The organism is Streptomyces sp. NBC_01622 (genome assembly GCF_045209635.1).
In the GTDB taxonomy this organism is placed as follows: domain Bacteria; phylum Actinomycetota; class Actinomycetes; order Streptomycetales; family Streptomycetaceae; genus Streptomyces.
The window spans coordinates 855,536-1,308,629 of sequence record NZ_CP109293.1; the positions used below are offsets into that span (position 1 = coordinate 855,536).

Here is a 453,094-nt window from a genome sequence, read left to right on the forward strand (position 1 = left end):
TGAAGCCGTCGAGGTCGTCGGAGTGGAACTCGCCGTCGGCGACGCCCCGTTGGGCCAGGGCGCGGATCTGCTGGTGCCAGCTCTCGTACCGCCGGGCCTGACCACTGCTGAAGGCCTCGTCCGTGCCCTGCTCGCCGGCGTTCCAGTAGTCGAACCACATCCGCCAGTGCCGGTCGGTGTCCTCGGTGAACAGCGCGTCGACCAGCAGCCGCAGCGCCTCCGCCCCGCTGGTCGCCTGCTCGGCGGCCTCGTGCAACTCGGCGTAGTAGCGCTCGATGTGGAGGACCATCGCCTCGGAGAGGATCTCCTGCACACTGCCGAAGTGGTAGGTGACGGTACCGACGGAGACTCCGGCGGCAGCCGCCACGTCCCGCACGCCGACCGAGGCGTAGCCGCGTTCCGCTATCAGCGGGACGGCCGCCTCGACGATGAGCCGCCGGCGCACCTCGGTGGGCTGCCGGGTGCGGTCGGCGGCGGCGACGGCACGACGCGGTGCCTTGGCGGCCTGCGAGGGCTTGGCGCCCGTCATCCCGACGTCCTCGGGGTGGTGCGGTGCCATGCTCGCTTGGCCACTGTCTCTCCGTTCGCCCGTGCTTCGACGCGACTGTCCATGACGAAGTCCGCGGCCGTGGCGCGCAGCTCCGTCCGCGCCATGATCTCAGCGTCGTAGCCGTCCCCGCGCCGCAACCGGATCCGCCACTCCGACACTGCGTGCGCGGACAGCGGGTCGTGACTCCGGATGCGGTACGTCTCCTGCGCGTTCTCCTCGTAGCGCAGCCCGTCCGGATACGTCCGTGAGCCCCCGTAGTTGGGGTCGACCTCCAGCGTCCACTCCCCCTTGGCGACATCGTGCGTGACCAGCCGTTCGGGGGTCGGCTCGGCGGGCCGGTCGTAGGTCACGTCGAGCGGGACCGCCTGCTCGGGCTCCTCGAAGCGGATCGCCGGCTCCGATCCCCTTTCGCGCACGGGCAGTTGTACGACGCTCTCGGCCGGCACGACCCGCAGCTCGCCGCGCTCGCCGTGCGGCCACACCCACGGCCAGTAGGTGTCGGAGACGGCGAGCCGGATCCGGTGGCCGGCCGGAATCGCGTAGCCGACGCCGGTCAGCTCGAACTCGACGTCCTCGTACGTCCCCGGTGTCCACTCGACGGCCCGGTCCCGGCCCTGCCTGCTCAGCAGATTGAGCACGCCACGGGTGACGAGCGTGGACGAGCCGTCCGGGGCGACATCGCAAACGCGGGCGATGACATGGGCGCGCGGGGTGGCACTGTCGAGGCGGAGCCGGACGCGCGGTCGGCCGAGGATCTCGACACGTTCGGCGAGCGGCGCGGAGTCGAAGCAGACCGAACGGCCGTCCTCCTCACGCTGGTCCGGCGGCAGGTCGCTCGCGTTCCCGAAGGGGAAGAAGCGCCCGGCGTCGAGGCCGGTGTGCTGCGGGGACCGCACGAGGACGGGCTCAGCGCCTGCACCGAGCGGCCTTGAGTCCCAACTGACCTTCGGGCTCGGCCACTTGGCGTCACCCACCCAACGGCCGGACAGTACGTCGTACGACGTCGCCGACGGGACCGGGTCGGTGATCCACGCCCGGAGCAGGGGCTCCCCCATCACTCCCGTGTCGATGCCTTTGAGGTGCTGGTCCCACCAGCGCAGGGTCTCCTGGAGGAAGCCGATTGCCGGGCCGGGCGGCAGACCTCGGTCGGGGTACTGGTGCGACCAGGGGCCGACGATCCCCCGGACGCGGTCGCCGGGCAGGTGTTCGACGAGCCGCAGCACGGTGTCCCGGTACGGGTCGTTCCAGCCGCCGACCGCGAGGACGGCCGCGTCGATCGCGGTGTAGTCCTCGCAGACACTGCCGTGCTTCCAGTAGTCGTCGCGCTGTTGGTGGTCGAGCCAGGTGTGCAGGAAGGGTTCGAGGGCGTCGAGGCGCTCGCGCCACATCGGCAGCCAGCGGTCCGCGCCGACGCTCGCCGGGTCCGGCGGCCGGGCGGCGAAGGCGAGCATCGTGCCGGCCCAGGCGAGCATGTCGATCCCGAGGACCGCGCCGCCCGTGTAGTGGACGTCGTTGTCGTAGCGGTCGTCGGTCGAGCAGACCGTGACGATCGCCTTGAGGGGTTCGGGCGCGAGCGCGGCGATCTGGAGCGAGTTGAAGCCGCCCCAGGAGATGCCGAACATGCCGACCTTGCCGGTGCACCAGGCCTGCGCGGCAAGCCAGTTGACGACGTCGACGCCGTCGGCGAGTTCCTGCGCGTCGTACTCGTCGCCGGGCAGACCCTCGCTGTCGCCGTGGCCGCGGACGTCGACGCGGACGGAGGCGTAGCCGTGTCCGGCGTACCAGGGGTGGCGCTGGGCGTCGCGGGGTGCCGTCCAGTCGCTCTTGCGGTACGGGAGGTATTCGAGCAGTGCGGGTACGGGGTCCGACTCGGCGTCGACCGGCCGCCAGATACGGGCGTGCAACCGGGTCCTTCCGTCCCGGGTGGGGATCCAGACGTCCTCACGGACGACCTGGCGGTCGAACTGTTCGCGGTACTTCACAGAATTCCTTCCGCCACGGGGGCGTTGAGGGGGCGCCAACGTCGGACACGGTGGCCGTCGTCGCCGTTGTCGGTCCAGATGTCGTCCCCGTCCGCCGCGTCGGCCCAGTCAGCCGTGTCGTCGACATAGGGCAGCGCGTCGGGGTCGGGTTCGAGGGCGGCGGCCATGAGCTGGCGCGTGTAGGGGTGTCTGGGGTCGGCGAAGACGGCCTCCGTCGGACCCTCCTCCACGACGACTCCGTGACGCAGTACGACGACCCGGTCCGCGATGCCTCGTACGACGGCCAGGTCATGGCTGATGAACAGGCACGCCAGATCGCGTTCGCGCCGGAGGTCGTCGAGGAGGCGGAGCACGTCGGCCTGGACGGAGACGTCCAGGGCGGTGGTGATCTCGTCGGCGATGAGGACGTCGGGCTCGCCCGCCAACGCCCTTGCGATACCGATGCGTTGACGCTGACCGCCGGAGAGCTGTGCGGGGAGGCGGTCGGCGAGGGCCGGATCGAGGCGTACGTCGGCGATGAGTCGGCGGGCGCGCTCGGCCACCTCCGAGCGGTCGGTCGCCGTGCCGAAGAAGCGCAGCGGATGGCGGACCGCGTCGCCGACGGAGCGGCGGGGGTTGAGCGAGGTGTCCGCGTTCTGGAAGACGAGTTGCACGCGCCGCCGCAGGGACAGGGGTCGCTGCTGAGCGGGGCGGGCGAGGTCGCCGTCCGCGTGGCGCATCGTGCCGCCGGACGGGGTGCGCAGTCCGGCCAGGGTCCACGCGAGGGTGGACTTGCCGCTGCCCGACTCGCCGACGAGGGCGAGGACTTCGCCGCGCCGGACGTCGAAGGAGACGCCGTGCACGGCACGCGTGCTGCCGTAGTCGATGGTGATGTCCTGCGCGGAGACGGCCACGGGAGCGTCGGCGGGCACCTCGGCCTTCGGCCTGACCTCCCGCTCCCCCGTCTCGCCGACGACGGCGAGCCCTGCGTCGTCGAGACGCGGCACGCTCGCCAACAGACGGCGGGTGTACGGGTCTTGGGGCTGGGCGAAGAGCTGTCGCGTGGGTGCCGATTCGACCACCCGGCCCGACCGCAGGACGGTCACCTCGTCGGCCATGTGGGCGACGACTCCGAGGTCGTGGCTCACCAGCACGGCGGCCAGGCCGAGTTCGTCGCTCAGGGCGGCGATCAGGTCGAGGACGCTGCGCTGGGTGACGACGTCCAGGCCGGTCGTCGGTTCGTCGAGGACCAGGACCTTGGGGCGGGCCGCGATGGCCATGGCGATGGCGACGCGCTGCTGCTGGCCGCCGGAGAGTTCGTGCGGATAGCGCCGGGCCAGGTCGGCGGGGTGCGGCAGCCGGACCTGTTCGAGGAGTTCCACGACGGGGACCTCGCCGCCGGCCTCCGCGATCTGGCGTCCGATGCGCATGGAGGGGGTGAGGGCGTGGCCGGCGTTCTGGCCGACCATCGCGACCGTGCCGCCGCGCAGCCGCCGCAACTCCCTTGCGGGCAGGGCGAAGACGTCGGCTCCGGCTACCTGGACCGAGCCTCCGGTGATCCGGGAACCGTGGCGCAGATGCCCGAGCAGGGTCGCGGCGACGGTCGACTTGCCGCTGCCGGATTCCCCGACGAGCGCGTGCGTCTGGCCCTCGGCGACGTCCAGGGACACCTCGTGCACGACGGGCACGTCCCGGCCGCCCGAACGGTAGGCCACGGACAGGGAGTTGACGGAAATGATCGGGGCCATCAGGAGCCCTCCCTGATCCGGTCGACGCCCCACGCCTTGGACAGGCCGTCGGCCGCGAGGTTGAGCCCGACCACGAGCGTGGCCAGGGCGATGATGGGCGCGATGCTCGCCATCGGGACGACGGTGATGGCGGTGCGGTTCTCGGCGACCATGAGTCCCCAGTCGGGAGTGGGCGGGTCGGCGCCGAAGCCGAGGAAGGACAGCGAGGAGATCAGCAGGACGACCCAGGAGGCCCGCATCGCGAACTCCACGCACACCACGTCGGTGATGTTCGGCAGGATCTCCCGGCGCAGGATCGACCAGGTGCTCTCGCCGCGGGCGCGGGCCGCGGTCACGTAGTCGGTGGGGACGATCGCGAGGGCGGCGCCGCGGACGACGCGGACGACCTGCGGGACGTAGACGATCGCGACGGCGAGGACGATGACCGCCGGGCCGGTGCCGAGGGCGGTCACGACGACGAGCAGGGCCAGGACCGCGGGGATGGACAGGATCGCGTCCAGGACCCGGCCCAGTACGTCATCGAACCAGCCGCCGCGCAGGGCCGCCGCGCATCCGATGACCGTGCCGAGGGCGACGGTGATCAGGGTCGCGGTGACGGAGATGCCGAGCGCGTACCGGCCGCCGTAGAGGACGCGGGTGAGGACGTCCCGGCCGTACTGGTCGGTGCCGGCCCAGTGGCTCCAACTCGACCCGAGGAGGGCGTGGTTGGCGTCGTTGGCGATGGGGTCGTAGGAGGTGAGGAGGGGTGCCAGCAGGGCGATCACGACGTGTACGGCGACGATCGCGAGGCCGATGAGCGCCGTGCGGGAGCTGGTCAGGGTGCGCCAGGCGCGGGCGGTGCGGGCGCCTCGTACGGTCGTCGGCGGGACGGTGTCGAGCGTGGTCATCGGGTCCTCCCTCGGGTGCGGAGCCTGGGGTTGAGGGCCATGGTGGCCAGGTCTGCGGCGAGGTTGCAGACGACGTAGACGACCGCGCTGATGAGGGCGATGGCCTGGATGGTGGGCAGGTCGCGGTTCTGCACCGAGGAGAGCATCAGCTTGCCGATGCCCGGGTAGTTGAAGACGTTCTCGACCACCGCGACCCCGCCGACCAGCCAGGCCACGTTGAGCGCAATGACGTGCAGGGTGGGCAGCAGGGCGCTCGGCAGGGCGTGCCGGGTGACGACCCGCCAGGTGGAGAGGCCCTTGAGGCGGGCGGTGGTGACGTACTCGGTCGCCATCACGTCGATGACCGAGGTGCGGGTCATGCGGACGATGTAGGCGGCCATCACCACCGCAAGGGCGAGGGCGGGAAGCCATACGGCGGGCAGGAGTTGGCCGATGGTGGCGTCGGGGCCGTAGAGGACGACCGCCGGGAACCACGGGAGTGCGACCGAGAAGCACAGGACGAGGACGGTCGCGACGACGAACTCGGGGACGCTCATGCCGACGAGGCTGACGGTGGAGATGAGGTGGTCGGGCCAGCGGTCGCGGTAGAGGCCCGCGAGGATGCCGAGGACGATCGAGCCGGTGACCGCGAAGAGGACCGTGACGAGGGCGATCAGGGCGGAGTTGGCGAGGTATGTGCTCACCTCGCTGCCTACGGCCTTGCCGGAGACGAGGGAGGTGCCGAAGTCGCCGTGCAGGGCGCCGCGCACCCAGTCGAAGTACCGCTCCCAGGCGGGCTGGTCGAGCTTGAGCTTGGTGCGCAGGGCGGCCACCGCGTCCGGGGTCGCGTCCTTGCCGAGGATCTGCGTCGCGACGTCGCCGGGCAGTGCCTGGACGGCGAGGAAGACGAGGACGGAGGAGAGGAAGAGAGTGCCAACTGCCGCCGCGATACGGCGGGTTATGAAGGAGAGCATGGTCAGGCTCCCTTCAGGCCGATGCCCAGGTAGTCGAACTCGAAGCCGTGCTCGGCGTATCCGCGTACCTTGCGGGAGATGCCGACGAGCCGGTCGGCGAACATCGGGGTCATCGCCCCGCCCTTCTCGATCACCAACGTCTGTGCCTCGCCGTACAGTTCGCGCCGTTTGGTGTCGTCGAGCTCGGCGCGGGCCCGGTCGAGGACCGCGTCGAAGCCCTTGTCGGACCAGGCGGTCTCGTTGTATGAGGAGCCGCTGCGGAAGATCTGGGTGAAGAGCTGGTCGACGGGCCGGCCCGTGAACCAGTAGGTGGCCATCAGCGGCTTCTTCATCCAGATCTGCGTGTAGTAGGAGTCCGCCGAGGCCGTCTTGACGTTGATCCGGATGCCGGCCCGCTTCGCGGAGTCCTGGTAGGCGAGCGCCATCGGCGTGAACAGCGGGTCGTAGGAGGAGGTGTAGAGGTCCATCGCCAGGCCTTCGTGGCCCGCCTGCTTGAGCAGGTACTTCGCCTGCTCCGGGTCGTGCTTGGGGTGCGCGGAGATGTAGGCCGGGTCGCTGGGCGGCACCGGGTTGTCCCAGCCCGCCGTGCCCGCGCCCTGGAGGGCGACCTGCACGACGTGCTCGGGGTCGTAGGCCAGCTTCATCGCCTGGCGGACGCGGACGTCGGTGAAGGGCTTCTCGGTGGTGAGCATCGGGAGGACGTACCACTGGGCGTTCTTCACGCGGGCGATGGTGGCGCGGTCGGAGGCGGCGACCACGCGGGCGGTCGGGAAGTCGAGGTTGGTCTGGGAGAGCAGGTCGACCTGCCCTGCCAGCAAGGCGTTCGAGCGGGCCGACATGTCGGCGACCGAGTAGAAGGCGATCGCGTCGAGGACGGGGCGGCCCGCCCAGTGGTCCGCGTACGCGGTGACGCGGCCGGGGCCCGCCGGGGCGAACGACTCCAGCTTGAAGGGGCCGGTGCCGATGCCGGTGCGGCCGACGGACTTCGCGCTGCCGTCCGGGATGACGTAGCAGTTGTAGTGCGTCAGCAGGCTCGGGAACTCGGCGTTCGGGGACTTGAGAGGGACGACGAGAGTGTGGGCGTCGGGTGTGCCCAGCTTCGCCGGGTCGATGAGCGGGGCGAGGACCGCGGCCTGCGGGGACGCCGTCGCCTTGTCGAGGATGTGGCGGAGCGTGTAGGCGGCGTCGGCGGAGGTGAAGGCGCGGCCGTTGTGGAAGGCGACGCCCTTGCGCAGGCGGAAGGTCCAGGTGCGGGCCTTGGCGTCGGGCTCCCAGGACTCGGCGAGGTCGGGGGCCAGCTCGCCGTTCGTGCCGATGCGGACGAGCCGGTTGTAGAGGGCGCCCAGGTACTCGTACGCGGACAGTGAGCTGGCCGGGTCGAGGGTCTCGGCGTCGGAGGCGGGCGGCCGGGCGATGCGCAGGGTGCCGCCGCGGTCGGGGGCGCCCTTCGCGGCTGCGGCCGGCAGGACGGGGGCGGCCTCCGCCCCGGCACAGCCGGTCAGCAGCCAGGACCCGCCGAGTGCCGCCGCCGAGGCGAGGCCCGCGGTGAGCACCGACCGGCGGCCCGGGTGGTGGATGTCGGACATGTACCGACCGTCCTTGTCGCTATTCGTTCAGCTATTCGTTCCGCTGAACGATTGAGTAAAGTGCGTGAACGATAACGAGGGGATGGTTTCCCGCCAACCCTTTGGGCCCGGAAATTAACGTCCGAAACGCACTGGTTACCGGGAGGCGCCGCGCAGGGGCCGCCGGAACGGCCCGGTGGTCGCTCAGCCGGTGATCTCGCGGGCCCAGGGCAGAAGTGCCCGCTCCGCGAGGACGACGGCGTAGAAGAGCAGCACACTCATGGCGCTGAGCAGGGCCATCGCGGCGAACGCGAGAGGTGTGTCGGCGTTGCCGCCGGAGGCCACGATGACGTAGCCGAGGCCTTGGTCACCGCCCGCGAACTCGCCGACGACCGCGCCGACGACGGCGAGGGTGACGCCGAGGCGCAGGCCGATGAAGACCTGGGGCAGGGCCCAGGGGATGCGGAGCTTGCGGTAGGTCTGCCAGCGGGACGCGGTGAGCGAGTGGGCCAGCTCGGTCAGTTCCAGGGGGACGGAAGTCAGTCCTGCCATCGTCGACACGACCACGGGGAACCAGGCGAGCAGGGCCACCATGAACACCTTCGGGGCCGTGCCGAAGCCGAGCCAGACCACGAGGAGCGGCGCCACCGCGATCTTGGGTACGGCGTTGACGGCGACCAGCAGTGGCATGACCGCGCGTTCCACGCCCCGGGACGCGGTGAGCAGCACGGCGGTCGCGAGTCCCGCGCCGACGGCCAGGCCGAAGCCGACGGCCGTCTCGGTGAACGTCTGCCAGGTCTGGCGGAGCAGATAGCCGGGCAGCCGGCCGAAGGCGTCGACGACGTCGGGCGGCGCGGGCAGCAGGAACGGCCGGATGTCGAAGACGACGGTCACCAGCCACCACCCGGCGAGCGCGCACGCGGCCGCGAGGACCGGCGGTCCCGCCGACAGGACGCGTCTCACGCCGAGGGCCTGCGGCCGATGGTCGAGTAGGTGAAGTGGCCGCGCACCAGCAGCCGGGGGTCGGCGACCAGCCGGTCCAGTTCGTCGAGTTGGGCCTCCGTCATGCCGGCCGCGAGGAAGTCCTCGCGTGCCTGCGCGATGTTCGCGGCGATCAGCAGCGCGCCCGCGGTGCCGCCCGGCCAGGAGCGGGAGTGGATCACGGTGTCCACATCGGTCAGGCCCGCCTCCAGCATGGCGGCGGGCACCCGTCCGGCCCAGGTGGGGTCGTTGCCGTGGGCGGGCAGGACGCGTTCGACCAGCAACTCGTGGTAGAGGTCGACCAGTTGGGCGGCCTGCGCGGTGGGGGCCGCGAGGACCAGCTTGCGGAAGGTCGTCTCGAAGTCCTCCAGCACCAGCGCGCCGCCGGGAGCGAGGGCTGCCGCGAGCCTGCGGAGCACGGCTTCCCGTCCCGGCAGATGCAGCAGCACCAGCCGGGCGTGGATCACGTCCCAGGGGCCGTCCGGCACCGGATCCTTCTCCAGGTCGTGCACCAGCACGTCGTACCGCGGACTCGCGGGCAGATGGCGGATGTTGACGTCGGTGGCCAGCACCCGGCCGGAGGGTCCGGTCGCGCGGGCGAGCCAGTCGGCGATGCTGCCGCCCCCGGCGCCGGTCTCCAGACAGCGCAGGCCGGTCAGGTCGCCGAGGGACGCCAGCCGCGCGATCGTGAACTCATCCAGGATCGTGGGGAGTTGGCCGTGCCGGTCGGCGGCTTCGGGATGGTCGTTGTCGAAGACGTACGAGAGCGGCGTCTCCATGGCCGTCAACTCGACTTCATGGCGGCGAAGTCGACGACGTCCTGCGGTGTCATCCCCGGCTGGATGACACCGGCCCTCTCCAGGCTCGTGAGGGCGCCCTGCATCCGCGCCACGGTGATCACACCGATGTTCGCGGTGCCCTCGGCCGTCACGGCCGGTGTCATCAGCTTGATCTCCTGGGTCGCCGCCGTCGCGTCCGTCTCCGGGTGCTTGGCGTGCAGCAACTTCCCTGCCTCGTCGGGGTGTTGGATCGTGTATTTCAGTCCCTTGAGCAGCGCGGCGCGGAAGCGCTTGACCAGGTCGGGCTGCTTGGCGGCGAGGGAGGCCGTGGTGACCGTCGCGTTGCCGAACAGGTCGGGCAGATAGGTGCTGTAGGGAAACACGACGACATGCTTCGACCTGGCCTGCACGGTGGCCTTCTCGATGGTGGGGCGGCCGATCAGGAACGTGCTGAGCGCGTCGGCCTTTCCGCTCGCGAGGGCCGGGCCCAACTGGACGGGCTGGACGGCGATCCAGTGGATTCCGGCCGTGTCGATGCCGGCCAGCTTGGCGTAGCCGGGGAACAGCAGCTGGTTCACGGAGTTGGCGGCGGCGGCGATCTTTTTGCCCGTGAGGTCCTTCGGGGTGCTGATGCCCGAGCCCTGCATCGCCATGATGGAGACGAGGGTGCGCTGGTGGATGGCGAGCACGGCGCGGAAGTCTCGATAGGCCGTGGAGTTCTTGGCCCCGGCGGAAATCATCGCGCCCGTCAGATCGAGGCTGGTGAACTGGGCTTTCCCTGAGGCGAGGGCCTTGAGGTTCTCTCCGGCGGCCTTTCCGAGTTCGATCTTTACGTCGATTCCGGCCTGCCGGAAATAGCCCTTCTGCTCGGCGACCCAGGCGAAGGCATCCCGTCCCGCAGCACCGAAGGCGGTGACATAGGTGAGCTGGTCCTTGGCCGAACTCGTGCTCTTGGAAGGTGAGTTGGAGCCACAGGCAGCGGCGGCCAGCAGTGTGGCCGCCGCGCAGAAAACCGTCGCCGTACGGTGTGAGCGGATCATGCGACCTCCCCTGAGCGGGAATGGGTGGGGGGACGGCGGAAGTCGGTGGGGGTTTATCGCCGGGGTCGCGATCCGGCAAATCGTACGCGTGCATGTCACAATCCAGCAGAGCGATTTTCGGTATTCCGCGCACGGCGGCCGACGGGAGTCGACGCGTGATCGAACTACGGGGTGTGTCCAAGGAGTTCACGCATCGGCGCGGCCGTGTCGAAGCGCTTCAGGGCATCGATCTGGAGGCCGGTGACGGCGAGTTCGTGGCGGTCGTCGGGCGTTCCGGCTGCGGGAAGTCGACGCTGCTGCGGCTGATCGCCGGGCTGGCGCCGCCGACCCGGGGCGAGATCCTCATGGACGGCCGTGCCGTCACCGGGCCGCGCGGCGACTGCGCCGTCCTCTTCCAGCGGCCGGCGCTGCTGCCGTGGCGGTCGGTGCTGGACAATGTGCTGCTGCCTGCGGAGATCTCGGGCGACCGGCGCGACGGCTCCCGGAAACGGGCGCTGGGACTGATCGAGGCGATGGGCCTCGACGGCTTCCAGCGGCGCCTGCCGCACGAGCTGTCCGGCGGGATGCAGCAGCGGGTGGCGCTGTGCCGGTCGCTGATGCAGCGCCCTCGGGTGCTGCTGATGGACGAGCCGTTCTCCGCGCTCGACGCGCTCACCCGGGACGAGTTGTGCGCCGAGTTGCAGCGCACGCACCGCGAGCATCCGTCCACCGTCGTCCTCGTCACCCACTCCGTCGACGAGGCGGTCATGCTGGCCGATCGGGTGGTGGTGCTGACGCCCCGCCCCGGCCGGATCCGTACGGTCCTCGACATCACGCTCCCCCGGCCGCGCACCCGCGCCAGGGCCGATCAGGCGGAGCAACTGGCCCGGCGGGCCGCCGAGTTGCACGCGCTGCTGCTGGACAGCGACACCTGACCCCATCTCCATTCCCGCCCCCACCGTCAACTGCCGTCCCTCCACGCCCTGTTGACATCACACAGCGGGCGCCTAGCGTGTCCAGCGCACAGCATGTCGCACGACATCCGGGATTTCGAACAGGAGTGGAGCGGTGGAGGGACACCGCCGCCCCGACTCCCAACTCCTCGACATGCGAAGGACATTGGTGATGACCCCACCCCTGGGCAGACGTCAGTTGCTCGCGGCCGCAGGTGCCACCTCGGCCGCCTTCACCCTCACCGGGTCGCCGTCCTGTACGTGGACGGCGCGGAAGCCGGCCGGAACACCGCCGTCACCGTGGAGCCGCGCCGCTTCGGCAACCACGTCCGGGCCGGATACGTAGGCCGGTCGCAGTACGCCGACCCGTACCTGAAGGGCGCGGTCGACGACTTCCGGGTCCACGGCAGGACGCTGAGCGCCGCCGAGGTGGCGACGCTGGCGCGACCGGCATAGCGGTGTCACTCCCCCGCGAAGGCCTTCTCCAGCGCGGCGAGGTCGAACTTGCTCATCGCCATGAAGGACTCCGTCGCACGGGCGACCTTCGAGGGGTCCGGGTCGGTGATCATGTCGATCAGCCGGGTGGGGACGACCTGCCAGGACAGGCCGTACTTGTCCTTGAGCCAGCCGCAGGGGCCGGGCTCGCCGCCGCCCTCGATGAGCTTGGCCCAGTAGTAGTCGATGTCCTCCTGGTTCTCGCACGGGATCTGGAAGGAGACCGCCTCGGTGAACTTGAACTCGGGGCCGCCGTTCAGCGCGACGAACTTCTGCCCGAAGGCCGTGAACTCGACGGTGAGCACCGAGCCCGCCGGCTGCGGGGCGCCCTCGCCGTAGTGGCTGACGCGGCCGATGCTGGAGTTCTTGAAGATCGACACGTAGAGGTGGGCGGCTTCCTCGGCCTGGCCGTCGAACCAGAGACACGTGGTGAATCCGTCGGTGGTCATGAGCTCCTCCATGGGCTCCGGGGGCGTCGAACACGGTCATCTGTATCGACTGGCGCCCTCCGCGAAACTCATCGGTCGGGGCGCCGGACAATTCAGGTGGCCGATCCGCCGCCCGGAACTAGTCTCGGACTCCATGACGTCCTCGCAGACTGACAGCGTCCACCCGTTCCGCATCGACATCCCGCAGGCCGACCTCGACGATCTGCACGCCCGCCTCGACCGCACCCGCTGGCCCGACGAGCTGCCCGACACGGGCTGGGCGTACGGCGTGCCGGCGGACTATCTGCGGGAGCTGGTGCGGTACTGGCGGCACGAGTACGACTGGCGGGCGGCCGAGGCCGAGCTCAACGCGTGGCCGCAGTTCACGACCACCATCGACGGGTCGAACGTCCACTTCGCGCACATCCGCTCCCCGGAACCGGACGCCACCCCGCTGATCATCACGCACGGCTGGCCGGGCTCGATCGTCGAATTCGTCGACATCGTGGGCCTGTTGACCGATCCGGCGGCCCACGGCGGCGACCCGGCCGACGCCTTCCACGTGGTCGTGCCCAGCATTCCGGGCTTCGGGCTGTCCGGGCCGCCCGCCGACACCGGCTGGGAGACGGGCCGGATCGCCGACGCCTGGGCCGAGTTGATGCACCGCCTCGGCTACGAGCGGTTCGGCGCGCAGGGCGGCGACTGGGGCGCGGCGATCTCCCGCGGGCTGGGCCGCGCCCACCCCGACCGGGTCATCGGCGTCCACCTCAACCTGTTGCCGGGCGCGCAGGCACACACCGAGCCCACCGCCGAGGAGCTGGCCGCGCTCGGCCCCGAGGAGCGGGCGGACGCCCTGGAGTCCTGGCGCCGCTGGACCGCCTGGCAGGCCGAGGGCACCGGATACGCCGTCCTCCACGCCACCCGCCCACAGACCCTGGCGTACGCCCTCACGGACTCGCCGGTCGGCCAACTCGCCTGGATCGTCGAGAAGTTCAGGGAGTGGACCGACTCGGAGGAGCTGCCCGAGGAGGCCGTGGACCGGGACCGGCTGCTCACCGACGTGATGCTGTACTGGCTGACGGGGACCGCAGGTTCGGCCGCCCGGATCTACTACGAGCGGGCCCACGCCACCGGTGCCCGGGCCACCGCGCCCACCCTCCCGTCCACCGCCCCCACCGCGCTCGCCCTCTTCCCAGCCGAAATCCAGCTCCCGCTCCGCCACAAGGCGGAGCGAACCGAGAACATCGTCCGCTGGACCAAGCTCGACCGAGGCGGCCACTTCGCCGCCATGGAGGAGCCGGACCTGCTGGCGAAGGACGTACGGGCCTTCTTCCGGCAGCTGCGCGAGAAGGGCTCGGAGTGACCGCTCTGCCCACGGCGAATCTGCTACGAGCCTAGAAACCCGCAGTTCGGGCGCCTACCGGCCGACAGTGGAGACACCACAGAGCCTCGACAAGGAGTGCCGATGTCTTCACTCACGGCCGGCTTCGCGCCGGCCCTCATGCCGCGCGCCGAGGAGGGCGACACCCCGCCCTCCCGCTTCGACGACCACCTGGCCGCGCAGCTCCTGGCCCAGCGGATCGTCCTCCTCGGCACCCAGGTCGACGAGGTCTCCGCGAACCGGGTCTGCGCCCAGCTCCTGATCCTCTCCGCGGAGGACCCGCGCACGGACATCAGCCTGTACGTCAACAGCCCCGGCGGCTCGGTGACGGCGGGCCTCGCGATCTACGACACCATGCAGCTGATCCCGAACGACGTCTCGACGCTGGCCATGGGATTCGCGGCGAGCATGGGCCAGTTCCTGCTGACCGTCGGCGCACCCGGCAAGCGCTACGCCCTCCCTCACGCGCGGGTCATGATGCACCAGCCGTCGGCGGGCATCGGCGGCACCACCGCCGACATCGAGATCCAGGCGGAGAACCTGGAGCACACGAAGCGGACCATCGAACGCCTCACCGCCCAGCACACCGGCCAGAGCGAGGAGACCGTCTCCCGCGACGGCGACCGCGACCGCTGGTTCACGGCCGAACAGGCCAAGGAGTACGGCATGGTGGACCGGGTCGTCGCCTCCCTGGCCGACGTCCGCCCGGCCGCCTCCAAGCGACGGATGGGGCTCTGACATGGGTACGTACACGATTCCGAACGTCGTCGAGCGAACCCCGCAGGGCGAGCGGTCCTACGACGTGTTCAGCCGGCTGCTGTCCGAGCGGATCATCTTCCTCGGCACCGAGATCGACGACGGGGTGGCCAATGTCGTCATCGCGCAACTCCTCCATCTGGAGTCGGCGTCCCCGGAGAGTGAGATCGCGATCTACATCAACTCCCCCGGCGGCTCGTTCACTTCGCTCATGGCGATCTACGACACGATGACGTACGTGCAGGCCCCGATCTCGACGTTCTGCGTCGGCCAGGCCGCGTCCACGGCGGCCGTACTGCTCGCGGGCGGCGACCCCGGACGCCGGTTCGTGCTGGAACACGCGCGCGTACTGCTCGGCCAGCCGGCGAGCGGCGGGCAGCGCGGCATGGTCTCCGATCTCGCGCTCCAGGCCAAGGAGATGGTCCGGATCCGCTCCCAGGTGGAGGAGGTGCTGTCGCGGCACACGCACCACGACATCGCGACGCTGCGCGCCGACATGGACCGCGACAAGGTGTTCACCGCGCCGGAGGCCGTGGCGTACGGCCTCGCCGACGAGGTGGTCAGCCGACGCCTCGTCGCGGTCTGACCGACACCGTCAGGCGGCGACCAGGCACAGCTGCCCGTTGTACGGCGAACTCACCCTGCCCTGGCGCCTGTTGCGGTACTGGGTGAACTCGTTCCGGGTCAGCGACAGCAGGTCGCCGAGGTCGAGACCGAGCGCGTGGGCGGCGGCCGCGAGGACCTCCGAGGAGGCCTCCTTGCGGCCCCGCTCCACCTCCGAGAGATACGGCATGGAGATCCGGGCGGCGTCGGCCACGTCCTTCAACGTGCGTTCCTGGGCGAGGCGTTCACGTCGCAGGACGTCACCGACCAGGTCCCGCCACAGGGGTTCCTTGGGAGCGGGAACCGCGGGCTCCGGCAGATGGGGGGCCGGCTCGTGCGGGCGCAGGGGGATCACGCGGGCTTGGTTCGGCGCTTGGTTGCTCACCCCCTCAGACTAAAAGCGCTGGACGCCAGGGCAAGGGATCAGCATTCTGCCCTGGGTGGAATCGCCGATCCGAAGGGTGCGGGAAAAGTGCTGCGCGACACGTTCGACAGTGCGGCCGAACGGTACGACCGGGCCCGCCCCCGGTATCCGCGCCCTCTCATGGCGGAACTGGCCCACGTGGCGGACCTCGGCCCGGACAGCCGGGTGCTGGAGATCGCCCCCGGGACCGGCCAACTCACCGTCCCACTGGCAGAGTTCGGCTGCCGGCTGACCGCCGTGGAGCTGGGGCCGTCCCTGGCCGCGGTGGCCCGGCGCAACCTGAGCGCGTTCCCCCGGGTGGACGTGCAGGTGGCGGACTTCGAGCGGTGGGAACTGCCGGACGAGCCCTTCGACCTGGTGGCGATCGCGACGGCGTTCCACTGGTTCGATGCCCGGGACTTCGTGGCGAAGGCGGCGTCCGCCCTGCGCCCCGGCGGGCAGCTCGCGGTCGTCACCACCCACCATGTGGCGGGCGGCACCCAGGAGTTCTTCGACCGGATGCAGCGCTGCTACGAACGCTGGGACCCGACCACCCCGCCCGGCCTGCGGAGTCCCACCGAGGACGAATCGGCCACGGACACCGGGGAGTTCGAGCGCTCCGAGCACTTCGAGGACGTCACGGTGTGGCGCGGTGCGCAGGAGATCACGTACACGACCGACGAGTACCTCGACGTCGTACTCACGTACTCGGGCCATCTCGCCATGGACGAGCCCTCACGCCAGGGCCTCCTCGCCTGCCTCCGGAACCTGCTGGAGACACGGCACGGCGGCCGGGTCACCAAGCGGTACTTCCACGAACTGATCACGGCCACCCGGACCGGGGCCTAGCAGTCCTCGCCGTTCAGGCGCACCACCGCACGCACCTGCTTGCCGACCGGTACCCGTTCGACGGTCACACGGGCGGCCAGGGCGTGCACGATCTCCAGGCCGTGCCGGCCGATCCGCTCGGGGTCGCGGGCGAAGAGCCGGGGCAGGGCGACACTGCTGTCGCAGACGGACACCGTCACCGCCGCGTCCGTACCCTCCAGCTCCAGGATGTACGGGCCGTTGCTGTGCCGGTCCGCGTTGGTGACCAACTCGCTCACCACCAGCAGCAGTCCGCCCTCGGACCGGTCGTCGATCGTGGCGCACCACTCGGTTCTGAGCTGCTCCAGGAACTGGTGGGTGAAGTGCCGGGCATCGGAGATGCAGCCCGGTTCCCCGGTGTAGTGCGCCGCCCGCCTCAGCGGTTCCACGGGCACGTCGAAACGAGTCGGTATCACTACCCCGTCCCGGTGGTCGATCATGCGTGTCTCTCTCGAAGGCGGGCGCCGGCCTGTTGCTGTCGCACCAGTGCTCGTACCCAGCCCCACGCCGGGCAGTCCCCCTATGACAGTGACGGTGAACTCGTCCCCGGGGAAACCGGCGCGCTGAAGCTCGACATCGAAACCGACGCGGAGGTCGTCGTCGCACTGGAGGCGACCGATTCGGGCGCGGAGGACGAGGCCGACGAAGACGACGAGGCTGCCGACGACTCGGTCGACGGCGGCTCGGAGGACGGCGATTCCGAACTCGGGGACGATGAGGACGGAGTGGACGGCGACGACGGGGAACTCGACGACGGCGACTTGGAGGACGGCGAGGTCGGCGGGGACACGGTCACCGAGGGGCTGGCCGGGTTCAGTGGCCGCGGGGTCCGGTGGTCGTGCCGGCCCGTGTCGCCGTGGTGGCGGCCGAACCAGTGCCCGTTGTGCGGGTCGTAGATCACGAAGATGTTGATGACCTGCGGTGCGGGCGTGACCACGACGACGTTCTGCGGCCGGTACGAGGACCAGGTGTCGCCGGTCGGCTTCGGAGTGGTCTGCTGGGCGACGGGCGGGGAGAGCGGGTTGCCGCAGGCGCAGCGGACGCGGGGCACGCCGTGGCTGTCGACGAGGACGGCGGTGCCGGCCTGGAGGACGGCCTGGTAGCTGGTGGCGACGCCGGCGCGGTAGCCGTGGTTGGTGACGCGGGTGTCCATGCGCAGCTGTACGGAGGTGAGGGAGCGCAGATAGGCGGGGACTCCGGCGGGTTGGACGCCGACGACGGACGCGAACGCCTTGTTCTTCGCCGGGTTCGCCTGGAGGGCCTTGATCTGCTTCTCCACATCGCAGCTGGCGACGTTCTGGGTGCCGCCGTAGAGACCGGGGGCGCCGCCGTCGACACCGCGCACGGCGTTCGCCGGTTCCGAGGCGGTGGGCGAGGCGGAGACCGGAGGGGCGGAGCTCTCGCTCGCCGTGGACTCCGTGAACGGGTCCGGACCGGTCTTGGCCGCGGCCTGAAGAAAGACCTCGCCCTTGCCCGCCTTAGTGGTCGAGCCGCCGTCGGAGCGGGTGAAGACGAGGCCCAGCACCACGGCGGCCACCACGACCGCGGTGAGGATCGCGACGCGTGGCGCCGACTTCCACCAGGGGCGGTGCGGCTCCGGCGCCCCGGTGCCGCCGCCCGAGGGCTGCGAGGGCGGGCCCGAAGGCGGCTGGGGTGGTCCCGAAGGCGGCTGGGGTGGTCCCGACAGCGGGCCGGAGGGCGGTCCGGTGGGGCGGCCTGAAGACGGAGGTTCGACGCTCACGAGTTCTTCTTCCCGACGCGGTTTTCAGCGGCATTCATCACGATTGATGCCGCTTTATCCACAACGAACCCATTGTGTGCTCCGGTCCCCGTCCGCCCGCAAGCCGACGCGGACGGCCCTCCCGGCGGGCGCGCTCCCCCGGCGCTGCTTAGCGTGGCAGACGTGACCCCCCGAACCCCCTCCGACCAGGCAGTCACCCGCCATGGCTGGGTCCAGGCCCTGAGCACCGTACTGGCCGGACTACTCACCATGGGCGTGGTCGCCGCGCTGGGCCTGTGGGCGGCGGGCGCGACGGACCTCCCGGACGGCGCGTTCCCCCGGGTCGTCACGGCGACCGTGGTGACGGCCGTCGGCGGCACCGTGAAGCTCTCCGGAAACGCGGGCGCCCTGGCCGACACGAAGGCGGGCCTGACGGTCATCCCCCTCTCGGTGGCCCTGGCCGGCGCCCTGGCAACCGCCACGGCGTTCCTACGGCCCCTGCGGCACCGCGCGGTCGCCTCGGCCGCGGAGCTGGCCGGCTGGGCCGCCCGTATCGCCCTACTGTGGCTGCTCGGCCTGATCGGACTGGCTCTCGGCGCACGCCAGAAGTTCTCGATCTCCCTGGGGAGCGGAACTCTCGGTGACATCGGCGACCTGATCGGCGCCTCACCCGAGGTCGGCTTCGAGGCGGACGTACCGCAGACGGTGCTGTTCGGTCTGCTGTGGCTGGCCGGGGTACTGGTGCTGGCCCTCCTTGTGTCGCCGGGCGCACCGCTCCCCGCCGCGTTGCTGCGCTTCCACGCATCGGTACGCCCGGCGGCGTACGCCGTGGTGGCCCTGCTGCTGGCCTACGTCGCGCTCGGCGTCGTCGTCGCCCTGCTCACGGCGGTGACACGCGGGAACGTCACCCAGACCTTCGCCCTGATCCTGCTCGGCATGCCGAACCTCGTGTGGCTCACCCTCACGATCGGCCTGGGCGCCACCTGGAACGGCCGGGTCGACGGCCCCTTCGGCCTGCCCATGCCCCACCTGCTGGACAAGGTCCTGCGCACCCCGGACATCTCCACCCTCAACCTGAACTCCATCGCCGCCTTCGACGGCAGGGTGTGGTGGCTCCTGGTGGTGAACGCGGTCCTGCTCCTGTCCGCCGCGTTGCTGATGGCCGCCCGCTCACCGGCCCACACCCGCGCCTGGCAGCACGCCGTCCACCTGGCGGTCGCCTTCGCCCTCGCGGTCCTGATGATCTGCCTCGTCGGCCGGATCTCGGCCCACTACGGCCTCTCCCTCCTCGGCATCGGCGACGTGGGCGGCGGACTCTCCGGAGACCTCTTCCTGAAGCCCGAGTTGTGGTCGGCGGTGGGGCTGGCGGCGCTCTGGGGGCTGATCGCGGGCTTCCTGGGCGCACTGATGGCGAAGCCGGTACGCCGCCACGGCGAGATCGAAATCCCCGAGCAGTCGCAACGCCCGGCATGAGAGTGTGCGCCCAGCCGAGGAAAGGGCAGACATGGCACTGACTCTCGAAGACCGCCTGGCCATAACGGAGTTGATCGCGCTGCACGGCCACTTGGTCGACGAGGGCGAACTGGACCGTCTGACCGAGGTGTTCACCCCGGACGTCGAGTACGACGTCACGGACTTCGCCCAGGGCACGCTCATCGGTCTTCCCGAACTCGTGGGCGCGTCCTTGGCGTTGGGAGCCGGGAACCCCGTCGCACATCACGTCACGAACGTGGTGATCGAGGACTCGACGGAGGAACGGGTCCGGGCCCGCTCAAAGGGACTGGGCGTCCGGACGGACGGCTCCTGCGGTTCGGTGACGTACGAGGACACGGTGGTGCGCACGGGGGCCGGCTGGCGGATAGCGCGTCGCAGGGTGTCAGCACGGCGAGTGCCACTGAATGGGACGCGCAGCGTCCCTCCAGGGGCGCGGGGCTATATCTAGATGCGGCTCCGCCGGGTGGGCGCGACCAGCCACAACGAACCCGCAGACGACATAAGTCAGTCACGCCCCCTGAACACCGGCGCAGCCCACGCAGGCGGCGCGGCCACCCCCACATCCACCTCGGTCGCCGCATGCCCGGACACCCCGCCCCGCAACTCCGTCACGAACGCCAGACACGACTCGTACCGATCGTCCGGACTCTTGGCCAACGCCTTCACGAAGACGGCGTCGACGTGGCCCGGCAGATCGGGCCTGGCCTCGGTCAGCGGGGGCGGCATGTCGTACTGATGAGCCCACAGCAGCGCCATGTCGTCGTCCCGCCGGAACGGCGGACGTCCCGCGAGGGTCTCGTAGGCGACGCAGGCAAGCCCGTACACGTCACAGCGCCCGTCGACAGGTCGACCGGAGATCTGCTCCGGAGCCACGTAGTCGAGCGTGCCGACGAACTGCCCGACCGTCGTGAACCCGGTCAGCGACAACGACTTCTTCGTCAGGCCGAAGTCGGTCAGGTACACGTGCTCGGGATGGTCGTCGTCGGTGCCGCGCGCCACAAGGATGTTGCCGGGCTTCACATCCCGGTGGACCAGTCCGTGTTCGTGGGCGGCGTCCAGTGCGGACGCCACCTGACCGACGATGCGGGTGGCCGCCGAAAGCCCCAACGGGCCTGCCCGGTCCAGGAGATGGCGCAGATCGCTGCCGGAGACGTAGCGCATGGCGATGTAGAGGACGCCGTCCGTCTCGCCCGCCTCGAAGACCGGCACGATGTGCGGGTGGTCGATCGCGGCGGCGACCCGGGACTCGTGGGTGAAGCGTTTGCGGAAGGTGTCGTTGCGGGCGAGTTCCGGGGCGAGCAGTTTGAGGGCGACCGTGCGGTCCAGGCGGAGGTCGTGGGCGCGGTAGACGACCGCCATGCCACCGCGGCCGATCTCGTCCTCGATGCGGTAACCGGCGATCTGCCGGCCGATCAGCTCGGAGGGTCGCCCGGAGAAGAGGCTCGCGTCACGGGCCATCGGGGCTCACGACCTGTGTCGGGGCGTGGCCGGGGTCGGCCGGTTCGGCGCGGGGTCCGTCGTCGGTGGCGTAGGTGCTGAGCCGGGTGCCGTCGCCGTAGACCCAGCGCTCGTGGTCGGCGTCGTAGAGCCAGACGGAGGCGCCGTCGACGACCACCCCGATCCGCAGGCCCTTGGTGCGGGCCTCGAAGGACGCGCCGTCGAGGCCGCCGCCCGCGAGCTCCTCCACGGCGCTGCGGTACCGGGCGAGGGTCTGTTCGGCGCGGGCCAGCAGCGGGCGTGGGTCGGCGGTACGTGCCTGGGGGGCGCCGGCGGCGGGCGGGTCCTGGGAGACGGAGATGAGGTGACGGCCGTCGACCCAGGCGGACCAGCCGTTGGAGCACAGGGTGTGGGCCCAGTCGCCGCGCCGTTCGAGGAGCTGCACGGGGAGCAGCGCGTCGAGCGGCACGGTGGGGCGGGCAGGGTCCGGGGCCTCCCAGGCCGGCATCCCGTGTTCGGGGACGACATGCGTGGGCCGGAAGCCGGGGGTGGTCGTGGTGGTCGTCATGGGGGCGCCCTATTTCCGCATCACGGCGGGTTCGTGCCGGCGCAGCAGCCGGGACACCAGGAAGCCGAAGAGCAGCGACAGCACGAGCAGCATGCCCATGTTGACCAGCCACACCCCGGCCGAGTGCCGGAACATCGGATCGCCGGTCAGCTCACCCGGCACGATCCGGGCCAGCCCGATGGTGCCGGCCATGCCGCCGAGCGCCCACCGCGAGGGCACGAGCCAGGAGAGCTGTTCCAGGCCGGGTACGCCGTTCAGTTTCAACAGGGCACCGCAGAACACGACTTGGACGATGGCGAGCAGCACGAGCAGCGGCATCGTCACCTCCTCCTTGCGCACCATTGCGGAGACCAGCAGGCCGAGCATCATCGCCGTGAACGCCAACAGGGCCACGGCAACGGTGATTTCGATCAGGGGTGGCATCAACACCCCTTTTCCACGGGGCGCGTTGAGGTCGACGCCGAACAGGCCGACGAGGGTGAGCACCACGGCCTGTGCCACGGTGATCGCGCCCAGCACGACGACCTTGGAGAGCAGGTACGCCGATCTGGACAGGCCGACGGCTCTCTCGCGCCGGTAGATCGCGCGTTCCTTGACGAGTTCGCGCACGGCGTTGGCCGCGCCGGTCAGCACACCGCCGACGCAGAGGATGAGCAGCGCGTTCATCGCCGTCTCGCGCGTCAGTGTGCTCCCGGCGAGCGCGCGGGCCATCGCGCCCATCACGAACGGCAGCGCGATCATGATGACGAGGAAGGTCCGGTCGGCGGCGAGGGCGGCGGCGTAACGCCGTACCAGCGTGCCGAGTTGCGCGCTACGGCTGCGGGGCCTGGGCGGCGGCGCCACGGCGAGCGGACCGGAGCCGAGCAGATGGGGCTGCGCGGTGGAGTTGCGGATGTACTGGCGTTGGAAGGGGGATTCCCTGAACTCCCCTGCCCAGTCCCGGTCCTGGTCGCGCTCGAAGGACTCGAAGGCCTCCGGCCAGTGCTCGAAGCCGAAGAACGCGAGGGCGTCGTCGGGTGGCCCGTAGTAGGCGACCTTTCCGCCGGGAGCGAGCACCAGGAGCCGGTCGCACACGTCGAGGCTGAGGACGCTGTGGGTGACGACGATGACGGTGCGGCCGTCGTCGGCGAGGCCGCGCAGCATGTGCATCACCGAGCGGTCCATGCCGGGGTCGAGGCCGGAGGTCGGTTCGTCGAGGAAGAGCAGCGACGGCTTGGTCAGCAGTTCCAGTGCCACGCTGACCCGCTTGCGCTGGCCGCCGGAGAGGCTGTGCACGGGCTGCTCGGCCCGCTGCTGGAGGCCCAGTTCGCGTACGACCTCCTCGACCCGGGCCTGTCGCTCGGCCTTCGCCGTGTCCTGGGGGAAGCGCAGTTCGGCCGCGTAGGACAGGGCGCTGTGCACGGTCAGCTGGGCGTGCAGGATGTCGTCCTGCGGGACCAGACCGATGCGCTGGCGCAGTTCGGCGTAGTCGCGGTAGAGGTCGCGGCCGTCGTACAGGACGGTCCCGCGGTCTGCGGGGCGCTGGCCGGTGAGTGCGTTCAGGAGGGTGGACTTGCCGGCGCCGCTGGGGCCGACGACGGCGAGCAGGCATTTCTCGCCGACCGGGAACGACACCTGGTCGAGCAGGACCTTGCGGCCGTGGTCGACGGCGACCGTGAGGTCCTGGACGTCGAGGGAGACCTCGCCGGTGTCGACGTACTCCTGCAGCTGGTCGCCTACGAGACAGAACGCGGAGTGCCCGATGCCGACGATGTCGCCCGGGCCGATGGGGGCGAGGGTGACGGGCTGGCCGTTGAGGTAGGTGCCGTTGTGGCTGCCGAGGTCGACGATCTCGTACGTCCCGTCCGGCATGGCCCGGAGTTCGGCGTGGCGGCGGGAGACGATCAGGTCGTCGACGACGAGGTCGTTGTCGGCGGCCCGGCCGATGCGGACCGTGCGGGCCGGCAGCGGCCGTACGGTGGTCGGCTGCCGGAAGGTGCCGGTGAAAGCGGGCATGGACACGGCCGAGGGGCGTTCCGGGGCCGGGGCCGGGCGGTCGGCCAGGGTGACGCACGGGCCGTCGGCCGCGCTGCCGAAGCGGATCACGCTGCCGGGGCCGACGCCCCACTGGTGGACGCGGCGGCCGTCGGCGTAGGTGCCGTTCGTGCTCTGTTCGTCCTCCAGCGTCCAGTGGTCGGCGTCGGGCCGCAGTACCGCGTGGTGCCAGGAGACCCGGGCGTCGTCGATGACGATGTCGCTCAGCGGGTCGCGGCCCACGTGGTAGTCGCGGCTGGGGGTCATGACCGTGAAGCCCGACTCCGTCTCCAGGAGGAGTTCGGGCGCGGTCGGCGCCATCGGCCGCTCTGACATGACCTGAATTCTACCGATTCGTCCACCTGTGCGCCCGGCCAGCGGTCAGGGGTGGGCGACGGGCGACACGTGTCAGGCGACCGGGACGACGAGCGCGGGGACGGTCCGCTGCATACGGAGGGCGTCCACCGATTCGGCGAGCAGCTCGTACTCGGTGGTCTCGTCGCTGATGGCGATCTGCACCAGTCGGCCGGCCGCCAACTCGTAGGCGACCTGCTCCTGTTGGCCCACATCACGGGACCATGTGCGTAACGCCTTGGGCACGTCGGGCGCCGTGTCGGCGACCGGTACCAACGCACCCCGGGGGAAGCGCGGGTTGTCCGGCTGCGGGTCGAGCCGGTCGGCCATCCACACCGCGCGGTCCCGTAACCACCACAGGGCCAGTGCCAATGTGGGAGCGCGGTAGGTGCCCAGGGGCACACCGACGCGCTGTCCGCCGCAGGTACCGTACGCGGTGACATGGCACAGGAATTCGTCGTGCACGATCACTCCCCCGTCGCGTGTCTCGAATGCCGGTCGGGCCTCGCTTTCCATGCGGCTCTGGCTGGCGGCTCGGGTGGCTCAGGTGGTGCGCACGATGGCGGATTCGCATCGTGAAGTGGTGCCCTAGCAGACGAGTATGTTCACTCCTGAAACACTGTCACCACGACTTTTTAGCCAGTCTCTTGGCATATTCACAGCCTCTTCTGGCCGAAAAGCTTCGGGGCCCCTTTTGTGCTGATCTCCGGCCGTCATTACCCGCGGGGTAATCGACGCTCCGCGCGGGCCCCGGCATGGTGGAGCCACCGGGTCGCCACGCATCGAGATCCGGGCCCTGACCAGTACGAACGACCTCGACGGAGGCTGATTCACCATGTCCGAGAACACCGACCGATACGAGAATGCCGTCGCCCGCTACTTCGAGGCCTGGAACGCGGGCGAGCCGGAGACACTGGCGAAGGCGGTGGCCGCCGCCTGGTCCGTCGAGGGTACCTATACCGACCCATTGGCGGCAGTCACCGGCCACACGGAGATCGCCGGACTGATCGCCGGGGCGCACGCACAGTTCCCGGGATCTGTCTTCCGCCCGCTCGGGACCGTCGACGGGCACCACGACACCGCCCGGTTCTCCTGGGAGTTGGTGAACGGGGCCGACGGCTCGGCCCCCGTCGCCGGTTTCGACGTGATCACGCTGGACACGGACGGCCGTATCCGCTCCGTGCTCGGTTTCCTCGACCGGGTGCCCACCGGGGCGACCGGGTGACCGTACGGCCCGAAGAGCGGCTAGCTCCTGGCGAGGGCCTCCTCGCGGTACCGCCTCGGTGCCACCCCGACCGCGCGTTTGAAGGCGTTGCTGAAGGCGCTCTCGGAGGTGTAGCCGACGGACCGGGCGAGCGCGCCGACCGGAGCGGCGTCCTGGCGGAGGGCCTGGGCGGCCAGGTTCATGCGCCAGTTCAGCAGATACGTCAGGGGCGGCACTCCGGCCGCCTCCTTGAACCGTACGGCGAACGTGGTGCGGGACATCGCCGCCGCCCGGGCCAGCTCCTCCAACTGCCAGGGGTGGGCCGGGTCGCCGTGCATCAGGCGCAGGGCGGGGGCGAGCCGTTCGTCGGCGAGGGCGCGCAGCCAGCCGGGCGGCAGCCCGTCCGACTCGGCCAGACAGACCCGCAGCACCTGCACGAACATCAGCTGGGCGAGCTGCGCCGAGACGAACTCGACGCCGGCCCTGCGGGTCCGCATCTCGGCCGCCAACTGCCCGATGAGCCACCGCAGCACACCGGCCTCGGGCGAGTCGGCCCGGACGTGGACCAGCTCCGGCAGCGCCCGGCGCAGCAGGTCGCCACGGTCGCGGCTGAGGTCGATGTGCCCGGACACGCAGGCGACATCCACCGCCTCACCCTGCCCGAGGCGGCCCATCCGCGTCTCCGGGTCCATGACCACGTCGTCGGAGTCGGTCGGCTCGACACCGGGCCGGCTGCACAGCGTGTACGGCTGTCCGCCGTCGGAGATCACGACGTCCCCCTCGGCGAGCCGCAGGGGTTCGCCGCCGTCGTCCCGGACCAGCAGGCAGCCGCCCTGAAGCACGGCGTTCACCTTCAGCCGGTCGCGTCCGCGCAGCTGGATGGCCCAGTCGCCGCCGGCCGTGAACCCGCCGGAGAACACACTGCGGGCATCGGCGACGGCGAGGGCGTCGGACAGCGGATCCACGGTCATGCTCGAACTATCACGCAAGTAATGCGGATTCTCAAGTATTCATCGTACGGATCGGTCGCCCTACGGTGGTCTCACCAGCTCAAGCTGACGAGGAGAGAGCAGAGATGACCACCACCGCACAGCAGCCCCTGAACTCCGGCTTCGGCGCCGCGTCCACCGCCGAGGAGGTGATCAAGGGCATCGACCTCACCGGCAAGGTCGCGATCGTCACGGGCGGCTACTCCGGGATCGGCCTGGAGACGGCCCGGGTGCTGCGCGCCGCGGGCGCCGAGATCGTCGTACCGGCGAGGGACGTGGAGCGGGCCCGGACGGCGCTGAAGGCTGTGCCCGGAGCCGAGGTCGAGTACCTGGACCTGCTGGACCCGGCGTCCATCGACACCTTCGCGGAGAAGTTCCTCGCCTCCGGGCGCCCGCTGCACCTCCTGGTCAACAACGCCGGGATCATGGCGACCCCGCCGGCGCGGGACGCGCGCGGCTACGAGGCCCAGTTCGCCATCAACCACCTGGGGCACTTCCAGCTCACCACCGGGCTGTGGCCGGCGCTGGTCGCGGCGAAGGGCGCGCGGGTCGTCGTCCTCTCCTCGCGGGGCATCCGCTTCGCGGGCGTCGACTTCGACGACCTGAACTTCGAGTACCGGACCTACGAGCCGTTCCTCGCCTACGGCCAGTCGAAGACGGCCAACGCCCTCTTCGCCGTCGAGGTGGACCGGCGCGGCAAGGAGCACGGCATCCGCGCCTTCGCCGTGCACCCGGGCCTGATCATCGACACCGGGCTGGTCAAGCACATCGACCCGGCGATGCTCCAGGCCGCGGGCGCGCTCGACAGCGCGGGCGAGCCGATCCGCGACCCGGAGCGCCAGATGAAGACGGTGCAGCAGGGCGCGGCCACCACGGTGTGGTGCGCGACCAGCCCGCGGCTCGACGGTCTCGGCGGGGTCTACTGCGAGAACGCCGACATCACCCCGTTGGTGGCCCCCGAGAACGAGGCCGCCTGGGCCACCGGGGACACGATCCCGGGGGTGCTCCCCCGCGCCGTGGACCCGGAGGCGGCGGCCCGTCTCTGGGAGGTCAGCGAGCGGCTTACGGCCTAGCCGTTACGGCCTGACGATCGCGTCGATGCGGGCCAGCTCCTCGGCGTCGAAGTCCAGGTTGCGGGTGGCCGCGACGCTGTCCTCGATCTGCTGCGGGCTGCTCGCACCGACCAGCGCGGAGGTCACCCGGCCGCCGCGCAGCACCCAGGCCAGGGCGAGCTGCGCGAGGGTCTGACCGCGCCCCTTGGCGATGTCGTCGAGGGCGCGGAGCTGTCCCACCAGGTCCTCGGTGACGGCGTCCGAGTTCAGGAACGGGCTGTCGCTCGCCGCCCGGGAACCCTCCGGGATGCCGTCCAGGTAACGGGAGCTGAGGAGGCCCTGCTCCAGCGGGGAGAAGACGATGGAGCCGACCTGGAGCTCGTCGAGGGCGTCGAGCAGGCCCTCGTCCTCGGGGCGCCGGTCGAGCATCGAGTAGCGCGGCTGGTGGATGAGGAGCGGGGTGCCCAGCTCGCCCAGGATGCGGGCGGCCTCCCGGGTCTGCTCCGCCGAGTAGTTGGAGATGCCGACGTAGAGCGCCTTGCCCTGCTGGACCGCCGAGTGCAGGGCGCCCATCGTCTCCTCCAGGGGAGTCTCCGGGTCGGGGCGGTGCGAGTAGAAGATGTCGACGTAGTCCAGGCCCATGCGCGTCAGGCTCTGGTCCAGCGAGGACAGCAGGTACTTGCGCGAACCCCACTCGCCGTAGGGGCCGGGCCACATCAGATAGCCGGCCTTGGTGGAGATCACCAGCTCGTCGCGGTACGGCCCGAAGTCCGCCTTCAGCGCCTCGCCGAGGGCGGACTCGGCGGCGCCGGGCGGCGGGCCGTAGTTGTTCGCCAGGTCGAAGTGGGTGACCCCGAGGTCGAAGGCGCGGCGCAGGATGGCGCGCTGGGTGTCGACCGGGCGGTCGGGCCCGAAGTTGTGCCACAGGCCGAGCGAGATCGCGGGGAGTTTCAGACCGCTGCGTCCGGTGCGCCGGTAGGGCAGGTCCGCGTAACGGTCGGGGTGTGCGGTGTACAACGCGACTCCAGAGGGGTTGGCACACGGGATACCGGTTCCAGGGAACCGTCGCCCACTCTGTCCGACCTGCGGGCAGTGGTCCAACAGAAGAATCCGATGGAATTCAGCGGTTACGCTTCTCAATCATGGAGCTGCGTCATCTTCAGCATTTCATCGCCGTCGCCGAGGACCACCACTTCACCCGGGCGGCGGAGCGGCTGATGGTGTCCCAGTCCGGTCTGTCGGCGTCGATCCGCGCCCTGGAACGGGAGTTGCAGACCCCGCTGTTCGTGCGCACCACCCGCCGGGTCACGCTCACGGAGGCCGGCCGGGCCCTGCTCGGCGAGGCGGAGCGCATTCTGGCGCAGGTGCGGTCGGCGCACGAGGCGGTGGCCGCGGTGCAGGGCGTGCTGCGCGGCACCCTCTCCCTGGGCACCGAGCAGTGCATCGCCGGGGTGCATGTGGCGGGGCTGCTCGCCGCGTTCCGGCGCCGGCATCCCGATGTGGAGATCCGGCTGCGCCAGGCGGGCTCCGGGGCGCTCGCGGAGGAGGTCGCGGCCGGGCGCCTCGACCTGGCCTTCGCCTACCGGACCCAGGCGGACACCGACCAGCTGCGCTCGGTGTCGCTGACCAGTGAGCCGATGACCGTGCTGTGCCATCCCAGCCACCGGCTCGCCCGGATCGGCGCGGCGGTGACTCCGGACGACCTCGGTGGCGAGGTGTTCGTCGACTTCCACCCCGACTGGGCCTCGCGCCGCACCACCGACGCCGTCTTCGCCGCGGCGGGCGTACGGCGGACCGTCGCACTGGAGGTCAACGACGTGCACAGCCTCCTCGATCTGATCGACGAGAACCTCGGGATCGCGGTGGTCCCCCAGCACTTCCGTCACAAGCGCGAGCCCCTCACCGCCCTCCCCCTCAAGGGAACGGGCGAGGAGGTGTACGAGACGGTGGCCCTGCTGCCGCCTCCCCAGGCCACCAGTCCGGCGGCAAGGGCGCTCATGACTCTCCTCGAAACCGGGACTCCGGCCGCGTGAAGGACGGCGATGCGCGAAGGTGGTCGTATGCATGCCAACGACATCCTCATTGACGCGTACGGCCGTATCCAGGAAGAAGTCCACGCCGCCGTCGACGGCCTGACACCGGACCAACTGCACGCGCGCGTGGCCCCCGACGCCAACTCCATCGCCTGGCTGGTCTGGCATCTCACCCGCGTGCAGGACGACCATGTCGCCGACGCCTCGGGCCTCGACCAGGTGTGGCTCACCCAGGGCTGGGAGAAGCGCTTCGGACTCGATCTGCCGGCCCGGGACACCGGATACGGCCACACCTCCAGTCAGGTCGGCAAGGTGCGCGTCGAGTCGGCCGGGCAGCTGACCGGGTACTACGACGCCGTGCACGAGCAGACTCTGGAGTATCTGCGCGGGCTGGCCCCGGAGGACTACGAGCGGATCGTGGACGAGCGCTGGGACCCGCCGGTCAGTCTGGGCGTACGGCTGGTCAGCGTCCTGTCCGACGATCTGGAGCACGTCGGACAGGCCCAGTACGTGCGGGGGCTGCTTCAGAGCGCGGAGGCGTAACCCGGCAGGACGACGTCCTCGATGAGGGCCTTGCGCTCGTCGTACGGGATGAACGCGCTCTTGAGGGCGTTCACCGTGACGGTGCGCAGGTCCTCGACCGTCCAGCCCGCCTCCTCCACCAGGAGGGACATCTCGCGCGTCATCGTCGTACCGGACACCAGCCGGTTGTCGGTGTTGAGGGTGACGCGGAAGCCCAGGTCCTTCAGGGCGGTGATGGGGTGCTCGGCGATCGAAGTGGCCGCGCCCGTCTGGAGGTTGGAGGTCGGGCACATCTCCAGGGCGATCCGGCGGTCGCGGACCCAGCCCGCGAGTCGGCCGAGCTTGCCGTCGACGATGTCCTCGGTGATGCGGACGCCGTGGCCGATGCGCTGGGCGCCGCAGACCTGGAGGGCCTGGTGGATGCTGGGCAGGCCGTGCGCCTCACCGGCGTGGATGGTGAACGGGACGCTCTCGCGGCGCAGGTGCTCGAACGCGGCGAGGTGGTCGGCGGGCGGGAAGCCGTCCTCGGCACCGGCGATGTCGAAGCCGACGACACCGGCGTCCCGGAAGGCCACCGCGAGGTCGGCCGCCTCGGCGACCCGGTCGAACATCCGCATCCCGCACAGCAGCGTCCGCACCTGGACCGGCGTCCCCCCTGCCGCGGCCTTGGCCATACCGGCCGCGAGCCCCTCCTGCACGGTCTCGACGACCTCGCCGAGCGTGAGCCCGCCGTTGGTGTTCAACTCCGGGGCGTAGCGCACCTCGCCGTAGACCACACCGTCGGCGGCGAGGTCGAGGACGTACTCCTCGGCGACGCGCAGCAGACCTTCGCGGTTCTGCAGCACGGCGAGGGTGTGCTCGAAAGTGGCGATGTAGCGCACCAGGTCACCGGAGTTGGCGGCGTCGAAGTACCAGGCGGCGAGCTCGTCCGGGTCCGTGGTGGGCAGGGTGTGCCCGGCCGTCTCGGCGAGCTCCACCACGGTGGCGGGGCGCAGGCCGCCGTCGAGGTGGTCGTGCAGCACGGCCTTGGGGAGCCGGTAGAGGGCGTCGGCGTCTATGCGCGTAGATGACATGTGCGGTCGTTCCTCGGTCGATCGGTGAGCGGGGTCGGGCGGTACGGGGTTCAGGCGGCGGGCTGGAGGAGGTCCCAGCGGTTGCCGTACAGGTCCTGGAAGACGGCGACCGAACCGTACGGCTCGTGGCGCGGCTCCTCCAGGAAGGTCACGCCCGCGGCGAGCATCCGGGCGTGGTCGCGGGCGAAGTCGTCGGTGTGCAGGAAGAAGCCGACGCGCCCGCCGGTCTGGTCGCCGATCCGGCCGCGCTGGTCCTCACCCTTGGCACGGGCGAGCAGCAGACCGGTACCGGGTCCGTCCGCGCCGGGCGGCGCCACGACGACCCAGCGGGAGCCGTCGGGGCGGGGCGCGTCCTCGACGAGGCGGAAGCCCAGGGCTTCGGTGTAGAAGCGGATCGCCTCGTCGTAGTCGTCGACGACGAGGGTGACCAGAGCTATACGGCTCATCGGGGGGCTCTCCGTGCGGTTCCGTTCGGTGGGATATTGACGCGTGAGGTTATACGTAAAACGTCGCTGGCGCCAGTCGCCCGCCGGACCCGCCCCTCAGCCGGCCTCCTCGCCCTGGGCCACCTCCACCCGATGGTGGACGTCGATCATCTCGGTGGCCGAGGCGGCGAAGGAGAGCGCCGCGCAGGCGATCAGCAGGGCGGCGAGTCCGCAGGCGGCTGTGCGGCGCGTGCCGCGCGGGGCCGCGAGGAGGGCCTTGACACGCTGTGGGACCGGGCCGGTCGTGGCGCCGGGGACGAAGTCCGGGCGGCGGGAGCGGGCCGACTGTCCGGCGAGGGCCGCGCGGGCGATGGCACGGGCGATCAGGCGCCGGTCACCCACGGCGGTGGCGGCGGCCTCGTCGGCCGCGCGTTCGGCCGCGAGCCGGATCGCGTCGCGGACCGGTCCGAGCGCGGGGTGGCAGCGGGCGGCGAGTTCGGCGGCGACGAGGAAGTAGTGGTGGCCGCCCGCGTTGTGGGCCCGCTCGTGCGCGAACAGCGCCTCGCGCTCGGCGGCGTCGAGGCTGCGCAGCATCCCGGTGGTGACGACGATGCGGTGCGGTCGCCCGGGCAGGGCGTAGGCGTCCGGGTGCGGGGAGTCGAGCACGCAGAGGTCACCGGCGGCAGGCCCGCGCCCGGCCTGCGTACGGGCGGCACGGAAGGCACGGGACTGGTGCAGCGCCCACCGGGTCAGCATCCAGGCGCACACGGCCAGGGCACCGGCGGACAGCACGGCCATCGGCGGGACGAGACCGCCGTAGGAGGTGCGCAGTGGGTGGATCAGTTCACCGAGCGACGCGAACAGCGGGAGCCGGAGCAGACCGGTCAGGACGAACGCGCCGAGTGCGGCGAGGGTGCAGCCGGCCGCGGTCACCGCGGAGCCGGTGAGGAGCCACAGGGCGGTGACCGGCGTGAGCCGCTCCAGGGCGCGCCGGGCCGGTGGCCGCAGCGCGAACGGCAGCACGAGCGGGAGGAGCAGGAGGGCGATCATCGGTCACCGGATTTCATCGCACCCAGCATTCCACGCCTCACGGCGCCCCACTACTGCTCACCGGACTCGAGGAGGTCGCGCAGGACGCGTTCGTCGTCGGGGCTGAGCTGGGCGACGAAGCGGGCGAGGACGGTCTCCCGGTCGCCGTCCCGGTCGAGTTCGGTGTGCATCCGGCGGGCGGTGAGGCCCTGCGCGTCCTGGACCGGGAAGTAGGCGTAGCCGCGGCCCTGGCGCCTGCGGTCGACGACGCCCTTGTCGTGCAGCCGGGTCAGGATCGTCGTCACCGTGGTGCGGGCCAGGCCCGTGCCGAGGCTCAGCTGCACCTCTCCGGGGGTCTGCGGGTCGCCGGCGGCCCAGAGGGCGGCCATGACGGTGGCCTCCAGCTCACCCGCCGGTCGGCGTTCGTCCTTCGCGTCGGCCATGGGAACGATCCTCACCCCGTCCTCGTCTGCGGTCCAGCAGACCGTCTACAGAATTGTAGTCATCGAGGTGCCGGATCGTCACTGCACCCGTGTGCCCGTTCCCGCGTGCCCCTTGCGGAAGGGGTCCGAGCGAGCTCCGGGTCCGGGCGTGACAGGCTGGTGATCGTGTCGAGGCCGCCCCGGCACTCCCCCATCGAGCACCGCCGTACAGGAGTTGAGCGCCATGTCCTCCGAGCTGCCGAAGTCGACCGGAGCCCCGGCCCGCCAGAACGTCACCTTTCCCAGCGCCGGGGGCACCGCCCACGGATATCTCGCGCTGCCGCCGTCCGGGAGCGGGCCGGGTGTGATCGTCATCCAGGAGTGGTGGGGCCTGACCGACCACATCGCCAATGTGGCCGACCGGCTCGCGCAGGAGGGCTTCGTCGCGTTCGCGCCCGACCTGTACGGCGGGAACGTGGCGCACGAGAGCGACGAGGCCCTGCGGATGATGCGGGCGCTCCCGGTCGCCCGCGGTGTCGAACTGCTCTCCGGCGCGGTCGGCCACCTGCTGTCGCTCCCCGAGGTCACCTCGGACACGGTCGGCGCGGTCGGCTTCTGCATGGGCGGCGGCTTCGTCCTGTACCTGGCCGCGGCCGACCCGCGGGTCAGCGCGGCGGTGCCGTTCTACGGCGTGATCCAGGGCGAGTTCCCCGACTTCTCCGGGCTGAAGGCTCAAATCCTCGGCCACTACGGCGAGTTGGACGAGAGCATCCCCACGAAGAGCCTCGACGCCCTGCGCGAGACCATCGAGCGGCAGTCCGGCATCACCGCGGACCTGCGCCTCTACCCGGCGAACCACGCCTTCTTCAACGACGGCCGCCCGGTCTACGACGCCGACTCCGCGGCCCGCGCCTGGGCGAGCACGGTGCCCTTCCTGCACACTCAACTGGGCTGACGCCAGGGCGCCTTTCCCGCACGCCTCGCCGGGCCGACGCCACGGCGCCTCGGTCCGAGGTCCTACGCCCCCGGCCCGAGGCGCCGCGCGGGCGCCGCCGGTAGCGTCCCGGGCATGAAGATCACCGTGCCGCCCCGCGGCCCCGAGGAACGCAGGCGTGACGTACTGGCGCGGCTGGAGCGGGAGTTGGACATCTGGGTGGCCTCGGCTGACGCCGACGGGCTGCCCTGTCTGGTGCCGCTGTGGTTCGTCTGGGACGGGGAGGCCGTCTGGCTGTGCACCCGGCCCACGAATCCCACGGGCCGCAATCTGAGCGACGGGCGGCGGACCCGGCTGGCCTTCCCGGACACCCGGGACGTCGTGCTCGTCGACGGCGAGACCACGGCCTTCACCGCCGAGGACGTCCCGGCCGCCGCTGCCGACGCCTTCCCCGCGAAGTACGGCTGGGATCCCCGTCAGGACCGTGCGCCCTACTCCTTCTTCCGGGTGAGGCCGCTGGCCGTCCAGGCGTGGCACGAGGTGCGGGAGCTGCCCGAGCGCCATCTGATGCGGGACGGCGTCTGGCTGGCCTGAGCAGCCCCGCTCCGGCTCAACCGGCCTTCCTGTGCAGGCCGTTGAGCCCGGCCAGTTCGTCGTCGGTCAGGCGGATCGCGCCTACCGCCACGTTCTCGGCGAGGTGGTCGGGGTTGCCCGTGCCGGGGATGGCGAGGACGTGCGGGCCCTGGGCCAGGGTCCAGGCCAGGCGGATCTGGGCGGGGCCGGCATCGTGGGCCTCCGCGACGGCCAGGACCTCGTCGTCGTGGGCGGTGGTCGCGCTCCTGGCCCCGCCGGCGCCCGCGATGGCGAAGAACGGCACGAACGCGATGCCCTGTTCGCCGCAGATCCGCAGCATGTCGTCGGTCTCGGATTTGTACGAGTCGAGCGCGAACCGGTTCTGCACGCTCACCACCGGGGCGATCTCCTGCGCCTCGGCGAGGTGCCGGGGCTCGACGTCGGAGAGCGCGAGGTGCCGGACCAGGCCCTCCTCCTGGAGCTCGGCGAGCGCGCCGAAGTGCTCGGCGATCGAGTCCTGCCCCATCCGGCGCAGATAGACCACGTCGAGCTGGTCGCGCCCGAGCTGGCGCAGGTTCTCCTCGACATGACCGCGCAGGTCGTCGGGGCGTGCGGCACTGCCCCACTCCCCCGAGTAGGTGCGGAAGGGCCCGACCTTCGTGGCGATCACGAGGTCGTCGGGGTAGGGGGCGAGCGCGGTGTTGATGAGTTCGTTGGCCGACCGCAGCGTCGAGAAGTAGAAGGCGGCCGTGTCGATGTGGTTCACACCGAGCTCAACTGCCTTGCGCAGCACGGCGATCGACTGGTCGCGGTCGCTCGGCGTGCCGAGGTTGAAGGCGGCGCTGCCCGTCAGCCGCATCGCGCCGAAGCCGATGCGGTTGACGGTCAGGTCGCCGAGTTTCCAGGTGCCCGCGGCTGCGGCGGTGATCTTCGCGGAGGTCATCAGCGGAGTTTCGCACATACGCACGGCGCGGCCACCCGCACTTTACGGATATGTGTAGGTGTTCAGGGTGTCGACGGCCGCTGCGGGGTTACCGAGGTCGTAGCGGTCCACGGCAAGGAAGTTGGGCTTCTTGCGGGCGGCCGGCTGGCAGAACCGCTGGGCCCGGTCGAGGACCTTGGTGTTGTCGGTCTGCGCCGTCCCCGCGATGGTGGCGTCACGGAAGTGGTTCATGACGAACAGCGGACGGAACCCCGAATAGGTCTGGGTGAGCGGGACGTTGAGGTCGCTGCCGTACCAGCGGCTGTAGCAGGACCAGTCGGAGGAGCTCGCGCCGGAGCCCATGGACCAGTAGTTCTCGACGGTCCACTCGCGCTGGTACATCACGCCGAAGCTGTCCCGGGTCAGCCCGGCGGACTCGTCGGAGGCGCGGCTGTGGTCGGTGAAGATCAGCAGTCGGTGGTTGGCGGCGATCAGGTCGGCCAGCTTCGGCCAGCCGTTCTGCTTCACACCGGTCTGGTCGGGGCGGTACAGCACGTCGTACAGGCCGTTGACGCGGGCGAGTTCACTGCGCAGGACGGTCGGGTCGACGTAGTCCTCCAGGAAGACGGTGACGAACTGGTCGGTGTGCGTCTTGAGGAAGTCCACCGTGCGCTGGAGGTCGACGTTCAGGGCGACCGGGCTGCTGACCAGGGTGCAGCTGTCGTGGCACAGGATCGCGCCGTCGGAGGTCTGGTGGATGTCCAGCATGAACCCCCGTACGCCGTCGGAGAGTTGCTGGTTGATGCCCCGTGACTGGTTGGGGAAGAAGTTCACGAAGGGCGGGGCGAAGCCGCCGTCGACTCCGTTGGCGTAGGCGTTGTGCGCGGTGAGGAACGTGACCTGGTCCAGGGTGCGTTGGTCCTGGGCGGGGATCGGACTGGTGGGTGAGGTGATCGGGGTCAGGTACCAGGAGGCGAGGCCGCCGGAGGAGCCGATGGCGAGCTGGGCCGGATAGTTGGCGCCGGAGGGCTTGGCGGCCACGGTCAAGTAGCTTGCCGTGCCCGGCACTTGGAGCGAGTACTGGTCGCCGCCGGTCGCGGTGATCTGCCAGGCCGCGTCGGCGCTCGTGCAGGCGACGGTCTTCGCCTGGGCGCCCGAGCGGCCCAGGCAACTGCCGGCCGTGTCGGTGCTCTCCAGGACGTACGAGGATCCGCTCGTCCGGAGGTTCCACTGCTGGTGGTCCTCGTTGCCCTTGGGGTTGTGCTGCTCCACCGCTCCCCCCTTGTCGGCCGCGTTGAGCCCGGTGGTGGCGCTCTGGACGTAGTAGGTGCCGGGTGCCGGGACCGCGTCGGCGGCGCCGGCCGGTGGAGAGACGAGCGTCGCGGCCAGCGCTGCGGTGATGGCCAGCAGGGCGTGGGGGGTTCGCATGGGTGCCCTTCGGTTGAGTGTGGTCAGGCTCATGACACCGGAAAGGTGATCGGGCCACACCCAAGCGCCTCTGGTCTGAACCAGTCAAGAGGGGTGAACGGTCCGCGGAATGAACGGCGAAGGACCGGGAACGGTCAGCGCGCTTTCCTCAACTCCCGCCACGCCAGGTAGTGATCGACCAGAGTCTCCTCCAACGGCCGGTACTGGATGCCCAGTTCCTCCACTCCGCGCCGGTTGTCGACCGTGAACCTGATCCCGAGGTGCTTGCGGATGTAGTCCTGGGTGAGCCCGAACGCGGGGCCCAGGATGCGCACCGGCCAGTGCGGGAGGGCGTGCCGGGGCAGTCGGTAGTTGCGCGGGAAGTGCTGCCGCAGGGCGCGTGACATGTCGAGGAAGGACGCCATCCGGGTCGCGGCGACGATGTAGCGGCCGTGCGCGTCGGGACGTTCGGCCGCCGCGATGTGCGCGCTCGCGACGTCCCGCACGTCGGCGACGGTGAAGCTGAAGTCGGGTGCCCCGTAGAAGAAGTAGCCCTTGAACAGCTCGTCGAGGAGGAACAGGCTGCCGGAGTCCGAGGCCGGGGTGAGTGAAGGCCCCAGGATCAGGCCGGGGTTGACGGAGACCATGCGCCAGCGGTCCTGTGCGTGTGCCGCGTCCCAGGCGGCGCGTTCGGCGACGGTCTTGGCGTAGTGGTACGGGTTGTTCTCGACCGTGCTGGTGGTGTTGACGTAGTCCTCGGAGAGGATCTCGTCCTTCATCTCCCGTACGTCGGCGTAGTCCCCGAAGATCGCGCCGACCGTCGAGGTGAACACCAACTTCTCGACGGCGGAGGTCCGTTCGACGCCGACGAGGACGTTCCGGGTGCCGGTGAGCGCCGGCTCGACGACGTCCTTCCGACCGTCCTTGATCTTCTCCGGCATCAGGAACGGCGAGGCCACGTGGAACACGACGCGGCAGCCGTCCATCGCCGCGTCGAAGGAGCCCTCCGCCAGCAGATCGGCCTCGAACAGCTCCAGGGCGCCCGGGAATTGGGTCTGCATCGCCCGCAGCGGCGCGACCTTCGCCTCGTTGCCGAGGGACCGCACGGTGGTGTGCACCCGATAGCCGCGCTCCAGCAGTTGCCGGACCAGATGGCTGCCGACGAATCCGCTGCCGCCGGTCACCAACACCGTCCCGCCGCCGACACTCATCCCTGGCTCCGATCACCCGTGGCATCCAGCGCGCACGCTACAACGGTGATCGGTCCCGGGTCAGCGGTTCGGCCGCTACGACTCTCAACTCCCGGTCCCCGTATAGGCGGCCGTGGTCCGGTCGGCGGACGCGCGGGCCACCGACTCGTCCTCACCACTCGCGACGTCGGCCGCGTACCACGCCTCGCTGCTCAACGTGACGAAGCGGCGGCCCTCCTCGGACGCCAGCCAGGCCATGGCGTCCTCGGGCTTAACGGAACCGGCGCCCGACAGATTGCCGTCGAGCCCCAGGAGGATCGAGTCCCAGCCGACGCCCACCGCGCCGGGCCCGAACTCGGCCCACTTCGTGTCGTCGACATGGGCGATGTGCTCCAACTCGAAGCGTGTCCCGTCGCCCTCGGGTGTCAACCGCAGCTCGATCCAGCTGACTTCGCCGCCGAACTCCCAGGTCGCGAAGAAGCTGTTGGGCGGGTCGCAGCGCTCGATCGTGCCGCCCGCGTTGCCCTGCAACTGGTACTTGCCGCCCGGCCGCAGTTCGCCGGTCACCGGCAGGAACCAGCGCGGGATGCGCTCGGGGTTGGTGCAGGCGTCCCAGACGTCCTCGGGCGGTGAGTCGTACGACTGGCTGATCGTGATCACACGGGCCTCGCCGGCCCGGAAGTCGCGGCGGCCGACGCGGCGGCTCACGGAGTTGATCTGGTGGGTCACGTCAATCATGGGGTGCTCCTCGACTCGTCGGGGCTGTCGTCGGCGGCGCCGCGGAGCCGGCGCTCACGCCTGCCCCGGGCCAACTCGGTTGCCAGGGCGTCCAGATGCGGGGTCCAGTAGCGGCGGAACCGGTCGAGCCAGGCGTCGATGTCCCGCAGCGGCTCGGAGTTCACCGCGTACAGACGGCGGGTGCCGTCCGGCCGTACCGTCGCGAAGCCGTTCTCCCGCAGCACCTTCAGATGCTGCGAGACCGCGGGCTGCGATATCCCGAACTCCCGCCGCACGACATCACCGACCGTGCCGGCGGGCTGCTCGCCCTCGGCGAGCAGCTCCAGGATGCGGCGGCGCACGGGGTCTCCGAGCACATCGAAAGCGTGCATGAGCACCAAAATATCACCGGTCGCTTATATAAGCGACCGGTGATACATGGAGGGGGGTGGCGGGTCAGGCCAGCGGCTTCTCCAGCAGCGCCTTGCGGTGGCTGAACGTCTCGATCGAGTAGCGGCCGTGGTAGTTGCCCATGCCGCTCTCGCCGACGCCACCGAAGGGCAGGTCGGAGACGGTGAGGTGGGCGAGCGGGAGGCCGTAGCCGACGGCGCCGGAGGAGGTCTCGGCGGCGATCCGGGCGCGGGTGTCGTCGGAGCCGGTGAACACGTACAGGGCGAGCGGCTTGTCCCTGTCGTTGATGAAGTCCATCGCCGCGTCGAGGCCGGGGACGGTGACGATCGGCAGGATCGGGCCGAAGATCTCCTCCGCCATGACCGGGGCCTTCGGGTCCACGTCGGCGAGCACGGTCGGCGCAATGTACTTGTCCGTCCGGTCACTGCGTCCGCCGACGACGACCCGGCCGGAGTCGAGCAGTCCGGAGAGCCGGTCGAAGTGGCGTTCGTTGACGATACGGCCGTACTCCCCGGAGGTCTGCGGGTCGGCGCCGTAGACCTTCTCGACGGCGGTCACCAGCAGGGGTTCGAGCGCGGCGGCGGTGTCCGGGTCGGTGAGGACGTAGTCGGGGGCGACGCAGGTCTGGCCGGCGTTGAGGAACTTTCCGCGCGCCAACCGGTCGGCCACGACGGCGAGATCGGCGTCGCGGTCGACGAACGCCGGTGATTTGCCGCCGAGTTCGAGGGCGACCGGGGTCAGGTGCTCGGCGGCGGCGCGCAGGACGATGCGGCCGACGGCGCCGTTGCCGGTATAGAAGATGTGGTCGAAGTGCTCGGCGAGCAGGGCCGTGGTCTCGGGGATCGCGCCTTCGACGACGGCGACCGCGTCGGTGTCGAGGTAGGCGGGCAGCAGCCGGGCGATGGCGGCGGAGGTGGCCGGGGCCAGCTCGCTGGGCTTGAGGACCACCGCGTTGCCCGAGGCCAGCGCGCCGACGACCGGGGTCAGCAGCAGCTGCACCGGGTAGTTCCAGGGGGCGATCACCAGGACGACGCCGAGCGGGTCGTACTGCGTCCAGGCGGTCGCGTCCGTGCCGAGGTGGGCCGGTACGGGGGCCGACTCGGGGCGCAGCCACTCTTCGAGGTGGTCGAGGGTGTGGTCGATCTCGCGGATCGTGAAGCCGATCTCGGTGCGCTGGGACTCGGCGGCGCTCTTGCCGAGGTCGGCGTGGAGAGCGGCGGCAAGGTCGTCGCCGTGCTCCGTGAGCAGGTCGCGGAGGCGGCGCAGCTGGGCGGTGCGCCACTCGACGGGCTTGGTGCGGCCGGTGCGGAAGGTGGCGCGCAGCCGGGCCACGACGTCGGCGGGCTGCTCGGGGCTGGACTGGTTCACGGTGCCTCGCTGGTGGTGCGTGGGTGGGTGGTCTCGACAGTCAGGTGTATATAGCAACCTTTCATGCCCCACCATTAATCCCGGTGTGGAGAAGGTCACTCTCCGCAGCGAGACTTCCACATCCCGGCGAGTTCCTCGCGTCGGCGTTCCAGGTAACCGCGCTCCGCCGCGCTCTCCGTGCGGGCGAGGGCCGCCTCGTACGCCGCCACCGCCTCCGTGCGGCGGCCCAGGCGGCGCAGCAGATCGGCGCGCACCGCGTGGAGGACGTGGTAGTCGTCGAGGTCCAGCGCGTCCACGAGGTCGAGGGCCTTGCGCGGGCCGTCGACCTCGGCGACGGCGACGGCCCGGTTGAGGGCGACGACCGGGCTCGGCGCGACGGCCATGAGCTGGTCGTAGAGCTGGAGGATCTGTCCCCAGTCCGTCGCGTCCGCGGTTGACGCGTCGCTGTGCACAGCGTTGATCGCGGCCTGGATCTGGTAGGGCCCGGGGTTGTTCAGCCGCAGGCACCGCCGGACGAGTGACTGGCCGTCTGCGATCAGCTCGCGGTCCCACCGGTCGCGGTCCTGCTCGGGAAGCGGCACCAGCTCGCCGTTCGCGCCCTCCCGGGCGGTCCGGCGCGACTCGACGAGCAGCATCAGCGCGAGCAGGCCGGTGGCCTCGGGCTCGTCCGGCATCAGCTCGGACAGGAGGCAGCCGAGGCGCAGGGCTTCGGCGCACAGTTCGGGCGAGTCGGTGTAGCCCTCGTTGAAGATCAGGTAGACGACGGCCAGGACGCCCTTGAGACGGTCGGGGAGGTCCGCGTCGCGGGGCACCCGGTACGGGATCTTCGCGTCGCGAATCTTGGCCTTGGCGCGGACCAGGCGCTGGGCCATCGTCGGTTCCGGCACCAGGAAGGCGCGGGCGATCCGGGCGGTGGTGAGCCCGCCGAGCAGCCGCAGGGTGAGCGCGACCTGCGCCTGGGTGGCGAGCGCGGGGTGGCAGCAGGTGAAGATCAGACGGAGCCGGTCGTCGCGCACGGGTCCCTCCTCGGCGGGCGCGTCGGACGCGTACAGCAGGGCGGCCTCGCTGTGCCGGGCCTCCCGGGAGGACTCCCGGCGCAGCCGGTCGATCGCGCGGTTGCGGGCGGTCGTGATGATCCACCCGGCCGGACTCGGCGGCACACCGGTCTCCGGCCATTTCTGTACGGCCGTGGTGAAGGCGTCCTGAACCGCTTCCTCGGCGAGGTCGATGTCGCCGAGGAAGCGGACCAGGACGGAGACCGCGCGCCCGTACTCGGTACGGAAGACGGCCTCGATGTCGGTGGCGAACGCCATCAGTCCTCGGACGTGTTCATGAAGGGGCGCACCTCGACGGGCAGGGTCGTGGCCCAGGTCGCCCGCCTGCCCCACTCCAGGGCCGCGTCCAGGTCGGCCGCCTTGATCAGGCAGAGCCCGCCCAGATACTCCTTTCCCTCGGCGTACGGGCCGTCGGTGATCAGCACGTCCCCGTCCTTGGGACGCAGCACGGTGGCCGTCTCGGGCCCGTGCAGTCCGCCGGCGAAGACCCAGGCACCGGCGGCCTGGAGTTCGTCGTGGAAAACATCCAGCTTGCGGCGGATCTCCGCCATCTCCTCGGGCGAGGGCATCTGTCCGTCGGTCGGCGTGATCACACTGAGCAGGTAGTGCTGCATGGCGTCCTCCATGGCGCAGGGGGTTCTCGAAGTCCCTGGGGGGGATCTCTCACCTCCTACACGAACGCCGTGTTCCCGGATCGACACCGCACCTCAGGAAACCGGCAGGATTTTCTCGGGGGATGCCTCGGTGGGCGCTTCCGCGGGCTCCTGGTCCAGCGCCGCGGTGAGCCGCGCGAGCAGTCGTACGAGGTCGCCGTGGTCGTCGATCGCGTCGAGCAGCCGGGTCTGGTCGGTGAGGAGGCGGTGCGCGGCACGCTGGTGGAGGGTGCGGCCCCGGGCGGTCAGGTGGAGCAGGACGCGGCGGCGGTCGGCCCGGTCGGGGCGGCGGTGGACGAGGTTGTCGGCGACCATCCGGTCCACCAGCTTGGTCAGGCTCGGCGCGGGCATCAGGGCCTGGTCGGCGATCTCGGTCATCGGATGGCCCTTGCCGTCGGCGATGATCGACAGGACGCGCCACTGCTCGACCGAGCAGTCCTCCTCGGCCAGTACGACGGCCATGCGCAGGCCCAGTCGCCGCTCGGCGTGACTCAGCAGGTGGGCGAGGCCCGGCGACGGTACGGACGACATTGCCGCTGTCCTTCCGGTAGGTCTACTGTGCGGTTCAGATTACGAGCCTCTGCGAGGGCGCCGGGGCCGGGCCCGGTTTCCGTGCCCTCATGCCCTCACGGAGGTGGTCTGGTGCGTTCCCTGCCGCCCGGGCGGATCAGCGGCCCGGTCAGGACCCTGGTCGTGGCGCTGGTCGTGCCCCTGCAAGGTCCGGCGGGCGTCTTCGGTCCGTCCTGCGAACTTGCCGCGCAGCTCGCCGTGGAGGAACTCAACTCCGCCGGCGGGGTGTTGGGCCGCGAGGTCCGGCTGATCGTGGTGGACGGCGGCGGCCCGGCGGAGCAAGTGGCCGCCGAGGTCGAGGTGTTGGTGTCCATGCGCGCCGTCGACGCGGTGGTCGGCTGGCACACCTCGGCGGTCCGCAAGGCGCTGGTGCCGCGCATCGCGGGCCGGGTGCCGTACGTCTACACCGCGCAGTACGAGGGCGGCGAGCGCACCCCCGGCGTGTTCCTGACCGGCGAGACCGACGCGGCCCAACTCCTGCCCGCGATGCGACTGTTGGCGGAGGAGACGGGTGCGCGGCGCTGGTGCACGGTGGGCAACGACTACGTGTGGCCGCGGGTCACCGCACAGGCCGCGCGCCGCTACGCCCGGGAGTGCGGCGGCCGGGTGCGCGACGAGGTCTTCGTCCCGCTGGGCACGTACGAGTTCGGTCCGGTCCTGCGCCGGGTCGAGCGGTGCGAGGCGGACGCCGTCCTGATGCTGCTGGTCGGGGACGACGCGGCGCGCTTCAACAGGGCGTTCGCCGCCCACGGGTTGCACCAGCGGTGTCTGCGGCTGAGCACGCACATGGACGAGAACATCCTGCTGGCCACCGGCGCGGAGGCCACCGAAGGGCTGTGGGCGGCGGCCGGCTACTTCGAGACCCTCGCCACCGCCGAAAGCCTTGATTTCAGCGGGCGTTACGCGGCCCGGTTCGGCGTGGAGGCACCCGTCGTGGGCAGTCTCGGCGAGTCCTGCTTCGAAGGCGTACGACTGCTGGCGGCACTGGCCGAGCGGGCGCGGTCGCTCAATGTGGGCGACATGTGCGCGGTGGGCGGAACGGTTTCGTACGAGGGCCCGAGAGGTGTACTGCGCCTGCACGGCAATCACCTCCGCCAACGGCTGTATCTGGCGCGGGCGGACGCCTTCGACTTCGACATCGTCGCCCAACTCTGACCTCCCCCACCTGCCAGGACCAAGGCTACCTTCCCGCAGGAATAGTTTCCACAGGAAGTATCAATTAAATCTACGCGCGTCACCGGAAGAATTTTGAAAGGTCTCTCATTTAAAGGGCCCGAAACGGCCGCGAAACAATTCGGCGTGACTCTTCCGTCCAACTCCCCCGGGCCGTCCGGGAGGTGACCCACACCCGTGGAAGAGGGAAGTGTCGTGACGGAGATCGTCGACAAAGAGGCGCCGGCAACGGCTGCCGGACGGACCTACAACGACTGGGCGCAGAACGACACGCTGGAGGACTACTCGCTGCGCTACGCGCCGAAGTCCTTCCGGCGCTGGACGCCGTACGTGGTGGCCACCACCGCTCTCGGCGGCATCGCGTACCTCGCCGACTTCGCCATCGGCGGCTCGATCGCGATCTCGAACGGCTTCTCCAGCGCCATGGTGGCGATCCTGGCGGCGGCGGTGACGATCTTCCTCACCGGCATCCCGATCTCGTACTACTCGGCCAAGTACTCCATCGACATGGACCTGTTGACCCGTGGCGCCGGCTTCGGCTACCTGGGCTCGACCCTCACGTCGGTGATCTACGCCAGCTTCACCTTCATCTTCTTCGCCCTAGAGGGCTCGATCATGGCGCAGGCACTCGACCTGGGCCTCCACATCCCGCTCGCCGTCGGCTACTTGATCTGCTCGCTGATCATCCTGCCGCTGGTGATCTACGGCATGACCGCGCTCTCCAAGATGCAGGTGTGGACGCAGCCGGTGTGGCTGGTGCTGATGGTCGCGCCGTTCGTGTCCATCGCCATTCAGGAGCCGGGCAAGTTCTCGCAGTTCACGCACTTCGCGGGCAACTCCCCCACCGGTTCCGGCATCAGCATGCTCGGCGTCGGCGCGGGCGCCGGTGTGGCGCTGTCGCTGATCGCGCAGATCGGTGAGCAGGTCGACTATCTGCGGTTCATGCCCGACAAGACCCCGCAGAACGCCAAGAAGTGGTGGGGCGCGGTGCTCTCCGCCGGCCCCGGCTGGGTGATCCTCGGTGCGGCCAAGCAGATGGGCGGCGCCTTCCTCGCCTTCTACATCGCCGGCAGCGTGGGTCTGGCCAAGGCCAACGAGCCCATTCAGCAGTACGTGTCCGGCTTCAAGACCTTCGCCGCTCCGGTCGCCCTGGGTCTGGCCACGTTCTTCGTGATCCTCTCCCAGATAAAGATCAACTCGACGAACGCGTACTCCGGTTCGCTGTCCTGGTCGAACTTCTTCTCCCGCCTGACACACCGTCACCCGGGCCGCGTGGTCTACATCTTCCTCAACGTCGGCATCGCGCTGGCCCTGATGGAGGGCGGCGTCTTCGGCTTCCTCAACACCGTCCTCGGCTTCTACTCCAACGTGGCGATCGCCTGGATCGGCGCGGTCGTCGCCGACCTCGTCATCAACAAGCCGCTCAAACTCAGCCCGTCCTACATCGAGTTCAAGCGCGCCCACCTGTACAACTTCAACCCGGTCGGCTTCGGCTCGATGCTCATCGCCTCCGCCGTCTCCATCGCCGCGTACTTCGAGGCGTTCGGCGACTACGGCAAGGCGTACTCCCCCTTCATCGCCCTGTTCCTGGCGATGGTGCTCTCGCCCCTGTTCGCGGTCCTCACCAAGGGCAAGTACTACATCGCCCGCCTCGACGACCTGGAAGAGCCGCTGCTCGGCCCCGACGGGCTGCCCTCGGCCGTGGAGCTGACCTGCGCGGTCTGCGCGACGGCCTTCGAGCGCCCCGACGTGGCGAACTGCCCCTTCCACTCCGGCCCGATCTGCTCCCTCTGCTGCAGCCTGGACAAGGACTGCCACGACTCCTGCAAGACCGGCCCCGGCGCCACCGGCCCGGTCGACCTCGCGATGCCCGCCGTACGCTCGGACGACTGACCACCGCGTCGTCGCCACCGCTCCGGCCCGCGTCCCGCGACACGGGCCGGAGCGTCGCGCGTGGCCGACCCGGCCGATCGGGAGAATCACCCGCATGACCTCCCACGTTCTCGTCGCACGCGCCCGACGGCTGGCGGACGACCTCCTCACCCCGCACGCCGAACAAGTCGACCAGGAGGGCGTCCCGGCGACCCACATCGAGGCGATCAAACAGTCCGGCCTGCTGGGCGTGAACGCCCCCGTGGCCTACGGCGGCTCGGCGGCCCCCGGCGCCGTGGCGAGGGAGACGGCGGAGATCCTGGCCGGGGCGTGCTGCTCCACATGGTTCGTCCAGACGCAGCACCACACGCCCGTCATGACGCTGGCGAAGAGCGAACTGCCGGTGCGGGAAAGGCTGTTGGGCCCGCTCTCGCGAGGCGAGCTGATGTCCGGGGTGGCCTACGCACATCTGCGGGCGTATCCCCGGATCCCGGTACGGGTGTCGCGGGAGCGGAACGGCTGGCGGTTCGACGGGACGGTGCCCTGGTACACGGGCTGGGGCCTGAACGACGTGATGCTGCTCGCGGGGGTGACGGACGCGGACGAGGCGTTGTTCGCGTTCACCGAGGCGCGGGAACAGCCCGGACTGCACCCCTCAACTCCCATGCGGCTGGCGGCACTTACCGCCTCCCGGACCGTGTCGCTGGAGCTGGACGGCCTGTGGCTCCCCGAGGAGGCGGTAGCCCTGCGCGCACCGTACGCGGAGTGGGCGAAGGCGGACCGCCCGAAGCCGACGAACGCGTCACCGGCGGTGTTCGGAGTCGCGGAGGCAGCACTCGCCCTGCTCGACGACGACACCGCCGACCCGCTCCGCACCCGCCTCGACGAGGTACGCGAACAGGCCTACTCCCTGGCCGAACACCCGGTACCGCACGAGCACTTGGCCGAGCGGCTGGCCCTCAGGACACAGGCGTACGACGTGCTGATGACGGCCACGACGTCGGCCGTGGTGGCCGGGGGCGGCCGATCCCTGTCCTTGACGAGCAGGGCCCAACGCCTCGCGCGCGAAGCCCTGTTCCTGCTGGTCCAGGGCCAGACGGCGGAGTCGAGAGCGGCCCACTTGAAAGCGCTGGCCGACTCGTAATTCGCTTGACCCGGTCACGGAGCGCCGCTGCACTGTGGCGGGGCATCACGGGACGTGGTGCCGGTACCCCTGGGAGGCAGCGACAGTGGTGGAGATCCGTCCCACGACCGACGAGGACCTCGACGTTTTCGTCGACACGCTCCATGCCGCGTTCGGGCACTTCCCGGAAACCCCGACCGAAGGCGGCGGTCTCTGGTGGTCGGCGCTCGAAATGGACCGCTGTCTGCTCGCCACGACGGCGGACGGACGGCCCGTCGGCACCGCCGGCGCATACTCCTTCGAGCTCACGCTGCCCGGCGAGAACGCCGTCCCGGTCAGCGGGGTGACCGCCGTCGGCGTCCTGCCCTCGCACCGACGCCAGGGTGTACTCACCGCGATGATGCGCCACCAGCTCACCGAGCTGCGCACCCGAGGCGAGTCCCTCTCCGTGCTGCTGGCCTCCGAGGCGCTGATCTACCGCAGGTTCGGCTACGGACCGGCGACCTACACCCAGCGCCTGACGGTGCCGCGCCACCGGGCCGCCCTCACCCTTCCCCGGGCGCAGGGCACTGCCGGTGCCTCGGCGTCCGGCTCGGTCGAGTTGCTGCGTCGTGCCGAGTGCGGCGAGATCCTGGAGGAGGTCTACGACCGCTACCGCCGCGCACAGCCCGGCGCGCTGTCCCGGCCGCACCGCTGGTGGGCCCTGCGCGCGGGGCAGCCCCCGATCTCGCCGACGCCCCGCTATGTCGCCGTCCACCGGGACGCCGACGGGGTCCCGGACGGCTACGCCAGCTATGCGCTCGGCGATTCCCGAACCCTGACCGTGGACGAGACCATCACCGCCGATGACGCCGTCTTCACGGCTCTGGCCCGGTTCGTGCTCGGCCACGACCTGGTCGGTCAGGTCGTGTTCAAGCAGTTCCCGCCCGGCCACCCGCTGCGCTGGCAGCTCGCGGACTTCCGCGCCGGAGAGGTGAGCGGCGACACCGACTGGCTCTGGGTGCGGCTGCTGGACGTCCCGCGTGCGCTGACCGAGCGCGGCTGGTCGATGGACGGGGAGCTCGTCCTCGACGTCGACGACCCGTTCCTCGACGAGCACGGCCGCTATCTGCTGACCGTCCGGGACGGCAAGGCCGACTGCGTCCTCACGGGCCGGGAGCCCGACCTGTCCATGGACATCACAGATCTGGGCTCGGTCTACCTCGGCGGCACCGCCCCGAGCACTCTCGTGCGGGCCGGACACATCCGGGCCCACCGCCCGGACGCGCCCGCCCGCGCCGACGCTCTCTTCCGGGCCGATCGCTCCCCGCACTGCCTGCACTGGTTCTGACCGCGGCTCAGCCTGCGAACGGCACCTGTGCCTCAGCGGGCTGCTGCCCGCCGGCCGGGTGCCGCCAGATTCCCTCCGCGGCCAGCCTCGGCAGCACCCCTTCCCCGAACCAGTACGCCTCCTCCAGATGCGGATACCCGGACAGCACGAACTCCTCGATCCCCAGCGCCGCGTACTCCTTGATCCGCTCGGCGACCTCCTCGTGGCTGCCGACCAACGCCGTCCCGGCCCCACCCCGGACCAGTCCGATCCCGGCCCACAGGTTGGGGTGGATCTCCAGCCCGTCCCGGCTGCCCCCGTGCAGGGCCAGCATCCGCTGCTGTCCCTCGGACTCGCTCCGGGCAAGCCCGGCCTGTACGGACTTCACGGTCTCGGAGTCGAACCCTTCGAGCAGCCGGTTCGCCTCGGCCCAGGCCTCGGCGGACGTGTCACGTGTAATGACGTGCAGCCGGATGCCGAACCGCAGCGTCCGCCCCTCCTTCGCCGCCAGCCCTCTGATCCACGCGATCTTCTCGGCGACCTGGGCGGGCGGCTCGCCCCAAGTGAGGTACACGTCCACATACTTGGCCGCGATATCGCCCGCGACCGGCGACGATCCACCGAAGTACACCTCGGGCACCGGCTCCGGCAGCCGCGCCAGCTTCGCGTCCTCGACCCGCAGGTGCTCACCGGCCAGATCGACGGTCTTGCCGTCCCACAACTGCCGGACGATTTCCAGGAATTCGCCGGTACGGCGATAACGGTCGTCCTTGTCGAGGAAGTCCCCGTAGGCCCGCTGCTCGTGGCTCTCGCCGCCGGTGACGACGTTGAGCAACAGCCGTCCGCCGGTCTGCCGTTGGAACGTGGACGCCATCTGTGCGGCGAGCGTCGGGGAGACGAAGCCGGGCCGGAAGGCGACCAGGAACTTCAGGCGTTCGGTGTGCTGGCTGACCATCGCGGTGGTCAGCCACGCGTCCTCGCACCAGGCGCCGGTGGGCGTGAGGGCGCCCACGAATCCCAGGTCCTCCGCCGCGCGGGCGATCTGGCTCAAGTAGGCCACGGTCGGCGGCCTGTCCCGTCCGGAGGCGGTGGCGGGGGTGCCGTGACCGCCGCCGACGACATGGCGGCTGTCCCCGTTGGTGGGGAGGAACCAGTGGAAGGTGAGGGACACGTGGGGTCTCCGATCCGGACTGTCCTGAAGGTGGGTTAGAGGAGGCCGTGGCGGGGCGGCCTGGTGCCGTTGAGCACGTATCTGCCGATGTGCTGGATCTTCCAGCGCGCCGGGTCGTGCAGCGTGTGGGTGCGGGCGTCCCGCCAATGCCGGTGCAGGTTCAGCGAGTTGAGGGCCGACCGGGTTCCGGAGACCTCGAACAGGGCGCCCGCCACCTCCACGGCCGTCTGCGCCGCGTGCACCTTGGCCGCCGCCACCGCGATGGAGGCCTCCGCCGCCGAGTCGTCGGTCAGGTTGGCGCTCGCCTCGTCCACGGCCCGGGCCGCCTGGATCAGCAGAGCCTCGGACGCCCTTGTCTGGATGGCGAGTTCACCGAACCGCTGGATCAGCAACGGGTCCTCGGCGGCGGTCTCCAGCCCGCTCTCGAACCACGGGCGGCTCTTCGTCCGTACGAACTCGGCCGCTTCCGCCAGCGCTCCGCCGGCGATTCCGGCGTCGATGGCCGCGTGCAGCAACTGGGCGACGGCGCCGTGGAGTTGGGGGCCGTCGAAGGTGAGGTGGTGGGGCAGGACCCGGTCCGCCGGGACCGAGACCGCCTCAAGCCGGACCGTGCCGCTGGCCGTCGTGCGCTGTCCCATCCCGTCCCAGTCGTCGACGACTGTGACGCCCTCGGCGTCGCTCGGGACGTAGGCGACATGCAGGTTGTCGTCCTCGGTACGGGCGAGGACGGGGATCCAGTCGGCGAAGAGGGCGCCGGTGGAGTAGTGCTTGACGCCGGTCAGCTCGTACGAGCCGTCGGGCCGAAGTGTCAGCCGGGTGCGGATGTCCTGGACGTGTTTGGTACCGGCCTCCGACTGGGCGTTGCCGAAGCGGCGGCCGGCGAGTAGTTCGGTGTAGAAGAACTTCCGCTGGTCCGGGGTGCCCTGACGGCGGATCACATTGACGTAGGCGAAGTGGCTCTGCGGGATCTGGGCGAGGCTGCCGTCGGCGGAGCCGAGCAGCCGGAAGATCTCGGCGAGGGTCTGAGAGCTCACGTCCGCGCCGCCGTACTCCGCGGGCACGGTGACGGCGAGGAGCCCGGAGTCGGAGAGCCGGTCCAACTCGGCGCGCGGAAGCCTGCGTTCGCTGTCGCGGGCGGAGGCCCCGGCGCGGAACTCGTCGGCGAGCGCGGCGGCGAGGACGAGGGCCTCGGCGTCGTCGGCGATCACGTGAGCGGTCGCGCGGGCGGGCTCTTGGGCGGTCATGGTGGTCAGCTCGCCGCCGCCAGGAGCGGGGTGCGGCCGAGGGCCGCCGAGAACTGGTCCACCACCTGGGTGAGGGCCTCGGTGGTCGCCGGAGCGATGGTGAGGGAGCCGTCCTCGTGGGCGGTGATGTCCTTGTCGAGGGTGAACCAGCCCTGGACTATGTGCGCGGCCCCCATGGAGTTCAGCACCGGACGGAGCGCGTAGTCGATGGCCAGCACATGTGCGGTGGACCCACCGGTGGCGAGCGGCAGCACGGTCTTGCCGGTGAGGGCGTACTGCGGAAGCAGGTCGAGCAGCGCCTTGAGGACTCCGGAGTAGGAGGCCTTGTAGACGGGGGTGCCGACGACCACTCCGTCGGCGAGGGCGAACAGTTCGGTCGCCTCGACGATCGCCGGGTGGCGGAAGTCCGCGCCGAGCAGGGCCTCGGCGGGGATGGTGCGCACGTCGAGAGGGATCACCTCGTGCCCCTGGGCGATCAGCCGCTTGTCCAGGTGGCGCAGGAGCCGGTTGGTGCGGGAGGAGGCGGAGGGGCTGCCGGAGACGGACAGGACGGTGGCCATGGGTCCTCTTTCTGGTCTGGTGCGGGGCGATCAGGCGTGCACGGAGACGGACTCGGCCTCGGTGTCGGGGAGTTGCGCCTCCAGTTCGCGCACGAGGGGCAGTACCCGCTTGCCGAAGTACTCGACCTCCTCGTGGTAGTGCAGGAAGCCCAGCAGGAGAAGGTCGACGCCCAGCTTCCGGTAGGCGACGATCCGTTCGGCGATCTGCTCCGGCGTGCCGATGAGCCCCGTACGGAAGCCGTCGTTGTACTGCACCAGGTCCTCGAACGTGGAGTCCTGCCACATGCCCTGGCCGTCGGCGGAGGACTGCCCGGCCTGCTTCACCGCGGCCCCGAAGCCCTCGACGGCCTCGCGGTCGGCCTTGGCGACGATCTCGCGGAGCGTGTCGCGGGCCTCGGCCTCGGTGTCGCGGGCGATGAGGAAGCCGTTGAGGCCGAACTTCGGTGCGGTGCGGCCGACTTGGGCCGCCGAATGGCGTACGTCGGCGATCTGCTCGGAGACGCCGTCGAAGTCCTTGCCGTTGGAGAAGTACCAGTCGGAGACCCGGCCTGCCATCGCGCGGGCGGCGGTGGAGTTGCCGCCCTGGAAGATCTCGGGGTGCGGTCGCTCAAGGGTGTTGAGAGGCTTGGGCTTGAGGGAGAAGTCGCGCAACCGGTAGAAGTCCCCGGCGAGTTCGGTGTGGTCCTCGGTCCAGATCTGGCGCAGGGCCTGGATGAATTCCTCGGAGCGGCGGTAGCGTTCGTCGTGCTCCAGCCAGGGTTCGCCGAGGGCGGTGAACTCGCCCTTGAACCAGCCGGAGACGACGTTGACCGCGAAGCGGCCGTTGGACAGGTGGTCGGCGGTGGCGCCGAGTTTGGCGAGGACGCCCGGGTGCCACAGGCCGGGGTGGACGGCGGCGATGACCTTCAGGCGCTGGGTGGCGAGGAGGAGGGCGAGGCTGAAACTGGTCGACTCGTGCTGGAACTCGGCGCCGTAGCTGGCCATGTAGCGAACCTGGCTGAGCGCGTACTCGAAGCCGTTGTTCTCGGCGAGGACGGCGAGTTCGCGGTTGTACTCGTAGCCCCAGTCGGTGCGTTGCTCGATCTTGCTGGTGACGAGTCCCCCGCTGACATTGGGGACCCAGTAGGCGAATTTCACGGGCTCTGCGGGCATGGCGAACTCCTGTTGCGGAATTTGTTTCCGGGCACACCGAATCCGGCCGGAACGATATCCGGCGAATGTCGGGCGGAGGCGGAAAGAGGGCGGCGGATCGGGAGGGAGAAGAGGGGGATCAGGCCGCGGTGCAACAGGAGGCACTGGAGACGCGCGCGAGGTCGACGTGGCGTCGCCGCGTGAGGTCCAGTCGCATCTTCATGCCGTCGATCGTGGCAGCCGTCCGCGAGGACCGTCAAGGAAAACCCGACCGGTCTCGTATCGCGGACCATTGAATTTCACGAAGGTGTGACAGGGAAACCCTTGAACGGCCCGCCGAATCGGCCGCATTCTGCGGGCATGCGGACCGAACAGCTGGAATACATCGCGGCCGTGACGCGGCTCGGCTCGCTGCGCCGGGCCGCCGAGGAACTGCGCCTGTCGCAGCCCGCGTTGAGCGAGACAGTGCGGAATCTCGAACGCGAACTCGGGGTCGACCTCCTGGAGCGCAAAAGGACCGGTGCCACGATGAGCGCGGCGGGCCGGGAGCTGCTGCCGAAGATCGTCGACGTGCTGGACGCGGTGGACCGGCTGCGGGCGGCGGCGGGCGAGCGGCACCGGATCAGTCGCATGGTGCGGGTGGGCACGGTGAACGCGGCGACCGTGCCGCTGCTGCTGCCCGTCGTCCGGGAGTTCCGCGCCTCGCATCCGCTCACCCAGGTCGAGGTGGTCGGCGCGCAGCAGACGGACATCCATCGGGCGCTGGCGGAGGGCGGTTTCGATCTCGGGCTGGTCAACCATCTCGACGGTGACGACATGCCGGCCGACTTCGAGTCCACCGAGCTGTTGTCCGGGCTGCCGGTGGTGTGTGTACGTCCCGACAGCCCGCTGGCGGCCCGGCCGACCGTCACTGTGGACGACCTACTCACCGAACCGCTGATCGGTATGCGCTCCGGCTATGTGATGCACCGCTATGTCCACCGGCTGCTCCATGGGCGGGGGCCGGCTTTCGCCTACTCGACCGATGGCGCCGAGATGGGCAAGCTCATGGTCGCGGAGGGGCTGGGGGCGACGGTCCTGCCCGACTTCAGCGTGATCGGGGACCCGCTGGAGCGGCTCGGTGCGATCACCTACCGGCCGATCGCCGGCGACACCGCCCGGGTGCTGCTGGTGCTGCGCCGCCGACGCGCGGAGTCCGTGCCGCAGGCGGCCGGGGATCTGTACGAGGCGTTCGTGCGCCGGGCACGCGAGCTGGGCGGAACACGGCCCTGACGCTGGTGCGCCTTATGGTCATGGTCAGTCGTCGTCGCCCACCGGGACCACCACGAGGAACGCGTCGGACTTCAGGTCCATGACGACTCTGGCGGGCTGACCCTCGGCGCGGCGCCGGGCCGCGAACTCCTCGGCGGGCCATGATCCGCGCGGGGCTCCCGCCGGAAACCGTTCCAACACCTTCGCGCCCATGTCCGCAGACACCTCCAGCATCCGACTTCGGCTCCCCACGGGGACCGTCATAACCATGCGCCTGCCCCCGATCGGCGTGGACATGCACGTCAGCGCGGCACGGACGGGTCGGGTGACAGCCGCATCCGTCGGGTCGGTCCGGCCGGAAGCACCTCACGGCAGCCTTTTCCCGTCTCCCGGAGTGCGCACCATGAACGTCTCGGTCGTCCTGTTCACCTCGGACCTGCGTCTGCACGACCACCCCGCGCTGCGGGCCGCCGACGAGGCCCGCCAGGTAGTGCCCCTGTTCGTGCGCGACCGGGGTGTGGCGGACGCCGGGTTCGCCGCGCCCAACCGGCTCGCGTTCCTCGCCGACTGTCTGCGCGATCTCGACTCGGGACTGCGCGAGCGGGGCGGCCGGCTGGTGGTCCGCTCCGGGGACGTCGTCGGCGAGGTGTGCAAGGTGGCCGCCGAGACCGACGCGGACGAGGTGCACATGGCGGCCGACGTAAGCGGCTACGCGCAGCGGCGCGAGCAGCGGCTGCGGCGGGCGCTGGAGGCGGAGGGGCGGCGGCTGCACGTCCACGACACCGTGACCGCGGCCGTCGCCCCCGGCGCGGTGACCCCCGCCTCCTCGGACCACTTCGCGGTCTTCACGCCGTACTTCCGCCGGTGGCCCGGGGTCCCACTGCGCGCCCCGCTCGCCGCGCCGCACGCCGTGCGGGTCCCGGAGGGTGTCGGTTCCGAGGAACTTCCGTCCCGTGCCGGTGTCGCGGGCCTTTCGCCGGGTCTGGCGACCGGCGGGGAGTCGGAAGGCCGCAGGGAGTTGAGCCGATGGCTGCGCAGCGGAATCTCCGCGTACGAGGACATCCACGACGACCTGGCCGCGGACGCCACCTCCCGCCTCTCCCCGCATCTGCACTTCGGCACCCTCTCCCCCTGGAACTCGTCCACCGGGCACGGCGGTTGGACGGACCGGGCACCGAGGCGTTCGTACGGCAGCTCGCCCGGCGGGACTTCCACCGCCAGGTCCTGGCGGCCGGGACGGCGGCCGCGAGCGCCGACTACCGTACGAAACACGGCCGTTGGCGGTCCGAGACCACGGCCCGTGCGGACATCGCGGCCTGGAAGGACGGCCGTACCGGCTGTCCGCTGATCGACGCGGCGATGCGCCAACTGCGCCACGAGGGCTGGATGCACAACCGGGGACGGCTGCTGACGGCGAGCTTCCTCGCCAAGACGCTCTACGTCGACTGGCGGACCGGCGCCCGGCACTTCCTCGATCTGCTGGTCGACGGCGATGTGGCGAACAACCACCTCAACTGGCAGTGGGTGGCGGGCACCGGCACCGACTCGCGCCCCAACCGCGTGCTCAATCCGGTCGCCCAGGCCAAGCGGCACGACCCGGACGGCGTGTATGTCCGCCGCTGGGTGCCCGAACTCGCCGAGCTGGACGGGCCGTTGGTGCACGAGCCGTGGAAACTCAACGGACTTGAGCGGGTCGCGCTCGGCGACTGTCCGGATCCGATCGTCGAACAAGGCGCAGGGTCGCCGACGCGCTGTCCGCCAGGACCCGCCGCCTGTACCTCGTGGCCGCCGCCGGGGCCGGTCTACCCCTCGCCGATCCCGCCGCCGACCGGCCCGACGCCGTTCTCGACCGCGTCCTCGTCCTGCGTGAACTGGCCCGGCTGGCCGCGTCTCAGCAGCGGGTGCTGCGGCTGTCGTACTACGAGGACCTCGCCCAGACCCAGATCGCGCGGCGCAGGCTGACCACTACACATAAAGGATGAATAAGAGCAGAATGGAGTGAAGCGGCTCTTACCGCACACCGCACCAGACGCGGTCAGGCCAGCCAAGTCAAAGGAGACGAGTCATGGCCAACGTCTCGCACACCAGAGGTGACATAGCGAGCCACCCTGATGTCTCCGAAATGCAGGCGCGTTACGCCCGCATGCTCGGTGGACGCGATGTGGCGCTCGTGGACGGACCGGTGTTCCTGCTCGGTCTGTACTGCGCCGTATCCCCGTGGATACTCCACTACACGACGAGCCAGCCGGCGCTCGTGCCGCACAACCTGATCATCGGCATCGCGATCGGCCTGCTGGCCCTCGGGTTCACCAGGGCACCGGAGCGCATGTACGGCCTCAGCTGGGCGATGAGCGCCCTGGGTGTCTGGATGATCGTCTCGCCGTGGATCGTCGGCAGCAGCCCCGACAAGGGCGTCATCCTGAACAACGTCATCATCGGCGGGCTGGCCGTACTCCTGGGCATCGTATGTGCCGCTACAGCGGCGAGGAGCACACCCAAGCCGTAGCGAGCCCGGAAGACCTTGGAGCCCCGAAAGGAAGCCACGCCCCCTTCAGTGGTCGCCCGGCACCAGCCACGGCGACTGCGGGAGGGGGCTGCCGGTTTCGAGGACCGACTTCAGGTTGGACAGCACCGCCGGCCAGCCGCCGGACACGTCGGACAGCTCGCCCTCGTCGGCGAGGTCCTCGTGGGTGACGGTGAGCCGCACGATGTCCTCGTGCCGCCGGATGTCGTAGGTGACGCGGGAGTACGTGTCCTCCTCGCCCTCGTTCTCCGGTGAGGTCCACGTGGTGACCAGGCGGTTCGGGCGGTCGCTCTCGACCACGGTCCCGACGACGTCGGCGATGCCGGAACCGTCGATGCGCACGTGCTCCCAACGGGAACCCTGCCGCCAGTCGGACACATTGCTGTGGCCCCAGTACGCGGCCGTCAGATCGGCGTCGGTGAGCGCGTCCCAGACCTTCTCGGGAGTGCTCGCGATGTAGGTGACGTAGACGAATGTCGGTTTGTCGGTCATGGCTTCCTCGGCTCGTCGCTTCAGGTCTCCGAGTGCGCGCAGGCGCGGGCGCTCGAACTTGTCGATCCAGCGCTGCTGTATCTCGTGCAGCGGGACCGGATTGAGGTAGTGCAGCTTCTCCCGCCCGCGCCGCACCGTGCTGACCAGGTTGGCGGCCTCCAGGACGGCCAGATGCTGGGTCACCGACTGGCGGGTCATGTCGATACGCCCGCACAGCTCGCCGAGCGTCTGCCCGTTGTGCTCGTGCAGCCGGTCCAGCAGCCGCCTGCGGGTCTCGTCGGCCAGTGCCTTGAAGACCGCGTCCATCCCTGGGTTATGTTCGGATCGCACACTCAACGTTATGCAGGCAATTACCTGCATGTCAAGGTGGGCGTTTCGACGGCCCGGGACGGGTTCGTCTCAGGCCAGGAAAGCGCCCAGCTGACGGCGGTGCGCGGCCACCCAGTCGTGCGCGGCCCGGATCTCGTCCACGACACCGTTCGCCAGCAGCCCGGCCATACCGCGTTCGCCGCGCTCGGCACCGGCTTCGATGCCCCGCCGGCAGCGGTCCTGCCACCACAGGACGGTGTCGATGAGCCGACCTGGGTCGTCGAGGCCATAGGTCTCGCAGATCAGCGCGATCCGACGGGCGATCTCGCGCACGTCGGTGACGGCCGGGCCGAGGTCCAGGTACTGCCAGCAGACGTGGGCGACATCGTGGACGCGCTCGCCGGGGGCGGCGAGATCCCAGTCGACGAAGGCCACCGGGCGCCACGCGGTGTCGTAGACGGTGTTCTTGGGGGCCAGGTCGTTGTGGCACACGACGTCGTGGTCACCCGCCGCCGGTGTGCCGTGCGTCAGGTCGTGGAAGGCGCGGACGAGGCGTGCGACGCGTACCAGGCTGTCGTCGCTGCGGGCGGCGGAGCATTCCTCGGGGGCGACGGCCGCCCGGCCCTCGATGTACTGGAACACCTCCCGTCCGCGCTCGTCCGTACCGAGGAAGCGCGGCGCCCCTGCCCACCCCCGCCGCTCGAACAGCGCGAGCAACTCGGTGACGTACCGCGACCGTTGGGAGGGAGTACGGCGTACGGTCGCCTCGACCCGTACGACCTCGTTGACCGCGCCTCCACCGAGCACCGACTCCTCCACGTGGCCCGCCTCCCCGAATGCGTTCGACCGCACGAGTATCCATGGATCACGCGGAAGCGCTGCTCATCGAGAGACGCGCCGGCGCCGGACGGCGATCCGCACCGGGTGGCGATCGGCGAGGCCAACTCGACTGCCGTGTGGGGGAATTACGCTGCGCCGGGATATAGCGGGCTCGGGCCGACAGCACTGGCAGGGAGCGGCTGTTGGACGAGCGGGCGCCCGTGGACACCGTGTGGGTGGTGACCGACGGGCGCTCCCTCGTGGACATCGCGGGTGAGGTGCCGGCCGCGACAGGATGGGTCAACAGCCGTTAGGTACGGGCGGGTTCCGGCACCGTCTCCGTGAGGTACTCCTCCGTGATCTCCTTCGGGCCGAACGGCCACACCTTCTCGAAGCGGGCCCACACGACGAACGCGACGCAGCCGAGAGCGAGCCAGGCGAGGGACCACTCGATGGGGTGGCGGCCCGGGGAGTTCTTGTCGGCGTAGCCGTAGATCACGCACCAGCCGACGAAGGCGACGATGCTGGGCACCGGGTAGAGCCACATGCGGTAGGGGCGGCGGAGGGTCGGCTGCCGTTTGCGCAGAACCGTCAGGGCGATGATCTGGGCCAGCGCCTGGACGATGACCATGACCGTGGTGAGGAGCTGGATCAGGGTCGCGAGGTCGGTGTGGCGGCCGATGAGGAAGCCGATCGCCGTGATCACGCCCATGGTGGCCAGGCCGAGCATCGGGAAGCGGTGCTTGGGGTGGAGCTTGGCGTAGGGGCGGAAGAAGACGCGTTCGCGGGCCGCGTCGTAGGGCACCCGGGAGCCGCCGAGGAGGCCGGTGAAGACCGAGGCGAAGGCCGTGATCACGATCAGGACGGTGACCGTGTCGGCGGCGCCCTTGCCCCACGTCTTCTCCATGACCGCCGAGGCCACCGACGTGGAGGCGATGTCGTTCACGTTCGTCATCCGGTGCCAGTCGATGACGCCCAGCGTGCCGATCTGGAGCAGCAGGTAGATCACCATGATACCGACGATGGAGAACAGGATGGAGCGCGGCAGGGTGCGGCCGGGGTCCTTGATCTCGGCGCCCATGTAGGCGGTGGTGTTGTAGCCGAGGTAGTCGTAGATGCCGATGGTGAGGCCGCCGGCGAAGCCGAGCCAGAAGTGGTCGCTGCCCAGGTCGAAGGCGTGCGCGGGGTAGGTGAAGGCGAGGTGGCCGCTGAAGTGGGTTGCCGCGGCCAGGATCACCAGGAACACCGAGGCGATCATCACCGTCCACATCACGGCGGTGATGCGGGCGATGTTCTCGATGCCGCGCCAGAGGAGGAGAACCACTAGGGCGACCACGCCGAGACCGATGAGGTCGCCCGAGGTCTTGCCCAAGTCCGGTGCCAGATAGCCGAGATACTGCACCAAGCCGACCACGCCGGTCGACATGATCAGCGGGATGAAGAGCATCGCCGTCCATACGAACAGGAACGGCATCAGCCGGCCCGTGCGGTACTGGAAGGCCTGGCGCAGATAGACGTAGCTGCCGCCGGAGCCGGGCATCGCGGCGCCCATCTCGGCCCACACGAGCCCGTCGGCGAGCGCGAGGATCGCGCCCGCGACGAAGCCGATGACCGCCTGCGGGCCGCCGAACGCGGCGACCATGAGCGGGATGGTCACGAACGGCCCGATGCCGCACATCTGGCTCATGTTGATGGCGGTGGCCTGGAAGAGGCCGACGCGACGGACGAAGCCGCCTTCTGGGGGCGGACTACCGGACATGGGGGCTCCTGAGGGGGTGCGTGACTCGGGGGAGGCGGGGTGCGGCGTGCGGGCCGGTATCCGGTGGCTGACTGGGCGATAAAGTTAAGGAGCCTTACTAGACTCGTCAAGAGGGTGTCCCCGATGAGTGAGAATGGTGCGATGCCCGCCAGCGACGTCATAGAGCAGCAGGAACAGCCCTGGAGCCGGCAGCGGCTGCGGAGCGCCAACGAGCGGCTGCTGCTCGACCGGCTGCGCACCTCCGGTGCCGCCTCGCGCGCCCAACTCGCCCGCGAGACAGGCCTGTCGAAGCCGACGGTCTCCAGCGCGCTGGCGGCCCTGGCGGAGGCGGGACTGGTCCACGAGGTCGGCACCCGGACACCCGAGCGCGGCCGGACCGCCGTGCTCTACGCCCCCGATCCGGCCGCCGGCTACGCGCTCGGGATCGACGTCGGGCGCAGCTGGCTGCGGGTCGCGGTGGCCAATCTGGACGGCGAGGTGGTGGCCCGGGCGGACGTCCGCAACCGGGCCCGCAGCTCGGGCGCCATGGCCGAGCTGGTGGTCGCCACCGCACACCAGGTCGTCGCGAACTCCGAGGTCGCACCGGCCGCGGTGGTGCACGCCGTGGTCGGCACGCCGGGTGTGTACGACGAGCAGCGGCGGCGGGTCCGGTATGCGATGCATCTGCCGGGGTGGGGACGGGCCGGGCTGTTCGACCGGATGCGGGAGGACCTGGGCGTCCCGCTGGAGGTGCACAACGACGCCAATCTCGCGGCGCTGGGCGAGTACACCTACGGCGTCGGCGCGGGCAGCCGGCTGTTCGCCTACATCATGATCGGCACCGGTCTCGGCATGGGCGTGGTCAGCGAGGGGCGGCTGTTCACCGGGGCGCACGGCGGGGCCGGGGAGATCGGGTTCCTGCCCTGGCCCGGGCGGCAGAAGCCGGAGACGCTGGAGGACGCCGTGTCCGGGGTGGCCGTCGTCCAGGCCGCCCGCATGTTCGGCATGAGCGGGCAGCAGCTCACCGCGAAGGCCGTGTTCGACGCGGCCCGGCAGGGAAATCCCGCCGCGGTGAAGGCGGTTGAGCTGGAGGGCGAGCGGATCGCGCACACGGTGGCCGCCGCCGCGGCCGTGCTCGATCCGGACCTGGTCGTCCTGGGCGGCGGCGTCGGGCACAGTGTGGACCTGCTGCTCCGTCCGGTGCGGGAGAACCTGCGCGCGCTCACCCCGCTGCGGCCGAAGATCGTGCCCAGCGCGCTGGGCGAGGACGCGGTGCTGCTGGGCGCGGTGGCCACCGCGCTGGGCACGGCCCGGGACCTCGTCTTCGAGCGCCACTCGGCGTCCTGAACAACTCACCCACGGGCAACAGTGATTGACACGCCCCATCGTCCGGCCTACCTTCTGTCGCAGTTAGTAAAGTTTCCTAACTTGACGAGGCTGGAGTCCCCGTGTTCCACCGCCCCGCCGTCCACCCCCTCCTCAGGAGCCGTCTCGCCACGGCCGCGATCGCCCTCGGCCTGCTGGGCACCCTCACCACCAGCGCCTGGGCGGGAGCCCGGGAGCCGTCCCCGCGGCAGCGCGCGCAGGCCCCGGTGACCGCCGTACGCCCGACGGCCGGGACCGCCACCCCGCTGTCCGGCTACGCGATCCAGTCGTCCGCCAAGGTCACCGACTCCCCGGCGACCGTCTCGTCCCCCGGCTATCGGGCGACCGGCTGGTACCCGGCCGGCGCGCGCTCGACGGTCCTCGCGGCCCTGATCGCCGACGGCGTGTACGCCGACCCCTTCTACTCGACCAACCAGCAGAAGATCCCGAAGGCCGACTTCCAGGTGCCGTGGTGGTACCGCAGCGATTTCACGGTCACGGACCGCACCAGGCGCACCTACCTCGACTTCAGCGGGGTGATCTCGGCGGCCGACGTCTACGTCAACGGCAAGCAGATCGCCAAGGCCGCCGACGTCACCGGCGCCTATACACAACACGAGCTGGACGTCACCTCGCTCGTCCGCTCCGGCACGAACACGGTCGCCTTCCGCATCCGGCCGAACGACCCGGACAAGAACCTCACCATGGGCTGGATCGACTGGCTCCAGCCGCCGCCCGACCAGAACATGGGCATCGTCCGTGACGTCCTCGTCCGCCGCGGCGGCCCGGTCGCCCTGCGCGACGCACACGTGGTGACCAAACTGGCCCTCCCGTCGCTCGCCACCGCCGACCTGACGGTCAAGGCGCAGGCGCGAAACGACTCGAACACACCCGTCACCACGCAGGTCAGCGGCAGCATCGGCAGCCGGACCTTCGCCACGACCGTCTCCCTCGCCGCACACCAGACGAAGACCGTCACCTTCGCCGTCCACCTGAACTCCCCGAAGGTGTGGTGGCCGGCCGGCATGGGCGACCGGCCGCTCTACGGCCTCGACCTCACCGTCTCCGTGAACGGCACCCCCTCCGACACCGCGCACCAGACCTTCGGCATCCGCGACGTCGAGGCCCCGCTGAACTCGGACGGCGACCGCCAGTACCGGATCAACGGCCGCAAGCTGCTGATCAAGGGCGGCGGTTGGTCACCCGACGAATTCCTGCGCTGGGACCGGACCTATGTCGAGGACCGCCTGAAGTACGCCCTCGACCTGGGCCTGAACACCATTCGCCTGGAAGGGCACATCGAGCCGGACGAGTTCTTCGACCTGGCCGACCGCTACGGCATCCTGACCCTCCCCGGCTGGGAGTGCTGCGACAAGTGGGAAGGCCAGGTCAACGGCGACGAGACCGGCGTCAAGTGGACCGCCGCCGACTATCCGGTCGCCAAGGCGTCGATGGCCGCCGAGGCCGCCCGGCTGCGCGACCACCCCAGCGTGATCTCCTTCCTCATCGGCAGTGACTTCGCCCCCGACGCGAGGATCGAGAAGACCTACCTCGACGCGCTGAAGGCGGCCGACTGGAAGACCCCGGTGGTCGCCGCCGCCTCCGACAACTCCTCGCCGATCAGCGGCAGTTCGGGCATGAAGATGACCGGCCCGTACGACTGGATCCCGCCCAACTACTGGTACGCCAAACGCGAGGGCGGCGCCACCGGCTTCAACTCCGAGACCAGCGCGGGCCCCGACATCCCCACCCTCGACACCCTGCGCCGCATGATGACCCCGGCCGAACTGGCCACTCTCTGGAAGGACCCGGGCGCCAAGCAGTACCACCGCTCCCCCTCCCCGGTCTTCAACACCCTCAAGCTCTACGACAACGCCCTCACCGGCCGCTACGGACCGCCGACGAGCCTCACCGACTACGTGCGCAAGGCCCAGCTCGCCCAGTACGAGAACGTGCGTGCCCAGTTCGAGGCGTACGAGCGCAACGCCACCGACGCCTCGAAGCCGGCGACCGGAGTCGTCTACTGGATGTTCAACAGCGGATGGACGTCCCTGCACTGGCAGTTGATGGACCGTTACCTCGACCAGGGCGGCGCCTACTTCGGCGCGAAGAAGGCGAACGAACCGCTGCACATCCAGTACTCCTACGACGACCGCTCGGTCGTCGTGGTGAACAACCGGAACGCGTCCGCCTCGCAACTCACGGCGCGGGCAACGCTGTTCAACACCGACGGCACGCAGAGTTACGACAAACAGGTGGCCGGGGTGACGGTCTCCGGCGGCGGTGCGCACGGCACCGCGCTGACCCTGCCTTCGTCGCCGGCCGGGCTGTCGACGACGTACCTGGTGCGGCTGACGCTCACCGACGCGTCGGGCAAGGAGGTGAGCCGGAACGTGTACTGGCTCTCCGGCAAGCCCGACACGCTCGACTGGGCGCACACCGACTGGTACTACACGCCGACGACGAGCTACGCAGATCTCAAGGGGCTCAACTCGATGGCACAGGTGCCGGTTTCGGCGACCGCGTCGACCTCGGCGGGCACGGACGGCACCTCGACCACGACGGTCACGGTGCGCAACTCCGGGAAGGGGAAGACTCCTTCACTCCTCACCGATGTCCATCTCGTGGACTCGGCGGGCAGGCCGGTCCTGCCGGTGACGTGGTCCGACAACGAAGTGAGCCTGTGGCCCGGGGAGTCGAAGACGCTGACGGTGACCTACCGGACGTCCGAACTGCACGGGTCGGCGCCCCGGGTACGGGTCTCCGGCTGGAACACACCGGAGCGGACGGTCCCGGCGGCGTGAACACCTGAGAACCCGTGGGGCCCGGCCGCCGCCGGGCCCCACCGGTCGTCGTCAGCTCACATTGAGCGCGGTGTCGTCGATGACGAAGGACGTCTGGAGGGTGGACCCTTCGACGCCGCTGAATTTGATCGTGGCGGTGGTGCCGGCCAGGGAGGAGACGTCGAAGGACTTCAGGACGTATCCGGAGGCCGCGTTCAGGTTCGAGTACGTGGCCAGGGTGGTGGATCCGGCGGTGACCGTCAGCTTGTCGTAGGCGGTGCTGGTGGTGGTCTCCGCCGTGTCGATGTGCAGATAGAAGCTGAGGGTGGCGGAGCAGCCGGACGGGATGGTCACCGACTGGGACAGCGTGTCGGTGTGGGCCGATCCGTAGCCGTCGAGCCAGGCCTTGTAGGAGCCGGTGCGGGCGGCCTCGCTGCTGGAGTTGGTGATGACGCCACTGCTGGCCGTCCAGGTGGTGTTGCCGGACTCGAAGCCCGGGTTGCCGAGCAGCTGGGCGGCGGTGCAGGTGCCACCGCCCCCTCCGCCACCGCCGCCGGTGCTGCCGTCGCCGGCCAGCCACGCGGTGGCGTTGAGGGCGAGGGCGGCGTTGGTGGCGCCGGTGTCGTTCCAGCCGTCGTAGAGCGTGTTTCCGGACTGGCCGGTGCCGTCGTCGATCGGTGAGCTGTCGCCCCAGAAGGCGACGCGACCGCTGCCGAAGGTGCTGGTCGCGAAGAACGCGCCGGTGTTGCCGGAGTAACCGCTGCGGTACACAAGGCCCTTGACGTTCGCGTTGTCGGCGGGCTTGAGAGTGGCCGTGGTGCCGTCGGCGATCAGGCTCTTGGTGACCGTGCCGAAGGCGCCGTTCAGGACCGCGTTGCTGCTGTCGCTGATCGCGGCCGGGTAGCCGGAGCTGATGTCGAGGGTGTCGATGGAGAAGCCGAACGGGTCGGTCGAGTCGACGCTGTTGTTCGTCATCAGGTCGTTGAGGATCTCGACCGCGTCCTCGCCGTCGCTGTTGCGGTCGGCGCCGGTGTGGTCGGAGATCATGAAGAGGCCGCCGCCGTTCTGGACGAACGTCATGATCGCGGTCTTCTCGGCCGTCGTGAACAGCGTGTTGGGCTCGGGCAGGACCAGCGTGTCGAAGTTCGACAGGTCGGTCGTCGAGGAACCGCCGTAGGTGAGCGCGCTCGTGGCGGTCTTCAGGCTGTAACTGCCGGTCTTCTGCAGGGCGACACCCCACGAGGAGAGCGCCCCGGTCCAGTCGGTCTCGGCGGACGGGGAGGAGTCCTGGGCCAGCGGGTCGGGCTTGCTGGTGGAGATGATCCAGTCCGCGTTGCCCGCCTCCTCGGCGTGGCCGTCGTCGAACAGGACGCGGTGTGTGGTGGCCGCGTGCGCGGGCGTGGCCGTGGTGGTGACCTGGAGGGCCGCCCCCGTGACGAAAAGTCCCAGGCCGGCGAGGGCGGTGGTGAGTCTGCGGCGGGATCTTCTGGATCCAAGCATCCGGCGAACCTCCGTGAGGGGATGGGAAAGGTGCGGTGCGGGCGCCTGATCTGCGCGCGTAGAACGGTAGTTGGGGAGTTCTACACGCGTTGAACGATTGAAAGGTACATGGCATGAAGGGGTGGTGAACAGAAAGTCGCGGCAATAACAGTGGGCAGAACTCGGCGGAGTGGCTCAGCCCGCAGCGGGCACAAGGTGAGAGCGAGGACATCGACAAAGAGGGGCGGAGATGGAGATCTCGGGCATCATCAGTGCCATCATCATCGGCATCATCATTGGCGTGCTGGGGCGGCTCGTCGTTCCGGGGCGTCAGCACATCGGCGTCGTGCTGACGATCGTGGTCGGCATCGTGGCCGCGCTGCTCGGCGCGGCGATCGCCTCGGGCCTGGGGGTCGCCGACACGAAGGGCATCGACTGGATCGAGTGGCTCATCCAGATCGGCCTGGCGGCCGTCGGCATCGCCGCGCTGGACCGGACGAGGGTGCGCCGCTGAGCGGGCGACGGGAATTGCGTTGCGGGTGAGACCCGGCGGCGGCAAGCTACTGCGAGCCCGCCGCCCGGTCCCGCGTTTCGCGTATCCCTCCCGGAGAACCCTTGTCACCACGCGTCATCCCGCTCGTCGATCCGGAGTCCGGCCCGTCGAGCCGTCGTCTCGTCTGGCTCGCCCAGGACGGCGACGGCGTACCCGTCGGGTCGGCTTCGCTGCGCCTGTTCCTCAAGAAGGGGCAGGCGCATCTCGGTGAACTGGAGATCTCGGTCCACGCCGGCGAACGCCGACAGGGCGTCGGCACCCGGCTGTTGGAGGCCGCGACGGCCGCCGCCCGCGCGGAGGGCCGACGCTCGATCGTCACCCAGGCCCAACAGGGTTCACCCGCCGACGAGTTCCTGCCGGCCCGTGGCTTCCGTCCGGTACTGACCCTGACGTACGCCCGCCTGTCGCTGGCCGACGCGGATCTCACGGTGATCGGCGAACATGCCCAACGCCCGCGCCCCGGCTATGAGTTGACGGAATGGAACGGCACGGTTCCGACCGGACTCGCCCGCTCGTACGCCGAGTCGCGCAGTGCGATGGACGACATGCCGATGCAGGACACCGACTACGGCACCGTCACATGGGATGTGGAACGACTGGTCGCGGCAGCCGAGACGGTCGCGCGACGCGGGGAGCTACTGCACACCGTCGCCGCATTGGACACGGCCGACGGACGCGTCGTCGGTTTCTCCGAACTGGTCGTGCCGGGCGACGGGCGCGGCGACGCGCAGCACTACGGTACGGCCGTACTGCCCGCCCATCGTGGCCGCGGTCTCGCCCGCTGGATGAAGGCCGCCTCGATCCAGCGGGCGCGCCAACTCCACCCGCTGCTGGCCGGGTTGCTCACGGACACGGCGGACGGCAACGCGCCCATGCGGGCGGTGAACGACGCGCTCGGCTATGTGCCGACACATCGGGCGGTGGAGTACCAGCTCGACCTGTAGGCGTTTCCGTAGTGCTCTGGACGCCCTCCGTGCCGCTCAACGCGCGGCGCGCAGCGCGGCGAGGCCGTCGGGGCTGGACGGGTACGCGGGCGTCCAGCCCAGTTCACGTTCGGCCTTCGCGCTGGACACGCGCTGGCTGCTCGTCATCATCGTGTGCGCGTAACCCATCGGACGGACCGTCCACAGCGGCAGCGCGATCGGCTTCGGTAGCCCGAACTCCCGGGCCACGCACAGCACATGGGCACGGAAGCCCAGGGGTGTGCGGTCGGTGATGTTGTACGCCTGCCCTGCGCGCCCGCGTTCGACGGCGGCGGCCACCGCGCGGGCCGCGTCGGTGAGCTCGACCCAGGGCAGGACCCGGCCGTGGTCGTCGGGGGCGGGCAGTTGCCGCTTGCGCAGCATGGGGAGGATGGCGTCGGTGCCGCCGGGGCCGTAGAAGAGGCCGAAGCGCAGGGCGATGCCCTCCAAGCCCGGTGCTGTGAAGGTGAGTTCTTCCTTGGTACGCATAGCCTTGATGTGCTTCTCCAGCTCCGTCGTGGTGCCGCGCGGGCCGAAGGGGTCGTCCTCCGTGAGCGGGCGGGGGCCGAAGTCCCCGTAGCCGTAGCCGAAGACCATCGATTCGGCGATGAACCGGCAGGCCCCGGTGGCCCGGGCGGCCTCGATGAGGTGGGCCGTGCCTTCGATGCGGAGGGCGTTGGTGGCGTGCATGTCGCGGTGGCGCAGGGGTGCCTTGCGCAGGGCGGTCACGGCGTGGACGACCGTGTCGAAGTGGTGGCCGTCGACGGCGCGCAGCAGTCCGTCACGGTCGATGAGGTCGGCGCGGATGCCGTTGCCGGGTCCCCGCCCGAGGCCGGTGACCTTGTGGCCGGCGTCGGTGAGGACCTTGGTGATGTGGCCGCCGAGCACGCCGCTCGCACCGGCGAGGAGGATGCTCTGATTGCTCGGGTTCGTCGTCATACCGGTGCGACGGACCGGGTCGGCGCGTTTGTGACATCACGCCGCTGAGCTGCGGTTCTACGGCTCGTACAGGTACGGCGTGGTGGTCGTGAGCGGGGCGAGGCCGAGGCGTTCGAGGATGGGGCGGCTCTGGTCGGAGGCGTCGACCTGGATGTAGTGGTAGCCGCAGTCGGCCGCGATGCGGGTGCGGTGGGCGACCAGGGCTCGGTAGATGCCGCGGCCCCGCCAGCTCTCCACCGTGCCGCCGCCCCACAGGCCGGCGAACTGGGTGCCGGGCACGAGCTCCATCCGTGCCGCGCTCACCGGTTCGTCCCCGGCGAGGGCGACGACAGCGACGACCGTGTCCGGGTCTGCGGTGAGCTGGGCGAGCAGGCCGGCCCGCAGCCGGGAGCTGTCCGAGCCGAAGGCCTTCTCGTGGACGTCCGCCACGAGGTCGACGCCCGCGCGGTCGGTGGCGGGCAACAGGCGGATGCCGTCCGGCAGTTCGGCGTCGAGGGCGAGTGCGGCGATCTCGCCGATCATCAGGGTCTCCTGCGGTTCGGGGGTGAACCCGGCCGCCGTCAGCCGCTGTCCGAGATCCGTCGGCAGATCGTGGCCGTAGAGCTTCCACTCGAAGTCGCGGCCGAGTCCGGTGAAGTACGCGATCTGTTCGGCGATCGCCGCGTCGGCGTCGGTCTCGTCCAGGTCCGCCCACAGGATGCCGTTCCAGCCGTCCGCGTCGGCGACCTGCCGCACCACTCCCCCGGTCCGCTCCACACGGGCACCAGGCCCGTTGGGTCGGGCGCGTTCGCGCAGGTCGCGGTCGTGGAGGGCGAGCACCTTGGCATGATCCATGCCCCCACTCCAGCAGCCGAGGGCGGAACCGGCAACGGGATTATGTGCCCGGGGCGTGGCGCCGCTGCCGGGAGCCCTTCTCCTAGTCCACGTCGAAGTAGTGGCCCGCTTCGAGGTCGGCCGGCAAGCCCACTTCCACCGGCTGCCACCCCGTCTGCTTCTGCGTCAGGGTGCTCGACGCAGGGCAGTCCAGCGAGGCGACGAGGCCCAGGAATCCGAAGTGCCCGACGGCTTCCTCGGGCGTCACGCTGCCCGTCGGTACGTCGAGACGGGCGGCGATGACCTCCGCGATCTCCCGGAGCGGCAGCCCCTCGTCGCCGACCGCGTGGTACTGCGCGCCCGCGGGGGCCGACTCCAGGGCCCATCGGTACAGCCGGGCCGCGTCGAGGCGATGCACGGCGGGCCACCGGTTGGTGCCGTCGCCGACGTACGCCGACAGGCCCTTCTGGCGGGCGACGGCGATCAGCCCCGCGACGAATCCCTTGTCGCCCGTGCCGTGCACGGACCGGGGCAGCCGGACGACCGAGGACCGTACCCCGTTCTCCGCGAGCGCGACCGCCGCGATCTCGGACGGCTGCCGTATCGCCGAGAAGGACTCCGGGTCGACCCGGTCCTCCTCCGTCGCCACCCGCCCCCGGTCGAGCCCGGGGGTGCCCGAGGTCACCACGAAGGGCTTGTCGGTGCCCGCGAGCGCCTCGCCGATCGCCTCGATCGCGCGCAGGTCTGTGGCGCAGTTGGCGGCGAAGTCGGTGAAGTCGTGGATGAACGCCAGATGGCAGACCCCGTCCGCCGCCTCGGCGCCGCGGCGCAGGCTGTCGAGGTCGTCGAGCGATCCCCGGTGCACGGCGACGCCCGCGGCCGTCAGCGCCTCGGCGGACGCGTCGGAGCGGGCCAGACCGGTGACCGTGTGCCCTGCGTCGAGCAGTTCACGGACCACGGCGGAGCCGATGAATCCGGTCGCGCCGGTGACGAATACACGCATGCTGCGTTCCTTCGGTGGGTGGGTGTCGAACTGGGTTGTGCTGTGCTTCCATCGTGGTCAGGGCATCGGTTCTGGGTCCAAAGCCTGTTTCGCATGAGGCAATGCGGATCAGGCATCACTGCTGATCAGTGACCCTTTCGGCGAGATGTTCAGTGTGCCGCGCAGTACGCTTGGTGCATGACGGACCTGCCTCCCGCGCCCGATCTCGAACTGCGTCTCGTGCGGTACTTCATCGCCGTCGCCGAGCAGCGTCACTTCGGTCGCGCCGCCGAGGCCCTGCACATCACCCAGCCGTCCCTGAGCCGTCAAGTCCGGCGGCTGGAGGAGCAGTTGGGCGCCCGGCTGCTGGACCGCACCCCGCAGGGCACTCGGCTGACGGAGGCCGGGGAGGTCTTTCTGCCGCGCGCCAAGGGGCTGTTGCGTGCCACCGCCCAGGCCGCCGCCGAGACCCGCGCCGCCGCGGAACCCAGCCGACTCACCGTCGGGTACATGGCCAACCTGTTCGTGACCCCGGCGGTGCGCGAGGTACGGCGCAGGCATCCGGACGCCGATGTGCACGTCGTACATCTGGCCTACGACGATGTACGCGTGGCGCTGTTCGAGCGGCGGGTGGACGCGGTGGTGGCCCGACTGCCGTTCTCCACCGACGAGTTGGAGGTCACGGTCCTCTACGACGAGCCACGCGTCCTGCTCGTCCCGCTCGACCACCGGCTGGCCGGCAAGGAGTCCGTGACCGTGGACGACATCGCCGACGAGCCCGTTCCGCAGCTCCCCGGCGCGGACCCGGCGTGGGCCGCCTTCTGGCGTATCGATCCCCGGCCCGACGGCCGGCCGGCGCCCGGTGGTCCGGTGATCCGGGCCCTGGAGGACAAGTTCGAGTTCGTCGCCGACGGACGGGCCGTGGCCATCGCGGCCGGCATCCGCCCCGGGCAGACGATCCGCCCCGACATCACCGCGATCCCCCTGCACGGCGTCGAGCCGAGCCATGTCGCCCTCGCGACCCGGGCCGGCGAGCACAACCGACTGCTCTCCGCGTTCCGGAAGGCGGCCCACGCACTCCTCAGGGCTCCGGCCGGTTCCGGGGAACACCCCGACGACGCCCACTAGTTGAGACCCTCTACGCTTGCCCCGCATGACCTCGGACAACATCGCACTCCGACCGGTGGACGAAGCCGGCCTGGCCGTCATGGAGCGCTTCCTCAGCGACCCGGAGGCCGCGTCCGAGTTCCAGTGGTACGGCTGGAGCGACGTCCGGCGCTGGCGGCGGCAGTGGTCGGAGGACCGTCTGCTCGGCGGTGACCGGTCGTATCTGATGGTGGTCCGGGCTGAGGAGCCTGTGGGGTTCGTCGCCTGGCGGAAGGTCACCACGACGCCGACCTGCCACTACTGGAACATGGGCATCACCCTGCTGCCCGAGGCGCGCGGACAGGGCGTCGGGACCGAGGCGCAACGGCAGTTGGTGCGCTATCTGTTCGCGCACACCCTGGTGATGCGGGTCGAGGCCGACACGGAGTCGGAGAACATCGCCGAACAACGCGCCCTGGAGAAGGCCGGGTTCACCCGGGAGGGCGTCCTGCGCAGCGTCGCGTACCGGGACGGGCAGTGGCGGGACGGGGTGCGGTACAGCATCCTGCGCGGCGAACGCCCCTGACGCATCAGGGCGGTTCGAACGGCGGAGGCCCCACCGGTCGCCTGCCCGGTGGGGCCTTCCGTCCCGCGCGGTGCTCGGGTCAGCGGCCGGCCCTGGGGCGGAAGCGCCGGTACAGGGCGGCGCCGCCCAGGATGAGGGCCGCGCCCGCGGCGGCGGCCGGGATCGTGTCGTCCGTGCCCGTGTGGGCGAGTGAGGCCGCGGCGGCCGGCGGGGCGAGCTGCCCCCGCACATCCGAAGCGGGTGCCGGGTGCGGCTTCGGTGGCGCCGGAGTCGGCGCCGGCGGCTCGGGCGTCGGCCACGCCGGGTGGTGGGGGTGGTCACCGGAGGCGTTCACGGACTGGTTGCCCACGACGGGATTGGCGACGCCCACGACATTCACGGAATTGCCGGTGACATTCACCGGGAGATGAACCGGGAGCTGTACTCCGTTTCCGGTCAGCACACCGGGTGCATCCTCTCCGCCGCCGTGTGCCGAGGCTCCTCCGCGTGGTCCGGCGGGGCTCTTCGCTCCGCCGCCTTCATTGGCGCAACTGTTGCCCGCGGCGGGATTGAGCAGCCCCACCACGTTCACGGTGTTCCCGCACACGTTCACCGGTACATGCACCGGGAGCTGGATCGTGTTGCCGGAGACCACCCCCGGCGAACCGGCCGCCGAGCCGTCCGCGGCGGAGTCGGCGAACGCCGGCAGCGCGGCGGCCATCGCACCGGACGCGGCGGCGACGGCGATCATCCCGTTTCGGGTAACCCGTTTCATAGGTTCCCTGCCTTCCAGACTTGGTCGCGGGCAGTCGCCCGCACCGAATAAAACGTGGGCGCACCATCCGAGTTATGGCTTATCGGCCTTTCACTCCATCGAGCGTCACGGTTATCGAACTACTCGTAACAACACCCCTCCAACACCCCGGGTCAATCGGAAAACCATTAGTCGGAAAACCTCTTATACCTATTGAAGGGGCGCAGAATACGGCACCGAGCACCCTTTCGCCCGCCGGGAGGCGAGCCCCGTGAGGCCCGCTTATCGTGATCGAGGGCGCTGGTCACAGCGCGTCCTTGGAGGCATTGATGCTGGCCAAGCTGTCATCGCGGCCCGCGTTCCGGCGCTGCGCGTTCACCGGGGTCCTCACGCTGGCACTGCTCGGCGCGGGGCTGCCCACGCTCACCGCCGCCGACGACGGGCCGCGTCCCGACCTGTCCCGGTTCTACCGGCAGAAGGTCAAGTGGGCCGCGTGCAAGGACCCGGACGCGCCCAAGGATCTGCAGTGCGGGAAGGTCACCGTTCCGCTCGACTACGCGAAGCCCGGCGCGGCGACGCTCGATCTCGCGCTGGCCCGTTACCGGGCGACCGGGAAGTCCAGGGGTTCGGTGCTGCTGAACTTCGGTGGGCCAGGCGGTGCGGGCGTCAGTGAACTCGCCTCGGACGGCAAGGAGTTCATGGATCTGACGAACGGCTACGACGTCGTCACCTTCGATCCGCGCGGTGTCGGCCAGTCCTCGCCCGTGAGTTGTGGCGCGGGCGTCGACCAGGGCTCGGCCGCGACGGACGAGGAACCGGCCGACATCGACAGCAGCGATCCGAAGGTCGTCCTCAAGCAACTGCGGAAGGCGGCGGCCGTCTGTGCCAAGTACTCCGGCCCCGTCCTGCCCCACATAGGCACGGTCAACGCCTCCCGGGACCTGGACGTGATGCGCCAGGCCCTCGGCGACAAGAAGCTCAACTACCTGGGCTTCTCCTACGGAACGCGGCTCGGCGCGGTGTACGCGGACCAATTCCCCAAGAAGGTGGGCCGGTTGGTGCTCGACGGCGTCGACACACTCACCGAGCCGCTGTCCGAGCAGGGCATGGCGGGCGCCGAGGGGCAGCAGACCGCGCTGGAGGACTTCCTCAACTGGTGTGTGCAGGACATCGCCTGTCCGTTCGGCACGGACGCGCGGTCGGCGCCGGACCGGGTCGTAGGACTCGTCGACTCGCTCGACCGGGATCCGGTGCAGACGGACTTCGGCGACACTTTCTCCGGCCAGGATCTGGTGGGCGCCATCGGTCAGGCTCTGTACAGCAAGCAGTTGTGGCCGACGCTGGAGCGCGCCATCGCCTCACTGGTGGAGGACGGTGACACGCGCGCCGTCATGGCGTTCTCGTCCGGCGGGTCCGGGCTGCCCGGCCTGCGGAGCGGCGGCGAGGAGGCGGGCGGCGGACTCGTCGACGCGCAGGACGTCCCGCTCGACAACCTTCCGGCCGCGCTGATGGCCATCAACTGCGCCGACGACCCCGACCGCCCCACCGCCGAGCGGATCACCAAGGACCTGGCCGGACTGCGCGCCGAGTACCGGGCCGCGTCACCGGTCTTCGGCCGCTACCGGCTCAACGAGGTGCTGATGTGCTACGGCCGCCCCAAGGGCACCGACTACATCCGCGACGACGTCAAGGACGTGGACACGTCGAAGATGCTGCTCGTCGGCACCCGGGGCGACCCGGCGACGCCGTACCGCTGGACCGTGGAGACGGCACACAGGCTCGGCTCTTCGGCTGTGGTGCTCGACAACAAGGGTGAGGGCCACACCGGTTACGCGTCTTCCAAGTGTGTGCACACCAAGGTCAACGACTTCCTGCTGTACGGCTCGCTGCCGCCCAGCGGGAGCTCCTGCCCGCCGGACACCTCAGGCGAGTGAGATCTCGGGCGTGTAGAGGTCCAGCCAGAGCGCCAGGTCGAGGGCGCGTTCCAGTCCACGCCGGCCCGCCTGGGTGCTGATGGGCGCGTCTCGGTGGGCGACCTGGCGGAGCCTGTCGCGGTCCACGAGGTCGAAGACCGGGTGGGAGGGGCGGGCGAGCAGGTCCTTGGCGTGGTCCTGGAGGGCGACCGCGTACTTGGGGTCCTGCGTGGACGGGTACGGGCTCTTGACCCGGTCGTACACGGACTTCGGGAGGACGTCCGCGGTGGCCTCCCTGAGCAGGGTCTTCTCCCGGCCGTCGTAGGACTTGAGGGACCAGGGCGTGTTGTATACGTACTCGACGAGCCGGTGGTCGCAGAACGGCACACGGACCTCCAGGCCGACGGCCATGCTCGCGCGGTCCTTGCGGTCGAGCAGGATACGGACGAAGCGGGTGAGGTGGAGGTGGCAGATGCGTCGCATGCCGTACTCGAAGTCGCTTTCGCCGTCGAGGCGTTGGATGCCGGAGACAGCGGTGCGGTAGCCGTCGGCGATGTACGACTCCGTGTCGAGTGCCTCGGCCAGGTCGGTGCGCAGGACGTCGGAGTCGTCCCCGAAGTCCCGGCCGAAGCGCACCAGCCAGGGGAAGGTGGCTGCGCGCCGGGCCTCCTCGTCGAAGAACTGCTGGTAGCCGCCGAAGACCTCGTCGGCGGACTCGCCGGACAGGGCGACGGTGGACTGGTCGCGGATGGCGCGGAACAACAGGTACAGCGAGGAGTCCATGTCGCCGAAGCCCATGGGGAGATCGCGGGCCCGGATCATCTTCGCCCGGACGTCGAGATCGGCGAGGGCCTGTGCGTCGAGCACGATGTCCTGGTGGTCGGTGCCCGAGGCGCGGGCCACGTCGTGGACGTACGGCGTGTCGGGGGTGCCGCGGAGCTGGTCGGCGACGAAGTTCTCGCTCTGGCCGACGAAGTCGACGGCGAAACTGCGCACCTTCTCGCCGTGCTCGCCGAGTTGGCGGGCGGCGATGGCGGTCATGGCGGAGGAGTCGAGGCCGCCGGAGAGCAGGGTGCAGCGGGGCACGTCGGCGACGAGCTGGCGGCGCACGATGTCGTCGAGGAGCGTGCGGACGGTGGCGACGGTGGTGTCGCGGTCGTCGGTGTGCGGGCGGGTCTCCAACTGCCAGTAGGCGCGGCGGCGCAGGCCCGCGCGGTCGACGGTGACGACGGTGCCGGGCTCGACCTCGAACATGCCGTCCCAGATGGCGTGTCGGGGTGTCTTGATCATGGTGAAGAGTTCCCGCAGGCCGTCCAGTGTGACCCTGGCACGGGCGAGCGGGTTGGTGAGGATCGCCTTGGGTTCGGAGCCGAAGAGGACGCCGTCGGGGGTCGGGTGGTAGTAGAAGGGCTTGATGCCCATGCGGTCCCGGATCATGACGAGCCGGTCGCGGCGGCCGTCCCAGATCGCGAAGGCGTACATGCCGTTGAGGCGTTCTGCGACGGCGTCGCCCCATTCGAGATAGCCGTGCAGGACGACCTCGGTGTCGGAGTCGGTGGTGAACCGGTGGCCCCGGTCGGCGAGTTGACGGCGCAGTTCGGTGAAGTTGTAGGTCTCCCCCGAGTAGACGAGGGCGACCGTGCCGTCCGCCGTGTCGGCGGTCATCGGCTGGCGCCCGCCGGGCAGGTCGATGATCGCGAGCCGGCGGTGTCCGAGGGCGGCGGGACCCTGCGCCCAGACGCCGCGGTCGTCCGGGCCGCGGCAGGCCATCGTCTCGGTCATTGCATCCAATGTCGCGGCCTCGGTGCGCAGTTCACGGTCGAAGGAGACCCAGCCGGTGATGCCGCACATGCGTTACCTCCTGCGTCCGGCCGACCGGAGAAGTCCGTATCACCTGGGCTTTTCCAGGTACTGAGCTCCGCCGGCCGAACCAGTTGTATCTAGCATCTACATGTAGAGCGTGGGCCACGCCCATGAGGCCGGTCAACATGTCCGTAACCTGAACGGCCGTGCCACCCACCGCTTTCGGCCGTGCTTTGCGTCCGCGAGATCCGCCGACCGCGGTCCCACCGGGCGGATCTCGTCAGGAACCGGCCAACGGCAAAGAGTTCACCAACATCCCTGCCGCACCGGGTACTTCAGAACTCCACCGGGTCCCGCACGATCGGGCAGGTCATGCAGTGGCCGCCGCCCCGGCCGCGCCCCAGCTCGGCGCCGACGATCGTGATGACCTCGACGCCCGCCTTGCGCAGCAGGGTGTTGGTCTGGGTGTTGCGGTCGTAGGTGAAGACCACGCCCGGTTCCAGCGCGACCGCGTTGTTGCCGCTGTCCCACTGCTGGCGTTCGGAGGCGTAGACGTCACCGCCCGTCTCGACGACCCGCAGTTCGGGCAGGCCGAGCGCCTTGGCGACGACGTCGGTGAACGGTGTCGAGCCCTCGTCGACGATGTCGATGCCGGGCCCCTTGTCGCCGGGGCGCAGGGAGAAGGTGTGGACGGCGTCCATGATGGCCGGGTACAGGGTCACGAGGTCGCGGTCGGCGAAGGTGAAGACGGTGTCGAGGTGCATCGCGGAACGCAGCTTCGGCATGCCGGCGACGACGACGTGCTCGGCGGCGCCCAGGTCGAAGAGGGCCTTGGCGACCTGGGTGATGGCCTGGCGCGAGGTGCGCTCGCTCATGCCCATGAGGACCACGCCGTTGCCGACGGGCATGATGTCGCCGCCCTCGAACGTGGCCTGCCCCCAGTCGAGTTCGGGATCGCCCCACCAGACGAGGGAGCCCGCGAAGTCCGGGTGGAAGGTGTAGATCGCCTTCATCAGCAGGGTCTCGTCGTGCCGGGCGGGCCAGTAGAGCGGGTTGAGGGTGAGGCCGCCGTAGAGCCAGCAGGTCGTGTCGCGGGTGTAGAGGGTGTTGGGCAGCGGTGGCATCAGGTATTCGCGGACGCCGGAGGACTCGCGGGCGAGGGCTACGTAGTCGGTGCGATAGTCGTCCGGGAGGTCGGTGGTGGCGAGGCCGCCGATCAAGTACTTGGCGAGTTCCGCAGGTTCGAGGCTCTCCAGGTAGGCGCGGGTCGTGTCGATGAGGCCGAGACCGACCTCGTTGGCGACGATCTTCCGGTCCAGGAGCCAGTCCTTGGCGGCGGGGATCGTCATGGTCTGGGCGAGCAGTTCGTGCAACTCGACTACGTCGACGCCGCGTTCGCGGAGCTTGTTGACGAAGTCGGCGTGGTCGCGCTGGGCGTTCTCGACCCACATCACATCGTCGAAGAGCAGGTCGTCGGAGTTGGTCGGGGTGAGCCTGCGATGGGCCAGACCCGGTGCGCAGACCAGCACCTTGCGCAGTCGGCCGACCTCGGAGTGGGCGCCGTACTCATGTCGGTCCACGGTGTCTGGGTTGGTCACGGTGCACACACCTTTCCGGAGGTCACAGGCGGGTCAGAGGCCGATCCAGCCCGCTGCCAGGGCGACGATCCCGACGACGGCACCCGCGACCGAGACGGCGAGGATCACCAGTTCGCGGGCCGAGAAGGGCGAACGCCCCTGTTCCCTACGGGCCTTGACGAACAGGAAGGTGGCGGGCGCGTAGATGATGAACGAGACGAGGAGGTACTTGAAGCCGGCCGCGTAGATGAGGAACGCGGTGTAGACGGTGGCGAGCACCCCGACCACCAACTCGCCTCGCCCTGAGGAAGTTCGCGTGAGGGCGATCCGTACGGCGAAGCCGGCCGCGAGCAGGAACGGGATCAGCGTGAGTGAACTGGTCAGGTCCAGCGCGAAGTTGAAGGCGTCGTCGGAGAAGTAGGTGACGACCAGGACGACTTGGCTCAGCAGCGTGGTCATCACCAGGGCGGGCACGGGCACGTCGGCCGCCGTGGACTTCTTCAGGAAGCGGGGCATGTCGTCGTCCTTGGCGGCGACGAACAGCACCTCGGCGGCCATCAACGTCCAGGCCAGATAGGCGCCCAGCACGGAGACGATCAGTCCGACGCTGACGAAGACCTTCCCCCAGGTGCCCACCGCGTGTTCCAGCACGCCCGCCATGGAGGGCTGCCGCAGTTCGGCGATCTCGCCCATCGGCATCAGGCCGTACGACACGATCGTGACCGACGCGAAGACGGCGAAGACGCTGAGGAAGCCGAGGACGGTGGCGCGGCCGACGTCCTCGCGGCGCCTGGCGTGCCGGGAGTAGACGCTCGCGCCCTCGACGCCCAGGAACACGAAGACGGTGGCCAGCATGGTGCCCTTGACCTGCTGGAACAGGGAGCCCGCGTAGTCGGCGCCGCCGAAGTTCTCGGCGAAGACATGGGGCTTGAGGTAGAAGAGCGCGAGGACGACGAAGACGAGGATCGGCACGACCTTGGCGACGGTGACGATCCGGTTGATCGCCGCCGCCTCCTTCACCCCGCGGCTGATCAGCAGGAAGAAGAGCCACAGTCCGGCCGAGGAGAGGACCACCGCGAGGACGGTGTCGCCCTCGCCGAGTAAGGGCGCGATCGCGCCGATCGTCGACATGATCAGCACCCAGTACGTCACGTTGCCGACACAGGCGCTGGCCCAGTAGCCGAACGCGGCGAAGAAGCCGAGGTATTCGCCGAACCCTGCCTTGGCGTAGGCGTAGACACCGGCGTCGAGGCCGGGTCTGCGGACGGCGAGGGTCTGGAAGACGAAGGCCAGCATCAGCATCCCGGTACCGGCGACGGCCCAGGCGATCAGGGCGCCGGCCACGCCTGTCTCCTGCGCGAATCTGCTCGGGAGGGAGAACACCCCGGCCCCGACCATGGAGCCGACCACCATGGTGGTCAGCGTCGGCAGGCTCAGCTTGGCGGCCGTGGTCCGGGTGTCGGCAGTGGCGGCTTGCGTCACCCGAGGGACGTTAGCAACCAATTGCCCCAATTGCCTGGCGGGCTTCCCCCATATGCCCCGTCCGCCAATCGGCCCTATCGTGCTGTTATGGAGTACGCACTGAGTCCCGCCACTCTCACCGAACTGCGGCGCCCGCGCCCCTACCCCGCGGTCTCCGTGCTCACGCCGACACATCGTCGCGAGCCCGACAACGCCCAGGATCCGGTCCGGCTGCGCAATGTGCTGGCCGAGGCCAAGAAGCAGCTGGAGGCCGATCCCGCGGTCCCCCGGGACCGGCGCATCGACGTCGTCCGGCAGCTCGACCAGGCCCTCGCCGAGATCGATCTCGCGCACGCCGAGGACGGTCTGGTGATCTTCGCCGCGCCGGGCGAGCACCAGGTGTGGTCCCTCGCCAGGTCCGTGCCCGAACGTGTGGTGCTCTCCGACACGTTCCTCACCCGCAATCTGGTCTCCGCGCAGGCCTCCGAGCGACCGTTCTGGGTGCTGTCCCTCGCCGCGGACCGCGTCACGCTGTGGAACGGCGGTGACGACCGGGTCGCCGAGGACCACACCGACAGCTTCCCCCTGACCCGCGACCACCGGGACAACTTCGACGCCGAGCGCCAGGAGCGCATCGGCGACATCCCGAGCACCTTCCGCGACGAGGACACCCGGCACTTCCTGCGCGAGGCCGACACCGCGATGGGCCGCATCCTGCGCGAGCACCGGCGCCCGCTCTACATCACCGGAGAGCAGGCGGCCCTGTCCGCATTCGACGAGGTCGGCAGCGCCACCAACGGGGCGGTCCACATCCCACATGGCGGTCTCGCACATGGCACACCCGACGCGGTGTGGCAGGCCGTACGGCCACTGGTCGACGCGGAGGCGCGCAAGAACACCGTCACCGTGAACCGGGAGCTCGAATCGGCGCGCGGGCGCAAGGAGTTCGCGGCCGGCGTGGACGAGGTCTGGCAGAACGCCCGCGAGGGCCGGGTCCGGCTGCTGGCCGTCGAGGAGAACTACCGCGTCACGGTCCGCGACGACCACGGCGACCACCTGGTCCCGGCCGACAGCGGCGACCTCGACGCCCGCGAGGACATCGTGGACGAGATCGTCGAGCAGTGCCTGGAGACCGGCGCCGACGTCCGCTTCGTCCCCGACGGCGCCCTCACCGACGCGGACGGCATCGCGGGTGTGCTGCGCTACTGAGGCCGCCCCTTTGTCCCTGAGGCTGCCTCTCCCCTGCGGCGTACGCTACGGCGTGATCGTCGACGTAGAGGGAGAGTACACGTGGGTGACCTGCTGGGCGTGGCCGTGCTGGGTGCGGGACACATGGGAGCCGACCACATACGACGCCTCGACCAGGTGGTGAGCGGCGCCAGGGTGGCCGCGGTGGCCGACCCGGACACCGAGCGCGCCAAGGAGGCGGCGGCCGGTCTGGACGCGGTCGCGGTGCACGAGGACGCCGTGGCCGCGCTGGATGCCTCCGGGGTCGAGGCGGTGCTCATCGCCTCGCCGGGTCCCGCGCACGAGGAGGCGCTGCTCGCGGCTTTCGCACGCGGGCTGCCGGTGCTGTGCGAGAAGCCCATGGTGCCCGACTCCACAGGGGCACTCCGGGTGGTGGAGGCGGAGGCACGACTCGGGCGGCGACTGGCGCAGATCGGGTTCATGCGGCGCTACGACGCCGAGTACCAGGGTCTCAAGTCCCTGCTGGACAGCGGCCGGTTGGGGCGCCCGCTGATGCTGCACTGCACGCACCGCAATGTGTCTTCGCCGCCCTGCTTCACCTCGGCGATGCTCATCGACAGCTCGGTCTCGCACGAGATCGACGCGGCCCGCTGGCTGCTGGGCCAGGAACTGACCGCGGTGACCGTGCTCAGCCCGCGCTCGTCGGCGAACGCCCCGGAGGGGCTGGTCGACCCGCAGCTCGTGCTCTTCGAGACCGATGGCGGCGCCCTGATCGACGTCGAGGTCTTCGTCAACTCCGGCTTCGGCTACCAGGTGCGCTGCGAGGCCGTGTGCGAGGCGGGCAGTGCCCGGATCGGCGAGGACCACACGATGGTCGTCACCACGCACGGCAGCGCGCACGAGGACGTGCCGCTGGACTATCTCGTGCGGTTCGCGGACGCCTACGACCGCGAGGTGCAGTCCTGGGTGGACGCCACCCGGCAGGGCCGGGTCACCGGCCCGAGCGTCTGGGACGGCTACGCGTCCTCCGTGGTCGCCGAGGCCGGGGTCCGGGCGCTGGAGAGCGGCGGCCGGGTGACCGTCGAACTCGCCCCGCGCCCGGACCTGTACGCCGACGTCAGCCGCTGACGCTCGCCGCGCCCGACTCCAGGTGACCGGTGAACCGGCGCGACCAGGTCGCGTCGGAGTCGACGGTGACCGTGAAGTCGTACCAACCGCCTTGGTACGCCACGGCGTTGAAGAAGTCCTCCGTCGACGCGCCCGCGGCGACCGTGTACGTCCACGGTCCGTCGCCGCGGTAGTGGTTGGAGGTGATGGTGAACTTCACCGATGCGGAGCCCGAGTTGGCCATCTTGAAGTAGATCGCGAGCTTGCCGGTGCCCGACTCGACGGCGTAACGGGTGCTCACCTCGACGGACTTGCCCGCCTTCGTGGCGTCGCCCTGGAAGCGGCGCAGGAAGCGGTTGGGGCCGACCATGGACAGGTCGTACTTGCCGCTGCCGTAGCCCGTACCGATGTTGAAGAAGTCGGAGGCGGTGCCACCCGGGTCGATCGTGTACTGCCAGGGCGTGGTGTCGCGGTAGGCGTTGGGGTGGATGGAGAGATGGGCGGCGCTCTTGGCAACGCCGCCCTGGTTGGCCATGGCGAACCAGGCCAGGATCTTGCCGCTCGACCCGAACTCCAGATGATCCAGGTACCCGTTGGGCTGGTACGGCAGCGCGCGGGCGGGCCGGGTGCCGGTCTCCTGCGTCGGGAGGGCGTTGTCCGTCGGCACCGGGTTGGGCAGCGGGCCGCAGGTGGAGAGGCCGATGACGCTGGTCGCGGGGAGCGCGACGGAGCCGTAGACCGGGTTGGTGAAGTCGAAGACGCCGGTCAGGTCGCCGCTCACCCTGCGGCGCCAGGTGCTGATGTTGGGGCAGGCGGCCGGCTTGCCGAGGGACGTGGTCCAGGTCTCCAGGAAGCGCAGGACCGAGGTGTGCTCGAAGACCTCGGAGGAGACCCAACCGCCGCGTGTCCAGGGCGAGATGACGATCATCGGGACGCGGAAGCCGAAGCCGTAGGGGACGCCGTTGAGGAACTCGCCGTCGGTGCCGGCGGGCGGGGCGGGTGGCGGGACGTGGTCGAAGTAGCCGTCGTTCTCGTCGTAGTTGAGGAACAGGACGGTCGAGTCGAAGACGTCCGGGTGGGCGGCGAGGGCCTGGTAGACGAGGCCGATGAAGTGGGCGCCGTCGCCGGGCGGGGCGTAGGGGTGCTCGGAGAAGGCCTGGTTGGGGACGACCCAGGAGACCTGCGGGAGGGTGCCCGCGAGGACGTCGGCCTTGATGGCGGCGGCGATGTCGTCGGGGGTCGAGCCGGTGGTGGCCGGGACGGAGGACATGCCGCGGTCGTAAAGGGCGCTGCCCGCCTTGGAGTTGGTGAAGTTCTTGAAGTAGGCGCAGGCGTTGTCGCCGTAGTTGTCCGCCGCGTTCTGGTAGACCTTCCAGGTCACTCCGGCGTTCTGCAGCGCCTCGGCGTAGGTCTGCCAGGTCAGGCCGGACTCGTCACCGCCGTCGTAGCTGGAGGAGTCGACCTTGCCGCTCCACAGGTAGGTGCGGTTGGGGCCGGTCGCGCTGAGGGTGGAGCAGAAGTAGGCGTCGCAGACGGTGTAGTTGTCGGCGAGCGCGTAGTGGAAGGGGATGTCGGCGCGGTCGAGGTAGCCGAGCGAGCGGACGTTGCCCACGCCCGAGACCCAGTTGTCGAGGCGGCCCTTGTTCCACGCGGAGTGCTGCGAGGACCAGGAGTGCGGCAGGTCTCCGTTGCACTGGGCGAGGGTCTCGCCGTCCTGGCCGCCCGCGGCCGGAGTGGCGCTCAGTTTCCACGGGTACTGACGGCCGCCGCCGCTCGGCTGGTTGAAGACCGGGGAGCCGCCGCTCAGGGTGATGCCGCTGCGGTCGTCGAAGCCGCGGACGCCCTTGAGGCGCCCGAAGTAGTGGTCGAAGCTGCGGTTCTCCTGCATGAGGATCACCACGTGCTTCACGTCCGAGATCGTGCCGGTCGCCGCCTGCTGGGCGGCGATCGCGGGCCGTGCGCCTGCGCCCGTCGCCATGCCCGCCGCAACGGTCGCACCGAGCCCCACGAAACTTCTTCGGCTGATCGGTGTCATTAGCCCCGTCCTCGTCCCAGGGGTGCCCGAGCGGCACACCGCGCGCAAGGGTGCACGGGGTGATCGCCAAGGTCCATACCCGGGTGGTTAGGCGGAGGTGAACAAAAGTCAAAGCCGCTGTCCTGACGCCGAATTCCCTCAGACGCTCCCGAACAGGGCGCTCAACCCCCGGTCGACGACCGCGTCCATGTCCTCCTGTCCGGTGGCCACCACGTCGTACGTCCGCAGCAGGAAGCGGCGCAGCGCCGGGGTGTGGAAGTGGAGCAGGGCGAGCCCGAACGGCGAGTGGAACTCCAGCACCGTACGGGCCAGACCGCACGGCCACAGATGCACGTCCCCGCTCCCGGCCGGCCGCCGCAGCCCCTCCTCCAGCAGCGCCCGAGCGAAGGTCCACGTGACCCCGCCACCGTCGAGGGACACCTCGGGCGGGAAGTCGAGGTGCACGGCCAGCGGGTCCGAGGCGAGGTAGCGAAGCGTGGCCGACACGGGAATCTCGGTGTCGTCCGCCGTGATCAGCCGGGCTCGGGTGGGCTGTTCGAGGGTGATGTCCATGGTCGGTCTCCGCTACGGGTGAGAGGTCGGCCGGATTGCCGTGTGCCTGTACGACCTCGTAGGTGCCGTTTGCATTACGCGGAACCTCGAATGAATTAGTGTGATGTGCATCACATCACCGGAATGCCAACCCCTCCGGCGCTCATGTCCCCGCCGTCGAGTGCGGCGGCACGCAGGGCAGCCGCCACCCGAGTGACCGCCTCGCCGGGCGCCCCCGGAAGCCGCGCCAGCAGTAGCCGCCGCTGCTCCTGGGGTCCGCCGCGCACCGGCAGGACCCGCACCCCCGCCGGGACGGCCGGAGCGAGGGAGGCGGATACGGTGGTCAAGCCGCAGCCCGCTGCGACGAGTTGGAGTTTGGCCAGCCAGTCTCGGGCGGTGTGGGCGATCTCGGGGCGTTCGTCGAGGCCGGGCCATACGCCCATGAGGCGGTCCTCGCCGGAGGAGGAACCGGCGATCCAGCGCTGGCCGCGCAGGTCGGCCACGTCGACGAACTCGGCGCGGGCCAGCGGATGGGTGGCGGGCACCGCGAGGTAGAGCGGGCGCTCGGCGAGGGTGCGCAGCACCAGCGGGGGCGATTCGGTGTCCGGCGGCCGGAAGGGGGGCGCGGACGCCAGCAGGGCCAGGTCGAGGCTGCCGGCCCGCAGGGCGCGTACCAGCGCCGGTGTGCCGCCCTCCCGGCTGACGACATTCAGGTCCGGGTCGCTGCGGCGCAGGGCGAGCAGGACCCGCGGCAGCAGGGCCGCTCCGGCGCTTGGCAGCCAGCCCAGGCGGACGGTCGCGGCCTCGGTGGGCAGCCCGGAGAGTTCGCGGGCGGTGGTGTCGATCTCGTCGAGTACGACCGTCGCCCTGCGCATGACGATGCGGCCGGCCGGGGTCAGCCGTACGCCGTCGCGGCGCCGTTCCAGCAGTTCCGCGCCGGCGGCCCGTTCGATCGCGGCGATCTGCCGGGACACCGCCGACTGGGTGTAGCCCAGCGACGCGGCGGCGGCCGTGAAGGTCCCCTGTTCGGCGACCGCGCGGAAGACGCGCAGGGCGGTGAGTGACACATCCGTGAAGTCCATGATGATTACGCATATTAGCGGTGCGTAACTTTCGTTGGACGCATGGATGTGATCGTTCCTACTGTGGCAGACATGAACGCTCCACGCATCGCCCTCGTCACGGGCGCCAATCAGGGACTCGGCCGTGCCCTCGTCGAGGGACTGGCGGCACGTATGGGTCCCGACGACACGGTTCTGCTCACCGGCCGCGACGGGCGGCGGGTCACCGACGCGGCCCGCGAGGTGGCCGGCCTGCCCGGCACCCGCAGCCGGGTGGAGGGCCGGGTCCTCGACGTCACCGACACCGACGCCATCGCCCACCTCGCCGACGAGCTCCGGCAGCGCCACGGCGGGGTCGACATCGTGATCTCCAACGCCGTGACCCGCATGCTCCCCGGGGAGTCGCAGGCCGAGCGCGCCGACGAGTTCATCGACGTCTCCAACACCGCCACCCACGCGATGCTGCGCTCCTTCGGCCCGGTGCTGCGCCCGGGCGGCCGGTTCCTCGTCGTGGCCAGCAGCCTCGGCACCCTCGGCCATCTCGACCCCGCGCTGCACGACCTGTTCGACGGCGCGAGCCTGGACCAGGTCGAGTACGCAGTCGAGTCCTGGCGCAGCGCCGTCCACCACCGGACCACGGCCGAGGCGGGCTGGCCGCTCTGGCTGAACGTGCCCTCGAAGGTGGCCCAGGTCGCCGCCGTCCGCGCGGTCGCCGCGGAACGCCGTCAGGACGATCTGGCGAGCGACACCCTGATCGCGTCCGTGTGCCCCGGCATGGTCGACACAGCCACCTCCCGCCCCTGGTTCGACGACTACAGCCAGGCCAAGTCCCCGGCCGAGGCCGCCGCGGCCGTGCTCGACCTCGTCTTCGCCGAGCGGGTCGACCCCGCGCTCTACGGCGAGCTGGTGCGCTTCGGCGCGGCCCTGGACTGGCACTCCGGCAAACCGCTGGTCGAGCAGGACCTGAAGCTCACCCCCTGACCGCGGCGCGGCACAGCACCACGGCACAACCAGCTCCGCACGGCAACGCCGTCCTGGACGCGTTGGAGATCGAGTCCGGCCTGGGCCAACTGCCGCCCCCGGGAGCGGGAGGTGCTGATCCTGTTCCACCTGGAGGACCTGCCGCTCGACGCCTGCGCGGACGTACCCGACGTACCGGTCTGCACGGTCAAGAGCAGGCTGCACCGGGCCTGCCGTATGTTGCGGGCCGTCCTTGTGGAGAGGGGATACGAGGCATGAGCGGGCCACACCAGGAAGCGGGCGGGGACGTGCCCGAGGAACCGCGGCGGGCGTTGGCGGCGGAGGTCTCCCTCGGATCCCCCATGCGGTAGGTGGCCGTGGGCCTCGCGGGAGGCTGTGCGGCGGCACTGCTCGCGGTGCTGTGCGCGACCGAGCCGGCCCCGCTTCCGGCACGTACCGAGATCGCCTTCGCCAGGGCTGATCGCGGTCGGGCCGGCCTGGACCGGCTTCGCCGGACGGACCCTGAGCAGGCGCTGGCTCCTGTACGCCCAGGACCGGATGGTGGGCGCCCGGCTCGCGCTGGGCGTGACCTGCGTGACGGCCGGGGCACGGCAACCGGGGCACTGACTACGGCCACGACCGGCGCCGCCCTCGTGGCCGTAGCCGTACTCCTCCTGGCCGGGCCCGGACCCGCCGCTCACCCCAGCCCGGGCAGGCTCCGCAGCTCCCCTATCCGCAGCAGCCGCGCCAGAAGCAGGAACAGCACGGCCATTGCCGTACCGCCCGCCGCCAACGAGAGCGCCGGTGCCCAACTGCCTACCGCCAGGCCTTGGTTGCAGACACGGGCGAGGAGCCACCCGGCACCTCCGGCGGCGGTCGCGGCCACGGTCAGCTTCGCGTAGGTGCGGCAGATCCGCCGTCCGTCGAGCAGTTCCCCGGTACGGCGTCGCAGGCGCAGCGCGGTCCCCAGCAGACCGATCCCGTACGACAGGGCGTAGGCGCCGGCCATCCCGGTGACCGCCCAGCGCGCGGGCAGCAGGAGGTGACAGGCCACGGCCAGCGCGATGTTGACGCCCGAGATCAACACTGCCATCCGGAAGGGCGTGCGGGTGTCCTCGAAGGCGTAGAAGCCGCGCAGCAGGAGGTACTGGGCGGAGAAGGGGATCAGGCCGAGGCCGAAGGCCTGCAGCATGTGGCCCAGAGGGGCGGTGGTCGCGGCGTCGGCGGAGCCGTGGGCGAACAGGAGTTGAGCCGTCTGCGGGCCGAAGGCGAGGAAGAAGAAGGCGGCCGGAACGATGACGACACCGCTGACCCGCAGCGCGCGGGACAGATCGGCGCGCAGGTCGTCGAGGCGGTGCTCGGTCGCCGCCCGGCTCATGCGCGGGAGCAGCGCTGTCACCAGGGACACGGTGACGATCGACTGGGGCAGCATCCAGATCTGCTGGGCGTAGCTGTAGGCGGTGTAGCCGACGCCGTCGCGGGGCCGGGCCGCGTCGGCGGCGGAGGCCAGACGGGTCACCACCGTGCTCGCCGCCAGGTTGGTCAGCACGAACAGCAGTGTCCAGCGGGCCGCGTTGACGCTCTTACGAAGCCCGGTGCCGCGCCAGTCGAAGCGCGGCCGGAACCGGAATCCGGCCGCCAGCGCGTAGGGAATCAGGGCGAGTGCCTGGACGGAGAGGGCGAGCGTGGTCCCGATGCCGAGCAGCCGGACCTGGGTGCCCGTGATGTCCGACACCTGTTCCGGCGCGGTCAGCAGGCCGAGGTAGAGGCCGAACATGGCGATCAGGACGAGGTTGTTGAGGACCGGGGTCCACATCATCGCGCCGAACCGGTCCCGGGCGTTGAGGACTTGGCCGAAGATGCTGAAGACGCCGTAGAGGAAGATCTGCGGCAGCAGGAACCGGGCGAAGACGACGGTCAGTCGGAACGCGTCGTGGGTGGCGGGTGTGTCGTGCTGGTAGACGCTGATGATCTCGGGGGCGGCCCAGGTGGCCAGTGCGGTGCCCGCGCCGACGACGCACAGGACGAGCGTGACCAGTCGCTGCTCGAACGCCGTGCCGCCGTCGGGGTGTTCGGTCCTGGCCCGGACCAACTGCGGTACCAGGACGGAGTTCAGGGCGCCGCCGATCAACAGGAAGTACAGGCTCGTCGGCACGGTGTTGGCCTGGTTGTACGTGGTGGCCAGCAGTCCGGTGCCCAACGCGGCGGCCTGCAACACCTGGCGTATCAGGCCGGTGGCGCGCGAGACCAGGGTGCCTGCCGCCATCAGCGCGGACGAACGCAGCAGTCCGCCCCCGCCTTCGGTCTTCTTCGGCGCGGCATGCCTGCGTCGGATGCTCGACCGCTGTAACCGCTCGGGCGACGTCTCCTCGATCATGGTCACAATCTACGGTCCGCGGGTCATGGCTCCGGCCGCGCCCCACTGGTGCGGGCGCGGCCGGGACCGTCATCGACGCTCAGTCACGCGGACTGCGTGTCAGGGGGTCAGCTGCCACTGCTCGATGTAGCCGACGTCGATCGCCGCGTGGTCCTGCACCCGCAACTTCCAGGTGCCGTTGACCGGTTGGGCGGAGGCGTCGACGGTGAAGGTCTGGTCGACGTTGTCGGCGGAGCCGCCGGAGCGGTTCAGCAGGGAGTAGACGGTGCCGTTCGGGCCCACGAGGTCGACGGTCAGGTCGCCGCGGTAGGTGTGGACGATCTTGACGTAGACCTGGGTGGTGGCCGAGGCGTTGCCGTCGCGGCCGGTGACCGTGATCGGGGACTCCACGGCGGCGGCGTTGTCGGGGATGTCCACCCGGGTGCTGCTGGCGTAGATGTTCGCCACCCGCCAGGTGAAGGAGGTGGTGGCGGTCGCGCCCGTGTCGTCGGTGACGGTCACCGTGACGTCACTGCTCCCGAGGGTGGTCGGGACGCCGGAGATGAGGCCGGTGCTGCTGATGGAGAGCCCGTCGGGCAGTCCGGTGGCCGAATAGGTGAGGCCCGCACCGGAGTTGGTGGTGTACGCGTCCGTCTGCAGGGACACGGACTGTCCGACTCCGCTGATCTGGCCGGAGATCGGGGCCACGTTGACGCCGAGCGCGATGCGGCTGCCGACGTTGATCGCCGCCCACGCGTCGGCCACGGCGAGGTACGTCGGGCTGTACGCGCCGAAAAGGTCCGCCGCCGCCTGGAGCGTCGCGGTGCGCGCACCGGCGTAGTTGGTGGACGAGGTCATGTACGTGGTGAGCGCCCGATACCAGACCTTCTGGGCGTTGTCGATGCCGATGCCGGCGACGGGCACGCCGTCGTAGGTGGGGCTGTCGTAGGAGACGCCGTTGACGGTCTTCGCGCCGCTGCCCTCCGACAGGAGGTAGAAGAGGTGGTTCGCCGGGCCGGAGGAGTAGTGGACGTCGACGCTGCCGAGCGTGGAACTCCAGTAGTCGCGGGACGCGCCGTCCTTGGAGGGCTTGTCCATGTAACGCAGCGGTGTGCCGTTGCCGTTGATGTCGATCTTCTCGCCGACCAGGTAGTCGGGGACGTCGGCGGGCAGGTTCTCGTGGAACTCCACCGCGGCGGCGAAGATGTCGGAGGTGGCCTCGTTGAGGCCGCCCGACTCACCGGAGTAGGTGAGGCCGGCGGTCGCGGCGGTCACGCCGTGGCTCATCTCGTGCGCGGCCACGTCCAGCGCCGTCAGCGGGTGGGTGTTGCCCGAGCCGTCCCCGTAGGTCATGCAGAAGCAGGTGTCGGACCAGAAGGCGTTGACGTAGTTGTTGCCGTAGTGGGCCCGGCTGTAGGCGGCCACACCGTCGTTGCGTATGCCGCTGCGGCCGAAAACGTCCTTGTAGTAGTCCCAGGTGGCCGCGGCACCGAACGCGACGTCCACGCCGGCGGTCTGCCGGTTGCTCGCGGTGCCGTCACCCCAGACATCGTTGTCATCTGTAAACAAGGTGCCCGTGCCCGAGGTGCCCTGGTTCAGGTCGTAGGTCTTGTGTCCGGCGCGGTCGCCGTCGACGAGTTGGTACGTCGAGGTCGCCGCGTCGAGCGTGGTGCTGAGCGGGACCGTTCCGTTGAACTGGCCGGTGCCGGTGCCGGTTTCGATGCCCTGGTACCGGAAGACGGGCTTGCCCGAGTCGGCGTCGGTGATCACGTGGAGTTCGCTGGGGGTGCCGTCGTCCTGGAAGCCGCCGACCACCGCCTCCCAGGCGAGGACGGGCTTGGCCCCGGCGGCCCAGACGACGAGGCGCGGGGCGCCGTCGAGCTTGGCCTGTTCGCCGCCCGCCTTGGCCGCGGTCGCGAGCGCCTTGGTCTTCACCGTCGCCGACGACACGTTCGGGGTGATGTCCCCCAGGGTCAGGGCGGCCTTCGCGGCCTTCGTCACCGTGAGGCGGCCGCTCTTGGCGTGGACGACCAGGTCGCCGCCGAGGACGGGCAGTCCGGCGTACGTCCGCTCGTAGCGGGTGTGAGTGGTGCCGTCGGCGTCCTGCGTGACGTCCTTGACGACGAGCTTCTCCTTGGCCCCGAGGCCTAGGTTCTTCGCCGTGCTCCTGACGGCCGCGCCCGCGCTCTTGAGGAGGGCGGCGTGCTTCGCCGGCGTCAGCGTGGCCGGGGCGGCTCCGGCCCGGGGGGTGGCCAGGATCTTCGCCGGGGCGTGGCCGCCGCCGGGAACGGCGGAGGCGGCGCCGGTCTGCATACCGGCGGCCAGCAGGGTGCCGACTGCGGTGAGCACCAGAGCGGCGGTGTATCTGGGGTGGTGCGGATAACGGTCATGCCGGGTCAAGGCGTTCTCCTTATGTGGGGTGGTCGGACTCGGTGGAGTCCTGGAGAGCGGGTCGGGCCGGGGTACGGCCGTCCGGCGGCGCGCGGGTGCGAGGAGGAAGAGTGAGGAAGAAGTGAACGCTCGGTGAGCGTGGTGCACAGCAGCGTGGCATCACGCCCACAGAATTGTCATGGCTATAACAAAGCAACGGCTCAAAATGACTGTTGCGTACTGCGGATCACTCGCTTGAGCAACACTTTTCGGCCTCCCGCCGGACGACTGCGCCATGCGGGAACACAAGGACGTCGAACAGGTGGTTGAATGTCGACTCCAGCGGGTGACCCATCCCCCAACTCGCGTACGGCGTATACGACTTGCCCCACCGAGGCAGCTACGCCACCAACACGGCATCATCCGTCCGTGAAGACGCTGACATATGCCAGAAGCACCACCGGATCGGGTGTTGCCAAATCCCTTACAGGGCGTCGCGGGCTGTGCGACAGTCGTAACCGGTCCCTCCATCCGCCTTGGTCGAACCGTCCCCGCATCGGAGTGCGTCATGCCGTCCCATCTCTCTGCGGACCGCCCAGCCGCCCAGCCGCCCGCGCGCGGCTCGGTCGACGCGCTGATATCGCAGGCGCGGCGGCTCATGGGCGACGTGGACGCCGTACGGCGGGACGCGCAGCGGGACGGTTCGGATCCCCGGGAGCGGTGGCAGCGGGCGCTGTGCGATCTGGCGCTGCATCAACTCAACGACGTCGACGAGCACTTGTCCCAGCTGCGGGACGGCCCGCCGCCCGTGCCGACGGCCGCCGAGGCGCCACTCGCCCCAACTGCCGTACCGGAAGCGCCCCGAGACGACTCGCTGCTCAGCCGGGTCGGCAGTGCGGAGTGGAATCTGCTGACGGACGCGGTGAGTTGGTCCGGGGAGCTGTACCAGATCCTCGGCCGTGATCCGGCCGCTCCCCCGCTCACCCTGGACGAACTGCCGTCCCTGGTTCTCGACGAGGACCGGCCGGGTCTGACGGCGATGGTCACGGACTGCCTGGTCGACGCCAAGCCCATCGACGGCGAGTTCCGCGTCGTACGGCCCGACGGGGCCGTACGGACCGTGCACATGATGGGCGAGCCCGTGCTCGACGCCGACGGTGGCACCGCCTCGATGTGGGCCGTGCTGCGGGACGTCAGCGAACTGCGCCGCAGCCAGCGGACGGTGAGCGAGACCCGTGACTCGCTGCAGCGCCACCGGCACCACGCGCAGACCGAGCGCCGGCTCGCGGTCGAGCTGCAGGAGGCCGTGCTGCCGCCGTGGCGCGGCTCCCTGCGGCTCCCGCACCAGGGGCCGGAGACACTGGACCTGGCTGCCCGCTATCTGCCCTCCTCGACGAACGCGCTGATCGGCGGCGACTGGTACGACGCGCTCCAACTCTCCGACGGCGCCACCCTGTTGAGCGTCGGCGACCTCACCGGACACGGTGTCGCCGTCACCTCGGGCATGGCGATGCTGCTCGGCGCCCTGCGCGGCATGGCGATGGCGGGCACCGATCCCGGCCAACTGATGTCCTGGCTCAACCAGTTACTGGACGCCACCGTGCAACCGGCCCTGGGCAGCGCGGTGTGCTGCCGCTACCGGCCCGAGACCCGCACCCTGACCTGGGCGCAGGCAGGACACCCCGCCCCGCTGCTGTTCCGTGACGGGACGGGGCGCATGCTGAGCGCACCGGACGGCGTCCTGCTCGGCGCCACCTCGGGAGCTTCCTACGGACAGGCCGAGGAGACCCTCGAAGCGGGCGACGTACTCCTGCTGCACACGGACGGACTGGTGACCGGGCACGACAGGCCGGAAGCCGTGGAACGACTCCTCGACCTGGCCCCGCGGTTCGGCGAGGCGCGCACCGCACAGGACTGCGTACGCATGGTCGTCGAGGAGTTCGGCGACTCCGCGCGCGAGGACGACGCCTGCGTGCTGGTCGCCAGGACGACTTAGTCCACGTGGCCCACTCGGACCACGCAGGAAAGAAACGGCGGCACAACCTCCCTATGCCTGGGCGCTGTTGGCGTTCCTGGTCCGCGCGCTCCTGGACTGTGGCCTGGGCAGGGCGAGTTTGATCTCCTCCCGCAGCTCGTGGATCCTCGGGTAGTTGGAGTACTGGGCGGTGAGCCGGTACATCTCGCGCAGCCGGTCCCAGGTGCGGTGGGAGGAGTTCGATCCCATCGACGCCAGGGCCAACCGCGCGTACCTGTCGGCCTGTTCGGGATCGTCCGCGATGAAGCAGGCGGAGGCCATCGACAGGAAGTCGAAGATCTTCGACCGCTGCCGTCCGTCGACCCGCAGCGCCAGGGCCTTCTCCGCGAAGTACTGGGCGTGCACGGCCGCTCCCGGCTCGTGCTCGGCCAGGGTGCGGTAGGCCAGGGCCTGCATGCCGTAGAGGTCCTCCTCCTTGAACGTCTGCATCCAGCTCGGGGACGGTACGTCGCCGCGGTCGGAGACGAAGAGGTCCTCCGCCTGGCCGAGGGTGCGGCGCATGGCCTGGCCCTTGCCCATCGACGCCTGCGCCCAGGCCTCGACGGTGTAGAGCATCGCCCGGGTCCGCGGCAGCACCTCGTCGCCGGAACCGGTCTTGGCGAGTTTCATGAGATCGAGCGCGTCGTCGGGCCGGCCCAGGTGCACCATCTGGCGGGCCGCCCGGGAGAGCGCCTCCCCGGCGCGGGGCCGGTCGCCGCCCTCACGGGCCGCGTGGGCGGCGATGACGAAGTACTTCTGGGCCGTGGGCTCCAGGCCGACGTCGTGCGACATCCAGCCCGCGAGTACGGCGAGATTGGCGGCGACGCCCCACAGGCGCCGCTGCAGATCGGCGGGGTGCCGGTAGGCCAGCATGCCGCCCACCTCGTTGAGCTGTCCCACCACAGCCTTGCGCTGAAGCCCGCCGCCGCGGGCCGCGTCCCAGGCTCGGAACACCTGGACGGACTCCTCCAGTTCCTCGATCTCCTGCGACCCGATGGGGGCGGCCTCATAGCGGTCGAACCCAGCGGGGTCGGCGTGCAGGGGATCGTCGAACCGGGGAGCGTCGGCGGAGAGAGTCGGATCGGAGTGCAGCCATGCGTACATGGCGCTGCTGAGTGCGGAGCCTGCGGCGAGCGCGGCGCCCGCGCCCACCAAGCCGCGTCGGTTGAGCATGAGGTCCATTCCCGTGAATTCGGTGAGGACCGCAGCAGTCCGTTCGGGCGCCCACGGCACACCGTCGGGATGTTCCACACTCCCGTCGTCGGGCCGTTTCCCCGTACGCCCGTGCCGGACCAGACCGAGGTCCTCGATGGTCACGACACGGCCGAGACGCTCGGTGAACAGGGCCGCCAGCACCCGCGGCACCGGATCGCGCGGGATCTCTCCCGTGTCGATCCAACGCCGTACCCGCGAGGTGTCGGTCGAGAGCTGGGGGTGGCCCATGGCCGCCGCCTGCCGGTTGACCAGCCGCGCGAGTTCGCCCTTGGACCAGCCGGCCAGGCCGAACAGGTCCGAGAGACGGGAGTTGGGTTGTCCGTTCACGTCAAGCCCCCAGGTTCTCGGCTGACTTGAACATAGCCCGGTGCGCCTTGCCGGGCGACTATTCGCCATGGTTCGCCAGGGTGCGCCAGATGGTGTGCCACTGCGCATCTGGTGTCAGGTAGGAACGCGCCACCCCGACCCGGTCACCGAGGGGACACTCCCCAGGGTGCACCCGTGGGACCGGGCCGGGTAGCGCGCTTGTTTGGACAGGCACTGCAGGCACACGAAGGGATCTGTCTCTCCCATGTACACAGCATCGTCCTCCGTGTCCGCCCCGCCCCGGTCGCTGCACCCCCGCCCGGGCGCAGGCGGCCCCTACCTCGACCCGGCACGCCCGGCGGCCGGCCCCGTGCTCGGTGCGGGCAGGCCACGGCGCGTTCCGGGGCTCGGCACCCAACCGCTCAGCGGGAGACTCGACTTGTCCGGCCCTCAGGGCGCCCAGCTGCGTACGGCGATCACGTCGGTGCACCGGATCTGTCCGGAGTTCGCTCCGGTGCAGGTGCTACGCCGCAACGGGCGCTCCGTGCTCCTGGTCGGAACGACCGGACGCAGCACGGCCGTAGCGAAGTGTTTACTGGATCACTCCCCCGCGTGGGCCGAGCGGATCCGGCACGAGATAGCGGCATACCGCTCGTTCGTCCGGCACCGCCCGCCGGTGCGGGTGCCGCGGCTGATCGCGGCGGACCCGGACAACTGCACGCTCGTCATCGAGCGGATGCCGGGCCGGGTGGCGGCGCTGCACCGGCACCCGGCGGAGGCCCCGCCGCGGGCGGACATCAGGGCGGCGCTCGGCGCGATCTGCAGGCTCAACGCCTGGCGGCCGCCGGCGGGCACGTTCGACGCTCCGCTGGACTACGCGGCCCGGATCTCGCGGTATCACGAGCTGGGGCTGCTCACCGACCGGGACATGGGAGACCTGCAGAAGCTGCTGCACGGCATCGCGCACTCGGCGGGCCGTCAGGGCATGGGCCAGTTCTGTCACGGCGACGCCCTGCTGTCCAACATCCTCCTCTCACCGGCCGGTCCAGTGCTGGTGGACTGGGAGCACGCGGGCTGGTACCTCCCGGGGTACGACCTGGCCACGCTGTGGGCGGTCCTCGGGGACGCGCCCGTGGCCCGGCGGCAGATCAGCCAGATCGCGCAGTCGGCGGGACCGGCGTCGCGTGACGCCTTCCTGGTGAACCTGATGCTGGTGCTGACCCGGGAGATCCGCACCTACGAGATGGCCGTGCAGCGTTCGATGCACGACACGACCCCGGCGGCACCGGGAGCTGCCCACCCGGGTGCTGCGCCGTCCGGCGAGGAACAACGGCTGCTGCTGAGGCGGCTCCACGACGACTGCCAGTTGGCCCGACGGGCCGTGCGTGCGGCGGTCGGCACTCGCTGACGGGGATGACGGTCCGCGGTGCGCCCTGCAGCGGCGCACCGCGGACCTTCGTGTGTCTCAGCCACATGTGCGTCCCCCATATATGACTCGCCCATTGGTGTAGTCCACTGACGCCCCGCAGGCCCGAAAGCCGCCGCCACGAAACTCCTCGTATCCCCTGTTGACAAGGGAAATCACCTCCCTCTGGGCATGATTGACGGATCGTCGGCCAGCCGGTACCACTGACGCACGCCCGGCCCCGAACGGATCGTCAAACCCCACCGTCCCAGGAGGCTGCATTGCGAGGATCCTCGACCGACCCCACCCGCGCTTCCGGGCACAGACGCGCGCGCGGAACCGCGGGCGCGCTCGCCACCGCCGCCCTGCTGCTGCCCCTGCTGGGCGCGGCCCCCGCCCAGAACGCCACCGACTCCGCCGCCTCCACCCTCCAGCAGGCGTTCGCCTCGGCGTCCGCCGAGTACCACGTGCCGCAGACCGTGCTGCTGGCCGTCTCCTACCTCCAGTCCCGCTGGGACACGCACGGCGGAGCACCGAGCGTGACCGGCGGCTACGGCCCGATGCACCTCACGGACGCGCGCACCGCGCTCGCCACGACGGAGCATCTGAGCGAAGGCACCGAGGACCCCCGCGGCGACAGCGCCCGCCTGTCCCTGCACCCCACCGCGCAGATCCCGGCGGACTCCCAACTCCCGGCCCGGCTGCGGACGTTGACGAAGGCGGCCGAGCTGACCGGACTTCCGGCCGCCGACCTCCGCAGTGACGAGACCGCGAATGTCGAGGGCGGCGCCGCGCTGCTGGCCGACGCGCAGCAGGGCCTGGGCGAGCCGCTGAGCGCGAACCCCGCCGAGTGGTACGGCGCGGTCGCGCGCTTCTCCGGCGCGGACGACTCCGCGACCGCCGCCGCCTATGCCAACGATGTCTACGACGTCATCCACACCGGCGAGCAGCGCACCACGGACGCCGGGCAGCAGGTCGCCCTGACCGCACAGCCCGAACTCGCCCCCGACACCGCTCAGTTGGCGGAAACCGGACTGCGCACCGTCTCCGCCGACGGCGCGGAGTGCCCGAAGAAGGTGTCCTGCGAGTGGATCCCGGCGCCGTACGCCCAGTTCGGGGACAACGACTACGGCAACCACGACCTGGGCGACCGGCCCGCGTCGCAGAGCATCAAGTACATCGTCATCCATGACACGGAAGGCCAGTGGGACAGTGTCCTGAACCTGGTCCAGGACCCCACCTATGTGTCGTGGAACTACACGATCCGCTCCAGTGACGGTCTGATCGCCCAGCATGTGAAGGCCAAGGACGTGGCCTGGCACGCGGGCAACTGGTACATCAACGCCAAGTCGATCGGCATCGAGCACGAGGGCTTCCTCGCCGCGCCGGACGCCTGGTACACGGAGGCGATGTACCGCTCGTCGGCTCGCCTGGTGAAGTACCTGACAAAGGAGTACGGCATCCCGCTGGACCGGCAGCACATCCTCGGCCACGACAACGTGCCCGGACCGACCACCTCCACCATCCCCGGGATGCACACGGACCCGGGCCCGTACTGGGACTGGGCGCACTACTTCGCTCTGCTGGGCCACCCCTTCGAGCAGACCGTGAAGAAGAGCGGCGGCCTGGTGACGATCCGCCCCGACTACGCCACCAATCAGCCGGTGTACACGGGCTGCGTCACCGCAGGCCAGCCGTGCGCGGTGCACGGGTCGAGCGAGGTCCGGCTGTACTCCGGGCCCGGCGAGACCTACCCGCTGATCAAGGACATCGGCCTCGGGACGACCCCGACGACCGGCGTCAACGATCTCTCCTCGCGGGTGTCCACCGGACAGCAGTACGCGGTGGCGGACCGTTCCGGTGACTGGACCGCGATCTGGTACCTGGGCCAGGAGGCCTGGTTCAAGAACCCGAAGAAGCACCCGACGGCGGTCGGGGCGGCCGGATGGGTGATCACGCCGAAGGACGGTCTGGACAGCGTCCCCGTGTACGGCCGCGCCTACCCGGAAGCCTCGGCCTATCCGGCGGGAGTGCCCGTCCAGGCGGTGTCCCCGCTGCCGTACACCCTGCTCAAGGGCCAGAAGTACGTGGTCGGCGACAAGGTGCCCGGCGAGTACTACTACGCGGTCACCTTCACCACCGACTCGCACAAGGTCGTCGTAGGAAAGGATCTCTACTACGAGATCCAGTACGGCCACCGGGTGGAGTTCGTGCGGGCCGCCGATGTGACACTGGAGCGGTCGGGCCGGTAGCCGGGCCTCAGCCCTGCTGGAACAGTTCCGCCGGGAGCGGTTTCAGCAGGGCGTAGAGGTCGTCCGTGATGGGGCGGTCCCAGGCGGCGATGGTGACCAGGACGTTGTCGCTGCGGTCGAACTGGACGCAGGAGATCCGGCTCTCGGAGAGCTTGAGGCGGCGCACGATCAGCAGGTTGTCGCCCTGCATCACCGGCATGTCCTCGGTGCCTACGACGGTCACCTCCTCGTCGTTCTCCAGCGCGAGGAGCAGTTGGGCGACCTCGAAGGGAACCTCGTCCTCGGCGACGTCACGGGCCGGGGAGCCCTCGGGGAGGTTGCCGATGACCATCGCGGGGCCTCGGCCGCCGAACAGGTCGTACCGCAGGAACACGCCCTGGCAGGTGCCGTCGGGGGCGGGCAGCAGACCGGCGCCGAGGTTGCCGGGCCAGTCGCCCGGGTCCATGGCCAGCACATCGAATTCGGGGCCGGCGGGGGTGGCGCTGCGGCGGCGGAGGAACGACATGGGGCCATGGTACGGGTTGCCGTTCGGCGATGGGCACGTGGTTTGGTGGGCGTTCGTTGTCGGGCGCGGGTGCGTGCGGGTTGAGCGCGCCCACGCGGCGGAGCCGCATATCGATACAGCCCCGCGCCCCTAGGGGGTTCGGCCTTCCGTCGGTTTGATCAGTGCCGTTTCTAGACCTGTCCTGTCTGTGCCCAGTTTTTGGTAGGCCGCTGAGAGCAGGCCTACTGCCGACTGTTCGTCCGTGTCTAGTTCTACGGCGATCTCGTGATCGGTGCTGCCGTGCGCGGCCAGGGTTGCCGCTGCGCGTTCGTCGGTCGTGAGGGTGTCTGTCTCGGTGCTGTGGAGGCGGCGGGGGCGCAGGCCGGCGGCGGCGAGTTCGGCTCGGGTGGTGTCGGCGAGGCCGTCGGCGCCGCACTGGACGGCCGTGTCGAGGCCTCGGTAGAGGTAGTCGGCGGCTTCCCTGGAGCGGCCGGTGCGGCGGAGTTCGGTGCCGAGGGCTACCAGCGCGCACGCCAACTCGTAGGCGGCCGGGGAGCGTTCGAGGTGGGCGACGGACTCCTCCAGGAGTTTGGCGCGGACGGAGCCGGAGGAGACCTCGGCGGCGACGCGCAGGGCCTGGCCGATGGCGGACGGGGTGCCGAACTGGCGGGCGCGGGCGACCGCTTCGTGGGCGGTGACGACGGCGCGCTCGGGGGTCTCGTGGCGCTCGGCGCGGGCCAGGTGGAGCTGCCAGGGGCACCAGGCGGGGTTGCGGATGCCGCGCGGGTCGAGGCGGCGGCCGGCGGCTGCCAGTTCCTCGGCCGCTTCCTTGACGAGGCCGCGGGCCAGCAGCAGTTCGCCGTACACGGTCTGGGCGTCCGGGAAGACGACGGCTGCCGGGAAGGGTTCCGCGAAGGCGTGGTCCTCGGCGAGCTGGGCGGCCTCCGCGACCCGGCCGCGGGCGAGCAGGACCTCGATGAGGATGCCGGTGCCGTACCAGTAGACGGGGGTGCCGGGGCCGACCCGCTCGGCGAGGCGCAGTCCCGCGCGGGCGAAGTCCTCGGCCTCGGCGAGCCGGCCGCGCCGGTAGCGGAGGTAGCCGAGGAGGGTGTAGCCGAAGGCCAGGTGTGCGCCGCGCCAGCCCTGTTGCTCGAAGTCGGCGATGCCGGTGGCGAACAGTTCCTCCGCGCGGCCCGGCCGGTCGCAGTACATGTGGGCGAGGGCGACCAGCACCGGTACTTCGAAGCCGCGGTCGGCCTCCGCCCAGCCGAGGCCACCATTGAGTGCGCGCTCGGCATGGTGGAGGGCCACATGTGCCGGTTCACCACGGAGTACGGCGTCCCAGGTGCGCAGGCCGATGATGTACCGCTCGGTGAGGTCGCGGCCCTTGAGGCGGTCGGCGAGTTTGGTGAGGCGGCGGGAGCGCGAGGGGTGGTCGGGTTCGTCGGCGCGGAAGGCGTCCCACATGAACTGCTCGGAGAGCATGCGGAGTTTGACCCGGGCGTCGTCGGTGACGCGGATCTCGCGGGCGAGGGTGTCGGAGGCCTCGGCGAGGCGGTCGCTGTGGGCGAGGACCTGGGAGAGGCGGTAGACGATGTTCTGCCGCAGGCCCGCGTCGCTGATCGGTTCTTCGAGGGCGGCCCGCAGATGGTTGACGGTGGTCGCCGGTTCGGTGAGCAGCGAGGCGCTGCCCAGTTCGTAGAGGACGGCGGCCCGGTCGTCGAAGGGCGGGGGTTCGCGCAGGGCGCGGGCGAGGTAGCTGCGGGCGGTGTCGGGGGCGCCCGCGCGCAGGGTTTCGCCCGCTGCCGCACGGAGTTGCTGCACGACCCAGTTGTCGCCGTCGGGGTGGGTCTCCATGAGGTGGCGGGCGGCGGCGGAGGGGCCCTGGCCGTCGTTGATGACGCACCAGGCGGCCTGTCCGTGCAGGGCCACGCGGACGCCGGAGGGGATGGCCCGGTAGACGGCGGTGGCGATGAGCGGGTGGACGAATTCGAGGGTGCCCGCGGCGGTCGGCGTACTGGTGAGGATGCGGGCCCCGCGCAGCGCCTCGGCGGCGTCGGCGGCTTCCTCGTGGCCGAGTCCGGCGACGGCGGCGGCGAGCGCCGGACGGGTCTCGGTGCCGAGCACCGCGCAGGCCCAGGCGAAGCGGACGGTCGAGGTGCCGAGGCGTTCGAGGCGGGTGAGGAGGCCGCTGCCCTTGATGGCGGCGGCGAGATCGCGCAGCAGGTAGGCCCCTGACTCGGTGGGGGTCAGGCCCCGGTCGTGGATCTTGGCGGTGAGTTCCACGGTCTCGAACGGGTTCCCGGCGGTGACCGCCCAGCACTCGCGGCAGAACGCGTCGTCGGCGTGCTCGCCGATCGTCTCGCGCACCAGGCCGGCGACGGCGTCGGCGCTGAGCGGTTCCAGATCGAGGGGACGACCGCCTGCCCGGCCGGGCAGTCCCCTGAACGACTCGGCGTGGTCGGGGAGTTCGTCGGGGCGGTAGGCCACGACGACCAGGAGCGGGAGTTGTTCGGCGCGGGGCGCGAACGCGGCCAGCCAGCCCAGGGATTCGGGGTCGGCCCAGTGCGCGTCGTCGAGGACGAGGACCATCGGGGCACGCTTCACCGCGAGGTGGGTGAGCACCCAGTCGAGGCCGTCGCGCAGGCCCTGCTGGTCGGGCGGGGAGCCTTCGGTGGGCGCGCGCAGACCGAGGGCCGGGCCGACGATGTCGTACCAACTCCCCAGCGCGGCGCGGAGATCGGCGTCGGCTGAGCCGGCGAACTGCGGTTGCAGCAGCTGGCGGGCGACATGGAAGGCGACGCGCTGTTCCTGGTCGCCGCCTCGCGCGGACAGCACGGTGCAGCCCTGTGCGGCGGCGCGGCGGCGCACCTCGGTGAGGAGGGTGGTCTTGCCGATGCCGGCCCGTCCCGCGAAGGCGAGCAGGGCGCCACGGGGCCGGTGTCCCGGCTCGGCACCGTCCGTGCGCAGGCCGGTGAGCTCGCCCAACGCGTCGTCCACGGCGGAGAGTTCACCCTCCCGTTCGAAGAGCGTCCTGCTGCCGCGCGCGCTCCGCTGTCCCATCCCCATACCCCCTGCCACGGTGGTACGTCCGCGCGGGGAGCGAACGCGTACCGTGAGCTACAGGGACCTCAGCGTACGCTTTCCGAGGGTGCGGCGGCCCGTTACTTGACAAAGGCGTACTGGCCAGTTTTCTCCGCACCACCGTCCAACGCCGGACGCCGAGCGGGACGCGGCCGTCAGGGAGTCGCTGGCCCAGCTCGACGAGGAGCCGGACCTCGTGACACCGGGCGGGCGAGGGCGGCGCAAGCAGTTGCTGTGGCCGTGAGCGGCAACTCGCCTACGGCGTAGACGGCTTCGCTTTGAGGCCGGCCGCAACTCCCCATGGTGCGACCTCACTCCTCCAGCGCCTGTGGCGGCACCACCGCGACCGGGCTCGCCGCGTGCAGCAGGACCGCCTGGGTGACCGAGCCGATCAGCCGGGCCGGGGCCAGCAGGCGTCGGCGGTGGCGGCCCACGACGACGAGATCCGCGTCCTTGGAGGCGGCGACGAGGTGACCGGCCGCGTCGCCCGGTGCGACGTACGGCTCGACGCGGACGTCGGGGTGGTCCTTGCGGTGCGGGGCGAGGAGGGACTCGGTGAGGATGCGGGTCTCGTTCTCGATGGCGTCCTGGTCGATGACCGGCGGGACGAGTTCACCGGCGGACGCCCAGTTCTGCGGCGGCCACGGGTAGGCGGCGACGACCTGGAGGCGGGCTCCGCGCAGGGCCGCCTCGGCGAAGGCGAAGGCGAGGGTGGTGTCGTCGGGGCTGTCCACGTGCAGGCCGACGACCACCCGGGGTCCGGGTTCGACCGGTGGCGCGTCGTGCTCCCCCACTGCCCGAAAGGCGTGGGAGGTGCCCCCATCGCGTCCGGGCCTGGGCACTACGACGACGGGGCAGCCGGCGTCGCGGGCGGCGGCCATGCCGTTGGAGCCGAGCAGGAGGCTGGCGAAGCCGCCGCGGCCCCGGGAGCCGAGCACCAACAGCTGTGCGGTGGCGCCCAGTTCGGGCAGTACGGCACCCGGTGCGCCCTGCAGCCCGAGGTACTCCATGACCGGCCGGTCGGGGCGCCCGTCGAGGTAAGTACGGACCTGGCCGAGCACTTCGTCCTCGTCCGGGCCGGGCGGTCCGGCGACCAGGACGCCGGGCGGTGTCCACGCGGCGGCGTACTGCCACACATGGACGACCCGCAGCGGCGCCCCCCGTCCGCGCGCGGCGTCGAGGGCCCAGTCCAGGGCGCGCAGGCTGTCGTCCGAACCGTCGACCGCCGCGATGACAGGCAGGGTGCTCTTGGGGGTGCTCATGGGGTTCCTCACCTCTGGAGTAACGGGACCTTCCCCTCCGGGGCCAGCCTGGCTCAGCCGCCGGCTCCGGAAGGGCGCTCAAGGTCGCGTGTCCGGAAAAACTGGTGATACGCCCTTCAGGTCAGGTCGAACTCCCCTTCCCGCGCCCCCGACACGAACGCGCCCCATTCCGCGGGCGTGAAGATCAAGGAAGGGCTTTCCGGGCGGCCGCTGTTGCGCATCGCGATGAATCCCTCGACAAAGGCGATCTGGACATCCCCCAGTCCACGGCTGCCTGAATGCCACTCGGCGTCACTGAGGTCCAGCTCCGGCTTGTCCCAGCCCGCAAGCGGGTGCTGCTGGATGGTGCTCTCGGCCACGTCCGTGCTCCTCCCGGTTCGTCGTCCGCGGCCAGCCTAGCGATCGGTTTCTGATGCCAACAGGCCACGTGAGGGGGACCTTTCAGGAGGCGGGAGGTTCGCTGCCCACGAGCCACATCGAGAAGAACTGGGATCCGCCGCCGTAGGCGTGTCCGAGAACCCGTCGGACCCCTTCCACCTGGTGTTCTCCGGCCTGGCCGCGCACCTGAAGGGCGGCCTCCGCGAAGCGGATCATGCCGGAGGCGCCGATCGGATTGGTCGAGAGCACCCCGCCTGACATGTTCACGGGAAGGTCGCCGTCCAGCTCGGTCACCCCCGACTCGGTGAGTTTCCAGCCCTCGCCCTCGTCGGCGAATCCGAGGTTCTCCAGCCACATGGGCTCGTACCACGAGAACGGCACGTACATCTCGACGGCGTCGATGTCCCGGCGCGGATCGGCGATGCCCGCCTGCCGGTACACATCGGCCGCGCAGTCCTTGCCGGCCTGCGGCGACACACAGTCCTTTCCGGCGAACAGTGTGGGCTCGCTCCGCATGGCGCCACCATGCATCCAGGCCGCCGGGCGTGGTGCACGGGCCGCACCCGCCCGGTCGGTGAGGACCATCGCGCAGGCGCCGTCCGAGGAGGGGCAGGTCTCCGAGTAGCGGATCGGGTCCCACAGCATCGGCGAGGCCTGGACCTTCTCCAGGGTGATGTCGTGCTCGTGGAGATGGGCGTACGGGTTCTTCAGCGCGTTGCGCCGGTCCTTGTACGCCACCAGGGAGCCGACCGTGTCGGGCGCTCCGGTGCGCCGCATATAGGCGCGCACATGGGGGGCGAAGAATCCGCCGGCACCCGCCAGCAGGGGCTGCTGGAAGGGGATCGGCAGGGACAGTCCCCACATGGCGTTCGACTCGGACTGCTTCTCGAAGGCGAGGGTGAGGACCGTGCCGTGCACACGGGCCGCGACGAGGTTGGCGGCGACCAGGGCTGTCGACCCGCCCACCGAACCGGCGGTGTGCACCCGCAGCATGGGCTTCCCTACGGCGCCGAGCGCGTCGGCGAGATACAGCTCGGGCATCATGACGCCCTCGAAGAAGTCCGGCGCCTTCCCGATGACGACGGCGTCGATGTCGGCCCACGTCAACTCGGCGTCGTCCAGGGCCCGTTGGGCCGCCTCCCGCACGAGCCCGGCGATGGACACGTCCCGGCGCGCGGCGACATGCTTGGTCTGGCCGATCCCTACGACGGCCACGGGCTCCTTGCTCATCGCGGATCCCCTTCGAGTACGGCGACCAGGTTCTGTTGCAGACAGGGGCCGGAGGTGGCGTGGGCGAGGGCCCGGTCGGACTCGCCCCGGTGGATGCGGGCGGCGGCCTCGCCGATGCGGATGAGCCCGGCGGCCATGACGGGGTTCGCGGCGAGGGCTCCCCCGGACGGGTTGACGCGCACGTCGTCGCCGAGGCGCAGCGCCTTGCGCAGGACGACTTCCTGCGCGGTGAACGGCGCGTGCAACTCGGCGGTGTCGACGGGCCGTTCGAAGGCGCCAGCCTTCTCGGCGGCCAACCGCGTGGACGGCGAGTCGGTCAACTCCCGTACGCCGAGACCGTGTGCCTCGATGCGGTGGTCGATACCCCTGATCCAGGCGGGCCGTTCGCACAGTTCGCGGGCCCGGTCCCCGGCCGCGAGGATCACGGCGGCGGCTCCGTCGCCGATGGGCGGGCAGTCGCCGGTACGCAGCGGCCGTACGACGTAGTCTCCCTGCGGTACCGAACCGCGCGCCTGGGCATGGGAGTTGGCGCTCGCGTCGGTCCGGCTGCGGGCGGCCACGGCGGCGAGCGCCGGTTCGTCGGTGTCGCCGGCGTCGATGAGGGCCTGCGCCTGGAGGGCGGCGAGGGCGACGGAGTCCGGCCACAGGGGCGCGACGTAGTACGGGTCGAGCTGCCGGGTCAGGACATCGCGTACGGAGCCGGGGGACGACTTGCCGTACGAGTAGACGAGCGCGGTGTCGGCGTCACCGGTGAGGAGTTTGGTCCAGGCCTCGTAGAGCGCCCAGGCGCCGTCCATCTCGACGTGCGACTCGGAGATCGGCGGCCAGGCGCCGACGCCGTCGAGGGCGAGGGTGAAGGAGAAGGCGCGGCCGGCGAGGTAGTCGCTGGAGCCGGAGCAGGTGAAGTCGATGTCGGCGGTCTTGAGGCCGGTCTGTTCGAGTACGCCGTGCAAAACCGGCATCAGCATCTCCACCTCGGAGAGCTCGTCGGTGGTGCGCCGGTGGTCGGTCTGCGCGAAGGCGACGACGGCGATCTCACGCATCGCGGCAGCTCCATGCATCACAGCAGCTCCTTGTAGGCGTCGTAGTCCGCGTCGGGCTCGCCGGTCGGCCGGTAGTGGTCCGGATGGCGACCGCCCTCGCTCCACACCGCCTCGACACGCAGCCCCATGCGCACCTGGTCGTAGGGGATGCCGCCGATCCGTCCGTGCAGCGCGAGGTCGGCTCCGTCGAGGGCGATGTGCGCGTAGACGTACGGCACCTCGATGTCGAGGTTCTTCGCCTTGATGTTGACGATGCAGAACGTGGTGACTGTGCCGCGCGGACCCACTTCCACATGTTCCGCTGTGGCGACACCACATGTGGGACACGCACCCCTCGGCGGGACGTACACCTTGCGGCAGGAGGGGCAGCGTTCGCCGACGGTGCGCTGTTCGGAGAGCGCGTGGATGTAGTCGGTCTGGGCACGGCCGGGCGAGTAGACGTAGTCGAGGCGGGCGGGAGCCACGATGCCGGTGACCATGTTCTCGAACTCGCCGGTGTGGTCGGTGGGTTGACGCGTCTCGTCGCCGTCGTACGGCTCGAAGCAGGCGATGTCCGTGATGGCGCCGGTACGTTCTTCGGCCCAGCGGACCCGAACGCGCATGCCGGTGCGGACGGCGTCGGGGCCCGAGGCGTCGAGGGCGTGCAGGAGGGCGGTGTCGGCGCCGTCGAGACGGACGAGGACCCAGGCGAAGGCCGCGTCGAGGGGCTGACCACGGCGGGGTTCGTGGTTCCAGGCCCAGGTGGTGACCGTTCCGGTGGGGGCGACCTCGACAAGGTCGCGGATCTCCTCCGCGGTGACGGGGTCGTACTCGACGGGCGGTACGAGGGTGCGTCCATCGCCGGTCTTCACACCGAGCACGACACGCTCCCGCAGCCCGGTGAGGAAGGCGCTCTGCACGGGACCGAGGGAACGGGTGAAGGGGAATTCAAGGACCAGGGGAGCTTTGAGCACTTCAGGCACGACATCTCCTCACTAGACAGATGCGGGCCGACTGTCCCCACCCAGGGGCGCGGGGAACTGGGCGACCAACCACAACGAACCCGCAGACGAAAACCGGCCGACCAGCGGAACGCCTAGCCCCGCCGGTAAACAGGCGGCCGTTTCTCCGCGAAGGCACGCGCCCCCTCCTTCGCGTCGGCGGTGTCGAAGATCGGCCACCCGCGCTTGAGTTCGGCCGCGAGCCCGTCCGTCTCGGTCAGCTCCGCGGTCTCGTACACCGACGCCTTGACCGCCTCGACCGCCAACGGCCCGCACGCGTTGACGAGTTCGGCGATCTCCAAGGCCTTGGCGAGAGCCGTACCGTCGGGGACCACATGCCCGACCAGACCGATGTCCGCCGCCTCCCGCGCGCTGTACGGCCGGCCGGTGAGCAGCATCTCCAGCGCGTGGGTGCGCGGAATCTGCCGCTGGAGACGGACAGTTGAGCCACCGATCGGGAAGAGACCGCGCTTGACCTCGAACAGGCCGAAGGTCGCGGACTCCCCGGCGACCCTGATGTCCGTCCCCTGGAGAATCTCCGTGCCGCCGGCCACACAGTGGCCCTCAACCGCGGCGATCACCGGCTTGCGCGGGCGGTGATGGCGCAGCATCGCCTTCCAGTGCAGGTCCGGGTCGGCCTTGAGCCGGTCGCGGTACTGCTGACCCTCCATGCCTTTTCCGGCCAGGGCCTTGAGGTCCATGCCCGCGCAGAACGCGCCGCCCGCGCCGGTCAGCACGATCGAGCGGATCCCGTCGTCCGCGTCGGCCTCGATCCAGCCGTCGTACAGGCCGACCAGCATCGGCAGCGAGAGCGCGTTCTTGGCCTCGGGCCTGTTGAGCGTGAGCACCAGTGTGGCGCCCTCGCGCCGCACGGTCAGGTGTTCCGTACCGCCCATTGCCGTCCTCCCGTCGCCGTACCGCCTCCGGAACGAGAACAGGTTGCAGGAGGTGCCCTGCCAGTACAAGGGGTTTCTGACACTCAGTCAGATTTCTTCTGCGCGGACCCTTCACAGTTGCCGCGCCCTTTGCTCTGATGACCGGCGAACCGACGTCAGGAGGAGTGGTGGAGTACAACATTGCCGACCTGTTCGAGTCGGTCGTCGACGTGGTCCCGGACCGCGAGGCGCTCGTGTACATCGACCACCCGGGCACAGGCGCGGAACGCCGCCTGACCTACGCGGAGTTGGACGCGGCGGCGAACCGCATCGCGCATCATCTGATCGACACCGGGATACGCCCGGGTGAGCACCTGGGGCTCCATCTCTACAACGGCATCGAGTACTTGCAGACGGTGCTGGGCTGCCTGAAGGCGCGTGTCGTGCCGGTCAACGTCAACTACCGTTACGTCGAAGAGGAGTTGGTGTACCTCTACCGGGACGCCGATCTCGTGGCGCTGGTCTTCGACACGGAGTTCACCGAGCGGGTGGCCGCCGCTCTGCCGCGCGCGGAGAAGCTTCGGCACCTGGTGCGGGTGGGGGCACCGGCCCAAGATGCCCCGGAAGTACCGGCCGTGGAATTCACGGACGCGGTGGCCACCGGGTCTGCAGAGCGGGGATTCCCGGCCCGTTCGGGCGACGACCAGTTCATCATCTACACCGGCGGCACGACCGGGATGCCCAAGGGTGTGATGTGGCGCCAGGAGGACCTGTTCTTCTCGGGGCTCGGCGGTGGCGCGCCGACCGGTGAACCCGTCAAGACACCCGAGGAGCTGGCCGAGCGGGTCGCGGCCGGCGGGGCGGGGATCACGTTCTTCCCGGCTCCCCCGCTGATGCACGGAACCTCCACGCTCACCGCGTTCATCGGCTTCAACTTCGGCCAACGCATCGTGATCCACCGCAAGTTCGTGCCGGAGGAGGTGCTGCGGACCATCGAGAAGGAGAAGGTCACCAGCATCTCCCTGGTAGGCGACGCGATGCTGCGACCGCTGATCGACGCTCTCAACGGGCCGATGAAGGGCACGGACTGCTCTTCGGTGTTCAGCGTCTCGTCGTCGGGCGCGATCATGTCGGAGACGGTGCGCCGGCAGTTCCAGGAGCTGCTCCCGAACACGATGCTGCTGAACAACTACGGCTCGTCCGAGTCCGGCTTCAACGGTACGGCGACGGCCGACTCCGGGGCCGGGCAGTCCTTCCGCATCCGGGTCAACTCCCGTACCCAGGTGGTCGATCCGGCCACGCACGAGCCGGTCGCCGGCGGCGAGATCGGCCGGGTCGCCCAGTGCGGCCATGTACCGCTCGGCTACTACAACGACGAGCGGAAGACCGCCGAGACCTTCTTCGAGAAGGACGGCCGGCGATGGGTCCTGCTCGGCGACATGGCGACCGTGGACGAGGAGGGCGTCGTCACGGTGCTCGGCCGTGGCTCGCAGTGCATCAACACCGGTGGGGAGAAGGTGTATCCGGAGGAGGTCGAGCAGGCGCTCAAATCGCATCCGGATGTCTACGACGCACTCGTGGCCGGGGTGCCGGACCCGAAGTGGGGCAACCATGTGGCCGCCGTCGTGGAGTTGCGCGCGGGTGCGGTACGGCCGTCGCTGGACGACATCCAGACGCACTGCCGTTCCCAGCTCGCCGGGTACAAGATCCCCCGGCAGTTGGTGATCGCGGAGACGATCCAGCGGTCACCGAGTGGCAAGGCGGACTACCGGTGGGCGCGGGAGGTGGCGGTCGCCGCAGCTCAGTGAGTCAACAGTGGGTCAACACGCAGGCCCGATTGAACTGACGGTAGCGTGCGACCGTACTGATGGTGACGGATCTGGTGGCCCGGGCCAGGTCCGCCATGCCATCACCGGGCTCAGCACGGAAGGACGTTCGGGTGCCGCTCTTCACTCGCTCTCACCCATCGGCGCAGCGGAAAGCCACCGGGGAGACCGACTCGACAGCGGCGACGGAGGCCGCCGCACCGCCCGAAACACAGGGCCCACCCGAGCCACGCGACTCGGCGGACACGGCCGAGCAACTCGAACCGGTCGACGCGCCCGAGGCGGCCGAGTCCGCAGGCCCGGCGGAATCCGCCGCGCCCGACGAGACCGCTGAGCCCGCGGAGTCCACGGGCTCGGAGGCGGAATCCGCCGCCGACCCAGCCGAGCGGTCGTCCCAACTGCCGCCCCGCGGCGGTTGGTTCGGCTGGCGGACTCGTTTCCCCCGTACCGCACGTGCCGTAGGGGTGGGCACGACCGTGCTCGCCGGTGTGCTGCTGATTGTCGCGCTGCTCGTACCCGACCGCCTCGACCGGATCACCCTCCAGTCGTTCTTCCGCTTCCCGGTCGAGGCGATCGTCCTCGCGATCGTCCTGCTCGTACTGCCCGCGAAGGCACGGCGGATCGTGGCCGTCGTGCTGGGGGCGTTCGTCGGGCTGTCCGCCGTCCTGAAGTGCCTCGACATGGGCTTCTACCAGACCCTGGCCCGGCCGTTCGACCTGGTCTTCGACTGGGTCCTGCTGAGCGACGCGGCGGACTTCCTCAAGGACTCGGTCGGCCGCTCGGGCGAGGTGCTCGCGATCGTCGGGGTGATCCTGGCGCTGATCGCCGTGCTGGCGGGGAGCGCGCTCGCGATGGTGCGGCTGTCGAACGTGATGGCCAGGCACCGCCCCATGGCGGTACGCACCACACTCGTCCTCGGTGTTGTGTGGATCATGTGCTTCACCCTGAGCTTCCAGGTGGGCGGCGTCACGCTCGCCACGAAGGGCTACAGCACGTTCCTCGCCAACCGGGTGCAGTACGTCCGCGAGGGTCTGGGGGACGCCGACGTCTTCAAGAAGCAGCTCAATGTCGACGCCTTCGCCAAGACCCCGCCGAACCAGCTGCTGACCGGGCTCCGCGGCAAGGATGTCCTGTTCACCTTCATCGAGAGCTATGGCCGGGTCGCGATCGACGATCCGACGATGGCACCGGAGATGGACGCGACGCTGAAGGCGGGCGACGCCCGGCTCAAGGCGGCCGGTTTCGCCTCGCAAAGCGGCTGGCTCAGGTCGCCAGTGACGGGCGCCGGCAGCTGGCTCGCCCACTCGACGTTCCTGTCCGGCCTGTGGGTCAAGAACCAGCAGCGGTACCGGACCGTGACCACCAGCACCCGCGCGACCCTGACCAGCTACTTCCAGAAGACCGGTGCCTGGCGCACGGTCGGCATCGTCCCCGGTGTTCGCAAGGCCTGGCCCGAGGGCAAGTACTTCGGCCTCGACAACATCTACGACTCCACGCACCTCGGCTACAACGGTCCGTACTTCAGCTGGACGCCGGTACCGGACCAGTTCAGCCTGCAGTCCTTCGAGGATCTCGAGTACGGCAAGAAGAACCGCGACCCGATCATGGCGGAGATCATCCTCGCCTCCAGCCACAACCCCTGGTCCCCCATCGCCCACACCATCCCCTGGAACCAGCTCGGGGACGGCACGATCTTCAACCAGATCAAGAAGGAGGGCACCAACCCGACGGAGGTCTGGAAGAGCGCCAAGCGCGTGCGCACCGAGTACCGCAAGGCCATCCAGTACTCCGTGGACAGCCTGACCCAGTGGATGCAGCGCTACGGCAACAAGAACACCGTCCTCGTCTTCCTCGGCGACCACCAGCCGGTCCCGACGGTCACCGGAGGCACCGCCGACCGGGATGTGCCGATCACGATCGTCGCGCACGACCCCAAGGTGCTGGACAAGATCTCCAGCTGGGGCTGGACGGACGGGCTCAAGCCGGCGGACAACGCACCGGTGCTGAGCATGGACAAGTTCCGGGACCGCTTCATGACGACGTTCGCGAAGTGACGGTCGCCGTCCGGACGTCGCTCCGCTCCGCGAGGAACGGCTCCACCGCCGCCAGGAACTCCTCCGGCCGGTTCTCGTGCACGAGATGTCCGGCGTCCACGGTCACCAGGCGGGCGCCGGGGATCCGTTCGGCGACCGCGACGACCCGGTCCTGAGGAATCCCGCTGGTGGGACCACCCGCGATCACCAGCGTGGGCATGGTGATCCGCCCCATGTGGTCCCACCACATGGGGTCGGGGAGGTTCGCCCGGACGTCGGTGGCCTCGGTCATCGCCCAGTCGAACGGCAGCTGCCCCGCGGGGCGTTCGGTGGGCGGCCTCGGCGGATCGAAGGGAAGCGGCGCCGGCACATCCTCCAGGACCAGTCGCCGTACGACGTCGGGCGCCTCCTGCGCGAGCAGGTACGCGACGATGCCGCCCAGCGAATGGCCGATGACGTCGGCGCGTTCGATGCCCAGGTCGGTGATGAGGGCGCGTGTGTCGTCCCGCATCGCCTCGTACGCGTACACCTCGGCCGTGGCTCCCGGCTCGGTGCCGGGCCAGTCGCTGCTTCCGTGGCCGCGCAGGTCGGGGGCGTACACGCGGCGCGGTTCGGGTCCGGCGGCGAGCCGTTCGGCGATCTGCGTCCAGTCGGTGCCGTCGGCGCCCCGGGAGTGGAGCAGGAGGACGGGCGGCCCCTCCTCGGGGCCCCAGGTGTGCAGAGCGAGGGTGATGCCGTTGGCCTCGACTGCGCGGGTCTCGGTGTGCATGGCGGGAACGTAGCCGCTGGGACGGCGGGCAATGCGCCTACTCTGCCGAGGGCAGAACCGCACCGCCAGCGTCGAGAAACGCGACGACATGGCGCACGAACCACTCCGGATCGTCCAGCCACGGGTAATGACCGGCACCCGGCTGCACCACCGACTCGGCGTTCCGGAACACCTCGGCGCTGCGACGGGCGAGCTCGGGCCGGGGACCGCCGTCGAGTTCACCCGCGAGAACCAGCACGGGTGCGGACAGCCGGCCGAGGGCGGCCCGGAGGGCCGGTGGGTCGAAGGCGCCCTCCGAGAAGTACAGGTCGGCGGCCTCGTCGTTGCTCTGTTCGTCTGCGAGCGCGGAGTTCTGTTCGGCGACGGCATCCCAACGGCCGTAGAAGAAGGGCTCGAAGACCGGGTCGAAGTCGGCGGTGCCCGCGAGCCACGCCTCGAATGCCGGGAACGCGTCCTCGAACCACGGTTCGCCCTTCCGCAGCCGGGCGGCGGCGAGCCGTCCCTCGGGCGTGGCCGGCATGCCCAGCGCCCATGGGGTGGCGGTGATCAGTGCCAGACGTGTCACCCGCTCGGGACAGCGGGCCGCGTACAGCATCGCGAGACTGCCGCCCGCCGAGTGCGCGAGCAGATCCATGTGGTCCAGGCCCAAGTGGGCGCGCAACACCTCGACGTCGTCGACCAGTCGGTCGCAACGGTACGTCTCCTCGTCGGCCGGCACCGCGGAGTCACCGGTGCCCCGCAGATCCAGCAGGATCAGCCGTCGATGCGCGGTGAGTCCGCCCAGGTCCCCGAGGTAGGCGGAGGCCCGCATGGGCCCTCCGGGCAGGACGACCAGCGGCTTGCCCTCACCCCGTACGTGGTAGGCGAGTTCGGTGCCGTCGGTTGCGGTGAAGGTCGGCATGCCCCGATCCTCGCCGCCCACTGCGCTCGGCCGCAAAACAATTCCCGGTCACACCAGGCCCAACAGCTCCGCCAGATTTCCGCCGAGCACCCGGTCGCGGATCTCGCCGGCCGGGGTCACCCTTTCCACCGTCGTGCGGGCTACGACCGGGTCGCCGTAGGGAGCGTCCGAGCCGAAGAAGGTGCGGGTGGGGAGTTCGTGGATCGCGAGGCGGACGGCGAAGACGATGCCAGCGGTGGACAGTTCGAGGTGGAGGCTGGGAGTCGTCCGGGCCAGCTCGATCGCCTCCATCCAGTGGGCTCCGCCCAGTTGGCTGATCACCAGCGGCACCTTCGGGTAGCGGGTCGCCAGGTCGGCGAGTGCGCGCAGGTCCATGGCGGTGGTGGGCGCGGAGCCGTGGACGACCACCGGAAGTCCGGCGTGGTCGCGGGCCGCCCGTACCACCGGCTCGACCAGGGCCAACTGGCCGGGTGGCGGGGTGAGTTCACCGATGCCGTACAAACCGGGGCCGGTCACCTCGCGCTCCACCCGGGCCGCGGTCTCGGCGTCGGGGCGGCCGAGCGGGACGGAGCCGAAACCGAGGAAGCGGTCGGGGTGTGCCGTGAGCGCCTGGCCCAGCTCCCGCATGGCCAGGGCGAATCCCTCGTCGCCGGAACCGCCGGCCAACGCCCGTTCCAGTACGCCCATTTCGTGGTGGAGGGAGTCCAGGTCGGTCGCCCGTTCCGGGTGTGCGCGGGTGGGGAACAGCACCGTGCGGTCGACACCTGCGGCGTCGAGCGCCAACAGATGGGCGCCCAGCGGGTCGTGGACATGGCTGTGGGCGTCGAGAATCACGAGTGTCTCCCTGAGTGTGCCTGCCGCCCGGTGGAATGCGGGTGGCGGGAGCCAGTGTTGAGCCCTGACACCGTGGGAAGGTCAAGTCGGAGAAGGGTGCGTGTCCTTGCTGATCGGAGAGCTGGCCGAGCGGACCGGAACCAGCGAGCGGCTGCTGCGCCACTACGAGCGGGCGGGACTGCTCCGTCCCGGCCGGTTGCCCAACGGCTACAGGGAATACGCCGATTCGGACCTCGCGGCCGTCCTGCGCATCCGCGCGCTCCTCGCGGCCGGGCTGCCCACCCGGATCATCCGCCGAGTACTTCCCTGCACCACTGACGAGGTCGCCGTACAGCCGTGTCCGGGTGTACTCGACGCGCTGCGGGACCAGTTGAGCGCCCTGGACCGGCGGGCCGCCCAACTCGACGCGGCCCGCGCGGTGTTGCGCGACACCATCGCCGGGGCCGAGGCCCGCACCGATACCGCTCCGGCCTCCCGGTGAGAGCGCTCAGCCGCCGAACCGCTCCCGCAGCTCCCGCTTCAGGATCTTCCCGCTGGCATTCCGTGGCAGTTTCTCCACGAACACGACCCGCTTCGGTGCCTTGAAGTGGGGGAGCTTCTCGCGGGCGTGGTCGATGAGTCGGGCCTCGGTGACCTCGCCGCGCGGGACGACGACCGCGGTGACCGCCTCGATCCAGCGGTCGTCGGGGAGGCCGATCACGGCGACCTCGGCGACGCCCTCGTGCGTGTAGAGGGCGTCCTCGACCTGGCGTGAAGCGACCAGTACGCCACCGGAGTTGATGACGTCCTTCACTCGGTCGACGACGGTGAAGAAGCCGTGCGCGTCCCGTACGGCGAGGTCGCCGGAGTGGAACCAGCCGTCGCGGAAGGCGGCGGCCGTCTCCTCGGGCTTGTCCCAGTAGCCCTCGCACAACTGCGGTGAGCGGTAGACGATTTCGCCCTGTGTGCCGTCGGGTACGTCCTTGCCGTCCTCGTCGACCACACGCGCGTCCACGAAGAGGACCGGACGTCCGCAGGAGTCCAGCCGGCCCTTGTGCTCGTCGGGGCCCAGGACGGTGGCCAGGGGGCCGATCTCGCTCTGGCCGAAGCAGTTGTAGAAGGCCAGCTTGGGGAGCCGTTCGCGCAGCCGCTCCAGGACGGGCACCGGCATGATCGACGCCCCGTAGTACGCCTTGCGCAGCCCGCTCAGGTCGCGGGTCGCGAAGTCCGGCCGGTTCGCGAGGCCGATCCACACCGTGGGCGGCGCGAACAGGCTGTCCACCCGCCCGGCCTCGACCAGGTCCAAGAGCCGGTCACCGTCTGGCGCGTCGAGGATGAGGTTGGTGGCGCCGACCGCCAGGTACGGCAGCAGGAACACGTGCATCTGCGCCGAGTGGTACAGCGGCAGCGCGTGCACGGGCCGGTCCCCGGCGCTCAGGTCCAGGGCGGTGATCGCGCTCAAGTACTCGTGCACCAGGGCCCGGTGGGTCATCATCGCGCCCTTGGGCAGCGCGGTCGTGCCCGAGGTGTAGAGCAACTGCACCAGGTCCTCGGTGCGCGGCTCGGGACCGTCGTACGGCGGCGCGGACGCCAGCCGCTCCAGCAGCGAACCGTCCGCGTCCCGCAGCGGCAACGTCCTTACGCCGTCCGGCAGTTGACCGGCGAGATCGGGGTCGGTGAGCACCAGCGCGCTGCCGGACTGGCCGACGACGTACGCGAGGTCGTCGCCGGTGAGGTTCTGGTTGACCGGCACGTGCACGAGGCCCGCGCGGGCACAGGCGAGGAAGCCGATCAGGTAGGCGTCCGAGTTGTGGCCGTAGGAGCCGACCCGGTCGCCCGGTGCGAGGCCCTGGCCGAGGAGCACGCTTGCCGCGCCGGAGACGGCGTCGTCGAGTTCCTGGTACGTCCAGGAGCGCTCGCCGTAGTCCACCGCCACGCGGGCGGGAGTGCGGCGGGCACTGCGTCGCAGTACCCCGTCAACCGTGCTGCCGTGTCCGGGCGTCATGACACATGATCCTCGGGCCGGCGCCCGGGCGGGTCAAGCCGGGTGGTCGAGGTGGGCCCGGCCCACATGTGCCGGGCCCACACAGGCCGTCCTCACACAGGCCGTCCTCACATCGGCCGGACGTGCCCCTCCCAGTACGGATCCCGCAGCCGCCGCTTGTACAGCTTGCCGTTGGGGTCGCGGGGCATCTCGGTGATGAAGTCGATGCTCTTGGGCCGCTTGTAGCCGGCGAGTTGCTCGGCGCAGTGGTCGAGGAGGGCGGTGGCGAGGGCGGGTCCTGGCTCGTGGCCGGGGGCCGGTTCCACGACGGCCTTGACCTCCTCGCCCCAGTCGTCGTGCGGGATGCCGAAGGCGGCGGCGTCGGCGACGGCGGGGTGGGCGAGGAGTGCGGACTCGATTTCGGCCGGGTAGATGTTGACGCCGCCCGAGATGATCATGTCGATCTTGCGGTCGCGGAGGAAGAGGTAGCCGTCCTCGTCGAGGTAGCCGAGGTCGCCGACGGTGAAGAAGTCGCCGATGCGGTTCTTCTTCGTCTTGGCCTCGTCCTTGTGGTAGGCGAAGCCGCCGGTGCTCATCTTCATGTAGACGGTGCCGAGTTCACCGGGCGGGAGCCGGTTGCCGTCGTCGTCGAAGACCGCGAGTTCGCTGATGGGCCAGGCCTTGCCGACGGTTCCGGGCTTCTTCAGCCAGTCCTCGGCGGTCGCGAAGGCACCACCGCCCTCGCTGGCCGCGTAGTACTCCTCCACACAGTCGCCCCACCACTCGATCATGGCCCGCTTCACATGGTCGGGGCACGGGGCGGCGCCGTGGATGGCGTGCCGCATGGACGAGACGTCGTAGCGCGCCCGTATGTCCTCGGGGAGGGCGAGGAGCCGATGGAACTGGGTCGGGACCATATGGGTGTGGGTGCACTTCTCGCGGTCGATGAGGCGGAGCATCTCCTCCGGGCTCCACTTGTCCATCAGGACCAGGCGATGGCCTATGTGGAGGCTCGCGCCCGCGAACTGGAGGACGGCCGTGTGATAGAGCGGAGAGCAGACCAGGTGCACGTTGTCGGCGAAGGGTTTGATGCCGAAGATGCCGAGGAAACCGCCGAGGTACGCCGACTCGGGCGGCTTGCCCGGCAGGGGGCGGCGGATGCCACGGGGGCGGCCGGTGGTGCCCGAGGTGTAGTTCATGACCCAGCCGAGGGTCCGGTCCGCGGGCGCCGACTCCGGTTGTCCGTCGAGGAGTTCGGGGTACGGCCGGAAGCCCTCGACCGTGCCGACCGCGTACCGGTGGGTGGCGGGGAGGCCGGCCTCGTCGGCGGCCTGGCGGACGGGCTCGGCGAACCGCTCGTGCGCGATGAGCACCTTGGCGCCGGAGTCGGCGACGATCCAGGCGATCTCGGGGGCGACGAAGTGGTGGTTGACGGGGACGAGGTAGAATCCGGCCTGGGTGGCGGCCAGATGGGCCGTGAAGAACTCGACGCCGTTGGGCAGGACGACGGCGAAGGCGTCGCCGCGTTCGAGTCCGGCGGCGCGCAGACCGTGGACGAGTTGGTTGGCGGCGGCGTGCAGGCGGCCGGCCGTCCACTCCTCGCCGTCGGGGGCGATGAGGACAACGCGGTCGGGGTTCTGGGTCGCCTGGGCCCAGAAACCGGCGGGAGGTGTGCTCACTGGCCGCTCCTTCCGGCGATGAGGTTGATGCGGTCGACGGCGTGCTCGAAGCCGCGGGTGAGGTCGTCGAAGACGGCCTGGACACTGCGTTCGCTGTTCATGCGGCCGACGATCTGGCCGACGGGGGTGCCGAGCAGCGGCTCGACCTCGTACTTCTGGATGCGCGAGACGGCCTCGGCGACGAGCAGGCCCTGGAGTGGCATGGGGAGGGTGCCGGGGCCGTCGGTGTCGTCCCAGGCGTCGGTCCACTCGGTGCGCAGTTGGCGGGCGGGTTTCCCGGTCAGGGCGCGGGAGCGGACGGTGTCGCCGGACCCGGCGGCGAGCAGCTTGCGGGTCAGGGCCGCCGAGTGCATATCGGCTTCTGTGGTGGTCAGCCATATGGAGCCCAGCCACACTCCTTGGGCGCCGAGGCTCAGCGCGGCGGCCACCTGCGGTCCGCTGCCGATGCCGCCGGCGGCCAGCACGGGCAGTGGATCGACGGCCTCGACGACTTCGGGGGTGAGCACCATGGAGGCGATCTCGCCGGTGTGTCCGCCCGCCTCGTAGCCCTGGGCCACGACGATGTCGATGCCGCCCTCGGCGTGTTTGCGGGCGTGCCGGGCGCTGCCCGCGAGCGCGGCGACCAGGACGTCCTGGTCGTGGGCGCGGGCGACGACGTCGGCCGGTGGGGAGCCCAGCGCGTTGGCGAGCAGCTTGATCGGGTAGTCGAAGGCGACGTCGAGCTGGTTGCGGGCGACCTGTTCCATCCACCCGGTGATGCGCCAGCCGGACGCCTCGCCCTCGGCGAGTTCGGGCACGCCGTACTTGGCCAGGGTCTCGGTGACGAACTGCCGGTGCCCTTCCGGGATCATCGCCTCGACCTCGGCCTCGGTGACGCCCTCGACCTTCTTGGCCGGCATGACGACGTCCAGGCCGTACGGCATCCCCTCGACGTGCGCCTCCAGCCAGTCGAGGTCGCGCTTGAGGTCGTCGGGGGCGGTGTAGCGGACCGCGCCGAGCACTCCGAGACCGCCGGCCCGGCTGATGGCCGCGGCGACGGCGGGGAACGGCGTGAAGCCGAAGATGGCGTGCTCGATTCCCAGTTTCTTGCTCAACTCCGTCTGCATGGGCGCAGAATGCCGCAGTCCTCCGGACGACGGAAGGCCTTTTCTGATGCTCCGTCAGATTTTCCTCGGAGCGGGGTCCCGCCGGGCGGTGAGCACGGGCTGGCAGAAGCCGCTGCGCTCCGGTGGATGCCAACTGACCTCCGTAAAGCCCGCGTCGGCCACCGCGTCGCTCAACCGACCGCGGGTCAGGGCCCAGGAGGTGACTCGGCGTACTCGCACCTCCCAGCCGTCGCCCACGGGCAGGAGCTGGAAGTACTCCTGGTCACAGCGCTCGCCGTCCTCGTGTAGTCCCGGATGCCGATCATCAGGAGTCCGTCGTCGCGCAGGACCCGCCGCATGCCGGCCAGCGCCTCACCTACGTCGTCGGCGGTGAGCAGGTGCGCGAGCGAGTTGTCGGCGCAGACCACGACGTCGAAGGCCGATGCTCTGAAGGGCAGGGCGCGCATGTCCGCCGCAGCGGTCGTGAGCCGTAAGCCGCGGGCTCCGGCCTCGGCGGCGGCCCGGGCTGCGGCGACCGGGCTCAGGTCGCTGCCGATCACTCCGTGTCCGACCGCGGCGAGCCCGATCGCCTGGGTGCCGTTCCAGTCCGGGAAGATCAGGTGGTATCCGGCGGCGAGGCCGTCGTAGAAGTCCCGGACCGAGGGCACGATCACCTTCTCGTCAGCGGTTTTCCAGCCGGACGTGCAGTTCCCGCTCCTGGTCGCCCGAGGTCACCGCGAGGTCGTGCACGATGAACAGGGAGTCCAGGGTCGTACGGAACTGCTCGATGGCCCAGTACCCGCCCTGCGCATCCGCCTCGACGGACGCTCCGAGCCGGGCCGGACCGCCGGATGCACCTTCGTGGGCGTCGGCGACGTCGAAGGTGCCGAGCCAGACCGTGGGGCGGGTGTCGTGTTGGTCCTGGGGTACGTCGTCCGCGTGCCGGTCGGATCCGTAGCACGCGCACAGCGTGTCGAACACGATCCGGGCATCCTCCTTGCTGCACCCGCTGATCTCCACCGAGACCGATTCCGGGTGCCCTGGCACTGTGTGCACGCTGTCCATGGCGGTCGCTCCTCTTCCTCTCGTCCACTCCCAGAAAAGCACCACTTTCCCGGCAGGGCACCAGGGCGGTCAGCCGTCCCCGGCCTCCAGCACAGCCATCGCCGCGTTGTGCCCCGGTACCCCGCTCACTCCCCCGCCGCGCACGGCGCCCGCCCCGCACAGCAACACGTTGGCGTGCCGGGTCTCGACGCCCCAGCGGCCGGTGTCGTCCTGGGCGTAGGGCCAGGTCAGTGCGCGGTGGAAGATGTTGCCGCCGGGGAGCCGGAGGTCGCGTTCCAGGTCGAGCGGGGTCTTCGCCTCGATGCAGGGGCGGCCGTCGGCGTCGGTGGCGAGGCAGTCCGCGAGGGGTTCGGCGAGGTGGGCGTCCAGCTGGGCGAGGGTGGACTTCAGGAGCTCCTCGCGTACGGCGTCGTTGTCCCGTTCGAAGAGACGGGCCGGGGTGTGCAGGCCGAAGAGGGTGAGGGTCTGGTAGCCGTCCTCGACGAGGTCCCGGCCGAGGATGCTCGGGTCGGTGAGGGAGTGGCAGTAGATCTCGGAGGGCGGTGCGGCGGGCAGTGAACCGGCCGCGGCCTGGGCGTGGGCGGCGGCCAGTTGGTCGTAGCCCTCGGCGATGTGGAAGGTGCCGGCGAAGGCCTCGCGCGGGTCGACCGAGGTGTCGCGGAGTCTGGGCAGCCGCTTGAGCAGCATGTTCACCTTGAGCTGGGCGCCCTCGGAGGGGGCGGGCGGTTCGTCGCCGGTGATCGCGGCCAGTTGCTGGGGCGAGGCGCCGACGAGGACGTGCCGGGCGGCCACGACGCCTTCGCCGTCGGCGGCGCGGTAGGTGATCTCGGCGGCGCGTCCGTCCGTGTCGATGCGGACGGCCTCGTGGCCGGTGGCGAGTACGGCGCCGGCCGCGCGCGCGGTGGTGGCCAGGGCGTCGGTGAGGGCGCCCATGCCGCCGACCGGGACGTCCCAGGCGCCGGTGCCGCCGCCGATGACGTGGTAGAGGAAGCAGCGGTTCTGCGCGAGGGAGGGGTCGTGGGCGTCGGCGAAGGTGCCGATGAGGGCGTCGGTGAGGACGACTCCCCGGACCAGGTCGTCGGTGAAGTTCTCCTCGATCGCGACGCCGATCGGCTCCTCGAAGAGCATCCGCCAGGCGTCCTCGTCGTCCACGCGGCGGCGCAGTTCGTCGCGGGTGGGCAGCGGTTCGGTGAGCGTGGGGAAGACGCGTTGCGCGAGGCGGCCGGTCATGGCGTAGAGCCGCTGCCAGGCCGCGTACTCGCTCTCGCCGCCGGTCAGCCGGGCGAAGGCGTCGCGGGTGCGGCGCTCGCCGCCGCCGACGAGGAGGCCGGTGGGGCGGCCGTCGCGTTCGACGGGGGTGTACGACGAGATGGTGCGCCCGCGGATGCGGAAGTCGAGGCCGAGGTCCCGCACGATCTTCTTGGGCAGCAGGCTGACCAGGTACGAGTACCGGGAAAGGCGTGCGTCGACCCCGGCGAACGGGCGGGTCGACACGGCGGCGCCGCCGGTGGTGTCGAGGCGCTCCAGGACGAGCACGGAGCGCCCGGCCCGGGCCAGGTAGGCGGCGGCGACCAGGCCGTTGTGGCCGCCGCCCACGATGACGGCGTCGTACGTCCGATGTCCGGGTCCCTCGTGTACAGGCATGGTTCTTCGTAACACGAGGTGATCTAGGTCGGCCAGAGGTGGGCGCGGTCCTCCGGGGCTGTGGGGGGCGGATGCGGATGGCCGACGGCAGGCGCGGCCGGCCGCGGACAGGCACGGGCGCGCTGTCGTCGGCGCCCGCGGTCCCACGGGCGGCGCGAGGGCGGCCCCGGCCGTCAGTGACTCCCGGACGCCCGCCCCTGTCGTAGCACCGCCACCCGGCGGTACAGCTCGACCGCTTCCGCGTTGCGGCCGAGCTGTTCCAGGCAGTGGGCCTCGTCGTTGCGGCTGGCGAGGGTGTCGGGGTGGTCGGGGCCGAGGACGCGCTCGCGGGCGGCGGCGACGCGGCGGTATTCGGTGAGGGCGTCGGCCCAGCGGCCGAGCCAGCCGAGGCCGACGGCGACCTCGCGGCGGCTGACCAGGGTGTCGGTGTGGTCGGGCCCGAGGACGCGCTCGCGGATGGCACACACGTCGCGGGACTCGGCGAGGGCCTCCTCCCAGCGGCCGAGCCGGCCGAGGTTGACGCCGAGGCCGTGGCGGGCGCGGAGGGTCTCGGGGTGGGCGGGGCCGTGGACGCGGGTGCGGTCGTCGATCAGATCGCGGTAGAGCTTGAGGGCGTCGGCGCTGCGGCCCAGGCGGCCGAGGCTGATGCCGATCTCGTAGCGGGCGGCGAGGGTGTCGGCGTGGTCCGGGCCGAGGGCTTGCGCACGGGCCTCGGCGACCTCGCCATAGGTCTGCAGGGCCTCCTGCCAGCGGCCCAACTGGCCGAGTGCGTAGGCGACTTCGTAGCGGGTGACCAGGGTGTCGGGATGGCCGGGGCCGAGCACCCGGGCGCGGGCGGCGGCGACCTCGCAGGCCATGCGGTACGAGTCCTCCAGGCGGCCGAGGCGGCTGAGGTTGAAGGCGAGGTTGTGGCGGCAGCGCAGGGTGTCGGGGTGGTCGGGGCCCATGGTGCGTTCGCGGGCGGCGAGTACGGACGTGTACACCTGGTGTGCGTCGAAGTGGCGGCCCAACTGGCCCAGCACGTACGCCATTTCCTGCCGGGCGGCGAGTGTGTCGGCGTGGTCGGCGCCCGACGCCCGTTCTCTGGCGCGGGCGACGTGGGTGTACTCGCGCAGGGCGTCGGCGGCATGGCCGGTGCGGCTCAGGGTGAAGCCGAGTTCGTAGCGGCTGGCGAGCGTGTCGGGGTGGTCCGGGCCGAGGAGGTGGGTGCGTTCGGCGGCGACCGCGCGGTGCACCTCGCCGGCCTCCGCCCAGCGGCCGAGGCGGCCCAGGCTCAGGCCCGCGTTGTGGCGTCCGGCCAGGGCCTTGAGGGCCTCCGGAGGCGGCGCGGACGGTGACTCCGGTACGGGTTCCTCGGCGTGGCCGGTGGCCGGGCGCGCGATCCACTCGCCGGTGAGGCCGGCCCCGGCGTCCGGCGGGGTGGTGCGCAGTCCGGCGCCGGTCGCCTTGTGCCCGGTCGTCATCCCGCGCGTCCAGGACGGCAGGCGCGCCTCGCGGGACACCGGTTCGGGCGAGGGCAGTTCGGGTCGCGGGGTCACAACTGTCGGCACGTACAGGGGTGTCGTACGACCCATGGTGATGCGGCGGCCCAACTCGCGGGCGTCGTCCGGGCGTTGTTCGGGGAGCTTGGCCAGCAGGTCGAGGATGACCTTCTCCAGGTACTCGGGCAGTTCGGCACGCTGGGTGCGGGGTGGCCGGGGCGGGGTGTCGCGGTGGCCGATGAGGATGGCCCAGGCGTCGCCGAGGTCGAACGGCGGTGCGCCGGTGGAGAGTTCGTACAGGACGCAGCCGAAGGAGTAGAGGTCGCTGCGCTGGTCGACCTCGGTGCCGCTGATCTGTTCCGGCGACATGTAGTGCGGAGTGCCCATCGCGATGCCGGTGCCGGTCAGCCGGGAGGTGAACCCGATGTCGGCGCCGAGGCGGGCGATGCCGAAGTCGCAGATCTTCACCGTGCCGTCGGTCAGCCGCATGATGTTCGCGGGCTTCAGGTCCCGGTGCACGATGCCCTGTTGGTGGCAGTAGGCGAGGGCGGAGGCGACCTGCTCGGCGATGTCGACGACGTCACCGACGGGCAGCGGCCGCTGCTCGTTGTCCTCCAGGAGCTGGCAGAGGTTGCGGCCGTCGAGGAGCTCCATCACCAGGAAGAGGATGCCGTCGGACTCGCCGAAGTCGTGGACGACGGTCACCCCGCGGTGCTGGAGCGCGGCGGCCACCCGGGCCTCGCGCCGGAACCGCTCGCGCAGGACGCGGGTGAACGACTGGTCGTGGTGCGGGTTCAGCGGTTTGAGGCACTTCACGGCGACATGGCGCCCCAGCGACTCGTCCCGTGCCCGCCACACCTCGCCCATGCCGCCGCGCCCGATCAGATCGAGCAGCCGGTAGCGGCCCTGGATCAGCCTGCTGTCCCCCATCTCCCGCGATCGCCCCCGTAGGTGTTCGTCCCGCCCTCCCCTGGCTCGTCCAGTATGGCGAGCGATCGTCCGACTTTGTACGGGGCGGGCCGGGAGCCGGGGCCGAGCCGTGACATGGCGCGGATGATGTGCTTGGGCGGCAGTTGCCAGCGCACATGTGCGGGAACGCAGCGCAACAGGGTGCCTGTGACGCGCAGTTGTCGGGTGACGGTGGCGGGTGCGGGGGCGGGTCTGCCGTACAGCCGGTGGGCGTACGGCGGCAGGGAGGCGTACGCCAGGTGTGCCACGCGCCGCCAGAGCACCTCGCGCGCCGGGACGAGAAGCGGGTGCGTCGGGGGACGGATCAGGAAGTCGTCCACTTCGCGTGCCTCGGGTCCGGCGGCGAGCGCTGGCCTGACCTGCTCGAAGTAGGCGGCCAGTTCGGCCCGGTCGCCCGGTACGGCGGCGGGGTCGAGGCCCACCAGGCGGGCGCTCTCCCGGTGTTCGGCGAGGTAGCGGTCGGCCTGGGCGTCGGTGAGGCGGAAGCCGGAGCGGCGCAGCACGTGCAGATACGAGTCGATCTCGGAGCAGTGCACCCACAGCAGCAGCTCGGGTTCGTCGATTCCGTACCGCTCCCCCGTGTCCGGGTCGGTCGCCCCGAGCATGCTGTGGATCTTCCGCACCCGGGCGCCGGCCTTCTCGGCGGCCTCGGTGCTGCCGTAGGTGAGGGTGCCGACGAAGTTCGCGGTGCGCATCAGCCGCCCCCAGGCATCGCGCCGGAAGTCCGAGTTCTGCATGACCCCGCGGACGGCTCGCGGGTGCAGGGCCTGGAGGTAGAGCGCGCGGACGCCGGCGACCCACATCATGGGATCGCCGTGCATCTGCCAGGTCACGGAGTCCGGCCCGAACAGTCCCGGGTCGCCCGTCCCAGGGGCGTCCATGCCCGCAGGCTATCGCCGTACCCTCGGCATTCCCAGACCGATCCACGAGATGATCTCGCGCTGGATCTCGTTGTTGCCGCCGCCGAAGGTGAAGATCACGGCGGAGCGGTAGCCGCGTTCCAGTTCGCCGTGCAGGACGGCGCCCGCAGAGCCCTCCTGCAGGGCGCCGGCGGCGGCGACGATCTCCATGAGCCAGGCGTAGGCGTCACGGCGGGCCTCGGAGCCGTAGACCTTGACGGCGGAGGCGTCCTGCGGGGTGAGGGTGTCTTCCTGGACGGCGTTCACCATCTGCCAGTTGAGGAGTTTCATCGCGTCGAGCCTGGCGTGGGTGCGGGCGAGGAGGCGGCGGACCCAGGGGAGGTCGACGACGCGGCGGCCGTCGGCGAGTTTGGTCTCCATGGCCCAGTGCTGGGCGTCGTGCAGGGCGCGGATCGCCATGGTGCCGTGGGCGGCGAGGGTGACGCGTTCGTGGTTGAGCTGGTTGGTGATCAGCCGCCAGCCCTGGTTCTCCTCGCCGACACGGCGGGAGACGGGGACGCGGATGTTCTCGTAGTAGCTGGCGGTGGTGTCGTGCGAGGCGAGGGTGTTGATCACCGTGCAGGTGTAGCCGGGGTCGGCGGTCGGCACCAGGAGCATGGTGATGCCCTTGTGCGGCGGGGCCTCGGGGTCGGTGCGGACGGCGAGCCAGACCCAGTCGGCGGTGTCGCCGTTGGTGGTCCAGATCTTCTGCCCGTCGACGACGTACTCGTCACCGTCCCGCACGGCCCGCGTCTTCAGAGCGGCCAGATCCGTGCCGGCCTCGGGCTCGCTGTAGCCGATCGCGAAGTCGATCTCGCCGGAGAGGATCTTCGGGAGGAAGTACGCCTTCTGTTCGTCGGTGCCGAACCGCATGATCGTCGGGCCTACGGTGTTGAGCGCCATCAGCGGCAGCGGTACGCCGGCCTGCGCGGCCTCGTCGAAGAAGATGAACTGCTCCATCGGCGTCAGCCCGCGCCCGCCGTACTCCTCCGGCCAGCCGACGCCGAGCCAGCCGTCCGTGCCGAGCCGGCGGATCGTCTCACGATAGAAGCGTTTCCGGGCTACCGGGTCGGCGATGGGGGCACCTCCCATGCCGTTAGGGCCATGGGGGAGGGAGTAGGCGTGGTCGGGCACCAACTCGGCGAAGTAGGAGCGCAGTTCGGTGCGCAGCCGCTGCTGCTCGGGCGTGTATTCGAGATGCACGGCGCCTCCAGGCTCCCAAGGCCGGTCCTGACGGCGCACACCGTAGAACGTGTTCCAGAAATTGGGAATGGCGAGGCGGCGATGCCCGGTAATGCGTGTGACGTCGACCGGAAGTCGGCCCTTCCCGTTCCGAGTCGGCCCACATGGTCGGTGTCGGCGAGGACGACCGGCCCTCACCCCTGGGCGGGTTCTGGCCCCGGTAGCGAGGCCGGCGCCGATCCGCGTGGCCACCTGTCCATCGGGAGCGGTCCCAAAAGGGCCCGGCCGCCCGTCAGTTCAGCGTCGCCAGGAACTCCCTGCACGCCCGCGCGCAGTCCCGGCAGGCCCGGGCGTCCCCCTCCGCGCCCGGCCGCTCGTCGAAGACCTGTGCGCACTCCAGGCAGACGAGCAGGCACCACTTGGTCTGGAGGCGGAGGGCGGACTCGTCCTGGAGGTTCTGCTCGGCCAGCATCCGGCAGGTCGCGTCGCACGCCTCCGCGCACCACAGCGCCTTCTGCCGTACGAGCGCCTCGTGGTCGGTGGCGTCCGGATCCGTGCGGCTGACGCGCAGCACACAGGCCCGCGCACACGCGGTGCAGGCCTGTGCGCAGGCGAAGCGGTCCTCCAGAAACCGGACGAGCTCCTGTTGGGTCGTCATCGCTGTCACGGAGTCCGGGTTGCCAGCTGCCGGCCGCCGCAAACCCGGCGGGCGGGCGTCCGGGGGTGCGCGGGCGCCCGGCGATCAGTACGGTGCTGTCCAGGTGTTCGACCTTGGACACAGGAGACTGCGCACGTCATCGAAGGGTTGGGGCGGCATGGCCGGCAAGAAGGCGGCAAAGCTGCCGCGCGCGACGTACGAGACCGAACTGCTGCGTCTGCAGACGGAGTTGGTGAAGCTCCAGGAGTGGGTGCGGGCCGAGGGCACCCGGCTGGTGATCGTCTTCGAGGGCCGGGACGCGGCGGGCAAGGGCGGCACCATCAAGCGGGTCGCGGAGCACCTCAACCCGCGCGTCGCCCGGATCGCCGCGCTGCCGAAGCCGACCGACCGGCAGCGCACCCAGTGGTACTTCCAGCGGTACGTCGAGCATCTGCCGGCCGCCGGGGAGATCGTGCTGTTCGACCGGTCCTGGTACAACCGGGCCGGCGTCGAGCGGGTGATGGGCTTCTGCTCCAAGGAGGAGTACCAGTTGTTCCTGCGCCAGTGCCCCATCTTCGAGCGGATGCTCGTGGAGGACGGGATCGTGCTGCGCAAGTACTGGTTCTCGGTGAGCGACGCGGTGCAGCAGGACCGGTTCCGGCGCCGGCTGGAGGATCCGCTGCGGCGCTGGAAGCTGTCGCCGATGGACCTGGAGTCGATCACCCACTGGGAGGACTACTCGCGGGCCAAGGACGAGATGCTGGTGCACACCGATGTCTCGGAGGCCCCCTGGTACGTCGTCGAGAGCGACGACAAGCGCCGGGCCCGGCTGAACATGATCGCCCACCTGCTCGGCTCGCTGCCGTACCACGAGGTGGCGCCGCCGGTCCTCGAACTCCCGCCCCGCCCGCCGTCCACCGGCTACGAGCGCCCGCCGCGCGACCTGCAGGTCTACGTCCCGGACCACGCGGCGAGCCTCTGAACCGGGCGGGCCGAGGAACACCGTGTCCCACAGCCCGGGCGGGCGCCGCGTGGAGTGGCGGCGTCTGACGCCCGGAATCGCCGCGCTGGCCGGATACCGGCGTGCCTGGCTGCGCGGCGACCTGCTGGCCGGTGTCACGGTCGCCGCGTATCTCGTCCCACAGGTGATGGCGTACGCCGGGGTGGCCGGGCTGCCCCCGGTGGCCGGCCTGTGGGCGATCCTCCCCGCGCTCGCCCTGTACGCGGTGCTGGGCTCGTCCCGGCTGCTGTCCGTGGGGCCCGAGTCGACGACGGCGCTCATGACGGCGACAGTGGTGGGCCCCCTCGCGGGCGGCGCCCCGGCCCGGTACGCCACACTCGCCGCCGCCCTCGCGGCCACGGTCGGCCTGCTCTGCCTGGCCGCGTGGGCGGTACGTCTCGGCTTCGTCGCCGATCTCCTCTCCCGCCCGGTCCTGATCGGCTATCTGGCGGGCGTCGCCCTGATCATGATCGTGGACCAGTTGCCCAAGCTCACCGGGGTGCCGACGACCGGCTCGGCCTTCTTCCCCCAACTCTGGTCCTTCGTACGGCACTTGGACCGCCTCCACGCGCCCACGCTGCTGTTCGCCGCCGTCCTGTTGGCGTTCCTGTTCACTGTGGCGCGCCTGTCCAGGGCGGTGCCAGGCCCCCTGCTGGCGGTGGTGCTGGGCACGACGGCCGTAGCGGCCCTCGACCTCGACGACCGGTACGGCATCAAGGTGATCGGCCACGTCCCGGCGGGACTTCCCACGGTCGGCCTGCCCGACCTCACCGAACTCCCCCACCTGGTACTGCCCGCACTCGGTGTCCTGCTCGTCGCCTACACCGACTTCATGCTCACCGCCCGCGCCTTCACCGGCGGCGACAAGGACGAGGGCCCCGGTCTCGACGCCGACCAGGAGTTCCTGGCCCTGGGCGCGGCCAACATCGGCGCCGGTGTCCTCCACGGCTTCCCGGTGAGCAGCAGCGCCAGCCGCACCGCGCTGGCCTCCTCCACGGGCGCCCGCAGCCAGGCGTACTCACTGGTCGCCGGAGCGGTGGTTCTTGCGGTCCTCCTCTTCCTGAGCCCGCTGCTGTCCCGCACCCCCTCGGCGGTGCTCGGCGCCCTCGTCGTCTACGCGGCCGTCCGCATGATCGACCTCACCGGCTTCCACCGCCTCGCCACATTCCGCCGCCGCGAACTCCTCCTGGCCCTCGGCTGCCTGACCGGAGTCCTCGCCCTGGACATCCTCTACGGCGTGATCGTCGCCGTGGGCCTGTCGGTGGCCGAACTCCTCACCCGGGTGGCCCGCCCGCACGACGCCGTCGAGGGCCTGGTCCCCGGTGTGGCCGGCATGCACGACGTGGACGACTACCCGCAGGCCCGCACCGTCCCCGGTCTGCTGGTCTACCGCTACGACTCACCGCTCTTCTTCGCCAACGCGGAGAACTTCCGCCGCCGCGCACTGGCCGCGGTCGACCAACAGGCGGTCCCCGTGCGGTGGTTCGTCCTCAACACCGAGGCCAATGTGGAGGTGGACATCACCGCCCTGGACGCGGTCGACGAACTCCGCCGCGAACTCGCCCACCGCGGCGTGGTGTTCGCCCTGGCCCGGGTGAAGCAGGACCTCCGCGACGACCTGGAGGCGTACGGGCTGGTGGACTCGGTCGGCGAGGACCACATCTTCCCCACCCTGCCGACGGCGGTGGCCGCGTACCGGGAGTGGAGCGGCGGGGCCGGCCGGGGAACGGCGGATTCGGCGACGTAGCAGGCGAGTTGGCCTGATGAGTACTGCCCGGATCACCGGTACGTACCTGAACAGGTATAGACCCTTGACTCCAATTCAACACGTCCCCACACTGTCGCACAAACCTCCACGGACAGCTCCGTCGGATCGCGCTGAGAGCGCTCTCCGACGCTGTCCTCACCCCCGCTGGAGAAGGACGACACCGTGCGAAGAACCTTGAGGCACCTCCTGCCCTTGTGCGTCATGGCGCTTGTCGCCGCCCTCTGTTCGGTCGGCGCGCAGCCGGCCCGGGCCGCCGCGGCGGCCACCACGATCACCGTGGACGGCGGTCAGAGCGGCCGGACGTTCGACGGGATCGGCGCGATCAGCGGCGGCGGGGGCAACTCCCGGCTGCTGCGCGACTATCCGGCCGCCCAGCGGTCGCAGATCCTGGACTACCTGTTCAAGCCGGGTTACGGCGCGAATCTGCAGCTGCTGAAGCTGGAGATCGGCGGTGACGCAAACTCCACCGACGGCTCCGAGCCGTCCATCGAGCACACCAGGGGACAGATCAACTGCGACGCGGGCTACGAATTCTGGCTCGCCGAGCAGGCCAAGGCCCGTAATCCGGACATCAAGCTGTACGGTCTGGCCTGGGCCGCCCCGGGCTGGATCAGCGGCGGGTTCTGGTCCACCGACACCATCAACTACCTGATCTCCTGGCTGGGTTGTGCCAAGCAGCACGGTCTGACGATCAGCTACCTCGGCGGCTGGAACGAGCGGGGACACGACGTCAACTGGTACATCCAGCTGCGGTCCGCGCTCGACAGCGCCGGATACGGCTCCCTGCAGATCGTCGGCGACGACTCGGGCTGGAGCGTCGCGGACGACATGGCGAGCAACTCCGCGTTCAACAACGCCGTTTCGGTCATCGGCGCCCACTATCCCTGCGCGGGCGGTGACGGCGGCAGCGCCGACACCTGCTCCAGCACCACCACGGCGAAGAACAACGGCAAACCGCTGTGGGCGTCGGAGAACGGCTCGCTCGACATGGACTCCGGCGCCCCGGCGCTGATCCGTTCGATCGTGCGCGGTTATGTGGACGCGAGGATGACCGCGTATCTCAACTGGCCGCTGGTCGCCGCGATTTACCCCAACCTGCCGTTCAGCACGGTCGGCCTGGCCACCGCGAACTCGCCCTGGTCCGGCAACTACGCGATCGGCGAGGACACCTGGGCGACCGCTCAGGTCACCCAATTCGCCCAGCCCGGCTGGAAGTTCGTCGACTCCGCGTCGGGCTATCTCGGCGGCACCGAGTCCAACGGCACCTACGCGACGCTGAAGTCACCGAACGGCTCCGACTACTCCACGGTCCTGGAGACCACCACCGCCGGCGCGGCGCAGACGGTCGACGTGCAGGTGCGCGGCGGTCTGTCCACCGGCGCGGTGCACGTCTGGGCGACCCGGGTGAACAGCCCCAGCCAGGCGACCGACTTCGTGCACACGCAGGACATCACCCCGACCGGCGGCGCGTACTCGCTGACGCTCCAGCCGGGCTGGATCTACACGGTCACCACGACCACCGGCCAGGGCAAGGGCACCGCCACCGCGCCCGCGGCCCACGCCCTCGCGCTGCCCTACGGCGACACCTTCGACAGCTACGCCACCGGCGCCGAGGCCACGTATCTCTCCGACATGCAGGGCGCGTTCGAGGCACGCCCGTGCGCCGACGGCCGGTCGGGGCAGTGCGTGCAGCAGGTGACCCCGGTCAAACCGATCGAGTGGCAGGACGACTCCGACGCCTTCTCGCTGCTCGGCGACCCGACCTGGACCGACTACACCGTCAAGGTCGACGTGAACCTCCAACAGGCCGGTACGGTCGAGCTGTTGGGCCGGGCCAACACCCAGAACCGGCCGCAGAGCCATCAGGCCGCTTATCTGCTCCGGGTGAGCGACACCGGCACCTGGTCCATCGTCAGGAGCTCGGCGGCCGGCACCCTGACCACCCTGCTCTCCGGAACCCGGGCCGCGCTCGGCACCCACGCCTGGCACACACTCTCCCTCGGTTTCTCCGGCGACCGGATCACCGCCACCGCCGACGGCGCCAACCTCGGTGCCACGGACGACAGTTCGTTCTCGGCGGGACAGATCGGCCTTGGTGTGGTGGGCTACCAGACCGACCAGTTCGACAACCTCTCCGTCACCGCGAACCCGCCGGGCAACCACGCCGGCATCCTCAAGGGCCGCCAGTCCGGCCTGTGCGCGGACGTCCCCGGGGCGAGCCGGACCAACGGCACCCAACTCGCGCTCTGGGACTGCAACGGCGCCACGAACCAGGCCTGGACGCTTACACCGGCAGGCCGGCTCACCGTCTACGACGGCACGAAGTGCCTGGACACCAAGAGCGGCGCCACCACCGACGGCACCCCGGTGCAGATCTACGACTGCGACGGCACCGCCGCCGAGAAGTGGACCGTGAACAGCGACGGCTCGGTGGTCAACCCCGCCTCGGGCAAGTGCCTGGACGCCACGGCCGGAGGCACCTCGCCGGCCACCCTGCTGGAGCTGTGGACCTGCACCGGCGGCACCAACCAGAGCTGGCTGCGCGGCGCGGTCTCGGCACCCCTCAAGGGCCAGGAGTCCGGCCGCTGTGTGGACGTCCCCGGCGCCAACCAGGCCAACGGCACCGAGCCCGCCCTCTGGGACTGCAACGGCGGCACCCACCAGACCTGGACCTCCACGGCCACCAACCAGCTGACCGTCTACGACTCCAAGTGCCTTGAGGTCACCGGCGGTGCCACCGCCGACGGCAGCCCGGTGGAGATCTGGGACTGCAACGGCGGCGCCCACCAGCAGTGGCGGGTGCGTTCCGACGGCAGCGTCGTCAACGTCGGCTCCGGCAAGTGTCTGGACGCGGTCGGCCACGGCACGGCCAACAGCACGGCGCTGGAGATCTGGACCTGCACCGGCGGCGCCAACCAGAACTGGCGCCGGTCGTAGCCGTCGTCGGCCCCTGCTTGGTCGTAGGCCATGGGTCTGTTCCTGGTCTCGACCCGGCGGGGGCCGCTCCCGCGTGTGCGCGGATGGCACGGAACCCGTCCGCTGAGTAGCCTCCGGGACATGCGGATCTCTGTTTCCTCGGACATGGACGAACCTGTGGCGCGCGCCCTCGTCGCGGAGTTGCGCGAGCGTGGTCACGAGGTGCTGGCGCACGGGGCGCTGCGGCCCGGCGACGACCCGCAGTGGGCGGTCTGCTCGGAGGCGGCGGCCCGCGAGGTCGCCGCCGGGACCGCCGACCAGGCGGTCGTGTGCTGCTGGACCGGCACGGGCGCGTCGATCGCCGCGAACAAGGTGGCGGGCGTACGGGCAGCACTGTGCACGGACGCCTACACGGCGGACGGCGCGCGCCGCTGGAACGACGCCAACGTGCTGGCCCTCGGTCTGCGCCTGACGTCGGAGCCGCTGCTCAGGGAGATCCTCGACGCCTGGTTCGCGGCGGAGCCGAGCGGGGACGCCGACGACCGGGAGAACGTGGCCCGCGTCGGCCGGCTCGACCTGAACAGGACCGTTCCGTAAGAGAGTTCGCGTACTAGGGCGCGATCGCCCGCCGAAGTGCCCGGCGGCAGGCGCGGATGGCGGGGTGGGGGCCGCGTCCGCTGCGTACGGCGGTGAACAGGGAGCGGGTGCGATGGCCCTCGGGGAGCTGTCGCAGCTCGACCGTGGGCGGGCGGCCGTTCCACGCGAGGTCCGGCAACAGGGCGGCGGCATGGCCCAGTTCGGCCAGCCTCAGGTGCAGCACCAGGTCGGCGGACTCGAAGCGCACATCGGGTTCGAAGCCCGCGGTGCGGCACAGTGCGGTGGCCCAGTGCCGGGCGGGTGAGCCCACGTGTTCCATCACCCAGGGGTGGCCGGCCAGCGCCCGGAGCGCGTCCACCGGTCCGGTGTCCTGGTCGACGGGTCTCGGGGTGGCCAGCCGCAGCGGGTCCTCACAGAGGGGTTCGTGTTCGAGTTCGGCGGGCCTGGGGTGCGGGTTGCCCGGGTACTCCTCGGTGATGACGAGGTCGAAGTCGCGGGCGAGGAGCGCGGGCAGCGCCTCGCTCGGCTCGGCCTGGGTGACCTCGACCCGCAGGCGGGGGTGGGCGTCGCGCAGCAGCGTCAGCGCGGTCGGCACCAGGGCGAGCGCCGCGGTCTGGAAGGAGGCGATGCGGAGCGTGCCGGTGAGGTCGGTGAGGGAGGTGGCGATGTCCGCCTCGGCCTCCTCCAGCCGCTTGAGCACGGCCTCGGTGTGCGCGACGAGGATCTCCGCCTGCGGGGTGAGCCGCACCCGGCGCCCCACGGGCACCAGCAGCGGGACGCCGACCTCGGATTCGAGCTGCGAGAGCTGCTGGGAGACGGCGGAGGGGCTGTACGACAGCGCGGCGGCGACGGCGGCCAGCGTGCCGCGGTGCTTCAGCTCGCGCAGGAGGCGCAGTCGGTGCAGGTCGAACATCACCGGGCTCCATCAGTCAGTTTTTCTGACGAATACTGTTCGAAAACATGCGCTGGACTAATCATACAATTGGTCACACGCTGATCAGGTGTCCAAGACTTCTCTCCTCTCCGGCAGCTCCGCCCCGCGCCGTCTGCCCTGGTACGTCAGGTCCGGCGCCCGAACCTGGACCTGCGCGCCGCCTCCGGCCGAGGTGCGGGACTTCCACGCCGGGCTGCCCGGCTACGCGCCCACCCCTCTGACCGAACTCCCCGCCCTGGCAGCCGAGTTGGGAGTGGGGCGAGTGTTCGTCAAGGACGAGTCCGCGCGCCTGGGGCTGCCCGCGTTCAAAGCGCTGGGCGCATCCTGGGCGATCCACCAGGTGCTGGCCCGGCGGACGGGCAGCGGCCTGGTACGCCTGGTCACCGCCACCGACGGCAACCACGGCCGGGCCGTGGCCCGGATGGCGCGGCTGTTCGGGCACCCCGCCCAGGTCTTCGTGCCACGAGGCGTCCACCCGGCGGCCGTGACCGCCATCGAGGACGAGGGCGCGGACGTGGTCCTGGTGCCCGGCTCCTACGACGAAGCCGTGCGCCGGGCGGCCGGGGCGGCGGGCGGGCCGGACTCCGTGCTCGTGCAGGACACCGGCCGGCCCGGCTACGAGCGGATCCCCGGCTGGATCGTGCAGGGCTACGCCACCCTGTTCGCCGAGATCGACGAGCAGCTGGGCGCCGGAGCACCGGGCCTGGTGGTCGTCCCGGCGGGCGTGGGCTCGCTCGCGCAGGCCGCCGTCACGCACTACCGCAGTCGGCGGGACGGGGCCGTCGCGACCGCGCTGTTGTCGGTGGAGCCCGTCACCGCGGCCTGTGTACTGGCCAGTCTCGGCCGCGGGGAGCCGGTCAGCGTGCCGACCGGTACCACCACCATGGCCGGACTGAACTGCGGCACCGTCTCCAGCCTGGCGTGGCCCCTGCTGCGCGACGGTCTGGACGCAGCCGTCGCGGTCACCGACGCCGACAGCGCGGGCGCCGCCCGAGATCTCGCCGCCGCCGGTGTCTCCGCGGGCCCCTGCGGCGCGGCCTCGCTCGCGGGCGCCCGCGCCGCGCTGACCGGGGCGGGCGCCGCCGGGCGCCGTAGAGCCCTGGCCGTCGGTTCCGACTCGACCGTGGTCCTGCTGAGCACCGAGGGCACGGCCGCCAACCCGTACGCCCAGGAGCAGCGATGACGCAGGAGTCCGAAGAACTCGACCCCGTACGGCTGTTGGAGCGGCTGGTCGCGGTCGACTCCGTCAACCCGGGTCTCGCGGCCTCGGGTGCGGGGGAAGGGGCGATCGCCGATCTGTGCGCGGACTGGCTCGGCGCGCGCGGGTTCGAGGTGCACCGGCTGGAGCGGAACCCGGGGCGCCCGTCCCTCGTCGCGATCGCCCGCGGTACGGGTGGCGGCCGTTCGCTGATGCTCAACGGGCATCTCGACACCGTGGGCCTGGGCGGCTACGAGGGCGAGCCGCTCAGCCCTCGAATCGAGGACGGGAGGCTCTACGGGCGCGGGGCCTGCGACATGAAGGGTGGTGTCGCGGCCATGATGATCGCCGCCGCCCGGGCCACCGCGCGGGGGCCGTTGCGCGGTGATGTGCTGCTCGCCCTTGTCGCCGACGAGGAGAACGCAAGTGCCGGTACCGAGGAGGTACTTGAGTCGTTCACCGCCGACGCGGCGATCGTCACCGAGCCGAGCCGGCTCCAAGTGATCCTCGCCCACAAGGGGTTCGTCTGGTTCGACGTGATCGTGCACGGGCGGGCCGCCCACGGGTCGCAGCCGGACCTGGGCATCGACGCCATCGCCAAGGCCGGTCATTTCCTTGTGGCCGTCGAGGAGTTGGGCCGACGCCTCGCCGCCGCCGAAGGGCACCCGCGGCTCGGCTCCGGCACCGTGCACGCCTCCGTCATCCACGGTGGCGAAGAGCCCTCGACCTACCCCGCGCAGTGCCGGATCACCCTGGAACGGCGCACGGTGCCGGGCGAGGACGCCGACACCGTCCAGGCGGAGTTGACCGCGATCCTGGACCAACTCGCCGCCACCGTCCCGGACTTCAGCTACGAGCTGCGCCGGGGCCTGCACCGCGAGCCGTTCGAGGGGGACCCGGACCAGCCCGTCGTCCGCACGCTGCTCCACCACGCCCGGTCCGTCCTCGGGCACACGCCCGCCGTCCTCGCCGAGCCGTACTGGACCGACTGCGCCCTGCTGGACCGGGCCGGGATCCCCTGTCTGCTCTTCGGGGCCGACGGCGCGGGAGCCCACGAGGCCGTCGAATGGGCCGACACCGCCTCCCTGCACCGGCTGACGGACATCCTCACCGACACCGTCGCGGACTTCTGTTCCTGACGGCCTCGAAGCCGCCGCCGTAGACTGCCGCGCGTCGTGGACATGTTCCGGCCGGACCGACGAGGATCGAGGTGGCGGTGCGATGAGTACGGCCACCGACGGTCGACCATTCGTACATCCCGCGCTGTTCTACCGGGGCGAGGAGCAGTACGCGGCGGGCACGGTGCCGTTCGTCCGGGACGGTCTGGCGGCCGGGGAGGCCGTCGCGGTCGCCGTGCCGGGCCCCCACCTCGACCTGATCAGAACCGGACTCGGGCCGGGCGCCGCCGGGGTGCGGTTCCTCGACATGACCGAGGTCGGCCGCAATCCGGGGCGGATCATCCCGGGCGTGCTGCGGGCCTTCGCCGACGCGCACTCCGGCGGCCGGGTGCGGATCATAGGGGAACCGATCTGGCCCGGCCGCACCGCCGCGGAGTACCCGGCCTGCGTCCAGCACGAGGCGCTGATCAACTCCGCTTTCGTAGGCCGCGAGTTGACGATCCTGTGCCCCTACGACGCGGACCGTCTGGCACCGCAGGTGCTCGCCGACGCCCGCGCCACCCACCCGCTCGTCATCGACGGACAGGGCCGACTCCCCGCCGGCACCTACGATCCCGAGCGGATGATCGCCCGCTACAACGAGCTGCTCGTCCACCCGCCGGGTGCGGCCTCCCTCGCGTTCGACACGGGCGAGCTCCCCAAGTGCCGCTGTTTCGCGGTCCAGGAGGCCGAGCGGCTGGGCCTGGCGGGCACGCGGTTGCAGGATCTGGCGCTGGCCGTCGCGGAGTTGACCACCAACAGCGTGCTGCACGGAGGCGGTTCGGGGACGCTGCGGATCTGGGCCGAGGGCGAGCGGATCGTCTGCGAGGTCGAGGACCGCGGCCGGCTGACCGACCCACTGGCCGGCCGCCGCCCGCCGTCACGCGACCTGCCCGGCGGGCGCGGACTCCTCCTGGTCCACTCCGTCGCCGACCTCGTCCGCGTGCACACGGCTCCGGACGGCACGACGATCCGGTTCTATCTCGCCCGTTGACGGTTCAGGGGCGGGCCGCCGGAGGGGTCCAGGCCGCTTCGGCCGCCTGTGCGGTGGGGTGGGTGGAGAAGACCTGGTCCAGGCCGACCATGTGGAAGATCCGGCCGAGGTGCGCGGGGACCGCGGCCAGCGCGATGTCCGCCCGGGCGGCGAGGGCGTGGTTGCGGGCCGCGAGCAGCGCGGTGATGCCGCTGGAGTCGCAGAAGGTGACACCGGTCAGGTCGACGACGAGCTGCTGGCCGTCCTGGAGCGCGAGCGCGGGCAGGAGATCGCGCACCTGGGCGCAGCTGTCGTAGTCGAGCTCGCCGGTCAGTTCGACGACGGGGCCCGCGGGGGTGGTCCGGGTCTGTACGGCGAGTCGGTTCACTGCTGCTCTTCGCTGGGCGGTCGGGGCACGTTGATGGCGAGGACGGCGGTGTCGTCGTCGATGCCGGTGCCGAAGGTGTCGAGCAGGTCGCGGATCGCCGCTACGGCGTCGGAGGCGGTGGTGGGTGCCAGCGCCCGGGCGAAGTCGAGGAGGGCCTCGTCCCCGTAGCGGTCGCCGTCGGCGGTGCGGGCCTGGCGGGCCTCGGTGAGACCGTCCGTGTGCAGCAGCAGGGTGTCGCCCGCCGCGAGATGGACGGTGGCGGTGGCGATGTGGGCGTCGGGCAGCACGCCGATGAGCTGTCCGCCCGGCGTGTCCACCTGGTCGGCGCTGCCGTCGGCGCGCAGCAGCAGGGCCGGAGGGTGGCCCCCGCTGGCCAGGGTGATGCGGAAGCCGCCGTACTCGCCCTCGGGCGTGAGCAGTCCGAAGACGACGGTGCAGAACCTCGGGTCGTGGCCGTTGTACTCGTGGTTGAGGACGGTGTTGAGATTGCTCAGGACGGCGGCCGGGTCGGGGTCGTAGACGGCGGCGGCGCGCAGCGTGTAGCGGGCCAGTGAGGTGACGGCCGCCGCTGCGGCACCCTTGCCGCACACGTCCCCCAGGAACAGCCCCCAGGTCCCGGCGGAGAGCGGGAAGAGGTCGTAGAAGTCGCCGCCGACCATGTCGGTGGAGGCGACGTGGTAGTACGCGGCGACGTCGAGTCCCGGCACGTTCACCAGAGTTGGGGGCAGCAGGGTCTGCTGCAGGGTGGCGTTGAGGCGCATGAGTTCTTCGCGTTCGCGCTCAGCCTGGCGGCGGGCGCGCAGCAGTTCCGTCTCGTAGGCGCGGCGGTCGCGGGCGTCGAAGACGGTGGTGCGGATCAGCAGCGGCAGCCCGTCGTCGCCGGTCTTGACCGTGGACGTGACCAGCACGGGCAGTCGGCCGCCGTCGGTGGTCCTCAGTTCCAGGGCGATGCCGCTGACCTCGCCCTGGATGCGCAGCAGCGGGGCGAAGTGGGTCTCGTGGTAGAGCCGGCCGCCCACGGTCAGCAGGTCGGAGAAGGTCCTGCGGCCCACCAGGTCGCCGCGTTCGTGGCCGAGCCAGTAGAGCAGTGTCGTGTTGATCTTCGCGATGGTGCCGTCCATGAGGGTGGACAGGTAGCCGCAGGGCGCGTGTTCGTAGAGGTCCTCGGCGCTGTCCTCCAGGAGTGCGGAGAACGCCGCGTGCTCGGTACCGGGCTGTTTCCCGGGTTGTCTGTGATCGCCGCTCCCGGTCTCGCCGCTGATGTTCATCGGCGGGTGGCCCCGACGAATTCGGTGATCGCGGTGGCCGTCTCCTCCGGCGCGGCGAGCTGGGGGCAGTGGCCGGTCGCGTTCAGGGTGACCAGGCTGCTGTCCCGGATCCGGGACCGTACGGACTGGCCGACCTCCGGGGGCGCGATCGCGTCCCGGGAGCACTGGGCGACCGGCGTGGGCACGGTGACGCCGACGAGGTCCTCCCGGTTGTCCGACAGGAACGTGACGCGGGCGAAGGAGCGGGCGATGTCCGGATCGGTGCGGCAGAAGCTGTTGGTCAGCTCCTCCCCCAGTTCCGGGCGCTCCGGATTGCCCATGATCACCGGTGCCATGGCGCCCGACCAGCCCAGGTAGTTGGCGTCCAGGGAGCCCAGGAGTTCGTCGATGTCCTCGGCGCTGAACCCGCCGCGGTAGCCGTTGGCCGGATCGTCGACGAAGCGGGGTGAGGGCGCGAGCAGCACGAGGCCGGTGAACGCCTTGGGATCGCGCGCGGCGGCCACGACGCCCATCATCGCGCTCACCGAGTGCCCGACGAAGGTCACCGGGCCGAGGCCCAGTTCACGGCAGATCTCCAGCACGTCCTCGGTGTAGCCGTCCAGCGTCGAGTAGCGCTCCGGGCTCCATGCCGACAGGTCGGAACGTCCGGCTCCCACATGGTCGAAGAGCACCACGGTGAAGTCGCGTTCCAGGAGCGGTACCACCAGCCGCCACATGTGCTGGTCGCACCCGAACCCGTGCGCCGGCACCACCACCGGCCCGCCGGCCCGGCCGGTCACGGTCACCCGGTTTCTGCTCCGCACATCCATGGGGCCCATCCTCACAGACCGCTCGGTGATGTGCGGGCCCGGATCACATGGACAGCAGGCCGGTGCGCAGCTTCTTCAGGGTGCGGTTCAGCAGGCGGGAGATGTGCATCTGCGAGAGGTTCAGTGCGCGGCCGATCTCGGCCTGGGTCAGCTCCTGGCCGAAGCGCATCTCGATGATGGTCCGCTCCCGCTCGTCGAGCCCTTGCAGCAGCGGGGCGAGCGTGTGGAGGTCCTCGAACAGCTCCAGGGCCGGGTCGGCGTCGCCCAGGGTGTCGGCGTACTTCGGCGCGCCGTCGGTGTCGTCGTCGCCGCCCGGGGTGTCGATGGATCCGGCGACATAGCCGTTGGCGGCGATGAGTCCCTCGACGACCTCGTCCTCGGTCAGCTCCAGATGGGCGGCGAGTTCCTTGACCGTGGGGGTGCGGCCCAGTGCGGTGGCGAGGGCCTCCTTGCTCTTGGCGAGATCGACACGGAGTTCCTGGAGGCGGCGCGGGACGTGCACGGCCCAGGTGGTGTCGCGGAAGAAGCGCTTGATCTCGCCGACGATGTAGGGGATCGCGAAGGAGGTGAACTCGACCTCGCGGGTCAGGTCGAAGCGGTCGATGGCCTTGATGAGGCCGATCGTGCCGACCTGGATGACGTCCTCCATGTCGCCGCTGCCCCGGTCGCGGAAGCGGCGGGCGGCGAAGGCCACCAGGGACAGGTTCATCTCGATCAGCGTGTTCCGCGCGTACTGGTACTCCTGGGTGCCCTCCTCCAACTCCCGCAGCCGGTCCAGGAAGAGCCGCGACATCACGCGTGCGTCCTTGGGAGCGACCTTGGACCCGTCCTCGATCCACGGCAGTTCGTCCGCGGTCTGCCGTGTTCCCACGCGGGCAGGGGCAGTTGCGCCGAGGGTGTTCACGGAGGAAACCACGATGCCGCCTTGAGTGGGAGGACAGGACGAACCCCACGTGCCCGCTCCGGGCGACTTCATGTCTACCCGGACGGATGTTTGTTCCCCGGCCCCTCCCGCCGGAGTCGCCCGGACACCGGTCACAGACGGCGCCAGCGGGCCGACGCGAAGGAGAAACCGCCGAAGAGAACGAGCCCGACGGCCACGGCGACCAACAGCCACGGGCCCGCCGGAGTGTGCGCGAAGGTGCGGAGGGTGGCGTCCATGCCCTTGGCCTGGTGCGGGTCGAAGCGGACGGCAGCGACGAGTACGAAGACGCCCACGCCGGCGAATACGGCACCGCGCGCCACACCGCCGGCCACACCGAGGCCGGTGACGACCTGCCGTACCCGGCGGCTCATCCTGCCGGTCTCCAGCCTCCGCAGGAAGCGCCGCATCACCGCACGCACCGCGAGGGTCGCGCCGACTCCGATCAGGACGCAGCCGACGAGACCCACCAGCACCTGGCCGCCAGGAAGTTTCAGCGCCGAGGCGGTCCAGTCCTGGGACTTCGCGTCACTGCCGGACGATCCACCGGTCCCGGCCGCGAAGGACGCCGTACCCCAGCAGACGAAGCCGTAGAACACGGCCCGGCCGCCGTCCAGCAACCGCGAACCGACCTTGTTCTTCGGCCCCTTGGCCAACAGCGCCCGGGAGCCCCGCCAGATCGCCATGCAGCCGAAGCCGACGACCAGCATCCACAGCATCGCCTTTCCGAAGGGCTGCGCCGCGACCTGCTGCAACGCGCCCTGCCGGTCCGCCTCCCGGCCACCGTCGCCGAACGCGATCCGCAGGGCGAGGGCGCCGACGAGCACGTAGACGACGCCCCGTGCGACGAATCCGGCACGCCCGGTGACGTCCAGCGCCCGCTTCCCCTCGGCCTCGCCCGGCGCGCGGCTCCGGCGGCCGGTGGAACTGCCGTTCCGTAGGCCCCACTTGTGCGTATGAGACGACGTCATGATGCCTTCCTGGAAACACTGGACGGGCCGATGTGCGGACGCACGTCATGTGGCCCGCACTCCCGCGTGCCCCGGTCTGGCGCTTCGATGTCCGTCGGGGGGGGTGCGCGGATGAGGCTCCGGCGTTCTTGGTGGAGGGCGTGGCGCGTCGGGGCGATCAGGATCGCGAGCAGTACGGCCGACGAGCCCGCCGCACCGAGGCCCAGGCCCGCCTTCTCGTTCAGCAGGTCGGCTGAACGCATCCCGACTGCCGTGCGGCGTGCTCCCGCCCCTCGATCGTCTACAGTGCCGTAGACGGTCTACAGAATTGTAGTCACCCACGGGAGCATCATGCGCCGGACCATCCTGGTCGTCGAGGACGATCACGCCCTGCGGGACGTGCTGATGCGCGGGCTGCGGGACGAGGACTTCGACACCGTCCCCGCGTCGGACGGCGCGACCGCCCTGCGGCTGGCCACCGACGACATCTGTGCCGCCGTACTCGACATCGGGCTGCCCGACGCCGACGGGCGGGACGTGTGCCAGGCGATGCGCGCGAACGGGTTCCGCTCCCCCGTCGTCTTCCTCAGCGCGCACCACCGGCTGCCCGACCGGCTGGCGGGGTTCTCGGCCGGGGGCGACGACTATCTGTCCAAGCCCTTCCATCTCGCCGAGCTCGCCGCCCGGCTGCGGGCGGCCCTCAAACGGGCCGCGCCACCGCCCGCCGCCACGGCGGGAGACCTGGTGCTGGACGCCGTCCGGCACACGGTCGACGTCCGGGGCGCGCGGGTCGATCTGACGCCGACCGAGTTCCGGCTGCTGGCCGCGCTCATGGCGGCCCACGGCGGGATCGTCAGCCGCCGCGAACTGGTCCGGGCGGGCTGGCCCGAAGGGGCCCGGGTCCACGACAACACCCTCGACCAGTACCTGACCCGACTGCGCCGCAAGCTGCGCGAGGCGGGCAGCGAGCGGACGATCGGCACGGCTCGCGGAATCGGGCATCACCTGGCATGAGCGGTGTCCTTCGCCGGTGGCACGCGAGCGCCCTCCTGCGCCGTGCGGCACCCCGCACGCTGCGCGGCCGGCTCTCGCTCGTGGCCCTCGTCACGGCCACGCTGCTGATGCTGGTCCTGACCGTCGCCTTCAACTCCGTGGCCGGACACCGCCTCCAGCACCAGGCCGACGACGAGCTGCGCACCCGCGCCGCCGCCGTGGCCACGACGATCGACACCAGCGGCCCGACGGTGCGGGTCCTGGAGACCTCCCACGACGACCTCCTCGACGCCGACGTGTGGATCTACTCCGGCCGGCAACTGCTGGAGGCACCGCCGGCCTCGGGCTCCCTGACCCGGATCGCCGACGCGCTCGCCTCCCGAGGCGGACAGCGGTGCGTCACCGCAGACGTGCGGGGCCCACTGCGCCTGTGCTCCTACCCGATCTCCGGCGGCGCCACCGTCGTCACCGCGCTGGACCTCTCCCCGTACCGGAGTTCGGCCGACACCCTGCTCCTGGGATCGCTCGCCCTGGACGCCGTCATGCTCGCCTGCACCTACGTCCTGACCCGGCTGGCGGTCGGCCGCGCCCTGCGCCCGGTCCGCACGATGACCGACCAGGCCGGCCAGTGGAGCGCCGTGGCCTCCGGGGAGCGCTTCGGCAGCATGCGGCATCCGGCCGAACTCGCCCGTCTCGGCGCGTCGTTGGACGCCATCCTCGACCGCATCCGCACCTTGCTGCGCCACGAGCGGCAGCTCACCGGGGAACTCTCGCACGAGCTGCGCACACCCCTGAGCCGGATCATCGCCGAGCTCGACTGGTGGCGGGCCCGCCCCCGCACGGCCGACCAGACCGACGCCAGTCACCAGGTCATCGCGGAGGCCGCCGAGTCCATGCGCACGATCTGCGACACCCTGCTGGCCGACGCCTGCGACGGCACGCTCACCGCTCCGGGCACCGCGCAGATGCTGTCCACGCTCCGGCGCCCGGCCGAAGTCCTGTGCGTGCCGGGCGAGTTGACGGTCACCGTCGACGGCCCGTCCCTGGTGGCAGGGGTGCCGCCCTCCCTCCTCGAACGCATCGTCAGCCCGCTCCTCGCCAACGCGTGCCGCTACGCCCGCTCCACCGTAGCCGTCCGCGTGCACCGCACACCCGACGGTGTGGGCGTCGACGTCGTCGACGACGGCCCCGGCGTACCGCCCGCGTTCGCCGGGCTGCTCTTCGAGCCCGGCCGGCGGGCGGATCCGGCCGACGGCCACGGCGGGGCGGGCCTCGGCCTGCCCCTGGCCCGACGCCTCGCCCGCTCCGCCGGCGGCGAAGTGACGCACGACGCCGGGCACACACCCGGAGCACGGTTCGTGGTCACACTGCCCGCAGGCTGACCACGAACCTGTCCCTCACCTCATGCCGACGCCCTGCCCTGCCCGACATCCTTGCGGGAGAACGCCAGGTACCCCACGAAGCCGAGGATGGCCACCGTCCAGGACAGCGTGACCGGGCCGAGCCCCATGGCGAGGCCGCCCCGGCCATGACTGAGGGCCATCCAGTCGGCGACGGACGCGCCGAGCGGGCGGGTGATGACGTACGCCGTCCAGAACGCGGCCACCGCGTTCAGGCCGCCCCACCGGTGGGCGACGGCCGGAACGGCGATGGCGACGGCGTAGAGGACGGCGGAGCCCAGGTAGCCGAGGCCGATCGTGGCGGTGAGATCCCCGGCGGCGGTGCCCAGGGCGAAGGTGGCCAGCACCGTGGCCCAGTAGAAGAGTTCGCGGCGCCGGGTGTGGATGCTGTGGATGGACAGGGTGCCTTCGGAGCGGTACCAGAGGGCGAAGACCGCGGCCAGCGCGGCCATGAAGAACGGCGTCGAGACCGCGTACGGCACACCGAGGCCGACGTGCAGGACGTCGGCGGCCATCGTGCCGAAGACGCTGACCATGACGACCGCGGTCCAGTAGATCCAGGCCACGTACCGCCGGACGGCGAACTGCACCGCGAGGGCGGCCACCAGGGCGAGGCCGCCGAGGCCGACGGCGGGGATCGGGCCGAACGCGTGGGCCAGGAAGTCGGAGGCCGTCTCGCCCATGCCGGTCGTCAGCACCTTGATGATCCAGAAGTAGACGGTCACCTCCGGCACCTTGCTCGCCGTGTGTCGTGCGTGGCCCGGGGGCCGGTGGTGCGTGAGGTGATCTGTCGTCATGGCAGGCACGATGACACGGTGTCCGGCGGTTGCCCCAGCCCCCTTTGCCAGAGCTTTGGTGCTTCTGGTGCGTGAGTTGGCCGACGCCCGCCCGAGCCTGAACACAACCTGAACGCGGCGGCCGAAGACCTGGTCAGCGGCGTGCGGCCGGTGGTAGAAGCACCGCTCCCGCGCCTCAACTGAGGCCACGCACAGGTCAGTTCGCGGGCGCCGGCGATCGGCGTTTCTTGCGTCGCCCGAAGCGTGCCTGGTAGGACTGTGGCGCGCCGTACGTCACATGTTCGATTCTGCGGGGGTTCATGTGGTCGCCACGGCCGTCAGGTCTTCGCCGCGGCGAGGCCCGGGTGCTCCGCGTCCGGCCCGGCGCCGGCTCCCCGTGGTCGCCAGGCGGGCCGCGCAGCACGGGCTGGTGCTGGCCGCCGTCGCGGTGACCGTGCTGCTGTGCGCGACGGCACTGGCCGCCCTCGCGGCGCTCGCGGGCAGTTCGGTGCAGGCCGGTGCCGTACGGCGGCTGGCCGCCGACCTCGACGCGCAGGTGAACGTCAACGCGTCCTTCCGGGCCGGAGGCATGGCCGCCGCCGACCGCGATGTGCGGGCCGCCGCCGACCGGGTGTTCGCCGGGGTGCCGCAGCGGACCTATGTGGGGCTGCTGGGCACCTCGCCGGTCTCGGTGACGGGGATCGACGGGGTCGCGGGCCCACCGCGCACGCCCGGAGGCGCCGGGCTGCATCCGGTCGCGGTGCAGGACGGGGGCGGGTTCGGACGGTTGGTCTCCGGGCGGTGGCCCGCCGGTACCGCGGACGCCCCGGCCGGCGCGTTCACCTCGCTGCCCGAGGTCAGGGTCTCCACCGGGTCCACCGCCCCGGTCGACACGGCGGTGCCGGACGCGCTGGCGAAACGCCTGGGCATCGGCCCCGGCTCCAGTCTCCGCGTGCAGGACGCCTTCAACCGCGCCATGACCCTGCGGATCACCGGTGTCTTCCGGGCGATCGGTGCCGTCGGGTTCTGGCCCGCGATGGCCGGCGACCTCGCCCAGGGAGAGACGGCCGACCAGGACCTGCTGGTGGTCTCGCCGTCGGCTCTCAACGGCAGCGCCGTCCTGAACGGGCATCTGACGGCCCACTGGAGTGTGCAGCCCGACCTCTCCCGGCTCGACGCGGACTGCCTCACGGCTCTGCGCGACCGGCTGCGCGCCTTCTCCGGGAGCCAGAGCCGCGTGTCGGTGTTCGGCGGGCACCAGCCGTCGCTGGCCGATGTGACGGTGGCCTCCGGACTGCCGGGCGCGATCGACGACTTGACGGTGCCGACGGTGGCGGCCCGGTCCTCGCTGTACCTGCCGAGCGTGCTGCTGGCGGTCCTCGCCCTGGCCACCCTGGTGCTGGCCGCCCGCGAGCTGACCGTGCGCCGGCGCGAGGAACTGGCGCTGCAGCAGGCCAGAGGCGCCGGAACCCCACGGCTGCTGCGCGGCGCGGCGGCCGAGTGGGCGCTCACCGGTGTCCCGGCCGCTGTCGCCGCCCCCTTCCTGGCCGGGTTGCTGCACCCCGGCAGGCGGGGCACCGACGCGTGGGCGGCCGTGGGTCTGACCCTGCTGGTGCACGCGGCGGCGGTCCTGCTGCCCGTACTCCCGTCGGCACGGTCGCGGCCGACCCGAGGCGCACGGGCCGCCGCCGCACAGCGGCTGGGCGCCGACCTGGCCCTGCCGGCCGTCGCGGCCCTGGGCTATCTGGAGTTACGGCGGCACCATTCGCTGATCGCCGACGTGGGCACCGGCAGCGCCTCCGCGGACCCGGTGCTGGTCCTGGTGCCGACCCTGGTGGCCGGTGCCGCCGCGCTCCTGCTGCTGCGGCTGCTGCCGCTGACCTCGCTGCTGCTGGACGCGTTCGGCAGGCGCGGCCGGGGTCTCGTACTCCCGCTGGCGGGCTGGCAGTTGGGCCGGCGGGCCGCGCGCAACGCGGGACCGGTGGTGCTGATGTGCCTGGCCATGTCGGTGAGCGCCTTCGCCACGACCGCACTGGCATGCCTTGGCGGTCTGGCGTCGGAGCAGGCCGCGTTCGCCGTCGGCGCGGACGTGCGGATCACCCCGTCGGCGGACGACGGCTATCCCTCCTCCGTCCTGGGCGCCGCCTATCGCGCGCTGCCGGCGGTGACCGACGTGGCCCCGGTGACGCGGTCGACGGTGAACCTGCCCGGCGGCGCCACCGAGGACCTGGTCGGCACGGTCGGCGGGCCCGCTCCCCACACCCCCACACCGGTCGTGTTCGGGATACCGCTCCCCGGGCGTCCGACCGCGCTGCTGCTGGACGAGCGGCTGCGCAGCGACGGCAGCCGCGTCGCACCGAGCCTGGAGGTGACCGTGCAGGACGCGTCCGGCCTGGTCAGCGTCGTGACCACCCGGCTGCCCACCGCCGACGGAGCCAGACACACCGTCGCGATCCCCCTCGGCGTGGCGCTGAGCGGCGGCCACCCACGGGCGTATCCGCTGACGGTGACCGCCATGAACGTCCTGCCACAGCCGAACACGCCTCCCGCGCGGCTGGACCTGGAACTGATCCGGGTCGGCGCGCGCGACACCACGGACAGCTGGGTCACCCGGCTCCCCGGCGGGCAGGTCTGGGCCGACGGCACGGACCACGCCGCCGACTCCACCGAGGGCGCCTGCAAAGGGCAGTTGGCCGACAGCTACGAACCAGGCACCTCCGGGGTGTGCTCGATCGCTCCCGGCGGCACCAACGTGCTCCGGACCGTCATCAGCACCGGCATCCGGCCCTCCCGGGCGACCTCGGACGCCTTCGGCGGTCTGTCCGACAGCGATTACGACACCCAGGCCGGCAGCCAGGTGCGGCTGGTGGCGGGTCCGGCGGGCGGTCCGGCGCCGCTTCCGTTACGCGCCGACGCCACGACGCTGCGCGAGGCACGGCTCAGCGTGGGCGGCACCACCACCCTGGACCTGGGCGACGGCCGGGTCACCGCCCGGATCGTGGGCGAGGTCGACTCGCTGCCCGGACTGGGCCGTGGTCAGGGGCATCTGATCGCCGATCAGCGGCAACTCGCCACCGCGCTGACACGGGCCGGCGTGGACCAGGAGGATCCCGCGTTCTGGTGGCTCGGCAGCACCGACAGCGTGCGTACGGCCGCCGCCGTGGCGGCGCAGCCCGCGCTGGGCCGGGTCACGACCACGGCGCGCACCGCCGCGTCCCTCCAGGCCGACCCGTTCCGCGAGGGGCTGCGCCGGACGCTGGAACTGGTCCGCTATCTGGCCCCCGGTTTCGCGGTCATCGCCTTCACCGCGCACGCGGTGGTCTCCACCCGGCAGCGGCGCAAGGAGTTCGCCCTGCTGCGGGCGATCGGCGTCCGCGCCAAGAGCCTGTCCGCGCTGCTGGGCGCCGAGCAGCTGAGTCTGGCGCTGTTCGCGGTGGTCCCGGGGGCGTTGATGGGCATGGCCCTGGCAGCGACGGTGCTGCCGCTGGTCACCGTGGACGACAGCGGACAGACCCCCTATCCGCCGCTCCCGCAGATCATCCCCTGGGGCACCGTGGCACTGACCGCGCTGGCGACCGCGCTCGCCATCAGCGCGGTCGTCCTGGCACTGGCCCGACTGCTGTCCCGGGTGGACCTGGTGCGAGTGCTGCGAGCGGGGGAGGACCGTTGAGCCGTACGGCCGGAAACGAGACGGTGACGCGACCCGTGGGCTCGGCGGTGACGCGCCGCCTGATCCGCAAGGAGACCCGAGGCGACCTGCCCCTGCTGGCCTGCCTCGCGGCGCTGGTCCTGGCACTGACGGCACTGTGCGCCTGGGCCCCCGCCTTCGCGGGCGGCCAGGAGGACCGGGCGCTACGGCAGCGGGTCGACGCGGCGCAGTCCGAGGCGCCCCTGATCAGCCTGAGCACCACTCCGGAGGTCTTCAACACCCAGCCGCCCGCCGTGGACATGGCCACCCTGCTCGGCGCCGGCCCCACCCTCACCCAGCAGCTCGGCGGCGGAGCCGCCCGGCACCTGGCCTTCACCGGCGGCGGCAGCTACGACTACGACCAGGCGTCCCTGCTCTCACCGCGACCGCCCGGACCGGCGAACACCAGCACCCAGTTGACGGTCAGCCATCTGCCGTCCGCGCGGGCCCATCTGCGCTACGTCAGCGGCCACGCCCCCGCCGACCGCACACCGCTCGCCACCGCGCCCCAGATCGGGTTGTCGCAGACCACCGCGCGGGCGCTGGGTGTCCGGGTCGGCAGTCGGCTGACGCTTGAGTTCGCCAAGACGCCCGGGGTGCAGAACGCCCCGCCCCAGGCGCAGTTGCTGGTGAGCGGGGTCTACCGCACCACGGCCGCGACCGACGGCTTCTGGACCGGCCGGGAGAGCCTGGACCAGCCGTCGCGCCACCCCGAGGAGCGTTCCGCGGGCACCGTGCTCGCCGTCCGCGGTCTCGTCGGCCTCGACGCCGCCGACCTGCTGGCCGGCGCCGGAGTGGGCGGCCCGCGCGTGACCTGGCAGTTGCGCGCCGACCTGTCCGGGGCGGCGCTCGGCCGGGCCCGCGCCCTGACCGGACCGCTGTCCCACTACAGCGCGGACCTCAGCGCCGCCCTGTGCCAGGGGGTGGACCCGATCACCGGCGACACCGGCTGCCAGGTCGGCGGGCAGACCACCGGACCGCTGCTGCTGACCGACTTCCTGACACCGATGCTCGCCGCGTTCACCGAGCAGGACCGACAGGCCAGATCGCTCGCGACGTTCGCCGTCGACGCACTGGCCGCGGTCGCGCTGGCCACCGCGGCCGTAGCGGTACGACTGCTGCTGCGCCGAAGGCAGGCGCACCTGCGGTTGCAGCGCGCGCGGGGCGCGTCCACCGCGCGGTTGGTGCTGCTGCGCTGCGCCGTGGCCTGGCCCGTGGTGCTGACCGCCGCGCTTCTCGGCTGGGCGGCGGGACGGGCCCTCGCACCCGCCGGCACCTCCGGATCGCCGCAACCGGTGCCCGCCGCCCTCGCCACCGCCGTGGTGGCGCTGACGGTGCCGCTGATGACCTGGCTCGCGGTCCGCGAGCCGCGCAGGCCCGGCCGGCTGCGGCGCTCGCGCCGGAAGACGGTCGTCGGCCGACGCCTCGTCCTGGAACTGACGGTGCTGCTCACGGCGGCGGCCGGGGTGGTCGCGCTGCGCTCGCAGGGCCCGGACGGGATTCTGGGCACGGTACCGGTGCTGGTGGCGCTGGCCGTCGTACTGCTCCTGCTGCGGATCTGTCCGCTCGTCCTGCGTCTGGTGCTACGACAGGCCCGGCGCGGCCGGGGAACGGTGGGCTTCGTCGGCGCGGCCCGGGCCGCCCATGACGCCCCGGCGACCGGGCTGGCCCTGTTCGTCCTGGTGCTGACCCTGGGGACGGCCGTGTTCGGCGGCCTGGTGCACCGTACGATCGACGAGGGTCTGACCACGGGGGCCGCCTGGACCACGGGCGCCGACGCGAGCGCGACCGTGTCCGGGACCGCGGCCTCCGCCGGCACCACGGCGCCCGGGGCCGCCACCACCGGGATACGGACCGCCGTCCAGCGGCTGCGCATCCTCGACCTGGCGGGACAGGCCGACGGCGCGGCGATCCCGCAGGTCGCCGTGATCACCGTGGATCCCCGCCGACTGGCCGCCGTCGCCCCGAAGTCGCCACTGGCCGAAGCCCTCCTGTCAGGGCTGGCAGGGACCGGCGCCGACGCGAGCACCCCGCTGCCGTCCCTCCTCTCCCCCGGTCTCCGGGCGAGGGAGCGCACTGGCGGGTTCACCACGACGGTCGTGACCCCAGGACAGCCTCCGGTGGACCTGGCCCTCAAGCCGGTCGGCACCCTCACCGCCGCGCAACTCGACGACCCGCTCCTCGGGCCGGTCACGGCGCAGCTCCCCGCCGGGACGCCCCTGCTGATCACCACCGCCGACGCCGACCGTCTGCTGCCCCAACAACCGTCGGGAAGCACCGTGTTGCTCCTCAAGGGCGACACTCCCGCCGGCACCGAGCCCGCCGCACTGCGGTCGGCGGCGGCCAGGGCGCTCGGGCCGCCGGCCCGGATCCGCGTCCGCTCCGAGACGCTGAACACCCTGCGCGCGGACGGCCTGACGCGCGGGCTCGGCACGATCTACACCGTCACCTCGATCCTCGCCGCGCTGACGGGCCTGCTCGCGCTCGCCCTGGAGCTCACCCTCACCTCCGACGAGCGCAGCCGCACCACCTCGTTCCTGCGCACGCTCGGACTCGGCGGCAGGGAAGCCGGGGCACTGCACTTCCTGCAACTGCTGCCGCTGGCGGTGGCCTCGGCGGCGGGCGGCACACTGCTCGGACTGCTCGAACCACGGCTCATGGCGGGGACGTTGGACCTACGGCAGTTCACCGGCGGCCCCGCCCAGCCGGCGCTGCGGACCGACTACTCACTGACCCTGGCCCTCGTCGCCGGCGTGAGCGCGCTGATCGTGACGGCGGCGGCCACCGAGACGGTCCTCGCCCGCCGACGCCGGTTGGGGGCCGTACTTCGCCTGACGTGAACGGCTGCGCCCGCTAAATCGCGTCCTCGGCCTCGGACTTCGCCCGGCGGGCGGCCTCGTCCGGCCATACGCCGATGTGGTCGCTCTCCAGGGCCAGCCGCACCCGCTTGCGCATGTGCAGACGTTCGGTGAACTCGCCCGGCAACTGCAGCCGGCCGCTGGCGTCGAGGACCGCGTATTCCTCGGCGGTGAGCACATCGACGCCGTCCTCGCCGGTGGCGACCCGGCGCAGTACCTCGGTCGAGGTGCGGCCGTTGCGGATCAGCACGGTGCGCTGGACCTGCTCGGACACCAGCGCGTCGTGGGTGACCACGATCACGGTGACGCCCAGGTCCTCGTTGGCCCGGCGCAGTGCGGCGAAGACCTCGTCGCTGGTGGCGGTGTCGAGTTCGCCGGTGGGTTCGTCGGCGAACAGCACCCGGGGCTGGTTGGCGTTGGCGACGGCCACGGCGACCCGCTGCTGCTCGCCGCCGGAGAGGGTGTCGGGGTTGCGGTCCCGGCAGTGGCCGACGGACAGCAGGTCGAGCAACTCCTCGGCACGGGCCCGCCGTTGGGAACGCTTGACCCCGGTGTACGTCATCGGAAGCATCACGTTCTCGGCCGCCGAGAGGTAGGGCAGCAGATTGCGGGAGGTCTGCTGCCAGACGAAACCCACAGTCGTACGGCGGTAGTTGAGCCGGTCTCGGCGCTTCATGGCCAGCAGGTCGTGTCCGGCGACCTCGGCGGCACCCGCGGTCGGCACGTCCTGGCCGGAGAGTATGCCCAGCAGGGTGGACTTGCCGGAGCCGGAGGCACCGATCACCGCGATCATCTCGCCGTCGGCCACGGCCAGGTCGAGCCCCTGGAGGGCCTGCACTTCGACGCCCTCGGTCTGGTAGATCCGCACCAGGTTCTCGCAGACGACCAGGCCCTCTTCGCGGCGCGGGGCGGCAGCCGCGGTGGCCCGCCGCCGCAGCTCGTCCAAGTCCGGTGCCCCGGTGGGCCGTTGATGAACTGCCACGCGGTCTCCCGGGAGGTGAAGTCTGGCGCTGACGCGGTGGGACAGCGGCCAGGCTAATGCGGAATTCCAGGCGAGGGGCGGTATCCGCCGGGCCGAGGGCGGGTGCTGTCAGCTGTCCTCGACGATGCGGCCGTCGCGGAGTTCGAGTACGCGGTCGGCCAGCGCGAGGAGTTGGGTGTCGTGGGTGGCGACGAGGGCGGTGACGGACTCGCTGCGGACGACGGCACGCAGCAGGTCCATCACGGTGAGACCGGTGTCCGCGTCGAGTTGGCCGGTGGGTTCGTCGGCGATGATCAGGGCCGGGTTGTTGGCGAGCGCGCGGGCGATGGCGACGCGCTGCTGCTGGCCGCCGGACAGTTCGCCGGGACGCTGGTCGGCATGGTCGGAGAGTCCGACGAGGGAGAGCAGAAGGCCGACGCGGGCCTCGCGCTCGCGGGCCGGGACCTTCCGCAGCCGCAACGGGACCCCGACGTTCTCGGCCGCGGTGAGAATCGGGATGAGCCCGAAGGACTGGAAGACGAAGCCGATACGGTCCCGGCGCAGCGCCAGCAGGCCGTCCTCGCCGAGGCCGGCCAGGTCGGTGCCGTCCAGGGTGATCCGCCCGCCGTCGGGAGTGTCGAGCCCGCCGACCAGGTTGAGCACGGTGGTCTTGCCGGAGCCGGACCGGCCTCTGAGGGCGACGAGTTCACCGCGCGGCACGCTGAAGGAGACACCGCGCAGGGCGTGCACGGCGGTGTCACCGCTGCCGTAGGTGCGACGCAGGTCCTCGACCACCACCATGTCGCCGGTTGCCGCCCCGACATCCACAACTGCACCACGGCCACCGGCCAGTTCGCCCATGCACCGTAGGGTACGCCGGACCCGACAGTGGATGCCGCGTCACTCGACAACAACTCCCCCGGGAGAAAAGGGGGACCGGCGGACAATCCCGCCGGTCCCCCTTTCCGTTTCGTTTGCACGGGAATTATTTCCGCGCGCCGAAAAGCAGCGCTACCACCGATACCAGCGGCCGCTCCCGCCCCTCGGACGGGCCACGAAACCGACGAGCCACAGCACCAGCACCACGATCGCGACCCACCAGAGAATCTTCAGCGCGAAACCCGCACCGAAGAGAATCAGGGCCAGCAGAAGAACAAGAAGCAGGGGAATCATGGTTTTCGACCTCCGATCCTCCGTGTGCCCGCCCATTCCTCGTTCACGCCCACGGATTCCCCGCACGGTGCCCGTGACCGCCTCGCATGTCACATCTGGGGTGCCCGCACGGTCTATGTAGTGACGGACAACGAAGCAGAGGGAATCATGCGAGAGATTCTGATCGTCGGCGGCGGCTACGCGGGCTTCTACACCGCATGGGGCCTGGAGAAGAAGCTGCGTCCGGGCGAGGCTCGGGTCACGGTCGTCGACCCGCGCCCGTACATGACCTATCAGCCCTTCCTGCCGGAGGTGGCGGCCGGCTCGGTGGAGGCGCGGCACGCCGTCGTCTCACTGCGGCGGCATCTGAGCGGTACCCGGCTGATCGCGGGGACCGTGAACGAGATACGGGCGGCGGACCGTACGGTGACCGTCCGCCCGGTGCGCGGGGACGCCTACGAGCTGCGCTACGACATCCTCGTGGTCACCGCCGGAGCCGTGACCCGTACCTTCCCCATCCCAGGACTCGCGCAGCAGGCCATCGGTCTCAAGCACGTCGAGGAGGCCGTGGCGGTCCGTGACCGGCTGATGACGGCGTTCGACCAGGCCGCGTCGCTGCCGCCCGGCCCCGAGCGGCAAAAGCTGCTCACCGTCACGTTCGTGGGCGGCGGGTTCTCCGGCGTCGAGGGCTTCGGTGAACTGCTCTCGCTGGCGACCGCGATGCTCATGTCCTATCCGGAGCTGACCGCCGACGACCTGTTCTTCCACCTGGTCGAGGCCCGGGACCGCATCCTGCCCGAGGTGAGCGACAAACCCGGTGCCTGGGTGGTGCGCGATCTAGAGCGCCGGGGCGCACATGTCCACCTCAACACACAGCTGCTGTCCGCCGAGGGTGGCCATGTCGTCCTCTCCGACGGGGAGGAGTACGACTCCACGCTGATCGTCTGGACCGCGGGCAACGCCTCGAACCCGGTCGTGCACAACCACACGGACCTGCCGGTCGACGAGCGGGGCCTGCTGCTGGTCCGCGCCGATCTGCGCGTGGGCACGGACGGCGAACCGGTGCCCGACGTGTGGGCGGCCGGCGACGACGCGTCCGTTCCCGACCTGGCCTCGCCGGTGCCGGGCGCGCGCACGGTGCCGAACGCCCAGCACGCCGTACGGCAGGGCAGGCTCCTCGCCCGGAACCTCGTGGCCGGCCTGCGCGGGAAGCGCGTCCGGAACTACCGCCACAGCAGCCTCGGCGTGGTGGCGTCACTGGGGCTGGGGCGGGGAATCTTCCAGTACAAGGGCATCGTCATCAAGGGATTCCCGGCATGGTTGATGCACCGGGGCTATCACGTGCTGGCGGTGCCCAGTTGGGAGCGGAAGATCCGCGTCCTGGCGGTCTGGCTCACCGCGGCGCTGACGGGCCGGGACCTTGTGTCCCTCGCCTCCGTGCAGCATCCCCGGGACGCCTTCGTCACGAGCGGGCGCACGCAGGGCCAGGATGTCGGCCGTACGAAGGAAGGGAGCACGGCATGACCGCGCGGGGTTCTCGTTTCCACCGGGGGTACGCCATGACCGCACGTGAGGAGGCCGCTCGCGGCCTGAGCGACATCGAGGGCTTTCTGTACCGGGAGGCTCATATGGGAGCGGTGTACCGCCGCGTGGCGGACCTCACCGCGCGGGTGGAGGGGCTCTCTCCCGAGCAGCAGCGGGACATCGGGAAGTGGTACGTCGACGAGCAGAGGCATGTCGCCCGCATGGTGACCGACCACATCGCCGAACGCGTCGACGCGTTGGAAGCGCGGCACCAGGCACGGATCCGGCAGTGGCTGCGGGGCACGCTCGTCGCCATGGTCCTGGTCACCCTGGCGATGAGCGCCTGCGTCGTGGTGATCCTCGGCTCGTCGCACTGACCGCCGCGCGCCGCGCGAACCGTCTCCCACCCCGACCGACGACCTCGACGAGGCAATCGCCCTCTTCGTACGCCACCGCAGGCGGCTCTTCGGGATCGCCTACCGGATGCTCGGCGGCGCGGTCGAGGCCGAGGACGTACCCGTCCGGGCATCAACGACCTTCTGCCAGCGCGGCCAGCCGGAACCCGTCGACACGAGCGTGGACGCGGCCGAGCACCGGCGCCTGTTGAGCGCCTTCGTCGCGGCGGCCAGGACGGGAGACGTGGCGTCACTGGAGGCCCTGCTCACGCCCGATGTCGTCAGCCTCTCGGACGGCGACGGCATACGGGGCCGTGCCCGGGTGGCCGGGCTCTCGGCCTATCGGCAGTTCTGGCGGGAGGCGGAGCCCGACACCGTGCCGGACGGTGTGTGACGGCGGCGGCGCGACGTCCTCCCCGCTGTCACGGGCGCGCGTCCGTGCCGGTGCCGCGGTCGGTGTGGGGCTGGTTCCAGGGCCGCAGTGTGTCGGGGTCGATCACGACCCAGAACTGGGCGACCCGATTGTTCGCGACGTCGAGGCTGATGACGGCGGTGACCTGGCGGCCGTATCGGGCTACGAGGCCGGTCCGGCCGTTGACGGAATGGGTGCTCAGGGTGGTGTGCGGGCGGCGGGCCAGGAGTGTCAGCAGGTTGTCGGCGACCGGCCGGCTGCCGTGGAGCGGTCCGGTCAGCGCCCGTATCTTGCCGCCGCCGTCGAAGAACGCCGTGACGTCCGGGCACAGCAAGGATGTGAGCAGTTCGCCGTCTTCCGTGAGGCACGCCCGGTGCACTGCGCGGACGACGGTGTCGTGCTGCTGCGGTGTCGTGGAGCCGGTGCGCCGCGACTGCAGCGACTGCCTGGCCCGTGCGGCGAGTTCGGCGACTTCCGGCTCCGTGCGGCCCACGATGTCGGCGGCCGTACCGGGGGCCATCCCGAAGGCGCGGAACACGAACGCCGCGCGCTCGGCCGTCGGCAGCGACTCCAGCGCGGTCAGGACGACCCGGCCCGCTTCCTCCTCCGCCTCCGACGGCCGTCCGTGCCCCGTCTCGTGGCCGGCCGCACCCCGGCCGGGCAGTGCGAGCCGGCCCAGGCAGATTCCGCCGACGGTCTTCGCCAGCCAGGACCGGGGAACGGCGACCTGCCTGCGTGCGGCGCCGGACAGCCCGTACCACCGCTGATAGGCCTCGTCGACGACGACTTCGGCCGCGCCCTGGTCGCCCAGCATCCAGTGGGCGACGTCGAGCAGGTACCGGCGCTCCTCCCACAGCTCGGCGATCGGCACCGCATCACCCTGGTCCACGTCGCACCCGCCCTCTCGCTCACACGGCCCCGCACACGGCAGGGGTATGGGCTCACCCCTTAAGACCGGGAACTCCCGGTTCTTGTGACACGGGCCCGCCGTGATCGCATGTCACACATTCGGCGGCTGCCCGGTCTTACAGGGCAGCACCGCATTTTTTCCTTGACTGCCGAACGAGGTGACCATGCCATGCACTGGCGTGAACGGGCAGCGTGCCTGCACGTGGATCCGGAGCTCTTCTTCCCCATATCCAACAGTGGTCCCCCACTTCGGCAGATCGACGAGGCGAAGGCCGTGTGCGGCCGGTGTCCGGTCGCGGAGCAGTGTCTCGAATGGGCGATGCGAGTGGGGCAGGCGGATGGCATCTGGGGCGGAACAACGGAAAGGGAACGCCGTGCGATGCGCGGACTCGACATCTCGCGCGCACAACGCTGCCCGAGCGATCTATGAGGGGCGGCAGCGACATGGGCAAAGGTGAAAGGCTCGCCGACTGGGCCGACGGGCGTCTGGGCGTCCACCGCCTGGTCAGAGAGAAAGCGCGACGGGCTTTTCCGGACCACTGGTCCTTCCTGCTGGGAGAGATCTGTCTCTACAGCTTCGTCATTCTCGTCGTCACGGGCGTGTATCTGACCTTCTACTTCCATCCGTCGATGAAGGAGGTGCAGTACAACGGCAGTTACGCACCGCTGCGCGGCCAGCTGATGTCGGAGGCGTTCGCCTCGACCCTGCACATCTCCTTCGACGTCCGCGGCGGTCTGCTGATCCGGCAGGCCCACCACTGGGCGGCGCTGATCTTCGTCGCCTCCCTGCTCGCCCACATGATGCGGGTGTTCTTCACGGGCGCCTTCCGCAAGCCGCGCGAAGTCAACTGGGTGTTCGGATTCCTGCTGTTGGTCCTGGCCATGTTCGCGGGACTGACGGGATACGACCTCCCGGACGACCTGCTGTCCGGGACCGGTCTCGCCGTAGTGAACGGAACGATCCTTTCCATTCCGGTCGTGGGAACGTATCTGTCGATGTTCCTCTTCGGAGGCGAGTTCCCGGGCCATGAACTCGTGGCCCGTTTCAACACCATCCACGTACTGGTCATCCCCGCCCTCATGCTGGGCCTCCTGACCGCCCATCTGGCCCTGGTGCTCTACCACGGACACACCCAGTACCCGGGCCGCGGACGCACCAACAGCAATGTCGTGGGCGTGCCGGCCAAGGCCCGCGCCGTCAAGTCGGCCGGGTATTTCCTGCTGGTGACCGGCGCTGTCTTCGTCATCGCCGCGGTCGCGCAGATCAACCCCGTCTGGCAGTACGGCCCATACCGCGCCGACCAGGTTTCGGCCGGGTCGCAGCCCGACTGGTACATGGGGGTGGCGGACGGACTGCTGCGGGTGATGCCGGGCTGGGAGATCAATTTCTGGGGTCACACCCTGGCGCTCGACAACCTGATTCCGCTGACCGCGGGTGTCGGTTTCTTCCTCGCCCTGGGCGTGTACCCGTTCATCGAGTCCTGGGTGACCCGTGACAGGCGCGCCCAGAATCTGCTGGACCGACCGCGTAACCAGCCTGTACGAACGGCACTTGGCGTCGCCTGGCTCAGCTTCTATGCGGTGGCCCTGATCGGCGCGGGGAACGACATCATCGCCGTTCGTCTGCATGTCGCGGTCGAGTCGGTGACCTGGGCTGTCCGCATCGGTCTCTTCCTCGTGCCTGTCGCGGCCTATTCCGTAACGAAGCGATGGACGCTCGGACTTCAGCGCGGCGACCGCGACAAAGTACTGCACGGCCGCGAGACCGGCATCGTCAAACGCCTGCCCGACGGCGAGTTCGTCGAGGTGCACGATTCGCTCAGCCAGGAACAACTCCACCTGCTCACCCAGCACGACCAGTACCGTCCGCTCGATCCCGGCACCGCGAACGCGGCGGCGAACCCGAACACCGTGTTCCGCCTCGCCCGGATCCTGCGCGCCCGGCTCAGCCGGAGTCTCTACGGCGAGGGCGCGCAGATCACCAAACCGACGGCACAGGAATACAAGGACCAGAACGCGCCGGCCAAAGAAGTCCGCCTTCGGTGAGCAGCGCCACGGCGCATGCTGCAAAAAAATCGGGTGGCCCTTTCGGAGGAAAGGGCCACCCGGAACGACGAACTCTACTTCTGCCGCGTCAGCCAGTCGGCGAACCGCGTACCGGCGATGTGTGCGTCAGGTCCCGGCAGGAGCGTGTTCTCCTCCAACTCGGCGCCCCAGTACGTCGCCTGCGGGTCTGTGACGATCTTGCGCGGGTCGTCCTGGGCCGTGAGCCCCATGCGGATGAACTCCTCCAGCTGGAACGCCTCGGGACCGGCGACCTCCACCACGCCGCCCACCGGGTCCCCGACCGCGGTGCGGACGACGGCCTCGGCGACGTCGTCGGAGACGATGGGCTGGATCTTCGCGTCGGGCAGGTGCACGGTGTCGCCCTCGGTGACCCCGTCGGCGAGTCCCTTCGCGAACTCGAAGAACTGGGTGGCGTGGACGATGGAGTAGGGGTTGCCCGACGCCTTGATCAGGTCTTCCTGGACCTGCTTGGCGCGGAAGTACCCACTCCCCTGGAGGCGTTCGGTGCCGACCACGGACAGCGCCACGTGATGCGCGACGCCCGCCTCGGTCTCCGCCTTCAGCAGATTCGTCGTCGAGGCGCTGAAGAAGTCCATGACCGCCTGGTCCTCGAACGACGGCGAGTTCGACACGTCGACCACCACCGACGCGCCCTTCAGGACCTCGGCCAGTCCCTCGCCCGTCAGCGTGTTGACGCCGGTGCTCGGCGCCCCCGCGACCACCTCGTGTCCGTGCTCGCCGAGCCCGGCGACCACCTTCGAGCCGATGAGCCCGGTTCCACCGATCACTACGACCTTCATGACGGAATTCCTTTCGGGTCTGTCTGATACCTGCATCAATAGAGACCAGGCACGGGATCTGTCTGTGACACGACCTATTCCACGAGTTTTCCCGTGGTCGAGACTTCCTCCATCAGGGCGGAAATCTCGTCGGGGACGGCCGGAACGGCTTCGCGCGTGACGCCCGCCGTCGGGGACCACACGAGATTCACCCGCAGCGCGGAATCCGGTTCGGGATAATCGCTGCGGTTGTGGCAGCCACGCGTCTCGCGGCGCTCCAGCGCCGATTCGAGGGTGGCCCGGGCCGCGAGGGCGGCCGACTTGAGATCGAAGGCGTGCGCCAGATCCTGATAACCCGCGATGTCCGGGTGGATGCCGACGGCCTCCATGCGCTTCTCGATCACCGCGAGTTCCGCCAGTCCGGCACGCAGGCCGTCCTCGTCGCGTACGACACCGGCGTGCTCGGTCATGGTGTCGCGGATGGCACGTTGCAGGGCCCGCACGTTCTCGGGCCCGTCGGCGGCGAGGAGTCCGTCGATCTCGGCACGGGCCTCGGCGACGGCCGACGCCGACCGCGGCTGCGCGGTCAGGGACTGCGCGTACGCCGCGGCGGCCCGGCCGGTGAGGCGGCCGAACACCAGCAGTTCGATGAGGCTGTTGCCGCCGAGGCGGTTGGCGCCGTGCAGCCCGCTCGACGCCTCACCGATGGCGTACAGGCCGCGTACATCGGTGCTGTGGTCCTCGGGGCGCACCCACACCCCGCCCATCGAGTAGTGCGCGGTGGGCGCGATCTCGATCGGATCGCGGGTGATGTCCAGCATCTGCAGGTCGAGCAGGGTCTGGTAGACGCGGGGCAGCCGCGTCATGATCGTCTGCCGGGGCAGGTGCGAGACGTCGAGCCAGACACCGCCGTTGGGCGTGCCGCGCCCTTCCTTGATCTCGGTGTAGGCGGCCAGGGCCACGCGGTCGCGGGTGGAGAGTTCCATGCGCTCGGGGTCGTAGCGGGCCATGAAGCGTTCCCCGAGCGCGTTGCGCAGGATGCCGCCTTCGCCGCGGGCGGCCTCGCTGACCAGAGTGCCGGCGGCGTTCTCCGGTTCGATGATGCCGGACGGGTGGAACTGCACCAGTTCGGCGTCGCGCAGCCTGGCCCCGGCCTCAACGGCCAGGCGGAAGGAGTCCCCGGTGTTCTCGTCGCGCCGCGAGGAGGTGCGCCGCCAGATGCGGGTGTGGCCGCCGGCCGCCAGGACGACCGCGTCGGCGTGGATCACATAGCGCCGTCCGCTCGTGAGGTCGAAGCCGTACGCGCCGAACACGGCGCCTTCGTGAACCAGCAGCCGGGTGATGTACACCCCTTCCAGCACCGGGATGTGCAGTTGCTCCGCGCGCCGGATGAGGGTGCGCTGGATCTCCAGGCCGGTGTAGTCGCCGGCGAAGGCGGTCCTGCGGAACTTGTGCGCGCCGAAGAAGCGCTGCGAGATCCGGCCGTCCTCCTCCCGGGCGAAGGCCATGCCGTAGCGCTCCAGGTCCTCGATGCCCCGGGCGGCGCCCCGGGTGACGATCTCCACGGTGCGGGGATCGGCGAGGAGGTAGCTCTCCTTGAGGGTGTCGGCGGCGTGCTGCTGCCAGCTGTCCTCGGGGTCCATGGTGGCCAGCGCCGCGTTGATGCCGCCGGCCGCGAGTGCCGTATGGGCGTCGTCCTTGGGGCGCTTGCCGACGGCGAGGACGTCGATGCCGGCCTCGGCCAGTTCGATCGCCGCCCGCAGACCGGCCCCTCCGGTGCCGATCACCAGCACCATGGTGGCGAGACGTTGTTCGGTGACAGCCACGGTCCACTCCGATCACTGGGGCCTTCATCCAGTACGACCGGGTAGCCCCGCGATCTGTGACGGCTGACGGGAGTGTTCAGGAAGAGGAGGTGCTGCCGCTCTCCAGCGAGGCCACGTAAGGTGCCAGTTTCTCCGGATTCATGACCCACATGGCACGCTCGATGCCACGTTCCGAGATGTCGAGGGTCAGCAGCACCACCGCCGTTCCCCCGGCCGAGACGAGGGCGGCCGGCCCGCCGTTGGCCTCGACCCAGTGGATCTCCTTCTCCGGCCAGAAGCGCGGCGCGAACGCGGCGAGGTACCTGGAGACGTGCGCCAGGCCGACGACCGGGAACTTGGACGCCCCGCGCAGCCCGTTCCCGTCGGTGTAACTGACCACGTCCTCGGCGAGGATGTTTTCCAGCACGGCCAGATCGCCGGTCTGTGCCGCGGCGAGGAAGACCTCCATCAGCCGCCGGTGCTCGGTGGCGTCGACAGGCTTGCGGCGCTCCGACGCGACGTGTTTGCGCGCGCGGCTCACCAGTTGACGCGTATTCGTCTCGCTGGTCTCCAGCATGTCCGCGATCTGCTGGTAGGGGTAGTCGAAGGCTTCGCGCAGCACATAGGCGGCCCGTTCCACGGGGTTGAGCCGCTCCAGCAGGAAGAGCACCGCCGTGTCGAGCGCCTCGGCCCGCTCGGCGCCCAACTGCGGATCGGCGCGCGTGTCGACCGGCTCCGGCAGCCAGGGGCCGACGTACGACTCGCGGCGCACCCGGGCGGACTGGGCGACGTTGAGCGCCAGCCGGGCGGTGACCGTGGCGAGGAACGCCTTCGGCTCACGGACGACGTCACGGTCGGTGTGCTGCCACCGCAGCCACGCCTCCTGGAGTACGTCCTCCGCCTCCGTGGCGCTGCCGAGCACGCGGTAGGCGATCCCGAAGAGCTGGGGACGCGCCGCCATGAAGACGTCCGCCGCCTCGTCGAGGGATTCCGTGTCGTCCCCGATACCCATGCGTGCCGCCTTCAGTTCCGACCCGGTTCGCGCAAACGCCTGCTCATGCTACGGCGGCCCTCTCACGCTGCTCGCGCTCGGCGGGTTCCGCGACAGGCGCGATCGTCACGCCGGTCAGGTGCTCGTCTTCGCCTGGGCAGCGGCAGCGCGGTCGATGTCGAGTTCGGCGACCAGGCCGCGCAGGACGGGTCCGTACTCGGGGTGGGCGAGCGCGAACGCCATCTGGGCGACCATGTAGTCGGCCGGATTTCCGGTGTCGTACCAGCGGCCCTGGATGACCTGTCCGTACACCGCGCGGGTGGCGGCGTAGGCGTTGATGGCGTCGGTCAGGTAGACCTCGCCGGTCCTCGTCTCGTACCAGCGGCGGGTCTGCTCACGCAGTTCGTCGATGATTCCGGGGGTGACAACGTAGCCGCCGATGGCCGCGTACGACGACGGCGCGGCGGCGGGCTCGGGCTTCTCGACCAGGCCGGTGATGCGCAGTTGTCCGTCCCCGAGGTCCTCCTTGACGATGGGCACCCCGTAGCGCTGGGAGTCGACGGGGTCCATCGGCATGAGGGCCAGCACCGGGCAGCCGGTCTGCTCATAGGCGCGGACCAGTTGCTGGGCACGGGGGACCTCGGCCACGAAGACGTCGTCGGGCCACAGCACGAGCACCGGTTCGTCGCCGAAGGCACGGGCCGCGTTCAGCACGGGGGTGCCGTTGCCGTAGGGACCGTACTGGTCGAGGTAGGTGATGTGGCCCCGCCGGGCCAGCTCCGCGACCTCCTCCACCGCGTCCGCGTAGGCCGTCTTGCCGTCTTCGCGGAGTTGGTCGACGAGGGCGGGGTTGGGGCGGAAGTGCTCCTGGATCAAGGACTTGCCGCCCGAGACGACGATGGTGATGTCGGTGATGCCGGAGTCCACCAGCTCGCGGACGGTGTGCTCGATGACCGGCTTGTCGCCGACCGGCAGCATCTCCTTCGGTGTCGCCTTCGTCAGCGGCAACAGCCGGGAGCCGAGCCCGGCGGCGGGAATCACGGCCCTGCGAATCGTCGGGGACATCACGTCTCTCTCCGGTCGAGCGTCATGTGCCCTCGGCAGGCACACCCCGCCGACGCTACCAACGGCCTGCGCCGAACCCCGCGCGGCGCTCGAGATGAAGATCGAGTACAAGCCACGCACCCTGGCGCGGCCGTTCCGTCGGGACAGCGCAGAGCGAGCAGTCACCGCAACGGCGGCGAGCAAGGAAACCGCGGCGCTCGTCCCGCCGTCACGGCGCACCATGCCGGGCAGTCTCCCGGGAGTGCGGCAGCGGGACGGGCCGTCGCGGTCTGACCACTTGTCACGCGTCCGGCGCGGTCCCGCTCGCCGGGCCGCCGGCCAGTCGAGTCAAGGCCCGCTGCGCGGGCGGCACGCCTGCTCTTGCGCGGGCCGAGGCCCATCGAGTGGCGTTTCCACATCTCGCACCTGCGCGCCGTCATCCCGTACGCGCTGCAGACCACAGCGATCGAACTCCCCGTCATCGGCACGCTCCCGGACAAGAGGGACACACGAGCGACGGACCGGAAGCCTGACCCGCGACGGCGAGTGACGACACGCAGAACCGATAGAGATCCGGGCGGGGAAGTGTCGGCCCGCGCGCGGGCCGACCGGCCTTGTCGAGGTCGCGCCACCCTGCGAACATCTGTTCAGCGCACGCTTGTTGCATCGTGAGGGATCACGAAGGGGGAACAGGGCATGGCGTTCTGGCGGCGGGGAGACCGGCACGACCGAAGAGACGGCTCGGAACCGCCACGCTCACCGGGGACGCCGTCGCCCGGGTCCTCTTCCGCCCGGTCCGTCTTCACCTACGACCCGCTCGACGGGCAGCCCGGCACCGAACCGCTCGCCACGCTGCGGAGGGGCGCCCTGCTCAGCGCCGTGGACCAGGCCAACGACGCGGTGGACGCCGCGCACGGCGACTGGTACGCCCTCGCCAGGAGCGCCGCCGTCCTCGGCCGGACGCAGTACGGCAGCGGCGACGCCGAACTCGCCGTCGCCGCCTACGACCAGGCGGTCCGTCTCTACAACGACAACTCCCGCGCCATGGGCCGCGGCGACGATGCCGTCACCGGGCTCGCCACCCTCGTGGACTGCGCGGGCCGGGCCATGCTCCTCCACCACAGCCAGGGCCGCCGCAAGCTGGCGGACTCCGCCTTCGACGTGGGACGCCTCTTCGCCGAGTTCCTCGCCGGCAACGGAGTGACCGCCTCCGCCTCCCAGCTCCTCGGCCGCCGCGCCGCAGTCGTGCAGCGCACCGGGCAGCCCCGCAGCGGCCTGCTGGACCCCGGAATCCTCTCCCAACTGGACCCGCAGGACACCCTGCGCGAAGCCACCTGGGCCGTGACGGAGTACCTGGATGCCCCGGGCCCGCACACCCTGGCCGAGGCCCTGCACGCCACCGGCGCGGAGCAGCAGCTCTGGGCCACCAATCTCGCCGAGGCGCTGACCGTGAACGGGGGCCGCAAGACGGACTGCTGGTCGCCCACCCTGCGCGGCAGCCACCTCGGCTTCCTGCCCGCCGCCGCCCAGGCCGTGTCCCGCGCCCTCGGCGATACGACGGGCACGGCCGGGGACGGCTGGCGCCTGACCGGCCGCGAGATCCACATGTGCTACTCGGTGGCCTCCGGCCACGGCGAGCTGCGCTTCACGCTCAAGGACCACGCCGAATACTGGGGCGGCCTCCTGCTCGCCCTGGGCAAAGACGCCCTCCGCACCGGCCACACCGCGCTCGCCTCCGACTGCGGCGACTGGCTCCGCGGAGTACTCACCCAGGCCGCCCCACACACCCTGATCGCCCCCTGGGGGCAGGAACTGCACGCCGGCTCCCAGCAACTGCCGAGCTGAGACCGCCTCCCCGTGGAGCGCGGCGGCTTCCCTACGGCGGTCAGCCGAGTCGCTACGCGTTCTTCGCGGCGGCGATCTCGGCAAGCTGAGCGCGTGCGGCCGACACCAGGTCCGCGTTCGTGTGAGCGCGTCCGGCCAGGCCCCAGCCTCCCTCGGGTGCCTCGGTGAGAAGGACCCAGGTGCGCTCCGCCAGGGAGTCGTCCCCTGACGCGGCGGCGACGAGATCGGTCAGTCGGCGCACCACCGCGAGCTGCTTGTCGCGGTCCAACGCGCCCGCGGTGGTGAGCACTTGGACACGCACATATGTACCGTCGCCGTCGACGTTCGAAAAAACCTCCCCGGAAATCTCGTGCACGAAGGCGGCGGTGTTCTTGCGGAACATCGGAATGTCGGGGACGTGCTCGATCTCCATCAAGGCTGCCGCCAGGTCACGGGCGCGGCGCCCCAAAATTCCTTCACCGGCGCCCCCGTCGCTTCTCCACGCACGATCATCACGTCGTCCGAGATCCTGCGCGCCTCTTCGACAGTCATGAAGGACTCGTCACTCTTTGTCATCCGACCTTGCCTCTCAATAGGTGAGGGATAAACCGGGTGGAGGCTGGAGCCAGCCGCCGGCGATGAACTGGACCGGGTCCTCTCCAGGGTTCTCACGGATGCCGTAGACGGCCCGGGCCGTCGCATGCCGTCGGCGTCGGTCGTCGCTTCCCCGATCGCGCCGATGATGTCCGGCGCCCGGCCGTGCATGCCCGGGGCGCCCTGGGGTGCGGTCGAGGCCAGGACCAGCTTTCCCGCCAGCGACGGCCTTGTGAGTGCGAGCTCCTGGGCGACGAAACTGCCGATGGAGAAGCCGAGCACATCGACGTCGTCGAGCCCGAGTGTCTCGACGAAGACGCTCGCGTCGTCGGCCATCTGCGCGACGGTGTGGGGGGGTGGTCCCGGTGGTTGCGCCCACACCCGCGTTGTCGAAGACGACGACGTCGCGTGCAGCGGCCAGCGCGTCGATCAGATCGGGATCCCAGTTCTCCAGGTTCCCCCGGAAGTGCTGCAGCAGAACCAGCGGGCGCCGGCCCCTCGGCTCCAGTACGCGTAGCTGATTCCGTTCGTTCCTTCGACCGTCGAGGTCTGGACCTCCAGCTACTTCACACCGGCCTCCAATGTCCGTCCGAGCGGCGCGCCGAGCGGCAGGGCAGGAGGCTGCGACGGAGTCCTTCGGGCTGCATACGCTGCCCGGCGCCCGGGGCACGCCTCGTTCGGTCCGGAAGCAGGATGGATCAGCGGTGGGATGCTCGGCCCTCACCCATATAGGTGAGGGCGTTAGATCCGGCGGACGGATCCCGAGTACGGAGCCACGATCATGCGGTTCGCCGGCTTCAGAGTTCGTCCACGTAGGCGTTCGTGTCGATCTCGGACAGGGTCCAGGGCAGGAAGATCACGCGGTAGATGATCGGGGCCACCACCCGGTCGATGACATCGTCACCGCTGAAAGCGCCGCCGGACCGCGCGGCGAAGGCCGCCGCCTCCGCCCGCCTGTCGTGCAGACAGTCCGACTCGCTCTCACCGGCCGCGGCGGCCCCGCCCCGGAGGATGGCGGCGTTCACCGGAACGCTGTAGTGGCTGACCAACTCCCTTGCCCACGCGGCCAGATCGGCCCGCACGTCACCGGTGTCGGGGAGGTCGCGGTCGGGGTCCAGCCGATAGGTCGCCAGGTCGTTGATCATGGTCCGGGCGTCGCCCCACCGCCGGTAGACGCTGGAGTGATTCACTCCGGCACGCTCCGCGACCATCGGGATGGTGATCGCGCCACTGCCCCGTTCGGCGATCAGCTCCTCGACGGCCTTCCGGATGGACGCGAGAACGGCGGCGCTACGGCCGCCGGTGCGGCGGAACAGATCACCGACCTCATGGCCGGCGGCGAGGCCATGGCCCATCTCGAAGCCGAACTGGCCGCAATGGAGCTGCAGGCCCAGACCGATTCCTGACGGGCACTCACAAACGTCGGTCGAAAGACATGCGGTACGTGGCCGGCAGGCCCCGCCCGGCGTCCGGACTCCGCACCACCGTCCGGGTCGGTCATGCGGTTCCCGCCGGGTAGGACCATCCCGGCGGGAACCGTATGTCCTTCTTCCTGAGCGGCGCGGCGCGGGAGAAACGCACAGGCGATACGAACCCGGCCGAAGCACCGGGCAGTCACGCTGCCACGGCCTGCGGCCCCCTTCCCCTTCTCCTTCCCCGCCCGACCGGCAAGAGGGCGATCCGACCCGGATGCCCGCGCCGCGCCTCGGAGATCACCAGCCCTCGCGCCACCCCCTCCCCAGCACGGAGGAAGGGGCCGACCGGCTCGTCGCCCGCGAACGACCGGCCGACCATGCCACCGCCCGTCCGGGGCCACCACCACGGTTCCGCCTGCCGACAGCGGGCCCCACGCTTCGCGGACCGAGACGCCGAACGCGTGCGGCGCGTGGCACAGGACTCGCGCGTCCGTGAACAGATCCCGGCAGATGTCCGTCACCGGTCCCACGACACCCGTGCGGGTCACGGCCACGCCCTTCGGTCTCCCCGTCGCACCTGCCGCTCGTCAGCTCAGCCGTCTTGCGGCCCGTTGCAGCAGTGTCCGCAGCAGAGCCGACTCCTCGGTGCCGAGGGTGGTCACGATGCGCTCCTGCTCGCGTTCGACGGCGGCGGTCCAGCGGGGCAGCGCCTCGCTTCCCCGCTCGGATGCGAAGACCAGGACACGCCGCCGGTCCTCGTCGTCCACCCGCCGCAGGACGAGACCGAGGGACACCATGCGGTCGACGACCTTGGTCAGGGTCGGCGCCGTCAGCAGAGCGAACTCGGCGACTTCGGCCATGGCGTGGCCGGCACCGTCACCGAGGATCGACAGCACGCGCCACTCCTCCAGCGTCGTGCCCTCCGCCTTCAGCGCCTCACCGAGCCGTTGGACGACGCCACGCTCCACGAGCGTGAGCGCTCGCGCCAGGTCGCGTTCGGATACGGCCGCCGGGGTCGTGGTCATTGCCCTGCCCAGTGTCGTCATGGTGTGGGGTGGTCTGCGGCAGTAGCGGTCGTGCGCGCTCGCTGCTGCCACAGCGAAGGTTCACGTGGAGTGGGTCCACGATACAGTCATTTCCTTATCGCCGTGAAATATTCTCGTAGCAACCAATCGCTAGTGTGAGCCCTATGATCGAGAAGGCGTCTGTCCGGCTCGGCTCTCCGGCAGGCCGGACCCGGGACGCGCTGGACGTCGCCCTGGTGATACCCCTCCAGGGACCCGCCGGGATCTTCGGACCGTCCTGCGAGAGCTGCGCCCAGCTCGCGGCCGAGGAGGTCAACGCCGGCTCGGGCGTGCTGGGCAGGGAACTGCGGCTGGCACTCGTCGACGGCGGAGCACCGCCCGAGCAGGTGGCGACGGAGATCGACGCACTGATCACCGGCGGGGTCGTGGACGCGGTGGCGGGCTGGCACATCTCCGCCGTCCGCGAGGTCGTCGCCCCGCGCATCGACGGCCGCGTACCCTACGTCTACACCGCGCTCTACGAGGGCGGAGAACGCTCGCCCGGCGTGTTCCTCACCGGTGAGACCCCGGGCCGCCAACTGCGGCCCTCGCTGCGGTGGTTCGCCGACGAGCTCGGCATCCGGCGCTGGACGATCGTCGGCGACGACTACGTCTGGCCCCGCTCCTCGGCCCGCGCGGCCCACCGTTACCTGCGGGAACTGGGCGGCGAGGTCTGTGACGAGATGTACGTGCCGCTCGGCACCAGGGACTTCGGCCCGGTCCTGGCCAGAGTGGCGGCCAGCGGCTGCGACGCCGTGCTCATGCTGCTGATCGGCGACGACGCCGTGCTGTTCAACCGCGCGTTCACCGCCGCCGGGCTCGACCGCGACCACATCCGGTTCAGCTCGCTGATCGAGGAGAACGTCCTGCTGGCCACCGGGCCGGACAACACCCGGGGCCTGATGACCTCGGCCGGCTACTTCGAGGACCTGCCCACCGCGTCCGGCCTGGAGTTCGCCGCCGCGTACGGACGCCGGTTCGGCCCCAACGCGCCGGTGCTCAACAGCCTCGGCGAGTCCTGCTACGAGGGCGTGCGCATGCTCACCGAACTACTGCGCCGGGCGGGCGGCGCGGACATGGAAACGATTCTGGCACGCGCCGAGGGCCTGGAGTACGAGACTCCGCGCGGCACCGTCCAGATACGCGACCGCCACCTGCGCCAGCGGGTCTTCCTCGCCGCGGCCGACGGCCTGCAGTGGGACGTACTCCAGCAACTGCCCTAGACGACAGCGGCGCCCCCCCATCCTTTTACACGCACGTAACACGGTGAACTCTTGCCCAATTACTTCGGGAAGAAATATTTTCTTCCCGAAGCTTTTGGAAGTGAGTTGTCCATGGCGACATACCAGTACCGCTGCCCGGGCTGCGGAACCTTCGACGTGACCCGTCCGATGGGCCGCGCTCTCCCCGACGAACCCTGCGAGACCTGCGGTGAGCTCTCCCACCGCGTCTTCACTGCCCCCCTCCTCCCCCGCGTCCCCGCCCCCCTGGCCCGTGCCCTGCGGGCCCAGGAGGCCAGCGCCCACGAACCCCGCGTCGTGACCGGAGTACCGCCGGCCCACCGCCGGGCTACCCCGGCCGCCGACCCCCGACAAGCCCACCTGCCCAAGCCCTGAAGTCCTGAAGTCCTGAGTCCGTCCCCGGCACGACAGCACGAAAGGCCGTCCCATGCCCGAAGTCGTCTTCAGCGTCGACCAGTCCATGTCCATGCGCGACCAGAAGGTCCCCGGCCACAACCGCTGGCACCCCGACATCCCGCCCGCCGTCACCGTGAAGCCGGGCTCGGACTTCCGCATCGAGTGCCGGGACTGGACCGACAACCAGATCGGCAACAACGACTCGGCCAACGACGTCCGCGACGTCGACCTCTCCCACGCCCACATGCTCAGCGGGCCGATCGCGGTGGAGGGCGCCGAGCCCGGTGACCTGCTCGTCGTCGACATCCTCGACCTCGGCCCCGTACCGCAGTCCAGCGGCGAGGGCTCGGGGCAGGGCTGGGGCTACACCGGCGTCTTCGCCAAGGACAACGGCGGCGGCTTCCTCACCGACCGCTTCCCCGACTCCTACAAGGCGGTCTGGGACTTCCACGGCCAGCAGGCCACCTCACGCCACATCCCCGGCGTCCGCTATACGGGAATCACCCACCCCGGGCTCTTCGGCACCGCACCCTCCGCCGAGCTGCTGGCCCGCTGGAACGCCCGCGAGCAGGCCCTCATCGACACCGACCCGCACCGGGTGCCGGCCCTCGCCCTGCCCCCGCTGGCCGAGAACGCGCTGGCCGGCACGGCGACCGGCGAGGCCGCCTCCCGTGTCGCAGCCGAGGGCGCCCGCACGGTCCCGGCCCGCGAGAACGGCGGCAACCACGACATCAAGAACTTCACCCGCGGCTCCCGGGTGTTCTACCCCGTCCTCGTCCCCGGCGCCCTCCTCTCCGGCGGCGACCTGCACTTCAGCCAGGGCGACGGCGAGATCACCTTCTGCGGCGCCATCGAGATGGGCGGCTACATCGACCTGCACGTCGACCTGATCAAGGGCGGCATGGAGAAGTACGGGGTCACGACCAACCCGATCTTCATGCCGGGCAACGTCGCACCGCAGTACACCGAGTTCATCTCGTTCGTCGGCATCTCCGTCGACCACGAGACGGACACCAACCACTACCTCGACGCGACGATGGCCTACCGCAACGCCTGCCTCAACGCCGTCGACTACCTCACCACCTTCGGCTACAGCGGCGAGCAGGCCTACCTCCTGCTCGGCTCGGCCCCCATCGAGGGCCGGATCAGCGGGGTCGTGGACATCCCGAACGCGTGCAGCACCCTCTACCTCCCCACCGCGATCTTCGACTTCGACATCCGGCCGACGGCCGAGGGACCGAGGAAGGCCGACCGCGGCCAGTGCGCCGTCACCTCGTAACTCCCCTTCAAAGAAAGAGAGTTCCACTCATGCGCGACCATCTCACCTTCCAGTTGGGCGACTTCACCACCCAGGGCGGCGCCACCCTGCGCGGCGCCCACCTCGCCTACACCACCTACGGCGAACTCAACGCCGACAAGTCCAACGTGATCGTCTACCCCACCTGGTACTCCGGCCGGCACTGGGACAACGAGTGGCTCATCGGCCCCGGCCTGGCCCTGGACCCGGAGCAGTACTTCATCATCGTCCCGAACATGCTCGGCAACGGCCTGTCCACCTCACCGAGCAACACGCCGCCACCGTACGACCGCGCCCGCTTCCCGCACATCACGGTGTACGACCAGATCGAGGCCCAGTACAAGCTGGTGACCGAGGAGTTCGGCATCGAGCGGATCGCGCTCGTGACCGGCTGGTCGATGGGCGCCGGGCAGACCTACCAGTGGGCCGTCAGCCACCCGGAGATGGTCGAGCGGATCGCCCCCTTCTGCGGCTCCCCGCGCACCAGCCTCCACAACAAGGTCTTCCTGGAGGGCGTCAAGGCCGCACTGACCGCCGACGCGGTCTACGACGGCGGCTGGTACGACGAGAAGTGGCCGACCACCGGACTGCGGGCGCTGGCCCGGGTGTACGCGGGATGGGGCTTCTCCCAGGCGTTCTACTGGGAGAAGGAGTACGAGAAGCTCGGCCACACCTCCCTTGAGGACTTCCTCGTCGGCTTCTGGGAGGGCTTCTTCCTCGACGGCCGCGACCCGAACAACCTGCTCACCATGCTCTGGACCTGGCAGAACGGCGACGTCGGGCTCACCCCGGGCTTCGACGGCGACACCGAGGCGGCGCTCGGCTCGATCCGCGCCACCACGCTCGACATGCCCGCCGAGAAGGACCTGTACTTCCCGCCCGAGGACGAGGCGTGGGCCGTCAGCCACATACCGGGCGCCGAACTCCGCGTGATCCCCGGCATCTGGGGCCACTTCGCCGGCCACGGCAGCAACCCGACGGACACCGCGTTCATCGACACGGGTCTCAGGGAACTGCTGTCCAAGCCGGGCGGATTGGCATAGCCATGCACATCGGACGAATCAAGCTCCCGCACGAGGTCAGTGCCTCGATCGTCGCCTTCGCCACCGTCTTCCTGCTGATGAGCCCGCTCAAGATGCCGACCTGGGCGATCTTCATCACCTGGGCGGGAACCTTCCTCCAGGGCGGTCCGAGCCGCTCCAACGCGATCGCCATGGTCACCGCCACCACCACGGGGGCGGGCTTCGGTGTGGTGGCCGTACTGCTCAACCGGGAGACGGACACCATGTTCGGCACCGGCGCCTTCGCCCGGACCCTCGCCCTGGCCGTGGTGATCTTCGTCGTCAACGGCACCCTGCTGGCGACCGGCCGACTCAAGCCGTTCGCCCTCATCCCGGGCATGTTCTTCGGCTTCGCGTCCCTCTTCGCCACGTACTTCGGCGGCTTCGGCTACGACGTCGGCCACCTCGACGCCGCCTTCGTCAGCGCCGCCGCGATGTGCGCCCTGGGCCCGCTCTGCGCCACCCTCGGGCTGCGCCTGATGCTCGTACCCTCGCCCGAGCCCGCGGAGCGGTACGAGACCGAGGAGGTGACACCTTCGGCCGGCCGGGCCCCAGCCTGACCCGGCGACGCGCGAGATCGTCAGGCCCTACCGTCCTGGTCACGCGCCCTGAGGCTCGGGCAGGCGCGCGGCGGGCCGGCCGGCCAGGCGGTGGGCCTGGGCCAGCAGGGTGCCGTAGATGGCGAACTCGCCGATGCTGTCCGGCCCCACCTGGGTCACGCGGTGGCGCAGGACGTCGAGCGTGCGGTGCACTTCCCGTACGGCCTGACGCAGTTCGCGGTCGCCCTGGTGACCGAAACGACTCGGGGCGTAGAGGCGGAGAGTGCCGGCGGTGTGGCGCAGGAACGCGGCGTAGCGGCGGGCGTGGACGGGGCGGGGCCGTGCGGCCGGGCGGCACTCGGCGGCGGCCTCGACGACGGTGCGGGTCACATCGGCGGTGTGGAGCGCGGCGTTGTCGAGGACCGCGCTCGTGGCAGGTGCCGGCCTCCTCGGCGTCCCACCGCCCCCGATCGAGCCCGTCGGCCACCGCGTGAAGGATCTCGTGCATCTCGCGGAGGGCGTCCCGCAGGGCGGTGCGGGTGTCGCGTCAGTAGAGCCAGGGGGGCGGATCAGCGCGTTGACGGCGATAACGTGGAAGGGCCTGATGATCTACGCCGGCGTCGTTGCGGTGCAATCCCGCAGTCGTCAGCTGATCGACGTGGAGCTGGTCATTCCGGGTCAAGGCCCACGTCTGGGTGATCTTTCCTGCTGGTCACCTGGAACGGTTGGACGGCGTCGATGTTTCCGACGAATTCGAGAATGACCTTCGCCAACTCGTCGGGGGCCTCCATCGCGGCATAGTGACCTACGCCGTCGAGTGATACCGAGCTCACTTCGGTTGCCGTGGCCTGGGACATGGTGCCCGCCGTGAAGGGGCCGCCTCCCGCGCCGACCGCGAGTACGGGCACGGTCAGGCCGTGCGTGTCGGCGAGAGCCTTGATTTCGGGGCCCTCCCGCAGCATCGACCGGTAGAGGCCGATCGCTCCGCGCCAGCCGTCGGGGCGCGCGTAAGTGCGGGCGAACTCCTCGATGTCGGCGTCGGTGATCGCTTCGGGGGTCGCGCTCAAGGCGGGGAATGCGAACTGTCCCAGGAACTCGCGCTCGCGGCCGGCCAGGAGCATCTCGGGGATGCCGGGGGCGGCGAGAACGCCGATGTGCCAGGCGCCGCCGTGGGTGATGTCGGCCCGCGTTTCGAGGCCGAACCCCGGCAGGCCCATTTCGATCGCGGTGAGACTGAGGACGTTCTGCGGGTGCGTGCTCGCCAGGCGGAAGACGGTCGCCCCGCTGATGTCCTGCCCGGTGAGGTGGACCGGGCCGACATCGAGATGTTCGACGAGGAGATGCAGGTCCTCGGCCGAGGACGTGCTGTCGTACTCGCCAGGCCCGTTGTCGGAGTCGCCGAAGCCGCGCAGGTCGACGGCGAAGACTCGGTGGGTCTGCGCAAGGAGCGGGATGAGCTTGTGAAAAGTCCACCAGGTCTCGGGAAACCCGTGGACCAGGAGGACCGGGGATCCGCTGGTTCCCGCCGCTACGTAGTGCAGCTGGGTTCCGTTGACCTCTGCGCGGTGGTGCGTGATCCCCGGAAGTGTGCGGCCTGCAGGCGTGGCGCCCATTGCTCCTCCTCATTTCGACAACCTTGTTGTCGATGACATTAGACAACAAGGTTGTCGTTGTCCAGGTGCGTGGCCGTAGTCTTCTTCCATGTCACGATCCGGCGCTGATCTCGCACTGCTCCTGCTCGGAGGCTTCCGCTCGCTGGTGGACGCCGCGACCGCCGAACTGGCCCGCCGCGGCTACGAGGACGTGCGTCCCGTCCACGACTTCGCCATGCGGTCCATCACCGCCGGTGCGGACAACGCTTCAGAACTGGGCCGGCGCCTGTCGGTCTCCAAGCAGGCAGCGGCGAAAACCATCGCGGTGCTGCAGGAACGCGGATACGTGGCACGCGATACGGACCCCTTGGACGCCCGCCGCAAACGCCTTCACGTCACCGCACTCGGCTTCGAGGTGTTGCGACAAGGTGAAGTGATCTTCGACGAGTTGCGCGAACAGTGGGAGCGGCAGATCGGCTCCGCCGAACTCGCGAGTCTTGAGACGCACTTGGCGGCGCTGGTCGGCGCTCAGCCCGTGCGCCTGGATGCACCGGGCTGGATCGCGCAAGACCTCGGCGAGTCGGTGTAGCACTCGTCCTGCCCAGGGTCACGCGTGCCCTGGAGGTGTCAGTGTCGTCGAGGGCGCGGCCCGTGACGCGGTGTCTTTCGCTCTCTACGTGGATAGCTACAGCCCGGGACCGCGTGCGCCATGTCAGCGATATCAAGCGGGCCGGGAAGGGTCTGGGCCTGGCCATGGGGGGAGTGATCGCCCCGATGCCGCTGATCGTCCGCGAACTCGAGGCACCCCGGCGTCAAGCAGCGATTCGATCTGGTTGATCCCGCCAAGGAACCGCCCCGCTACTGGCCGCGGTAGTCCTGCCTGGCGGCGCTGTTCCACGCGCCTGGGTGTCGGCGGCGACCGAGGCGTCGCCCGGCGTGCCAGGTGGTGCAGCGTGTCCGTGGCCAGCCGCCGATTCCGGTCGCGCGTCACCCGCCGGAGGGCTCGCTTCGGCATCCCGGGTCAAAACCGGGCATGGAATCCGTAAGTAACAAACATGGAATGACTGGGCAATCTCCGTGGGTCACTCTCGGCTTGGTCGTCCGGCGACAGACAGTCGGCACTGAGCACGGAGGGAAGCGCGATGAGCCTTGTCAGCGAGTGCGGCACGGACCTCCGGTGCCGTGTCCACCAGTCGGCCTGGACCCGCGGACGCGTGGCGCACGGTTCACATCCGGCGTCCGAGGGCTCTCACGTCTGACCTCGCAGCGATGATCGCGGCCGGTGCCCTGCCCGGTCCGCGGTTCCACGGTGTCGCTCGCCCGAGATCGGCTTGTCGCCGCACGCTTTTGCCACTGCCACGCACTTCTCCTACGCCGTAGTCCTGGCGCGTGCGCCTTACAGGTGCCTGCCGGGCCGTATCGGCCGCGCCACGTAGAAGGACCTTCGCATGACCACTGCTCCGCCCCGTCCTGCCCTGCCCCGGGACTGCACGTTCGACGCCGACGACTGGGCGATCCTCGCCCGGCACTGGTACCCGGTCGCCCGATCGAGCGAGATCGGCGACGCCCCCACCGCCGTACGCCTGCTCGACGAGACCCTGGTCGCCTACCGGGCGGGTGCCGACGTGGTCGTGGCCCACGACATCTGCCCGCACCGGGGCGTCCCGCTCAGCCTCGGCGCGGGCGACGGCACCGGCATCACCTGCGCGTATCACGGGCTGCGCTTCGGTGACGGCGGGCGGTGCGTGCAGGTGCCGGCGCATCCCGAGTCGAAGATCCCGTCCCGGCTGAACCTGCGGACCTACCCCGTCGTCGAGCGGTACGGGCTGGTGTGGACCTGCCTGCGACCGGCGGACGCCGACCCGGTGATCCCGGCCATGGCCCACTGGGACGACGAGGGCTTCCAGCGGATCAACTGCCCCAGCATCGACATCGCCGCGTTCGCAGGCCGCCAGCTCGAAGGCTTCCTGGACGTCGCCCACTTCGGCTTCGTCCATCTGAACTCCTTCGGAGACCCGGACGACACCGTCGTGCCCGACTACGCCCCGGTCCGCCACGAGCACGGGTTCTCCGTCGACTACTGGAGCACCGCCTCCAACTACCCGCACGGCAGCGACAAGCAGGCCCCGCCCGGCTTCCGGTGGCTACGCCACTTCGACGTCCACCTGCCGTTCACCGCGACGCTGGTGGTGCACTTCCCCGGAGGCGGGCTGCTGAACATCATGAACGCCGCCTCACCGGTGTCGGCCCGCCAGACCCGTATGTTCGCCCCGATCGCCCGCAACTTCGACACCGACCAACCCGTCCAGGCGGTATACGACTTCAACCGCACGGTCTTCGAGGAGGACCGGGCCATCGTCGAGGTCCAGAAACCCGAGAACCTCCCCCTGGACCCCCGGCTCGAAGTGCACATCCCGGCCGACCGGAGCTCCATCGCCTACCGCCGCGGACTGCGCGACCTGGGCCTGAGCCACTTCTTCACCGCGTAGGGGGGCGGCTGTGGAAACCCTCGACGTCATCGTCCATGCGATCTCCCTCGCCTCCGCCACCAGCCACACCTACGAACTCCGGGCAGCGACCGGAGGAGCCCTGCCGTCCTTCGAGGCGGGCGCTCACATCGACATCCATCTCGGGCCCTCCCTCATCCGTCCGTACTCCCTGTGCAACTCCCCCCAGGAAACCGGCCGTTACCTGATCTGCGTACGGCGCGACGAGGCCGGCCGGGGCGGCTCACGCGCCCTGCACCGCGACCTCGCTGTCGGCCGGCGGCTACGGATCTCACCCCCGCGCAATCACTTCCCGCTCGTGGCGGCCCGGCGCCATGTGCTCGTCGCGGGCGGCATCGGCATCACGCCCCTGCTGTCGATGGCCGAGGCCCTGACCGCGCGGGGAGCAGCGTTCGTCCTGCACCACTACACCTCAAGCGCGGCAGACGCCCCGCTGCTGGAACGCCTCGGGACCTCCGCCTTCGCAGAGCGGGCAGTGGTCCACCACAGCGACCGGGGGGACAACATCCGCGCGGGGCTGCCCGCCGAACTGCTGGCCCCGGACCCGGACACGGCCGTCTATGTCTGCGGGCCCGACGGCTTCATGACCCACGTCATGGCCGAGACGGCCGCCGCCGGCTGGCAGCCCGGCCAGATCCACACCGAACGCTTCGCCCCGGCAGCCCCCGCGCCCGCCGGAGACGAAGTCGCTGCCGAATTCACCGTACGGATCGCCAGCACCGGCATCGGCTACCCCGTCCCTGCCGACCGCACCATCGCCGATGTCCTCACCGCCCATGGCGTCGAGGTCGAGCTGTCCTGCGAGCAGGGCATCTGCGGCGCCTGCCTCACCCCCGTCCTGGCCGGCGAACCCGACCACCGCGACGAGGCCCAGACCCCGGACGAGCGCGCGGCGGGCGACCGGATCACCATCTGCTGTTCCCGCGCCCGCACCCCCGAACTCCTCCTCGACCTCTGATCCGACCGAGCCCGCTCGGCACCACGCGAAAAGGAACCATCCCCATGACCAACAGCATGAGCAGCGACGACAGAGCATTCGCCGCCACCGACCGTCGTCTCTTCCTCAAGCGGGGACTGCAGCTGGGCGGTGCCGTGCTGCTCGGCGGCCCGCTGCTCGCCGCCTGCGGCGACTCCGACTCATCCTCGTCCGCGTCCTCCTCGTCCTCCGGTGCCAAGAGCTTCGGTGAGCTGACGCTGCGGCTGTCCTGGATCAAGAACGTCGAGTTCGCGGGCAGCTACATCGCGGACAGCAAGGGCTACTACACGGACGAGGGCTTCTCGAAGGTCACACTGATCGGCGGCGGCCCGTCCGCGACGCCGATGGAGACGGACGTCGTCACCAAGAAGGCGCTCGTCGCGATCAGCGCCCCGGACATCACCGGCGCCGCCGTCGCCAAGGGCGCACCACTGAAGATCATCGGCGCGCAGTACCAGAAGAACCCGTTCTGCATCATGTCGATGGCCAAGGACCCGATCGCCAAGCCGGAGGACATGTACGGCAAGAAGATCGGCGTCCAGGCAGGCAACGAGTCCGTGTGGGCGGCATACATCAAGGCCACCGGGCTGGACGAGTCGAAGATCACGAAGGTGCCGGTGCAGTTCGACCCGCTGCCCCTGACCCAGGGCACCGTGGACGGCTGGTTCTCCTTCGTGACCAACGAGCCGAACACGCTGCGCCTGAAGGGCTTCAAGGTCGCGACGATGCTGCTCGCCGACACCGGCTACCCGCTGGTCTCGGAGACGTACATCGTCCGCCAGGACACCATCGACAACAAGCGCGACCTGCTCAAGGCGTTCCTGCGCGCGGAGATCAAGGGATGGAAGGCGAGCATCGCCGACCCGGCGCTCGGTGCGAAGCTCGCGGCCGAGACGTACGGCAAGGGGCTCGGGCTGACGACCAAGGAGCAGACCCTTGAGTCCGCGGACGAGAACAAGCTGCTCGTGACCGCCGACACCAAGAAGAACGGGCTGTTCACGATCACGCCGGAGCTGATCGCGGAGAACATCAAGACGCTGAAGTACGGCGGCCTCGACATCACCGCCGCCAAGCTCTTCGACCTCTCGATCATCGAAGAGATCTACAAGGAGAACCCCAGCCTCATCTGAAGCTCCGCGGTACCGGTGCGGTCCGTCGGCCCACCGGTACCGGCTTCCCATACCCGCACTACACACCGCACACCGAGGTCGCCAACTGATGAGTTCCGCAGCCGCTGTTCCCACGTCATCCGACGACTCCGCACCACCCGGCACCGGCACCGGCACCGGGCTGTCCCTGCGCGGGCTGAGCAAGGAGTTCAAGCTAGGCCGGCACCGCGTTCCCGCACTGGCCGGCGTCGACCTGGACACGACCGAGGGCCAGTTCCTGGCGCTGCTCGGGCCGTCGGGCTGCGGCAAGTCGACCGTTCTGCGGATCCTCGCCGGGCTCGACAGCCCCACCTCCGGTACGGCGCTCGTGCACGGCGAGGACCCGGAGGCGGCCCGCAAACGGCACCACCTGGGCATAGCCTTCCAGGACGCCGCGCTGCTGCCATGGCGCTCGGTCGCCGCCAACATACGGCTGCCGCTGGAGATCAGCGGCATCAAGCCCGACCCGACCGCCATCGCCGACCTCATCAAACTGGTCGGCCTCGAAGGCTTCGAGAAGGCCCGCCCCGCCCAGCTCTCCGGCGGCATGCGGCAACGCGTCGCCATCGCCCGCTCGCTGGTCGTCGACCCCAAGGTGCTCCTGCTGGACGAGCCGTTCGGCGCGCTGGACGACATGACCCGTCAGCGGCTCAACCTCGAACTCCAGCGCATCTGGCAGGCCCGCGCGGTGACCACCCTGCTGGTCACCCACTCCATCAACGAGGCCGTACTGCTCAGCGACACCGTCGCCGTCATGTCCCCCCGGCCCGGCCGGATCGTGGAGGTCGTCACCATCGACCTGCCCCGGCCGCGTACCCCGGAGATGATGCGCTCGGCCGAGTTCCACGCGTACGCCGACCAGTTGTCGGAACTCCTGTTCGGCCGCGCTGACGCCCCCGTCGGCGCCGTCGAGCCTGCGGCGGAGGCGTCATGAGGGCGCGACGTTCCGCCTGGACCGGCGGGGCCGTCGGCATCGCGGCTCTGATCGGGGCGTGGTCGCTGCTGTCCACCACGGTCTTCGGCCCCGGCGACGGCGTACCCACCCCCTGGGCGGTGGTGGCGAGCGTATTCGACGACGGCTGGACCTTCTACAGCCCGCATGTCGAGCAGACCGTGGGCGAGGCCCTGACCGGGTATCTGGTCGGCAACGCGCTGGCGCTGGGCCTGGCGGTGCTGGTGCTGCTGGTGCCCGTGCTGGAGCGGGTGATCACGCAGATCGCGGTGGCCTCCTACTGCCTGCCGATCGTGGCGATCGGCCCGATCCTGTCCCTCGTCCTGGACGGGGACAAGCCGATGTCGGCGATGGCCGGGCTGTCGGTCTTCTTCACCACCCTCATCGGCGCGCTGCTCGGGCTGCGCTCGGCCGACCCGGCCTCGCTGGACCTGGTACGCGCCTACGGCGGCGGCCGCTGGCAGCAGATGCTGCGGGTCCGCCTGATCGCCGCACTGCCCAGCACGCTGGCCGCCCTCAAGATCGCCGGTCCTGCGGCGCTGCTCGGCGCGATCATCGGCGAGTACCTCGGCCGCGTGGACAGCGGCCTCGGCATCGCCATGACCATCGCCCAGCAACAGCTCGACGTGCCCCGCACCTGGGGCATCGCCCTGGTCTCCGGCGCGGTGGCGGGCATGGCATACGGCGCGGTCGGGCTCATCGCCCGCTACGCGCTGCCGTGGTCGCGCACGACGACAGTGGAAGGCGGAGGCGTATGAGCACCGCGACACAGCCGCGAACGGCCCCCGCGCTGCGCTTCGCGGCGGGCGTACTGCGCCCGCTGCTGAACGTGGTCGTGACCATGGCGGCCGTCATCGTCCTGTGGATCGTCTTCCTTCAGGTCTACGACCTGGACCCGCTGGTGGCCAAGTCACCCGTCGACATCTTCCGCTACCTGTTCACGGGCGCGGACGCGGGCGCCCACCGCTCCCTGGTCTCCTCGGGCCTGGGCCGCACGCTGCTCGACGCCGGGTTCGGCTTCGTCGCCGGGCTGGCGGCGGCGGTGGGCGTTGCGGTCGTCTTCGTTCTCCTCCGGAGCGTCGAGCAGGCGCTGCTGCCGATGGCGGTCGTCGTCCGGTCCGTGCCCCTGGTGGCGATGACCCCGCTCATCACCCTCATCTTCGGCCGCGGCCTGATGGCCACCACCGTCATCAGCGGCCTGATCGTCTTCTTCCCCGCCCTGGTCACCATGACCTTCGGCCTGCGCTCCGCCTCCCGCCAGGCGGCCGACCTCTGCCGCGCGTACGGCGCCGGGAGCTGGACCGTCGCCCGCAAGGTCATGCTGCCCAGCGCGGTCCCCGCGTTCTTCGCCAGCGCCCGCGTCGGCGTCCCCGGAGCCCTGATCGGCGCGATGCTCGCCGAATGGCTCTCCACCGGACAGGGCCTCGGCTACGCCATGCTCAAGGACTCCTCCACCTTCGACTACGACCACCTCTGGGCCTCGGTCGCGGTCCTCACCGCCGTATCCGCACTCGCATACAACATCATCGCTGCGATCGAGACCGTCGCCCTGGCCCGCTTCGCGCCCAACATCCGGCCGGGCACATAACCCCGACGGGCCGGGCAGCCTGTTCCCCTTCCCGCGGACCTGCCCTCCTCGTCGACCTGTGCCCCCGTCCTGCTTACCACCGGAGACCTGCTCAATGGACACTTCCGCCCTCGCCACCACGTTGGGCGCCCGACTCCCCGCATGGGTGCTGTCCGAACTGGCCGACGTGCCCGAGACCCTGCCCACCGACGAGAACCGGGTCCGTCTCACCCACCGTCTCGCCGAACGCAACCACCGCGAGGACACCGGCGGGAGTCAACCTTGTCCGGTCCTCAGGGCTCTCCTCCACCCACGCCGAGGTCGTTGCAAGTCACACACTCTAAAAAACATTACATAAGAAGCCGAATGGTAAATATTATCGCCGATTCGACGGAGGACTCGTGACAGGCCTGACCGAGTTCATCTCACACCTGCCCAAGTGCGAGTTGCATGTGCACATCGAGGGCACGCTGGAACCGGAGCTGAAGTTCGCCCTCGCCGCCCGGAACAACGTCACGCTCCCGTACGCCGACGCGGACGAGATGCGGGCCGGCTACGCGTTCCACGACCTGCCGTCGTTCCTCGCCTGCTACTACGAGGGCATGTCGGTCCTGCTGACCGAGGCCGACTTCTACGACCTGGCGTGGGCGTACCTGAACAAAGCGAGGGAACAGAACATCCGCTATGCGGAGATCTTCTTCGACCCGCAGGCGCACACCTCCCGCGGCATCACGTTCGGCACGGTGATCCGCGGTCTTCGCCGGGCGCTGATGGACGCGCGCCGGCTGCTCGACGTGCGGGCACAGCTCGTCATGTGCTTCATGCGGGACTTCTCCGCCGAGTACGCCATGGCCACGCTGATGGAGTCTCTTCCTTACCAGGAGTGGATCATCGGGGTCGGGCTGGACTCGGACGAGCGGGACAACCCGCCGGTCAAGTTCGCCGCCGTCTTCGCACGGGCACGAGGGGAGGGCTACCAGCTGACGATGCACTGCGACGTGGACCAGGAGAACTCTGTCGACCACATCCGCCAGTGCCTGGACGTCATCGGGGTGGACCGGATCGACCACGGCGTGAACTGTCTGGAGAGCGAGGACCTCCAGAACGAGATCAAAGCGCGTGGCCTGGGTCTGACCGTCTGCCCGATCTCCAACAGCTACGTGCGCGGCTCCACCTGGCAGGACGCCGTTCGCAAGATGCTCGACGGCGGACTACGCGTCACCATCAGCTCCGACGACCCGGCCTACATGAACGGCTACGTCACCGAGAATCTCCTCGCGGTGCAGGCCACCACTCCGCTCGCCCGCACAGAACTCGTACAACTGCAGCGCAACGCGTTCGAGGTCGCCTGGCTGCCCGACGCCGTCAAGGACGCCTACCTCGCCGAGCTGGACGGCTACTTCACTCCGTAGCAGCCCAGCCGGCCTCTTCGACATCACGTCCGGTCCGGCCGGAGACCGCGGCAGGCTGATGCTCCAGGAACACTTCGGGTGCATGCCGGAGACCATCGGATTCTCCAACGAGCTCTGCTATGGCGGTCGGCTCCAGCCGCTGTGACAGTACGGCGCCGACCGGCTGCCGCTCTTGCGGTCGCGATCTTCAGCCGGGCCTTGGTGCGGGTAGCGCGGCGGTGGACGTACTCGACCTTGAGCACGCTGTTGAACGCCTCGCTGACGGCGTTGTCGAAACATGAGCCGACCCGGCAGTTCAGGGGTGTCTTCAACGCTCGGCCGTTGGCGGATCATGAGGAAGGAGATCAGGGCGGCGGCGACGCCGATCATCCCGGCGACGAACAGGAGCATGTCGATGCCATGGGCAGCCGCGGCACGGATCGCCTGATCGATGGTGTCGCGGGATCCGGGCGTGGCGGAGTGCAGGACCTGGGCGGATTGCCCGGCGGCGACGTCGTGAGCGAGGGCGGTCGCCGAGGTCAGGTGCTTTCGGACGAGGGCGTGCTGGGTACCGGCGGTGAAGACGCTGCCCAGCAGGGCGATGCCGAAGGCGAATCCCACCTGGCGGGCGGTGTTGATGGCACCGGCGGCCATGCCGCCGCGCTGGGGTGGTACCGCGGCCATACCGGTCGCGCTCAGCGGCGGGGCGGCGAATCCGACGCCCAGGCCGACCACGAGGAACCCGGGCAGCAGCGCGGGCCACGATGGCCAGGCGTCGACGAGCGCGGCCGCGAGGAGATCACCGACGCCGATCAGGAGGATCCCGCCGCTGATCACGCGGCCGGGCCGCCATCGGTGCATGGCGCGGCCCAGCGACGCGGACACGACGAACGCCGCGACCGACATCGGCAGGCTGACCAGGCCGGCGGTCACCGGCGAGAGACGCAGGACCGACTGCATCCAGATCGACGTGTACGCGAAGGACACGTACGCGGCGAAGTTGAGCAGGACGGCCGCGATGAGGACTCCGCTGAACGTCGAGTTGCGCAGCAGCGCCAGGTCGAGCACCGGCTCGGCGATCCGGCTCTCGGCGATGACGAACGCGAGCAGGAAGACCGCGCCGGTGAGCAGCATCGACCAGCATGCCGGGTCACTCCAGCCGTGCTCGTTCGTACGGATCATCGCGAAGGTCAGCGAGCCGATCGCCACGGTGAACAGGGCAACGCCGCCCATGTCCAGGCGCCGGGTGTCGCGGGTGTGCCCGTCACGCAGCACGAACAGGCACGTCGCGATCGCCACCGCGCTGACCGGAAGGTTGACGAAGAAGATCCATCGCCAGGACAGGCCCTGCGTCAGCGGGCCTCCGAGCAGTGGTCCGGCCGCGGACGAGGCGCCGGACACCGCTCCCCACATCCCGTATGCCGTTGCACGGTCCCGTCCGGTGTAGGAGCTGTTCAGCAACGCGAACGTGGTGGCGAACATCGCCGCGGCGCCCACACCCTGCACGGTCCTGGCGGTGATCAGCGCCGACGTGGTCGGGGCAAGTCCGCTGGCCAAGGACGCCACGGCGAACAGCGCCAACCCGCCGATGTAGCACCGCCTGTGGCCGATCCGGTCGGCGAGCGAGCCGATGCCAAGCAGCAGAGCAGCCAGCGCCAGGGCGTATCCGTCGACGACCCACTGCAGCGCCCCCAGCGAGGTGTGCAGGTCGGCGGCCATGTCGGGCAGCGCCACGTTCACGATCGTCACGTCCACCAGCAGCATGAACGTGCCCAGGCACACAGCCGACAGCGGCAACCATTTGCGCATTGTGCACTCCTTCCGTCGTAGCCGTGCAAGCCTCGGCCACGCCCGGTGCTCAACGGTCCAGAAACGGCGCCTTCTGTAGTATTGCCGCTATGCAGCGCCCTCTGATCGCTGATTCCGTCATGCTGGATCCGGATGATGTGCGAATCCTTCGCGCCCTTCAGGTTGATCCGCGGGTCGGATTCGCGACCGTCGCGACGGTCCTCGGGATCTCCGAACTGGCCGTCGCCCGCCGCTACCGCCGCATGCGGCGTGCCGGGGTGATCCGGGTGATCGGGGTCGTCGACCCAGGAGCGCTCGGGCAGAGTCAGTGGATGGTGCGTTTGCGCTGTCGGCCCGGCAGCGTCACGGCCATCGCCGAAGCACTCGCGCAACGTGACGACGTCAGCTGGGTCGCCCTGAGCGCTGCCGGCTCCGAGGTGACCTGCGCCGTGCGGTCGCGCTCACAGGAGCAGCGCGACGACCTGCTGGGCCGCCGGCTGCCCCGCATCGCCGCTGTGCTCGACCTGCAAGCATCGGTGATCCTCCGCCAGTTCGTCGGCGGACGCGGGCACTACTGGGCCGCACTCACGGGAACCCTGACCCCCGAGCAGGAGTCCGCCCTCGGGTTCCGCGACAGGCCCTACACCGAACAGCCGGTCGTACGGGATCAACCGTCGCAGCTCAGCGCCCATGACGAGAAGCTGCTCGCGGCTCTTGCCGCCGACGGACGGGCCAGTCTCGTCGACCTCGCAGTTGCGGCCGACCTCACACCGGGCCGAGCGTCACGACGTCTGAACGCACTGCTTTCCAGCGGAGTGGCCTACATCGACGTGGAGATCGCACCGATGGCCCTGGGATACCGAGCCCGGGCGAACCTGTGGGTGCGAGCCCACCCAGCCAAGATCAAAATTGTCGGGCGGGCGATGGCGCAGATGCCCGAGGTGGGATTCGCTGCCGCAGTGTCTGGACCGTCCAACCTCCACGCCGTCGTACAGTGTCGCGACCTCGACGGGCTGTTCGAGTTCACCACCGATCGCGTCGGGACCCTGCCCGGCGTCGAAGGCATGGAGATCAGCCCTATCTTCCGCCAGATCAAACAGGCCGGAACCCGGGTGGACGGTGACCGCTTGAACGACCCGCCGAGCGACCGCAGCCGCCGCTGACACCGGCGGCAGAGAGACACCCGACTCTCCTCCACGAGCGACCCTCACAGGTTCCGTCTGACTCAAGTCGAGCGTCGGTAGTCGGCTCAGGGCGGTTGCCACAGTACTGACCGCGCCCTGCACTACGAGGTCACCGTGACCATCGCCGCTGTCACCGAATGGCTGTAGCCACTTCGATACAGCCCCCAGGCTGGTGGGACGGGATCCTGCCCGATTGCTGGCTGCTGATCGAATGGGCCGAAGACGCCGAGGCCCCACCGAGTACCGGCTGTCCAACCTGTCGGCGGATACCCCGATCGCCGATCTCGTGTGTCTGGCCAAGGTCCGCCGGCGCATCGAGCATGACCACCGCGAACTCAAACACGGCCTGGGACGTGACCACTTCGAAGGCCAGTCCTGGCCAGGCTGGCACCGCCACGTCACCCACGTGTCCGCCGCCCACTCCTTCCCCACCAAAGAACGACCGTCCCCAAAAGTCCCCGGGCCGGTCTCACCCTCTTCCAGGTCCCCGAGACCCTCCAGAACACCCTGAGGTGCTGAACCGGCATCCGCACACCTGCCAACTGTCGGCGTACACCTGAACGTCCCCCTCCTCGCCGTCTTGGACGCTTTTGACCGTGACGCTCTCACCACCTGGTCGCCTGGCGAGCCCGCCAACCGCGCCCCCACGACGCGCCCTACCGAGGCGACCCTCACCCTGGCTACCTTCCTGACCGTTCTGCACCGCCCCGCCCCCGGACGGAGCCGCCCGCAGGCGCCTGGACTGGGGCATCCGGTCCGGCGACCTGTGGCGGGCCGCTTGCGCTGGTGACGGTAGTGATGAAGGCCGGTGCGCTGTCCCAACTGCTGGTGACGAGCGGGGGGCGGCCTGCTGGCCGCCGTGGTCGCGTTCGTTCCGTCCTGGCTCGAACGAGAGCACCAACGGCCCGCCTCGGCAGTACACCCCCAAGGACGCCGACCTTTCGGCCTACGCCCCGCGCACCTGGCGACAGTGGCCGCCGATCTCAACAGCCTGCGCATGCGAAACGCTCAGCTGGGCAACCCCAGCCGAGCGCCTGTCCACACTGCCCGCGGCCTGATCAATCGACCACGGTGTTGCGACGACCTCTCGAACTCGCCGGTGTGGCGATGGGGCTTCAGGAATTCTTCAGATATGCGGCCAGCTTGGCGACAAGCCGGGCGGCGTCGTCCAGGCCGCGGGCCGTCTCGCCCAGGTCGCCGGCGAGCAGCTTCTGCAGGGCTTGCCCCGCTTCCTGGCCCTCTTGCCGACCGGCGGTGTCGGACCAGGGGCCGGGGACGGTCGTACCCCGGTATCCGACGGGGTCGCCCCCGCGGGACGCGCGGTAGCCGGTGAAGTCGGCGGCACCATGGGCCGGCCCGGCGGCGACCTCGGCGGTGAGGAACTGGACCCGGGAAAGCTGGGTCTGCTCGGAGCCGTGGTTGTCGGTAATGCTCAGGCGGTAGCGGGCGTAGGACGCGGGGGAGGCGACGGGGTACTCCTTCGTCTCGTATCGCTGCCTGAAGTCTTCGCGGGTGCGGGAGTCCACGGTCGTCCAGTGACCGCCGTCGTGCGATCCCTGGAGCTCCCACTCCTCCGGATCCCGTTCGGGGGCGTCGTTCGCCGAGGTCAGCCGGTAAACGGTGACCGCGGCGGGGTACTCAAGGGTGAAGTCCAGCACGGCGGTGTCACCGTCCGCCAGCCACTTGCTCGGGGACTTGCTGAGCAGGTTCTCCGCGACCTCACCCGCCGCGTAGAACTCGTCGCTCGCCTCGACGTCGGCGACCGTGCGAGTGATGTCCCGCAGTTCGCCGACGGGTTGCCGCACCTCGGGCGTGCCGGCGGAGTTCACGCGGCTCAGGGCGACCGAGGCGGTGGTGCCGCGCCGGTCGGTCCAGGACACGCGCTCCACGGGCGCCCCTCCGTCGTCGAGCAGCAGCCGCAGCTCGCCAGAGGGGGACCATGCGCCGTCGTGTCCCTCCTCGGTGGAGAACCGGTGCAGCCGGGCCCCGGTCGTGCCTTCGGGGTAGGCCCAGCGGTCGGTGAGCGTGCCGCGGTACTCGGTGACAGCACCGTCGACAGTCCTGCGGTGTCCCAGGAAACGGGACAGGTCCGCGCTCAGCCCGATCGCCGCCTCCGATCCGTCCGCCCCGCGCCAGGAGAGGTGCGCGGGCATGACACGCTCACCCGTGTCGATGTGGAGAAGCAGTCGGGGAGCGGACTGCCAGGCGGTGGAGCCGGAGGCGCGGACCTCGGCACTGAAGGCGACGACGGACCGGTTGGCCGCCCGGGCCGCCATGGCGCGCTCCGCCCGGTCCCGGTCGTGCGTGGGAGCCACGGTGACGGCACGCAGGCGCAGCAGTGTGTCCGCGCCCTCGGGGCTGCGCACCTCAAGAACGTTGTCGCCGGCGGCCAACAGTTCCCCCGGCGCAGTGAGGACAGTGTCCTGCGGGTCGCTGTGCCCCCGGTCCGCCGGTATCGCCAGCCGCTCCGCGAGGGTCTTGCCGTTGAGCAGGACGTCCATCGGAGCGCTCGCACCGAGAACAGTCACCGTGACGACGGCCTCGTTGATCTCCTCCCGCTCGCCCACCGTGAAGTCCACCTTGATGTGACCGCCGGCGCCCAGCGCGAGGTGTGAGGGGGCGATGCCGCAGCGGTGGTGGGTGACCACGGCGTTCGAGAGTTGGGCCGGGCTGGTGGAGAAGTCGGCGAATACGGGTTCCATGCGTGTCCCTACGTCGTCCGGGGCGTACCAGTAGTACCGGTCGCGATGTGTACGCCGCGGCCTCGCGGCCCGTGGCTCGCAAAACGTACCGGGAGCCACTGACAACGCGCCGCGCACACCCACGAGTTGAGTGCGTGGGGGTGCCACCAGGCCATGTGGGCCCGGTACTTGGTGAGTTGGTGAGGGTTCTGACCCGGGTGGTCCTCAACTCGGCGAGCGGCGTGTTCTCCACCCAGTGGTCCACCTGCCGTCCTCGCTGTCGGCCCAGGTTGACGCGGCCATCGGCGGGATGGGGCCGTCACCCGTGGCAGGGCAAGAACTTGGTCTGCGCGTACGAGCAGCCTGCCGCAGTGCTGTGTGCCGCCGGCTCTCCCGCCATCTGCCCGCCCGTGCACGAACCGACGTATGTGCTCCTGCGTTGTCATCTGGCGCTCAGGTTCCGAACGGACGTCACTGTGGTTCAAGTGCGTGCTGTGTCGGTTTTCCTAAGCTTCGACGGCAGACGACAGACGGCAGTGTGCGGATCGGGCGTGCCCAGGCTCGCCGGATCAAGGTGATCGTTTGCCACTGGGTCACTGGAGCCCGCTCGCTGCTGATCGGCCGGTTCCACACCGTCTGCGCACCGAGCCCGGACTCGGCTGGGCAACCGACAGGACTGACGCGAAGACAAAACCACTTTAACTTTTAGGCCCCTTTAGTACATAAGCGTAATCAGCCCCTTGATCTTCGAGGCGCTGATTCTCTGAAATGCGGTGGTCGGACAAGGCTGCCGTGGAAAGCGGAGACATGATGAGCAAGAGTCCTTATGACTATGTCGTGGTGGGAGCGGGCACAGCGGGATGCGTGATTGCCTCCCGGCTTTCGGAACGCCCCGGCGTGCGGGTGCTGCTGTTGGAGGCCGGAGCCCGGGACGCAACCGAGACGATGGCATCTCCTTGGGGCTTCCTGGGGTTCGACCCGTCATCCCTCTGGCTGGGCGCCTCGACCTTGCAGGCCGGTACAGGCAGGGCCGCTGACGTACTGCGCGGCAAAGCGCTCGGCGGATCGTCGAGCATCAACGGCCTCTATCACCTGCGGGGGCACCGCTCCGGTTACGACGAATGGCCCGGCCTCGGTGCTCCAGGCTGGGGTTTCGACGATCTGCTGCCCTATTTCCGCCGCAGCGAGAGCACTCGCAGCCGTAATGCCTCCGTGCGGGGCACGGACGGGCCGGTCGTGGTCGCCCCGGTCCCGGAACCCCATCCCCTGGCCACGGCGGGCGTCGACGCCGCGGTGGAGGCCGGGTTCGCACGCGCCGATGACATCGGCAGCGGGCTGGAGACCGGATTCGGGTGGAGTGACATGAATCTGCCCGGCGGCGCCCGCCAGAGCGCGGCCGACGCTTACATCCGTCCGTTCCTCGACCGGCCGAACCTGGACGTCGTCACGGACGCGACCGTGCAGCGGCTGCGCACCACCGAGGGCCGCTGCACCGGCGTCGAGTACACCATCGGTGGCGAGCACCTGTCCGTCGACAGCGCCGAGGTGGTACTGACCGCAGGAGCCATCGGCTCCGCACACCTCCTGATGCTGTCAGGGATCGGCCCGGCACAACACCTTGAGGAACACGGCATCGACGTCGTCGCCGACCTGCCGGGAGTGGGCTCCCATCTGCAGGACCATCCGATGGCGGGCGTGGTGTACGAGGCCATCCAGCCCGTACCCTTCGTTCCTGCCAACCCGCCGGCTGAGATGATGGGCCTGCTGTACAGCGACCCCGCCGCGGCCCGGCCGGACCTTCAGGTCTACATCGTCGCCGCACCGCTCCCGTCGGCATGGGGCCAGCCGCCGGCCAACGGCTACTCCATCGCTTTCTCCGCGATGGCTCCGCACAGCAGCGGCACCGTGCGCCTGACGGACGCCAATCCCGGCAGCGCTCCCGTCGTCGACCCCGGCTACCTGAGCGACGACCGTGACCTGGAGATCATGCGCAAGGGCCTGGCCTTTGCACGCCGCATCGGGGAGGCCGACGCGTTCGCCGACTGGCGCAAGCAGGAAGCGGTGCCGGGCTCCGGGACGACCGGCGAATCCGTGGACGAGTTCATCCGCAAGGCCACCGGCCCCTACTTCCACTACACCGGCACCTGCCGCATGGGAGCCGACGCCGATGCAGTCGTCGACCCTGCGAACCTGCGCGTGCACGGAATAGCCGGACTGCGGATCGCCGATGCCTCGGTGATGCCGTCCATCCCCTCGGCCAACACCAACGCGACCGTCTACGCCATCGCCGAACGGGCCGCCGAACTGATCGACTGAGCCTTCTTCAGCGCCCACGGCGCTTCCACAACACGCTCATCCCCGACGCCTGGACCGCCGGCAACTGGTCGGAGTCTTCAACCAGCTGCCGGCATCCTCCTTACAACTCAAGGCGGCCGGCGAGCTCGACGGGTCCAGGGCCTGTGTGGACGGCTGCCACATACGCACGAAGGAGAAGGGGAGCTGACACCGGCCCGCCGTCGGTCGGCCAGCCGAAGTCGGGCAGGAAACACCGCCTGATGGTGAGCCACGGGGCGGAGGATCACCTCTCAGCTCACCGGGAACCGCCGAGATCCTTAACCCGGTGTATTCAGCGGAATTGGGTGATCCGACGCCCCGATAGCAGAAAGGTGCCGTTGACCTGCGAGGATGCGAGTGTCTAGGTCGTATCCGTGGCAGAGAGCAAGGAACCTTTCCGGCAAGCACCGCAGCCGGCTGGCGGGACCGTGCCGGGGTGCTGGTGCACCTTGCGATCGCGATCGTGCTGGGGGCGGCGAACTTATCGGAGGCCGGGCAACTCCAGCTGCATCACCGACCGTTGTTCGGGCTTGTGGCCTCGGACTCCACCGCGCGGCGCACGCTGGCCGTGCTCGACGGGCCACCCTGGCGAAGATCACGAAGGCGCGGGCGAGGGTGCGTCGGCATGTGTGGAGTCTGCTCCATCTGCGGCCGGGCGGCTTCCCGTGGCTGACGGTGGCGGGAAAACGGCTGACCGGCTGGATCATCATCGACATCGACGCCACCATCATCACCTCGGCGTCGAAGAAGGCCGGGGCGGCGGTCACCTTCAAAAAGACGTTCGGGTTTCACCCGCTGGCCGCGTGGTGCGCGAACACCACCGGGTCCTTGGCCATGCTCCTGCGACCGGGCAATGCAGGTGCGAACACGGTGGCCGACCACCTCGCCGTACTCACCGAGGCCATCGCCCAGATCCCCGGCTCCTCGGCCGCGAAGATCCTCGTCCGGGTGGACGGCGCCGGAGCCACCCACGGGCTGCTGGAGTACTTGGAAGCCCTGAACACCACGCGGCGCACGGTGCGTTACACCGTCGGCTGGAAGATCACCGATGACGACGAGAAGGCCATCGCCCGCCTGACCGAGGCCGCCTGGGAGACCTCCGTGCACCAGGACGGCAGTCTCCAAGAAGGCTACTTCGTCGCCGAGTTGACCGGTGTGAACACCCATGAGGGCTGGCCGGAGGGCATGCGGCTGATCGTGCGCCGGGTCCGTCCGACCCGGCGGCATCTGAAGAAGCTGACCGCGTTCGAGACCAGGACCGGCTGGCGCTACTGCATCACCGCGACCAACATCGGCCGCATGTGGGGCATCGCCGTCTCGGGCCACGCCCAGTTCCTGGACGTACTGCACCGCGCACACGCCGGCGTGGAAGACCGGGTGCACCAACAAAGCGATGGGCCTGGACAACTTGCCCTCCGCCTCCTGGGAGGTCAACCGCGGCTGGATGCTCGCCGCGAACATCGCCGCCGATCTCGACGCATGGCTGCGGCTGCTGGCCCTGCACGAGATCGACGACCTGGCCGACGCAGAGCCGGCCACCATGCGCTTCCGCCTCTATCACCTGCCCGCACGCCTCGTCGACCACGCCCGCCGCCGCCGGCTGCGGATCGAGCGGACCTGACCCTGGGCCGGAGCGTTCACCACCTGCTGGCAGCGGCTCACCGCCCTCCCAGACGTCACCTGATGACCGGTCGCCAACCCCGACGAAGACCAGGAAGGAGCAGGACCAGCACATTCCGGGAGCCGTGGACCCCGGCGCAGCCGCAGCGATACGCGAAGGCCCCGCACGCGATCGCGCGGAACAAACGGGGCGAACCGGTAGCCCGCTCAGGCAATCAGAGCCGCTGACGAATCGAGGCTAAGCGGCCCCGCGGCCCGGCAGCACCCAAGGGTGCGGCCGCCGCCCCCGCGGGAGCACCCTGCCGATTTCTTACCTGTTCCGCTTGCTTGGAGTGCACTCCAAAGCCATAGCGTTGAGGGCATGCCTGTATCACTAGGGTCTCACCGGCGTCCCGGAAGACTGCCTACTGAGCTTGAACTCGGGTTGTCGTAGCTGCTGACAGGGCTTGATCGTCGCGGTACGCCGGTGTCATGAGGTATGCGCAGGGCGGGGGCGTGAGCGATGAGCGCCGGCAGTTCCGCGAAGAGATCCGGATGACGGCGGCCGAGCGGTTTGCTGTGGGCGAGCCGAGTTCGGTGGTCGCGAAGGAGTCTCGACGGATGCCTCGCCGGAACTGGCGGATCAGCAGTTGACGGCTGCCGGGGGTGGGGGCGGCCAGGTCGATGACGGCCCAGTCGTAGAAGCGGTGGCCCTTCGCTCCCGCTCCGGCGGACAGCTTCTGCCAGGCCCGCTTCGGCAGCTTCTTGGCCAGGGCGTCCGCGCGGAACTTCCTGGCCTGGGTGGTGACTTCGTGGGAGCAGGCCACGGCGAGGACGTAGCCGGTGCCGCGTTCCTCCAGCGCGGCCCGCAGTTTCGGGTTGCCGCCGTCGACCTCGTCGCCCGCGACCCACGAAGCGTCGTGGCCGGCGTCCAGGAACCGGGTGATCATGCGGGTGGCAAGTTCCGGTTTGGTCGCGAAGGCGGTGTCCTCGCCGAGTCCGGCATCCCGGCAGCGACCGGGGGCGGCCGTCCACGAGCGCGGGACATACAGTTCCCGGTCCACCGCCGCGTGCCCGCTCCGACCGGCGTAGACCAGGTAGACGGCGACCTGGCCGTTTTCGATCCTGCCCGCGGTGCCGGTGTATTGGCGCTGGACGCCGACCGTGCCGGTGCCCTTCTTCACGTCCCCGGTCTCGTCGACCACCAGTACCGCCTGGGTGTCGTGCAGGTGCTCCACCACGTATTCCCGCGTGTCGTCGCGTACCCGGTCGGCGTCCCACTTGGCCCGACTGAGCAGGTGCTGCATGCCGTCCGGGGTGGTCTCCCCGGCCCACTCTGCGATGGTCCAGCAGTTCTTACGCGGCAGGTCCGACAGCAACCCGAGCACCAACTTCCGGACCCGACGCCGAGGTTCGACCCGCGCGAACCGTCCCGCTGTCCGGCCCATCAGATGATCGAACATTGCCAGCCAGCGGGCTGGGTCTACGCTGCGACCCGCGGCCATCGCCTGAGCATTCGTTGTCTTCACAAACCACGATGATCACCGGTGGCCGCACCAGTCTGTGTAACCGGCTGTCCTTCTGAAATGAGCACATGCCGGCCAGCGGGTCTCGTATGGTGAAGACCATGCGGATCACTGTGCTGGGGGGCTGTGGTGCGTGGCCGTCGGCTGGTCTGGCGTGCAGTGGTTTCCTCGTGGAGCACGAGGACTTTCGGCTCGTCATCGACCTCGGATACGCCGCCCTCCCCCGGCTGTTGGAGCATACGGCTCCGCACGGCGTCGACGCGGTGCTGATCAGTCATGGGCACCCCGACCACTGTGCCGACCTGAACCCGCTGCTGCGGGCCAGGGCTCTGGACGATGACCCGCCGCCCGCACTACCGGTCTTTGCCCCACCCCGGGCTCTCGATGCGGTCCTCGCCCTGGACCGGCCGGGAATGCTTGACGCCTCCTACCTGCTGCACGAGTTCATACCGGGCGCGCAGTTCGAGATCGGTCCGTTCGAGGTAGCCACGCGGTCATTACCGCACTGGGTGCCCAACGCGGGCATCCGGCTGACGGCTGGTGGGCGGCGGCTGGCCTACACCGGTGACACCGGGCCGTGCCCCGACATCACGGACCTGGCGCGGGATGCCGATGTACTCATTGCCGAGGCCACCTATGCCGAGGAAGTGCCCGAGCACTCCGCGCAGTACCTCTCCAGCGCGCGGCAGGCCGGCCAGTACGCCGCTCAAGCGCATGTGGGTCGCCTCTTGCTCACCCATCTGTGGCCCGGATCGGACCCACATGCCTCCGTGGACGCTGCCCGCCGGGCATACGAAGGCGGCATCACGGTCGCTGACAGTGGTCTCGTCATCGACCTCCACTGAGACATCCAAGTCCATCGCCACGCTGAACAAGACCGGTGAGACCACTTCCTGAGACCGGACACCCACACCGACCAGCACCATCACGATCTACCACTGGAGTACTACTGACCTTCAAAGCGTGGTGTCGTGAGGGCTGACAGCTGGTGATCCCGGCGGTATGCCGTCTTCATGAGGTACGCGCAGGGTGGCGGGCTGACCGCCGAGCGTCGGGCGTTTCGGGAGCGGCTTCGGGCAGAAGCGGCTGAGCGATTCTCGCGAGGTGAGGACACTGCCGTTGTCGCTCATGACCTGCGGGTCACTGTCCGCTCGGTGCAGCGCTGGCGCAGAGCGTGGGCCGAGGGTGGGACGCGGGCTCTTGCGTCGAAGGGACCGGCGTCCCTGCCGCTGCTGAGCGATGAGCTGTTCGCGGTCCTGGAGCGGGAGTTGGACAAGGGCCCCCTCGCACACGGCTGGCCCGACCAGACCTGGACTCTGGCACGGATCAAGACCCTGATCGGGCGACGGTTCCACAGGAGCTACACGATCCAGGGCGTCGCGGCCCTGCTCAAACGGCACGGCTGGACCTGCCAGATCCCCGCCCGCCGAGCTGTCGAGCGTGACGAGGCGGCGGTGGCCGGCTGGGTGAAGGAGACCTGGCCGCGCGTGGAATGACCGTGGCGGCGCTCGACGCCTGGCTCGTCTTCGAGGACGAGGCCGGGTTCTCGATGACGCCGCCGACCGCCCACACCTGGTCCCGCCGCGGCCGCACTCCCGTCGTGCGCGTACGGGGCCGCTCCCGCCGACGATTATCCGTCGCCGCCCTGGCCTGCTACAAACCCGGCGAACGCTCCCGGCTGATCTACCGGCCCTGCCCGGACGCCCGCCCCGACGGACGCAAAAGCTTCTCCTGGAAGGACTACCGCGACCTGATCCGGACCGCACACCAGCAACTCGACGGCCCGATCGTGCTGGTCTGGGACAACCTCAACACCCACCTGACGGCCGGGATGCGCCACTACATCGCCGAACGGGACTGGCTCACCGTCTACCAACTCCCGCCCTACGCACCCGATCTCAACCCGGTCGAGGGCATCTGGTCGGTACTGCGGCGCACCACCACAGCCAACCGCGCCTTCGCCGACCCGCACGACCTGATCACCGCCGTCCGGCGCGGCTTACGCCAGCTCCAATACCGCCACGACGTCCTCGACGGCTGCCTCACCGGCACCGGACTGGCACCCGCCTCACCATGACGACATCGCGCATTCAAGGTCAGTAAACACGAAATAAGAGGGAGCCAGACGACCGATATCCCAGGAGCATCTCTAATGCAACAATGCAGACTAGGAAAACACCTCGAAGTCTCGGCTCTCGGGCTCGGCTGCATGGGCAGGAGTTTCTTCTACGGTCAGCCACAAGACACAGACGAGATGACGAAGCTGCTGCGGGCGGCCGTTGACCACGGCGTGACTTTCTTCGACACTGCCGAATTCTACGGCCCGTTTACCAATGAGGACCTGGTCGGTCAGGCGCTGGCACCGGTCCGCGACCAGGTGGTGATCGCCACCAGGTTTGGAATCAAGCACGGCGAGCACGGGCCGACCCCGATGTCCGGGGTCGACAGCAGACCCGAGCATATCCGCCAAGTTACCGAGGCCTCGCTCAAGCGTCTTCAAACCGAAAGCATCGACCTGTTCTACCAACACCGCGTCGACCCCAACGTGCCCATTTGAAGACGTGGCCGGCACGGTCAAGGAGCTGATCACCGAAGGCAAGGTAAAGCACTTCGGCTTGTCCGAGGCCGGTACCGCGACGATTCGTCGCGCCCACGCCGTGCAGCCAGTAGCGGCACTGCAAAGCGAGTACTCGCTCTGGATGCGCGAGCACGAAACCGAAATCATTCCGACCTTGGAGGAACTGGGCATCGGTCTGGTGCCCTACAGCCCGCTCGTCAAAGGATTTTTGACCGGCAAGATCGATTCCAGCACGTCGCTGGCCGACAACGACCTCCGCCGCCTGCTTCCGCGCTTCAGCCCTGAAGCACGGCAAGCCAACCAAGTGCTGGTCGACCTGCTGCAGCAGATTGCCGACGACAAAGGAGCCACGCCGGCCCAGATCGCTATCGCCTGGGTGCTGGCGCAGAAGCCATGGTTCGTGCCGATCCCCGGCACCACCAAGCTGTACCGCCTAGAAGAGAACCTGGGCGCACTCGACGTCGAGCTGACAACCGGCGACCTACATCGGATCGAAGAGGCCGCGGCCAACATCCGGATCCAGGGCGAACGTCTCCCTGAGCAGTTGCAGTCACGGTTCGGCCGCTGAACCCCGCCCGACTTTCTGGGCGTCCAGACCAGGATCCAGATTGGCGAAGGCCGAATTGCGATCTGCCAGGTGGCTGGCCCAGGCCGTGTCGGGAATCCCGTCCGCAGAGAATCCGCGCAAGCCAACGTCTACCCACGGACGGAACGTCCTGGGCGTCAGCCAGCGCACGTTACTGGACCGCGCGTCCTTGGCCCGGGCAGCGGGCACTTCCACTACCTGCCCATGCCGTCCGATCGCTTCCCGTATCTCAATCGGACTCACCGACACGTACCGCTGCTTGACCGCCCACGAGTACAAGCGACCCAAAGCGGCGAGGCCACGGTTCCAACGCGCTCCGCCCACCTTCTGCGGATTTTTACAGACCTTGTGCGCCAGTCCTCGAAATCCCATAGATCGCCGGAGGTTGCTTCATCCCACTTCTTTCCGCGGCTCCACAAAGAATCGAAGAAGACGCAGTAGTCGGTCGTATAGTTCCGCTTGGTCTCCGGATCAAGCCGGGCAAAAGACGAACGGGTCAGAAAATGGCTCAACCGTCCGTCGATCTGGCAGTTGGGCGACAGCAAGATTGGGGTTCCCGGACGGATCCCCGCACGTACCTCACGCGCCTCCAGATCCTCCCAGTCACCCAGAGCCGGCACCCGGATCGCCTCGACGACCCGCTGCGCCGGCACCCAGTAGACACGCCACCGTGACACCATGAACCTCCCTGTTGGCCTGCATCAACGCAGATTCAACAGGGAATTGCAGACCAGCGACATCACAGTTGCCCTGGACCGATACCTCAGCAGTCGCTGAGCTTCACGCGGCGTTGTCCAGACCGACGAACACCTTCGCGATACGCCACGCGCTTTCGGCATGCCGCAGAGTGAACGTGTAGAAGCCGGTCGCGATCACGGTCGCGCTCCCGCCCGCGTTCGACGTCAGCATCAGGTAGGCCCCCACCACTGCCGTGTCGGCGTCCGCACGGCGGAAGACCATGTTGATCAGGTTGTGCCTTCGTTGATCGGTTTGCGCTTCCGTCGTCTCTCGCACCAGATCGAGAATCGCCGCGTGTCCGACGAAGGGGCCCTGCTCGACCTCACCGGCGATGTTGGCCGTCCAGGTGGCGTCTTCGGTCAGGACGCCCGCCAACGTCACCAGATCTCCGTGATCCAGGGCGAAGGCGTAGCGTGCCAGCGTCTGCTGCACGGCGAGCCGCTCTACAGGGTCGAGTTTCACCTCTCCCGCCGGCGTTGTGTTGAGGTGGCTGCTTCCCCAGCCGAAAGCCGCAGTTGTCGTCATATCAAGCCTCGCTCATGCTCGGTTGTCGGGTGGAAGATCGGGCGCACAGCGCGCACAGCGACAGCGGCCGCCCGGGGTGCGCCGGGAGGGCGGAGGGCGTGACATGAGCGGCGTACCGCCTTGCGACCGACCGCTCCACCGTCGGGACGCCGGACCGCTGCCGCTGGCCAGTGATGTCGCCCTTCTGCCGGCATCAGGAATGCGACCGTCTCGGCGATCTCCTGCGGTGGACCGAGCCGACCCGTGCGGTCGGCTCGGTCCACCGTTGCGAGCATCGTGGCCGCGCGGTCGCCAGGACGCGCCCCAAGTTCTCCGCGTCGGCGTCTCGATGGCCGCCGGTGCCTCGCGGACGGGCGCCGGACGCGTCGGTGAAACGGCTCGTTCCTAAGCGACCGAGAGTACGATCTTGCCCTGGATGTGCCCTCGGGCGGCGCGTTCGTGCGCGGCCCGGGCATCCGCGAGCGCAAACGTGCTGTCGATCGCGACGTGGATGGTGCCCGCGTTGAGCAGGCGCCCCAGTTCAGCGAGTTGCGCGCCGTTCGAGCGGACCTGGGCGCTCGAGACCGTGACGCCGAGCTTCGCGGTCTCTTCTTCATCGAAGTCCCCGGGGAGCACGGGGAACTGGGCGCCGCCGCGCTTGAGCGTGCGCAGGAAGCGTTTGCTGTCGGGGCCACCCACCGTGTCGAGAACGAGGTCGACGTCGTGCACCACTTCCTCGGGACGACTCTTGGTGTAGTCGATGAACTGGTCGGCGCCGAGTTCGCTCAGGAACGATTCATGCGCGCCCGATGCCACCGCGATGACACGTGCGCCCTTCCATTTCGCCAGCTGTAGTGCGAAGTGGCCCACGCCGCCCGCGGCACCGTTGACGAGCACCGTCGTGCCGGCGTCGAGTGCCGTCGGGTGATGCCCTGCCTCCTGGAAGGGCGAGGGGTGATCGTGTCCGACGTCGATCAGGAACTGCCACGCGGTGAGCCCGGCCATGGGCGCCCCGGCTGCGTGTACGTGGTCGATGCCGGCCGGCTTGTGTGCGAGGTCCGTCGCGGGAGCGGCCACGTACTCGGCGTATGCGCTGCCGTTGAAGCTGGGAAAACGCAGAAGACCGAAGACTTCATCACCGACGGCGAGGCCGTCCACGTCCGCGGCGACAGCCTCGACGACGCCCGACATGTCCGTCCCCGGAATCACCGGCAGGCTGACCGTCGATTCCGTCTCCCCGGGCATCCTGGTCAGCCCGCCGCGCAGGTACCAGTCCGGAGGATTGATGCCGACCGCGTGAACGCGGACGAGCACTTCGCCCGGCCCCGGCTCGGGAATCGGCACCTCGTCGTAACGCAGAACTTCAGGGCCACCGTGCTCATGGAGCCGGACCGCCCTCATCGTGTGTGTCGGCATCGTTTTCTCCTGCCCGCGCCGCGGGATACGCTTATCCGGATCAGCGATCCATATATGTGGACCACTGATCCGAATATATGGACCACTGATCCGGATAGTCAAGAGGGACACATGCGGGCCGACGCCAGGAAGAACCGCGACCACCTGCTCGCAGTAGCGGGCACCGCCATCACCGAGCAGGGCGTCGACGTGTCACTGCGCGACATCGCGCGCAGGGCCGACGTCGGGCTCGCGACGCTGCTGCGTCACTTCCCGACGCGCGAGGCGCTGCTCGATGCGCTGCTCCGCACGAGCTTCGACGAACTGACGGCACAGGCAGCCGAGCTCGAAACGTCGAGCTCACCCGAAGACGCTCTCGTTTCGTGGCTACGCGACTGCGTCGCGTGGACAACCGAGTATCGGGGCGTGACCGTGCTGATGGCAGCCGCCATCGAGGACACCGAATCCGCACTCCACGCTTCGTGCGTCACCCTGCGCGCGGCCGGTGCGCGGCTCCTCACCCGTGCCCAGGCCGCGGGCGTGGCGCGGAGCGACATCGATGGCACCGATTTGTTTGCGCTGGTGGCCATGCTCGCTTGGCTCGGCGACCAACACTCGCTCGCGCCACGCGCCGACCACCTCTTCGAGGTTGTCGCGAGCGCGATTCTGACGAGCGCAGGGAGCAGCGACACCGAGGAGGAACGCCGTCCTCGGGCCCGCAGCTGAAATCGTCGCGCACGCGGACCGGCGAACTCGGCAGGAGCGGTTCGATGCCGAGTTCGCCAAGCCGGTCAAGGACACCGGCATCGAGGCGCGCGCGATGGCTGACCACTGCACCAGATCCGCCACAGCACCCTGACACACGACGCCGAGGGCGGCACCTCCCCCCGACGCTCCTGGCCCGCTCCCGCCACGCCTTCGTCCGCTTCTTGGAGCGGTACGCACGCCCCAGCGTCGACGCGGTCGCCCGGCACGTCGCCGAACGCGACCCCGATGCCCGACGGATGCGCTGACGCCTCAAGATCAACAATTGGCGGCTTCCGGGCTCACCTCGGCGACACCCCAAAACGGTGAACCACACCACCACCTCAGGGTCAGCAGTCCACGTCTCGTGAGACATGCGAACCGCGAAGAACACCCCTTTGGTCACGCGCTTTCGGCCGGCCCGTGGCCCGGCGGGTGCCTGTTCGGCGAGAGCGAGGCTGCTCCGATCGAGCGGGCGTACTCGGTGGGAGCCTGACCGTAGCGCTTCTTGAAGGCCCGGGTGAAGTGGCTGCCGTCCGCGAACTGCCAGTGTGCGGCGAGTTCCGAGATACTCAGGCGACCTGACGGCGCGGTGAGGGCGAGCCGGGCCTCTTGCAGTCGCCGGTGGCGGATGTAGGTGGCCACCTGCTCTCCCACCGCGGCGAATGCCCGGTGCAACGTACGGACGGAGACGTTGAGTTCACGCGCAAGCATTGCCGGAGAAAGTTCGGGATCAGCGAGCCGGCGGTCCGCGAGGTCCTTGGCTGCCCGGGTGAGCGCGGGAGCCAGCCGAGGTTCTACGTCGTCGAACCGGCCCTTCATCACCGCCTTGGCCAGCTCGATCAGGGTGCTGTGGGCGGCTTCCACACCGGCCGGGCCGAGGTCGGCCACGGTTATGTGGATCATGTCCGTGAGGGCCGTCAGCAGGCGTATCTCGGCAGAATCCGCCGACCCGGTGATGACCCGGTTCCCGAGCAGGGGTTTGAGCTCGCCGGGGGGCAGGACGAAGAACTTCGCCGTGAGGTGAGCCGACGTCTCGAAGGCCGTCAGGCGCCCGAGGTGCCGAATGAGGAACTGCCCGGCCGATACGGTCTGGTCGCCGTAATCGGGTGGGCCGCCCAGAGTCCATGCGCCGCGCTGCACCACGTACATCGCCACCAGATCCTGATCGCCGCCCGGGATCTCCGCGGTCCGGGTTGCCGACGCGGCGTGAAGATCGGCGATCGCCGCGCCCTGCACCTTGGCCACCTGACCCTTGACCCGGAAGTCACCGATCGTGTCCGGGCTGAAGGCCGGCAGCTGGAAGACATCGTCGCCGATCTGCGTCTCCCACCCGCGCCGGAAGGTGTCCAGTCCCCGCGGTGCGGCACCCGGGTCGGTCGAGTCCACTGAGAACACCCCACGCGCGCCGTCGACCTCCGCTCCAGTGCTGATCACCAGTCTCCGATCCCCCCAAATTCATTGCTCCAGCGCCGTCCTGTGGTGCTCGTGTTCCGTACGGATGTTGCCGTGGTTCAAGTGGGCGCTGTGCCAATGTTCCTACAGACGGCCCGCGTGGTAACGGTCGAGGGTCGGTCCGCGACGGTCTTCAAGGAACTGCGGACCTGTCGGTTGACAGATGTGCTGGTGACATGGCTTCCTCGCCCGACCAAGTGACCGGGCCTGGGGGCCGGTTGTAGTCGCGTGGCTGTCCGCTTGCTGATCTTGTGGTGCCATGCCCGGTAGAGCACGCGGCTGAATATCTGGACACCGAGACGGATCGGCACCGGCGCCGGGTCGCCGTATGGAGGTCGGTCCAGGGTGAAATCGCCTGCCCCGTACCGGATCTCTCTGCCTTCGTTTGGCAGGCTTCGCGGCCGGCTCGCGTGTTCATGCCCCGGAGCAGCGGTTCGACTCGCGCCCACTTCGTTGCGGTGCTGACTGCCGAACGAGATGAACGTATGTGGGCGGGCTTGCGCGAGGCGTGGGGCGAGGCCTGGCAGAACACCGGGCGCATCTTTACCCAGGAGGACCATGGACCTCGGTCGACCCTGCTCCCTATCTCTGAGGTGATATGACCACCGCAATCTCAACGGGACTGCGCCGACAGTTGCATGGCGCCACTTGTCAGAAATTCCCGTCCCAGTCCCGGAAATACTGGAAACCCTCCCGGACAAGTACTTGATTGACGTGGCGCAGCACATTCGCCCGGGCAGGGCCCTCATCATGGCCAGCCGCACGGCTCGCGGGCAGGGCAGCCCCGGGCAGCCAGGCACGCCCATGAGCGTCCCAGCTCGTGACCTTCGCTCCCGCAAGGTCGATACTTCCCATAGAGGCCCTCCCACCGCCTATCACCTGACCAACTCCAGAGACCTGACGACCCGTCACCAAAGTCGGCATTAGGTCAGCATCAGCCCCGCCAGAACTCACTTCCGACCGCCATGGACCGCCAAGATCGATGACCGACACAACCCCTCTCTGACCAGCAAAAGTGCAGGTCAGGAGCACATCTGCTAGCCTTGCCAGGAGGTACCCATGAAGATGTTGATCAACGTCGCGGAAACCGTGGTCACGGACGCGCTGCGGGGCATGGCTGCCGCCCACCCCGAGTTGACCGTGGACGTCGAGAACCGGGTGATCGTACGGCGGGACGCTCCCGTGGCCGGGCAGGTCGCGCTTGTTTCCGGTGGCGGGTCGGGGCACGAGCCGTTGCACGGTGGGTTCGTGGGTCCGGGGATGTTGTCCGCGGCCTGTCCCGGCGAGGTGTTCACCTCCCCCGTGCCGGACCAGATGGTGCGCGCCGCGGCGGCCGTGGACAGCGGGGCCGGGGTGCTGTTCATCGTGAAGAACTACACCGGGGACGTCCTGAACTTCGACATGGCGGCCGAGCTCGCCGAGGACGAGGGCATCCAGACCGCCAAGGTGCTGGTCAATGACGACGTGGCCGTCACCGACAGCCTCTACACCGCGGGACGGCGCGGCACCGGCGCCACGCTGTTCGTCGAGAAGATCGCCGGTGCCGCCGCGGCCGAGGGGCAGCCGCTGGACCGGGTGGCGGCGATCGCCCGGCAGGTCAACGAGAACTCGCGCAGCTTCGGTGTCGCACTGAGCGCCTGCACCACCCCCGCCAAGGGCAGCCCCACCTTCGATCTGCCGCCGGGCGAACTGGAGTTGGGCGTCGGCATCCACGGCGAGCCGGGCCGGGAGCGGCGGGCGATGATGACCTCCGGCGAGATCGCGGACTTCGCCGTGCACGCGATCCTGGAGGACATGGCGCCGAGCAATCCGGTGCTGGTCCTGGTCAATGGCATGGGCGCGACCCCGCTCCTGGAGCTGTACGGCTTCAACGCCGAGGTGCACCGGGTGCTCGCCGAGCGCGGGGTCGCCGTCGCCCGCACACTGGTCGGCAACTACGTCACGTCCCTCGACATGGCGGGCGCCTCGGTGACCGTGTGCCAGATCGACGAGGAACTGCTGCGGCTGTGGGACGCGCCGGTGAAGACGCCGGGACTGCGCTGGGGCGTGTGACACGTCGGCGCAACCGGCCAACTCACCCACCACGCAAGGAGATCCAGTGCTCGACGCCGACTTCTTCCGCCGTTGGATGACGGCGACCGCCGCCTCCGTCGCCCGCGAGGCCGAACGGCTCACCGACCTCGACTCACCCATCGGCGACGCCGACCACGGCGCGAACCTGCAGCGCGGGTTCACCGCCGTGGCGGCCACCCTGGAAAAAGAGGCACCGGACACCCCCGGTGCCGTCCTCACCCTCGCCGGGCGACAGCTCATATCCACCGTCGGCGGCGCCTCGGGGCCGCTCTACGGCACGCTGCTGCGCCGTACCGGCAAGGCGCTCGGGGACGCCGCCGAGGTGAGCGAGGAGGAGTTCGCCGGCGCGCTGCGCACCGGAGTCGACGCGGTCATGACCCTCGGCGGTGCCGCGCCCGGTGACAAGACCATGATCGACGCGCTGGTCCCGGCGGTCGACGCGCTGCCAGAGGGCTTCGCCGCGGCGCTGGCCGCCGCCGAAGCGGGCGCCGTGGCCACCATTCCCCTTCAGGCCCGCAAGGGCAGGGCGAGCTATCTCGGGGAGCGGAGCATAGGGCACCAGGACCCGGGCGCCACCTCGTCCGCGCTGCTGATCGCCGCACTCCAGGAAGCCGCGGAGGCCGACGGTGAGTGACGAGAAGCTCGTGGGCATCGTGCTGGTGTCGCACAGCGCCCAAGTCGCCGCCTCCGTGGCCGAGTTGGCGCGCGGACTGGCCGGCTCGGGCACGGCCGTGCCGCTCGCTCCGGCCGGCGGCACGGAGGGCGGCGGGCTCGGCACCAGTTCGGAACTGATCGCCGCCGCTGCCGCGTCCGTCGACCGAGGCGCCGGGGTCGCCGTCCTCACCGACCTGGGCAGCGCCGTACTCACCGTGAAGGCCCTCCTGGCCGAGGGCGACGAACTCCCGGCCGGTACCCGCCTGGTGGACGCTCCGTTCGTCGAGGGCGCGGTGGCCGCGGTCGTCACGGCGTCGACGGGAGCGGACCTCGACGCGGTGGAGGCGGCGGCCATGGAGGCGTACACCTATCGGAAGGTGTGAGGCACACAGCGGCTGCCGTCAGCCGAGTACGCCCTGCGGGAGACCTCCCTACGAGACCCCTTCCGCCGCGATCGCCAGCGCCGCGCGCAGGGCCTCCGCCACCTCGGCCTCCCCCGTCGTCGCGTCCGTCGCGGTCCCGGGCGGGCTCCACGCGAACCGTTCGACCGCCGCGCGCAGTGCCGCGTTGAGCATCGCCGCCTGGATCATGGGGCGCAGGTCGCCTGCGGGCAGGCCGGCGCGTTCGGCGAGTGCGCGGGCGAACGCCGGTTCCGCCTCGTCGTAGGTCTGGAGCCAGATCGCGCGCAGGCCAGGTTCGGTGCGGGTGAGGCGTACCAGCGCGCTGCCGGTGGCGCCGTCGGGGCCGGTCGCGGCGAAGAGGCCGGTCGCGAGGTCCGGGGCGAAGAGGTCCTCCAGGGGGAGGCCGGGCGGCCACTCCCGCAACCGGGCCGCGATGACGTCGATACCGGCCGAGAACAGCGGCCGTACGCAGCTCTCCTTGCTCGGGAAGTAGCGCCACACGGTGCGCGCCGAGACGCCGACCGCCTGTCCGATCTGCTCGCCGGTGGTCGCCGACACGCCCTGGGCGACGAACAGTTCCACCGCGGCCCGGGCGATCTCCAGCCGGATTTCGGCCTTGCGCGCCTCGGTGAGCGGCGGTCGTCCCGTGCGTCCGCTGGATACGGTCATCAGTTCCCCTCCGGCTGCGGTCGTGACCTCCCGGGATTCTGCACCATGACCCGCCCGCCGACTTCATGTCACTCGCAGACATTAAGTCGTATGGTGAGTGCACAACGGGCGCGGAGCCCTCGCACGACGAACAGGAGCACCTCATGACCAGTGGACTCGACGGACGCAGCGTCATCGTCACCGGAGCGGGTTCGGGCATCGGGCGCGCCGCCGCGCTCGCCTTCGCCGCGGAGGGCGCCAAGGTCGTGGTGGCCGACCTGAACGCCGACGGCGCCGAGGCCGTCGTCAAGGAGATCCAGCAGGCGGGCGGGATCGCCGTCGCGGTCACGGGCGACCTGAGCGAGCAGACGGTCGTCGACGAGGTCACCGCGACCACCGTGGAGCGGTTCGGCGGGGTCGACGTCCTGGTGAACAACGCGGGGATCATGGACCGGATGTCGGCCCTCGCGGACGTGGCCGACGCGGAGTGGGAGCGGGTCATCCGGGTCAACCTGACCGCGCCCTTCCTGCTCACCCGGGCCGTGCTGCCGCACATGCTGGCCGCGGGCCGGGGCGCGATCGTGAACACCGCCTCGGAGGCCGGCTTCCGCGGCAGCGCGGCGGGCGCCGCCTACACGGCGTCCAAGCACGGCGTCGTCGGCCTGACGAAGTCCCTTGCGGTGATGTACCGCAAGCAGGGCATCCGCGCCAACGCCATCGCCCCGGGCGGTACGGCGACCAACATCTCCGTGGACGCCGACCGCGAGGCTCTCGGTCCGGCGGCGCTCGCCCCGCACTTCGTCAACGTCGGCCGCGTGGCCCAGCCGGAGGAGCAGGCCGCCGCGATCGTGTTCCTCGCCTCGGACGCGGCGAGCAACATCAACGGCGTGATCCTGCCGGTCGACGACGGCTGGTCGGCGGTCTGACGCCCCCTCCGGAGGACTCGGCGGGCGGCAGCCTACGGCCCCGCCCGCTCGACCGCTCCTCCCCCTGCTCCCCCTGTTCCCCCTACGAACAGCCGGGCCAGCCGCTGCCCCTTCTCCACAGCGGCGGCGTGGTCCTCGATCGGCTTCACCCGTGAATCCTTGAACACGATGTAGGTGACCCCTGCGTCCGTCCCGCCTCCGCGCGGATCGGCGCGGATACCGAGGCCCTTGGCCGTGGCGTACGAGGCCTCGCCGATGATGTCGTGCGGGCCGACGTCCCCCACGACGGCGTACTGCACCCGGTCCCGGTAGACGACGGCGGCGACCGAACCGCCGCCGATCCGGTGGTCCCGGTGGTTCCAGAGGGCGCTGGCGGCCGGGACCACGATGTACGGAAGCCGCTCGGCGTCCAGATAGCGGCCGTCGGACTGCTGGTACGCCGTCATCGCCGAGAAGAGCGGGTCGGTCCGCGCGTTGCAGCGGGCGCCGGCCTGTCCGTCGCAGTCGATGTCCATGTCGGCCTTCCAGTAGACGGCCTCCTTGGTGCCGCAGACCGGGATCGACGCGGGTTCCCCGTCGTCGGTGCGGTACTCGCCGCGCGAGACGGGGGCGCAGTCACGCACTTTGGCCAACAGGTCGGCCGCCGCCACATCGCCCTCGCGCAGCGCCGCCGGCCCCGCCTGGGGTCGGACGAATGCGGCGGGCGAGGCGGGCAGCGTGGTCGGGGCGAGCAGGGCGGCGCCGGCCGCGACCAGCGTCAGCGTCTGGACACGCACGATGAGGACCCTCTCCTGGGGGATCTGACGGACACTCGGCCCACCCTGGTACCGGCCCGATCACGCGGCCACTGATAGGGGGCCGGACGGTGCACGCCCCCGAATCCCGGCGAGTCCAGGTCACTCCCGACGGGGGCCGGGGGCCCGAGCCATGTCGGCTCCGGCCGCCCGACCGCCCGCGCCGGCGCGGGATCAGCGACGACAGCGGTCCGCGCCACCGGCATGAACTCCCCACTCACAGGGGTGAGTTCAGCCGTGAGGAACTCAGCATACGTAACGTTCGCGACCGATCTTCAACGGCGCCCCTCTTGATGCGATTGCCCCACCCGCGCCATATTGGTCCGGACCTTTCAGCTCGTGTGATGCCCGTGGAATGCCGGGGAGGCAGAATCGTGCGACGCGTCCGGGCCACCCTCGTTCTCCCCCGTGCCGCCCTCACCTGTGCCGCGCTCCTGCTTCTCGCCTCCTGCGCCACGGGTGGCGACGGAGACGGCCACGCGCCCGGTGCCCCGGTCGGCGTCACGGCCGCGGCGGGGAGTGCGACCAGCGTGCACGTCATGTGGGACGCGGTGACGGCGAGCCCGAGTGTCGGCACCTACGAGATATATCGGGGCACCACGAAAGTGAAGGAAGTACCGGGTTCCGAGCACATGGTGGACGTCACCAGGCTCAAGCCCGCGACCATATACGCCTTCACCGTGCGGGCCCGGGACACCGACGGCCGCCTGGGACCGCGCAGCCGGGAGGTGACGGCTCGGACACCGGTCGCCGTCGCGGCCGACCACTCGGCACCCACCCGCCCGAGCGCACCGCAGGGCCGGACCATCGGCAGCCGGGCGGTCCAGCTGTCCTGGGGCGGCTCCACGGACGACCGGGGTGTGGTGTCGTACGACATCTACCAGGGCGGGGCGAAGATCCACAGTGTGGGCGGCGCCCAGACCGCGACCGTGGTCACGGGGCTGCGGCCCGGCACGCGCTACTCCTTCACCGTGCGGGCCCGGGACGCCGCCGACAACCTCTCGCCCGCGAGCACGGCCGTCCCGCTCACCACGGCGCCGGGCAGCGACGACGGGCGGGGCACCGCCCCCAGGGACTTCAGCGCCAAGACGCACCGGGGCGACGACGGGGCGTACTACATCGACCTGTCCTGGGTGCCGCCACGCACGGACGGGGTGGTCACCGAGTATCAGATCAACCTCGACGGGCAGTCGGCCACCTCACTGGTCTGGGGCGGGACCGCGCCGCGCGACCGGGCCACATACAGCTTCTACGTGGGCCGGGGGGCCGGGGACAGTCATCGGGTGCGGCTCAGGGCGCGGCTGCCGGACGGTACGTGGGGAGGGTTCTCGGCGGAGCGGACGGTGACGACGGGCGAGGCCCGGCCATAAGTGAACCGTAGGATTCCGTTCATGGTCCATGGGAATTCCAATGGCTCGGCGAACTCCGCCCCGGCCGCCGCCGCACCGCTCGACCTCTCCCTCCTGCGCACATTTCTCGCCGTGCACCGGGCCGGTTCGTTCACGGCGGCGGGGCGGCTGCTCGGGCTGTCGCAGCCCACGGTGACGACTCAAATCCGCTCGCTGGAAGGCCAGTTGGGCCGGGAGCTGTTCGAGCGGCGGTCGCGCGGTGTCGTGCCGACCTCGGTGGCGGACCAGTTGGCCGCGCAGGTCGCGGCGCCGCTGGACGAGCTCGCCGTCGTGACGGACCGCGGCGCCCTCGGCGCGGACCGGTCGCCCGAGCCCGTGCAACTGGCGGGACCTGCCGAGCTGCTGTGCACCCGGGTACTGCCCGCCCTGGCACCGCTGACCGGGGAGGGTGTACGGCTGCGGGTCAGCCCGGGGCTGACGGACGACCTCCTCGACGGGCTGCGGGGCGGCCGCTACGACCTGGTGATCGCCACCGCCCGGCCGCGCGGGCGGACGCTGACCTGGGAGCCGCTGGCGGACGAGGAGTTCGTGCTGCTCGCCGCGCCCGCGTGGGCGGAGCGCATCGGCACCGGGCGGGTCGCGGCGGAGGGGCCCGCCGCGCTGCGCGGGGTGCCCCTCGTGTCGTACGCGGAGGATCTGCCGATCGCCCGGCGCTACTGGCGGCACGTGTTCGGCACCCGGCTCGGCGGGCAGGCCGCGATCACGGTGCCCGATCTGCGCGGGGTGCTGGCGGCGGTCGTGGCGGGTGCCGGGATCACCGTGCTCCCCCGGTATCTCTGCCTGGACGAGCTGGCGTCCGGGACGCTGGTTCCGCTGCTGACGCCCGAGGACCCGCCGATCAACACCTCGTATCTCACCCGCCGCCCCGGCTCTCCGGACAACCCGCACGTCACGCTCGTACGGGAGCGACTGCTACGGGCGGCGCCCGCCTGGTGAGTGCGCGCGTGCCCCCTGGCCGCGTCTCGTCCCTGAGCCGGACGAAGGAATCCGTCACCTGCCCGGTCGCCGTCCGCATGCGGGACGGGCCGAGGGCGCGTTGGCTTCCTTGGAGGCAGCACGGCCGTTTCCCGATCCCGGCGGCGCAAGGGATGTTCCGCCAACCGTGCCGTTGGAGGGCAGTCCCATGCGCACTTCTCAGCTACTACTCCGCTCCGGCCTGACCGTGGCAGCCACCGCCGTTCTCCCCCTCGCCCTGACCGCCGGCCCGGCCGGCGCGGCTTCGGGGATCTCCGTGAGCACGACCGGGACCACCGTCTCGGTCACGACCAGCGCGTGCTCCCAGAACCGCACCACCGGCGTCTGGGGCACCGGCTCACTGCTCACCAGCAGCCAGGCGAGCTTCGCCGAGGGGCGGAAGGCGACCCTGGCGGGCACCACCGTCAGCCAGTCCACCGCCTGGACGAACGTCACTCCGGGCACCTACACCGTCATCGTCATGTGCCAGAACGCCAGTACGCCCGCGGGCACCCAGTCCTTGATCGTCTCCGCCGCCGCGACCCCCAAGGTCACCGCCACGGCCTCGCCCTCGCGCGGTGTCATGGGCGGGCTCGGCGGGGCCACGAAGGACTACGGCCCGCTCACCCTGGCAGTCGGCGGGGGCCTGGTGGGAACCGGTGTCATCGCGACGGCCTGGTTCCTGCGCAGACGCGCGAAGCCCTACCGACTCTGACCGTCCCCACGTCCCCACGGATGAGGGGCCGCCCGGTCATCGGGCGGCCCCTCACACACGTCCTACGGCAACTCGGCGAACTCCTCGATCGCGTGCGTGAGCCACTGCGTCCAGAAGGTCTCCAGGTCGATGCCCGCGCGCAGCACGAGATGCCGAAGCCGGTCCTGCGGGCTGTCCCTGTCGGGCGGGAAGTCGTGCTTTTCGATCTCCTCGTACTCCGCCAACTGCCGCCGGTGCAGGTCGAGATGGCGGCGCAGGTCGGCCTCGATGCCGTCCGTGCCGACCACCGCAGCCGCGCGCAGCCGCAGCAGCATCGTGTCGCGCAGCGGCTTGGGGTCCTGGGCGGACGCGGTCCAGCGGGCCAGTTCGGCGCGGCCCGCGGGCAGGACCTCGTAGGTCTTCTTCTGGCCGCGGGCCGGCTGCTCGGGCGCGAGCGCCCGGATCTGGCCCTCGGCCTCCAGTTTTCCCAGCTCGCGATAGATCTGCTGGTGCGTCGCCGACCAGAAGTAGCCGATCGACTTGTCGAAGCGCCGGGTCAGCTCAAGGCCCGAGGACGGCTTCTCCACAAGGGCGGTGAGGATCGCGTGCGGGAGTGACATGGGGTCATCCTAGGGACGGTCGTCAGAGGGCGGCGGCGACCTCGGTGCCCTGCTTGATGGCCCGTTTGGCGTCCAGTTCGGCGGCCACGTCGGCACCGCCGATCAGGTGCACGCTGCGTCCGGCGGCGGCCAGTTGGTCGTACAGGTCGCGGCGCGGGTCCTGTCCGGTGCACAGCACGATCGTGTCGACGGCGAGGACCGTGCTCTCCTCGCCCACGGTGACATGCAGTCCGGCGTCGTCGATCAGGTCGTACCGGACGCCCGGGACCATGGTGACGCCCCGGTGCTTGAGTTCGGCGCGGTGGATCCAGCCGGTGGTCTTGCCGAGTCCGGCGCCGACCTTGGTCGCCTTGCGCTGGAGGAGGTGGACGGTGCGCGGCGGGGCGGACCGCTCGGGTGCGGCGAGGCCGCCGGGGGCCGCGTAGTCCATGTCGACGCCCCAGGCGCGGAAGTACGTCTCCGGGTCCTCGCTCGCTTTGTCGCCGCCGTCCGTGAGGAACTCGGCGACGTCGAAGCCGATGCCGCCCGCGCCGAGAATCGCGACGCGCTCGCCGACGGGAACGCGGTCGCGCAGGACGTCGAGGTAGCCGACGACGCTGGGGTGGTCGACGCCGGGGATGTCGGGGGTGCGCGGGGTGACGCCGGTGGCGACGACCACCTCGTCGTAGTCCTCCACGTCACCTGCCGTCACTGGGGTGTTGAGGCGTACCTCCACCTCGTGCTCGGCGAGCCGGGTGCGGAAGTAGCGCAGCGTCTCGTCGAACTCCTGCTTGCCGGGGACCTGTCGGGCGACGTTGAGCTGCCCGCCGATCTCGCTCGCGGCGTCGTACAGCGTCACCTGGTGGCCGCGTTCGGCGGCGGAGACCGCGCACGCGAGTCCCGCCGGACCCGCGCCCACCACCGCGACGCGTTTGCGCAACCGCGTTGGGGCGAGGACGAGTTCGGTCTCGTGGCAGGCGCGCGGGTTGACCAGGCAGGAGGTGATCTTCCCGCTGAAGGTGTGGTCGAGGCAGGCCTGGTTGCAGCCGATGCAGGTGTTGATGGCGTCGGAGCGGCCGGCGGCTGCCTTGGCCACGAAGTCCGGGTCGGCGAGCATCGGGCGGGCCATCGACACCATGTCGGCGTACCCGTCGGCGAGCAACTGCTCTGCCAGCTCAGGGGTGTTGATGCGGTTGGTGGTCACGAGGGGGATGGACACCGCGCCCATCAGCTTCTTGGTCACCCAGGTGTACGCGCCGCGCGGCACCGAGGTCGCGATGGTCGGGATGCGGGCCTCGTGCCAGCCGATGCCGGTGTTGATGATGGTCGCCCCGGCTGCCTCAACCGCCTTGGCGAGACTGATGACTTCGTCGAGTGTGGAGCCGCCGGGGACGAGGTCGAGCATCGACAGCCGGTAGACGATGACGAAGTCCTCGCCGACCGCCTCGCGCACCCGGCGCACGATCTCGACGGGGAAGCGCGTCCGGTTCTCGTAGGAGCCGCCCCAGCGGTCGTCGCGGTGGTTGGTCTGGGCGGCGATGAACTCGTTGATGAGGTAGCCCTCGGAGCCCATGATCTCGACGCCGTCGTAGCCGGCCTGCCGGGCGAGGCGGGCTGCGCGGACGTAGTCCTCGATGGTCTGCTCGACCTCGGCGTCGGTGAGCGCGCGGGGCTGGAAGGGGCTGATCGGTGCCTGGAGGGGGCTCGGCGCGACGAGGTCCTGGTGGTAGGCGTACCGGCCGAAGTGCAGGATCTGCATCGCGATCCGGCCGCCCTCGCGGTGCACGGCGGCGGTGATCCCGGCGTGCTGGGCGGCCTCGGCGTCGGTGGTCAGCTTGGCGCCGCCCTCGTAGGGCCGGCCGGCCTCGTTGGGTGCGATGCCGCCGGTGACGATCAGGCCGACACCGCCGCGCGCGCGGGCCGCGTAGAACTCCGCCATGCGCTCGAAACCGCGCTCGGCCTCTTCCAGGCCTATGTGCATGGAGCCCATGAGGACACGGTTGGGCAGTGTGGTGAAGCCCAGGTCGAGGGGGTTCAGCAGGTGCGGGTAACGGCTCATCGGGCCCTCCGTACGCGGTGTCGTGCCTCTTTTGTAGAGGACGGAACAAGGTTTATGCAACTAGTTGCATAAGGAGATGGCGGGCCGGGTGCCCGGATTCACAGGGAGCCGTTACCTGTTCCTTATCGGGGGGAGTCGAGAATCACAGGGAGGCGTGCGGCGGGATGCCGGACGCCCGGGCCGAGGGAGCGAGCCGTGACGCACGACCCTGAGCACGACGACCACAGCGCCGGGGCGATACCGCCGATGCCGGACCACGCACCCAAGTGGGAGGTGCTCACCGGGCCCGGCGGGGCCGAGCGCGAGCACGGTCTCGACCGGCTGTGGCGGCAGCGTTCGAAGCGGGCCCGAGCGGTGATCGCCGCGGTCACCGTGGGTGTGCTCGCGCTGGGCGGAAGCGTCGCCTACGCGGCGACCTCCGGGAATTCGGCCGACGGCGCGGTGCCCGCCGCCGGGTCCCCCGCGCCGTCCGGTTCGCCGTCGCCCGGCGGGCCCGGTTTCCGGCACGGGGGCGGCATGTGGTTCGGGTTCGGGGTCGGCGGCAAGGCCGTGCACGGCGAGGCGACGGTCAAGGACGGCTCCACCGGCAAGTGGGTCGTACGGATCTGGCAGCGCGGAACGGTCACGAAGGTGGACGGCGACCAGGTCACCGTGAAGAGCGACGACGGGACCTCGTGGAGCTGGACCGTGGGTTCCGATGCCACGGCCCAGAACTCCGCCGCTCTCAAGAAGGGCGACACCGCCTCCCTGATCGGCACCCGCTCCGACAGCGGCACCAGGACCGCCGACCGGGCCTTCACGGGCACCCTCGACCGCAAGGGCCAGGGCGGACCGGGCGGGTTCCCGGGCGGCCACGGCCCGTGGGGACGCGGCGGCCCGAGCGGTTCACCTTCGCCCAGCCCGTCCGGCAGCGGCGCTACGACCTGACCGAGCCGGCCGGCGCGACACCGATCACGACGTTGGCGTACAGCTCCTCGGAGTAGGCCGACCGTGTCTCGAGACCCGCGCTCTTGAACGCCTCGACCGCTGACGGGAGTTGACGCTCACTGGTCTCGACGAGCAGACAGCCGGCGGGGGCGAGCCAGTCGGGTGCGCCGGTGGCGACCTCGCGGAGTATGTCGAGGCCGTCCGCGCCACCGTCGAGAGCGACCAGCGGCTCGTGCTCGCGGGCCTCCGCGGGCAGCAGACCGACCTCGCCGCTGGGGACGTAGGGCACATTGGCCGCGAGGATGTCGACTCGACCCCGCAACTCGTCGGGCAGCGCGGCGAACAGGTCGCCGGTGTGGACGTGCCCGTCGAAGGCGGCGACATTGCGGCGGGCGCAGCGCGTGGCGGCGGGGTCGATGTCGGCGGCGTGCAGTTCGACCCGGCCGAGGGCGGCGGCGAGGGCCGCGCCGACCGCGCCGGAGCCGCAGCACAGGTCCAGGACGACGGACGCGTCCGGGACGTGCGCGAGGGCCTGGTCGACGAGGAACTCGGTACGGCGGCGGGGCACGAACACACCGGGTTCCACGGCGATGCTCAGACCCCGGAACTCGGCGTGGCCGACGACGAGTTCGAGGGGCAGGCCCTCGACGCGGCGGTCCACCATGGCGGCGACCTCGTCCGCGGTGCGGGCGGCGGAGAGGATCAGCCGCGCCTCGTCCTCGGCGAAGACACAGCCCGCGGCGCGGAGCGCGGCGACGACGGAGGCGGGGGAAACGGGGGAAAGAGGAGGCATGGAAGCCGAGAGCCTTTCGGAAGGTGGCCGAAGGGCGCTCTCGCGGTCACCTGCTACCGGTGATCCGAGCTGTCCTGAGGTGAGAGCACCCGGCATGACACAGCGGAAATGGGTCTCACCTCCCAGGAGTTCAGGGCCGCGGACGTCCGCGACGGAGGGCAACAGTACCCGAAGCACCAGACCGACGAGGAGCCGGGCCGCCCACCGAGTTGTACTGTGCAACCAGGCGAGCGGAGGAGACGCAGTGCGAGCGGACCGGGCCGTGGAGACCATCCAGCGCGAGATGACGACCTTCGCGCGGCGCGCCCGGGCCTCGGCGGGCCGGCTGCACCCCGAGCTGTCCCTGGTGTCGTACACCCTGCTCAGTCACCTGGAGGAGCGCGACGGCCGCCGGGCCACCGACCTGGCCGCGCACTACGCCCTCGACAAGTCCACGGTCAGCCGCCAGGTGGCCGCCCTGGAGCGCGCCGGCCTCATCGAACGGCGTCCCGATCCCGAGGACCACCGCGTCCAGGTCCTGCATCTGACCGACGCCGGCCGCCGGATCCTCGCCCAGGTCACCGAGAACCGCCAGGCCGCCTTCCGCGAGCGGCTGGCGGACTGGCCGGAGGAGGACCTGCGGCGGTTCGCCGGCTATCTGGAGCGCTACAACTCGTGGTCACGAGAGAGTGCCGCCGAGGAGAGCTGAGGGCCCGGTCCTGTCCTACGACACCCCGACGGCCCGGTTCTCGGTCAGGTGCTCCGGCGCCCGTGCCGCGAGGAACGCGGTGGTCCGGCGCAACCGGAAGCCCAGGGAATCGTAGAGCCGTATCGCGGTGGTGTTGCCCGCGCCGGTGTGCAGGAACGGGGTCTCGCCGCGTTCGCGGATGCCGTGGGCGACGGCGAGGACCAGTCGGCCGGCGAGGCCCTCGCCGCGGGCGGCGGGGTCGGTGCAGACGGCGCTGATCTCGGTCCAGCCGGGCAGGTGGAGCCGTTCGCCGGCCATGGCGACGAGGGCGCCGCCCCGGCGGATGCCCAGGTAGGTGCCGAGTTCGACGGTGCGGGGCAGGAAGGGGCCCGGCCTGGTCCGCTCCACCAGGTCGAGCATCTCGGGCACGTCGGCCGGGCCGAGGAGGACCGCCTCCGGGTCCGGTGCGGCGGCCAGCCCGTCGTCGACCATCTGTACGCCGTCGATGTCGAAGGTGATCTCCCAGTCGTCGGGCACCCGTCCCCTGCAGCCGAAGAGCGCGATCTCGGTGCCGGGCCCCGCGAGCGCGGCGACGTCCGCCCAGTCGTCGGCGTCGGGCGAGTCGGGCAGGGCCAGCCACGGCGACACGTCGACCGGGTAGCGCAGGATCCGGCCGCGCCGCTCGGCGAAGTGGGCGTGCGGGCCGGTGAGGGCGGCGCGGGCGGGGTTGTCGAGGACGCGTTCGTCGGACGTGCTCATGCGGCGACCTCGATCACGATCTTGCCGCGCGCGTGGCCGTCCTCGACGGTGCGCAGGGCCTCGCCGGCCTGGTCGAGCGGGAAGGTCCGCGTCACGTGCGGGTCCAGTTGGCCGCTGACCACGAGCTGCGCGACCTCGTCGAGTACGGCCGCGTTGCGGGCGCGTTCGACGCGGGCGCCGCCGAGCTTCTCGACCTCGGGGGCGGGGGCCCCTGCGGTGATCAGTTTCGTGGGGTCGGTGAGCAGGGTCGCGGCCTCGGCGAGCACTTCGCCGCCGACGAGGTCGTAGACGCCGTCGACGCCGTCCGGAGCGACCGCCCGCACCCGTTCGGCCAGGTCGGGGCCGGACGGGACGTGGACCGCGCCCAGCGACTCCACGAAGTCCTTCTTGCCCTCGCTCGCCACACCCACGGCACGCAGTCCGAGGGCCCGGGCGATCTGCAGGGCTGCGGAGCCGACGCCGCCGCCCGCGCCGGTGACCAGCACGGTCGCGCCGGCGGGCAGGTCGAGCTGGCGGACGCCGTCGTAGGCGGTCGCCGCGGCGACGGGCAGGGTGGCGGCGTCCCGGAAGGACAGTTCGGCGGGCTTGTGCGCGGTGACCGTCGCGGGGAGCAGGGCGTACTCGGCGTAGCCGCCGGCCACCGTGTTGCCGAAGACCTCGTCGCCGACGGCGATGCCGTCCACGCCCGCGCCGAGCTCCTCGACGACGCCGGAGACCTCGTTGCCGAAGACCGCCGGGAACGTGCGTGTGTCCGTCTCGCCGGGCCGCCGGTAGCCGGTGCGCAGCTTCCAGTCGACCGGGTTCACCCCGGCCGCGCGCACCGCGACAAGGACTTCACCGGGACCGGGACTCGGCCGGTCCACCTCTACGAGCGCCTCCGTCTCAGGTCCCCCGTAACGCGTGAAGACGTATGCCTTCGGCATCTGCTCCCTCACTCTCCTTCGCAGTCACCACATCGCCGCCACTCAGGACCAAGGTCGACCACCGGGCGGCTATTCCCCGGAACCCGGAGAGTTCATACGGCCGCAATGATCGGCGGTACCCGTCGGACCTGGGCATACCCGGTGGACGCGTACCGTTGGAACGAGAACCCACTGATCACGCTCGCCCGGCGGACCCGCGCCGCAGCGGCCTGGAGGCTCCACCCGTATGCACGTCACCCGAGGCTTCACCGGACGCCCCCGCGTCCCCGACGCCGGCCTGCCACCCGGCCAGTACGACGCGGGCGACGACTGGCCCGTCCTGTCCGCCGAGGTCACCCCCGACCTGGCGCCCACGGACTGGACGTTCCGCGTCGACGGACTGGTCGAGGAGCCGCGCACCTGGAACTGGACGCAGGCCCACGAACTGCCCACGTCGGCCTACGAGGGTGACATCCACTGTGTGACGAGCTGGTCGAAGTTCGGGGTGCGGTTCGGGGGCGTCTCACTGGACGCGTTCCTCAATGTGGTGCGGCCCCATGTGTCCGCCACACATGTCGTGGCCTATTCGCACACCGGGTACACCACGAACCTCCCGCTCTCCGACGTCACCGGCGGACGTGCCTGGATCGCGTGGGAGTACGAAGGGAAGCCGCTGCCCGCCGAGCACGGCGGCCCCGCCCGGCTGCTGGTGCCGCACCTGTACTTCTGGAAGAGCGCCAAGTGGATCGCGGGCCTGCGTCTCCTCGACCACGACGAGCCGGGCTTCTGGGAGCAGAACGGCTATCACGCCCGGGGCAACCCCTGGGAGGAACAGCGGTACTCCGGTGACTGACACCTCCACCCCCACCACCAGGTTCGCGGTGCCGGGACGCATCGCGGTGAGCAACCGGGCCGCCGCCGTGTGGCAGACCGCCACACTCACCGAGATCCGCCGGGAGACCCCGCACGCCTCGACGTTCCGGTTCGCGGTGCCCGGCTGGACGGGCCATCTGGCGGGCCAGCACCTGATGCTGCGGCTGCGCGCCGAGGACGGCTATGTGGCGCAGCGCCACTACTCGATCGCCTCGCACCCGGACGACACCGGGCATGTGGAACTGACCCTGGACCATGTCGAGGGCGGCGAGGTCTCCGGCTGGTTCCACACGGTGGCCGAGCCCGGTGACCAGGTCGAGGTGCGCGGCCCGCTGAGCGGCTTCTTCGCCTGGCCGGGCGACCGGCCCGCGCTGCTGCTGGGCGCCGGTTCCGGAGTCGTACCGCTGATGTCGATGCTCCGGCAGCACCGGGCGCGGCGGCTGGCCGTGCCGCTGCGGCTGGTGGTGTCGGCGCGCGGTCCCGAGGAGTTGATCTACGCACGGGAGTACGGCGCCGAGACGACGACCGTGTTCACGCGCAGTGCGCCACGGGGTGTGCCGGTAGGTCGTATGGCCGCGGCACATGTGGCGCCGCTCCTGGCCGAGCGGCCTCCCGGTGGGTGGGAGGCCTATGTGTGCGGCTCCAACGGGTTCGCCGAGCATGCGTCGCGGCTGCTGGTCGAAGCGGGACAGCCGGTGGACCGCATCCGCATCGAACGCTTCGGCTGAGGCTCGCTCGCGGCTCCGGTTGAGGGATGTGCCTCGGAGGGGTACGACTGCTGTGTGGACGCTCGCATGCGTGCGTGGTGTCGAGACAGCGCGATCTTCGCGCTCCTCGGCGCCGGTGACGGCGAGGAGGTCGACGTGCGGAACCGGGTACGGAGTCGGCGCAGGCGGCACAATCCGTTGCGGCGCCGGTCGGACGTCGTGGAGACGTGGACGGCGGTTGCCGTCGCCGTCCTCCTGTTCGTCTGTGCGCCACTGGCCGGGGCCGCCGCGGGTCTGTGGGCCCACGACCAGGCCCGGACCGTCGCCGCCGCCCAGCGCGCCGACCGCCATCGGGTCCGCGCGGAGGTGATCGGCAAGCCGCCCGCCGAACTGCCGTCGGCGGAGGGCAGCCGCCCGCGCAGCTTCCTGGTGGCGGTGCGCTGGACGGAACCGGGCAAAGGACCGCGTACGGCCACGGCCGCGGTCCCGGCGGGGACGGGGCGCGGTGACGTGGTGAACGTCTGGTTCGACACCCAGGGCCGCAACGTCGCACAGCCCGCAGGTGAAGTGGCCGTCTGGCAGCACACGTTGACGGTCGGCGCCTGGACCACGGGCGGTGTGGTGGGGCTGGTGCTGCTCGGGTCCGCAGTCATCCGCCGGGTCTCCCTGCGCCACCGGCTGGCCGAGTGGGAACGGGACTGGGCGCTCACCGAACCGGAGTGGACTCGACGGCGAGCGTGACGCGAGGGCCACGAACGAGGGACGTGCGACCGCCGCACATGTACCGCCGCTACACCCCCTGCTGCATTCGCCGTGCGACCCGCCCATGGTCCCGCAGCACATCCGCCAGCGCGGGCAGCACCGGTTCACCCCGGTCGACGAGGACCCGCCCGCCCACGACCGTGGTCCACGCCCGCGCCGGTCCGCAGCGCAGCCATGCCTCGACGGGGTCGCTCAGCGCGCCGGCCAGGGCGACTTCGTGCAGGTCCCAGACGACCAGGTCGGCACACGCGCCCGGGCGCAGGTGCCCCAGTTCGTCGGCGCGGCCCAGGCAGCGCGCCGAGCCGCGGGTCGCGATGTCGAGGGCGTCGCGCGCGGTCATCGCACCGGGACCGCCCCGGTAGCGGCCGAGCAGCAGGGCGCCGCGGGTCTCCATCCACAACGAGGCGTGATCGGTGGAGGCGGAGCCGTCGCAGCCGATGCCGACCGGCAGACCGAGTTCGCGCATCTCCTTGACCCGGGCCGTGCCGCCGCCGATCAGCATGTTGGAGCTGGGGCAGTGCGCCACACCGACGCCGGCGGCGGCGAGGCGGCGCAGTTCGTCGTCGTTCGGGTAGATGCAGTGCGCGACCCAGGTGCGGTCGCTCATCCACCCGGTGTCCTCGAAGTACTCGACGGGCCGGCAGCCGTAGGTCTCCAGGCAGTAGGTGTCCTCGTCCCGGTCCTCGGCGAGGTGGGTGTGCAGCCGTACGTCGTACCGCTCGGCGAGTTCCGCGGTCGCCGTCATCACGTCCTTGGTGACGGAGAACGGCGAGCAGGGTGCGAGCGCGACCCGGATCAGCGCGCCGGGTTCCGGGTCGTGGTGGGCCTTGATGAGTCGCTCACTGTCGGCGAGCACCTCGTCGGTGCTCTGGGTGACGCTCCTCGGCGGCAGTCCCCCGTCCTCGACGGACCGGGTCATCGAACCGCGCGTCGCGTGGAAGCGGAAGCCGATGTCGCGGGCGGCGCGGATCTCGGCGTCGACCAGATAGGGGCGTGGATGCACATAGAGGTGATCGGAGGATGTGGTGCAGCCGCCCATGAGGAGTTCCGCCATACCGACGTACGCCGACACGTATGCGGCCTCCTCGTCGAGGCTCGCCCACAGCGGATAGAGCGTGGTCAGCCAGTCGAAGAGGGTGCCGTTGACAGCGGGCGCGTAGGAGCGGGTGAGGTTCTGGTAGATGTGGTGATGGGTGTTGATCAGGCCCGGGGTGACCAGCCGCCCGGTCGCCGAGACGGTCGTGGCGGCTTCGGGCTCGGACCCTCCCGCACCGACGGCGGTGACCCGACCACCCGTGACGGCGACCCAGCCGCCCGGGATCTCGCGCCCGTCGTCCACGACGAGCAGTTCGGCGTCCTTGACCAGCAGATCCACGGCTGACGACATGCCGACATGGTAGGCGCGGGGCGCCGCACGAGTCTGGCGAGTCCTCCGATGTCACACGTACGGTGCGATCATCCGCGCTCACCCTTCACAAAGGTGGTCATCGATGGCCCTGTTCGACCTTCCGCTCGGCGAACTCCGTGAGTACCGCAGCGCGTCCGCCGAGCCCGAGGACTTCGACGCCTTCTGGTCCAAGACCCTCCAAGAGGCCCGCGAGCACGATCTCGACGCCCGCTTCGAGCCGGTCGACACGGGGCTGTCCACGGTGCGGGTGTACGACGTGACGTTCGCCGGGTTCGGCGGTCACCCGGTGAAGGGCTGGCTGCGGCTGCCGGCCGACGCTGCCCAACCCCTGCCGCTGGTCGTGGAGTTCGTCGGTTACGGCGGCGGGCGGGGTCTCCCGCACGAGAACCTGCTGTGGGCGTCGACCGGCCGCGCGCACTTCATCATGGACACGCGGGGTCAGGGCAGCGCGTGGGGCGGCGGCGGTGGCACCCCGGACCCGGTGGGCGGCGCGCCCGCGTACCCCGGTTTCATGACCCGGGGCGTCGACGCCCCCGAGAACTACTACTACCGCCGCGTGTTCACGGACGGGGTGCGAGCCGTCGAGGCGGCCCGCTCGCACCCGTCGGTCGACCCCGCGCGCACGGTGGCGCTCGGCGCCAGCCAGGGCGGCGGCATCACCCTCGCCGTGGGCGGGCTGGTCGGCGATCTGGCCGGGATAGCGCCGGACGTGCCGTTCCTCTGCGACTACCCGCGCGCCGCGACCCTCACCGACCGCGACCCGTACCGGGAGATCGGCAACTACCTGAAGACCCATCGTGGCCGCACCGAGGACGTGCTGCGCACGCTCTCGTACTTCGACGGCGTCCACTTCGCGGCCCGTGGCCGCGCCCCCGCCCTCTTCTCGACCGCCCTGGAGGACCAGACCTGCCCGCCCTCCACCGTGTTCGCCGCGTTCAACGCCTGGGCGCACGAGGACAAGCGGATCGAGGTCTACGACTTCAACGACCATGAGGGCGGCGGCCCCTACCAGGAGGCGGTCAAGCTGGACTGGCTGCGGTCGTACGTCTGAGGGGTGCCGCATGGACATGGCCACGCGTGCGGCCGCCGAGCGTTTCGTGCGCGTCTGGGCGCCGGCCTGGGCCGAGCACGATGTGGACGCGCTGCTGGAGTTGTACGCCGACGGCTGCGTCCACCGCCCGATGCCGTTCCGAGAACCGCACCGTGTCGCTGTCGCGGAGTTCCGGGTGTGGTCGGTCGAGGACTGAACGTACGACACTTCCACCCAGTCCGACCAGTCGGTATGTTCAGGTGGTCCGGGCCGCAGCGTCGCGGCCCGGACTCACGGCGGACCACGGAGGCACCATGTCCGAGCACCAGCCAGCCATCGACGGCCACTGCGACCCCCGCTTCACCGCGGTGCGCACGGCGTTCGAGGAGAACTTCCGGAACCGGAACGAACTGGGCGCCGCCGTGACCGTCACGCTGGACGGCGAGACCGTGGTCGACCTGTGGGGCGGCTGGGCCGACGCGGCACGGACCCGCCCCTGGGAGCGCGACACGGTGGTCAACGTGTGGTCCACGACCAAGGGCCCGGTGGCCCTGTGCGCCCACATCCTCGCCGACCGGGGCCTGCTCGACCTCGACGCCCAAGTGGCCACGTACTGGCCGGAGTTCGCCGCCGCCGGCAAGGAGAACATTCTCGTACGACACCTGCTGTCGCACCGCGCGGGACTGGCCGGCCTGCGCGAGCCGCACTCCCTCGCGCAGCTCTACGACTGGGAGTTGACGACTCGGCGGCTCGCGGCCATGGAGCCCTGGTGGGAGCCGGGGACGCGGTCCGGGTACCACGCGCTCACCTACGGCTTCCTCGTCGGCGAAGTCGTGCGCCGCGTCTCGGGGTTGCTCCCGGGCGCCTTCCTGGAGCGGGAGGTCACCGGCCCGCTAGGGATCGACTTCACCATCGGACTACCGGAGAAGGAGGCGGGCCGGGCAGCCGAGCTGGTGCATCCGCCCGTCGCGTCGAGCAGTGAACAGGCCGCGATCTTCAGCCAGTTGGCACCAGCCGCCATCGCCGCGCTGACCAACCCGATCGCGGGCGCGGCCGAGGCCAACACCCCGGAGTGGCGCGCCGCGGAGATCCCGGCGGCGAACGGCCACGGCACGGCCCGCGCGATCGCCGCGCTCTACGGCGTCTTCGCCGGACGCGGGTCCCACGACGGCCACCGCGTCCTCTCCCCCGAGGCGGCCGAGCGGGTGCGCGAGGGTCAGGGCAGTTGCCGCGATCTGGTGCTGGGCGCGGGCTTCGCGCACGAGACGGAGATCGGGCTCGGCCTGTGGCTCAGCGGCCCGAACGGCTCGTACGGTCCCGACCCGAGGGCTTTCGGACACGACGGCTTCGGCGGTTCCTGCGGTCTGGCCGATCCGGACGCCGGGGTGTCGTTGGGCTACGTGATGAACCGGATGGGGCCTCATATCGCCGACGACCCAAGGAAGTTGGCCCTGATCGACGCCCTGTACGGCGCACTGTGAGGAGTGATCGGCGCGGGTCGGTTTCGGCCTAACTGCCCTGCCGCTCTTCCCTGGTGGTTTAGACCAATGCTAGATCTGGTCGCGCAACGAGCCCGCACGGCTACGTCTTGTCACCAGTTCTGCCCTCAGTCTTGTCACCAACAGGAGGCGCGGCATGGCCCGCACCACCCCCCATCACCCGACCGCCGACGACCAGCCCCTCTACGGGAAGGTCGCCACCCAACTGCTCGGCGAACTCCACGACGGCACCATCCCGCCCGGTGAACGCCTGCCCGGCGAGCGGCAGTTGGCCGAACACTTCCAGGTCAGCCGGGAGACCGTACGACAGGCGCTGGAGGTGCTGCGCAGGGACGGTCTGGTCGCCACCGACCGGCGCGGCAGCCACGCCACGCTGCCCGGTCTGCCGGTCGAGACCCCGTCCTCACTCACCTTCCCGGTCGGCGCCCGGAGCACCGACCCGACCGGCTTCGACCGGACCTCCGTGACCTGGGAGACTCCCCCGCCCGAGCACGCGGAGGCCTTGAGGATCGCCCCGAACCGGCCGACCCTGGTACACCGCTACGCGTCCGCGGCGGCCGACGGCAGCGGGCTGCGTACGGCCGTCACGTCCTTCTCGGCGGTGGCACTGGCCGAGGTGGAGGAGCTGGCCCGCTACCGCGACCGCGCCGACGGGTCCGCCTCGGCCCAACTCCGGCGCGCCTACGACTGGATGCGCCGGGCCGGTCTGACCCTGCACCACCGGGACGCCATCACCCAGATCGCGAACGCGCCCTCGGTGCGGGTGACCCGGCGCGTGCACGACCAGTACGCGCGCCCGCTGGAGATCACCGACCTGGTCGTGGAGGCCCAACAGGACGCCCTGATCTACGAGTTCACGGTTCCGTCGGCGGGCTGAGCCCCGGGCCGGAGCATGGCGCGCGGCGGGTCCGATACCGAACTCGCCGCGCGCCGCCCTGTGTTACTCGTTCGTCAGCACGACGAGTCGCTGGGTCGCCCGGGTCATCGCCACATAGCGGTCGACGGCTCCTTCGATGCCTTCGCCGAACGTCTCCGGGTCGACGAGCACGACCAGGTCGAACTCAAGTCCCTTGGACAGCTCGGGAGTCAGCGACCGGACGCGCGGTGTCGCCCGGAAGGCCGGGTCACCGATGACGCAGGCGATCCCCTCGGTGTGTGCGGCGAGCCAGGTGTCGAGGACCGACTCCAGGTCCGAGACGGGTCCGTGGACGACGGGGATGCCGCTGCTGCGGATGGAGGTCGGCACATTTGCGTCCGGGAGTACGGCGCGGATGACCGGCTCGGCCTCCGTCATGATCTCTTCCGGGGTGCGGTAGTTGATGGTCAGAGAGGCCAGGTCGATCCGGTCGAGGCCGATCCGCTTCAGCCGTTCCTGCCACGACTCGGTGAAGCCGTGCCGGGCCTGGGCGCGGTCACCGACGACGGTGAAGCTGCGGGACGGGCAGCGCAGCAGCAGCATCTGCCATTCCGCGTCGGTGAGTTCCTGGGCCTCGTCCACGACGATGTGCGCGAACGGCCCGGCGAGCAGGTCGGGTTCGATGCCGGGCTGGGCCGCCTCGTCGATCAGGGCGTCGCGCAGATCCTGTCCGTGCAGCATGCCCATCGCGCCTTCGCTCTCGTCGATCTCGACGTTCTGCAGCAGGCTGTCGATGACGTCGGTCCTGCGGGCGTGCTCGGCGGCGACGGCGGCTGCCTGCCGGCGCTTGCGGCGCGCCGACTCCGGGTCGCCGAGCCGCTGTCGCGCCGCGTCGAGCAGCGGCAGGTCGGACACCGTCCAGGCCTGGGCGTCCGCGCGCTGCAGCCGCTGGACGTCCTCGCGGCTCAGCGAGGGGGCGCACTTGCGCAGATAGGCGGGCACCGTCCACAGGTCTCCGACGAGGTCGGCCGCTTCGAGCAGCGGCCAGGCGTGGTTGAAGGCGGTGAGCAGTTCGCGGTTCTGCCGTAGCGACTTGCGGAGCAGTGCGGGTGTGACCGCGCCGTCCTGGGCGTTGGCGGTGTCCTCGTGCTTGTCGACGAGGATGGTGAGCAGTTCCTGCCAGACCTGCTCGCGTCCCTCGTTGTGCGGGGTACCGGGTTCGGCCGCCTCGAAGGCGACGGCCCAGTCCTCGGCGCTCAGCCAGATGTCGGACCAGTGCGTGGTGACGTTCATGCCCTTGGTGGGCGGCTCCTCGTAGAACCGGACGGCCGGCTCGATCGCCCGCACCAACTGCACGGACGACTTCAGACGGGCCACCTCCGGGTCGGCCTCGATGCCCGCCGCGGCTCCCTCGTCGACGAGGTCCCGCAGGATGCAGGTCTGCACGCCCTCCTCGCCGAGGCTGGGCAGGACGTCGGCGACGTAGTCCAGGTAGGGCCGGTGCGGACCGACGAACAGCACCCCGCCCCTGCGGTGGCCGAGGCGCGGGTCGGAGTAGAGGAGGTAGGCGGAGCGGTGCAGAGCGACGACGGTCTTGCCGGTGCCCGGGCCGCCGTCGACGACGAGCGCGCCGCGTGATCCCGCGCGGATGATGGCGTCCTGGTCGGCCTGGATGGTGCCGAGCACATCACGCATCCGGCCCGACCGGTTGCCGCCGAGGCTCGCGATGAAGGCGGACTGGTCGTCGAGCGCGGCATGCCCGGCGAAGCCGTCGGCGGTGAACACCTCGTCCCAGTAGTCGCTGATCCGGCCGCGGGTCCAGCGGTACCTGCGGCGGCTCGCCAGGCCCATCGGGTTGGCGTGGGTGGCGCCGAAGAACGGCTCGGCCGCCGGGGACCGCCAGTCGAGCAGCAGCCGTCGGCCCGTACTGTCGGTGAGGCCGAGCCGCCCGATGTAGACGGGCTCGGATGTGTTGGCGTCGACCATGTGGCCCAGACACAGGTCCAGGCCGAAGCGACGTAGAGTCCGCAGCCGTGTGGTGAGCCGGTGGATCTCCGTGTCCCGGTCCATCGCCGCCCGGCCGATGCCCCCGGGCGCCCTGCGCTCGGCGTCGAGACGCTCGGTCAGTTCCGCGATCGACTGTTCCAGGGACTCCGCGATGGCCGCGAAGTGCTGCTCGTCGCCGGCGATCAGCGCCGGGTCGGCCTTGGCGGAGAGCCGGTCGGGAAGGTCGAAGGCGCTGGTGGTCAGGGGGTTCACGGCATCAATTCCGATCTGCGGTCGCTCTCGGCCGTGCGGGCGGCAGGCCGTGTGGACCGGTGCGTACGGGTTCTCGTGTGCGGGGTTCGGCCGGTTCACGCGCGCGTGGACGTCCTTTCCCCGCCGGCCGGGTCGAGGAGCATCCTCGCGGCCACTGTCGTCCCGTCGGTGCGGATGGTGCCGGCCACGGTCCGCGCCCGTGCCCGGGTCTCGGTGGCCAGGGCGGTGGTGAGTGCGGCCGACAGGGAATCGTAGGTCGGTGTAGGACCGTCGTGGGCCACGCCGATGCCCAGCTCGGCCACCCCTGCGGCCCAGTATGGCTGGTCCACGATCTGCGCCACGACCACCTGCGGCGCCCCGGCCAGTGCGGCCGTCGTCGTGGTGCCCGCGCCACCGTGGTGCACGACGGCGGCGACCCGCCCGAAGAGTGCCTGATGGTTGACCTCTCCTACGACGAAGCAGTCGCCCCCGTCGTCGATCGGCGCCAGGTTCGCCCAGCCCCGGGCGAGGAGGACGCGGCGGCCCTGCGCGCGGATCGCCTCGATCGCGGTCCGGGCAAGGTCGGGTGAGGTGTGCAGGGCCATGCTGCCGAAGCCGACATACACCGGCGGTTCGCCGGCCTTCAGGAACGTCTCCAGCTCGTCCGGGAGCCGGCGCTCGTCGGGCAGGATCCACGGTCCGGTCGTCACGACGTCGAGATCCGTCAGCTCCTGCCACGGCACGAGGGTCGGGTCCGCCGCCAGCCATGGCCGCTCGGTGAAGACGTGGTCACGGACGTTCTCCACCGGTGGCAGGCCGATCGCCGCCCGGTGCCGGTTCTCGGCCTCTCCGTACAGGGCGTTCACGCGTTGGGCGTCCTGCTCCCACAGCACCTTGTTGTCGGTCTCCTCCTCCGGGGACGGTGTGCCCGGTCGCGACGGCGGGCGGCGGTGCTGCGACGGCAGGCCGACCGTGTGGAAGCACGCGAACACGTAGCGGATGCCCAGTTTCTCTGCCACCGAGCGGGCGCCGGCCGGCATCAGGCCGGTCGCCAGCAGCACGTCACACCCCTCGGCCGCCGCCGTAAGCGTCTCGTACCGGGCGGCGACCAGCTCGGGCGCGAGCCGGAACGCGGCCCCGGGCGACGGCGGCCTCGCCCCCGTGACCACCGAGTGCACCGTCGGGCCGAGCGGCACCAGCGGCACGCCGATCCGGGCCAGCAGCTCGACGAACTCCTCGTCCGCCGGCGCGCACACCCGGACTTCCGCGCCGAGTTCCAGCAACCGCGCCGCGAGTCCCGCCAGCGGTTCGACATCCCCGCGCGATCCCCACGTCGTCAACAGCACACGCATTCCGCGACTCCCATTTCCGCAGGTCATGCCCTCAGGCCGGACATTCTGCGGCACGACGGGGGCCTTGCCGCAAGCCCCCCGGTGCGCTATACGTTAAGAAGGGAAGAGGAGTGAGTACGCCTCCCTTTCCGCCCTCCCCGGCAGAGCCCGCGAAACTCGCGCGAAAATCCGCTCGCCGATGTCGAGAACCCGCGCCCGGCTCCGTCCCCGAGGTGAACGCGTCCACAATGGGTCGCGCCGGCACCGAGGAGAACGACCATGGCCAAGTACCTGCTGCTGAAGCACTACCGCGGCGCCCCCGCCGCCGTGAACGACGTCCCCATGGACCAGTGGACGCCCGAGGAGATCACGGCCCATGTGCAGTACATGAACGACTTCGCGGCCCGGCTGGAGCAGACCGGCGAGTACGTCGACAGCCAGGCGCTCTCCCCCGAGGGGACGTTCGTCCGCTACGACGGCGAGGGGCGCCCGCCGGTCACCGACGGCCCGTTCGCCGAGACCAAGGACGTCATCGCCGGCTGGATGATCATCGACGTCGACAGCTACGAGCGCGCCGTGGAACTGGCCGGTGAGCTGTCGGCCGCCCCCGGGGCCGGTGGCAGGCCGATCCACGAGTGGCTGGAGCTGCGCCCGTTCCTCGGCGTGCACTCCACCACCACGGAGTGCACTTTCAAGTGAACGAAGTCCTGCGGAGAAGCCTCACGCCGAGCGTGCTCGGGATCCTGGTCCGCCGCGGAGCAGACTTCGCGGCGGCCGAGGACGCCGTACAGGACGCGCTGGTCGAGGCGGTCCGGGTCTGGCCGGACGATCCGCCGCGCGACCCGAAGGGGTGGCTGGTCACGGTGGCCTGGCGGCGGTTCCTCGACGCGACGCGGGCGGACACGGCCCGCCGTAGGCGCGAGGACCTGGTGAACGAGGAGCCGCCGCCCGGCCCCGCGCCCGCGACGGACGACACGCTCCAGCTCTACTTCCTGTGCGCCCACCCGTCGTTGACGCCGTCGTCGGCGGTCGCGCTCACGCTGCGCGCCGTCGGCGGGCTCACCACCCGGCAGATCGCCCAGGCCTATCTGGTGCCCGAGGCGACCATGGCGCAGCGCATCAGCCGGGCCAAGCGCACTGTGTCCGGCGTGCGCTTCGACCAGCCCGGCGATGTGGCCACCGTGCTGCGCGTCCTCTATCTGGTCTTCAACGAGGGCTACTCCGGTGACGTCGACCTCGCCGCCGAGGCCATCCGGCTCACGCGGCAGGTCGCGGGCGTGATCGACCACCCCGAGGTGTCGGGCCTGCTCGCGCTCATGCTGCTCCACCACGCCCGGCGCGCCGCCCGGACCGCGCCCGACGGCAGCCTGGTGCCGCTCGCCGAGCAGGACCGCGCCCGGTGGGACACCACGTTGATCGCCGAGGGTGTCGCGATCCTTCAACTCGCCCTCACCCGCGACCGGTTGGGCGAGTTCCAGGCGCAGGCCGCGATCGCGGCGCTGCACGCGGACGCGCCCAGGGCCGAGGAGACGGACTGGGTGCAGATCGTCGAGTGGTACGACGAACTCGTGGGCCTGACCGACAGCCCGGTGGTCCGCCTCAACCGCGCGGTGGCGGTCGGCGAGGCCGACGGCGCACGCGCCGGCCTGGCCGCGCTCGCGGTCCTGGACGACTCGCTCCCCCGGTACGCCGCGGTGGCCGCCTATCTCCACGAACGCGACGGCGACCTGACGACGGCGGCCCGGCTCTACGCCGAGGCCGCGCACAAGGCCCCCAACCTTGCCGAGCGTGACCATCTGACCCGGCAGGCGGCCCGGCTCAACTCTCGCCGGAGTCACTGAGACCGGAGCCGAGATCACTCCCACTGGTACTGCAGATACTTCCCGTCAAGGGTGATGACAACCCGGTCACCGGCGGGGTCGGGCACACGGCTGACGTCGAGCCGGAAGTTGATGGCGCTCATGATGCCGTCGCCGCACTGCTCGTGGATGAGTTCCTTGATGGTGGGGCCGTAGACCTGGATGACCTCGTAGAGCCGGTAGATCGTGGGGTCCACGGGGACCGCCGCGTCCAACGCGCCGCGGGTCGGCTGGAGTCGGAAGGCGAGGGCGGCGTCCTCGCCGAGTTCGAGGAGGGACGCGGCCGTCGCCGCCTCGTCCTTGGTCATGGGGTGCTGGCCCAGCAGGGCCGCCGTGGTCCAGGCGAGCGGCCGGCCCACGGCTTCGGCCAACTGGGCCCATGTGACACCGGTCCTCACCTTGGCCTGTCGGACGGCTTCGGCGGCTTCACCCTTGCTGAGCATGCGCAACTCCGTTCCCGGACAACACCCTTGGCCACTCGACACTCAGCGTAGAAGTTCCCCCATGCCGCCACAACGGCACCATCCTTCGCCAAGTGCCGTCATACGGCGTACTGCCAGGCCCTCCGTGGACGCATACTGCGGGCATGACCCACATCGACGTACAACAGATCGAGCGGGCGAACGCCGTCAAACGTACGCCGGTCGTCTTCGTCCACGGCCTGTGGCTGCTGCCGAGCAGTTGGGACCGCTGGGCGGCCCACTTCGAGGCGGCCGGGTACGCGCCGGTCTCCCTGTCCTGGCCCGACGACCCGGAGACGGTCAAGGAGGCCAACGAGCACCCGGAGGTCATGGCGGGCAAGACGGTCGGCCAAGTCGCCGACCATCTCACGGAGTTGATCGGCACGCTGACGCACAAACCGGCGATCGTCGGCCACTCCTTCGGCGGACTGCTCGCCCAGATCCTCGCCGGGCGCGGACTGTCCGCCGTGACCGTGGCGATCGACCCGGCGCCGTTCCGGGGCGTACTGCCGCTGCCCGTGTCCGCGCTGCGCTCCTCCGCACCGGTCCTCAGCAACCCCGCCAACCGCAATCGCGCGGTCCCCTTGACCTACGACCAGTTCCGCTACGGCTTCGCCAACGCCGTCAGCGAGGAAGAGGCACGGGAGTTGTACGAGACGTTCGCGGTGCCCGCGCCCGGTGCCCCGCTGTTCCAGGCGGCCACGGCGAACCTCAACCCGTGGACGGAGGCGAAGGTAGACACGGAGAACCCCGATCGCGGGCCCCTCCTGATCATCTCGGGCGAGAAGGACCACACCGTGCCCTGGTCGATCGCCAACGCCTCCTACAAGAAGCAGCAGCACAACAAGGGCGTCACCGAGATCACCGAGATCAAGGACCGGGGCCACGCGCTGACCATCGATCACGGCTGGCAGGAAGTCGCGGACACCGCCCTGTCGTTCGTACGCCGCTACGCCTGAACTCGATAGCGGTCCCGCCAACCGGACGGCGAAGGCCCGCGCGGTGTTCGCCGCCGACCTCCCGGCTTCCACGTCCGCACCCCTGGGGGCATCTCAACGCCCCATCAGCTACGGCAGGCGCCGCGCCGCGACCATGCGGACGCGGGGGCTGCCGTCGCCGCGATGCCCGAACCCGGGCAGGGCGTAGAGGTCGACGTCGAAGCCGATCCGCTGCAACTCCCGCTGCACGAACCCGAGTTGGAAGTCCCGGTAGTACATGACGAAGGGCGGTCGCCAGACGGCGTTGCGGACCTTCATCACCGCGTCGAAGCCGGACAGCATCCAGTACGCGGGCGAGGTGGGGCGCGGCGGCGCCAGGACGGGGAACGCGAAGCATCCGCCGGGCCGCAGCACGGAGTGGACCTGGCCGAACAGCCCCGGCAGTTCGCGGGGCAGGAAGTGGCCGAAGGCGCCGAAGCTGACCACCAGGTCGAAGTCGGACCCGAACGGCAGGGCCCGCGCGTCACCACGCACCCACGAGACACGGGGTTCGTCGCTCTTCACGCGCTCTCGCGCGACCGCGAGCATGCCCGCGCTGAAGTCGACGCCGGTGACGGTCTTCCGGCACACCGTCGTCAGCGTGTCGGCGCCCGCGCCGGTGCCGCAGCACAGGTCGAGTCCGTCGTCGAAGGGCCCGATGCGCCGCAGTGTCGAGGCGACCGCGTCGAGTACCGGGGCCGGTGTCCTGAAGGGGGTGTGGTCGAACTTGGGCGCGAGGAGGTCGTAGCCGTGCTCGACGGACGACAGTGCCTGGACGGCGAGTTCACGCAGACTGGGACCTTCGGGGCTGAACATCCGGGTCAGCCTAGGGCAACCCGGTGCTTCAGGATCGCGAGAACGCGTTCGCACCAGCGCAGGTTCTCCTCCTCGAAGGTGATCCCGGCCATCAGCGTGAGATACGGACCGATGCGGTCGGCGTCCCGGAGGTACTCCTCCTCGGTCCGCCCGCCGAGGAGCCGGTCCCGCACCCGCTCGTAGCGGTCCAGCTTGCCGCGCGCCCACGACCTGCGCTCCTCGATCAGCTCGCGGATCACGGCGGGGTCGGTGCCGTCCATGGCCTGGATCTTGATGAGGAACTCGTCGCGGATGGCGGTGGGGCGCCTGGGCGGCTCGGCGGCGAAGGTGTCGAGGTCACGGCGGCCGGCCTCGGTGAGCGTGAACATCCTTTTGTTGGGCCTGCGTTCCTGCTGTACGACCCGTGCCTCGATCAGTCCGTCCTGTGCGAGGCGTTCCAGTTCGCGGTAGAGCTGCTGCGGTGTCGCGGGCCAGAAGTTCGCCAGCGACACGTCGAAGGTCTTGGCCAGCTCGTAGCCCGAGGCCTCGCCTTCCAGGAGGGCCGCGAGGACCGCGTACTTGAGGGACATGTGGACACGCTAACAGCGGTTGATTAGTCTCATCCACACCTACTCAACTAATTGACTATGAGGTGAGCCGATGCGTGCGTTCCGTGAGGCGGTCGAGGCGCAGGACATGGACGCCGTCGAGGCGCTGCTGGCGGAGGACGTGGTCTTCACCAGCCCGGTCGTGTTCAAGCCGTATCCCGGGAAGGCGATCACCGCGGCGATCCTGCACGCCGTCGCGCGGGTCTTCGAGGACTTCCGCTACGAGCGGGAGATCGGCGACCCGGACGGCCCCGACCACGCGCTGGTGTTCAGCGCCCGGGTCGGCGACCGCCGGCTGACCGGCTGCGACTTCATCCACGTCAACGAGGAGGGCCTGATCGACGATCTGATGGTCATGGTCCGTCCGCTGTCGGGGGCGCAGGCGCTCCAGGAGGCGATGGCCGCGCAGTTCGAGACCATCGCCAAGGAGGCGGAGGCGCGGGTCGGTTGAGCCTCGCGCCTCCTCCGTGGGTCAGGCCACGGTCAGCGTGAGCGCGCCCGTGTAGGTCTGGCCGGGAGTGATGGCCGTGGCCGTCCCGTCGACCGTCAGCGTGACCTTCTTGCCCCGGGGCGCCTTGACGGTCGCGTCGGCGGCGAGGGCGAGCCGGGTCAGGTACGAGGTGCCGGTGACCGTCCAGGTCGAGCCGCTGCCCAGCTGCACGATCGCGCCGTTGTTGACGGCGGCCTGCGCGGTGTTGGTGACGATGCCGAGCTCGTAGAAGGTCGACGCGTCGATGCTGGAGACGCGGTGCTTGGCCGCCGTCGCGGAGATGACGCCCTCGACGCTCGCGTCCTCGAAGGTGAGGACCATGTTCTTGCCCTTGCGCATGCCATTGTAGAAGTCGCCCTTCAGAGCTATGGAGTTGAAGGTGGCGGCTCCGTCCGTGGAGTGCACGGCAGTCGGGTCGAAATTCGCGTCCTTCGCCGGGTCGCCGGTCGGCTCGGTGTAGACGCCGATGTTCATCATCTTGCCGTTGACCGGGACCGGGCCCGGGTCGTCCAGCTCGATCATCTGGAGGATGATCCCGTCACGCGGGTTGAGCCGGGCGCCCTGGGAGCCGTCGACGCTGATCGTGGTCTGCTGACCCTTGTTGAGGAAGGTCGCCCGCTCGGAGTTGATCACCGTGCCGCCGTCGAGGGTGAGTTGGCCGGTGCCGAAGAACATGTAGCCGAAGTGGCCGGAGTTCACGACGGTGTTGCGCACCGGGATCGACGCCAACTCGGCCTTGGACAGCCCGAGTTCCAGCTCGGTGTTGAGCGCGGAGACGGCGGCCCCGGTGCTGTCGCCGTAGTGCACGACCGCGGCCGGGCCCGCGATGATGGTCGCGTAGCTGCCGACGTCGAGCCGGGAGCCGAGCACGCGCACGGTCGCGTCGCCGATGGCGTAGGTGCCGTAGCCGTACTCGCCCGTGTTGCCGAAGTGGCTGTTGATCGCGGTCAGTTTGAGTCCGCTGCCGCCCTCGACCGACAGGGCGCCCCAAGTCTCCGAGAAGATGGTGGAGTTGAGGTAGGTGGCCTTGCTGTTCTTGCCGATCAGGTTGGTGGCGCGGACGTTGCCGTCGAGGCCGAGCATCCAGGGCACGGACTCCATGTACGGCGTTTCCACGGTGGCTTGGTAGTCGGCGGGCAGTACGCCGTTGCGGGCACGGAGGACGGAGTCCTTGACGATGACGTTGGCGCCGTCGTTGGCGATGACGGCGGTGCGGACGACTCCCTTGTTGTCGATCCTGGCACCGTCCACGACCAGTGTGGTCGAGGCACCGTCACCGACGACCGCGGCGCCGTAGCCCGCGAAGTCGCAACGGCCGTTGCCGGTGAGGGAGATGGAGGGCCGGTCGAGCGTGTAGGTGGCGTCCTGGACGTACACGCCGTCGAAGCACTCGCCGGTCGAGGTGATCGACACGTTCCTGGCGTAGGCGTCGGTGAGCTTGCCGCCGAGTACGGCCGCGAGGACGGACTTGTCCTTGACCACGCCGTCGCCGTCGACGTACACGGCCTGCCGGAAGGGGAAGGTGAGCGTCTCGTACGTCACCTCGTTGGCCGCGGCGACGGTCAGGACGACGTCGCCCCGGTAGGTGCGGGCCTGGATCAGGGTGGCCGTGGCGCCGGTGGCGGCGAGCAGCTGGCCGGTCTCCACGCCGTCGACGGTCAGCGAGAGGCTGGAACCCTCCGGGGCGACGATCTTCCCGCCGGACGCGATGGACAGCTCGCTCACGCGGGTGGTCGCGGAGACCGTGTACGTCTCACCGGATGCGACCGAGATTCGCGTGCCCGAAGCCTTCTTGGCCGTCGGCGCGGCGGTGGCGGAGACCGCCGGCACCAGTACGGCTCCGGCCGTGGCGGTACCGGCGATCAGGACCGAGCGTCGGGTGATCAGCGTCATTGCTTGCCTTCCCAGGGATCGATGCGCCGTTGCGCAGTGTGACCGGCCGGCCGTCGAACGCGGGGTGCGGACGGGCCCGGCGGAGGCACCGAAGGTGCGCACGAGGGAGTGAAGCAGCCATGAGAACCAGGGAATAGGCGGGCGGCACACACATATGGGAGCCCGATGCCTCGGATCACGCCGACCATTTCATGGCGGTCACACAGAGTTGTCATAGGGGGTCAACGCCCATACGCACGACGGTGAGGCGGGCGGCTCACGGGCCGTCCACCTCACCGTTTCCGCCCACTGTTCCGCTATGCCGGGGCGATCATCCCCGCCGACAGGTCGATGTCGGCCCCGCACAGGCCGGGCATCGCGAGCATCGCCACGAGCGCCTGCGCGACCTCGTGCTCCTCGACGAGCCTGCCGAGGGCGGCCCGGGAGGCGAAGTCGCGCTCTGCCTCGGCCACCGTGCAGCCGGTCAGTTCGGCGGTGAGCCGGAAGTTGCGGTCCATACGCGGGCCTCGAACCGGGCCAGGGGAAAGGGAGTTGACCGCGATCCCCTGCGGTCCGACCTCCCCGGCGAGGGTCCGGGTCAGGCCGAGCAGCGCCATCTTGGAGGCCGTGTACGGCGTCCGGTTGAGCAGCGGGCGCTTGCCGCTGACCGAGGCCACGTTGACGATGTCGCCGCGTCCGGCCGCGAGCATCGGCGGCAGGAAGGCCCGGCACATCAGATAGACGCCACGGACGTTGGCGGCGAAGACGTCGTCCCACTCGTCCGGCTCGATGTCGACGAGGGGCCGGACAGGGCCCGCGACTCCGGCGTTGTTGACGAGCAACGACACGTCCTCGTCGGCGAGTTGGGCGGCCAGGGCGCCGACGGCGGAAGGGTCGGAGACGTCGCACACCGCCGTACGGGCCTGGCCGCCGTCCTTGACCACATGCGCCGCCGCTTCCGCGAGCGCCGTCTCGTTGCGCCCGACCAGGACCACCCGGGCGCCGGCGTCCGCGAGGGCCAGCGCGAAGGCGCGCCCCAGCGGTCCGCCGCCACCCGTGATGACGGCCGTACGGCCGTCCAGCGTCATTCGGTGTTCCACGGCAGCTCGTCGCCCGCGGCCTTCGCGGCCCGTACGTCACCGGAGCGCGCGTGGCCCTCGAAAAGCTCAACGCGGGCCGCCCGCCCGCACAGCCGGCCGAGCAGGGCCTGGGAATCGGTGTCGGTGACCTCCTGGTAGGTCACCGTCTTGAGGTACTTCCCCACCCACAGACCTCCGGTATAGCGCGCGGCACCACGTGTGGGCAGCACATGGTTCGTGCCGATGACCTTGTCTCCGAACGACACACAGGTCCCCTCGCCGAGGAACAGGGCGCCGTACTGGCTCAAGCGCTCCAGCGCGAGGCGGGGTTCGGCGGTCAGCACCTCCACGTGCTCGAAGGCGAACTCGTCGGCGAGGGCGTACAGCTCGTCGAGCGTGTCGACGACGTGTACCTGGCCGTGGTCGCGCCAGGCGGGGCCGGCGAAGTCGCGGGTGGGCATGCCGGGCAGGAGGCGTTCCACCTCGGCGATGGTCTGCTCGGCGACCTCGCGGGAGGTGGTGATGAGGACGGCCGGCGAGTCCGGACCGTGCTCGGCCTGGGAGAGCAGGTCGACGGCGCAGACGAACGGGTCGGCCTGCTCGTCGGCCAGGACGAGGATCTCGGTCGGCCCGGCGAACAGGTCGATGCCGATCTCCCCGAAGAGCTGCCGCTTGGCCTCGGCGACATAGGCGTTTCCGGGTCCGGCGATGAGGTTCACCGGCCGCATCGTGTCCGTCCCGACGGCCATGGCGGCCACCGCCTGCACTCCGCCGAGCAGCCAGATCTCGTCGGCGCCTGCGAGGTGCATGGCGGCGACGGTGGCGGCCGGGATCTCCCCGTGGATGGGCGGCGTACAGGCTACGACCCGGGGCACGCCCGCGACCTTGGCGGTGACGATGGTCATGTGGGCGGAGGCGGTGAGCGGGTAGCGCCCACCGGGGATGTAGGCGCCCGCCGCTTGCACGGGGATGTGCTTCTGCCCGAGCCGCACGCCCGGCAGGGTCTCGACCTCGAACTCCCGCAGGGAGTCGAGCTGGTGGCGGGCGAAAGTGCGCACCTGGTCCTGGACGAAGCGGATGTCGTCGATGACCTGCTGCGGCACCGACGCGACGATCTTCTCGACCTCCTCGTCGGACAGCCGGAAGGACTCCGGGGTCCACTTGTCGAACTTCTCGGAGTAGGCGCGCACGGCCTTGTCGCCGCGCTCACGGATGTCCGCGATGACGCCGGTCACGGTCTCCCGCACCTGGCCGAGGGAGGCGGTCACCTCTGACTTGGGCACGGCGTGCTTCAGGATCGTTGCCACAACTGCGGCCTTTCTGCGGGTGGTTCGCGACAAAGGGGGGTCAGACGGGGGGCGCCACGAAGAGCACGTCGGGGTCGTTGAACTGCTCCTTGGCGACCGACTCGCTCATCGGGTCGGCGGTGCCCCACTGGTCCTGGGTGATCGGGTCGTCGACGTCATGACGGCCCGGGTGCCACAAGTCCTCTTCGAGGACGGCGAGTTCGGTGGTGTACTCGACGGTGTTGCCGTGCGGGTCGTGGAAGTACGAGAAGGTGTTGTCACCGGCGAGATGCCGCCCGGGCCCCCAGGTGAGCCGGGTCCCGGCCCGCAGTGCCCGCCCGGTGCCGCGCATGTACTCCTCGACCCCGCGCATCTCGAACGAGGCGTGGTGCAGGGAGACATGGGGTCCGCGGGCGATGGCGAAGGAGTGGTGGAGCGGGCTGCACCGCAGGAAGTACATGAGGTCGCCCATGTGCGTCGAGAACAGGGTGTCGGTGAGCCGGAACCCGAGGTGCTGGACGTAGAAGTCCCGGAGCCTTTCCGGGTCCTGGGAGTTGACCACGCAGTGCGAGAGCCGGACCGGGATCGCCTCGCGCTCCTCGATCCTGCGGTGGGTGCGGGTGGCGACGTCGGCGGAGACCTCGACGACCCGGCCGTCCGGGTCGAAGAACCGGAAGCCGTAACCACCGCCCGGAGTGTCCAACGCGCCTGGCTCGCCGAGGAGTTGGACCCCGGCCCGCCCGAGTCGCCCGTGCAGCTCGTCAACGGCGGCCGGTGAGACGGCGCCGAAGGCGACCAGGTCCATCCGCTTCCGCTCGTCCTCACGGATGCGGACGATGTACTGCTCGGGGCTGCCCTCGGCGGCGAAGAAGGCGACACCGCTGTCGTTGGCGACCTCGGTCAGGCCCCAGGTGGTGTCGTAGAAGGCGCGCTGGCGGGCGAAGTCCGGTACGGCCAGGTCGACATGGCGCAGATGGGTGATGGGCTGGAAGGTCACTGTCCGCTCCTGACGGTGTTGCGCTGGTGGCCGAGGCCGGTGATCTCCGACTCGACGACGTCGCCGGGTTTCAGGAAGACGCCCCAGTGCGCGCCGTTGCCGGCCGGGGAGCCGGTGAGCAGCAGGTCGCCGGGGCGCAGGGTGGTGGTCGTGGAGACGTAGGCGATGAGCCGCGGGATGTCGAAGATCATGTCCTTCGTCGACTCGTCCTGGCGGACAACTCCGTTGTGCCGCAGGGTGATCCGCAGGTCTCCGGGGTCTCCGACGAAGGCGGCCGGTACCAGGAAGGGCCCGGTCGGCAGGAAGGTGTCGGCGTTCTTGGCGGTGAACCAGTCGGTGCCGATGGCCTTGAGGTCGGGCCGGTAGAGGCGGTCGCGGGTGGTGAGGTCGTTCGAGATCGTGTATCCGGCGACGTACTCCATCGCCTTCTCGGCCGGGATGTTCTTTCCCGACTTCCCGATGACCAGGGCGAGTTCGAGTTCCCAGTCGTGCTGTTCGCCGAGCGCGGGGAGCACGATGTCGTCGTAGGGACCGCTGATCGCGCGCGGGGAGCCGAGGAAGACGTACGGAACGCCGTTGCGGGCGCGCTCGTCCATCATCAGCTCGGCGTCGGCGCGGGCCTGTTCGGGGGTGGCGCCGTGCACGCTCTCCTTCTCGGCGGCGACCAGATCGACCACGTGCTTGCGGTAGTTGGCGCCGCTCTGCAGGATCTGACCGGGTTCGACCGGGGTCAGGACGCGCAGGGCGGCCAGCTCGTGCCAGGTGCCTTCGGAGGACCGGGCGAGGCCGGCGAGCCGGGGCAGCCAGTCGTCCCAGTCCTCGACGAGCGCCCGGACCGACGGCACGAGGTCGGAGAGGTCGCGCACTCGGGAACCGGTGACCAGGCCGGGGAAGACCGCCGCGCCGGAGGCGAACGTACCGAGTGCGAAGGGTCCGGCATGGGTGGGCTGTGGATCGGGCACGGCGCTCTCCTCGTACGGGTGGGGGCTCGCCCTCGACGCTAGGCAGCCCGGGCACCCGGCGGAAATGGCGATCCGCGATGCCTGCCATCACCGGCCGCGCGGGCCCTCGACCGGGGCTCCATCGCCGTACGGGATGCATGACGTCCCCCTTGCCGATGCCTCGATCCGTTGACCGTGGATCGACCACCCACGCAGGCTCGGAGCACCCACTTTCCCGAGGAGAAGAACGTGATAGTCGAGCATGCCGAGCTGACCGTCGAGGCGGGTCGGGAGCGGGAGTTCGCGGAGGTGTTCGGCAAGGCCCGTGAGGTGCTGGCCGAGGCCGACGGGTTCCGCTGGGCCGAGCTGCTGCGCGGTGCCGAACGGCCGGGAGTCTTCCTGCTGTTGGTCGGCTGGGACTCGGTCGAGGCACACATGGTCGGCTTCCGCGAGTCCGAGCCCTTCGCGCGCTGGCGGGCCCTGGTCGGACCGTTCTTCACGGAGCCGCCGGCCGTCGAGCACTTCCACGAACTCGGGCCGCGCTTCTCCCGGTGACCCCACTCCTTTCTTCTACGTTCGCAAGGATCGCCCATGCCCGTACAGAAGGTGCTCGTCGTCGGCGGCGGCATCACCGGTAGCGTGCTGTGTCTCGCGCTCGCCCAGCGGGGCGCCGAGGTGGAGCTCGTCGAGATCTCTCCGCAGTGGTTCGGTGTGGGCCATGGCATCACCGTCCAGGGCAACGCGCTCAAGGCGCTGCGTTCCGTGGGTGTCCTGGACCGGGTGCTGGCCCGGGCGGTGCCGTTCGACATCATGCGGCTGCGCACGGCCGACGGCGGGCTGATCACCGAGTTGGACACCCCGCACACCGGCGGGCCCGAACTGCCTTCCACGGCGGGCGCGTTGCGGTCCGATCTGCAGGACGCGCTGTGTGACGCGGTGCGCGGGCACGGGGTGCGGGTGCGGCTCGGGCTGAGCGTGGACCGGCTGGACCAGTCGCCCGGCCACGTGGACGTGTCCTTCACGGACGGTTCGACCGGCCGCTACGACCTCGTCGTGGGCGCCGACGGCATCAACTCGGCGATGCGCGCCCTGATCGGCATCGACACCAAGCCCCGTCCCGTCGGCATGTCGATCTTCCGGGTCGTCGCGGAGCGCCCGGCCGAGATGGACTGCGCCGAGGTGTACTACGGCGGGCCCCGCTTCAAGGCCGGCTACAGCCCGATCTCACCGGACCAGTGCTACGCCTACCTCCTCGACGAGAACCTCGACACCTCACTCATCGGCCCGCGCGCCCCGCTCTCCCTGCTGCGCGAACGCGGCGCCGGGTACGGCGGCACCTGGGGGAAGATCCTCGCCTCGCTGCCCGACGACACGGCGGTCGACTACCGCTGGATCGAGGCGATCCTCGTCGACGAGCCCTGGCACCGGGGCCGTGCGGTGGTCATCGGCGACGCCGCGCACGCCTGTCCCCCGCTGATCGCGCAGGGCGCGGCGATGTGCATGGAGGACGCGGTGCTGCTGGCGGAGCTGGTGACGGCGGACGAGCCGACGGAGAAGGCCCTGGACCGCTTCATGACCAGGCGGGTCCCCCGGGTGCGGATGGTCCTGGAGAACTCCCTGCGGCTCGCCGACTGGGAGATCCACCCGGGCACGCCGGGCGCCGACCCGGCCCGCATCATGTCGGAGACGCTCGACAACCTGACGGCGGCGGCGTGACCGGCTCGCCCGTGGTCGACTTCCACGGCCACCTCGCCGTCCCCGCCGCCGACGCCCTGGTCGCCGGCACTCCGGGTCTCGCCGCCGAACTGACCGCCGAGCAGCGCGCCCACTCCCCCGCGTCCCTGGCCGCCAACCGTGCCCAACTCCAGCGGCTGGCACCCAGGTTGACGGACGTCACCACCCGCCTCGCGGACCTCGACGCGATGGGCGTCGACATCCAGGTGGTCGGCCCGATGCCGATGCACCACTACTGGGCGGACCAGGACCTCGCGATCCGGCTCACCCGTACCGTCAACGAGGTCGTGGCCGCCCACTGCGCCACCGCGCCGGACCGGCTGTTCGGCCTGGGCACCGTCCCGCTCCAACACCCGGACCTGGCCGTCGCGTTGCTGGACCAGGCGGTCAACGTCCATGGCCTGTACGGCATCAGCGTCTCCACGACGGTCGACGGCCGCGAACTGGCCGACCCCGCACACGACACGGTGTGGCAGCGGGCCGAGGAATTGGGCGCGGTCGTGTTCATCCACCCCTGGGGCTGCTCCCTCGGCGAACGCCTGGCGACCAACTACCTGGGAAACACGGTCGGTCAGCCGGTGGAGACGACGGTCGCGCTCTCGCACCTCATCTTCACCGGTGTCCTCGACCGCTTCCCGCGCCTGAAGCTGGTGGCGGCGCACGGCGGCGGCTATCTGCCGACGTACATCGGCCGCTCGGACCACGCCTGGCGGGTGCGCGAAGACGCGCGCGGCTGCGCCGAGTTGCCCAGCGCCTATCTGCGGCGGATGTGGTTCGACGCGCTCGTGTACACCCCGTGCGCGCTGCGCCGACTCGTCGAGGAGGTGGGCGCGGACCGGGTCGTCCTCGGTACCGACCATCCCTTCGACATGGGTGTCGACGACCCGGTGGCCCGCCTGGACGCGGCCGGGCTCGCCCCCGCCGACCGGGCCGCGATCGCCGGGGGCAACGCTCTCGACCTGCTGTTGAAAGGACACACCCGATGACGACCCGCCCCGCCCTCGGCCCCATCGAGGAAGAGCTCGCCAAGGCCCGTTCCGCCTACCGCAATTGGGGCCGCTGGGGTGAGGACGACGTGCTCGGCACGCTGAACTTCATCGACGACGCGATCCGCGCCCACGCGGTGGGCCTGGTGCGGCGCGGACGGTCCTTCTCGCTCGCCCAGGAGTTCAACGAGTCGGGCCCACAGCGCGGTTTCCGCGGCCGTATCAACCCGGTGCACTACATGAAGGACACCGGTTCCGACGCGGCGGCCGGCACCCAGGGTTTCCCGCACGGCTTCGGCGGCGCCGACGACCACATCGTGATGCCCCTGCAGGCCTCCACACAGTGGGACGGCCTCGGCCACATCTACGACAACAAGCAGGCGTGGAACGGCCGTCCGTGCACCATCGTCAACGGCGACGGCGACTCGGTCACCGGCATCGAGCACATGAAGGACGCCTTCACCAGCCGCGGGGTCCTCCTCGACGTGGGCCGCACGGTCGGCGACGAGCACGGTGAACTCCCGGACGGATTCGCCATCCTGGAGGAACATCTGCGTGCCACCATCGAGGCACAGGGCGCCACCAGTTCGGTCCGGCGCGGCGACCTCGTCCTGATCCGCACCGGGCAACTGGGCCGCGTACGGCGGCTCGGGGCATGGGGCGGCTACGCCGCCGGTGACGCGCCCGGCCTCTCCTTCACCACCCTCGGCTGGCTGCACCGCACCGAGATCGCGGCGATCGCCTCCGACACCTGGGGGCTTGAGGTACGGCCCTACGAGTTCCCGCAGCCCGCGATGTCCCCGCTGCACCAGATAGCGATCCCCAACATGGGCCTCCCGCTCGGCGAGATGTGGGACCTGGAGGCACTGGCCGAGGACTGCGCGGCCGACGGCGTCCACGAGTTCCTGTTGGTCGCCGCGCCGTTGCCGGTCACCGGCGCGGTGGGCGCACCCGTCAACCCGATCGCGATCAAGTGAGTACGCGCGTGAATCCGAACCGTTTCTCGGGCACCCTTCACTTCCCTGACGACGAGGACTTCGAGGCGGCGTGCTTCGGCCGGGTCTTCAACGCCCGTGTCCCGTACGACCGTTCACCGGCCGCCGTCCTGATGGCCGAGTCGGAGCAGGACGTGGTGGAGGGGGTACGACTGGCCCTGGAGCGGGGCTGGCAGGTCGCCGTCCGTTCCGGCGGGCACAGTTGGGCCGCCTGGTCGGTGCGTGAGGACGCGCTGCTGATCGACCTCGGGGGCTTCCGCGAGATGGCGTACGCCCCGGAGACAGGGATCGTGACGGCGACCCCCAGCGTCAAAGGCGGCGACGAACTCAACCCGTATCTCGGCGAGTTCGGCCGTTTCTTCAACGGCGGCCACTGCCCCTCCGTAGGCATCGGCGGCTTTCTGCTCCAGGGCGGGCAGGGCTGGAACGCGCGGGGCTGGGGCTGGGCGGCGGAGAACATCGTGGCGATCGATGTCGTCACCGCCGAGGGCGAGTTGGTGCGCGCCGACAAGACGCAGCACGACGACCTGTACTGGGCGGCACGCGGGGCGGGCCCGGGCTTCTTCGGCATCGTCACCCGCTTCCACCTCCGCACCCGCCCGCTGCCGAGGTACCTCGGACACACCGTGCACGCGTATCCGCTGGACCTGTTCGACGAGGTCATGACCTGGCTGCACGGCATGCACCACACGGTCTCGGACCTCGTCGAGATCGTCGCGCTCACGCAGACACCGCCCGACCTCGACGAGCCGGTGCTGCTGGTCACGGGCGTGTCGATGACCGACACCGCCGAGGAGGCCGCCGAGGCGCTGGCGCCGCTGCACGCCAACCCGTACGCGGACCGAGCCCTGTTCCGCGTGGAGGCCCAACAGACCACACTGGCCGAACAGTTGGCGGGCCAGCGCGCCGCCAACCCCGAGGGCCACCGCTACCTGGTCGACAACGCCTGGCTGACCGGCCCGGCCGAGGAGGTCGTACCGGCGATCCGCAAGGCCTTCACCGAGCAGCCCACCCGGCAGACCTTCACCATCTGGTTCTCCATGGCCCCGCTGCGCCAACTTCCCGACATGGCCTTCTCGTTGCAGTCGGAGATCTACTGCGCCACCTATGTCATCCACGACGACCCGTCACGGGACGCCGAGTTGCGCACCTGGCTGGACGAGGCGATGGCCGACATGCAGCCGGTCACCGCCGGCCAGTACCTCGGCGACTCCGACTTCACCGTGCGGCAGTTGAGGTTCATGGGCGACGAGCAGTGGCGGCGGCTGCGGGAGATCCGGGCCGCCCGCGACCCCAAGGGACTCTTCGCGGGCTATCTGAGCACGGGGACCGTCACCAACACCAACCACTGGGAGCAGTGAGCGATGCGTTTCGCGACATACGAGTACGAGGGCGTGGAGCGCGCCGGGGTCGTCCGGGACGGGACCGTCCATCCGCTGCCCGAGGGCGTCACCGTACTGACCCTGCTGGAGCAGGAGGTGCTGCACGCGGCGGGTACCGAAGCGCTGCGCCAGGCAAGCGACTTGACGGTGGACCAGGTGCGGCTGCTGCCGCCGCTGAAGCCGCCGTCCATCCGGGACTTCGTCGGGTTCGAGGCGCACATCGAAGGGGTGTCGAAGTCACTGGACGGTCTTGAGCACGTGCCCGAGGAGTGGTACCGGGCGCCCAACTTCTACTTCACCAACCCCCATGCGGCGTACGGCGCGCACGACGACGTGCCGGTGCCGGCGGCTTGCTCGGTGCTCGACTTCGAGTTGGAGGTCGGGGTCGTCATCGGCCGCAGCGGGCGTGATCTCACGCCGGAGCGGGCCCGTGAGCACATCGTCGGCTATCTGGTCTTCAACGACTGGTCGGCGCGTGATCTGCAGAAGCCGGAGAAGAACCTCGGGCTCGGCTTCTCCAAGGGCAAGGACTTCGCGAACACGTTGGGCCCTTGCCTGGTCACCGCCGACGAGGTCGAGGACCGGCGCGACCCGGACGGCTTCCTGGACCTGGAGATGACGGTCACCCTCAACGGCGAGCTGATCGGTCGCGACACCCTCGCCAACGTCTCCTGGACCTTCGAGGAGATGATCGCCTACGCCTCCCGGGACGCCTGGGTGCGTCCCGGGGACATCCTCGGCTCGGGCACCTGTGGCTGGGGCGCGCTGGCCGAGTTCTGGGGCCGGGTCGGCGAGCGCACCCCGCCGCCGCTCCAGCCGGGCGACGAGGTGACTCTCAAGGTGGAGCGCCTCGGCACGCTCTCCAACCGCGTGGTGCCCGGCCGTACGGACGTGTACCTGCCGCGCGCCCGGAAGCGCGGCCGGACCCCGCGGCCGTAGACCCACCGCGTACTCTTCCGACCTGCACACATCCGGGGATCCGATGGCAGCTATCGGATCCCTGTGACTTCCCTCCCGGCCCCTTCCTCGGCGGGAAGGCGATCGTTACGCTCCGGTTTCACCGAGCTTCAACGACGCGGCCGGAAGGACACACGCATGGGTCTGGGAGCAATCGACCTGAATCTTCTGGTGGCTCTGGAAGCCCTCCTGGAGGAGAAGAACGTCACCCACGCGGGGGTGCGGCTGTCCACCAGTCAGTCCGCGATGAGCGGCTCTCTGGCCCGGCTGCGGCGGCACTTCAACGACGAGCTGCTGGTGCGGGTGGGCCGCGAGTACGAACTGACCCCGCTCGCGGAGCGGCTGCTGCCGGTCGTCCAGTCCTCCCTGCACAAGGCGGAGGAGGCGCTCTCGCTGACCAGGCACTTCGATCCCTCGCGCAGCCGGCAACGCTTCTCGGTGGTGATGTCCGACTACGTCATGACGGTGTTCGTGGAACCTTTGCTGCGGGCCCTCGCGCAGGAGGCCCCCGGCATCCGGATCGACTTCCACCCGATCGTCATCGGGCAGTTGGAGACGGAGACTCATCTGCGCTGTCACGACCTGATGATCGTGCCGCTCGGTTATCAGCTGCCGGGGGTCAGCGAGGCCGTGATGCACGACCGGTTCGTATGCCTCGTCGACCCGGACAACCCGCGTCTGGTGGACGGTCGGCTCTCGCTGCGCGACCTCGCCGAGATGCCGCACGCGGCCTGCGCCGTCGGGAAACTCACGCCCGCGGACCGGCAGTTGGAGACCCTGGGCATCACACCTCGGGTGCAGGTGAGCACGCCAGGCTTCAACGTGCTGCCGTTCCTGGTGAGCGGCACCGACCTGGTCGCCGTGGTCCCCGAACGGCTCGCCCGGCGTTACGAGGGATTCGCGCGCTGTGCCGTCGTACCGACGCCCTTCCCCGACGTACCGCTCGTGGAGGCCATGTACTGGCACCACAACCGGCACGCGGACCCGGCGCACCGCTGGCTGCGGGAGACGGTCCGCAAGGTGGGGGCGTCGCTGGACGACCCGGTGGTGCACCAGATCGCCGACGAGATCGCCGGCGCGGATGCCACCCATGCCGATCGTGCGTTTCCGGAGCTGACCGCGGCTTCCTAGCGTGGACGGGAGACAGCCCGCATCCCTTGGAGGTAGCCGTGAGCCGCACGCGTCTGGCCGGTCGTACCGTCGTTGTCACCGGGGCCGCGCAGGGCCAGGGAGCCGCCGAGGTGACGGCCGCGGCCCTTGAGGGGGCGACGGTGGTGGCGACCGACGTCCTGGACGAGGCCGGCGAGAAGCTCGCCGCGTCCCTGCGCGCCGACGGCCTGGACGTCACCTACCGGCACCTGGACGTGTCGTCCGAGGACGACTGGGCGGACCTCGCGGCCTCCCTCGCGGAAGTACACGGCCTGGTCAACAACGCGGGCATTCCCATGCGGGCGCGGCTCGGCGACGTCCAACTCGCCGACTGGAACCGGGCGTTCGCGGTGAACACCACGGGCGCGCTGCTCGGCATCCAGGCGCTCACCCCGCTGATGCCGCCCGGCTCGTCCATCGTGAACGTCGGCTCGGTCGCGGGTCTCACCGCGCATCACGCGGTCGCGTACACCGCGAGCAAGTGGGCGCTGCGCGGCCTGTCGAAGGTGGCCGCGCTGGAGCTGGCGCCACGCGGCATCCGTACGAACGTGATCCACCCCGGCTACATCGAGACCCCGCTGATGGCGTCCGCGAACCCGGTGTTCGTACAGGCCCATCTGTCGCTGACGCCCCAGGGACGGGCGGGGACGGTGGACGAGGTGGCGCCGCTCGTCGTCTATCTGCTGTCGGACGAGGCGTCGTACGTCAACGGCGCGGAGATCACCGTGGACGGCGGGTACGCGGCGCACGGCGGGGTGAAGGCGATCACGAACGCGCTCGACGCCTCGTGACGGCCGTCGGCCCGGGCGGCACCGGCCGTCGTGGGTGAGGGCTGGGGCGCTACTGATCGGTGCGGTCGCTGCGGAAGTTGGCGGTCAGCCGGTTGATGCTCTTGACCGCGAGTTCGGCGAAGTTCGAGCGGGCGACGATGGCGGTCGTCTCGCCGTGCCGTCGAACGCTGCGCAGGTCGCGTTGGACCTGGCGCGAGAGTTGGTGGAGTTCGCGTTGGGCGGTGGCGAGCCGCCGCTCGGCGGCGGTTCGGGCCTGTCGGTGCTCCCGTCGGGTGCGGGGAGTGCCGGCGCTGTCGGAGAAGGTCTCTGTGGGCATGTCGGTGCTCGCTTCCGTGGTGGTGGGTCGCGTCGCCGCGAGGGAGCGGACGCCGACGGTGTCAAAATAGGCTTCTACGGAGCCGAGTTCGGCGGTGTCGAGCACGGCGGCGACGTATCCGTCCGGGCGGACGAGCACCCACTGCTCGGAGAACAGTCCATAGGCGTTCTGGACGCGGTCGCCGCTGTCGAGGATGTCGCCCCGGGTACCGATGGTGTGGATGTGCAGGCCGGAGCGCGGTGCCGGGGCCGAGGCCTCGTCGACGTCGTGGCCGAGAAGGGTCCAGTGGGGTCCTTGGAACAGGCTGAACAGGCGGGTGGGAAGGCCGCCCGCGCCGGTGACGGGCGCGTCGGGCGCACGGTCGCCGGCCAGTACGCCCTTGTCGCGCTCGGGATTGTGCAGCGACAGGGGCGAGTTCAGGTAGCCGAGGTCGAGCTGACTGACCTCGCGGCCCCGGTGGATGTCGCGGTTCTTGGCCGCTTCCAGCAGTTTCTCGGACAGGCCGAGGACGGCTTCGGCGATGGGCCGGCGTTCCTGCTCGTACGTCTCCAGCAGGGATTCCGGGGCGCCGTCGAGTACGGCGGCGAGCTTCCAGCCGAGGTTGTAGGCGTCCTGGACACTGGTGTTGAGGCCCTGTCCGCCGGTCGGCGGGTGGCAGTGTGCCGCGTCCCCGGTCAGGAACACTCGCTCCCGCCGGTAGGTGTCGGCGAGCCGGGCGTTCATCTGGAACGCGGACGCCCAGGACACCGAGCGGATCACGACGTCGTCGCGGCCGGTGCGTTCGCGGAGGAAGGCGGTGAGCCCCTCGGCCGAGAGGTCCAGGTCGACGTCGAAGGGGACGGGGGCCTGGAGTTGGAACATGTCGGTGCCGTAGAGCGGGCACATCGAGACCTGCCCCGCGGTGTCCTCGCCCCAGCGGTGCCAGGCGTCGGACGAGACACCGTCGACGTACACATCGGCCACGATCGCCCGCACGCCGAGGGTCTTGCCGGGGAAGCCGATCCCGAGCTTCTTGCGGACGAAGCTCGATCCGCCGTCGGCACCGATCAAGTACCTTGCGCGTACGGCCTGTTCACCGTCCGGGGTGGCGATGCGCGCGGACACGCCGTCGCCGTCCTGGTCGAAGCCGACGAGTTCATGGCCGTAGCGCGGGGCGTGGCCCAGTTCGGCGAGGCGTTCGCGCAGCCGGCGCTCGGTGAGGAACTGCGGGACGAGCAAGGGTATTTGGTACGGCTCCTCCGGCGTCGGCTCCGACATCTCCACGCCGACCTGGTCGATGGGTCCGTCGGCGGTGTAGACGCGCTGGACGGGATACTCACCGCCGGAGGCCACGATCCGGTCGATCACGCCGAGGTCCTCGAACACCTCCTGGCTGCGGGGCTGGATGCCCTTGCCGCGGGAGCCGGCGAACGGCTGCGGCGCCTTGTCGATCAGCAGGAAGGCGATGTTCCTGCGGGCGAGGTCTAGGGCGAGGGTCAGACCGGCCGCGCCGGTGCCGCAGATGACGACGTCGGTGTCCGTGGTGGGAGACATGGCTCCGAGCTCCTTCGGTAACTCCATTGGTTCCAGTACGAGTTGCATGACGGCCTCGCCGGGGTCAGGGCACCAGGACGGTGCGTACGCCCGGGACCTCGGGCGCGTTCCAGGCGCTCTCGACGTCGGCGAGGGGTACCGCCTTGGCGGTGACCGCGATGCCGCCGCTCTCGATCTCCTCGACGAGGGACGGGAGTTCCTCCAGGTACGTCCTCGTGGACACGGCGCCCTGGCCGTTGCCCTGGAGCCGGAAGTTCGCCGAGCGCAGTGCCACTGAGGGGAGTTCGATGGTGGGGCCCGCCATGGCGCCGATCTGGATCCAGTTCAGGGCGCGACCACGGTCGGCACGGGCCCGCAGCAGGGCCATGATCGCGTCACCGGCCGGCTTGCCCCACAAGTAGTCGATGACCAGGTCGACTTCGGCGGCCTCCTTGGCCAGCGCCGTCGCGGTGGCGTCGGCGTCGTCGGTGAGCGCGACGGTCGCGTCCGCTCCGATTGCGGGCAGGGCCGCCAGGCGAGTCTGGTCGCGTCCGGCGCCGACGACCCGCCCGGCACCGAGCCGCTTGGCGACCTGGACGGCCATCTGTCCGGCGTTGCCGGTGGCGCCGAGGATCAGCACCGACTGCCCTGCCTCGATCGGGACGCGGCGGCGCAGCGCCACCCAGGACGACATGGCGGGGTTCATCGCGGCGGCGATCTTCACGACGTCCGCGCCGTCGGGCAGCGGGATGCTGTGGCGGCTGTCGATGACGGTGCGGGTGGCCATCGGGCCGACCAGTTCGTCGTCGGCGACGAAGTACACCAGCCGACCGTCCGCACGCCGGCCGACCCCGTCGACTCCGGGCACCAACGGCAGCTTCCCGGTGCTGGTGTAGTGGCTGCCCGACGCGCCGGTGCGCACTCGGGGGTGCAGGCCCACGGCGAGGACGTCGACGATTTCCTGGTCCTCGTCGGTCGGCGCGGGCAGGTCGAAGGGCTCGTAGCGGGGCGGGGCGTCGAACGAGTTGACCACCGCGGCGTGGACATCCATGGCTGCTCTCCTCAGATTTGGTACGCGGAACGGAGAATTTAGTACGTGGCACGAATCAAATTAGTAGGTGCCACGTACCTTTGCAAGTAGAATCCGGAACATGACCTCACCGCGCGACACCGCGCCCCCTGCGGCCGAGGACCTCGGCCTGGTCGACGCCCTCGCCCAGCTGTCGTTCCTGGTGCAGAACGCGCTGGCCGAGATCGCCGGCGAGTACGACCTGTCGATCACCCAGACGCGGCTGCTCGGGATCCTGCGGGACCGGGAACCGACGATGAACCAACTCGGCCGGCACCTCGGCCTCGACAAGTCCTCGATCACCGGCCTCGTCGACCGCGCACAGCGCCGGGGTCTGGTCACCCGCACGGTCAGCACCGTTGACCGCCGCTCGTTCCAGGTGTCGATCACCGACGCCGGCCGACAGCTCGTGGAGCAGGTCGCCGAGCGGTTCGCCGAGCGGATCGAGAGGTGCGTCGAGCCGCTTCCCGGAGCCGACCGGAAGCGGCTGTCGCGGATGGTGACGCGGATCGTGACCGCCGACGCCGACGACCGTGGCATCGACCTGCGCACCGATCCCCGCTGACCGGACTCCGTCAGACGGAGCCGCGCGGCACCGTCACCACGTGCTTGCCCACGACGCCGCCGCGCTCGAACGCCCGGTGCGCCGCGGCGATGTCCGCGAGCGGGTACACGCTGTCGATCACCGGGCGCAGCGCGCCCGAGGTGACACGGTCGGCCACATCGCGCAGCAGGGGGGTCTCGGGGTTGGCGCTGAAGGTGCGGATGCGGCGCGAGCCGTGCACGCTCGACGCGGCGATCGCGGCAATGGCGGACGGGGACAGTCCGACGGTGACCATGCGGCCGCCCTTGGCCAACCGGCCGCGGTAGCAGTGCAGTTCGGTGCCCACGGTGTCGACGATGACGTCGAACGGCCCGATCCGGTCCGAGGTGGTGGAGCCGTAGTCGAGGACCTCGTCGGCGCCGAGGTCGGTGAGGAACTTGGCGTGGCGGTCGCGGGCCAGCGCGGTCACATGGCCGCCCATCGCGTGCGCCAACTGCACGGCGGCGGTGCCGACTCCGCCGGCCGCGCCCCGGACCAGAACCCTCTCGCCGCTCACCAGACGCACACTGTCGCGCAGCGCGATCAGCGCCGTGGCACCCGCGACCACCAGGGAGGCCGCCTCGACCGAGGAGAGGTCCGCCGGGGCGTGTGAGATGCGCTCTGCGGCGACCACGACATACTCGGCCGCCCCCGCGACGGAGTGCCGCTGCCGGGGGTGCACCATGCCCCACACCCGGTCCCCGACCCGATAGCCCTCGACACCGGCGCCGGTCGCGGCGACGACGCCGGCGAAGTCCAGCCCCACTCCGATCGGGAAGCGGCGCCCCGACACCATCTTCAACTCCCCCGCCCGGACGATCACATCGTGCCCGTTCACGCTGGACGCCTCGACCGACACCAGCACCTCACCCGCGTCGGGAGTGGGACAGTCGACCTCGTTGACCTGCAGTACGTCCGCCGTACCGAAACCCGTGATCTGAACGGCCTTCATGTCGCTGTTCCTTCCGTGGCCCGCTGTGTGGTTGATCCGATGCTGGACCCCGCACGCGGCATCACGGTCGTTCTCCTTTTCCTGGGTCCGGCAGACCCACCCTCGCGGGCCGCACCGACGGCATACTGACGCGATGACCGACTCCTCCCCCGCCATGAGCGACGATCCCCGACGCGAGCTCGCGGAGTTCCTGCGCACCCGCCGAACTCGGCTGCGGCCGGAGGACGTCGGCCTGGAACCCGGCCCGAGACGGCGCGTCGCGGGACTGCGGCGCGAGGAGCTGGCCCTGCTGGCGGGAGTGAGTTCGGACTACTACCAGCGCATGGAGCAGGGGCGCGATGTACGCCCCTCCGCACAGGTCCTCGACGCCCTCGCGCGCGCCCTCGACTTCTCCGCGGAGGAGACCCGCCATCTGCACAGCCTCGCCGCCGCCGCACGCACCCCGGCCCACCCGCCGCGTTCCTACGAGCCGGAGGAGGTACCGGACACCACGCTACGACTGCTGCACGGCATGACCGCGCCCGCTCTGGTCGTCGGTCGTTTCCTGGACGTACTGGCCTGGAACCCGCTCGGCGGTGCCCTGCTGGGGGAGTTCACCCGGCAGGCCCAGCGGGAGCGGAACCTGCTGGCACTGTTCCTGCGCCCCGAGGCAGACCGGGCGTGCCGGAACCGGGCGGCCACCGTCGCGGAGCTGATCGGGATGCTACGGACACAGGTCGCCGCCGATCCAGGCCACCCGCGCGCCGTCGAACTGGTGGGTGAACTAGCCGTCCGCAGCGACGAGTTCGCGGCCCTGTGGGCCCTCCACGACGTGACGGAACCGACCCGTGGCCAGATGCGCCTCGACCACCCCAGGGTCGGCGAACTGAACCTGGACTGGGACGCCTACCCGATACCGGGCAACCCCGGTCCCGCGCTCATGGTCTGCACCGCCGCCGAGGGCAGCCTCGACGCCGAGCGCCTCCAGCTCCTCGCCGGCCTGCTCGACGTCCGCTGAGGACGGTTCTCGGTCAGCCGCCCAGCCGGAGTCCCGCGAGCCAGACGTGTCGTGGGCTGTTCTCACTGTCTTCACCCCACCGGCGAACGGCCCCTACGCGGATCGGCACTCCGCGAGCCGCCGCTCCAGAAACCTTCGTTCCGCGTCGTTCTCCACCAACTCCAGTGCCCGCTCGTACGCTTCGGCCGCCTCCGCCGTACGACCGCTGCGGCGCAGCAGATCGGCGCGGGTCGCGGGCAGCAGGTGATAGTCCGTCAATTCGCCCGACCGCTCCAGCTCGGCCACCAACTCCAGTCCACCCTGCGGATGTTGCGCCATGCCGACGGCCACCGCGCGGTTGAGGCGCACCACGGCCGAGGGCACGAAGCGCTCCAACTCGCCGTACAGGGCGGCGATATCGGCCCAGTCGGTGTCGGCTGCGGTGGGTGCGGTGGTGTGGCAGGCGGCGATGGCGGCCTGGATCTGGTACGGCCCCGGGCGGCCTCGGCGGAGGGTCGTCTCCAGGAGGGCGGCACCCTCGTCGATCTCCAACCGGTCCCACGCCGTACGGTCCTGGTCCTCCAATGTCACCAACTCACCCGCCGCGTCCACGCGCGTGTCACGGCGGGCGTCGTGCAGCAGCAACAGCGCCAGCAGGCCCAGCACTTCGGGCTCGTCCGGCATCAACTGGGCCAGCACACGGGCCAGTCGGATCGCCTCCGCGCAGAGGTTCGTGCGGACCAGGTCGGTGCCGGACGTGGCCGCGTATCCCTCGTTGAAGAGGAGGTAGACCACGCCGAGCACACCCGTCGTGCGCTCGGGCAGCAGATGCGCGGGCGGTACCCGGTAGGGGATGCCGGCGTTGCGGATCTTCTTCTTGGCGCGCACCAACCGCTGCGCCATGGTCGCCTCGGGGACGAGGAAGGCACGGGCGATCTCGGGGGTGGTCAGCCCGGCGAGCGTGCGCAGGGTGAGGGCGACCCGGGCCTCGATGGGCAGCGCGGGATGGCAGCAGGTGAAGACCAGCCGCAGCCGGTCGTCCTCGACCCCGCTGTCGTCACCGTCGTACTCCGGGTCGTACGGTCCCTCGTCCCGCCCCAGCACCGCGACCTCCCGGAGTTTCGCCGCCCCGACCGCCTCCCGACGCAGGACGTCGAGGGCGCGGTTGCGGGCGGTGGTGGTCAGCCAGGCGCCGGGGCGGCGCGGGATCCCGTCGCGCCGCCACCGGTCGAGCGCCTGGGCGAAGGCATCCTGCGCGCACTCCTCCGCGAGGTCCCAGTCGCCGGTCACCCGGATCAGGGTGGCGACGACCTGGCCCCACTCCTCGCGGAAGGCGGCGGCGACGGCCTCCTCGACGTCCGGCACGTTCACTCCCAGACCGGCCGCACCTCGACCGAGCCGCCGGCGAGCGCGGCGGGGTGCCGGGACGCGAGCGAGATCGCCTCGTCCAGGTCGGCGACCTCGATGATGTCGATGCCGGCGACGTACTCCTTGGACTCGACGAACGGGCCGTCGCTGAGCAGGACTTCGTCGCCCTGGACACGGACGGTGGTGGCGTCGGAGGCGGGCCGCAGCCGGGCCCCACCGCGCATCAGGTCACGGCTGCGGACCTCGTCGATGTACGCGGTGAAGCGGGGGTCGGCGGCGATCTCGGCGGGGCTGAGTTCCTCGCCGCCCGCGGGGGTGCAGATGAGCAGGACGTACTTCATGGCTACTCCCCGGCCTTCTCGGTGGCGGGTGAAATGTGTTCGTGGACGATCTGCCAGCTCAGTCCGGTGTTGCGGTAGCCGGTGGTCACGCGCAGTACGTCGTCCAGCGGCCGGCCGTCGGTGCGGGTGCCGCGCAGCCGGACGAGGGCGTGGCCGAAGGCGACGGACTCGTCGACGTGGACGCGGAACTCCAGCACCTCGCGGGTCAGCGGCCAGGTCACACCCCCGAGGACGTCCTCCACGGCCTTGCGGAAGGCGGCGGTCCCGGGCCGTTCGGCGTCCAGAGCCCGGATCTGCGTCTCGCCGTCCTCCTCGCCGTCCATCGGCCAGAACGGGCGCACCTCCATGGCGCCGATGGTGGCCACGGGATGCTTGGCGGCGGCCTCGACGGCCTCCTCCAGGGTGTCGCACTCCAGGATGTCGAATCCGGCGACGTACTCCTTGGTCTCCGCGAACGGCCCGTCCGTACGGAGCACCTCGCCGCCGCGCACCCGTACGGTGACGGCGTCGGCGGGCAGGGCGAGCCGGTGGCCGTGCAGCCGTACGCCGCGGTCGCCCAGTTCCTCCACCCAGGGTTCGACGGGTGCCATCCCGGAGGCGTCGGCGGTGTCGTCGCCGCACACGAGCAGCATGTACTTCATGGATCCTCCCGGTCCTCATGAGCTTCCTACACCCCACCGACGAACGCAGCCGAGCCGGATCGACACCCTCTTCGGAAAATTCCTTCGGAAACACGAAGAGGCCGGGGCCACGAGGCCCCGGCCTTCCTCCACGACGTACGCGGCCTACGCGGTCGCCGCCTGCACCGACGGCTCCCCCGCGTCCACGGTCGAGCGCTCGGTGTTCTTGCGGACCAGCAGCAGGGTGACGACCGCGCCCAGCAGGGAGGCGCAGCCGCAGATCACCACGCCGAGGGCCATGCCGTGGCCGAGGGCGGTCTGCGCGGCGGCCTTGGCCTGGGCGCTGCCCGCGTTGACGACGGCGAGCGGACCGGCCGCCTTCTCCATGCCCGCGTCGGCCCCGCTGAGCTTGCCGACGAGGGCGGAGGACGCGGCGCTCATCGCGATGGTGCTGATGACGGCCGGGCCGAGGCCCTGGCCGAACTCGCGGACCAGGCTGGTCGCGCCGCTGGCCATGCCGGTCATGTTGATCGGTACGGCGTTCACGGCGGCGGAGGTCAGCGACGACACCACGCAGATGAAGCCGACGCCGAGCAGCAGCACCGGGCCGATGAAGGCGGCGAGGGAGGTGGTGGTGATGGGCAGTGCGGCGATCCAGAACTGTCCGGCGGCCATGGGCAGCAGGCCGCCCATCAGGAGCCAGCGGGCGTCGACGCGGGTGAGCATCCTGCTGAGTACCGGCGCCAGCAGCAGCGGGATCAACTGGAGGATCACGAACGGCATTCCGGCCCGCAGCGGGCTCAGGTGCATCACCGCGCCGAGGCGGATCGAGACGCAGTAGGCGGTGCCGATGAAGCCGAACATGCCGGCCAGCGCGACGACGGCCGCCGCCGCGAACGAGGGGATCTTCAGCAGGCCGAGGTTGAACATCGGGGAGGCCGCGCGGGTCTCCGCGACGACGAACCCGGCGAGCGCCACGGCCGCCAGGGTCAGGGAGCCGACGATCGCCGCGCTGCCCCAGCCGCGGTCGCCGCCCTCGATGACGCCCCAGAGCAGGGCGGTGAGGCCGACGGCGATGGTGATCTGCCCGGGCCAGTCCAGCGCGCGGCCCTCGGGTGCCTTGGAGTCGGTGACGAGCTTCCAGCAGGCGACCGCGACGATCAGACCGAGGACGACCGGCGGCACGAACGCCCAGCGGAAGTCGGCGACCGTGGCGAGGATCCCGGAGGACAGCGGGCCGAGCGCGGAGGCGAGCGAGATCGACAGCGCCCAGGTGGAGACGGCCTTCGCCCGGTCCTTGCCGTCCGGTGTGGCCGCCGCGATGACCGCGAGGGAGCTGGGGAAGAGCGCGGCGGCACCGATGCCGGCGAGGGCCTGGCCGACCCACAGCGTGGTGATGTTCTGCGAGGTGGCGTTGAGGAGTTCACCGAGCGCCAGGACGAGCCCGCCGAGCACCAGCAGCCGCTTGCGGCCGAAGAGATCGCCCACCACACCGAAATTCAGTTCCAGAATCGCGGTGGGGAGAATGAAGGCGGAGGTGACCCAGGCGACCTGGGAACCCGAGGCGCCGAATGCGGCCTGGATTTCCCCGTTGATGGGCGAGGGAACGGTAATGCACAACTGTGCCGCCGCGACCGCGAGACAGCACGCTATGAGCGTTCCGGGGTCCAGTCTTTTCAAGGAGATCGAATCCGTCATCGTGCGTGCCCTCACTCTGCGTTTTTCTCTATGAGTTCGATGAGATTTCCCTCGGGGTCGCTGACCCAGGCCATGCGCACTCCGGGCTCGGGGGACGGGCCGGGTGCCATGACCTCGCCCGCGCCACGGGCCACCAACGCCTCGTGGACGGGGTCGAGTTCGGGGGTGGTGACCGCGAAGTGCCCGTATCCCTCGGTGAGTACGGCGGTCATCGGGTCCGGCGCGCGAAGTCCGGGGGCGGAGCCGGGTCTGGCGAGCAGCTCGATGCGCCAGCCCCGCGGATGCTCCAGGACGACACCCCTCAGGCCGGGCCCTTCGAGATGGAACTCGAAGACTGTCCTCAGACCGAACGCGCCCTGGTACCAGGCGGTTTGGGCGGTCAGGTCGCGTACGTTGACGCCCACGTGGTCGAGTCGGGTGGTCACGGCGGCTCAGCCCGCCATCGCGCTGTCGCCGCCGTCGACCATGAGGTTGGCGCCGTTGACGAAGGCCGCCTCGTCGGAGCAGAGGAAGGCGGCGGCCCGTGCGATGTCCTCGGGCCGCCCCACCCGCCCGACCGGGATGCGCGCCTCCAACTGGGCCTTGGGCCCGTCCGGATCGTCGAGGAAGGGCGCGGTGGCGGAGGTGCGGGTCATGCCGGGGGCGATGGTGTTGACACGGATGCGGTGCGGGGCACCGGCCGCGCACAGGTGCATGCTCATCGCCAACACCCCGCCCTTGGCGGCCCCGTGGGGCACCATCGGCATGAACGGCGCCCCGCGTACGGCGGCCACGGAGGCGACGTTGAGCACGGCTCCGCCGCCACGGGCGATCAGGTGCGGCCAGGCGGCCTGGGTGCAGAAGTAGGGGATGTCCAGCTCGTTCTTGATGGTGAAGTACCAGTCCTCGGCGGGCATGGTCTCGAACGGGCCGTTCCGCAGTGCGGAGGCGTTGTTGTAGAGGATGTCGATCCCGCCGAAGGCCGCGATCCCGGCCTCGATCCACTCGCGGGCGCCGCCCTGGGTGGACAGGTCCACGGGTGCCAGGGACCGCATGATTCCACCGGCCTTTTCGACGATTTCCACGGTTTCCGCGGCACTGTCCTCGTCGATGTCACAGCCGAAAACCTCGGCGCCCTCCGCCGCGAATATCTGCGCCGCGGACCGCCCTATTCCTGCCCCCGTTCCACTGATGAAAGCGATTTTCCCGGCCAGTCGACCCATGATTGCCAAGTCCCTTGTCCCGTGCCGCCGTGGTGCGGTGGTGGCAGCGTAGGTACGGCCATTGGCGAGAACAAGAAATGGGTCGGCGAAGGGCCATCGGGGGTTCGTATGGCTGGTATGGGGCGCAGAGCGGAGGACTCGTCCCGGGTTTCACAGGAACCGTCACAGGACGTCGAGGACGGCCTTCCCGCGCAGGCTGCGACCGCTCAGCGCCTCGACGGCCTCGGCGATCCGGTCCCACGGGCCGCGCCAGCCGACCGGCACCCGCAGCCGGCCGTCCCCGACCAGTGCGAGCAGCCGCCTCAACTGCGCCTGCCGGTCGGTGAGTCCACCGCCGTTGTAGACCGACACGATCGCCTTGGGTGTGCTGCTGCCGAGCGTGACGCCCACGGGCAGTACAGAGTCCCGCCCGGCGGCCCAGCCGACGCTCTGCAGACTGCCGCCCGGGGCCAACAGGACGTAGGCGGAGACCAGTTGGGCCCCGCCCACGGTGTCGATCACGACGTCGAGGGGTTCCTTCACCTCGTCGACACCGGTCACCACCTCGTGCGCCCCCAGCTCACCGACCCACCGCGCACCGTCCTCGGAACCGGCCACGCCGATGACGTACGCGCCGCCCAGCGCCGCGAGTTGCACGGCGAACCCGCCGACGCCGCCGGACGCCCCGGTGACCAGGACCCGGCGGCCCAGGAGCGGCCCGGCCTGTTCCAGCGCGCGCAGGGCGGTACCGGCCGCGACGGGCAGGGTGGCCGCCTCGCCGAGGTCGACCTCGTCCGGCACCACGGCCACATCGGCCACGTCCAGGGCACGCAGCGCGCCGAACCCGCCGCTGTCCCCGTATCCCACGACCCGGCTGCCCACCGCGGGCCCGCTTCCGTCGGCGGCGGCCCGCACGACGACACCAGCCGAGTCGAAGCCGATCACGTCACCGGGCGCGCCCCGCTGCGCGAAGTACAGCTCGGCCGAGTTGAGGGAGGTGTGCCGGACCTCCACCAACAGCTGCCCCGGACCCGGCACCGGGTCGGGCGCCTCCCCGAGCCGCAGCCCTCCGGCCGCCCCGGGATCCACGATCAGTGCACGCACGACTTGCCCCTCTCGTCGTAGGTCACTCGTCTCGGGTCAACCTGCGCGGAACCGGTGTTCTTCCCGCCGCCCGCCACCCGATCAAGGTTGGATGGAAGCATGAGCACCGACGAGCAAGCACGGATGATGCGAGCCAACCAGGCGAACTGGGACGCCCGCACCCCCGTCCACCTCGCCAGCCGGTTCTACGGCCTCGACGGGGACCCGGACCCGGACCGCTGGTTCGCCGCCTTCGAGTGGGACGACCTCGGCGACCTGGCCGGCCGTGACGTGCTCCACCTCCAGTGCCATCTCGGCACCGAGACCCTCGCGTTCGCGCGGCGCGGGGCACGAGCCGTGGGACTCGACTTCTCCGAGGCGTCGGTGACGGCCGCGACCGGCATCGCGGCGAAGGCGGGGCTCGACGTCGACTACGTACAGGCGAATGTGTACGACGCCGTCGAGGCTCTGGGACAGCGGCAGTTCGACGTCGTGTACACCGGCAAGGGCGCCCTGTGCTACCTGCCCGACCTCCCGCGCTGGGCCGACGTGATCGCCCAACTCCTGTGCCGGGGCGGTCTGTTGTACATCGTCGAATTCCACCCCCTGCTCAACTCCCTGGGCCCGAAGCCGAATCCGGGCGAGGGACCCGAACTGCTGCTGCGCCACGACTACCTGGGCGGCGGCGGTCCGGTGCACCGGGACGCGACGTACACGTACACCGACGGTCCCGCCGTCGCGGACGCGACCGACAGCTACGAGTGGATGCACGGAATAGACCAGGTCATCAACGCGTTGACGACGGCAGGACTGAACATCCGACGACTCCGCGAGAGCGACGAACTCCCGTGGCCGCGCTGGCCCCGGATGGAACGGACCCCGACCGGCTGGTGGCGCCTGCCAGAGCCGCGGATCCCCCTTCTCTACGGCCTGCTGGCAAGCCGCTGAGCCGTATCTCACAGCCGGACCCGCACCGGGTGTGCTACGGTGCGGTCAGCACTTGTGTACGCCCCGTTCCGGGCGCCGGTGCCAGTATCACTTCTTCTCCGCCGACCGGCCCGTCGATTCCGACCGGCACAACGGCTTCTTCACACCAGCTCGTGACCGGCGTTTTTCCGCCGCACCCGAGGTGATGTTCCCGCCGCCCCGAGGAGCGCTCATGCGCCCTCCCTCTGCGGCTTCTCCCCTTCCTTCCGCATGACACATGCAACCGTCCTTGAAAGGACCACCCATCATGACCACCACACTCGAACCCCCCGTACAGGAACAGCCCCGCACCCAGACCGCGACCGGTGTCCTCGGCATCGACGGCAACGGGAAGGGGCACCTGCGGGCGCTGAACTGCCAGCCCTCGCCCACCGACCTCCAGGTCTCCCCCGCGCTGATCCGCCGTCACGGCCTGCGCAAGGGCGACCTCGTGGAAGGCGTCCGCGGCGGGCAGCGCGCCCTGACCGAGGTCGCGTTCGTCAACGGGCGCACGCCCGACGAACTGCGCGGCCGACGCCACTTCCGCGACCTCACCCCGCTGCACCCGCGCGAGCGGCTCCACCTCGAACACCCGGCGGCCGGACTCACCGGGCGCGTCGCCGACCTGATCGCCCCCGTCGGCAAGGGCCAGCGCGGACTGATCGTGGCCCCGCCCAAGACCGGCAAGACCGTACTGCTCCAGCAGATCGCGGCGGCCGTCGCCGGCAACCACCCCGAGGCCCGGCTGATGGTCGTGCTGCTCGACGAGCGGCCCGAGGAGGTCACCGACATGCGGCGCTCCGTGCGCGGCGAGGTGTACGCCTCCACCTTCGACAAGGCGCCCAGGCAGCACATCGCGCTGGCCGAGCTCGTGATCGAGCGGGCCAAGCGGCTCGTCGAGGCGGGTGAGGACGTAGTGATCCTGCTCGACTCGCTGACCCGGCTCTGCCGGGCGCACAACAACGCGGCGGCCTCCGGCGGCCGTACCCTCAGCGGCGGTGTCGACGCGACCGCGCTGATCGGCCCGAAGAAGTTCTTCGGCGCCGCCCGCCTCGCCGAGGAGGGCGGTTCGCTCACCATCCTCGCCACCGCGCTGGTCGAGACCGGCTCCCGTGCCGACGACTTCTACTTCGAGGAGCTCAAGAGCACGGGCAACATGGAGCTCCGCCTCAGCCGCGAGCTGGCCTCCCGCCGGGTGTTCCCGGCCGTGGAGATCAACCCGTCCGGCACCCGCCGCGAGGAACTCCTGCTCACTCCCGCCGAGTTGACGGCAGTACGAGGCCTGCGCCGCGTCCTCCAGAACAGGGACGGCCAGAGCAGCACGGAAACGCTGCTGGAGCGCATGCGGGAAACCCCGGACAACGCCACGTTCTTGCGCCGCATCCAGCCCACGCTGCCGTCAAACTGACCCGAGCCATCGTCTTTGCGGGCGCGGGGCTGTATCCATATGCGGCTCAGCCGCGTGGGCGCGACCAGCCCCCACCGGCCCGCAGCCGAACCACTAGCGCATCCGGGTGCACACTCACCCCGCCCGGCCCCGCCATCACCCTGAACAACAACGACGTTCCTACGTTTGCGGTATGACAATCGGATTCTCACCCCGGATCGCCATGTCAGCCTGCGCCCTCTGCCTGACGAGCGTCCTCGCATTCACCCCCACCGCGGCGACAGCCAGCACCGGGCCGGATCCCAGTACCCAGGTCCACCTCCACCCCGGCGCCCCCCAACTCCCGGACATCTCCGCCCTGTCCTGGCTCGTCGCAGACGCCCGCACCGGCGAAGTCCTGGCCGCCCACGACGCCCACCGCAGACTCCCGCCCGCCAGCACCCTGAAAACCCTGTTCGCGCTCACTGTCCTCCCCGCACTCCCCGGAGGGACACGGCACCGTGTCAGCGAACAGGACCTGGCCGACATCGGCGAGGGCAGCAGCCTGGTCGGTGTCGAGGAAGGCCACACCTACCGCGTCGCCGACCTGTGGCGCGGGGTCTTCCTCAACTCCGGGAACGACGCCGTGCACGTCCTGGCCGCCCTCAACGGCGGCTGGGACGCCACGGCCGCCCGCATGCAGGCCAAGGCGCGCTCCCTGGGCGCGCTCGACACACATGTCATCTCGCCGGACGGCTACGACACCGACGGCCAGGTGTCCTCCGCCTTCGACCTCGCGGTGTTCGGCCGGGCCGGCCTGCGCAACGCGGACTTCGCGCGGTACTGCTCCACCGCCGAGGCCGAGTTCCCGGGTGACGGATCGTCGTACGCGATCCAGAACACCAACCGGCTGCTGACCGGCAACGACGGCGTCGAGCCGTATCCGGGGCTCATCGGTGTGAAGAACGGCTACACCACCCACGCGGGCAACACCCTTGTCGCGGCGGCGCGTCGGGGCGGGCGGTCGCTCGTCGTCACGGTGATGAACCCTCAGGCGGGCGGCGGCTTCACCGTGTACGAGGAGGCCCGCGAGCTGCTCGACTGGGGTTTCGCGGCTGCCGGGCGGGTCGATCCGGTGGGTTCGCTGGACGCGTTGCGGGCAAGCCCGAGGCCGGGTCCCGCCGCCGTGCCGGTGGCCGCCGCGGTGGCGGCGGACGAGGGGCCGGGCTGGGCGGAGACGGCCGCGGTCGTGGGGGCCGCCGTGCTCGGCGCGGGCGCGGTGGTGCTGGCGTTGCGGCTGAAGGGCCGGCGGCTTCCCGGGGCCTGACCGGTCGGCAGCCACAGCAGCAGGCCGAGCGTGATCCAGGTGTACGTGTTGCTGCCGAGGAATCCGTCGATGCCCGAGGAGTCGTCGAACCACAGCCACACGACGCTCGTGCACATCACCGCGTACAGGGCGCCCGCGATCCGCGGGTGCCCCGCGCGGACCAGCACCGCGAACGAGGGCAGCAGCCACACGAGATGGTGCACCCAGGTGATCGGACTGATCAGACACGCGGTCAGCCCGGTCAGCGCGAAGGCGGCCGTCCAGTCCCCCGCGACGACCGCACGGCGGACCCGCACCGCCCATACGCACAGCACGAGCAGGACGACCGTCGCCCACAGCGGGCGGCCGGTCTCGCCGAGGCGGGCCAGGACGCCTTGCAGGGACTGGTTGGAGACGTAGTCGAGGCGGCCCACCCGGGTGGTGTCCCACACGGCGTGGGTCCAGTAGAACTTCGAGGCGTCCGGGACCACCAGGACCGCGAGCCCGGTCGCCGCGAGCGCCACAGCCGTCGCCACCGCGGCGGCTTTCCAGCGTCTGGCCACCAGCAGCAGGCCGATGAACAGCGCCGGCGTCAGCTTGATGGCCGCCGCGAGGCCGATGCCCACGCCCGCCCAGCGGCCCCGGCCGGTGGAGAGCAGCCAGCCGTCGCCGAGGACCAGGGCCAGCAGCAGGAGGTTCACCTGCCCGAAGCTGAAGGTGTCGCGCAACGGCTCGAACAGCGCCAGCCCACAGGCCACCAGCGCCCACCCGAACCAGCCGTAGCGCCGCCATCCGGGACCGGCCAGGATGCGCAGCACCACGGCGAGGGCCACCAGATTGAGGACCAGCGCGGCGACGATCGCGGTGCCCAGCCCGAGGTACCCCATCGGGGCCATGCTGACGGCGGCGAACGGCGGGTAGGTGAAGCCGTAGGTGGTCCCGGGCACGTGGTAGTCGTAGATCCGGCCGCCGTGGTGGAGCCAGGTGTGGACGGTGCCGTAGTAGACGCGCAGGTCGAACCAGTCGCGCAGCAGTGGGACGGTCGCGGTGAAGACGGTCACGGTGGTGGCGAGGGTCAGCACCAGGAGGAGTCGGCCGCGGTCGGTGGTGGGTGTTCTCATGCCGTACGTCCCAGGGCCGGGGCTTCTGCTGCCTGGCGGGCCTGCCAGAGGACGACGATCGCGAGGACGCCGCCGGAGACGGCCAGCACGAGTTGTCCGATGTCGGCGGGCCCGCCGCTGGGCAGCACGGCGAGCGCGAGGACGCCGGTGACGGCGGCCACCCGGTGCCGTACGGACGTGCTGGGCGCGGCGGCGGCGATGAGGAAGAGACCCCACAGGGCGTACCAGGGGCGGATCGCCGGGCCGAAGGCGGCCACCACCGCGAGGCTCAGGCCGAGCGCGTAGACCGGGCTGGGCCGCAGCCGCAGCCATATGGCGAGGATGGCCGCGCCGGTGACGGCGAGCCCGAGGGCGTGCCAGGCCGGGATCGCGAAGGGGGCAAGACCGCTGCCGAGGTGTTCGAGCAGGGCGCCGGTGGCGCGGCCGAGGAGGCTGGTGAGGGCCCAGTTGTGCGCCGAGACGGGTGTGTCGAGGGCGCCTATCCAGCCGTAGCCCGTGCCCGCGACGGCCGTGGCGGCGACCGTGGTGACCGCGGACGCGACGACGGTCGTCGTGACGGCTTTCGCCGGGCGGTGGCCCGCGCGGATCTGGAGCAGCACGACCGCGGCGAGCCCGAGCGCGGCGGGTGCCTTGACGAGAGCGGCGAGTGTGACGAGTACGGCGCCCAGGACCGGCCACCGGCCGCGCGCGGCGACCAGGCCTGTACCGAGCAGCCCGAGCATGATCGCGTCGTTGTGGGCGCCCGCGACCAGGTGGAGAAGGACCAGCGGATTGAGGGCGCCCAGCCAGAGCGCCGCGGCCGGGTCGGCGCCGCATTGCCGGGCGAGCCGGGGCAGGGCGGCGGCCATCAGGCCCACGCCGAGCAGGGCGACGAGCCGCATCCCGAAGAGCCCGGCGGGGAGTTGCCCCCGGGTCAGTCCGGACAGCCCCGAGGCCAGGGCGAGGAACACCGGGCCGTACGGCGCCCCGGTGTGCTGCCACAGGGGGGCGACCTCGTCGGCGAGGGGGCCGCCGAGCGCGGCGGGGCCGTGCGCGTAGACGTCCATGTGGGCGTCGACCATGGCGCCCTGCGCGAGATAGCTGTACACGTCCCGGCTGAACAGCGGCGGCGCGAGCAGCAGCGGGGCCGCCCATACCGCGAGGACCAGCAGCAGGGAGCGCGGGCTCGGCGGTTCGGCGCTGCGGATCTGTTTGCCCAGCAGCAGCCAGGCCGCTATCAGCAGGACGACACCGAAGTAGACCCCGACCAGCCCCAGCGCTGCCTGCGCGGAGGCCGGGGAGAAGAGGTCGGCGGACGGCAGCGCTCCGGCCGTCTCACCGCCCAGCGCGAGGACGGCGGTTCCGGCCAGACCGAGTACCTGGCAGCGGCGGAGATCGACGGGAAAAGCCATGGCCAACACTCGGTCAGCGTGTCAACGCCGGATGGCGGGAAAGCGACGTGCCGCTCTCCGTGCGGCGGACTGCGCGTGACCTCCGTGTGATCGGGCCTGGATACCTGTGAATTCGCCGTGTCCGTCAGAACACCGACACCCCTGTGAGTGTCGTGAAGCGGTCCAGGGCGGCGACACCGGCCACCGAGTTCCCGCGTTCGTCGAGCCCGGGGCTCCACACGGCGAGGGTGCACCGGCCCGGGACGATCGCGATGATCCCGCCACCCACCCCGCTCTTGCCGGGCAGGCCCACCCGGTAGGCGAACTCGCCCGCCGCGTCGTACGTCCCGCAGGTCAGCATCACCGCGTTGACCTGCTTGGCCTGCGTGAGGGTGAGCAGCCGGGTGCCGTCGGCGCGGCTGCCGTGCCGGGCCAGGAAACCGGCCGCCCGGGCGAGGTCCGCGCAGGACGCCTCGATGGAGCACTGCCGGAAGTACTGGTCCAGGAGGACGGGCACGTCGTTGTCGATGTTGCCGTAGGACTTCATGAAGTGGGCGAGGGCCGCGTTGCGGTCGCCGTGCGCGGACTCCGAGGCGGCGACCTCCTTGTCGAAGTCGAGGCTCGCGTTGCCGCTCTCCGCGCGCAGGAAGGCGAGCAGTTCGCCCGCCGCGTCGCCGGTACGGGTCTGCAGCCGGTCGGTGACGACGAGCGCGCCCGCGTTGATGAACGGGTTGCGCGGGATGCCGTTCTCGTACTCCAGCTGGACAAGGGAGTTGAAGGGGTTGCCGGAGGGTTCGCGGCCCACGTGCTCCCAGAGTTCGTCGCCCTCGCGGGCCAGGTCGAGGGCGAGGGTGAAGACCTTGGTGATGGACTGCGTGGAGAACGGCTGCCGCCAGTCCCCCACGCCGTAGACCGTGCCGTCCAGTTCCGCGACGGCCATGCCGAAGCTGCGCGGGTCGCAGGCGGCGAGCGCCGGGATGTAGTCGGCGGGCCGGCCGCGGCCGGGGGTCCGCTCGATCTCGCCGGCGATGCGCTCCAGGACCGGCTGGAAGGTCATCGAGGGGGACATGATCACCATTGTGCCTCCGGGCCGGTCCTGGTGCGCGTCCGCCGTCAGACGGCCACGGGACCGCTGCCGGCCAGGACCTCGGGCCGCAGCAGACCGGCGAGCGTCTCGGCGGGCAACAGGCCCTTCTCCAGCACGAGTTCGGCCACGCCCCGGCCGGAGGCGAGGGCCTCCTTGGCGATGTCGGTGGCGGCCGTGTACCCGATGTGCGGGTTGAGCGCGGTGACCAGGCCGATGGAGTTCTCCACGCTCGCGCGCAGCGCCTCGGTGTTGGCGGTGATGCCGTCCACGCACCGCTCGGCCAGCGTGAGGCACGCGGCCCGCAGATGCGTGATGCTCTCCGACAGCGAGTGCAGGATGATCGGCTCGAACGCGTTGAGCTGGAGCTGTCCGGCCTCGGCGGCCATCGTGATGGTGACGTCGTTGCCGATCACCTCGAAGGCGACCTGGTTGACGACCTCGGGGATCACCGGGTTGACCTTGCCGGGCATGATGCTCGAACCGGCCTGCACGGGCGGCAGGTTGATCTCCCCGAGCCCCGCGCGCGGCCCCGAGGACAGCAGCCGCAGGTCGTTGCAGCTCTTGGAGAGCTTGACCGCGACCCGCTTCAGCACACCCGACATCTGGACGAACGCCCCGCAGTCCTGCGTGGCTTCGACCAGGTTGGCCGCCGTCACGAGCGGCAGCCCGGTGATCTCGGCGAGGTGCCGCCGCGCCGACTCGGCATACCCGGCGGGAGCATTGAGTCCTGTACCGATGGCCGTGGCACCAAGGTTGATCTCATGGATCAACTGGACAGCCTCGTCGAGACGTTGACGATCCTCGTCAATCATGACGGCATACGCGGAGAACTCTTGACCGAGCGTCATCGGCACCGCGTCCTGCAACTGTGTACGGCCCATCTTGAGCACGTCACGGAACTCGACGGCCTTACGGGCGAACGCGTCCTGCAGTACGGACATTGACGCGATCAATCCATGTACGGCAAAGACGGTCGCTATCTTGACCGCGGTCGGATACACGTCATTGGTTGACTGCCCAAGGTTGACGTCCTCATTGGGGTGCAGGTACTGGTACTCCCCCTTGCCATGCCCCAGCAACTCCAACGCCCGGTTGGCGACAACCTCGTTGGCGTTCATGTTGGTGGAGGTACCGGCCCCACCCTGAACCACGTCCACGACGAACTGGTCGTGCAGCTTCCCGTCCCGGATCTCCCGGCACGCGGCAACAATGGCGGCCGTCTTCTCCGCCGAGAGCAGCCCCAACTCCTCATTGGCGAGAGCGGCGGCTTCCTTGACGGCGGCAAGAGCGTTGATCAAGTGCGGGTAGACGGAGATCGGCGTCCCGGTGATGGGGAAGTTCTCCGTGGCACGCAGGGTGTGAACACCCCAGTAGGCGGAGGCGGGTACATCCCGGTCCCCGAGGAGGTCGTGTTCGCTGCGGTACATGAGGGTGCAGGTCCTTTCTCAATGAGGCGAGGGCAAGCGCCCCTTCAGGGGCGCGGGGAACTGCGCGACCAGCCACAACCGGCCCGCAGCGACCCGACAACCGATCTAGGCACACGCGGACAACGGCGACACCGGGTCCAATGCACGCACGGGCCGCACACAACCCACCGGCTCCCCGCCACCAAGCAACGCCTCCCCCGCAAACTCGGCAAGCAGCGACTCCGAAACCCCAGCCCGAGCAAGCCCAGCGGCAGCGACCGGCACGCGCGCCCGATTCGCCCCGTCCGCGATCTTCACCGCAACAGCCCGCCCATCAGGCAACGCGGCAACCTCGACACCCTCGAACCCGTCCTTGGCAAGCAACCCGGGAACGGCCCGCATCAACGCGGCCACATCCCGCCCGGCCCCGGACGCCATCTCGGCAAACTCCCGCATCGCATCCGCGACCCGCGCCTCAGGCGTACCGGGCGCCGCAGTGGTGATCCGCGAAACAGCCCGAGCAAGCCCGTGCAACGAAATGGAGAACAGCGGAGCACCACACCCATCGACACTCACCCGGGCGATCCGCTGCCCGGTGAGATCCTCCACGATCTCCGCGATCGCCTGCTGAAGCGGGTGGGCGGGATCGAGACAGTCGTCGAGCGACCAGCCGTTGAGCTTCGACACGTACAACATGGCCGCGTGCTTGCCGGAGCAGTTCTGGGCGAGCCGGGACGCCAGCCGACCCTCGCGCACCCAGGCATCGCGCACGACCGGGTCGTAGGGCAGATCCGGTACGTTGCGCAGAGCGTCCTCGGTCAGCCCGGCGAGTTCGAGGATGCGCCGGGTCCCGGCGAGGTGGCGTTCCTCGCCGGAGTGGCTGGCGGCGGCGAGCGCGAGCAGCTCGCCGTCGAGTGGCAGCCCCGCCCGCACCATGGCGACGGCCTGGACGGGCTTGATCGCCGAGCGCGGGTAGAACGCGGCCTCGATGTCGCCGATCTGGAGCTGGACCTGTCCGTCGGTGTCGAGGACGACGACGGAGCCGTAGTGGATGCCCTCGATCATTCCGCCGCGTATGAGGTGGGCGACGGGTGCGTGGAGGGGTTCACGGATGAGGGGTGGGTCCGCGAGGGGACTGCTGTACATCGCTGCCTGTCAGGTCAGGACGGCGTGGGTCTCACGCGTCGGGTGCGGTGGTGGACGTGCTCGCCACGCGGCGGCGGACGGCGAACCATCCGGCGACCAGCGCGGCGGCGATCAGCGGGAGGCACAGCACGGTGGTGCGTCCGGCGCCGCCGTCGGCGTACATGAGGACCAGGACGGAGGCGAGGAAGGCCAGCGTCACGAGTTCGGTCCAGGGGGAACCCGGCAACCGGTAGCCGGGCCGGGAGAGTTCGCCCCTCTCGGTCTTCTGCCAGAAGAGGAGGTGACAGAGCATGATCATGCCCCAGGTGGCGAGGATGCCGATCGCCGCGAAGTTGAGGACGATCTCGAACGCGTCCGCCGGGACGACGTAGTTGAGGCCGACGCCGAGGACGCAGATGCCGCTGGTGAGCAGGATGCCGCCGTAGGGGACCTGGCTGCGGCTCATCACCGAGGTGAACTTGGGGGCCGAGCCGGACATCGCCATGGAGCGGAGGATGCGGCCGGTGGAGTACAGGCCGGAGTTGAGCGAGGACATGGCCGCGGTGAGGACGACGAGGTTCATGACCCCGCCCGCCGCCGGGATGCCGATGTTCGACAGCACGGTCACGAAGGGGCTCTGGCCGGCGCTGTACTTGTTCCAGGGCAGCAGCATCGAGAGCAGGAGCACCGAGCCGACGTAGAAGAGGCCGACGCGCCACATGATCGAGTTGATCGCCTTCGGCATGATCTTCTCGGGGTTCTCGGTCTCGCCCGCAGCGACGCCGACCAGCTCGACGGAGGCGTAGGCGAAGACGACGCCCTGGACGATCAGGAGCATGGGCAGGAGGCCGTTGGGGAAGATGCCGCCGTTGTCGGTGATCAGGGACGGGCCGGGGGTCGTGCCGTCGACCTGGTGCTGGGTGACCAGCAGGAAGATGCCGATCAGCATGAAGACGACGAGCGCGCTCACCTTGATGATCGCGAACCAGAACTCCAGCTCGCCGAAGAGCCGGACCGAGATCAAGTTGACCGTCAGGACGACCGCGAGGGCGATCAATGCGATCAACCATTGAGGAATGTCGGAGAACATGCCCCAGTAGTGGGTGTAGACGGCCACCGCGGTGATGTCGGCGATGCCGGTGGTGGCCCAGTTCAGGAAGTACATCCAGCCCGCTACGTAGGCGCCCTTCTCCCCGAGGAACTCCCGGGCGTACGACACGAAGGCGCCGGACGAGGGCCGGTAGAGGACGAGTTCGCCGAGGGCGCGGACGACGAGGAAGGCGAAGAGGCCGCAGACCGCGTACGCGATGAACAGCGAGGGTCCGGCGTCGGCGAGGCGGCCGCCGGCGCCGAGGAAGAGACCGGTGCCGATCGCGCCGCCGATGGCGATCATGTTGACGTGCCGGGACTTCAGGGACTTGCTGTAGCCGGCGTCTCCGGCGTCGACATGGCCGGATCGTTTCTGCACGCCGTCGTGCAGGGACTGCTCGCTCACGCCTCGGGTCCGCCTTCCGTGGGGGTGTCCGTGCGCGCGGGGCGCACGATGTCGGTGAGGGTCGTCTCGACCCGGTCGAGGTGGTGGGACATGGCCTCGACGGCGTCCGGCTCGCTGCCGTCGATCAGCGCCTCGACGATCGCCCGGTGCTCGCGGTTGGACTGCTCGCGCCGGCCGCCGAGTTCGTTGAGGAACGCGGACTGGCGGGCCAGCGCGTCGCGGATCTCCTCGATCACCCGGCGGAACACCGGGTTCTGCGCGGCCTCCGCCACCGCGAGATGGAAGAGCGTGTCCATCGCGACCCACGCGGTGGTGTCCGTCTCCCGTTCCATGCGGTCCAGGAGGTGGGCCAGATGGTCCAGGTTCTCCGGGGTGCGGCGCAGCGCCGCGTACCCGGCGACCGGGATCTCGACGTGGCGGCGCACTTCCAGCAGATCGCTGGCCGCGTAGTCGCCGAAGGTGGGGTCCTCCACGGCGTTGGCGACCACGAAGGTGCCCTTGCCGGTCTTGGAGACGGTCAGGCCCATGGTCTGCAGGGCCCGCAGGGCCTCGCGGAGCACCGGTCGGCTGATCTCCAGGGTGCGGCACAGCTCGGCCTCGGAGGGCAGCTTGTCGCCGATGGCGTAGTCGCCGCGCTCGATGGCGCCGCGGAGGTGGACGAGCACCGCTTCCATGGCGCTGACGCGCCGCGGTCCGACTCCACCTGTCTGGCTGTCTGACAGGTTCACGGACGTGATCCTGCGGGTGACGGGACAGTGCTGTCAAGCGATCGGAAAAGAAAAATACGGAGGGCGTGAAGCCTGAAAATCCGGCTTCACGCCCTCCGCGGTGATCGTCCGTCCGGTGTCAGCTGTTGAGCACACCCGCACCGAGCAGCCCGAACAGCATGACGCCGATGATGATCCGGTAGATCACGAAGGCGTTGAAGGAGTGCTTGGCGACGAACTTCAGCAGCCAGGCGATGGAGGCGTAGGCCACCACGAAGGACACGATCGTGCCGACGGCGAGCGGGGCGGCGCCCACTCCCGCGCCCAGGGCGTCCTTCAGCTCGTAGATGCCGGCGCCGGTCAGGGCGGGGATGCCGAGGAAGAAGGAGAGCCGGGTGGCGGCGACGCGGTCCAGGTCGAGGATGAGACCCGTGGACATGGTGGCGCCGGAGCGGGAGAAGCCGGGGAAGAGCAGCGCGAGGATCTGCGAACTGCCCACCAGCATCGCGTCCTTGAAGGTGGTGTCGTCCTCACCGCGCTTGTGCCGGCCCATCTGGTCCGCCGCCCACATGACACCGCTGCCGACGATCAGCGAGGCGGCGACCACCCACAACGAGCCGAGCGGACCGTCGATGAGCGGCTTCGCGGCGAGGCCCACCAGCACGATCGGGATCGTCGCGTAGATCACCCACCAGGCGAACTTGTAGTCGTGGTGATAGCGCTCCTCACGGTTGCGCAGGCCACGACCCCACGCGGTCACGATCCGCACGATGTCCTTGAAGAAGTACACGAGGACGGCGGCGATCGCGCCGACCTGGATGACGGCCGAGAACCCGACGACGGAGTCGTCGTCGACGGGGATCTTCATCAGCCCCTCGACGATCTTCAGATGGCCGGTGGAGGAGACGGGCAGGAACTCCGTCACCCCCTCGACGACTCCGAGGACGGCGGCCTGACCGACGCTGATGACGCTCATGAGATCCAGTTCTTCGGGATTGGTCGACAGTGCTGTAGACAATAGCGCTGGAGGCGGTCCTGTTCGGGCGCGGGATCCGCCCGATTTCTTACGCCCACAGGGCCTGCGCGATCGACACCCCGACAAATGCCGCACCGAGGCCCGCCGTCACGCTGCCGACGACGTTGGCCGCGGCGTAGAGCCCCGCCCCTGTCTCGGTCAGTCGCAGTGTCTCGTACGAGAAGGTCGAGTACGTCGTCAGGGCCCCGCAAAGGCCTGTGCCGACGAGGAGTTGGAGATGCGAGCCGGCCGCACCGGCGGACACCGCTCCGGTCAGGGTGCCCAGGATCAGACAGCCGGTGACGTTCACCGCGAAGGTGCCCCAGGGGAAGACGGAGTCATGTCGGGTCTGCACGGCCCGGTCGGTGAGGTAGCGGAGCGGGGCGCCGACGAAGGCTCCCGCGACGACCAACAGCCAGTTCACAACGACCTCTTACCCTTCACGTCGGTCTCGCGGGGCTCGTCCGTACGACCCACGTACCGGATGACCTCGCACTCGTCGAGGATCACCAGTCCCTCGCCGACGAGTTCGTCGAGCTGCGGCAGGAACGCCCGTACGCACTCCTCGGTGTCCACGATCACGATCGCCACCGGCAGGTCCTCGCTGAGCGACAGCAGCCGTGTGGTGTGGATCAGGGAGGAGGCGCCGAAGCCCTCGATGCCCCGGAAGACGCTGGCACCGGCCAGTCCCGCGATGTGTGCGCGGTGGACGATCTCCGTGTAGAGGGGCTTGTGGTGCCAGGTGTCGTTCTCGCCGATGAAGACGGTCACGCGCAGGGCGCTGCCGGTCAGCCTGGTCATCGCTGCCTCCACTTCAGGACGCGCCGGGCCGCCGTCACCGCGAGCCGGACCGCCGCGAGGGCCGCGAGCAGGGTCGCGGCGAGATAGGCCAGCGCGGTGCGGGGATGGCCCGCGTCGACCAGTTTCTGGATGTCGACGGCGTACGTCGAGAAGGTCGTGAAGCCGCCGAGCACACCGGTGCCGAAGAACGGCCGCACCAGCCTGTGGGCGGCCCACACATCGGTGATGACCACCATGAACACGCCGATGACGGCGCAGCCGACCACATTGATCCAGAACGTCGTCCAGGGAAACCCGCCGCTCTGCGCGGGCCACCACAGGGAGGCGGCGTACCGGGCCACGGCACCGATCGCGCCGCCGAGCGCGACGACGGCGACCACGGGTCCCTGACCGCGCCAGACGGACGGGCGCGCGGCCTGTGGTCGGGCGCGCACACTCTCCGCTTCGGGAGCTGTCATGGCCGTACGTCTCCTACTCGTCGGGGGCCCTGGGGGCACACGCCTCTACAAGTAGGGACCGTTGGCGGCACCTCTGCCGCGGTTCGGGTACGGCGGGCCCCACCGCCGCGCCGCGAGGAGTGCTCGCGGCCGGGCATCAGGGTAACGCCGGGGTGGTGCCGGGGTCACTTCGGGGCGGGCGGCTCGCACAGCGCGATCCCGCGCTCCCGCACGCTGCCCAGCACCAGGTGCCCGGCGGCCTCGCACACGCTGGTGGTCATCCGGTACGCCGAGCCGCGCGCGACGAGGTGATGGACGACGGCTCCGTCGTCGTCGAACGCCATGGCTCCGATCATGCCGGTGGGGCGGAAGGGCACGCGCACGGCGACACGGGCCGCGGCCTGCCGTACGGCGGGTGAGGCCTGGTGGAGGAGTTCCAGCGGCGCGACGCGCGGGCCGGCCAGCGCCACCCAGATCGGCCCGTCCGGGCCGGCGCGCCAGAGGTTGTCGGGCATTCCGGGGAGGTCGTCCACGAAGGACTCGCTCCGGTCCGCCTTCGGTCCGGTGAGCCAGTAGCGGGTCAGCCGGCGGGCGCCGGTCTCCGCGACGACCAGGAAGGACTCGTCGGCGCTCGCGGCGAGACCGTTGGCGAACTGGAGTCCGTCCAGGAGGACTTCGGGACTGTCTGCGCCGGGTGTGAGGCGCAACAGCCGTCCGGTGCCGGTGTGTTCGACGATGTCGCCGATCCACCGCTCGATCGGGTAACGGAGGCTGAAGACGGTGAAGTACACGCTGCCGTCCGACAGCGCGACCACGTTGCTGCAGCCCCGCAGCGGCTCCCCCGCCACCGAGTCGGCGAGGACGCGTACGGTTCCGTCCGCCAGGTCGACGCGCAGCAGCCCGCGTTCCGCGTCGCACACCAACAGGGCGTCGTCCGGGAGGAGTTCGAGCCCGAGCGGCCGTCCGCCGGTGTCGGCGAGGGTCTCCACCCGGACCGCCTCGGGGTCGGTCAGTCCGTCGAGGCGCAGGATGCGGCCGTCCTCGACGCCGGTCAGCACCCGGCCGCGGGCGTCGGCCACCACGTCCTCGGGACCCACGCCTCCGATCGCGACGTAGCGGCGGGCGAGCAGTGCACTGGGTCGGTCCACGAACACCTCCACGGTTGGGTCCGGCGCGCGTACGCTTGCTGTCTTCCCGGTCATCGCGGCACCCGGTCACGTTCGCCGAGCGTATTCCCGGTGACCCGGATCGCGCTGCCGGTCGGCGAGAAGTGAGAAGGGGGCCCCGCATGATGTGGTCGGCCACCCACCGCGCGGGAACTCCCCGGTGAACCGCGTCCGCACCGCGTGGCAGCGCCTCGGACTCGCCGAACTCAACCGGCGCGGCCGGGAGTTGGAGCTGCTGCACCGGGCCATGGGGTTCGCGACGCTCGCGCTGGTCACGCTGGCGCCGCTGCTGATCGTGGTGGCCGCGGCCGATCCGATCGGGCACGGCGGGTTCGCGCTGTGGCTGGTTGACGGCATGGACCTGTCCGGCCGCTCGGCCCGCGCGCTCACCGATGTCTTCACCCCGCCCCGCAAGGTCATCGGCACCACCAGCGCCTGGAGCGTGGCACTGCTCGCGCTGTTCGGGCTGTCCTTCGCGTCGAGTGTGCAGAGCGGCTACGAGCACGTGTGGCGCCCGGCCGGCGCGCCCTGGCACCGCATCTGGCGCCAACTGATCTGGCTGGTCATGCTGATGGGCTATCTGTACGCGCAGGTGCAGACCCGCAACGTCCTCGCGGGCGCGCCCCGGATCCTGCTCAGCATGTCGGCCGGCCTGCTGTTCTTCTGGTGGGGCCCGCACTTCCTGCTCAACCGCCAGGTCCACTGGCGCTATCTGCTGCCGGGCGCGCTCGCCACGATGGCGGGCCTGGTCGGCCTGCGCTGGTTCTCGTACCTGGTCTTCACCCCGCTCCTGGTCACCAACGCGGTCAGCTACGGCCCGGTCGGCACGGTGCTGGTGGTGGAGTCCTGGCTGGTCGGCGTGGGGTTCGTGCTCTACGGCGGCGCGCTGGTGGGCAGGCTGCTGTGCGAGCGGTTCGGGGACCCGGACGCGTCGTTCCGCACCGAACCGGAGACACCGGAGGGAGCGGACGCCGGGCAGGACACGGTGTGACGCTCGGCCGGGCGGTCCCGCTACCAGCCCTTCTCGAACATCCGGGCCACCTCGGCGATACGGACCTCGTCGCGCCGGTAGTAGGTGCGCAGCCGGATCCGCCGGGTGCGCAACAGGCCCAGGGACGCGAGGAGTTCGAGGTGGGTCTCGGCCACCTGGCGGGGCACGCCCAGCTTGGCCGCCACCGCCTCCGAGCTGACCCCGGCCTCGTCAAGATACCGCTGTGCCGGGAAGTGGGCGGCCGGATCTCTCAGCCACTCCAGGATGTCCAATCGTCGCTGACTTGCCGGAGTCCTCAGCATCTCGTGCCCCTCCGTCCTGCGCGCCGCTTGCCGCGCCCTCCCACTCTCCCGCAGCACGGTCCACCTCGTCCCGGACTCGGTGCCCCTTGTCCGGGACCGACCGTTCCTGTTCGGCACGGCCGTCGCCGCTGGGGCACGGGGCAACGGGCGGGACGCGCCTGGACCGCAGGGAACGAACTGCGGCTTCCGGAAACGGAGTTGGCCGAACCACACCGTCGCAGCCGAACAAGAACGCACGCGCACCGGGCGTTGGACGTCCCCCTCCGCCCGCGGCTCACGGCTCTCGCGGGCGGAGGGGAGTCGGCTCAGCCGTCGAGTCGCACGACCCGCACGGCTCCGGCGGGAACCGCGAGACCGCCCGCGGCCCGCTCGCCGGTCAGCAGCTCGGTGCCGTCGGCGCCCAGCGGCACCTTGACGTCCGAGGCACTGTGGTTGATCGCGAAGAGGAAACTGCCCGACTCGCCTTCCCTGCACACGACTTCGACGTCGTACGGCAGCTCGGCGCGCGGGGCGATCCGGGCGTCGTCGGCGGCCCAGCCGAGCAGGGCGTCGAGGCCGTGGGCGTCGAGCCGGGTCGACACGTACCAGGCGGTGCCCTCGCCGAGGCGGTGCCGGGTGACGGCCGGATGGTCGGCGGTGAGGCCTTCGGCGTACGTCCACACGGTCTCGGCGCCGCGCGGGACGACGAACTCGGTCCACACGTCGCCGGTGAGTTCGGAGCCGTCGTGGCCGGTGATACGGACCCGCTCGCCCGCCAGGAGGGGCGAGAACTCCTCGACGGTCAGGCCGAGTACGTCGCGCAGCGCGCCGGGGCAGGCGCCCTCGTGGACGGCGTCGTGCTCGTCGACGATGCCGGAGAAGTAGGAGACGACGAGGGTCCCGCCGTTCTCGACGTACTGCTTCAGGTTTCGGCCGGCCGCCTCCGTCGTCAGGTACAGGGCGGGTACGACGACAAGGGGATAGGCCGACAAGTCGGCTTCCGGGTGGGCGAAGTCGACCGTGAGGTGACGGTCGTAGAGGGCCTCGTAGAAGGCGTCGGCGCGCTCGCGGGCGTCGTGGTCCTGGCTGGGGCGCCACTCCAGTTTCTGCGCCCACCACGACTGCCAGTCCCATACGACGGCCACGTCGGCCCGGGTGCGGGTGCCGCGTATCTGGCTCAACTCCTCGACGGACGTGCCGAGTTCGACGACCTCGCGCCAGACGCGGGTCTCGGTGCCGCCGTGCGGGAGCATCGCGGAGTGGAACTTCTCGGCGCCGCGCCGGGACTGGCGCCACTGGAAGAACATCGCACCGTCGGAGCCGCGCGCCACGTGCGAGAGGGCGTTGCGGGCCATCTGGCCGGGGGCCTTGGCGGGGTTGCGGGGCTGCCAGTTGACGCCCGAGGTGGAGTGTTCGAGGAGCAGCCAGGGGGCGCCGCCGGCGACGGAGCGGGTGAGGTCGGCGGCCATCGCGAGGTTGACGTGGGTGCGGCGGCCGTCGGTGATCAGGTAGTGGTCGTTGGTGACGAGGTCGACCTCGCGGCCCCAGGCCCAGTAGTCGACGGACTCGCACTGGCTGAGGGCGGCCATGAAGTTGGTGGTCACCGGGATGCCGGGCGCGAGGCGGTGCAGGATGTCCCGTTCCGCGACGAAGTTCTCGCGCATGGTGGCGTCCGCGAACCGCGTGTAGTCCAGCGCCTGGGCAGGGTTGACGGCGGTCGGGGTGAGGCGGGGCGGGTTGATCTGGCCGAGGTCGCCGTAGCGCTGGCCCCAAAAGGCCGTACCCCAGGCCTCGTTGACGCCGTCGACGGTTTGGTACGTCGCCGTCAGCCAGCGGCGGAAGTGGGCGGCGCAGGAGTCGCAGTAGCAGGCGGAGACGGGGACGCCGTACTCGTTGAAGACGTGCCACAGCGCGAGGGCGGGGTGGGTGCCGTAGCGCTCGGCGAGCCGGGTGGTGATGTTCGCGGCGGCGGCGCGGTAGTCGGCGTTGCTGTGGCAGATCGCGCCGCGTGAGCCGAACTCGTAGCGGGTGCCGTCGGCTGTGACGGGGAGGGCCTCGGGGTGGGCTCGGTAGAACCAGGCGGGCGGGGCGACCGTCGGCGTGCCGAGGTCGGCGCGGATGCCGTGCTCGTGCAGGAGGTCCAGGAGACGGTCGAGCCAGCCGAAGTCGTACACACCGGGATCGGGTTCCAGCAGGGCCCAGGAGAAGATCCCGACGCTCACCATGGTGACGCCGGCCTCCCGCATCAGCCGGACGTCCTCCTGCCAGACGCTCTCCGGCCACTGCTCGGGGTTGTAGTCCCCACCGAAGGCGAGCCTGGTGAGCCCCTTGGGTGTGGTCTCCGGCATGGATCTCTCCCGTAGTCGATCATTTGGGAACGTGCACACAGCGCACCTTAGAGCGCTTCCCCAACATAACCGCACGTCCGTGACCGCTGACAAGTGTCCCCGATGGTTCTCTGCCGTGAATGCTGTGAACGCTCCCATATCGGTGCTTCAGGCTGCGGGCCCGGGAGCCGTAGAGTCGTGACCATGAGCACTACGGGGGGTCGGCGCAGGCCGCCGACGATCCATGACGTGGCACGCGAGGCGGGTGTCTCGCGGGGCACTGTGTCGCGGGTCCTCAACGGCGGGCACTATGTGAGCCCGGCCGCGCAGGAGGCCGTCAACGCGGCCATCCGCAGGACGGGTTACGTCGTGAACCGGCACGCCCGCTCGCTGATCACCGGGCGCTCGGACTCGGTCGGTTTCCTGCTGACGGAACCGCAGGAGAAGTTCTTCGAGGACCCGAACTTCAACATCCTGCTGCGCGGCTGCACCCAGGCGCTGGCCGCCCACGACATCCCGCTGCTGCTGATGCTGGCCGGCACCGAGGACGAGCGGCGGCGCATCACGCGGTACATCACCTCGGGGCACGTCGACGGGGTGCTGCTGGTCTCCAGCCACTCCGGGAACCCGGTGGCGGAGGAGCTGAGCGAGGCGGGCGTGCCGCTGGTCGCGTGCGGCAAGCCGATCGGGCTCGGCTCCAAGATCAGCTATGTGGCCGCCGACGACCGGGACGGCGCCCGGGACATGACCCGGCATCTGCTCTCCCTGGGCCGTCGCCGCATCGGCACGGTCACCGGGCCGCTGGACACGCCGGGCGGTGTCGAGCGCCTCGCCGGCTACAAGGAAGTGCTCGCCGAGGCAGGCGTCGAGGTGGACGACCGGCTCGTCGTGTCCGGCGACTACAGCCGCCTCAGCGGCGAGCGGGGCGCCGAGCGGCTGCTCGCTCAGGTCCCGGACCTGGACGCCGTGTTCGTCGCCTCCGACCTGATGGCGCGGGGCGTCCTGACCACGCTGGAGCGGGCCGGGCGGCGGGTGCCGGAGGACGTGGCGGTCGGCGGCTTCGACGACTCCCCCGCCGCGCTCGCGTCCAGCCCCGAACTCACCACGATGCGGCAGCCGTTCGACCGGATCAGCGCGGAGATGGTGCGGGTGCTGCTGGCGCAGATCGGGGGCGAGGACACGGCGGCGGTGATCCTGCCGACCGAGTTGGTGAAGCGGGAGTCGACGTAGGAGGGGGCGAGCTTTCGGCGCGCCCCCTCGTAGTCGCCGTCAGGCGGTCGGGTTGACGACCACCTCGGCCGTGTTGTTCGCGCTGTCCGGGTCGAAGACGACGGGCTTGTCGCCGTGGGGGTGGACGATTACATGCCCCGTCGCGTCGGGAACGACGCGGTCGATGCGCAGCTGGAACGGGAAGCTGATGTCGAGGTCGGGCTTGGCCCACATCCGCAGGGAGCAGGCGTAGTGGCCGATGGTCGGGTCGTCGCCCGACGTCCAGGCGGTCTCACAGCTGTCGGGCACGGACGTGGCGGTGGTGCCCTCCGGGAGGTAGAAGTCGATCGTGGCGACCGGGTCGCCGGAGCCGACGTTGCCGACCCAGGCCGGGCCGGCGTTGGTGAACCGGAAGGCGGCGGTGACGGTGTCGCCGGCCGCGCCGCTCACCTCGGTGCCGTGCGCGGCGAAGTCGGCGGTGTTGTCGGCGTCGATGCTCCAGGCGCGGCTGTTGTCCGAGCTGTCGAGGTCGGTGATGCCGCCGACGGGTTCGATCTCGTAGTCGAACCGGTCGAAGAGCGCGTGATCGGTGACGGTGAGCCGCAGCGGCGCGGGCAGTTCCACGGTGGCGCCGGGTGCGATGTCGGTGTCGAAGGTGCAGGTCGCGTGCGTCATGGGCATGTAGGTGCCGCCGACGTCGGGCTCGGTGTAGGCGCACTGCGGGTAGCGGGTGACGACGTCGAGGCCGTATGTCGCGTACATCTGCACGGTGAAGCCGTGGGCGGTCTCGTTGCCGGTGTTGGTGACGGCGAACGGCACGGTGAGTTCCGTGCCGGGCGCGACGCCGGTCGCGTCCTGCGGGGCGCCGATGCCGAGGTCCGGGCCGGAGCGGACGGTGACGGGAGTCTCCGCGTTGCCCTCAGGAGCGGTGAGCGTGCCGTCGGGGCCGCCGGTGGCCTCGGCGGAGTACTCGATCGCGCCCTGCGCTCCCACGGCGGCGCCGGCGGCGGCCCGCACCTTGAGCTGCACCTGTGCGCTGTAGCGCGTGGGCACGTCCCCGGTGTCGCACACCGCGACGGTGCCCGCGCCGTTCGGCGTGCAGTTGTCGGGCCAGGCCACCTCGGCGACCCCGGTGAGCCCGGAGACGTCGACGGTCAGGCGGCCGTCCGTCACGGTGAAGTTGTCGTTGTCGTGGGACAGGCCGAGCGTCAGCGTCCGGTACTGGGCCGTGCCGCCGGCCGGGGCGACGGTGACCGATTGGTCGTACGGCGCCTGGATCCACAGCTGATCGGTCTGCGGCTCGTCGTCGGCGAAGGCGGCCCCGCTCCCGAGACCGGCGAGAACCAGCGCCCCCACGGCTCCGGCACAGGCTCCGCGACGCAGTAGTCGCCCGACGGAGACAGATCTCATGACATCCCCCATGTTGGTACAGCAGAGACCCCGGCAAGTCGTCGGTGCCGGGCGGGAGTTAGACAGCCTGCCGATACGGAAGGTTGTAGTGGGGAGGCGTGTCTATACCCTTCGGTAGAGATGTCGCTCCTCCGTCGCGCCGACGATTCGCCGTCCGGCGCGCGGAATGCTCGTGGCCATGGACATCACCTCGCTCACCGTCGTACTCAGCGCGATCGTGGTCCTCGCCGCCTCGGTCCTCGTCGTCTCCAACGAACCCCCGCTGTGGGTCTACCTGTTGAGCGCGGCGGCCTCGCTGCCCCTGAGCGGTGTCCTGCTCGACGCGCCCGCCGTCACCTCCGCGCTCGTGGACGGCTCCGCCGCCACTTGGGGTCTGCGGCTGGCCGTGGCCGCCACCGTCACGGTCGTGCTGAGCTTCTTCTTCGGCGGGGACGGCCGCGCGGCACGGGCGGCTGACGGTCCGTCACTTCGCGCGGGTGAGGGCGGTGACGGTGAGCGCGAGGACACCGGCCAGGCAGAGCCAGGCGAAGGTGTCGCCGATCCGGTCGTAGACCGTGGTGACGCCGTGGACGGGCACGTAGGCCACCATGGTCTGACGTTCGGTCGTGAAGTAGTCGGTGGCGGCGAGGACATGGCCCTCGCCGTCGTAGGCGGCCGACACGCCCTCCGCGTCCTGACGGATCAGTGAGTAGCCGCCCTCGATCGCCCGCAGGCTCGCCTTCTCGGTGTGTGCGGCTCCGTACTCCCGCCAGTCGTGGGAGGGGACGAGCATGATGTCGGCGCGGGTCCGCATCATGGCGGGGAAGTCTGCGTCGTAGCAGATGACGTCGGCGATCCGGCCGTACGGGGTGTCGGTGACGGGCACGCGGCCGTCGCCGGACCGAAACCGATCGCCGACTCCTGGACCCAGAAGACGGCGGCCGGGACGCCCCATCGGCCGCCCACCGCGAACAGCGTCGTCCCGGTGCACGAATGGCGTCGAGGCCACCCGGCGCATCATCGGCGACCGGTCCGGGTCGGGCACCGCGCCACGGGTCGTCGTCCTCACCACGTTCGACCTCGACGAGTACGTGCACGCGGCCCTTCGAGCGGGCGCCGACGGCTTCTGCTGAAGAACAGCCACCCCGACGGCCTCGCCCGCGCCCTCCACGTGGCCGTCGGCGGAGAGCCCGTGCTCGCGCCGAGCGTCACCCGCCGGCTCATCGACACACTGACCGCGCTGCCGACCGCGCTCCTCCCCGACACACCGGACGCGCCGGCGGCACCCGAGGAACCCGCGCTGACGGAACTGCTCACCGAGCGCGAGCTGCTGGTTCTCGTCCTGGTCGCGCGGCGGGCGGCCCTCACCGGAACCATGTGAGCAGGTCTTACGGACCGGTGACGCCGCGGCCGTGACACTGCCGTGTGGTGGGTCGGCGGTCCTAGCGTCTGACACATGCGAGTACTGATCACCGGCGGTGCCGGGTTCATCGGGTCCCATGTCGTCGAGGCGCTGACCGCGCACGGACACGAGGCGATCGTGTTCGACCTGCGCGACGGACCGGACGTGCGCGACGGCGAAGCGGTCGCGCACGCGCTGCGGGGCGTGGACGCCGTATGCCATCAGGCGGCGATGGTCGGACTGGGCACGGGATTCGGCGACGCGCCCGACTACGTCTCGCACAACGACCTCGGTACGGCGGTACTGCTCGCCGCCATGGCCGCCACGGGCGTGCGCCGGCTGGTGCTCGCGGGGTCGATGGTCGTCTACGGCGAGGGCTCCTACGCCTGCGAGTGGCACGGGCCGGTGCGGCCGGGGCCCCGGGCCGTGGCCGATCTGGACGCGAGGCGCTTCGAGCCCCGATGTCCGCACTGCGGCGAGGAGTTGACGCCGGGGCTGGTGGGTGAGGACGCTCCGGTCGACCCCCGTAACGTGTACGCGACGACCAAGCTGACCCAGGAACATCTGGCGTCGGCCTGGGCGCGCGCCACGGGTGGTTCGGCCGTCTCGCTGCGCTACCACAACGTGTACGGCCCGAGGATGCCGCGTGACACCCCGTACGCCGGGGTCGCCTCCTTCTTCCGGTCCGCGCTCGCCCGTGGTGAGGCTCCTCGGGTGTTCGAGGACGGCGGCCAGCGGCGGGACTTCGTGCACGTACGGGACGTGGCGGCGGCGAACGTGGCGGCGCTGGAGTCGGAGCCCCGGGAAGGGGCGCTGACCGCGTACAACACCGGCAGCGGGGACCCGCACACGGTCGGCGAGATGGCGCGGGTGCTGGCCGCCGCGTACGGCGGGCCCGAGCCCGTCGTGACCGGGGAGTACCGGCTCGGCGACGTCCGCCACATCACGGCGGACTCCGCACGGCTGCGGGCCGAGCTGGGCTGGAAGGCGGAGGTCGCGTTCCCGGAGGGGATGCGGGAGTTCGCGGTGTCGAAGCTGCGCGGGGAGCGGTAGCCGACCGGCTGCTGGCCGAGGGCGCCGCCGGCGTTCACCCCTCGGCCATCGGCAGTGTCACCTCGAAGCGGCAGCCGCCGGACACGTTCCGTACGGCGGCCCGGCCCTGGTGGGCCTCGACGATGCCGCGCACGATCGCCAGGCCCAGGCCGGCCCCGGCCGGGGGCGTCCGCGCGTGGGTGCCGCGCCAGCCCGTGTCGAAGACGCGCGGCAGGTCCTCCTCGGGGATGCCGCCGCAGCCGTCCGTCACGGACAGCACCACGCCCTCGGCGGACCGCTCGGCGGCGACCGCGACCGTGCCGTCGGCCGGTGTCCGGCGGATCGCGTTGACCAGCAGGTTCCCCAGGACCCGGCTCATCTCGCGGCCGTCCACCTCGACCGGCACCGACACGATCCGGTCGCCGACCAGCCGCACCCCGTGCTCCCGGGCCAGCGGGTCCGCGCCGGCGAGGGCGTCGCCGATCAGGTCGTAGAGCGACATCCGGGACGGGGAGAGCGTGAGCGTCCCCGCGTGTATGCGGGAGAGTTCGAAGAGGTCGCCGACCATGTCGTTGAGGCGTTCGACCTCGGTGCGGATCTGGCGGAGATAGCGGACGGGGTCGGCGGCGACCCCGTCCTCCAGGGCCTCGGACATCGCGCGCAGACCGGCGAGCGGGGTGCGCAGGTCGTGGGAGATCCAGGCGACGAGTTCGCGGCGCGAGGACTCCAACGCGCGTTCGCGGTCCCGGGATTCGGCGAGCTTGGCGCTGGTCGCGCCCAACTCCCGGCTCAGATCGGCCAGTTCGGCCGTCGCCGGGCCCTCGGGTGCCGAGAAGTCTCCGCCGTCACCGAAGTCCCTTGCCGCGCGGGCGAGTTCACGGCTGCCGGCGACGACCCAGCGGCCGAGCAGCAGGGCGGTGACCAGGGAGACCACGGCCGCCATGGCGACGACGGTGGTGACGACACTCAGGTCGTGCGAGGACAGGAACATCGCCTGCGCCACTGCCAGCGTGCCCGCGAACATCGCCGTCACCGCGACCGCGGCGACCACGGACACGGACGCGGTGAGCGACCTCCGGCGCAGCAGCCACAGCGCGCCCGCGCCGAGCACCCCGGCCCCGGCGGCGCCCAGAAAGGCGAACAGGGCGATGAGCAGCATGTCGCGCATGATCAGCCCTCCTCGACCGAGCCGGTGCGAGCGGGCTCGAAGCGGTAGCCGACGCCCCACACCGTCTGGATCAGGCGGGGTCTGGCGGGATCGTCCTCGACCTTGCCGCGCAGCCGTCGTACATGCACGGTGACGGTCGACAGGTCGCCGAAGTCCCAGCCCCACACCTCCCGCATCAGATCCTCCCGGCTGAAGGCCCGCCCGGGGTGTCGTAGGAAGAAGGCGAGGAGGTCGAACTCCCGCAGGGTGAGGGCGAGTTCGGCGCCGTTCTTGGTGGCGCGGCGGGCGGCGGGGTCGGCCGTCAGTCCCGCCGAGCTCAGGGGGCGGGTCACGGCCGGGGGGCCGCTGCGGCGCAGCACGGACTCCACGCGGAGGACGAGTTCGCGTGGGCTGAACGGCTTGGTGACGTAGTCGTCGGCGCCGACCTCCAGACCGAGGATCCGGTCATCCTCGTCGCCGCGCGCGGTGAGCATGATGACCGGCACGGGTCCGTGGCCGCGCAGCCGGCGGCACACCTCCAGGCCGTCCATGCCGGGCAGCATCAGGTCGAGGACCACCAGGTCCGGCCAGTGCGCGGCGGCCCGGGCCAGCGCGCCCGGCCCGTCCTCGGCGCGGTCCACGACGTATCCGGCTCGGTCGAGGTATCCGGAGACGATCTCGGCGACGGTCGGGTCGTCGTCGACCACGAGGACGCGCATCGGATGGGCCTGCCCGCTCTCGACGGGCACGGCACCTGGGGATTCGTACGGCTGCTGCATGTCATCAAGGGTCCCACCGGCCGCGCCCGCCTTCCGAATCCGCTGCCCGGACGTCCGCGTTTCGTAAGGAACCGAAGTCCGGTATGCCGGATTCGCGCTCGTAGGGTGAAAGCCGTGACGACACCTCCCCCACCAGATCCGGACCCGGCGCCCGTCGACGTGGTCCTCCCCTGCCTCAACGAGGCCGAGGCCCTGCCCTGGGTGCTGGCCCGCATTCCGCGGGGCTGGCGCGCGCTGGTCGTGGACAACGGGTCCACGGACGGTTCCGCGGCACTCGCCCACAGCCTCGGCGCCACCGTCGTGCGCGAGGAGCGCCGCGGGTTCGGCGCCGCCTGTCATGCCGGGCTGCTGGCCGCCACCGCGGACATCGTGTGTTTCTGCGACTGCGACGCCTCGCTCGACCCGTCCCTGCTGGTGGACTTCGTTCGCGAGGTACGCGACGGCGAGGCCGATCTCGTGCTCGGGCGGCGCCGGCCGCAGGGGCGCGGGGCCTGGCCCCCGCACGCCCGGGCGGGCAACCTCGCGCTGGCCCGGATGCTGCGCCGCCGCACCGGGCTGCGGCTGCACGACCTCGGCCCGCTGCGGGCCGCCCGCCGCGCGGATCTGCTCGCGCTCGGCCTCACGGACCGCCGCAGCGGCTACCCGCTCCAGATGGTGGTGCGTGCCGCCGACGCCGGTCTGCGCGTCGCCGAGCACGACGTGCCGTATCTGCCGCGCACTGGCGCCTCCAAGGTCACCGGGACCTGGCGCGGCACCTGGCAGGCGGTACGGGACATGCGCCGGGTGCTGGCCGAACCCCCGGCGCCCGCGACGGTGCCGACAGCCGCCCCCTCACCTCAAGGAGCCACTTCCCGGTGACCACCCTTCTCGTCATCGCCAAGGAACCGCGGCCCGGACGGGTGAAGACCCGGCTCACTCCGCCGTTCACGCCCGAGGAGGCCGCCGCGCTCGCCGAGGCCTCGCTGGTCGACACCCTGAACGTACTGCTGGCGACGCCCGCGCGGCGGCGGGTGCTGGTGCTCGACGGAGCTCCGGGCCCCTGGCTGCCCCCGGGCTTCGACGTCGTACCGCAGTGCGGCGGAGGGCTCGACGAACGGCTCGCCGCCGCCTTCGCGGGCTGCGCCGGGCCCGCGCTGCTGATCGGCATGGACACCCCGCAGGTGACACCCGCGCTCCTCACCGTCGACTTCGCCGACTGCGACGCGTATTTCGGGCCGGCCGAGGACGGGGGCTTCTGGGCCCTGGGCCTCACCGACCCGGACCCGGCGCTCCTGCGCGGTGTACCGATGTCGACGCCCACCACCGGTGCCGTCCAGCGCGCCCGGCTCACCGCCGCGGGCCTGCGCGTCCGCGACCTCCCGCCCCTGCGGGACGTGGACACGGCGTACGACGCCGAACTGGTCGCCGCCGAGGCGCCGGACGGGCGGTTCGCGAAGGAACTGGCGCGGCTCAGGACGGGAGTCGGCCGGTGAGTGCGGCACGCGAGGTGGGGCGGCCGGCGCCCACCGGCGAGGGCACGCGCCCGGTGACCGCGGTTATCGACTGCCCGCCCTCGGACTCCCCCGCACGCTCCTGGTCCGCCGACCCGTACACCGACGCCCTGCGCACCGGTCGCGGCCCGCTCTTCCTCCGCCGTACCGACGGCTGGCTGCTGCCCCTGGAGGTGGAGCGCTGGTGCGCGGCGGCCGACGCGGCGGACCGGGAGGTGTTGCGCCGGTGCGAAGGGGCCGTCCTCGACGTGGGATGCGGGCCCGGGCGGCTCGTCGCGGAGCTCGCCGCTCAGGGCCGGCCCGTGCTGGGCATCGACGTCAGTGAGGCCGCCGTCGCGCATGCCGTCCGCCTGGGCGGGCAGGCACTGCGCCGGTCCGTCTTCGAACCCGTCCCCGGCGAGGGCCGCTGGGACACCGCCCTCCTCATCGACGGCAACGTCGGCATCGGCGGTGACCCGCATGCCCTGTTGCGGCGAATGTCCCAACTCCTCGCCCCAGGAGGGTTGTTGGTGGTGGAGACCGCTCCGGTCGACGTCGACGAACGGGTGCGGGTCCGGGTCGCCGACGGTCGTGGAGCCTCCGGTACGTCCTTCCCGTGGGCCCGCTTGGGGACCCCGGCCCTGTTGCGCCACTCCGGCTGGGCCGGGTGGCGCACGGAGGGTCAGTGGACGGCCGACGGCCGCTGCTTCCTCGCCCTGCGCAACCGCAGCAGCCGTAGCGACCGCAGGACGAGCAGCACGGCCGAGCCGCCGAACAGGGCCGCCGTGACCAGCAGCCAGCGGGACAGGAACCCGTCGCCGGAGAGCGCGGTGGCGGACCTGTAGCGGTCCGCGACCTGCCCGCTGATCAGCGGGAACCACACCAGCAGCAGAAGGCCGGAGAGCAGGGCCGGGACCCGGACGTAGCCCGTCCAGTCCCGGTGTCCGGCGGCGCCCAGCACCCGGGCGAGCGCCCGGTCCACGCCCGCGTACAACGGCACCAGCACCAGGTCGTGCAGCACCGCCGCGCCCACCAACCACAGCGCCACCCCGAACCAGTCGTCCGCGAGCAGCCGCACCCCCGCATACCCGGCGAGCGCGAACGAGCAGGCCAGCAGCAGGAGTTGCAGCGGGCTGCCGAGAGCCGGCCGTCGGAACGGAACGCGCATCACAGGTCTCCGAAGGTCATACGGGCCACCCATTTGGTGTTGAGCACGCCGGGCGCCGCGGGGACGATGACGCGTGCCGGGTAGCCGTGGTCGGGAGTGAGGTCCTCGCCGTTGACGAACAGGGCGAGCAGCGAGCGCGGGTCGCGGACCTGGTTGTCGCGCAGGGCGGACCGGCGGAAGGCCCCGTGCCGTTGCAGGGACTCCACCAGGACGTCGGGCGCCGTGTCCGTCTCGTAGCCGACGAGTGCCGCCAGGTCGCGCAGCCGTACGCCTCGCCACCACTGGTCGGAGGTCGACCAGCCCTCCACGCAGGCGATGGGCAACGCGGCGCTGTGCAGCGGGAGTTGGAGCAGCGCGGCCCGGCCAAGGCGGACCGTGCGGCCGTTCCCCTCGACGACCAGGCGCCATGCGTCCTCGGAGGTCTCCCTGGCGTCGATGCCGACCGCGGCCGCCGTCTTGTTGATCTGGAAGGCACTGGGGCCGGAGCCCGGTTCGGGTCCGCCGTGCGGTGCGAGCAGGGCCGTCTCCCGGAGCGGTCCGTCGAAGCCGCGGCCCGCCGTCGTGGCGAACAGCAGCAGCGATCCGCCGCCGACCACACCGAGGGCGCCACGGCGCGAGACGGTGGGTTCGGCGGGGTTCGGGGACACCAACTCCCCTTCCTCGTGCGGGGGTTCGTGCCGGAGATGGCGCAGGTTGCGCAGGGCCGCGGGTGTCTTCAGGACGGCGTGGGCGAGGAAGGCGGCGAAGAAGACCCAGGCGCCGTAGAAGTGCAGGGGGTAGAAGGAGCCGGGGAAGACGTAGTCGAGCTGGACGTTGAGCACGCCCGTGGTGAACTCGAACAGGCCGCCGCCCACGAGGAGCAGCAGCGAGAGCCGTTCCAGCGCGTGGGCGAGGGAGCGGGCCGGCGGCAGGGCGAACAGCTTCGGGACGACCGACCACAGCTTCGCCAGCAGTACGGGGATCAGCGCGATGCCGAGGGTGACGTGTGTGCCCTGTGTGAGGCGGTACAGCCAGGACGGGTCGGTCGGCCAGGCGAAGAGATAGAAGCCGAGCAGGCCCTTGTCCGGGGTCTGGTCGTTCACCGGCGAGAGGTCCGGGTTGTAGGCGGCGTACGACAGCAGACCCGTCACGAACAGCACGGTGATCCCGACGAGCAGGACGACGCCCAGCACGGAGGTGAACCAGGGGCCGCGCAGCGGGCTGCGCCAGAAGGCGGGCGAGGAGGGGGAGCGTGGCATGCCCCGACCGTAGGCCGGGGACCCCCCCCGAACGGGTTCGCAAACCATGACGAAACCCTGACGTCTCCCTCGGCGACGGCTCCGCCGGGCACACTCCGACCTAGCGTGTCGGCGTGAACCCCGATCTTCTCCGCGACCGCGAGCGCCACCAGGACGCCCGCCCCGACGACCGTCCCCATGCCGTTCCGGGCGACCGCCCGCGCGACCACGTCCGCGATCTGTCGGCCGGCCTCGCCGCCGCCCTGCTCGTCCTGGCGGCGGTGCTGGTCGGCACCGCCATCCAGGACCGCCACCACTCGCTCTTCGTCGGCTGGCCGCCCGTGTTCGCCCAGTGGGAGCCGCACGTCGGCCCCGGCACCCCGGCGGCGCTCGCCGTCGCGGTCGCCGTCGTGGCGTACGGTCCCGTCCTCGCCGCCCAACTGCCTTGGCGCGCACTGCTGTTCACCGCCTGGGGCACCGCCATGGCCTGGACGTTCTCGCTGGCCCTGGTCGACGGCTGGCAACGCGGCATCGCGGGACGGCTGACGACCACGAACGAATACCTCACGGTCATCGGCCGCTTCCACGACATCCCCGCCACCCTGCGCGACTTCACCCACCACATCCTCAGCCACTCCCCCGCGCCCTGGCCCGCGCACATCGCCGGGCATCCCCCGGCGGCCACCGTCACCTTCGTGCTCCTGGACCGGATCGGACTGGGCGGCGGGGCCTGGGCGGGCGTCTGGTGCATCACCGTCGGGGCGACGGCGGGCGCGGCGGTCCTCGTCACCGTGCGCGTGCTCGCCGGTGAGCAACTCGCCCGCCGCGCCGCCCCGTTCCTCGTCCTCGCCCCGGCCGCGGTGTGGGTCGGCACCTCGGCGGACGGGTACTTCGCGGGCGTCGCCGCCTGGGCCGTCGCGTTCCTCGCCCTCGCGGTCACCGGACACCGGCCGCGCTCGGCCGGCCTGGCCGCCGGGCTGTTCCTCGGCCTCACCGCGTATCTCTCGTACGGGCTGACGCTGTTCGCGGTGATCGCGGGCGCCGCACTGCTGCTGGGGCACCGGCGGCTTCGCCCGCTCCCGTACGTCGTCGCCGGACTCGCCGTCGTACCGGTGGTGTTCACGCTGCTCGGCTTCAACTGGTGGGAGGCGTACCGCCTGTTGATCACCCGCTACTACGAAGGCGTTGGCGGGATCCGGCCGTACGGCTACTGGGTGTGGGCGAATCTGGCCTGCACGGCGCTGATCGTGGGCCCGGCGACGGTGGCGGGTCTGCGGCGGACGGGCACCGCTCCCGTACGTCCCCAACTCCCGGAGCTGCGCGGCGGTTTGCGCACCGCCGCGCCCCAACCCCGGCTCGCCCTGCTGGTGTTCGCCGCGCTCCTCGCCCTCCTCGTCGCGGATCTCTCCGGTATGAGCAAGGCGGAGACGGAGCGCATCTGGCTGCCGTTCGCGATGTGGCTGCTGCCCGCCTGCGCGTTCCTCCCCCGGCCCCGCGCCTGGCTCACCGCGCAGGCCGCCCTGGCCCTGCTCCTCAACCACCTGCTCCTGACGGGCTGGTGACGACCGGGGCAGGGCGCCGGCACGGGCCTACGCCACCTCGTGGGGCTCCGGAGCCGTGCTGTTCGCGGTCCCTTCCGCGTCGGCCACGCGGGCGGCCTTGTCCCGCCCGCGCCCGGTCAGACGGGTGGCCAGCGGCTCGGTGCAGCGGGCGCTGAGCGGGCCCACGATCACCAGGATCAGCACATACGCCGTCGCCAGCGGGCCGAGCGAGGGTTCGATGCCGGCGGTGACGGCGAGGCCGGCGATGACGATGGAGAACTCGCCGCGGGCGACCAGCGTGCCGCCCGCCCGCCAGCGTCCCTTGGCGGAGATGCCCGCGCGCCGGGCCGCCCAGTACCCGGTGGCGATCTTCGTGCCCGCGGTGACGACCGCCAGGGCGAGTGCGGGCAGCAGGACGGGCGGAATGCTCGCCGGGTCGGTGTGCAGACCGAAGAAGACGAAGAACACGGCGGCGAACAGGTCCCGCAGCGGGGACAGCAGGCTGTGCGCACCCTCCGCGGCCTCTCCGGACAGGGCGATGCCGACCAGGAACGCGCCCACGGCGGCGGACACCTGGAGCTGCTGGGCGAGACCGGCGACCAGGAGGGTCAGGCCCAGGACGACCAGGAGCAGTTTCTCGGGGTCGTCGCTGGAGACGAAGCGGGAGATGTGGCGGCCGTAGCGGACCGCGAGGAGCAGCACCAGGGCCGCCGCGCCGAGGGCGACGACCAGGGTGAGGCTGCCCGAGGCGAGGCCCGTGCCGGCGAGGAGCGCGGTGACGACCGGGAGGTAGACGGCCATCGAGAGGTCTTCGAGGACGAGGATGCTCAGGATGACGGGGGTCTCGCGGTTGCCGAGGCGGCCCAGGTCGCCGAGGACCTTGGCGATGACGCCGGAGGAGGAGATCCAGGTGACCCCGGCAAGCACCACCGCGGCGACCGGCCCCCAGCCGAGCAGCAGGGCCATGGCGGCGCCGGGCAGCGCGTTCAGGGCGGCGTCGACGAGACCCGCGCTGTACTGGGTCTTGAGGTTGGAGACGAGATCGCTGGCCGTGTACTCCAGGCCGAGCATCAACAGCAGCAGGATGACGCCGATCTCGGCGCCGATGGCGACGAACTCCTCGCTGGCGCCCAGCGGCAGCAGTCCGCCCTCGCCGAAGGCGAGCCCGGCCAGCAGATAGAGCGGTATCGGGGAGAACCGGAAGCGTGCGGCGAACCGGCCCAGCAGTCCAAGTGCCAGGATGATCGCGCCGAACTCGATCAGGAACCTCGCGGAGGAGTGCATCACGCTCACTCCCGCCCGAGTATCGCGGCGGCCGACTCGACGCCCTCGCGCGTGCCGATCACGATCAGGGTGTCCCCGCCGGCCAGCCGGAAGTCCGGCGTCGGGGAGGGGACGGCCTCGGCCCGGCGCAGCACGGCCACGATCGAGACGCCGGTCTCGGTGCGCATCCTGGTCTCGCCCAGCACCCGCCCGTTCCAGTACGAGAGCGCCGACAGCTGAATGCGCTCGGCGACCAGGCCCAGTTCGGTGGTGGACAGCAGGTTCGGGCTGTGGTGCTCGGGCAGCAGGGCGTCGACGAGCGCGGCCGTCTCCGCCGTGGTCAGCCGTACGGACAGGGCGCAGGCGTCCGGATCGTCCGAGCGGTAGGCGTTCAGGGTCCGCTCGCCGTCCCGGTGCGCGACCACCGACAGAACTCGCTGCTCACGGGTCGTCAGGTCGTAGCGGACACCGATCCCCGGCAACGGCGTACTGCTCACGCGCGGAGTGCCCATGACGTGTCCCCCTGCTTCCTCGCGGATCTTCGTGAACCTTACATGTTCTTGACTCTTCTTTGCCAATTTTTGACCGATCCACCGTCGGGCCTGCGCGGAGTAGAGCTGCCCAACACGGGCAGAAGGGGTACCAGGTGAGAGGCGGGTGGGCATGAGCACACCGTTCGCGGGGCTGATCGCGGTCCGGCCGCCCGCCGCGTGGTGGCCCGCGCTGCGGCGGACGCCGGTCGCGCTGTGGAACGACGACATCACGGACTACGCGGCGGCGCTGACGTACTACGCGATCCTGACCGTGCTCCCCGCGATGCTCGCCACTGTCCTGGGATTCGGGATGATCAGTCCTGACACGGCCCAGGAGTTCATCAGCCATGTCGCCGCCTACGCCCCGGCCGACTCGGGCGCCGATCTGCACACCGTCCTGTCCCACGCGCTGGACGCGGACGGCACGGCCTGGCCGCTGCTCGTGACCGGTGCGGGCAGCGCGCTGTGGTCGGCCTCCAGCTATCTCGCCGTGTTCCGCCGCGCCCTGCACCGGATGCACCGCACCGAGGACCGGCGTTCGACCTGGCGCAAGGCGCACCGCATCGTGCTCACCGCGCTCTTGCTGCTCGGTCTGCTACTGGTCGGCTCGCTCACCCTCATCCTGACCGGCCCGCTCGCGGAGGTCGTCGGCCGGATGCTCGGCATGGGCACCACCGCGGCCTGGGCGTGGAGCCTGCTGCGCTGGCCGGTGCTGCTGTGCCTGGTGGCCCTCCTGGTCGTGGTCGTCTTCCACACCGGCCCGACCTCGGCACACCGACGCGGGCACACCCTGCCCGGCGGCGCCCTGGCCGCCGCGCTGTGGCTGGCCGTCTCGGCCGGCTTCTCGTCGTACGCCTCGACACTCGGCGCCTACAGCAGGCTCTACGGCTCGCTCTCGGGCATCGTCGTCTTCCTGATCTGGCTGTGGCTGTCGAACCTGGCGCTGCTCACGGGGGCGCAGTTCGCGGCGGAACTGGCCGCGCCGCCGGGCGGTCCGGTTCCTCGGTCACCCGCTCACAGCACGGGGAAGTCCGCCGTCCCGTAGGACTCCTCAGGGAGTGGATCCGGTGTGCCGGTGGGGTCGAGGAGGTGGGTGACGAGGGCTGCCGCGGTGTCGTGCCAGAGGCGGTGGCGGCGGAGCATGCCGTGGTCGCCGCCGCCGATGAGTGCCATTCCGGTACGGGTGGCCGTGGTTCGCGCCCTGCGCACGCAGTCCGCCGAGTCGGTGGGTGAGGTGACGCGGTCCCGGTCGCCGTGCAGGCAGACGACGTGTCGGCCCGCCGTCTGCTCCACCGGTTCGCCCGGTGGCCACCACGGCGCCAGCGCGACCACACCGCGCACCTGCGGGTGACCGGCGGCGCGCAGCGCGGCCCGGGCGCCCATGGAGTGGCCGAGCAGCACGGTCGGTACGGGGCCCGCCAGTTGGGCGAGTTCGTCCAGCGCGCGGTGGGTGTCCCGCACGGGGTCGGCGCGGTCGCCGTTCCAGCCGCGCACGCGGTATCGGGCCCGGGCGAGGAGGACGTCGTCGCCGGGCAGCGCGCCGGACACCGCCCGCAGGAACGGTCCCATGCGCAGCGCGGCGAGCTGCCAGGGCCGGGCGCGACGGTGGCTCGTCTCCTGGCCGCCGTGCAGGACCAGCACGGCCACCCGCGGGCGGGACGGACGGTGCCGGAGCAGCAGTGCACCTCCGGGCGCGGGCGGCGGAAGTTCGGTCTCGTCCTGCTGCACGACGGTGTGCCCCCTGTCTCACGTTCCGGTCGCTGCGTCCCGCGTCGCGCGGGTCACGGAGATGATCCTCTCCCGGCGCGCCGACCGGCGACGCACCCGCCCCCGCGGCAGCCGGTCAGGATTGGAGAAGCCTTCGCCCGCTGCCCCGCCCTAGCCTGAATTCACCGGCGAAATCCGTCGGACCACGCTTCACGGAGGAGCTCGCCATGACCGACGGCCTGAACACGATCATCTACCCCGTCAAGGACCTCGACCGCGCGAAGGCCCTGTTCGGCGCCCTGCTGGGGGTCGAGCCGTACGCGGACGAGTCGTACTACGTCGGCTACAAGGCCGCGGGGCAGGACGTCGGTCTCGACCCGAACGGGCACTCCAGGGGCATGACCGGACCGGTGCCGTACTGGACCGTGGACGACATCCGGACGCGGGTGGCGGCTCTGGTGGAGGCGGGGGCCGAGCTGGTGCAGGACGTCCAGGACGTCGGCGGCGGCAAGCTGATCGCCTTCGTGAAGGACGCGGACGGGAACTTCGTCGGGCTGACCCAGAATCCGGCTGCCTGACCCCGGTGCCGCACCGGCCCGGTCACCCGCACGCACTACTTGCACACGCACTACTTGCACACGCACTAGTTGCAGACTCAACGATTGACCGGATCGGTGTTACCGTGCAGGTATGGCAGTGAAGTCGGCCGGTGCCCGGCAGCTAGAGGACCAGTGGCGGGACATCCTGTCCGTGCACGCGCGCACGATGTGCGAGATCGACCGCGTGCTGCACCCGCACGGGCTGGGCGCGAGCGACTTCGAAGTGCTGGACATGCTCGCGTCCGAGGCCCCCGGGGACGGCGACCAGTGCCGGGTGCAGAACCTGGTCGGACGGGTCCATCTCAGCCAGAGCGCGCTCTCCCGGCTCATCGGCCGGCTGGAGAAGGACGGCCTCGTGGAACGCTCCGTGTGCGTCGAGGACCGCCGCGGGGTGTGGGTCGCGCTGACCCGCAAGGGCCGCGATCTGCACGCGGAGGTGCTGCCACTCCAACGGGGCGTGCTGGCAAGGATGTTGGACAGCGCGCAGGAGTAGCCGCCGCCCGGCCCGCCCGCCTCACACCACGAACTCGGCTCCGTCCATGAGCACTTCGACGTCCGCACCGTTAACCTGCGACCGCGCCGTCGAACCGGGGTCGAGCAGCGGGTTCGTGTTGTCGAGGTGGGTGTAGATCCGGCGGAGCACCGCGCAGTCCGCCGTCTCCAACAGGTCGCCGAAAGCGTCCGTCCAGGCGGCTATGCGCGGTGCGTGGACGAAGGTTCCGCCGGTCGCCAGATCCTCGACGCGGTACGCGACCGCCCAGCGGTCGTCCGGACGGCGGGGCGGCACATACTCGGGCGGCCTGTCGCCCACCGGATGGGCCGTGACGACCAGCCCTCCGGCGAGCACGAACCCGTCCTCGGCGAGGCCGTCGGCCCACTCCCAGGGGGCATAGCGGTCGAGGACGGCCCGGGCCGGAGTGAGCGCGGCGAGGACGGGCTGCGGGGCGTACACCTTGAGGCCCGCCGCCCCGCGCAGCACGGTCAGACCGGCCACGTGGTGGGGCTCGGCGTCGGTGAGGAGCACGCCGCGCACGGGGGTGTCGCGCGGGCCGGGGCCCGGCCGGAGCGCGGAGGTGGCGGCGAGTTGGGTGCGGACGTCGGGTGAGGCGTTGAGCAGCCACCAGTCGCGCGCGTTGCCGGTGACGGCCACGCAGTCCTGGGTGCGCGAGGGCAGTTTCCCGTCGCGGGCGGCGGCGCACAGCGCGCAGGCGCAGCTCCACTGCGGGAAACCGCCACTGGCGGCGGTACCGAGCAGGACGACCCTCACGACGATCGCGCCCCCTTGCAGAATCGGAATCGGAATCAGCCTCGGAATCGGCTCACCGAATCTCCCGGGGGATCTTTCCTCCGAAATGGGCCGGACTACCCCATCGCAGGGGCAGTTCCGGCCGATCTGCGACCGGGGCGCGCCTCAGCGCAGCAGGTCCCGTACGGCGGCGAAGGCCGCGTCGACCGTCGCCGGGTCGGCACCAGGGCGGGCGAGCGCGCTCATGGGGATCGGGGTGACCGAGGGCAGGCCGTCGTACGGGGTCAGCCCGTCCGGGGCCGATCCGACGGCGGCCAGCAGGGCGACGCCCTGTCCGGTACGGGCGATGTCGAGGACGCCCGCGAGATAGCCGGCGTCGCCGACGACCGCGGCGGGTACGCCGTGCGCGGCGAGGGTGGAGATGGCGCGGCGGCGGATCGCGCACGGGTCCTCGATGGCGACGAGCGGGACGGGCGCGGGGGCGGCGGGTGGCCGCCAGCCGGGTGTGGCGTGCCAGGTCAGCGGGAGGCCGCCGACCGGTGTGCCCTCGGTGGCGGCGGCCTCGGTGACGTAGACCGCTACGTCGACGCTGCCGCGTTCCACGGCCTCGACGAGCCGGGCCGAGCGGTCGATGCGGAAGCGGACCCGGCAGCCGGGCCGTACCTCCTGGACGGCCGCGGTCAGCCGCGGCAGAAACTGGTCGGCCGCGTGTTCGGTGGAGCCGATGGTGATGGTGTCGCCGTCCACGTCGAGCAGGGTGCGTACGGCCTCGTCGTGCACGGCGAGGATGCGGCGGGCCTGTTCGAGGAGGAGCCGTCCCTCGGGTGTGAACCGGGTGCCGCGCCCCTCCCGCTCGACGATCGGCAGGCCGAGCGTCTTCTCCAGCCTGCGCACATGCTGGCTGACCGCGGACTGGCTCAGGGCGAGGGCCCGGGCCGCGCGATGGAAGCCGCCGCAGTCGGCTATCGCGGTCAGGCTGCGCAGGGCCACGATGTCGAGGACAGGTTGGGGCATGCCGGTGACGGTAGCCGTTTCGGGCATCGATCGCGATAACTGATCGATTTCGATGCGGAATCATCGTTGGACGCGACCGGCCGGGGCCGGTCATGATGAGCGCATGCTGCACACGACCGCTTTCGCTGCCCTTCTGACGCAGCGCCGAGTCATCGACTTCGGCGTGGCGTGCAGCGCGCGCTGTCGTTGACCTGACGCCGTTCTCCGGCACCCATTCCGCGTTCTCGCTGATCACGTCCGCCTCGCGCACTGACACGTGACGGCGGCTCCGGCCTGCGCTCTTCCTCTCCCTCTGCTCAATTCCCCTCCCCTTTCCCCTCGTTGGGAGTTGTCACCCCATGCCCTCTTCCGCTGTCTCGTCCTGGGACGAACCCGAAGGCCTCGCCGCGCGCGGCACGTTGATCGTGCTGGCCGGGCGGGGCGAACACGGCGGTGTCTACGAGCGGTTCGGCCGCCGGCTCGGCTACGACGCCTACCGCGTCCGCGCCCTCGGCGACCCGGCAGCCGACCCCGCCGTACTGGAGCAGGCCGCCAAGCTGCTCGCCGACGAGTCGCTGCCGGGCCCGAAGGTGCTGGTCGGTTCCGACACCGGCGCGCGCTACGCCCTGCAACTCGCCGCGGAGCAGACCGCGGGCATCGACGCGCTGATCCTGGCCGGGCTGCCCACCGGCGCCTGGACGGCGGGGAGTTGGGAGGAGGAGGCCGTGGCGCGCACCGCCTGCCCGACCCATCAGGGGCGCCTCACCAACGACCCCGAGTTCCGCCGCGGCGCCATCGACAGCGCCCCCGAGCTGCCCGAGCCGCGCCTGGACCTGGTACGCGTCCCGGTGCTGGCCCTGCACGGCAAGGACGACACGATCAGCCCGCTCGACCAGGCGCTGAGCGTCTACGACGGTCACCCGAACGTGCACACCGTGACCTTCGTGGACGGCCGGCACGACGTCCTCAACGACGCTCTGCACCGCACCGTCGCCGCCACGGTCGTCCTCTTCCTCGAACGGCTCCGCCTCTCCCCCGAACTCCCCGCGATCGCCGAGGAGTTGACATGAGCCGCCACGTGACCACCACGGTCCCCGAGCTGGCCGAACTCCTCCGCTCGGAGCAGCCGCCGGTGCTCCTCGACGTCCGCTGGGCGCTGGGCGATCCCTACGGCCGCGACCACTACGCCGACGGACACATCCCCGGCGCGGTCTATGTCGACCTGGACACCGAGCTGGCCGCACCGGCGAACCCGGAGGGCGGCCGGCATCCGCTGCCGGACCTCGCGGAACTGCAGGAATCCGCGCGCCGCTGGGGCATCGGGAGCGGGCGACCCGTCGTGGTCTACGACGACCTGGGCAACACGGCGGCGGCCCGCGCCTGGTGGCTGCTGCGGTACGCCGGAGTCGACGAAGTGACGCTGCTGGACGGGGCGTTGGGCGCCTGGCGCACGGCGGGGCTGCCGCTGGAGTCCGGGATTCCCGCCGATCCTGCACCGGGTGACGTCGTACTCCGTGCGGGTGCGCTGCCGATCACCGACGCCGACGGCGCCGCCGAACTCGCCGTGTCCGGGCTGCTGTTGGACGCCCGCGCCGGTGAGCGGTACCGGGGTGAGGTCGAGCCGGTGGACCCGCGCGCGGGGCACATTCCGGGGGCGGCGTCCGCGCCGACCGGCGAGAACCTCACGGCTGACGGGACCTTCCGCCCGCCCGAGGAGCTGCGCAAGCGGTTCGAGGAGCGGGGTGCCGGGGCCGCGTCACGCATCGGCGTGTACTGCGGGTCCGGGGTCACCGCCGCCCATCAGATCGCGGCGCTGGAGATCGCCGGGTTCGAGGCGACGCTCTTCCCCGGTTCCTGGTCGGCCTGGTCCGCCGACCCCGCGCGCCCGGCCGCGAAGGGGGACCGGCCATGACGACGAAACCACTGGACGCGGCGGTGCTGCCGCAGCAGAAGGAAGTCGTGCCCGCGCCGTCCACCCGAGTCACCATCCGCGGCACCGCGAAGGTCAACCGCCGTTTCACTGTGCCCCGTTCGGTGCGCCGCGCCGCGGGACCGGTCGGCCTCGTGCTGCTCTGGTTCCTGACCTCCGCCACCGGGGTGCTGCCCGAGTCCGTGCTGGCCTCCCCCGTCGACGTCATCCGACAGGCCGTGGACCTGACGAAGGACGGTGAACTCCCCCGCGCCATCGCCGCGTCGGGCCGCCGTGCCGCCATCGGATTCCTCATCGGCGCGAGCGTCGCACTCGTCCTGTCGCTGACGGCCGGGCTGTTCCGGCTCGGCGAGGACGTCATCGACTCCTCGATGGGCATGTTCCGGGCGATCCCCTGGGTGGGTCTGATCCCGCTGTTCATCGTCTGGTTCGGCATCGAGGAGACCCCGAAGATCGCCCTGGTGGCGCTCGGTGTGACCTACCCGCTGTACTTCAACATCTACGGCGGCATCCGCTCCACCGACGCCCAACTCGTCGAGGCCGCACGGATGATGGGGCTCGGCCGGCTCGGTCTGATCAAGTACGTCATCCTGCCTAGCGCACTGCCCGGGGCACTCGTGGGACTCCGGTACGCGCTCTCCACCGCCTGGCTGGCGCTGGTGTTCGCCGAGCAGATCAACGCGGACGCGGGGCTCGGCTATCTGATGAGCAACGCCCAGCAGTACTTCCGCACGGACGTCATCGTGCTGTGCCTCGTCGTGTACGCGCTGCTCGGACTGGCCTGCGACTTCGCCGTACGGATCCTGTCGCGCCGCCTGCTGACCTGGCGGGCCAACTTCGAGGGCGAGGCGTAGCCATGGCCAACTCCGTTGAAATACGGGGGCTTTCGCGGGCCTTCGACGGCAACACCGTGCTGCACGACCTCGATCTGGACATCCGTGAGGGCGAGTTCGTGGCCCTGCTCGGGCACAGCGGCTGCGGCAAGTCGACGCTGTTGCGGATTCTCGCGGGGCTCGACGACGAGATCGGCGGCGAGGTGACCGTGCCCGCCCGGCGCAGCGCGGCCTTCCAATCCCCCAGGCTGCTGCCCTGGTTGAAGGTGTGGCGCAATGTCGTGCTCGGGCTCCCGGGCCGCCCGGACCGGGCGCTCGCCGAGAAGGCGCTCGACGAGGTCGGCATCGCGGAGCGCGCGACCGTGTGGCCGAAGACGCTGTCCGGCGGTCAGGCCCAGCGCGTGTCGCTGGCCCGTGCCCTGGTCCGTGAGCCCGAACTCCTGCTCCTGGACGAGCCGTTCGGCGCTCTGGACGCGCTGACCCGGGGCAAGGTGCAGGCGCTCGTCGCGGAGCTGTGGCGGCTGCACGGGTGCGCGATCCTCCTGGTCACCCATGACGTGGAGGAGGCGCTGCTGCTCGCCGACCGCGTGCTGGTGATGGACGAGGGGCGTATCGCCCACGAGTTGACCGTCGCCCTGCCCCGCCCCCGTGATCTGACCGCCCCCGAGTTCGTGACCCTGCGCGCCCGCCTCCTGAACTGGCTCGGCGTGACCCGCACCCTGGAAGGAACCCCCTCGTGATCCGCAGAATCGCCGCCGCCACCCTGAGCCTGACCGCCCTGCTGGCGTTGAGCGCCTGCGGCGCCGACTCCTCGGCGGACACCGCCTCCGGCGGGCAGGTCACCCTCACCATCGGCGACCAGGCCAAGACCCTCCAGACGATCATCGCCGCCTCGGACGCGCTCAAGGGCGCCAAGTACAAGGTGAAGTGGGCCGAGTTCCAGGGCGCGGCCCCGCTCTACCAGGCCGTGCAGGCGGACGCCGCCGACACCGGGTTCTCCGCCGACCTGCCCGCGCTCCAGGCGCTCAGCGGCGGCGTCAAGATCAAGAACGTGGCCGCCCTCAAGAACGACGGCACGCACGTCGGGATCGTGGTCCGCAAGGACTCCGGTATCGACAGCGTGAAGGACCTCAAGGGCCAGAAGGTCGTGGTGTCCTCGGCGAAGGGCAGCGTCTCGGAGTATCTGCTGGCCAACGTCCTCAAGCAGAACGGTCTCAGCTACAAGGACGTCAAGGTGCAGTACCTGCTGCCGACGGACGCGCAGGCCGCGTTCGCCTCCGGCAAGATCAAGATCTGGGCGACCTTCGGTGTCTACCAGGCCGTCGGTCTGGAGCAGGGGGGCAGGTTGCTCGTCGACGGCGGGGACGGCCGGGTCAGCGGCATCGGCTTCATCAACGCCTCCGACAAGGCCCTCGCCAACTCCGCGAAGAAGACCGCCCTGAGCGACTTCCTCAAGCGCCTGAGCACGGCGCTGAAGTGGACCAGCACCCACCAGGACGCGTACGCGAAGGCCATCGAGCAGCGCAACGGCGCCGACGCCTCGGTGGCGAAGGCCCTCGCCTCGGCCGCCTACAGCCAGGTGCTGCCGATCACCTCGGACGTCAACACCACCGTCCAGCAGGTCGCCGACCTGATGAACAGCATCGGCGTCCTCGACCCGAACGTGGACGTGGCCAAGTCCACCGACGCCTCCCTGATCAAGTGACCTTCACGTCTTAGGAGTTGCTCATGCCTGTCGAGTTCATCAGCGCGGTCCACACCGACTCCGGGGCCTCGGGTCCCGCCGCGTCCAGCCGTACCGGTCTCGACGTCGACCACCTCCGCAAGTACGCCCGGGCGCTCGACGACGGCGGCTTCGACCACACCCTGGTCGCCTATCACTCGGCCTCGCCGGACGCCTTCCAGATCGCCCAGTTCGTCGCCACCCACACCGAGCGGATCCGCCCGATCCTCGCCCACCGGCCCGGCGTGATCTTCCCGACGCACGCGGCCCGCGCCCTGGCCACCCTGGACCGGATCAGCGACGGCCGGCTGACCCTGCACATCATCTCCGGGGGCAGCGACGAGGAGCAGCGCCGGGAGGGCGACTACCTCAACAAGGAGGAGCGGTACGAGCGTTCGGACGAGTACATCCAGATCCTGCGGAAGGTGTGGCAGGCCGAGGGACCCGTCTCGCACGAGGGCAAGTACTTCAGGTTCGAGGGCTACTACTCCGACGTGAAGCCGGTGAACGGGCTGGTCCCGATCTCGGTCGGCGGCTCCTCGCAGGACGCGTACCGGGTGGGCGGCCGGCAGGGCGACATCTTCGGCCTGTGGGGCGAGCCGTTGAAGGAAACGGCCGAGCAGATCGCCGCCGTCAACGCGGTCGCCGACGCCGCCGGACGCCCGCACCCCCGTATCTGGGTGTCGTTCCGTCCGATCATCGCGCCCACCGAGGAGCTGGCCTGGGAGAAGGCCCACCGCACCCTCGGTGTCCTCAAGGACCAGGCGAAGAACACCGAGTTGCTCCGCCACTACCGCACCACCGGCCGCCCCGCGAACGTCGGCTCGCAGCGCCTCCTCGACATCGCCGAGCGCGGCGAGGTCCAGGACCGCTGCCTGTGGACCGCGCCAGCAGTCGCCACGAATGCCGCCGGCGCGTCAACTGCCCTTGTGGGCACGCCCGAAACCGTCGCCCAGGCACTCCTCGACTACGTCGACATCGGCTGCGACCTGCTGTCGATCCGCGGCTACGACCCGCTCAACGACGCGATCGACTACGCCCGGCACGTCCTGCCCCTGGTCCGCCAGGAACTCGCCCACCGGGCGAACACCTCGCACGCCGCCTGACCCGTCCTTCACCTGCTGATTGCGAACACCCCTATGGAGACCCCGTGTTGTTCCCCCGCGCACTGCGCACGTCCACCGCCGCCCTCGCCCTCCTCCTGCCCTTCGCCGCGGCCTGCAGAGGCAGCGCGACGGCCGACTCCTCGTCCTCCGACGTCTCCTCCGTGACCCTGCGGGTCGGTGACACCGGCTGGAAGGTCAACGAGGCCGTCCTCAAGTACGCCCACCTCGACGACACCCCGTACAAGGTGAAGTGGAACCTCTTCCCGGGCGGCGACAAGCAACTCCAGGCCGTCCGCGCCGGAGCACTGGACCTCGCCTCCTCCAGCGAGATCCCGCCCATCTTCTCGGCCGCCGACGGCAAGCCCGACTTCAAGGTCGTCGCCGTCCAGCGCGGCACCACCCTCAACCAGGAAGTCGTCGTCCCCAAGGGCTCGAAGGTGACCGACATCGCCGGCCTGAAGGGCAAGAAGGTCGGCTACGTCCAGAACACCACCGCCCACTACTTCCTCTACGAACTGCTGAAGCAGGCCGGCCTCAAGTGGTCGGACATCGACGCCAAGCCGCTGCTGCCCAACGACGGCCTCGCGGCCCTGAACGGCGGCTCCATCGGCGCCTTCGCCTCCTACGGCACGTCGATCATCACGGCCCACCAGCTGGGCGCCCGCACGGTCGGCTCCGGCGCGGACATCCTGTCCGGCAACTTCCTCTGGTCGGCGCGCGACAGCGTCCTCAAGAGCCCCGCCCAGAAGGCCGCCGCGGCCGATCTGATCGCCCGGATCACCAAGGCCTACGCCTACGTCCGCGACGGCCACGTGGACGGCTTCGCGAAGGTCACCGCCGACGCCACCCACCAGCCGGTGGCGCAGGCCAAGTCGGACCTGGTCGCCGCGCAGAAGCAGCGCCCGACGCAGGCCAGGACGGTCGGCGACGACACGATCGCCTCGCAGCAGAAGGTGGCCGACGCCTTCACCGAACTCGGCGCGCTGAAAGAGCACCTGGACGTGAAGTCCTTCTGGACCACCGAACTCAACTCCGACCTGAAGAAGGCCCTGTGACCGCCCGCATCGCCGAACTGGCCGCCGGCTACGACCAGTCGGGCGCCTTCCCCGCCGAGTCCCTCCGGATCGCCCACGAGGCCGGACTCCTCACCGCGACCATCGGGAAGCAGTACGGCGGTCGGGGCGCCCGGGTCGAGGAGAGCGCGCGCATCCTGCACCGGATCGGCCGGGGCGACCCGTCCGTCGCCCTGATCGCGGCCATGACCCTCAACACGCACGCGCGGCAGGCCGTACAGCCGCACTGGCCCGAGGAGTTGTACGCGCGGCTCGTCAAGGAGTCCTTCGAACGGCCCGTGCTCGTCAACCACGCGCGCGTGGAGCCCGAGTTGGGCTCCCCGGCACGCGGCGGACTGCCCTCGACGCTCGCCCGGCGCACTCCCGACGGCTGGTCGCTGAGCGGCACCAAGCGCTTCGTGACCGGTGCGGAGGGCCTGGACTGGTTCCTGGTATGGGCCACCACCGACGAACCGGAGCCGCGCGTCGGCACCTTCCTGGTCCCGGGCGGCTCCCCCGGTATCGAGATCACCGGCCGCTGGGACCAGTTGGGGCTGCGGGCCAGCGGCAGCCACGACGTGACGTTCCGGAATGTGGAGATCCCCTACGAGCATGTTATCGGCATCGGCCCGTACGGTGCGGCGGCCGAGCAGGACAACCGGGCGGGCGCGGCCCTCCATCTCCCCCTCGCGGCCCTCTACTTGGGGGTCGCGCGGGCCGCGCAGTCCTTCTTCCACACGTTCGCCCAGACACGCGTCCCCGCCAACCTCGGCCATCCGGTGGCCCGTACGGAACGGTTCCGCAGGACCGCCGGGGAGATCGAGGTGCTGCTGACCGCCGCCGAGGAGCTGGTGTTCGGCGGAGCCGCGCGCGTCGACGCGGCCGACACCTCTTACACCCCCGAACAGGCCCTGGGAGCACGAGTGTTGGCAGACCGGCACGGCGTACGGGCCGTGGAGCTGGCGGTACGGCTGCTCGGGAATCCCGGTCTCGCGCGCGGCAATCCGCTGGAGCGGCACTTCCGGGACATCCAGTGCGCGCCCGTGCACGCGCCCCAGGAGGACATCTCCCTGCTCGCCATCGGAACGAAGGCGTTGAATCCGTGAAGGCACGCACAGTGAGGGTACGGAACCCGTGACCACAGCTCCCCCGACCACCACCGCCGCCGCCCGGCTCCTCGGTCTGCTCGCCCGGGATCTGCCGCCCGACCAGCTGGCCACGGATCCCCGCACGTTGGCCGCGCATGCCACGGACAGGTCGGGCACCCGGCCGGACGGTGTCCCGCTGGCCGTGGTGCACGCCCGGCGTACCGAGGACGTGACCGTCACACTCCGGCACGCCAACGCGCTGCGGGTCCCCGTGGTACCGCGTGGTGCGGGCACCGGGCTGTCGGGCGGGGCCTCGGCCGGTGAAGGCGTGCTCGTGCTGGACCTGTCTGGAATGAACCGCATCCTGGAACTGTCGGCCGACGACCAACTCGCCGTGGTCGAACCGGGCGTGATCACCGCCGAGTTGGACCGGGCGGCGGGCCGGCACGGGCTGCGGTACGCGCCGGATCCGGCGAGTGCGGCGATCTCCACGATCGGCGGGAACATCGCGACCAACGCGGGCGGACTGCGGTGCGCGAAGTACGGGGTGACGCGGGACAGCGTGCTCGGTCTGGAGGCCGTCCTCGCCGACGGGACGGTGGTCACGACCGGCCGCCGTACCGTCAAAGGGGTCACCGGTTACGACCTCTCCGCGCTGCTGACCGGATCCGAGGGCACCCTCGCCGTCATCACCTCGGCGACCCTGCGACTGCGCCCGGTACCGGTGGCGACGGCCACGGTCGCCGCCTACTTCGACTCGTTCGAGGCGGCGGCCGAGGCGTCGTTCGCGATCGGGCGGGCCGGGGTCGTACCGGCGCTCGCGGAGCTGCTCGACGGGCCGGTGCTGCACGCCGTCGATCCGGCGCTGGGCGGGCACGGGGCGGCGCTGCTGCTGGTGCAGTGCGACGGGGCGGGGGCGAGCGCCGAGGCGGAGCAGGTCGCGCGGGTGCTCGCGGCGTCGGCCACGACCGTGGAGACCACGGCGGACCCGGTGGAGGCGGAGGCGCTGCTGTCGGCCCGCCGGCTCGCCCTGCCGGCGCTGGAGCGGCTGGGCCGGCCGCTGATCGAGGACATCGCCGTGCCCCGCTCCCGGCTCGCGGAGGCGGTCCGCGAGATCCGCGCCATCTCGGCCCGTCACGGCGTGCCCGTCTACACGCTCGCGCACGCGGCGGACGGCAACCTCCATCCGATCATCGTGGTCGATCCCGCCCTGGACCGGCTGCCGGACGCGGCCTGGGAGGCGGCGGGCGAGATCTTCGCCCTGGCGCTGCGGCTCGGCGGGACGCTGACCGGCGAGCACGGTGTCGGGGTGCTGAAGCGGCAGTGGGTGGCGGACGAACTCGGGCCCACCGCCCACGCGTTGCAGCGCCGGCTCAAAGACGCCTTCGATCCGCACGGGATCCTCAATCCCGGCAAGACGCTGTGAGCCGCCCCGGATCGGGTACTTCGAACGGGTGATCCCGGGTCAACCGGGGGTGGTGCGGAGGCACGTGCGATCGGCATGTGCCTCGACCGCCGTCCGGGATCATCACTCGTCGTGACCGATGACGGGTAGCTGTACGCACGGAACGTGACGGTACGCAGGCATTCCGTCATCCGTGCGACAGGAGAGAAGGCACCATGTCGGTCGAGACCGGTACCGCGCCCGAGGCGGGCGCCGAGGAGCGGGAACAGCAGAGCCTCGGTACCGCCGCGGCACGCACCCTGGCGACCACGACCAAGTCCGAACCCCAGATGCAGGGCATCAGTTCGCGCTGGCTGACGCGCATGCTGCCCTGGGTGAACGTGCCCGGCGGCACCTATCGCGTCAACCGCAGGCTGTCGTACACGAGCGGCGACGGACGGGTGACGTTCGTGCAGACCGGTGCGCAAGTGCGGGTCATCCCGGCCGAGTTGACCGAACTCCCGCTGCTGCGCGGCTTCGCGGACGGCGACGCGCTCGGCGCGCTGGCCGAGCGGTTCGAGCAACGGGACTACGCGCCGGGGCAGTTGATCGTCCAGGCGGGCCGGCCCGCCGACTCGGTGTACCTCGTCGCGCACGGCAAGGTGGAGCGGCTCGGGGAGGGTCCCTACGGCGACGAGGCGGTCACCGGGCTGCTGGCCGACGGCGATACCTTCGGCGGCCAGGTGCTCGCCGAACCCGACGGCGCCTGGGAGTTCACGGCCCGCGCGGCGACGGCCACCACGGTGCTGACGCTGCCGCACGCGGCCTACCAGGCCGTCGCGGACCGGCACGCGGAGCTGCGCGCGCACGTCGAGGCGCGCGCCGGAGACGAGCCCGGCCCGCTCAACACCTTCGGCGAGGCGGCGATCGCGCTCAGCGCCGGGCATGTGGGCGAGCCGGACCTGCCGGGCACGTTCGTGGACTACGACCTCGCCCCACGCGAGTACGAACTGAGCGTCGCCCAGACCGTCTTGAAGGTGCACTCCCGTGTCACCGACCTCTACAACCAGCCGATGAACCAGACGCAGCAGCAACTCCGGCTGACCGTAGAGGCGTTGCGCGAGCGGCAGGAGAACGAACTCGTCAACAACCGGGACTTCGGGCTGCTGCACAACGCCGACTACGACCAGCGGATCTCCACCCACTCCGGGCCGCCGACCCCCGACGACCTGGACGAGCTGCTGAGCATGCGGCGGGACACCCGCTACCTGTTCGCGCATCCACGGGCGATCGCCGCGTTCGGCCGCGAGTGCAACAAGCGGGGCGTCTACTTCAGCGGCATCGACGTCGGCGGCCACCATCTGCCGGCCTGGCGCGGAGTACCGCTGCTGCCCTGCGGCAAGATCCCCGTCAGCGCGTCCCGCACGTCGTCCATCATCGCGATGCGCACCGGCGAGGACGACCAGGGCGTGATCGGCCTGTACCAGACGGGCATCCCGGACGAGCTCGAACCGGGCCTGAACGTACGGTTCATGGGCATCAACGAGCAGGCGATCATCTCCTACCTGGTGAGTACCTACTTCTCGGCGGCGGTCCTCGTGCCGGACGCGATCGGCATCCTGGAGAACGTCGAGGTCTCCCGCCGGGACGGCAACTGACCGAGCCGATCGCCTAGTTCAGGAACGCGTCCAGTCGTGCCGCGTCCGGCGCGGTCGCCGGGCCCGGCGCGGTGACGGCCAGGGCGGCGCCCGCGTTGGCCCGGCGGGCGGCGGCCACCGGATCGAACCCCAGGGCCAGGGCGGCCATGAAAACACCGGTGTGCGCGTCACCCGCGCCATTGAGGTCGACGGCGTCCACGGCGAACCCGGGGACCTCGACGAGGCGTCCGCCCTGGTGCACCAGACAGCCGCCGGGACCGGTGCGGACCAGCACCGAGCCACGCCCCAGGCGGGATTGGAGGATGCGGGCGGCTTCGACCACGTCATCGACGCCGGTGAGCAGCGCGGCCTCGCGGGCGTTGCAGCTCCACCAGTCGGCGCGGGCAAGGAGCAACTCCAGGGCGTCGCCCGGGATGTCGGCCGCCAACGGGCCCGGATCGGCGACCAGCGTGACGGCCGGGTCCAGTCGGGGAAGGAGGTCGAGCAGGGCGACCCGGTTGCTGTCGTACAGCAGGCTGTATCCGGTGACGTACACCAAGTCGCCCGCCCCGGGCCGGAGTTCGGCCAGGTCGGCGGCGATCAGCGTTGCCTCGGCGCCGGGGCTGGTGACGAAGGTGCGCTCACCGTCCGCGTCGACCAGGCAGACCACGAAGCCGGTGTCCGGTTCCGGGCGCGGGGTGACCAGTGCGTCGATGCCCTCGGCGCGTAGCGCGGCGCGGGCCCGGTCGCCGAAGGGTCCGGTGCCGTGCGCTCCGGCGTAGGTCACCGGGAGACCCTGGCGGGCGGCGGCGGCCATCACGTTGAAGCCGCCGCCGGGGGTGCGTTCGGTGCGGGTGGCGAGGACGTCACCGCCGCGCTCGGGGAGGGCGGGGACCTCCATGACGAGGTCGACGACGACGTTGCCGAGGTGCCAGAGGCGCGCGCTCATGGCCGCTCCCGCAGGGCGAGCGTGGGCATGGCCGTGGCATCCAGGCCGACCACGACAGTGCCGAGGTGCCGGAGCCCACCGCTCACGACCGCACCCGCAAGCCGAGCAGCGCCGCGACTGTGGCGTCCAGGTCGACGACGACGTTGCTGAGGTGCCAACACCCGCCCACTCATGACCGCACCCGCAGACCGAACAGAGCCACCGCCGTGACATCCGGGCCGACGACGACGTTACCGAGGTGCCACACTCGCCCGCTCACGACCCCTCCCGCAGGCCGAGCAGCGCCGCCGCCGTGGCGTCCAGGTCGAGGGCCGGGTTGACGCGGACGAGGGTCTCCCGCGCGTCGGCCGGGAAGGCGTCCACGCCGTGGCAGGCGCCGCCGACGGCGCCCGCGATCGCGGCGATCGTGTCGCAGTCGCCGCCGACGGATGCCGCGAGCAGCGCGGCCCTCCAGGGGTCGTCGGGGCAGGCCGCCAGGACGGCGAAGGCGGCCGGTACGGACTCCTGTGTGGCGAGGCTCGTCCCGACCAACGCGTAGACCCGCTCGCAGACTTGGGCCTGACCGAGGCCCCGCACCAGGCCCGTCGCCCACACGATCCGCTCGGCGACATCGGCGGCGGCCACCCAGTGCCCCCGCCCCGCCGCCAACCGGGCCGCCGACACGGCCACTTCGACCGCCTCGGGAACCGACGCCCCGTCGACTCCCGCGCTCACGGCGGCTGCCACGGCCGCGGCACCGGCGAGCGCGACCCCGGTGTTGTGGGTGAGGCTGCTCGCCTCCACCACCCGGTCCACCAGAGCCGCCGGGTCCGCGACCGGCATCGCGATGCCCACGGGGGCGATGCGCATCGCCGCGCCGTTGGTGGTGCCGTAGCGTCCCACCTCGTCGGCGGGGGTGCCGGCGAGGACCTGCTCCACGGCGCGCTTGGTGGACGGGCCGAGGAGGTCGAGGGAGCCGCGGGCCCGCATGTCGTCCTCCCAGGCGACCAGGCGCCGGGCGAGTTCCGCCGGGTCGATGCGGCCCTTGCCGTCGAGCAGCAACCCGGCCAGCAGCAGGGCCTGTTCGGTGTCGTCGGTGACGGCACCGGCCGGCATTCCGGCGGCCAGCGGATGGTCGGGGTCGGCCGGGTGGAAGCCGGTGAGGAAGGGGCCGTAGCGGGCGGTGATCTGTGGGCGGGACAGCATTTGGGTGGGCATGCCGAGGGCGTCCCCGAGGGCGAGCCCGTACAGGGCTCCGGTGGCGCGGCTCTGGAGGGTCATGGGTACTTTCCGGGGCGGGTTCGGCGGTTCAGCGGTTCAGCCGAAGGCGAGGGTGAGTTGGAAGTGGTCGGGGTCGAGGAGGCTCACGACATGTTCGACGAAGGAGCCGTCGGCGGCCCTGCTGGTGCGGCGCGTGTCGAGGAACCAGTCACCCGGTTCGCGGCGCAGCAGCTCCGCCTCCCGGCCGTCGATCCGCCGCCCGCTCACCCGCTGCTCGCCGTGGTCGGGCCGCAGCCCGGCCCGCAGCATCACATCGGTCAGCGACTCCTGCCCGAGGCCGCGTGCCGGCAGGTCCCGCACTCCGGGCACGGGCGGCAGGAAGCTGCGTTCGTACGACACGACGACCGCGTCCGCGACCAGTTCGCGTATCCGCTCCACGCACACGAACTCGGTGGTGTTCAGGGTGAGTTGACGGGCCAGCTCCTCGTCCCGTCTGGCGTCCACCGCGAGCGTCCGGACCCGGGTGTCGATGCCCTGGGTGGCGAGCGCGTGGGCCCAGCCGAGGCTGTCGTCCAGCGGGCGGCCGTCGAAGAGGACGTAGGAGCCCTTGCCGGTGCGGGTGGCGATCAGGCCCGCCTCGCTGAGTTCGGCGAGGGCCGCGCGGACGGTCGTACGGCTCACGCCGAAGCGTTGGGCCAGGGCGTGTTCGCCGGGCAGCTGCTCGCCGGCGGGGCGGTGACCGCTGCGGATCTCCTTGGCGAGGACATCGGTGATGCGCTGGTGTTTGAGCCGGACGCCGGTCATGACGCCTCCCCGACCGCCTCGGCGACCGTGACCACCCGGATCAGGGGCCGGTAGAGGTCCATGACGTGCAGTGCCTTGGCGTGGGAGTCGTCGTCCACACCGGCGCAGGCGTCGGAGACGACCAGTACCTCGGCTCCGGCGTCGGCGGCGGCGAGTGCCGTGGACAGGACGCAGCAGTCGGTGCTGACGCCCGCGAGGACGAGCCGGCCGGTGGGGGCGACGCGCTCGGCGAGTTCCGGGGTCCACTTCCCGAAGGTGGGCACGTCCACGAAGTGCCGTGCCTGGGCGGCGAATTCGTCGGTCAGCCGCCAGAGCGGGGCGTCCGCCGGCTGGAGGGCGAAGGGCCACTGCTCGTAGTAGGCGCGCCAGCTGCCCTCGGGTTTCTCGGGGGCCAGGAACCGGGTGAAGGTGACGTCGTCCCCGAAGGCCGGCAGCAGTCGCCGTACGCCTGCCGCCGCGTCCTCGAAGCGGGGGGTGGCCCAGGGACTGTCGGGTTCGGCGAAGACGCGCTGCATGTCGATGACGGCGAGGTGGCCGGGTGCGGTGGTCATACGGCGGACACCGCCTCGGGGCTGGCGGCCTGCTGCTCCTGGCGCTGGATGCGGGCGCGGCCCAGGGCGAGGGTGCCGAGGAAGCCGAGGGCGAGGGCGGCCAGGACGCCGAGGTTGGCGTAGGCCCAGGAGCCGGACTTGCCGCCGAGGCCGAGCGGGTCGAGGAGGTAGCCCTGCCAGGTCAGCCAGCTGGCGGCCGTGTTGGTGACCAGGCCCCAGCCGATCGCGGTGGCGGCGAGCGTGAGGAGGAGGGGCGTGAGCTGGACGTCGCCGTAGCGGCCGTTCGGGCGGAAGAGGTCGCCCTCGTCGTAGTCGCGGCGGCGCAGGGCGAGGTCGGCGAGCATGATGCCGCACCAGGCGGCGATGGGGACGCCGAGGGTGGTGAGGAAGCCCATGAACTGGCCGAGGAAGTTGTCGGCGAAGAACACGATGTAGATCGAGCCCGCGATCATCAGGACGCCGTCGACGAGCGCGGCGAGGTAGCGCGGCACCGGCAGTCCCGCGGAGAGGAGGGCGAGGCCGGAGGAGTAGATGTCGAGGACCGCGCCGCCGACCAGCCCGAGGACGGCGACCACGACGAACGGGACCAGGAACCAGGTGGGCAGGATCGTCGTCAGCGCGCCGATCGGGTCGGCGGCGACCGCCTTGTTGAGCGTGCTGGAGGAACCGGCGAGCAGCAGACCGAAGACCAGCAGGAGCAGCGGGGCGACGGAGGCGCCGAACGTGGTCCAGCCGATCACGCCTCTGCTGGACGAACTCCGGGGCAGATAGCGGGAGTAGTCGGCGGCGGCGTTGACCCAGCCGAGGCCGAAGCCGGTCATCATGAACACCAGCGCGCCGATGAACTCCTGGGCGGAGCCCGCCGGTACGGCACTGACCGTGCTCCAGTGGATGTGGTCGGCGACGAGGGCGATGTAGACGACGGTGAGCACGGCGGTGACCACGGTGATGACCGTCTGGAGCCGCATGATCAGGTCGAAGCCCATGACTCCGCCGACGACGATGAGCGCGCCGACGATGATCAGCGCGACCACCTTGGTCTCGGTGCCGCCGCCCCAGCTGAGCCTGTCGAAGACGGTCGCCGTGGCCATCGTCGCGAGCGCGGTGAGGACGGTCTCCCAGCCGACGGTGAGGATCCAGGAGATCACCGACGGCAGCCGGTTGCCGCGTACGCCGTAGGCGGCGCGGCTGAGCACCATCGTGGGCGCGGAGCCGCGCTTGCCCGCGACCGCGATGAAGCCGCAGAGCAGGAAGGAGAACACGATGCCGATCACACCGGCGATCAGCGCCTGCCAGAAGGAGATGCCGAAGCCGAGCGCGAAGGCGCCGTAGCTCAGCCCCAGGATCGAGACGTTGGCCCCGAACCAGGGCCAGAACAGCGTGCGAGGGGTGCCTTTGCGTTCGGCGTCGCCGATCACATCGAGGCCGTGGGTCTCGACCTGAAGTTGCCGGGACTGGGAAGTCTGGGAGTCCGCCATCGTCGACCTACCTGTCTAGACGTGTTCAGTCGAGGCTAGGTGCGGTGGTGACGGGCGTCAAGAGGAGAGGGCGGTGGAGCAGGGGACGCCCCGCCGTTCCGCTCAACGGCACGGCACGCGACAGGGCGCCGGGCGGTCAGCAGGCTGGTCCTGTCGGTCGGGCGTCGCACGTACCGCACCTGGTGTGCCGCGCTTCCGCGTTCTCGAAGGAGGGCACCATGGAGTCGTCCACGACGCGTCAGGGGCACGGTGAGCCCGCCCGCACTCCCCGCGGCACCGGCCCCCGCGTCCGCGACCCCCTCGCCCTGCTGACGGCGGAGTTCGACGGCGTCCACGACGTGTGGCGCTCGGCCGCGGGCACGGTGTGCGTGGCGGGTCCGGAGCCGGCCCGGGCGGTGCTCGGCAATCGGGACGGGGCCGTCGCCGAGACGGCCGACTTCTACCGCACCCGGCACGGCGACTTCGGCCCCCGTGCTGCTCAGATCCGGATCGGCCGGGCGGGCCGCGCCCTGATGCGCCGTCATCTGGACGCACGGCGGCCGGAGTTGCCCGCTCTGGTCGCCGAACACCTTGTCCCCAGCAGTGTCTGGCCGGACGCGGGGAACCTGCTCGTGTTCCGGCATCTGCGGGACGTCCTGCTGCACCGGGGCGCCTCGCCCCAACTCCACGCCACCGTCGGGCAGATCGTCCACCGGTCGGTCCTGGCGGGCGCGCGGCGTCGGCACTCGCCGCCGTCGCGACTGCTCTTCCGGCGGCGCGCGCTGAGCGTGCTGCACGCCGAAATACGGGCCAGGCAAGGGGAGTTCGGCAGTCTCCAGGAGCCGCGCGACCTCCTCGACGTCGTGGTGCGGGAGAGCGAGCCCGGGTCGGATCCGAAGGACCTCGCCGAGGTCTATCTCTCCTTCCTGTTCGCCGCCGTCGGCTCGGTCGGCTTCGCCCTCGGGTGGACGGTCCATCTCCTCGGCACCCATCCCGACCGCCTTGCCGTGGAGCCGAGTTGGACGGTCCGGGAGGCGCTGCGGCTGTGGCCGGTGGCGTGGCTGTTCGCGCGGACGCCGAGCCATGTGCAGCGGCTCGGCGGGACGGAGGTCGGCCCGCGCGACCGGCTCGCCGTCTGCACCTATCTGGTGCACCGGCATCCCGGGCACTGGGAGCGGCCGGACGAGTTCGTGCCGGAGCGCTGGGCGGCGCCCGTGCCGGACGGGGCGTACCTCCCGTTCGGTCACGGGCCGCACACCTGCGCCGGGGCGACCGTCACCATGCGGCTCCTGGAGGACCTCGTCGGCATCATCACCCGTGACCGGTGGCTGTCGGTCACCCACGACGGCGCCGGTCCCCAGGTGGGCCCGGCGCTCGCTCCACCGCGTTTCACCGCGGTGCTGAGCGACCGCACCGGCTGTCCCGGAAGGAGGTGAACGCGCATGCGCGCCCTGTATCGCAAGACGAAGTCGGTCCTCAACGTCCGAGGCTCCTACGGCTACTTCTGGTACCTGTACCACCACATCTGACCGGACCGGCGCGGGGAACCGACTGAGCGGCCGGCTCCCCGCGCCCCACGAGGGGAGCGCCTTCATGACCACACCGCAGCACCCCGAGGACTTCCTGCACGCCATGCGGACGCGCAGCGCGGCGGAGGACGGGATCTTCTGGGTCGACGACACCCGGCTCGGCGTGTTCGAGCCGGAGGCCGCGCGCCGGGTCAGCGCCACGAACTGGCACCGGTTCGTGATGAACGACCGGCTGGTCGACATGGTGCGCAGGCGGCGCAGTCCCGAGGTGCGGTGGAGCCAGGTCCGTTCCGCCTGGCTCACCCAGCTGCACACGCTTGCCACCGCGGAGCACCACGGTGACCTGATCGACCGCATGGAGCGGATCATCGACGAGCGGCTGGGCGAGGACGTGGACCTGGTGATGCTCACCCAGGACGTGGCGCTGCGGTCCATGCTGCCGGTCGCGTTGTCCGGCCTCACCGCCGGCGAGGCCGATCTCGTACGCCGGGACCTGGAGATGAAGCTGCTGCGGCTCGTCGCGCCCGCGCCGGGCGGGGTGCGGCACCACCTGCGGTTCGTCGCCGTGCAGTTGCGGTCCGGGCTGGTCGTGCGCCGGGTGCTGCGGCAACGCGCGCGCGGCAAGCGGAGGCGCGAGCAGGATCTCGCCGATCCCTTCGTCGACCTGCTGCCCCAACTCGGCATGGACCGCGCGCTGGACGTGGTGACCACCGTCCTCACCGCGATCGGCGGCCCGCCGGGCACCGCCGCCGCGAGTCTGCTGTACGAGTTCGTCCGGCACCCCGAGTGGCAGCGCCGATTGACCGAAGAGCTGTGCGCGGTGGACCCGGTGGAGTTCCGCACGGCGCCCACGCACGCGGCTCCGGTGACCCACCGGTTCGTCAAGGAGGTACTGCGGCTGTGGAGTCCGCCACTGCTGCTGGTCCGGCACAACAACCACCTCTTCGACTTCGGCAAGACCCGGCTGGAGCCCGGCGACTGGTATCTGCTGAGCCCGCACCTGATCCACCGTGACGACCGCGTCTGGAAGCAACCCGACGTCTTCGACCCCGACCGTTTCCTGCCCGGCGCGCCGCACGGACCGGCCGACCGCAACTGCTATGTGCCGTTCGGCTGGGCGCCCAAGAAGTGCGTCGGCGCGAACATCGGCACCGTCCAACTCATGGGCCTGTGCCACCTGTTGTGCACCCGGTACCACCTGAGTGTCGACCGCCCGGAGGATCTCACGATGGCGCTGCGCTTCGCCCCGGTCCCGGAGAACTTCCGCGGCCGACTCGCCCTGCGCCGACCGGGATCGCGCTCCACCGACCTCGAACCCCCGGAAAATTGTCCGTAATCCGTAACAGCGGGATCCCTCCGCTCGTTTATGCCGTCCTGACGAATGCACGGAAGCGGACAACAGGACAGGGAACAGGGCGGACATGGCGCGTCATGGCGGGCGGGGTTGGTACGGCCGGGTACTCGCGGCGGCGGTCGGTGTGACGGCGGTGGCGGCGGCCACTTCCGTGTGGACCGCGCAGGCCGGTGTGGTCGACGCGCAGCGGGGCGGAACCAATGCGCGTCCCGGCACCTCCAGTTGGGCCCCGGCCCGGGTGGCGGCCGTGTCGGCGGAGATCGTGCACGCCTCCGACAAGGGCGCGCGGGGCGTCAACATCACCATCGACGACGGGCCGGACCCGACCTGGACACCGCAGGTGCTCCAAGTGCTGCGGGAATACGGCGTGAAGGCCACCTTCTGCATGGTGGGCCCGCAGGCCGAGGCCCACCCGGACCTGGTCAAGGCGGTGGTGGCGGCCGGCCACCGGCTGTGCGACCACTCGGTGTCGCACGACACCACCATGGACAAGAAGTCCGAGTCCTACCAGAAGCAGGAGATCCTGAACGCCGCCGCCATGATCACCAAGGCCTCCGGGGGCGTACGGCCGCTGTACTACCGGGCGCCGGGCGGTGCGTTCACGCCGTACAGTCGGCATCTCGCCGCCGCACAGGGCATGCGCCCGCTGGGGTGGAACGTCGACTCCAAGGACTTCGAACTCCCCGGCACCGGCGCCATCGTGACCACCGTCAAGAGCGAACTGTCCAACGGGCCGACCATCCTGTTCCACGACGCGGGCGGCGACCGCTCCGAGACCGTGGCCGCGCTGCGCGAGATCCTGCCGTGGCTGAAGCAGCAGGGCTATTCGTTTGGTTTCCCGATGCGCTGAACAGTGCGTTGAACTGTGCGCCGAATTGACGGTCGTCGTCTTTCGGGTGGCGAATATGTGTGGGAAATGTGGAACGGCCGACGAGGTGGCGGTATTTAAGCGTGTCAGTGCCGATTCGCGCTGCTGTCGATTCGCCATGAAGGGTTGCGGCGATATCACCCGTGCAGTAACTACGTGAAGCATGAACCTGTTCAACCGTGCTGCGCCCCTCCGCCGCCCGGCACCCCCCACAGCTCCGCAACGCCCCGCCGCCCCACCGGCGTTCACCCCCTCCGGCCTGCCCGATCCCGCCCTGGCGGCGCTGACCGGAGAGTGGATGATCGACCCCGCGCACAGCCAGATCGGTTTCTCCGTCCGGCACGCCATGGTGACGACCGTGCGCGGGTCCTTCGCCGAATACAAAAGCCGGCTCTACTTCGAGGGCCGCAACCCGGCCCGTTCGCGGGCGGAGATCGTGGTCTCCACGGGCAGCGTCGACACCGGTGTGGAACAGCGCGACGCCCACTTGGTGGGCCGTGACTTCCTGGACTCCGCGACCTACCCGCGTATGCGTTTCGCCAGCACGGCCGTGCAAATGGCCGGCAACGATGTCTACCGGATGCTCGGTGACCTCACCATCAAGGACACGACCCGTCCCGTCGTCCTGGAACTCACCTACATCGGACATGTCACCGACCCGTTCGGCGTCGAACGGGTCGGCTTCGACGGCACCACCACGATCGACCGTTCCGACTGGGGCCTGACCTACAACTCCCGGCTGGCCGAGGGCGGTGCGATGGTGAGCGAGAAGGTACGGCTCCAATTCGACATCGCCGCGATCAGGACGATGCCGACCGGGTGACGGGACCGCCGCCCACGAACGTGTGCAGGGGGTTCAGGTCGCGCAGGGCGTCGCTCGGGCAACGGGCGGGGTCCTGCTCCCAGACGGTGAGGTCCGCGAGGCGGCCCGGGCTCAGCGTGCCGCGCAGGCTCTGGTCGCCGCACAGCAGCGCCGCGTTGGCGGTGTGCAGGGTGAGGGCCTCGTCGTAGGTGATGGCGTGCTCCGGGCCCTTGGGACCGATGACCGTCTGGCGGGTGATCATGCCGTAGACCGAGCGCATGACGCCGAACTGGCCGACGGGGAAGTCCGATCCGGCGCTGACCTGGGCGCCCAGGTCGATCCAGCCACGGGCGGGGAAGAGCCGGGCGACGCGCTCCGGGCCCCAGAATCCCTCCTCGACCTCGGCGGTGTCGTGCAGCAGCGGCTGCTGGATGGTGACGGGGATGCCCAACTCGACGGCGCGGGCGCGCTGTTCGGGGCCGGCCAGGCCGCCGTGCTCCATGACCAGCGTGCCGGCGGGGAGTCCGGGGTTGCGGGCGAGGACCCGCTCGTAGACGTCCAGGAGGGTGCGCACCGCACGGTCGCCGTAGGCGTGGGTGCCGACCCGCCAGCCGCGCCGGACCACGGCCTCGACGGCCTCCACCAGCGCGTCGGGCTCCCAGGTCAGCGTCCCTGAGAAGGCGTGGTCACAGGCATACGGCTCCTCGGTCGCCCCGGCCTCCAGGCCGCCGTCGAGCCCGAACTTCACACCCCACACGCGCAGCCACGGGTCGGAGTCGTCGCGCCACTTCTCCATGACGTCGAGCAGGTCCTCCACCTGGGCGGCGCTGGTCATGCCCAGCGCCGAGATCAGGGCGCGCACCCGGATACCGAGCGCCCCCGCCTCGCGGGCGGCCAGCAGCACGGCGTAGTCCTCCAGGCCGACCGCGCAGTCGCGGACGATGCCGATGCCGGTGGCGGCGTACTGGGCGGTGGCCAGCCGCAGCCCGTCGATCCGCTCGGCCCGGTCCGGGGCCGGGACCAGGCGCTCCACCAGGCCCAGGGCGTTGTCGATGAGCCGCCCGTCGAGACGGCCGTCGGCGTCGCGGCCGATGACGCCGCCCGGCGGTACGGGGGTGTCCTCGGTGATGCCGGCCAGGCGCAGCGCGTAGCTGTTGACGACGTCGTTGTGGCCGCCGCGCTTGACCAGGACGGGGTGCCGGTCGGTGGCCCGGTCGAGTTCGGCGGCGGTGGGCATGCGCCGCTCTGCCAGGTTGAGTTCCTGCCAGTTGGTGGTGGTGCGGATCCACTCGCCCTCGGGGGTCGTCTTCGCCCGCTCCCGGATCAGGTCCAGGAACTCGGGGATGTCGTGGGCCCGGTGGACCGGGACGTCGTGCGCGCCGAGCGCCGCGTAGATCAGGTGGGTGTGGGTGTCGTCGAAGGCGGGCAGCACGGTGGCGCCGGGCAGGTCGTGCACCGTGGTGTGCGGGCGCAGCAGGTGGTCGAGTCCTCCGGGGTCGGGCGAGAGGGCGGCGATGCGGTCGCCGCGCACGGCCAGTGCCCGCTGCGGGGCCCGGCCGGGCACCAGCGTGTGGATCGCCCCGGCCCGGATCACCAGATCGGCTCCGTGATCAGTCATCGTTCTCTCCCACTTCCTCAGTACATCCGTACATCCACTGACCAGGCTCTTGTACGGGCGATCGGCCGAGTGGCGCACTTCTGGCGGGAACTGGAGCAGGAAACACGCCATGACAGCCGTCCGAAATGGAGATCATGCGCCAATTCCTCGGCAGGTCTCGTCCACCACTCGGAACCGTCATTGACAAGGCGATTCCGCAACGGTTGTCATGAACACATGCCGAACTGCCCGGAGACCCGCCGCACGCACCGCCCCGCCCGCCCCGCCGTGGCGCGGAAGTGCGGTCGTTGACCGGGCACCGCGAGCTGATCGGCACCGCCCGCACCGAGTTGACAGCCCGTCAGGGAGTGCTGCTCCACGGTCCCGCGGGGATCGGCAAGTCCGTGCTCGTGGCCGCCCTCGTGGCGTCCTCGGACGCCCATGTCCGGCCGTCCGGAACGGTGTTGCACTGCTCGCCCGCCGAGGAGGACGCCCGGCTGCCGTTCGCCGGTCTCGTCGACCTGTTCGCACGGGTGCCGGAGAGCCGCCTGACCGCCTTGGCGCCCGAACTCCAATCGGCCCTGCGGACCGCCCTGTTGCACGGCGGGGAACCGGAGGACGGCCGGAACCGGCTCGCGGTACGCGTCGCCGTGCTCAACGTGCTGCGTGCCCTCGCCGCTACCGGGCCGGTGCTGCTGGTCCTCGACGGCCTCCAGTGGCTCGACGAACCGACCGTCGAGGTGCTCGCCTTCGTCGTACGCCGTGTCGAGGGCCTCGACGTACGGATGGTGGCCGCCGAGCGGGTGGCCGACGGCGAGCAGCCCGAACGGCCGCGCTGCTGCCCGCCCGGCACCGTCGAACTGCCGGTGCCACCGCTGACGGACGACGAGGTGGCGCGGCTCCTGCCCGCCGACCTGCCGTCGGCGGTGCTGCGGGCCGTCCAGGACACGGCCGCCGGAAACCCTTGGTACGCCCTGGAGTTGGGGCGGGCGGCGCCGCGCGGCGCGGCGACCGTCGGCCTCGGCCGGACCCTGCCCGTGCCGCACCGGCTGCGCACCCTGCTGCTGGAGCGGGTGCACACCCTGCCGGAGAGCACGCGGTACACGCTCCTCGTCATGAGCGCCGCCGCGCGCCCCACTCTCACGCTGCTGCGCGCCGCCGGTTTCGACGATCCGGCCGCGGACCTGGCGGAGACCGAACGGCTCGGTGTCGCGACGGCCGACGCCCACGGAACCGTACGTTTCCGGCATCCGCTGCTGCGGGCCGCCGTCTACGCCGACGCCCCGGAGTACGGCCGTCGGAAGGCGCACGCCCTGCTGGCCCGTGCGGTCACCGATCCGGTGGAGCGGGCCCGGCATCTCGCGCTCGCCCACCCCTACGAGGACGAGACCACCGCCCGCACCCTGCTGGCCGCCGCCGAATACGCCCGCCGCGACGGCGCGCCCGACGCGGCCTTCGAACTGGCCGGGCTCGCGGCCCTGCGCACTCCGGGCGACCGTCCGGCCGAGCACGCCGACCGGCTGCTGGTGGCGGCCGAATACGCCTGTGACGCAGGGCAGTTGGAGGAGGCGGGGCAGGCGGCCGAGACCGTCCTCGCCGGTTCGGGCTCGGCCCGGCAGCGGGTGCGGGCGCGGCTGGTCCTGCTGCGCAACGCCGGCCAGGCCCTGCACGGCACCTACTCGCTGATCGAGGAAGGACTCCGGGACGCGGCCGGCGACCCGGAGGCGGAGGCGTGGCTGCACCACTGGGCGGCGGTACGGGGCCTGCTGTGCGGGGAGTTGGCGCAGGCCGCCCGGCACGCCCGGCGCGCCGCCCGGCAGGCCGCCGTGGCCGGTGACACCGACACCCGCATCGGGGCACTCGCCACCCTCGCCCGGGTCCGCTCGCTGGGCGGTGAACCGGTCGCCGCCGACGCCGCGCTGGCGGAGGCCCTCGCGCTGACCGGCGGCGCGGGCGCCGGACCGGAGAGCTGGGGGCTGATCCGGATGCGGGCGATCCTCGCCCTGGACTCCGACCAGGTCACCGAGGCCCAGCGCCGGGTCACCGAACTCCTCGCGGAGATCGGGGAGTTCGCCGGGGTCGAGGAGGTCATGGCGACCCTGGTCGCGCTGACCCGCATCCAAGTGCGCGCCGGACGCTGCCGGGAGGCGCTGCGCACCGCCGCCCGCTGCACCCGCGCCGGGGCCGAGACCGGCGTACAGGCAGCTCCGGCGCTGTACGCGGCGGCGCTCGCGGCGACCGCGGGCGGCAGCGCCGACGAGGCGCGGGAGTTGGCCGGGCAGGCGGTGCGGGCCTCGGAGGCGGACGGGGACCGGCTGTTCCTGCTGCGGGCGCTCGCGGTGCTGGGGCAGGCCGAGTTGGTGGCCGGCGATCCGCGCGGGGCCGCCGCGGCGGTCGAGGCGCTGCAACGTGTCAAGGAGCTCGGCGAGGCCATGTCGGCCGCCGACCCGCCCCTGCTGCACTGGTACAGCGACCTGGCCGAGGCCCTGGTCGTGCTGGGCGAGACGGACGCGGCCGGCGCCGTGCTCGACGAGGCCCGCGCCCGGGTGTCCGGCGACGCGCCCGGCAGCGTACTGGCGGCCCTGGAGCGGGCGGAGGGGCTGCGCGAGGCGGGGCTCGGCCGGGCGAAGGAGGGGGCGGTACGGCTGCGCACCGCCGTGGAGCGGCTGCGTCAACTCCCGTTGCCCGTGGAGCTGGTACGCACTCTCATCTCGCTCGGCGCGGTCGAACGACGGGCCCGCCACCGCAACGCGGCCCGCACCGCGCTCGGCGAGGCGCTGGAGACCGCGACCCGCATCGGCGCCGCTCCGCTGGCGGCACGGGCGGGCGACGAACTGGCCCGGCTGGAGGCGGGCGACCGGGACGGCGAGGGGCGGCCCGAACTCACGCCGACAGAAGCGCGGGTGGCCGAACTGGTCGGCGGCGGGGCCACCAACCGGGAGGTCGCCGCCGAGCTGTTCATCAGCGTCAAGACGGTCGAGGGCACCCTGTCGCGGGTCTACCGCAAGGTCGGTGTCCGCTCGCGCACCGCGCTCGCCCATGCCATGGCGGTCGCCGTCATCGCGTCCGGAGCGGCGACCGTGAGCGTCGGCGACGACGACCAACAGCAGGCCACCACACAGGCGGTGACGATCAGTCAGCAGGGCCGGCTGCGGACACCCCGCACCCTCGACACCCGCCGCTGACCTGTCATCCGCGGTTCATGTGACACCCGCAGTTAACACGTGACGCAAGGGTTCCCCCGCTTATGCGGGTGGGGCGGATGTTCCTACGGTGAAGCCGTTCCGCTTCCGGGACAGCAACCCCCCACTCCTCGGAGGACTTCCGTGACGTCACGTCTGAAGCTGGTCGGCCTCGTCGCCGTACCGGCCCTGCTCGCCGCCGCCGTCCCCAGCGCCTACGCCGCCGTCCAGCCGCACTCAACTCGCGCCGCCGTCGCGGGAGATGTCCTCAAGGGCCTGAACCACGACGCGTCCCGCACCGGCGCCGTCGCCGCCGGCAAGCGCATATCGGTGGCCATCAGCCTGACGCCGAGAAACGACAAGGCGCTGGACACGTTCGTCGCCAACGTCAGCAATCCGCGGTCGAGTTCGTACGGCCACTATCTGACGAAGGCCCAGTTCGCGGCCCGGTTCGGGCGGACCGACGCCGAGGTGAAGCAGGTCAAGGACTTCCTGCGGGCCCAGGGTCTCACCGTCGGCAAGGTGCACTCGGGGAACCTGCTGGTCGACGCCAGCGGCACCGCCGCCCAGCTGGAGAAGGCGTTCGGCACCAAGCTGTCGACGTGGAAGGACGCCAGGTCGGGCCGCGCGTTCTACGCCAACGAGACCGCACCGACCCTGCCGACCGGCATCGCCGGCCTGGTCAGCGACGTGACCGGCCTCAACAACCGCGCCCAGCTGCACCACCAGGGGTCCGCCAAGGTCAACCCGCACAACGGCCCCGGCGGCGGCTACACCCCGGCCCAGATCAAGGGCGGCTACAACGTCTCCGGGACGTACACCGGCAGCGGGCAGAAGATCGCGCTGCTGGAGTTCGACGGCTTCCAGCAGTCCAACATCACCAAGTACGACACCAACTACAGCCTGGGCTCGCCCACTCCGACCGTGTCGAAGGTGGACGGCGGTTCCGGCGCGCTCGGTGACGGCCAGGTCGAGGTCGAGCTCGACATCGAGGTGCTGCACGCGATCGCCCCGAAGGCGAACGTCACGGTCTTCGAGGGCCCCAACTCCGACGCCGGTGAGGTCGACACCTACCAGGCCATCGTCGACAGCGGCATCCCGACCACCTCGATCAGCTGGGGCGCCTCCGAGAGCCAGCGCACCACCTCCAACATCAACGCCGTGGACGCCGTCTTCAAGGCGGGCGCGGCCGAGGGCCTCGGCTTCTACGCGGCCTCCGGCGACGACGGCTCGGACGACGCGGGCGACGGCACCACCACCGTCGACTACCCGGCCGCCGACCCGTACGTCACCGGCGTCGGCGGCACCACGCTGACCGTCACCTCCGCCAACGCGTGGAGCAAGGAGACGGCCTGGTCGGGCGGTGGCGGCGGCAAGTCCTCCGTCTTCAAGATCCCGAGCTGGCAGACCGCGGTGCAGAAGACCGCGGGCGGCGGCTACCGCCAGGTTCCCGACGTGTCGGCGCTCGCGAACCCGAGCCCCGGTGTCTCGATCTACTCGCAGGGCAGCTGGGGCACGGTCGGCGGCACCAGCGCCGCCGCGCCCGAGTGGGCGGCCTTCGGCGCGCTCTACAACCAGCAGGCCGCGGCGGCCGGCAAGGCCAACCTCGGCTTCGCCAACCCCGCGCTCTACACGGCGAAGGGCACCGGCTTCCACGACATCACCAGCGGCAGCAACGGCGCCTACTCCGCCGCCACCGGCTGGGACTTCACGACCGGCTGGGGTTCGTACAACGCCGCGACCCTGGCGGCCAAGCTCCTCGGCTGACCGCCGGTAGCTGAACCAAGAGCGGGCCGGGATCCCTCCCGGCCCGCTCTTCACGTGTGCCGAAGTGTCCTGGCCCGCCTCAGCTGTCGTAGTCGACGGCGAGTGTGTCGGACACCGGGAAGGTCTGGCAGGTGAGGACGTAACCGGCGTCGACCTCGGCGGGTTCGAGGGCGTAGTTGCGCCGCATGTCCGCGGTGCCGTCGGTGACCAGCGCGCGGCAGGTGCCGCAGACGCCGCCCTTGCAGGCGAAGGGCAGGTCGGGCCGGGTCTTCTGGGCGCCGTCGAGGATCGAACTGCCCTTGGGCAGCGCGGAGTTGGTGGTGCGGCCGTCGAGCGTGACGCTCACCTGGCTGACGGGGCCGTCGTAGGCCTTGTCGATGTGTTCGTTGGGTCGTACGGGCTCGTCGTCGGCGTAGAACAGCTCCTGATGGACGCGTTCGGCGGGGACGCCGAGTCCGGTGAGGACCTGCTGGGCGTCGCGGACCATGCCGTGCGGGCCGCACAGCCACCAGTGGTCGGCGGTCTCCACGTCCACGAGGGCGGCGACGAGTGTGGTGAGCCGGTCGGCGTCGAGGCGGCCGGAGAGGATCTCGGCCTCGCGCGGTTCGCGGGACAGGACGTGCGCGAGCTGGAACCGGCCGGGGTACAGGTCCTTCAGGTCGGCGAGGTCGTCGGCGAACATCACGGTGTCGGAGCGCCGGTTGCCGTAGAAGAGCGTGACGCGGGAGCGGGTGTCGGCGGCGAGGACGGATTCCGCGATGGACAGCATCGGGGTGATGCCGGAGCCGGCGGCGATCAGGACGTGGTGGCCGGGGACGGTCAGGTCGGGGGTGAAGACGCCGGTGGGGGCCATCACCTCGACGGTGTCTCCGGGGCGTACCTCGTTGACCAGCCAGGAGGAGAACAGGCCGCCGGGGACGACGCGTACGCCGATGCGGGGGCGTGCTCCCGCCGGGGAGCAGATGGAGTACGAGCGGCGCTCGTCGCGTCCCTCGACCTCACGGCGGAGCGTGAGCGCCTGGCCGGGCCGGTACGCGAACTCCTCGGCGAGGTGGTCGGGGATGTCGAAGCCGATGGCGGCGGCGTCCTCGCACAGCGGCTCGACGGCCGCCACCCGCAGCGCGTGGAAGGCCGGACGGCGGCGCGCAGGGCGGGCGGGGGTGGTGGGGGCCGGGGCGGTCACTGGTCCACCGTCCTTTCCACGGGCGGGAGTTGAGGACCCGCCGTGCTCTCCGCGAGCGGGTGTCGGGGGCTCGCCATCAGATCTCCTTGACGTACTCGAACGGCTCGCGGCAGGCGCGGCACCGCCACAGGGCTTTGCAGGAGGTCGCGGCGAAGTGCGAGGTCTCCTCGGTGTCCGTCGCCCCGCAGCGGGGGCAGGCCACCGTACGGCGGGTCGGCGACAGCGTGAGCTTGACCGGGCCTCGGGGGGCGGCACCCGGCGGGGCGATGCCGTGTTCGACGAGCTTGGCTCGGCCCGCCAGGGTGATCCAGTCGCTGCTCCAGGGCGGGGTCAGGACCGTACGGATCTCCACGCGCGCGTACCCGGCGTCCGTTAGCCGCGCGGCCACCTCGGCACGCATCTCGGCCATGGCCGGGCAGCCGGAGTAAGTCGGCGTGAGGCTCGCGACGACCGTGCCGTCCTCGCCGACCTCGACGTCACGCAGGACGCCGAGGTCGGCCAGCGTGAGCATGGGCATCTCGGGATCGGGCACCTGCGCGGCGATGTGCCGGGCGCGCCGCGCGTCGAGCAGGGTGGTCACCATGTCGCCTCCGGGTGGGCGCGGGCCACGCTCTGGAGTTCGGTCAGCAGCGGGGCCAGGTGTTCGGTGTGGTCGCCGTCGCGGCCGTGCCCGGGGACCGGTGCAGCCTCGGGCCAGGCGAGCCCGGCGGCGTCGGTGACCTGGCGGAGCACGGCCAGCACCTCTTCCCTCAACTCGCCCGTGGTCGCGAAGAGTTCGTCCACGTAGGGCGCGATGGCAGCCAGCGCGTCCCGCATCCTCCGCTGCGACTCCTCCGTGCCGTCACCGAGCCGGACGACCCACTCGGCGGCGTACTGGCGGTGGTACGCCAGCTCCTTGACGCCCTTGGCGGCGATGGCGGCGAGCACCGGGTCCGGTGTGGTGACGGCGAGTCGCTCGAAGAGGGCCAGTCGCCAGGAGGACAGCACCAGCAGCCGGGTGGTCGAGAACGCGAAGTCCCCGTTGGGCAGTTCGGCCAGCCGTACGTTGCGGAAGGCGTCGGCGTCGCGGAAGTAGGCGTAGGCGTCCTCGCCGCGTCCGGTGCCGTCGACCTGGCCGGCGCGCGCGTAGAACAGACGGGTCTGGCCGAGCAGGTCGAGCCCGATGTTGGCCAGCGCGACCTCCTCCTCCAACTCGGGGGCGGCGGTGCACCATTGGGCCAGTCGCTGGGCGCTGACGAGCGCGTCGTCGCCGAGTGCCAGGCAGTACGCGGCCAGTTGGGCGGTGTCCGTGCCCTCCGGCACGCTCTGGTCGACGCCGTGCAGCGGGTCCTCGAAGCCGGTGCCGAAGGCCCAGCGGGCGTCGCTGTCGTCGTGCCCCTCGGCCAGGGACAGATAGACGTGGTCGTCACTCATGCCCTGCTCCTAGATGTGGGGGACGTCGTCGGGGATGTCGTAGAACGTGGGGTGGCGGTAGACCTTGTCGGCGCTCGGCGCGAAGAACGGGTCCTTCTCGTCGCGGGTCGAGGCGGCGATGTGCTCGGAGCGCACGACCCAGATGGACACGCCCTCGTTGCGCCGTGTGTAGAGGTCGCGGGCGTGGGTGAGCGCCATGGCGTCGTCGGCGGCGTGCAGCGAGCCGACGTGGACGTGGTTCAGTCCGCGCTTACCGCGCACGAACACCTCGTACAGGGGCCAGTCCTGCGTCATGCCGCCGCTCCTTCGGTCTGCTGTGTACGAGCGGCCGCCTGCTTGGCCGCGTGGGCGGTGGCCGCCTCCCGGACCCAGGCGCCCTCCTCGTGGGCGGCCCGGCGGCGGGACACCCGCTCGGCGTTGCACGGTCCGTCGCCCTTGATCACGCGCTGCAACTCGGACCAGTCGGGGGTGCCGAAGTCGTGGTGTCCGCGCTCCTCGTTCCAGCTCAACTCCGAGTCGGGCAGGGTGACTCCGAGCTTCTCGGCCTGCGGGACGGTCATGTCGACGAAGCGCTGGCGCAGTTCGTCGTTGCTGTGCCGCTTGATCTTCCAGGCCATGGAGCGGGCCGAGTTGGGCGAGTCGTCGTCGGGCGGCCCGAACATCATCAGCGACGGCCACCACCAACGGTCCACCGCGTCCTGGACCATGGCCCGCTGGGCGTCCGTGCCGCGCATCATCGTGAGCAGCAGCTCGAAGCCCTGGCGCTGGTGGAAGGACTCCTCCTTGCAGACCCGCACCATGGCCCGCGCGTACGGACCGTACGAGCAGCGGCACAGCGGCACCTGGTTGCAGATCGCGGCGCCGTCCACGAACCAGCCGATCACGCCGACGTCGGCGAAGGTCGGCGTCGGGTAGTTGAAGATCGACGAGTACTTCTGCCGGCCCTCGATCAGGGCCTCGGTCAGCTCGGCGCGGTCCGCGCCCAGGGTCTCGGCGGCCGAGTACAGATACAGTCCGTGTCCGGCCTCGTCCTGCACCTTCGCGAAGAGGATCGCCTTGCGGCGCAGGGAGGGCGCGCGGGTGATCCAGTCGCCCTCCGGCTGCATCCCGATGATCTCCGAGTGCGCGTGCTGCGCGATCTGCCGGATCAGGGTCCTGCGGTAGCCGTCGGGCATCCAGTCGCGGGGCTCGATCCGCTGGTCCTTCGCGATCGTGGCGTCGAACTGCTCCTCGAACCGCGTCTCGTCCCGGTCGGCGGCTGACGCCTCCGTGCCTGTGCTGGTCATCGACACCTCAACTCCCCTACCGACCATTCGTTCGGTTCCCAGTGTGAAGGGTTTCCCCCGGTGAGGCAAGACCTGCCGCGCGAATGGCTGGTCAGCGGCCTCGGGCGGACGGCTCCGAGCCGTCGTATCCGGAGGCGATCCGTCGTGCTCACTCCCACGTGTAGAACCCCTGTCCCGTCTTCCGGCCCAGTTCACCGCGCGCGACCTTCTCGCGCAGCAGCCGGGGCGGGGCGAAGCGCTCGCCGAGGGTGGAGTGAAGATATTCGGCGACGGCCAGGCGTACGTCGAGTCCGACCAGGTCGGTCAGGCGCAGCGGCCCCATGGGGTGCTTGTAGCCCAGGCTCATCGCGTCGTCGATTGCCTCCGGTTCGGCGACACCCTCCTCGACCATGCGGATCGCCTCCAGGCCGAGCGCCAGCCCGAGGCGGCTGCTGGCGAAGCCGGGCGAGTCCTTGACGGTCACGTCCTTCTTGCCGAGGGCGTGCGTCCAGTCCAGGGCGGCGCCGACGGCGGCGGCCTCCGTGCCCGGCGCGACGACGATCTCGACCAGGGCCGAGGCGGGCACCGGGTTGAAGAAATGCATGCCCAGGAAACGGCCGGGCCGGGTGAGCGCGGCGGCGAGCTCGGTGACCGACAGGGAGCTGGTGTTGGTGGCCAGCACGGTGGTCGCGCCCACCGCCCGCTCGGCCGCCGCGAGCACCCGGGCCTTGAGCCCGGCGTCCTCGGGGACGGCCTCGACGACCAGATCGGCGTCGGCGGGCAGCCCGTCGACCGAGCCCGTCATGGTGACACGGGCGAGGACCTGCTCCGCGGGCTCACCGAGCAGGCCGCGCTCGGCGGCCCGCTTCAGTCCGGTCGCGACCCGGTCCAGCGCGGCGGCCGAGGCCTGCTCACCGCTCTCCACGACGGTCACGGACGATCCGGCGGCGGCGAAGGACTGCGCGATACCGGCGCCCATCCGGCCACCGCCGATGACACCTACAACTGCGGGCACGGAGTGGGGTGTTGGGCTCATGCTCGGCTATTCCTCTTCTCCAGGAAGCGTGTCATACGGTCCCTCTTGTCCTGCCCCTCGAAGAGCACGGCCTGCGCGAGGTCGTCGGCGATCGGGTGGGCGCCGGGCGAGTCGACCACGAGCTTGGTGAGCCGGAGGGCGGTGGCCGAGGACCGGGCCATCCGGTCGAGCAGCTCGTGCGCCGCGTCCAAGAGCTTCTCCGCCGGTACGACGTCGATGACCAGCCCGGCGGCCAGCGCCGCCGCCGCGTCGAGGTTCCGTCCGGCGAGCAGCACCTGCTTGGCCACCGACTCGCCCACCAGTTCCGGCAGCCGCCAGCAGGCACCCGCCGCGGCGAGGATCCCGAGGCCGGGCTCCGGATTGCCGAAGACGGCGTCCGGACCTGCGATCCGCAGATCACAGGCGTACGACAGCTCCGCGCCGCCACCCAGCGCCCAGCCGTCCACCGCCGCGAGGGTCGGCATCGGCAGCCGGCGTACGCGCTCGAACAGCCTGCTGTTGATGCCCCGCAGCGCCTCGTCCCGCCCGCGCTCCAGCAGCTCCGCGATGTCGGCGCCGCCCGCGAAGACCCCGCCATGACCGGTGAGCAGGAGCAGCTTCGGGTGCTGCTCCAACTGCTCGCAGACGGCGTGCAGTTCGCGGATCATCAGCCCGCTGATGGCGTTGCGGGCCTCGGGGCGGTGCAGGGTGACGACGACACGGTCCGCGCGCTCCTCGACGAGGAGGGTCTCGTACGGCTCGGGGGCGCTCACACCCGCTCCACGAGCATCGCGACACCCTGGCCGACGCCGACGCACAGCGTGGCCAGCCCCCGTCGGGCGTCCTCCCGCTCCAGCCGGCCGAGCAGCGTGAGCAGGATGCGGGCGCCGGAGCAGCCGAGGGGGTGGCCGAGCGCGATGGCGCCGCCGTCGGCGTTGACCTTGTCCTCGTCGAGCTTGAGGCGGCGCGTGACGGCGAGTGCCTGGGCGGCGAAGGCCTCGTTCAGTTCTACGGCGTCCAGGTCGCCGGTCCCCCAGCCGGCGCGGGCGAGCGCCTTCTCGGTGGCGGGTACCGGGCCGAGGCCCATGAGGTGGGGCTGCACTCCGGCCGAGGTGGAGGTGACGATGCGGGCCCTGGGGGTGAGCCCGTGGCGCCGGACCGCCGCCCCGCTCGCGACCACCAGGGCGGCGGCGCCGTCCGACAGCGGCGAGGACGAGCCCGCGGTGACGATGCCGCCCTCACGGAAGATGGTGCGCAGGGAGCCGAGCTTCTCCAGCGTGGTGCCGGGGCGCGGGCCCTCGTCGCGGGTGACTTCACCGTCCTTCACCGCGACCGGCACGATCTCCCGGTCGAAGTGGCCCAACTCCTGTGCTGCGACGGCGCGTTGATGGCTGCGCAGCGCGAAGGCGTCGGAGTCGGCGCGGGTGATGCCGTCGAGCGCGGCGACCTCCTCGGCCGTCTCGCCCATGGACAGGGTGTCCTGCGCGGCGAAGCACGGGTTGGTGAAGCGCCAGCCCAGCGAGGTGTCGTGCACCTCCCCCGGCTTGGCCCACGGGGTGCCGGGCTTGGCCATCACCCACGGCGCCCGGGTCATCGACTCGACCCCGCCGGCGACGACGAGGTCCGCCTCTCCTGCGCGTATCGCCTGGGCGGCCGAGGCCACGGCGGTGAGCCCCGAGGCGCAGAGCCGGTTGACGGTGTAGCCGGGCACGGTGTGCGGCAGCCCCGCCAGCAGGACGGCCATACGGGCCACGTCCCGGTTGTCCTCGCCGGCCTGGTTGGCGGCGCCGAGGATCACCTCGTCCACCGCGTCGGCCGGAATCCCGGCACGGCGGACCGCCTCGCCGACGACAAGCGCCGCGAGGTCGTCGGGCCGTACGGACGCCAGGGCGCCGCCGTAGCGGCCCTGCGGGGTGCGCGCCCCGTCGATCAGATAGACCTCGTCGGAGGACGGCTCGGAGCTGGTCTGGGGCATGCGTTCCACCTCTTGACAGGCAGTGGTGATGCTGGATTACTTGGCCGTGCCGCACGCTAACCGAATGTTCGGTCGGTCCACAAGGTGGTGGAATATGACGCAGGCCATGAACACGGCCCCCGGTCCCACGGAGAAGATGTTCGCCGCGGACGAGGCGTCCCGGGCTCTCGGTATCGAGCTCGTCGAACACGGCGAAGGGACCGCCGTGCTCCGTATGACCGTGACCCCGGTAATGGTCAACGGACACGGGACCGCCCACGGCGGCTATCTGTTCCTGTTCGCCGACTCCGCCTTCGCCTGTGCCTGCAACAGCCACGGCCCGGTGACCGTGGCCGCCGCGGCCGACATCGACTTCGTCGCCCCGGCGCACGAGGGCGACGTCCTGGTGGCGACCGCGCGCGAGCGCACCCGGTTCGGCCGCAGTGGCATCTACGACGTGCGCGTGGAGCGCGGCGACCAGGTGATCGCGGAGTTCCGGGGACGGAGCCGCAGTATCAACAGCACAAGGACGAAGGAGTCTCCATGAGCAGCGATCCGTCGGCCCGGGTGACCGCACCGGTTTCGGCGCCCGCGAGCCGGCGCCTGGGCGAACCGCTCCCCGAAGGGCTGCTGGACGGCGCCGAGCGCCTCACCCGCGAGGAGCTGCGCGCGCACCAACTCGGTCTGCTCCAGGCCACGTTGCGGCACGCCTACGACAACGTGGAGCTGTACCACCGCAAGTTCGACGAGGCCGGGGTCAAACCCGGGGACTGCCACACCCTTGAGGACCTGGCCCGGTTCCCCTTCACCACCAAGGCCGACCTGCGGGACACCTACCCCTTCGGCATGTTCGCCGTCCCCATGGACCAGGTCCGCCGTGTCCACGCCTCCAGCGGCACCACCGGCCGCCCCACGGTCGTCGGCTACACGGAGAACGACCTCTCCATGTGGGCGGACGTGGTGGCCCGCTCGATCCGCGCGGCCGGCGGCCGTCCCGGTCACAAGGTCCATGTCTCGTACGGCTACGGGTTGTTCACCGGCGGTCTGGGCGCGCACTACGGCGCCGAGCGCGCGGGCTGCACCGTGATCCCCGCCTCCGGTGGCATGACCGCCCGCCAGGTGCAGATCATCCAGGACTTCGAGCCCGAGATCATCATGGTCACCCCGTCCTACATGCTGACCCTCCTCGACGAGTTCGAGCGCCAGGGCGTCGACCCGCGCACCAGCTCCCTCAAGGTGGGCATCTTCGGCGCCGAGCCGTGGACGGAGGAGATGCGCCGCGAGATCGAGGAGCGCATGGACATCCACGCGGTCGACATCTACGGCCTGTCGGAGGTGATCGGCCCCGGTGTGGCGCAGGAGTGCGTGGAGACCAAGGACGGCCTCCATGTGTGGGAGGACCACTTCTTCCCGGAGGTCGTCGATCCGTTCACGGGCGAGGTGCTCCCCGACGGCGACAGCGGCGAACTGGTCTTCACCTCCCTCACCAAGGAGGCGCTGCCGATCATCCGCTACCGCACCCGCGACCTGACCCGGCTGCTGCCCGGCACGGCCCGCCCGGCCTTCCGGCGGATCGAGAAGATCACCGGCCGCAGCGACGACATGATCATCCTGCGCGGGGTGAACGTGTTCCCCAGCCAGATCGAGGAGATCATCCTGCGCACCCCCGCCGTCGCCCCGCACTTCACGATCCAGCTGACCCGCCGCGGCCGGATGGACCACATGACGGTCCGCGCCGAGGCCCGCCCCGGCGCCGGCCCCGAGCAGCGGACGGCCGCCGCGGCGGCGATCGGCAAGGGCGTCAAGGACGGTGTGGGCGTGACCGTGGACGTGGAGATCGTCGACCCCGAGACCCTGGAGCGCTCGGTGGGCAAGATCCGCCGGGTCAAGGACCTGCGGGAGCAGTGATGTCCGTGGCGCCGGTCACCGGGCCGGTTCCGCCGGGCCGGTGACCGGCGCGGCGGGCCCAACTCCCCTCCCCCGCAGGCCACATGACCGGCCCGAGTACGATGATCGGGAGCTCGGCCCGATCCGTCCACTCGGCACGATGGAGTTGCCATGACGACCGACCCGCAGTCGGCCCCGCAGATCGACACCGGCAAGGCACATCCCGCGCGGGTCTACGACTGGCTGCTGGGCGGCAAGGACAACTACCCGGTCGACGAGGCCGTGGGGGAGAAACTGCCGCCCGAGGCGAAGGACGCGGCCCGGCAGAACCGTCAGTTCATGCACCGCGCGGCGACCTGGCTGGCCGGCCGGGGCCTCGACCAGTTCCTGGACATCGGCACGGGCATCCCCACCGCGCCCAACCTGCACCAGATCGTGCAGCGGACCGTGCCGGCCGCGAAGGTCGTCTACACCGACAACGACCCGATCGTGCTGCGCCATGCCGAGGCCCTGCTGATCAGCCACCCCGACGGGGTCACCGACTACGTCCAGGCCGACGTACGACAGCCCGAGGCGATCGTCGAACACGCCCGCCACGTCCTGGACTTCGGCCGCCCGATCGCCCTCTCGCTGATCGCGCTGATGCACTTCATCCCCGACGAGCAGGACGCCCACGGCATCGTCCGCGACCTCGTCGCCACCATGCCGGCCGGCAGCTATCTGGTCCTGTCGCACGCCGCGTCCGACCTCTACCCCGAGCTGGCCGCGCAGGTCACCGCCGAATACGCCAAGGGCGGCATCAAGCTCGGCTTCCGCACCCGCCCGGAGGTCGCCCGTTTCTTCGACGGCCTCGACCTGGTGGCGCCCGGCCTGGTGACGGCGACGGAGTGGAACCCTCCGGCGCCGGGCGAGACCCCGGAGGGCAGCGGGATCTACGCGGCGGTCGCGCGGATCCCCTGAGCCCTCGGATCCACCGTGCCCTCAATGCGCGGTATTGGTCTGCCATACGACCCCGCCGTCGGTCGCGATGACCATGTTGCCGTCCTCCAGCACCTTGAGGGTCGCCCCGGCGGCGCCCCCTGTGTTGCTGGCCCACAGCGGCTGCGTCTGGGCGTTGTAGACCACCAGGTTGCCGTCCGCCTGGAACACCGCCGTGTTCCCCTCGCCCTCGGTCTGGCTCGCCCAATGCGCGGTGCCGTCCTTGTCGTAGAGCACCAGGTTGCCGTCCGTCTGCATGATCAGCTTCGAACGCACCGTCTCCACGAACTTCCCGGGCTCGAACGTGAAGGGCGGCTTCACCACCACGGCATCGGCCAGGTTGCCCGCACCCGTGCCGGACGCGGAGGGAGAAGCCGTCGCTCCGCTCGCGGACGGACTGGCCGACGTGTCGGTGGCCCGGCCGGAGCTCGCGGACGGTGAGGGGTGTGCGGAGGGGGACCCCTTGTCCTCGAAGACGTGGGACAGCAGCAGTGCGGCGGCGACGGCGACGACCAGCGAGGCCGCGCCGATGGCGGCCCAGAGCCCTCGGCGCCCGCGCCGGGTCCCGCCACCGTCCGGCTGCGCGGCCGGGTAGGGGCCGTAGGCATCTGCCGCGTGCGGCGGCGCGAGGGTGTCGAGGCCCGCGTCCGGTGCGAGGAGCGTGACGGCGTGGTGCTGCCGGGCACCGTCCAGGGTGGCCGTCACCGCGTCCGGGGCGACGGACGCCGCTCCGCCCCCGAGGTCGGCGACGGTCGCGGCACGCTCCTGGTCCGTCAAGGAGCCTACGGCGAGGGCGCGTTGGTAGGCGGGATGGTGGACGAGGTCCGCCTCGGCCCGGCTGAGTTCGATGATGCGCTGCGGCGTGGGGCGCTGCGCGGGATCGCTGCGCACGCAGGCCTCGATCAGCTCGGCGACGCCGGGGTCCACACCCCGCAGGTCGATCTCCCCGTGCACCGAACGGTAGGACACGGCCGCGAACGGCCCGTCCCCGTAAGGCGGTCGGCCGGTGACGGCGAACGCCAGGGTGGCCCCGAGGGCGAACACGTCCGCCTCCGGACCGGTACGGCCGCCGGTGAAGGTCTCCGGCGCGATGTATCCGGGACTGCCCATCGCACTGCCGACCTGCGTGAGGTTGGACGCGTCGGTGGACCTGGCGATGCCGAAGTCGATCAGTTGTGGGCCGGTGGCGGAGAGGATGACGTTGTGCGGCTTGAGGTCCCGGTGCCACACACCGCGTACATGGATGGCCTCCAGCCCCTCGGCCAGGGCGGCCAGCATGACCCGGGCCAGGTCCGCGGGGAGCGGTCCGCCGCTCACGACGGCGGCGTGCAGGGTGGGCCCCGGCACGTACTCGGTGGCCAGCCAGTACGGCGGTGTGTCCAGCTCCGCGTCGATGAGCGAGGCCGTGTACGCGCTGCGGACCGTGCCCAGGGTCTCCACCTCGCGGCGGAACCGGCTCAGGGCGTGCTCGTCGTGCCGGAGGTGGTCGTTGATCACCTTCACGGCGGCGGGACGGCCACCGGGCGACCGGGCGAGGTACACCTTCCCCATCCCGCCTTCGCCGAGTCTGCCGACCAGACGGTAGCGGCCTATGTGCGAGGGGTCGGAGCCATCGAGCGAAAGCACGGAACATGTCCTCCTTGAGCGGGCCCGACGATCACCGGGTCCACCGTGAGGTCGACTCGGCCGGGCTCCGATCCGACATACTAGGGGTGCGATCGCCGACGTCAGGCCAACTAGGGCCTGTCCGGCGGATCCTGTCGCAGACGCGGGGGCCGGCACGCACTCCCCCACTGCCCTAAAGGCGTGGGGGACCCCCAGCCGCGTTGTCGTCGGTCGCCGGAGTTGATGAGGCACCGATGCTCACCTGCGACCTGATCCGCCGGACAGGCCCTAGCTTCCATCGGCCGCCAGTTGCCCGTGGATGTCCTCGTGCAGATGCACGACGAGCCAGTGTCCGTCGGGACCGGCCCGCCGTAGGACCGCCGTGATGCGGGCCAGTTCCGGCGGCGCCGCACGGTAGTCGACCCGTAGCCAGTAGCGGGCCACCGCCAAGTCCCCGAAGACGTCGACGACTTGGTCGTAGGCCGTGAGGCCGGTCTCGTCGGGGCCTCCCTCGGAGGTGGGGCGGCTGTCCCGGACGTGGTTCAACTCCGTTCTGCCGCGGATGAGTTCGCGGGTCGCCGAGTCCCAGATGGTGGCTTCGGGGTCGAGGAAGGAGTCGATGCGCTCCCGGTCGCCCGCGGTGTAGCCCTCGTACATTCCGGTGATCACCGTCCACACCTCGGCCAGTTCGGCGGGCGCGCCACCCGGGCGGGCACCGCCGTCGGCGGCGGGACGGGCGAAGGGGGGCGGTGCAGCGGGCATGGCGGATCCTCGGGGTGGGTGACTGGTGGAACGGGGCGGCGATCAGGGGAGTACGACCAGGTCCCGCGGCCTGCGGTTGAGGCGTTCGCCGCGCGTGTCGGCGCAGATCACGATGTCCTCGATCCGCGCTCCGTACCGGCCGGGCAGATAGATGCCGGGTTCGACGGAGAAGGCCATGCCGGGCGCGAGCGGGAGCGGGTTGCCGGCCACGATGTACGGCTCCTCGTGGCTCTCCAGTCCGATGCCGTGTCCGGTGCGGTGGATGAAGTGCGGCCCGTATCCGGCGTCGGTGATGATGTCCCGTCCCACGGCGTCGAGTTGACCGGCCGTCAGACCCGGCCGTACGGCGTCGGTCTGGGCGCGTTGGGCGCGCAGCAGCACGTCGTGGAGGCGGCGGAACTCGGCGGGCGGCTCACCGACCGCGTATACGCGCGTGGAGTCGGAGCAGTAGCCGTCCCGGGTCGTACCGCCGATGTCGACGACCACCGGGTCGCCGGGGCGGATCACGCGGTCGGAGAGTTCGTGGTGCGGGCTGGCGCTGTTGGGGCCGGAGCCGACGATGACGAAGTCGGCCCGCACATGGCCTTCGGCGACGACGGCTTCCGCGATGTCCCGGCCGACCTCGCGCTCGGTGCGTCCGGCCCGCAGCCACTCCCCCATGCGGGCGTGCACCCGGTCGATGGCGGCACCGGCCCGGCGCAGGGCGTCGGCCTCCTGCGGGGTCTTGCGCATCCGCAACCCGTTGAGCACCCCTCCGGCCAACTCCTGTTCCGCGCCCGGCAGTACGGCACGGAAGGCGAGGGTCTTCTCCGCCCACATGCGGTTGTCGACGCCGACGCGGGCCGTCCGTGCGGGCAGCCGGGCCGCTACGAGCGCGTACGGGTCGTCGGTCTCGTGCCAGCCGGTGATCTCGATGCCCAGGCCGCCGGCCGGGGACGCCCGCGCGGCGGGTTCCTCCAGCGCCGGGACGAGCAGGAAGGGGTCGTCTTCGGCCGGCAGGACCAGACAGGTCAGCCGCTCCAGCGGCAGGGCGTCGTAGCCGGTCAGATAGCGCAGGTCCGCCCCGGGCGAGATCAGCAGGGCGTCAAGACCCGTCCCGGCCGTGGCCTCCCGGGCCCGGTGGAGGCGGTCGGCCGGGTACAGGGGCCGGAGCGCGGGTTCGGCGGGGTGGTCGTCGTCGGACATCGGTTCTCCGTGAGGTGTCGTGGGAGTCGGCGAGGGTGGTGCCCCGCTCCGGCGGACCACCGTCCGGCGCGGCACGGCTCAGGCGGCGTACAGCCGGCAGGCCACGCCCCCGGCGATCAGCTGCGGTTCCTCGCGGTCGCAGCCGTCGAAGGCCTGGGGGCAGCGCGGGTGGAAGCGGCAGCCGCTCGGCGGGGCGGCGGGGTCGGGGACGTCCCCGGGGAGTTCGGCGGGCAGCACACCCGCTCCGTCCGGCTTCGGTACGGCGGCCAGCAGCGCCCGGGTGTACGGGTGCCGCGGGTCGGCCCAGACCTCGGCGGTGGGGCCGGTCTCCACGATCCGCCCGAGATACATGACCGCGATCCGGTCCGCGATCAGCCGTACGACGGACAGGTCATGGCTGATGAAGAGCAGCCCGGCACCCGACTCGACGGCCAACGACCGCATCAGCGTGGCCACTTGGAGCTGGGCGGAGGCGTCGAGCGCGGAGATCGGTTCGTCGCCGACAAGCAGTCGGGGGCGGGCGGCGAGCGCGCGGGCGATGGCGATGCGCTGCCGCTGGCCGCCGGAGAACTCCTGCGGATAGCGCTCGGCGGCCTCCGCCGATAGCCCGACCCGGGTCAGCAGGCCCTCCGGGGTCGCCCCGTCTGCCACTTCCCCCCGCCCGGTCGCGGTACGGATGCCGTCGGCGATCTGCGCGCCCACCCGGCGCCGGGGGTTGAGGGAGCCGTACGGGTCCTGGAAGACCATCTGGACGCCGGTGAGGGCCGGATCGCGGCGGCGGACGCGCAGCGGGCGTACCTGTGTGCCGTCGTAGGTGATCCGCCCTTCCGCGGCCGGGGTGAGGCCGCAGACCGCGCGGGCCAGGGTGGACTTGCCGCAGCCCGACTCGCCGACCAGGCCCACGACTTCGCCCGCCCGCACCTGGAGGCTGACCCCGGCGACGGCGCGGGTGGGCGAGGCGCCCGGCCGGTGGTACTGGACCACGAGGTCGTCGACCGAGAGGAGAGGGGCCGTCGGGTCGGGGGTCATACGGTGCTCCTTCCGGGGAGCGCGTCCAGGAGCTGACGGGTGTACTCGTGCCGCGGCTCGGTGAGGACCCGGCCGCGCGGACCGCTCTCCACGACAAGGCCGTGGCGCATCACGCTCACCTCGTCGGCGATAGCGGACATCACACCCAGGTCGTGGGTCACCAGCAGGACGGCGAGACCGAGTTCGTCGCAGAGCCCGCGCAACAGCCGCAGTACGCCTGCCTGCACCGTCACGTCGAGCGCGGTGGTCGGCTCGTCGGCGATCAGCACCTTCGGTTCGCAGGCCAGCGCGATGGCGATCGCGATGCGCTGCCGCATCCCGCCGGAGAACTGATGCGGGTAACGTCCCAGCGCCTCAAGGGGGTTGGGGATGCGCACCTGCGTCAGCAGCTCGGCGGCCCGGTCCTTCGCGGCCTTGCGGTTCAGCTTCAGGTGGTGGCGCAGGTGGTCGGTGAGCTGGTGTCCGATGCCGAGCATCGGGTGCAGGCTGGTGGACGGGTCCTGGAACACCATGCTCACCGATCGGCCGCGCAGCGCGGCCAGTTGACGGGGCGGGAGGGTCAGCAGGTCGGTGCCCTCCAGCTCGATCCGGCCACCGGTACGGGCACCCGGCGGCAGCAGACCGAGCGCCGCAAGGCCGGTCATGGTCTTGCCCGAGCCGCTCTCCCCAGCGAGTCCGTGCACCTGACCGGGCCGCACCGCGAGGTCGACACCGCCGAGGATGCGACGGCCGCCCAGGTCGAGGGTGAGGCCGCTGATCTCCAGCACATTGCCGGCGGTCATCCGACACGCTCCTTCTCCGCGCCGATCGTGCGCGCCGTGCCCGGGTCGAGGGCGTCCCGGAGCGTGTCGCCGAGGAAGTTGAAGGCGAGCACGACGGTGAGGATGGCCAGTCCCGGGAAGACCCCGATCCACCACTTGTCGAACTGCTGGGTGCCGTCCGCCACCATCGCGCCCCACTCGGCGGTCGGCGGCTTCGCACCGAGCCCCAGGAAGGACAGCCCGGACAGCAGCAGCGTCGCCGTACCGATGTCGAGAGTGGCCAGGACGAGCAGCGGCCCGAGCACGTTGGGCAGGATGTCCACACGCAGCGACCGCCAGGCGGAGAAGCCCAACAGCCGTCCGCTGAGCACGAATTCACGGTTCCTGAGGCCCATGACCAGACCCCGGGTGACGCGTGCGTACGACGGCCAGGACACCACCAGGACGGCCAGCACCGCGTTCTGCAGGCTGGCGCCGAGCGCGGCGGCGACCACCATCGCCAGGATGACGGTGGGGAAGGCGAACACCAGGTCCGCGATCCGCATCACGGTCTCGTCCACCCACCGCCCGAAGAACCCGGCGCAGGCTCCCAACCCCCCGCCGACCAGCAGGGACATGGCCACCAGCAGGAGGGCGAGGGGGATGGAGACGCGGGCGCCGTACAGCACCCGGCTCAGCACGTCCCGGCCCAACTCGTCGGTGCCGAACCAGTGTCCGGCGCCGGGGGCGGCCAGCCGGGGCAGGTTCTGAGCGAGGGGGTCGTGCGGGGCGAGCAGCGGGGCGGCGACCACGATCAGCAGCCAGAACACCGCGACCAGGCCGCCGGTGACGGCGAGGGGGCGGCGCCATGCGGGCGGCAGCCGTTTCAACAGATTGAGCCTCACTGCACCCTCACCCTCGGGTCGATCACGCCGTACAGGACGTCCACGGCGAGGTTGACGGTCAGGTACACCAGGCCGACGACGAGTCCGACGCCCATGACGGCGGGCAGGTCGAGGGTGGTCGCGCTGCGGTAGGCGTAGGCGCCCAGGCCCGGCCAGGCGAAGATCGACTCGACCAGGACGGTCCCCGAGAGCAGGGCGCCGAAGGCCAGTCCGGCGACCGTGACGACGGGGACGAGGGCCGCGCGCAGGACGTACTGGAAGAGGACGGTCCGGCCGGGCAGGCCCTTGGCGCGGGCCGCGCGGACGTAGTCCTGGTTCAGGACTTCCAGGACGGCGGAGCGGGTGAAGCGGGTGAGCAGGCCGACGGTGTACGCCGTCAACACCAGTGCGGGCAGGGCGAGATGGCCCACCGCGTTCCAGAACACCGGCCACTGGCCCGCGAGTGCCGCGTCGACCGTGTAGAGGCCGGTGACGTGCGGTGGGGCGGTCATGCCGGGGTCGAGGCGACCGCTGCCCGGGGCCCAGCCGAGGCGGTAGAAGAAGATGTAGAAGGCGAGCAGCGCCAGCCAGAAGGTCGGCACCGACACGCCCAACAGGCTGATGACACGCAGGAGTTGGTCGGTGAAGCGGTCCCGGCGCAGCGCCGCCACGACACCGAACGCCACGCCCACGATCAGCGAGACGACGATCGCGGCCCCGGCCAGTTCCAGGGTGGCGGGGACGGCGGTGGACAGGTCGGTGAGGACCGACTGATGGCTCTGCTGGGACTCGCCGAGGTCGCCGTGGAGGAGGTTGCCGAGGTAGGTGACGTACTGGACCGGCAGTGGCTTGTCGAGGCCGTAGTGGTGGCGGAACTGCGCGACGATCGCCGGGTCGCCGATCGCCCGCTGGCCGAGGTTGGCCGCCGCCGGGTCGCCCGGGACGAGGTTGGTGAGGACGAACGTCACCAGGGTCACGCCGACGGCGAGCAGGACGGCGGTGGCGGTACGGCGGAGGAGGAAGCGGGCGAGGGGGTGACGGGCGAGGAGACGGCGGCGGACGCGAGGCCGTCCACCGTCTCCGCCGCCACCGCCCGCTTCCTTACTTGGCGCCCAGCGCGGCGACATCGATCGTCCATACGGGGTTGTAGGCGACGCCGGTGACGGACGCGGCGTAGACCGTGTTGCGGCTCGGCTGCATCAGCGGGATGAAGGGGCCGTCGGCGTTCAGCTTGGTCTGGATCTGCTCGTACAGCGTCTTGCGGGTGTCGTCGCCGATCGTGGTGGCGGCCGTGTCGCCGAGCGCGGTGAGGGCGGAGTCGGCGCCGGCCTTCCAGCCCGCGCGCAGGCCGACCAGGTTGCCGGGCAGGAAGGTCAGGTAGTCGCTGGGGTCCGGGTAGTCCGGGCCCCAGTACCAGAGTCCCAACTGCTCTTTGCCGTTGCGGTAGTTGTCCAGCTCCGTGGTGGTCGGCGCGGGGGCCAGCGTGACCGTGATGCCGACCTCCTTCAGCTGGGCCTGGACCCGTTCGGCGAGGGTCTGCAGGGACAGTCCGTCGACGGTCAGGTCGCTGGCGTAGCCGAGGGTCACGGACGGCTTGGCGATCCCGCTCGCCTTGAGGGCCGCCTTCGCCCCGGCGAGGTCGCGGCCGGCGGCCTCGGAGGCGGGCAGCGCGCCGAGGAAGGTCGACGGGATGATCCCGGCGGGCTGGACGGAGCCGCTGCCGGCGAGCGAGAGCAGGCTCTTGTAGTCGATGCCCTTGCGCACCGCCTCCGCGAACTTGGCGTTGGCCGTCGTGGAGCTGACCTTGGTGTTCCGGTTGAGCAGCAGGAAGATCACGTCCGAGGACGCGCCGCTGTCCACCTTGAGTCCCCCGGCGAGCCCGCTGACCTGGTCGGAGGTGAGGTCGAGGGCGATCTGGCTGTCGCCGCGCTGCACGTTCAGCTTCTGGGTGGGGGCCTGGACGTTGCGGATGACGATCTTGTCGTAGGACGGTTTGTCCGTACCCGTGTACTTGGGGTTCTTCGTCAGGACGACCTGGGTGTTGGTGTTGAACGAGGTCAGCGTGTACGGGCCGGAGCCGGCCGACGTGGTGTTGAGGTACTTCTCCGCCCCGTCCGTCGAGCTCGCCGAGCCGCCGTGGGCCTGGACCGTCTTGGCGCTGAGGATGCCGAGCGCGGGGTTGGGGAGGATGAAGGGCAGGGCGGGGTTGGCCTTCTTCGACACCAGGGTGACCGTCGAGGCGTCCGTCTTGGTGACCGTGACGCCGTCGAGCAGGAACGACGGGTTGCCCTTGAGCGCGATCACCCGGTTCAGCGAGAAGACGACGTCGTCGGCGGTGACCGCGCTGCCGTCCGCGAACTTCGCGCCCGTCCGCAGGTGCAGCGTGAGCGTCTTGCCGTCCGCGGACTGCTCGTACGAGGAGGCCAGCCCCGGCACCGGCTTGGTGACGTCGGAGCCCTTGAAGGTCAGCAGCGTCTCGTAGAGCGCCTTGTCCACGATCTGCCCGGTCGGCTCGAACTCACGACCCGGGTCGGCGGTCTTCAGATTGAACGACGTGTCTACGACCAGGGTCTTGCCGGCCGAGGAGCCGGAGGCGCTCGTACCGCCGGAGCAGGCGCTCAGGGCGAGCGCGGCGACCGCGACGAGGGAGAGTGCCACCGGGTAGGACCCGGCACTGGATCTGGGCATGCGTGCCTCCGTGAGCAGGGCGGAGCGGAAGAAGGCCGGGCGGGACCGGACGGACGCCGGGAGGGGACCTGGACGATTCGCCGATAGTGTGGGCCGAAACTAACCAGGACTCTCGGCCGACGGGACCAGCACGAGACGAAAATCGACGGAGAGGCGCGAACATGGAAGATCAGTCCACCCTGGAGCCCTCGGATGAACGGCGCTCTGGACGGATCGGCATCGGTCTTGGTCTGGATTCGGTGCATTTCAAAATCCTCGACGTCCTGCGCACCCAGGGCCGCATCTCGGTCGCGGCCCTCGCGGAACGCGTCGGTGTCTCCCGAGCGAACGCCTACACCCGCCTCGAGGCGCTGCGTGCCGACGGTGTCATCAACGGCTTCAGCGCCCGCGTCGACCACACCCGGGTCGGTCTGGAGATCTGCGCCCTGATCTTCGTCACGGTCCGCCAGGAGCTGTGGAAACAGTTCCGTACGGCGCTCGCCCAGATGCCGGAGGTGGAGTACTGCGCCGTCACCACCGGCCAGCACGACGCCATGATCCAGATCCGGGTGGCCGACGTCACCGCCGTGCACCGCCTGGTCACCGACCGGCTGTCCACGATTCCCGCGGTCCGCGCCACCGAGACGGTGATCATCCTGGACGAGGTGCTCCGCCGCCCCTACGTCCTGCCGTCCGCACCCCGCTCCAGCGAGACGGCGGCCGGCACTCCCCAGGACTCCGCTGCCACGAGCCAGTTCGGCATGACCCGCTTCATCCGCGCCGCGGAGGGCCGGGCCGACCTCCAGCGCACGTCCGAGCCGGAGGACTGACGGGCACCGGACTCCGTGCCCCCTGCCGCTCGCGCCCGGGGCATTGTCAGTGGTGGCAGGCAGGATGAACGTCATGACTACACCAGCTGCAGTGATCGTGGATGCCGCCGGCTACGCACAGGCGGTCGAGGACGCGGTGAAGGCTTCGGCCGCCTACTACACCGGCGGCACCTCGGTGCTGGACGACGACTCCTACGACCGGCTGGTGCGCGGCATCGCCGCATGGGAGGCCGGCCATCCCGACCAGGTGCTGCCCGACTCCCCGTCGGGAAAGGTCGCCGGCGGCGCGGTCGAGGGCGACGTCCCGCACACGGTGGCGATGCTGAGCCTGGACAATGTGTTCTCCCCCGAGGAGTTCACCGCCTGGACCGGCTCGCTGGCCCGAAGAACCGGCCACGAGGTCACGCGGTTCAGTGTGGAGCCGAAGCTCGACGGTCTGGCGATCGCGGCCCGCTACACCGACGGCCGTCTCACCCGGCTGATCACCCGCGGCGACGGGACGGCCGGGGAGGACGTGTCCCACGCGATCGGCACCATCGAGGGCCTGCCCGCCGAGCTGACCGAGCCGGTCACCGTCGAGGTGCGCGGAGAAGTCCTGATGACCACCGCCCAGTTCGAGCACGCCAACGAGATCCGCACCGCGCACGACGGGCAGCCGTTCGCCAATCCGCGCGGCGCGTCGGCGGGCACGCTGCGCGCCAAGGAACGCGCCTACACCGTGCCGATGACGTTCTTCGGCTACGGACTGCTGTCCCTCGCCGATACGGAGGCGGGGCTCGCGGAGCAACTGGGCGAGCTCGCGCACAGCGAACTCATGGACCGGACAGCCGTGTTGGGCATCAACACCACCGCCACCACACCCGTGCCCGGCATCACCGCCGACACGGTCGAGGAGGTGCTGACCAGGGTGCGGGAGATCGCCGCGCTGCGGGCCGGGCTGCCGTTCGGGATCGACGGGATCGTCATCAAGGCCGACCTCGCCGCCGACCAGCGCGCCGCCGGATCGGGCTCGCGGGCCCCGCGCTGGGCGATCGCCTACAAGCTCCCCGCGGTGGAGAAGATCACCCGGCTGCTGGAGGTGGAGTGGAACGTGGGCCGCACCGGCATCATCGCCCCGCGTGCCGTCCTGGAACCGGTGGAGATCGACGGGGCCACCATCACCTACGCCACCCTGCACAACCCGGGCGACATCACCCGCCGCGACCTGCGCCTGGGCGACCACGTCATGGTTCACCGGGCCGGCGACGTCATCCCCCGCGTCGAAGCGCCCGTCGCGCATCTGCGTACCGGCGACGAACAGCCCATCGTCTTCCCCGAGGTGTGCCCACGCTGCGGTTCCGGCATCGACACCAGCGAACTGCGCTGGCGCTGCGAGCAGGGCCGCAACTGCCATCTGGTCGCCGCCCTGTCCTACGCCGCCGGCCGCGACCAGCTCGACATCGAGGGCCTGGGCCACACCCGCGTCGTCCAGCTCGTCGAAGCGGGCCTGGTCGCCGATCTCGCCGACGTGTTCGCCCTGACCCGCGACCAACTCCTGGGCCTGGAGCGGATGGGCGAGACCAGCACGGACAACCTCCTCGCCGCGATCGTCACGGCCAAGGGCCAGCCGCTGTCCCGGGTGCTGTGCGCGCTCGGGGTGCGCGGCACCGGCCGGTCCATGTCCCGCCGTATCGCCCGCCACTTCGCCACCATGGACAATATCCGCGCCGCCGACGCGGAGGCGATGCAGCGGGTGGAGGGCATCGGCACCGAGAAGGCACCCTCGATCGTCGCCGAACTCGTCGAACTCGCCCCGCTCATCGACAAGTTGGCCGCCGCCGGGGTCAACATGACCGAACCCGGCGCGACCCCGCCCGCACCCGCGACGGACGACGCCGGGACCGACGGCGTGGAAGCCTCGGACGCGGCCGACGGGCCGCTGGCCGGGATGACCGTGGTCGTCACCGGCGCGATGACCGGCCCCCTGGAGAAGCTCAGCCGCAACCAGATGAACGAACTCGTCGAGCGCGCCGGTGGCCGCTCCTCCTCCAGTGTCTCCAAGAAGACCACCCTGGTCGTCGCCGGCGACAACGCGGGTTCCAAGCGCGCCAAGGCCGAGACCCTCGGCATCCGCCTCGCCACCCCCGACGAGTTCGCGACCCTGATCGCCGACTACCTCGACTGAGGCTGTCCGTACGGGGATTGCGCAGAGGCGACCGCCCTCCGCAGGCCACCGCGTACGGCCCCGGCTGGTCTCCCCCGTCCAGCCGGGGCCTCTTTCACTCCCGGGAGCGGCCTCCCGCACTCCGCGACAAGGGCAGAATGGACGCCACACAGCCGCTGCGGATGGGGAGTTCATGGACACGCGTACGTTCGACGCGCTGACGGAGTCGATGAAGAGCGCGTACGTCGCGGGTCTCAGCGAAGGCACCGTGCCCCGCCCGGTCATCATGCCGCTCGTACGCGGCGAGTTGGTCGGCCTGATCTGGCTGCGCCCGGTCGAACCCGGCCGGGACGCCCTCACCGCGATCGCGTCGCTCTCGAACATCGCCGCGGCGGCCGGCGCCGACGAGATCGTCCTCGCCTGGGAGACCCACAACGTGGCCACCGTCTGCGAACTTCCCGTCGAGGGCCCGTCGCCCTGCCTCAACATGGTGCACGCCACGAAGGACGGCCACACGCTCCACCAGTTCCCCTACACCGAGGACCCGGCATCGGCCACACCGGACTGGCAGCCGGCCCCGGCTCCCCAGCCCGACGGCAAGCTGGTACCGCCCGTGCAGGCCGCGGTCGACTATGCCTTCACCCCCCTCGATCTGGACCACCCCTCCCCGTTCGGCGTCACGGTCGTCCTGATGGAAGAGGACGGCTACAACCTGCGCCTGACGGAGGCGTTCGCCTTCTGACGGCCTCGGAGCCGGTCACGCCATCATTCGGCACGTTGCAAACTGCCGTTACAGACATGACACAGTTCATGGCGCAACGGCACCGCACGCCCGCCCCGGGCCTACGCTGTGCCGGTGACCAGTGTCGATGTCGCCGTCGGACCCGCCGCCGAGAGCGGTCCCGAGCCGCGCACCCAGTCCCTGATGCTGACCTTCTTCGGCGCCCATGTGCTGGGGCGGCCCATCGCCGTGTCGTCGGGCAGCGTGATCGCCGCGCTCGGCAGGCTGGGCAGTACCGAGGAGGCGGTGCGCACCACCCTGAACCGCATGGTCAAACGCGACCTGCTGGAGCGCAGCCGCCAGGGCCGCAAGACGTACTTCGGACTGACACCGCACGCCGTCCAGGTACTGACGGACGGCCGCGACCGCATCTGGCGCACCGGCGCGGTGAACCGGGACTGGGACGGCCGCTGGACGATGGTCGGCTTCTCACTGCCCGAGGCGTGGAGCCGCGAGCGGCACGATCTGCGCTCCCGGCTGATCTGGGCGGGCTTCGGCCCCCTGCAGAACGGCCTGTGGGTGGCCCCGGCGCCCGTCGACGTCCGCGAGATGGTCGCGGGCCTCGGCCTGGAGCCGTATCTGCGGGTGTTCCGGGCGGAGGTGGAGTCGCCGACCGACGTCCGCGAGGTGCTTGAGCAGGCCTTCGACGTGCCGGCCATCGGCGCGCGCTACCGGGCGTTCCTGGAGCGCTGGGACCGCACCGACCCGCTGCCCGCGGCAGCCTCCGGCGACGAACTCGCGGGCCAACTCCTGCTGCACACCGACTGGTTGGACCTCGTACGGCGGGACCCGCATCTGCCCTCCGAACACCTGCCCGCGGACTGGCCGGCCGCCCAGGCGGAGACCGTGTTCCGCGGCCTGGCGAGCCGCTGGGACCGCCCGGCGGCACGCGCCGCCGCACGTCTGCTGGACACCCTGACGCTGGACTGATCCCGGCTCGCACCGGATCCGGCATGTCCCCATGCGGACACGTCCACCTCATTATTGGTCAGTCTCTTGACGGCAATGAAAAAAGAGCCCTACATTCGCAGCGCTCTTCCAGCTCGGCCTTCCCGCCCGCTCCCCCACTAGGTCCCCACTCGACCCGCGGAGCCGCCGTCATGCCCCGACCCCGTCTCACGACCCTCGCCGCAGCCTGCGCGACCGCCCTCGCGACCGCCCTGCTCGGCCCGGTGACCAGCGCCCATGCCACCACCGCCCACTACTCCGGCACGCTGACCGACGGCGCCACCTGGATCGCGGACACACCCGACCACTGGAACGGCACCCTGCTGCTGTTCAGCCACGGCTTCGGCCCTACGACCGCTGCCGACGCCCCGTCGCCCGCGGTGGCCCAGGCCCTGCTGGCCGCCGGTTATGCCCTCGCCGGCTCCTCCTACGACCCCAGCGGCTCGATGTGGGCGCTCGACTCGGCCGAGCGGGACCAGTTCGCCGCGCTCACCGCGTTCCGCCGACAGGTCGGCACCCCGACCCGGGTCATCTCGGTGGGCCAGTCGATGGGCGGCCTCGTCAACGCCCGGATCGCCCGGGACGGCGCCGGACGCGTCGACGGTGCGCTCGGCCTGTGCGGCCTGGTCGCGGGCGGTGTCGACCTGGACAACTACCAGCTGGACGCGGAGTACACCCTGGCCACGTTCTTCGATCCCGCCGACGCCGACGTCCTGGTGAACCTGGACAGCCAGGCCGACGGCGGCGCCCTCGCCGACCGCCTCACCAAGGCCGTGGAATCGGCGCAGCAGACTCCGGCGGGACGAGCCCGGATCGCCCTGGCCGCCGCCTACCTCAACCTGACCGACTGGGCACCCGGCCAACAGCCGCCCGCGCGCGGTGACTTCGCGGGCCAGGAGCAGCAGCAGTACGCGTGGCTGGCTCAGGGTCTGCTCGGGTTCATCGTCCCGGCGCGCTGGTCGGTGGAGCAGTCGGCCGGCGGCAACACGTCCTGGAACCAGGGCGTCGACTACGCCGGGCTGCTGCGCGGGTCCGCCCACGCCAAGCAGGTCGAGGCGCTGTACCGCGACGCCGGGCTCGACCTGCGCACCGATCTGAATCGGCTCACCCGTGGTGCGGACATCACGGCCGACCCGGCCGCGGTGGCCCGTCTGAAGCGGACCTCGACCGCCGGGCAGAGCCTGGCCGTACCACTCCTGGACATCCACACCACGGCCGACCAACTGGTGCCCGTGGAACAGGAATCGGCCTTCGCCGGGCGGGTGCGCGCGGCCGGCGACTCCGCACTCCTGCGCCAGGCCTATGTGGCCCGTCAGAGCCACTGCAACTTCACCACCGCCGAAGTGGTCGCCGGTCTGCACGCGGTGGAACACCGGCTGGACACCGGGCACTGGGACGACGCCGCCTCCGCCGCCCAACTCCAGCGCAGTGCCGACGAGTTGGGCCTCGACGGCGCCGCCTTCACCGACTACCGGCCAAGCCGTCTGACCGGCACGCGCTGATACCGAAACGCCCGCCCCGCATCTCCGTCCCGCACTCCCGTCCCGTCCTGCATGCATCAGGAGCCTCCGTGTCAATGACGACCGAACCGACCGAACCCTCCACCAGAACCGCCACCGGCCCCGGTCTGAGCACCGGCACCCTGGTCGCCGGTCTCCTCGCCGTCTGCCTCGCCCAGATCGGCCTGGCCATACCGGCCACCCTCAACGGGCTGTTCCAGTCCGACCTGCATCCGGTCGGCTCCCAACTCACGTGGATCTCCGACGCGTTCCTTCTCCCGGTCGCCGTACTGGAGCTGACCTTCGGCCTGCTCGGCGACCTCTTCGGCCGCAAGCGGCTGCTGGTCGGCGGCGCTTCACTGCTGGCCGTGGGCGAGTTGGTCAGCGCCACCTCCTCCGGCGTCCACCAGCTCTGGACCGGACAGGCCCTGGCGGGACTGGGCGCCGCCGCCCTGTTCCCGACCTCGCTGGCCATCCTGGCCGCCGGCACCACCTCACCCGCGCAACGGGCCCGTGTCATCGCGATGTGGGCGGCCCTGCTGTCCACCGGCGGGTTCATCGCCCCGCTGCTCGGTGGCGTCACCGCGACCTACGGCTCCTGGCGCTGGTCCTTCGTCGTGGTCACCGCCGTCGCCGTGGCGAGCGTCGCGGTCAGCGCCCTGTTCGCCGTCAACTCCAGCGCCCCCGAAGGCCGTTCACTCGACATCGCGGGACAGGTCACCATCGGCCTCGGCCTGTTCTCCCTGCTCTACGCCATCATCCAGGGCCCGACGGACGGTTGGGCCTCGCCCTCGATCGTCATCGCCTTCGTCCTGGCGGCCGTGTTCCTCGCGGCCTTCGTGCTGGCGGAGAAGCGGGCCAAGTCCCCGCTCCTGCGCCTGGACCTCTTCCGCAACCGTGCCTTCGCCGTCGCCTCGGTCGTGGCGGTGGTGGGCATGTTCGCCTTCCTCGGCACCGCCTACTCCGTCAGCATCCGGCTCGGCCCGGTGCAGGACCAGGCCCCCATGCGCACGGGCCTGGCGTTCGTCCTCCTCAACGGCATCACCCTGGCGATGCTGCCGCTGACGGAGCGACTGCTGCGAACCGTCGCCCCCGGACTGCTCCTTGGCACGGGGCTGCTGTTGATCGCGGCGGGCGACTACTGGGCGGCCACGCTCCCGATCACCGACACCGCCTTCACCTCATTGATCCTGCCGCTCGGTCTGGTCGGCCTGGGTTTCGCGATCACCGTCTCGTCGATCACGGCGACCGCCGTGAACACCGTGCCGACCCATCTGGCGGGCATGGCGAGCGCCACCACCAACCTGCTGCGCGACTTCGGCTTCACCCTCGGCCCGGCCGTCATCGGCGCGGTCGCCCTGAGCCGCGCGGCGAGCAGCTTCACCGACTCCCTCGACAACTCCGCCCTGCCACAGGCACTGAAGGGCGCGGGCACGGCCGTACTGGAGGAGGGCGGCCCACTCGCGGTGAACGGCGCCTCGGCAGCGTCCCCGAAACTGGCCGACCTGCACCCCCTCGCGCTGGACGCCCTCGGCCACGGCTACTCCATCGGCTTCGTCGTCTGCGGCAGTGCGGCCCTGCTCTCGGCGCTGCTGGCCCTCGTCGCACTCCGGGGCCGCAAGGCCTCCTCCGTATGACGGGCCCGCCCCAGAACCGCCAACCGCCTCAGCCGCAGAGCGAGTTGGATCTCCAGGGCGCGGGACGGGTCCTGCCAGTCCTCGCCGAGGAGTCGAGTGCGGCGGTCTTGGAGAGTCCCTCCAGACCATGTTTGGCGGCACATACGCGGACTTGAAGGCGGAGGCGCGCAGCCCATGTACGGAGGACACATTGACGATCCGGCCCCAACCCTGGGCGTACATATGAGGCAGGGCTCCACGGATGAGCCGGAAGGGTGTTTCCAGCATCACGGTGAGCACCGTGTGGAAGACGTCGGGCGGGAACTCCTCGACGGGGCGCACCAGTTGCAGCCCCGCGTTGTTCACCAGGACATCCGTGCCGGCCGCGGCCTGCTCGGCGGCGTCCAGGTCGGTGAGGTCGACTACGTGCGGCTCGACGGTGCCCGCCAGGTCCCGCGCCTGCTCGGCGAGGGCCGCGAGCCCCGGGGCATCCACGTCGACCGCTCTGACCTTCGCCCCGGCGGCGGCCGGCCGCAGGGTGCAGGCACGGCCGATACCGCCGGCGGCGCCGGTGACGAGTGCGGTACGGCCGCCGAGGTCGAGGGGAGGGGTGGTGCGGTGCCCCGGGAGGGGACTGGGCGCGGTCATGTGTCGAGCCTGGGCAGCGCTATTGCCCCACCACATATGGGCCGAGCCGATACTTCAGTCAGAAGTCGTGGTGTCGAACCATGTGGGTGCGTCAGCCAGGGTCTGCTTGATCCGGAACAGTTGGCGATCGCTGAGTTCGGGCAGCGCATCCAGCTCGAACCAGCCGACCTCCAAGGACTCGTCGTCGTTCACGGCCGCCTCGCCACCGACGGCCCGGCACTGCATGGTGATGTCCATGAACTGGCAGGCGTCACCGTTGGGATAGCTGATCGGCCCCTCGGCCTTGACCATGACGACCCGCTCCGCCACGCACTCGACGGCCGTCTCCTCGAACACCTCGCGCACCGCGCACACCGCGGGCTGCTCACCGGGCTCGGGAATGCCGGAGGGCAACGCCCACTCGTGGTTGTCCGACCGCTTGCCCAGCAGCACGCGTCCCGCGCCGTCGAAGACCACGGCGCTCACCCCGGGAAGCCACAGCAGTTGGTGCCCGGCGGATTCCCGGATCGTACGAATGAAATCAGGAGTAGCCATGGTCAGACCCTAACGGGACGATCCATGGCCACTCCACGAACTACCGTGCGTGCGGCGGATATACGACGGGCGTATGGCTAGGCGTCGCCCGTGCGCCGCCGGCGCAGACCGGCGCCGATCGCCCAGCCGAGGCCGCCCGCGGCGACGAGGACCAGGGCCATTTCGGGCAGGGTGCCGAGCTTGGTGGCCGGTGTCTCCGAGGAGCGCAGCGGCACCTTCTGGACCAGGGAGTCGGCCACGAACAGGCCTGTCTTCTGGGTGATCTTCCCGTCCGGCATGATGATCGCGCTGACGCCGCTGGTCACCGGGACCGTGACGGTCCGGCTGTGCTCGACCGCGCGGACCCGGGACATGGCGAGCTGCTGGTAGGTCATCTCGCTGCGGTCGAAGGTCGCGTTGTTGCTGGGCACGGAGATCAGCTGGGCGCCGTCGGCGACCTCGGAGCGCACGGCCCAGTCGAAGGCGGCCTCGTAGCAGGTGACCAGGCCGATCTTGGCGCCGTTCATGGTGAACACGCCCGGCTTGGTGCCCCGGCTGAAGTCCTGGCGGACCATGCTGGTCCAGTTCTTGTTGATGGCCCCGAGGAGCGAGCGCATCGGGAGGTACTCGCCGAACGGCTGGATCTGGCGTTTGTCGTAGGTGCTGGTCGGGCCCTTCACCGGGTCCCAGAGGATCTGCTCGTTGTAGAGCTTGCCGCCGCGTTCGACCACACCGCCGACCGAGATGGGCGCGCCGATCGCCTTCGCGGCTTCGTCGATGTCGGCGTAGGCCTGGGCGTCGGCGAACGGATCGACGTCGGAGGAGTTCTCGGGCCACAGGACCACGTCGGGCTTCGCGACCTTGCCCGCCTTGACCTTCGCGGCCAGCCGCAGTGTCTCCTTGACGTGGTAGTCGAGGACGGCACGCCGTTGGGCGTTGAACTCCAGCCCCGCGCGCGGGACGTTGCCCTGGATGACCGCGACGGTCGTGGTGCCGTCCTCGGCCTTGTCACTCACCAGGGAACGCGCGGCCACCGCGCCGACCACCGGTACGGCCACGCTCAGCAGGGCCACGGCCGCCGCGGACCGCCGCACGACACGGGTGCGCCGGGTCTCCAGGGTCAGGCGCACTATCTCGTACAGGCCGAAGCCGCACAGGACGACGGCGAAGCCGAGGACCGGGGTGCCGCCCACGGCGGCGAGCGGCAGGAAAACGCCGTCCGCCTGGCCGAAGGCGATCTTGCCCCAGGGGAAGCCGTGGAAGGGGGCACGCGCGCGTACCGCCTCACCGGCGATCCACAGCGATGCCGCCCACAGCGGCCAGGCGGGCAGTTTCGACACCGCGGTGATGCCCGCGCCGACCAGCGCGACGAAGATCGCCTCGACCGCGACCAGCGCGAGCCAGGGCCCGGGGCCGACCTCGACACCGGTCCACACCAGCAGCGGCAGCAGAAATCCGAGGCCGAAGAGGTAGCCGAGGCCGAGGCCCGCCTTCCAGCTGCGGCCTCTCAGCACCCACCCGAAACAGGCGAAGGCGGGCAGCGCCAGCCACCACAGCGTGCGGGGCGGGAAACTGACGTAGAGCAGCACTCCGGAGAGGGCGGCTACGGCGGCCGGGACCAGACGGACGAGCCGGGCGAGGCGCGCTGCGGGCGCGGTCTGGGGCTCCAGCTGGTCCGACTCGTCCACGGAAGTTGCGGTGACGGTCACTCCGGGAGTGTACGGCGGTTGACCTTGGGGCCGACAGCACGGTCCGGATGGCAGCACGGGGCACTGAACAGGCCGGGAGCCGCATCGTTCCTGCGCAACTCGTCCACAAATCGGTCATCAGCCGTTACGGTGTGCCGGAGCCCCTGTCGTGCGGTCGGTCCAGGCCGGCGGCCGGGGTCGGTCACGGGTCGGGGGGCTCGGTTCAGGGGGCGGCGGGGTGGGTTCCACGGGGATGGCGTCGGCGACCGGTCCGGACGCCGACAGTGAGAGACGAAACGTTTCGGATGCCGTAGGTGTCGCGGTGCTCGGGGCGTCTGCCGCGTGGTCGCTGATCACCGCGGCGATGCACGACGGCCGGCCCGAGGGTGTGCTGCTCGCGGTCCTGGCAGTCTCCGCCGGGTATGCGTCGGGGCGGATCTCCGGGGCGCTCGTGCCGGTCGCCGCGCCCTGTGCCGGGGCGCTGGCGAGCCTCGGTCTGGCGCTGGCCGAACCGCGCCTCGCCCCGGGCCCCCAGTTCGTCGCCCCGCTCGGCCACGCCGGGGCCACCGCGGCCCTGCTGACCCTGGCCGTCGGTTCCGCGTGCTGCGCGGCCTGGGCCGCCCCGGGCCCGGCGCTGCGGCTCGCGCTGCGCCTGCTGGCCGCCGGGATCACGGTCACCGCGCTCGTCCTGGGCTCGGTCTCGGGGTTCGTCACGTGTACGGCGGTGTTGCTGTGCTCGTTCGCCGGCGGCCGGATGCGACACCGCGGTCTCGGTGTCGTGGGCCTCGGCCTGGCCGCGGCGCTGGTGACCGGGGCGACCTGGGCCATCGCCGGGAACGTGCTGCCGGACGGGCTCACCGAGTCCCTGGAGGGCCAGCTGAGCCTTCACCGGGTGCAGCTGTGGCAGGACGCCCTGCACATGGCGCATCAGGATTCCGCTCTGGGGGTGGGCCCGGGGCGCTTCGGGGAGCTGAGCGGCGCGGCGGCCGAGGCCCTGCTGCCGGACGGGAAGCCGCACTCGGCGCCGTTCCAGATGGCGGCCGAGCAGGGGATCGTCGGCGTGCTCCTGCTGGCGGCGGCCTTCTACTGGGTGCTCCACGCGTTGTGGCGCACTCCGCGCTCCACCCCGATCGCGCTCACCGCGGGGGCCGCGCTGACCGGGCTCGCGGTCATCGCCTCGATGGGCAACGCGCTCAGTTTCACGACGGTCACAGCCGGCGCGGGTTTCCTGGCCGGGCTGGCCACGGCCCACCCGATCACCGACGACGCCTCACGCACCGTTCCGGAGGCACGCGCGCGTGGCGATCGCCTTGCCCCATGAGGGGCGAGGGTGACGTCAGTGCACCGCGCCGGGCGTGGGCGGCACCAGCCGGTCCGTGATGATCCGTACGGCCGCCTCCGCGTTGTCCACGGTGATGGTGAACGTGTGCCCGTCCCACAGCCGCAGCACGATTCCCTCACCACGCCGTACGACGACGGCGGTGCCCTTCTCGGGCCGCCAGCGGTAGCCCCAGCCGCCCCACTGGCGCGGGGTGACGTGCGGGACGAACTCGGCGCCCGCGACGCTGGCGAGGGGGATACGGCGGCGCGGCACACCGATGTGGCCGCAGCGCACTTCGAGGGTCTCCGTGTCGACCTTCAGGGCGACGTGCACGAAGGCGAGCGTGCCGAACAGCATCAGCAGTCCGGCCGCGATGCACCCGACGACGGACATGGCGAGCGGGGCGATGCCGGACGTCCAGGCGGAGTCCACGGCCAGCTCGATGCCGAGCGCCATGCAGGCGGCACCGGCGAGCGCCAGCAGCCACTGGAACCGGTTGGTGGCGCGTCCGGTCCAGATCTCGGTCTGCGGGAAGGTTTCGTCGCGGGGGTGGTCCCTCATGCCTACGAGACTACTCAGGTTTCGCTGCGCGGGTACCGCGTTGCGGAGGGTGACCGTTTTGCGCGACGACAAGGTGGACGCACAGCGTCCGCTTCGTCGCCGGTGGTCAGTGGGCGGGGGTGACGGCCCGCAGCAGCCGGCCTTCCGCGTAGGCCGCCGCCTCGACGGGCAGCGGGCCCTCACGACCGCTCAGCAGCACCGTCAGGGTGCCGTCGGCCGGCGCCTCGGGTGCGGGCTGCGCACCGATCCGGCGCAGCGCCTGGGCGGCGACCGCGTCGGCGGAGCCGTGCAGGACGAGCGGCGGGCGGTCGGGGCGCTGGACGGCCGCGCGGATGCGTTCGGCGACGATTTCGTAATGGGTGCAGCCCAGGACGACGGTCGTTACATCGTCGGGGGTGAGCGCGGCGGCCGCGGCGATGGCGGCGTCGATGGCGGTCTCGTTCGCGTGTTCCACGGCCTCGGCCAGTCCCCAGCAGGGGACCTCCGTCACCGGCACACCTTCGGCGAAGTCCTCGATGAGGCCGCGCTGGTAGGGGCTGCCGGTGGTGGCGGGCGTGGCCCAGATCGCGAAGGGCGTGCCGCCGGCGGCGGCCGGCTTGATCGCCGGGACCGTGCCGATGACGGGGATGCCCGGCTCCAGGAGGTCCCGCAGTGCGGTCAGGGCGTGGACCGTCGCCGTGTTGCACCCGACGATCAGGGCGTCGGGCCGGTGCGCGGCGGCGGCCTCGGCGACGGCGAGCGCGCGCCGCGTGAGGTCTTCCGGAGTCCTCGGTCCCCAGGGCATGCCGTCGGGGTCCAGGGAGAGCACGAGATCCGCGTCGGGGCGTACGCGTCGTACCGCCGCGGTGGCCGCCAGAAGGCCGATTCCGGAGTCCATGAGCGCGATCTTCACCCGGCCACGATAGACGATGGCCTCTGTGGAGCCGCTTCCTTGGGGCAAACTGCGCCCGTGAGCACCCTCGCGTGGACCGCCGCCGTATCACTCGCCGCCTGGCTGTGGCTGCTGCTCTGTCAGGGCTTCTTCTGGCGCACGGACGTCAGACTGCCGGCCCGCACCGACCCGGACGACTGGCCGTCGGTCTGCGTGGTCGTGCCGGCCCGCGACGAGGCCGCCGTACTGCGGGAGAGTCTGCCCTCGCTGCTCGCCCAGGACTATCCGGGGCGGGCGGAGATCTTCCTTGTCGACGACGGGAGTTCGGACGGCACCGGGGAGCTGGCCCGTGAACTCGCGCGGACGCGGGGCGGGTTGCCGCTGACCGTGGACTCCCCCGGTGAACCGCCGGCGGGCTGGACGGGCAAGCTGTGGGCCGTACGGCACGGTATCGGCCTTGCACGCGCGCGTGGCCCCGAGTATCTGCTGCTGACGGACGCCGACATCGCGCACGCCCCGGACAGTCTGCGGGAGTTGGTGGCGGCGGCGCGCACCGGTGGCTTCGACGTCGTCTCGCTGATGGCCCGGCTGCGCGTGGAGAGTCTGTGGGAGCGGCTGGTGGTCCCCGCGTTCGTCTACTTCTTCGCGCAGCTCTATCCGTTCCGCCGGATCGGCCGGAAGGGCGCCCGCACCGCGGCGGCGGCCGGCGGCTGTGTCCTGCTGCGCGCCGACACGGCCGAGCGGGCGCGGATCCCGGACGCCATCCGGCACGCGGTGATCGACGACGTGGCACTCGCGCGTGCCGTCAAGGGCGGTGGGGGCCGCATCTGGCTGGGGCTCGCCGAGGGGGTGGACAGTGTGCGCCCCTATCCGCGGCTGCACGACCTGTGGAGGATGGTCTCGCGCAGCGCGTACGCGCAGCTGCGGCACAACCCGCTGCTCCTCCTGGGCACCGTCGTGGGGCTGGCGCTGGTGTATCTCGTGCCCCCGGTGGCCCTGTTCGTGGGGCTGGGCGCGGGAAGTGCGGGGACCGCGGTTCTCGGCGGGCTCGCGTGGCTGGTGATGACGGGGACGTACGTCCCGATGCTCCGCTACTACGAGCAGCCGTTGTGGCTCGCTCCCCTGTTGCCGTTCACCGCGTTTCTGTACCTCCTGATGACGGTCGATTCCGCGGTGCAGCACTACAGGGGACGCGGTGCGGCCTGGAAGGGCCGCACCTACGCACGTCCGGACGCCGTCGTCGGCGAGGAGAGCTGAGGGCTCATTTGCGACCCGGGGTCCAGTTCATGCCCCACCCGTAGACGCGGTCCACGGTCCGCTGCGGGCTCACGCCACGGTCGGGGACGAGGTAGCGGGCCTCGCGCTGGACGACGAGGTCGCCCCCGGTGTTGGTGATCAGGGCGAGCGCGCACACCGTGGAGGGGACCGTGCACTCGTCGAGCGAGAAGTCGATCGCGGCGCCGTGCTGGGGCTGGAGGGTGACGGTGGCGTGCAGGTCGGCGAAGGAACGGGCGCCCTCGTAGATGGTCACGAAGACGAGGATGCGCCGGAAGTCCCGGATGTGGTCGAGGTTGACGGTGAGGTTCTCGCCGCTCGCCGACGCGCCGGTGCGGTCGTCGCCGTCGAGGTGGATGTACGGGGGCCGCTGCAGGGAGCCGTACGCGTTGCCGAGGGCCTGGACGACGCCCTTGCGGCCGTCGGCCAGTTCGTACAGGGCGCACAGGTCGAGGTCGAGGTCGGCGTGCATCGCGACGGCCCGGCCGCGCTTGCTGCCCCAGCCCGAGAACTGCTTGCGCACCTCCCAGTTGAGGTTCACGCGCAGGGCGCCCGAGGTGCCGCCCTGCTTGGTCAGGGAGACCGAGGGGGCCGCCTTGGTGAGCGTCACCTTGGACAGCCGGACGGGGGCGGTGGGCGGCATCGGGGGCGGAGGGGGCGGCGGAGCCGCGGTCACGGGCGGAGCCACGGTCACGGGCGGCGGGGGCAGGTTCACCGGTGGTCCTGAAGGCGGCGGCATGGTGACGGCCGGCGCCGCCTGCTGCGGTTCGTCCACGGCGATGCCGAAGTCGGTCGCCAGGCCTTCGAGCCCGCTGCCGTAGCCCTGGCCCACGGCCCGGAACTTCCAGGCGCCCTGGCGGCGGTAGAACTCACCGAGCACGAAGGCGGTCTCGACCGTCGCGCCCGTGCTGTCGAAGCGGGCGGCCACGGTGTTCTGCACGGTGTCCCGGACCTCGATGTACAGATCGGGGACCTGGCCGAACGTTCCGCCGTCGGCGGAGGCGGCGAGGACGACGCGGTCCACGGCGGGCTCCACGCGCGCGAGGTCGATGAGCAGGGTGTCGGTCATCCGCCCGCCGGCGTTGTTCTTGCCCTCGTGGCGGACCGCGCCGGAGGAGTGCGTCGGCTGGTTGTAGAAGACGAAGTCGCCGTCGGTGCGGACCTTCCCGTCGACCAGGAGCAGGGCCGAGGCGTCCGCGTCGGGGACTCCGGGGCCGGGCCGCCACCCCAATTCGACGCGCAGTGCCGTCGTCGGCACCGGAACATTCGATCCTTTCGGCATTGACATGTCTGCCCCCATCGCGTGTCACCGTGCCAGGACACGCCCCGGCAGCCCATTGGGTGTCTACTCGCACAACCTATTCCCCGGGGCCGCGAACGCCCATGAGGAGCGCGGCAACACCCGTGGCCAACCGCTGGTAACCCGCCGGGAACTCGGGCTTTACACGATCCGAACCCGGATCCATGCCCTTTTTTGACAAGTTCGCTCGCATTGGGGATCCCATGCCACTGCCGACACGGAAAACAACCCTCTAATCGGTCTCCCCAACCACCACATCGTGGGCTTAACTTATGTGCCATGACCTCCCCCCGCTCCACTTATGGCGGCGGCTACTACTCCGCCTCCTTCCCGGACACTCCGATCTACGACTCCCTCGTGGCCGAGCGGGGGACCCCGCAGATCGCCCCGATCCGGGTTCCCGCCGCGTACGACATGCCGGGGAGCAACCTGCCCGCGCTGCCGTCGGCGCTGCCCGCCCTCCCGGCGGGTCCCTCGCAGACCCCCTACGGCTACCCGCAGGCGCAGCAGCCCTCACCGCTGCAGCAGGCGCCCGCCGCCTACATCCCGCAGCAGGCCCCGCCGCGCGGTTACGGCCAGCAGCAACAGCAGCCGCGTCCGATGGCGGCTCCGGCCGGCTACGAGGCGATGCGTCCGGCGGCTCCCCGCCCGGCCCCCGCTCCGTACCAGCAGGACCCGTACAGCAACAACCAGCAGTACCGCGGTTACTGATCCGCACCCTGCGCTGTCGGTGCCGCCTGGCACGATGGAGTGATGGGGAATGCGGTGCTGCGGTCGATCCACGTTCATCCGGTCAAGGCGCTCCGGGGCTTCTCTCCCCGGGAGGCTCAGGTGGAGCCTTGGGGGCTGGCCGGTGACCGACGCTGGGCGCTGATCGACGACAGGGGAAAGGTCGTCACGCAACGCGAGCACCCGCGTCTCGCGCTGGCCGCCGCCGAGCTTCTGCCCGGCGGCGGTGTTCGTCTGTCCGCGCCCGGCCTCGACCCGCTGACCGTGCCCGTTCCGGAGCCGGTCGCCACCGTGGCGATGGAGATCTTCGGCACCAAGGTGGACGCGGTGCCGGCCACGGACGCCGCACATGTGTGGTGCGGCGCGTATCTGGGGTTCGGGGTCCGTCTCGTCCACATGGACGATCCCGCCACGCGCCGCCCCGTCGACCCCGAGTACGGACTTCCCGGTGAGACGGTCGGCTTCGCCGACGGCTATCCGCTGCTGCTGACCTCCGAGGCCTCCCTCGACGCCCTCAACTCCCTTGTCGCACAGGGTGATTACCCCGCCGAGGGGCCGCTGCCCATGAACCGGTTCCGGCCCAACGCGGTCGTGGCGGGTACGGCCGCCTGGGCCGAGGACGACTGGTCGCGCGTGGCGATCGGCGAGGTCACTTTCCGGGTCGCGAAGATGTGCGGGCGCTGCGTCGTGACCACCACCGACCAGGGCACCGCCGAGCGCGGCAAGGAACCGCTGCGCACCCTGGCCCGGCACCGGCGCATCGACGGCAGGCTCGTCTTCGGGCAGAACCTGGTACCCCTGTCCACCGGCACGATCCGCGTCGGTGATCCGGTCCGGATCCTCGCGTAGGCGGGGATCCGCCGATGGGGGTGCGGGTCGGGAACCCTCCCCGTGGGCCCGGTCGTTGAGATCCCGTGAGAAGTTCATAAGAGACCCCGGGAGAGGTGATTTCGCTCTCTCTTCGGCACTGATCTCGCGTGGACGGCTCTCCCAGGAGTTATCACGGAGCGGGAAGGGGGTGCGGGACGGTGGGAGCAATCAGGGGTCTGTGGCGCTGGCGGCGCAATCCGCTGCGTCGCGCGACCGATCTGGTCGAGGCCTGGCTGGCCCTCGTGGTCCTGCTGCTGGTCCTGGTCGCCGCGCCCTTGATCGGTTCGCTCGTCGGCGCCGTTGCGCAGAACACCCTGCAGCGGTCGGTGCGTGAGCAGCGCGCGGACCGGCATGTCGTGACGGCCACGGTGGTCAAGAAGCTGAAGGGGGCCGAGCTGGACCCCGACCCCGACTCGGCCACCGCGCGGGACGTCCGCAGCCGGGTCCTCGCCGACTGGACCGCGCCCGACGGCACCGTCCAGCACGGCGCGGTGATGGCGAGCCTCAACACCCCGCACACGGGCGACCACTTCAAGGTCTGGACGGACCGACACGGCCGCATAGTGGCCCGCCCGCTGGACTCGGCCACGGCGACGACGCACGCCGTGCTCGCCGGGTTCGGTGCGGCACTGCTGACCGCCGGGCTCGTCGACAGCGGCCGACGGTTCGTGCTGTGGCGCATGGTCCGCCGCAGGTACGCGCGTTGGGACCGGGCGTGGGAGCGGGCGGGCCCGGACTGGGGCCGGACCGGCACCGGCAGCTGACAGCCTTCCGGCTCTGGTCAACCCACCGCCCGCACGCACGCTACGGTGGACCGGCGAAGGCTTCGGCATCAACCCGCGTACCACGAGGTGGGGGCACAGCAGCGCCATGGCACAGGGCACGGTCCAGGTGACGCACACCGGCACATCGCGGTGGCGGCGCCGCACAGGTGAGTACGCGTCGCTCGCCGCCGCCCTGGAGGCCGCGGCCGAGGGCGACGTACTGACCGTCGCTCCCGGCACCTACCGCGAGAACCTCGTCGTACAGCGGTCGGTGACCCTGCGCGGTCCCGAGGGTTCGCCCGGCTCGGTGCGCATCGCGCCTCTGGACGGCGTGCCGTTGACCGTGCGCGCGTCGGCGATCGTCCAGGACCTGCATGTCGAGGGCCAGGACTCGGCCGCGCCCGCGCTCCTTGTCGAGGACGGGGCACCGGAGTTGACGGATCTGCGGATCGTCACACGCTCCGCGTCCGGCATCGAGGTCCGCGGCGGTGCCCGCCCGACCGTGCGGCGCTGCACGGTCGACAATCCGGCCGGCATCGGAATCGCCGTACTCGACGGCGGTGGCGGGGTGTTCGAGGAGTGCGAGGTCGTCTCGGCCGGCCAGGCCGGTGTCGCGGTCCGCGCCGGCGGCCACCCGCGCCTGGAGCGCTGCCGCATCCACCACGCCTCGGGGGTGGGCCTGTCCGCCACCGGCGAGAACTCCTCGCTGGAGGCGGTGGGTTGCGAGGTCTACGAGACGCGCGGCAGCGGCGTCCAGATCACCGCCCGCGCCACCGCGCACCTCACCGACTGCGATGTGCACCGTACGACCGCCGACGGCGTCACGCTCGACACGGACGCGGTGCTGACGCTCGCCGACTGCCGCATCCACGACATCCCGGAGAACGCGGTCGACCTGCGCTCCCGGTCGGTCCTGACGCTGACGCGGACGACGGTGCGTCAGTTCGGGCGCAACGGACTGTCGGTGTGGGACCCGGGCACGCGCGTGGACGCCAACCAGTGCGAGATCTTCGACAGCACGGGCGACTATCCGGCGGTGTGGGTCAGCGACGGTGCGACGGTGGTCCTCGACTCCTGCCGGGTACACGACGTACCGGACGCGCTGTTCGTGCTCGACCGCGGCTCGCGCGCGGACGTCGTCGACAGTGACATCTCCCAGGTGCGCAACACGGCCGTGTCGGTGAGCGACGGCGCGACCGCGCAGCTCGACGACTGCCGGATCCGGGACGCGGCCACGGGCGCCTGGTTCCGCGACCACGGCAGCGGCGGCACCCTGAACAACTGCACGGTGGACGCCACCCAGACCGGCGTGATCGTCACCAAGGGCGCCGACCCCACCATCGAGCGCTGCACGGTCGACGCCCCCGCCGAGGCTGGTTTCTACGTCTCCGCGGGCGGCCGGGGCACCTTCCAGGGCTGCCGGGTGACGGGCAGCGGCGGCTACGGCTTCCATGTCATAGACGGCTGTCGTACGACGCTCAAGAAGTGCCGCACGGAGCGGTGCGCGCGCGGTGGCTACGAGTTCGCGGACGCCGGACCGGACGCGGGGCCCGGCACCGGACCCGTCGTCGAGGACTGCACCAGCGACGAGAGCGGCCTCAAGCAGCCCACCGCCCATGAGACGGCCGTGGAGACGGCGAGCCGGTCGACCAGTGTGCTGGGCGCGATCCCCGGCCAGCGCACCGCCGAGCGGGAGCCCCCGGTCACCGCGCCGGATCCGGAGAAGGAGTCCCGCACCTCCAGGGCGGTCCTCGGTGAACTCGACGGGCTGGTCGGCCTGGACAGCGTCAAGCGCGAGGTGCGTTCCCTCATCGACATGATCGAGGTGGGCCGCCGCCGCCAGCAGGCCGGCCTCAAGGCGGCCTCCGTCAAACGGCACTTGGTCTTCACCGGCTCCCCCGGCACCGGCAAGACGACGGTCGCCCGGCTCTACGGCGAGATCCTCGCCTCGCTCGGTGTCCTGGAGAAGGGGCATCTCGTCGAGGTGTCCCGCGTCGACCTGGTCGGCGAGCACATCGGCTCCACGGCGATCCGCACCCAGGAGGCCTTCGACAAGGCGCGCGGCGGGGTGCTGTTCATCGACGAGGCGTACGCGCTGTCCCCGGAGGACTCGGGCCGCGACTTCGGCAAAGAGGCCATCGACACGCTGGTGAAGCTGATGGAGGACCACCGGGACGCGGTCGTGGTGATCGTCGCGGGCTACACGGCCGAGATGGAGCGGTTCCTGTCCGTCAACCCCGGTGTGGCGTCCCGCTTCTCACGGACCATCACCTTCAGCGACTACAACCCCGAGGAACTGCTGAGGATCGTCGAGCAGCAGGCCGAGGAGCACGAGTACCGGCTGGCCGAGGGCGCGTCCGAGGGACTGACGAAGTACTTCACCGCGATCCCGAAGGGCGCCGCGTTCGGCAACGGCCGTACGGCGCGGCAGACCTTCGAGGCGATGGTGGAGCGGCATGCGAGCCGGGTCGCCCAGGTCGAGGAGCCGAGCACGGACGACCTGACCCTGCTCTACGCGGAGGACCTGCCCGAGCTGCCCTGAGGCGGCACCTCGGGCCGCAGCCGGGCCAGCAGCCGCTCCCGTTCCACGGCGAACGCCGGGTCGGCCTGGTAGTCGGAGTGGCCCAGGATCGGGGCGGGCAGCGGGTGTTGGGCGGTACGGCCGTACTCCAGCGGGTCCTTGAGGGGGCCGTGGTCCACCTCCGGGCCGCAGCCGCCGGTCAGGCGGACCGGGCCGCCGATGGGGTCGGTGAGCCGGTACAGATTGCGCCAGCAGTCGACCTCGTCGTGCAGGCGGCTGAGCGCGGCCGGTCCGAAGTGGGCGGGGAACCAGCGGCCGTAGAGGCGCTCCAGGGGTGAGCCATAGGTCAGGAGGGCGACTCGTTTGCGCTGGGCCGGTTTGAGTTGCCAGGCCGCGGCGGCGGCCAGGACGCTGCCCTGGGAGTGGCCGGAGATGACGAGCCGGCCGCCGGTGGCGCGGGTCCAGGTGGCGATCCGCCAGGTCAGGTCGGGGACCGCGCGCTCGGCGTAGCAGGGCGGGGCGAAGGGATGGGCGGCGCGCGGCCAGAAGGTGCCGACGTCCCACAGGATGCCGATGGTGCGCCGCGCGGAGGGGTCCTTGTAGGCGCGCCTGCCCCAGGTGACGAAGAGGATGAAGCCGAGCCCGATCAGCCAGGAGCCGAGTCCCTGGGAGGTCTGGGCGGCGCCGTGCACGAAAGCCTGCCCCTCCTCTCCGGCCCGTTCCGGTGTCTTGTCGGTGGCGAAGGCGCCGACGAGCGCTGCGGCGCCCAGGAGCAGGGTCGCGGTGGAGGTCACGGCGACCAGGAGGGGGCCGCGGTCGGTGAGCGCGGCCATCGCGCGCGTGCTCGCGATCCGGGCGGTGCGGGCGTGGTCCCGGCGCTCTCCGGGATAGTCGTGCGCCACCGCGCCCAGTTCGGTGCGGCGCAGCCGCCAGGTGCGGTGACCGAGTCCGGCGGAGAGGACGAGGACGACGAGGAGCAGCGGCGGGATCACCGAGGCCTGCCAGGTGAGCAGCACGGGCGGGCCCGCGATGGACATGCCGGTGCCGTCCAGCCAGTCGGAGACCCGCTGGGACACCCCGCCGGACATCACACCGCCCAGGGCGCAGGCCAGCATCGCGACGGCCGGTCCGCCGAGACCGCGCATCGCGGCGCGCGGGTCGGGGTGAGTGCGGTGCAGCAGGTGGGCGACGACCGCGAGGACGATCACCAGCAGGCCCTGGACCAGGGCGATCCCGCCGAAGGCGACGTCTCCCGGCAGGCGCCCGGAGGACTCCCATCCGGGGCGCGGCCAGGCGGCGTACAGCAGGGCGAGGGCGAGCAGCAGGAGCGCGCCGAGCGGCAGCCACCGGACGAGACGGCGGTCGAGTGCCTGGTCGAGGCGGTTCTCGCTGCGGCCCCGGCGGCACACGACGTAGACCACGACGCACGCGAGACCGGCGAGCGCCGTCTCCAGGAGCGCGCCGAGGAAGGCCGGGCCGTGGGATCCGTCGGGCCCGCCGTCGAAGCCCGCCGTCGAGACGGTGACGGCCGCGGCGACCGTCAGGAGGCCCGCCGCCGTGTGAGCGGCGCGCAGTCGGGCGACCAGGCGGCGGCCGTACCAGAAGCCGGGGCGGCCGAGCGAGCTCTGGCCGGTCTCGTCGTCGGGCTCGGGACGGCGCGGAATGGGCCGCTGGGACTCGTACGCGCTCCAGGTGCGGCGGGACAGGTACCAGAGCAGGACGGTCAGCGCGGTCGGCACCAGGGCGGCGAGCGCGAGGCGGCGGCCGGGGCGGCTCCACCAGCTGTCGTGCGAGACGGCGGGCGACAGGAAGCCCAGCCAGGAGTGGCGCTCGGCGCACGCGCGCGTGCCGGCGCACTGCCAGGCGGCGAGATCGAGGGCGACCTCGCAGGCCGCCGCGACGAGCAGCACGGTCAGGGTGAGGCCCGCGAGCCGCACCAGCAGGCCGTAGAAGCGCACTGTCCGTTTCCGGTCGCGGGCGTTGGGGCGCATCCAGTGCGCGAGGTTGACGACCATGAACGGCAGCAGCAGCAGCCACAGGGCGCGGGTGCCGTTGCCGGAGGTCAGGTTGCACCAGACGTACGCCTCGCGGATCGGTCCGGTACGGCCGTCGGCGGTTCTGGACTCGGCGTCGACGTCGGCGGTGCGCCGGAAGACGGCCGCCGTGTCGTCACCGGTGATCCGCACCGTGCGCGGATCGCCGAGCATGTCCTCGGGTGTGGCGCCGCCGACTCCGTGGACCAGGAGTTCCAGGGCGGGTTCGGTCCGGTCTAACCGTACGGCGGGCTCGTCGGCCCCGCTCGTGACGGCATGTTCCTGCACACGCTCCACTGTTCGCACATCCCCCGTGACGTACCGTCTGTCTGTGTCCGTGTGACCACCAGGATCGCCCCTTTCGGCGCGTCGCACACGCCCTGTCACCGAATCTCCCCGATCCGTGTGACAACACGGGGGACGGATGAGGCCCCGATGACATGTGCGCGTCGGGACAGGCGGTGGCGCAGTGCTTGCGGGGGCGTGCGAGGATGGGACGTCCGCGCACCGCAGCCGGGACGAAGGTCCTGCTCCGAGCCGGTGCGCCGGACGGTCGGACGGGTTGAGGCGAAAGGACCGGAGCGTACGTGAGTGAGAATCAGAACCTCCTCGCGGAGCAGCGGCGCGCCCTGATCCTCGACGAGGTCCGGCGCCGCGGCGGCGTCCGCGTCAACGAACTGACCCGCAAGCTCGGCGTGTCGGACATGACCGTCCGCCGCGATCTCGACGCGCTGGCCCGCCAGGGCGTCCTGGAGAAGGTGCACGGCGGGGCTGTGCCGGTTGTCGAGGCGAGCACGCACGAGCCGGGCTTCGAGGCGAAATCTGGTCTTGAACTGACCGCCAAGGAGGACATCGCGCGGGCCGCGGCGGAACTGGTCGCGCCCGGTACGGCGATCGCGCTCTCGGGCGGTACGACGACGTACGCGCTGGCGCACCATCTGCTCGAGGTCGCCGATCTCACCGTGGTCACCAACTCGGTGCGGGTGGCGGACGTCTTCCACGCGGCGCAGCGCACCTCGGGACAGCGGCAGGGCGCGGCGACGGTCGTCCTGACCGGCGGGGTGCGGACCCCCTCCGACTCGCTGGTGGGCCCGGTGGCCGACCAGGCGATCGCGGCGCTCCACTTCGACATGCTCTTCCTCGGCGTCCACGGCATATCGGTCGAGGCCGGGCTGTCCACGCCGAACCTCGCGGAGGCCGAGACCAACCGCAGGCTCGTGCAGTCGGCGCGGCGGGTCGTGGTGGTCGCCGACCACACCAAGTGGGGGACGGTGGGCCTGAGTTCGTTCGCCGCGCTGGAGCAGGTCGACACGCTGGTGACGGACGCGGGGCTGCCGGCCGCGGCACGCGAGGACATCTCCGAGCATCTGCGGCGGCTCGTGGTGGCGGGCGAACCCGACGACGACGCAGACATCTGACGGATCGCCAGCTATCGTGACGTCGCTCCGGTCAACTTCCCTTCTCCGTCAAGGGGGTTCGCGCCCATGGCTCACCGACTGCGCCCCGTCGGGCTCGACTTCATCGACACCGCTCCGGTACGGCTGATCTTCGCGCAGGAGATGTCCGCGGCACCGGACGCGGTATTCCACGCCCTCAACGACGATGTGCCCGGGTGGGCCGAGTGGTTCGCGGCCGTGACCCGGGCCGAGTCGGTCGACGACGGTGCCGGGCGGGACATCCGGCTCAAGGGCGGCGGGCACTTCCGGGAGACGGTGATCGCGGCGAAGGAGGCGGAGGTGTACGCGTATCGGGTCGACGTCACCAACGCGCCGGGCGCGCGGGCAATGGCCGAGGAGTGGCGGCTGATCCCTTCCGGGGGTGGGACGCGGGTTCAGTGGACGTTCGCCGTGGAGGGGAACGCGGTGTTTCGGGGTGTGGTGAGGATGGCGCGGCCCGGGTTGGGGCGGGCGTTCAAGGGGGCGGTGGCTGCGTTGGACCGGCGGCTGGGGCAATAGGGCTCGTCGTTCTTCTGCGGGTCCGTCGTGGCTGGTCGCGCCCGCGCGGCGGAGCCGCAGATCGACACAGCCCCGCGCCCCTGAAAGGGGCGCCGACCAACCGGCGCTCATCAGCTCAGGTTGGCCATACTCCCGTTGCCAAAAGCGACGTGATCGCCTTGCTGTACGGCGTGATGTCCAAGCCCTGTTCCGTCAGCCACTCGTCCGAGTAGTACTTGTCCAGGTAGCGGTCGCCCGGGTCGCACAACAGGGTTACCACGCTGCCTTGTTGGCCCGCTGCCACCATCTCGGCGATGATCTTCAGGGCGCTCCAGAGGCCGGTGCCGGTGGAGCCGCCCGCCTTGCGGCCGATGGCTTGTTCCAGGGCTCGTACGGCGGCGACGCTGGCCGCGTCCGGGACCTTCATCATGCGGTCCACTGCGCCCGGCACGAAGCTCGGTTCCATCCGGGGGCGGCCGATGCCCTCGATACGGGAGCCGCAGTCACAGGTGACGTCCGGATCGCCGGTGGTCCAGCCCTCGAAGAAGCAGGAGTTCTCCGGGTCGGCGACACAGACCAGGGTGTCGCGCTGCGTGTAGTGGACGTAGCGTGCGAGGGTCGCCGAGGTGCCGCCGGTGCCGGCCGTGGCGACGATCCACGCGGGCTCCGGGAAACGCTCCAACTCCAGCTGGCGGAAGATGGATTCGGCGATGTTGTTGTTGCCGCGCCAGTCCGTGGCGCGCTCCGCGTAGGTGAACTGGTCCATGTAGTGGCCGCCGGTCTCCATCGCCAGGGCGGCCGACTCCTCGTACATCTTGCGTGAGTCGTCCACGAAGTGGCACCGGCCGCCGTGGAATTCGATGAGGCGGATCTTCTCGGCGCTGGTCGTGCGCGGCATGACCGCGATGAAGGGGACGCCGATCAGCTTGGCGAAATACGCCTCGGAGACGGCGGTGGAGCCGCTGGACGCCTCGATCACCGGGCGGGTGGGCCGGATCCAGCCATTGCACAGGCCGTAGAGGAAGAGGGAGCGGGCCAGGCGGTGTTTGAGGCTGCCCGTCGGGTGGGTCGACTCGTCCTTCAGATACAGGTCGATGCCCCAGTGCTCGGGCAGCGGGAAGCGCAGGAGGTGGGTGTCGGCGGAGCGGTTGGCGTCTGCCTGGACCTTGCGGACGGCTTCTTTCAGCCAGCTCCGGTAGGCGGCGTCGCTGCGGTCGACATCGAGGGTGGCACCGGTCGGGGCCTGTGGGGTGGTGCTCACGGCGGGACTCCTTACGCTTCGCGCCGACGGCGCTTCGCGCGGCCGACACCTCGATCATATGCACCTTCCGCACGCTTCTCACCTGCATAAACATGCCTTTGGGAAGGTCAAAGGCACCCCTGGGGAGCGGTCACGGCGGATCCTGGGGGGCGCATTTATGCGAGTGCTCCGAGTACTCACCGTGACCGTGTCGTGCGTACTGGTGCTCGACGCCCGGTGCGGGCAGACTGCACCGGGGCGGGACGAACGTCCTGAACGGGGGCGCACGCTGGATCACGAGATGTCCTGGACCAAGGGGGCGGGGAAGCATGGCGGAGCCGGAGTTCACGGCCACGGGCGTGCGGATCGGGAAGCGGCTGCGGTCGCTCACCCGGGCCGGACAGGTCCGGATCAATGACGGCAGGCTGGAGTTGCTCACCAGTTACGGCAGCGAGATCGACAGCGCGCCGGTGCAGGCGGTACGCGCGTCGAAGCCCTGGTTCGCCCCGGAGGACCGGGCGCTGGCCGACCTGAACGGCAATCGGTACCTGCTGACGCTCGGCGAGCACGACCCCGCGCCGGGGCAGCCCGGGCCCCCTGCGGCACGCCGGTTCATCGAGGCCGTGCGCAAGGCTGCCGGGCGCGGGGGCGGCTGACCGATCGGTGCCGGGCGTCGCGGGCGGGCCGCGCAGGGCGGCAGCTGACCGTGGCGCGAGCAGGCGGTGGAGAGCACCAGTTGATCGGTGCCGCGAGCAGGCGGTGGAGAGCACCGGTCGAACGGTGCCGCGAGCAGGCGGTGGAGAGCACCAGTCGAACGGTGCCGCGAGCCGGCGGTGAAGAGCGGCGAGTTGCGGGACCGCCACCCCTGCGTCACTCTGGTCTCACGTCACTCTGGGTTTACCGGCGATAACGCTGCGAACCAGCCGCCGGGCACAACAGCAGGCGGCCTATTTCCCTCGACCAGCCTGCTGGATCCGAACTCCGTGTTCTTCCGGGCCTCTCGTCGGGGAGTCGCAGCCGTGATCACTCACCCAAGCAGGCACTGCGCGGTAGAGCTCCAAGCTCTGCCGTCGCGGATCGGCCAGGTCCGCAGAATCGTATCTGCGCAGTTGCGCTACTGGCATCTCGATCCACTCATAGACCGGGCGGCGCTCGGTGTGACAGAGCTCCTGACCAACGTCCACCGGCACGCCCAGCCCGACAAGACGTGCACCGTCGAGATCGAGCTGCTGCTCGACCACCTCGTCGTCTCCGTGCACGACCACGATCCCCGGCTCCCGGTCGCCGGCGACATCTCCGACGTCGCGGCCACTGCCACGTGTGGGCGGGGGCTCGCCATGGTGGCCGCCGTCAGCGAGAGCTGGGGGGTGCGGCCGGAGGGGGAGTCCGGGAAGGTTGTTTGGTTCATGCTTTCGGCCACGCCAGCGGTAGCGCCTGCGGCGGCAGCGGCATCAACGCCGGGGGCGGTTCGGCCGGTGCGTCGGGCGGGGGTGGGTGCGGGTGCGGGTGCGGAGAAGCCTGCGCAGCGGTTCGTCAGCGAGGTTGAGCTTCCGGACGAACACCGGTCCCAGCACGCTCCCGCCCGGTCGGCCGTTGCCGGTTGATCGGGCGGTGATTTGGGTTGGGGGATTGGGGGCTGACTGGGCCGGTGTTGGGTAGGCGCCGCGCGCACCTCTTTTGGTTCGGTCGCCTTCGGGGCGCTTCAAGCCGGTGTCGAGAGCCCCACCGTGCGCACCTCCTTTGGTTCGGTCGCCTTCGGGGCGCTTCAAGCCGGTGTCGAGAGCCCCACCGTGCTCGGCGCTGCGCGCCTCCGCGCGCTGGGGCTCTCGACACCGGCGCGCCCCTACGGCTCCCTCTCGGCCGGCGCGTTGGCACACTGAGGTTGGTGGGCCCTTGCCGTTGGCTACTCCGCCGCGATGGCTCGGAGTAGGTCGAGATGTGCGGCTCGGCGGGCTGGGCGGAGGCCTGCGAGTGCACCTGCTGTCAGGCCTACCAGTGCCACTAGGAGGAGTTGTTGGGGTGGGACGGAGAAGGCGAAGGTGCTGTCGCTCGCGCCGTCCGAGGCCTTGACCAGGACCCAGCCCAGGAAGGCGCCGAGGGCGAGGCCGCCTACCGTGCCGAAGGCTGCCACCAGGACCGACTCCCAGCGGACCATGGCCCGGAGTTGGCGGCGGGTCTGGCCCACTGCCCTCAACAGGCCCAGTTCGCGGGTGCGTTCGTGGATCGCCAGGGTCAGTGTGTTGGCGATGCCGAGCAGGGCGATCAGGACTGCAAGGGCGAGTAGTGCGTAGACGAGGGTCAGCATCATGTCAATGCCGCCTGCCGAGGACTGGGCGTATTCGTGGCGGGTCTGGACCTCTGGGGCGCCGTAGCGGTCGGCGACCTTCTCGACGGCGGCCTTGCCCGTCGCCGTGCTCACGCCATGCTTGAAGGAGACTGCGACCAGCGTGTCGGAGTCCTGGGTGCGGTGTGGGGCCCAGGCGGCCCGGGTGATGACGTAGTCGCCGGCCAGTTCGGACTGGCCGTAGACCGCGCGGACCGTGAAGGTCTTCTTCTTGCCGTCGGTGAAGGTGAGTTGGGCCTTGCTGCCGGTGGTGAGGTGCTGGCGGTCCGCTTCTGTGCGCGTGATGGCCATGCCGTCGGTGCCCAGGGTGCTCAGGGAGCCCTGGAGCTTTCCCAGGTCGAAGGTCCGGGCCAGAGCGGTGGGGTCCGTCACCGTCAACGCCCTTCCCTTGCCGTTGACTTCGGCCACCCCTTTGCCGAGGCCCACCGCGGTGTCCACTTCGGGCAACCTGCCGATGGCTCCGGCCAGTTGAGGGCTCAGTCCGCTGCCGCCCGCGCCGAAGGAGGGGGTGCTCACCGCCACGTCTCCCGCGAAGGAGCGCGACACGGTCTGGTCCATCGTGGCCTTCAGTGAGGCGCCGAAGACTGTGAAGAGCGATACGACGGCCACGCCGATCATCAGCGCGCTCGCGGTGGCGGCCGTCCGGCGGGGGTTGCGCAGGGCATTGCGCCTGGCGAGGCTGCCGGTGATGCCGCGCAGTCGGTCCAGGGGGCTGCCCAGGACGCGTACCGCCGTGGCGGAGGCTACCGGGCCCAGGACCACGAAGGCGATCAGAGCCAGCAGCGCCCCAAGTCCCGCCAGCAGCAGGGACGGTGAGACCAGTACGCCGGTGAGTGTCACGGCTACCGCGAGGGTGGCCAGGATTATTCCGGTCACCGCTCGGGGGCGGGATGCGCCGGACTCGTCGACTGCCGTCTCGCGGAGTGCGGCCAGGGGGGCGGTGCGGCCGGCGCGGATGGCCGGCATGAGGGCGGAGGCCAGGCAGACGACTGTGCCTACCAGCAGGGGCAGGGCGAGGGAGAGCGTGTGGATCACCAAGTCGCCGTCCGGGAAAGGGAATCCGATCGCCGGGAACAGTGCCTGGAGTCCGGCCGCTGTGCCGATGCCGCCCGCGAGGCCCGCTGCCGACGCCGTCACCGCCACCACACTCGCCTCGGTGACTGTGGCTGCGGTGATCTGGCGGCGGGAGGCGCCGAGGGCCCGCAACAGGGCGTTCTCGCGGGTGCGTTGGGCGATGACGATGGCGAAGGTGTTGTGGATCGAGAAGGTCGCCACCAGCAGGGCGATGCCGGAGAACACCAGGAGGAAGGTGGTGAAGATCGTCAGGAATTGAGCGGAGACCATGTCCGTGTTCTCCTGCGCCGACTGCTGTCCCGTGATCGCCTCAACTCCCTTGGGGAGTACGGGAGTCAAGCGGTCGACCAGTTGTTGCTGGCTTACGCCGGGGCCCGCGCGCACTCTGATGGTCGACGCCTCGCCCGGCTTGGCGGTGAGGTACTTCTCGGCGTCGGACTGGGTCATCCCGGTGAACGTCACCTGGGCCATGCCGTCCTCGCCGCCGAAGGTCGCGAGGCCGACGATCGTCACCTTGACGGGGTCCGGTGTGCGGAGCGTTGTCGTGTCGCCGATCTTCAGGTGGCCCTTGTCGGCGGCGCCTCGGTTGACGACGACCTCGCCGGAGGCGGTGGGAGTGCGGCCCTCGGCCAGGTGGTACGGGTTGAGTTTCGGGTCGGTGATCCAGTTGCCGGCGAGGGTGGGCGGGCCCTTGCCGCCGATCGCTTCGCCGTTGGCGCCGACGAGTTGGCCCGCGCCCTGGATGCTGGGGGCGGCGGCCGCGACGCCGGGTACCTGGGCGATGGTCTTCGCCAGGGATGTGCTCACCGGCTGCCGTACGCCCTGGCTCTCGCCGGGGGTCGTGATGGCGTCCGCGCTGCGGACCACGGCGTCCGTGCCGCTGGTGGCGTCGCCGAACATGGTGTCGAAGTCGGCGCGCAGGGTGTCGCCCATGACGAGGGTCCCGGCGAGGAAGGCGACACCCAGGAACACGGCGAGGAACGTACCGGCGAAGCGCCTTTTGTGGGCTCGCAGGGAGGACATGCTCAGGCGTACGGACGCGTTCATGACCTCACCTCGAAGGCCTTGAGGCGGTCCAGCACCTTGTCGGCCGTGGGGGATTCCATACGGTCCACCAGGCGTCCGTCGGCGAGGAAGACGACCTCGTCGGCGTGGGCGGCGGCGACCGGGTCGTGGGTGACCATGACGACCGTGCGGTCTGTCTGGCGTACGGCGCGGCGGAGCAGGCCGAGGACCTCGCCGCCGGAGCGGGAGTCGAGGTTGCCGGTCGGCTCGTCGGCGAAGACGACCTCGGGGCGGCCCGCGAACGCCCTTGCCACGGCGACGCGTTGCTGCTGGCCGCCGGAGAGTTCGGAGGGGCGGTGATGGAGGCGGTCGCGGAGGCCGACGACGTCGATGAGCTCGTCGATCCAGTCGCGGTCGCCGCCGGCTCCGGAGAGGTCGAGGGGGAGGGTGATGTTCTCGGCGACGGTCAGGGTCGGGATCAGGTTGAAGGCCTGGAAGACGAAGCCGACGCGGTCGCGGCGGAGGAGGGTGAGGCGCCGGTCGTCGAGCCCGCCGAGTTCCGTGTCGCCGATGTAGGCGGCTCCGGAGGTGAGTGTGTCGAGTCCGGCGGCGCAGTGCATCAGGGTGGATTTGCCGGAGCCGGAGGGGCCCATGATCGCGGTGAAGCGGCCGGCCGGGAAGTCGACGCTCACCCCGTCCAGAGCGCGTACGGCGGTGTCGCCGACGCCGTACACCTTCACGGCGTCGACGACCCGCGCGGCCGTGCGGGTGGTGGTCGCGGTGGTCATGCCGGGCCGCCTCCCTTGCCGACGCGGCCGAACTGCTCGTCCAGGACGGACAGTCGGCGCCAGTACTCGTCCTCGTCGATCTCGCCGGAGGCGAAGCGGCGGCCGAGGACCGCGAGCGGGGAGTCGCCGGTGGGGCGGGGGTCGGCCATTGCGCGCCAGGGGGCGACGCGACCGCGCCAGGCCGTGCGGCGGAGCACGGTCACCACGCCGACCACTACGGCCGCCCAGATCAGCGGGAAGAACAGGATCCACGGGCCGGGGCCGCCGCCGTTCCAGTTCGCCAGAGTCTGCATGTCGATTCATCTCCCTGAGGTGGAGCCCCGGGTGGGGCTTCCGGTGATGTACCGAGACTGGCTCCGGGGAGGGGGTCGGGTCGTCGTACGGCCAGCGGCAGTGTGTGTACCTCCCGGGGAGTACACGGGTTCGTTCCGGCTGCTCCTTAAGCCCTCGACTTCTGTAACTACTAGTATGTACAGTCGTGGCATGAGCACCCCGGAGCGGTTGATCGAGTCCACCCGAGAGCTGTTGTGGGAGCGCGGTTACGTGGGCACCAGCCCCAAGGCGATCCTGGAGCGCGCGGGCGCCGGGCAGGGCAGCATGTACCACCACTTCAAGGGCAAGCCGGATCTGGCGCTGGCGGCGATCCGGCGGACGGCCGAGGAGTTGCGGGCTACCGCAGCGGGAGTACTCGACGGGCCGGGCACGCCGTACGAGCGGATCGAGGCGTTTCTGCGGCGCGAGCGCGATGTGCTGCGCGGGTGTCCGGTCGGGCGGCTGACGATGGATCCGGACGTGATCGCCAGCCCCGAGTTGCGCGAGCCGGTGGACGAGACCCTGGACTGGATCCGTGAGCGGCTCGCCGGAATCGTCGAAGAGGGCAAGGAGCAGGGGCAGTTCGGGGCCGAGCTGGACGGCGAGGAGATCGCGGCGACGGTTCTCGCGACCGTGCAGGGCGGGTACGTCCTGGCCCGTGCGTCCGGTTCGCCGGGCGCGTTCGACGCGGGTGTCCGGGGGCTGCTCTCCCTGCTCTCCCCCATGCCTCCCACGCCTCCCATCCGCACGGCCAGGTGCTGTACGTGACTGAGGGCGAGGGACTCGTGCAGCGCAAGGGCGGTGCCGTCGAGACGATCCGCGCGGGCGACACCGTGTGGATCGAACCGGGCGAGTGGCACTGGCACGGGCACGTCGACCCCGCGAACTACCCCTCCTGAGGAGGCACTTGATGCACGCCATGCAGTACGAACTCACCCTGCCCGCCGACTACGACATGGGCGTCATCCGGGGCCGGATGGCGCGGGTCGGGCATCTGCTCGAGGACTGGGACGGGCTCGGCTTCAAGACGTATCTGCTGCGTGAGCGCGGGGTGCATGGCTCACCGGTCAACCAGTACGCGCCGTTCTATCTGTGGAACACGGTGGAGGGCATGAACCGCTTCCTCTGGGGCGGCGCCTTCCAGCGGCTCGTCGACGACTTCGGGCGCCCGGAGGTACGACAGTGGACTGGCCTCGCCTACGAGGAGGGCGGCGCCGCGGGCTCGCCCGCCGCCGTCGCCGTGCGCAGCCGGCGGCGGATACCGGAGGGGGTGGAACTGGCCGCGGTCATGGGGGACGCGGTCGGTGAGACCCGGCGGCTGGCCGGGGAGGACGGCGCGGTGCTCGCTGCGGCGGCCGTCGACCCGCACGGCTGGGAATTGGTGCACTTCTCGCTCTGGGAACTCTGGGAGCACGACAAGCCGAAGGCGGAGGGGGACGTGTTCCAGGTGCTGCATCTTTCGGCGCCGGGGCGCGGCGCCTTGCCGCGCGGTCGGCAGTGGTGAGTGGCGTCGGCGTCGTCCGTACGGTGCTGGGGGATGTGGAACCCGGGGGGCTGGGGGTGTGCGACGCGCACGACCATCTCTTTCTGCGCAGTCCCCAACTCCCGGGGCAGGAGTTGGAGGACGCCTCGGCCGCGCGGGCCGAGTTGGCCGCGTTCCGTTCGGTGGGCGGTGGCGGTGTCGTGCAGTGGACGCCGTACGGGATGGGGCGGCGGGTCGCCGATCTGCCCGCGCTGTCCCGGGCCACGGGTGTGCATGTGGTGTGCGCGACCGGGTTGCATCAAGCGGCCCACTACAGTCGGGAGTTGTTGGCGAGCCTGCGCGGCCGGCTGGCCGAGATGTTCGTCGCCGAGCTGACGGAGGGCGTCGGACCGTCCGGTGTCCGTGCCGGGATCATCAAGGTCGCGGGCGGTTTCCACGGCCTCGACGCGCACGCCCGGTGGACGATGACCGCCGCGGCCGAAGCACACCGGGCGACGGGTGCGCCCATCGCCGTCCACCTGGAGTTGGGCACGGGCGCACTCGACGTACTGGACCTGCTGTGCGGGGAGTTGGGCGTCCAGCCGGATCGGGTGATCCTCGGCCATCTCAACCGCTCCCCCGACCCCGTGGTCCAGCGACTGGCTGCCGGCGCGGGCGCCTATCTGGCGTTCGACGGTCCGTCCCGGGCGAACCACGCCACGGACTGGCGCATGCCGGACGGGGTGCGGGCGCTGGCCGAGGCCGGTTTCGGCGACCGGCTGCTGCTCGGCGGGGACACGGTGGTCGCGGGCGCCCGCTCGGTGGACGGCGGGCCGGGGATGCCGTATCTGCTGCGGAGGGTGGGGCCGCGGCTCGCGGTGGAGCTTGGTGAGGAGCTGGTGGGGCGCGTCCTCAGGGAGAACCCCGCGCGGGCGTTCGCCGTCGACTGGCATTGAGAGAGCGCGGTATGCCTCCGCGCCGGAGGCGGTTGTCGAAGATTGACGAGAGCCCGCTATGTTCGACGCGGACATCGAACATGTGGAGCTCGTGTGCAGACGACAGTGCAGCCGCCCAGAGCGGCGGAGGCTGCGGATGTCGCGGCGGCGGGGTGGCCCCGGTCCTGGCCTTTCCTCCCCGCGCTGAGCCTGCTCTTCTACGCCCCGCCCGCCCTCGGCGCCTACACCGCCTCCCGCGCCGCCCCCAAGGCGGTCCCCCAGCAGGACTCCTTCGATCCGCTGCCCGCGACCTCGCCGCTGCCGATGACGCTCACCGACTTCACCACCCGTGTGCAGCAGGACCGCAAGGGGACCACCAAGGGCCGCACCGTCCAGATGACCGGTTTCGTCACGCCCGACAGAGGAAGCACCTCCTGGGACCTGACCCGCATCATGATCTCGTGCTGCGCGGCGGACGCCCAGTCCATCAAGGTGCGGGTCTACGGCATCCCGGCCCTGGCCGCCAACACCTGGGTGACGGTCACCGGGACCTGGCACGCGGGCGGAACCCTGGGTACGAGTTCCGCCCCGGCCGCGCTCGACGGCGTCACCGTCGAGAAGGTCGCCAAGCCGGTGAACGCCTACCAGGACGCCCTGCCGTTCCCGGCCTCGCGGTGACCCGCGCTCAGACCACCGAGATGTCCACGGACGGCCGTAGTTTCGCCGCCGCGGCCAGTGCCTCGTGCATGGGGTGGGTGTCGAAGGCCGTCAACAGGGCTTCGTTCGGGGGGAGTTCGGACGCCGGGTAGGCGATCTGCTCGTAGGCCGCCTGGAAGCGCGGGCCCCAACGGCGGGTGCCCAGGCGGGCCGTGCGGGAGCAGTTGTCGACCATGTACGCCACATCGCGGGCGTGCATGTAGGGCAGCAGGGAGTCGACCGCCTCGATGACGGACTCGTTGACGATCTCCGACCAGGGGTGGCCGCGCTCGGCGAACTCGTCGACCTGGGCGGTCATCGTCGCCACGAACACCCCGGCGGTGAACGGCTCTACGGGCAGGGCGCGTTCGGCCCGGCGGGCGCGGACCTCCGCTCCGGCGGCCCACATCGGTGAGCCGCCGATCCCGCTCATCTTCCGTGCGCCGAGCCGCCGTTCGGCGAGAACGACGCTGCGCAGTTCGGTGCCGTCGGCGACCTCGTCGTAGATCTCGGCGACGATCTCGCGGGCGGGGCCGTAGGTCGCCGAGTAAGCGCGGTCGAAGATCTCGCGTCCGGCCGGGTCCAACTCCTCGCGGACGGCGCGGAGTCCGGCGTGCGAGATGGTGCGGGCGATGGGTCCGGTGACGTTCTCGCAGGAGCGCTCGTACGCGGTCACCGGGTCGTCACCGGACAGGCGGTAGCGCGTGTAGAGGCTCTCGACGATGCCGTGGACGGCACCGAGCAGGATGGCGCGTTCACCGACGATGTCGGAGCGGTACTCGCTCTCGAGGGTGGTGCGGAAGGTGTACGGCGAGCCGAGCGCGACCGACCAGCCGAGCGCGCGGTCGGTGGCCGTGCCGTCGGGGTCGGCGTGGACGGCGTAACTGCTGTTGATGCCCGCGCCGTTGATCTCCGCGCCCTGTTCGTAGAGGCGGCGCACGGAGTCGCCCATGCCCTTGGGGCAGACGGCGATGACGCCGTGTCCGGGCGGGAACTCGCCGCCGGTGGCCCGGAGATGACCGAGGAGGAAGCCGTGGGAGAGGCCGATGGTGGCGCCGGGCTTGAGCGCCGCGAAGATCTCCTCGTGGTGTGCGGCAAGGGCGGCGTCCGCGATGAGGAGGATGACGAGGTCGCTGTCGGCGGTGACGGCGAGCCAGTCGCCGAGCGTGCCGTCCTCCTCGGTGAAACCGTGGGCGCGGGCGTCGGCCGCGGACGCCGAGCCGGGGCGCAGGCCGACGCTCACCCGGATGTCCGTACCGGCGAGGGAGTCGCGCAGGTTGCGGGCCTGGGCGCGGCCCTGCGGGCCCCAGCCGATGACGCCGATGCGGCGGACGCCGGCGAAGGCCTGCGGGAGCAGCGGGAAGAGGTGCCGGCCGCCGCGCAGGATGGTCTCCGTGCCGCCGGGCACGTCCATCGTTTCGAGGGTGAAGACGGCGGAGGTGTGCGTGGTCGAGGTCATGGTCGAGTTGTAGGCTCCGGGCGAGTGTTGCGGCAAGCGCAATCTGTGCAGCGGACTGTTGCGAGAAGTGAAAGGGCCAGGTCAAGAGATGCGGGACGACCGTCGGGAGCTGCATCTTTTCCTGCATCTGACGCAGACGCTGAACTTCGGGCGGACGAGTCTCGACTGCCATGTCAGTCCGGCGACGCTCACGCGGACCGTGCAGCGGCTGGAGGCCGGCCTCGGGCACCGGCTGTTCGACCGTGGGGCGCGCGGGGTGTCGTTGACGGCGGAGGGGCACCGGTTCCGTGAATACGCCGTCCAGGCACTGGAGTTGTGGCGTACCTACCGCGAGGAGCATCCCGACCCGGCCGAACTCACCGGCCGCCTCACCCTGTTCGCCACGGTGACCGCCTGCCAGGCCCTGCTGCCGGACCTGTTGGCGCCGTTCCGGGCCGCGCATCCGCAGGTGCGGCTCGATCTGCGCACCGGCGACGCGGCGGCTGCGCTGGCCCGCCTCGACGAGGGTGAGGTGGACGTGGCGGTCGCGGGGATCCCGGCGCGGCTGCCGGAGCCGTTGGTGAGCCGGACGGTCGCGGTGACCGAGCTGGTGCTGGTCACCGCACGCGACCGTCCCGATCCGGATCTCGACGGCCCGTTCGTCCTCCCGCACCGTGGTCTGGTCCGGGAGGCGGCCGACCGCTGGTTCCGGGCCCGGGGCACGACACCGGACGTGGCGTGTGAACCGGACGGCCACGAGGGGCTGTTGACGCTGGTCGCGCTGGGCTGCGGGACGGGTGTGGTGCCCCGGCTGGTGCTGGAGTGCAGTGCCGTACGGGAGCGGCTGGCGGTCGTCGCGGCGGATCCCGCGCCGGAGCCGCTCCCGATCGGGCTGTGCGTACGGCGGGCGGACCTGCGCCGCCCGCTGGTGGCGACGCTGTGGAGCCTCACGGCTCCCTGGTAGGACCGGCCGCTCGCGCCTCTGCTAGTCGAGGTCCACCGGACCGTCGTCCTTCTTGTCGTCCTTCTTGCCGTCCTTCTTCGCCGGGAGTTGGAGCAGGTTCTTGACGTCGTCGCCGGGGCGTCGGCCGTCGTTGTCCGCGTTGCCCAGGTTGCCCCGGACCGAGTCGAGGATCGTGAGGCCCTGCGAGACCAGGCCGGCCGCGATCTCGCCGAGGCCGTCCGCGCCGTTGAGGACGTTGACGTTGGCGCCGGCGAGGCCGCCCGCCGCTTCCTTCACGATCTGCGGGAGCTGGTCGATCAGCATGCGGTCGAGCGCGACCCGGTCGTAGGAGGCCGCCGCCTCGGCCTGGATCTTCATACGGTCGGCCTCCGCGATGGCGAGCAGCTTGATCCGCTGGGCCTCGGCCTCGGCCGGCTTGACGATCTCGGCGACGAGCTGCTGCTGGCGCAACTCGGCCTGGCGCTGGGCCAGTTCGGTCTGCGCGGCGAGCACTTCCTGCTGGGCGTGGGCCTGCGCCAGCGGTCCGGCCTGTGCGGCCTGCGCCTGGGCGCGGTCCACCTCGGCGGAGTACTCGGCCTTGACGACGGCGGTCTGCCGGGCGTACTCGGCCTGGTTGCGGGCCGCGACCTGCTGCGCCTCGGCCGAGGCCTGGGTGGCCTGTGCCTGGGCGATCTGGGCCTGGCGCTGGATGGCCGCCTTGTGCGGGGCGGACATGGCCTCGATGTAGCCGGTGTCGCCGTCGTCGATCGACTGGATCTGCAGCGAGTCCACGATCAGGCCGATCTTGGCCATCTCGATCTTCGAGGTGTCCAGGACCTCGGCGGCGAGCTTCTGCCGCTCGGTGACGATCTCCTCGACGGTCATCGAGCCGATGATGGACCGCAGGTGACCGGCGAAGATGCGGCCGGTCAGGACCGACATCTGGTCCTGGTCGGACAGGAAGCGCTGGCCCGCGTTTATGATGCTCTCGGTGTCGTTGCCAACCTTGAAAGCGATGACGGCGCGGACGTTCAGGGCGATGCCCTGCCGGGTCACGCAGGTCTCGGTGACCTCTGCCTCGCACATCGCCAGGGTGAGGAAACGGGTCTTGCGGAAAACCGGGAGCACGAACTTTCCGTGCCCCGTCACTACTCGGAACGGCGCGCCCCCCAGTCCCCGCCTGCCACCCGAGATCAGCATCGCCTCATCGGGAGCGGGAACGCGGTAACCGAACATTGGTACTCCTCACTCTGCGCCGGCGGGGTCCCCGCCCAGCGCGTCCAATGGATCCACCCATTCGATGACGTGGACCTCACGACCCCCACGCGACTCGATCACGAGCACGGTCGCCCCCGTGGGCAGAGGATCGTCAGACCAGGCGAGGAAGGTCTCGGAGCCGCCGCGGACGCGCACCAGGATCTCGCCGGGGCCCGCGCTTCCGCGGGTTCCGATGATCACCTGCCCCGTGCATCCGATCACGGGCTCATCCTGCGGCATCACCGGCCGCCCTCCATCCTCTGGCCTTAGGTTTCCGACGATAGACCTACTCTGCCCCGGCTCCCAACGGGCTCGTCAATTCCTTCCGTCACGTACCGTCCGCGCGGTCAGGAAAGAGCCGCCAGCGGGTCGTCGAGCACGGGCTGCCACGCCAACTCGGCGGCGCCGACCAGGCTGTTGTGGTCGAGGGTGCAGGCGAGGATCGGCACGCCCCCGCTCTGCCCCCACAGGCTGCGGTCTGCGACGACCGCGCGCAACCGGTCCGGGTCGGCGTCGAGGAGGGTGCGGTGCAGTCCGCCGAGGATGATCCGGTCGGGATTGAGGATGTTCACCAGCCCGGCGAGCCCCAGCCCCAGCCGGTCGATCAGGGTCTCGGCGGCCTTCCGGACGGACGGGTCGTCGTAATGGTGGCGGATCAGGTCGTTGGACTGCTGGAGCAGGGACACCTCGGGGCCGGGGTCCCGGCCGGCGGCCGTGAGGAAGGCGAGCGGGTCGGCCTCGACGTCGAGACAGCCGCGGCTGCCGCAGTAACAGGGGCGGCCCTCGGGGTTGACGGTGAGGTGTCCGACTTCGAGCGCGAGCCCCGAGCTCCCCGTGTGCAGACGCCCGTCGAGGACCAGCGCACCGCCCACACCCCGGTGCCCGGTCGCCACGCACAGCAGGTCGCGGGCGCCCCGGCCCGCGCCGTGCCGGTGTTCGGCGAGCGCGGCGAGGTTGACGTCGTTGCCCGCGAACGCCGGTCCGGTGAGGCCGGCCGCGCGCACGCACTCGGCGAAGATCCGCCGCACCGGGGCGCCAGCGGGCCAGGCCAGGTGCAGCGGGTTGAGCGCCAGTCCGTCGGGCTCGGCGACGGCGGACGGCACGGCGAGTCCGGCGCCCACACAGCGCCGGCCCGTCTCGCGCAGCAGATCCGCACCGGCCTCGACCACCGAGCCGAGCACCTTCGCCGGGTCGGCGTCGACGGCCTCGCAGCCCGGGGCTGTCGCCACGATCTGGCCGCCGAGACCGACCAGCGCGGCGCGGAAGCCGTCGGCGTGCACCTGGGCGGCGAGGACGACGGGGCCGTCCTCGGCGAGCGCGAGGCGGTGCGAGGGGCGGCCCTGCGAGCCTGCCGCCGCGCCGGGCCTCGCGTCGACCCTGATCAGGCCCAGTGCCTCCAGCTCTGCGGCCACCGCGCCGGCCGTCGCGCGGGTCACGCCGAGTTCGGCGGTGAGTACGGCGCGGGTGGGGGCGCGGCCGGTGTGCACGAGCTCCAGTGCGGGGCCGAGGGCTCCGCGTCCTCGGTCCAGCCGCGCTCTTGAGGTTGTCCCTTCGCCGCTCATGAGGGGGAGTCTCCCATGATCCGTAGAGAGCCGTTCGGGGTCGTGTTCACAGTTACGGCCGGTGGGGGCTGGTCGCGCCCACGCGGCGGAGCCGCATATCGATACAGCCCCGCGCCCCTGAAGAGCACCGCGCGATTAGAAGCCACTGACCCTCAACGTCACGTTCAGTCTCCCCCTCAGGCCCAACTCATCCGGCGCCGTGCCCTCGTACACCCTCGGCACCCCGTGATACGCCAGCCTCGACGGGCCACCGAACACGAACAGGTCCCCGCTCCTCAACTCCACGTCCGTGTAAGGCTTCGTGCGGGTCTCGGTGTTGCCGAGGCGGAAGACGCAGGTGTCGCCGAGGCTGAGGGAGACGACCGGTGCGTCGGATTTCTCGTCGCTGTCGCGGTGCATGCCCATGCGGGCGTCGCCGTCGTAGAAATTGATCAGGGCGATGTCGTACGACGCCGTCGGCGCCCCCAGTGTGTCGGCGACCGCGCGCCGCCCCAGTTCGTCGAGCCAGGGCGGGAACGGCTTCACGGGGGTGCCGTCGCCGTCGGTCGCCGTGCGGGAGTAGGCGTACGGGTACCAGTGCCAGCCCAGGCAGACCTGCCGGGCGGTCATCGTGCCGCCGCCCGGGGTGCGGACCGTGCGCAGGCCGGCGGGGGGCCGGGCCCACTCGCGGCAGGCCGTCAGGAGGTCGCGCTGGCGGGCCGGGTCGAGCCAGTCCGGCACGTGCACCGCGCCCGGCGCGATCTCCGTGCGAGCCCGGGGAAACAGCTCGGAATCCATGCGCTCCATCCTGCCCCGACCGGCCGTGAGCTGGTACTCGGTTAGCCTTGGCGCACGATGGACGACCATATCGACCGCATGACGACTCCGTGGGGCGACCGCGCCCTGGCCCGCTTCCCCGAGGACCCGCGCGACCGGCTGCGCGCCTGGGACGCCTCCGACGAGTACCTGCTGCGACATCTCGCGGCACAGGACACCCCGCTGTCCGGCACGGTCGTGATCGTGGGCGACCGCTGGGGCGCCCTGGCCACGGTGCTCGCGCAGCACGGTCCGGTGCAGATCACGGACTCGTTCCTCACCCAGGAGGCGACGAAGGCGAACCTCGCCCGCAACGAGGTCGCCCCGGATTCCGTACGGCTGCTCACCACCCAGGACCCGCCGCCCGAGCGCGTCGACGTGCTGCTGGTACGAGTGCCCAAGAGTCTCGCGCTGCTGGAGGACCAGTTGCTGCGGCTGGCGCCCGCGGTGCACGCCGGCACGGTGGTCGTGGGCACCGGCATGGTGAAGGAGATCCACACCTCGACGCTGAAGCTGTTCGAGCGGATCCTCGGCCCGACCCGGACCTCGCTGGCCGAGAAGAAGGCCCGGCTGATCCACTGCTCGCCCCGGTCGTCGGGGGCGCGTGCCGCCAACCCCTGGCCGCACAGCTACGCCCTGCCCGACGGCATCGGCACGGTGTCGGGGCGGACCGTGGTCAACCACGCGGGCGTGTTCTGCGCCGAGCGCCTCGACATCGGCACTCGCTTCTTCCTCCAGCACCTGCCCTCAAGTCGCGGTCCTCGCCGGGTCGTTGACCTGGGGTGCGGCAACGGTGTCGTCGGCACGGCGGTGTCGCTGGACGATCCGGAGGCCGAAGTCCTGTTCGTGGACGAGTCGTTCCAGGCGGTGGCGTCCGCGGAGGCCACGTACAAAGCCAACGGGGCGCCGGGGCATGCCGAGTTCAGGGTCGGGGACGGGCTGACCGGGGTCCCGGCCGAGAGTGTGGACCTCGTGCTGAACAATCCGCCGTTCCATTCGCACCAGGCGACGACCGACGCGACGGCGTGGCGGATGTTCTCCGACGCGCGGCGGGCGCTGCGGCAGGGCGGCGAGCTGTGGGTGGTCGGCAACCGGCATCTCGCCTATCACGTGAAGTTGAAGCGGTTGTTCGGCAACAGTCAACTCGTCGCCGGCGACCCGAAGTTCGTGGTGCTGAAGGCCGTCAAGCGGTAGCCGGGCCGGGTGCGGCGAGCACGCCGATGATGCGGGCCACCGCCCCGGCCATCGCCTCCCTCCCCGCGCTCAGGTACTTGCGGGAGTCGACTGCATCGGGATGCTCGGCGAGGAAGGCGCGGATCGCGCCGGTCATCGCGAGGTTGAGGGCCGTGCCCACGTTGACCTTGGTGATGCCGCCGGCGACGGCAGCGATCAGCTCGTCGTCGGGGACTCCCGAGGAGCCGTGCAGGACGAGGGGGACGTCCAGGGCGGCGCCGAGTCGCTTGAGGAGGTCGTGGTCGAGGGTGGCCGTACGGGTGGTCATGGCGTGGGAGCTGCCGATGGCGACGGCGAGGGCGTCGACGCCGGAGTCGGTGACGAAGGCGCGGGCCTGGGCGGGGTCGGTGCGGGCGCCTGGTGCGTGGGCGTCGAGCGGCGGCTCACCGTTCTTGCCGCCGACCTCTCCCAACTCGGCCTCGATCCAGAGTCCTTGGGCGTGTGCCCAGTCGGCGGCGGCGCGGGTCGCGGTGAGGTTGTCGGCGTAGGGCAGACGGGCCGCGTCGTACATGACGGAGCTGAATCCGGCGCCGGGTGCCTGTCGGAGCAGGTCGTCGCTCTGGACGTGGTCGAGGTGCAACGCGACGGGTACTGCGGCCCGTTCGGCGGCGGCGACGGCCGCGCGGGCGAGCGGGAGGAGGCGGCCGTAGCGGAACCTGACGGCGTTCTCGCTGACTTGGAGGACGACGGGCGTCTCGGCGGACTCGGCGCCGGCGACGACGGCCTCGATGTGTTCCAGCGTGATGATGTTGAAGGCGGCCACGGCGGAGCGGGACTCGGCGGCGCGGGTGACGAGTTCGCCGGTGGTGACGAGGGGCACGGCCTCTCCTGTTCCTTTCAGGGGGCGAGGATCACCGAGCGGGTGAGGTGGCGCGGGCGGTCGGGGTCGAGGTCGCGGTGTGCGGCGACGGCGACTGCGAGGCGCTGGGCGCGGACGAGTTCGGCGAGCGGGTCGAGGCCGCCCTCGATCCACAACCCGCCGGTGGCGCGCACCTGTTGGGCGAGTCCCTCGGGTGCCTCGCCGAGCATCCAGGTGGCGGTGCCGTGGGTGGTGATGCTGATCGGGCCGTGTCGGTACTCCATCGCCGGGTAGGCCTCGGTCCAGGACAGGGAGGCCTCGCGCATCTTCAGCCCGGCCTCGTTGGCGAGTCCGACGGTCCAGCCGCGGCCGAGGAAGGTGAACTGGGTGCAGGCGACGAGCTGTTGGGGCAGTTCGGCGGCGAGCGCGGTGCGGGCGTCGGCGACGGCGGTGTCGGTGTGCAGGCCCAGGTGGGCGCGGAGCAGGGTGACCGCGGTGGTCGCGAACCGGGTCTGCACGACGGAGCGTTCGTCGGCGAAGTCGAGCACGACGGTCTCGTCGGCGGCCGTCATGACGGGGGTGTGCGGGTCGGCGGTGATCGCGGTGGTGCGGGTGCCGCCCTTCAACTGCCCGAGGAGTTCCAGCACTTCGGTGGTGGTGCCGGAGCGGGTGAGGGCGAGGACCCGGTCGTACGGGCGGCCGTGCGGGAACTCGGAGGCGGCGAAGGCGTCGGTCTCGCCCTGGCCCGTCCCCTCGCGCAGTGCGGCGACGGCCTGGGCCATGAAGTACGAGGTGCCGCAGCCGACGATCGCGACCCGCTCCCCCGGCGCCGGCAGCACGTCCCGGTAGCCCGGCGCCTCCGACGCGGCGCGTATCCAGCACTCGGGCTGGCTCCTCAGCTCGTCCTCGACATAGGTCATGCCGTTCCCCTCCCCGGTGATGCTCGTTTCTGCAAGATATAGCGAACTTTCGAGCACAATCAAGCAATCGAGCGCGGGTGGTGTGCGCTAGGGTCGCCGGAGAATCGAGGAACGGAGAGTGCGGATGTCGCGCGACGCCCGCTGGAAGGCGCTGCTGGAGCTGCTCGTCGAGCGCGGGCGGCTCGACGTCGAGGAGGCGGCCGCCGACCTCGCGGTGTCGGCCGCCACGATCCGCCGCGACTTCGACCAGCTCGCCGAGCAGCAGATGCTGGTGCGCACCCGGGGCGGCGCCGTGGTGCACGGGGTGTCGTACGAACTGCCGTTGCGCTACAAGACCGCCCGGCACGCCTCCGAGAAGCAGCGCATCGCCAAGGCGGTCGCGGACCTCGTCGCGCCGGGCGAGGCGGTGGGCCTGACCGGCGGCACGACGACCACGGAGGTGGCCCGCGCCCTGGCCGTGCGCGGCGACCTCGGCTCCGGAGGCACCGGGGCCTCCGGATCGCCGGCGCTGACCATCGTGACGAACGCGCTCAACATCGCCAACGAGCTCGCCGTAAGGCCCCAGTTCAAGATCGTGCTGACCGGTGGGGTCGCGCGCCCGCAGTCGTACGAACTCGTCGGGCCGCTCGCGGACGGGGTGCTCTCGCAGATCACCGTCGATGTGGCGGTGCTCGGTGTGGTGGCCTTCGACGTGACGCACGGTGCGGCGGCCCACGACGAGGCGGAGGCCGCGATCAACCGGCTGCTGTGCGAGCGCGCCGAGCGTGTCGTCGTCGCGGCCGACTCCAGCAAGCTCGGGCAGCGGGCGTTCGCCCGGATCTGTTCGGCCGAGTCGGTGGACACGCTGGTGACGGACTCGGCGGTGGAGCGTGACATGGCAAGGCGGTTCGAGGAGGCGGGGGTTCGGGTCATCTCAGTGTGAACCCGCTTCGCCGGAGCCGGAGTTGCAGGACGCCGGATGTCGACGTCCCGCACTGACCGGCCAGTTGACGATGCGTCAGCCGAAGACCTTCACGGCCTGGTAGTACGTCCACGCCGTGCTGTTGCAGGCGGTCGCGGTGGCTCCGCCGTAGGCGGCGCAGACGCGTTTGAGGTCCTCGTAGAAGGCGCTGTCGAGCCGTGGCTTGTTGGCGTCGAAGGCGCCGGCGGCCTTGTAGTTGCGGTAGCCGAAGTCGTGGCGGGCGCAGGACGTGGCGAAGGGGAAGCCGAAGGGGTTGTCGGGCGAGTCGGAGCAGTAGTCGGTGGACCAGTCGAACTCGTAGGCGGACCAGGCGGTTTGGTTGGCGCGGGCGGCGGCCCAGAGGTGGTAGCTCGACGCGCCGGTCTGGGTCCAGCCGGCGAGGACCTGGGGCTTGTCGGCGGGTACGGCGGTGGCGGCTGTCGCGGTCGCCACGACGGCGACCAGGGCCAGAGTCGAGGCGGCGAGACCGGTGGCGAGTCTGCGGTGCATCCAACACCTCCATGAGACCGCGATCCGCCCGTCGGATCGCAGGTTCATGACAAGATGATTTCCGGACCGACCCCGTCTTCACACCGCATGTGCCCCAATGAACGGGTAACTCTCGGATGTGGCAGGAGATCGGGACATGAACCCTATGGGAGAGACCGGCCGGTGGGCCCGGGCGACCGGCTCCGGGGGCACTGAAACCGTCGTGAAACCGCGCTGAATGCGGCCTGCCGCACGCTCTGCGGCATGACTTCAACGACCTCGCACTCACTCGGCATCGCGGCCAAGGGGCTGCGCAAGGCCTACGGGGACAAGACGGTCCTCGACGGCATCGACCTGGCGGTACCGGCCGGCACGGTGTTCGCCCTGCTCGGCCCGAACGGCGCCGGCAAGACCACCGCCGTCAAGATCCTCTCCACCCTCATCGCCGCCGACGCCGGCGAACTGCGCGTCGGCGGCCACGACTTGGCCGTGGACCCGCAGGCCGTACGGGCTGCGATCGGCGTCACCGGGCAGTTCTCCGCCGTCGACGGGCTGATCACCGGCGAGGAGAACATGCTCCTCATGGCCGATCTGCACCACCTGCCGAGGAAGGAGGGACGCCGGGTGGCCGCCGAACTCCTCGCCCGCTTCGACCTCACCGAGGCCGCGAAGAAGCCCGCCTCCACCTACTCCGGCGGTATGAAGCGCCGCCTCGACATCGCCATGACGCTGGTCGGCAGCCCGCGGATCATCTTCCTCGACGAGCCGACCACCGGCCTCGACCCGCGCTCCCGGCACACCATGTGGGGCATCATCCGCGAGCTGGTCTCCGACGGCGTCACCGTCTTCCTCACCACCCAGTACCTGGACGAGGCCGACGAACTAGCCGACCGCATCGCGGTGTTGAACGACGGCAGGATCGCCGCCGAGGGCAGCGCCGAGGAACTCAAGCGGCTCGTCCCAGGCGGACACGTCCGGCTCCGCTTCACCGACCCGGCCGCCTACCAGTCCGCGGCCACCGCCCTGCGCGAGGTCACCCGCGACGACGAGGCGCTGTCACTTCAGATTCCCAGCGACGGCAGCCAGCGCGAACTGCGGGCCGTCCTCGACTGGTTGGACGCCTCCGGCATCGAGGCCGACGAGCTGACCGTGCACACCCCCGACCTCGACGACGTGTTCTTCGCCCTCACCGGCGACAGCAAGGTCCCCCACCAGGCCAAGGAGAACGCCCGATGAGCACCCTCGCCCTCGCCGTCCGCGACTCGTCCACGATGCTGCGCCGCAACCTGCTGCACGTACGGCGCTACCCGTCGATGACCCTGAACCTGCTGCTCACTCCGATCATGCTGCTGCTGCTCTTCGTCTACGTCTTCGGCGGCGTGATGAGCGCGGGCATCGGTGGCGGCGGCGCCGACCGCTCCGACTACATCGCCTATCTCGTCCCGGGCCTCCTGGTGATGACCATCGGCAGCACCGTGATCGGAGCCGCGATCTCCGTCTCCATGGACATGAACGAGGGGCTCATGGCCCGCTTCCGCACGATGGCGGTCTACCGCGGCTCCGTACTCATCGGGCACGTCGCCGGCAGTGTGCTGCAGGTGCTCGCCAGTCTGGTCCTCGTCGGTGCCGTCGCCGTGGCCATCGGCTTCCGGTCCACGGACGCCACGGTCCTGGAGTGGCTGGCGGCCTTCGGGCTGCTCACGCTGTTCGCCCTGGCGCTCACCTGGATCGCGGTCGGGATGGGCATGGCCAGCCCCAACCCCGAGGCGGCCAGCAACATGGCGACACCGCTGATCCTCCTCCCGCTCATCTCCAGCGCCTTCACTCCGGCCGACACGATGCCGGGCTGGTTCCAGCCGATCGCCGAGTACCAGCCCTTCACGCCGGCCATCGAGACCCTGCGCGGCCTGCTGCTGGGCACCGGGATCGGCAACAACGGGTGGATCGCGCTCGCCTGGTGCGTCGGGCTCACCGTGCTCGGCTACCGCTGGTCGACGGCACAGTTCAACCGCGACCCGAAGTAACCGACATGGCGGCGCGGGCCACCTCCCGCAGCTCGTCCCGCTCCAGGGCGGCGTACTCCGACACCGCGTCGGCGTACGCCGCCCGGTCGGCGTCCTGGGCCGCCCGCCGGGCGCGGTCCGCCGACATGGTGGGCTGGAAGTCGCGCAGCACCCGCAGCCGTTCTGCGAGCGCGATCATCCGTACGGCGGAGGCGTCGCCGGAGACGATCCCCGCCATGCCGAGGGCGTGCAACCCCGTCCCGAACACGGGGAGTTCCATGGGCGAGCGGGCCGGGCCTGCGAGCAGGGTGCGCAGCCGCTGCCGCAGCCGGTCGACCACGTCCGTGACGAGCCCGAGCCGGTCGGCGTGCGCGTGTGCCGTCACCGCCGCCGACTGGACCTGCAGCAGCCACCGGTCGAAGAAGGGATCGTCGCTCTGCGTCGAGCCGGCCTCGGGAATCGCCTCCACGTTGCGGCGCCACAGGCCGAGCCCGACCTCCGTCAGGCCGCGCGCCAGCGCGATCTCGGCACGGCCGCCGAAGTCGGGGCTGTAGACGTCGTCCTTGTGGGCGGGGTTGCGCTCCTCCGCCTGCCGCAGCCAGTACTCGGCCTCGTCGGGTTCGCCGCGCTGCAGACAGGCGAGGACGAGGCCCCAGCGGACGCCGATGGAGTCGTGCTCGTCACCGAGGCGCGGCAGCGCGGCGAGCGCCGCCCTGAGACTTCCGTACGCGGCCTCGCCCTGCTCCGTCTGCAGGCACAGCTCGCTCAGCCGGGCGTGCCCGAGGACCTGGAGGAAAGGGTGGTCGACCGGCGCCAGTGCCGCGATGCTGCGACGGGCGGAGGCGAGCGAGCGGTCGATGTCGTGCTCGTACTCCCACACATAGGTGGCGACGCACTCGGCGATGCCGGCGAGCAACGGCCGCTCGCTGTCGCAGAGTTCGCGCAGCACGTCGTAGTCCGGGGGCAGCATCTCGGGGACCGCGCCCAGCACGGCAGAGATGGCGCGCAGCAGGGTGTCCGGCGGTGCCGGGGGCAGCCGCCGGAGAGTGACGAGCTGGCGTACGACCTGCGGGCCGAAGCCCATGAACAGGCTCGCCGTGCACAACACCGCGGCGGCGCGGGCGACTTCGACGTACTCGGGCTCGGGATAGTAGTGCGACAACGGCGGCCCGGTGTCCGCGGCGAGCGCGGTGAGTCGGGGGTAGCTGGAACCGGTCGACCACAGGGCGGCGAGGACCGCGGTGAGCGCGGCGATGGTGGGACAGTCCGTACGGGCCAGGGCGTACCGCAGGGCCAGCACGAGGTTGTCCTGCTCGCCCCTGATCCGCTCCCAGGCGGCCCGCGGCTCCGAGCCGAAGAACCAGTCGTGGTACGCGACCCCGAAGTCCCGTGCCCAGAGCAGGAATTGGTCTACGGCCGCCTCGTCCTCACCCGCCTCGGTGCGCCGGGCCGCGCTGAACTCCCGTACGGTCTCCAGCATCCGGAACCGTACGCCTGCCGGGGTGTCGGCGACGGTGAGCAGGGACTGGTCGGCCAGTTGCTCCAGGAGGAACAGGGGGTCCTCACCGAGGACTTGTTCCGCCGCCTCGGCGAGGAAGCCGCCGGGGAAGACGGAGAGGGTGCGCAGTGCGGCCCGGGCGTCCTCCGCGAGGAGGTTCCAGCTCCACTCCACGACCGCGTGCAGCGTGCGGTGCCGCTCGGGTGCGTCCCGTGCGCCGCCGCGCAGCAGGGCGAACCGGTCGCCGAGGCGCCGGGCGATGTCCGGCACCGAGAGGACCCGCACCCGTGCCGCGGCCAGCTCCACGGCCAGCGGCAGCCCGTCGAGATGGCGGCACAGCTCGGTCACCGCCGCCGACGGCAGTTCGACGCCGGGCCGGGCGGCGCGCGCCCGCTGGGTGAACAGTTCGGCGGAGGTGCCGAGGCCCAGCTCCGGGAGCGCGTACACCGCCTCCGACGTCAGGCCCAGCGGGGCGCGGCTGGTGGCGAGGACCCGCAGGTCCTTCGAGGACGAGACGAGGGCCTGGACGAGGCCGGACGCGCCCCGGACGATCTGCTCACAGTTGTCGAGGACCAGCAGCGCGGGCCCGGTGCCGAGGACGCCGAGGATGCCGGCCACCGGATCGCCGGCGGCGGGCCCGCTCATGCCGCCCGCGCCGAGCGCGGAGGCCACCTCGGCGGCCACGTCCGCGTCGGCCGTGACACCGGCGAGCGGCACGAAGTACACGACGCGCTGTTCGGCCCGGCGGCTGACGGCGTGCGCGAGCCGGGTCTTGCCGAGACCGCCGGGGCCGACGACGGTGACGGCGCGGGAGCTGCGCAGCGACCGCTCGACCGCCGCGATGTCCTCGTCCCGGCCCAGCAGCGGGTTCGGTTCGTGCGGCACGCCGTGTCTGACCACCGGTGCCTCGCCGCGCAGCAACTCCTTGTGCACGGCCTTGAGTCCGGCGCCGGGGTCCGTGCCGAGGTCGTCGCGGAGTTCCCTGCGGTACGCCTCGTAGCGCATCAGCGCGGCGGACGGCCCCGCCGACGCGGCCTCACCGCGCAGCAGTTCGGCGAGCACCTCCTCGTCATGCGGATGTTCCGCGGCGGCCGCGGCGAGCGGGCCGGCCGCCTCCGCGTGCCGTCCAAGGCGGGCGAGGGCGAGTGCCCGCGCGCGGACGAGCCTGGCGTGGACGGGGGCGCGCTCGGCGCGCAGTGCGGCCAACGGGTCGGCGCTGTCGGGGTCCCCGTCGGGAGTGCCCTCCCACAGGGCGAGCCCGGCCTCGGCCGCGGCCAGCGCTCCCGTGTGGTCCCCGGCCCTGGACCGGTCCGCGCTGACCGTGGCGTGCAGCAGCAGGGCGGAGCTGTCGACCTGGTCCTCGGCGAGGGTGAGCCGGTAGCCGGTCGAGGTGCTGGCGATGACGTCGGCGCCCAGCTGCGCCCGGGCCCGGGACACCAGGACCTGGACCGCCTTGCCCGGCCGTTCCGGCAACTCGTCCGGCCACAGCCCCGCCACCAGCCGCTCGGTGCTGCAGCCCGTGCGCAGATCGCCGGCGAGCAGCGCGAGGAGGCCGCGGAGCCGGGGCGCGGTGACTTCCTGTCCGCGGTGGGCGACACGGGGCAGCAGGGTCAGATCGGTGGTCACCCGTGCAGGTTAACCAAGGCCGGGGCGTCGCGACTCCTGCCGTGGGCCGTCCGCCGCCCCAACGCCCCTGTCGGCAGCGGCAGTTCGCGTCAGCGGGTGGGTGTGAGGGGCAGGTCGTCAGTGAACGCGTTGACGGGTTGGGCGATGCGCCGGGTGCCGCGGACGTCGAGGGCCGCCGCCGCGGACTTCGTGCCGAGGGCCCCCCGGGTGTGCCAGGTTCCGGTGACGGCCAGCCAGGTGTTGGCGGGCGGGGCGGGGGTGCCGTACATCCGGATCTTTACCGTCTGGGCGTCCGCCGCGCAGCAGGTGAAGATGATGCGGGTCAGGTCCCAGCCGCCCTGTCCCGGTGTCACGAAGCCGGTCATCTCGACGGTACGGCCCTGGATGGCGCGTTCCTTGTCCTGCTGGACCCGGGTGGTGAAGTCCGTGAGGGTCATCGGGAGGGGTGAGGTCGCGGGCAGTGCGGCGAACCGCTTCTGCTGCTTGAGGGTCTCGCTGCCGACGTGCGCGGCCGTGTAGGCGCCGAGGGCGGGCGGGGCGTAGAGGAGGAGGCTGAGCGCGGGGAGGAAGAGGAGCCAGGCGATGCGGGGTGCGGTGGAGTGGTCGTGGCCGGGGGCGTGGTCCTCCTGCTCACCGGTGTCGTGGTCGAACGCCGCGTGGGCCAGGCCGAGGAGCAGCAGGAGGACGCCGGAGATGATCAGCAGCGGGCGCAGGCCCTCCTTGACATAGCGCAGGTAGAGGTCGGTGAAGAGGGCGGTGTGCAGCAGGCCCAGGCCGGTCAGGATCAGGAGCGGGATCTGTGCGGTGCGCTTCACAGCAGGGCGCCTCCGATCAGGACGCTGGCGGCCACGGCCACGACGGTGGTCGCGGTGGAGAAACGCACCGCGAACGCCCGGCCGAAGGTGCCGGCCTGGAGGGCGATCAGCTTGAGGTCCACCATGGGGCCGACCACCATGAAAGCCAGCCGGGCTGTGGGTGAGAAGCCGGTGAGTGAGGCCGCTACAAAAGCGTCGGCCTCGGAGCAGACCGCGAGGACGACGGCGAGCGCGGCCAGGAACAGCACGGACAGCCAGGGTGAGCCGGAGAAGGTGTCGAGGACGGAGCGCGGGACGGTCACGTTGAAGGTGGCGGCGGCCATGGCGCCCAGCACGAGGAAGCCTCCGGCGTGCAGGAAGTCGTGCTGGAAGCCGAGCCGGAACTCGGTGAAGCGGCTGTGTCCGTGCTGGTGCCCGGTGTGCCGGACGACCGGGCGCAGCCATTCCGCACGGCCGAGCCAGAGCCACAGCCAGCCCATGACGGCGGCGGTGGCGAGCGAGGCGAGGAGCCGGGCCAGCACCATGGCGGGGCTGCCGGGGAAGGCTACGGCGGTGGCGGTCAGCACGATCGGGTTGATCGCGGGCGCCGAGAGCAGGAACGCGAAGGCGGCGGCGGGGGTGACGCCCCGGCGGATCAGGCTGTTGGCGACCGGCACGGACGCGCATTCGCAGCCCGGCAGGACGGCTCCGGCGAGCCCGGCCACGGGGACGGCGAGCACGGCGCGCCTGGGCAGCACCTTGGTGAACAGGTCGGCCGGCACGAAGGCGTTGATCGCCCCGGACAGGGCGGTGCCGAGGAGGAGGAAGGGCAGCGCCTGCACGGTGATGGCCAGGCAGACGGTGCGCCAGGCGGCCACGGCGGGGCCGTTCAACCACGGTGTGCCCGACAGCAGGAGGGCACAGACCGCGAGGCCGAGGACGGTGACGACCGCCGTCGTGGGCGCGGGTCTGCGCGGGAGTCGGCGCCGTCGCTCGGGTGGGTGGACGGTGGCCGGGGCCACCGCCTCCGTCACATCAAGCAGCTCATCCGTTTTTGGCATATTTGCTCCGAATGTCTGATGTTGCGACAGAACATAGTACGGTTCTCCCGTGATCAGCCGACTGTCCGTCACGATCGTCCGCGCGTGTCTGCGCGAGGGCGCCGGCGGAAGCCCCACCGCGGTGCTGGACGAGGTGCCGTTGAGCGACGACGAGCGGCGTCGGGTGCCGGTCCGCGCGGGGACCTCGCACGCCGCCTTCGTCTCGGTGCGCGGGTCCGAGGTGTCGCTCCGCTTCTTCACCGCCGAGGGCGAACTGCCCGCGTGCGGCCACGGTACGGTCGCCGCCCTGGCGTACCTCGCGGCGCGCGCCCGGGGCGCGGGGTACCGGGGCACCCTGCATGCGGCGGGGCGTTCCTTCGCCGGCCGGGCGGTTCGGGAGGGGACACGGTTCCGTGCCGTCTTCGAGCCGGGTCCCGTCGAGCTGCGCGAGCCGACCCCGGGCGAGTGCGCGCGCGTCCTGCCCCCATTGGGCATCACTCCGGACACGCTCGTTCAAGGCGCCCGCGTGGCCTCGGTCGGGCGGGCGCGCCTGCTCGTCCCGGTCCCCTCGCGTGCCGAACTCGCCGCGCTGGCACCGGACTTCGAGGGGCTCCGCGCGGCCTGCGACCGGTTCGGGCTGCTCGGCTGCTACGTCTACTCGGTGCCGGAGCCCTCCGGTCGGATCGCGGCCCGCATGTTCGCGCCGTCGATCGGCGTCCCGGAGGACATCGCGAACGCCAACAGCACCGCGTGCCTCGCCGCCGACCTGGCCGAACGAGGCACCACCGAGATCGCCGTCGACATGGGCGACTCCCTGGGCAGCCCGGCCACGGTCACCGCGAGCGCGCGACCCGTACTGCGGCTGGGCGGCGTCGCGGAAGTCGCGGGTGCCGTGCGGGAGTTGAGCGTCTAGCGGGCCCGGACCCGTGCCAGCACGTCACGGATCAGGTCGGCGCTGATCGTGAAGTGGCCGCGGGCGACCTCCTCGGCGCGCTCGGGCTCGCCCGCCGCGATGGCCTCGTACAGGGCCTTGTGGTCCTCGCCTCCCTGGTGGAAGTGGGCCTGTTCCCCTCTGCCCCAGGGTTCGACGGGGAAGCCGAGGCTGATGCGGGCCAGCAGGTCCTGGCTGAGCATGACGATCTGGGGGTTGCCCGTGGCGGCGCGGACGGCCTGGTGGAAGGCGCTGTCCGCGGTGTGCGCGTCGCGTGGAGTCCTCGCGGAGAGGTAGGCGGACAGGGCGTCCCGCATCGGGTCGAGGTCCTTCGGGCTGCGGCGCCGGGCGGCCGTCGCGGCCACCATGCCCTCGACCAGACCGCGCAGGTCGAAGAGTTGCTCGAACTCCTCCCAGCGGGGCAGCAGGGTGTGCCGGACGGCGGCGGCCGTCGACTCGGTCCAGCTGTCGCGGACGTAGGTGCCGCCGTTGCGGCCGCGGCGGATCTCGACGACGCCGACGGCCTGGAGGCGGGCGACCGCCTCGCGCACGGTGGGGCGGCTGACCCGGAGCAGACCGGTGAGTTCGCGCTCGGCGGGCAGCCGTTCGCCCGGCAGGAAGTCGCCGACGGCGATCGCGGTGAGCAGCCGGTCGGACACCTCGTCGACCGCCGAGGCGACCCGGACCGGGCCCAGTGCCGAGGACGGGGAGCCGCCGAGGAGGACACGGTCGAGGACGCGCGAGAACTCGTCCCCGGCCTCGGATGCCTCAGGTACGGATGTCAGCTGTCCTCCCCCTTCAATGCCGCTGCTGTAAACGCGGGCGGGCCACGTGAACTCGCCGTTACGTCTTGCCCAGCCCCCGCTAAAAGGTCTTGTGCGCTGACCTTTTACCCAATCACTATCGCAGCCATCCGTCACATCCTTTTCGTTTCAGCCAGAGGCCAGGTCCGGAATCCGGCCTGGCGGACGGCCCGCCTGGGAGGCCCTCGCGTGGCGATTCCCGAACCGAATCACACCGGCACCGTCGACTTCAACGGCCGTTCCACCTGGTACCGGATCACCGGCACGCCCGGCAGGACACCCCTGGTCGTCCTGCACGGCGGACCCGGTGCCGGTCACAACTACACCCTCAGCATCGCGGGCATCGCCGAGCAGGGACGCCCCGTCGTGCACTACGACCAGCTCGGCACCGGGCTCTCCACCCATCTGCCCGACGAGGGCGCCGACTTCTGGACCGTCCGGCTCTTCCTCGACGAACTCGACAATCTCCTCAAGGAGTTGGGCATCGCCGACGCCTACCATCTCCTCGGCCAGTCCTGGGGCGGCATGCTCGCCGCCGAGCACGCCGTACGCCGGCCGGCCGGGCTGCGCGGGCTGGTCATCGCCAACTCCCCCGCGTCCATGGAGCTGTGGCTCGCGGCGGCGGCCGAACTGCGCGCCCAACTCCCGCCCGAGGTCCAGCGCACCCTGCTCGCCCACGAGGCGGCCGGGACCACCGACCACCCCGACTACCTCGCCGCCGAGCAGGTCTTCAACGAGCGCCATGTGTGCCGACTGACCCCCAACCCGCCCGAGGTACAGGCGACTTGGGAGAACATCGCGGCCGATCCGACCGTGTACCACACGATGAACGGGCCGAACGAGTTCCACGTCGTGGGAACACTGAAGAACTGGTCCGTGGTCGACCGGCTGCATCTGGTCGAGGCACCGACCCTGCTGGTGTCCGGACGGTACGACGAGGCGACTCCCGACACTCTGCGCCCTTTCGCCGACCACATCCCCGACGTGCGCTGGCACATGTTCGACCACTCCAGTCACATGCCGCACGTCGAGGAGGAAGAGCTCTACCTCCGGGTCGTGGGCACCTTCCTCGACTCCACCGACTGATCCATCAGCCGTATTTCCGACGGGAGTTCCCTGGATGTCCCGCACCACGAGACGGAGCGCGTTCGCCGCCGCCACCGTCGTCCTCGCCCTGACCACCGCCGCCTGTTCGTCCTCCGACGACAGCTCCTCCGGCCCTACCACGTCCTCGTCGGCGTCCGGCTCCTCCGTCTTCCAGCCGCAGCACAAGGGCGGCACCCTGAAGCTCGTCGCCCACGCCGCCGCCGGCAGCCTCGATCCGCAGGTCAACTACACCCTCCAGTACTGGCAGTTGTACCAGTCGATGTACGACGGACTGCTGTCGTTCAAGAAGGAGGGCGGACAGTCGTCGTTCACGGTCGTCCCGGACCTGGCCGCCGCGATGCCCAAGGTCACCAACGGCGGGAAGACATACACCTTCACGCTCCGCAAGGGCATCACCTTCTCCAACGGCAAGGCGCTGACCACCGATGACGTGGTGGCGTCCTTCCAGCGCATCTTCAAGGTCTCCAGCCCCACCGCGGGCACCTTCTACAACGGCATCGTCGGCGCCACCGCCTGTCTGAAGACGCCCGCGTCCTGCACCCTCAAGGGCGGCGTGACCGGTGACGCGACCGCGAACACGGTCACCATCAACCTCACCGCGCCGGACTCGGAGTTCCCGTACAAACTGGCCGTCCCGCACGCCAGCATCGTGCCGAAGGACTCGCCGACGAAGGACGCGGGCACGAAGCCGCTGCCGACGACCGGCCCGTACATGGCGGCCTCCTACGACCCCAACCGTGCGCTGAAGCTGGTGCGCAACCCGCACTTCAAGGAGTGGTCGCGGGAGGCCGAACCGCAGGGGTACCCGGACCAGATCGACTACACCTTCGGGCAGACCGTCGAGTCCGAGGTCACCGCCGTCGAGAACGGCCAGGCGGACTGGATGTACGACCCGCCGCCCGCCGACCGGCTCAACGAGATCGGCACCACGTACACGTCCCAGGCGCATGTGAACCCGCTGACCGCGTTCTGGTACGCGACGCTGAACGTCAACACGGCCCCGTTCAACAACAAATTGGCGCGCCAGGCCATCAACTGGGCCGTCGACCGGTCCGCCGTGGTGCGCCTCTACGGCGGCACCAACCTCGCCTCCCCCGCGTGCACGATCCTGCCGCCGGGCTTCCCCGGGCACGTCGACTCCTGCGACTACACGAAGGGCGGCGGGAAGACCTGGACGGCCGCGGACCTCGCCACGGCCAAGGCACTGGTGAAGCAGTCCGGTACGGCCGGGCAGGAGGTCGGCATCGTCACCCAGGACGACGACGTCAACAAGTCGATCGGGCAGTACCTGCAGAGCCTGCTCACCCAGCTCGGCTACAAGGCGACGCTCAAGCCGCTGTCGGCGAACATCCAGTTCACCTACATCCAGAACACCAAGAACAAGGTCCAACTCGCCCTGACGTCCTGGTACCAGGACTATCCGGCGGCCTCCGACTTCCTCAACGTGCTGTTCTCCTGCGCCGCGTTCCACCCGGGAAGCGACTCCAGCATCAACATCTCGGGCTTCTGCGACAAGGGCGTCGACGCCAAGATGCAGACCGCGCTGAAGACCGCCCAGACCGACCCGACGGCGACCAACACGCAGTGGGGCGCGATCGACCAGGCGATCATGCGGCAGTCCCCGGTCGTCCCGCTGATCAACCCGAAGATCATCGACTTCACGTCGAAGCGGCTGGGCAACTACCAGTTCAGCAAGCAGTTCTACATGCTCGTCGGCCAGACGTGGGTCAAGTGAGCACCGCCGCACCTGAGTTGGCCACCCCGGAGGCCCGGCGCCCGCCGGGCCCCTGGCGGACGGCCGGCGCCGACCTGTTGCGCAACAGGTCGGCGTTGGCCGCGGCCGTCGTCCTCCTCCTGGTCGTCCTGGCGACCCTGTGCGCGCCGCTGTACGCGGCCCACATCGCGCACACCGCCCCCTTCCAGTCCCACGTCTCGGGCTCCACGGTCGTCGACGGGAAGACCGTGCCGGTGCTCACCCCGAGCAGCACCGGCCTCGGCCTCGGCGTCACCCCGATCGGCCCGACCTGGGACCCCGCCCACTACTTCCTCGGCGCCGACAACCAGGGCCGCGACGTCATGGCCCGGCTGCTCTACGGCGGCCGGACGAGCCTGTTCATCGGGTTCACGGCGGCGCTCCTCACCTGCGCCCTGGGCACGGTCGTCGGAGTCGTCGCCGGGTACGCGGGCGGTGTCGTGGACGCCGTCATCTCCCGTGTCCTGGACGTGATTTGGGCGTTCCCGGTATACCTGCTGGCGATCTGCCTCTCGGTCGTGCTGCTCACCGACGGGCTGCATCTGGGCCCGCTGACCGTGGAGGCAGGGAGTCTCTGGCTGCCCGTCGCGATCATCGCGGCGATCTATGTGCCCTACATCGCGAGGCCGTTGCGCGGTCAGGTGCTGGTGCTGCGCAACAAGGAGTACATCCAGGCGGCCATCGGTTCCGGGGCGCCGACCGTGCGCATCCTGCGTCGCGAGGTGCTGCCGAACGTGCTGCCCACGGCGATCGTGTTCGTCCCGCTGATGACCGCGCTCGCCATGCTCACCGAGTCGGCGCTGTCCTTCCTGTCGGTCGGGGTCCAGCCGCCGGACGCCAGTTGGGGCACGATCATCGAGGACGGACTCGGGCTGCTCTACACCCGGCCCGCCGTGACGATCGCCCCCGGCCTGCTGATCGCGCTGACCACGGCGGCGCTCAACGTCCTCGGCGACGGCGTGCGGGACGCGCTCGACCCGGGCGCCCGGCTGCGCGGCGGGGTGTGACGCTGATGCTCCGATTCATCGTCAAACGCTTCGCGTCCGCCCTGCTGGTGATGTTCGCGATCAGCGTGCTGGTCTTCCTGATCTTCTTCGCCACACCGGGAGTCGACCCCGCCGCCCGTATCGCGGGCCGCAACGCCGACCCGGCGACGCTCGCCCAGGTCCGGCACTCCTTCGGCCTCGACCGCCCCATGCCGATCCGCTACCTGCTGATGATGCGGCACCTGCTGATCGACCGAGACCTGGAGTCCTTCGTCAACCGCGGCTCCCGCGTCATCCCGCAGATCGTGCAGGCCACCCCGGTGACCCTCTCGCTCGTCGTCGGCGCCGCGCTGATCTGGATGACCGCCGGCATCATCATGGGTACAGCAGCGGCGGCCCTGCGCGGCAGGGCGGCCGACCCGCTGATCATGCTCGTCGGCGTGGTCGGGGTCTCGCTGCCGGCCTACTGGCTCGGCGAGGTCGTCAACCTCATCACCCAGAAGCAGTTGCACAGTTCGGTGTTCTCCTGGGTGCCACCACCGGGATACGTCGGCATCGGCCACGACCCCGGCCAGTGGGCACTGCACCTCCTCTTCCCCTGGCTGACCCTCGCGCTGCTGTACGCCGGGATCTACGCCCGGCTGCTGCGTGGCGAGGTCGTCACCGCACTGAACGAGGACTACGTCCGCACCGCGCGCGCCAAGGGTCTCTCCGAACGGCGCATCCTGATCCGCCACGCCCTGCGCTGCTCACTCATCCCGATCGTGTCGCTGTTCGGCCTGGACTTCGGCGCGCTGGTCGGCGGCGCCGCACTGCTCACCGAGGTGGTCTTCGGCCTCCCCGGCATCGGCAAGCTCACCTTCGACGCCCTCCAGAACCTGGACCTGCCCGTGATCATGGGCACGGTCCTGTACGCGGCGTTCTTCGTGGTCCTCGCCAACGCCCTGGTGGACATCCTGTACGCCCGACTCGACCCGAGGGCCCGCCATGCCTGACCAACCCCTGCTGGACGTACGCGACTTGAGGGTGTCCTTCCGCACCCGCCAAGGCTCCGTCACCGTCGTCGACGGCCTGTCCTTCTCGGTGGCGCCCGGTGAAATCCTGGGCGTGGTGGGCGAGTCGGGCTCGGGCAAGAGCGTCTCGATGCTCGCCGTACTGCGACTGCTGACCAGTCCGAACGTCACCGTCGAGGGCGAAGTCCGCTTCCGTGGCCGGGACTTGCTCGGCCTCCCCGACAAGGAGATGCGGGCGGTACGGGGCCGGGAGATCGCCATGGTCTTCCAGGACCCGATGACCGCGCTCACCCCCGTGTACACCGTGGGCTGGCAGATCGCCGAGCAGATCCGGGCACACGAGAAGGTGTCCCGCAAGGAGGCACACGCGCGTGCCGTCCGGCTGCTCTCCGACGTCGGCATCCCCGACGCGGCCTCCCGCGCGAACGGCTACCCGCACGAGTTCTCCGGCGGCATGCGCCAGCGCGCGGTCATCGCGATGGCCCTCTCCTGCGGCCCCGCCCTGCTGATCGCCGACGAACCGACCACGGCCCTCGACGTGACGGTCCAGGCCCAAATACTCGACCTGATGCGGGAGTTGAACACGGAGGGCTCCGCAGTCGTCCTCATCACGCACGACATGGGCGTGATCTCGCAGATCGCCGACCGGGTCCTGGTCATGTACGGCGGCCGGGCGGCCGAGGAGGGCCCGCGCCGGGCGGTGTTCCACGGACCGCGGCACCCGTACACCTGGGGACTGCTCGACTCGGTGCCCCGCGTGGGCGGGCCCCGGCTGCGTCGGCTGCCCACCATCGCGGGAATGCCGGTGGCGCCGGGGAACCTGCCGGAGGGGTGCGCGTTCGCGCCCCGGTGCCGGTTGCGGCACGACCGGTGCGAGGAGCGACCGGCCCTGAGGGACTTCGGCGACAGCGCGCACCGCGACGCCTGCTGGCTCCCCGACGACGACCGCGCCTCGCTGCGCCTGTCCTCACGGACGGCGGCGACGGACGTACCGGACATGGAACGAGAGGCCACACCGTGACCGCGCAGACGACAACGACAGAGGTGCTGCTGCGCGCCTCGGACGTCACCAAGCACTATCCCCTGCGTGCGGACGGGCTCTCCCGGCACCGCAGAGTACTCCGTGCCGTGGACGGTGTGTCGTTGGAGGTGCGCGCCGGTGAAACGCTCGGCATCGTCGGCGAGTCGGGCTGCGGCAAGTCCACGCTCGGCCGCTGTCTGGTACGGCTCACCGAACTCACGGGCGGCCGGGTCGAGTTCGACGGCCAGGACATCAGCACCCTGTCCACGCGGCGGCTGCGTCCCGTACGTCCGGGGATGCAGCTGGTGTTCCAGGACCCGCAGGCCTCGCTCAACCCGCGTCGCCGCGCCGGGGACATCGTGGCGGAGCCGCTGCTCGTGCACCGGTACGGCGACGGGGCCGCCGTGCGCCGTCGGGTCGCGGAGCTCTTCGACGTCGTAGGCCTGGCGGTGGCCCATCTGGACCGCTATCCGCACGAGTTCTCCGGCGGTCAGCGGCAACGCATCGGTATCGCACGGGCGTTGGCGACAGACCCGAAGCTGGTCGTCGCCGACGAACCGGTGTCCGCGCTCGACGTGTCGATCCAGGCGCAGGTGTTGAACCTGTTCGCCGACCTGCAGGAGGAGTTCGCGCTCACCTACGTCTTCATCGCGCACGACCTCGGGGTGGTCCGGCACGTGTCGGACCGGATCGCGGTCATGTATCTCGGCGAGATCGTCGAACTCGGCGAGACGGAGGCCCTGTACAAGGAGCCGGCCCATCCGTACACGCAGGCGCTGTTGTCGGCCGTCCCGGACATCGACGACGGAACGCTCACCGAGTCGGCGCCCCGGGAGCGCATCGTCCTCACCGGCGAGGTGCCCAACCCGGTGGACAAGCCGACGGGGTGCCCGTTCCGTACCCGCTGCCCGTACGCGCGTGAGCGCTGCGCCGTGGAGCGCCCGGTACTCACCCTGACGGCCACCGGCCGCCGGACCGCGTGCCACTACCCACTGGCCGGCTGACCAGGTGAAGATGATCCGGCCGCCGGCGCCTCGCAGGCGTGGATGCCCAGCCGTGCGCGTCGGCCGTCCGCAAACGGACCGCGACGGCCGCACGGGGAACTTCGGTCGGCGGACCCGGCATGATGGCCCGTATGCGCATCCGTATCGACGCCGTCGACCTGCCCGGCCGCACCTTCGCCGCCCCCGCCGACAGCCCCGTCCCGGCGTACGGCGACGTGCACGTCGCCGTGCAGCGCCGGGACCGGCCGGCCGAACTCCTCGACCCGCAGCCGGGGGACGGCGCGTCCGCGACCTGGACGCTGGAGTGCGCGACGGAGGCCACGCCGGACGGAATCGTGGTCAAGGGCCCTTATGTGCAGCACCGGTTGGGCCGCCGGTTCGTCTATCTGTCGTGGGGCACGGTGGACGGGGACGGGGTCTTCACGATGTTCCGGCGCGCCAAACTCATGCTCGACTCCGTGCCCGCCGACGTCCTGGCCGCCGCCGCGAGCGAAGGCCTGCTCGTCGGCCGTCTCGGTCTGAGCGACGCGAACGGCGGCCCGTTGTGCGCGCGGGTGGATCCTCCGCGTATCACCTGGACCGCCGCCGCGCCCTAGCCGTGGGTCAGGACGCCGAGTCCTTCTTGTTCGTCGCCGCCCGGTACGCCTGGGTCGGGGTCATCGCGACGCCGTTCAGGCTGACCGTCTTGTAGGTGCTGACCTCGGCGCACTTCGACTGGTCGGCGGTCGCGGCCTTGGCGTTGCTGGTGGCCGCCTTGGTGTCGGCCGGGGCCGGGGACGAGGAGCCGCCGGGGAGTGTCGTACCGCTGGGCCAGTCCGTGCCGATCACGAGCGTCAGGCCGGTGCCGGTGCCCTGCTTGACGTGCGAGGAGGCGAGGCCGATCGCCTTGGCCACGGTCTGGGCCTCGGCCTTCTGTCCGGTGCCGTAGGTGAGGGTGGTCGTGGTCGCGCTGACGGAGGCGTTGCCCGTGGTGGTGCCGGAGCTGAAGCCGCCGTCCACCAGGCCGGTGGCGACGGTGGAGGCCCGGCCGCTGATGCTGGTGCCGTTCTCCACCGTGACGGCGATCTGCGCGGCCGGTACGGCGGCTGCCGTGGCGGTCGCGGTGGCCGCCGCCGACTTCTTGCCGGACGAGCTGGTCAGCGACTGGTCGTTGGCGATCGTCGCGAACAGGCTCTTCGCGGCGGCGGCGGGCACGACCCGGTCGGCGTTGGCCGGGTCGGCGCCGGTCTGCATCGTGGTGAACGTCATGCGCTTCGTCGGCACCTTGTCCAGGTCCGCGGCGAGCCCGATGAGCTTCTTGACGGTGCCGAGGCCCGTGTCGACCGTGAGCGCCTTGGTGGCGGCGTCGGCCAGGTTGTAGACCGCCGAGGGGTTGGTGAGAGTGCCCGCGCTCTTGAACTTGCGGATCATGGCGCTGAGGAAGATGTGCTGGGAGACGGTACGGCCGAGGTCGCTGCCGTCGCCGAAGCCGTGCCGGGAGCGGACGAACTCCAGGGCCGCGGTGCCCTTGAGGGTGTGGGTGCCCTTGGCGAGCTTCAGGTGCGAGTAGGTGTCGTAGACGTCGGCGTCGACGCACACCGAGACACCGCCGACCGCGTCGGACATCTTCACCACACCGGAGAAGTCCATCTGCACGAAGTGGTCGATGGTGATGCCGGTGAGCGCGTGCACGGTCTTGACCTGGCATTCCTGCCCGTACTGGAGCGCGCTGTTGATCTGCCCGTAGTAGCCGGACGTCGACTGGCCGCTCTTGGGGTCCTTGCAGGCGGGGACCTGGGTCATGGTGTCGCGGGGGATGCTCATCACGGTGGCGTTGGAACGGTCCGCCGAGATGTGCACCACCATCTCCACGTCCGCGTTGCCGTTCCCGGACTGCACACCGGTCGTCGAACAGCCGCCGCCGAGCTTGCAGTCGGTCGAGCTGGACCGGGCGTCGCTGCCCATCACCAGGAGGTTGATCGGCGTCCGGCCGAAGGCGTCGGCCTTCTCCTTGCCGCCCGCCCCGTCGTCGATCGGGACGCTGTTGATGTTGCCGTTCAGGTGCTCGTAGAACCACCAGCCGGCGCCCGCGGTCACCATGATCAGCGTCGACAGGGATATCGCGGTGATCTTCAACACCCGCCTGCCGCGCGGGGGCTGCTTGCCCCGGCGGCGCGAGGCGGCACGTCCGGCCGCCCGGGATCCGCCGCGCGGCGCCTGGCGGGCCGCGGCGCGGGCGGCGGCCCGGCCGCCGGTGGGCAGCGGCTCGTCGGCCTCACCCGATCGCGGTCTGGGCACCCCTCGTGTGCGACTGCGCGTGGCGTGTCCCACGGGGCCGTCCCCGAGGTCGGTCATCTGGCACTCCCACAAAACGGTCGGGCCGTTCAGGCCGTCGGTGCTGCGGCCAGAGGCGCGCGGCCATGTCGGGTCGGACGAGGCGGGGTTCCCGTCTCGCTTGCGTGGTTGCGCAATATAACAATCTCAGATGAGAACACCGCAGGGGCTTTCTCATTTACGGACTTTCATTTTGCGTCAAGGTCGGTCAACTGGTCGGAATGCGGGCGGTGGTGATGGTCATCGGGGTACCGGTGACCGCGATCAGATAGAAGCGCGGATGCGCGCCGTCCGGCACCCGCCGGAGACCGCCGGGCGGCTTCACGACATACGTCGCCGACGCGTGCGGGGCGAGGGACTCCGGGCCGCCGGAGGCGGTCCACCAGCCGGAGGCGCCCTGCCCGAGGCGGCTGGCGAAGTGGGGAGTGAGCCGGGTGGCGGTCGTGTTGACGACCCGGGCGACGAGCTGGGTGATGTCACGGTGCCCGGAGCGCTCCACGATGTCCGCCGTGACGTTCATGCGCAGCGGCGGCGGACTGGCCGCGGCGATCGTCACACACACGACGGCGGGCGCGAAGAGCCCTGCGGCGAGCACGGCCCGCGCCGGGCGTGCGGTCAGGTGCGGGATGCGGGGCTGCCAGGCCGAGGCGAGCGCGGAGGCGGGGACGGTGGCGGCAGCCGCGAGCCACAGCGGGGTCATCATCAGGAAGTAGCCGTCCTGGGACCGGGTGGCGAGGTAGAAGCTCAGCCAGGGCAGCACGCTGATCGCCGGGCCGAGCCGCCGCACGAAGAGCAGCGTGGCGGCGAGCAGGCCGAACAGGAGCAGGAGACTGCCGTAGGAGTAGTAGTCGAGGTGCCTGCTGCCGGCGGTGAAGTAGTACGAGATCCCCATCAGGCCCTGGCCGTGCAGGATCGCCTTCTGGGTGATCGGGAGCAGCAGTCCGTGCAGCCAGGCGGAGAAGTCCTCGGCGGCGAAGTAGGCGTTGATCGCGGCCCAGGTCAGTGCGGCGGTGCCGGTGTAGCGGGCGACCACGCCGAGGGCGAGCCGGGGTCGTGTCCGCAAAGTCCCGTCGTCCGCCCGAAGGGCGGGTCCCGCGGCGTCCGGTGCGTGCTCTCGGCGTGCCGGGCGGAAGTCCTCGTACTGGTTGTACGTGGGCTTTTGTCCGGTGCGGCGAGTGGGGGCACCTCCCACGCCCTTAGGGCAGTGGGGGAGCGTGCCGGGCGTCGCGGGGCTGGGGGTACCCCCTCTGGGGGAGGGACTTTGCGGACACGGCCCAGGGCCGAGGTCGCCGCGGCGGACGGCGTAGAGGCCGACGAGGAGGAACGGCGTGAGGAACCAGGCGAGTTGCTGGGTGGCGCAGGCCGCGCCGAGGCAGAGGGCCTGGAGCACTCCGGGGAGTCCGAGCCGGCCGCCGGCTCCGGTGTCGGGCCACCTGACCACCACCGGGATGAGCAGGACCAGGGCGAGGACGGCCGGGTAGCCGGAGTAGGCGTAGCCGGGCAGGAAGCCGAAGCCGAGGCACACGGCGGTGGCGGCGGACCGCCAGGGGGCCGGGAGCAGCAGCCACAGCAGGACGGCGCCCGCGAGGAGCGCGCCGGTGGTGACGAGGGTGGCGGCGGCCGTCGAGTGGACCATGGCGTGCACGGGGGCGGCGAGCAGCGCGGTCAGCGGCGGGTAGCCGTAGGTGTAGTCGGCGCCGCCCGACATGGTCTTGGTGACGCCCACGGACGAGGAGTCGAAGAGCCAGGGCCAGGGCTGGCCGTAGACGGGGTGGCCGTGCAGGATCTGGTTCGCGGCCTGCGCGGTGAGCACGCCCTCGTCGGTGCCGGCGTGGTTGAGCCAGTAGCCGCAGAGCACCAGCGCGACGGCAAGCAGCAGGACGCCGACGTCGACCCTGGTCAGGGCGCGCCGGGTGCGGGTGGTGAGGGCCAGGACTCCGGCGACCAGGATCCCGGCGTAGCAGACGGAGATGATCCCGGCGACGGGCGGGTGGGAGGTCATCGCCCTCGTCCAGGCGTCGCGGGTGCCGATGAACAGGCTGATCGTGGCGATCAGCGTCATCCCCCGGTGCAGCTGCTGCGGCGCGGCGGGCCCGGTGGTGAGCGGCCGGGTCAGCGGCGGCCCGGCGGTGGCGGGCGCGTCACGGCGCCGCAGTCGCAGACCGCCGCCGGCGCGGGGACCGTCATCCATGGCGTCCTTCTCCTCCTCGTTCCGCCCTCGTCGGCCGGCGGTTCATGCCGGGGCAACCCCTACTACATGTCGTAGAGGTGAAAGGAGCCGTCGAGGTTCACCAATGGAAGGGAAGAGCTGGGCAAGAACCACGGATCACCTCGGGCCGGGTCCAGGTGCCCGGTCGGCGGTGAAACGGTCGGTGCCGAGCACCGTGAGCAGAGCGAGCTTCTCGTGGTGTTCCGTGCCCGGGGTGGCGGTGAAGATCAGCAGTGACTGGCCCTGGTCCGGTTCGAGCAGGAGCTGGCAGTAGAGGTCCAGCCGCCCGACCTGGGGATGCACGAACCGTTTGGTCTCGCTCCACCGCAGGCCCACCTCGTGGCGCTCCCACCAGCGGGCGAACTCGTCACTGCCGCGCAGCAGGACGTCCGCCAGGTCCGCCGCCGGGGAGCCGGGCCCGTCCCGGGTGACGGTCGAGCGCAGCAGCGCGGCATTGGTACGGCTGTTGTCGTCGCGGTCCTCCGGGTGGTACCGCTCACGCTCTGCCGGGTCGGTGAACCAACGGTAGGTCGCACTGCGGGAGTTGCCGGTGTACCGGGTCTGCTCGCCGAGCAGCGCGACCGCCGACGGCGTCTGCAGCAGCGTCTCGCCCAGCGGGCCCATGACCTGCGCGGTGGTACCGGCCAAGCCGTCCATGACGCGCATCAGTCCGGGGCTGACATGCCCGACTCGTAGGTCACGGCGGGCTGTTCGGTAGCCGGCGAGCAGGAACAGGTGATCGCGTTCGTCCGTGGTCAGCCGCAGCCCGCGGGCGATGGCCGCGACCATCTGCTCCGACGGCTGCGGCCCGTCGCCGCGTTCCAGCCGGGCGAAGTAGTCGGCGGACATGGCGCACAGCTCCGCCACCTCCTCCCGGCGCAGGCCCGGAGCACGCCTGCGCGGGCCCCGGCGCAAGCCGACGTCCTCCGGCTGCAGGGCCGTACGACGGGTGCGCAGGAACGCGCCGAGGGACGAGCGGTCGAACGTGTGGTCCATGACCCCATCGTTGGCGATCCGGCGCGGCTTATCCACGACCTGCGAGTCAGTGGTTGCGGAGGTCCTTCCGGCGCCCGTGGCGCGGCGCGTTCACTGGCGGTGCGAGCGCGGGTCACCGCGCACCACCGACAACGGAGCCAAGTCCCATGAGCAGCATGACCAGTTGGACAGCGAACGACCTTCCCGACCTGACCGGCCGTACGGTGGTGATCACCGGGGCCGGCCGCGGCCTCGGTCTGATCGCGGCACGTGAACTCGCCCGTGCCGGTGCCCATCTCGTGCTGGGCGTACGCGACACCGATGCCGCCCGCCGAGCGGTCGCCGGCCTGCCCGGCGCCTTCGACATCCGCCCGCTCGACGTGTCGGACCTGACCTCGGTGCGCGCCTTCGCCGACGCCTGGTCCGGCGGCATCGACGTCCTGATCAACAACGCCGGTGTGATGGACATCCCCGCCGCCCGCACCGCCGACGGCCTCGACCTGCAGACCGCCACCAACTACACCGGCCCCTTCCTGCTGACCACCCTGCTGCTCGACCACATCACCGACCGCGTGGTGCATGTCACCAGCGAACTGCACAAGCAGGGCAGGATCGACCTGGCCGACCTCGACTGGCGGACGCGCAGGCACAACGGGATGCAGGCCTACCAGGCGTCGAAGCTCGCCGTCGTCCTCTTCTCACTGGAGCTCCAGCGCCGGCTGACCGCCGCCGGCAGCCCGGTCCGCTCGGTGCTCGCGAGCCCGGGCATCGCCCGCACCGCGCTGGCGGCCCACTCCCGGTCGAACGTCGTCAACCGGTTCACCTTCCTCACCAACACCCCGGAGCGCGGCGCGCTTTCGCTGCTCTACGGCGCGACGCAGGACGTCCCCGGCAACTCCTACGTCGGCCCGGACGGCCTGGGCGGCTTTCGCGGCTCCCCGACCGTCCGCCGCCAGGGCAAGGCGGGACTCGACCCGGTCATGGCCGGCCGGTTGTGGGAAGCGACGGCCGGCCTCGTCGGGGCCGCTTCGTCGGCAGGATCGTCCAACGACCTGTCGTAGCAGGCGAGTTGTCGTACGGCGCCGGTGTGCCGCCAACTGCCCTGCTCAGCACTGCTGTTCGTACCGGAGGCCGCCGAACCGACCGGCGGCGATGTCCTCCCGGGCGCCCACGATCAGGTTCATGGTGAACACGTTGTAGTCGATCGCCTGCCCCGGCAGTTGCGCGAGGAGCACGGGACCGCCCGCGTCCGGTGCCATGTCCCACGGGTCGGAGAACCCGCCGAGCTGCACGCAGACTCCGGGACGGTGTCCGCCGAAGGCCCTGTCCAGGACTGCCTCCTCGAAACGGTCCAACGCCTCCTCGGCTCCCTCGCCGTCCAGGAACGCGTCGAAGTGCGGCCCCTCTGCCCCATCACTGTCGAGGGTCGGTCCGGCCACGGGGCAGGGCCGCGCAGTCGACGCTCAGCACCAGCGGCTCGCGCCCTTCGGGCCAGTCCACCCCGTCCGGCAGCGCGGGAAGTCCGCCCGTCCACGCGGCCGGGCGGGCCGACTCCCGCTGGGACACGGGCACTTCCTGGTGCTGCACCAGGCACAGGCACGGTCGGACCCGGGCCGTCAACTCCCGTGCTACGGGGCCGGGAACGCCGTACTCGGCGGCCGTCTCCAGGACGATCCGCTCGTCGATCGATGTCATGCCGGCGATCGTGCCATGGGGCACCGACACGTCATGAACTGTCGGTCGGGCCAGCGGTACGAACCGTCAACTCGTCGGCGGTTCGGCCGCGATGAAGCGCTCGAAGCCCGCGTGGAAGGCCGTGCCGCGCGGGTAGGTCGCGCTGTAGTGGAAGGCGGCCACCCCGCAGCCCCGCGCGTCGAAGGCGGCGCCGGTGTACGAGGCGACCCGGGTGCCGTTGACGGCGAGTTCCACCTTGATCCGGCCCGCACCGGCCGACGAGCAGGTCATCGACATGTCGACCTCCTGCCCGGTCTCCACTTCCAGGCCCAGGTCCGCGAGGTTGACCTCGACGACCCGGTCGTGCTGGAAGGCTCCCTTGTACCTGAACTCGCGCACGATCAGGGCTTCCTGATCTGTCGTCAGATAGGTCGCCCAGCGGGAGCCCTTGCGGAAGTCCCCCGAGCCGTCGCACCACAGCCCGACCCCGCCCTCGCCGCCGTACCACTCCGTCTGGGTGCTCAGCCGTACCGCGAACGACGACGGCTCGAAGGGGGCCTGCGGCCACACCTCCAGCTCTGACTTGGGATCCACCAGCATGGTCCCGCCCTTGTGCGTGATCTTCGCCAGGGTCGGGTCCTTGTACGACCAGTCGCCCGAGTCGGTCAAGTCGTCGGTGTACGTGAGGGGTTGGGGGCTCGTGGAGCTCCCGGAGCCGTGTGTCTGCGGGCCGTTCTCCGTCGCCGATCCTCCCGAGGTGGTGCTGAGCACGATGGCGAGCAGCACGGCCACCGCGGCGCTGCCGGCCGCGAATCCCCACAGGCGTAACTGTTTGGCACTTCTGCCGGGGGCGGGAACGGGGTCGGGGCCGGATTCAGGACCGGAGCCACTGCCTCCGACGCCGTGTCCGGGTGGTGGCATACCGGTCTCCGTGCGCGCGCCTTCCGTCGCCTCCACCGCTTCCGCCACTTCCGCGGCTTCCGCCACTTCCGCGAGCCGGGTGATGAGTTGGGCGGCGGTGGGGCGTTCCGCCGGGTCCTTGCGGAGGCAGTCGACGATGGCCGAACGGACCGGTTCCGGTACCGCCGTGAGATCCGCGTCGCGGGTGGACACGGCGACCAGCACCTCGTAGTCGCTCTCCCCCTCGAAGGGATGTCTCCCCGTGGCGGCGAAGTAGAGCGTGCCGCCGAGGGAGAACACGTCGGTGGCGCTGGTGACGCGGAGCGATTTGACCTGCTCGGGCGACATGTACGCGGGCGAGCCGAGCACACTGCCCGGTGTGGTGAGCGCCGACTCCAGCAGGCGGTCGTCACGGGCGATACCGAAGTCGATGATCCGCGGTCCGTCCGGGGAGAGCAGGATGTTGGACGGTTTGATGTCCCGGTGCACGACACCCGCCCGGTGCACCTGTGCCAGCGCGTGTGCGACGGCCAGCGCCAGGGACTGCAGCCGCCCCGAGGACAGCGGGCCACCCGCGGTCACATGCTGGTGGATCGTGGGGCCCGGGACGAACTCGCTGACGATGTACGGATGCCGGCCGGTGAGGTCCGCGTCGAGGACCCGGGCCGTGGCCAGCTCACCGACCCGGCTCGCGGCGCCGAACTCCCGGCGCACCCGGGCGAGCGCGACCTCGTCGTACTCCTTGCCCGGCAGCAGGAACTTCACCACGACCTGCTGCCCCGCCCGGTCCCGGGCGAGCCACACCACGCCTTGTCCGCCGCGGCCCAACTCGCGCTCGCAGACGTACCCACCCACCGACAACTGCATTCGCGGATCCATGTCCACGCCCCCAGCCCCGCCCCCGACATGGCTGTCGTTCAGCGTATCGGCTCGCCGGTCACCGAACACCGGGGACGGACGGACACGTGCACCGTCATGACGGCCGGCGCTTCAGCCGATGCGTGCTCCCGCGCCGCCGACGCGGACGCGGGGGTCGCCCGCGCGCAGCGTCACGGTGAGTTCGCCGGGGCGCCCCAGGTCCTCGCCCTGGCGCAGAGTGAGGACGGTGTCCTCGGGGACCAGGCCGAGGTCCCGCGCGTACGCGCCGAACGCGGCGGCCGCCGCGCCCGTCGCCGGGTCCTCGACGACGCCGCCGACGGGGAAGGGGTCACGGACGTGGAAGACCGTGGCCGACTCCCGCCACACCAACTGGACCGTGGTCAGGTCCAGTTGGTGCATCAGGGCTTCGAGGCGCCCGAAGTCGTAGGCGAGATCCGCGAGTCGGGCGCGGGTCGCCGCCGCGAGCACGAGATGGCGGGCACCGGCGAAGGCGATACGGGGCGGGAACGCGGGGTCGAGATCGGCTCGCGGCCAGTCGAGCGCGGCGAGCGCCTCGTCGAGGTCGGCGTCGGCGATCTCCTCGATGTGCGGTTCGACGCTGGTGAGTGTGGCCCGGAGCGTCCCGTTCTCCTCGGTCACCTCCACCGGTACGGTGCCCGCGCGCGTCGCGAACACCAAGTCCCCCGTGCCTGTCCGCTCGGCCAGCGCGACGGCGGTCGCGACGGTGGCGTGCCCGCAGAACGGCACCTCGGCCTTGGGGCTGAAGTACCGGATGCGGTACGACCGCCCGTCCGGACCGCCGAGGTCCTCCGGGGGCGCGGTCAGGAACGCGGACTCCGAGTATCCGAGCTCGGCGGCGATGGCCAGCATGTCGCTGTCGGCCAGGGCGGTGGCGTCCAGAACGACGCCGGCGGGGTTTCCGCCGGACGGATCACTGGAGAAGGCGGTGTAGCGCAACACCTCGGGCCGGGGCGCGTTCGTCGTCATGGTTGTGGCAACGCGGGGCAGGCTCCCGACCATTCCCGGACATGGGTGAGGCGATCGCAGGTCAGGCGTCCCTTGTCGGATTCGCCCTCAGCCCAGTTGCTCGGCCAGTCCGACGATGATGCCCTCCGGGCCGCGGACGTAGCAGAGGAGATGGCTGTCCTCGAACCGGGCGATCTCGCCGACGAGTTCGGCGCCGTGCGGGCGCAGGCGGGCCACGGTGTCCTTGATGTCGTCGACGGCGAACATGACGCGGTGGGTGCCCAGGATGTTGTGCGGCCGGTTGCGCGGCCCGTCGCTGATCGCCTCGGGGCTGCGGTACTTCGCGAGTTCGAGCCGGCTGTGGCCGTCCGGGGTCCGGACCATCGCGATGTCGCAGTGGACGCCGTCGAGTCCGGTGCACTGGTCGGCGAAGAGGCCCTGGACCTCCCCCCTGCCCTCCAGTTCCATACCGAGTTCCACGAAGAACGCGATGGCGGCATCCATGTCCTCGACGACGATGCCGACGTTGTCCATCCGCTGAACCGCCATGATGGCTTCTCCCTCTTCCTTGTGCGGCCGGTGGCGACCGCTTGCTGTCCCTGGGACGGAGTCGGTGGCCCGTTCTCGACATTCGCGGACCACCGAACTCCGAAAGAGGGTTCTGACTTCTCGGGTCAGGCCCGGGCGTCGGCGTCCTGCGCTGAGGCGGCGAACTCCTCGGGGCCCTGCTCCGCCGCCGCCGGGTCCATCCACATGACCTGCCAGCCGTGGCCGTCGAGGTCGTAGAAGCTGCGTGAGTACATGAAGCCGTAGTCCTCGGCGCCGTCCACCTCGGTGCCGCCCGCCGCGAGTGCGGCGGCGCTGACCGCGTCGACCTCGTCGCGGGAGGACACGCTGAAGCAGTAGAGCGCCAGAGTGTGCGTGGTGGGATCGGCCAGCGGCAGTTTCGCGAACTCCGCGAACTTCTCGCGGGTGAGCAACATGACGAAGGCCTGCTCGCCGACCAGCATGCAGGTGGCGGTCTCGTCGGTGAACTTCGGGTTGAAGCTGAACCCGAGCTTGGCGAAGAACGCCTTGCTGCGCTCCAGGTCCACCACGGGGATGTTCAGGAACAGCATGCGGCCGGGGTGCGCGGGAGTGGTCATGATGGGTCTCCGGTCAGTGGCTCGATGGTGTACGTCGTGGTGGACCGGCCCCGTCGGCAAAACTCATCGGTGGCGCTCGACCCCGGTCGCGGCCCGGTGCCGCGATCAGGTGGCGACGGCCTGCAGCCGTGCGTTACGCGCGTCGATCGCTTCCCGTGTGGAGGGCACGATGAGTTCGCCTCCGTCGGTGACGCTGTTCTGGGCGAACTCGACGTAGGGGCGCTGGCGTTGCTCGTAGCGCTCGAACGCCACCGTGTGATCGCCGCCCGCGGCTTCGAGTTCCTCGGCCAGGAAGTGCGCGCCGCTGAGGGCCAGTGAGGTGCCGCGGCCGGAGAGCAGGGCCGCGCAGTGTGCGGCGTCGCCGGCCAGGGCGATACGGCCCCGGTGCCAGGTGGGCAGGTGGATCTGGCTGACGGAGTCGAAGTAGAACTCGGGATCGGCGCGGACTGCGTCGAGCAGCTGCGGGATCTTCCACTCGGTGTGTCCCGCGAAGGCGTCCAGGAGGATCTTCTTCTGGGCGTCGAGGTCGCGGTGGTCGTAGTCGAGGAGCCCGGAGCGGAAGAGGAACACCCCGAACGCCTTGTTCCTGTAGCGGGCGATGCTCGCCAGGTGGCCGGGGTAGTTGTACAGCGGGCTGGTCCGGTCGGCCCGGGCTTCGGCGGGCAGGTCGGTGAGGGCGACATAGAGGCCCAGGTGGCGCAGGTGGTCGCGTTCGGGTCCGAAGGTCAGGCGGCGGGTGACCGAGTGCAGGCCGTCGGCACCCACGACGAGGTCGAAGCGTGCGGCGCGGCCGGAGACGAAGTGGACGTCGACGCAGTCACCGTCGTCGGCGAGCGCGTCGACGGAGTCGCCGAAGACGATGTCCGTCGACGCCGGGAGTGCGGCAGCCAGAGTGTGTACGAGGTCCTCGCGTGCGATCTCGATGTCGTCTCCGGAATCGCTCATCTCCTCGACCGGCAGCCGGGCGGCCACGGAACCGTCCGCATGGACGAACACCCCGTGCTCCGCCATCCGGATGCGCTGTTCACGGATCGTGGGCAGCAACCCCATCCGGTCGGCGCACTCGATGGCGTGGCCGCGGACGTCGATCGGGGCACCGCTGACCCGCAGGTGGGCGGCGCGTTCGACGAGGGTCACCTGGTGGCCGCGGGCGCCGAGTTCCAGTGCCGCGGCTAAGCCGGCGACGCCGCCGCCGGAGACGAGGATGTTCACGGGAGTCCTGTTCGGGTGATTGCGGGGGGACTGGGGGAAGCGCGCATCCAAAAGCGTCAATCTGTTGCGTTAAAGCTAACACGTCAATCTGTTGCATTAAGGTGGAGGGGTGACGGAGACCCGGAGGCAGGACACGGACGGCACGCCTCGGCCGGTGGCCGCGCGGCGGCCGGGGGGCCGTACCGCCCGTACTCGCGCCCGGATCCTGGAGGCCACCCTGCACCTCGTCGCACGGGACGGCATCGCCGGTCTGCGCTACGAGGAGATCGCCGAGCTGGCCGGAGTGCACAGGACGAGCGTCTACCGCAACTGGCCCGACCGCGACGAGCTCGTGACCGCGGCGCTGCTCCAGTACTCGGGCACGGTGGAGCTGGAAGACACCGGGGACCTGCGCCACGACCTGGTCGACTATCTGGTGGCGCTGGCCGAGCTGCTGTCCACGACGACCGGCCGCGCCATGCAGCGCGTCATCCAGTCCGCACGGGAGAACCCCGAGGTCGCCCTTCCCGTCGACCGGATCTTCGAGCGGCGCCTGGGCCGCCTCCAGCAGGTCGTGGACCGTGCCGTGGCACGCGGTGAACTGCCGCCGGTCGACGGCTACTTCCTCGCCGGGCTGCTGACCGGCCCGGTGCACCTGTACGTCAGCCGCGGCCTGCGCCCCTTCACCCGCGCAGAAGCGGAGAGAATCACGGACGTGGTCCTGGCCGGGCTGCGGCACACAGCCGGCTGACTTCCGCCGCCGGCGACACACGGCCGGGTGCCTGACCGACGCTCGTCGGCCAGGCACCCGGTGTGTCCGAACTGCTCGTCACTTCTTGACGACGGACTCCACCCAGCTGATGAAGTTGGTCGTCGCGTCACCGGTGCGCTCGGCCATGGTGTGCGCCATTGCCCACACCGTGGCGAAGTCGACGTCGCGGATGCCGTAGTTCCGCAGGGCCAACTGGAGGTTGATCTCGGTCGTGTTGCCCGTGTCGCCCTGCATGATGCCGGTGCGGATGCGCCAGTGCCGCGCCACCTTCGACTGCCGGTAGCCGGCGAAGGCGGGCGAGAGGAAGTACAGCGGGTTGTAGGCGTCGCCCCGCCAGGCCATGTCCTTGCCGACGCCGTCCTTCTTCGCGAAGTCGCTGTCGTACGCGGCGGCGCCGTAGGCGGAGTCCCAGTCGGAGTACGTGGCGTACGTCGTCTCGTTCGCCTTGACGACGTCACGGGTGAGCGGCGCGAAGTGGGACGGGGCGCCCAGCCCCATCGCGAAGACGCTGTTCTCGCCCTGCCCGCGGGAGTACCCGTCGAACGCGCCGACCGGCTTGTTCGCGTTCTTCTGGCTGTTGACGAAGCCTTCGAGGCCGGACACCGTCGCGGTGTTGGTCGTGGCGTCGTAAGTGACCCATGTGCCGGCGGTGTTGAGGTAGGCGATGTAGTCGGCGACCGTCTCGTACGTGGTCGAGGTCCCCGTCTGGCCCGATCCGGGCGGGCCGCCCTGGGTCGTGATGGTGTACGGGAAGGTGTTGTCCGACAGGAAGTTGTTCAGCGAGGTGGTGATCACCTCGATCAGGTGGTCGTAGTAGCTGCCGGCCAGGTACGTGCCGCTGCTGGACTCGGTCAGCTCCAGGCGCCTGCCGTGCTCGTCGCGCAGCCCGAGGCGGTTGAGGTACTTGGGCCAGGCCTTCGCGAGGTCGGCCGAGTACGCGCTGGTCCATGTGGTGGACGCGCGGGTGCCGGTCGAGGCGAACTGGCCCATGTTCCACTCGTAGGACAGGTTGGCCTCTGCCAGGTTGGTGATCGGGCACCAGGCCATGACGCCCGCGACCGCGTCACTGAGGGGGCGCCCCTGGGCGTCCTCCATCGCCGCGCCGATCGTCCGCAGGTACGGGTGGTACAGGGGGCTGTCACCGGAGGTGCCCGCCACGGTGTCCTGGGCGCCGCCGCCGCTCATGCCGAACAGGACGATGTCGTCCGTACTGCCGGGCAGGACGCTCTCGTTGTACCGGAGGAACCGGACCGCGGCCTTCAGGTCGGCCACGCCCCAGGGGGCCGCGTCCGAGCGGGTGCTGGTCGAACTGTCCCGGCCGCGCAGGCCTGGCCACACGTAGACGAGCCCGGCCGCGAGGTACTGCGACACGCTGCTGTAGCTGTACGACGTGGCCGGCGCCTGCTGGGCGTAGCCGGGGGTGTTGACTGGGATCACGATCGGCGCCGTGCTTCCCGAGTACTGGCCGACGGTGCCCTTCCGGTTGAGCTTCGCGGTGTACGTGGTGCCGTCGCTGTTCGCGGTGGCCGTCAGATAGGCACCCGGCACATAGATCGACAGGTTCTCGTAGTCCGTCGCGGCCGGGTTGGCGACGTACACCTTCCCGATCTGGTAGTACACGTCGTTGGCCGCGTCGTACGACCAGGCGGTGGAATCGAACTACAGCGAGTGCGCCGAGGACGTGCTCGGCGAACTGCCCGACGACGAGGTGGCGGCGAAAGCCGTGCCCGCCGTGCCCTCGGCGATTCCGAACGCGGTCATGGCCGCGACGCCCGTGGCGCTCCGGATCACAGTTCTGCGGTTGACGTCCACCCGTGGACCTCCTTGTACAGCTGGTTGCGTGGTCACAGCCGTACGCGCCCAGCGCCTCGGCGACAACGCGGGCAGGTTGGGCCGTGCGGCTCGGTCGCGTCCCAGACTGTCGGTCGAGGCCCAGGATTGTTGACAATTTCGATGATAATTTTGTTAGAAGTTGGGCCCGCGGGATGCCTGCAACCCCTCCGCCCGACCGGAACGGAGCGAGGGTGCGCGTCGTCCTTTCCTCGGCACCGTCACGGACACGGCCGAATCAAACCGGGTCACCGAAGCCGCCACAACCTCTCTCCGTGATCACCACCACGTCCACATCAAGGAAGTGCGACGGTAACGGCCGGAGACAGGAATCACACAGGCGAAGGAGCCCCTCCCGGCCGCGGAGGCCGTATCGACGCCTCCCTGCCCCCGCAGGCGCATGGGCCGTATCCCCCTGCCCGGCGGCTACTCCTCACGGGACATCAATGACCACCGAAAGCCACCCTCGCTCCCCTCGCACTCGAAAGGCGCCCTACGTGAATGCTCCTGCCCTTGGTGGAATCCCCATGCGTCAGCTCGCGGCAGTCCTGACCGCCTCCGCGTCCGCGCTGGCACTCACCGCGTGCGGCGTCATCGACGGAGTCGGCGGAAGCGGCAGCTCCGCATCCCCCGAGAAGGGCGACGACATCACGGTGGGGCTGCTCCTGCCCGACAAGGACACCGCGCGCTTCGAGAGCTTCGACCACCCCGTCATCAAGAAGGAGGTCGCCGCCCTCACGCACGGCAAGGGCAAGGTCGTCTACGCCAACGCCGAGGCCAGCCAGGACAAGCAGAGCCGGCAGTTCCAGCAGATGGTGGACCAGAAGGTCGACGTCATCCTGGTGGACGCGCTGGACGCCAAGGCCATCGCCCCGGACGTCCAGAAGGCCAAGGACGCGGGCATCCCCGTCATCGCCTACGACCGGCTCGCCCAGGGCCCGATCGACGCCTACGTCTCGCACGACAACGAACTCGTCGGCGAGATCCAGGCCCGCGCCCTCATCGACGCGCTCGGCAGCAAGGCGGCAACCAGCAAGATCGTCATGATGAACGGCGACCCCGCAGACACGAACTACGCGAAGTTCAAGGAGGGTGCCCTCGGCGAACTGAAGGACAGGGTCCGGATAGCCAAGGAGTACGACACGGCCAAGTGGTCACCGGCGGTCGCCAAGGCGAACATGAAGAAGGCGATCAAGGCCATCGGCCTCGACAACATCGCCGCCGTCTACGCGGCCAACGACGGCCTGGCGGGCGCCGTCATCGACGCACTCAAGGAGGCGGGCGCCACCACGATCCCGCCGGTGACCGGCCAGGACGCGAACCTGGACGCGGTGCAGCGGATCGTCTCCGGCGAGCAGTACATGACCGCGTACAAGCCGTTCCTGGAGGAGGCCACCCGCGCCGCGGAGATGGCGGTGTACAAAGTCCAGGGCCGCGACATCCAGTTCGACGCGCTGACCCGCGACACGGTCGACAGCCCCACCAAGAAGAAGATCCCCGCGATGCTGGTGCCGGTCGTCTCCCTCACCAAGGACAACATCAAGGACACGGTGATCGCGGACGACATCTACTCCGTCAAGGACATCTGCACCCCGAAGTACGCGGCGGCCTGCGCCGCGATCGGCCTGAAGTAGCGGCCACGGGCCGTCGGACGAGCGCCGGCAGTTCCGCGAGGGGATCCGGTTGAGGCCGGCCGAGCGGTTCGCTGCGGGTGGGCCGAGTTCGGCGATCGCGAAGGAGTTACGGGTCGGCGTCCGGTCGGTACAGCGGTGGACGCTGTCGAGGATCAAGACGGTGATCGGCCGAAAGCGGACCCGCTACCGACGCGGCGAGGAGCACATCGCGCGGTTCGTCGACGAACTCGGGGTCGGGCAGGCCCACCCGGCGGAGCTCCTCTCCCAGTGAATCCGCTTCCCTGACGGCCCGAGGGCCCGGGTCACACCCGCCCTCGGCCCGCCGTCATGCCCGGCCGCCGCCGACGGCTCCTGCCGCTGGAGCTCCTCCGCCTCAGGCAGCCCGCTCGTGCGCAGGCGGGGCAGCATTCCCGGCGCGGCGAGCCCCGGCAGTTGGAGTCGCCACAGCGCGGAGATCCGAGCGGGCAGATCCTGTCTGTTGGTGTAGGCCTGCGACATCACCTGCAGACCGGTGAACGCGCCGACCAGCGTAGAGGCGACCTCCGTCATGTCCGTCCCCGGCAGCAGCTCCCCCTGCTTCTCGGCCTGTCGCAGGAGTTCCTCTATCACCGTGATCTACAGTGCGCCCCGGGTGAGACCTGCCCTGGCGAGGATCTCGTTCGTGCTCGCCGAGCCCCGCGGATCGCGCATCATGTCGGCGAAGTCGCGGGGTCCGCAGACGCCCTCCGGGAAGGGCACCACCGTCCACCGAACCGCGCCCACCCTGCGAGCCGGCGCCCGGCGACCCCTTGCTCCGGTCTCCTCCCCGCCCTAGCCTCAATTTGTGCCGCAAATAAACAAACCCCGAACGCACAACGCCGTGCCGGGCACCCCCACCGACCTCGCCCGGCTCCGAGCCGTCCTCACCGCCTTCTTCGCCCTCGACGGCTTCATCTTCGCCGGATGGGTCGTCCGCATCCCCGCCATCAAGGAGCAGACCGGCGCCTCCGCCGGCACCCTCGGCCTCGCCCTCCTCGGCGTCTCCGCCGGTGCCGTCATCACCATGATGCTCACCGGCCGCCTCTGCCACCGCTACGGCAACCACCAAGTCACCGTCGCCTGCGCCGTGTTGCTGTCCCTCAGCGTCTCCCTCCCCCCGCTCACCCACTCCGCACTCACCCTCGGCCTCGTCCTGCTGATCTTCGGCGCCGCCTACGGAGGGATCAACGTCGCGTTCAACAGCGCGGCGGTCGAACTGGTCCGGGCCATGCGGCGGCCGATCATGCCCAGCTTCCACGCCGCGTTCAGCCTCGGCGGCATGGTCGGCGCCGGCCTCGGCGGGCTGGTCGCCGGCACCCTGACCCCCACGCAGCATCTGTTCGGTCTCACGGTGCTCGGCCTCCTCGTCACCGCCCTGATCGGCCGCCCCTTGCTCCGCCTGCAGCCCCCGGCACCACACGAGGACTCGCCGAAGGAGGAGGCCGCGCCCCGCCGCCTGAACACCCGCACCCGCGGCCTCGTCGTCACCTTCGGCCTGATCGCCCTCTGCACGGCCTTCGGCGAAGGTGCCCTCGCCGACTGGAGCGCCCTGCATCTGCAGCAGGACCTCGACGCCACGGCCGGCGCCGCCGCCATCGGCTACTCCTGCTTCGCGCTGGCCATGACCGCCGGCCGGCTCAGCGGCACCCGGCTGCTCGAACGTCTCGGCCGGACCCGCACCCTCGTCGCCGGCGGCACGACCGCCGCCGTGGGCATGGTGCTCGGCGCGCTCGCGCCCACCCTGTGGGTGGCCGTCCTCGGCTTCGTGATCACCGGGCTCGGCCTCGCCAACCTCTTCCCCGTCGCCGTCGAACGCGCCGGCACCCTGGCCGGCCCCGACGGAGTCGCCATCGCCTCGACCCTCGGCTACGGCGGCATGCTCCTGGGACCGCCCGCCATCGGCTTCATGGCGGACTGGTATTCCCTGCCCGCCGCCCTCACCAGCGTGGCCGTCCTCGCCGCCACGGCCGCTCTCATCGGATTCCTCACACGGCACGCGGCAGAACGTTGACTCCCGTTCACTTGGGGTGGCAAACAAGCCAACGGACGGCCGAACAAGGATGGTTGGGACCGGCGGGGCGCATGAGTCGAGCCGTGGGGGAATAACGTGGGCCTCCACGACCGGTGTTCGACGGTTTCGTGGCTCTCACCACGTACACACAGGAGTGACCATGACGGACGAGGCAGCCAGCTCCGAGCAGGAAGCGCTCTCCAAGTTCGATACGACGGTGCCGCAGTCGGCCCGGATCTGGAACTACTGGTTAGGGGGCAAGGACAACTACGAAGTGGACCGCGTCGCCGGTGACGCCTTCCGCGAGATCTTCCCCGGTATCGAGACCGGGGCCCGCGCCGCCCGCTACTTCCTCGCCCGCGCCGTTCGTCATCTGGCCGCCGAGGAGGGCATCCGGCAGTTCCTGGACGTCGGCACCGGGCTGCCCAACGTGGACAACACCCATGAGATCGCCCAGCGGGTGGCCCCCGAGAGCCGCATCGTCTACGTCGACAACGACCCGCTGGTGCTGGCACACGCCCGCGCCCTGCTCACCAGCACCCCGGAAGGCGTCACCAACTACGTCGACGCCGACCTGCGCGACCCCGAGACCATCGTGCGGGAGGCGGCGAAGACGCTGGACTTCGACCAGCCCGTCGCGCTCATGCTGATGGGCATCCTGGGCCACATCGAGGACTACGACGAGGCCCGCTCGATCGTGCGGCGACTGGTGGACGCCCTGCCCGCCGGCAGCTACTTCGTGCAGTACGACAGCACCAGCACGAGCGAGGCGTACGTCGACGCCATCCGGCAGTACAACGAGGGCGGTTCGATCCCGTACATCCTCCGCAGCCCCGAGCAGATCGCGGGCTTCTTCGAGGGTCTGGAACTGCTCGAACCGGGCGTGGCCTCGTGCTCGCGCTGGCGTCCCGACGACAGTGCCTGGGGCCTGCCCGCGGAGGTGCACCAGTACGGCGGTGTCGCCTTCAAACGCTGATCCCGCCCGTCTCGGCCCATGTCCCGGCTCAGGTCTCCTGAAGGATGCGATGCAGGATCGTCGGAGTCTCCTCCGGCGATTCCGCCTCGACCACCAGGCGGTTCATGACGTCCCAGTAGCACTCGATCTCGTTCGGCCGGTCGGGATAGAGGGCGGTGACGCGCTGTTCGAGGTAGACCATGTCGGGCAGCCGGCCGCCGGGCAGCCGCAGGATCGTCACCGGACCGGCTTCCCCGGCGTGGCCGCCGGCGACGAACGGCATGATCTGAACGGTGACTTGAGGGAGCCGGCAGATCTCGATGAGATGCCTCAGCTGGGCGCGCATCGTACGGACGCCGCCCACCGGGCGGCGCAGCGCCGCCTCGTCGATCACGGCCCAGAGCTGCGCCGCCGGCCGCCGGCGCAGGATCCGCTGGCGGGTCATCCGCAGCATGACCCGCCGGTCGAGCTCCTCGCCGCGAGCGTCCGAGTGCGCGAGCCGCAGGGAGGCGCGCGCGTAATCGGGGGTCTGCAGCAACTGAGGAACGCGCTGGACCTCAAAGCAGCGGATGAGGCTCGCCGCCTGTTCGGCCCCCAGGTAGGCCTGCGCCCAGGTGGGCACCACATCGTTGAAGTACTGCCACCAGGCAGGGGCGTTGGCCTCCTCGGCCAGGGTCAGCAAGGTGGCGCGCTCGCCCTCGTCCCGGACGCCGTAGAGCGTGAGCAGGTCGGTCACGTCACGCAGTTTGAATCCGTGCCGGCCGGCTTCGAGCCGGCTGATCTTGGACCTTGATGCGCGGATGACCTCGCCTGCCGCCGTACGGGAAATCTGCCGCGCTTCCCGCAGCTCGCGCAGCCGCGCGCCCAGGACCAGACGCGGCACCATGGGGCCGGCCGAACGGCCGTCCAGGAGTGCGCTGTCGGGCGGTGTGGTTAAGACCTCGTCGGAACCCATGGTCGATCTCCCTGCGGTGCACGCGACGTTGTGTGGGAACGAACGCTACGGCCAGTCATCTTAAGGGCAGTTGGCTGTCAACTCGCCGCGCTCAGAAGTTTGCTTTCCTATACGATTTTTCGGATCAGTGGGCGTCTTGAGGACCAGAGATGCCCTCATCACCGCCTGCCGTTGCCGCAACCCTTGACGCACAAGGGTTCCTGCCCCACGATCGCCGCATCCATTTCCTATTTGATTTGGCGAGGGTCGGGCATGCGCTTCCCAACGAGATCCGTCCTGCCCGGAGTTGTCGCCGTCGTGCTGCTCGGCGCCGGGACGACGGCCTGCACCTACCGCAACTCGGGTGCCCAGTCCGGCGGTTCGGCCTCGTCGGCCCCGCGGACGGGCGGCGGCGCCGACCTCGTGGACGGCTCCCGGACCAAGGTCGCCCTCGTGCCGGGCGGCGCCCACCCCTACTTCCAGCCCTGGAAGACCGCGGGCGCCGCCGCGAAGAAGACCTACGGCCTCGGCGCCGTAGCCTTCGACGAGACGGCGGAGTGGGACCAGCAGAAGCAGAACAACCTGCTGTCCACGCTGGCGGCGCGCGGCTACAACGCGTTCGGGGTGTTCGGCGTCTCCCCCACCGACATCAACTCGACCTTCGCGGACCTCAAGTCGCAGGGTTTCCCGGTGGCTTCGCTCGGTTCCTGCCCCGCCGGCGACAAGGACGAGGCGGACTTCTGCCTCTCGACTGACGTCCAACTCGCCGCCTACAAAGCCGCGAAGGCGGCGATCGCGGCCATGGGCGGCCACGGCGTCCTGGTCCATCTGACCGGCAACAACGTCGACGCCAATACCCAGTTGAGGATCAAGGGCGTGGCCCGGGCCGTGCGGGAGACGGGCGGCAAGGTGAAGCTCCTGCAGACCATCACCGACATCGACACGGACCTGCAGACCGCGCAGAAGGCGGTGTCCGACCTGATGGCGGCCAAGGGCGGGCAGATCACGGGCATCGTCGCCACCGCCTACAACCCCGCCGTCGCCGCGGCGGATGTCGTCAAGTCGTCCGGTTCGAAGGCGAAGGTCATCGCGATCGACGACGACGCCAAGATCCTGAGCGGCATCAGACAGGGCACGGTCACGGCGACCGTGGTGCAGAACCCGGTCGGCCAGGCCGAGATCGGCACCTGGGCCCTGGCGCTCCTGCAGACGAAGCAGTGCTCCGTGCGCGAGCCCGGCGTACGGGTGGACTCCGGTTCGTTCGTCGTCGACAAGGCGAACGTCTCGGCCTACGACACCGCGCGGCAGGCGAAGACGGCACAGCTGAAGCAACAGTTCGCCGACGAGATCCTCACCTGCGACTGACCGCCCCGATCCCCGACACCGAACCCACGACAGAAATCGGAACCGCCGGATGAGCATCATCACGACCGCGACCGCCAGGCTGGTCGACATCGCCGTCGAACAGGACCGCACCGACGCCGTCCAGTCGTTCGTCAAACAGGAGACGGTCCTGGTCGACGTCCAGACGTGGGACGGCGCCACGGGAACCGGCTACTCCTACACCATCGGCACCGGCGGCACCTCCGTACTGGCCCTGCTGCGCGACCACCTGCTGCCCGCCCTCGTCGGACAGGACGCCCGCAACATCGAGGCGCTGTGGCAGCGGCTGTTCGCGCTGACCCGGGCGACCAACACCGGAGCCATCACCTCGCTCGCCCTCGCCGCCGTGGACACCGCCCTGTGGGACCTGCGCTCCAGGCGGACGGGCGAGCCCCTGTGGCGACTGGCCGGCGGCCACCGCCAGGAGGTGCCGGTCTACGACACCGAGGGCGGCTGGCTCCATCTGAGCACCGAGGAACTGGTCAAAGGCGCCCTGCGTGCCCAGGAGTCGGGCTGGGCGGGCGTCAAGATCAAGGTGGGCAAGCCGCACCCCGCCGAGGACGCGGAACGGCTGCGTGCCGTACGCGAGGCCGTCGGCCCCTCGCTGCACATCATGACCGACGCCAACCAGTCGCAGACGGGTTCCTCGGTGCTGCGGCTCGCGGCGGCGCTGGAGCCGTACGACCCGTACTGGCTGGAGGAGCCGCTGCCCGCGGACGACATCAGCGGTCACGTCCGGCTCGCGGCGGCGACCCGCATCCCCGTCGCCGTGGGCGAGTCCATGTACTCGCTGATGCAGTTCCGCTCCTATCTGGAGGCCGGTGCCGCCTCCGTCGTGCAGGTCGACGCGGCCCGGATCGGTGGCATCACCCCGTGGCTGAAGGTCGCGCACCTGGCGGAGAGCCACAACGTCATGGTCTGCCCGCACTTCCTGATGGAGCTGCACGTCAGCCTCGCCGCCGCGGTACCCAACGGCCAATACGTCGAGTACATACCTCAGTTGAGGGCGGTGACCCGGACCGAGCTGACCATCCGCGACGGCATGGCGGTGGCCCCGGACGTACCGGGCATCGGTATCGACTGGGACCCGGACGCGCTGGACGACCGGAGGGTGGCGTGACGACCGCCGTCGACCCGCCGGACACCGTCCCGGAGGAGCGAACGGCACCACGACGCCTGCCGTTCTGGGTCAACCAGCGGCTCGGCCTGCTGGTCCTGGTCATCGCGCTCAGTGTCCTGTTCGGCGTGCTGCGCCCGGCGTTCCTGGACCAGCGGCTGGTGCTCTTCCCGCTCCTGCGGGACGTCGCCACCCTGACCGTGGTCGCGCTCGCCCAGATGGCCGCCCTGTCCGTGGGCCACATGAACCTCGCGGTCGGCCGCATGGCGGCCTTCGGCGCGCTGTTCGCGGGCCTCGGCTACGACCGCCTTGGCGTCCCCATGCAGGTGGGTCTGCTCCTGTGCCTGGCCGCCGGTGCCGCCGTCGGCGCACTCACCGGCTGGCTCATCGCCCGCACCGGAGTCAGCTCCTTCGTCGTCACCCTGGCCATGGACTTCGCCCTCCTCGGCCTGGTCTCCCTCCTCTACTCGGCCCTCACCGACGACGCCGCCTTCACCACCCGTCCCTCCGGCGTCGACGCCCTGCGCTCCTACTCCCTCGCCGACATCTGCGCGGGCCCGATCTGCGGTTCCCCCGCCGTACCGCAGATCGCCCAGTTCACCGTCCTCGCCATGCTCGGCCTCGGTTTCCTCTACGGCAGTACGCGCATCGGCCGCGAACTGCTGCTCACCGGCGCCAACCCGGCCGCCGCGGAGCTGTCCGGCATCCCCACCGGGCGCCGGGTCCTGCTCGCGCACACGCTCTCCGGGCTGCTCGCCGCGCTCGCCGGCTTCATGGCTGCGGCCGGCACGGGCACGTTCCGCGCCTCCATCGGCGACGACTTCATGCTGCCCTCCTTCCTCGGCGCGGTGCTCGGCGGCACCCTGCTCACCGGCGGGGTGGTGTCGGTGCTGGGCACGCTGCTGGGCACCGCCCTGGTCGGTGTGATCCGCAAGGGGCTCGATCTGCTCGGCGTCGGCCTGGAGAGCCTGAACATCTATCTCGGCTGCGTCCTGCTGCTGGCCCTGTCGGCGGACCGGATCCGCGCCGTGGTGTCCTATCGCAAGGTGGTGCGCTCCACATGAACCGCGTGAACACGGTTGTCGGTCAAGGGAGTTGGGCCGCCGGGGCGCTGCGCCGGTTCTCCCGCTCCACGGCGGCGATGCTGCTCGCCGTGGTCGTGGCCGGGTATGTGGCGCTGGGCATCGCCTCGTCGGGCGCCTTCTTCGAAGGCCCCTCGGTGCGGGTCTTCCTCCAGTACCTGGCCACGCCCATCCTCATCGGCCTGGCCCAGATGGTGGCGCTGTGCGTGGGTCAACTCAACCTCGCCGTCGGCGCGTTGGGCGGTTTCACCGCCTGTCTGATGGGTGTCCTCATGGCCGACCACGGTGTGCCCGCCGAAGTCGCCGTGCTTCTCGGCCTGTTGACCGCGACGGCCGTCGGGCTGGCGACCGGTGTCGTCATCGTCGCCACGCAGATCAACGGGTTCATCGTCACCCTCGCCACGATGACGATCCTGCTCGGAGCGCAGTACCGGCTCACCGGCACCCGTACCGTCGACGGCTACTCGCGCACCCTGCGCGACCTGGGCACGGCGGCGCCGCTGAACATCCCGCTCGTCTTCGTCACCGCGCTCGTCGCGGCGGCGCTGCTGGCCGCCTTCATGTACCGCACGGTCGCGGGCCGCCGGCTCCTCGCCGCGGGCGGCAACCCCCTCGCCGCCCGGCTGTCCGGGATCTCCACCGACCGGCAGATCGTGGTCGCGCACACGCTGTCCGGACTGCTGGTCGGCGTAGCCGCGGTGACGGCCACGGCCTCGCTGCCGGGCGTCAACCGCAGCGTCGGCGGCGACTGGCTGCTGCCGAGCTTCGCCGCACCGATCATCGGTGGCGTGGCGCTCACCGGCGGTTCCGTCGCGGTGTTGGGGACCGTGCTGGCGGCCTTCGTGACACGGCTCATCGACGCGGCGCGGGCACAGTTCTCCCTGGACCCGAGCTGGGTGAACCTCCTCATCGGCCTGGTGGTCCTGGGGACGGTCGCCGGTGGCCGGCTGCACCAGACGCGCCTGGAGAAGAGCCCACAGCCACCAACTGCCCTGCCACAGCCGGGAGGTGCCCAGTGACTGACCCGGTCCTGCTCGAATGCGACGACCTGGTCAAGGTCTTCCCCGGTGTGCGTGCGCTGGACGGTGTGGGCCTACGGCTGACCGCCGGCACCGTCCACGCACTCCTCGGTGAGAACGGTGCCGGCAAGTCCACCCTCATCAAGGTCCTGACCGGGGTGCACTCCCCCGACAGCGGCACGCTCACCTGGTGCGGCCAACAGGTCCAGCCGCGCTCGCCGTTGGAGGCGACCCGTACCGGTATCGGTGTCGTCCACCAGGAACGCAATCTGATCCCGGGCTTCTCGGTGGCGGAGAACATCACCCTGCAGAACCCGCCCTCCCACCGCGGCCTGATCGACCGCGAGGCCATGACCGCACCGGCCCTGGCATGCCTCGCGGAGCTGGGAGTCGACCTCGATCCAAGGCAGCCGGTACGTGAACTGTCCGTCGCCCAGCAGCAGTTGGTGGAGATAGCCAAGGCCCTCCACACCGAGAGCCGGGTGCTGCTGCTGGACGAACCCACCGCTTCCCTCTCCCCGCAGGAGGCGGAGCACCTCTTCGAGGTGACCCGGCGGCTGGCCGGGCGGGGTGCCTGTGTGGTCTTCGTCAGCCACAAACTGGAGGAGGTGTTCGCGGTCTGCGACACGGTCACGGTGCTGCGCGACGGGAAGTCGGTACTGGAGTCCGCACCGCTGGCCGAGCACACCCACGACGGCATCGTCGGCCTCATGGTGGGCCGCGCCCACACGGCGACCGAGCTGCGCCCGCGCACGGTCGACCGCTCCGCCGTCCCGACTCTCGTACTGGACGCGGTGTCCACGGCCGCCGGCCACCGTGACATCAGCCTGGAGGTCCGCCCCGGGGAGATCGTCGGTCTGTACGGCCTGGTCGGCGCCGGGCGCAGCGAGTTGGTGAAGGCGGTGCTCGGCCTTGACCGCATCACCGGCGGCGAGGTCCGCGTGCACGGCAGGCCCGCCCGCATCACTTCACCGCGCCAGGCCCTGCACGAGTTCGGCATCGGATACGTCACCGAGAACCGCAAGGAGGAGGGCGTCTTCCTGGAGCAGCCCGTCGTCCGCAACATCACGGTGACGGTGTGGCAGCGGCTCGCCAAGGCCCTCGGGTTCGTGTCGGCCCGCGAGGAACGCGACACCGCCCAGGATCTCGTCGACCGGCTCGGCATCCGGGTCTCGGGACTCCAGCAGAACGCCGGTGAACTCTCGGGCGGGAACCAGCAGAAGGTCAGCCTCGCCAAGTGGCTGGCCGCGGATACCCGGTTGCTGGTCATCGACGAACCGACCGTGGGCGTCGACGTCCGTACCAAGCGGGCCTTCCACGAACTGATCTGGGACCTGGCCGCCGACGGCCTGCCCATCCTCCTCATCAGCAGCGACCTCGCGGAGATGGTCACCCTCGCCGACCGCATCGTCGTCATGACGGACCACCGCGTCCGCGGCGAGGTCGACAACGACCGCGACTACGACCGGGTGAGCGGCCGGGTGATCCGCCTGATCCACGACCGCGACGCGGTGCGCTCATGAGGCGCGTGGCCCAGGTCATCGCCGTACGGCCGGAACTGCTGGACGAATACCGGGAGTTGCACCGCGCCGTGCCCCAGCCGGTGCTCGACCGGATCCGGCGCAGCCACATCTCCAACTATTCGATCCATCTGCTGGGCGACCGCCTGTTCAGCTACTTCGAGTACCACGGCGACGATCTCGCGGCGGACCTGGCCGCGATGGCCGAGGACGAAGCCACCCGACGGTGGTGGAAGCTCACCGCACCCTGCCAGGTGCCCGTGCCGGAGGCGGCGCCCGGTGAATGGTGGGCCACGGCGGAGCAGGTGTTCCTCATGGAGTAGCCGGCCCGTCGTCGCCGTCGTCGATCTGCCGCTCCAGACTCCGGGTGAGATGCTCCGTCATCGCCTCGGCCGCCCGCTCGGGGTTGCGGCGCAGGATCGCGCGGACGATCCGTTCGTGCTCCGCGACGGTCGGGCCCTCGGCGCCGACCACCTTGCTGAGCCGGAAGATGTGCAGATGGGCGTGGAGCCTCTCCACCGCGTCCGCGAGCAGCGGCCGGTGCGTGGCCTGTCCGATCGCCTCGTGGAAACGCTGGTCGAGAGCCGCGAAGTCACGGTAGGACGCGTACCGGCCCTTGGGGCTCGGGTGGGCCTGCAGTTCCTCGACGATCCGCTCAAGGCCGTCGAGTTGCACCTCGGTGGCGTTCACCGCGGCCAGCGCGGCTGCCCTGGGTTCCAACAGCAGCCGCATCTCGAAGAGTTCCTCAAGACCCCGGCGGGTCAGCAACTGTGTGGCCCGGTATCCGGAGAGCGCGCGCTTCACCACCAGGCCCTCGGACTCCAGGCGGGCCAGCGCCTCCCGGACGGGGGTCGGCGAGACCTTGAGCGTGCGGGCCAGTGAATCGATGCCGACACGTGCGCCGGGGGCGATCTCGTGGTCCATGACCATCGCCTTGATGCTCTCGTACACGCTGTCCGACAGCGCCTGCCGGACGGGCGGCATGCTCAGCTCGTCGCCTTCGTCCGGGACTCCGGCCACGGAAGGGCTGTGCGGCGGCATCCCCACTCCCCCTCAAGGCTTGCTGTATCCGCCCAGTTTAGCCAGTGCCAGGTGGGCGGAGCGGGCCACCGTCACCCCGCCTCCGCCGGCACCGCCGCTTCCCCGCTCTTCTCGGTCAGGTCGAGGCTGCTGCGCAGGCTGACCGGCTTCAGCAGGATCGCGGCGATCACCGCGAGCACGGCCGCCCCGGCGGAGAGCAGGAAGATCTGTGCCGTGGCGTCTCCGTAGGCGACCCGGACGATCTCCCGTACGGCGACGGCGTCCGATCCGGTGGCGGTGCTCCGCAGTCCCGCGCCGGCGAGACCGTGCGCGATCTGGTCCTGGACGTGCCGGGCCAGTACGGCGCCGAGCACGGAGACACCGATCGTGCCGCCGAGCGAACGGAAGAAGGACACCGTGGAACTGGCCGCGCCGATGTCCTTCAGCGGCACGGTGTTCTGCACGACGAGCACCAGGTTCTGCAGCGTCATCCCGACGCCCATCCCGACGCACAGCATCTCCACACTCAGCAGGAGGATCGGCGTCCTGGAGTCGAGGGTGCCGAGACCGGCGAAACCGACCGTGAGCAGGACGGCGCCGGTGATGATGAACGGCTTGATCTTCCCGGTCCTGCTGATCAGCCGCCCCGCGACCGTGGAGGCGATGAGGATGCCCGCCATCATGGGAATCGTCAGCAGACCGGCCTCGGTCGGACTGTGCCCGCGGCTGAGCTGGAAGTACTGGCTGAGGAAGACGGCGGCGCCGAACATCGCCGTACCGACGGCGAGGCTGCCGACGATCGCCAGGGCCGTCGTCCGCTGCCGCACGATGCCGAGCGGTACGACGGGTTCGGCGGCCCGCGACTCCACCCACACGGCGACGGCGATCAGCGCCAGACCGCCGCCCACCATGGCCCCGGTCTGCCAGGAGGCCCAGCCGAAGGAGTTGTCGACGAAGGACACCCACACCAGCAGCACACTGACTCCGGCGGCGATCAGGGTCGCGCCCAGGTAGTCGATCCTGACGTTCTCACGGCGGATGACGGGCAGGTTCAGCGTCCGCTGGAGGAGGAACAGGGCTACGACGGCGATCGGCACGCCGATGAAGAAGCACCACCGCCACCCCAGCCACGAGGTGTCGACGACGACCCCGCCGAGCAGTGGCCCGCCGATGGTCGAGGTCGCCGTGACACTGCTCAGGTAGCCGCTGTAGCGACCGCGCTCGCGGGGCGGGATCATCGCCGCCAGGGATATCTGGACGAGGGCCTGCACACCTCCCACGCCGACACCCTGCAGGGCCCGCGAGGCGATGAGCTGGCCTGCGGTCCGGCTGATCCCGGAGGCCAGGGCGCCCAGCACGAACACGGCGATGGACGCCTGCACGAGGGCCTTCTTGCTGAACAGGTCGGCGAGCTTGCCCCAGATCGGTGTCGTCGCCGTGGTGGTGAGGAGGGTCGCGGTGACGACCCACGTGTACTGGGTCTGCGATCCGTGCACCGCCCCGATGATCTTCGGCAGCGCGCTGGAGACGACCGTACTGCTGAGGGTCGACACGAACAGCGCGAGCAGCAGCCCGCTGAGCGCCTTCAGCACCTTCCGGCGGGCCGCGGGGGACGTCTGCGTGGGACTCGCCCCGTTCACTGCCGTGCTCATCCGACGAACCCCCAGCGACCGGCTCGCTATACACCGCGTATGGCGACAGCGCCTCACCATACATGGCGTATAGCGACGGGAGACAGGTAGTGGTCAACTGCACGTCACGGTGATCGACGCGTGCAGGCCGCGCGGAGGCAGCGTGAGCGTCAGAGTTCGGGTCGCTGGGTCGAAGTGGTAGTTGTCGTGGGACAGTTGGAACCCTCCTACGCGCACGGTGCTCGGGGCGGTGACGCCGAGCAGGGAGACCGTCCACTGCCGGGTGCTGACCTGGCCGTGGAAGGTCCCGGTGGTGGGACTGATCGTCAGCGTGTGCTTGGCGCCGTTCTGCCGGTACCGGATCCTCGTGGTGGCCGTGTGGCCGCGTCCGGTGGTGGTTCCGTCGTCCTCGTAGAGGGAGGAGGAGCCGGAGGCGCCCGCGGCGACGGTGAGTGTGACCTTGGTCAGCGGGGCCTTGTCGTCGCTGGTGACGTTGTTCGTGCGGGTCGGGACGACGGAGCCCGCCTTGACGAACACCGGCATGGTGTCGAGGCCGGAGGTGATGTTCTGGGTGGTGCCGCCCGCGTAGGTCTGTCCGGTGAAGTAGTCGGTCCACTGGCTGCCGGGCGGGAACCACACCGAGGTCGTGGCCGTGGTGCCGGGCGTGGTGACGGGGGCGACGAGCATGTCGGGGCCGTAGAAGTACTCGCTGCCCGAAGTGGCGTACGCCTGCGGCTCGTTGGGGTATTCCAGGTAGGTCGGGCGGGTGACGGGGACGCCGGTGGTGTTGGCCTGCTGGGCGAGTGAGTAGGTGTAAGGCACGAGGTTCTCGCGCAGGTTGAGGAACTTGTCCGCCGAGGCGCGGGCCGCGGTGCCGTACTGCCAGGGCAGGCGGTCGCTGTGGTTGCTGTGCAGGCGGTCGACGGGCTGGAAGGTGCCGAGCTGGACCCAGCGGGCGTACATGTCGTCGGGGAGTTTGTGCGTGGTGTGGGTCGTGCCGTCGGAGGTGTAGGTCTCCGAACCGGTCAGGTTCGTGGTGTCGTTGTGGCCGCCGATGTCGTGGCTGATCGCCGACAGGCCGGTGGCTGCCGCTTCGCCGGGGGTGTAGCCGACCTCCGCCTTCAGAGTGCCCCAGGTGGAGGAGGTGTCGCCGGTGAAGTGGACGGTGGTGCGCTTGTCGGCCCACGGTCCGGTCGGCAGACCCTGCTGGCCGCTGTAGCCGCCCGCCTGGAGGGAGCCGTAGGCGCGGGAGACGACGAAGCCGCGGCCGACGGTCTTGTCGGCGTCCGTGGCGTACTGCTGGTTGATCCACGCGTCGGGAGTGACGCCCGGCAGCGAGGACTGGGAGTTGTCGCAGCACCAGTCCGGCCACCAGAAGTCGTTGCCCTGCTCGTCCATGGTCCGGTGCAGGTCCATGTACGCCTTGAGCTGGTCGGGATCGCCCCAGTCGAAGGTGTAGCAGTCCCCCGGGCCGCTGTTCGCGGAGGGGGCGCAACCGCCCTTGTGCAGCTTGCCCTTGGCGGTTGCCTGGGCCTGGGCGAACTGCGGGTCGCCGCTGAGGATGCTCGGGTGGACGTTGAGTGTGTTGTGCAGGCCCTGGGCGGCGGACCAGTCGAAGAACCCTTTCGGATCAGGGAACTTGGACGTGTCGATCTCCCAACCGCTCCAGGTGTTCGGTGACTTGAAGTCGGTGTCGGTCACCAGGACGTCCAGGGGTACGCCCTCGGCGCGGAAGGCGGGCAGGATCCTGTTCTCGTAGTCGGCGGCGGTGCGGTCGATGTACTCCGAGTACCAGACGCCGTAGGCCCATTGGGGAAGGAGTTGGGGCGGCCCGGTGAGGGTGGCCAGGTCGGACAGGGCCTGTTTGTAGTCGTGGCCGTAGCCGAAGACATAGCCGTCCTGGTACGGCGTGCCGCCGTGGGACGGGCGTGGGGTGACCTGGCGGGTGCCGGTGTCGTAGAGGGCCGAGACGGTGTCGTCGAGCAGGTACCAGCCGTCCTTGTACAGCAGGCCGGGTGTGGTGGCCGGGGTGCCGTTGTCGCCGTTGACGCCGTCGAGGCTGCGGCGGTAGCCGCCGAGCGCCGAGTGCGGTTGCGGAGGCGGTGAGTCGGCGGCGGTGACGGAGACCGTGTCGAGGTTGACGTGGCAACTCGCCGCGTCCGGACAGCCGACGGAGATGTCGTTGGCTCCGGCCTTGAGGGTGACGGGGACCGAGGCGGTCTGCCAGGTGTCCCAGTTGCCGGTGACGGGCAGCGACAGGGTCTTCGTGGTGCCGCCGGAGGACACTGTCGCCGTCCGGGTCTGGTAAAGCCCGTCGCGGCCGGTGGCGTTGGCGTAGCGGACCTGCAACGCGTAGGTGCCGTCGGCCGGTACGCCGACCACGTGGGTCAACAGGCCTGCCCCCTGGTTCAGTTCGGCGAGGAAGCCGCTGCCGGAGTAGCCGGTGTGGTCGGTGGCCGTGATCGCCGAACCGGAGGCGCGGTCGGCCTCGGCCTCGCAGTTGGCGCCGAATCCGCAGCCGGTGATCGCGGTCGTCGACGTCGGCGGATAGCCGTCGCCCTCGTCGACCAGGGCCACGCTGTCGATGTTGACGTCGCCGGAGTCCGCGGCGGTCCTCGTCAGCGCGATCGTGTGGTGGCCGGCGCCCAGTTGTACCGCGCCGCTCGCCAGACCCCAGGTGTTCCAGTTCGCGGTGACGGGCAGGCTCACCGACTCGTTCGCGCCGCCATCCACCGACAGCGTGAGAGTGCGCGTCGTGTTCTGGCCGTCGCCGCCGAGGGAGTTGGCGTAGCGGATGTCGAACCGGTACATCCCCGACGTGGTGACATCGACGTCGGCCGACAGGGAGTCGCCCGTCCCCTCGAAGCCGGCCAGGAATCCGGAGCCGGTGTAACCGGAGTGGTCCGAGGCCACGCCCGGCCCGCTGTGCGGCAGTTGCTCGGCCTCGCACAGGGCGCCCAGGCCGCAGGTGAGCCGCTGCCACGGCGTGGCGTCGACAGACGACCCGCCGGCCGACAGGCGCACGGAGAGGTTCTGGGCGTCGAAGGGCCCGGAACCCACCTGGTAGCGCAGGGTGAGCGCGCTCGTGCTGATGGTCAGCCAGCCGTCGGACGTGCTGGAGGTGTACGAGGCCGGTGCGAACGCGGTGCGGCCGATCGCGTTGAATGTCGCGCTGTCGGTGAACTTCCCGTCCTGCGCGTACTCGGTGCGTATCAGGGTCGGGGACAGGACCTGGAAACGTGCGTTGCCGGAGGTCACCGACGCGGGTCGGTGGATCGTCGGTGCGTCGGCCGACGCCTCTCCGGTACCGGTCACCGTCATGGCCGCCAGGCTGCTCACCAGGGCGATGCCCGTGAGACGTCTTCGCAGGAAACGCATCGTGCGTAACGCTGATCTTCTTCTCATGGACAGCTCCGTCCTGAAGCGGGTGTGTCGGTCGCCGTGCACGCCTGGTGGAAACTGCCGCCGGCCGACATCGTTGTCAAGCCCCGCCGTTCACATCCGTCGGCATCCGCGCGAGCGGGTCCGCCCCGGCACACGTGGGGCGTGTGCGCCAAGGCGGACGGCGGCAGCTGCGGGCAGGCGCGGTCTGGCCACTCGGTTCGTCTCAGCCCTGCGGCGAAGATCTCGTCAGGCTCTGGTCCGGCACACTCCCCCGTCCCGCCCCCGGAGCCGAACCACCCGGGCCGGTCACCATACGGAGGTGTGATCGGTCCGGGTCCCCGGAGTCGGTCTGCGCCAGGCGCTTGAGCAGCTTCGGGGTCAGCCCTCGGTACGCGGCCGGGTCGACCGGGCCGAGCCAGTGGGCGGCGCGGACGAGCGGGCTGATGTTGAGGTCGAGGTCGCTCAGTACTTCGTCGGCGTTGTGCATCGAGAACGGGATGATCTTGGTGCCGCGGCAGTGGTGGGTGTCGGTGGCAACGTCCATGAAGGCCAGTTGCTCGACGACCGCGTGTCTCATGGTGTCGGTGTCGGGTGTCTCCAGCGCGGCGGCGAGGTCGGCCGCGATCCACAGGGCGGCGAGCTCGGCGTTGAGCGGGCTGAAGAAGGAGGAGTTGTAGCCGTTGAAGTACAGGCCCCGGACCCCGAGTGGCAGGATCTGGCGGTAGAGCATGAAGTTGCCGCGCTCGTCGAGGAGTTGGGCACGCACTTGCTCGGGCAGGAACGGGACGCCCTGGGTGAAGCCGGTGGCGCAGACCACCAGGTCGGCGGGGAGCAGGGTGCCGTCGGAGAGGCGGGCGGAGGGGGCGCCGTCCACGACGAGGAGCCGCTCGATGGTGCGGTCCCGGTGCACGGTGATGTCGCCCGCGGTGACGGCCTCGAAGAAGCCCTCGGTCGCGAGCCCGATGGCGCCGCGCACGATGTCCTCCATCGCCCCCTCGGGCTCCAGGTCGAGCCGCTTGAGGCCGAGTTGACGTATGGACACGGTGCCGATGGAGTTGATCATCCGACGGCGCAGGCCGTTGCCGGGGCCGTGCAGGAAGCGTTCGAAGCCGCGCAGGCGGATGTACCGGAACAGCGCTTCGCCGAGCCGGGTGAGCAGCAGCATCTTGAAGTTCAGCCGGCCGCCGATCTTCCGCGGGACCTTCCACAGCAGTTGGCGCGCGATCACATCGGTGCGGGCGGCGACGGCGCTGATCGGCACGGCCACGTCGCAGGCCGATTTGCCGTAGCCGACGACGAGGACGTCACGGCCCCGGGCCTGCTCGGCGTCGTGGAACTCGGTGCCTGCGCACACCTGGCCGCCGGCCTCGGTGAACTCCGCCAGGCCGTCGAACTCCGGTACGGCGGGTTCGCAGAACACCCCATTGGCGACGACGAGTCGGTCGTAGGTCTCCGCGGTGTGCGTGCCTGCGGCGTCGCGGTACTCGACGTTCCACGTGCCGTCGTCGGCCGGCTCGGCAGAGACCACCTCGGTGCTCAGGCGCAGTGCGGGTTCGAGTCCGAAGTGGGCGGTGTAGTCGGCGAGGTAGGACTGGACCTGGGCGCCGTCGGGCCACTCCGGGAAGTCCTTGGACATGGGGAAGTCGGAGAAGGAGTACTGCGCCTTCGGGCTCTGTGTCGTCACTCCCGGGTAGCGGCGCGTCCGGCTCCACACGCCGCCCACGTCCGGCGTCTTCTCGAACACGTGCGTCTGGTGCCCGGCCTGGGTGAGCACCTTCGCGGTGACCAGGCCGGCGACACCGGCACCGATGATGGCGATCCTCATGGTCACGCGACCTCGGGCGGGAGTTGGAGCTCGATGCCGAAGTCGGCCATGATCTTCTTCATCAGCCCGATGTCCTTCGGTCCCGGCGGCATCTCCGCGAGCGCCTGGTAGTAGCCCTCCAGACCGGCGGGCGAGACGACGGAGATGACGCGCGACTCCTCCGGGTAGGGGTTGCGGAAGGCGTGGACCACGTCGCGCGGCAGATAGAGGTAGTCGCCGTGTTCGAGGACGAAGTCCCTGCCGCCGAGGTGCACGTCGAGCCGTCCGGCCAGACAGATGAAGGACTCGTCCTCGCGCGTGTGCAGATGCGGCGGCGGTCCGTCGGTCTCCGGCGGGACCGTGTACTCGAACAGCGAGTACGCGTCGCGTGTCGCCGCGCCGTCCGCCTTGAGGGTGATGCCGAGCCCGATCGCCGCGATCTTGTGTCCGTCGCGGGAGGGCAGCATGTAGCCACCGCCTAGAGTCACCGTCGTCTCCTTCCGGTCGCCACCGCGGCCGTCCGACCGCGGCGCTGATCCGCTGCGCCCAGCGTGGTTTCGACGCGGTCGATGCGCAATGACCCAGTCCCACGGGCTGGGACGATTTCAGCGGCGGGTGCTGTAGGCCCGGGAGGCCGCCGCGGCGGCGAGCCGCACAGCCGGCCCGGCCCGGTCGGCGCGGACCAGGGCGGTGGGTCCGGTCACGGACAGGGCCGCGGCGACGTCGCCGTCCGGGCCGAAGATCGGGGCGGCGACGCAGCTCACGCCGATGTTGCCCTCCTCTCGTTCGACCGCCCAGCCCCTGGCCGGCACGGCGGTCAGCTCGCGGATGACGGCCTCCTTGGAGGTCAGCGTGCGCGGGTTGCGCGGCGGCGTTCCGGCGTCGAGCACGGCGTCGATGGTCGCGGTCTCGCTGTAGGCGAGGATGGCCCGGCCCAGCGCCGAGCAGTACGCCGGGACGATCCCGCCGACCTGGGAGAGCATCGGCATGGGACGGTGTCCGGTGATCTTCTCGACGACCAGGATCTGCGCGCCGTCCAGGACGCCGAGCTGCACGGTGTTCCTGGTCGCGGTGTGCAGGTCCTGCAGGTAGGGCAGGACGGCCTCCCGCAGTTCGAGCCGGATGGGCGCCAGGCTCGCGATCTCGAACAGCCTGTTGCCGATCCGGTAGTGGCCCTGGGGCTTGTCCAGCCAGCCGAGCCGGATCATCCGCTCTGCGGTGCGGTGCGTGGTCGACCGGGGCAGCCCGCAGCGGGCCACGAGCGCGGAGAGGGTCAGCTCGCGGTGTGCCGCGTCGAAGGCGCCGAGGATCGCCGCCGCGCGCTCCAGGCCCTTGGTCTCCATCGCGCCGTCCCGCGCAGTGGGACTCGTCCCTTGTTCTCCAGGGCTCATGCCGGTCACGCTAAGGCCGTCCCGCTCCGCGGACAAGGAGCGGATTCAGGAGGATGCCCACATCATGCGGACAGCATTGGTCGGCGGCGGTTCCAGCGGTATCGGTCACGCGATCGCCGAGCGCCTGGCAGGTGCGGGCGACCGGGTGGTGATCACCGGTCGGCACGCCGACTCCCTCGAAGCCGCGGCCGCCCGGCTCCGCGGCGCCGTGGCCGAAGTGCACGCCCTGGTGAGCGACATGGCCGACCCCGCCTCGGCAGCGGCGGCGATGGAAGAGGTCGAGCACCGCCACGGCGGCCTCGACGTGCTCGTGCTCAACGCGGGCGGTCCACCGCCCGGTGGGATCCTCGACCTCGACGACACGCGCTGGCGGGAGGCGTCCGAACTGTTGCTGCTCGGCCCGCTGCGGCTGGCCCGCCTGGCGATGCCGGGCATGGCGAAGCGCGGCTTCGGGCGGGTCGTGTTCGTGACGTCCACCGCGGTGCGCCAGCCCCAGCCCGACCTGGCCGCGTCCGTGGTGCTGCGTTCCGCGGTCACGGCCGCGGCCAAGCTGCTCTCCCTGGAGTTCGCGGCCGCGGGCGTCACCGTCAACTGCGTTGCTCCCGGCGCCACTTCGACCGAGCGGCGTAAGCAGATCCTGGCCAACCGGGCACGCGCGACACAACACGGTTTCGACGAACTGGACGCGCAGGACCTCGCGCGGATTCCGGCCGGGCGCGCCGCGCGGCCGGCGGAGATCGCGGCGGCCGTGGCGTTCCTGGCCTCCGACGACGCGGCATACATCAACGGGACCGTGCTCACGGTCGACGGCGGAAGGACGGAGACGATCTGATGGCGGCATCGGGATCCCGCTTCACCATGGCCGATTTCCTCGGCTCGCTCCACGACACCGTGCAGCCCGGTGCGGCACGGCCGGTCGTCGTGCACGCCGACGAGCTCGCACCCCTGCCGGCCGACCAGGTGCACAACCCGACCGTGCTGGCGATCGCCGGTCTGCTGCCGACGGCCACCTTCGAACTCTTCCGGCAGACCATCCCGCCGGGCCTGAGCTCGGACATGCAGCGCCATCATCACGAGACCGTGCACTTCGTCATCAGCGGGCGCGGCCACAGCGAGATCGAGGACGACACCGAGCCCTGGGCCGCCGGCGACTTCATCTACACCCCGCCCTGGACCTGGCACCGCCACTACAACGACTCGCAGACCGAGCCGGTCGAGTTCCTGACCATCGAGAACTCCCGCCTGCTGAACCTGCTGGGCGTCGGACGCCGGCAGAGCGCGGGACTGGCCACGGTCGCCGAGGCCCGCGCACGATTCAAGGAGGAGCAGGCATGAGCCCGTCGCCCGCCCACATCGGCATCTGGGGCGAACTGTCCGACGTGGAGCACGAGTTGCGCTTCGTCGACGTCGCCGGCGTCCGCACCCGGGTGCTGCGCGCGGGGTCCGGCCCCGACCTGATCCTGCTGCACGGCACCGGCGGACACCTGGAGGCCTACGCCCGGGACATCGCCGGGCTGGCCGCCGACTTCCGCGTCACCGCCTACGACATGGTCGGCCACGGCTGGTCCGACCTCCCCGACCGGCCTTACACGATCGACGTGCTCTCCGATCACCTGGTCGGCCTGATGGACGCGCTCGGTATCGACTCGGCGCACCTGTCCGGCGAATCGCTCGGCGGCTGGGTGACCGCGTGGACCGCGGCGTACCACCCCGACCGCGTCGAACGGCTCGTGCTCAACACCCCCGGGAACATCGCCAACAAGCCGGAGGTGATGGTCCGGATGCGCGAGAGCACCCTGGCCGCCGTCCGGGACCCGAGCGACGCGACCGTGCGCCGCCGTGTCGAGTTCCTCTTCCACGACACCTCGATGGTCACCGACGAGCTGGTGAACCTGCGACGCGCCGTCTACAGCCGCCCCGGCTTCCTGCGCGCGATCGAGAACACCCTGGTGCTCCAGGACCCCGAAGTGCGCAAGGACTTCGCCTGGGACCCCGCCTGGGTCGGCGGGATCACCGCGCCCACCCTGCTGCTGTGGACCGACCACGACCCGACCGGTGGACTCGACGAGGCGGCGCTGCTCCAGAGCTGGCTGCCCGACGCCCGCCTGCACGTGATCGAGGGCGCCGGTCACTGGCCGCAGTGGGAGAAGCCCCCCGAGTTCCTGCGCGCCCACCGCGACTTCCTGCTGCTCGGCAAGGACCCGGTATGAGCGAGATCATCGGCATGGTCGCCCTGTCCCACTCCCCCTTCGCCACCCTGCTGCCGCCAGCCGACCCCGAGCAGCCCGGCGGCCGGTTCCTCACCGAGGCGGCCCGCCTCTCCCGGGCGGTCGAGCGGCTCGCGCCCGACGCGGTCGTGGTCATCGGCCCCGACCACTTCCACGGGAACTTCTACGACGCCATGCCGCCGTTCCTCCTCGGTGTCGAGCACGCGACCGGATTCGGGGACTTCGGCAGCCGGTCGGGCCCCCTGCCCGTCGCCGGCGAACTGGCCTGGTCCGTGTACGACGGGCTCACCGGCGCGGGCTTCGACCTGTCGCTGTCCTACTCGCTGACCGTCGATCACGGACTCGTGCAGAGTTACGAGATGGTCTGCGCCGGCGCGGAGATACCGATGGTGCCGCTCGTCGTGAACACCGCCGCTCCCCCACTGCCGACCATGGAGCGCTGCATCGGCTTCGGCCGGGCCCTGGGCGACGCCCTGCGCGACGGCGACGGCACCGGCCGGGTGCTGATCATCGCGAGCGGCGGGCTCTCCCACTGGCTGCCCAGCAACGACCCCCGCGACCCGGCGATGGCCGAGGAGCGCCGGCACGCGGTGATCCACGGACGCGAGGCCCCCCGCGCCTTCTCGGTCGAGCGCGAGCACCGGGTACGGGAGATGGGCGGCAACCGGCACGCTCACGTCAACAGCGGGTGGGACCGCTGGTTCCTCAAGCAGTTGGGTACCGGAGAGTCCCGGCCGATCGCGGCCCTCGGCGACGCGGGTCTTGAGGAGCAGGCGGGCAGCGGGGGCCACGAGATCCGCACCTGGCTGATCGGACACGCCGCGGTACGGGCACCGCTGGTGTGGACCGCGTACGAGCCGGTCCCGGAATGGATCACCGGTATGGGCCTCGGCGCCACCTTCGAGGTGCGCTGACGTGACCGAGCCCGTCGCCCGGCCGACCCCTGGGCGGCGATCATGAGTCGTGGAACCGTCCCTCGCGCACAGCCGGTCCTGGCGAGCGAGCGTCTCACCCTGGCGCCGCTGGTCCCGGGCCACACCGAGGGACTTGTCGCGCTGTTCGCGGACCCGCGGGCCAGCCGCTACTTCCCGGTCGACTTCAGCGACGAACGGGCCGCGCGAGACCTCGTGGCCGGCCGGCTGGCCTACGCGGGCCCGCCCCAACTGGGCTACTGGACATGGCTGTTGGACGGGCAGGTGGTCGGACTGGGACACCTGCAACCGGCGCGGGACCTGCCCAGCCGGTTGATCGAGACCGGGTGGTGCGTGCGTCCCGACCTGTGGCGACAGGGCCTGGCCACGGAGGCGATCGGGGCGCTGCTGGACTACGCGCTGTCGGGCCTGCGCCTACCTGCCGTGTGGGCCCTGGTCGACAGCGGAAACACGCCGAGTATCGGGTTCGCCCACCGTTTGGGATTCCTGTCCGTGGGTGAGCGTCGGCTGGACGACGGGGTGGCCCAGGTCTTCGTCAGGACGGCCGACCACTCGCTCTGAACAGACGAACACCCCAGGCTTGCCGGGATCACGGAACAAGCATGCCCTCGTAATGAGAGTTGACTTGCATAACGAGAGCTGACCGTCTACATTCATGAGAGCCAACTCCAATAAACACAGCGGTCTCTCTTCCCGGAGGTTCAGATGACGGACGTCTCAGTGGTCGGCCCGGACGACGGCGAGTCGATCCAGCTCGGCCCGACCCGGATGCGGATCCTCGAAGACGGCGCCACGACCGACCACCGCCTCGGTATCGGGGAGATCACGCTCGCCCCGCACACCGACGGTCCGCCGCAGCACCGGCACGCCCGGCACGACGAGGGCTTCTACGTCGTGTCCGGCGCAGCCCGGTTCACCGTCGGCGAGACCGTGTACGACGCGCCCGCCGGAACACTGGTCATGATCCCGCCCGGCGCCCCGCACACCTTCGCCAACCCGACCGACGGCACCACGGTCCTGCTCAACACGTTCACCCCGGACCTGTACGTCAACTACTTCCGGGACCTGCGCGACATGATCGCCGACGGCCGGCAGCTTACCGACGAGGCGACGGTCGAGGCGATGAGCCGGTACTCCACCGAACCGTCCACCGACTTCGCCCGACCACCCGCACCTGCGATCAAGGAGAAGGCCATGGGAATCACCACTCGGTACACCGTCAGCCTCGGCGAAGTCGGCCCGGTCGACGTGTCCGTGGCCGCATACGGCGCCGGGCAGCCGTTCCTGCTGCTGCACGGCGGGGCCGGCCCGCAGTCGGTGACAGGGTTCGCCGAGAAGTTCGCCGCCGCTCACGACGTACGCGTGCTGGTCCCGACCCACCCGGGCTTCGCCGGCACCGTACGACCCGGGACATTGACCTCCGTCCCAGGCCTTGCCGCGCTCTACGGCGCGCTGCTGGACCAGCTCGACCTGACCGACGTGACCGTCATCGGCAACTCGATCGGCGGCTGGATCACCGCCGAGATCGCGCTCCTGAAGTCGCCCCGTATCAGCGGCATCGTCCTTGTCGACGCGGTCGGGATCGAGGTGTCCGGCCACCCGGTGGCCGACTTCTTCTCCCTGACCATGGATCAGGTCTTCGAGCTCAGCTTCCACGATCCCGAGCCCTTCCGTGTCGACCCCGCGACCCTGCCCCCGGCGGCGCAGGCGATCGCCGCGGGAAACCGGACCGCGATCGCCGCCTACGCGGGCTCCGCCATGGCCGACCCCACCCTCGTCGGACGTCTCGGGTCCCTGGAGCTCCCCACCCTCGTGCTGTGGGGCGAGAGCGACGGGATCGTCGACGTCGACTACGGGCGCGCCTACGCCGCGGCGATCCCCATGGCCCGGTTCCAACTGCTCCCGGAGACGGGCCACTCCCCGCAGCTGGAGACCCCCGACCAGGTCGACCACGCGATCTGGGACAGCGCCGACACGGACTTCTCCGCTTTCGCCCGCTGAGCCGGGACCACCTGCCGACCCCCGCCCCCCACGGAGACCCCGCCATGCCCAAGACCGCGGTCACCCGCATCACGCACAGCTGCCACCTGATCGAAATAGGCGGCCGCACCTTCCTGACCGACCCGTGGTTCAGTACCCGGCCCGGCTACTACCAGGGCGAGCCGATCGCGATCGGCATCCCCGACCTGCCCCGGCTCGACGGCGTACTGATCAGCCACGAGCACTACGACCACTGCGACCTGGACGCCTTCGCCGCGTACCGGGACCGCACGGTACCGCTGTTCGTCGCCGGGACCGTTGTGGAGGCAGCGCGCAAGCACGGCTTCACGAACGTCACGGCCCTCGCGCCCTGGCAGGAGGCCGAGGTCGGCGGCGTCACCGTCACAGCGACCCCGGCCAAGCACGGTGTCTACGAGGTCACCTTCGTCCTGCGCGCCGGCTCCGACGCGGTGTACTTCGCCGGCGACACCCTGCTCATCCCCGAACTGGCCGAGATCCCCGAGCGGTTGGGGCACATCTCCGTCGCCCTGCTGCCCACCAACGGCCTGCACATCCGGCCGGCCGACAACATGCAGGTCGTCATGAACGCCGACGAGGCGGCCGAACTGACCGCCGTCCTCAAACCCGAACTGGCCGTCCCGCACCACTACGCCTTCACCAAGGGCTTCCTGGGCGACCGGTTGATCACCCACAGCGACAAGAACCCGCTGCGCTACCAGGACGCCGCGCGCGACCTGGCCCCCGGGACCAGCGTCCGCATCGTCGAACCCGGCATCAGGATCGAGCTCTGAACCATGACCGACACCGAGGACTTCCGCACCGCGAGCCTCGACCACGTCAACCTCCAGGTCGACGCGGAGGATCCGAACCCCCGCCCGATGATCGCCGTTCTGGACGCCAGACCCGGCCTGGAGGACAGCTTCCGCGCGAGGATCGTCGAACTCGTCCGCGAGGTGCGCCGCGAACCCGGCTGCGTCACCTTCACCGCCTACGAGGCCCGTGATGTCCCCGGCCGGTTCTACCTCTACGAGGTCTACACCGACGCCGCCGCGTTCGACGCCCACCTCCGCACCGAGCACGTCCACCGCTTCATCTCCGCCATACCCGAGCTCAGCACCGGCGGTCCCGAAAGCCTCGTCCAGCTCCACGAACTCCCCATCGACCAGCCGCACCACCGCCCATCGAGAGGACGGACATGACGACGCACGAGTCCCGGGCCTACGGCGGCCGTCGGCGGGCGGGGGTGATTCTGGCCGTGTGCTGCCTGAGCCTGCTGATCACCGCCCTGGACACCACCGCCGTGAACGTCGCCCTGCCCGCCGTCGGCCACGATCTGCACGCCTCGGTGAGCGGCCTGCAGTGGACCGTGGACGGCTACACACTGGTCGTCGCCGCCTTCATGATGCTCGCCGGATCCACCGCCGACCGGATCGGACGGCGCCGGGTGTTCCAGGCCGGACTGACCCTGTTCACCGTCGGCTCGCTGGCCTGCTCCCTGGCCCCGACCCTGGGCTGGCTGATCGCGTTCCGGATCACCCAGGGGCTGGGTGCCAGCATGCTCAACCCGGTCGCCCTGTCGATCATCACCCACGCCTTCCCCGATCCCCGCGAGCGCGCCCGCGCGATCGGGCTGTGGGGCACCACGGTCGGCCTGTCCCTGGCCGCCGGCCCGGTGGTCGGCGGCCTGCTGGTCGCCTCGGCCGGCTGGCGCTCCATCTTCTGGATCAACATCCCGATCGGGCTGGCCGCCCTGGTGCTCACCGTGGTGTTCGTTCCCGAGTCCAGGGCCGCGACAGCACGACGACCGGACCCGGTCGGCCAGTTGCTGGTCGTCACGATCCTCACCTCGCTGATCTTCGCGATCATCGAGGGCTCCCGCCAGGGCTACGGCAGCACCCCCATCATCGCCCTGTTCGCCCTGTCGGCAGCCGCGGTCGTGGCGCTGCCCGGCTACGAACGACGCCGCGAGCAGCCGTTGGTCGACCCGGCGTTCTTCCGCTCGGTCCCGTTCACCGGCTCCTTCGTCGCCGCCGTCACCGCGTTCCTCGTCCTGTCCGGCTTCCTGTTCCTCAACACGCTGTATCTGCAGGACGTGCGCGGCTACAGCGCACTGCACGCCGGCCTGCTGACCATGCCGCTGGCCGTCGGCACCGCGATCGCCTCACCACTGTCCGGGCGCCTCACCGCCCTGCGCGGTCCACGCCCGCCACTGGTCGCCGCGGGCCTGCTGATCGCCGCCGCGACGCTGACCCTGACCACGCTCACACCGGCCACCCCATGGACGGTCCTGCTCATCGCCTACGTGCTCCTCGGCATCGGATTCGGCCTGGTCAACGCCCCGATCACCAGCACCGCCGTGGCCGGCATGCCACGCGCCCAGGCCGGGGTCTCCGCCGCGATCACCACCACCGGACGTCAGGTCGGCAACAACCTCGGCGTCGCCGTCCTGGGGGCGATCGTCTCCGCGCGTACCCAGTCCCCGGGCCGAGCCGGATTCGCCGCCGCCAGCCACCCCGCCTGGTGGATCCTGACGGCATGCGGCCTGCTGATCGCGGTGATAGGCCTGGCGACCACCACACCCCGCGCCACCGCCACCGCCGCCCGGGTCGCCGCACGCTTCCCGACCGATCCCGCGACAGCCTTGAACAGCGCGCCAGGCGTCCGTGGAGGCACACCGGCGTGATGCCGCGTCAGCGCTGCCGCCGAGCACCCGCCAAGGTGGACCCGTCCGTCGATCGGCTGATGGCTGGGAGCGGCCAGATGCGTAGCACGCGGACGATGGTTGGCGACCACCGTCACGTCCACATCGGCAGCGCCAACGGCACCGCCCCGCCGCCGCTGGCCCGTACCTCGCGGGCGATCGGGTTGAGCGTGCCGAGCTCGTCGTCCTCGCCCCACCGGCCCAGTTGGGCCGGTGAAGCTCGCTCACTTGCTCCGCAGCTTCCCCAGCGGGTCGGGATCTCCTTCCAGCGGGGTGGCCGCGGCCTTCCAGCCGGTGTCCCCGGGACAGAGGGCGCCGACCAGCGCGGGTGCGAGCTCCCGCCACGGCTCGGTCGGTACGTCGAAGGGGGATTCCATCAGGACCTGGACGCACACGTGGTCGGCCCCGGCGGCGAGATGGTCGCGCACGCGGCCGAGGATCGCCGCTTCGTCGCCCCAAGCGACGAGTGCTTCGGCCAGCCTGTCGGAGCCGCCGCGGACGAGGTCCGTTTCGTCGAAGCCGCCCCGCAGCCAGTTGTTGCGGTAGTTCGGCAGGCCGGTGTAGATGTCCAGGTGGGTGTGCGCCCGACGCAGCGCCGTCTCGCGGTCGGCGGTGAGCACTGCCCCCATCTCGACGGCCACGATCTTGTCCGGCCCCAGAGCGGCCCGCACCTCGGCCGTCTGTGCCGGCGTCACCAGGTAAGGATGGCTGCCGTCGGCGAGTTCACGGGTCACCTCCAGCATCCGGGGACCGAGGGCGGCGACCAGGACGGGCGGGCGCGGCGCGTCGGCCTCCGCGGCGTAGAAGGTCGCTCCCGCCATCGCCGTCAGGTAGTCGCGCATGGCGGCGACCGGTTTGGCGTAACTGCCGCCGCGCACCCGTTCGACCAGTGGCCGGTGGCTGACTCCGAGCCCGAGTACGAACCGTCCTCCGTAGGCCGCGGCCAGGGTGCGGGACGCCGCGTTGGCCGCGACCGCGTCGCGTGCCCAGATGTTGGCGATGCCGGTCGCCACGCGCATGCGCCCGGTGGCGGCGAGCAGCAGCCCTGCCTGGGTGAACGCCTCCCGGCCGTAGGCTTCGCCGCACCACAGGGTGCCCCAGCCCTGGGCTTCGAGCTCGGCCGCGATCTGCCCGGCCACCGACGGAGGTACCGCGTCCAGACTCGCGGTCCAGATCCCCACACGCCCGAGCCCTGCTTTCCCGGCCGGCGTCACGCTTGTACCTGTCTCTACGACGTCGGGGATCAGCTCTTCGGTCATGACGCGACCGTACGACTTGGGGCCGGGTGGCTGCCGTGACCGTAGCGCTCAAGGTCGTTGACCCGGTCGTTCACTCGGTGGCACGTGGCTCAGCCGCCCGGTTGGTAGGAGCGGGGAGCGGAACCGGTCCAGCGCTTGAAGGCGCGGTGGAAGGCGCTGGGTTCGGAGAAGCCCAACTGCTGCGAGATGTCCTCGATGGAGACGGTGCCCGTGGCTGGCGCCGCGATGGCCACATCACGCCGCAGCTGGTCCCGGATCTGCTGGAAGGAGACGCCCTCCGCGGCCAGCCGGCGCGGCAGTTCGCCCTGGAACGGCTCGTCGTCGCCATGGGCGCGGCGGCCCACGCCGGGGCGGCACTGCGGGAGACCATCGCCTACACCAAGCAACGCTCCGCCTTCGGTCGTCCGCTGGCGAAGTTCCAGGACACCCGTTTCCGGCTGGCCGCGATGCGGGCGCGGATCACCTCGGCCCAGGCCTTCGTCGACGCCTGCGTCCTCGCCCACAACCGGGGCACGCTCACCGCCGACGAGGCCGCCGAGGCGAAACTCGTCACCACCGAACTGCAGGGTCAGGTCGTCGACGACTGCCTGCAGATGTTCGGCGGCTACGGCTACATGTGGGAATCCCCGATCTGCCGCCGGTACGCCGACGCCCGCATCCAGCGTATCTACGGCGGCACCTCCGTATCCCAACTCCGCTCGAACGAAAGGAAGTTGCATGTCCACGTTCCTCGACGACCTGCAGAAGGCGATCTCGGCGCACGATCTTGAGGCACTGGTCTCCTGTTTCACGGAGGACTACCGCTGCGACACGCCGACCCACCCGGCGCGCAGTTTCGTAGGACAGGAAGTCGTCCGCAGCAACTGGGCCGGCCTCTTCGCCCGTGTGCCGGACATCGAGGCGCGTGTACTTCGGGCCGTCGAGGACGGCGACATCATCTGGAGCGAGTGGGAGATGTCCGGCACCACCGTCGATGGAACGCCCCAGTTGATGAGGGGTGTCGTCATCGTCCGCACCGAGGGCGACCGGGCCTCGCAGGCGAACTTCTATCTGGACCCCGTCGACTAGGCCTGCGTGATGCTGTGATCGGGCGGTTGCCTTCAGCCGGTCGTTGATCCGGACGCGGGCGGCACGGAGGTGGAGGGCGGTGAGGTAGCTCTCGGGTGACTTGTCGTATCGAGTCGTGATGCCCTACCAGTCCTTCACTTCGCCGATCAGGCGCTCGACGGTGTTCCGACCCTTGTGATCCGCTCGTGGCCGGAACCATTGACCAGCGCGGGCACGGCCTGCCTTCGTGGGCAGGTTCACCACGGGAGGTTCCCGGATCGGTCGATGAACTGTCCCGTCGGTCCGTCCGGGCCGATCGTCGCGAGGGTCACGATGGACTCCGCGCCGGCGGCGACGCTGTGTCCGAGGCCACCGGTGAAGTCGGTCGCGGTCTGCCCGGGGTCCGCGGCGTTGACCTTCACGTCCTTCAGTTCCTTGGCGTACTGCGTCGTGAGCATCGTGACCGCGGCCTTAGATGCGCAGTAGAGGGGCAGGGCGTACTGCGACTCGATCCGCGCCGGGTCCTGGGTCATGCCGAAGGAGCCCATGCCGCTGGACACGTTGACGATGACCGGGTTCGGCGACGTACGAAGCAGCGGGAGGAAGGCGTGCGTGACACGCACGATCCCGACGACGTTCACGTCGAGTACGGCGCTCACGTCGGCCGCGGTGTATCCCTCGACGGGGCCGACCTTGCCGAGGACTCCGGCGTTGTTGACCAGGACGTCGATCGTTCCCTCATGCGCGGCGACATCCGCGGCCGCGGCCCGGACCGAGGCGTCGTCGGTCACGTCGATCTGGACGAACCGGGCGCCGAGCGAATCGCCCGCGGCCCGACCGCGCTCACGGTCGCGGGCACCGAGGAGGACGGTGTGTCCCGCCTCGACGAGACGACGAGCGGTCTCAAGACCGAGGGACTTGTTGGCCCCGGTGATGAATGTGGTGGTCATGCTGGCTCCTCCTGGTCCAAACAGCACGGTCGTGCGCTGTTCACGCACTTCATGCTGGGTCGCCGGGAGGGTCGGCGGGAGCTACGGGACTTCCTGGTACGGCGCGTACCACCCGGCGGCCCGGTCCACGGGACGAGGCGGACCGCGGGGCTTCATCCCTGAGGAGACATCCTCTGGACACCGATGGCCGCGAGGAATTCGAGTTTGCTGCGGGCGTCGGTGCCCGGCTGCGGCGTGTACACCACGAGGCGGAGGTTCGTGTCCTGGGTGGTGAGGATGTCGGAGTTCATGGCGATGTCTCCGACGTCCGGGTGCTGGACGAGTTTGTGCGCGCTCTGGTGACCGCCCACCGCTCGGCGGCTCCACAACTCGCCAAACCGTGGGCTGAGGTTCAGCCTCGACACCAGCGCCGCGAGGTCGGGATCGTCGGGGTACCGGCTCGTCGTCGCGCGCAGGTCGGCGACGAGGGACTCCTCGAACGCCGTCCGCTCGGCCGCCGTCTGCCGGACCCTGGGCAGCTCACCCAGGAACTGCCAGACCAGGACGTTGCGGTCTCCCACACCGCGGACCGTGGGATCGCCGAACGTGGCCGCGAACAGCGGATTCCAGTGCAGCAACTGCCAGGTGGCGTCGTAGATCGCCAACGGGTTGCCGGCGAGCTGGTCGACGATCCGGTACAGGCTCCCCGGGATCATTCGCGGAACCCGGGTCGGATCCGCCGCGTGGCCGGCCATGCGCAAGAGGTGTGCGTGCTCGTCGTCGGACAGGTGCAGGGCGCGGGCCAGGGCCGAGCAGACCTGTGCCGAGGGTGTCGCCACCCGTCCCTGCTCCAGCCGGACCACGTACTCGACCGAGATGCCGGCCAGCGTCGCCAGCTCCGCGCGTCGCAGACCGGGGACCCGACGGGGTGAGCCGTGTGCGAAGCCCGCCGTCGCGGGATCCAGCCGGTCCCGCCACGCCCGCAACGCGGCACCGAGTTGATCCATGCACACCATCCTCCCGCACACCCCGTCCCGCTGGGTGGTACGCGCTGTACCACGAAGGCACGTAGCTCCCGCCGACGCTCCCCGGGGGCTCAGTGTCGAGTCGTGAACGGCGCACAACGACGCTGTTCGGAATCAGGAGGAGCAAGCATGACCACCACGTCGAACCAGTACGTCACCGTGTTGTGGGAAGCCCGGGCCAGATCCGGGAAGGAAGCCGCGATGAAGGCGTTCATGACAGCCGCCGTCACCGCATCACGCCACGACGCGGGCAACATCGACTACGAGGCTCACCAGGTCGAGGGAGAACCGGGCACGTTCGTCATCTTCGAGCGCTGGGAGAGCCGCGAGGCCCTCGAAGGCCATCTGCGGGCACCCCGCATGCAGGACCTGGTGCCCCAGCTGCTGGAACTGATGGACGGCAGCATCGAGGACGGGATCCGCTTCCTGCAGCCGTTCCGCCCGTTGGACGCCTGTCCCCACCCGTGAGGGTGGGGACGCCGCTCAGACGTCGCGGCAGACCGCCTCACATGTACCAGCCGCCGTTAACGCCGATCTGCCGGCCGGTGATGAATCCGGCTTGGTCGGAGCAGAGGAAGGCGCAGGCTGCCGCGATGTCGTCCGGCGTTCCGGCACGGCGCACCGGGGTCATGCCGGCGACGGTGTCGACGCCGATGAAATCCCCGCGCTTTTCGGCCTCGCGGGCCATCGGGGTGTCGACGATCGAGGGCGGGACGGTGTTGGCGGTGATTCCTTCCGCGGCCAGTTCGACGGCGAGCGCCTTGGTCAGGGCGATGACGCCGCCTTTGGCGGCGACGTAGTGGGCCATGTCGGGGGCGCCGTGCTGGGCGCTGGAGGACGAGATGGTGACGATCCGCCCCCACTTCTCGGCACGCATGTCGGGGATGACGGCCTGAACACAGGTGAACGTGCCGGTGAGGTTGACCGCCATGATCCGGTCCCAGGCATCGGGTGTGATGTCGGTGACGGAGGCGAACGTCTCGACGCCCGCGCTCGTGACGATGATGGTGATCGGACCGTACGCCTCGCGGACCGCCTGGATCGCCGCTGCGACCGCAGCGCGGTCGGAGACGTCGCAGGCGTAGGCCGTCGCTTCCGCGCCGGCCTCACGGAGTCGGGCGGCAGCCGAAGTCGGGCACTGCGTCCTCCCCTGGGGCCGCACCCGTGGCACGGATGCTGGACGGTCGTACAGCAATGCTGGACATATGCTTAGCGCCGGGGTCCTGAGCCGTCAAGGCATGCGGCGCAGGGCAGAATTACGCCGAGGGAACGGAGACCGTGTGACGTCGTCGCCTCGCCGCTACGGTTCGCCCGACGCCAAGAACCGCGGTGTGCTGCTGGACGCCGCCGAGGAACTGCTCCTGGCGGAGGGCTACTCGGCCGTGACCGCACGGCGCGTTGCCGCGCAGGCCGGTCTCAAGCACCAACTCGTGCACTACTACTTCCACACCATGGACGACCTCTTCCTCGCGCTGTTCCGCCGTCGCGCCGAACAGGGACTGGAACAGCAGGCCGCGGCGCTCGCCTCCGACCGGCCACTGCGAGCCCTGTGGGCGTTCAGCACGGACCCGGCCGGCGCCTCGCTGACCATGGAGTTCATGTCGCTGGCCAACCACCGCGAGGCGATTCGGGCCGAGGTCGCCCACTATGCCGAGCGGCTGCGGGCCGCACAGGCCGAGGCCCTCCCAGGCATCCTGCAACGCTATGGAATTCCGCCCGAGAGCTGTCCCCCGATCGTGCTGGTGTTCCTCACCACCTGCGTCGCCCGGGTCCTGGTCCTGGAGGACCGCCTGGGCATGTCCGCCGGCCACGACGAGACGCGCGCATACGTGGAGGACCTGATCCAGCGCTTGGAGGAGCATTCATCACGGTGCGACTGAACGACCGTCAACTCTGCTGCACGATCAGGCCTGTTCGGGGTCGAGGGAGCGGTGCGGGTCGGTGCCCGCGGGGGCGAAGCACAGCGGCTGGGCGGTGCCGGCCAGCCAGTCGAACAGCGCGCCGCCGACGGGAGCGCCGGTGACGAGGACCGCGTCCGGGGCGTGGGCGGTGATCTCGGCGACCGCTTCGAAGACCGTCGCCTGCCCGGGCTCGGCGAGCCGGACGGCGACGTGCTGGGAGAGCAGGTCGGCGCCGCGCACACCGAGCGTGTCGACGGCCGGTACGTCGGGCCGGTCGCGTTTCTCGTGGACAGTGAGCCGAACCGCGCCGGAAAGATCATCGGGTCCGGCATCCCTGTCGGCGGCGTAGGCGCGAGCGGCCTCCCAGGCGACCTGGGAGTAGTACGCGATGCCCTCCTCCAGCACATCGGCCAGGTCGTCCGGTGTCCCGGTCTGAAGCGCGGGGTTGGCCAGGCAGCCGACGGCGGCCCGGGTCAGCAGCGGTCCACGACGCGCCGGGTCGGCGCCCCGGCCGGGCAGCGGCACGCCGTGTGCCGTGGCGCCGTCCAACGCCGTGCGAACGACGTTGTCCCAGTCGACGTTGAGCAGGACCGTGGGGAAGCGGGCCGCGATCGCGGAGTCGGTGACGGCGGCGAGGTGACGCTCGTACCGGTCGCGCCAGTCGTCGGACGTGTGGGCGTAGTCGCGGAATTCCAGGATGCCGTTCGGCGCGGGGCGGCCCGCGATCCGGGCGGGCTGGTGGTCGTATGCGGCGAGCCGGCCGGGACGGGTCAACAGTGCTTCGGCGAAACGGCTGCCGCCGGTCTGGCCGTCTCGACGTCGTCGAGTACGCCCCGAACGGCGGCGGCAGCTCCTTCGTCCCGGCCGTCCAACTGGACGTGGCCGGCCTGGAGTTGCTGTCCCGGCTGTTCCTGTTCACCCCGGTGGAGGTGTTCCACGCGGTGCTGCAGGCGATGACCGAGCCCGGTGATGGCCGCCGCCCGCAACTACCACTACTCCCTCAACGCCGAACTCGAGCCCGTCAGGATGCCCAACGGTTTCGAGTTCCCCGTCGTCGACCCCGACGACCTCGCCGAGCAGTACTGGGACCCCTGCACCAAGCGCGACCGCGTCGAGCTGATCCACCCGGAGCCCGCGGCCCCGTAGACCGGCACGGCCGGGCGACCGCCGGACCTGGTCACCGGTCCAGGTGGGCGAGCAGCAGGTTGGGGTCCTCGGCGGTGACGTAGGCCGCGCTCAGGACGTAGGCCGTGTCACCGCGCAGGGCGATGGAGGTGGGGTTCCGCAGGCCGTCGGCCTCGGTCAGTACGACGGTGTTGCCGATGTGCGGCTCGACGAGGACGACCTCGCTCGAACCGTTGACGGTGGCGAGCAGGTGGTCCCCGCGCCCCGTGAAGGCGAAGTCGTCGATCCCCGGCAGACCGGTGGCCTCGGTGCGGACACGGCCCGCGCGTCCGTCCCGGAGGACGGGGATGCGTACGACGGTGCCCTGGTCGAGGTTGGTGACCCAGAGCGCCCCGCCCCGGATCTTCAGGCCGTTGGCACCGAGGAAGCCGGCCGACGCCAGTTCCGGGGCGGTGGACCAGGCGGTGGGGGTGCCGCCGGAGACGGGCACCTTCCAGACGGTACCGAGCACGGAGTCGGTGACGTACAAGGAGCGCGAACGGGCGTCCAGCGCAAGGCCGTTGGGCAGTCCGCCCGCCGGCAGCGCGGCGATCCGCTCCGGTGCGCCGCCCGGCCGCAGCCGCCATACGCCGGTGAGGTCGGCGGTGCCGGTGGCGTACAGGAAATACAGCGTCCCGTCGTGGGCCCGGACGATGCCGGACGTCAGCGCGAAGCCCAGGACGGGGGTGTGGACCCCGCCGTCCGCCGGCGCGGGCAGGGTGGCCAGGATCCGAGTGGCGCCCTTGGGCGAGAGGCGGGCGATCTGGCGGGCGGCGGCGAAGGTGACGTAGGCGCTGCCGTCCG

General features: G+C 70.8%; 420 protein-coding genes and 13 pseudogenes (2 of these 433 cut by a window edge). 201 read left to right on the forward strand and 232 right to left on the reverse strand.

Annotated features, from left to right (window positions below):
* The 9 genes from OH768_RS03895 to OH768_RS03935 all read right to left on the reverse strand — a co-directional run.
* Positions 1 to 529, reverse strand: the 5' portion of a protein-coding gene (locus tag OH768_RS03895) for a TetR/AcrR family transcriptional regulator (RefSeq protein ID WP_406450024.1). The gene continues 137 nt to the left of window position 1, outside the view; the window shows 529 of its 666 coding nt (coding positions 1-529); it begins with the start codon at positions 527 to 529; the stop codon falls past the left edge of the window.
* Complete coding sequence (locus tag OH768_RS03900) at positions 526 to 2,532, reverse strand: CocE/NonD family hydrolase (RefSeq protein ID WP_406450026.1); 2,007 nt, start codon at positions 2,530 to 2,532, stop codon at positions 526 to 528. The genes OH768_RS03895 and OH768_RS03900 overlap by 4 nt, the downstream gene beginning before the upstream one ends.
* Positions 2,529 to 4,259 (reverse strand): dipeptide ABC transporter ATP-binding protein, encoded by a 1,731-nt coding sequence (locus tag OH768_RS03905; RefSeq protein ID WP_406450028.1) that lies wholly within the window; start codon positions 4,257 to 4,259, stop codon positions 2,529 to 2,531. Before OH768_RS03905 ends, OH768_RS03900 begins: the two co-directional genes overlap by 4 nt.
* Positions 4,259 to 5,146, reverse strand: a complete 888-nt coding sequence (locus OH768_RS03910) for an ABC transporter permease (RefSeq protein ID WP_406450030.1) — start codon at positions 5,144 to 5,146, stop codon at positions 4,259 to 4,261. Before OH768_RS03910 ends, OH768_RS03905 begins: the two co-directional genes overlap by 1 nt.
* Positions 5,143 to 6,099, reverse strand: coding sequence for an ABC transporter permease (locus OH768_RS03915; protein ID WP_406450031.1), 957 nt, complete (start codon positions 6,097 to 6,099; stop codon positions 5,143 to 5,145). The genes OH768_RS03910 and OH768_RS03915 overlap by 4 nt, the downstream gene beginning before the upstream one ends.
* 2 nt (positions 6,100 to 6,101) lie before the next feature.
* Positions 6,102 to 7,685 carry an ABC transporter substrate-binding protein gene (locus OH768_RS03920; protein WP_406450033.1) on the reverse strand — a complete coding sequence of 528 codons (1,584 nt, stop codon included), beginning with the start codon at positions 7,683 to 7,685 and terminating at the stop codon, positions 6,102 to 6,104.
* A gap of 183 nt (positions 7,686 to 7,868) precedes the next feature.
* Positions 7,869 to 8,627, reverse strand: a complete 759-nt coding sequence (locus tag OH768_RS03925; RefSeq protein WP_406450035.1) for an ABC transporter permease — start codon at positions 8,625 to 8,627, stop codon at positions 7,869 to 7,871.
* The gene (locus tag OH768_RS03930; protein WP_406450037.1) at positions 8,624 to 9,424 is read right to left on the reverse strand and encodes a class I SAM-dependent methyltransferase; all 801 of its coding nucleotides are present in this window, start codon (positions 9,422 to 9,424) and stop codon (positions 8,624 to 8,626) included. Before OH768_RS03930 ends, OH768_RS03925 begins: the two co-directional genes overlap by 4 nt.
* Positions 9,425 to 9,429: 5 nt before the next feature.
* Complete coding sequence (locus OH768_RS03935; RefSeq protein ID WP_406450039.1) at positions 9,430 to 10,464, reverse strand: ABC transporter substrate-binding protein; 1,035 nt, start codon at positions 10,462 to 10,464, stop codon at positions 9,430 to 9,432.
* 155 nt (positions 10,465 to 10,619) lie between these two features.
* Between OH768_RS03935 and OH768_RS03940 the strand changes: the two genes are divergently transcribed.
* Positions 10,620 to 11,378: an ABC transporter ATP-binding protein gene (locus OH768_RS03940; RefSeq protein WP_406450041.1), complete on the forward strand. Its 759-nt coding sequence runs from the start codon at positions 10,620 to 10,622 to the stop codon at positions 11,376 to 11,378.
* Between the two features lie 93 nt (positions 11,379 to 11,471).
* Positions 11,472 to 11,852: a LamG-like jellyroll fold domain-containing protein gene (locus OH768_RS03945; protein ID WP_406450043.1), complete on the forward strand. Its 381-nt coding sequence runs from the start codon at positions 11,472 to 11,474 to the stop codon at positions 11,850 to 11,852.
* 5 nt (positions 11,853 to 11,857) lie between these two features.
* On the opposite strand, the gene OH768_RS03950 is transcribed toward OH768_RS03945, so the two are convergent.
* Positions 11,858 to 12,340: a VOC family protein gene (locus OH768_RS03950; protein ID WP_406450045.1), complete on the reverse strand. Its 483-nt coding sequence runs from the start codon at positions 12,338 to 12,340 to the stop codon at positions 11,858 to 11,860.
* Between the two features lie 133 nt (positions 12,341 to 12,473).
* On the opposite strand from OH768_RS03950, the gene OH768_RS03955 reads away from it, so the two are divergent.
* The 3 genes from OH768_RS03955 to OH768_RS03965 all read left to right on the forward strand — a co-directional run bounded on the left by OH768_RS03955 (position 12,474) and on the right by OH768_RS03965 (position 15,042).
* Positions 12,474 to 13,682, forward strand: a complete 1,209-nt coding sequence (locus OH768_RS03955) for an epoxide hydrolase family protein (RefSeq protein ID WP_406450047.1) — start codon at positions 12,474 to 12,476, stop codon at positions 13,680 to 13,682.
* A 102-nt stretch (positions 13,683 to 13,784) separates the two neighbouring features.
* Positions 13,785 to 14,438, forward strand: coding sequence for an ATP-dependent Clp protease proteolytic subunit (locus tag OH768_RS03960; protein ID WP_406450049.1), 654 nt, complete (start codon positions 13,785 to 13,787; stop codon positions 14,436 to 14,438).
* 1 nt (position 14,439) lies between these two features.
* Positions 14,440 to 15,042, forward strand: a complete 603-nt coding sequence (locus OH768_RS03965; RefSeq protein WP_262060425.1) for a ClpP family protease — start codon at positions 14,440 to 14,442, stop codon at positions 15,040 to 15,042.
* Between the two features lie 9 nt (positions 15,043 to 15,051).
* Here OH768_RS03965 and OH768_RS03970 read toward each other — a convergent pair whose 3' ends face one another.
* On the reverse strand, positions 15,052 to 15,444 hold the full coding sequence (locus tag OH768_RS03970; RefSeq protein ID WP_406450051.1) for a helix-turn-helix domain-containing protein: 393 nt from the start codon (positions 15,442 to 15,444) through the stop codon (positions 15,052 to 15,054).
* Positions 15,445 to 15,531: 87 nt separating this feature from the next.
* Between OH768_RS03970 and OH768_RS03975 the strand changes: the two genes are divergently transcribed.
* Positions 15,532 to 16,311: a class I SAM-dependent methyltransferase gene (locus OH768_RS03975; RefSeq protein ID WP_406450053.1), complete on the forward strand. Its 780-nt coding sequence runs from the start codon at positions 15,532 to 15,534 to the stop codon at positions 16,309 to 16,311.
* On the opposite strand, the gene OH768_RS03980 is transcribed toward OH768_RS03975, so the two are convergent.
* Together OH768_RS03980 and OH768_RS03985 are read right to left on the reverse strand one after the other, a co-directional pair.
* Positions 16,308 to 16,769: an ATP-binding protein gene (locus OH768_RS03980; protein ID WP_406450055.1), complete on the reverse strand. Its 462-nt coding sequence runs from the start codon at positions 16,767 to 16,769 to the stop codon at positions 16,308 to 16,310. The two genes, OH768_RS03975 and OH768_RS03980, sit on opposite strands and share 4 nt — an antisense overlap.
* 80 nt (positions 16,770 to 16,849) lie before the next feature.
* Positions 16,850 to 18,070, reverse strand: coding sequence for a DUF6777 domain-containing protein (locus OH768_RS03985; protein WP_406450057.1), 1,221 nt, complete (start codon positions 18,068 to 18,070; stop codon positions 16,850 to 16,852).
* Positions 18,071 to 18,232: 162 nt separating this feature from the next.
* Between OH768_RS03985 and OH768_RS03990 the strand changes: the two genes are divergently transcribed.
* Positions 18,233 to 19,522 carry a streptophobe family protein gene (locus OH768_RS03990; RefSeq protein ID WP_406450059.1) on the forward strand — a complete coding sequence of 430 codons (1,290 nt, stop codon included), beginning with the start codon at positions 18,233 to 18,235 and terminating at the stop codon, positions 19,520 to 19,522.
* Between the two features lie 31 nt (positions 19,523 to 19,553).
* Positions 19,554 to 19,991 carry a nuclear transport factor 2 family protein gene (locus OH768_RS03995; RefSeq protein ID WP_406450061.1) on the forward strand — a complete coding sequence of 146 codons (438 nt, stop codon included), beginning with the start codon at positions 19,554 to 19,556 and terminating at the stop codon, positions 19,989 to 19,991.
* Positions 19,992 to 20,047: 56 nt separating this feature from the next.
* On the opposite strand, the gene OH768_RS04000 is transcribed toward OH768_RS03995, so the two are convergent.
* The 4 genes from OH768_RS04000 to OH768_RS04015 form a co-directional block, all read right to left on the reverse strand.
* Positions 20,048 to 21,001, reverse strand: coding sequence for a serine/threonine-protein kinase (locus OH768_RS04000; RefSeq protein ID WP_406450063.1), 954 nt, complete (start codon positions 20,999 to 21,001; stop codon positions 20,048 to 20,050).
* Positions 20,991 to 21,548 (reverse strand): hypothetical protein, encoded by a 558-nt coding sequence (locus OH768_RS04005; protein ID WP_406450065.1) that lies wholly within the window; start codon positions 21,546 to 21,548, stop codon positions 20,991 to 20,993. Before OH768_RS04005 ends, OH768_RS04000 begins: the two co-directional genes overlap by 11 nt.
* A 9-nt stretch (positions 21,549 to 21,557) precedes the next feature.
* Entirely contained in the window at positions 21,558 to 23,897 is a 2,340-nt protein-coding gene (locus tag OH768_RS04010; RefSeq protein WP_406450067.1) for an FHA domain-containing protein, read from the reverse strand.
* A gap of 72 nt (positions 23,898 to 23,969) precedes the next feature.
* Positions 23,970 to 24,380: a hypothetical protein gene (locus tag OH768_RS04015; protein WP_406450069.1), complete on the reverse strand. Its 411-nt coding sequence runs from the start codon at positions 24,378 to 24,380 to the stop codon at positions 23,970 to 23,972.
* A 370-nt stretch (positions 24,381 to 24,750) separates the two neighbouring features.
* Here OH768_RS04015 and OH768_RS04020 point away from each other — a divergent pair, with 370 nt between their 5' ends.
* Positions 24,751 to 25,140: a nuclear transport factor 2 family protein gene (locus tag OH768_RS04020; RefSeq protein ID WP_406450071.1), complete on the forward strand. Its 390-nt coding sequence runs from the start codon at positions 24,751 to 24,753 to the stop codon at positions 25,138 to 25,140.
* 20 nt (positions 25,141 to 25,160) lie between these two features.
* Here the strand turns inward: OH768_RS04020 and OH768_RS04025 are convergent, their stop codons facing one another.
* Positions 25,161 to 26,090 carry an AraC family transcriptional regulator gene (locus OH768_RS04025; protein ID WP_406450073.1) on the reverse strand — a complete coding sequence of 310 codons (930 nt, stop codon included), beginning with the start codon at positions 26,088 to 26,090 and terminating at the stop codon, positions 25,161 to 25,163.
* Between the two features lie 104 nt (positions 26,091 to 26,194).
* On the opposite strand from OH768_RS04025, the gene OH768_RS04030 reads away from it, so the two are divergent.
* Complete coding sequence (locus tag OH768_RS04030; RefSeq protein ID WP_406450075.1) at positions 26,195 to 27,181, forward strand: oxidoreductase; 987 nt, start codon at positions 26,195 to 26,197, stop codon at positions 27,179 to 27,181.
* 3 nt (positions 27,182 to 27,184) lie between these two features.
* Here OH768_RS04030 and mgrA read toward each other — a convergent pair whose 3' ends face one another.
* Entirely contained in the window at positions 27,185 to 28,177 is a 993-nt protein-coding gene (gene mgrA / locus OH768_RS04035; RefSeq protein WP_406450077.1) for an L-glyceraldehyde 3-phosphate reductase, read from the reverse strand.
* A gap of 125 nt (positions 28,178 to 28,302) precedes the next feature.
* Between mgrA and OH768_RS04040 the strand changes: the two genes are divergently transcribed.
* Together OH768_RS04040 and OH768_RS04045 are read left to right on the forward strand one after the other, a co-directional pair.
* Complete coding sequence (locus tag OH768_RS04040) at positions 28,303 to 29,193, forward strand: LysR substrate-binding domain-containing protein (protein WP_401952915.1); 891 nt, start codon at positions 28,303 to 28,305, stop codon at positions 29,191 to 29,193.
* Between the two features lie 27 nt (positions 29,194 to 29,220).
* Positions 29,221 to 29,736 carry a DUF664 domain-containing protein gene (locus OH768_RS04045; protein WP_406450080.1) on the forward strand — a complete coding sequence of 172 codons (516 nt, stop codon included), beginning with the start codon at positions 29,221 to 29,223 and terminating at the stop codon, positions 29,734 to 29,736.
* Here OH768_RS04045 and OH768_RS04050 read toward each other — a convergent pair.
* The 4 genes from OH768_RS04050 to OH768_RS04065 form a co-directional block, all read right to left on the reverse strand.
* Positions 29,718 to 30,788, reverse strand: coding sequence for an adenosine deaminase (locus OH768_RS04050; protein ID WP_406450082.1), 1,071 nt, complete (start codon positions 30,786 to 30,788; stop codon positions 29,718 to 29,720). The two genes, OH768_RS04045 and OH768_RS04050, sit on opposite strands and share 19 nt — an antisense overlap.
* A 50-nt stretch (positions 30,789 to 30,838) precedes the next feature.
* Entirely contained in the window at positions 30,839 to 31,234 is a 396-nt protein-coding gene (locus tag OH768_RS04055; protein WP_406450084.1) for a VOC family protein, read from the reverse strand.
* Positions 31,235 to 31,330: 96 nt separating this feature from the next.
* Entirely contained in the window at positions 31,331 to 32,263 is a 933-nt protein-coding gene (locus OH768_RS04060) for a M48 family metalloprotease (RefSeq protein ID WP_406450086.1), read from the reverse strand.
* Between the two features lie 50 nt (positions 32,264 to 32,313).
* Positions 32,314 to 32,685 (reverse strand): BlaI/MecI/CopY family transcriptional regulator, encoded by a 372-nt coding sequence (locus OH768_RS04065; RefSeq protein WP_093630913.1) that lies wholly within the window; start codon positions 32,683 to 32,685, stop codon positions 32,314 to 32,316.
* A 223-nt stretch (positions 32,686 to 32,908) separates the two neighbouring features.
* Between OH768_RS04065 and OH768_RS04070 the strand changes: the two genes are divergently transcribed.
* Complete coding sequence (locus OH768_RS04070) at positions 32,909 to 33,619, forward strand: dienelactone hydrolase family protein (RefSeq protein WP_406450088.1); 711 nt, start codon at positions 32,909 to 32,911, stop codon at positions 33,617 to 33,619.
* Positions 33,620 to 33,733: 114 nt separating this feature from the next.
* A complete protein-coding gene (locus OH768_RS04075) occupies positions 33,734 to 34,192 on the forward strand; it encodes a pyridoxamine 5'-phosphate oxidase family protein (RefSeq protein ID WP_406450090.1) in 459 nt (152 codons plus the stop codon).
* Between the two features lie 16 nt (positions 34,193 to 34,208).
* On the opposite strand, the gene OH768_RS04080 is transcribed toward OH768_RS04075, so the two are convergent.
* From OH768_RS04080 to OH768_RS04120, 9 genes are all read right to left on the reverse strand, one after another.
* Positions 34,209 to 35,114: an aldo/keto reductase gene (locus tag OH768_RS04080; protein WP_359612322.1), complete on the reverse strand. Its 906-nt coding sequence runs from the start codon at positions 35,112 to 35,114 to the stop codon at positions 34,209 to 34,211.
* A gap of 42 nt (positions 35,115 to 35,156) precedes the next feature.
* Positions 35,157 to 36,521, reverse strand: a complete 1,365-nt coding sequence (locus OH768_RS04085; protein ID WP_406450093.1) for an RICIN domain-containing protein — start codon at positions 36,519 to 36,521, stop codon at positions 35,157 to 35,159.
* A 134-nt stretch (positions 36,522 to 36,655) separates the two neighbouring features.
* Entirely contained in the window at positions 36,656 to 37,711 is a 1,056-nt protein-coding gene (locus OH768_RS04090; RefSeq protein WP_406450095.1) for an NAD-dependent epimerase/dehydratase family protein, read from the reverse strand.
* 84 nt (positions 37,712 to 37,795) lie between these two features.
* Complete coding sequence (locus tag OH768_RS04095; protein ID WP_406450097.1) at positions 37,796 to 38,428, reverse strand: SRPBCC family protein; 633 nt, start codon at positions 38,426 to 38,428, stop codon at positions 37,796 to 37,798.
* Complete coding sequence (locus OH768_RS04100; protein ID WP_406450099.1) at positions 38,425 to 38,799, reverse strand: ArsR/SmtB family transcription factor; 375 nt, start codon at positions 38,797 to 38,799, stop codon at positions 38,425 to 38,427. Before OH768_RS04100 ends, OH768_RS04095 begins: the two co-directional genes overlap by 4 nt.
* A gap of 64 nt (positions 38,800 to 38,863) precedes the next feature.
* On the reverse strand, positions 38,864 to 40,261 hold the full coding sequence (locus OH768_RS04105) for an aldehyde dehydrogenase family protein (RefSeq protein WP_406450101.1): 1,398 nt from the start codon (positions 40,259 to 40,261) through the stop codon (positions 38,864 to 38,866).
* 20 nt (positions 40,262 to 40,281) lie between these two features.
* Positions 40,282 to 41,499, reverse strand: a complete 1,218-nt coding sequence (locus tag OH768_RS04110) for an RNA polymerase sigma factor (protein ID WP_406450103.1) — start codon at positions 41,497 to 41,499, stop codon at positions 40,282 to 40,284.
* Positions 41,499 to 41,855, reverse strand: a complete 357-nt coding sequence (locus OH768_RS04115; RefSeq protein ID WP_406450105.1) for a YciI family protein — start codon at positions 41,853 to 41,855, stop codon at positions 41,499 to 41,501. Before OH768_RS04115 ends, OH768_RS04110 begins: the two co-directional genes overlap by 1 nt.
* A gap of 93 nt (positions 41,856 to 41,948) precedes the next feature.
* A complete protein-coding gene (locus OH768_RS04120) occupies positions 41,949 to 42,425 on the reverse strand; it encodes a MarR family winged helix-turn-helix transcriptional regulator (protein WP_406450107.1) in 477 nt (158 codons plus the stop codon).
* A 111-nt stretch (positions 42,426 to 42,536) separates the two neighbouring features.
* On the opposite strand from OH768_RS04120, the gene OH768_RS04125 reads away from it, so the two are divergent.
* The 4 genes from OH768_RS04125 to OH768_RS04140 all read left to right on the forward strand — a co-directional run bounded on the left by OH768_RS04125 (position 42,537) and on the right by OH768_RS04140 (position 47,962).
* Positions 42,537 to 43,619 (forward strand): substrate-binding domain-containing protein, encoded by a 1,083-nt coding sequence (locus OH768_RS04125; RefSeq protein ID WP_406450109.1) that lies wholly within the window; start codon positions 42,537 to 42,539, stop codon positions 43,617 to 43,619.
* A gap of 213 nt (positions 43,620 to 43,832) precedes the next feature.
* Positions 43,833 to 45,530 carry a purine-cytosine permease family protein gene (locus OH768_RS04130; protein ID WP_406450111.1) on the forward strand — a complete coding sequence of 566 codons (1,698 nt, stop codon included), beginning with the start codon at positions 43,833 to 43,835 and terminating at the stop codon, positions 45,528 to 45,530.
* A 94-nt stretch (positions 45,531 to 45,624) separates the two neighbouring features.
* The gene (locus OH768_RS04135) at positions 45,625 to 46,653 is read left to right on the forward strand and encodes an acyl-CoA dehydrogenase family protein (protein ID WP_406450113.1); all 1,029 of its coding nucleotides are present in this window, start codon (positions 45,625 to 45,627) and stop codon (positions 46,651 to 46,653) included.
* An 88-nt stretch (positions 46,654 to 46,741) separates the two neighbouring features.
* Positions 46,742 to 47,962: a GNAT family N-acetyltransferase gene (locus OH768_RS04140; protein WP_406465132.1), complete on the forward strand. Its 1,221-nt coding sequence runs from the start codon at positions 46,742 to 46,744 to the stop codon at positions 47,960 to 47,962.
* A 7-nt stretch (positions 47,963 to 47,969) separates the two neighbouring features.
* Here OH768_RS04140 and OH768_RS04145 read toward each other — a convergent pair whose 3' ends face one another.
* The 5 genes from OH768_RS04145 to OH768_RS04165 form a co-directional block, all read right to left on the reverse strand.
* The gene (locus OH768_RS04145; protein ID WP_406450115.1) at positions 47,970 to 49,112 is read right to left on the reverse strand and encodes an LLM class flavin-dependent oxidoreductase; all 1,143 of its coding nucleotides are present in this window, start codon (positions 49,110 to 49,112) and stop codon (positions 47,970 to 47,972) included.
* Positions 49,113 to 49,147: 35 nt separating this feature from the next.
* Positions 49,148 to 50,356, reverse strand: coding sequence for an SfnB family sulfur acquisition oxidoreductase (locus tag OH768_RS04150; protein WP_406450117.1), 1,209 nt, complete (start codon positions 50,354 to 50,356; stop codon positions 49,148 to 49,150).
* A gap of 5 nt (positions 50,357 to 50,361) precedes the next feature.
* Positions 50,362 to 50,916: an NADPH-dependent FMN reductase gene (ssuE, locus tag OH768_RS04155; RefSeq protein WP_406450119.1), complete on the reverse strand. Its 555-nt coding sequence runs from the start codon at positions 50,914 to 50,916 to the stop codon at positions 50,362 to 50,364.
* A gap of 30 nt (positions 50,917 to 50,946) precedes the next feature.
* On the reverse strand, positions 50,947 to 52,068 hold the full coding sequence (sfnG, locus tag OH768_RS04160; RefSeq protein WP_406450121.1) for a dimethylsulfone monooxygenase SfnG: 1,122 nt from the start codon (positions 52,066 to 52,068) through the stop codon (positions 50,947 to 50,949).
* 118 nt (positions 52,069 to 52,186) lie between these two features.
* Positions 52,187 to 52,270, reverse strand: coding sequence for a putative leader peptide (locus OH768_RS04165; protein WP_350966533.1), 84 nt, complete (start codon positions 52,268 to 52,270; stop codon positions 52,187 to 52,189).
* Between the two features lie 137 nt (positions 52,271 to 52,407).
* On the opposite strand from OH768_RS04165, the gene OH768_RS04170 reads away from it, so the two are divergent.
* Positions 52,408 to 53,319 (forward strand): LysR family transcriptional regulator, encoded by a 912-nt coding sequence (locus OH768_RS04170; RefSeq protein ID WP_406450123.1) that lies wholly within the window; start codon positions 52,408 to 52,410, stop codon positions 53,317 to 53,319.
* A 24-nt stretch (positions 53,320 to 53,343) separates the two neighbouring features.
* Here the strand turns inward: OH768_RS04170 and OH768_RS04175 are convergent, their stop codons facing one another.
* Complete coding sequence (locus OH768_RS04175) at positions 53,344 to 53,532, reverse strand: hypothetical protein (protein WP_406450125.1); 189 nt, start codon at positions 53,530 to 53,532, stop codon at positions 53,344 to 53,346.
* Positions 53,533 to 53,701: 169 nt separating this feature from the next.
* Between OH768_RS04175 and OH768_RS04180 the strand changes: the two are divergent.
* Together OH768_RS04180 and OH768_RS04185 are read left to right on the forward strand one after the other, a co-directional pair.
* Positions 53,702 to 55,038, forward strand: a pseudogene (locus OH768_RS04180) (cryptochrome/photolyase family protein); the annotation flags it as partial.
* A 325-nt stretch (positions 55,039 to 55,363) separates the two neighbouring features.
* A complete protein-coding gene (locus tag OH768_RS04185; protein WP_406450127.1) occupies positions 55,364 to 55,804 on the forward strand; it encodes an SPW repeat protein in 441 nt (146 codons plus the stop codon).
* A 45-nt stretch (positions 55,805 to 55,849) separates the two neighbouring features.
* Here OH768_RS04185 and OH768_RS04190 read toward each other — a convergent pair whose 3' ends face one another.
* From OH768_RS04190 to OH768_RS04200, 3 genes are all read right to left on the reverse strand, one after another.
* Complete coding sequence (locus tag OH768_RS04190; protein ID WP_399119040.1) at positions 55,850 to 56,620, reverse strand: ArsR/SmtB family transcription factor; 771 nt, start codon at positions 56,618 to 56,620, stop codon at positions 55,850 to 55,852.
* 93 nt (positions 56,621 to 56,713) lie between these two features.
* A complete protein-coding gene (locus OH768_RS04195; RefSeq protein ID WP_406450130.1) occupies positions 56,714 to 57,475 on the reverse strand; it encodes a phosphotransferase in 762 nt (253 codons plus the stop codon).
* Positions 57,476 to 57,752: 277 nt separating this feature from the next.
* Positions 57,753 to 59,201 (reverse strand): APC family permease, encoded by a 1,449-nt coding sequence (locus OH768_RS04200; protein WP_406450132.1) that lies wholly within the window; start codon positions 59,199 to 59,201, stop codon positions 57,753 to 57,755.
* 141 nt (positions 59,202 to 59,342) lie between these two features.
* Here OH768_RS04200 and OH768_RS04205 point away from each other — a divergent pair, with 141 nt between their 5' ends.
* The gene (locus tag OH768_RS04205; protein ID WP_406465135.1) at positions 59,343 to 60,527 is read left to right on the forward strand and encodes an ROK family protein; all 1,185 of its coding nucleotides are present in this window, start codon (positions 59,343 to 59,345) and stop codon (positions 60,525 to 60,527) included.
* Positions 60,528 to 60,628: 101 nt separating this feature from the next.
* Positions 60,629 to 63,349, forward strand: a complete 2,721-nt coding sequence (locus OH768_RS04210; protein WP_406450134.1) for a glycosyl hydrolase 2 galactose-binding domain-containing protein — start codon at positions 60,629 to 60,631, stop codon at positions 63,347 to 63,349.
* A 51-nt stretch (positions 63,350 to 63,400) separates the two neighbouring features.
* Here OH768_RS04210 and OH768_RS04215 read toward each other — a convergent pair whose 3' ends face one another.
* On the reverse strand, positions 63,401 to 64,828 hold the full coding sequence (locus OH768_RS04215; protein WP_406450136.1) for a hydrolase: 1,428 nt from the start codon (positions 64,826 to 64,828) through the stop codon (positions 63,401 to 63,403).
* A gap of 229 nt (positions 64,829 to 65,057) precedes the next feature.
* Between OH768_RS04215 and OH768_RS04220 the strand changes: the two genes are divergently transcribed.
* Both OH768_RS04220 and OH768_RS04225 read left to right on the forward strand, forming a co-directional pair.
* Positions 65,058 to 65,321 (forward strand): GlsB/YeaQ/YmgE family stress response membrane protein, encoded by a 264-nt coding sequence (locus OH768_RS04220; protein WP_019069104.1) that lies wholly within the window; start codon positions 65,058 to 65,060, stop codon positions 65,319 to 65,321.
* Between the two features lie 101 nt (positions 65,322 to 65,422).
* Positions 65,423 to 66,304, forward strand: a complete 882-nt coding sequence (locus OH768_RS04225) for a GNAT family N-acetyltransferase (protein WP_406450138.1) — start codon at positions 65,423 to 65,425, stop codon at positions 66,302 to 66,304.
* A gap of 36 nt (positions 66,305 to 66,340) precedes the next feature.
* Here OH768_RS04225 and OH768_RS04230 read toward each other — a convergent pair whose 3' ends face one another.
* The 3 genes from OH768_RS04230 to OH768_RS04240 all read right to left on the reverse strand — a co-directional run bounded on the left by OH768_RS04230 (position 66,341) and on the right by OH768_RS04240 (position 69,077).
* A complete protein-coding gene (locus OH768_RS04230) occupies positions 66,341 to 67,261 on the reverse strand; it encodes an NAD-dependent epimerase/dehydratase family protein (RefSeq protein ID WP_406450140.1) in 921 nt (306 codons plus the stop codon).
* A gap of 57 nt (positions 67,262 to 67,318) precedes the next feature.
* The gene (locus OH768_RS04235; protein WP_406450142.1) at positions 67,319 to 68,095 is read right to left on the reverse strand and encodes a GNAT family N-acetyltransferase; all 777 of its coding nucleotides are present in this window, start codon (positions 68,093 to 68,095) and stop codon (positions 67,319 to 67,321) included.
* Between the two features lie 82 nt (positions 68,096 to 68,177).
* On the reverse strand, positions 68,178 to 69,077 hold the full coding sequence (locus OH768_RS04240; protein ID WP_406450144.1) for an SDR family oxidoreductase: 900 nt from the start codon (positions 69,075 to 69,077) through the stop codon (positions 68,178 to 68,180).
* Between the two features lie 177 nt (positions 69,078 to 69,254).
* Here OH768_RS04240 and OH768_RS04245 point away from each other — a divergent pair, with 177 nt between their 5' ends.
* Both OH768_RS04245 and OH768_RS04250 read left to right on the forward strand, forming a co-directional pair.
* Complete coding sequence (locus OH768_RS04245; RefSeq protein WP_406450146.1) at positions 69,255 to 70,184, forward strand: LysR family transcriptional regulator; 930 nt, start codon at positions 69,255 to 69,257, stop codon at positions 70,182 to 70,184.
* A 25-nt stretch (positions 70,185 to 70,209) separates the two neighbouring features.
* Positions 70,210 to 70,728 carry a GNAT family N-acetyltransferase gene (locus OH768_RS04250; protein WP_406450148.1) on the forward strand — a complete coding sequence of 173 codons (519 nt, stop codon included), beginning with the start codon at positions 70,210 to 70,212 and terminating at the stop codon, positions 70,726 to 70,728.
* 79 nt (positions 70,729 to 70,807) lie between these two features.
* On the opposite strand, the gene OH768_RS04255 is transcribed toward OH768_RS04250, so the two are convergent.
* The gene (locus OH768_RS04255) at positions 70,808 to 71,458 is read right to left on the reverse strand and encodes a chaplin (protein ID WP_406450150.1); all 651 of its coding nucleotides are present in this window, start codon (positions 71,456 to 71,458) and stop codon (positions 70,808 to 70,810) included.
* Positions 71,459 to 71,790: 332 nt separating this feature from the next.
* On the opposite strand from OH768_RS04255, the gene OH768_RS04260 reads away from it, so the two are divergent.
* A complete protein-coding gene (locus tag OH768_RS04260; protein ID WP_406450152.1) occupies positions 71,791 to 73,395 on the forward strand; it encodes an alpha/beta hydrolase in 1,605 nt (534 codons plus the stop codon).
* On the opposite strand, the gene asnB is transcribed toward OH768_RS04260, so the two are convergent.
* The 3 genes from asnB to OH768_RS04275 all read right to left on the reverse strand — a co-directional run bounded on the left by asnB (position 73,384) and on the right by OH768_RS04275 (position 78,236).
* Positions 73,384 to 75,225 (reverse strand): asparagine synthase (glutamine-hydrolyzing), encoded by a 1,842-nt coding sequence (asnB, locus tag OH768_RS04265; protein ID WP_406450154.1) that lies wholly within the window; start codon positions 75,223 to 75,225, stop codon positions 73,384 to 73,386. The genes OH768_RS04260 and asnB overlap by 12 nt on opposite strands.
* 287 nt (positions 75,226 to 75,512) lie before the next feature.
* Positions 75,513 to 76,775, reverse strand: a complete 1,263-nt coding sequence (locus OH768_RS04270; RefSeq protein ID WP_406450156.1) for an arginine deiminase — start codon at positions 76,773 to 76,775, stop codon at positions 75,513 to 75,515.
* A gap of 33 nt (positions 76,776 to 76,808) precedes the next feature.
* Positions 76,809 to 78,236, reverse strand: a complete 1,428-nt coding sequence (locus tag OH768_RS04275) for a basic amino acid/polyamine antiporter (protein WP_406450158.1) — start codon at positions 78,234 to 78,236, stop codon at positions 76,809 to 76,811.
* 87 nt (positions 78,237 to 78,323) lie between these two features.
* Here OH768_RS04275 and OH768_RS04280 point away from each other — a divergent pair, with 87 nt between their 5' ends.
* Together OH768_RS04280 and OH768_RS04285 are read left to right on the forward strand one after the other, a co-directional pair.
* Entirely contained in the window at positions 78,324 to 79,424 is a 1,101-nt protein-coding gene (locus OH768_RS04280) for a chemotaxis protein (protein WP_406450160.1), read from the forward strand.
* Positions 79,425 to 79,505: 81 nt separating this feature from the next.
* A complete protein-coding gene (locus tag OH768_RS04285; RefSeq protein WP_406450162.1) occupies positions 79,506 to 80,531 on the forward strand; it encodes a Gfo/Idh/MocA family protein in 1,026 nt (341 codons plus the stop codon).
* Here the strand turns inward: OH768_RS04285 and OH768_RS04290 are convergent.
* The 3 genes from OH768_RS04290 to OH768_RS04300 all read right to left on the reverse strand — a co-directional run bounded on the left by OH768_RS04290 (position 80,521) and on the right by OH768_RS04300 (position 84,158).
* Entirely contained in the window at positions 80,521 to 82,545 is a 2,025-nt protein-coding gene (locus tag OH768_RS04290) for a phosphocholine-specific phospholipase C (RefSeq protein ID WP_406450164.1), read from the reverse strand. The genes OH768_RS04285 and OH768_RS04290 overlap by 11 nt on opposite strands.
* A gap of 138 nt (positions 82,546 to 82,683) precedes the next feature.
* Positions 82,684 to 83,097: an SsgA family sporulation/cell division regulator gene (locus OH768_RS04295; RefSeq protein ID WP_406450166.1), complete on the reverse strand. Its 414-nt coding sequence runs from the start codon at positions 83,095 to 83,097 to the stop codon at positions 82,684 to 82,686.
* A gap of 110 nt (positions 83,098 to 83,207) precedes the next feature.
* Positions 83,208 to 84,158, reverse strand: a complete 951-nt coding sequence (locus OH768_RS04300; RefSeq protein ID WP_406450168.1) for a LysR family transcriptional regulator — start codon at positions 84,156 to 84,158, stop codon at positions 83,208 to 83,210.
* A gap of 72 nt (positions 84,159 to 84,230) precedes the next feature.
* On the opposite strand from OH768_RS04300, the gene OH768_RS04305 reads away from it, so the two are divergent.
* Positions 84,231 to 85,118: an SDR family NAD(P)-dependent oxidoreductase gene (locus tag OH768_RS04305; protein WP_406450170.1), complete on the forward strand. Its 888-nt coding sequence runs from the start codon at positions 84,231 to 84,233 to the stop codon at positions 85,116 to 85,118.
* A gap of 111 nt (positions 85,119 to 85,229) precedes the next feature.
* Entirely contained in the window at positions 85,230 to 85,376 is a 147-nt protein-coding gene (locus OH768_RS04310; protein WP_406450172.1) for a hypothetical protein, read from the forward strand.
* 418 nt (positions 85,377 to 85,794) lie between these two features.
* On the opposite strand, the gene murJ is transcribed toward OH768_RS04310, so the two are convergent.
* On the reverse strand, positions 85,795 to 87,474 hold the full coding sequence (gene murJ / locus OH768_RS04315) for a murein biosynthesis integral membrane protein MurJ (protein WP_406450174.1): 1,680 nt from the start codon (positions 87,472 to 87,474) through the stop codon (positions 85,795 to 85,797).
* Between the two features lie 99 nt (positions 87,475 to 87,573).
* A complete protein-coding gene (locus tag OH768_RS04320; protein WP_406450176.1) occupies positions 87,574 to 89,853 on the reverse strand; it encodes a M4 family metallopeptidase in 2,280 nt (759 codons plus the stop codon).
* 538 nt (positions 89,854 to 90,391) lie between these two features.
* Between OH768_RS04320 and OH768_RS04325 the strand changes: the two genes are divergently transcribed.
* Entirely contained in the window at positions 90,392 to 91,819 is a 1,428-nt protein-coding gene (locus OH768_RS04325) for a PP2C family protein-serine/threonine phosphatase (protein ID WP_406450178.1), read from the forward strand.
* Between the two features lie 51 nt (positions 91,820 to 91,870).
* On the opposite strand, the gene OH768_RS04330 is transcribed toward OH768_RS04325, so the two are convergent.
* The gene (locus tag OH768_RS04330) at positions 91,871 to 93,379 is read right to left on the reverse strand and encodes a hypothetical protein (protein WP_406450180.1); all 1,509 of its coding nucleotides are present in this window, start codon (positions 93,377 to 93,379) and stop codon (positions 91,871 to 91,873) included.
* A gap of 244 nt (positions 93,380 to 93,623) precedes the next feature.
* On the opposite strand from OH768_RS04330, the gene OH768_RS04335 reads away from it, so the two are divergent.
* Entirely contained in the window at positions 93,624 to 94,766 is a 1,143-nt protein-coding gene (locus OH768_RS04335; protein ID WP_406450182.1) for an aminoglycoside phosphotransferase family protein, read from the forward strand.
* A gap of 278 nt (positions 94,767 to 95,044) precedes the next feature.
* Positions 95,045 to 97,015, forward strand: coding sequence for an N-acetylmuramoyl-L-alanine amidase (locus tag OH768_RS04340; protein ID WP_406450184.1), 1,971 nt, complete (start codon positions 95,045 to 95,047; stop codon positions 97,013 to 97,015).
* Positions 97,016 to 97,022: 7 nt separating this feature from the next.
* Here the strand turns inward: OH768_RS04340 and OH768_RS04345 are convergent, their stop codons facing one another.
* The 8 genes from OH768_RS04345 to OH768_RS04380 all read right to left on the reverse strand — a co-directional run bounded on the left by OH768_RS04345 (position 97,023) and on the right by OH768_RS04380 (position 106,372).
* Positions 97,023 to 97,520: a hypothetical protein gene (locus OH768_RS04345; RefSeq protein WP_019069079.1), complete on the reverse strand. Its 498-nt coding sequence runs from the start codon at positions 97,518 to 97,520 to the stop codon at positions 97,023 to 97,025.
* A gap of 129 nt (positions 97,521 to 97,649) precedes the next feature.
* Positions 97,650 to 100,562 carry an ATP-binding protein gene (locus OH768_RS04350; RefSeq protein WP_406450186.1) on the reverse strand — a complete coding sequence of 971 codons (2,913 nt, stop codon included), beginning with the start codon at positions 100,560 to 100,562 and terminating at the stop codon, positions 97,650 to 97,652.
* A gap of 332 nt (positions 100,563 to 100,894) precedes the next feature.
* Positions 100,895 to 101,845, reverse strand: a complete 951-nt coding sequence (locus OH768_RS04355; RefSeq protein ID WP_406450188.1) for a universal stress protein — start codon at positions 101,843 to 101,845, stop codon at positions 100,895 to 100,897.
* 116 nt (positions 101,846 to 101,961) lie between these two features.
* Entirely contained in the window at positions 101,962 to 102,204 is a 243-nt protein-coding gene (locus OH768_RS04360; RefSeq protein WP_019069076.1) for a DUF397 domain-containing protein, read from the reverse strand.
* 82 nt (positions 102,205 to 102,286) lie between these two features.
* Positions 102,287 to 103,453 (reverse strand): thiolase domain-containing protein, encoded by a 1,167-nt coding sequence (locus OH768_RS04365; RefSeq protein ID WP_406450191.1) that lies wholly within the window; start codon positions 103,451 to 103,453, stop codon positions 102,287 to 102,289.
* Complete coding sequence (locus OH768_RS04370) at positions 103,450 to 104,496, reverse strand: thiolase domain-containing protein (RefSeq protein WP_406450193.1); 1,047 nt, start codon at positions 104,494 to 104,496, stop codon at positions 103,450 to 103,452. The genes OH768_RS04365 and OH768_RS04370 overlap by 4 nt, the downstream gene beginning before the upstream one ends.
* Before the next feature lie 17 nt (positions 104,497 to 104,513).
* The gene (locus tag OH768_RS04375; RefSeq protein WP_406450195.1) at positions 104,514 to 105,458 is read right to left on the reverse strand and encodes a Zn-ribbon domain-containing OB-fold protein; all 945 of its coding nucleotides are present in this window, start codon (positions 105,456 to 105,458) and stop codon (positions 104,514 to 104,516) included.
* 113 nt (positions 105,459 to 105,571) lie between these two features.
* Complete coding sequence (locus OH768_RS04380) at positions 105,572 to 106,372, reverse strand: crotonase/enoyl-CoA hydratase family protein (RefSeq protein ID WP_406450197.1); 801 nt, start codon at positions 106,370 to 106,372, stop codon at positions 105,572 to 105,574.
* Between the two features lie 167 nt (positions 106,373 to 106,539).
* Here OH768_RS04380 and OH768_RS04385 point away from each other — a divergent pair, with 167 nt between their 5' ends.
* Together OH768_RS04385 and OH768_RS04390 are read left to right on the forward strand one after the other, a co-directional pair.
* Positions 106,540 to 108,159: an acyl-CoA synthetase gene (locus tag OH768_RS04385; RefSeq protein ID WP_406450199.1), complete on the forward strand. Its 1,620-nt coding sequence runs from the start codon at positions 106,540 to 106,542 to the stop codon at positions 108,157 to 108,159.
* A gap of 131 nt (positions 108,160 to 108,290) precedes the next feature.
* Positions 108,291 to 110,231, forward strand: a complete 1,941-nt coding sequence (locus tag OH768_RS04390; RefSeq protein ID WP_406450201.1) for a sulfatase — start codon at positions 108,291 to 108,293, stop codon at positions 110,229 to 110,231.
* Here the strand turns inward: OH768_RS04390 and OH768_RS04395 are convergent.
* Genes OH768_RS04395 through OH768_RS04405 form a run of 3 tightly spaced genes read right to left on the reverse strand, consistent with a single transcriptional unit; the run spans position 110,209 to position 112,714 of the window.
* On the reverse strand, positions 110,209 to 110,979 hold the full coding sequence (locus OH768_RS04395; protein ID WP_406450203.1) for an alpha/beta fold hydrolase: 771 nt from the start codon (positions 110,977 to 110,979) through the stop codon (positions 110,209 to 110,211). The two genes, OH768_RS04390 and OH768_RS04395, sit on opposite strands and share 23 nt — an antisense overlap.
* Before the next feature lie 37 nt (positions 110,980 to 111,016).
* Positions 111,017 to 111,880 carry an alpha/beta fold hydrolase gene (locus tag OH768_RS04400; RefSeq protein ID WP_406450205.1) on the reverse strand — a complete coding sequence of 288 codons (864 nt, stop codon included), beginning with the start codon at positions 111,878 to 111,880 and terminating at the stop codon, positions 111,017 to 111,019.
* Between the two features lie 48 nt (positions 111,881 to 111,928).
* Positions 111,929 to 112,714, reverse strand: a complete 786-nt coding sequence (locus OH768_RS04405) for an amidohydrolase family protein (protein WP_406450207.1) — start codon at positions 112,712 to 112,714, stop codon at positions 111,929 to 111,931.
* Between the two features lie 100 nt (positions 112,715 to 112,814).
* Between OH768_RS04405 and OH768_RS04410 the strand changes: the two genes are divergently transcribed.
* Positions 112,815 to 113,195, forward strand: coding sequence for a MerR family transcriptional regulator (locus OH768_RS04410; protein WP_406450209.1), 381 nt, complete (start codon positions 112,815 to 112,817; stop codon positions 113,193 to 113,195).
* 6 nt (positions 113,196 to 113,201) lie between these two features.
* Here OH768_RS04410 and OH768_RS04415 read toward each other — a convergent pair whose 3' ends face one another.
* The 10 genes and pseudogenes from OH768_RS04415 to OH768_RS04460 form a co-directional block, all read right to left on the reverse strand.
* Entirely contained in the window at positions 113,202 to 114,698 is a 1,497-nt protein-coding gene (locus tag OH768_RS04415) for an acyl-CoA synthetase (protein ID WP_406450211.1), read from the reverse strand.
* Positions 114,699 to 114,805: 107 nt separating this feature from the next.
* Complete coding sequence (locus OH768_RS04420) at positions 114,806 to 116,356, reverse strand: acyl-CoA synthetase (protein ID WP_406450213.1); 1,551 nt, start codon at positions 116,354 to 116,356, stop codon at positions 114,806 to 114,808.
* Positions 116,353 to 117,462, reverse strand: coding sequence for an NAD(P)H-dependent flavin oxidoreductase (locus tag OH768_RS04425; RefSeq protein ID WP_406450215.1), 1,110 nt, complete (start codon positions 117,460 to 117,462; stop codon positions 116,353 to 116,355). Before OH768_RS04425 ends, OH768_RS04420 begins: the two co-directional genes overlap by 4 nt.
* Positions 117,463 to 117,516: 54 nt before the next feature.
* Positions 117,517 to 118,115: pseudogene (locus OH768_RS04430) on the reverse strand (class I SAM-dependent methyltransferase).
* A gap of 7 nt (positions 118,116 to 118,122) precedes the next feature.
* Complete coding sequence (locus tag OH768_RS04435; protein WP_406450217.1) at positions 118,123 to 118,506, reverse strand: hypothetical protein; 384 nt, start codon at positions 118,504 to 118,506, stop codon at positions 118,123 to 118,125.
* 69 nt (positions 118,507 to 118,575) lie between these two features.
* Positions 118,576 to 120,150: a phytoene desaturase family protein gene (locus OH768_RS04440; protein WP_406450219.1), complete on the reverse strand. Its 1,575-nt coding sequence runs from the start codon at positions 120,148 to 120,150 to the stop codon at positions 118,576 to 118,578.
* Positions 120,151 to 120,323: 173 nt separating this feature from the next.
* Positions 120,324 to 122,561, reverse strand: coding sequence for a tetratricopeptide repeat protein (locus OH768_RS04445; RefSeq protein WP_406450221.1), 2,238 nt, complete (start codon positions 122,559 to 122,561; stop codon positions 120,324 to 120,326).
* A complete protein-coding gene (locus tag OH768_RS04450; RefSeq protein ID WP_406450223.1) occupies positions 122,543 to 123,481 on the reverse strand; it encodes an oxygenase MpaB family protein in 939 nt (312 codons plus the stop codon). The genes OH768_RS04445 and OH768_RS04450 overlap by 19 nt, the downstream gene beginning before the upstream one ends.
* A 9-nt stretch (positions 123,482 to 123,490) precedes the next feature.
* Positions 123,491 to 124,702, reverse strand: a complete 1,212-nt coding sequence (locus OH768_RS04455; RefSeq protein WP_406450225.1) for an acyl-CoA dehydrogenase family protein — start codon at positions 124,700 to 124,702, stop codon at positions 123,491 to 123,493.
* 271 nt (positions 124,703 to 124,973) lie between these two features.
* Positions 124,974 to 125,339 (reverse strand): ferredoxin, encoded by a 366-nt coding sequence (locus tag OH768_RS04460; RefSeq protein ID WP_406450227.1) that lies wholly within the window; start codon positions 125,337 to 125,339, stop codon positions 124,974 to 124,976.
* A gap of 157 nt (positions 125,340 to 125,496) precedes the next feature.
* Between OH768_RS04460 and ppk2 the strand changes: the two genes are divergently transcribed.
* From ppk2 to OH768_RS04480, 4 genes are all read left to right on the forward strand, one after another.
* The gene (gene ppk2 / locus OH768_RS04465) at positions 125,497 to 126,300 is read left to right on the forward strand and encodes a polyphosphate kinase 2 (protein ID WP_406450229.1); all 804 of its coding nucleotides are present in this window, start codon (positions 125,497 to 125,499) and stop codon (positions 126,298 to 126,300) included.
* Between the two features lie 22 nt (positions 126,301 to 126,322).
* Positions 126,323 to 128,065 (forward strand): SulP family inorganic anion transporter, encoded by a 1,743-nt coding sequence (locus OH768_RS04470; protein ID WP_406450231.1) that lies wholly within the window; start codon positions 126,323 to 126,325, stop codon positions 128,063 to 128,065.
* A gap of 222 nt (positions 128,066 to 128,287) precedes the next feature.
* On the forward strand, positions 128,288 to 131,023 hold the full coding sequence (locus OH768_RS04475; protein WP_406450233.1) for a ricin-type beta-trefoil lectin domain protein: 2,736 nt from the start codon (positions 128,288 to 128,290) through the stop codon (positions 131,021 to 131,023).
* A gap of 120 nt (positions 131,024 to 131,143) precedes the next feature.
* Positions 131,144 to 131,599: an RpiB/LacA/LacB family sugar-phosphate isomerase gene (locus OH768_RS04480; protein ID WP_406450235.1), complete on the forward strand. Its 456-nt coding sequence runs from the start codon at positions 131,144 to 131,146 to the stop codon at positions 131,597 to 131,599.
* Positions 131,600 to 131,612: 13 nt separating this feature from the next.
* Here the strand turns inward: OH768_RS04480 and OH768_RS04485 are convergent, their stop codons facing one another.
* On the reverse strand, positions 131,613 to 132,512 hold the full coding sequence (locus tag OH768_RS04485; RefSeq protein ID WP_406450237.1) for a LysR substrate-binding domain-containing protein: 900 nt from the start codon (positions 132,510 to 132,512) through the stop codon (positions 131,613 to 131,615).
* Positions 132,513 to 132,600: 88 nt separating this feature from the next.
* On the opposite strand from OH768_RS04485, the gene OH768_RS04490 reads away from it, so the two are divergent.
* The 3 genes from OH768_RS04490 to OH768_RS04500 all read left to right on the forward strand — a co-directional run bounded on the left by OH768_RS04490 (position 132,601) and on the right by OH768_RS04500 (position 135,882).
* On the forward strand, positions 132,601 to 133,716 hold the full coding sequence (locus OH768_RS04490; RefSeq protein WP_406450239.1) for a pyridoxal-phosphate dependent enzyme: 1,116 nt from the start codon (positions 132,601 to 132,603) through the stop codon (positions 133,714 to 133,716).
* The gene (locus tag OH768_RS04495; protein WP_406450241.1) at positions 133,713 to 134,870 is read left to right on the forward strand and encodes an ArgE/DapE family deacylase; all 1,158 of its coding nucleotides are present in this window, start codon (positions 133,713 to 133,715) and stop codon (positions 134,868 to 134,870) included. Before OH768_RS04490 ends, OH768_RS04495 begins: the two co-directional genes overlap by 4 nt.
* An 82-nt stretch (positions 134,871 to 134,952) precedes the next feature.
* Positions 134,953 to 135,882 (forward strand): anti-sigma factor RsbA family regulatory protein, encoded by a 930-nt coding sequence (locus OH768_RS04500; RefSeq protein WP_406450243.1) that lies wholly within the window; start codon positions 134,953 to 134,955, stop codon positions 135,880 to 135,882.
* Positions 135,883 to 135,886: 4 nt separating this feature from the next.
* Here the strand turns inward: OH768_RS04500 and OH768_RS04505 are convergent, their stop codons facing one another.
* From OH768_RS04505 to OH768_RS04525, 5 genes are all read right to left on the reverse strand, one after another.
* A complete protein-coding gene (locus tag OH768_RS04505) occupies positions 135,887 to 136,249 on the reverse strand; it encodes an STAS domain-containing protein (RefSeq protein WP_406450245.1) in 363 nt (120 codons plus the stop codon).
* Positions 136,246 to 137,517 carry a PP2C family protein-serine/threonine phosphatase gene (locus OH768_RS04510; RefSeq protein WP_406450247.1) on the reverse strand — a complete coding sequence of 424 codons (1,272 nt, stop codon included), beginning with the start codon at positions 137,515 to 137,517 and terminating at the stop codon, positions 136,246 to 136,248. The genes OH768_RS04505 and OH768_RS04510 overlap by 4 nt, the downstream gene beginning before the upstream one ends.
* Positions 137,514 to 138,326 (reverse strand): alpha/beta fold hydrolase, encoded by an 813-nt coding sequence (locus OH768_RS04515; protein ID WP_406450249.1) that lies wholly within the window; start codon positions 138,324 to 138,326, stop codon positions 137,514 to 137,516. Before OH768_RS04515 ends, OH768_RS04510 begins: the two co-directional genes overlap by 4 nt.
* 43 nt (positions 138,327 to 138,369) lie before the next feature.
* On the reverse strand, positions 138,370 to 139,245 hold the full coding sequence (locus tag OH768_RS04520) for a SigB/SigF/SigG family RNA polymerase sigma factor (protein WP_406465136.1): 876 nt from the start codon (positions 139,243 to 139,245) through the stop codon (positions 138,370 to 138,372).
* Between the two features lie 116 nt (positions 139,246 to 139,361).
* Positions 139,362 to 140,219, reverse strand: coding sequence for a DUF1206 domain-containing protein (locus tag OH768_RS04525; protein ID WP_406450251.1), 858 nt, complete (start codon positions 140,217 to 140,219; stop codon positions 139,362 to 139,364).
* 330 nt (positions 140,220 to 140,549) lie between these two features.
* Here OH768_RS04525 and OH768_RS04530 point away from each other — a divergent pair, with 330 nt between their 5' ends.
* Both OH768_RS04530 and OH768_RS04535 read left to right on the forward strand, forming a co-directional pair.
* Positions 140,550 to 141,212, forward strand: coding sequence for a response regulator transcription factor (locus OH768_RS04530; RefSeq protein ID WP_406450253.1), 663 nt, complete (start codon positions 140,550 to 140,552; stop codon positions 141,210 to 141,212).
* Positions 141,209 to 142,573, forward strand: a complete 1,365-nt coding sequence (locus OH768_RS04535; RefSeq protein WP_406450255.1) for an ATP-binding protein — start codon at positions 141,209 to 141,211, stop codon at positions 142,571 to 142,573. The genes OH768_RS04530 and OH768_RS04535 overlap by 4 nt, the downstream gene beginning before the upstream one ends.
* A gap of 20 nt (positions 142,574 to 142,593) precedes the next feature.
* Here OH768_RS04535 and OH768_RS04540 read toward each other — a convergent pair whose 3' ends face one another.
* Positions 142,594 to 143,388 (reverse strand): hypothetical protein, encoded by a 795-nt coding sequence (locus tag OH768_RS04540; protein WP_406450257.1) that lies wholly within the window; start codon positions 143,386 to 143,388, stop codon positions 142,594 to 142,596.
* Between the two features lie 376 nt (positions 143,389 to 143,764).
* Between OH768_RS04540 and OH768_RS04545 the strand changes: the two genes are divergently transcribed.
* Together OH768_RS04545 and OH768_RS04550 are read left to right on the forward strand one after the other, a co-directional pair.
* The gene (locus OH768_RS04545) at positions 143,765 to 147,037 is read left to right on the forward strand and encodes an FtsX-like permease family protein (protein WP_406450259.1); all 3,273 of its coding nucleotides are present in this window, start codon (positions 143,765 to 143,767) and stop codon (positions 147,035 to 147,037) included.
* A gap of 23 nt (positions 147,038 to 147,060) precedes the next feature.
* Positions 147,061 to 149,895 carry a hypothetical protein gene (locus OH768_RS04550; protein ID WP_406450261.1) on the forward strand — a complete coding sequence of 945 codons (2,835 nt, stop codon included), beginning with the start codon at positions 147,061 to 147,063 and terminating at the stop codon, positions 149,893 to 149,895.
* A 13-nt stretch (positions 149,896 to 149,908) separates the two neighbouring features.
* Here the strand turns inward: OH768_RS04550 and OH768_RS04555 are convergent, their stop codons facing one another.
* The 3 genes from OH768_RS04555 to OH768_RS04565 form a co-directional block, all read right to left on the reverse strand.
* A complete protein-coding gene (locus tag OH768_RS04555; protein WP_406450263.1) occupies positions 149,909 to 150,895 on the reverse strand; it encodes an ABC transporter ATP-binding protein in 987 nt (328 codons plus the stop codon).
* A 108-nt stretch (positions 150,896 to 151,003) separates the two neighbouring features.
* Positions 151,004 to 151,735 (reverse strand): ABC transporter ATP-binding protein, encoded by a 732-nt coding sequence (locus OH768_RS04560; RefSeq protein WP_406450265.1) that lies wholly within the window; start codon positions 151,733 to 151,735, stop codon positions 151,004 to 151,006.
* A gap of 150 nt (positions 151,736 to 151,885) precedes the next feature.
* Entirely contained in the window at positions 151,886 to 152,047 is a 162-nt protein-coding gene (locus tag OH768_RS04565; RefSeq protein WP_406450267.1) for a hydrophobic protein, read from the reverse strand.
* A 147-nt stretch (positions 152,048 to 152,194) separates the two neighbouring features.
* Between OH768_RS04565 and OH768_RS04570 the strand changes: the two genes are divergently transcribed.
* From OH768_RS04570 to OH768_RS04580, 3 genes are all read left to right on the forward strand, one after another.
* Entirely contained in the window at positions 152,195 to 153,550 is a 1,356-nt protein-coding gene (locus OH768_RS04570; protein ID WP_406450269.1) for an NAD(P)/FAD-dependent oxidoreductase, read from the forward strand.
* A 35-nt stretch (positions 153,551 to 153,585) separates the two neighbouring features.
* On the forward strand, positions 153,586 to 153,927 hold the full coding sequence (locus OH768_RS04575) for a hypothetical protein (RefSeq protein WP_406450271.1): 342 nt from the start codon (positions 153,586 to 153,588) through the stop codon (positions 153,925 to 153,927).
* A gap of 106 nt (positions 153,928 to 154,033) precedes the next feature.
* On the forward strand, positions 154,034 to 154,339 hold the full coding sequence (locus OH768_RS04580) for a hypothetical protein (protein WP_406450273.1): 306 nt from the start codon (positions 154,034 to 154,036) through the stop codon (positions 154,337 to 154,339).
* 28 nt (positions 154,340 to 154,367) lie between these two features.
* Here the strand turns inward: OH768_RS04580 and OH768_RS04585 are convergent, their stop codons facing one another.
* Positions 154,368 to 155,246, reverse strand: coding sequence for an RNA polymerase subunit sigma (locus tag OH768_RS04585; protein ID WP_406450275.1), 879 nt, complete (start codon positions 155,244 to 155,246; stop codon positions 154,368 to 154,370).
* 189 nt (positions 155,247 to 155,435) lie between these two features.
* On the opposite strand from OH768_RS04585, the gene OH768_RS04590 reads away from it, so the two are divergent.
* Both OH768_RS04590 and OH768_RS04595 read left to right on the forward strand, forming a co-directional pair.
* Entirely contained in the window at positions 155,436 to 155,696 is a 261-nt protein-coding gene (locus tag OH768_RS04590; protein ID WP_406450277.1) for a WhiB family transcriptional regulator, read from the forward strand.
* Positions 155,697 to 155,710: 14 nt separating this feature from the next.
* Positions 155,711 to 157,312 (forward strand): cytochrome bc complex cytochrome b subunit, encoded by a 1,602-nt coding sequence (locus tag OH768_RS04595; RefSeq protein WP_406450279.1) that lies wholly within the window; start codon positions 155,711 to 155,713, stop codon positions 157,310 to 157,312.
* Positions 157,313 to 157,386: 74 nt separating this feature from the next.
* On the opposite strand, the gene OH768_RS04600 is transcribed toward OH768_RS04595, so the two are convergent.
* From OH768_RS04600 to OH768_RS04615, 4 genes are all read right to left on the reverse strand, one after another.
* On the reverse strand, positions 157,387 to 158,133 hold the full coding sequence (locus OH768_RS04600) for an SDR family oxidoreductase (RefSeq protein WP_406450281.1): 747 nt from the start codon (positions 158,131 to 158,133) through the stop codon (positions 157,387 to 157,389).
* 74 nt (positions 158,134 to 158,207) lie between these two features.
* A complete protein-coding gene (locus OH768_RS04605) occupies positions 158,208 to 159,908 on the reverse strand; it encodes an L-aspartate oxidase (RefSeq protein ID WP_406465138.1) in 1,701 nt (566 codons plus the stop codon).
* 106 nt (positions 159,909 to 160,014) lie between these two features.
* Positions 160,015 to 160,929: an RNA polymerase sigma-70 factor gene (locus OH768_RS04610; protein ID WP_406450283.1), complete on the reverse strand. Its 915-nt coding sequence runs from the start codon at positions 160,927 to 160,929 to the stop codon at positions 160,015 to 160,017.
* A gap of 114 nt (positions 160,930 to 161,043) precedes the next feature.
* Positions 161,044 to 161,973, reverse strand: coding sequence for a UTP--glucose-1-phosphate uridylyltransferase (locus OH768_RS04615; RefSeq protein WP_406450285.1), 930 nt, complete (start codon positions 161,971 to 161,973; stop codon positions 161,044 to 161,046).
* 675 nt (positions 161,974 to 162,648) lie between these two features.
* Here OH768_RS04615 and OH768_RS04620 point away from each other — a divergent pair.
* Positions 162,649 to 163,797, forward strand: coding sequence for a hypothetical protein (locus OH768_RS04620; RefSeq protein WP_406450287.1), 1,149 nt, complete (start codon positions 162,649 to 162,651; stop codon positions 163,795 to 163,797).
* 52 nt (positions 163,798 to 163,849) lie between these two features.
* On the opposite strand, the gene OH768_RS04625 is transcribed toward OH768_RS04620, so the two are convergent.
* The 5 genes and pseudogenes from OH768_RS04625 to OH768_RS04645 all read right to left on the reverse strand — a co-directional run bounded on the left by OH768_RS04625 (position 163,850) and on the right by OH768_RS04645 (position 166,810).
* On the reverse strand, positions 163,850 to 164,209 hold the full coding sequence (locus OH768_RS04625; RefSeq protein ID WP_406450289.1) for a 4-oxalocrotonate tautomerase family protein: 360 nt from the start codon (positions 164,207 to 164,209) through the stop codon (positions 163,850 to 163,852).
* Complete coding sequence (locus OH768_RS04630; protein ID WP_406450291.1) at positions 164,209 to 164,751, reverse strand: alpha/beta fold hydrolase; 543 nt, start codon at positions 164,749 to 164,751, stop codon at positions 164,209 to 164,211. Before OH768_RS04630 ends, OH768_RS04625 begins: the two co-directional genes overlap by 1 nt.
* A gap of 416 nt (positions 164,752 to 165,167) precedes the next feature.
* Positions 165,168 to 165,725, reverse strand: a complete 558-nt coding sequence (locus OH768_RS04635; RefSeq protein WP_406450293.1) for a TetR/AcrR family transcriptional regulator — start codon at positions 165,723 to 165,725, stop codon at positions 165,168 to 165,170.
* Positions 165,617 to 166,351 (reverse strand): annotated as a pseudogene (locus tag OH768_RS04640) (hypothetical protein); the annotation flags it as partial. The gene OH768_RS04635 and the pseudogene OH768_RS04640, both read right to left, overlap by 109 nt.
* Before the next feature lie 21 nt (positions 166,352 to 166,372).
* The gene (locus OH768_RS04645) at positions 166,373 to 166,810 is read right to left on the reverse strand and encodes a MarR family winged helix-turn-helix transcriptional regulator (protein ID WP_406450295.1); all 438 of its coding nucleotides are present in this window, start codon (positions 166,808 to 166,810) and stop codon (positions 166,373 to 166,375) included.
* Between the two features lie 164 nt (positions 166,811 to 166,974).
* On the opposite strand from OH768_RS04645, the gene OH768_RS04650 reads away from it, so the two are divergent.
* From OH768_RS04650 to OH768_RS04670, 5 genes are all read left to right on the forward strand, one after another.
* A complete protein-coding gene (locus OH768_RS04650; RefSeq protein WP_406450297.1) occupies positions 166,975 to 168,072 on the forward strand; it encodes a substrate-binding domain-containing protein in 1,098 nt (365 codons plus the stop codon).
* A 111-nt stretch (positions 168,073 to 168,183) separates the two neighbouring features.
* Positions 168,184 to 168,465, forward strand: a complete 282-nt coding sequence (locus OH768_RS04655; RefSeq protein WP_406450299.1) for an FmdB family zinc ribbon protein — start codon at positions 168,184 to 168,186, stop codon at positions 168,463 to 168,465.
* Positions 168,466 to 168,517: 52 nt separating this feature from the next.
* Positions 168,518 to 169,765, forward strand: coding sequence for a formamidase (fmdA, locus tag OH768_RS04660; protein WP_406450301.1), 1,248 nt, complete (start codon positions 168,518 to 168,520; stop codon positions 169,763 to 169,765).
* A gap of 29 nt (positions 169,766 to 169,794) precedes the next feature.
* Complete coding sequence (locus OH768_RS04665; protein ID WP_406450303.1) at positions 169,795 to 170,826, forward strand: alpha/beta fold hydrolase; 1,032 nt, start codon at positions 169,795 to 169,797, stop codon at positions 170,824 to 170,826.
* 2 nt (positions 170,827 to 170,828) lie between these two features.
* The gene (locus tag OH768_RS04670) at positions 170,829 to 171,404 is read left to right on the forward strand and encodes a DUF1097 domain-containing protein (RefSeq protein WP_406450305.1); all 576 of its coding nucleotides are present in this window, start codon (positions 170,829 to 170,831) and stop codon (positions 171,402 to 171,404) included.
* 39 nt (positions 171,405 to 171,443) lie between these two features.
* Here the strand turns inward: OH768_RS04670 and OH768_RS04675 are convergent, their stop codons facing one another.
* Both OH768_RS04675 and OH768_RS04680 read right to left on the reverse strand, forming a co-directional pair.
* Positions 171,444 to 171,773 carry a hypothetical protein gene (locus tag OH768_RS04675; protein WP_406450307.1) on the reverse strand — a complete coding sequence of 110 codons (330 nt, stop codon included), beginning with the start codon at positions 171,771 to 171,773 and terminating at the stop codon, positions 171,444 to 171,446.
* 278 nt (positions 171,774 to 172,051) lie between these two features.
* On the reverse strand, positions 172,052 to 172,996 hold the full coding sequence (locus OH768_RS04680; RefSeq protein ID WP_406450309.1) for an alpha/beta fold hydrolase: 945 nt from the start codon (positions 172,994 to 172,996) through the stop codon (positions 172,052 to 172,054).
* Between the two features lie 88 nt (positions 172,997 to 173,084).
* Between OH768_RS04680 and OH768_RS04685 the strand changes: the two genes are divergently transcribed.
* From OH768_RS04685 to add, 8 genes are all read left to right on the forward strand, one after another.
* On the forward strand, positions 173,085 to 173,564 hold the full coding sequence (locus tag OH768_RS04685) for a MarR family winged helix-turn-helix transcriptional regulator (protein ID WP_406450311.1): 480 nt from the start codon (positions 173,085 to 173,087) through the stop codon (positions 173,562 to 173,564).
* Positions 173,565 to 174,423: 859 nt separating this feature from the next.
* Complete coding sequence (locus OH768_RS04690; RefSeq protein WP_406450313.1) at positions 174,424 to 175,464, forward strand: Rieske 2Fe-2S domain-containing protein; 1,041 nt, start codon at positions 174,424 to 174,426, stop codon at positions 175,462 to 175,464.
* A gap of 10 nt (positions 175,465 to 175,474) precedes the next feature.
* A complete protein-coding gene (locus tag OH768_RS04695; RefSeq protein WP_406450315.1) occupies positions 175,475 to 176,440 on the forward strand; it encodes a PDR/VanB family oxidoreductase in 966 nt (321 codons plus the stop codon).
* A gap of 44 nt (positions 176,441 to 176,484) precedes the next feature.
* Positions 176,485 to 177,588, forward strand: a complete 1,104-nt coding sequence (locus OH768_RS04700) for an ABC transporter substrate-binding protein (protein ID WP_406450317.1) — start codon at positions 176,485 to 176,487, stop codon at positions 177,586 to 177,588.
* Between the two features lie 88 nt (positions 177,589 to 177,676).
* Positions 177,677 to 178,540 (forward strand): ABC transporter ATP-binding protein, encoded by an 864-nt coding sequence (locus tag OH768_RS04705; RefSeq protein WP_406450319.1) that lies wholly within the window; start codon positions 177,677 to 177,679, stop codon positions 178,538 to 178,540.
* Positions 178,537 to 179,316 carry an ABC transporter permease gene (locus tag OH768_RS04710; protein ID WP_406450321.1) on the forward strand — a complete coding sequence of 260 codons (780 nt, stop codon included), beginning with the start codon at positions 178,537 to 178,539 and terminating at the stop codon, positions 179,314 to 179,316. The genes OH768_RS04705 and OH768_RS04710 overlap by 4 nt, the downstream gene beginning before the upstream one ends.
* Positions 179,313 to 180,146, forward strand: coding sequence for an ABC transporter permease (locus OH768_RS04715; protein WP_406450323.1), 834 nt, complete (start codon positions 179,313 to 179,315; stop codon positions 180,144 to 180,146). The genes OH768_RS04710 and OH768_RS04715 overlap by 4 nt, the downstream gene beginning before the upstream one ends.
* Before the next feature lie 380 nt (positions 180,147 to 180,526).
* Positions 180,527 to 181,537: an adenosine deaminase gene (gene add / locus OH768_RS04720; RefSeq protein WP_406450325.1), complete on the forward strand. Its 1,011-nt coding sequence runs from the start codon at positions 180,527 to 180,529 to the stop codon at positions 181,535 to 181,537.
* A 117-nt stretch (positions 181,538 to 181,654) separates the two neighbouring features.
* On the opposite strand, the gene OH768_RS04725 is transcribed toward add, so the two are convergent.
* A complete protein-coding gene (locus tag OH768_RS04725; protein WP_406450327.1) occupies positions 181,655 to 183,325 on the reverse strand; it encodes an MFS transporter in 1,671 nt (556 codons plus the stop codon).
* An 89-nt stretch (positions 183,326 to 183,414) separates the two neighbouring features.
* Here OH768_RS04725 and OH768_RS04730 point away from each other — a divergent pair, with 89 nt between their 5' ends.
* Together OH768_RS04730 and OH768_RS04735 are read left to right on the forward strand one after the other, a co-directional pair.
* On the forward strand, positions 183,415 to 184,467 hold the full coding sequence (locus OH768_RS04730) for an Lrp/AsnC family transcriptional regulator (protein WP_406450329.1): 1,053 nt from the start codon (positions 183,415 to 183,417) through the stop codon (positions 184,465 to 184,467).
* A gap of 194 nt (positions 184,468 to 184,661) precedes the next feature.
* Positions 184,662 to 184,999, forward strand: a pseudogene (locus tag OH768_RS04735) (IS701 family transposase); the annotation flags it as partial.
* A gap of 604 nt (positions 185,000 to 185,603) precedes the next feature.
* On the opposite strand, the gene OH768_RS04740 reads toward OH768_RS04735, so the two are convergent.
* Complete coding sequence (locus OH768_RS04740) at positions 185,604 to 187,190, reverse strand: alpha-1,2-mannosidase (protein ID WP_406450331.1); 1,587 nt, start codon at positions 187,188 to 187,190, stop codon at positions 185,604 to 185,606.
* Positions 187,191 to 187,979: 789 nt separating this feature from the next.
* Between OH768_RS04740 and OH768_RS04745 the strand changes: the two genes are divergently transcribed.
* The 3 genes and pseudogenes from OH768_RS04745 (at position 187,980) to OH768_RS04755 (ending at position 191,124) form a co-directional block, all read left to right on the forward strand.
* Positions 187,980 to 189,485 carry a GMC family oxidoreductase gene (locus tag OH768_RS04745; RefSeq protein ID WP_406450333.1) on the forward strand — a complete coding sequence of 502 codons (1,506 nt, stop codon included), beginning with the start codon at positions 187,980 to 187,982 and terminating at the stop codon, positions 189,483 to 189,485.
* Between the two features lie 369 nt (positions 189,486 to 189,854).
* Positions 189,855 to 190,664, forward strand: a pseudogene (locus OH768_RS04750) (transposase); the annotation flags it as partial.
* 232 nt (positions 190,665 to 190,896) lie between these two features.
* Positions 190,897 to 191,124, forward strand: a complete 228-nt coding sequence (locus tag OH768_RS04755; protein WP_406450335.1) for a transposase — start codon at positions 190,897 to 190,899, stop codon at positions 191,122 to 191,124.
* A 606-nt stretch (positions 191,125 to 191,730) separates the two neighbouring features.
* On the opposite strand, the pseudogene OH768_RS04760 reads toward OH768_RS04755, so the two are convergent.
* Positions 191,731 to 192,550, reverse strand: a pseudogene (locus tag OH768_RS04760) (IS701 family transposase); the annotation flags it as partial.
* 167 nt (positions 192,551 to 192,717) lie between these two features.
* On the opposite strand from OH768_RS04760, the gene OH768_RS04765 reads away from it, so the two are divergent.
* From OH768_RS04765 to OH768_RS04780, 4 genes and pseudogenes are all read left to right on the forward strand, one after another.
* Entirely contained in the window at positions 192,718 to 193,473 is a 756-nt protein-coding gene (locus OH768_RS04765; RefSeq protein ID WP_406450337.1) for an MBL fold metallo-hydrolase, read from the forward strand.
* 168 nt (positions 193,474 to 193,641) lie between these two features.
* Positions 193,642 to 194,124: a winged helix-turn-helix domain-containing protein gene (locus OH768_RS04770; RefSeq protein WP_406450339.1), complete on the forward strand. Its 483-nt coding sequence runs from the start codon at positions 193,642 to 193,644 to the stop codon at positions 194,122 to 194,124.
* 53 nt (positions 194,125 to 194,177) lie between these two features.
* Positions 194,178 to 194,705: a transposase gene (locus OH768_RS04775; RefSeq protein ID WP_406465140.1), complete on the forward strand. Its 528-nt coding sequence runs from the start codon at positions 194,178 to 194,180 to the stop codon at positions 194,703 to 194,705.
* 75 nt (positions 194,706 to 194,780) lie between these two features.
* A pseudogene (locus OH768_RS04780) lies at positions 194,781 to 195,774 on the forward strand (aldo/keto reductase).
* Positions 195,775 to 196,572: 798 nt separating this feature from the next.
* On the opposite strand, the gene OH768_RS04785 reads toward OH768_RS04780, so the two are convergent.
* Positions 196,573 to 197,055 carry a nuclear transport factor 2 family protein gene (locus tag OH768_RS04785; protein WP_406450341.1) on the reverse strand — a complete coding sequence of 161 codons (483 nt, stop codon included), beginning with the start codon at positions 197,053 to 197,055 and terminating at the stop codon, positions 196,573 to 196,575.
* Between the two features lie 384 nt (positions 197,056 to 197,439).
* Entirely contained in the window at positions 197,440 to 198,450 is a 1,011-nt protein-coding gene (locus OH768_RS04790; RefSeq protein ID WP_406450343.1) for an NADP-dependent oxidoreductase, read from the reverse strand.
* Between the two features lie 111 nt (positions 198,451 to 198,561).
* On the opposite strand from OH768_RS04790, the gene OH768_RS04795 reads away from it, so the two are divergent.
* On the forward strand, positions 198,562 to 199,155 hold the full coding sequence (locus OH768_RS04795; protein WP_406450345.1) for a TetR/AcrR family transcriptional regulator: 594 nt from the start codon (positions 198,562 to 198,564) through the stop codon (positions 199,153 to 199,155).
* 420 nt (positions 199,156 to 199,575) lie between these two features.
* Here the strand turns inward: OH768_RS04795 and OH768_RS04800 are convergent, their stop codons facing one another.
* Positions 199,576 to 200,421: a helix-turn-helix domain-containing protein gene (locus OH768_RS04800; protein ID WP_406450347.1), complete on the reverse strand. Its 846-nt coding sequence runs from the start codon at positions 200,419 to 200,421 to the stop codon at positions 199,576 to 199,578.
* Between the two features lie 1,266 nt (positions 200,422 to 201,687).
* On the opposite strand from OH768_RS04800, the gene dhaK reads away from it, so the two are divergent.
* The 3 genes from dhaK to OH768_RS04815 are packed head-to-tail and all read left to right on the forward strand — an operon-like array spanning position 201,688 to position 203,738.
* Positions 201,688 to 202,680 (forward strand): dihydroxyacetone kinase subunit DhaK, encoded by a 993-nt coding sequence (gene dhaK, locus OH768_RS04805; protein WP_388103305.1) that lies wholly within the window; start codon positions 201,688 to 201,690, stop codon positions 202,678 to 202,680.
* A gap of 46 nt (positions 202,681 to 202,726) precedes the next feature.
* Positions 202,727 to 203,335, forward strand: coding sequence for a dihydroxyacetone kinase subunit DhaL (dhaL, locus tag OH768_RS04810; RefSeq protein WP_406450349.1), 609 nt, complete (start codon positions 202,727 to 202,729; stop codon positions 203,333 to 203,335).
* Positions 203,328 to 203,738, forward strand: coding sequence for a PTS-dependent dihydroxyacetone kinase phosphotransferase subunit DhaM (locus OH768_RS04815; protein ID WP_406450351.1), 411 nt, complete (start codon positions 203,328 to 203,330; stop codon positions 203,736 to 203,738). The genes dhaL and OH768_RS04815 overlap by 8 nt, the downstream gene beginning before the upstream one ends.
* 48 nt (positions 203,739 to 203,786) lie before the next feature.
* Here OH768_RS04815 and OH768_RS04820 read toward each other — a convergent pair whose 3' ends face one another.
* Positions 203,787 to 204,425: a TetR/AcrR family transcriptional regulator gene (locus tag OH768_RS04820; RefSeq protein WP_406450353.1), complete on the reverse strand. Its 639-nt coding sequence runs from the start codon at positions 204,423 to 204,425 to the stop codon at positions 203,787 to 203,789.
* A gap of 143 nt (positions 204,426 to 204,568) precedes the next feature.
* On the opposite strand from OH768_RS04820, the gene OH768_RS04825 reads away from it, so the two are divergent.
* Positions 204,569 to 205,330 carry a glucose 1-dehydrogenase gene (locus OH768_RS04825; RefSeq protein WP_406450355.1) on the forward strand — a complete coding sequence of 254 codons (762 nt, stop codon included), beginning with the start codon at positions 204,569 to 204,571 and terminating at the stop codon, positions 205,328 to 205,330.
* Positions 205,331 to 205,362: 32 nt separating this feature from the next.
* Here the strand turns inward: OH768_RS04825 and OH768_RS04830 are convergent, their stop codons facing one another.
* Complete coding sequence (locus OH768_RS04830; protein ID WP_406450357.1) at positions 205,363 to 206,106, reverse strand: glycoside hydrolase family 75 protein; 744 nt, start codon at positions 206,104 to 206,106, stop codon at positions 205,363 to 205,365.
* Between the two features lie 392 nt (positions 206,107 to 206,498).
* Here OH768_RS04830 and OH768_RS04835 point away from each other — a divergent pair, with 392 nt between their 5' ends.
* The 3 genes from OH768_RS04835 (at position 206,499) to OH768_RS04845 (ending at position 209,202) form a co-directional block, all read left to right on the forward strand.
* Positions 206,499 to 207,494: a fibronectin type III domain-containing protein gene (locus tag OH768_RS04835; RefSeq protein WP_406450359.1), complete on the forward strand. Its 996-nt coding sequence runs from the start codon at positions 206,499 to 206,501 to the stop codon at positions 207,492 to 207,494.
* A gap of 21 nt (positions 207,495 to 207,515) precedes the next feature.
* Positions 207,516 to 208,469, forward strand: coding sequence for a LysR family transcriptional regulator (locus tag OH768_RS04840; protein WP_406450361.1), 954 nt, complete (start codon positions 207,516 to 207,518; stop codon positions 208,467 to 208,469).
* A 187-nt stretch (positions 208,470 to 208,656) separates the two neighbouring features.
* Positions 208,657 to 209,202 (forward strand): hypothetical protein, encoded by a 546-nt coding sequence (locus OH768_RS04845; protein WP_406450363.1) that lies wholly within the window; start codon positions 208,657 to 208,659, stop codon positions 209,200 to 209,202.
* A gap of 62 nt (positions 209,203 to 209,264) precedes the next feature.
* Here the strand turns inward: OH768_RS04845 and OH768_RS04850 are convergent, their stop codons facing one another.
* Together OH768_RS04850 and OH768_RS04855 are read right to left on the reverse strand one after the other, a co-directional pair.
* On the reverse strand, positions 209,265 to 209,801 hold the full coding sequence (locus tag OH768_RS04850) for a PadR family transcriptional regulator (protein ID WP_406450365.1): 537 nt from the start codon (positions 209,799 to 209,801) through the stop codon (positions 209,265 to 209,267).
* Between the two features lie 22 nt (positions 209,802 to 209,823).
* A complete protein-coding gene (locus OH768_RS04855) occupies positions 209,824 to 211,839 on the reverse strand; it encodes an FAD-dependent oxidoreductase (RefSeq protein WP_406450367.1) in 2,016 nt (671 codons plus the stop codon).
* A 195-nt stretch (positions 211,840 to 212,034) separates the two neighbouring features.
* On the opposite strand from OH768_RS04855, the gene OH768_RS04860 reads away from it, so the two are divergent.
* The gene (locus tag OH768_RS04860; RefSeq protein WP_406450369.1) at positions 212,035 to 212,766 is read left to right on the forward strand and encodes a hypothetical protein; all 732 of its coding nucleotides are present in this window, start codon (positions 212,035 to 212,037) and stop codon (positions 212,764 to 212,766) included.
* Here the strand turns inward: OH768_RS04860 and OH768_RS04865 are convergent.
* Complete coding sequence (locus tag OH768_RS04865) at positions 212,756 to 213,559, reverse strand: putative protein N(5)-glutamine methyltransferase (RefSeq protein ID WP_406450371.1); 804 nt, start codon at positions 213,557 to 213,559, stop codon at positions 212,756 to 212,758. The two genes, OH768_RS04860 and OH768_RS04865, sit on opposite strands and share 11 nt — an antisense overlap.
* A gap of 283 nt (positions 213,560 to 213,842) precedes the next feature.
* Here OH768_RS04865 and OH768_RS04870 point away from each other — a divergent pair, with 283 nt between their 5' ends.
* Complete coding sequence (locus OH768_RS04870) at positions 213,843 to 214,247, forward strand: MarR family winged helix-turn-helix transcriptional regulator (protein WP_406465142.1); 405 nt, start codon at positions 213,843 to 213,845, stop codon at positions 214,245 to 214,247.
* A 15-nt stretch (positions 214,248 to 214,262) separates the two neighbouring features.
* Here OH768_RS04870 and OH768_RS04875 read toward each other — a convergent pair whose 3' ends face one another.
* Together OH768_RS04875 and OH768_RS04880 are read right to left on the reverse strand one after the other, a co-directional pair.
* A complete protein-coding gene (locus OH768_RS04875; protein WP_406450373.1) occupies positions 214,263 to 214,985 on the reverse strand; it encodes a GNAT family N-acetyltransferase in 723 nt (240 codons plus the stop codon).
* The gene (locus tag OH768_RS04880; protein WP_406450375.1) at positions 214,982 to 215,908 is read right to left on the reverse strand and encodes an NADP-dependent oxidoreductase; all 927 of its coding nucleotides are present in this window, start codon (positions 215,906 to 215,908) and stop codon (positions 214,982 to 214,984) included. The genes OH768_RS04875 and OH768_RS04880 overlap by 4 nt, the downstream gene beginning before the upstream one ends.
* 226 nt (positions 215,909 to 216,134) lie before the next feature.
* Between OH768_RS04880 and OH768_RS04885 the strand changes: the two genes are divergently transcribed.
* The 3 genes from OH768_RS04885 to OH768_RS04895 all read left to right on the forward strand — a co-directional run bounded on the left by OH768_RS04885 (position 216,135) and on the right by OH768_RS04895 (position 218,208).
* Complete coding sequence (locus tag OH768_RS04885) at positions 216,135 to 216,740, forward strand: sulfite oxidase-like oxidoreductase (RefSeq protein WP_406450377.1); 606 nt, start codon at positions 216,135 to 216,137, stop codon at positions 216,738 to 216,740.
* Positions 216,733 to 217,488 (forward strand): ferredoxin reductase, encoded by a 756-nt coding sequence (locus tag OH768_RS04890; RefSeq protein ID WP_406450379.1) that lies wholly within the window; start codon positions 216,733 to 216,735, stop codon positions 217,486 to 217,488. The genes OH768_RS04885 and OH768_RS04890 overlap by 8 nt, the downstream gene beginning before the upstream one ends.
* Positions 217,489 to 217,554: 66 nt before the next feature.
* Positions 217,555 to 218,208, forward strand: coding sequence for a hypothetical protein (locus tag OH768_RS04895; protein WP_406450381.1), 654 nt, complete (start codon positions 217,555 to 217,557; stop codon positions 218,206 to 218,208).
* Between the two features lie 49 nt (positions 218,209 to 218,257).
* Here OH768_RS04895 and OH768_RS04900 read toward each other — a convergent pair whose 3' ends face one another.
* Entirely contained in the window at positions 218,258 to 219,616 is a 1,359-nt protein-coding gene (locus OH768_RS04900) for an 8-oxoguanine deaminase (RefSeq protein ID WP_406450383.1), read from the reverse strand.
* 103 nt (positions 219,617 to 219,719) lie between these two features.
* Here OH768_RS04900 and OH768_RS04905 point away from each other — a divergent pair, with 103 nt between their 5' ends.
* The 4 genes from OH768_RS04905 (at position 219,720) to OH768_RS04920 (ending at position 223,043) form a co-directional block, all read left to right on the forward strand.
* Positions 219,720 to 220,688, forward strand: coding sequence for an acetylxylan esterase (locus OH768_RS04905; protein WP_406450385.1), 969 nt, complete (start codon positions 219,720 to 219,722; stop codon positions 220,686 to 220,688).
* Between the two features lie 10 nt (positions 220,689 to 220,698).
* Positions 220,699 to 220,884: a hypothetical protein gene (locus OH768_RS04910; RefSeq protein ID WP_406450387.1), complete on the forward strand. Its 186-nt coding sequence runs from the start codon at positions 220,699 to 220,701 to the stop codon at positions 220,882 to 220,884.
* A 97-nt stretch (positions 220,885 to 220,981) separates the two neighbouring features.
* A complete protein-coding gene (locus OH768_RS04915; protein WP_406450389.1) occupies positions 220,982 to 222,148 on the forward strand; it encodes a serine hydrolase domain-containing protein in 1,167 nt (388 codons plus the stop codon).
* Between the two features lie 154 nt (positions 222,149 to 222,302).
* Positions 222,303 to 223,043 carry a GntR family transcriptional regulator gene (locus tag OH768_RS04920; RefSeq protein ID WP_406450391.1) on the forward strand — a complete coding sequence of 247 codons (741 nt, stop codon included), beginning with the start codon at positions 222,303 to 222,305 and terminating at the stop codon, positions 223,041 to 223,043.
* Positions 223,044 to 223,106: 63 nt separating this feature from the next.
* On the opposite strand, the gene helR is transcribed toward OH768_RS04920, so the two are convergent.
* Together helR and OH768_RS04930 are read right to left on the reverse strand one after the other, a co-directional pair.
* The gene (helR, locus tag OH768_RS04925; RefSeq protein ID WP_406450393.1) at positions 223,107 to 225,281 is read right to left on the reverse strand and encodes an RNA polymerase recycling motor ATPase HelR; all 2,175 of its coding nucleotides are present in this window, start codon (positions 225,279 to 225,281) and stop codon (positions 223,107 to 223,109) included.
* Between the two features lie 95 nt (positions 225,282 to 225,376).
* Positions 225,377 to 226,612 (reverse strand): glycosyltransferase, encoded by a 1,236-nt coding sequence (locus OH768_RS04930; protein ID WP_406450395.1) that lies wholly within the window; start codon positions 226,610 to 226,612, stop codon positions 225,377 to 225,379.
* 258 nt (positions 226,613 to 226,870) lie between these two features.
* Here OH768_RS04930 and OH768_RS04935 point away from each other — a divergent pair, with 258 nt between their 5' ends.
* Both OH768_RS04935 and OH768_RS04940 read left to right on the forward strand, forming a co-directional pair.
* Entirely contained in the window at positions 226,871 to 227,290 is a 420-nt protein-coding gene (locus tag OH768_RS04935) for a YciI family protein (protein WP_406450397.1), read from the forward strand.
* The gene (locus OH768_RS04940; RefSeq protein ID WP_406450399.1) at positions 227,287 to 228,432 is read left to right on the forward strand and encodes an RNA polymerase sigma factor; all 1,146 of its coding nucleotides are present in this window, start codon (positions 227,287 to 227,289) and stop codon (positions 228,430 to 228,432) included. The genes OH768_RS04935 and OH768_RS04940 overlap by 4 nt, the downstream gene beginning before the upstream one ends.
* 14 nt (positions 228,433 to 228,446) lie before the next feature.
* Here the strand turns inward: OH768_RS04940 and cynS are convergent, their stop codons facing one another.
* On the reverse strand, positions 228,447 to 228,893 hold the full coding sequence (cynS, locus tag OH768_RS04945; protein WP_406450401.1) for a cyanase: 447 nt from the start codon (positions 228,891 to 228,893) through the stop codon (positions 228,447 to 228,449).
* A gap of 143 nt (positions 228,894 to 229,036) precedes the next feature.
* On the opposite strand from cynS, the gene OH768_RS04950 reads away from it, so the two are divergent.
* Positions 229,037 to 229,870 (forward strand): alpha/beta hydrolase, encoded by an 834-nt coding sequence (locus tag OH768_RS04950; protein WP_406450403.1) that lies wholly within the window; start codon positions 229,037 to 229,039, stop codon positions 229,868 to 229,870.
* Positions 229,871 to 229,978: 108 nt separating this feature from the next.
* On the opposite strand, the gene OH768_RS04955 is transcribed toward OH768_RS04950, so the two are convergent.
* Together OH768_RS04955 and OH768_RS04960 are read right to left on the reverse strand one after the other, a co-directional pair.
* A complete protein-coding gene (locus OH768_RS04955) occupies positions 229,979 to 230,704 on the reverse strand; it encodes a class I SAM-dependent methyltransferase (protein WP_406450405.1) in 726 nt (241 codons plus the stop codon).
* 5 nt (positions 230,705 to 230,709) lie between these two features.
* A complete protein-coding gene (locus OH768_RS04960) occupies positions 230,710 to 231,273 on the reverse strand; it encodes a PadR family transcriptional regulator (protein ID WP_406450407.1) in 564 nt (187 codons plus the stop codon).
* A 70-nt stretch (positions 231,274 to 231,343) separates the two neighbouring features.
* On the opposite strand from OH768_RS04960, the gene OH768_RS04965 reads away from it, so the two are divergent.
* Positions 231,344 to 231,742: a nuclear transport factor 2 family protein gene (locus OH768_RS04965; protein ID WP_406450409.1), complete on the forward strand. Its 399-nt coding sequence runs from the start codon at positions 231,344 to 231,346 to the stop codon at positions 231,740 to 231,742.
* A gap of 21 nt (positions 231,743 to 231,763) precedes the next feature.
* On the opposite strand, the gene OH768_RS04970 is transcribed toward OH768_RS04965, so the two are convergent.
* From OH768_RS04970 to OH768_RS04990, 5 genes are all read right to left on the reverse strand, one after another.
* Positions 231,764 to 233,674, reverse strand: a complete 1,911-nt coding sequence (locus OH768_RS04970; protein ID WP_406450411.1) for a hypothetical protein — start codon at positions 233,672 to 233,674, stop codon at positions 231,764 to 231,766.
* 296 nt (positions 233,675 to 233,970) lie between these two features.
* Complete coding sequence (locus tag OH768_RS04975) at positions 233,971 to 234,741, reverse strand: SDR family NAD(P)-dependent oxidoreductase (protein WP_406450413.1); 771 nt, start codon at positions 234,739 to 234,741, stop codon at positions 233,971 to 233,973.
* Positions 234,738 to 236,039, reverse strand: coding sequence for a histidinol dehydrogenase (gene hisD, locus OH768_RS04980; protein ID WP_406450415.1), 1,302 nt, complete (start codon positions 236,037 to 236,039; stop codon positions 234,738 to 234,740). Before hisD ends, OH768_RS04975 begins: the two co-directional genes overlap by 4 nt.
* Positions 236,040 to 236,079: 40 nt before the next feature.
* Positions 236,080 to 237,015 (reverse strand): VOC family protein, encoded by a 936-nt coding sequence (locus OH768_RS04985; RefSeq protein WP_406450417.1) that lies wholly within the window; start codon positions 237,013 to 237,015, stop codon positions 236,080 to 236,082.
* On the reverse strand, positions 237,012 to 237,977 hold the full coding sequence (locus OH768_RS04990) for a fumarylacetoacetate hydrolase family protein (protein WP_406450419.1): 966 nt from the start codon (positions 237,975 to 237,977) through the stop codon (positions 237,012 to 237,014). The genes OH768_RS04985 and OH768_RS04990 overlap by 4 nt, the downstream gene beginning before the upstream one ends.
* Positions 237,978 to 238,205: 228 nt before the next feature.
* On the opposite strand from OH768_RS04990, the gene OH768_RS04995 reads away from it, so the two are divergent.
* The 8 genes from OH768_RS04995 (at position 238,206) to OH768_RS05030 (ending at position 245,950) form a co-directional block, all read left to right on the forward strand.
* On the forward strand, positions 238,206 to 238,511 hold the full coding sequence (locus OH768_RS04995; RefSeq protein ID WP_406450421.1) for an antibiotic biosynthesis monooxygenase family protein: 306 nt from the start codon (positions 238,206 to 238,208) through the stop codon (positions 238,509 to 238,511).
* A 36-nt stretch (positions 238,512 to 238,547) separates the two neighbouring features.
* Positions 238,548 to 239,672 carry an FAD-dependent monooxygenase gene (locus tag OH768_RS05000; protein WP_406450423.1) on the forward strand — a complete coding sequence of 375 codons (1,125 nt, stop codon included), beginning with the start codon at positions 238,548 to 238,550 and terminating at the stop codon, positions 239,670 to 239,672.
* Complete coding sequence (locus OH768_RS05005) at positions 239,669 to 240,676, forward strand: amidohydrolase family protein (protein ID WP_406450425.1); 1,008 nt, start codon at positions 239,669 to 239,671, stop codon at positions 240,674 to 240,676. Before OH768_RS05000 ends, OH768_RS05005 begins: the two co-directional genes overlap by 4 nt.
* Entirely contained in the window at positions 240,673 to 241,653 is a 981-nt protein-coding gene (locus tag OH768_RS05010; protein WP_406450427.1) for a cyclase family protein, read from the forward strand. The genes OH768_RS05005 and OH768_RS05010 overlap by 4 nt, the downstream gene beginning before the upstream one ends.
* A gap of 8 nt (positions 241,654 to 241,661) precedes the next feature.
* On the forward strand, positions 241,662 to 243,032 hold the full coding sequence (locus tag OH768_RS05015) for an FAD-binding oxidoreductase (protein WP_406450429.1): 1,371 nt from the start codon (positions 241,662 to 241,664) through the stop codon (positions 243,030 to 243,032).
* 3 nt (positions 243,033 to 243,035) lie between these two features.
* Positions 243,036 to 243,992 (forward strand): fumarylacetoacetate hydrolase family protein, encoded by a 957-nt coding sequence (locus OH768_RS05020; protein WP_406450431.1) that lies wholly within the window; start codon positions 243,036 to 243,038, stop codon positions 243,990 to 243,992.
* A 156-nt stretch (positions 243,993 to 244,148) separates the two neighbouring features.
* Positions 244,149 to 245,141, forward strand: coding sequence for a LysR family transcriptional regulator (locus OH768_RS05025; protein WP_406450433.1), 993 nt, complete (start codon positions 244,149 to 244,151; stop codon positions 245,139 to 245,141).
* Between the two features lie 38 nt (positions 245,142 to 245,179).
* Positions 245,180 to 245,950 (forward strand): SDR family NAD(P)-dependent oxidoreductase, encoded by a 771-nt coding sequence (locus OH768_RS05030; RefSeq protein ID WP_406450435.1) that lies wholly within the window; start codon positions 245,180 to 245,182, stop codon positions 245,948 to 245,950.
* Positions 245,951 to 245,999: 49 nt separating this feature from the next.
* On the opposite strand, the gene OH768_RS05035 is transcribed toward OH768_RS05030, so the two are convergent.
* Together OH768_RS05035 and OH768_RS05040 are read right to left on the reverse strand one after the other, a co-directional pair.
* Complete coding sequence (locus OH768_RS05035) at positions 246,000 to 247,799, reverse strand: FAD-dependent oxidoreductase (protein WP_406450437.1); 1,800 nt, start codon at positions 247,797 to 247,799, stop codon at positions 246,000 to 246,002.
* 64 nt (positions 247,800 to 247,863) lie between these two features.
* The gene (locus OH768_RS05040; protein WP_406450439.1) at positions 247,864 to 248,829 is read right to left on the reverse strand and encodes a zinc-binding dehydrogenase; all 966 of its coding nucleotides are present in this window, start codon (positions 248,827 to 248,829) and stop codon (positions 247,864 to 247,866) included.
* Between the two features lie 100 nt (positions 248,830 to 248,929).
* Here OH768_RS05040 and OH768_RS05045 point away from each other — a divergent pair, with 100 nt between their 5' ends.
* Positions 248,930 to 249,412, forward strand: coding sequence for a MarR family winged helix-turn-helix transcriptional regulator (locus OH768_RS05045; RefSeq protein WP_406450441.1), 483 nt, complete (start codon positions 248,930 to 248,932; stop codon positions 249,410 to 249,412).
* 10 nt (positions 249,413 to 249,422) lie between these two features.
* Here the strand turns inward: OH768_RS05045 and OH768_RS05050 are convergent, their stop codons facing one another.
* A complete protein-coding gene (locus OH768_RS05050; protein WP_406450443.1) occupies positions 249,423 to 250,382 on the reverse strand; it encodes an NADP-dependent oxidoreductase in 960 nt (319 codons plus the stop codon).
* 133 nt (positions 250,383 to 250,515) lie between these two features.
* On the opposite strand from OH768_RS05050, the gene OH768_RS05055 reads away from it, so the two are divergent.
* Positions 250,516 to 251,379, forward strand: a complete 864-nt coding sequence (locus OH768_RS05055; protein WP_406450445.1) for a helix-turn-helix transcriptional regulator — start codon at positions 250,516 to 250,518, stop codon at positions 251,377 to 251,379.
* 93 nt (positions 251,380 to 251,472) lie between these two features.
* On the opposite strand, the gene OH768_RS05060 is transcribed toward OH768_RS05055, so the two are convergent.
* The 7 genes from OH768_RS05060 to OH768_RS05090 all read right to left on the reverse strand — a co-directional run bounded on the left by OH768_RS05060 (position 251,473) and on the right by OH768_RS05090 (position 257,670).
* Positions 251,473 to 252,729: an RNA polymerase sigma factor gene (locus OH768_RS05060; RefSeq protein ID WP_406450447.1), complete on the reverse strand. Its 1,257-nt coding sequence runs from the start codon at positions 252,727 to 252,729 to the stop codon at positions 251,473 to 251,475.
* Positions 252,726 to 253,067, reverse strand: a complete 342-nt coding sequence (locus OH768_RS05065) for a YciI family protein (protein ID WP_406450449.1) — start codon at positions 253,065 to 253,067, stop codon at positions 252,726 to 252,728. Before OH768_RS05065 ends, OH768_RS05060 begins: the two co-directional genes overlap by 4 nt.
* A 2-nt stretch (positions 253,068 to 253,069) precedes the next feature.
* Positions 253,070 to 253,708: a YciI family protein gene (locus tag OH768_RS05070; RefSeq protein ID WP_406450451.1), complete on the reverse strand. Its 639-nt coding sequence runs from the start codon at positions 253,706 to 253,708 to the stop codon at positions 253,070 to 253,072.
* A gap of 144 nt (positions 253,709 to 253,852) precedes the next feature.
* Positions 253,853 to 255,385, reverse strand: coding sequence for an MFS transporter (locus tag OH768_RS05075; protein ID WP_406450453.1), 1,533 nt, complete (start codon positions 255,383 to 255,385; stop codon positions 253,853 to 253,855).
* A gap of 11 nt (positions 255,386 to 255,396) precedes the next feature.
* Positions 255,397 to 255,810 (reverse strand): VOC family protein, encoded by a 414-nt coding sequence (locus OH768_RS05080; protein ID WP_406450455.1) that lies wholly within the window; start codon positions 255,808 to 255,810, stop codon positions 255,397 to 255,399.
* Between the two features lie 6 nt (positions 255,811 to 255,816).
* Positions 255,817 to 256,587: an SDR family NAD(P)-dependent oxidoreductase gene (locus OH768_RS05085; protein WP_406450457.1), complete on the reverse strand. Its 771-nt coding sequence runs from the start codon at positions 256,585 to 256,587 to the stop codon at positions 255,817 to 255,819.
* A 162-nt stretch (positions 256,588 to 256,749) separates the two neighbouring features.
* Complete coding sequence (locus OH768_RS05090) at positions 256,750 to 257,670, reverse strand: zinc-binding dehydrogenase (RefSeq protein ID WP_406450459.1); 921 nt, start codon at positions 257,668 to 257,670, stop codon at positions 256,750 to 256,752.
* Between the two features lie 99 nt (positions 257,671 to 257,769).
* Here OH768_RS05090 and OH768_RS05095 point away from each other — a divergent pair, with 99 nt between their 5' ends.
* The 3 genes and pseudogenes from OH768_RS05095 to OH768_RS05105 all read left to right on the forward strand — a co-directional run.
* Positions 257,770 to 258,597 (forward strand): class I SAM-dependent methyltransferase, encoded by an 828-nt coding sequence (locus OH768_RS05095; RefSeq protein ID WP_406450461.1) that lies wholly within the window; start codon positions 257,770 to 257,772, stop codon positions 258,595 to 258,597.
* A 286-nt stretch (positions 258,598 to 258,883) separates the two neighbouring features.
* Positions 258,884 to 260,023, forward strand: coding sequence for a transcription termination factor Rho (rho, locus tag OH768_RS05100; RefSeq protein WP_406450463.1), 1,140 nt, complete (start codon positions 258,884 to 258,886; stop codon positions 260,021 to 260,023).
* Between the two features lie 202 nt (positions 260,024 to 260,225).
* Positions 260,226 to 260,972 (forward strand): annotated as a pseudogene (locus OH768_RS05105) (D-alanyl-D-alanine carboxypeptidase family protein); the annotation flags it as partial.
* Between the two features lie 59 nt (positions 260,973 to 261,031).
* Here OH768_RS05105 and OH768_RS05110 read toward each other — a convergent pair.
* From OH768_RS05110 to OH768_RS05165, 12 genes are all read right to left on the reverse strand, one after another.
* Entirely contained in the window at positions 261,032 to 262,408 is a 1,377-nt protein-coding gene (locus tag OH768_RS05110; protein WP_406450465.1) for a glycosyltransferase family 87 protein, read from the reverse strand.
* Positions 262,405 to 263,799 (reverse strand): polyprenol phosphomannose-dependent alpha 1,6 mannosyltransferase MptB, encoded by a 1,395-nt coding sequence (gene mptB, locus OH768_RS05115; protein ID WP_406450467.1) that lies wholly within the window; start codon positions 263,797 to 263,799, stop codon positions 262,405 to 262,407. Before mptB ends, OH768_RS05110 begins: the two co-directional genes overlap by 4 nt.
* Before the next feature lie 124 nt (positions 263,800 to 263,923).
* Positions 263,924 to 264,856, reverse strand: coding sequence for a glutaminase (locus tag OH768_RS05120; RefSeq protein WP_406450469.1), 933 nt, complete (start codon positions 264,854 to 264,856; stop codon positions 263,924 to 263,926).
* 35 nt (positions 264,857 to 264,891) lie between these two features.
* Positions 264,892 to 266,292 (reverse strand): aspartate ammonia-lyase, encoded by a 1,401-nt coding sequence (gene aspA / locus OH768_RS05125; protein ID WP_019068934.1) that lies wholly within the window; start codon positions 266,290 to 266,292, stop codon positions 264,892 to 264,894.
* A 105-nt stretch (positions 266,293 to 266,397) separates the two neighbouring features.
* Entirely contained in the window at positions 266,398 to 267,417 is a 1,020-nt protein-coding gene (locus tag OH768_RS05130) for an asparaginase (protein WP_406450471.1), read from the reverse strand.
* A 31-nt stretch (positions 267,418 to 267,448) separates the two neighbouring features.
* Complete coding sequence (locus OH768_RS05135; RefSeq protein ID WP_406450473.1) at positions 267,449 to 268,891, reverse strand: amino acid permease; 1,443 nt, start codon at positions 268,889 to 268,891, stop codon at positions 267,449 to 267,451.
* Positions 268,888 to 269,565 (reverse strand): FadR/GntR family transcriptional regulator, encoded by a 678-nt coding sequence (locus OH768_RS05140; protein ID WP_019068931.1) that lies wholly within the window; start codon positions 269,563 to 269,565, stop codon positions 268,888 to 268,890. Before OH768_RS05140 ends, OH768_RS05135 begins: the two co-directional genes overlap by 4 nt.
* A 172-nt stretch (positions 269,566 to 269,737) precedes the next feature.
* Entirely contained in the window at positions 269,738 to 270,574 is an 837-nt protein-coding gene (locus OH768_RS05145; RefSeq protein WP_406450475.1) for an undecaprenyl-diphosphate phosphatase, read from the reverse strand.
* A gap of 88 nt (positions 270,575 to 270,662) precedes the next feature.
* Complete coding sequence (gene crcB / locus OH768_RS05150; protein WP_406450477.1) at positions 270,663 to 271,037, reverse strand: fluoride efflux transporter CrcB; 375 nt, start codon at positions 271,035 to 271,037, stop codon at positions 270,663 to 270,665.
* Positions 271,034 to 271,414, reverse strand: coding sequence for a DUF190 domain-containing protein (locus OH768_RS05155; RefSeq protein WP_406450479.1), 381 nt, complete (start codon positions 271,412 to 271,414; stop codon positions 271,034 to 271,036). Before OH768_RS05155 ends, crcB (OH768_RS05150) begins: the two co-directional genes overlap by 4 nt.
* The gene (gene crcB / locus OH768_RS05160; RefSeq protein WP_406450481.1) at positions 271,411 to 271,872 is read right to left on the reverse strand and encodes a fluoride efflux transporter CrcB; all 462 of its coding nucleotides are present in this window, start codon (positions 271,870 to 271,872) and stop codon (positions 271,411 to 271,413) included. Before crcB (OH768_RS05160) ends, OH768_RS05155 begins: the two co-directional genes overlap by 4 nt.
* 164 nt (positions 271,873 to 272,036) lie before the next feature.
* Complete coding sequence (locus OH768_RS05165) at positions 272,037 to 272,999, reverse strand: SMP-30/gluconolactonase/LRE family protein (RefSeq protein ID WP_406450483.1); 963 nt, start codon at positions 272,997 to 272,999, stop codon at positions 272,037 to 272,039.
* Positions 273,000 to 273,177: 178 nt separating this feature from the next.
* On the opposite strand from OH768_RS05165, the gene OH768_RS05170 reads away from it, so the two are divergent.
* Positions 273,178 to 274,008 carry a ribonuclease BN gene (locus tag OH768_RS05170; protein WP_406450485.1) on the forward strand — a complete coding sequence of 277 codons (831 nt, stop codon included), beginning with the start codon at positions 273,178 to 273,180 and terminating at the stop codon, positions 274,006 to 274,008.
* Positions 274,009 to 274,028: 20 nt separating this feature from the next.
* On the opposite strand, the gene OH768_RS05175 is transcribed toward OH768_RS05170, so the two are convergent.
* Together OH768_RS05175 and OH768_RS05180 are read right to left on the reverse strand one after the other, a co-directional pair.
* Complete coding sequence (locus OH768_RS05175) at positions 274,029 to 274,310, reverse strand: ArsR family transcriptional regulator (protein WP_406450487.1); 282 nt, start codon at positions 274,308 to 274,310, stop codon at positions 274,029 to 274,031.
* A 305-nt stretch (positions 274,311 to 274,615) separates the two neighbouring features.
* Positions 274,616 to 276,637, reverse strand: coding sequence for a beta-galactosidase (locus OH768_RS05180; protein ID WP_406450489.1), 2,022 nt, complete (start codon positions 276,635 to 276,637; stop codon positions 274,616 to 274,618).
* Positions 276,638 to 276,814: 177 nt separating this feature from the next.
* Here OH768_RS05180 and OH768_RS05185 point away from each other — a divergent pair, with 177 nt between their 5' ends.
* The gene (locus tag OH768_RS05185; RefSeq protein WP_406450491.1) at positions 276,815 to 277,846 is read left to right on the forward strand and encodes a LacI family DNA-binding transcriptional regulator; all 1,032 of its coding nucleotides are present in this window, start codon (positions 276,815 to 276,817) and stop codon (positions 277,844 to 277,846) included.
* Positions 277,847 to 277,885: 39 nt separating this feature from the next.
* Here the strand turns inward: OH768_RS05185 and OH768_RS05190 are convergent, their stop codons facing one another.
* The 3 genes from OH768_RS05190 to OH768_RS05200 form a co-directional block, all read right to left on the reverse strand.
* Positions 277,886 to 279,235: a hypothetical protein gene (locus OH768_RS05190; protein WP_406450493.1), complete on the reverse strand. Its 1,350-nt coding sequence runs from the start codon at positions 279,233 to 279,235 to the stop codon at positions 277,886 to 277,888.
* 270 nt (positions 279,236 to 279,505) lie between these two features.
* The gene (locus OH768_RS05195; RefSeq protein ID WP_406450495.1) at positions 279,506 to 279,637 is read right to left on the reverse strand and encodes a hypothetical protein; all 132 of its coding nucleotides are present in this window, start codon (positions 279,635 to 279,637) and stop codon (positions 279,506 to 279,508) included.
* A 61-nt stretch (positions 279,638 to 279,698) separates the two neighbouring features.
* Positions 279,699 to 280,100, reverse strand: a complete 402-nt coding sequence (locus tag OH768_RS05200) for a hypothetical protein (RefSeq protein ID WP_406450497.1) — start codon at positions 280,098 to 280,100, stop codon at positions 279,699 to 279,701.
* Between the two features lie 306 nt (positions 280,101 to 280,406).
* Here OH768_RS05200 and OH768_RS05205 point away from each other — a divergent pair, with 306 nt between their 5' ends.
* A complete protein-coding gene (locus OH768_RS05205; protein ID WP_406450499.1) occupies positions 280,407 to 280,595 on the forward strand; it encodes a hypothetical protein in 189 nt (62 codons plus the stop codon).
* A 75-nt stretch (positions 280,596 to 280,670) separates the two neighbouring features.
* Entirely contained in the window at positions 280,671 to 281,669 is a 999-nt protein-coding gene (locus tag OH768_RS05210) for an NAD-dependent epimerase/dehydratase family protein (RefSeq protein ID WP_406450501.1), read from the forward strand.
* Between the two features lie 34 nt (positions 281,670 to 281,703).
* Here the strand turns inward: OH768_RS05210 and OH768_RS05215 are convergent, their stop codons facing one another.
* Both OH768_RS05215 and OH768_RS05220 read right to left on the reverse strand, forming a co-directional pair.
* A complete protein-coding gene (locus OH768_RS05215) occupies positions 281,704 to 282,816 on the reverse strand; it encodes a sensor histidine kinase (protein ID WP_406450503.1) in 1,113 nt (370 codons plus the stop codon).
* A 2-nt stretch (positions 282,817 to 282,818) separates the two neighbouring features.
* Positions 282,819 to 283,574 carry a response regulator transcription factor gene (locus OH768_RS05220; protein ID WP_406450505.1) on the reverse strand — a complete coding sequence of 252 codons (756 nt, stop codon included), beginning with the start codon at positions 283,572 to 283,574 and terminating at the stop codon, positions 282,819 to 282,821.
* 105 nt (positions 283,575 to 283,679) lie between these two features.
* On the opposite strand from OH768_RS05220, the gene OH768_RS05225 reads away from it, so the two are divergent.
* From OH768_RS05225 to OH768_RS05235, 3 genes are read left to right on the forward strand one after another with little or no spacing between them, the layout of a single operon-like run.
* Entirely contained in the window at positions 283,680 to 284,432 is a 753-nt protein-coding gene (locus OH768_RS05225) for a glycosyltransferase family 2 protein (RefSeq protein ID WP_406450507.1), read from the forward strand.
* Positions 284,429 to 285,046, forward strand: coding sequence for a DUF2064 domain-containing protein (locus OH768_RS05230; RefSeq protein ID WP_406450509.1), 618 nt, complete (start codon positions 284,429 to 284,431; stop codon positions 285,044 to 285,046). Before OH768_RS05225 ends, OH768_RS05230 begins: the two co-directional genes overlap by 4 nt.
* A complete protein-coding gene (locus OH768_RS05235; protein WP_406450511.1) occupies positions 285,043 to 285,888 on the forward strand; it encodes a class I SAM-dependent methyltransferase in 846 nt (281 codons plus the stop codon). The genes OH768_RS05230 and OH768_RS05235 overlap by 4 nt, the downstream gene beginning before the upstream one ends.
* Positions 285,889 to 286,210: 322 nt before the next feature.
* On the opposite strand, the gene OH768_RS05240 is transcribed toward OH768_RS05235, so the two are convergent.
* A complete protein-coding gene (locus tag OH768_RS05240) occupies positions 286,211 to 287,449 on the reverse strand; it encodes a molybdopterin-dependent oxidoreductase (RefSeq protein ID WP_406450513.1) in 1,239 nt (412 codons plus the stop codon).
* A 113-nt stretch (positions 287,450 to 287,562) separates the two neighbouring features.
* On the opposite strand from OH768_RS05240, the gene OH768_RS05245 reads away from it, so the two are divergent.
* Positions 287,563 to 288,990, forward strand: a complete 1,428-nt coding sequence (locus tag OH768_RS05245) for a hypothetical protein (RefSeq protein ID WP_406450515.1) — start codon at positions 287,563 to 287,565, stop codon at positions 288,988 to 288,990.
* Positions 288,991 to 289,017: 27 nt separating this feature from the next.
* Here OH768_RS05245 and OH768_RS05250 read toward each other — a convergent pair whose 3' ends face one another.
* Together OH768_RS05250 and OH768_RS05255 are read right to left on the reverse strand one after the other, a co-directional pair.
* Positions 289,018 to 290,253, reverse strand: coding sequence for a cation:proton antiporter (locus OH768_RS05250; RefSeq protein ID WP_406450517.1), 1,236 nt, complete (start codon positions 290,251 to 290,253; stop codon positions 289,018 to 289,020).
* A gap of 5 nt (positions 290,254 to 290,258) precedes the next feature.
* A complete protein-coding gene (locus OH768_RS05255; protein ID WP_051106210.1) occupies positions 290,259 to 290,744 on the reverse strand; it encodes a cation:proton antiporter regulatory subunit in 486 nt (161 codons plus the stop codon).
* Positions 290,745 to 290,895: 151 nt separating this feature from the next.
* Here OH768_RS05255 and OH768_RS05260 point away from each other — a divergent pair, with 151 nt between their 5' ends.
* The gene (locus tag OH768_RS05260; protein ID WP_406450519.1) at positions 290,896 to 291,810 is read left to right on the forward strand and encodes a YihY/virulence factor BrkB family protein; all 915 of its coding nucleotides are present in this window, start codon (positions 290,896 to 290,898) and stop codon (positions 291,808 to 291,810) included.
* Here OH768_RS05260 and OH768_RS05265 read toward each other — a convergent pair.
* Positions 291,780 to 292,493: an alpha/beta family hydrolase gene (locus tag OH768_RS05265; protein ID WP_406450521.1), complete on the reverse strand. Its 714-nt coding sequence runs from the start codon at positions 292,491 to 292,493 to the stop codon at positions 291,780 to 291,782. The two genes, OH768_RS05260 and OH768_RS05265, sit on opposite strands and share 31 nt — an antisense overlap.
* Before the next feature lie 206 nt (positions 292,494 to 292,699).
* Between OH768_RS05265 and OH768_RS05270 the strand changes: the two genes are divergently transcribed.
* On the forward strand, positions 292,700 to 293,050 hold the full coding sequence (locus OH768_RS05270) for a VOC family protein (RefSeq protein ID WP_406450523.1): 351 nt from the start codon (positions 292,700 to 292,702) through the stop codon (positions 293,048 to 293,050).
* Positions 293,051 to 293,162: 112 nt separating this feature from the next.
* Complete coding sequence (locus OH768_RS05275; RefSeq protein ID WP_406450525.1) at positions 293,163 to 293,564, forward strand: MarR family winged helix-turn-helix transcriptional regulator; 402 nt, start codon at positions 293,163 to 293,165, stop codon at positions 293,562 to 293,564.
* 21 nt (positions 293,565 to 293,585) lie between these two features.
* Here OH768_RS05275 and OH768_RS05280 read toward each other — a convergent pair whose 3' ends face one another.
* On the reverse strand, positions 293,586 to 294,338 hold the full coding sequence (locus OH768_RS05280) for an MBL fold metallo-hydrolase (RefSeq protein ID WP_406450527.1): 753 nt from the start codon (positions 294,336 to 294,338) through the stop codon (positions 293,586 to 293,588).
* A 144-nt stretch (positions 294,339 to 294,482) separates the two neighbouring features.
* Positions 294,483 to 295,331, reverse strand: a complete 849-nt coding sequence (locus OH768_RS05285; RefSeq protein WP_359613528.1) for a LysR family transcriptional regulator — start codon at positions 295,329 to 295,331, stop codon at positions 294,483 to 294,485.
* 338 nt (positions 295,332 to 295,669) lie between these two features.
* Here OH768_RS05285 and OH768_RS05290 point away from each other — a divergent pair, with 338 nt between their 5' ends.
* The 10 genes from OH768_RS05290 to OH768_RS05335 all read left to right on the forward strand — a co-directional run bounded on the left by OH768_RS05290 (position 295,670) and on the right by OH768_RS05335 (position 306,084).
* Positions 295,670 to 296,380, forward strand: coding sequence for an alpha/beta hydrolase (locus OH768_RS05290; protein ID WP_406450529.1), 711 nt, complete (start codon positions 295,670 to 295,672; stop codon positions 296,378 to 296,380).
* Entirely contained in the window at positions 296,377 to 297,222 is an 846-nt protein-coding gene (locus tag OH768_RS05295) for a sulfurtransferase (RefSeq protein ID WP_406450531.1), read from the forward strand. Before OH768_RS05290 ends, OH768_RS05295 begins: the two co-directional genes overlap by 4 nt.
* On the forward strand, positions 297,219 to 298,094 hold the full coding sequence (locus tag OH768_RS05300) for an ABC transporter permease (protein ID WP_406450533.1): 876 nt from the start codon (positions 297,219 to 297,221) through the stop codon (positions 298,092 to 298,094). Before OH768_RS05295 ends, OH768_RS05300 begins: the two co-directional genes overlap by 4 nt.
* 2 nt (positions 298,095 to 298,096) lie before the next feature.
* Complete coding sequence (locus tag OH768_RS05305; protein WP_406450535.1) at positions 298,097 to 298,813, forward strand: ABC transporter ATP-binding protein; 717 nt, start codon at positions 298,097 to 298,099, stop codon at positions 298,811 to 298,813.
* Complete coding sequence (locus tag OH768_RS05310) at positions 298,810 to 299,778, forward strand: ABC transporter substrate-binding protein (RefSeq protein WP_406450537.1); 969 nt, start codon at positions 298,810 to 298,812, stop codon at positions 299,776 to 299,778. The genes OH768_RS05305 and OH768_RS05310 overlap by 4 nt, the downstream gene beginning before the upstream one ends.
* Positions 299,779 to 299,801: 23 nt before the next feature.
* The gene (locus OH768_RS05315) at positions 299,802 to 300,902 is read left to right on the forward strand and encodes an LLM class flavin-dependent oxidoreductase (protein WP_406450539.1); all 1,101 of its coding nucleotides are present in this window, start codon (positions 299,802 to 299,804) and stop codon (positions 300,900 to 300,902) included.
* Positions 300,903 to 300,946: 44 nt separating this feature from the next.
* On the forward strand, positions 300,947 to 301,957 hold the full coding sequence (locus tag OH768_RS05320) for an ABC transporter substrate-binding protein (protein WP_406450541.1): 1,011 nt from the start codon (positions 300,947 to 300,949) through the stop codon (positions 301,955 to 301,957).
* Positions 301,954 to 303,060 (forward strand): acyl-CoA dehydrogenase family protein, encoded by a 1,107-nt coding sequence (locus OH768_RS05325; protein ID WP_406450543.1) that lies wholly within the window; start codon positions 301,954 to 301,956, stop codon positions 303,058 to 303,060. Before OH768_RS05320 ends, OH768_RS05325 begins: the two co-directional genes overlap by 4 nt.
* A gap of 28 nt (positions 303,061 to 303,088) precedes the next feature.
* Positions 303,089 to 304,468, forward strand: coding sequence for an FAD-binding oxidoreductase (locus tag OH768_RS05330; RefSeq protein ID WP_406450545.1), 1,380 nt, complete (start codon positions 303,089 to 303,091; stop codon positions 304,466 to 304,468).
* Between the two features lie 194 nt (positions 304,469 to 304,662).
* Positions 304,663 to 306,084 (forward strand): family 2B encapsulin nanocompartment shell protein, encoded by a 1,422-nt coding sequence (locus tag OH768_RS05335; protein ID WP_406450547.1) that lies wholly within the window; start codon positions 304,663 to 304,665, stop codon positions 306,082 to 306,084.
* A gap of 13 nt (positions 306,085 to 306,097) precedes the next feature.
* On the opposite strand, the gene OH768_RS05340 is transcribed toward OH768_RS05335, so the two are convergent.
* The 5 genes from OH768_RS05340 to OH768_RS05360 form a co-directional block, all read right to left on the reverse strand.
* Positions 306,098 to 307,012: a PfkB family carbohydrate kinase gene (locus OH768_RS05340; RefSeq protein ID WP_406450549.1), complete on the reverse strand. Its 915-nt coding sequence runs from the start codon at positions 307,010 to 307,012 to the stop codon at positions 306,098 to 306,100.
* A gap of 255 nt (positions 307,013 to 307,267) precedes the next feature.
* Positions 307,268 to 308,272 carry an ADP-ribosylglycohydrolase family protein gene (locus OH768_RS05345; RefSeq protein WP_406450551.1) on the reverse strand — a complete coding sequence of 335 codons (1,005 nt, stop codon included), beginning with the start codon at positions 308,270 to 308,272 and terminating at the stop codon, positions 307,268 to 307,270.
* Between the two features lie 36 nt (positions 308,273 to 308,308).
* Positions 308,309 to 309,016 carry a GntR family transcriptional regulator gene (locus OH768_RS05350; RefSeq protein ID WP_406450553.1) on the reverse strand — a complete coding sequence of 236 codons (708 nt, stop codon included), beginning with the start codon at positions 309,014 to 309,016 and terminating at the stop codon, positions 308,309 to 308,311.
* Positions 309,013 to 309,567 carry a cysteine hydrolase family protein gene (locus tag OH768_RS05355; RefSeq protein WP_406450555.1) on the reverse strand — a complete coding sequence of 185 codons (555 nt, stop codon included), beginning with the start codon at positions 309,565 to 309,567 and terminating at the stop codon, positions 309,013 to 309,015. Before OH768_RS05355 ends, OH768_RS05350 begins: the two co-directional genes overlap by 4 nt.
* Complete coding sequence (locus OH768_RS05360; RefSeq protein WP_406450557.1) at positions 309,564 to 311,045, reverse strand: purine-cytosine permease family protein; 1,482 nt, start codon at positions 311,043 to 311,045, stop codon at positions 309,564 to 309,566. Before OH768_RS05360 ends, OH768_RS05355 begins: the two co-directional genes overlap by 4 nt.
* A 218-nt stretch (positions 311,046 to 311,263) precedes the next feature.
* Between OH768_RS05360 and OH768_RS05365 the strand changes: the two genes are divergently transcribed.
* The 4 genes from OH768_RS05365 to OH768_RS05380 all read left to right on the forward strand — a co-directional run bounded on the left by OH768_RS05365 (position 311,264) and on the right by OH768_RS05380 (position 315,598).
* A complete protein-coding gene (locus OH768_RS05365) occupies positions 311,264 to 312,460 on the forward strand; it encodes a cytochrome P450 (protein ID WP_406450559.1) in 1,197 nt (398 codons plus the stop codon).
* A gap of 157 nt (positions 312,461 to 312,617) precedes the next feature.
* Complete coding sequence (locus tag OH768_RS05370) at positions 312,618 to 313,889, forward strand: cytochrome P450 (protein WP_406450561.1); 1,272 nt, start codon at positions 312,618 to 312,620, stop codon at positions 313,887 to 313,889.
* 85 nt (positions 313,890 to 313,974) lie between these two features.
* Positions 313,975 to 314,757, forward strand: coding sequence for a polysaccharide deacetylase family protein (locus OH768_RS05375; RefSeq protein WP_406450563.1), 783 nt, complete (start codon positions 313,975 to 313,977; stop codon positions 314,755 to 314,757).
* 181 nt (positions 314,758 to 314,938) lie between these two features.
* The gene (locus OH768_RS05380) at positions 314,939 to 315,598 is read left to right on the forward strand and encodes a YceI family protein (RefSeq protein ID WP_406450565.1); all 660 of its coding nucleotides are present in this window, start codon (positions 314,939 to 314,941) and stop codon (positions 315,596 to 315,598) included.
* Here the strand turns inward: OH768_RS05380 and OH768_RS05385 are convergent.
* On the reverse strand, positions 315,576 to 317,195 hold the full coding sequence (locus OH768_RS05385; RefSeq protein WP_406450567.1) for an amidohydrolase: 1,620 nt from the start codon (positions 317,193 to 317,195) through the stop codon (positions 315,576 to 315,578). The two genes, OH768_RS05380 and OH768_RS05385, sit on opposite strands and share 23 nt — an antisense overlap.
* Before the next feature lie 278 nt (positions 317,196 to 317,473).
* On the opposite strand from OH768_RS05385, the gene OH768_RS05390 reads away from it, so the two are divergent.
* Both OH768_RS05390 and OH768_RS05395 read left to right on the forward strand, forming a co-directional pair.
* Positions 317,474 to 320,359 (forward strand): AAA family ATPase, encoded by a 2,886-nt coding sequence (locus tag OH768_RS05390; protein WP_406450568.1) that lies wholly within the window; start codon positions 317,474 to 317,476, stop codon positions 320,357 to 320,359.
* Positions 320,360 to 320,500: 141 nt separating this feature from the next.
* The gene (locus OH768_RS05395) at positions 320,501 to 322,123 is read left to right on the forward strand and encodes a protease pro-enzyme activation domain-containing protein (protein WP_406450570.1); all 1,623 of its coding nucleotides are present in this window, start codon (positions 320,501 to 320,503) and stop codon (positions 322,121 to 322,123) included.
* Positions 322,124 to 322,202: 79 nt separating this feature from the next.
* Here the strand turns inward: OH768_RS05395 and paaE are convergent, their stop codons facing one another.
* The 8 genes from paaE to OH768_RS05435 all read right to left on the reverse strand — a co-directional run bounded on the left by paaE (position 322,203) and on the right by OH768_RS05435 (position 328,974).
* Positions 322,203 to 323,306 carry a 1,2-phenylacetyl-CoA epoxidase subunit PaaE gene (gene paaE, locus OH768_RS05400; RefSeq protein ID WP_406450572.1) on the reverse strand — a complete coding sequence of 368 codons (1,104 nt, stop codon included), beginning with the start codon at positions 323,304 to 323,306 and terminating at the stop codon, positions 322,203 to 322,205.
* 76 nt (positions 323,307 to 323,382) lie between these two features.
* The gene (gene paaD / locus OH768_RS05405; RefSeq protein ID WP_406450574.1) at positions 323,383 to 323,889 is read right to left on the reverse strand and encodes a 1,2-phenylacetyl-CoA epoxidase subunit PaaD; all 507 of its coding nucleotides are present in this window, start codon (positions 323,887 to 323,889) and stop codon (positions 323,383 to 323,385) included.
* Positions 323,883 to 324,719 carry a 1,2-phenylacetyl-CoA epoxidase subunit PaaC gene (gene paaC / locus OH768_RS05410; RefSeq protein ID WP_406450576.1) on the reverse strand — a complete coding sequence of 279 codons (837 nt, stop codon included), beginning with the start codon at positions 324,717 to 324,719 and terminating at the stop codon, positions 323,883 to 323,885. Before paaC ends, paaD begins: the two co-directional genes overlap by 7 nt.
* A 9-nt stretch (positions 324,720 to 324,728) precedes the next feature.
* Positions 324,729 to 325,013, reverse strand: a complete 285-nt coding sequence (paaB, locus tag OH768_RS05415; RefSeq protein WP_019075091.1) for a 1,2-phenylacetyl-CoA epoxidase subunit PaaB — start codon at positions 325,011 to 325,013, stop codon at positions 324,729 to 324,731.
* Positions 325,010 to 326,005: a 1,2-phenylacetyl-CoA epoxidase subunit PaaA gene (gene paaA / locus OH768_RS05420; protein WP_406450578.1), complete on the reverse strand. Its 996-nt coding sequence runs from the start codon at positions 326,003 to 326,005 to the stop codon at positions 325,010 to 325,012. The genes paaB and paaA overlap by 4 nt, the downstream gene beginning before the upstream one ends.
* 148 nt (positions 326,006 to 326,153) lie before the next feature.
* Positions 326,154 to 327,020 (reverse strand): 3-hydroxyacyl-CoA dehydrogenase family protein, encoded by an 867-nt coding sequence (locus OH768_RS05425; RefSeq protein ID WP_406450580.1) that lies wholly within the window; start codon positions 327,018 to 327,020, stop codon positions 326,154 to 326,156.
* A complete protein-coding gene (locus tag OH768_RS05430) occupies positions 327,017 to 327,772 on the reverse strand; it encodes an enoyl-CoA hydratase/isomerase family protein (RefSeq protein ID WP_406450582.1) in 756 nt (251 codons plus the stop codon). The genes OH768_RS05425 and OH768_RS05430 overlap by 4 nt, the downstream gene beginning before the upstream one ends.
* Positions 327,769 to 328,974 carry a thiolase family protein gene (locus tag OH768_RS05435; protein WP_406450584.1) on the reverse strand — a complete coding sequence of 402 codons (1,206 nt, stop codon included), beginning with the start codon at positions 328,972 to 328,974 and terminating at the stop codon, positions 327,769 to 327,771. Before OH768_RS05435 ends, OH768_RS05430 begins: the two co-directional genes overlap by 4 nt.
* Positions 328,975 to 329,068: 94 nt before the next feature.
* Here OH768_RS05435 and paaI point away from each other — a divergent pair, with 94 nt between their 5' ends.
* From paaI to OH768_RS05450, 3 genes are all read left to right on the forward strand, one after another.
* Entirely contained in the window at positions 329,069 to 329,500 is a 432-nt protein-coding gene (paaI, locus tag OH768_RS05440; protein WP_406450586.1) for a hydroxyphenylacetyl-CoA thioesterase PaaI, read from the forward strand.
* On the forward strand, positions 329,497 to 330,861 hold the full coding sequence (paaK, locus tag OH768_RS05445) for a phenylacetate--CoA ligase PaaK (protein ID WP_406450588.1): 1,365 nt from the start codon (positions 329,497 to 329,499) through the stop codon (positions 330,859 to 330,861). The genes paaI and paaK overlap by 4 nt, the downstream gene beginning before the upstream one ends.
* Before the next feature lie 150 nt (positions 330,862 to 331,011).
* The gene (locus OH768_RS05450) at positions 331,012 to 331,800 is read left to right on the forward strand and encodes an SAM-dependent methyltransferase (RefSeq protein ID WP_406450590.1); all 789 of its coding nucleotides are present in this window, start codon (positions 331,012 to 331,014) and stop codon (positions 331,798 to 331,800) included.
* 21 nt (positions 331,801 to 331,821) lie between these two features.
* Here the strand turns inward: OH768_RS05450 and OH768_RS05455 are convergent, their stop codons facing one another.
* From OH768_RS05455 to OH768_RS05490, 8 genes are all read right to left on the reverse strand, one after another.
* Entirely contained in the window at positions 331,822 to 333,444 is a 1,623-nt protein-coding gene (locus OH768_RS05455; RefSeq protein ID WP_406450592.1) for a protein kinase domain-containing protein, read from the reverse strand.
* A 267-nt stretch (positions 333,445 to 333,711) separates the two neighbouring features.
* Positions 333,712 to 334,185, reverse strand: coding sequence for a DUF4440 domain-containing protein (locus tag OH768_RS05460; protein ID WP_406450594.1), 474 nt, complete (start codon positions 334,183 to 334,185; stop codon positions 333,712 to 333,714).
* A gap of 42 nt (positions 334,186 to 334,227) precedes the next feature.
* Positions 334,228 to 335,370 carry a M24 family metallopeptidase gene (locus tag OH768_RS05465; RefSeq protein ID WP_406450596.1) on the reverse strand — a complete coding sequence of 381 codons (1,143 nt, stop codon included), beginning with the start codon at positions 335,368 to 335,370 and terminating at the stop codon, positions 334,228 to 334,230.
* 78 nt (positions 335,371 to 335,448) lie between these two features.
* Positions 335,449 to 336,399, reverse strand: a complete 951-nt coding sequence (locus OH768_RS05470) for an oligopeptide/dipeptide ABC transporter ATP-binding protein (RefSeq protein ID WP_406450598.1) — start codon at positions 336,397 to 336,399, stop codon at positions 335,449 to 335,451.
* The gene (locus OH768_RS05475; protein ID WP_406450600.1) at positions 336,396 to 337,181 is read right to left on the reverse strand and encodes an ABC transporter ATP-binding protein; all 786 of its coding nucleotides are present in this window, start codon (positions 337,179 to 337,181) and stop codon (positions 336,396 to 336,398) included. The genes OH768_RS05470 and OH768_RS05475 overlap by 4 nt, the downstream gene beginning before the upstream one ends.
* The gene (locus OH768_RS05480) at positions 337,178 to 338,044 is read right to left on the reverse strand and encodes an ABC transporter permease (protein ID WP_406450602.1); all 867 of its coding nucleotides are present in this window, start codon (positions 338,042 to 338,044) and stop codon (positions 337,178 to 337,180) included. Before OH768_RS05480 ends, OH768_RS05475 begins: the two co-directional genes overlap by 4 nt.
* A complete protein-coding gene (locus OH768_RS05485; RefSeq protein WP_406450604.1) occupies positions 338,041 to 339,150 on the reverse strand; it encodes an ABC transporter permease in 1,110 nt (369 codons plus the stop codon). The genes OH768_RS05480 and OH768_RS05485 overlap by 4 nt, the downstream gene beginning before the upstream one ends.
* Positions 339,125 to 340,711, reverse strand: a complete 1,587-nt coding sequence (locus tag OH768_RS05490; RefSeq protein WP_406450606.1) for an ABC transporter substrate-binding protein — start codon at positions 340,709 to 340,711, stop codon at positions 339,125 to 339,127. The genes OH768_RS05485 and OH768_RS05490 overlap by 26 nt, the downstream gene beginning before the upstream one ends.
* Positions 340,712 to 340,872: 161 nt before the next feature.
* Between OH768_RS05490 and OH768_RS05495 the strand changes: the two genes are divergently transcribed.
* The 6 genes from OH768_RS05495 (at position 340,873) to OH768_RS05520 (ending at position 348,528) form a co-directional block, all read left to right on the forward strand.
* A complete protein-coding gene (locus OH768_RS05495) occupies positions 340,873 to 341,520 on the forward strand; it encodes an Lrp/AsnC family transcriptional regulator (RefSeq protein WP_406450608.1) in 648 nt (215 codons plus the stop codon).
* A gap of 73 nt (positions 341,521 to 341,593) precedes the next feature.
* Positions 341,594 to 343,684: an NAD-dependent DNA ligase LigA gene (gene ligA, locus OH768_RS05500; protein WP_406450610.1), complete on the forward strand. Its 2,091-nt coding sequence runs from the start codon at positions 341,594 to 341,596 to the stop codon at positions 343,682 to 343,684.
* Positions 343,685 to 343,856: 172 nt separating this feature from the next.
* Positions 343,857 to 344,405 carry a hypothetical protein gene (locus tag OH768_RS05505; protein WP_406450612.1) on the forward strand — a complete coding sequence of 183 codons (549 nt, stop codon included), beginning with the start codon at positions 343,857 to 343,859 and terminating at the stop codon, positions 344,403 to 344,405.
* 108 nt (positions 344,406 to 344,513) lie between these two features.
* Positions 344,514 to 345,374, forward strand: coding sequence for a PaaX family transcriptional regulator C-terminal domain-containing protein (locus OH768_RS05510; RefSeq protein WP_406450614.1), 861 nt, complete (start codon positions 344,514 to 344,516; stop codon positions 345,372 to 345,374).
* A gap of 170 nt (positions 345,375 to 345,544) precedes the next feature.
* Complete coding sequence (locus tag OH768_RS05515) at positions 345,545 to 346,894, forward strand: alpha/beta hydrolase (RefSeq protein ID WP_406450616.1); 1,350 nt, start codon at positions 345,545 to 345,547, stop codon at positions 346,892 to 346,894.
* A gap of 74 nt (positions 346,895 to 346,968) precedes the next feature.
* The gene (locus OH768_RS05520) at positions 346,969 to 348,528 is read left to right on the forward strand and encodes an MFS transporter (protein ID WP_406450618.1); all 1,560 of its coding nucleotides are present in this window, start codon (positions 346,969 to 346,971) and stop codon (positions 348,526 to 348,528) included.
* A 17-nt stretch (positions 348,529 to 348,545) separates the two neighbouring features.
* Here the strand turns inward: OH768_RS05520 and OH768_RS05525 are convergent.
* From OH768_RS05525 to lnt, 4 genes and pseudogenes are all read right to left on the reverse strand, one after another.
* A pseudogene (locus OH768_RS05525) lies at positions 348,546 to 348,635 on the reverse strand (PucR family transcriptional regulator); the annotation flags it as partial.
* A pseudogene (locus tag OH768_RS05530) lies at positions 348,611 to 349,155 on the reverse strand (SDR family NAD(P)-dependent oxidoreductase); the annotation flags it as partial. The pseudogenes OH768_RS05525 and OH768_RS05530, both read right to left, overlap by 25 nt.
* 54 nt (positions 349,156 to 349,209) lie before the next feature.
* Positions 349,210 to 349,689 carry an NUDIX hydrolase gene (locus tag OH768_RS05535; RefSeq protein WP_406450620.1) on the reverse strand — a complete coding sequence of 160 codons (480 nt, stop codon included), beginning with the start codon at positions 349,687 to 349,689 and terminating at the stop codon, positions 349,210 to 349,212.
* 77 nt (positions 349,690 to 349,766) lie between these two features.
* On the reverse strand, positions 349,767 to 351,377 hold the full coding sequence (gene lnt, locus OH768_RS05540) for an apolipoprotein N-acyltransferase (protein WP_406450622.1): 1,611 nt from the start codon (positions 351,375 to 351,377) through the stop codon (positions 349,767 to 349,769).
* Between the two features lie 232 nt (positions 351,378 to 351,609).
* Here lnt and OH768_RS05545 point away from each other — a divergent pair, with 232 nt between their 5' ends.
* Entirely contained in the window at positions 351,610 to 352,677 is a 1,068-nt protein-coding gene (locus OH768_RS05545; protein WP_406465143.1) for an O-antigen ligase family protein, read from the forward strand.
* 15 nt (positions 352,678 to 352,692) lie between these two features.
* On the opposite strand, the gene OH768_RS05550 is transcribed toward OH768_RS05545, so the two are convergent.
* Entirely contained in the window at positions 352,693 to 353,238 is a 546-nt protein-coding gene (locus OH768_RS05550; RefSeq protein ID WP_406450624.1) for a hypothetical protein, read from the reverse strand.
* A 106-nt stretch (positions 353,239 to 353,344) separates the two neighbouring features.
* Positions 353,345 to 354,130: a glutamate racemase gene (locus tag OH768_RS05555; protein WP_406450626.1), complete on the reverse strand. Its 786-nt coding sequence runs from the start codon at positions 354,128 to 354,130 to the stop codon at positions 353,345 to 353,347.
* A gap of 57 nt (positions 354,131 to 354,187) precedes the next feature.
* Here OH768_RS05555 and OH768_RS05560 point away from each other — a divergent pair, with 57 nt between their 5' ends.
* Entirely contained in the window at positions 354,188 to 355,366 is a 1,179-nt protein-coding gene (locus OH768_RS05560; RefSeq protein ID WP_406450628.1) for a glycosyltransferase, read from the forward strand.
* A 4-nt stretch (positions 355,367 to 355,370) separates the two neighbouring features.
* Here OH768_RS05560 and OH768_RS05565 read toward each other — a convergent pair whose 3' ends face one another.
* Positions 355,371 to 356,666: a TerD family protein gene (locus OH768_RS05565; protein ID WP_406465145.1), complete on the reverse strand. Its 1,296-nt coding sequence runs from the start codon at positions 356,664 to 356,666 to the stop codon at positions 355,371 to 355,373.
* A 297-nt stretch (positions 356,667 to 356,963) separates the two neighbouring features.
* Between OH768_RS05565 and OH768_RS05570 the strand changes: the two genes are divergently transcribed.
* The 4 genes from OH768_RS05570 to OH768_RS05585 all read left to right on the forward strand — a co-directional run bounded on the left by OH768_RS05570 (position 356,964) and on the right by OH768_RS05585 (position 361,589).
* On the forward strand, positions 356,964 to 357,395 hold the full coding sequence (locus OH768_RS05570) for a DUF6643 family protein (protein ID WP_019075119.1): 432 nt from the start codon (positions 356,964 to 356,966) through the stop codon (positions 357,393 to 357,395).
* Positions 357,396 to 357,437: 42 nt separating this feature from the next.
* The gene (locus OH768_RS05575; RefSeq protein ID WP_406450630.1) at positions 357,438 to 358,262 is read left to right on the forward strand and encodes an MOSC domain-containing protein; all 825 of its coding nucleotides are present in this window, start codon (positions 357,438 to 357,440) and stop codon (positions 358,260 to 358,262) included.
* 179 nt (positions 358,263 to 358,441) lie between these two features.
* On the forward strand, positions 358,442 to 359,047 hold the full coding sequence (locus OH768_RS05580; protein WP_406450632.1) for a hypothetical protein: 606 nt from the start codon (positions 358,442 to 358,444) through the stop codon (positions 359,045 to 359,047).
* 106 nt (positions 359,048 to 359,153) lie between these two features.
* On the forward strand, positions 359,154 to 361,589 hold the full coding sequence (locus OH768_RS05585; protein ID WP_406450634.1) for a right-handed parallel beta-helix repeat-containing protein: 2,436 nt from the start codon (positions 359,154 to 359,156) through the stop codon (positions 361,587 to 361,589).
* On the opposite strand, the gene OH768_RS05590 is transcribed toward OH768_RS05585, so the two are convergent.
* Entirely contained in the window at positions 361,559 to 363,898 is a 2,340-nt protein-coding gene (locus OH768_RS05590; protein WP_406450636.1) for a hypothetical protein, read from the reverse strand. The two genes, OH768_RS05585 and OH768_RS05590, sit on opposite strands and share 31 nt — an antisense overlap.
* Before the next feature lie 290 nt (positions 363,899 to 364,188).
* Between OH768_RS05590 and OH768_RS05595 the strand changes: the two genes are divergently transcribed.
* Positions 364,189 to 365,019, forward strand: a complete 831-nt coding sequence (locus OH768_RS05595) for a DeoR/GlpR family DNA-binding transcription regulator (protein ID WP_406450638.1) — start codon at positions 364,189 to 364,191, stop codon at positions 365,017 to 365,019.
* Between the two features lie 66 nt (positions 365,020 to 365,085).
* The gene (locus OH768_RS05600; RefSeq protein WP_406450640.1) at positions 365,086 to 365,556 is read left to right on the forward strand and encodes an SRPBCC family protein; all 471 of its coding nucleotides are present in this window, start codon (positions 365,086 to 365,088) and stop codon (positions 365,554 to 365,556) included.
* A gap of 115 nt (positions 365,557 to 365,671) precedes the next feature.
* Here the strand turns inward: OH768_RS05600 and OH768_RS05605 are convergent, their stop codons facing one another.
* Positions 365,672 to 366,796 carry a PLP-dependent cysteine synthase family protein gene (locus tag OH768_RS05605; RefSeq protein ID WP_406450642.1) on the reverse strand — a complete coding sequence of 375 codons (1,125 nt, stop codon included), beginning with the start codon at positions 366,794 to 366,796 and terminating at the stop codon, positions 365,672 to 365,674.
* Between the two features lie 308 nt (positions 366,797 to 367,104).
* Here OH768_RS05605 and OH768_RS05610 point away from each other — a divergent pair, with 308 nt between their 5' ends.
* Both OH768_RS05610 and OH768_RS05615 read left to right on the forward strand, forming a co-directional pair.
* Positions 367,105 to 367,431, forward strand: a complete 327-nt coding sequence (locus tag OH768_RS05610) for a hypothetical protein (protein WP_019075127.1) — start codon at positions 367,105 to 367,107, stop codon at positions 367,429 to 367,431.
* A 363-nt stretch (positions 367,432 to 367,794) separates the two neighbouring features.
* On the forward strand, positions 367,795 to 368,379 hold the full coding sequence (locus OH768_RS05615; RefSeq protein WP_406450644.1) for an ATP-binding protein: 585 nt from the start codon (positions 367,795 to 367,797) through the stop codon (positions 368,377 to 368,379).
* A 299-nt stretch (positions 368,380 to 368,678) separates the two neighbouring features.
* Here OH768_RS05615 and OH768_RS05620 read toward each other — a convergent pair whose 3' ends face one another.
* Genes OH768_RS05620 through OH768_RS05630 form a run of 3 tightly spaced genes read right to left on the reverse strand, consistent with a single transcriptional unit; the run spans position 368,679 to position 372,279 of the window.
* A complete protein-coding gene (locus OH768_RS05620; protein ID WP_406450646.1) occupies positions 368,679 to 371,240 on the reverse strand; it encodes an ABC transporter permease in 2,562 nt (853 codons plus the stop codon).
* Positions 371,237 to 371,986 (reverse strand): ABC transporter ATP-binding protein, encoded by a 750-nt coding sequence (locus OH768_RS05625; protein ID WP_406450647.1) that lies wholly within the window; start codon positions 371,984 to 371,986, stop codon positions 371,237 to 371,239. The genes OH768_RS05620 and OH768_RS05625 overlap by 4 nt, the downstream gene beginning before the upstream one ends.
* The gene (locus tag OH768_RS05630) at positions 371,983 to 372,279 is read right to left on the reverse strand and encodes an SHOCT domain-containing protein (RefSeq protein WP_359613452.1); all 297 of its coding nucleotides are present in this window, start codon (positions 372,277 to 372,279) and stop codon (positions 371,983 to 371,985) included. The genes OH768_RS05625 and OH768_RS05630 overlap by 4 nt, the downstream gene beginning before the upstream one ends.
* Positions 372,280 to 372,469: 190 nt before the next feature.
* Between OH768_RS05630 and OH768_RS05635 the strand changes: the two genes are divergently transcribed.
* From OH768_RS05635 to OH768_RS05655, 5 genes and pseudogenes are all read left to right on the forward strand, one after another.
* Positions 372,470 to 373,066 (forward strand): TetR/AcrR family transcriptional regulator, encoded by a 597-nt coding sequence (locus OH768_RS05635; RefSeq protein WP_406450650.1) that lies wholly within the window; start codon positions 372,470 to 372,472, stop codon positions 373,064 to 373,066.
* A pseudogene (locus OH768_RS05640) lies at positions 373,036 to 373,197 on the forward strand (cupin domain-containing protein); the annotation flags it as partial. The gene OH768_RS05635 and the pseudogene OH768_RS05640, both read left to right, overlap by 31 nt.
* Positions 373,198 to 373,208: 11 nt before the next feature.
* On the forward strand, positions 373,209 to 373,802 hold the full coding sequence (locus tag OH768_RS05645) for a DUF4865 family protein (protein WP_406450652.1): 594 nt from the start codon (positions 373,209 to 373,211) through the stop codon (positions 373,800 to 373,802).
* Positions 373,799 to 374,716, forward strand: a complete 918-nt coding sequence (locus OH768_RS05650) for a phosphotriesterase (protein ID WP_406450654.1) — start codon at positions 373,799 to 373,801, stop codon at positions 374,714 to 374,716. Before OH768_RS05645 ends, OH768_RS05650 begins: the two co-directional genes overlap by 4 nt.
* 105 nt (positions 374,717 to 374,821) lie before the next feature.
* Positions 374,822 to 375,373 (forward strand): TIGR03943 family putative permease subunit, encoded by a 552-nt coding sequence (locus OH768_RS05655; protein ID WP_406465147.1) that lies wholly within the window; start codon positions 374,822 to 374,824, stop codon positions 375,371 to 375,373.
* Positions 375,374 to 375,380: 7 nt separating this feature from the next.
* On the opposite strand, the gene OH768_RS05660 is transcribed toward OH768_RS05655, so the two are convergent.
* On the reverse strand, positions 375,381 to 376,850 hold the full coding sequence (locus OH768_RS05660; protein ID WP_406450656.1) for a ketol-acid reductoisomerase: 1,470 nt from the start codon (positions 376,848 to 376,850) through the stop codon (positions 375,381 to 375,383).
* An 88-nt stretch (positions 376,851 to 376,938) separates the two neighbouring features.
* Here OH768_RS05660 and ilvY point away from each other — a divergent pair, with 88 nt between their 5' ends.
* The gene (ilvY, locus tag OH768_RS05665) at positions 376,939 to 377,793 is read left to right on the forward strand and encodes an HTH-type transcriptional activator IlvY (RefSeq protein ID WP_406450658.1); all 855 of its coding nucleotides are present in this window, start codon (positions 376,939 to 376,941) and stop codon (positions 377,791 to 377,793) included.
* A 21-nt stretch (positions 377,794 to 377,814) separates the two neighbouring features.
* On the opposite strand, the gene OH768_RS05670 is transcribed toward ilvY, so the two are convergent.
* From OH768_RS05670 to OH768_RS05685, 4 genes are all read right to left on the reverse strand, one after another.
* Complete coding sequence (locus tag OH768_RS05670; RefSeq protein ID WP_406450660.1) at positions 377,815 to 379,008, reverse strand: SPFH domain-containing protein; 1,194 nt, start codon at positions 379,006 to 379,008, stop codon at positions 377,815 to 377,817.
* Positions 379,009 to 379,017: 9 nt separating this feature from the next.
* Positions 379,018 to 379,269, reverse strand: a complete 252-nt coding sequence (locus OH768_RS05675) for a hypothetical protein (protein WP_406450662.1) — start codon at positions 379,267 to 379,269, stop codon at positions 379,018 to 379,020.
* 107 nt (positions 379,270 to 379,376) lie between these two features.
* Positions 379,377 to 380,591: an ROK family protein gene (locus OH768_RS05680; protein ID WP_406450664.1), complete on the reverse strand. Its 1,215-nt coding sequence runs from the start codon at positions 380,589 to 380,591 to the stop codon at positions 379,377 to 379,379.
* 135 nt (positions 380,592 to 380,726) lie between these two features.
* Positions 380,727 to 381,368, reverse strand: coding sequence for an alpha-ketoglutarate-dependent dioxygenase AlkB family protein (locus OH768_RS05685; protein ID WP_406450666.1), 642 nt, complete (start codon positions 381,366 to 381,368; stop codon positions 380,727 to 380,729).
* Between the two features lie 78 nt (positions 381,369 to 381,446).
* Between OH768_RS05685 and OH768_RS05690 the strand changes: the two genes are divergently transcribed.
* The gene (locus OH768_RS05690) at positions 381,447 to 382,580 is read left to right on the forward strand and encodes a methyltransferase (RefSeq protein ID WP_406465149.1); all 1,134 of its coding nucleotides are present in this window, start codon (positions 381,447 to 381,449) and stop codon (positions 382,578 to 382,580) included.
* Here the strand turns inward: OH768_RS05690 and OH768_RS05695 are convergent.
* Both OH768_RS05695 and OH768_RS05700 read right to left on the reverse strand, forming a co-directional pair.
* Positions 382,570 to 383,439: a ketose-bisphosphate aldolase gene (locus OH768_RS05695; RefSeq protein ID WP_406450668.1), complete on the reverse strand. Its 870-nt coding sequence runs from the start codon at positions 383,437 to 383,439 to the stop codon at positions 382,570 to 382,572. The genes OH768_RS05690 and OH768_RS05695 overlap by 11 nt on opposite strands.
* A gap of 17 nt (positions 383,440 to 383,456) precedes the next feature.
* Positions 383,457 to 384,338: an SIS domain-containing protein gene (locus OH768_RS05700; protein ID WP_406450670.1), complete on the reverse strand. Its 882-nt coding sequence runs from the start codon at positions 384,336 to 384,338 to the stop codon at positions 383,457 to 383,459.
* A 124-nt stretch (positions 384,339 to 384,462) separates the two neighbouring features.
* Here OH768_RS05700 and OH768_RS05705 point away from each other — a divergent pair, with 124 nt between their 5' ends.
* Positions 384,463 to 385,260, forward strand: a complete 798-nt coding sequence (locus OH768_RS05705) for a DeoR/GlpR family DNA-binding transcription regulator (RefSeq protein ID WP_406450672.1) — start codon at positions 384,463 to 384,465, stop codon at positions 385,258 to 385,260.
* 75 nt (positions 385,261 to 385,335) lie between these two features.
* Here OH768_RS05705 and OH768_RS05710 read toward each other — a convergent pair whose 3' ends face one another.
* The gene (locus tag OH768_RS05710; RefSeq protein ID WP_406450674.1) at positions 385,336 to 385,788 is read right to left on the reverse strand and encodes a phospholipase; all 453 of its coding nucleotides are present in this window, start codon (positions 385,786 to 385,788) and stop codon (positions 385,336 to 385,338) included.
* A gap of 243 nt (positions 385,789 to 386,031) precedes the next feature.
* Between OH768_RS05710 and OH768_RS05715 the strand changes: the two genes are divergently transcribed.
* Together OH768_RS05715 and OH768_RS05720 are read left to right on the forward strand one after the other, a co-directional pair.
* On the forward strand, positions 386,032 to 387,003 hold the full coding sequence (locus OH768_RS05715) for an ATP-binding cassette domain-containing protein (RefSeq protein ID WP_406450676.1): 972 nt from the start codon (positions 386,032 to 386,034) through the stop codon (positions 387,001 to 387,003).
* A complete protein-coding gene (locus OH768_RS05720) occupies positions 387,000 to 387,791 on the forward strand; it encodes an ABC transporter permease (RefSeq protein ID WP_406450678.1) in 792 nt (263 codons plus the stop codon). The genes OH768_RS05715 and OH768_RS05720 overlap by 4 nt, the downstream gene beginning before the upstream one ends.
* Here OH768_RS05720 and OH768_RS05725 read toward each other — a convergent pair.
* From OH768_RS05725 to OH768_RS05735, 3 genes are all read right to left on the reverse strand, one after another.
* Complete coding sequence (locus OH768_RS05725; RefSeq protein WP_406450680.1) at positions 387,772 to 390,894, reverse strand: ATP-binding protein; 3,123 nt, start codon at positions 390,892 to 390,894, stop codon at positions 387,772 to 387,774. The two genes, OH768_RS05720 and OH768_RS05725, sit on opposite strands and share 20 nt — an antisense overlap.
* A gap of 89 nt (positions 390,895 to 390,983) precedes the next feature.
* Positions 390,984 to 391,709 (reverse strand): TIGR03943 family putative permease subunit, encoded by a 726-nt coding sequence (locus OH768_RS05730; RefSeq protein WP_406450682.1) that lies wholly within the window; start codon positions 391,707 to 391,709, stop codon positions 390,984 to 390,986.
* Positions 391,706 to 392,749, reverse strand: coding sequence for a permease (locus OH768_RS05735; RefSeq protein WP_406450684.1), 1,044 nt, complete (start codon positions 392,747 to 392,749; stop codon positions 391,706 to 391,708). The genes OH768_RS05730 and OH768_RS05735 overlap by 4 nt, the downstream gene beginning before the upstream one ends.
* A 49-nt stretch (positions 392,750 to 392,798) precedes the next feature.
* Here OH768_RS05735 and OH768_RS05740 point away from each other — a divergent pair, with 49 nt between their 5' ends.
* Positions 392,799 to 393,641 carry a PhzF family phenazine biosynthesis protein gene (locus OH768_RS05740; protein ID WP_406450686.1) on the forward strand — a complete coding sequence of 281 codons (843 nt, stop codon included), beginning with the start codon at positions 392,799 to 392,801 and terminating at the stop codon, positions 393,639 to 393,641.
* Here the strand turns inward: OH768_RS05740 and OH768_RS05745 are convergent.
* Positions 393,638 to 394,318 carry a FadR/GntR family transcriptional regulator gene (locus OH768_RS05745; RefSeq protein WP_406450688.1) on the reverse strand — a complete coding sequence of 227 codons (681 nt, stop codon included), beginning with the start codon at positions 394,316 to 394,318 and terminating at the stop codon, positions 393,638 to 393,640. The two genes, OH768_RS05740 and OH768_RS05745, sit on opposite strands and share 4 nt — an antisense overlap.
* 333 nt (positions 394,319 to 394,651) lie before the next feature.
* Here OH768_RS05745 and OH768_RS05750 point away from each other — a divergent pair, with 333 nt between their 5' ends.
* The 7 genes from OH768_RS05750 (at position 394,652) to OH768_RS05780 (ending at position 401,942) form a co-directional block, all read left to right on the forward strand.
* Positions 394,652 to 395,548 carry a proline iminopeptidase-family hydrolase gene (locus OH768_RS05750; RefSeq protein ID WP_406450690.1) on the forward strand — a complete coding sequence of 299 codons (897 nt, stop codon included), beginning with the start codon at positions 394,652 to 394,654 and terminating at the stop codon, positions 395,546 to 395,548.
* A gap of 34 nt (positions 395,549 to 395,582) precedes the next feature.
* Positions 395,583 to 397,304, forward strand: coding sequence for an ABC transporter substrate-binding protein (locus OH768_RS05755; protein ID WP_406450692.1), 1,722 nt, complete (start codon positions 395,583 to 395,585; stop codon positions 397,302 to 397,304).
* On the forward strand, positions 397,301 to 398,329 hold the full coding sequence (locus OH768_RS05760) for an ABC transporter permease (RefSeq protein WP_406450694.1): 1,029 nt from the start codon (positions 397,301 to 397,303) through the stop codon (positions 398,327 to 398,329). The genes OH768_RS05755 and OH768_RS05760 overlap by 4 nt, the downstream gene beginning before the upstream one ends.
* 5 nt (positions 398,330 to 398,334) lie before the next feature.
* Entirely contained in the window at positions 398,335 to 399,303 is a 969-nt protein-coding gene (locus OH768_RS05765; RefSeq protein ID WP_406450696.1) for an ABC transporter permease, read from the forward strand.
* Positions 399,296 to 400,342 carry an ABC transporter ATP-binding protein gene (locus OH768_RS05770; protein WP_406450698.1) on the forward strand — a complete coding sequence of 349 codons (1,047 nt, stop codon included), beginning with the start codon at positions 399,296 to 399,298 and terminating at the stop codon, positions 400,340 to 400,342. Before OH768_RS05765 ends, OH768_RS05770 begins: the two co-directional genes overlap by 8 nt.
* A gap of 23 nt (positions 400,343 to 400,365) precedes the next feature.
* Positions 400,366 to 401,346: an ABC transporter ATP-binding protein gene (locus tag OH768_RS05775; RefSeq protein WP_406465151.1), complete on the forward strand. Its 981-nt coding sequence runs from the start codon at positions 400,366 to 400,368 to the stop codon at positions 401,344 to 401,346.
* Positions 401,347 to 401,477: 131 nt separating this feature from the next.
* The gene (locus OH768_RS05780) at positions 401,478 to 401,942 is read left to right on the forward strand and encodes a DUF5990 family protein (protein ID WP_406450700.1); all 465 of its coding nucleotides are present in this window, start codon (positions 401,478 to 401,480) and stop codon (positions 401,940 to 401,942) included.
* A gap of 7 nt (positions 401,943 to 401,949) precedes the next feature.
* Here the strand turns inward: OH768_RS05780 and OH768_RS05785 are convergent, their stop codons facing one another.
* The 3 genes from OH768_RS05785 to OH768_RS05795 all read right to left on the reverse strand — a co-directional run bounded on the left by OH768_RS05785 (position 401,950) and on the right by OH768_RS05795 (position 406,864).
* On the reverse strand, positions 401,950 to 403,680 hold the full coding sequence (locus OH768_RS05785; RefSeq protein ID WP_406450702.1) for an LCP family protein: 1,731 nt from the start codon (positions 403,678 to 403,680) through the stop codon (positions 401,950 to 401,952).
* A gap of 187 nt (positions 403,681 to 403,867) precedes the next feature.
* On the reverse strand, positions 403,868 to 405,850 hold the full coding sequence (locus OH768_RS05790) for a hypothetical protein (RefSeq protein ID WP_406450704.1): 1,983 nt from the start codon (positions 405,848 to 405,850) through the stop codon (positions 403,868 to 403,870).
* Positions 405,851 to 405,985: 135 nt separating this feature from the next.
* Positions 405,986 to 406,864 (reverse strand): helix-turn-helix transcriptional regulator, encoded by an 879-nt coding sequence (locus OH768_RS05795; RefSeq protein ID WP_406450706.1) that lies wholly within the window; start codon positions 406,862 to 406,864, stop codon positions 405,986 to 405,988.
* Positions 406,865 to 407,010: 146 nt separating this feature from the next.
* Between OH768_RS05795 and OH768_RS05800 the strand changes: the two genes are divergently transcribed.
* Positions 407,011 to 407,904 carry an SDR family NAD(P)-dependent oxidoreductase gene (locus OH768_RS05800; protein WP_406450708.1) on the forward strand — a complete coding sequence of 298 codons (894 nt, stop codon included), beginning with the start codon at positions 407,011 to 407,013 and terminating at the stop codon, positions 407,902 to 407,904.
* A 45-nt stretch (positions 407,905 to 407,949) separates the two neighbouring features.
* Here the strand turns inward: OH768_RS05800 and OH768_RS05805 are convergent, their stop codons facing one another.
* The 7 genes from OH768_RS05805 to OH768_RS05835 form a co-directional block, all read right to left on the reverse strand.
* Positions 407,950 to 408,282 carry a hypothetical protein gene (locus OH768_RS05805; RefSeq protein WP_406450710.1) on the reverse strand — a complete coding sequence of 111 codons (333 nt, stop codon included), beginning with the start codon at positions 408,280 to 408,282 and terminating at the stop codon, positions 407,950 to 407,952.
* Complete coding sequence (locus OH768_RS05810) at positions 408,257 to 408,538, reverse strand: hypothetical protein (RefSeq protein WP_406450712.1); 282 nt, start codon at positions 408,536 to 408,538, stop codon at positions 408,257 to 408,259. The genes OH768_RS05805 and OH768_RS05810 overlap by 26 nt, the downstream gene beginning before the upstream one ends.
* 66 nt (positions 408,539 to 408,604) lie before the next feature.
* Positions 408,605 to 410,296, reverse strand: a complete 1,692-nt coding sequence (locus OH768_RS05815) for a serine/threonine-protein kinase (protein WP_406450714.1) — start codon at positions 410,294 to 410,296, stop codon at positions 408,605 to 408,607.
* A 111-nt stretch (positions 410,297 to 410,407) separates the two neighbouring features.
* Positions 410,408 to 411,283 carry a PhzF family phenazine biosynthesis protein gene (locus OH768_RS05820; protein WP_406450716.1) on the reverse strand — a complete coding sequence of 292 codons (876 nt, stop codon included), beginning with the start codon at positions 411,281 to 411,283 and terminating at the stop codon, positions 410,408 to 410,410.
* A gap of 87 nt (positions 411,284 to 411,370) precedes the next feature.
* Entirely contained in the window at positions 411,371 to 411,811 is a 441-nt protein-coding gene (locus OH768_RS05825) for a VOC family protein (RefSeq protein WP_406450718.1), read from the reverse strand.
* A 125-nt stretch (positions 411,812 to 411,936) separates the two neighbouring features.
* Positions 411,937 to 412,407: a VOC family protein gene (locus OH768_RS05830; protein WP_406450720.1), complete on the reverse strand. Its 471-nt coding sequence runs from the start codon at positions 412,405 to 412,407 to the stop codon at positions 411,937 to 411,939.
* 105 nt (positions 412,408 to 412,512) lie between these two features.
* Positions 412,513 to 413,619 carry an FAD-dependent monooxygenase gene (locus OH768_RS05835; RefSeq protein ID WP_406450722.1) on the reverse strand — a complete coding sequence of 369 codons (1,107 nt, stop codon included), beginning with the start codon at positions 413,617 to 413,619 and terminating at the stop codon, positions 412,513 to 412,515.
* Positions 413,620 to 413,728: 109 nt separating this feature from the next.
* On the opposite strand from OH768_RS05835, the gene OH768_RS05840 reads away from it, so the two are divergent.
* Positions 413,729 to 414,349 carry a TetR/AcrR family transcriptional regulator gene (locus tag OH768_RS05840; protein ID WP_406450724.1) on the forward strand — a complete coding sequence of 207 codons (621 nt, stop codon included), beginning with the start codon at positions 413,729 to 413,731 and terminating at the stop codon, positions 414,347 to 414,349.
* A gap of 78 nt (positions 414,350 to 414,427) precedes the next feature.
* Here OH768_RS05840 and OH768_RS05845 read toward each other — a convergent pair whose 3' ends face one another.
* Together OH768_RS05845 and OH768_RS05850 are read right to left on the reverse strand one after the other, a co-directional pair.
* Positions 414,428 to 415,990 (reverse strand): esterase, encoded by a 1,563-nt coding sequence (locus OH768_RS05845; RefSeq protein ID WP_406450726.1) that lies wholly within the window; start codon positions 415,988 to 415,990, stop codon positions 414,428 to 414,430.
* A 39-nt stretch (positions 415,991 to 416,029) separates the two neighbouring features.
* Positions 416,030 to 416,182 carry a hypothetical protein gene (locus OH768_RS05850; RefSeq protein WP_406450728.1) on the reverse strand — a complete coding sequence of 51 codons (153 nt, stop codon included), beginning with the start codon at positions 416,180 to 416,182 and terminating at the stop codon, positions 416,030 to 416,032.
* Between the two features lie 545 nt (positions 416,183 to 416,727).
* On the opposite strand from OH768_RS05850, the gene OH768_RS05855 reads away from it, so the two are divergent.
* Positions 416,728 to 417,834 (forward strand): sugar ABC transporter substrate-binding protein, encoded by a 1,107-nt coding sequence (locus tag OH768_RS05855; RefSeq protein WP_406450730.1) that lies wholly within the window; start codon positions 416,728 to 416,730, stop codon positions 417,832 to 417,834.
* 183 nt (positions 417,835 to 418,017) lie between these two features.
* Here OH768_RS05855 and OH768_RS05860 read toward each other — a convergent pair whose 3' ends face one another.
* Positions 418,018 to 418,443: a hypothetical protein gene (locus OH768_RS05860; RefSeq protein WP_406450732.1), complete on the reverse strand. Its 426-nt coding sequence runs from the start codon at positions 418,441 to 418,443 to the stop codon at positions 418,018 to 418,020.
* A gap of 6 nt (positions 418,444 to 418,449) precedes the next feature.
* The gene (locus tag OH768_RS05865) at positions 418,450 to 418,596 is read right to left on the reverse strand and encodes a hypothetical protein (protein WP_406450734.1); all 147 of its coding nucleotides are present in this window, start codon (positions 418,594 to 418,596) and stop codon (positions 418,450 to 418,452) included.
* Positions 418,597 to 418,693: 97 nt separating this feature from the next.
* Between OH768_RS05865 and OH768_RS05870 the strand changes: the two genes are divergently transcribed.
* Positions 418,694 to 419,863, forward strand: coding sequence for an MFS transporter (locus OH768_RS05870; RefSeq protein ID WP_406450736.1), 1,170 nt, complete (start codon positions 418,694 to 418,696; stop codon positions 419,861 to 419,863).
* Positions 419,864 to 420,023: 160 nt separating this feature from the next.
* On the forward strand, positions 420,024 to 420,839 hold the full coding sequence (locus tag OH768_RS05875) for an SAM-dependent methyltransferase (protein WP_406450738.1): 816 nt from the start codon (positions 420,024 to 420,026) through the stop codon (positions 420,837 to 420,839).
* Positions 420,840 to 420,867: 28 nt separating this feature from the next.
* Here OH768_RS05875 and OH768_RS05880 read toward each other — a convergent pair whose 3' ends face one another.
* Entirely contained in the window at positions 420,868 to 421,773 is a 906-nt protein-coding gene (locus OH768_RS05880) for a helix-turn-helix domain-containing protein (protein ID WP_406450740.1), read from the reverse strand.
* 252 nt (positions 421,774 to 422,025) lie between these two features.
* Between OH768_RS05880 and OH768_RS05885 the strand changes: the two genes are divergently transcribed.
* The 6 genes from OH768_RS05885 to OH768_RS05910 are packed head-to-tail and all read left to right on the forward strand — an operon-like array spanning position 422,026 to position 428,196.
* Positions 422,026 to 423,117, forward strand: coding sequence for a sugar ABC transporter substrate-binding protein (locus OH768_RS05885; RefSeq protein WP_406450742.1), 1,092 nt, complete (start codon positions 422,026 to 422,028; stop codon positions 423,115 to 423,117).
* A gap of 49 nt (positions 423,118 to 423,166) precedes the next feature.
* On the forward strand, positions 423,167 to 424,255 hold the full coding sequence (locus OH768_RS05890) for a mandelate racemase/muconate lactonizing enzyme family protein (RefSeq protein WP_406450744.1): 1,089 nt from the start codon (positions 423,167 to 423,169) through the stop codon (positions 424,253 to 424,255).
* On the forward strand, positions 424,252 to 425,316 hold the full coding sequence (locus OH768_RS05895) for an ABC transporter permease (RefSeq protein ID WP_406450746.1): 1,065 nt from the start codon (positions 424,252 to 424,254) through the stop codon (positions 425,314 to 425,316). Before OH768_RS05890 ends, OH768_RS05895 begins: the two co-directional genes overlap by 4 nt.
* Entirely contained in the window at positions 425,313 to 426,353 is a 1,041-nt protein-coding gene (locus tag OH768_RS05900) for an ABC transporter permease (RefSeq protein WP_406450748.1), read from the forward strand. Before OH768_RS05895 ends, OH768_RS05900 begins: the two co-directional genes overlap by 4 nt.
* Positions 426,350 to 427,876 carry a sugar ABC transporter ATP-binding protein gene (locus OH768_RS05905; RefSeq protein WP_406450750.1) on the forward strand — a complete coding sequence of 509 codons (1,527 nt, stop codon included), beginning with the start codon at positions 426,350 to 426,352 and terminating at the stop codon, positions 427,874 to 427,876. Before OH768_RS05900 ends, OH768_RS05905 begins: the two co-directional genes overlap by 4 nt.
* Positions 427,873 to 428,196: an L-rhamnose mutarotase gene (locus OH768_RS05910; RefSeq protein WP_406450752.1), complete on the forward strand. Its 324-nt coding sequence runs from the start codon at positions 427,873 to 427,875 to the stop codon at positions 428,194 to 428,196. Before OH768_RS05905 ends, OH768_RS05910 begins: the two co-directional genes overlap by 4 nt.
* On the opposite strand, the gene OH768_RS05915 is transcribed toward OH768_RS05910, so the two are convergent.
* From OH768_RS05915 to OH768_RS05940, 6 genes are all read right to left on the reverse strand, one after another.
* Positions 428,186 to 428,914, reverse strand: coding sequence for a GntR family transcriptional regulator (locus tag OH768_RS05915; protein ID WP_406450754.1), 729 nt, complete (start codon positions 428,912 to 428,914; stop codon positions 428,186 to 428,188). The genes OH768_RS05910 and OH768_RS05915 overlap by 11 nt on opposite strands.
* Before the next feature lie 71 nt (positions 428,915 to 428,985).
* Positions 428,986 to 430,545: an MFS transporter gene (locus tag OH768_RS05920; RefSeq protein WP_406450756.1), complete on the reverse strand. Its 1,560-nt coding sequence runs from the start codon at positions 430,543 to 430,545 to the stop codon at positions 428,986 to 428,988.
* Positions 430,546 to 430,638: 93 nt separating this feature from the next.
* Positions 430,639 to 433,845: a TIM-barrel domain-containing protein gene (locus OH768_RS05925; protein ID WP_406465153.1), complete on the reverse strand. Its 3,207-nt coding sequence runs from the start codon at positions 433,843 to 433,845 to the stop codon at positions 430,639 to 430,641.
* Positions 433,846 to 434,131: 286 nt separating this feature from the next.
* Positions 434,132 to 435,733, reverse strand: a complete 1,602-nt coding sequence (locus OH768_RS05930) for a flavin-containing monooxygenase (protein ID WP_406450758.1) — start codon at positions 435,731 to 435,733, stop codon at positions 434,132 to 434,134.
* A 2-nt stretch (positions 435,734 to 435,735) separates the two neighbouring features.
* Positions 435,736 to 436,200, reverse strand: a complete 465-nt coding sequence (locus tag OH768_RS05935; RefSeq protein WP_359612545.1) for a cupin domain-containing protein — start codon at positions 436,198 to 436,200, stop codon at positions 435,736 to 435,738.
* 117 nt (positions 436,201 to 436,317) lie between these two features.
* A complete protein-coding gene (locus OH768_RS05940; RefSeq protein WP_406450760.1) occupies positions 436,318 to 437,103 on the reverse strand; it encodes an IclR family transcriptional regulator in 786 nt (261 codons plus the stop codon).
* Positions 437,104 to 437,167: 64 nt separating this feature from the next.
* Here OH768_RS05940 and OH768_RS05945 point away from each other — a divergent pair, with 64 nt between their 5' ends.
* From OH768_RS05945 to OH768_RS05990, 10 genes and pseudogenes are all read left to right on the forward strand, one after another.
* A complete protein-coding gene (locus OH768_RS05945; RefSeq protein WP_406450762.1) occupies positions 437,168 to 437,935 on the forward strand; it encodes an SDR family oxidoreductase in 768 nt (255 codons plus the stop codon).
* Complete coding sequence (locus tag OH768_RS05950) at positions 437,935 to 438,438, forward strand: cupin domain-containing protein (protein WP_406450764.1); 504 nt, start codon at positions 437,935 to 437,937, stop codon at positions 438,436 to 438,438. The genes OH768_RS05945 and OH768_RS05950 overlap by 1 nt, the downstream gene beginning before the upstream one ends.
* Positions 438,435 to 439,313 carry an alpha/beta fold hydrolase gene (locus OH768_RS05955; protein ID WP_406450766.1) on the forward strand — a complete coding sequence of 293 codons (879 nt, stop codon included), beginning with the start codon at positions 438,435 to 438,437 and terminating at the stop codon, positions 439,311 to 439,313. The genes OH768_RS05950 and OH768_RS05955 overlap by 4 nt, the downstream gene beginning before the upstream one ends.
* Entirely contained in the window at positions 439,310 to 440,245 is a 936-nt protein-coding gene (locus OH768_RS05960; RefSeq protein WP_406450768.1) for a 2,3-dihydroxyphenylpropionate 1,2-dioxygenase, read from the forward strand. Before OH768_RS05955 ends, OH768_RS05960 begins: the two co-directional genes overlap by 4 nt.
* A gap of 42 nt (positions 440,246 to 440,287) precedes the next feature.
* Positions 440,288 to 440,824, forward strand: a complete 537-nt coding sequence (locus OH768_RS05965; protein ID WP_406450770.1) for a GNAT family N-acetyltransferase — start codon at positions 440,288 to 440,290, stop codon at positions 440,822 to 440,824.
* A gap of 144 nt (positions 440,825 to 440,968) precedes the next feature.
* Positions 440,969 to 441,424 (forward strand): annotated as a pseudogene (locus tag OH768_RS05970) (cupin domain-containing protein); the annotation flags it as partial.
* Positions 441,425 to 441,457: 33 nt separating this feature from the next.
* Positions 441,458 to 442,264, forward strand: a complete 807-nt coding sequence (locus OH768_RS05975) for an alpha/beta fold hydrolase (RefSeq protein WP_406465155.1) — start codon at positions 441,458 to 441,460, stop codon at positions 442,262 to 442,264.
* A gap of 44 nt (positions 442,265 to 442,308) precedes the next feature.
* Complete coding sequence (locus OH768_RS05980) at positions 442,309 to 443,055, forward strand: MBL fold metallo-hydrolase (protein WP_406450772.1); 747 nt, start codon at positions 442,309 to 442,311, stop codon at positions 443,053 to 443,055.
* Positions 443,056 to 443,058: 3 nt separating this feature from the next.
* On the forward strand, positions 443,059 to 443,463 hold the full coding sequence (locus OH768_RS05985) for a putative quinol monooxygenase (RefSeq protein WP_406450774.1): 405 nt from the start codon (positions 443,059 to 443,061) through the stop codon (positions 443,461 to 443,463).
* A complete protein-coding gene (locus OH768_RS05990) occupies positions 443,460 to 444,947 on the forward strand; it encodes an MFS transporter (protein ID WP_406450776.1) in 1,488 nt (495 codons plus the stop codon). Before OH768_RS05985 ends, OH768_RS05990 begins: the two co-directional genes overlap by 4 nt.
* Positions 444,948 to 445,189: 242 nt before the next feature.
* On the opposite strand, the gene OH768_RS05995 is transcribed toward OH768_RS05990, so the two are convergent.
* Both OH768_RS05995 and OH768_RS06000 read right to left on the reverse strand, forming a co-directional pair.
* Positions 445,190 to 446,224, reverse strand: a complete 1,035-nt coding sequence (locus tag OH768_RS05995) for a TIGR03620 family F420-dependent LLM class oxidoreductase (protein WP_406450778.1) — start codon at positions 446,222 to 446,224, stop codon at positions 445,190 to 445,192.
* A gap of 89 nt (positions 446,225 to 446,313) precedes the next feature.
* Entirely contained in the window at positions 446,314 to 446,568 is a 255-nt protein-coding gene (locus tag OH768_RS06000; protein WP_406450780.1) for a helix-turn-helix domain-containing protein, read from the reverse strand.
* Between OH768_RS06000 and OH768_RS06005 the strand changes: the two genes are divergently transcribed.
* Both OH768_RS06005 and OH768_RS06010 read left to right on the forward strand, forming a co-directional pair.
* On the forward strand, positions 446,551 to 446,994 hold the full coding sequence (locus tag OH768_RS06005) for an acyl-CoA dehydrogenase family protein (protein WP_406450782.1): 444 nt from the start codon (positions 446,551 to 446,553) through the stop codon (positions 446,992 to 446,994). The genes OH768_RS06000 and OH768_RS06005 overlap by 18 nt on opposite strands.
* Positions 446,942 to 447,292, forward strand: a complete 351-nt coding sequence (locus OH768_RS06010) for a nuclear transport factor 2 family protein (protein ID WP_406450784.1) — start codon at positions 446,942 to 446,944, stop codon at positions 447,290 to 447,292. Before OH768_RS06005 ends, OH768_RS06010 begins: the two co-directional genes overlap by 53 nt.
* A 30-nt stretch (positions 447,293 to 447,322) precedes the next feature.
* On the opposite strand, the pseudogene OH768_RS06015 reads toward OH768_RS06010, so the two are convergent.
* From OH768_RS06015 to OH768_RS06025, 3 genes and pseudogenes are all read right to left on the reverse strand, one after another.
* Positions 447,323 to 447,505, reverse strand: a pseudogene (locus tag OH768_RS06015) (hypothetical protein); the annotation flags it as partial.
* Between the two features lie 23 nt (positions 447,506 to 447,528).
* Positions 447,529 to 448,221, reverse strand: coding sequence for an SDR family NAD(P)-dependent oxidoreductase (locus tag OH768_RS06020; protein ID WP_406450786.1), 693 nt, complete (start codon positions 448,219 to 448,221; stop codon positions 447,529 to 447,531).
* Between the two features lie 152 nt (positions 448,222 to 448,373).
* Positions 448,374 to 449,207: a helix-turn-helix domain-containing protein gene (locus tag OH768_RS06025; protein ID WP_406450788.1), complete on the reverse strand. Its 834-nt coding sequence runs from the start codon at positions 449,205 to 449,207 to the stop codon at positions 448,374 to 448,376.
* A 147-nt stretch (positions 449,208 to 449,354) separates the two neighbouring features.
* Here OH768_RS06025 and OH768_RS06030 point away from each other — a divergent pair, with 147 nt between their 5' ends.
* On the forward strand, positions 449,355 to 449,693 hold the full coding sequence (locus OH768_RS06030; protein WP_406450790.1) for a putative quinol monooxygenase: 339 nt from the start codon (positions 449,355 to 449,357) through the stop codon (positions 449,691 to 449,693).
* Between the two features lie 37 nt (positions 449,694 to 449,730).
* Here OH768_RS06030 and OH768_RS06035 read toward each other — a convergent pair whose 3' ends face one another.
* Positions 449,731 to 450,387, reverse strand: a complete 657-nt coding sequence (locus OH768_RS06035) for an SDR family NAD(P)-dependent oxidoreductase (RefSeq protein ID WP_406450792.1) — start codon at positions 450,385 to 450,387, stop codon at positions 449,731 to 449,733.
* Between the two features lie 118 nt (positions 450,388 to 450,505).
* On the opposite strand from OH768_RS06035, the gene OH768_RS06040 reads away from it, so the two are divergent.
* Positions 450,506 to 451,105, forward strand: coding sequence for a TetR/AcrR family transcriptional regulator (locus OH768_RS06040; protein WP_406450794.1), 600 nt, complete (start codon positions 450,506 to 450,508; stop codon positions 451,103 to 451,105).
* 24 nt (positions 451,106 to 451,129) lie between these two features.
* Here the strand turns inward: OH768_RS06040 and OH768_RS06045 are convergent, their stop codons facing one another.
* Positions 451,130 to 451,900 (reverse strand): hypothetical protein, encoded by a 771-nt coding sequence (locus OH768_RS06045; RefSeq protein ID WP_406450796.1) that lies wholly within the window; start codon positions 451,898 to 451,900, stop codon positions 451,130 to 451,132.
* Between the two features lie 195 nt (positions 451,901 to 452,095).
* On the opposite strand from OH768_RS06045, the gene OH768_RS06050 reads away from it, so the two are divergent.
* Complete coding sequence (locus OH768_RS06050) at positions 452,096 to 452,272, forward strand: hypothetical protein (protein WP_406450798.1); 177 nt, start codon at positions 452,096 to 452,098, stop codon at positions 452,270 to 452,272.
* 31 nt (positions 452,273 to 452,303) lie between these two features.
* Here OH768_RS06050 and OH768_RS06055 read toward each other — a convergent pair whose 3' ends face one another.
* Positions 452,304 to 453,094: the 3' portion of an SMP-30/gluconolactonase/LRE family protein gene (locus OH768_RS06055; protein WP_406450800.1), read on the reverse strand. 175 nt of this gene lie beyond the right edge of the window; the window shows 791 of its 966 coding nt (coding positions 176-966); its start codon lies beyond the right edge, outside the window; its stop codon occupies positions 452,304 to 452,306.

Bases quoted from the DNA above. Each gene is read 5' to 3' on its own strand.
- OH768_RS05955 (WP_406450766.1), top strand. From the start codon at position 438,435: ATGAGCCCGTCGCCCGCCCACATCGGCATCTGGGGCGAACTGTCCGAC.
- OH768_RS05915 (WP_406450754.1), bottom strand. From the start codon at position 428,914: ATGCCGCCGCACAGCCCTTCCGTGGCCGGAGTCCCGGACGAAGGCGAC.
- OH768_RS04690 (WP_406450313.1), top strand. From the start codon at position 174,424: ATGACCACTGCTCCGCCCCGTCCTGCCCTGCCCCGGGACTGCACGTTC.
- OH768_RS04565 (WP_406450267.1), bottom strand. From the start codon at position 152,047: ATGATTCCCCTGCTTCTTGTTCTTCTGCTGGCCCTGATTCTCTTCGGT.
- OH768_RS05360 (WP_406450557.1), bottom strand. From the start codon at position 311,045: ATGGCGGACTCCCAGACTTCCCAGTCCCGGCAACTTCAGGTCGAGACC.
- OH768_RS05425 (WP_406450580.1), bottom strand. From the start codon at position 327,020: ATGAGCCCAACACCCCACTCCGTGCCCGCAGTTGTAGGTGTCATCGGC.
- OH768_RS03935 (WP_406450039.1), bottom strand. From the start codon at position 10,464: ATGATCCGCTCACACCGTACGGCGACGGTTTTCTGCGCGGCGGCCACA.
- OH768_RS04040 (WP_401952915.1), top strand. From the start codon at position 28,303: ATGGAGCTGCGTCATCTTCAGCATTTCATCGCCGTCGCCGAGGACCAC.
- OH768_RS04080 (WP_359612322.1), bottom strand. From the start codon at position 35,114: ATGACCTCCGCGAAGATCACCGCCGCAGCCGCGGGCACCTGGAAACTC.
- OH768_RS04300 (WP_406450168.1), bottom strand. From the start codon at position 84,158: ATGGACTTCACGGATGTGTCACTCACCGCCCTGCGCGTCTTCCGCGCG.
- OH768_RS04325 (WP_406450178.1), top strand. From the start codon at position 90,392: ATGCCGTCCCATCTCTCTGCGGACCGCCCAGCCGCCCAGCCGCCCGCG.
- OH768_RS05885 (WP_406450742.1), top strand. From the start codon at position 422,026: ATGCGCTTCCCAACGAGATCCGTCCTGCCCGGAGTTGTCGCCGTCGTG.
- OH768_RS04560 (WP_406450265.1), bottom strand. From the start codon at position 151,735: ATGGGCGAACTGGCCGGTGGCCGTGGTGCAGTTGTGGATGTCGGGGCG.
- OH768_RS03945 (WP_406450043.1), top strand. From the start codon at position 11,472: ATGTCGCACGACATCCGGGATTTCGAACAGGAGTGGAGCGGTGGAGGG.
- OH768_RS04525 (WP_406450251.1), bottom strand. From the start codon at position 140,219: ATGACGTCGTCTCATACGCACAAGTGGGGCCTACGGAACGGCAGTTCC.
- OH768_RS04855 (WP_406450367.1), bottom strand. From the start codon at position 211,839: ATGAGCCGTTACCCGCACCTGCTGAACCCCCTCGACCTGGGCTTCACC.
- OH768_RS03910 (WP_406450030.1), bottom strand. From the start codon at position 5,146: ATGACCACGCTCGACACCGTCCCGCCGACGACCGTACGAGGCGCCCGC.
- OH768_RS04000 (WP_406450063.1), bottom strand. From the start codon at position 21,001: ATGGCCCGTGACGCGAGCCTCTTCTCCGGGCGACCCTCCGAGCTGATC.
- OH768_RS05335 (WP_406450547.1), top strand. From the start codon at position 304,663: ATGTCGGTCGAGACCGGTACCGCGCCCGAGGCGGGCGCCGAGGAGCGG.
- OH768_RS05720 (WP_406450678.1), top strand. From the start codon at position 387,000: ATGAGCACCCTCGCCCTCGCCGTCCGCGACTCGTCCACGATGCTGCGC.
- OH768_RS04280 (WP_406450160.1), top strand. From the start codon at position 78,324: ATGGAGTACGCACTGAGTCCCGCCACTCTCACCGAACTGCGGCGCCCG.
- OH768_RS04105 (WP_406450101.1), bottom strand. From the start codon at position 40,261: ATGGTGGGGCATGAAAGGTTGCTATATACACCTGACTGTCGAGACCAC.
- dhaK (WP_388103305.1), top strand. From the start codon at position 201,688: ATGAAGATGTTGATCAACGTCGCGGAAACCGTGGTCACGGACGCGCTG.
- OH768_RS05625 (WP_406450647.1), bottom strand. From the start codon at position 371,986: ATGACCACCGCGACCACCACCCGCACGGCCGCGCGGGTCGTCGACGCC.
- OH768_RS04900 (WP_406450383.1), bottom strand. From the start codon at position 219,616: ATGTCGTCAGCCGTGGATCTGCTGGTCAAGGACGCCGAACTGCTCGTC.
- ilvY (WP_406450658.1), top strand. From the start codon at position 376,939: ATGCGGGACGACCGTCGGGAGCTGCATCTTTTCCTGCATCTGACGCAG.
- OH768_RS05880 (WP_406450740.1), bottom strand. From the start codon at position 421,773: ATGGGTTCCGACGAGGTCTTAACCACACCGCCCGACAGCGCACTCCTG.
- ligA (WP_406450610.1), top strand. From the start codon at position 341,594: ATGACTACACCAGCTGCAGTGATCGTGGATGCCGCCGGCTACGCACAG.
- OH768_RS04200 (WP_406450132.1), bottom strand. From the start codon at position 59,201: ATGTCCGGTAGTCCGCCCCCAGAAGGCGGCTTCGTCCGTCGCGTCGGC.
- OH768_RS05755 (WP_406450692.1), top strand. From the start codon at position 395,583: ATGTCCCGCACCACGAGACGGAGCGCGTTCGCCGCCGCCACCGTCGTC.
- OH768_RS05890 (WP_406450744.1), top strand. From the start codon at position 423,167: ATGAGCATCATCACGACCGCGACCGCCAGGCTGGTCGACATCGCCGTC.
- OH768_RS04745 (WP_406450333.1), top strand. From the start codon at position 187,980: ATGAGCAAGAGTCCTTATGACTATGTCGTGGTGGGAGCGGGCACAGCG.
- OH768_RS05505 (WP_406450612.1), top strand. From the start codon at position 343,857: ATGGACACGCGTACGTTCGACGCGCTGACGGAGTCGATGAAGAGCGCG.
- OH768_RS05600 (WP_406450640.1), top strand. From the start codon at position 365,086: ATGGCTCACCGACTGCGCCCCGTCGGGCTCGACTTCATCGACACCGCT.
- OH768_RS04600 (WP_406450281.1), bottom strand. From the start codon at position 158,133: ATGAAGGTCGTAGTGATCGGTGGAACCGGGCTCATCGGCTCGAAGGTG.
- OH768_RS05570 (WP_019075119.1), top strand. From the start codon at position 356,964: ATGACCTCCCCCCGCTCCACTTATGGCGGCGGCTACTACTCCGCCTCC.
- OH768_RS05000 (WP_406450423.1), top strand. From the start codon at position 238,548: ATGCCCGTACAGAAGGTGCTCGTCGTCGGCGGCGGCATCACCGGTAGC.
- OH768_RS04370 (WP_406450193.1), bottom strand. From the start codon at position 104,496: ATGCGTGAGATCGCCGTCGTCGCCTTCGCGCAGACCGACCACCGGCGC.
- OH768_RS04840 (WP_406450361.1), top strand. From the start codon at position 207,516: ATGGTCCATGGGAATTCCAATGGCTCGGCGAACTCCGCCCCGGCCGCC.
- OH768_RS05810 (WP_406450712.1), bottom strand. From the start codon at position 408,538: ATGACATCGATCGACGAGCGGATCGTCCTGGAGACGGCCGCCGAGTAC.
- OH768_RS05340 (WP_406450549.1), bottom strand. From the start codon at position 307,012: ATGAGCGCGCGCCTCTGGCACCTCGGCAACGTCGTCGTCGACCTCGTC.
- OH768_RS04425 (WP_406450215.1), bottom strand. From the start codon at position 117,462: ATGCAGACGGAGTTGAGCAAGAAACTGGGAATCGAGCACGCCATCTTC.
- OH768_RS05465 (WP_406450596.1), bottom strand. From the start codon at position 335,370: ATGTCCGACGACGACCACCCCGCCGAACCCGCGCTCCGGCCCCTGTAC.
- OH768_RS04515 (WP_406450249.1), bottom strand. From the start codon at position 138,326: ATGGATGTGCGGAGCAGAAACCGGGTGACCGTGACCGGCCGGGCCGGC.
- ssuE (WP_406450119.1), bottom strand. From the start codon at position 50,916: ATGGCCACCGTCCTGTCCGTCTCCGGCAGCCCCTCCGCCTCCTCCCGC.
- OH768_RS04665 (WP_406450303.1), top strand. From the start codon at position 169,795: ATGCGCGACCATCTCACCTTCCAGTTGGGCGACTTCACCACCCAGGGC.
- mptB (WP_406450467.1), bottom strand. From the start codon at position 263,799: ATGGCTTTTCCCGTCGATCTCCGCCGCTGCCAGGTACTCGGTCTGGCC.
- OH768_RS05475 (WP_406450600.1), bottom strand. From the start codon at position 337,181: ATGACCGCCGGCAATGTGCTGGAGATCAGCGGCCTCACCCTCGACCTG.
- OH768_RS04820 (WP_406450353.1), bottom strand. From the start codon at position 204,425: ATGACCGTATCCAGCGGACGCACGGGACGACCGCCGCTCACCGAGGCG.
- OH768_RS04700 (WP_406450317.1), top strand. From the start codon at position 176,485: ATGACCAACAGCATGAGCAGCGACGACAGAGCATTCGCCGCCACCGAC.
- OH768_RS04170 (WP_406450123.1), top strand. From the start codon at position 52,408: ATGCGGACCGAACAGCTGGAATACATCGCGGCCGTGACGCGGCTCGGC.
- OH768_RS05995 (WP_406450778.1), bottom strand. From the start codon at position 446,224: ATGACCGAAGAGCTGATCCCCGACGTCGTAGAGACAGGTACAAGCGTG.
- OH768_RS04400 (WP_406450205.1), bottom strand. From the start codon at position 111,880: ATGCCGACCTTCACCGCAACCGACGGCACCGAACTCGCCTACCACGTA.
- OH768_RS05680 (WP_406450664.1), bottom strand. From the start codon at position 380,591: ATGAGCGGCGAAGGGACAACCTCAAGAGCGCGGCTGGACCGAGGACGC.
- OH768_RS05545 (WP_406465143.1), top strand. From the start codon at position 351,610: ATGGCGTCGGCGACCGGTCCGGACGCCGACAGTGAGAGACGAAACGTT.
- OH768_RS04620 (WP_406450287.1), top strand. From the start codon at position 162,649: ATGGCGTTCTGGCGGCGGGGAGACCGGCACGACCGAAGAGACGGCTCG.
- OH768_RS04260 (WP_406450152.1), top strand. From the start codon at position 71,791: ATGCTGGCCAAGCTGTCATCGCGGCCCGCGTTCCGGCGCTGCGCGTTC.
- OH768_RS05575 (WP_406450630.1), top strand. From the start codon at position 357,438: ATGGGGAATGCGGTGCTGCGGTCGATCCACGTTCATCCGGTCAAGGCG.
- OH768_RS05065 (WP_406450449.1), bottom strand. From the start codon at position 253,067: ATGAAGTACGTCCTGCTCATCTGCACCCCCGCGGGCGGCGAGGAACTC.
- OH768_RS05215 (WP_406450503.1), bottom strand. From the start codon at position 282,816: ATGCGCGACATGCTGCTCATCGCCCTGTTCGCCTTTCTGGGCGCCGCC.
- OH768_RS05175 (WP_406450487.1), bottom strand. From the start codon at position 274,310: ATGCTGAGGACTCCGGCAAGTCAGCGACGATTGGACATCCTGGAGTGG.
- OH768_RS04935 (WP_406450397.1), top strand. From the start codon at position 226,871: ATGGCCAAGTACCTGCTGCTGAAGCACTACCGCGGCGCCCCCGCCGCC.
- OH768_RS05470 (WP_406450598.1), bottom strand. From the start codon at position 336,399: ATGACCCCCGACCCGACGGCCCCTCTCCTCTCGGTCGACGACCTCGTG.
- OH768_RS04355 (WP_406450188.1), bottom strand. From the start codon at position 101,845: ATGAGCACCCCCAAGAGCACCCTGCCTGTCATCGCGGCGGTCGACGGT.
- OH768_RS05975 (WP_406465155.1), top strand. From the start codon at position 441,458: ATGGGAATCACCACTCGGTACACCGTCAGCCTCGGCGAAGTCGGCCCG.
- OH768_RS04530 (WP_406450253.1), top strand. From the start codon at position 140,550: ATGCGCCGGACCATCCTGGTCGTCGAGGACGATCACGCCCTGCGGGAC.
- OH768_RS03995 (WP_406450061.1), top strand. From the start codon at position 19,554: ATGGCACTGACTCTCGAAGACCGCCTGGCCATAACGGAGTTGATCGCG.
- OH768_RS04345 (WP_019069079.1), bottom strand. From the start codon at position 97,520: ATGTCGTTCCTCCGCCGCCGCAGCGCCACCCCCGCCGGCCCCGAATTC.
- OH768_RS04415 (WP_406450211.1), bottom strand. From the start codon at position 114,698: ATGACGCCCGGACACGGCAGCACGGTTGACGGGGTACTGCGACGCAGT.
- OH768_RS04715 (WP_406450323.1), top strand. From the start codon at position 179,313: ATGAGCACCGCGACACAGCCGCGAACGGCCCCCGCGCTGCGCTTCGCG.
- OH768_RS04930 (WP_406450395.1), bottom strand. From the start codon at position 226,612: ATGCGTGTGCTGTTGACGACGTGGGGATCGCGCGGGGATGTCGAACCG.
- OH768_RS04495 (WP_406450241.1), top strand. From the start codon at position 133,713: ATGACGCAGGAGTCCGAAGAACTCGACCCCGTACGGCTGTTGGAGCGG.
- OH768_RS06020 (WP_406450786.1), bottom strand. From the start codon at position 448,221: ATGACCACCACATTCATCACCGGGGCCAACAAGTCCCTCGGTCTTGAG.
- paaC (WP_406450576.1), bottom strand. From the start codon at position 324,719: ATGAGTGACGACCACGTCTATCTGTCCCTGGCCGAGGGGCACGACGAC.
- OH768_RS04435 (WP_406450217.1), bottom strand. From the start codon at position 118,506: ATGGACAGCGTGCACACAGTGCCAGGGCACCCGGAATCGGTCTCGGTG.
- OH768_RS05315 (WP_406450539.1), top strand. From the start codon at position 299,802: ATGCCTGTCGAGTTCATCAGCGCGGTCCACACCGACTCCGGGGCCTCG.
- cynS (WP_406450401.1), bottom strand. From the start codon at position 228,893: ATGCTCAGCAAGGGTGAAGCCGCCGAAGCCGTCCGACAGGCCAAGGTG.
- OH768_RS04350 (WP_406450186.1), bottom strand. From the start codon at position 100,562: ATGGGACAGCGGAGCGCGCGCGGCAGCAGGACGCTCTTCGAACGGGAG.
- OH768_RS04110 (WP_406450103.1), bottom strand. From the start codon at position 41,499: ATGGCGTTCGCCACCGACATCGAGGCCGTCTTCCGTACCGAGTACGGG.
- OH768_RS05350 (WP_406450553.1), bottom strand. From the start codon at position 309,016: ATGACCGGCGTCCGGCTCAAACACCAGCGCATCACCGATGTCCTCGCC.
- OH768_RS04595 (WP_406450279.1), top strand. From the start codon at position 155,711: ATGGGCAAAGGTGAAAGGCTCGCCGACTGGGCCGACGGGCGTCTGGGC.
- OH768_RS05285 (WP_359613528.1), bottom strand. From the start codon at position 295,331: ATGCCCCAACCTGTCCTCGACATCGTGGCCCTGCGCAGCCTGACCGCG.
- paaK (WP_406450588.1), top strand. From the start codon at position 329,497: ATGAGCAGCGATCCGTCGGCCCGGGTGACCGCACCGGTTTCGGCGCCC.
- OH768_RS05460 (WP_406450594.1), bottom strand. From the start codon at position 334,185: ATGCCCGCTGCACCGCCCCCCTTCGCCCGTCCCGCCGCCGACGGCGGT.
- OH768_RS05535 (WP_406450620.1), bottom strand. From the start codon at position 349,689: ATGGCTACTCCTGATTTCATTCGTACGATCCGGGAATCCGCCGGGCAC.
- OH768_RS05900 (WP_406450748.1), top strand. From the start codon at position 425,313: ATGAACCGCGTGAACACGGTTGTCGGTCAAGGGAGTTGGGCCGCCGGG.
- OH768_RS04075 (WP_406450090.1), top strand. From the start codon at position 33,734: ATGAAGATCACCGTGCCGCCCCGCGGCCCCGAGGAACGCAGGCGTGAC.
- OH768_RS04450 (WP_406450223.1), bottom strand. From the start codon at position 123,481: ATGGACGCCCCTGGGACGGGCGACCCGGGACTGTTCGGGCCGGACTCC.
- OH768_RS03955 (WP_406450047.1), top strand. From the start codon at position 12,474: ATGACGTCCTCGCAGACTGACAGCGTCCACCCGTTCCGCATCGACATC.
- OH768_RS05945 (WP_406450762.1), top strand. From the start codon at position 437,168: ATGCGGACAGCATTGGTCGGCGGCGGTTCCAGCGGTATCGGTCACGCG.
- OH768_RS05565 (WP_406465145.1), bottom strand. From the start codon at position 356,666: ATGCCGAAAGGATCGAATGTTCCGGTGCCGACGACGGCACTGCGCGTC.
- OH768_RS05855 (WP_406450730.1), top strand. From the start codon at position 416,728: ATGCGTCAGCTCGCGGCAGTCCTGACCGCCTCCGCGTCCGCGCTGGCA.
- OH768_RS04460 (WP_406450227.1), bottom strand. From the start codon at position 125,339: ATGACGACCCAACAGGAGCTCGTCCGGTTTCTGGAGGACCGCTTCGCC.
- OH768_RS04635 (WP_406450293.1), bottom strand. From the start codon at position 165,725: ATGGGCCATGGCCTCGCCGCCGGCCATGAGGTCGGTGATCTGTTCCGC.
- OH768_RS05490 (WP_406450606.1), bottom strand. From the start codon at position 340,711: ATGCCCAGATCCAGTGCCGGGTCCTACCCGGTGGCACTCTCCCTCGTC.
- OH768_RS04480 (WP_406450235.1), top strand. From the start codon at position 131,144: ATGCGGATCTCTGTTTCCTCGGACATGGACGAACCTGTGGCGCGCGCC.
- OH768_RS04065 (WP_093630913.1), bottom strand. From the start codon at position 32,685: ATGGCCGACGCGAAGGACGAACGCCGACCGGCGGGTGAGCTGGAGGCC.
- OH768_RS05710 (WP_406450674.1), bottom strand. From the start codon at position 385,788: ATGCACCGCAGACTCGCCACCGGTCTCGCCGCCTCGACTCTGGCCCTG.
- OH768_RS04055 (WP_406450084.1), bottom strand. From the start codon at position 31,234: ATGAGCCGTATAGCTCTGGTCACCCTCGTCGTCGACGACTACGACGAG.
- OH768_RS05155 (WP_406450479.1), bottom strand. From the start codon at position 271,414: ATGACCAGGCTGACCGGCAGCGCCCTGCGCGTGACCGTCTTCATCGGC.
- OH768_RS06030 (WP_406450790.1), top strand. From the start codon at position 449,355: ATGACCACCACGTCGAACCAGTACGTCACCGTGTTGTGGGAAGCCCGG.
- OH768_RS05675 (WP_406450662.1), bottom strand. From the start codon at position 379,269: ATGCCGCAGGATGAGCCCGTGATCGGATGCACGGGGCAGGTGATCATC.
- OH768_RS05075 (WP_406450453.1), bottom strand. From the start codon at position 255,385: ATGACGGATTCGATCTCCTTGAAAAGACTGGACCCCGGAACGCTCATA.
- OH768_RS03905 (WP_406450028.1), bottom strand. From the start codon at position 4,259: ATGGCCCCGATCATTTCCGTCAACTCCCTGTCCGTGGCCTACCGTTCG.
- OH768_RS05780 (WP_406450700.1), top strand. From the start codon at position 401,478: ATGCGCATCCGTATCGACGCCGTCGACCTGCCCGGCCGCACCTTCGCC.
- OH768_RS04645 (WP_406450295.1), bottom strand. From the start codon at position 166,810: ATGACCACGACCCCGGCGGCCGTATCCGAACGCGACCTGGCGCGAGCG.
- OH768_RS04580 (WP_406450273.1), top strand. From the start codon at position 154,034: ATGCTCGGCGGCGCGGTCGAGGCCGAGGACGTACCCGTCCGGGCATCA.
- OH768_RS04825 (WP_406450355.1), top strand. From the start codon at position 204,569: ATGACCAGTGGACTCGACGGACGCAGCGTCATCGTCACCGGAGCGGGT.
- OH768_RS05050 (WP_406450443.1), bottom strand. From the start codon at position 250,382: ATGAAGGCCGTTCAGATCACGGGTTTCGGTACGGCGGACGTACTGCAG.
- OH768_RS04575 (WP_406450271.1), top strand. From the start codon at position 153,586: ATGACCGCACGTGAGGAGGCCGCTCGCGGCCTGAGCGACATCGAGGGC.
- OH768_RS04500 (WP_406450243.1), top strand. From the start codon at position 134,953: ATGAGTACGGCCACCGACGGTCGACCATTCGTACATCCCGCGCTGTTC.
- OH768_RS04025 (WP_406450073.1), bottom strand. From the start codon at position 26,090: ATGACCGTGGATCCGCTGTCCGACGCCCTCGCCGTCGCCGATGCCCGC.
- OH768_RS05610 (WP_019075127.1), top strand. From the start codon at position 367,105: ATGGCGGAGCCGGAGTTCACGGCCACGGGCGTGCGGATCGGGAAGCGG.
- OH768_RS05375 (WP_406450563.1), top strand. From the start codon at position 313,975: ATGGCGCGTCATGGCGGGCGGGGTTGGTACGGCCGGGTACTCGCGGCG.
- OH768_RS05700 (WP_406450670.1), bottom strand. From the start codon at position 384,338: ATGACCTATGTCGAGGACGAGCTGAGGAGCCAGCCCGAGTGCTGGATA.
- OH768_RS04475 (WP_406450233.1), top strand. From the start codon at position 128,288: ATGGCGCTTGTCGCCGCCCTCTGTTCGGTCGGCGCGCAGCCGGCCCGG.
- OH768_RS04190 (WP_399119040.1), bottom strand. From the start codon at position 56,620: ATGGACGCGGTCTTCAAGGCACTGGCCGACGAGACCCGCAGGCGGCTG.
- OH768_RS04085 (WP_406450093.1), bottom strand. From the start codon at position 36,521: ATGCGAACCCCCCACGCCCTGCTGGCCATCACCGCAGCGCTGGCCGCG.
- OH768_RS04230 (WP_406450140.1), bottom strand. From the start codon at position 67,261: ATGACGACGAACCCGAGCAATCAGAGCATCCTCCTCGCCGGTGCGAGC.
- OH768_RS04755 (WP_406450335.1), top strand. From the start codon at position 190,897: ATGGGCCTGGACAACTTGCCCTCCGCCTCCTGGGAGGTCAACCGCGGC.
- OH768_RS05635 (WP_406450650.1), top strand. From the start codon at position 372,470: ATGAGCACCCCGGAGCGGTTGATCGAGTCCACCCGAGAGCTGTTGTGG.
- OH768_RS04915 (WP_406450389.1), top strand. From the start codon at position 220,982: ATGTCCGAGCACCAGCCAGCCATCGACGGCCACTGCGACCCCCGCTTC.
- OH768_RS04610 (WP_406450283.1), bottom strand. From the start codon at position 160,929: ATGGGTATCGGGGACGACACGGAATCCCTCGACGAGGCGGCGGACGTC.
- OH768_RS05820 (WP_406450716.1), bottom strand. From the start codon at position 411,283: ATGACGACGAACGCGCCCCGGCCCGAGGTGTTGCGCTACACCGCCTTC.
- OH768_RS04255 (WP_406450150.1), bottom strand. From the start codon at position 71,458: ATGATCGCCGTCGCCGCCGCGTCCGGTGCGATGGCCGCCGCGCTGCCG.
- OH768_RS05985 (WP_406450774.1), top strand. From the start codon at position 443,059: ATGACCGACACCGAGGACTTCCGCACCGCGAGCCTCGACCACGTCAAC.
- OH768_RS04680 (WP_406450309.1), bottom strand. From the start codon at position 172,996: ATGGGCGCCACGCCTGCAGGCCGCACACTTCCGGGGATCACGCACCAC.
- OH768_RS04005 (WP_406450065.1), bottom strand. From the start codon at position 21,548: ATGACGACCACCACGACCACCCCCGGCTTCCGGCCCACGCATGTCGTC.
- OH768_RS04020 (WP_406450071.1), top strand. From the start codon at position 24,751: ATGTCCGAGAACACCGACCGATACGAGAATGCCGTCGCCCGCTACTTC.
- OH768_RS04535 (WP_406450255.1), top strand. From the start codon at position 141,209: ATGAGCGGTGTCCTTCGCCGGTGGCACGCGAGCGCCCTCCTGCGCCGT.
- OH768_RS04705 (WP_406450319.1), top strand. From the start codon at position 177,677: ATGAGTTCCGCAGCCGCTGTTCCCACGTCATCCGACGACTCCGCACCA.
- OH768_RS04030 (WP_406450075.1), top strand. From the start codon at position 26,195: ATGACCACCACCGCACAGCAGCCCCTGAACTCCGGCTTCGGCGCCGCG.
- asnB (WP_406450154.1), bottom strand. From the start codon at position 75,225: ATGTGCGGCATCACCGGCTGGGTCTCCTTCGACCGTGAACTGCGCACC.
- OH768_RS05585 (WP_406450634.1), top strand. From the start codon at position 359,154: ATGGCACAGGGCACGGTCCAGGTGACGCACACCGGCACATCGCGGTGG.
- OH768_RS04770 (WP_406450339.1), top strand. From the start codon at position 193,642: ATGAGGTACGCGCAGGGTGGCGGGCTGACCGCCGAGCGTCGGGCGTTT.
- OH768_RS05290 (WP_406450529.1), top strand. From the start codon at position 295,670: ATGCCCTCTTCCGCTGTCTCGTCCTGGGACGAACCCGAAGGCCTCGCC.
- OH768_RS04295 (WP_406450166.1), bottom strand. From the start codon at position 83,097: ATGGACATCACCCTCGAACAGCCCACCCGAGCCCGGCTGATCACGGCG.
- OH768_RS05045 (WP_406450441.1), top strand. From the start codon at position 248,930: ATGACCTCACCGCGCGACACCGCGCCCCCTGCGGCCGAGGACCTCGGC.
- OH768_RS06005 (WP_406450782.1), top strand. From the start codon at position 446,551: ATGGGCGCGGCGGCCCACGCCGGGGCGGCACTGCGGGAGACCATCGCC.
- OH768_RS04290 (WP_406450164.1), bottom strand. From the start codon at position 82,545: ATGACACCGATCAGCCGAAGAAGTTTCGTGGGGCTCGGTGCGACCGTT.
- OH768_RS05920 (WP_406450756.1), bottom strand. From the start codon at position 430,545: ATGAGCACGGCAGTGAACGGGGCGAGTCCCACGCAGACGTCCCCCGCG.
- OH768_RS03930 (WP_406450037.1), bottom strand. From the start codon at position 9,424: ATGGAGACGCCGCTCTCGTACGTCTTCGACAACGACCATCCCGAAGCC.
- OH768_RS04865 (WP_406450371.1), bottom strand. From the start codon at position 213,559: ATGCCTCCTCTTTCCCCCGTTTCCCCCGCCTCCGTCGTCGCCGCGCTC.
- OH768_RS05910 (WP_406450752.1), top strand. From the start codon at position 427,873: ATGAGGCGCGTGGCCCAGGTCATCGCCGTACGGCCGGAACTGCTGGAC.
- OH768_RS04905 (WP_406450385.1), top strand. From the start codon at position 219,720: ATGGCCCTGTTCGACCTTCCGCTCGGCGAACTCCGTGAGTACCGCAGC.
- OH768_RS04650 (WP_406450297.1), top strand. From the start codon at position 166,975: ATGATCGAGAAGGCGTCTGTCCGGCTCGGCTCTCCGGCAGGCCGGACC.
- OH768_RS05140 (WP_019068931.1), bottom strand. From the start codon at position 269,565: ATGGAAGCGGTGCTCGTCCACCTCCGCGGCGCCATCGAGCGCGGCGAC.
- OH768_RS05210 (WP_406450501.1), top strand. From the start codon at position 280,671: ATGCGAGTACTGATCACCGGCGGTGCCGGGTTCATCGGGTCCCATGTC.
- OH768_RS06050 (WP_406450798.1), top strand. From the start codon at position 452,096: ATGGCCGCCGCCCGCAACTACCACTACTCCCTCAACGCCGAACTCGAG.
- OH768_RS04795 (WP_406450345.1), top strand. From the start codon at position 198,562: ATGCGGGCCGACGCCAGGAAGAACCGCGACCACCTGCTCGCAGTAGCG.
- sfnG (WP_406450121.1), bottom strand. From the start codon at position 52,068: ATGCCCGCAGAGCCCGTGAAATTCGCCTACTGGGTCCCCAATGTCAGC.
- OH768_RS05795 (WP_406450706.1), bottom strand. From the start codon at position 406,864: ATGGACCACACGTTCGACCGCTCGTCCCTCGGCGCGTTCCTGCGCACC.
- OH768_RS05705 (WP_406450672.1), top strand. From the start codon at position 384,463: ATGTCGCGCGACGCCCGCTGGAAGGCGCTGCTGGAGCTGCTCGTCGAG.
- OH768_RS04045 (WP_406450080.1), top strand. From the start codon at position 29,221: ATGCATGCCAACGACATCCTCATTGACGCGTACGGCCGTATCCAGGAA.
- OH768_RS05685 (WP_406450666.1), bottom strand. From the start codon at position 381,368: ATGGATTCCGAGCTGTTTCCCCGGGCTCGCACGGAGATCGCGCCGGGC.
- OH768_RS05110 (WP_406450465.1), bottom strand. From the start codon at position 262,408: ATGAGAACACCCACCACCGACCGCGGCCGACTCCTCCTGGTGCTGACC.
- OH768_RS05295 (WP_406450531.1), top strand. From the start codon at position 296,377: ATGAGCCGCCACGTGACCACCACGGTCCCCGAGCTGGCCGAACTCCTC.
- OH768_RS04235 (WP_406450142.1), bottom strand. From the start codon at position 68,095: ATGGATCATGCCAAGGTGCTCGCCCTCCACGACCGCGACCTGCGCGAA.
- OH768_RS05815 (WP_406450714.1), bottom strand. From the start codon at position 410,296: ATGGATCCGCGAATGCAGTTGTCGGTGGGTGGGTACGTCTGCGAGCGC.
- rho (WP_406450463.1), top strand. From the start codon at position 258,884: ATGACCACCACACTCGAACCCCCCGTACAGGAACAGCCCCGCACCCAG.
- OH768_RS04240 (WP_406450144.1), bottom strand. From the start codon at position 69,077: ATGCGTGTATTCGTCACCGGCGCGACCGGATTCATCGGCTCCGCCGTG.
- OH768_RS04710 (WP_406450321.1), top strand. From the start codon at position 178,537: ATGAGGGCGCGACGTTCCGCCTGGACCGGCGGGGCCGTCGGCATCGCG.
- aspA (WP_019068934.1), bottom strand. From the start codon at position 266,292: ATGTACCGCAGCGAACACGACCTCCTCGGGGACCGGGATGTACCCGCC.
- OH768_RS04685 (WP_406450311.1), top strand. From the start codon at position 173,085: ATGTCACGATCCGGCGCTGATCTCGCACTGCTCCTGCTCGGAGGCTTC.
- ppk2 (WP_406450229.1), top strand. From the start codon at position 125,497: ATGGCCGGCAAGAAGGCGGCAAAGCTGCCGCGCGCGACGTACGAGACC.
- OH768_RS04790 (WP_406450343.1), bottom strand. From the start codon at position 198,450: ATGCCGACACACACGATGAGGGCGGTCCGGCTCCATGAGCACGGTGGC.
- OH768_RS04785 (WP_406450341.1), bottom strand. From the start codon at position 197,055: ATGACGACAACTGCGGCTTTCGGCTGGGGAAGCAGCCACCTCAACACA.
- OH768_RS05345 (WP_406450551.1), bottom strand. From the start codon at position 308,272: ATGACCCTCCAGAGCCGCGCCACCGGAGCCCTGTACGGGCTCGCCCTC.
- OH768_RS04775 (WP_406465140.1), top strand. From the start codon at position 194,178: ATGACGCCGCCGACCGCCCACACCTGGTCCCGCCGCGGCCGCACTCCC.
- OH768_RS06010 (WP_406450784.1), top strand. From the start codon at position 446,942: ATGTCCACGTTCCTCGACGACCTGCAGAAGGCGATCTCGGCGCACGAT.
- OH768_RS05095 (WP_406450461.1), top strand. From the start codon at position 257,770: ATGAGCACCGACGAGCAAGCACGGATGATGCGAGCCAACCAGGCGAAC.
- OH768_RS05365 (WP_406450559.1), top strand. From the start codon at position 311,264: ATGGAGTCGTCCACGACGCGTCAGGGGCACGGTGAGCCCGCCCGCACT.
- OH768_RS05120 (WP_406450469.1), bottom strand. From the start codon at position 264,856: ATGGTGATCATGTCCCCCTCGATGACCTTCCAGCCGGTCCTGGAGCGC.
- OH768_RS04380 (WP_406450197.1), bottom strand. From the start codon at position 106,372: ATGGGCGGTACGGAACACCTGACCGTGCGGCGCGAGGGCGCCACACTG.
- OH768_RS03960 (WP_406450049.1), top strand. From the start codon at position 13,785: ATGTCTTCACTCACGGCCGGCTTCGCGCCGGCCCTCATGCCGCGCGCC.
- OH768_RS04120 (WP_406450107.1), bottom strand. From the start codon at position 42,425: ATGTCGTCCGTACCGTCGCCGGGCCTCGCCCACCTGCTGAGTCACGCC.
- OH768_RS04135 (WP_406450113.1), top strand. From the start codon at position 45,625: ATGACCTCCCACGTTCTCGTCGCACGCGCCCGACGGCTGGCGGACGAC.
- OH768_RS04365 (WP_406450191.1), bottom strand. From the start codon at position 103,453: ATGAGCAAGGAGCCCGTGGCCGTCGTAGGGATCGGCCAGACCAAGCAT.
- OH768_RS04205 (WP_406465135.1), top strand. From the start codon at position 59,343: ATGCCCGCCAGCGACGTCATAGAGCAGCAGGAACAGCCCTGGAGCCGG.
- OH768_RS05250 (WP_406450517.1), bottom strand. From the start codon at position 290,253: ATGCACTCCTCCGCGAGGTTCCTGATCGAGTTCGGCGCGATCATCCTG.
- OH768_RS05950 (WP_406450764.1), top strand. From the start codon at position 437,935: ATGGCGGCATCGGGATCCCGCTTCACCATGGCCGATTTCCTCGGCTCG.
- OH768_RS05355 (WP_406450555.1), bottom strand. From the start codon at position 309,567: ATGACCACCGCACCCGGCCACCTCGCCGTCATCGACATGCAGCGCGTC.
- OH768_RS05990 (WP_406450776.1), top strand. From the start codon at position 443,460: ATGACGACGCACGAGTCCCGGGCCTACGGCGGCCGTCGGCGGGCGGGG.
- OH768_RS05485 (WP_406450604.1), bottom strand. From the start codon at position 339,150: ATGTCGCCGCGCTGGGCGCCAAGTAAGGAAGCGGGCGGTGGCGGCGGA.
- OH768_RS03965 (WP_262060425.1), top strand. From the start codon at position 14,440: ATGGGTACGTACACGATTCCGAACGTCGTCGAGCGAACCCCGCAGGGC.
- OH768_RS04885 (WP_406450377.1), top strand. From the start codon at position 216,135: ATGCACGTCACCCGAGGCTTCACCGGACGCCCCCGCGTCCCCGACGCC.
- OH768_RS04220 (WP_019069104.1), top strand. From the start codon at position 65,058: ATGGAGATCTCGGGCATCATCAGTGCCATCATCATCGGCATCATCATT.
- OH768_RS05370 (WP_406450561.1), top strand. From the start codon at position 312,618: ATGACCACACCGCAGCACCCCGAGGACTTCCTGCACGCCATGCGGACG.
- OH768_RS03950 (WP_406450045.1), bottom strand. From the start codon at position 12,340: ATGACCACCGACGGATTCACCACGTGTCTCTGGTTCGACGGCCAGGCC.
- OH768_RS05035 (WP_406450437.1), bottom strand. From the start codon at position 247,799: ATGTCTCCCACCACGGACACCGACGTCGTCATCTGCGGCACCGGCGCG.
- OH768_RS05790 (WP_406450704.1), bottom strand. From the start codon at position 405,850: ATGGATGACGGTCCCCGCGCCGGCGGCGGTCTGCGACTGCGGCGCCGT.
- OH768_RS05620 (WP_406450646.1), bottom strand. From the start codon at position 371,240: ATGAACGCGTCCGTACGCCTGAGCATGTCCTCCCTGCGAGCCCACAAA.
- OH768_RS05495 (WP_406450608.1), top strand. From the start codon at position 340,873: ATGGAAGATCAGTCCACCCTGGAGCCCTCGGATGAACGGCGCTCTGGA.
- OH768_RS04395 (WP_406450203.1), bottom strand. From the start codon at position 110,979: ATGCACACCGAGACCCGCGCAGTCGAGGCCAACGGCATCACCCTCGCT.
- OH768_RS05025 (WP_406450433.1), top strand. From the start codon at position 244,149: ATGGGTCTGGGAGCAATCGACCTGAATCTTCTGGTGGCTCTGGAAGCC.
- OH768_RS04615 (WP_406450285.1), bottom strand. From the start codon at position 161,973: ATGTCCCCGACGATTCGCAGGGCCGTGATTCCCGCCGCCGGGCTCGGC.
- OH768_RS05550 (WP_406450624.1), bottom strand. From the start codon at position 353,238: ATGAGGGACCACCCCCGCGACGAAACCTTCCCGCAGACCGAGATCTGG.
- OH768_RS05520 (WP_406450618.1), top strand. From the start codon at position 346,969: ATGACGACCGAACCGACCGAACCCTCCACCAGAACCGCCACCGGCCCC.
- OH768_RS04625 (WP_406450289.1), bottom strand. From the start codon at position 164,209: ATGGAGATCGAGCACGTCCCCGACATTCCGATGTTCCGCAAGAACACC.
- OH768_RS04485 (WP_406450237.1), bottom strand. From the start codon at position 132,512: ATGTTCGACCTGCACCGACTGCGCCTCCTGCGCGAGCTGAAGCACCGC.
- crcB (WP_406450481.1), bottom strand. From the start codon at position 271,872: ATGACAGCTCCCGAAGCGGAGAGTGTGCGCGCCCGACCACAGGCCGCG.
- OH768_RS04445 (WP_406450221.1), bottom strand. From the start codon at position 122,561: ATGGGGGACAGCAGGCTGATCCAGGGCCGCTACCGGCTGCTCGATCTG.
- OH768_RS05040 (WP_406450439.1), bottom strand. From the start codon at position 248,829: ATGGATGTCCACGCCGCGGTGGTCAACTCGTTCGACGCCCCGCCCCGC.
- OH768_RS05715 (WP_406450676.1), top strand. From the start codon at position 386,032: ATGACTTCAACGACCTCGCACTCACTCGGCATCGCGGCCAAGGGGCTG.
- OH768_RS04185 (WP_406450127.1), top strand. From the start codon at position 55,364: ATGGCCAACGTCTCGCACACCAGAGGTGACATAGCGAGCCACCCTGAT.
- OH768_RS04060 (WP_406450086.1), bottom strand. From the start codon at position 32,263: ATGATCGCCCTCCTGCTCCTCCCGCTCGTGCTGCCGTTCGCGCTGCGG.
- OH768_RS04605 (WP_406465138.1), bottom strand. From the start codon at position 159,908: ATGGTGCTGGTGATCGGCACCGGAGGGGCCGGTCTGCGGGCGGCGATC.
- OH768_RS05300 (WP_406450533.1), top strand. From the start codon at position 297,219: ATGACGACGAAACCACTGGACGCGGCGGTGCTGCCGCAGCAGAAGGAA.
- OH768_RS05255 (WP_051106210.1), bottom strand. From the start codon at position 290,744: ATGGGCACTCCGCGCGTGAGCAGTACGCCGTTGCCGGGGATCGGTGTC.
- OH768_RS04165 (WP_350966533.1), bottom strand. From the start codon at position 52,270: ATGAAGATGCGACTGGACCTCACGCGGCGACGCCACGTCGACCTCGCG.
- OH768_RS04880 (WP_406450375.1), bottom strand. From the start codon at position 215,908: ATGCCGAAGGCATACGTCTTCACGCGTTACGGGGGACCTGAGACGGAG.
- OH768_RS05960 (WP_406450768.1), top strand. From the start codon at position 439,310: ATGAGCGAGATCATCGGCATGGTCGCCCTGTCCCACTCCCCCTTCGCC.
- OH768_RS04730 (WP_406450329.1), top strand. From the start codon at position 183,415: ATGCAGCGCCCTCTGATCGCTGATTCCGTCATGCTGGATCCGGATGAT.
- OH768_RS04440 (WP_406450219.1), bottom strand. From the start codon at position 120,150: ATGCCTGTACACGAGGGACCCGGACATCGGACGTACGACGCCGTCATC.
- OH768_RS05965 (WP_406450770.1), top strand. From the start codon at position 440,288: ATGAGTCGTGGAACCGTCCCTCGCGCACAGCCGGTCCTGGCGAGCGAG.
- OH768_RS05800 (WP_406450708.1), top strand. From the start codon at position 407,011: ATGAGCAGCATGACCAGTTGGACAGCGAACGACCTTCCCGACCTGACC.
- OH768_RS05010 (WP_406450427.1), top strand. From the start codon at position 240,673: ATGACGACCCGCCCCGCCCTCGGCCCCATCGAGGAAGAGCTCGCCAAG.
- OH768_RS04100 (WP_406450099.1), bottom strand. From the start codon at position 38,799: ATGCACGCTTTCGATGTGCTCGGAGACCCCGTGCGCCGCCGCATCCTG.
- OH768_RS04870 (WP_406465142.1), top strand. From the start codon at position 213,843: ATGACGACCTTCGCGCGGCGCGCCCGGGCCTCGGCGGGCCGGCTGCAC.
- OH768_RS05275 (WP_406450525.1), top strand. From the start codon at position 293,163: ATGGCAGTGAAGTCGGCCGGTGCCCGGCAGCTAGAGGACCAGTGGCGG.
- OH768_RS04670 (WP_406450305.1), top strand. From the start codon at position 170,829: ATGCACATCGGACGAATCAAGCTCCCGCACGAGGTCAGTGCCTCGATC.
- OH768_RS05830 (WP_406450720.1), bottom strand. From the start codon at position 412,407: ATGACCACTCCCGCGCACCCCGGCCGCATGCTGTTCCTGAACATCCCC.
- OH768_RS04655 (WP_406450299.1), top strand. From the start codon at position 168,184: ATGGCGACATACCAGTACCGCTGCCCGGGCTGCGGAACCTTCGACGTG.
- OH768_RS05270 (WP_406450523.1), top strand. From the start codon at position 292,700: ATGACCGACGGCCTGAACACGATCATCTACCCCGTCAAGGACCTCGAC.
- OH768_RS05305 (WP_406450535.1), top strand. From the start codon at position 298,097: ATGGCCAACTCCGTTGAAATACGGGGGCTTTCGCGGGCCTTCGACGGC.
- paaB (WP_019075091.1), bottom strand. From the start codon at position 325,013: ATGACGCAGGACTGGCCCCTGTACGAGGTGTTCGTGCGCGGTAAGCGC.
- OH768_RS05785 (WP_406450702.1), bottom strand. From the start codon at position 403,680: ATGACCGACCTCGGGGACGGCCCCGTGGGACACGCCACGCGCAGTCGC.
- OH768_RS05145 (WP_406450475.1), bottom strand. From the start codon at position 270,574: ATGAGCGTCATCAGCGTCGGTCAGGCCGCCGTCCTCGGAGTCGTCGAG.
- OH768_RS05770 (WP_406450698.1), top strand. From the start codon at position 399,296: ATGCCTGACCAACCCCTGCTGGACGTACGCGACTTGAGGGTGTCCTTC.
- OH768_RS04150 (WP_406450117.1), bottom strand. From the start codon at position 50,356: ATGACCGCCCAAGAGCCCGCCCGCGCGACCGCTCACGTGATCGCCGAC.
- paaD (WP_406450574.1), bottom strand. From the start codon at position 323,889: ATGGTGACCACCCTGCTCGACGCGCGGCGCGCCCGGCACATCGCCGCG.
- OH768_RS05260 (WP_406450519.1), top strand. From the start codon at position 290,896: ATGAGCACACCGTTCGCGGGGCTGATCGCGGTCCGGCCGCCCGCCGCG.
- OH768_RS04725 (WP_406450327.1), bottom strand. From the start codon at position 183,325: ATGCGCAAATGGTTGCCGCTGTCGGCTGTGTGCCTGGGCACGTTCATG.
- OH768_RS04090 (WP_406450095.1), bottom strand. From the start codon at position 37,711: ATGAGTGTCGGCGGCGGGACGGTGTTGGTGACCGGCGGCAGCGGATTC.
- OH768_RS05645 (WP_406450652.1), top strand. From the start codon at position 373,209: ATGCACGCCATGCAGTACGAACTCACCCTGCCCGCCGACTACGACATG.
- OH768_RS04920 (WP_406450391.1), top strand. From the start codon at position 222,303: ATGGCCCGCACCACCCCCCATCACCCGACCGCCGACGACCAGCCCCTC.
- OH768_RS04215 (WP_406450136.1), bottom strand. From the start codon at position 64,828: ATGCTTGGATCCAGAAGATCCCGCCGCAGACTCACCACCGCCCTCGCC.
- OH768_RS04245 (WP_406450146.1), top strand. From the start codon at position 69,255: ATGACGGACCTGCCTCCCGCGCCCGATCTCGAACTGCGTCTCGTGCGG.
- OH768_RS05925 (WP_406465153.1), bottom strand. From the start codon at position 433,845: ATGACGGTGACCGGTACCGGAGAGGCGTCGGCCGACGCACCGACGATC.
- OH768_RS04975 (WP_406450413.1), bottom strand. From the start codon at position 234,741: ATGACGCTGGACGGCCGTACGGCCGTCATCACGGGTGGCGGCGGACCG.
- paaA (WP_406450578.1), bottom strand. From the start codon at position 326,005: ATGACCAGCACAGGCACGGAGGCGTCAGCCGCCGACCGGGACGAGACG.
- OH768_RS04115 (WP_406450105.1), bottom strand. From the start codon at position 41,855: ATGCAGCACTACCTGCTCAGTGTGATCACGCCGACCGACGGACAGATG.
- OH768_RS05220 (WP_406450505.1), bottom strand. From the start codon at position 283,574: ATGCAGCAGCCGTACGAATCCCCAGGTGCCGTGCCCGTCGAGAGCGGG.
- OH768_RS05450 (WP_406450590.1), top strand. From the start codon at position 331,012: ATGACGACCGACCCGCAGTCGGCCCCGCAGATCGACACCGGCAAGGCA.
- OH768_RS04970 (WP_406450411.1), bottom strand. From the start codon at position 233,674: ATGACGCTGATCACCCGACGCTCGGTCCTGATCGCCGGTACCGCCACG.
- OH768_RS04895 (WP_406450381.1), top strand. From the start codon at position 217,555: ATGCGTGCGTGGTGTCGAGACAGCGCGATCTTCGCGCTCCTCGGCGCC.
- OH768_RS05515 (WP_406450616.1), top strand. From the start codon at position 345,545: ATGCCCCGACCCCGTCTCACGACCCTCGCCGCAGCCTGCGCGACCGCC.
- OH768_RS04050 (WP_406450082.1), bottom strand. From the start codon at position 30,788: ATGTCATCTACGCGCATAGACGCCGACGCCCTCTACCGGCTCCCCAAG.
- OH768_RS05930 (WP_406450758.1), bottom strand. From the start codon at position 435,733: ATGAGGATCGCCATCATCGGTGCCGGTGTCGCCGGCCTGGTCACCGCG.
- OH768_RS05055 (WP_406450445.1), top strand. From the start codon at position 250,516: ATGACCGACTCCTCCCCCGCCATGAGCGACGATCCCCGACGCGAGCTC.
- OH768_RS04590 (WP_406450277.1), top strand. From the start codon at position 155,436: ATGCACTGGCGTGAACGGGCAGCGTGCCTGCACGTGGATCCGGAGCTC.
- OH768_RS05980 (WP_406450772.1), top strand. From the start codon at position 442,309: ATGCCCAAGACCGCGGTCACCCGCATCACGCACAGCTGCCACCTGATC.
- OH768_RS05875 (WP_406450738.1), top strand. From the start codon at position 420,024: ATGACGGACGAGGCAGCCAGCTCCGAGCAGGAAGCGCTCTCCAAGTTC.
- OH768_RS04955 (WP_406450405.1), bottom strand. From the start codon at position 230,704: ATGTTCAGCCCCGAAGGTCCCAGTCTGCGTGAACTCGCCGTCCAGGCA.
- murJ (WP_406450174.1), bottom strand. From the start codon at position 87,474: ATGATCGAGGAGACGTCGCCCGAGCGGTTACAGCGGTCGAGCATCCGA.
- OH768_RS04335 (WP_406450182.1), top strand. From the start codon at position 93,624: ATGTACACAGCATCGTCCTCCGTGTCCGCCCCGCCCCGGTCGCTGCAC.
- OH768_RS04305 (WP_406450170.1), top strand. From the start codon at position 84,231: ATGAACGCTCCACGCATCGCCCTCGTCACGGGCGCCAATCAGGGACTC.
- OH768_RS04765 (WP_406450337.1), top strand. From the start codon at position 192,718: ATGGTGAAGACCATGCGGATCACTGTGCTGGGGGGCTGTGGTGCGTGG.
- OH768_RS05825 (WP_406450718.1), bottom strand. From the start codon at position 411,811: ATGGCGGTTCAGCGGATGGACAACGTCGGCATCGTCGTCGAGGACATG.
- OH768_RS05020 (WP_406450431.1), top strand. From the start codon at position 243,036: ATGCGTTTCGCGACATACGAGTACGAGGGCGTGGAGCGCGCCGGGGTC.
- OH768_RS05180 (WP_406450489.1), bottom strand. From the start codon at position 276,637: ATGCCGGAGACCACACCCAAGGGGCTCACCAGGCTCGCCTTCGGTGGG.
- OH768_RS04740 (WP_406450331.1), bottom strand. From the start codon at position 187,190: ATGGAACCCGTATTCGCCGACTTCTCCACCAGCCCGGCCCAACTCTCG.
- fmdA (WP_406450301.1), top strand. From the start codon at position 168,518: ATGCCCGAAGTCGTCTTCAGCGTCGACCAGTCCATGTCCATGCGCGAC.
- paaI (WP_406450586.1), top strand. From the start codon at position 329,069: ATGACGCAGGCCATGAACACGGCCCCCGGTCCCACGGAGAAGATGTTC.
- OH768_RS05380 (WP_406450565.1), top strand. From the start codon at position 314,939: ATGAACCTGTTCAACCGTGCTGCGCCCCTCCGCCGCCCGGCACCCCCC.
- OH768_RS04875 (WP_406450373.1), bottom strand. From the start codon at position 214,985: ATGAGCACGTCCGACGAACGCGTCCTCGACAACCCCGCCCGCGCCGCC.
- OH768_RS03915 (WP_406450031.1), bottom strand. From the start codon at position 6,099: ATGCTCTCCTTCATAACCCGCCGTATCGCGGCGGCAGTTGGCACTCTC.
- OH768_RS05660 (WP_406450656.1), bottom strand. From the start codon at position 376,850: ATGACCTCGACCACGCACACCTCCGCCGTCTTCACCCTCGAAACGATG.
- OH768_RS05190 (WP_406450493.1), bottom strand. From the start codon at position 279,235: ATGAGATCTGTCTCCGTCGGGCGACTACTGCGTCGCGGAGCCTGTGCC.
- OH768_RS03980 (WP_406450055.1), bottom strand. From the start codon at position 16,769: ATGATCGACCACCGGGACGGGGTAGTGATACCGACTCGTTTCGACGTG.
- OH768_RS06025 (WP_406450788.1), bottom strand. From the start codon at position 449,207: ATGGATCAACTCGGTGCCGCGTTGCGGGCGTGGCGGGACCGGCTGGAT.
- OH768_RS04250 (WP_406450148.1), top strand. From the start codon at position 70,210: ATGACCTCGGACAACATCGCACTCCGACCGGTGGACGAAGCCGGCCTG.
- OH768_RS05240 (WP_406450513.1), bottom strand. From the start codon at position 287,449: ATGCCACGCTCCCCCTCCTCGCCCGCCTTCTGGCGCAGCCCGCTGCGC.
- OH768_RS04845 (WP_406450363.1), top strand. From the start codon at position 208,657: ATGCGCACTTCTCAGCTACTACTCCGCTCCGGCCTGACCGTGGCAGCC.
- OH768_RS05670 (WP_406450660.1), bottom strand. From the start codon at position 379,008: ATGTTCGGTTACCGCGTTCCCGCTCCCGATGAGGCGATGCTGATCTCG.
- OH768_RS05435 (WP_406450584.1), bottom strand. From the start codon at position 328,974: ATGCCCCAGACCAGCTCCGAGCCGTCCTCCGACGAGGTCTATCTGATC.
- OH768_RS04950 (WP_406450403.1), top strand. From the start codon at position 229,037: ATGACCCACATCGACGTACAACAGATCGAGCGGGCGAACGCCGTCAAA.
- OH768_RS05070 (WP_406450451.1), bottom strand. From the start codon at position 253,708: ATGAAGTACATGCTGCTCGTGTGCGGCGACGACACCGCCGACGCCTCC.
- OH768_RS04960 (WP_406450407.1), bottom strand. From the start codon at position 231,273: ATGTCCCTCAAGTACGCGGTCCTCGCGGCCCTCCTGGAAGGCGAGGCC.
- OH768_RS04095 (WP_406450097.1), bottom strand. From the start codon at position 38,428: ATGATTGACGTGACCCACCAGATCAACTCCGTGAGCCGCCGCGTCGGC.
- OH768_RS05130 (WP_406450471.1), bottom strand. From the start codon at position 267,417: ATGTACAGCAGTCCCCTCGCGGACCCACCCCTCATCCGTGAACCCCTC.
- OH768_RS04070 (WP_406450088.1), top strand. From the start codon at position 32,909: ATGTCCTCCGAGCTGCCGAAGTCGACCGGAGCCCCGGCCCGCCAGAAC.
- OH768_RS04010 (WP_406450067.1), bottom strand. From the start codon at position 23,897: ATGTCAGAGCGGCCGATGGCGCCGACCGCGCCCGAACTCCTCCTGGAG.
- OH768_RS04910 (WP_406450387.1), top strand. From the start codon at position 220,699: ATGGACATGGCCACGCGTGCGGCCGCCGAGCGTTTCGTGCGCGTCTGG.
- OH768_RS04510 (WP_406450247.1), bottom strand. From the start codon at position 137,517: ATGAACATCAGCGGCGAGACCGGGAGCGGCGATCACAGACAACCCGGG.
- OH768_RS05690 (WP_406465149.1), top strand. From the start codon at position 381,447: ATGACGACTCCGTGGGGCGACCGCGCCCTGGCCCGCTTCCCCGAGGAC.
- OH768_RS04570 (WP_406450269.1), top strand. From the start codon at position 152,195: ATGCGAGAGATTCTGATCGTCGGCGGCGGCTACGCGGGCTTCTACACC.
- OH768_RS05385 (WP_406450567.1), bottom strand. From the start codon at position 317,195: ATGACTGATCACGGAGCCGATCTGGTGATCCGGGCCGGGGCGATCCAC.
- OH768_RS04850 (WP_406450365.1), bottom strand. From the start codon at position 209,801: ATGTCACTCCCGCACGCGATCCTCACCGCCCTTGTGGAGAAGCCGTCC.
- OH768_RS04965 (WP_406450409.1), top strand. From the start codon at position 231,344: ATGCGTGCGTTCCGTGAGGCGGTCGAGGCGCAGGACATGGACGCCGTC.
- OH768_RS05940 (WP_406450760.1), bottom strand. From the start codon at position 437,103: ATGAGCCCTGGAGAACAAGGGACGAGTCCCACTGCGCGGGACGGCGCG.
- OH768_RS05765 (WP_406450696.1), top strand. From the start codon at position 398,335: ATGCTCCGATTCATCGTCAAACGCTTCGCGTCCGCCCTGCTGGTGATG.
- OH768_RS03920 (WP_406450033.1), bottom strand. From the start codon at position 7,685: ATGTCCGACATCCACCACCCGGGCCGCCGGTCGGTGCTCACCGCGGGC.
- OH768_RS04540 (WP_406450257.1), bottom strand. From the start codon at position 143,388: ATGACGACAGATCACCTCACGCACCACCGGCCCCCGGGCCACGCACGA.
- OH768_RS05085 (WP_406450457.1), bottom strand. From the start codon at position 256,587: ATGGGTCGACTGGCCGGGAAAATCGCTTTCATCAGTGGAACGGGGGCA.
- OH768_RS05630 (WP_359613452.1), bottom strand. From the start codon at position 372,279: ATGCAGACTCTGGCGAACTGGAACGGCGGCGGCCCCGGCCCGTGGATC.
- OH768_RS04175 (WP_406450125.1), bottom strand. From the start codon at position 53,532: ATGCTGGAGGTGTCTGCGGACATGGGCGCGAAGGTGTTGGAACGGTTT.
- OH768_RS05735 (WP_406450684.1), bottom strand. From the start codon at position 392,749: ATGCCAAAAACGGATGAGCTGCTTGATGTGACGGAGGCGGTGGCCCCG.